The organism is Paenibacillus sp. 1A_MP2 (genome assembly GCF_052244825.1).
GTDB lineage: Bacteria > Bacillota > Bacilli > Paenibacillales > Paenibacillaceae > Paenibacillus > Paenibacillus vandeheii.
On sequence record NZ_JBQQCS010000001.1, the window covers coordinates 3,400,260 to 3,861,632 of the forward strand.

Genomic DNA, 461,373 nt, shown 5'->3' on the forward strand with positions numbered 1-461,373 from the left:
CAACGTCCGGCTGATAAAGATCATACATATGGACATTGGAAAGCAGAGACCGTTGCCTCACTGGTTGCATCTTTTATCATGATGGTAGTAGGTTTACAAGTGTTATACGAAGCTATGACATCCGTATTCCAGGGGAAAAGCGAATCTCCGGACATCTTCGCAGCATGGACAGGCATTTTCTGTGCCGGAGTGATGTATCTGGTTTACCGATATAATAAAAGACTTGCTTTAAAGATCAAGAGCCAAGCGGTTATGGCAGCTGCAAAAGACAATATTTCGGATGCCTGGGTTAGTATAGGAACAGTTATCGGCATCATCGGTTCCCAATTTGGCCTGCCATGGCTCGACCCATTAACAGCTGTAGCGGTGGGCTTTCTAATATGTAAAACTGCTTGGGACATTTTTCGGGAAGCTACACACCATCTTACGGATGGGTTTGACGAAGAACTCATCAAGGTATACAGAAACACGATTGCCAATATTGATGGGGTAGAGGCAGTTAAAGATTTAAGAGCTCGTAGTTACGGTAATAATGCTGTTGTAGATGTTGTCATTCTTGTACGATCGGATCTGGATCTTCAGAAGGCTCATGATATTTCAACAAATGTAGAGGACGAATTGTTAAGAGAACATGATGTGTACACTGTTCATGTTCACGTTGAGCCAGACGAAGCTCCTAACGAAGCGCTTTTATTATAAAACATGAGCGACACTACAAGGACTTTCCAGTAAACAGGAATATCGTTTTCTCTTCTTGATGTAAGACAGAACAGGTAGCCCGATGGCTACCTGTTTTTTTAGTTGAAAGGGTCTCCGAACATGTCCTTTTGATTCTTCTTGCGGAAACTTCTCGGAGACTCACCAACCGTTTTGGTAAAAAGAATCGTAAAGTAGTTTGGGTTCTCGTACCCGACCAACTTGGAGATTTCCCATATTTTTTTCTTGGTAGAAACCAACAATCGGGTCGCTTCTCCCATTCTTCGTTGAATGAGGTAATGATAGGGGGAGGTACCGTAGCAGTTCTTATACATATGAATTAAATAGTAGAAATCAATATGGAATTGATCAGCCAAGTCCTTCAGCTTAATATGCTGCCTGTAGTTCGTATCCAAATAGTCTTTGATGCTTTCGGCGAGGGTATTGCTCGGAACGATCTCACTTGCTGTGCGCTGATGGTGCGACATCCGATCGATAATCAGCAGAATGGCATGCAGCAGATGATGGGAAATAGAGACGTATCCTTCTTCCCGGATTGAAAATTCATTGAACATGGTCTGCATTAACGAACGGATCTCTTCCGAATAACGGTTGGCACGAACAACTGGTTCACTGCCGGGAGGAACAACCCAATCGCTGTTGGCGCGAGTACCCTCTTTGAAACGAAAGCCACAATAGAAGGTGGATAAAGGGGATTCGGGATCTGATTTTTCCTCGTGAAGTGTTCCTTTGTTATATACAAGAAGATCTCCCTTTTGGGCGGAGTGCTTGATCCCATCAATCGTGAACGAGCCACGGCCGTCATTCACGTAAATAATCTCATGCACATCGTCATGCTTATGGGTTGGAAAACTCCAATGGGGGTTGTCTGCCAACTTCCCAACATAAATAATAATACAATCTTGATCTTCATCCATTGGTTCGGATTCATGGCGTGTATTCATTAATGTCTTCCCTTCAAGATTCTGTGGTGAAATGACAACATGCATAATGTTTTGGAAGAAGACCACAACAACCTTTATTGTCGCTTGGCATGTCTGACAGTACAATTTCACTATTAATAATATGTACTATATAACGATCGGAAGGGATGTGGAAGCAAAATTTGATAGGAATGGATTCTAGTTTAAGAAATTGAAACGCTTGCAACATTAGAGAGAATTGTGAGGGCTTATGCATGACTAGAAAAAGAGAGAATTTACTTATTTTAATACTTACATTCGTTAGCTTTGTATTGGGAACAACCGAATACGTGATTGTGGGCGTATTGAAGGAAATCGAAACCTATATGAAAGTATCGCTGGCTGCCGCAGGTGCGCTCGTATCCGGCTTCGCCATTGCCTATGCGATTGGAACACCGTTTGCTGTTGCATTCTTGGCCAAAATTCCCCGAAGAAACTCCATTTTAATTGGATTTGCAGTCGTGCTTGCCTTGAACGTATTAACGATCTTCTCAACGACATTCTTTTCCCTGATGATTATTCGGATCGTCTCGGCTGTCGCTTGCGGACTTACGATATCGCTTTCGATTTCAATTGCAAGCGACGCAGTCAACCGGGAACGAAGAGGGGAAGCAATTGCTTGGATACTGGGCGGGTTTTCCATCGCCAATGTGCTTGGCGTCCCGCTCGGCACCTTCATCGGACAGCATCTGAACTGGTCCATGACGTTTGTTGTTACGGCCTGCATCGGTGTGATGCCATTCATATTCATGTTCCGTATTCTTCCACGACAAACGATGACCATTGCCGGTTCATTCAGCGACCAGATGGCTCTATTTATGAAGCCTCGCATACTACTGGCCTGTTTGATTCCGGTCCTTGGAAACAGTTGTATTTTTGTGATCTTTACGTATATCACTCCGTTGCTGGGACAGTCCATGGGCATACCCGCAGGTTGGATTAGTGCTGTACTCCTCATCTATGGTGCCTGCAGTATACTGAGCAACTGGATTGGGGCCAAAATAGCAAAGGGAGATTTCTTACCCAAGCTCAAATGGCTTTTCGTTATTCAAGCCGCTATCTTTTTGGGGCTGAGTTTCACCGTATCTCATCTATGGCTGGGATTGGCGTTTCTGTTCCTGATCGGTTGTCTGTCATCCTCCATGAGTGCGGCTTCTCAACTCTATTTGTTTGATGTCTCCGGAGCAATAGCGCCAAATTCCAGACCGTTTGCTTCCACATTGCTTCCCGTAGCGGCAAACGTGGGTATAGCGCTTGGCTCTGGAGTCGGAGGTCTTGCTGTCGATTTGGGTGGTGTAGAGTGGGTGCCTCCTGTAGCTGTGGTGCTCGCTTTATTAGCCTTTGTTATTACAGTGGTGTGCCAACGTTCCATTCAATTGAAGCCGGAAGAAGCAGTTTCCCCTAAACTGGATTACAGCATTCCAAGTACCCATTAGTAGATCCCTGAAGACTGCTCTTTGATCCACGATTATATTTTTTCATAGAGTGAAACCAACATAATCATACATGTTCGAGTATGAAAGTCGCTAATCTAGCGGCTTTTTTTGTTTTTACGGATCAATTGTTTACCCGGAAATTACGGTAAGAATGAGCTGAGCAAATAACGTTTCTTTAAGAACACTCTCTGTTCAAAACAGGAAGTGGAAAGACGGAATTAAAGAAAACGGTTGACGCAGGAAGTGATCCTGTATAAAATGAAGCCGTGATTTAGTAAATTAGTAATTTAGTAAATTAGTAATTTAGTAAATTAGTAAATCTAAAGTTTGTGGATAGGAGGGGGAAATTGTTCAGTTCTTGCCTTGCAGAATGATGAAATAAATAGGGAGCGGCTGCACACGGTAGTAAAAATCTTAAAGGATAAGGGGAATTGAAAATGTTTGCGAATCGATATGTTCGAACCATTATCCTTTCCAGAGTGCTGCTACAACTGGGAATATGGATTCGGAATTATGCTGTGCTTCTTTATGTTTCCGAATTGACACATAACAATCCGGTTGATATATCACTGATTTCGGTTGCGGAATTTGCACCGATCTTTATATTTGGCCTGATTGGCGGGACCTTTGCCGACCGATGGAGGCCGAAGAGAACCATGGTCTGGAGCGATGTGTTATCCGGCTTGTCTGTCGGGGCCGTACTTCTTGCAGTTATGAATGGCGGATGGATTGCACTTCTGATCGGATCATTTGTTTCTGCCAGCTTATCGCAATTTTCTCAGCCTTCGGCGATGAAACTGTATAAACGGCATGTACCCGCCGAACAATTGCAGGGTGTTATGGCGATGTCCCAAACGCTGGTCGCTGTCTTCATGGTGCTTGGACCGGTGATCGGTACCTTTATTTTTATTAAGTTTGGCATTAACGTATCCCTGTTCTTGACAGCAGCTATGTTTCTGGGATCCTCGCTTGTATTATCCTCTCTTCCCCGGGATGTAGAGGAAGCTAGGTCAGGGAATACCGGCAGCTTCGTCAAGGAGATGACCGACGGACTGCTATATATTGGGGCCAATAAATCCTTGAGAACACTGGGATTAACCTTCTCTGCAGTCGGATTAGCATCAGGATTGACTCAGCCGCTTCAAATTTTCCTTGTCATTGAGAATTTGGGACGGGATAAACCTTTTTTGCAATGGCTGGTGATGGCTAATGGGGGGGCCATGTTGGTTGGTGGTGCTGCAATCATCGGAATCTCTAAAAAAGTAAAGCCACAATTATTGCTTTTGGTCGGTTTACTGGTTAATGCTGTCTGTACTGTCGGAATGGGTGCGTCTAAGCAAGTTTGGCTGACTATTGTTCTGCTCGTGATCAGTGGTCTGTTCTTTCCTTGTATCCAAGGTGGAATTCAGACGCTTCTTATGCGAAACACGGAGGGGGCATTTATTGGCCGGGTATCCGGAGCGATCATGCCGATTTTTATGGGAATGATGGTAATTGGCATGTTTATCTCCGGATATATCAAGGATACCTTCTCCTTGCTTAGTGTATTTATGACGAGTGGTGTTTTTGTGGTTATCGGAGCGCTGTTACTGCTCCCTATTGTCAAGGAAAAGGAGAGAGCGACATGGATATGAATAAGCGCAAGGAGCTGCTGGAGGAATACAAGCAGATCAAGACTTATATGGGCGTAGCCCAAATCAAAAACAAAATAAACGGTAAAATCTATATTGACAGCTATCCCAACTTGAAAAACAAATGGTTCACTCTGAAAATGCAGCTGGATCAAGGGAGATTTGCAAATCCTCAGCTGCAAAAAGAATGGAGAGAATTTGGAGAAGATGCATTCACTTATGAGGTTCTGGAGCAGAAAGATATCGATAAGGTGACGGATATACGCTGGGAACAAAAGCAGCTCCTGAAGTCTTGGCTCCAAAAGTTACAGCCCTATGGAGACAATGGCTATAATAGACCTCCTAAGGATTAAAGGATGATGCAGTTATTGAGGTTTGACTAACGATGAAAATCAAGATAAGATGAAACCGTCGTTTAGTAAATTAGTAAATAAGTAGACGGAATGAGGGAATAAAATTGAAAATACCTACAACGTTAAAACATAAACCGGTTATCGTGTCGGATAATTATGAGAAGGTTGACGGCCGAATGGCTGGGAATACCGACGCAAAGGGTCTTTCCCTGGGATTGGCTCAGTGGAACGACAGAGGAAAGGTTGATATTTCAGCCAAGGTATGGAGGTATACCGGAGAAAAATGGTCAAGACAATCCGAGGAACTGCCTCTCCATCGCGTGCTTGATTTGTCCATCCTCATTTGTCGGTCCCTGGAACATTTTCGCGAGGCCTATAGATATGAGCATTTGTATGACCCAGAGCAGCCTGTCATTGATCGGGTTGGCCTGCAAGGAGATGCGATGTCTGTGGAGATCTGTACGGACAATGAGAGAATTAATGAAGACATTAAGCTGTTTAGCCAAGCGCTTAGTGATGATGATGAAATGATTGGTGAGCGTTTACGCACATTATCCAAAATATTAAAGGATATGGGTTATTAAAAAGAAAACGTACACAGAAGTGGATTGATCAACAAAGACCTAAACGGCTAAAGCCGTTTAGGTCTCTTTATTATGTTGAGCATAATTCAATCAATTGGCGATGAAGTTTCCCATTCTATGATTTTTATGAATCTCTTCCGTTCCAGCATTAAGGGCAGTCCTGTAGTAGGCACGCTTATGTTCAATCACTTCCATCGTCTTTCTAAGTTCTTCCATTTGCGCTTCCACATTAGCCTTGCGTTCTGTGAACATGTCATATCGCTCCTGTAAGGTGGAATCTCCCTCGGAGCACCATGCAATAAAATCCTTGATATCCTTAATCGGCATTCCGGTAGATTTCAGACATTGAATGATCTTTAAAAAATCGATGTCGGATTCTTTAAAGTTTCGTGCTCCGCCAGGGGTTCGTTCAACAAAAGGCATGAGTCCTTCCTTGTCGTAGTAACGCAAGGTATATACGGTTAGATTCAAATCTTTGGCAACTTCGCTAATCGAATATGACATTCATTTTCCCCTTTTCTTACTAGTATAGACTTCGAGCTAACTCTAGGATCTTTCGGAGATTCTATCATGCTGTATGTGGGATGTCAAAGTTTCTAATGACATTTGACCTAGAGTTAACTAGAGGGGTTAAGATCGTATTGTAGGAGAAAAGCAGGGCTGAATTCAATGGAATTCAAGCCAAGTCATGACTTGTACCCTATGAGCGTGACTCTCTTGGAAGAATGATAATCTTAGGAGGTTTTTAAAGATGATAACTGCGAAAGCACGAGCTGTTGACGGTCCGGACCAATTGTTTCGGGCAGCCGAGATTAAACGACGTGATCTTGATTTGCACGATGTCCTGATCGAAATTAAATATGCAGGCATATGCCATTCTGATATTCATACTGCTCACGGCGAATGGGGACCCGTAAACTATCCGCTCGTTCCTGGACATGAGATCGCAGGATTTGTCACAGATGTAGGAGCTGAAGTTTCAAAGTATAAGGTTGGTGATCGAGTAGGGGTCGGATGCATGGTTGACTCTTGTGGCGAATGTGAAAACTGCCGCCAAGGTGAAGAGCAGTACTGTCTCAAAGGAAATATTCCTACCTACGCGGGCGTTGACAAGTATGGCGAACCCACACAAGGCGGGTACTCCACTCACATTGTCGTAACAGAGGACTTCATCGTCCGGATTCCTGACAATATCGAGCTTGATGCAGCTGCACCGCTGCTTTGCGCAGGTATTACAACATACTCGCCGCTAAATCGTTGGGGAGCTGGTCCTGGTAAAAAAGTAGCGATTGTGGGTATGGGTGGACTTGGTCACATGGCTGTCAAAATTGCACACGCTATGGGTGCAGAAGTAACTGTACTGTCACAATCTTTGAAGAAAAAGGATGATGGCTTGCAATTCGGGGCAGATCATTATTTCGCGACAAACGAACCGGAAACTTTCGACAAACTTGCCGGGTATTTTGACCTGATTATTAACACCGTAAGTGCGAGTATCGACATCAATGCTTACTTCTCACTGCTTACTCTGGATGGTACTCTGGTGAACGTGGGTGCTCCAGGGGAGCCGTTGTCTGTAAACGTGATGTCGCTCATCGGACAACGTCGTTCGTTCGCAGGCTCATTGATCGGAGGCATTCGTGAGACTCAGGAAATGCTGGATTTCTGTGCAGAACACAGTATCGTTCCTATGATCGAAGTCATCTCAGCCGACCAAATTGATGAAGCTTACAAGCGTGTGTTGGTATCGGATGTGAAATACAGATTCGTCATTGACACGAGCACAATTTAAGTCAATTAAACTATAAGTAAAAAGAAGAAATCCAATCGCTCATAACATGGCGATTGGATTTCTTCTTTTATGGTGAAACAAACTGAAAGAAAGAGCTAAAGGAACATGCAATTTTTTAATCTGAAACGACGAATCCATCAAAGTTCTCAGGACCAACACGGATCGTACCCAACAAGTTGGAGCTTACGAATGCAGAGTATGTCAATTGAGGGGTAATTGGAGGATTGAAATCATCCGCAGAGAACGTAATAACTTGAGGCGCCAAAACACTCAAACTAAATGTGGAAGTGGCTGAGTATATTACAGGGTCAGTCGGCAAAGTACCTCTTACAATAGTAATCGTTACGCCGACAAGAGCTAATGGCAATTGTACAGAAACCGTCCCCTTAAATTGAGCTCTAGGGTTAGTACCTGCGCCTGCTGTCTGAAGACCAATTTGACCAAACAATTGCGGCGTGTTAATTACGAGGATCGGAATAGCAATCGAGTTAGCCAAACTTGCGTTTTGCGATGTTCTCGCATCAAGAAATGTTGTCATTGAATCTACCTCCTAATCAATGGAATAGAATAGTATATTCGAGGGTTATTAGTATGCTTGGACTTCTGGATATAATCAAAAAAATTGCATTTTAATAAACGAATAGGCAAAATTTCAGATAAATACAGATCGATGAAAATTAGAGAACATGAACAAAAACGCTTTAGGGAATGAACCCAAAAGCGTCTCTAATGTTATTTCTTTATAAATAAATATTCACCCTTTGACTGCTCCTGCCGTAAGTCCGCTAACGATATATTTCTGACCAAACAGGTAGAGGATAAAAACAGGCAGTGAAGTCAGGACAAGGTTAGCAAAAATCAAATTCCAGTCTCGGCTGTATTTACCGTAGAAATTGTAGATCGAAAGCGGCATCGTCCACGTTGAACTGTTCGTAAGGAAGTATACCGGAATCGTGATATCATTCCATACCGACATAAACACCATGATTGCAACTGTTGCGTTTACGGGCAGGATAAGCGGTGTAACGATACGGAAAAACACCCAAATACACTGGCGCCTTCCAGAAACGCGACCTCATCCAGCGCTTTCGGGATGGTTTTGATAAATCCGCTATATAAAAATACGCTGAAAGCGGTATTTAGTGCTGCGTAAATCAGAATGACACTTGATATGCTGCCGTAAAAGCCCAATCCCTGCACGACCCGAATCGTCGTAATGATGGACATCGGTGCAATCAGTCCCATGAAAAAATACATATATATTGTGTTTGAGACTCTGGTGTCTCGGCGTGCCAGAATGAAAGAAGCTGCTGATGAAGCAACTATGTTGATGATGGACGAAATGCCCGTAATCCAGATGCTGTTCAGGAATGCCCTGGACAGACCACCCTCTTCAAATACCCGGACATAGTTTGAAAATTGCCATTTATCCGGCAAGCTCAAGGAGAAGCTGAGTACTTCAGCGCTCGTTTTGAACGAACCGAGAATCAGAATCACCAGAGGCAGCAGAATGAGTAAAGAGGCGAGGAGCAGAAATCCTTCAACAATATAGTTGCGAATAGCGAGTTTGCGTGTATATCCCATGTTATTCCGTAACCTCCTTACGCCGCATGAAAATCAGTAGCGGTATAGCAATAATCGTGACAACCACAAACAGGAGGGTATTGACTGCGGTACCAAGTCCCCAATTCCCTTCACCGAAGGAGCGGAGAATAATCGTACCCACAACCTGTGAAGCGTTGCCTGGACCTCCGCCGGTCATGACATAGACTTCCGAGAATACTTTGAGTCCGCCAATCAGTGTCAACATCAGATTAATATTGATGGCTGGCAGCAATAGGGGCAGCGTAATTTTGAAAAAACTTTTCCAGGAGCTTGCGCCGTCAATCGTCGCCGCTTCATAATTTTCTTGTGAAATGGATTGCAACCCAGCCAGATAGATAGCCATTTGGAATCCGGCGCTTTGCCAGATGGACACGATGGCAATCGTCCAGATGACAAGGGAAGGATTGGTCAACCAGGCCTGACTCAATGAATGTAATCCAACCGCCTCCAACACGCGATTGATCGTACCCTCCGTGCGCAGCATGGGTGTGAACAGGATGCTGATGACAAGAATGCTCAGTATGGAAGGGGAGTAGAAGATGGCGCGCAGCAGGTTCTTCGTTTTTAATCTCATATTTAGGGCCACGGCCAGCAGCAGGCCAATAATATTTTTGCCAGCAACTGTAACAACGGCGAAAATCGCCGTATTTTTAAGCGCCAGGATAAGCGTTTTGTCCGAGAAAATTTTCTCGAAATTGTCCCATCCGATAAACTTCAGATCAATTCGATCCAGACGCCAATCCGTGAAGGAGTAGTAGAAAGCAGCAATAGCCGGGATAACAAAAAAGATGGAGTAAATAAGTAGTGCCGGAAATACCATGTAATACGAATATAAATTTTTTGCCCTTTTCATGTCTCACGCTCCGTTATGGCTAGGCAGCACATCATTCAGGAATGACCTGCTGCCCTGTATTTCACTTCTTAGAAACCGGAAACGCCTTTATCCTGCATCAGTTGACTGAACTTCTCATCCCAGGATTTCAATACTTCCTCCGGTGTCAAACCGCCAGCGAATTGATCCTGCAGTAACCTGTACAACTCGCTGCGATCTACCAGCATGTAAGCATCCGTGGTCAACACGGTTTTCTTCGGCAGGATGTAATTGTCGACGATATCCTGTTTGTATGCAGGTAACTCTGGTGTCGTGACGTCGCTAAAATTGGATACATAACCTTTGGAATCGACGATTTGTTGTGCGATCTCTTTGGAGGCGATAAAGTCCAGAAACTGTTTGGCTTCCTGCAGATGCTTCGCTTTCTTTGGAATGAACAGTTGTCCTCCAAGCGGACTTGCACCCAGTTTGGCATCATCGGAGGACGGAATTGGGAATACGCCGAGTTCCATGCTTGGATCCTGCTGTGCTACGCCTTCGATTAACCAGTCTCCCATAAACATCATCGCAACTTCTTTGTTCAGGAATTTGCCAACCGCCATGTCGTAGCTATCGCTAAGCACATCCGTGTTCGTATACCCCTTGGTGTACACTTCGTATTGCTGCTCCAAAAATGTTTTAAACTCGGGAATATCGGACCATTTCTTCTTGTTGCTGTTGAGCTCATCAAAAAAAGTCGGATCATTTTTGGCTACAAAATCGGCAAATGCTGCTGCAGGCCAAATGTTCGCAGCCCAAGCATCTTTGTAGGGCATGAATACTGGAGTGATGCCGCTGGCTTTGATTTTTTCACAAATGGCCAGAAACTGTTCATAGCTTGTCGGAATGGACAGACCCAGGTCGGCAAAAATCTGTTTGTTGTACACGACTCCTTGCATGCCCGTGTCCTGACTGACATGGAAGCTGTAGACATGGCCGGCAGCGGAGAGCACATCCTTGTTTACAATTCTGCTGGCCCAGGACTCGTTATCCAGAATTTCGAAATTGCGTTCAAGATTCAGGTCCGTAATCGCGCTGGCCAAATTGTATTGAATGATATCGGGCGTTTCGTCTACAGCCAGCTTGGTTTGCAGCACGGTCGTTGTTTGCTCAGCCGGAATGAGCTGCAGATTGACAGATATGTTGGTCTGTTTTTCAAACTCATCGAGAACATCCTGCTGAATAAACGCGGAATCCTGAGAGCTCTTGGAAATAGCCAGTTCGAGTGTGACCTTGGCGTTCTTGCTGCCATTGCTCGTAGACGTACCAGAATCCGTACCTCCTGATCCGCAAGCGGTCAGCGAAATGGACAACAGGCTGGCCAGAACAATGGATGCTGCTTTTTTTCTTTTATGCAGTTTCAATGCAAATCCCCCTCTGAGACATTTAATGAATCCGTTTACAAGTCCAATTATAAAATCCAATTCTACTCCGGTACATGTCTGTGCTTGAATGTTTATGTGTAAAATCCTGAACTTGAAATCGCTATCATTTCATTCAAACGCATGCTACAGTTAGACATGATGCAGACGAGTTACACAGCATGACAGGACAGGAGGCTACACGAAGAATGATTAAACTTATACATAAAGCAACACAATTCAGTTTGCAGACCAAAGTGTTTTTGACATTTCTGGCTCTGCTTTTGTTCGTGTTAGGCTGCTTCATCGTATATGTGAACCTTGTCGTTATCCGCCCGCTTACACAAAAAACGGAGGAGGACACACGTATCACTGCTACAAAGGTACGTGAACAAGTTGACTTGTACGTAGAGCAGCAAAACCAGATGTCCCAGCGTATATTGTCCAATAAGGACATCTTTGCAACGATGGACAAGAGTTCCTTGGCTCCAAGTAATTATGAAAGACTGAAACAAATCAGGAAACTAAAAGATATCATGTTCCAGGCGATCGGCCCCAGCATGAACATCAAGGACATGTCCATTTATGATAAACAAGGTGTACTGCTCACATCGTATATTGGTTCAGGACATGCTCCAACGATCCTGAGTACCATGCTGGAAAAAAGCAGGAGTGGACGAGAATGGAACGGGAATGGTTATATCCTGCTTCGACAGGCAGACGTCATCTCATTTGTCCGAACAATAAACGATCAGAATGGGAAGCTGTACGGATACCTTAGTATTCAAATGGATCAGGCTTACATTCAAAAGCTTACGGAAGGAATTACAGCAGGGGATGTTTTTATTCTAAACAAGCAAGGGGAGCAGATGACCGGCTCCGAAGTGAGAAAGCATGCCTTAGAGTGGACGGAGCCATTATCCGACGAGGGACTGGCAGTTGATGAACAAAATAATTATGTGACACATGCCACATCTCACGAAACGGGTTGGATTACTTTTATCGTAACACCGAAAAATTCAGTGTTAGGCTCGATTCATTCTGTACAAAGCATGTCCATTCTGCTGATTACAGCGTTAATGCTCATTTCTTTTGTGTACATTTTCTTCTCCACGCGCAACCTGCTGCTTCCGATTCGCAAGCTTCGCAGCCAGATTTGGCGCATCAATTACAGCAATATGAAGTTGAAAGTAGAGGATCGGCCCAAAAATAACGACCTGCTCCTGCTGAATGAAGCTTTTCAGGATTTGATGGAGCGATTACAGGAGTCCATTGACCGCGAGAAAAAGGCATTACATGAAGAAGTCACCGCCAGGAATTCCGCCCTGCAAGCTCAGATTGCTCCTCATTTCCTTCATAACGTCCTTTATTTGATCAGCATAGCTGCTCAAGAGGGGAAAACCCGGGTCGTGTCTGACATGTGTAAACATCTATCAGACAGTTTGCGTTATATTGTTTCATCCCCTTATGCACATGTGACAATGGCTGATGAGCTTGAGCATACGAGACATTATTTGTCGTTGGTACAGCAGAAGTATGAAGAAGATTTGGAGTGGAACATCCATGCTGATGAACTGGCGAGTGAGGTCCGGCTACCTCGGCTGGTGATTCAGCCTTTTGTGGAAAACTGCATTGAGCATGCTTTTTTTAATATTACACCGCCTTGGCGTATTCAAATTACCGTGAAGCAGTATAACGGATTATGGGCTTTGGAGATCAAAGATAACGGAGAAGGCTTCCCGCCAAACAAAATAAAAGAGATTTTATCCAATATCCAGAAGTCCGGTACCGGAATGAATCAATCCCCCGATCGCCAAACCGCACTTGGCAGCATGGGGATCGTCAATAGCGTTAATCGGCTTAAACTGATGTACAGCAATCGGCTAATTTTTAACATGTACAACAATCATGCTGAGGAGGAAAAGGGGCAACCATTCAAATCATCGGCTCAATGACGAAGGATTTTTACTGATCACAGGAGGAGCAAATTATGTATAACATCATGATTGTTGAGGATAGCAAACCCATATTACGCAATATTAAAATGCTTTTGGATAAGCTGAATTTTCCAATTCACGTGGCGGTTACGGCTACGAATGGGAAAGAGGCGCTGGCAGTGCTCCAGAAGGAAACAATCGATCTTCTGTTGACAGACATTCGGATGCCCAAGATGGATGGTTTATCCCTCATTGAGCAAGCGAAGCTCGCCCAGCCGGAGTTGAAGGTCATACTCATCAGTGGATATAGTGATTTTGAATATACGCGAAAAGCATTAAATTTACAGGTGTTCGACTATTTGCTGAAACCTGTTGAGCCAGAGGCGCTGGAGGAAGTCATGGGCAGAGTTATTAAGGAGCTTGATCAATTGAGGTCAAGGAACGTTCATCAGTTACAGGAGATCGTTGATTCCCATAGCTATGCTGAACTCAAGCCAGGAGAGAATTTTACTTTTTTTGCCCAAATGATGATCATTGTACGCAGACAGCCCTTCACCCGGGAACGGGAACGATGGGGACAAAGGGCGTTACAGGCTTCTTTGGAGGATTTTTTTGCTCCACGTTCCTGTAAAGTATTTCAGAGCCAAACTCCGCATCAATTCATCGTTTTTGTGAATAAGGGGATTGTTGATTTGTATTCTTCTGTACATGAATGTCTCGAATCGTTAAGACGCCATTTGGCTGTACAAGGTATGGATACAATCATCGGGGGACAAGGGGTAGGGGCTGAAACCGTTAATTTGCCCGAGCTTTACCACCAAATTTCGTCCATTTTATCGACGCATCAGCGACTGAACCATGGAATGGTGCTGGACAGCGGAAATCCTGTGTCTATGGCAAGATCTGAGGCAGGCTCCCTGAATAACATATTGGAATCTGATTTTGTCCACATGATACAGGCTCACCAGAAGGAACGGTTTGCCCTTAAGCTGTCTGAGCTGATGAATCGATGGACAGAGGAAAACGTTCATGTAAAAGAAGTGGAACGATTTATCAATTTAGTCGTGGATACGTTCGCACATTTGAATGAAGAGCAGGGGGCGGGATTAGGCTTGGTCTGGATCTTAGAGCAAAAAAACTATTTGATGAAGAAACATATGCCGATTTCTGCCGTGAATTAACGGAATGGATCGGTCAATGTTTTGAAATGCTTCAATCCCATGATCGGAAGAGCAGAGAAGTTCTGTTTGAGCAAATGGATGAGTACATCAAACGGAACAAGTATACCCCAATATCCATCAATGACATTGCCATGAAGTTTCACGTCAGCCCCTCTTACGTTAGCAGAGTGATTAAAAACGTAACGCAAGTCACGTTTGTTCAGTACTATACGAACCTTAGAATTAAGGAAGCATGCAGACTTATGGAGAGTCAGCCGGAGATGAAGTTTAAGGAGTTATCAGATCTGTTATCGTTCAGTGATCAGCATTATTTCTCCAAAGTGTTTAAGGAATACACAGGACTTAGTCCGACAGAATATAAAGAAAGACTGCTTAAATAGTCCGTTCAAGGAAAAAGGTATTCAAATTCCGAAAACGTTTACCAACTATTTCAAGCTGTCTGATTTCATTATTTTATGTTGCAAACTATACAAAATTAGCGTAAATTAAGGATATAATAATTGTTGTATTTGCAACAAAATATTCTAAACAAGCTATTGATTCATAGAAGGAGCGATACATCATAATGACAGTGGAAATAAGAGCGTGCAGTCGCGAGGATTTACAAAAACTACAAGAGATTAGTATAGAAACATTTAACGATACATTTAAAGATCAGAATTCTCCTGACAATATGAGAGCCTATCTGGAAAGAGCATTTAACGCTAAACAGTTGGAGGCTGAATTATCCAATAGCTGTTCAGACATCTTTTTCGTCTACTATAATGATGAACTTGCGGGATATTTGAAGCTGAACAGGGATGAAGCTCAATCTGAAAAAATGAGTGATGCATCACTTGAAATTGAGAGAATCTATATCAAGAAAAAATTCCAAAAGCATGGACTTGGTAAATATCTGTTAAATCAAGCCATAGAAACCGCATTGGAACACAATAAGAAGAGAATCTGGCTCGGGGTATGGGAAAGAAATGACAATGCCATAGCTTTTTATCATAGAATGGGGTTTGTTCAAACGGGATCGCACTCTTTTTATATGGGGATGAGGAACAAACAGATTTCATTCTGGTCAAAACACTCTAGTCGTCGTACCGATTTTAAAAAATGTAGAGATCGTTTATAAATAGCTTTCTAATAGGTAGTGGTCAATGCACGCAAATGGTCGTATATTAAATATAAGTGGGTCATGTGGATGAACACAGATCCACTTGTGCATTGATATACGATTCTACATAGAAGGACGGGGAAATATGGACTTTAAACCGCTTGCTTCATTTATTGACCGTATCACAGCATGGAGAATTCCATGGGCAGAGGTGCTTGTGATGCATCAAAATGATACCGTTTTCCGTTACCGTAATGGTTACGCCAACCTGGAGGAGCAGACGCCTATCGGCGAAGATGCGATCATTAATCTCTACTCCATGTCAAAAATCATGACCTGTGTGGCAGCGCTTCAGCTCGTTGAGAGAGGGCAAATGCTGCTGAACGATCCAGTGTCCGATTTTCTGCCCGAATATGCCGAAATGACGGTAAAGAAAACATTACCGAACGGCGAGATCAGACTGGAAAAAGCGACAAGAGCGATTACGGTACGCGACTTGTTTACAATGACTGCCGGATTCTCCTATGACATTGGCTCACCAAGCATTCAGGAAGCTGTGCAGAGCACCAACGGCAAACTACCGACACGCGATTTCGCGAAAGCGCTCGCCAAGGAACCGCTTCTGTTTGAACCAGGTACGCAGTGGAACTACAGCATGTGTCATGATGTCCTCGGAGCTTTGGTGGAGGTTGTAAGTGGCAGACGCTTTGGAACGTATCTGCAAGAAGAAATTATCGGACCGCTCGGCATGAATGATACGGCATTCGACCTGAACGCTGAGCAGCAAGCACGCTTGATCCCGCAGTACGCATACAATGATGAGCTTGAGAAAGCCGTTCGGATGGATGGAAACGGATTCCGGGTAGGGACTGAATTGGAGAGCGGCGGTGCCGGACTATTATCCACTGTCAGCGATTATGCACTGTTCCTGAACGCACTGACTGGACGTGGGACCAGTCCGGAAGGCGTGCGCATTCTGTCAAAGGCTTCAGTGGACCTGATGCGCACGGACCATCTGAATGATCTTACCCGTGGCGATTACTCCTGGGATCAAATGGGCGGGTATGGTTATGGGCTGGGTGTACGTACACATGTCTCCAAGTCGCGCAGCGGCTCGTTAAGCCCACTTGGCGAATTTGGATGGAGTGGGGCTGCCGGCTGTATGGCCATCATTGATCCGGACTCCGAGCTCACCGTCATGTATGCGCAGCACCTGCTGAACAGTCAGGAGCCTTACGTTCAGCCCCGGTTGCGAAATGTCGTTTACTCTTGTTTATAATGCGGAAAATTGAAGTCGTAATACACAAAAAAGTCGCTATCTTAGCGACTTTTTTTGTGTTTAGGGAGTTAGTTCTTGTCCAAATCAAAGTGGGTAATCTCCATTCGTTTGCACAGAAGAACACATTATTTTAATGAGGTTACTCGATTGACCATATAAATACCGATCGACACGAACAGCAATGCGATCAGATTTTTGAGTTCCATAATCGTTTCTCCCAGAAATAACGCCGATAGCAGAGTGCCGAACACAGGGATAAGAAAGTTATACACCGATACTTTCCCCACTTTGTTGTATTTCAGAAGCAGATTCCACAAGCAAAATGCAGCTGATGAAAGTAACACTAAATAAATCAGGATTCCCGTTGATTCAAATGTAAAATGTGTAACCCTGCCGCCAAGCAGGAGGCCAAGTAGAGTGAGTGCCAGTCCGCCGACAAACAGGCTAACTCCGGTAATAACCAGGACGTCGATGGAGCCGGTTAAATGTTTTGCATATATGGCTGTAATGGAAAAAATAAGAGCTGCAATAATAACGAAACCTTCACCTGTGAGAGAGAAGGAGAATTCCAACAGATCGGAGTGAAAATTAACAATAATTACGCCAATAAATCCTAGCAAACAACCGACTATTTTATTTTTGCTCAGTTTATCATTTTTATATAGAAAATGAGCTAGAACAACACTGAAAAAGGTCGTTGTCGCATTCATAATCGATCCTTTGACACCTGTTATATTGGCTACACCTACATAAAAAAACATATACTGCAGCCCCGTTTGGAACACGCCAAGTAATATTAAGCTTGAAAATTGCCGTCCAGACAGCTCAAATTTTCGTTTAGTCATAACACGAAACAAGAACAGAAGCAGTAATCCAGCTAAAACAAATCGGTAACCCGCAAATACAAATTTTGATGGAATATCTTCTGACAGGATGTCAAAAGCAATATATCCAAGCTTAATAAACGGGTAGGCACTTCCCCATAACAAGCAACATAGACTTGCAACTAGCGTTACAAATAATGGGTCGCTAAATTTGATTGGTTTCTCCATTGCTTTTATCTCATTCACTTTCAATCTTCTCCTCGCATGATATGTAAATGTGTATGGGCTCATCGCACCTCACTGACCATATCATAAACTGCCAGTAGCTGTAACAAAAAAATGAAATTCCATTTCATAACAAGACTAAAAGGCTTATTCCTTCGGAGAAGATTTAAATAAATCAGCTGCGCAAACACAAAAGTGGGAACAATAACTGCCGTACCGCTGACAGCGACCATGAGCATACCTTGACGCACTACTTCGTAATTCAGATTGACGCCGATTACGGCATTGGCTCCCATCTGTGAGGCTTGCTGTGTCATTATAATCAAATCGTTTCCTCCTAAAACAAAATAGATTTGCCGCGGTTTCTCATTTCCTATGCTAACAGCGTTACTGAAACAGAGCCTAAACGCGTTGATGAACAAGCGCTTAAGATTGCTCAACCTGTTTAGGTTCTGTTAATGTGAGTATGCTACGATGAAATGGGTGAAAACGATGACCAATCAAAATGATATTAAAATCGCAATTGTCGACGACGAGCCCTCGATTGTTACCATGCTGCAGATGGTGCTTCGCAGGGCAGGGTTTCATCAGCTGTACGATGCTTCCACCTGTGCGGAAGCTCTTCATCTGGTACAGCGCGTTGCCCCGGATATCGTCCTGCTCGACATTACGCTCCCAGACGGGAGTGGACTGGAGCTCGTCTCCAAGCTCCGTGAATACGGAAATCCGCATATTTTGTTTCTGACAGCTAAGGCATCTGATCTAGATGTGCTTAGGGGATTCGCCATGGGCGGGGACGATTATATTACCAAGCCCTTCAATCCATTGGAGGTAGCTGCAAGAATACAGGCACGCATACGCCGTTTGGAGTCAGAAGCTCCAACTGCAAATCAGGTGAAACGTCCTGAACCGGGGATATACCGATTCGGTCGCTTCATCGTCAACGAGGCGGAAGGGGAGTTACTCGTGGAGGGACAGCCGGTTCCTTGCCCTGCCCAAGTCTTCCATCTGCTGCTGCACTTCTGCAAGTTTCCGGGGGTCGTATTTTCCAAAACACAGCTCTATGATCAGGTGTGGGGGATCAACGGACACGGAGATGACTCGACGGTAATGGTACACATTCGGCGCATACGAGAGAAGATCGAGATCGATCCAGGAAATCCAAAGCTGGTGCTGACTGTACGAGGGCTCGGCTATAAGCTGTCAAAGGAATTTCAGGAGCAATGAAGATACAACAGCGCATATCCTTCCACTTCACGTATCAATTGATCTTTTATGCCCTGATTATTCTGGCCATTACTCTCGTTGCTTGCATTATATTTTTTCAAAACACGACAAATAGTGAGTTACGCCGGAACTTTCCGGTTGGCGCCTTGCAACTGATTGCTCAAGAAGCTTCTTCAAAGGATGGGACGATTCAGATTTCCCCCAAGTGGAATAAGCTCATTGAGGAAAAAGGAATGTGGATGCAGGTTGTAAATGCCGAAGGAGAGGTCATCTACAAAGTAAATACAAATTCGCATGATGGACTGTCGGCTTCGTATTCTGTCGACCAACTTCTTGATATTCAGGAGACAAGGACACTTGGGACGTATGCCGTTCAAACTCATCTGAATTTTGCTTTTAATGTGCCGGTTCTGTACATCCTTGGCTACCAAAATCCTGACCTTGACCAGCTCATGACCTGGTTTGACGCTTACGGGCAGCAGGGGATGGTATCTGGCGAGAAGGCTTCCATTCTGGATCAGCAGCTGCGTGAAACCGGCAGCTATCTACAGGTAATCAACTCTGCGGGGCATACCGAGCAAGCCATCGGTGATGAAACGTACTTGCAGAAGGGGTACCGTCCACTGGACATTCTGGCGATCCAGCAATCGCCCAGCAACTATGATACGAATATTGTCGCCCATCGTGATGAGCTCAGCGGAATGACCTGGGTCCTTTATACGCCCAATCCAACCGGAGATCCTTTGAAACATCCGGCGATGGATACGGCAACCCGCGGACTCATGTGGTTTGCAGGCCTAGCGCTGCTCTTGGCAGTACCCTTATCGATCTGGCATGGCTATCGTTACGGTCAGCCGCTGATTTTATTCGCAGGCTGGTTCGAACGGATGGGACGTGGGCAGTACGATAAGGTTCTCACCGCCAAGGACAAGCGCAAGATTTTCCGCCCCAATGGCACGATGCGAAACCGCTATAGGCTCTTTAAGGAAGTCATTGAATCCTTCTATAGAATGGCTGATCAATTGGCCCAAACTGAGAAGGAGCGTGAGAGGCTGGAGAAAGAGCAAAGGGAGTGGATGTCAGGAATTTCCCATGATCTGCGCACGCCACTGTCCACCATTCAAGGTTATGGATATATGCTGGAGAGCTTACCGGAACAATGGAGCCAAGAGGAGATGCGAACCATGGGATCGACGATCCGGGAAAAGGGGGATTATATGCTTGAGCTGATCTCTGACTTTTCCATGATCCATCAACTCAAGCAAGGCGACTCAATGATGCAGCTTCGGAAGATCGATTTGGTTGAGCTGGTGCGCTGCTCTGTACTGAAGTACGTTAACGACGTTACCCTGTCTGAGTACCAGTTTCATTACATCGGGGAGGAGCGTCCTCTATGGGTACAGGCTGATGAAACCTGGCTGCTGCGGTTAATGGATAACTTGCTTTCCAACGCAGTGAAGCATAACCCGTCAGGCGCGAATGTTACCGTCTCCATCGGTAGAATGAACGATAAGGCATGCATACGTGTATTAGATAATGGCAAAGGCATGGACGAGGAAACGCTGCAGCATTTGTTCAATCGCTATTATCGGGGAACCAACACAGAAGAATCAACGGCTGGTTCTGGACTCGGGATGAGCATCGCCAAAACGATCGTGGAAGCGCACGGCGGAGAAATTCATGTACAGTCCAAAGTGTGGCAAGGTACCAAAATTGAGATTTTATTGCCCTGCTGAAATGTTTACCCGCCCTGGGAAAATGCCCTTACAGAAAAAGCAGCCTACCTCATTCGAGGACAGGCTGCTTTTTTCGTTGGCTTCTACATCTGTGATACATAACATGCTGCACGACAGTAATCTGGTTGAGGAGAGCCGTGTTGCTATAGGATTAATATTATTTGAAATCAAAAAAGAACCTGGATAATTATCCCAGGTTCTTCGATATTGTATATAAACAAACACAATGATATAATCAGATTACATTTATTTTGATGTATAATACATAAGTATCGTATCTTATATTTAAATCTTATCATGGCGGTAAACTCTTTGTCAAATGTTTTTTTCTCAATTTATTGGTTAGGGGAGATACGAATGAGTTCTTTGGTTATCGGATTTCAGGAAATGGAAAAATTGCAGCTTGCACTCGTTGGCGGAAAAGGGTTAAATCTAGCGAAGTTATCAAAGATTGAAGGCGTACTGGTCCCCGAAGGATTTTGTGTGACAACCGTTGGATATCAACAAGCCATTGAACAAAACGAAACGTATCATTCTTTGCTGGATCAATTAACCTTGATGAAAGGTGATGAACGAGAGCAAATAGGTGAAATCAGCAGAAAGATCAGGGAACTTATTATGGGAGTAGACATTCCTGCCGATGTTGAAAAAGAAGTTGCTCACTATCTCTCCAAGTTTGGAGAAGGACATGCGTATGCAGTGCGTTCCAGTGCGACCGCTGAAGATTTACCACATGCCTCTTTTGCTGGTCAACAAGACACGTACTTAAATATCATCGGCAAAGAAGCAATTATGCAGCATATTAGCAAATGCTGGGCTTCCCTGTTTACAGATCGTGCGGTAATTTATCGTATGCAGCATGGATTTGATCATGGTCAGGTGCAGTTATCCGTTATCATTCAAAAGATGGTTTTCCCAACGGCCTCAGGAATTTTATTTACAGCTGATCCGGTTACGTCCAACCGGAAAGTGCTATCCATTGACGCCAGTTTTGGACTGGGTGAGGCGCTGGTATCCGGCCTGGTATCTGCCGATTGTTATAAAGTACGGGATGGTGAAATTGTCGATAAGAGGATAGCTACCAAAACGTTGGCGATCTATGGACGGAAAGATGGTGGGACGTATACACATCAGGTTGATCCCGTTCTGCAGCAGACGCAAACACTTACTGAACAACAGATTTTAGAACTGGCAAGCATGGGAAGACAGATTGAAGCACATTTTGGTTTTCCGCAGGATATCGAATGGTGTTTGGCGGATGATACGTTTTACATTGTTCAGAGTCGTCCAATCACTACTTTGTACCCGATCCCTGAAGCGAGTGACCAGGAAAATCATGTGTACCTATCTGTTGGGCATCAACAAATGATGACTGATCCCATGAAACCCCTGGGCTTATCTTTCTTTCTATTAACGACTCCGGCACCCATGCGTATAGCTGGTGGAAGATTGTTTGTTGATATTACGCCTAGGCTGGCTTCGCCTGTCATGAGAGAAAACTTCGTAAATACCATGGGACAATCCGATCCGCTCCTTAAGGACGCACTTACAACCATACTCAAGCGAGAGAATTTCATAAAATTGTTACCTGCTGATGAGTCAGCATCAAGTCCTCGTACTGACAATAAACCGAGCACGTCAGAGGCTTTCCAAGCAGATATTGAAAATGATTCAACGATTGTCTCTGATTTGATTAAGAGCAATCAAGCCTCAATAGATGAGCTAAAACGTAGCATCCAAAACAAATCTGGATTGGAATTGTTTGATTTTATCCTTGAAGATCTCAAAGAATTGAAGAGATTTCTATCTGACCCACGAAGTTCAAATGTGTTCATGACTGCCATGAAGGCTTCAGCATGGATCAATGAAAACATAAAAGAGTGGTTAGGTGAGAAAATGCGGCAGATAAGCTCTCTCAATCTGTACCTAACAATATCACTTCGGAAATGGGTCTGGCGTTACTCGATGTTGCAGATGAGATTCGTCCGTATCCGGAAGTCATTGCTTATTTGCAGCATGTGAAAGAGGATAACTTTATCGATGAGCTGGTTAAGGTGGAGGGCGGACAGGAAACCCGAGACGCCATACAGGAATATCTGGACAAATACGGAATGCGATGTGCCGGAGAGATTGATCTTACCAGAACCCGTTGGAGTGAAAAACCCATTACGCTTGTGCCAATGATTCTGGGTAATATCAAGAACTTTGAACCTAATGCAAGCAAACGGAAATTTGAGCAAGGGCGACAGGAAGCGTTGCAGAAAGAACAAGAAGTATTGGATCGATTGAAGCTATTGCCTGACGGTGAACACAAAGCCCGGGAAACGAAACGAATGATCAACCTGGTTCGCAACTTCATCGGTTATCGGGAATATCCCAAATATGGCATGATTAATCGCTACTTCGTATACAAACAGGCTTTAGTAAAAGAAGCCGAACGACTTGTACAAGCGGGCGTTATTATTGAAAAAGAGGATATATTCTATCTCAATTTTGAAGAACTTCGTGAGGTCGTACGAACTAATAAATTGGATGAAAAGATCATCAGCCAGCGGAGAGACGATTACAAATACTATGAAAAACTAACTCCACCTCGTGTGCTCACGTCTGATGGCGAAATCATCTCAGGTCAGTACCAACATGAAAATCTGCCTGTCGATGCTATTGTAGGTCTGCCTGTTTCTGCCGGGTCGTAGAGGGACGAGCACGCGTCATCTTCAATATTGAAAATGCAGATCTGGAAGATGGAGATATACTCATCACCCCCTATACGGATCCCAGCTGGACACCCTTATTTGTATCTATTAAAGGTCTGGTCACTGAAGTGGGTGGAGTGATGACCCATGGAGCTGTGATTGCACGTGAATATGGGCTGCCAGCCATTGTCGGAGTGGAGAAAGCGACCCAGCGCATAAAAGATGGGCAGCAAATTCGGGTGCATGGAACAGAAGGATACATCGAAATTTTGTAATGGTACATGGACTAAAATGGTATAGTAAACGACCGTTCATCAGACCTGATGTGCGGTCGTTTTTATTTTCTAAATCCATAACGAAACCGCATGGTACAAATTCAATTACTAATCAGAGCACTTAATTCTGCCTGAAAAACCTTTTCATTATGTTGATTAAAAGTAGTGAGCAATATGGTAACGATACCACCATAATTCCTTTTTGGAGCCAAATCAATTACTTCTGCCAGAACGTGAATTTCATCATCTGGGAACACAGGTTTAATGAACTTTATATCATTCATGCCCGTTCCTGCAACAATATCTTCTCCATATACCCCTAGTTCCACCCAAAGCTTGAAGGACGTGCTCATCGTCTGCATACCTGAAGCAATGAGGCTGCCGAAACGGCCTTCTTTGGCTTTTGCTTCGTCTACATGCATATATTGTGGATCATAAATTTTCGCAAAATCAATAATATCCTTCTTTGACAATTGGATAGAATCTGTTCTATAAGACTCGCCTTTAACAAACTCGTTAAATTTCAATGATGTACACCTCCAATAACTACTCTAATGGATAGGTCGAATTTAAGGCAAGCCGATCATGAAGAATATTCAAATTTTCGAATTCCGAAATCATTGATCCCTATAAAAGGAGAATCCCCTACAATTCGTTTGCTTATTCCAGGTCAGCAACTTCTGTAAGGGAGTGAATTCACCCCCAAGATATCGCAGTATCTCCGTGAAGCAGATGATTTTAGTCCATGATTCTGAGAACCAACGAATGAAGACGATTTGATTTGCTTTTGTATACATAGACCCATTTAGAAAGATGATATATCTTGATGATGAAGCTTAATTCCCGGCTTTTTCTGGCTACTTGGATAAATTTCCAGTAATAAAAGCATTGTCAAACTTAAAAAAATATGATATTTTCATATCTGTAACCGGTTACACATAGGAGTGAACGTTCATGACAACCATTAAAGATGTAGCTAATTTGGCTGGCGTTTCGGTAGCCACTGTATCAAGGGTCATTAATGAAAGAGGTTATGTTCATGCGGACACTCGCAAGAAAGTGGAGGAAGCGGTTAAGCAGCTTAACTTCTCTCCCAATGAAGTGGCCCGCTCTTTATACAAACGCAAGTCCAAACTGATTGGCCTGCTGCTACCGGATATTGCAAACCCTTACTTTCCGCAGCTTGCCCGCGGTGTAGAGGACCGGATGCAGGAGCAGGAGTTCAGACTGATTTTTGGAAATAGTGATGAGGACGAACAGAAAGAAAAGGATTACATCCAGACTTTTATCCAGAATAATGTGGTGGGCGTAATCTCTTCAACGAATTACCCTCATTCTTCAATATATGAAAACTTGAAGATCCCCGTGGTGTTTCTGGACAGGACGCCGCTGGACAGTCCCTCCGTATATGCGGACGGCAGAGAGGGCGGACGCCTGGCTGCGCGAGAGATCATCAAGCGTGGAAGCCGCCGAATCACGGTTATGCAGGGACCGACACATATCAAACCTGCGCAGGATCGTTTTGAAGGCGCAATTGAGAGCATACGTGAGGCCGGTCTGGATTACCGCGTCATCCAAACGACATCCTTTTCCATTAACGATGTTGGGTTATGGGCGGATGAACTTTTTAGCAAGTATGGTGATACGGATGGAGTGATTGCCAGTAATGACATCGCTGCTATGGCGGTGCTACATGAGGCATTGCGAATCGGAAAAAAAGTTCCGGAGGATATGCAGATTATCGGCTTCGACGATATCCCGATGAGCAGCCTGCTATCTCCCGCGTTGTCGACCATTCACCAACCGGCATACGAGATGGGAAGGGAAGCCGCCGGTTTGCTTATCAAACTTGTGGAACAAGCTCCAATCGAAAATAAACACATACAGCTGCCGGTCAGTTTCATTAAACGGGGCACAACAAGAAAGGTGAATTCAGATGGCTAAAATATGCGTAATTGGCAGCAGCTCCATGGATCTGGTTGTCACTTCATCAAGACGGCCGGGGGCGGGTGAAACCGTCCTTGGCGATAGCTTCAAAACAGTGCCGGGGGGCAAAGGAGCAAATCAGGCAGTCGCTGCGGCAAGGCTGGGGGCCGAAGTTACGATGATCGGCCGGGTAGGCGATGATGCTTTCGGTACGGACATTTTAAATAACTTCAAAGCAAACGACGTAAATACGCAGAATGTGAAACCGGTTACACATATGGAAAGCGGTACGGCTCATATCGTGCTGGCAGAAGGTGATAATAGTATCGTGGTCGTAGAAGCGGCAAATCGCGAAGTTACACCAGCTTATATTGATGAAGCGGCAGAAGTGATCCAACGTGCCGATATCGTGCTAATTCAGCAAGAGATTCCGGAGGAAACGGTAGTTCGTGTCAGCGAGATTTGTGCTCAAAGCGGAACCCCTCTGTTGTTGAATCCGGCTCCGGCCAGAACAGTGCCAGATGAGGTCATCGACAAAGCTGCTTATATCACGCCGAACGAGCATGAGGCGGAGATATTGTTTCAGGGCATGACTCCGGCAGAGGCGCTGCGCAAATATCCAAACAAGTTGTTTATTACAGAGGGCAGCAACGGAGTTCGTTACTTTGACGGGGAACGGGAAATCGTTGTACCTACTTACAAGGTGGAACCCGTAGATACAACAGGAGCGGGGGATACATTTAACGCCGCATTCGCTGTCGCTTTGGCAGAAGGTAAACCGCTGCAAGACAGTATTCGATTCGCCAACCGGGCTGCTTCGCTATCGGTGACCAAGTTCGGGGCGCAAGGCGGCATGCCGATGCGGAGTGAAGTGGAGGAAAGTCTGAAATGAAGAAGCAGGGAATATTGAACAGTCATATCTCCAAGGTGCTGTCCGATCTGGGGCATACGGACACGATTGTCATCGCGGATGCTGGCCTTCCAGTTCCGGAAGGAGTACTCAAAATCGATTTGTCCCTGAAACTGGGGACACCGAGTTTTCAAGAGGTTGTGGAGCTTATTGCGGACGATATGGTTGTCGAGAGAGTAATTTTGGCAGCAGAGATCAAGGCAGGGAATCCAGAGGCTTTACAATTTATTACCGAGAAATTTGGCGATGAAGCCGTTGACGCTTCCATCAGTCATGAACAATTCAAGGCATTAACCCGGAATGCCAAAGTGGTCATTCGTACGGGCGAAGCTACGCCATATGCTAATTGCATTTTACAATCGGGCGTCATTTTCGGTTAAAAGGGGGACGGCATCATGCATATTCAGATGCAAGACATATATAAAGCCTTTGGCACCAACCAAGTACTGAGCGGGGTGGATTTCGAACTGAAGGAAGGCGAGGTTCATGCCCTGATGGGTGAGAACGGGGCCGGCAAATCCACACTTATGAACATTTTGATCGGTCTTCATGGACGGGATCAGGGAACCATCTCCATTGACGGCAAAGAAACCTATTTTGCCAATCCGAAGGAAGCTGAAAAGATGGGGCTTGCGTTTATCCACCAGGAATTGAACGTCTGGCCGGAAATGACAGTGCTTGATAATCTCTTTATAGGCAAGGAAATAACCTCGTCATTTGGGTTGCTGAACACAAAACAAATGAAAGCGTTTGCCGCTGAGCAGTTTGCCAAGCTATCCGTACAAATTCCACTGGATCGTCCTGCTGGGGAATGCTCTGTCGGTCAGCAGCAAATGATTGAAATCGCCAAAGCACTGATGACCGACGCCAAAGTCATCATTATGGATGAGCCGACAGCAGCGCTTACGGAGCGGGAGATACAGAAATTGTTCGGCGTAATCACTTCGCTTAAGAAAAATGGTGTTTCCATCGTATATATCTCGCACCGGATGGAGGAAATTTTCACGATTTGTGATCGCATTACGATCATGCGTGACGGCAAAACGGTAGATACGAAGTCGATCCCGCAGACGAGTTTTGATGAAGTGGTGCGGAAAATGGTTGGACGGGAGCTTACGGAGCGATATCCGGCAAGAAATCCTTCGTATGGTGAAGTAGTTCTGGAGGTACGGGACGCCAGCAGCAAAGGGTTGTTCCAGAATATTAGCTTTACGGTGAGAGCAGGCGAAATCCTCGGGTTCTCCGGGTTGATGGGTTCTGGACGTACAGAGATCATGCGGGCCATCTTCGGTTTGGAACCCTTGGACGGTGGCGAAATTATGATTCGAGGCAAAAAGGTTCACATTCGGAAACCTGCCGATGCGGTTAAACATGGAATTGGATTCATTACCGAAGACCGGAAGGATGAAGGCTTGGTATTGGATTTCTCCATTCGTGAGAACATGGCATTACCGAATCTGTTCAGCTTCTCAAGTAAAGGGTTCATTTCGACGCAGAAAGAACAGGAATTCGTCGATACGCTCATCAAACGTTTGCAAATCAAGACGCAATCATCCGAAACGGCGGTACGAAACCTGTCAGGGGCAACCAACAGAAAGTAGTAATCGCCAAATGGGTCGGCATTGGCCCGAGTGTGCTTATCCTGGATGAGCCGACACGCGGCGTGGATGTTGGAGCCAAACGGGAGATCTATCAGTTGATGAACGAGCTGACGGACCGCGGAGTTGCAATCATTATGGTATCTTCCGAGCTGCCTGAAGTGCTCGGCATGAGTGATCGAATCGCGGTTGTGCATGAGGGACGCATTAGCGGTGAACTGGCAAAAGAAGAGGCAACACAGGAAAACATTATGACAATGGCTACAGGGGGACAATGACATGACAACTTTGCAGGAAAACCAACCCGCCAAAAGCGGCTTCCGCTTGACGAATCTGACACAGAAATTAGGTCCGCTGCTCGGGCTGATCATTCTGATTATCATCGTATCGGTATTAAATCCAAGCTTTTTGGAACCGCTTAACATTCTGAATTTATTGCGTCAGGTTTCAATTAACGCGCTGATTGCTTTTGGTATGACATTTGTCATTCTGACTGGGGGCATCGACTTGTCGGTGGGCTCTATACTGGCTCTATCCAGCGCCTTTGTAGCCAATATGATGCTGTCCGGCCTGGATCCGATTCTGTCGATCATTATCGGGGTTGCGCTCGGCGGTGTTATGGGTATGGTGAACGGATTGATGATTACGAAGGGCAAGATGGCTCCGTTTATTGCTACATTGGCAACGATGACGGTGTTCCGGGGATTGACGCTGGTGTATACGAATGGTAACCCAATTACAGGGTTGGGCGACAGCCTGCTGTTCCAACTGTTCGGTCGTGGTTATATGCTTGGTATCCCGGTGCCAGCGATCACAATGCTGATTACCTTTGTAATTCTGTGGACGATACTGCACAAAACGTCCTTCGGTCGTAAAACGTACGCGCTTGGTGGCAATGAGAAAGCATCCATTATCTCAGGTATTAAAGTTCACCGTGTAAAAATCATGATTTACTCCCTGGTAGGTATGCTGTCAGCGCTGGCAGGCGCAATCCTGACCTCCCGTCTGAATTCCGCGCAGCCAACAGCAGGTACTTCATATGAGCTGGACGCCATTGCTGCTGTAGTTCTGGGCGGAACAAGCCTATCAGGTGGTAGAGGACGGATCGTTGGTACATTAATCGGGGTCCTGATCATTGGCGTGTTGAACAATGGTTTGAACCTGCTCGGAGTGAACTCATTTTATCAAATGGTTGTAAAAGGCGTCGTTATTGCCATCGCTGTCCTGTTGGACCGCAAGAAAACGGCTTAAGGAGAGAAGCGAACATGAAAAAACTAACCATATTGCTTGTAAGCGTAATGATGATCGTTCTGGCTGGATGCTCTCTGGAGCCTCCAGGCTGGGCCAAGCCCGACTCTGCCGGAAGCAATGGACAGAAGAAAATCGGCCTGTCGGTTTCCACGTTGAATAATCCCTTCTTTGTTTCTCTCAAAGACGGAGTAGTTGCTGAAGCCAAAAAACAAGGAATTCAGGTCATCGTGGTTGACGCGCAAAATGATTCGGCCAAACAAACGAATGATGTGGACGACCTGATTCAACAAGGTGTGGATGCCCTACTGATTAACCCGGCGGATTCCGCGGCAATCTCTACGGCTGTTCAGTCTGCCAATAGCGTGGGCATTCCCGTGATTACACTGGACCGTTCAGCAGACAAAGGCGACGTGGCTGCTTTGGTGGCGTCTGATAACGTTAAGGGTGGACAAATGGCAGCGGAATATTTCGTAGAACACCTTGGCGAGGGAGCGAAAGTAATCGAACTTGAGGGTGTACCTGGAGCTTCCGCAACAAGAGAGCGGGGAAAGGTTTCCATGAGGTTGCCGATCAAAAACTTAATGTAGTTGCCAAGCAGTCTGCCGATTTCGATCGTTCTAAAGGCTTGAATGTAATGGAGAACTTGCTGCAGGGCAACCCTGACGTGCAAGCGGTATTTGCCCATAACGATGAAATGGCACTGGGCGCGATCGAAGCAATCCAAAGCTCTGGTAAAGACATTCCCGTAATTGGATTTGATGGCAACGATGATGCGATCAAATCCATTCAGGACGGAAAGCTGACGGCCACCGTCGCTCAGCAGCCGGTACTGATTGGCCAGCTCGCGGTACAAGCTGCTCTGGATGTGCTGGACGGCAAGCAGGTAGAGAAATCAATCCCGGCTGAATTGAAGCTGATGACCAAGGAAAACGCAAACAAGTAAATGATGATATGCATCCCGTTTTGGACGAAAATGTCTAGGGCGGGATTTCTTTTTATTCGTCCGGTATGGTGGGAACGATAGTTATCCATTGAAACCTGTGGTAGTTTTGGCCCATTATAATATTGATCACATCTCGTTGGGCATGTAAATTAGTTGTATGCATGAGAAAAGGAGTGACAGCACCACATGGAAAATGTATCAGATGAAGAAAAATTGGAATCCATCCAAGCCTTCCAATCGACAATTCGTAAATCGGAAAACGCCTTGACTAATTTGACCCAGAAAGGTAATAACACGACTCTGTTAAAGAAACGTCTCAACGCTTTATACATCGGCTTAGCGATGCTGGAAACGACTTGGAACCAAACACCTCATCAGTATACAAAGGAAGAGATAGCAGAAGCTCGCGATGTTTTGACTGGTTTATTCCCATCCCTTGAGAAAATGTATGGTAAGTCAAAAGCGGGAAGCCCTCAAAAGACGCTTTTAAAAAGAAGAATTAAAGCATTCGAACGAGCTGTTCGAGCGATGGATGATGTTGCAATTCAATAAATCCCTCTTGATTCATGCCTTACCTGTAATCTATCCCTTTTTCATTTCCAGTTTGCCGATTGTTGGCTTCAATGTATAATGTGTATTCGAGGTGATGACAATGGCAAGATCCAAAGAATTTGAAGTAAATGAAGTATTAGATAAAGCCATACATTTGTTCTGGACACAAGGATATGAGAAAACTTCAATGCAGGATTTGGTTGAGTTTATGGGCATCCACCGAAGAAGCATCTATGATACGTTTGGGGATAAGCATGCTCTATTTATGAAAGCTCTTGAACGATATGAAGCAAAGCAGACCAACAAAATGAGCTTTTTGATTGATACACATAAACCAGTTAAAGAGATCATTCGGGCTTTGTTTGAGTCGACAATAAGAAATGAAGGACAACCTTTAGGATGTTTTCTTGTAAACTCAGGGGTGGAACTGGGCGTGTTGGACCCTGAAGTTGCATCTTTGGTTAATGAGAGTAATTTGCGAACAGAGGAATTCTTAAGAAACCTTGTACGGGAAGGCCAACAAACGGGTGAAATCAACGCTAACCTTGACCCTGTAGTTATTTCTCACTATTTAATGAATGCATGGGTGGGGATACGTACGTTGGTTAAGACCACTACGGATCAGCAAAAATTAAAAAATATTATGGATATGACATTATCCGTCTTAGACTAATAGAGGTTTACAGCATGACAAGCAAAGGAATTGCCTTCATGAAGGTGGCTTTGTTTTAGTGATACAGGTTCTTGTCCTCTTAACCTTATGGAGAACTTGTATCGCATGTCTGGAAAAACTCAAAGTTCCCGTTCCAACAACATGAAATATGAAGCAGAAAATAATTCTTTACTGTTCGTTCTAAAAATGCTATTCTAAATAGCAAGTTAGATCTAACTGTTTTTTTTGCACTATTAAGAACGATCGTTCTAAATTAATTTTGAAAGCTTATCTAACTAAAATACATGTTGAGAAGGAGAAAACAGGATGAACTATACAGTTATTACAGGTGCAAGTTCAGGGATTGGATATGAGACAGCATTGGCGTTTGCGGCACGAGGCAAAAACTTAATCTTGGTCGCTAGAAGATTGGACAAATTAGAAGAACTCAAATCAACAATTCAAAGTAATGATCCGTCTGTAAATGTTATTGTTCATACAAGTGATCTATCGGATACAAGTCAAGCATACACACTGTATAACACGCTTAAGGAATACCAAATTGAGACTTGGATTAACAATGCCGGGCTGGGGAAGGTTCTTTTGTAGCAGAACAGAATCTGGAAAAAGTTGAAACGATGCTGCGTGTGAACATTGAATCCTTGACCATCCTTTCTACACTATATGTGCGAGACTATGCAGACGTAGAAGGAACTCAGTTAATTAACGTTGCATCCGCACTCGGATATGCCATTGCTGTTGGAAGCGTTGCTTATTCGGCATCGAAATATTACGTGAGTGCCTTTACAGAAGGGCTGGCTAAAGAGCTTGAAATCAAAGGTGCAAAACTTAAAGCAAAGGTCCTGGCTCCAGCTATAACGGAAACGGAATTCGTGAAGAAATCTTTAGATACAGAAGAATTTGATTACAAAGCAAACATGTCTAAATACCACACCGCCAAGGAAATGGCTGGCTTCATGTTAGATTTATTTGATAGCAGTGAAACAGTAGGGATTGTAGACCTGAACTACAATTTCAATCTGAGAGGTCCAATCTATCCAATCATATCTGAATTGAATTAATATCTCATAAACATGGCGTACAATTCAACATTGTGCGCCATGTTTTTAATTTTTAAATAACCCACAGAAAACAACTATTATTGATTAATTTTTCCCCAGCGATGTGTACCATTCGTTCACCTCTTCAGTTATCTTATCACCGCCCAGCTCATGCCATCTAGAGACGACGAGATCGAAGCTTGACAGGGGCTCCTGTCCGTACACGATTTTGAGCATCGCATCATGCAGTAACTCGTCAAGGGCGTCGCCGATTTTTTCCATCGTCGGCGTCGGCGCTCCGGTGAAGGCGTCTGTCTTGTAGACAGAAGGATTGCTCTCGACGATTTGCCAACCCTTCAGCTCCTGTGGTGTACGCAGTAGCTTGTTTTTGATGTCATATGACGTCTGATTGGATGCACCGCTGTTGATGCGAGCAATGGATTGACTGAGCAAGTTAGGGACCAAGGGGAGCGACAGGCTAAGGAGATACTTTTGGGGTCCGCAAATCCGCCTGGAACCTGGCTTTCCAGGAATGTCACCTTGCCCTCTTCATAGCCGTAGTCGTAGCCTTCAGCGATACCCCAACGATAGGGCGAGCCAGAGGGAGGATCGACGAAGTTGTCATAAACAAAGTTCATATAATTGAAAAAAATTTCAGGATTCGCCATTTCTGCGTTGATGGCAATTGCACCATACTCCGGCGGCGTGCCGCGCGTACCGGATAAGCCGCTTGGCCCGACGGGGATCGGGTATGCCTCGAACCGGGCATCCGGCACGTTCGCAGTCACATCCCCTAGCGGCCATCCTGCGGCCCACAGCGGCGCCACAATCATACCTGCCTTGCCCAGCTTCCATGATTCCGTCGCTTGAACCTCATCGAGAATCTCAGCATCCTTTGGCACGTAGCCTCGCTCCATCCAGCGCTTCAACGTCGTTAGACCCTGCCGAATACTTGGCTGGACCGATCCGTAAGACAGAATTCCATTATCGTCTGTGCTCCAAATGTCTGGCATCTCCCCGTAAGCACCAAACACGAAGCCCGCATCCGACATCCAGGTGAAAAACGAATTTTTGAGGCTGATGCTAAGCCCATAAGTGTCGTCTTTACCATTGCCGTCCGGGTCAAGATGAACGAATGCATCCATGACATTCTCCATCTCATCAATGGTGGAGGGGGCCGACAAACCAAGTTTATCGAGCCAATCCTGACGGATGTACAATACCTCGTTCGAGTTCATGTTGCCGTCGAGGATCGGTATTGCCATTTTTTTGCCGTTGATCATATACCGGTCCCACGACTCGGGCGCCTGTGCCATGGCTGCTTTCCACTTGGGTGAGGCATACTGCTCGAACAGCTGTCCTACGTCGCGGAAAGCACCGGAGCGCAGCAGCGGATACATATTTTGTCCACCCTTGAATGTGACGATGTCGGGAAGTGACTGACCGGTCGCGATCAAGGTGTTCAGTTTATTGATGTAGACGTCCTCATCACCCGTCGTCGTCCAGAGGTAATTGACCTTGATGCCAAGCTTGTCCTCAAACAATCGGCTCAGTACGTTGTTCTGAAGATCTTCACCGTTTTTGAAATCGATGTCCGGGTAGAGATGCCCAACGGTCGTCAAGACCACCGGAGACTCATATTTCCCACCGATGAATGAAGGGGCAGGCCCTGTAGGCGTGTTCTTTTTTTCCTGAAGTTGGGAGGGTACTGTTGGATCTTCCCAAAAGATGAACGAAAAAATCATGACGACGAGGAACAAGATCATCGCGAGGCCAAACAGCCCTGTCTGCTTCAACCATTTCCAGATTAACATATCTCGGTAACCTCCTGTTCACGGACAACTTTCCAGCGCAATGTCACCTGAAGTCCGCCCAATTCTCCATTAGCCAGCTCCATATCGGCCTCTGAGCCGAGCACCGCTCTCATCCGCTCATATACATTGTGAAGCGCCCACGCAGTATTGGCGTCCGCGTCATAGTAGATTGCATTACGGAGCGTGTCGATGCGACCAGGCTCGACACCACAGCCGTTATCCGCCACAATCAGCTCACAGTATTCTCCGTCGGAATGACCTGTAATCTGGATGTCTCCGACCGTGCGAAGCGACTCAATGCCATGCAGAATGGCATTTTCCGCGAGCGGTTGCAGCAGAAGCCGCGGTACCTGTAAATCGAGAAGATGCTCCTCGACGTCAATAGTGAAAACGAAGCGGTCCATCTGAAGACTCTGGATCGTGAGGTATAACCGGACAAGCTCAAGCTCGTCCCGCACCGTTGTATACGTGTTCTCGAACTTGATCGTTTGCCGGAAATAACGACTTAAGCTTATGGACATGTCAATGACGGCCTGCTTCTCGTCAAGTTCGGTCATACTTTTAATAAACGCAAGCGAGTTGTACAGGAAGTGCGGCTGGATCTGGGAGTGGAGCTGTCGCAGTTTTGCCTCCTTCGAGCGAATCTGTTCCATGTAAACCCTTTCAATTAACTCTTTGATTTCTTTGGACATCTCGTTGAAGCGGTCAAACAAATACATGAATTCGTCATTACTCTCCTGGCGAAGTGTGATGGAATATTGACCGGATGTGATTTTCCTGACGCCCCAGAGCAGTTTTCGTATCGGGATCTGCACGTCCCGGTACAACAACAGGGCGAGCAGAATGCTGAACAGAAGAAGGAAAACACTGGAGAAATAGTAGAGACGCTGGTTGGCATAGATCGGATTGAGCACCTCACTGATCGGGGTATAATCCACGATGTACCAATCTTTGAAGTTACTCAGAACAGAGAAATTAACGAGGTATTGCTCACCGTCCAGTTTAATAAGTCGGTTACCACTCATCTCTTGGCCAATCTCAAGCCGCCGTGTCAATTCATGGATGAAAGGAAGCTTTTCTGTGTCGCTTGCCAGCACATCCCCAGCTGCAGACAACAAAATTGCGCTGTTGTCGTTTGTTCCCTTGGCACGGTCCAAGTAAGCAAGTACATTTTTGGTATCGATCTTGGCCCTGACGACATAAGACACTTCCTCCGGATCAAACCGGAAAGTGTACGGATGCGCCAAATAATACGTCAAATACCCACCGTCGCCCGTCTGCTCATACTGCCAGAACGGGCGGAAGTGTGTCTCCAGGTACAGTTCGCTTAGCTTCGACGAAGAGGATGTTGAAGAGAAAGCTGAGCTGTCCTCATCGTAAATCACCATAAATTCGGCGTTCCAGTTGTTCAGGGCATGCAACAGGTTCAACTTGTCCGACACCCGCAGCTTCAACTTGTTCAGTTCAAAATCTCCTTCCAAAAAGGAAGGAGTCGCAAGCAGTCGAACATCTTTGTCGAGTACGAGAAAATCGCTAAAGGACGATACTTTGGACAGATTATTGTCGATGTCTCCGGCCAAGAAAGTGAGCTCATTCAGCTTCACGCGTTGGATTTCCTGCTTGATTAGCCGTACGCTGGAGCGATTGGTCAGGTAGTACAGAAGCAGGGTAGAGACAAGCAGTAGAAAGATGACAAGCACAATTTTTGTGAAAATGGTTAGTTTCATTAAAGTGTCCCCGTTCGGTCAGGAGGATTGGTGACGGAAGTCTTGCGGTGTCAGCCCAAAATGCTCTTTGAACAACTTGATGAAGTACTGCGGCTTATGGTAGCCGATCGCCGTCGCAACGTCGCTAACCTTGAGCTCTGGCTGCTCCATAAGTATTTCCCGCGCCCGCTGCATGCGCACTTTGTACAAGTACTCGCTAATATTCTCGCTTGCCTTGCTTTTAAATAGAGCAGACAGGTAGGCGGGGTGCAGACCGACGTGGTCCGCTGCCGTCTGCAGCGTGGCATCCGCGAGATGCGCGGTGATGAATTGCTGGACCTTACGGATGAGCGCCACTTGCTCGTTGTTCCATTCACTTTTGGTCATCTCCCGCAATTGCTCCAGCGTGGACATTATCCAATGCTGAAGCTGGTGCATATGGCGGAACCGGTTGGTTTCAGCGGCCTTGTCCAGCTCCGGGGAGAATCTCAAGCAGGCTGAGTCCGTTTTTGTGGGCAAAAAAACTGAAGGCGCCCATCGCGTGATAATAGAGCTCAAGCAGCGTCTCCCGTGAATCCATTCGCTTGTTTGTCACCTCAAGGAAAATGGCGTCCCACTTGGCAGCGATCGCCTCCCACTGGTAAATTTCGAACAACTGGATCATCGTGGGCGATTCGTAAAGGCTATGGACGCGGTAGGGCTTTTCGGGCACTAAGGCGTCCTGCAGGCGGATTAAGAGGTCCGTCTCACCGCCAAGATGGCGGGTAAGTATAGCCAGTGAATCCTGGTAAGTCTCACGCAGGCCGTGAGCCATTACCTGCCAGTGGCTCACGACGATTGAGATGCTGCTTTTGAGAAAGTGTCTGACGTGTTGCTGCAGTCTGGCAGCCAAATGTTCGAGGGACCGCTGTCGATGAACCTCCGGTTCCGTCTCCCGCGCTAGCCATGACTCTTCCCGCACCTTGAGAACGAAGACTTCATGCTCGTACGCATCACGTCCATGCCACACATGGAATAACTCGGAGAATGTTTCCTCAGCGATATTTGCGACGGCTGAGGAGAGCAGGGACTGGTCCATCCAGTTCGACTCCTCAGCAGACGATTCAATGCGGAGGAGGCATATTGCAGTTTCGTCGCTCGGACAGAACGGCAACCGGTAATAGGCCATTTTTTCTTCGAGCAGCTTGGGAGGCAGCTTTCTTCCTTGAAGCAGATCAATGAGCAGCTTCTCTCGAAACAAAGGCATATGTTCGCTGAGCATGATCATGGCCTTCTCCTGCTTGCCACGTTCGTCCCATTCAAGGCGGAGCACTTCCGTGAGTTGGCGCAGCATGTCGGCCAGCTCCCTTTGGTCGACCGGTTTGAGCAGGTAACCATCCACCTGCTGTCTGATGGCCTCCTGCGCGTAGTCCCATTCACTGTAGCCGGATAGCAGAATGCTTTTGAAGTGTTTGTCGTATTTTTTTATATGCTCAATCAGCTCCAAGCCGGAGATTCCGGGCATTCGAATATCGGTGATGATAATATCGACGGGATAGCTCTTGCAATGTTCAAGTGCCTCTTCGCCAGAGAAAGCCTTGTGAACCTTGCCGATGCCGAGCGCTTCCCACGGCATGGTGCGTTCGAGACTGTCCACGAGATGAGCATGATCATCAACGATTAAAAGCTCATACATGCTTAGATCCCCCAGTCAGTTTTCGGTTGTTACGGTTGGCGTATCTTCAATCTTTTTATTATCTGAGCATAACTGTTCCTTTGTCAATTGGAGTTCGAAGAGTGTAGCAAGCAGTTCTCGGATGCCTGCAACTATCAGGGAAATCTTATATTTCTTGGAGATATGCCTCCTATTGAATTTTGCGATACCAGGGCAGACGTGAGAGGGGAGCATCAACTTGCAATTCAATTGGCCCATGGATGACGTTTCCATCATCGTCTTGCCATTGACCCTCAGGGAAAACTACGGTTCTGGACGTCAGCCCCTTAACGACGACTGGCGCAACGAGCAGATTCTGACCGAGGAGAAACTGATCATTTATGAGCTCATAGCCGCAGTCGGGATATTCGAACTCTAGGCTGCGCAGTATAGGCAGGCCGTCTGAAGCGGCTTGGCGAGCAAGGGCGAGCAGTTCGGGGCCAAGCTCAGATCTTAGCCTTACGGCGTCAAGGCTCCAGGTTAACTCCTCACCGTTCAACACACGCCAGGGTGCCATGGAAAACTGCATAACAGGAAACAATGCGGCACACTGGGTATACCTTACGAACAACTCGCTGTCAAAGTGAAACTCCGGGGAGTTGATGTCGCCGTCCATACCGCCGCCGATCATGTCGGGGCAGTTAAATGCATAGCCAAGCAGTCCCTGAGCAATTGCGTTCGGAATGAGTCCGCTGAGCCCCGTAGCGTCCCACGTATGTGTCTTGTCCCGCTGGCGCTGGATGAGTCCCTGGCCACCGAGCTTCCAACACATCCGCAGTTCAACCAGCGAGTAGCCAACTCCGAGGTTGGCGTAAGCTTCGCAGTCCTCAAGCAGGCGCAGGGGACGAGTCCATGCAACGGGCTGGGTCGTGTACGTTCCGCCCGGCAAGATCGGCTCGCCAGCATCAAGTTTAAAACCATCAACGCCGTAATCCGTGATCAGACGATCCATCTGCCGCTTGAACCAAGCTGCACCTTCCTCTTTCGTATAATCCACAACTGCGCTGTAACCATTCCACCAATGTCGGATTAATGGTGCGTTGTCCACACCTTTTAGAAGCAGATCTGCCGCCCGCAATTCCTTAAACATCGTGCAGTCCGGACTCACGTATGGGCACATCCAGAGCATCACCTTGAAGCCCATGCCGTGAAGCGTATCGATCATCTCCCGGGGATTCGGGAACCTGTGCTTGTCAAAGTCCCACATGCCATAATCCATCATCCAATTGTCGTCGATAATAAGGACGCCGGGCGGTAGTCCGTTCGCTAGAATGGATTCGGCATAACGGATGATTTTCTCCTGTGTGGGGTTATAGAACATCTCGACCCAGGTACAGTACTGCGGAGCTGTGAATACCAGGGCGTCGGGTACCTGCTGTGACGGCGGGAAATGTGTGCCGGCAGCATGACGGTATGCACCCTGTAGTGTGTTGAGCTCCTCCTCCACGACGACCTCACCAGCAATATCAAAAACGGAAAGCCCATTCTCGTCCACATGGAAAGCAAATGGCTCCTCGCTCCAAATATATCTGCCCTTATTGGAGAGCAGCAAAGGCGAGGCCTGATTGTCGTCTGTCATGCGCAAATCCCTCGTATACGCAGTCTGGCCAAACGGCATCGAGCTGCCATCGTTGATTACACCGCCCCACCAGTATTCACCGGGCAGACGGGTGATTGAGATATTATTCATGGGAGAATTCTCCTTTGGAATTGCGGACAAAATCTTGTGGAATATTTGCCCCAATCGTTTGAATTTTGATACGGCTTTTATTATGCAGAGATCCTCTGCCCTTTGGAAGGGGATCTTAAAAATGTGGTTTGAATCTTAAAATTTGGGCATTTAAACCGGATTTTCCCTGATTTATGATGAGAACGTCAAGAGCTCACGACGATCGACTGGCGGAAAAAAGCGCAATTTTTCCGTCCTCCAGCTTTTTGAACACGACTGCTGAAGTAAAGGGACAATCTTCATTTTTCAAGAAAAGTCGAGGGGAGTATTACGATGAACATAAGAAAAAAATGGGCCGCAGGGCTCGCCAGCTTGCTGCTCGTCTCGTTGATGGCCGGCTGCAATAATTCTAACGACGGAGGCGGGGCTGCCGACAGTGGTGCCCAGAAGAAGGTTACGATTTCTTATACGATCTGGGACAAAAACCAGCAGCCGGCAATGGAGGCGATCGCTGATGCATTCACAGAGCAGCACCCGAACATCGAGGTGAAGGTTGATGCTATTCCGTGGGGCGAATATTGGACGAAGATGTCCGCCGCAGCACCAGCAGGAATGCTGCCCGATGTATTCTGGATGCATGGTGGTCAGTTTATGAAGTACGCAGAAGGCCAGTTCCTCGAGCCGATTACGGACAAGGTGCAGGCGGGCGAAATCGATCTGGACAACTACGCGTCCAACCTCACCTCTATCTATACGGTGGATGGGCAAAACTACGGTATTCCAAAGGACTTCGATACCATTGGACTCGCCTACAACAAGGAGCTGTTCGATCAGGCGAACATTGCGTACCCGGACGACACGTGGGATTATGCCAAGCTTGCTGAAGTTGCCAAACAGCTCAGCCAGCCAGACAAGGGCATTTACGGTTTTGGTGCAAAGCTGGACACCCAAGCGGGTTACTGGAACGACATGTTAGCGAACGGTGGTTTCATTTTAAATGACGATATGACGAAATCCGGTTACGACGAACAGGCATCGATTGAGGCACTAAAGGCTCGTTATCAGATGATTCTTGATAAGGCTTCGCCGACGCACCAGCAGATGACCGACACGGATTCGGTCGAAATGTTCAAGTCCGGCAAGCTCGCGATGATTTTCGACGGATCTTGGGACAACGGCAATTTGGCAAGTAGTGAAATTATCAAAGGAAAGTACGATTGGGCACCTCTGCCGAAGGGCAAGGTCAAACGCGGCAATATCATTAATGGCATCGGCAACGTCATGTCTACTAAGGGGAAGCACAAGGATGAAGCATGGCAGTTCCTGAAATTCCTCGGCTCCAAGGAGGCCGCTGAGATCACGGCCGAGATGGGTGCGGCGATTCCGGCGTTCAATAACACGCAAGACGCATGGGTGAAGAACAATCCTGATTTGAACCTGCAGGTATTCATTGATCAGGCGGCGGACGCGACTCCGTACCCGAGTGGCTCAAAATCATACCCAGTCTGGTTCTCGAAAGAAGCAGAAATCATGTCACAGGCATGGGGCGGCGCGATATCAATCGAAGAAGGCGCCAAGAAAGTGGCGGAAATGATGAATCAGGCGATTGAGGACGCAAAGTAAGCTCCCTACGCCAGGCAAAATTGTCGATGGTATTCCGGTTAACGGAATACCTATGGCACAAATGAGGTGAAGGCAATGCATTCGAAAAGCAGATATATATGGGCTTATATGATGATCGCTCCGACGCTGATCGGAACGCTCGTTTTTTGGAGTTGGCCAGCCGTGTATTCCATTTATCTGAGCTTCCTGAAGTCCGAAAACTTCGGCCTTGTCAACCACTGGGTTGGTTGGGCCAACTACGAGAGATTATTTATGGACGAGGAGTTCTGGCAAAATCTACGTAATACGATACTTTATGTCGTGCTGTTTGTGCCTACGACGATTATACTTTCCACGTTTTTTGCCGTACTGCTAAACGCGAAGATCAAGGGCCAGTCTGTCTACCGGGTCATTTATTTTCTACCGCAGGTTACGATGGCGGCCGCGGCTGCTATGGTGTGGGTCATTATTTTTGCGCAGGATTACGGACTACTAAACTCCGTACTCGGCACCCACATTGCGTGGATATCTGACAAGCGCTTCGCCATGTATGCTCTTGTCATGGTCGGTGTTTGGGGCGCGATCGGCTTTAACATGCTGCTGATTTTAGCCGGGCTTCAAGGAATTCCACGCATTCTTTATGAGGCTGCTGAGATTGATGGCGCTGTCGGCTTTCGCAAGTTTCGATCCATTACGCTCCCGCTATTAACACCGACATTATTTTTTACATCGATCGTACTTGTGATCGGTGCTACACAAATTTTTGACAGTATCTATCTGATTATCGGTAAAACGAATGTTGCACTACCCGCGGTGCGTTCTCTCGTATACGCGTATTACCAAAATTCGTTTATCTACTACGATCAGAACTATGGAGCTGCCATCGTCAACATCTTACTAGTGATCAACCTGGTTTTGACGGGTATCCAGTTCATGCTGCAAAAAAAATGGGTGATTTACGATTGAGGAGGTTCGAAAGTGAGCAGAGTTGTCTCTTTGAAGCATAGAAACAACCTTATTATTCATTTGGTTCTGATCGCTGGGGCAGCCGTCATGGTGCTTCCATTTCTCTGGATGATCCTTACGTCGCTCAAGACGACGACGGAGGCGACCCAGATTCCAATCACCATACTCCCTGCGGAGCCAAGCTTCAGAGGTTATGTGGACGCCCTCAAGCAATCAGCCTTCCTGCATTACTATGCGAACACGCTGATGGCTGCGTTCATGAAGACGTTGTTCCCTGTCGTCTTCAGCGCGATGGCGGCCTTTGCGTTTGCACGGATTCGTTTTCCGGGTAGAGGACTGTGTTTTTTTCTGATCATTTCGGTCATGATGATCCCCAACCCGGTGTTCTATACACCGCAATATTTGATGATGAGCAAACTTGGATTGGTGAATACGACGACTGCACTTTGGATCACCTCGCTCGTCAGCCCATTTGCGACATTTTTGCTGCGTCAATTTTTCCTCGGCATCTCCAAAGAGTTGGAGGAAGCAGCAGTGCTCGACGGGTGCAATCCGTTCCAAATCTTTCGCTATATCATGCTGCCGCTTGTCAAGTCAGCGCTGGTTGCAGTCGTCATCATCCAACTGCTCTGGTCATGGAATGAACTACAGTGGCCACTAATCATCAACAGTTCACCGGAAAAATTGACGCTGTCAGCAGGCCTCGCGACACTTGTCTCCATGTTCGGTACGGATTATCCTGTATTGATGGCTGGTGCGTTCATGGCTGTCGTTCCGATGCTCATACTGTTTTTCATTTTCCAACGGAGATTCATCGAGGGTGTCGCTTTTAGTGCCAGTAAGGGATGACCCGATGACCTTTTGGATCATGTACATGCAATCTGAGAAAATTGGCTGGGCGCGTACCACCACGTTTACTAGCTATTTGCAACAAGTAGAAACGAGATTTGTGCTCACTAATGCGTAGAATTCCGAGCTGGAGAGGGGGTGAGTATGGCTGGGGAGTAAGTACATTGCCCTTTTTAATAGATAATCCCATACGGATAGGAGTGAACGATGCAATGTCGAATGCAAGACTTGCAAGGCTAGGATTGATGATGGCCGTCTTTTGTCTACTAGGCTCGATCGTGTTTATGAACTTCAAGCCTACACATGCTTATGCGTCCGGAGAGTGGCAGGCCCAAACCTATGATCCGAACAAAGCGGGGCTGGAGCTAAATCCACTGAAGGGCTTTTTACCCTTCTCCAAGCTCCCTTCGGAAAGTGTTGATCCGAACAACAGTTTCCCGCACAGTATGGAATGGTTCTACGTTTCGCTTCGCGACCTGATGACGGACTGGAACACGTACAACTGGGCACCGCTGGATGCCTATCTGAATGACATCGCTAGTCGGGGTAACCAAGCGGCTTTCCGCGTCTACGTCGACTATCCGGGTCGTACGAGTGGTATTCCGCAATTTCTAATCAACGGGGGCTTATGACCCGGGATTATGACCAGAATGGCAACCACGATACATCTACGCACAGTTTGGCCCCCGATTGGAACGACGCTAATCTGAATCAGGCGTTGCGCCAGTTCGTCGCCGCACTTGGGGCCCGCTACGATGGCGATCCGCGGATCGGCTTCTTGACGACAGGATTATACGGCTTCTGGGGAGAGTGGCATACATGGCCCTACAATACCGATCCAACAAATTGGGAGATGAACCAGAGTAACCGTGACGGGCTGCTTTCCGCATTCAAGGGTGCGTTTCAGAAGACCCAGGTCCTGGCCAGGTACCCTTATTCGGCGAGTACAGCAGATTTGAAAAACGCTTTTGGCTACCATGATGATTCATTTTCGTACGAAACGCTGTTCGAAAATGACTGGGGATTCTGGAATTTGATTACGCAAAACGGCCTGCAGAACATCTGGAAGACTCATCCGATTGGCGGCGAACTCTATCCACCGCTCCAGCAGGATGCGAGTTTTTGGCAGCATTGGCCCAACCAAAACGGTGAGGACTTCCAGACCTCAGTCGAAACGACTCACGCTTCTTGGCTAATGTACGATCGTGTGTACAAAAATTCTCTACCGGATGAGACGGCTAAGCTTAATGCGCTGCGAGCTCATAAAATGCTTGGCTACACGCTGTACAATTCCTCTGTACAGTTGAGCGATTCATCGGCGTCTTCACTGCAAGTCAACGTCAAACTTCAGAATAAAGGTGTCGCCCCCTTTTACTACAATTGGAAGGTTGAGTTTGGTGTACTGAATGCTGCTGATACATGGGTTAAGTCACTCGGCACGGAATCGTGGAATCTGAAAAGCATCTTGCCTGGAGCCACGGACTATTCCTTCTCGTATAGTGCGAATCACAACCTTCCAGCCGGGGATTACAGGCTGGTCATGCGAGTTGTCAACCCACTTTCCGGCGGCAAAACCCTTCGCTTTGCGAACACCCGTCAGGATGCAAATCGAGATGGCTGGCTGACACTGTCCGGTTTCCATGTTTCTGCGAGTGCTACGACTTCTACAATACTGACTGATCCACCCGTGACGCCGGTTACACCTCCGACTTCTGGTGCTAACAGCTATGAGGCAGAGGCAGTAGGGAACACATTAGGGGGCTCTGCAGTCATTGCGGACTGCACGACTTGCTCAGGCGGTGGAAAAGTGGGATATCTAGGCAACGGTAGAGGCACGCTGAAGTTCAATGGTGTAACTGCACCGTCCGCAGGCAACTACAAATTGACCATCCAGTATCTGAATGGCGAGGCTTCCCGAGCCGCCATATTAAGTGCGAATGGAGCGGCGGGTACGACGCTCAACTTCCCAAGCTCCGGCGGCTGGACAACAGTGGCCTCTCAGGAGACGACTGTGCATCTGCAAGCGGGGTCCAATACGCTGCTATTTTCCCAGCCGACGGGGTACGCGCCGGATATCGACCGCATCTTAGTGAGTGTTACGGGTACGGGAGGGTAAAAGAGGACCTGCGACCCCTTTCCAGTAAAACAGTGATGAGAATGACTCTTACCATTGGAGTGAATGGAGCTGACCTCCACATGCAGACTATCGAAAAGATAGTTCTCTAAATATGGAACATTAAGGAAATATTATTGATTATATTCTATAAGTAAAAGGGAAAAAGACAAAGAATGGAGGACAAGATTCTCCTTCTTTGTCTCTAAATTAAATTTAACTAATCTACTGTTTAATCCAACTTGATCCCCACATAATGAAAAGAATGAATATGTGTTTTTGACAGTTCGATCACGTTTTTGATAAACATATCACGTGATTCGCGAAAATCGCTTAATATCCAATTGTTTAATATCCCAAAAAAGCCGTAAGCCGTGTAGTACTTAAAATACTCCATGTTCACAGGGGAATCGTTGATCGTCTCGAAGATAAACTGCTCTTCATATATTTTCAGAATTGTTTGAGGAAAACCTGTATGCAAACCAGGTAATGTGTCATCATATCGAATCAGTTCGAAGAAGTCTCGGTTTTCATAGATATAATTAACGATTTGAAAGGATTCCAAATTAAGCTTGTTGGTGTAGACCTTTTGACCGTGCGAGTATGACTTGCCTACGGCGAGTCTCAGACCTTCGAGCTTCGTATCCAACAAGTCTTCGGCGAGCACAAATTAATCTTGGTAGTGTAAGTAAAAAGTACTGCGATTATAACCCGCCTGATCAACGATGTCTTTGACAGAGATGGCATGATAGCCTTTTTCTTAATGAGCTGAATCAGAGCGCTTTTAAGATGCTCCTCGGTTCGATTGCGCTGTTGAGATTTCATAATTTGTTCATCATTCATACATAAAAACTCCTATAAAAATAGACATTGTTTCACCAAGTGTCTATGTAGTAGACATATCAACGTATCTTAATGATTGGATTGTTACAATTTTAAGCATACAATTATATTTGTAAACGTCATATAGCACATATGTGAATAGGTGCTATTCAAAATAGTATACTGGAGGATTTAATCATGGGCAAACTTCAAGACAAAGTGGCAATTATTACGGGAGGGGCATCCGGAATCGGCGCAGCGACAGCACGTTTATTCGTTTCAGAAGGAGCCAAAGTGGTCTTGGTGGACCTAAATGAAGAAAAAGGTAAGGCGTTTGAGCAAGAACTGAAAGCGCTTAAAGCTGACGCCCTTTTTATTAAAGCGAACATCACAAGTGAACAAGAGGTTGCTGAGATTTTCAAAAAAACCGTAGAGGTTTTCGGTAAAGTGGATATCGTATTTAATAATGCAGGAATCGGGCGTGTTCATCCATCGCATGAGCTTGACTATGCTGAGTGGCGCAATACGGTGAATGTAGATCTGGACGGCGTATTCTTGGTCGCACGTGAAGCGATCCGAGAAATGCTCAAAATTGGCGGAGGGACTATCGTCAACACGGCTTCCATGTACGGATGGGTTGGTTCACCTGGTTCTGCTGCCTACAATGCAGCAAAAGGTGGCGTCGTGAATCTTACTCGTTCACTCGCACTCGAATATGCTGAGAAAAACATTCGGGTGAACGCACTTTGCCCAGGCTTCATTGATACACCGATTATTCCAGAAGAGAGTAAGCAGGCTCTTTCCGCGGCAACACCAATGAAGCGGCTCGGTCAAGCAGATGAAATGGCCAAAGCTGTACTGTTCCTAGCTAGCGACGATTCATCCTATATGACAGGAAATAGCCTGATCGTTGATGGAGGATATACTGCCCAATAAGAGGATTACATTTGCCGGAAATGAGAGGATTAACATTTTGAAAGCCGCGATTTTGCGGCTTTTTTATCGTTACAAGATCTTTTTCTGTTACGAGTACTTTTATAGAGTTGATATGAAACACCTGCAGTGGAATATAGCTGCTAAATGAACTTCATTTGCATGATAAAGCACTAAAATTCCCGTCCATATATTTGCAAAAATTGATACATATGCTATGTTTACAATGAAAGCGCCATCATGAGTGAACAGAGGAATCATTCTTTATCATATTTTAAAATGGGAAGGAAGATGATAATGAAGATTTTGCTCAAAAAGACAGGCGTATTAATGCTGGCATTGACTCTGCTTCTTGGATTGATGACCGTACCCGTTCATGCAGACTCACCACTTTTTACGATCGAAAGCGAAAACGCTTTACTTTCCTCCGATCTTCAAGTGACGACAGAAATTTACGGACAACCCAAGCCCGGATTTTCGGGGAGTGGATTTGTCTGGATGCAGAATTCCGGCACGATAACCTTCACAGTGACTGTCCCGGAAACGGGCATGTATGCGATCTCCACCCGATACATGCAGGAGTTAAGCGCTGACGGCAGACTACAATATTTATCCGTTAATGGCGTTACCAAGGGCTCATATATGCTGCCTTACACAACCACATGGTCTGATTTCAATTTTGGATACCACAAGCTGAACCAGGGAAGTAACACAATTCAGCTGAAGGCTGGTTGGGGATTCGCTTATTTCGACACCTTCACTATGGATTATGCCAATTTGGATCCGCTGGAGGTTCAGCCTGTCCTCACCGATTCTCAAGCCACACCCGAAACACAACTTCTAATGAATTATTTAACCGAGGTTTATGGCAATCACATTATCGCCGGTCAGCAGGAGATTTACGGAGGTGGGAATGATGGCAATACGGAGTTGGAGTTTGATTGGATTCATAATTTAACCGGGAAATATCCGGCTATCCGCGGATTTGATTTTATGAACTATAATCCACTCTACGGATGGGAAGACGGTACAACGGATCGAATGATCGATTGGGTGAATAACCGGAATGGAATTGCGACCGCATCATGGCATATCAATGTGCCCCGAAATATCACGACCTACCAGCTTGGGGATTATGTGGATTGGAAGGAGGCCACCTACAAGCCAACAGAAACCAATTTTAATACAGCCAACGCGGTGATTCCAGGTACGAAAGAATATCAATACGTAATGAGTACTATTGAGGATCTGGCGGAGCAGCTGTTGATTCTGCAAGATAATAATGTGCCGGTTCTTTTCCGGCCATATCATGAGGCAGAGGGCAACGGTGGGTTAAATGGGGAAGGCGCGTGGTTCTGGTGGGCTTCCGCAGGTGCGGATGTGTACAAACAACTATGGGATCTGCTCTATACTGAACTTACAGAGACATACGGACTACACAACTTGATTTGGACTTACAACAGCTACGTGTATAATACCTCTCCTGCATGGTACCCTGGTGACGATCAGGTAGATATTGTCGGTTATGATAAATACAATACGATCTACAACCGGAATGACGGTCTGTCGGGTGTACCGAATGAGGATGCTATTACCTCGATCTTCTATCAGCTGGTTGATTTAACTAACGGCAAAAAAATGGTGGCCATGACGGAGAACGACACCGTCCCAAGTGTACAGAATCTGACGGAGGAAAAATCGGGATGGCTTTACTTCTGCCCATGGTATGGAGAGCATCTCATGAGTTCCGCCTTTAATTATCCGGCCACTCTGAAAACGCTTTATCAAAGCGATTATGTGATTACGCTGGATGAACTGCCTAATTTGAAGGTTAACAATCCATCAACAAATGCGTCCCTCACACCTACAACCGTTGAATTTGACAAAAACACGCCCAATCCAAGCGACAAAGCCATAACCGTGAATTTTAACGGTAATACGTTAGCCGCTCTCCGGGTAGGTACAACTACATTGACTGCAAATCAGGATTATACGTTAAGCGGTAGTACGTTGCTGCTGAAAAAAGAATTCTTAGCCGGACTGCCAGTTGGCGACCATTCCATCGTTTTTGATTTTAATCAAGGGCAAGATCCTGTATTAAAAGTTAAAATTGTTGATTCAACACCAGGCGCAAACGCTGTAATTTCGCCCGTGAATGCAACATTTGATAAAGCAGCGAATCTAGCGCAGGATGTTTCCTTGTCCCTTACCTTAAATGGAAAACAGCTTACGAGCATAACGAATGGAAATTATACACTTGTATCGGGCCAGGATTATACGGCATCAAGTACGGCTATCGTTTTGCGCAAATCTTATCTTTCCACACTGCCGCTAAGTCAGCATGCGATAACCTTTCATTTTAGCGGAGGAAATAACGCTGTTCTTACAGTAAACGTAGCGGACAGCAGCGTTTCAGTACCCTCTGGGACTTGACGATCCAAGCCTTTAATGGTAATACAAGTGAGTCCACCAACGGAATCTCACCTAAATTCAAAGTAGTCAACAACGGTAATTCGGCGATTCAATTGAGTGATGTGAAAATAAGGTATTATTATACGATTGACGGGGAAGAAGCACAGAGCTTCTGGTCTGACTGGGCAAGTATTGGGAGTGCAAATGTAACCAGCAAATTCGTTAAATTGGCAACGCCAGTTACCGGAGCGGATTATGTTTTGGAAGTTGGTTTTTCGAGTTCTGCTGGAACACTTCATCCCGGACAAAGCGCAGAAATTCAAGCACGGTTCTCCAAAAACAACTGGTCCAATTACAACCAGGCTAACGATTACTCGTTTAAGGCATCCAGTACTCAGTTCGCAAACCATGAACAGGTTACCGGGTATATCAACGGTCAACTGGTTTGGGGGATCGAGCCGTAAGCAGGCAAGAATAATAAAGGTTGGAGCGGGGTATTCCCTGCTCCAGCCTTTTATTTTGGGGATGGCTAAAAGTCCGAGAAAAGAATATAAAGAGGAGTCTACGAAAGGAACATGTTATGATGGGGAGGATGCTAATTTTTCAGAAGGAGATCAAAATCAATGGTTGTAAAAAAATGGTTAGGTGCTTTGCTTATTATTCTGGCGACCATCCTGTTCACAGGCTGCTCACTCGAAACGGTTTCATTAAATGGCTCATCTCAAGAGAATGCCGCTCTTACGCAGTTTGATGAAGTAGCCAAGTATATTTCGGAGCATAATGAACTTCCGGAAAATTATATAACCAAGAAAGAGGCTAGAGTATTAGGATGGGAGCCTAGCAAAGGCAATTTGGAAAAAGTGGCCCCAGGCAAAAGCATAGGCGGTGACGTATTTCAAAATCGGGAAGGGCTGTTACCCAAGAAAAAGGAAGAACCTGGTACGAAGCAGACATTAACTATTCGGGAGGAACGCGGGGAGCGATCGGATTCTATACTCCAATGATGGTTTGATCTATAAAACAACTGATCATTACCGTACGTTCGAACAAATCGAATAGAGAAAGGGTGATATTATGAAAACCGTAGTCATCAATGGAAAGGATATTCATGGTAAAGAAGAATTACATGACGTGCTTCAGACCAGACTCGAATTAGGACAAACGTATGGTCGGAATTTGGATGCATTATGGGATTGCTTAACTGGCTTCATGCCCATGCCACTTACCATTCAGTGGATTGATTTTGATGCAAGCCGCAACTCCCTGGGAGAGTATGCAGATCATTTGTTGGACCTGATGCGTGAAGCTGAAGAAGAGTTGGAAGGATTTACATTTGAGACTTTTAAAAGTTAGTACCTGCAAAAGAACGAACGTAAAAAAGGTTAATGCCAGCATTATTCTCAAGCAATTGGTAAATAATATAATTTAAAACTAAGGGAGAATAACTGGCATGCACCGTAAGCAAAATTTAAAAATGAAAAAAGTGGATATATCCCATTTAGAGCAATACAGTCAGCTGTTACGTTATGTATTTCAGGTCACTCATAATGATCTTCACAAACATGGATGGAAAGAAAGCGAAATCCTCCATGAGAAGTCACCTGTTTTACAACAAGCAGATGTACTTGGATGGTTTGATGGAGAAAAACTGATTTCTCAGGTATCCATATATCCATTTGAGGTTCGGATATTTAACCAAACTTACGCTATGGGTGGCGTAACAGGTGTAGGTACTTTTCCTGAATATTCCGGTCAAGGCTTAATGAACAAACTGCTGCTGCAAGCTCTCACCAATATGCGTGAAAAGAAACAATCCATTTCTTACTTGTATCCTTATTCCATACCGTATTATCGCCGTAAAGGGTGGGAGATCATTTCTGATAAAATTGTGTTTGAGGTTCAAGATTTCCAATTACCCAAAAACAAACCTGTTCCTGGTGATGTGGCACGTGTAGAACCCGAAAGCGAAGATGTGAGGACGGCTTATGAACGTTTCTCCATACAAACCCATGGGGCCATGCTGCGAAAAGAACTTGCGTGGAGTGAGTACTGGCGATGGGATTCCGATGACTTAACTGCAGCTGTCTATTATGGGGAAGACGGTCAACCTGATGGCTACATATTATATTGGATTGAAGAAGAAGTATTTCACGTCAAAGATATGATTTTCATTCATGAAGAGGCGCGAAGTGGGCTGTGGAATTTCATTAGTGCGCATTTTTCAATGATTTCCAAGGTGGTTGGCAATATTCATACCGATGAACAGCTAGCCTTTCTGCTGGAAGATGCTGATATTAAGGAAACGATTTCCCCATACTTTATGGCACGGATCGTGGACATAGAGCAATTTATCTCAAAATATCCGTTCAAACCCGCAGCGATGGAGAGAGAATGGACCTTTACATTGCAGGACCCTTTGCTGTTCTGGAATCAAGGCACATTTACACTACACATTGAACCGAATGGAAGCGGAAGAGTGGTTCGAAGTCAAAGCCGACGCAGTGAAGACAGCATAAACATCCAAACCATGACAACCATGTTGTTAGGCTATAAGCGTCCGGAGTACTTGCATAAGATTGGCCGCATTAAATGTGATCCAGAAACGCTTGATTTGTTAGAAGATGCTATCGAGCAGCAGGCGCCTTACTTTTCTGATTACTTTTAAGATTCAAAGTAGTGAACAGCATTCCCTTATGAATGGTGGATTAGCATGATTTCGTTCTCCTTCTGGAGATCTCTAGTTAAAGTTAAAACAACCCGTATTGAGTTTTATCAATACGGGTTGTGTTTTATTTCCAAACCAATCTGACTCACTATATCAGACTGAATGTATTCATAGGTCTTAGTAAGATGTGCTTTTGTTTAAGTGGGTACGACCATATTTGCGAGTGTATCCGACAGCCTTTGTTTTGCTTTCTCGGATGCGCCAGTCAGCGGCAGACGCAATTTTGCAGAGGCGATCAGCTGTTGCTGAGCAAGCCACCATTTGATCGAGGCTGGAGCAGGTTCTGCAAATACATCACTAATCAGCGGTTGCAGTTGCTTAAAGCTGTCTCTAGACGCATTCACGTCACCAGATGCAAAACGCTGATATACCTCCACATACCGTTGGGTATGAATATTGGCAGAGGCCACCATCCCGCCTGCGGCGCCTTGACACAGCATCGCATGGAAATACGCATCCTCGCCGCATAGTACAGGTTTCGTCTCATATTGGGTTAGAGCAAGCAGCAGATCCAAACCGCCAGTGCTGTCCTTCAGGCCAATAACCCCGTCCAGATCCAAGACTTTTCTCATCGTATCTAAGGTCATTCGACTTCCGGTTCGAGCCGGAATCTCATAGACCAGAATCGGCAGTCCTGTCCGGGACGCGCTGGAGAAATGCTCCAGAATACCTTCTTGCGTGGGCCTGTTGTAATAGGGAGTGACCACCAGAGCAGCATCTGCTCCTAATTCTGCGGCCATTTCGGTCCGATGGACCGTCGAATAGGTATCATTTGTTCCTGTCCCCACAACGATGGGGATGGTTTTGTTCAGACTTATCAAAATCTCTTTGGTTACCTCAACCATCTGCTTTACTTCATCCCAGGAGACGGTCGGAGATTCTCCAGTCGTGCCGTTTACGACCAAACCCTGAATGTCATGTTCCGCAAGATGGGTAACATACTTCCGATACGATTCAATGTCCAACTTGTTGTCATCCGAAAAAGGGGTAATTACCGGTATATAAATTCCTTGAACATGTTGTTCGTTCATCATAATCAACGACCTCTTCCCGTTATATTGAAACTAATGTATCATAGGAACCAGCATCACAGTTACCTATAACAAATGATGGTTGTCATCAATATTTTCGATGAGGTGAGCAAGTTGGATTTAATCTATCTTCAGACGTTCAGAGAAGTTGCCATTCGCGAGAGCTTCACCAGAGCCGCAGAAGTGCTGGGTTATGCACAATCCAGTGTTACTACGCAGATTCAAAAGCTGGAAAAAGCATATCAAGTCAAACTGTTTGAACGCTACAGCAATAACAAGATTCGCTTAACTTCTGCCGGGGAAGAGCTGTTCAAGCTTGCCGGACAGATGTTGGAATTGTTTGAGCAGTCCAAGGAAAAAATGGCGAAGCAGGGCGGTGGCTCTTTGACGATCGGTACGATGGATTCCATCGCTTCTTACTTTCTACCTCCATATATGCAAGCTGCCCGTAAGGAATACCCGGATCTCAACATACGATTGCATACGAATCGTGAGGGATTGATTTTGCATCAGGTCAGAGAGGGTGAAGCCGATATCGGGCTTATTCTTGCAGATGATTCGAGTGATCCAGCTTTGCAGTGGATTACCATTCGTCAAGAACCGCTATTGCTGATCGTGCATCCGCAACATCCGCTGATCGCCAAAGCACAGCTTGAATTGAATGATCTAAAGGACATGGAATGGATCATGCCTGAAGATACCTGTAATTACAGGCAGCTGCTTGAACGGGTGCTTCGTGCAAATTCAATCCCCTATCGGATTGGTCTGGAACTTGGCAATCCGGAAGCAATCAAAAGAAGTATTAAGTCAGGAGAGGGTATCTCAATTCTGCCGCAAATGGCTGTAATGGAGGAAATCGAGCGGGGGAACTGAAAGTGTTGCCCCTTGAACATGCAGAACTTCAACTCGAAATTCAGCTCGTTCTTCATCCAAAGAAGTGGGTATCCAACGCACTGCACTATTTTATGGAAAGCTTGAAGGAATAAAGCACTATAAGCTTGGTTGAATCATTTTTTAAAAGCGGGAAGATAAACAAAACAAAAGCCCATTGACCGAACTGGTCAAGACCCCATTTAGTAGACATTATAAAAAGACCCTAGGCTGCAAACTGGCGTCGGTACTCTACCGGCGTCAGTTTTTTTAGTTTCCGTTGTGGCCGTTTTCGGTTGTAAAAACGGATATATTTTTCGATTTTGCTTTGTGCTTCGCTAAGCGTTCGGATATGATAAGGATAGAGTCCTTCCGTTTTGAGATGCGAGAAGAAACTCTCCATCGAGGCATTGTCATAACAATTTCCTCGGCGAGACATGCTGATTCGGGCGCCAACCTTTGGCAGCATGTCGTGGTAAGCATGAGACGTGTACTGGAATCCTTGGTCGCTATGAACGACCAGTCCGGTCACGTCTTTTTGCTTCGCAAACGCCTTGCTGAATGTGCGAAGCACCAGTTCATTGTCGTTGCGTTCGCCTATTTCGTAAGCCACAATTTCGTTATTAAACAGATCCTTTATGGCTGAAAGATATATCCAGCGCTCTCCTACACGATACTGGGTAATGTCCGTTACCCATTTCTGATTCGGTTTTTCTGCACTGAAATCTCGCTTCAAGAGGTCCTCTGCTACACGCTGCGCAGGTGTATACGAGCTGCTGGAGCGCCGTTTACGACGGATTCGAGATTGAATACCGAGCATTTGCATCAGGCGGAGCACCTTTTTGTGGTTCATCCAAATCCCCTGATCTTGCCAAAGGAACAACTGGAGCTGCCGATAACCATATTTGCCTTCATATCGTTGATACGTTTGAAGCACTTGTTTCTTCGCCTTTGCGTCGCGATCGAATCGTTTACGTTTTACATAGGCATAAAATCCACTCCGTGACACGCCAAACACATTACAAAGTTTCTGGATATCACCGTATGCCGCTACTTTTTCTATGATCTGAAATCTTTCTTGTTTGCTTCCTCCTTCCAGATGACCAAGCACTTTTTTAGCAACTCATTCTCCCGTTTCAGTTTTTGTACAAAGCGGTCTTGATCCAAGTATTCTTTACGTCGACCTCGCTGATCCATCAGTCCAAACTCACCTTGTTCCCGATATTTTCGCATCCAGCGCTTCATTCGTCCTGGATCATGAATCCCCAGATGTTCATTAATCTTTCGATAAGTCCACCCCTCAACCGTATGCAAACGAATAGCCTCATTTTTTATCTTCTCCGAATACGTTTTAAACTTTTGTCCCTTAATCGCCATAAAAAAATACACCCCCTAGAATTTCATCGGCTAAACCCAGGGGTTTTTCCAATGTCTATTCTAAGGGGTGCACTTCAAACTGGTCAACGGGCTTTTTTGTACTATCATCAAATACTTGACGATCAAGACTTAGAGTTGGAATGATCTTTAGCATTAAGTGTAGCAATCAGCTTCTCGCCCTCAACGTCCAGATTCGGTAGAATGCGATCCAGCCATTTTGGAAGCGACCAAGCCTTGTCACCGAAAATGGCCATGATGGCAGGGACCAACCCCATCCGAATAATGAAAGCATCAATCAGAATTCCTACAGCTAATGTGAAACCAATCTGTTTGATCATGACGTCATCTGTGAAGATGAACCCAGCAAATACCGAGACCATGATCACCGCTGCGGCAACAACTACACGACTTACCTGGTTATAACCATGAACAACAGACTCTGTTCCTCTGTGACCGTGTACGTATGATTCCCGCATCGAGCTGACAAGGAAGACTTGATAGTCCATTGCCAAACCATACAGGATACCTGTCACGATGATCGGCATAAAGCTCAGCAGCGGGCCGCCAGTGTCGAAACCAAAGAGTGAATGGAGCCAGCCCCACTGGAATACAGCAGTAGTGATCCCGAATGTAGCCAGAATACTAAGAAGGAAGCCGATCGTTGCTTTAATTGGAACGATAATCGAACGAAATACCAAGAGAAGAATGATAAGCGACAGCAGGATAATAATTCCTACATAGATCGGGAATACCTGCGCCAATTTGGCTGACATATCAATGTTAACGGCAGTGAAGCCGGTAACACCAATCTTAACGTCATTCGTCTGTGCAACGCTCGATTCAGTAGATCGCAGCTCATTCACCAGATCTTTGGTGATTTTATCGTTGGGACCCGTTTCGGGAATAAGACTAAAGATAGCCAAATCTTCTGTCATACCTAGCGGTGTAACCTGTGCAACGTTATTTTGGCTTTGGAGTTCCTGCATAAGACTGCCCAAGAGTTCCGGAGTCACCTGAGCGGAAGAATTGTTAGGCTCTGCGACCAGAATAAGGGGTCCGTTAAATCCTTCTCCGAAGCCTTCGGATATGGCGTCATAGCCTTGTCTTGCTGTTGTGTCCAGATTCGCTGAAGAAGCTCCCGGGATACCCATTTCCATTTTTGTTATAGGTGTGGCTGCAGCCCCGAGAAGCACGACGATGGCAATAATGGTGATCCAACGATACTTGATAACGAATTTCACCCATCTGTGAGCAATCCCGCGGCCAGCAGCTTTAGGATGTTTGGTGCTTTTCTCGCGTGCTTTAGGAGAACAGATGCGTTCACCAACTAGTCCAAGTAAAGCGGGCAATAGCGTAAGGGCAACAAATACGTTAATAAGAACGGTAGCCGCCGCAACTAAAGCCATCGTAGATAAGAAGGTGAGATCGATGACAAGCATACCGCACAGTGCAATGATGACGGTTAATCCGGCAAAAAATACAGCGCTGCCCGATGTGCCAATGGCTCTTGCAGTCGCCTCTTGTGCACTCAAGCGTTGATCAATAATCATTCGTCGCTGGCGATTGACAATGAAGAGAGCATAATCGATTCCGACGGCGAGACCAACCATGAGAGCCAGGACGGAAGTAACGCTTGGCATTTCTATAAATTTGGAAATCGAGAACGCTCCACCTACTCCAATGGCAACACCGAGGAGTGCAGTGACAAGAGGCAGACCTGCCGCAACGACGGAACCCAGGGTGATTAGCAAAACAATGATAGCAATGATCAGTCCGATAATCTCTGCCGATCCCACACCGATCGCTACCGTTTTGAGTGTTTCGCCCGGTAACACGGTGATGTTGGTTCCTTGCTGGGCAGTCATAACGGAGTCAATTACAGAATCAAAACCATCTTGAGTAATTGCAGACTGCTCAATGGTAAACTGAAATTGAAACAGGGCAACCTTTCCGTCAGAAGAGAGAAGGACACCAGGTACAGGAACACCATCCATCATTAGAGGACCATAGGGAGGAGGAGAGGCTGCAGCTGATTGCTGCTGCATATTCGAAGCCTGAGCCATGTCTGCGGTTGCTCCCGAACTGCTAGCTTCAGCTGCATAATCCGCAGGATTAATCACATCCTTCAATGCGTAAACTTCACTAACAGCTTTCGTTATTGCAGCCAAACGCTCAGGTGTATCCAAACGCTCGTTGTTAGGTGCTTTGAACACAACACTTCCTTGCCCGCCGGAGGCGGCAGGTAATTCTTTAGCTAATTGATCCAAGACCTTCTGTGATTCCGTGCCTTCAATTTTCATTTCAGAACTGATATGAATACCATTGATACTGATCATAGAAATGACAATACCCAGAATCAATACCCAACCAATGATGAAATACCCCGGTTTACGAAAAGCCGTTTTCCCAATCTATACAATAATGTAGACATATATCTATTTTACACTCCCTCTATGGTGAATATGGGTTGCTGGCGCATCAGAATCCTTTGCGCAAATAACTAAACATGGTTTCTAAAAACTCATCAAACGGTACAGCTTCAGTGGTTGGATAGTCATTCTTCTTTTGTCCAGGGAGCAGCACATTAAGCCTTCCGTCAATTAAAGGAAGAATAATCCCATAAACTGCGTTTATAAGAAGATAAGTATATACCTCGTCATCATTTCCGTTAGACAAGTCTAACAATGTTTCTTGCGCAGTCGTCTGCATCTGGTGCAATACTCCAAGGAAATGCGGCTCTAACACCGGATATTTTTTTGAAAGTACCAAAAGCTCACGCAATCTTCCTATGAGATCCGCTGTAAGCTGCATCTGGATGAGTTGATACAGAACGTCAAGCAAGGAGGTATTTGGGGGAATCTGGGTGAGTAAATTCTCGAACTCAGTAGTGTTATGAACAGCTGTAGCTCCCATCGCAACAGCTTCTTCCTTACATGTGAAATAGTTTGCGAAAGTTCTTCTGGAGTAACCGGCTTTTTGCACGATATCTTCAACAACGAAGCCGTCCAGACCATGTTCAACTGCAAGTTCAAATGCTGCGATCGCTAGCGATTGCTCTGTCGCTTCTTTTTTAAATGCCGCAAAGTTGGTTTGGCCATCATTTTCCGCTTATGCGTACACCTCCAACATGGCTGTTTCTGTGGGGAAGCAATCGTAAGTTGTTGACTTCATTTGGGGTTCACACGACTCCTTTCTCAGGATCATCTTAACTTAAGTTTGCCCTTTAGGCAAATTTGCTCAAAGGGAAAGTTTATACCTGTGCGATAAACGTAAAGCTTCGTCCTTTGTCGGTTTCCGACATCTGACCACGAACAGGTTGAAGGCCCTTGTTTCGAACTGTATTATGGAATGGCAGAGCATTAAATCAGCGAGCCACATCAAACAGGCTCGCTGATTTATATTAGAGCACCAAATAGAGGAGGTTCCATATGAGTTCCATTCTAAACGTTATAGAAAAGCTAAAGTTGAACGTCTTAAATATTGAAGATGTTCCGGAATCATTTAGTTCGGATGTATATAAACTTACTCTTGCTAATGGAGAAGACGTTTATGTAAAGATTCCATTTAACAAGGATAAGCTTTTTCGTGAATTTCAGATGCTCGAAACATTGAAGGGCGTATTACCTGTTCCTAAGGTATTGGACATTTGGTATGGGGATGAAATGACTACGGGGGCGTTGCTTCTCTCAGCAATTCAAGGTGTACCTTGTACAGAAAATATTGATGAAAAGCTATCTTTTCAAATGGGGGTGTATCATGCAATGCTCCATGAGGTGAAAACGTCAGGATATGGTTATCATTCAGCCGGCGGCTTTCATTTTTTTGACCAAAATAATTGGCGTCTACACATCAAAAGTAATTTTGAAAAGTGGAAAGAGCCCTGTAAAGAGCTCCTCGATTCAGCATTGTATGAACGTTGCATTCTTCATTTTGATGGTGATTTCTCTGCTTTACCAGATCCTGACGGACCATGTTTTGTACATATGGATTTTAGACCAGGCAATATACTGGTGAACGGTAACAAGGTTGCAGGTATTATTGATTTCGAGAGTGCTCGCGGTGGCTCCACTGAAATAGATTTCACTAAAATCAATAGATATATTTGGGAAGTGAACCCGAGAACAAAATCCCCGTACATTGAAGGTTATGAAACGATTCGTACGATGTTAAATCTCGAACTCGTATTGCCATTTTATAATTTTTACGATGCTTTTAGCGCCGTTTCTTGGTGTGAAAACAGAGGAGTTGAAAAAAATCAATCGTTCCTTCAGGAAAGTATAGAAGTTTTGAAGAAATCAGTAGGTTATTGAATTGAATAAACGTCCAACAGGTTTGGCTGTTTTTCCTAAATGGAAAGAATCCAGTTGGAAATGTCATTTATCACTTTCTTATCAACATGCTGCACAACTTTATACTCTTTTTTCATTTTTAATATTTCACCGTAAACAGCTGGCATAAATAAATGATTTAAGTTGGGGTAAAGTTTAAACGTTACATTTGGCTTTTCACATAATAAGTCTTTGTAAGCCTTAAAATCTTTGTCTACGGATACATGGAAATCTCGATCTCCCTGCAAAATGAGTACGGGTTTATCTAATACGTTGAGGTAATGAATGGATGGATGTTCTCCCATCTCTTTGAAGTAGTAGGCTCTCGAATATTTCCCCAAAACTACAGTTGATTTTGCTTCTTCATCACTTAACGTATAGATTTTATCAAACTTGGATGATAGTGCTGCGATTTGTTTCTTAGCAATCATTTTCAAAAACATATTCAACGACGCTAAAACATCGTTATTTTGGTCCATCAAAATTTTTTCTAATCTTCGTGGAGACCCACCCATAATAATGATACCAGCAAAATGTCCACCTTCTGCATCAATTCGTGGAGCTAACATCCCGCCTAAGCTATGACCGATAATAAATATTTGGTTTGAATCAATACGTGAGTCTTTACGTAATAAATCAGCAGCAAGGATAGCATCTTCCATGGTTTCTTCTTTAACGGATAATCCGGTTTCGTTTTTCATTTCTTTTCCGTAGACGAATGTTCTTTTATCGTATCGCAGCACAGCAATTCCTTTTTCCGACAACCCATCGGCAAGGTCTTTAAAAGGGTAGTTATTGCCGACTTTTTCATCCATATCCGCAGGGCCAGAGCCATGCACCAATACCACGGCTGGAACTTTGGATGAGCAATTCTCTGGCAATGACAAAATGCCATTCAAAGGATATTTCGTTTCTTGGCCAATGATTAGCTTCTCATTCATACCCATAACCTCCGATCAACTTTTTTCTTGCAAAAAATGATTCATTTTTTGAATTAGTCTTTGATACTCGGGTACTTCACGTAACGAATTGAACGCTGGATTCATTAGAACATCCCTCATCATGCTATCCTTGATAACCTGCTCGCTGCGGGGAGCGGTGACGTCGAAATCTTTCAGCCACGGATCAATCAGATCAAAGAAGGAATCTCCACGAAGCTCAAAAGGAAAGAAGCCTTCCACGCAGGTATCCACATATTTTTCAAGGAGTTCAATCGATTTCTCAGGAAATTTGTTCACACAATATAGATGAGCGCCTAGTGCGTAAAGCAGGACGACATTGTTTGGATTTAGCCGTTTCATATCAAAAATCCGTGCAAAATCCGACGCTTTCTTAAAAGCTTCTTCGGCTTTTTCGATATGATCCATATTGAATTGGAGGACGTTCAGCAGCCCTTGAAAGACTGCCATTACGTGCTGATACAGTTCAGCCTGCAAGGTTTCTTTGGCTTTGCTGATATTGCCCATATGCTGATATGCCTGTGAAATTAACGCGCCCTTTGGCATCATGGGCCGGACGGTCTCCCCAGTAATCTAAGACCCGCTGCGGACTCCTTAGCGATAGAAAACAAACGGATTGATACAAAACCGCATCGCTCGAAAGCTGCATATCGCCACTTTCGGTTTGAATCCGTTCACATAGCGTCACGGCTTCGTTAAGAAGCACCTCTTTTTGCTCTTGTGTTCTCGCCAGCGTGAAGTGATTTGTGTACAGCCTGACCATCTGCAATAAGAGTGGAAAGCAGGCGTAATATTTTTTGATGATCGCCGTACATTCTGCAATCACCTCATCAAAAGGGAGAGAAGCAAAATCATTAGCGAGTCGGGTGTAGAGATTCGCGATGTCCGACTGCTCCATTTGCGGGGAATAGCCCATCAATTCTTCAATGCTGATGTTAAAATAGGCCGCAAGGCGTGGAAGAAATGTGATATCAGGATAGCTTTGTCCCGTTTCCCACTTGGAAACAGACGCTTTGGAAACACCGATAAATGCAGCAACCGCATCCTGTGTTAATCCTTTTTCTCTGCGTTTTGCTACAAGAATCGATGATAAATTAATTTCGTTCATTCAACATCACCTCTGATTATGATTATACGGTTTATAAAATCAACTCCCAAGCGACTTGTCGTTGACTTATGTTAAAAAAATCAACCATTGAGAAACTTAATGGGGAAAGAAACTGGTCGATTAGGGATACTAAGGAAGAAGGAGTGGAGGACATGAGAAAAGTATTAATTATAGTTGTTAGTTGTATTCTAACGCTAAGCCTAAGCGCATCAGCATATGCAGAGCATGGTACAGTGAATGAGGAGGAGTATAAGTCTTTATCGTTAACTTTACTTAATCCATCCATACAGCTGGCGATTAATCAGTATTATCAAAAAATTCACAAGCCGCAGCCAAGTTATGGTTTATATGAAATGAAGGTTCTAGAACTAAAAAGGAGATTCCCTGGAGCTTATGCCTTTCGAGTGATTGTTGAAGTCAACACGTACTACGGTCCACACAATCCTCCAAATGCAAAAGAGTTTATTACATTCGATATCGATACCAGTAAAGTAAAGTTAATTAAATATATCCATAGGAACGACTAACTTTTAATCTTGAGATGGTCCGAAGTGATTATATACTTTGCATGGGGGTAAATCTTTTCTAACGCTAAATAAGCTTTTCTAATGTATTGGTTTTGCACCTTATTTTCTAAAATAAGGAATGAAGCAGAGTGAAATATACAAACGCTAAAAAAATATTGCCTGAAAAGTTAATTATAATGATTCAAGAGTATGTCTAGGGAGAGACGATTTACATTTGCCAAACAACTTGCCTTTGATGGTGTCTTAATCGAATTGCAAGTACTCCCTGGATATCATCATTTGGCTCCAATGTTTCCGAATGCACATTTTTCTCAAATAGGTGCCACCTCTAGTGAGTACGCTTTGTTGAAAGCTCTGGAGTTACTTTGATTATAAGACTGATTTAGAGATGGAATCGAACCGAGACAACTGGGGAGCAAACAGTATAGATGACACAAGTTAGAGCATTAAAAGATACAAGCCGCGTTAATGCGGCTTTTTTCGTGTCTTTAAAGATAAACAAGAACTTGACCTTTTGCCACTCAACCAAAGTTTAGATAATTGTGCATATCGGATTTGTAACTTGTGTATTCAAATTTGATTAAATCCTTGCTAAACTTTGTTTTGATAATGAGAATCATTATTATTATTATTAAATAGAGGCTGGATTTGACCGGAGGGCTTTCTAGGAGCAAATCAATGATAAGAAAGGTTGGTAGAAATGAGTTCAAACAGACAACTATGTATTGGATTGTCCTTAAATGCAACGTGGAATAAAGGCGACGGGTGGCGACACCGGGATAGCGGAGTGGAGCAAACGGGATCCATTGACTATTATATTCATTGGGCGAAAATGGCGGAGAACTCAAAGCTCGATTTTCTTTTCAGAGCGGATTATCTATATATTAGCCCGCAGATGTTAGGCGATTCTTCTAATTTCGGCAGCCCGGACCCTACTTTGTTTTTTGCAGCTATAGCTCGTGAAACCGATCGGATCGGACTGGTTACGACCATTTCTACGACGTTTAATCCACCGTATATTGTTGCTCGGCAGCTTCAATCCTTGAACTGGCTAAGCAATGGACGTGCCGGCTGGAATATTGTCACTTCTATTGAGGGCGCCGATAATTTCGGCAACTCTCCAATGCCATCCCCGGAAGAACGGTATGCGAAGGCAATAGAATTTACGGATGTGGTATGCAAACTTTGGGATAGTTTTCCGAGTGAGGCTATCGTTATTGACCGTGAGTCAGGCATGTTTTCTGATAAGGAAAAAGTGAATGCTATTCATCATTCCGGTGAATTTTTCAGCGTAAAAGGGCCGTTAACTCTACCTTCTCATCCATCGGGAAGCATTCCTTTGTTTCAAGCGGGAGCTTCGGATATTGGACGGAATTTTGCCTCTTCCGTAGCGGATGCTATTTTTGCGGCAATGCCAGATCTGGAATCAGGCGTGGAATTGCGAAGTGATTTGAGAAAAAGGGCTGTAGAACATGGGCGCGATCCGAACACGATTAAAGTTTTGCCGGGGTTATATTTTTTCCTTGCCGATACGCACGAAGAAGCGCTTGAATTACATAAGGCTGCTCATGCCCATTTAAGTCTTGAGCGCAGACATGCCTCTCTCCAATCGTTAATGGGCCTGGATTTAAGTGGTTGTTCCTTGGATCAACGCGTAACCGAAGATATGCTTCCAGATCCTGATCATGCTGTCCGCAGCCGTACACATGCTGAGCTGTTGCGTCGATATATTACAAAATATCAGCCTACAGTGAAGGAGATTCTGGACCGGCCGGAGGTTGTCGGATCTGCCCATTGGGTATCTGTGGGGACAGTCAAGACGGTAATGAATGATATTATTGAGCGGGTTGAGGCTGGTGCTATAGATGGGTTCATCGCCCTGCCAGGCGGTTCAGAAAAATCGATGAAGATATTCTTTGAAAAGCTGATTCCAAAGTTGGTTGAAAGAGGTTTGTTCAGAAGTGAATATACCGGGGAAACGTTGCGTGATCATTTGGAGGGTTCATAGGTCATTACTGTTTTTTTATTTTTAGAGCGAGAGCATGGGTACACACAATATGGATAACGTATCGTAGGGGAGAACATATGAAAAGACTAACAGGATTGATTTTATCTGTAATTGTATTTGCAGGGGGATACTGGCTGGATGTTCCGAAACGCCCGTTGCAGTTACTCCTGAACCCAGCAAGATCGAGGGTGAAGGATGGCCAAGAACCATTAAGGATGCCAGCGACAATGGAGTGGTGCTTGAGAAACGACCAGAGCGTATAGCGGTGCTTCATCCCTTATACTTGGATTACTTTTTTGCTTTGGATACTCCTCCAATCGCATCAATCAGCGCGGGGGAAGCATTGGAAAAGTTTGCTACGTTACAGCCTTACGCCAAATCTGCTGATATTATTGATTTGGGAAGCGACTCAGCGAATTTGGAAAAGATTATTACCGCTCAGCCTGATGTAATTGTAACCTTCAAGGGGTCTGTGGACACCATTTATGATGAGTTGAACAAGATTGCTCCAGTCATCTTAATCGACTACACGGATACCTGGGACAAAACGACGATGCTTCTTGCTGAAGTTGTTGAAAAAGAGAAGTTGGCGAAAGAACTGATTAAGGAAACCCAAGAAATGATAGCAAATACGAAAAAGCATTTAGGTACTCTTGAGGATAAGACCTTTGCCTTGTTGCGGGTTGATGGAAAAGCAAATTTTTATGCTCAAGGATCTAAAAATACAATGTACTATAATCAAACTGCGGGCTTTGGGTTGTTGGCACCGAAGGGGTATCCTGAGGGTGGTGAGTCGCTTACGCTGGAAGGGCTATACGACATGAATCCCGATTATATTATTATCCAGCATGATATTGACGTTGCAAAGGCAGCAGTGAAGGAAAAGGAATCTTCGAAGGTATGGAATTCACTGGAGGCTGTAAAAAACAACCGTGTTGTTATATTTGATAATTCCCTCAATAGTGCGAGTATCCTGGCTGTCCGTCTGGCCTCAGAGTATTTTCTGAAATTGGCTGAACAATAATTATTATACAAAAGATCCGATTGCTGATTCTGAGCGCAATCGGATCTTTTAATGTAGGATGACAAGAACATTATCGTATTGATGTATCCATAATATTGGGATTAAAGGAAATTATAAAGTGACAAAAAGTGGTGAACGGCCGCACCGCCCGGAGTAACCAGGCAAGCGAAGACGATGACACTTGCGTCAACGATCCACAGCAGCTCCGATGAACTCGGATGCAGCCCGCTGACCGAGAGCATTGGAACCGCCAGATTGATGGCGGCAACAAGGCCAACGACCAGGATGATACACACGCAAACGCAGGCCAGAATCAGCCCCCGTTGTCGTGACGTTTTCACGGCAACTGGAGAAACTATCTTTGGGGCACTTATGGTTTTCCGACATGCTTGTACGCACCAGCCATGATGTCATCAATCAGAGTTGGCGAAGCTGGCGTCCATCCGAGAAGTTCGCGAGTATGTGCACTGGAGCCGGTCATGGATAGTTTAAAGAAGCTGCCGACCAATCCGAAGTGCGCATCGGCGTCTTCTGCTGCAATCGAGGCTACCGGGATGTCGAGGGTGCGCCCGATTGCTTCGGCGATCGCTCGAGTGGTGATGGTTTCCTCTGCGATCGCATGTAGACGCGATCCGGCCGGCGCCTTTTCGAGTCCCAGCCGGAGGAGCCGGGCTGCGTCGGAACGGTGCACTGCAGACCAAGCGTTGGAACCGTCACCGATGTACCCGGACACGCCCTGCTTGCGGGCTGCGGACATTAGGAAATTAATGAATCCCCAATCTCCAGTCCCGTGGACGGTTGGAGCGAACCGGGTGATAATGGTCCGCACTCCGCGACCAACGTAGTCGAGAGCAAGATTCTCGGAGCCGCCCCTGTCAGAGCCCGGGCCCACAGCTGGGGACGGGTCAACCTCCAACACCGGACGCCCTTGAACCAGACCGGAGATGGCATTAGCGACTATGAAAGGCCGGTCAGTACCGATCAGTGTCTCGGCGAGAGTTTCGACTGCAGCCCGTTCAGCACGATCCGACTCCGTAGGATTCGCCCAGTCATGCTTGTTCGCCAGGTGGATGACAGCCTCAGCTTCGGACGCCCCCGGCGGAGGACGTCGAGGTCATCGAGATCCCCGCGCAGTGCAGTCGCGCCTTTTTCTTCAAGTGAAGCCGCAGAGACGTCCGACCGAGCCAGTCCGACGACCTTGTAGCCTGCTCTCAGCAACTCATCTACGGTGGCCGATCCAATCCATCCCGTTGCTCCAGTAATAAATACATTCATCTGTGTTACCTCCTTGTAGCCCTTCCACAGGCTACACTTCATATTTTTTTACGGTTACTCGCATTGTCAGGATTCACGACAATGTCCGCTTCTGACAATTACGAGACACTGTGTAACTTAATATAACAGTTACAATACAATGTGTCTAGTAATTATTTTGGAGTAGGGACAAGACGCGTGGGAAGACCTATGGATGCATGACGTGAGCGAATGTCGGCTTAGTGACGAGCGGGTTTGGAGCATCATCAATCAGTGTTGCGTGATCGCCAATGGGCAAGTTTGTTTTAGAAGGCATTCCCACCATAGTCCGTGTTCTTGTCGCGCCACACAGCGTGTGGATGTGGGTCTGAAAGGATTATACCGCTGTGCATAGAAAACTCGATCCACACCGAAGGACCGTCGATACGGATATAGTCCTTCGGTTTACTCACGGAGGTTGAGCCCGAATAAGCGACGTACGTGAAATCGAGCTCGTCCTCATAGCCAGCGAGGATTCTCGCAGCGTTCTCGTCGTCGATGCTGCTGACATAGGTTTCAATCGCTGCTAGCAGCAGGGCTCTCTGGTCTTCGCGTAATTCGGAACCCCGAATGCCCTCAGCCGTCGTAGGGAACGCCCAATCCTTGCCTGGGCCCAGCAAGAGATCCCGGTACTTGTCGCGGAGTCTGGATAAGGCTAACTGGTCATTGTCAAATGAGGCGAGTAGAGCTACGAATGTTCTCTGTGCCTGCTGCTGGGGTTGATTGCTTATGCCGTTGTACTCGAAGGTCGAGAACGGTTCAATACCACGGAACGAGGGGGTTGCTCCAACGAGGTTACCATCTGTGTAAGTGTTGGCGACTGCGAGGTGGTGTCCGCCGAATTGCAGCTCCCATGTCCCCGAATCGGATGGCGTACCAAGGAAGGCAACGTAGAAGTTCTCCCGCCCGTAGTCCCGGGTCACACCGTAATCACGAAGATAGTCGTCGGCATTAAGGATCTGTTGGATCTCGTCATAGCCCTTGTTCTTGCCTGAACCGGTAGCCGCCGCGAGTAAGACGTTCAGCGATGTCCATTGTTCTTCCGAGAGGGTGCCGATCCGCAGACCGTTTCGGCCGTGGTGACCCATCGTTGCCTGGGGATAGTTCGACCAGTTCATTACATTCCTCAGCGAATAGTCCTGGTTCAAATCGCGGAGCTGGTCATAGGAGAGTGTAGCCGCGAACGACTTCGCGAGCTCGACGACTTTGCCGTTCAATGTTGTTGGGCAGTTGTACGTATGTGCCACTCTAGCCGTAGATATGCGCATAATAATTGTTATCTCCTTCGTAGCCCTCTTAGGGCATCAATTGAAATGATCGACACAGTTTCGAGTCACCGTGCACCGAAAATATATCATATACGAGACACTGTGTCCACATATGTGGTTTGGAATTGGACAAGAGGACTGTCTCCGTGTATAGTTGAGACATGAAAAAAGAACATTATCATGGCGGTCGTCCCCGAAGTGAGCAAGCGAGGGCGGCTATTTTGGATGCGGTTGATGACCTCTTGGTCGAGGTCGGATATGCGGCAATGACGATGAAGGGCATCTCCGAAAGAGCAGGAGTGTCCCGGCAGACTTTGTATCGTTGGTGGTCACACAAAGCGGAAATCCTCTTCGAGGCCAGTGTAGCCGATGCCGAGGAAGAATTGGAGATTAGTCCCACAGGGACTCCGTTGGATGATCTAAGAGCGTACCTGGAAGCACTCGTTCGCTTCCTTACGCACTCGCCGGCAGGCGCCGCTTATCGGGCTCTCCTGGGTGAAGCACAGCACGACTCTGCCGTGGGGAACTGCTCTCTGCGAAGGACCTGCTCGGCGACAGCGCCCGGGTCGTGATTGAGCGCGCGCTAGGGGAGGACACACTTCCAATTCCAATCGATCAGGCCACAGCCTTGTTGATTGGACCGACATTTTTCTGGATTCTGAGCGGACGCAATCCCGAACAACTGGTCCCACTTAAACTTGCCGAAGACTTCATGAGCGACCTTCGTGCAAGACAATTGCGCTGAAGAGGCGCTTAATTGTAATGACCGTCTGCTTGAACGACTGGACAAGATGAAGAATGGAATCCACCTACTCAAGGCTCACGTGGTTATACTGCATAGAGAGCTTAGAGTAAACGAGGTACTATTAATAGCAAGATAGCGACTTGAAGGTCGGTATCTTGCTATTAATAACTTGATCGTTGGAGATTGAGACGCGCTTTTCTGCAGATGGACACTCAATTCCTTTATAACATTTTCTTATTGTGTAAATTGCTGGGGATCAAAAGGGCGGTACACAAGTACAAGTTCTTGTTCACCGTCAATAGATTCGTAGATTATAGAGATGGGTAATAGGGATATTTGCGGTACAAAACATATACCAGAAAAAGTCGCTAATTTAGCGGCTTTTTTTTATTTTAGCCTTTACTTCTTTCGGTTTCGGAAAGCATTGCGTTGAAATATAACAAGAGTTCATTCCTCTGTTTTGAATAATTGATGATTTCATGATTGCGGGTACCACTTTTCTTTCCAAAATCAAAACTCATTTGCCAGAGGTCTCCGATACGACGACTAAATCCGAAATGTAATCTGACGCGAGCTGAGGCAGCTGTTTTATTTAGCAGATTATTAACGTATTTCTCAACGGACAAATCTGATTTACCTAGTTTAAAAATATTCAAAAGGGCAGACCGACTTCCGGTTTGCCTTTTGGCTATGCAAACGTATAATGAGAGCTTGAAGGGAGAGGATCGTCATGACCATCGAAGCCAGCTTTCGCCGGGCCAATCACATATGCAATCGTTATATTACAAAAGTGGAGCAGACGGGGCTTTCCTTATCCATTTTGTACTGGGGATTCATGCCCGATCATTTCGACAATGCCTTCCACCGGCATTCCTTTTTCGAGGCCTGTTATGTGGTGGACGGTGAAGGAAGCTACATAGAACAGAATCAGCATTACGCTTTAACTAAAGGAACAGCTTTTCTATCTCTTCCAGGCACATGGCATCAAATCCGCAGCCAGACTGGGTTGACGCTTTGTTATGTTGCTTTTGAACTGGATGAAGCACACACCGATGCTTATTATACCGAATCCTTCCGTCGTCTTGCCGAGCTTGGGCAAAGCGTAGCCCAGCAAGCGGACCTTACGCCGACTGGGCATTTATGGCAAGCGCTCATCGCTTCTTTCGACTTACCCGGGGCAACTCTTCCTCTTGCTGTAAAGCAAATTTCCGCTTCTCTTCTGTTATCCATAGCGGATTTGCACGTTCCTGCCAGAACAGACTCGGCCGATACAGGAGAGCAACCCGTGGAACCCAATACGTTGTTCCGCCAGGCTAAACGGTATGTTGATGATAATTTGATCAATGAGCTTACACTTATGACGGTGTCGAGACACCTCCACATTTCGTCGCGTCATCTAACCCGATTGTTTCAGGAGAATCTGGGCAGTCCTTCGTCCACTACATTCAGGAACGACGTGTGCAGAATGCCGCTTGGCTCCTGTTAAATGAACAGACGCCAATTAAAGATATCGCCATCCAGTGCGGGTTCCAATCCGTACACTATTTTACCCGAATATTTACCCGTGAGCTTGGCGTTTCCCCGGCTAAATTCCGCCGCATTCAGTTTGCCGAAGGCCGTTCTGGCAAAATGTATTACCCACCCCAAATGTCCTGATTGTACAAAAACACAGCTTGATCGTTTAAAGACACCATCTCCAACTCCCTATAGAATGATGACATAAATCGATAGAGAGTTGGAGGTTTAAACATGCCCCGAATAGCCCCCTTGCCCTTTCATGCCAATCCAGTCAATTTCATTCGGCTTCGGCCCGACCAAGAGACAGAACCCGGGATCTGGAATGGGTATGAAGAATGGCTTGGTCAAATTTGGCCCGACTGTGCCCGGAGCAGTTCGCTACCCTTTTATATTAATATGGACGGTACGTATGGCGCCGCATTCAGCGAGTGTCTGGAAAAGCTCCGATCGCGCTGCCGTCAGGAGAACAGGATAATCATTGAAATAGATAGCGCTGATTATTTGAAACCTTCAGCAGATTTGCTACAGCAGTTTCACCCTTACCTGACGGATAACCGGGCTTTTGGCGTTGTGGCCTCGGACGTCAGCGTCGAGGATTATTTCCAGCCAGATGCTCAGTCGGTTTGGCTCAGTGATGTAGAACATCAATTGCAGCTGTATAATTCCGCTGAAAATGCAGAGGCCCAGTCACCCAAGGCAGATCAGTTGGCCCCCATCGTTGTGACCTTTGGGCCAGGCTCTGATTTCCTTTCTAGAGTATCAGCTCCGGCCAACGTTTCTCTTTTTGCGACTTATCCAGAGAGGCTCAGCAGTATCTGCACCAGCAGGGGATGGGTTCGCTAGGATTAGGCCCATGTCGGGATACGGTTGAAACCTACAAACAGGCGTTGTTTTTGGAGTGGCCCGTTTGGGAGGAATATCGGAGACGTCGCTTGTACGATTTTGACTACTATGTGGATACGAACAACCAGGAACGGCCCGTTCTGGTCACCGTTCCCATGCTGCGCCGACTGTTGGCTTCAGTAGCCCGGCAGCCTTTTCGAGTAAAACCATTCTTTGCACCGGGAATTTGGGGTGGACAGTATTTGAAAGAGCTGTGCGGCCTGCCCGGGAATGGAATAACTGCGCCTGGGGTTTTGAACCGATCGCACCGGAGAACACGCTTTTAATCGGCTATCGGGATTTTATATTGGATCTTCCTTTTCCACTGCTTCTGTCGGCTCATCCTGAGGCAATTATGGGGGAGCGAAATGTACGGCTGTTCGGTGACTATTTTCCGATCCGGTTTGATTATCTCGATACGATAGACGGGGATCATCTGTCTGTGCAGGTCCACCCTCAGCAGGTTTACATCGAGCAGACCTTCAATGAAACGATGACACAGCAGGAATCCTATTACATTATGGAGCAGAAGGAGGGCGCCAAACCTTTTGTGGGGCTGGGCTTCACGGAGGGAACAACCGGGGAGGAGCTGCTTCAGGCGGTTGAATCCGCCCATTCCTCGGGAAAACCGCTAAAGGTCGAAGAATATGTGAATATCCTAGATGCGAATAAGGGCGACCTGTTCCTGATCCCGCCTGGAGCCGTACATTTTTCGGGCAAAAACAATCTGGTGCTGGAGATCTCTTCGACAACCTGGTGGTTTACCTTCAAAATTTACGACCATTTGCGGGTCGATAGAGACGGTCGGCCGCGACCGATCAACAGCGATCATGCCAGACCCAACATGAAGGAACAATTTGACACCCAATACGTTCAGGAACATTTGATAGCGGTTCCAAGGGAGTGCCGGGTACAGGGAGCCAGCAGCGAAGAGCTGCTGGGTGAACGGGAGGATCTGCTTTTTCAGGTCAAAAGATTAAAGCTGGACGGAGAGTGGATTGACGATACGTTTGGAGAGTTTGTCATGTTCAACCTCGTAGAAGGCGACCGGGTGAGGCTCACTCCGCTTGATGATGAGGCAGCGGCTGTGGAATGGGGGTACGCAGAAGCGTATATCGTTCCCGCCTCCGTTGGAGGCTTCCGAATGGAGTCTTTGGGTGACCGATCGTGCACCCTGATCCGGGCACAGGTTTCGCCAGAGTGGAATATGCCTCTGCTTCCGCATCACTGGAAATCTGGTGGACACTTATGAATCCTGACGTCACGATCGCCATTGATGCAGGCGGGACTTTCTTGAAGGGTGGCGTACTGAGTGACGGGGATCTTTTGCCTCAATTTTATGTCAAAAGGTCGTCCCGCTCCAACAGCAGTGCGTATGAAATTGCCGCCAACCTGGCCGATGTGATTCAGGAGCTTGCCGCCGGATACGTTGCCTACATGGAGCAGCTTAGCTCCGATAAAGAGACCGCGGTCGGATTTCCCAACTTTCATATCGGCTTTGCTTTCCCTGGGCCTTTTGAATACGAAACAGGTGTTTCCCGTATTCAGGGATTGAATAAATACGAGCAGCTCTATGAACGCAATTTAAAAACGCTGCTGCGGCGCAAATTAACGGCACTTGCAGCGGAACACTCTGCTCCTACATGGATGACCCGGCTTGCCGCCGCAAATATTTGTTTTGGCAATGATGCTGCTATGTTCGCCCTAGGGGTCAGTCGGCTTTTTCCACAGGACAGGTTGCTGTGCCTTACCCTTGGAACGGGCCTAGGCTCCGGCTTTGTTGAGAACGGCTCTATGGTTAGCGGGAAATGGGGAATTCCTGACTCAGGCATGTTATATGCAGAGAAGTACAAGGGAGAAACCGTGGATGATCTGTTCGGAAGCCGAGGGATTTTAGCTTTGGCGGACAGCCATGATGCTCGAAAGGAGGGCGAAGACGTGTACGATCTGGCCATAGCGGCAAGACAGGGGGTTCCTCCGCCACCCTTGTATGGCAGCTTTACGGCCAGCGGCTAGGAGAAATGCTTCGTCCGTATGTGGAAGAGTTTCGCCCCGCCCGTCTGATCCTGGGCGGACAGATTGCGGGCACCTATGATTTGTTTGGCGAGGCGCTTTCAGAAGCGCTCTTGCCCGAGGTGATTCCTCTGTACCATGAGAAGCAAATGCAGGAGCACGTGTTTCACGGGATTTTCCAGCTCGTAAAAAATACCTATTCGACCAACAAAGGAGAAAATAAATATGACGCTCGAACAACAAATCAAGCAAGCCGCCATCCCGACGCTTGAACGAAAATGGAAAATATACGTCATTCACCATTCTCACACAGACCTTGGTTATACCGACAGGCAGGAAAAGATTGAACAATATCATGTCGACTTTATCTGTCAGGCGCTGCGTATTGTTAATAATTCTCAAAACGGCGTAAAGCCCGAGTGGAAAGGGTTCCGCTGGACCTGTGAGACCTTCTGGGCCGTGGAACAATTCCTGAAGCAGGCCGGGACGAGGAAAAAGCTGCATTTGCCGATGCCGTGCGGCGCGGCGATATCGAGCTGTCCGGCACGTATCTGAATATGACTGAGCTTCCCGACCAGCAGTTGCTGAACAAAATACACAGCAAGGCTCAGACATATGCCGGCTCGATCGGTCACCAAATAGACAGCGCGATGACAGCGGATATCAATGGCTACAGCTGGGGATATGCCGACAGCCTGCTGGATAACGGAATCCAGCATTTATTCAGCTGTATACATACCCATCACGGCATGTATGCGCTGGGCCGCAAGCATTCTCCGTTCTGGTGGGAGGCCCCAAGCGGGGAACGCCTGCTGGTCTGGAATGGAGATCACTACATGCTTGGCAACGAACTCGGCTTCTGCCCTGGTGCGCTGGGCAAATACATGATTCGTGATGAATTCAACCATAGACTTGTTGAACCGGCAAATATTCACGATCAAATCGCCAATACTCGCATCCATCGATATTTAGCCCAGCTTGAGGCCGAGCAGTATCCGTATGATTTTGTGCCGGTGATGCTGTCCGGACTGCCTACAGACAATGGATCGCCCAACAGCGCAATCATAGAATGGATCGAAGCGTGGAATCAGCAAAACGGTGAGAGAATTATCGTAGAGATGAGCACATTGAGTGGCTTTTTTGCCCGGCTGAAGGAGGAAGGAACAGATGGATTACCGGTGCATAAAGGGGATTGGCCGGACTGGTGGTCGGATGGCGTAAGCTCCACACCGATGCACACCCAGATTTACCGGGACGCACAGCGGACACTCCGCAAGGTGGAAAAGCTCGATCCCGAACAAAACAGTGTCAGTCTCCAGGAAATTGAGGCTGTGGAGCAGGCGCTGGCTCTCTATGCCGAACACACATGGGGTTATCATTCTTCTATTTTTGAACCGTGGCACAAAAATGTTCAGCTGCTGGAGGTCCGCAAGACGGCGCATGCTGCAGAGGCAAGCAGGCTTGCTTACCGGGCGCTGGATCAGGTGCTGCTGGCCGATAACGCTGCTACCTTGTACCCGGGGCGTCCTTACCGCTTCAAGGTCACGAACCTGTCCGAGCGAGAGGTTACCGAGTTAGTTGAGCTGAAGCTCGAAGGCTGGGAACCGGATGAACTGTTGAACGGAGTGGAGGTGATCCGGGAGGACACGGGAGAGGTGCTGATTAAGCAGTCCACCCACGCGCAGACGATTATTGCGGAGCTTAAACTTCAAGGGATGGAGAGCTGCATACTGATCCTGCGCCCGCTTCAGGCAGCACAGCAGGGGTCTTCTTCCTTAACATCAACTTCCAATTCGAAGCTGATCGGCGCTGATCAGGTGTACGACATGGAGGATATGTACACCTTAACACCGGGCGGGCTGCAAGGGCCGATCTCTGTTTTTCAAAACGGGCTGGAGTCGCCTTTTGTACGCTTGACTTGGTCCAAAGAACGCGGCATCGTGTCGTGGATTGATAAGGAGACAGGCCGCGATCTGATGCAAGCGGGTGATCTGTATGGGGCGTTCACACCCATCTATGAGGTGACAAATCCGTCGAACCCTTTGGATGCTTCTCAGGTATGGAGTGTCCGTTCAAAAATGGGACGCAACCGTAAGGGTATAAACGTGGAGCGTTCGGTCGGTCAGCTCATCTCTATCCGCGCGGTAGATAACGGACCGCTGTATGCTACTGTTGAGCTTGGTTATCAGCTAAAAGGCATCGCCTATTTTTCACTGTTCCTGCGGATATATACCCGTCAAAACAGAATGGACATTTCGGCACGGTTCCATAAAGAAAGTGTTTGGAATCCGGAGAACGTATATCTGGCTCTGCCGTTCACCCCGGGAGGAAGTGGGCCGGTTACCCTGTTTGCCGATAAGCCGGGAGGCCTCGTTCGCCCCTGGAAGGATCAGATTCCGGGAACCTGCCTGGATTATTCCTCCGTGCAGGCGGGCATCGCCTGGCAGGATAACGAGCGCAGCTTGCTGCTTGCCGTACCGGACACGCCGCTTGTTCAATGGGGAACACTGGATTACGGGCCTAGAAAGGTCCACACCCAGCAAGCATCTGATGCCCAACCGGAAGCGTATGCCTGGCTGATGACGAATTACTGGGAAACGAATTTCAAAGCGACCTTGGGTGGATTCTATGAGTTTCAATATCATATATCGGCTGGCGGCAGACTTTCGGCTGAAGAACTAACCACTGCTCTGCAGGCGCTGAACGAGCCGTTTGTAGTTACCCGGGTTAATGAACAATAAACCGAATAGTAAAGGCTCTTCTTATAGTCAATAAACCAACAACCAGCAGGCCTCCATATGGAGGCTTGCTGGTTGTTGGCGTCCGGTCATTCTGTAGCGTATGGAGATTTCCAGCTTTGCTTACTGATGTAGGAGACGGGAAATGTATCTCTATGTTTACTCTTGATTAGCTTCCAGTTCGACAATTTGTGCCTTATATTGCTTCAACAGCTCGGCAAGAGAAGTCTTGATTGCGGCTGAATCCTTGGCAGATACAGCATTATTCAAGTTAGTCTGAGCTTTGAAGAATGCACTGGCAGTAGGATCAACACCGCTGATTTGAAACGTTTCTGCATCAGCGATTACCGCGCTTGTTACTCCGGTTGTTTGTTCGTCAAGTTCCACGGTGCTGATGGCTACTGCCTCTCCAGGTTTGGCGTTTTCCACTAATTTCTTCAGATCAGCACTACTTGTGGTGATCGAAAAAGACAGGGTGTTCTTGCTTTCGGAATGAGGTATTTGTTCGGCTTTTACGGCCTTTACTCCCTCAATCTTCAAAGTCTGCATTTCTTTCATCTCATCTGGTTTGGCGTTCTCGGAAGTTCCCTTCCATTGGTCAGAGTCTATGTCAACAGCAACCAAACTGGCCAATCCAGCGGACATAGAAGTCTGTGAAAGAAGTTTATCATAATTGGCCAACGTTTTTTCCCATTCGCTTACGGTATCTGGTGCGTATTTTTTAGCCAGTTCCACTGGATTGGCCATTGTGAAGGCTGCAATGGAGAATTTGGCTTCTTTCAAAGTAGCTGTTCCGTTTGTGGCAGCATTGGCGTTTGCATCACTGTCGGCATTCGCGACAACCGGTGCAGAGATCGCAGTGAGCAGCAGGGCGGACAGGGCAACATTTCTGAATTTCAAACTGTAGTTCATTTCGTAACACTCCTTATGGTTTGGTTTGTCTTACAGTTATCAATTTACCGAAGGAGTGTGGCACAATATTGGTGTAATTGTGGAAAAACAATGGCAAAGCTCTTTCCTTCCATCTACCTTTGGTATACTCACTATAGAGAAAAGTACTGGAGGTCCGTTCATGAATAACGATTACCTCATCGCGGTTGTAGACGATGACGAGAATATACGCACACTGATTCAAGCTTATTTGCACAAAGAGAACTTTCGGACGATAGGCCTTGCGAATGCGGAAGATGCCTGGTCCTTACATAGAATAAGTCCACCGAGCATGTGGGTGATGGACATTATGCTTCCCGGCATGGATGGCTATGAATTATGCAAACGCATCCGTAATGAAGGAGAGGTTCCCATTATTATGATCTCGGCAAAGGATAATGAGGTGGACAAGATCCTTGGCCTTGAGTTGGGCAGTGATGATTATTTGGTGAAGCCTTTCAGCCCCCGTGAGCTGGTAGCCCGCATCAAGCGGCAGCTGGAACGCTGGATTAGAATTACCGGAGCGGGAGAAAAAGCGGTTGTAAGCGACGCTGCGACGCCACGAATTGATGCCGGAGAGCTTCAATTAATGTTGGAAGAGAGGCGCGCCATATGGCGCGGGAAGAAGTGGACCTGACCAGTAAAGAGTTCACTATGCTCAAGGTACTGGCTGAACATCCGAATCGTGCGTTTACCAGGGACGAGCTGCTCAGCTTTGTCTGGGGGAAGATTATTTTGGCAGTGACCGTGCCGTAGATCATTTAATTAAGCGGATTCGCAAAAAGATCGAGGAACTTCCCGTCGAGTCCGTGTGGGGACACGGATATCGTATGCGAACAGATCGGAGTGAAGTTTAATATGAAACTCGTTCATCAAATCAACCTAGCGTTTGGCCTGTCACTGGTTCTGATTCTCTCCGTCACGGCCGTTCTACTCCATTATGTGCTGTTGGATCATTTCATTGGGACAGAGAAAAATGATCTTAAGACATTAAGTGTCGCGATGTCTGCTTCTATAACTGAAGCGGGTGATTTTGCAATGAGTCCTGTTCTTTCCACTGGAAATGTCACTCTTCCTAATTCGAATATTACGGGTTTGCAGTCCGTCCAATTGGTAACAGGGGAGGTTGCGAGTGCTCCCACAACACTCATTCCTGCCGATGTTGAAGCTTTTGTCACCGATTTTAACGGCAATGTGCTGTCGGGTACGACTTTGTCTGTGAATGGAATAACCGGAAAGGCGAGTAGCGATACATTGATTGAAGCAGTGCCTACCAACTTGCAGCAGTATACAGCGGTTACGTCCTCCAGCATCAAGGACCTATGGTCCGGAACGGACGGGCGTTATGTTATGGATGTTAGTCCCATTCCTCAAGGGACTCTGACCCTGTTGACTCCCATGAGCAAGATCAAAGCCATTGAACAGGCTCTTCTGGGCCGGCTCATCCTGGTAATCGTTATCGTTGGAGCGATGATGTTCCTGCTGAGTCTATTTATTACGAAAAGGCTGATTCAGCCATTGATGAATCTGAAACAGGAACTAAAAAAGGTCAAAGAACGTCATTTCACGGATGTGCAGCTGGTCAGGGGTGGCGGTGAGATTGGCGCTGTCGCACAGACGGTATATGAGATGGCAGGCGAACTGAACAGGTTTAACGAGGTACAGAAGCAGTTTTTTCAGAATGCGTCTCATGAGCTGAAGACGCCTCTGATGTCCATTGCAGGCTATGCGGAGGGCATCCGGGATGGAATCTTTGAAGGTGATAATGTTCGTAAAGGGCTGGACGTGATCCTGGGGAAAGCGGCAGATTAGGGAAGATTGTCACCGAAATGACGCTGCTCGCAAAGCTGGATAGTGAAGAGGATATTTTCAAGTCTTCCGAGGTCAGCCTGAACGAATTGCTGACGGAAACGTCAGAGCGTGTTAATCCACTACTTGTTAAGAAAGGACTTACCCTTCATATCACCTGCCCGGAGAATCAAGAGCTGTTCATTATGGCTGATCAGGATAAACTGCTGCAGGCACTCCTTAACGTCGTGACGAATGCCGCAAGATACGCAAAAAAAGAAATTCGCATCAATGCAAGCTTGGAAAAAGGTAAGATTGCGCTATCCGTCTCGGATGACGGTCCCGGATTTCCACAGGAGCTGCTGCCCACCTTATTCCACCGCTTCGTCAAAGGAAAAGACGGGGAGTCCGGACTGGGACTGGCGATTGCCCGGGCTATTGTAGAACGCTGCGGCGGACTGATTCAGGCCACCAACCGTAAAGAGGGAGGAGCTGTAATCTCGTTCTGCTTCCCCGCTGCCCAACGTGTCTGAAAGGAAAGGACCGCGCCATATGCCCATAGATATGCTGCTCTCCCTGAGGGCTAATCAGATTATCAATGCGTATCCTGCCAATGACGTGTTTATCAACAAAAATACAAAAAATCTCGATTCCATTTTTGCTTTTGTTGCTTTTGCATATTTATGTGGTGGTAAGGACATTAAATAAATGTGAATCAAGAATTAGAGGGGAGAGAGTGATGCCATATTTCTCGGCATTATCTAATAAATAGGTGCAGCGTATTCATTTCAGTGCTAGACTACCAGTAAGATTAATTGTATTAGAGGAGAGGAAAAAATGATTAAAAGTTTAGATCGCATTAATCAATTGGCGAAAAACAGCGTGAAGAGGGTCTGACAAATGCGGAACGAGTTGAACAACAAGTTTTACGAGAAGACTATTTACGGGAAATTCGAGGGCAGGTCTTAAACACTTTTTCAGCGCTTACAGTACTCGATCCAGATGGAAATGATGTAACACCGGACAAAGTACGAAATGAAAAGGGAATCGATTTATAGGGAAGGATTAAGCTTGTTCGAAAAATGAAAGTTGATACATGTATTGAATAAGAACACACAAATAAGAAACCGTCCCTAGAAAAGAGGAATGGTTTCTTATTTTGCTTTGTTAGATGGGAAACTTATTGTTTATTTTCTAATGTACTAGATTTTCCAATTCAGGCTGCAATTTGTTTCGCAGAATATACAGCATAATAGCTCCAACAAGGAACGCGACGACATCTGCAATGACGAGGGACCAAACGACCCCGTGGAAGCCATTAAGTCGGTTGGCGATATAGAGCACAGGAATGAGAGTAATTCCTTGAATGACTGACATAATGAAGGCGGCGGTACCTTGCGCTGTTGCCTGGAAGATCCCCACAAACAACGAGGTCATTCCTGTAATAAATAAGGATAAGAACGTGACATGCAGAATGTAGCTGCCCATTTCAATTAATTGAGGGTCATTTGTAAATAAACCAATCAAGTGGTCGGATATCAGATAGACGACAACGCCGAACACAACAGCTAACGCTACAATGGCTTTGATCGTAAATCCAATGGTATGCTTCATGCGTAATTTATTCGCTGTAAAAGAGAAGGCGATCAACGGCACAACTCCCTCGCATAAGCCCATCAGAATAAACTCAGGAAATTGCAACAAACGTGATGAAATTCCGTACCCCGCTACGGCCTGATCCCCATACTCGACAAGAAAATGGTTCAAAATGAGTGACATTGCACCCAAGAAGATACTCATTATAAAAACGGGAACTCCGATTTTGAAAACATTGCTCATAATTTCCTTGGAAGCTCTGAACCATTTTACGGAGATAGTCAAAAACTGGCTCTTATATCCCATATGGAATGCGTAAAAAACACTTGCAATCAAGTTAGAGATGACCGTAGCAGAAGCAACGCCGATCACACCCCAATGGAAGATGAAGACGGCTATCGCATCAAGAATAATATTTACAACCACACTGAGAATCATACCGACCATCGACGTGATCGCTGAACCCTCGGAGCGCACAATATTCTCCAGTGTGAAAAATAAGATGACGAATGGTGAACCAATAAGCATAATCGTGACATAGTCCTTCGTAAATCCAAAGGATTCAGGCGTTGCTCCCAAGCCCTGAACGATTGGATCGATCAAAGGAAGGCCAACGGCAATCACAATAACACCAAGAACTAAGCTGCTGTAAAAGGCGAATGAAGACACATGCTTTAGATCATCATATCTTTTTTCACCGAGCAAACGGGAGATGAATGTACCGCTACCCATACCAATCAAGTTACCGAGCGCCATAATCACCGCGAATAACGGCAAGGTTAGAGCGAGTGCGGTTAACATGGCTGTATTGCCCAGTGTCCCAAGGAAATAGGCATTTAAGATGGAGTAGATGACACTCATCGACGTGCCTAACATCATGGGTACGGCGAAGTGAGCTACGGCTTTTGCAATCGGTGCTTTTTCAAAATAATGGAGGTTTTCTGCATCCATGGGTTTCACTTCTTTCTTCATTTATTTTTAAAATGGTCTGGAATTCGAACAATATATTCAACTTCCAATCTAACAGTGTTAGTTTGTACCTTACAGTGTTAGATGGTATCATGAACTTATGAACCTGTAAAGCATAATCTTACACTGTTAGATAAAAGGGCGGATATCCATGAAAAAACAACAGCCTCAAATTTCGGAGGATAAGATTTTGGAAGCTTCGTGGGAGCTTCTCGGTGAGGAGGGTATCGAGAAATTCAGTTTGAGGCGGTTGGCCGATCGGCTGGGGATTCAGGCACCCTCCTTGTATTGGTACTTCAAAAGCAAGCAGCATCTCTATCAGCGTCTGGCCAACCAGGTTTCGAAAATAATTCTGGAGGAGTTCCACTCCGAGGGAGACTGGAAGGAGCAGCTAACGGGTCTTGCGGAAACGATACGTAGTGTTCTCAGCCGGTATCCCTGCTCCACGCAGCTCATGATGATGACGCTGCCTCACGAACCGGACATTATTCGGTTCACCAACCGCATGCTGCTCTGCGTAGAATCGACGCCGCTTGAGCAAGATCAGAAAATGCAAGTGGTTACTACACTTGTGAACTATGTCTTCTACTTCGTTCTGGATGATTATCAGCATCAGCGCAATGTCGCCGCAATCTTTAAGGACCAAGCAGCACTTCCTGGTGAAGAGATGATTCGCCTTCTGGACTCCATGGGCGAAGCGGAAGCGGGATTGTTCCGGAGAATGTTCACGAACGGCTTGTTTGAACTGATGGGAACCGACGGAGCGTTTGAATTCGGCTTGAAGCTGATTCTTTTGGGAATTGAGCAGGTAATTAAGGAACAAGAGAATTAGAATGTAAAAAATCGCACATCCGGATATTCGGATGTGCGATTTTTGATAAGGCTTATTGTTAATCCTATATTGCACCGTTACCGTCAAAATCGACTTGATGATGCAGGACTACTCAGCAACAATCATGATGAGAAAAACGTTTATATACACATCCTTTTAAATTTTATGATTAGGATCAACAGAGAATGAACAGAAGGAATTTGCACATGAAGTTGCTCCGAAATCGGTTACATGATATGTATTGAATGAAACATATTTAAGGAGGATAGCTAACGTACATGAGTTTATATCTGGAAATCCCGGAACTTGACAAACGACTCCCATTTCGGAGCTTTATTCACAAAGGGGATGTGCTCTGTTATCCGCACTGGCATAAGGAAATTGAAATTATTTATGTTACCCAAGGAAGCTTGGATTTGGGCTTGAATGATAAGGTGATTCGTCTGAAGCAGGGGGAAGTCCAATTCATCAATGGCGGTGACGTCCACTTTTTTTTGTCATCCCCAGACAGTGAGCGAATTGTTATTCAATTTGACCTGAATCTGTTTCAAGACGTATCCACACTAATTTACGATGATCGGTCGCTTCGTGACATTTTTACTCAAATAGAGCAATCCAGCAGGAACTGGCCTCATGAAACGGCAACCAGGCTTCTTCCTCTTCTTCAAAGCATAAGCACAGAAGATGATGAGCGCAAAGAGGGCTATGCATATATGATCAAGGCTAGGCTTTACGAAATGTTGGCTTTTATTCTAAGAGAAGTACCAAGGGGGAATGAGACACATCGACCCCAAATTTCGGAACATATCTTGACTCCGACCAAAGAAATGCTTTTAAAGCTGGAACGAATTTTCGAATATGTAGAAAGGCATTACCAGGAATCAATTATATTAAAGGACGTTGCCGACTATATAGGGTTCAGCCCGTATTATTTCACTAAGTTTTTCAAGAAAAATACAGGAATGACCTTCATAACCTTTCTAAATGAATATCGACTTAATAAAGCGAAATGGATTTTGCTCAATGAAAATTATTCAATTACCGAAATAGCTGAGCAGTCGGGATTCAATAGCGTTAAGACGTTTCATCACTTCTTCAAGGAAGCAACGGGGACATCGCCTTTAAAGTATCGCATGACAATATCCGGGAATAAAACAGCAAGAAAATAGGAAGATAGTCTTTTATCAGACTTGTATGATAAGGGTATTAAACAAGTTGAGGTGCTATACATCTTGCATAGAATCAAGGTCGCAGCCACTCATCTTTTTTTACATAAAGTTTGCTGTGAGAAGTCTATGTAGGCATAGTCAAAATGGGAAAGGACGATGAAGATGAATAACCGAATTTATAATATAGCAATTGTTGGCTTTGGGGGATGGGCGGCTATCATTGCCAGTTAATTGAGCCTGTATCACAGATTTCCGTAATCGGAGTATACGATACGGTTGCATATCGGATGGAATTGGGCAAGGAAGCCGGCTATAAAACATATGCAAGTCTGGATGCTGTTCTAACAGATGAGCTGGTGGATATCGTTTTGATTGCTACACCTAATGATGTTCACAAAGATATAGCAATTCAAGCTCTGCAGGCTGGTAAACATGTAATTTGCGAAAAACCGGTTACAATAACCAGCAAGGACTTTAATGATATCGTCGAGGTAGCGAACCAGGAGAAACGCGTGTTTACGGTCCATCAAAATCGTCGCTGGGATGAAGATTTTCGGACTGCCAAGGACATCATCGAGAAAAAGACTTTGGGCGAGCTGTTCCATTTGGAATCCAGGGTTCAAGGAGCCAACGGCATACCTGGCGACTGGCGCCAGCTGAAGGATTACGGTGGAGGTATGCTGCTGGATTGGGGCGTGCATTTGCTGGACCAACTGCTGCAGATTACAGATAGCCAAATTGAAAGCGTTGCGGCTAATTTAAGTTATATTTTAGGAACTGAAGTGGATGATGGTTTTACGAGTTATATAACGTTTAAAGATGGCCTGACGGCACTGATTGAAGTGGGAACGACCAATTATGTGAAGCTACCGAGATGGTATCTCAAAGGAACGGAAGGTACTGCAGTGATTCGGGACTGGGATTTAAGTGGAGAGATTATCACTCGAAATCCGGATGTTGCTCATATAGAGCCGAAACCTATCCAAGCGGGGCAGGGATTGACCAAAACGATGGCGCCGCCGTCCGAACAGTCCACGCTAAAGTTTGCAATACAAAAGCCGGACTTGGAGGAGCAAAGCTTCTATGAAAATTTTGTCTCTGTACTCGAAGGGAAATCTGAAATTGCAATTAAGAATGATGAAGTTCACAGAGTACTTGTACTAATTGAGACTATTTTTGAGGCAGCCGAGACTAAATCTGTGATCCATAGAAGTATTTAACACGCTTTCTGTTATTGCTGTAACTACCAGATATGCATTAAATCGTGTAAGCCGTCAATAATGACGGCTTTTTGTCTGTCTAGATTTAAATTTACAACAAAATGTGACCAAATGCCGTCCTTGAGAGTGTTAGAGATATAAAGGAGGGCAGAACAACCATGCAGCGATCAGTGCCCCAACGGGGAGATCATGTGATGAAAGTCTATGAGACTTACGCGGATACGCTGTTCCGGATTGCCATGGTGCACCTCGGCAGGCGAGAGGACGCGGAGGAAGCCACTCAGGATACCTTCATCAAGTTAATGGAAAAAGCCCCTACGTTCAACGATGCAGAACATCAGAAAGCATGGTTGATCCGGGTCATCACCAATCATTGTAAATCCTTATTAGGCAGAGGCTGGCGCAAACGGGAGGTCAAGTTGGAGGGAGCAGATTCCCATACGACAGACGACCCCGAAGATCAGGCGCTGATCGAACTCGTACTGTCACTGCCCGTCAAGTATAGATCGGTGGTTCATTTGTACTATTACGAAGATTATCCGATCCGGGAAATCGGCGAGATCCTGCAGATCAGCGAGTCTGCGGTGAAGATGCGATTGAAGCGGGGAAGACAGCTGTTAAAACTGGAGCTGGAAGGAGAAGAACCCCAATGAAAGAGGAACAATTCAAACGAAACTATAAGAAAGCGGTGGATCAGATGAAAACAAACGATCAAATGAAAAAAAGGATAGAGCAGACTTTGAACACACAACGTCATGAGCAAAAACGCCAGCGAAAATCTCTTTATATTGCAGCAAGCGTCGTCATCGCTGCCAGTATTGGACTTGCGGCGCCAAGCATATGGCAGCAAGTGAGCGGACCGGCCGCGCCAGTGACACAGGTGGCACAGGTCACTCTGGGCGCGTCATTCGACCCGGTGGTGATTCCGAAGATGGAGCTTCCAGATTCGAAGAGTAATGGCGTAAAGGCCGATATGCTTCAACTGGTGGTCTATCAGGGCAATGTCTACACACAGTCCGCTACTTCGCTTGACGGTCCGGATGCGCTTGCTTTGCGCGGACAGAAGTTAGGCACTACAACAGGCGGCATCCATGAGCTGAGCGACCAAGATGAGTACACGGAGCTGGCCTCCAACATTGGAGAAGCGGACATCTATGCCGTCAACGGCTACGACACGAATTTCCGCATCATGTCCTACACCGAGATCGATGGTCAGGGGTATGCCCAACTGTTTGACCAAAGCAACGGCATCACTATCGGCAGCGGCGAAGACCTGATCGGCAAGCTTCATCTCGAAGGCAACTTCGCTTCGGCGCAGTGGGAGACCTTCGCCAGCTGGAACAACGGCTTGCAGCAGCTGCAGTCGCTCGCATCGGACAAATCGCTGAACAACTTTATCTCAGCGCTATACGCTGCAAAACCGATAGCAACGAGCCCGGAACTGGAGGAGCATCTTTACGGGCAGGAAGATCGCAAGATCATCTACCTGACGCTCGAAGATAAGACGCAGGTCCAATTAGTCCTGTTTGGGGAAGGTCTGGTGCGTTACGGCAATGTACCGGTATTCTTCGAAATCGAGAAAGGTGCTTTCCAAGCGTTCTGGAACAACCTGGGTGAGTAATCATGGAGTTTTACTCAACAATCCAATAAAGCAACTCCACCAATCAAATCTTTTTGAATGATAAAATTTCAAATGATCATTGATTGATAAGTTGGAAATTCATTTCCGATTTCGATCATGTCGCTTGCTATTATTAAACACCTCACCTGAACATTCAAGGTGAGGTGTTTTGGGTGTAAAGGCGTCCATTGTCATTCCAATTGCCATACATTTTATTTTGTTTGGTGTTTGTTATAAATTTATCTAATCTTTTGTTAAATAACTCAGGTTGAGTTTTATAGCTTTGGATGGTGTCGATTCGGATTCTTTTATAAAGATCTGGGAATGCCGCAAAATTCTGATACACATCCGTGTCCTCTTTTAACCTCTGCTCAATAATAGGGTCAATTCTAAATGATTCGTAACTGAGATCAGGGAGAACCTTTCGACCTTCATCTGTCATCAATCCCAACGCTTCAAGGCGACGGGCTCTTTCTTTATTCAATTCAGTCCATGAACTTTTTTTGCTTCGAGGAGATAGTCTTTGAGCTAATTGAGTCTCGGAAATTTTCTTTTTTGTCCATCAATCCATCCAAAACACAAGGCTTCTTCAACAGCATCCAGATACAGCATCGTACCTGGAGTTGATTTCATACTCACAACGATCCAGCAAGAATTTTCAGTCAGGCAATGTTGTTGAAACCAAGATCTCAATTCGCTTTTTGACTTTGCTGGAAGCAGTTCATTAAGTCGCATTAGAAATTACGCTATCCAGGAATGTATTAGCGTCGCTATTAAACTTCCAAACGATACCAAATTTATCAACCAACATTCCGAAGCAGGAAGACCAAGGCATTTCTGATAAAGGCATGATGACATAGCCACCTACAGACAAATTAGAAAAGTAATTGCCCATTGTCTGTTTATCATCAATAATGATGCTGATGATTACATTGTTACCTTTAACCAACTCCCCCGTTACGTTCTTCATCGAAGGAAGTATATCCGACATCATTATTTTTCCTCCAGCGAATTCTAACGATGACTCCATAATCATGTTTAACTCATTTTCTGGTATAGGGTAGTTTGGATCTTGTGAAAAATTCTTGAATTTCACTTTTTTTACCTCACTTGCGTTTAAAGCTTCTGAATAAAACGCGATGACTTGCTCAGTGTTCCCATCAAAATTTAAATATGCAATAACTGACATGATAAAACCTCCTTCTTGTAATACATGAAGTGTAAGCTATAATAGGTGACAGCTATATTGTCACCTATTATAGCTTTGTTCAAAATTTATTTACTTAAAGAGGACTATCATGAACAAAATTGAAAGATTAATATCTATCATAATGATCTTGCTGCAAAAGAATGTGGTATCAGCCACCGAATTTGCGAAATTATTCAATGTATCCAAAAGAACGATTCTACGTGATATGGAAACACTTGGATTATCTAACATTCCCATTTATTCTATAAATGGAGTGAACGGTGGATACGGGATTATGGATGAATACAAAATAGACAAACGACTTTTAAGTAGCAAAGACTTAGAAAATATACTAACTGCACTCGGTGGATTAGGAAAAATTCTATTTAGTGACGAAGTAGAATCAACGCTTAAAAAAATTGAATCGATGATAGGTTCAACAACTTTGGGAGGTACAATTCAACTGTCATTCTATAATTGGGATGGTCGTCCTGAAATTGTGCAAATCTTAAAGACTTGCCAGGAAGCAATAGTGCAGGGAAGGTTACTTACATTCGATTATATAGATCAAAGTGGAGTCAAGTCGCAGAGACGGGTCGAGCCATACCAGCTTCATTTTAGTGAAATGAGTTGGTATTTGAAGGGGTTTTGTTTAGATCGAATGGAATATCGAACTTTTAAATTGTCCAGAACGGATAATCTGAATATCGATATTAAAACATTTGTTGCTAGAGATTATATGACTGAACAGAAATCAGAGCAATATTATCAACCGAAACTAATTACAATTAAAGTATTGATCTCACATCGAATAAAAGATCAATTTATTGAAAGATACGGTCAAAAAAGGATTGAAGCTTACAATTCTGAACTCCTTATAGCCGAAATAGATATGCCACAAAACCACTTTGGATTTCGGTTTTTAGCTAGTTTCGGGACGGATTTGGAAATCATAGAACCTAAAGCATATGTTGTAGAATTTCGAGAGTTTCTAAATGCCATGATAAATAAATATGTCTAAGAACCCATGTTGAATGTTTCTTCTTTGTATAGGCTGGGCTCTGTTTATGATAAGAAGGAGGTACTAAGTTATGGAAAAAGCGATCTACTTAATTACAGGCGTAATGGCTTCTGGTAAGTCAACAGTGTCGGAGCTGCTGGCTTCCAAGCTGGGAAAAGCCGTGCATCTGCGTGGTGATATATTCCGTCGTATGATTGTATCCGGCCGCGAAGACATGTCCGCTGAACCGTCGGAAGAAGCAGTCCGTCAATTATATTTGCGTTATCAGCTAGCCGCAAATGCCGCAAAAATCTATTATGAGAATGGTTTTTCTGTAGTTTTGCAGGATAATTACTACGGTGCGGAATTAGTCTATATGATGGAGCAGTTAAAGGATTACCCAGTTCAGTTAGTTGTGCTGTGTCCTAAGGTAGAGGTGGTAAAAGAGCGTGAAAAATCAAGAGGAAAGGTCGGGTACACTGGCTTTACGGTAGAGAATTTGTACTCGGAATTTTTGAAAGAAACGCCTCAAATCGGATTTTGGCTGGATAGTTCGGAGCAGTCCCCTGAGCAATCCGTGAATGATATTTTATTGCACTTTAGATGAAATCAAATTACTGAACTCAAGCCGCCAAAAAGTCACAAGATGCTCGACATGGTGTAAGATTAGTCAAACAAGCTGAGGAATCTCAATCCGTGCCCGATTTCAATACTAATATTAAGTTTTTCGAAGAGCTTAACAATAACAGATGATGTAAGCGAGCTATAGATCACCAGAAAACGTGTTGAGGAGATAGTCCTCAATACGTTTTTATTTTATGAATCGCTAAATATTACCTTAGGCTTCTTCTTCCGATGGATAATTGGGATAATGTCCCATAGTAGATCTCAGTAAAAACAGCAGATAATAAAAGCACGGTCAAACTCCAAATGATCAGGGATTAAACGGTCCACTGGATTAGGAGCAATATAAGCTAAATCTCTCTTGTACATCTGCTAAGACTTCTTCGGGCATCTCCTTGACTGTGATATCTCCTCCCAAGAAAAGCAACCAATTGGTTATTTCGGTTAATTCTTCTGGATGATGAACGTTGATAGACGCCTTTATAACGGCTGTGGTTTGGTAAGGATTCGTATAAGAAAGGGAAAACTTTAAAGGGTGATACTTCTTGAACTGTGCAATTGCCTTTGGACCAAGCTCTAGGACAAGATTGATGACCTCTTCCTTCTTGTTTAGTTGTTCTAAAATCTTTTTCTTACTGACCCTTTTCTTCGGTGGGTATGGTTCTACATGGGTGAGATTGTCAACAGATAAAATTCGCCTCTTTTCTGCATCTAAGTCAAAGCCTTCAATGAGCCATAGACTTTTTTCACGATAAAGGTGCAAGAGATAAATGGGATAAGACTTTATTTCCCTGTCTTCTTTGACGGTAACCAATAAATAGCTCTCTAAAAGAAGAATCTGGATGATTTTTTCCAACATAGGGTGGGGCAGGTCTGATAAATCAAGCAAGTCGGGATTATGAGGGTTGGTTCCTTCAAATAACAATATTTGATTTAAAAGAACCAGGTCGTCCTGCTGATTTTTGGAGATGAGACCCAGTAATTTTTCGGTTAAAGACTGACGACTCTTCAGATAAGGAAGTTGTTGATTTCTAGTGGCCATAAAGGCAATAAACAGAGCTTTGATCTCATTATCAGTAAAGCGGACCGTGGGAAGGACAGAGTTGTTCATGACAAAATAACCCCCATCCCTCCCAACTTCAGCGACAAGTGGCATGCCCATGGCTTCAATTTCCCTGATATCTCGAATAGCGGTCGAACGTGAGATGTTAAATTCCCGCATGATTTCAGAAATGGTAAAGTGAGCGCGGTTGTTGATATACCTCATGATGATATTAATCCGTTCAACTTTTTTCATCGGGCCTCCCTAAACAGTATCATAATTTGACATGATTTAAGGTTATTATAAACCCATCAAGTGAAAAGACAAACCACTGATAAATTTAAAGAGGACGGTGTTCATGATGAGTAATTATCAATTTGAAGAAAAAGACAGCTTTGTCGTTTTGGGTATTGGAACTGAGCTTAAGAGCCACTACACAGATTTTGCTGGCATTAACAAAGAAAAAGCGGATTTTTGGTCGGCTGTGAAACAAGATGGAAGTCTGGATGCTTTAAAAGCTGTAGCGACAAATGACTACATTTTTGCTGTGAACGAAGCGGTGAATAACAAAATGATGCATTATGCTGGCGTCATGACCGAAGCAACATTGCCAGAAGCAACTAGAGTAATTCAATTCCCTAAGGGAGAATATCTGGTGATTAAGGGGAAGGGACAACGGCAGAAGAGTTGAGTAATAACCTTACTGGCGTTGCTTTTGGGCAAGTTCTGCCACAAGAAAAGAATTACGCTTATGTAGGTGGCCCAAATACAACGGTTGAGATGGGGCAGCAAAACGGCTTGCTGTTTGGTGAAATGTGGATTCCTGTAGTTAGGAAATAACAAGAAGGAGAGATCGTGATGTCGTATAGCGTTGATTTCAAAAATGTGTCTACGGTTGGTTTAGAGTCTTCACCGGTAGCTGAAGCACTGGCTGGTTTACGTGCAAACGAAGCCCGTTATTTTATGAACAAATATAAGCATGAATTCACGGTTGTACCCGCTAGCGAAAGTCAGGATACTCTTGAATATGTAAACCGAATATTGAAGGAAGAACGAGATATTGAGTTTGCGGCCAAGCCCTTGGAAACGTCGGCTTTTCAAGTGGAAAACATTCGATTTTCCTACGTCTTTTATGAAGATGGACTTGCTCTCAATGTCATGTATACGGTTGATGACCCGAAGAAGCGGGCTGTTGGTTTTAAGCTCTCTGAGGGGATGGAGATACCAAAAGAGTTAGAAGAAAAGTTCAAGTTTGCCAGGCAGAAATCGAAGTTAGCTGGAACCATTCGGGGTTCGTTTTTCGTAATAAAGAAAGAGTATTAAAGTAAGCAAAAAGCACATGTGGGGGATTTCATCCATTGAAAGTCGCTGTAATAGCGGCTTTTTTTTGTTCTATTTGCAGGAGTTCTTGACCCGATGACTGAAAAAGACAAATAGAGTTAGAATACGATCTATCTGAAATGGTGATATGTAGCATCTGATTTACGGATTATACATGATGGGTAAACTCGATGTAAACTGAAGAAGAACCCAATCCAATGAATGAGGAGAACATATCGATGTCTATTCAATTAAACAGCAAGCTCTGTGAAAGCTTCAATATTCGTTATCCCATCGTTCTTGCGGGCATGGCGGGTATCGCCAACATGGCACCCTTAGTCGCTGCGGTTTCCAATGCAGGTGGGTTAGGTACGCTAGGCGCTGCGTATATGAGCCCTGAAGAGCTAAGAGATGCCATACACGAGATTAAAAAACGAACTAAAGCACCGTTTGCCGTAAATATTTTTGCCCATGTTGGACCAGATCAATATACGAATTTTGATGCAGTAAACGAAGAGCTGACCTCGATTCGAGAGTCCTTGGGTGTGAAGCGGCGGACTAAAGATGAAATCAGTTCATCTAATCATTTTGAGGAACAGTTCGGTATCTTGTTGGACGAAAAAGTTCCGATTATTAGTACAACGTTTGGATTGCTTTCTGAGCATCATATGCAGAAGGCAAAATCGTTAGGGATCAAAATCATGAGTAAGGCCACCACGGTAGAGGAAGCTATTCAAGCGGAGAAGCGCGGATGTGACGTTATTGTTGCACAAGGTAGTGAAGCAGGAGGACATCGAGGAACTTTTAATGTATCATCTCAGCCCGGCGGAGCGAACATCGGAACCATGGCACTTGTTCCACAAATTGTAGATCATGTCCATATTCCAGTCGTTGCTGCAGGTGGAATTATGGATGGCCGAGGGCTGGTGGCTTCACTTGCTTTGGGAGCACAAGGTGTACAGATGGGGACTCGTTTCTTGACATCCGCTGAGTCTGGCGCACATGAGGTATATAAACGTGCGTTACTTGATAGCACAGAGGAAAGTACCGTAATAACAAATGCATTTTCTGGACGGCCAGCGCGTGGTATAAAGAATGATTTTATACAACATTGGGAAGCATCCCGTACTAAACCGCTACCCTTCCCTACCCAAAATACATTAACTCGAGAGATCAGAAATGTTTCTGCTCGCCAAAATAATTCAGAGTATATGGCCCTTTGGGCAGGGCAGGGAACGAGAATGTTAACAGATAACCAATCTGCAGGTGATATCATTAATCAAATTGTAGAAGAGGCCAGAACTATTATTTAGTTGTGATTATAAGTTCACATCCAGCGAATAGCGATCGCGAAGTACTGACAGATGGTGGAGCTCATGTCCAACCATAATACAGGCTATCGATCTAGCAGAAGCAGGATTATCACTAACAATCCCTCTGCAGAGCCAAGCTTCCGGCGTGAGGCGACGGAGCATAAGTATGGTTGAGCGGCGTGTAACTGCATATTCTTCGTTCAAATCGGATACTGTATACGCATCGAAGGGATGGCTTTGCATAAGCACGTCCTGATCATAGCCGGGATGATTCGCTTTGTCGCCTCTGGCGATGCGAAGCAATCGACTGCTCATGATGCGTTCATTATCCAAAAGGTGGCCGATGACCTCCTTCACGCTCCATTTGCCTTCGGCGTAACGATGATTTGCTTGCTCCTCTGTCAATGAAGAAAGCAACGTTTGTACGATGTTGGCCTGTTTCTCTAACAGTTCGATGATGTCCCCTTCTGGAACAAGCTGCATGTACCCTTCATAGAAAGCTGCATACTCCTCTGTAGTTGGTCTTTCAACCATGAAAATGCCTCCTTTGAGATTCATATAGTTGGATTATATACTAGCATATATCTTGCGTGCAGCATGAAATTGGCTCCTCCGCTTTATGGACGGAAGGGCCTTTTCATGTGAGTTCACAGTTTTATAATTTGATTGTTCCATTTTCAATCCGTACGTCGTATCCCCTTTTTTTGAACAAACTTCTCCAAAACCGAAAAATCCTCTGTTACTTTTTTGAACGGTAATGTTTCCAGCACCTGTTTCCGGTAACTCTTTTTTGCCCCTGCGCTAAGTCGGGAGTCCAGTATGCTGAGTATGCCAAGGTCCGTTTCACTGCGAATCAGACGACCGGTTCCTTGCCGTAACCGGAGCAGCATGTCCGGTACAAACACCTCCATAAACGGATTCTCCGTTACAGATGCCTTATATTCATAAATGGGATCCGAAGGAACAGGGAAGGGCAGACGGAAAATAACGACCTGCGACAGGTCGGGACCCTCGATATTCACGCCTTCCCAGAATACACCGGTACTTAGGAGTACACCTTTGCTTTCCCTGAATTCGGCGATGACACCGTCCTGGGAAGATCCCTCTTTTTGAACATGGACTGTCCATGTATACTCATTAGTTCTTGAAACCAACTGCTTATGAATGTACTTCATGTCCTCCTTTGCTGAAAAAAGGACGATTGTTCTTCCTTGTGTTAAATTACAGAGTTGAACCAGTTCTTTGTAGGCTGCTTCAAGATAGTTTTCGCGCTGTTCATGGTGGTAATAAGGAACTTTGTTCGAGATGTACATCATGGCATGGTTGGTGTAGTCAAAAGGGGAGGATTTGCGATCCAAAAAATCACCCTTATAACCGAGGGATTGCGTCATATAAGAGTACTGTTCCTCCAGCGTTTCCCCGCCTTGGCAAAGTGTTGCCGACGTTAGGATAACAGGCGCCTTGCCATTAAATAAAGCGTACTTCAGAAATTGGCTTATATCTTTGGGACAAATACTGATCATGGCTACTCCAAGAGGACTGCTTGCCCATATGAGATAGTTGTCCTCTATTTCAGCCAAGACATTTATGAGGGTAATAAGCCCGTTTATGGCTTCAAAAGCGTCATCAATCTCCCGCTCGTGGCGGGAGGTCAAAATGGAAAGGCGAAGACTGAGATCTTTCAAATCGTTCGAGACTTGGTTTAACGGTATACCCTTGATCTCGGATACTTTTATACGGTCGCTATCCTGTTTGGCATGGTGGAGCAGGTCCGCGTTTATCTGTTTAAAGATACGCTGGGCGCAGTTTTTTATGAACTTGGATTGTGAAAAGAGACTTTTATCCCCGGACTGCTTCGTGAGAAGCTGCACAGTGGTATCGAGAGTGCGGCAGACGCCCCGATAAGTGAACTCGAGCGTTCTGGCATCTCGAACTTTTGCTTCCAGATTATGTGCTTCATCAATGACGATGAGAGCAGGCTGTTCCGAGATGATGCTTCTGTTTCCTTCTTTTTCTTCATCAAATCCCGTATGAGCAGGTCCTGGTTCACGATAATAAAATCAATCTCGTGAGCCTTTGCATTCAATTTGGCTCTCATATCGTAAAACAAGCAGCCATTTTTATGATGACAACGTTCATATTGGCAATCATTCACGGAAACATTGGACCACTCGGCATCGCGAATTCCACCTTTAATATCCGCTCGTTCATCAATTTCATAAGCTAAAACGCGCTGGGCAAGGGTAGACAATGAGGAGTTCGGATCATCTGGCCTGAACAATTCCGCCGCTCTGCTTCGGCAGGCATACTGGGCCATGCCTTTTCCCACGACGGAGCGAACCGTTGTGAATCCCAACCGGCTGCCAATTACCCTTAAATCTTTATGTATCTGTTCCGACAGTTGAATGGAGGATGTAGCTATAATGACCGGTTGATGGGACATTTGATTCGTGAGCAGGCTTGGTATCAGGTACCCAAAAGACTTGCCGATTCCGACACCGGCTTCGATCATGGCGTTACGTCCATGGATATAAGCATCGGCTATATCGAGAGACATTTCTTGCTGTCCGATTCGCTCTCTAAGTCCAATCCGTGGAAAGCGGTCATACACCCGAAAGATGGCATCAACCAAAGAACGTTCGAGGTCCTTTTTCGACTCACGCTTCTGTGATGTATAGAGTTCATTCAACCAATTCATAATGATCACCTCACTCCCAAATGTAAAATGAACCTGTATGGATATTTTTAGTGAAACCTTAATTATCTTTGAAGCTGCCATGACAGTCAAGTATTCATAAGGAGGCTACAGGAAATAAAATGTATATACGCAACAAAATGTATATCGGAAGCGTCTAATTATCTTACATAAAACAGCAGCAGGAGTGAGATAGATGCAACTGAAAATGATGACAATATGTGGTGCTGTTCTCGGTTCTTTGCTCATATGGGCAGGAAGTGCAGCTGCGGAAGAACGTTTTAATGATCTGCAGCATTCAAAGTGGGCAGAAAACGGCATAGAGTATATGGCCAAACGGGGAACAGTCGCAGGATACGGCAATGGGAAATTTAAGCCCGAAGGGTTGGTAACAAGAGCACAAGCCGTCACTTTTCTGGTACGTGAGCTTTATCCAGAACAGTTAGAGAAACCGGTGGAGGGCACGACATATTCGGATGTTCCAACAACACACCCCTTCTATCGAGAAATAACTATAGCTGCAAAAAACGGGCTAGCTAGCGGGTTGCCAGGTGGCACCTTCCTTCCAGATAAATCGCTTAGTCGCGCTGAGACCGCGGTATTCCTTACTCGCGCGTACTCACTTTCGGAAGGCAAACAATCCGCCCATTGGTCAGATACAGAAAAACATTGGGCAGCAGCACCTATTCTCATCATGAGCTCGAACGGTTTGGTCGGCGGATATTCGGATGGCACCTATCGTCCGAATCAGACGGTCACGCGGGCCGAATATGCCGTATTTATGTCACGAGTGATTCGGTTCGAACGCCAAGCTGCGATACAGTCCCAAGATTGGGATAAGCTAATTTCATATATGACGGTTAGCGAGCAAGTCGGCCAAATGCTCATGCCTGATATTAGGCAATGGAATGGTAAAGCGACCACGACTGTTCATGATGGGCTGAAAGATATCATCCACGATCAAGATTTGGGCGGACTTATTCTTTTTGACAAAAATATTGTAGACACTAGGCAAGTCATGACATTCACGAACGCTCTGCAAACAGAAGCAGGGGACATACCTATGTTTCTTGGCATTGATCAAGAAGGAGGCGTTATTCAGCGAATCCCAGGTGGAACCAATTTGCCGGGTCAAATGGCTCTTGGTGCAGCCGGAGACACAACGCTGGCCGAAGCGGCTGGAAAACTGACGGGGGAGGAGCTGAAAGCACTTGGACTGAACATTAATTTTGCGCCAGTGCTCGACATTAACAGCAATCCGGACAATCCGATCATCGGTATGCGGTCGTTCGGCTCGAATGCGGATTTGGTAACGCGGATGGGTCTCGCAACCATAAAAGGACTACGACAATCAAACGTAATCGCGGCGGTCAAGCATTTCCCAGGGCATGGGGACACGATGGTAGACTCCCATCTCGGAATGCCGGTGCTGACACATAACCTTGAGCGGCTGAATTCGGTAGAGTTAAAACCATTTCGGGCTGCGATCGAGAACGGTGTGGAGATGATCATGACCGCGCACATTGCTTTCCCTGCCATAGATAACGAACAAGTCATTTCGCTCAAAGACGGTAGCAGCGTGCCGATACCTGCTACGTTATCCCATAAAGTATTGAATGGACTGCTTCGTGAAGAGATGGGATATGAAGGTCTCATCATTTCCGATGCGTTCACCATGAAGGCAATTGCGGAGCATTTCGGTGAAAATAAAGCGGTAGAACGTGCAGTCTCCGCAGGTGTGGATATTGTACTTATGCCGCAAGATTCGGCTGCCGCACATCAAACCCTAGTGAATGCTGTGGAGGGTGGGACGGTTCCGATCGAAACTGTGCATGCGTCCGTAAAGCGTATTTTGGAGTTGAAATCGAAATATGGTTTATTTGAACGCAGCGAAAGTCTTTCACATAAGTTAGCCAAGCTTAACACGGTCATTGGATCTGAGGAGCATCGCACGGTGGAGAGCAACATTGCAGAACGAGCGGTCACATTATTGTCCAGCCGTGACGGCGTGCAACCAGATCAACTTCATCAAGGAGACAGGGTGGTTATTGTCGCAGCTGAGGAAGAACAGGCGAAGCAGCTCGAGAAGCAACTGAAGCAAGCCTCAAATAGCCTGTCGTTAAAGACGGAGATTTCCATTATCGGACAAGGCAAAACGAATGAGGCGGTTGCGAAGGCGGATTACGTTATCCTGGCCTCCTATCAGTTCCGTAACGTGGCAAGTCAGTTCGGATGGAACGCTTATCAAACCTTGATCGATGCGATGAATAGTCGTAATCAGAGGTACACGCTTTTATCGCTCGGTAATCCGTACGAGATGATTTATTTGCAGAACGTGCGCTCTGCACTGGCCGTTTATGGCAAGCAGGAGCCCAATACAACAGCCGGGATTAACGTACTGGTTGGCAAAAAGGAAGCTGGAGGAATCTTGCCCGTGAAAATGGAGTAAGCAAAGTTAGTAATTAAAAGAATACGGATTCCAACTTAGGGAATCCGTCTTTTTAGTCTTTTGATTTTGATCTCTGGTTTAATCGGTTGTTGGAATAGAAGGTGTATTATCCAATGGGAAAACGGTTTTGTGACATCTCCTCTGGATTAATATGGAATTGTAGGATAAGATTTAACCATCTGAACAAAAAGGAGCGAATTTCAATGACTAACAAGGTGATTGTGCTTTAGGTTCACAGAAGGATATTTGCGTAACAGGGATTCCTTTTGTGGACATTGCAGTGCGGGAAACCGTCCCATCAATGTTTACTGGAGGAGATCATTATTAACTTTAACGAGGCTGTTAACATCGGTAATACGCATGTACTGGCTAGAGTATCCGAATTGTTCGAATTGGAAGGCTACGAGATTCAGCTTGTTCCTCCTCTTGAGGGAGGACGCAATATCATTTACACCTGTGAGCAGGAGGAGTGTAAATCGCTCATTCTCCGAATTTCATTCTTGCCTGACAGAAACCGCGAAGATTACATTGCCGAACTGGAATATGTCCAGTATCTGTTTGATCATGGAGCCAGCGTTTCGAATGTAGTGAGTTCCAAGAAGGGCAATCTGCTGGAAGAGATTACTAATGATCATTATACCTTTTTTGTCAGCCTGTTTAACATGGCCAAGGGCAAGATGCTAGTAGAGAACAATTATCAGTACCGGGAAGGCGTTCCAATTACCGAGCACTATTATAATTGCGGTAAAGTCCTGGGAAAATGCACAAAATATCAAAAGGGTATACTCCCGTCCATCGCCGGCATCATTTATTTGATAATTACAAGGGTGAATATATCGATAACATGATACCTGAGTCATTCTCTCCGCTTAAGGAGAAGATGGTCGAGCTCCTGAATACCTTAAAAGGGTTGGATACAAACCAGGAAACATTCGGGATGATCCATTTCGATTATAACGATGGGAATTACTCAATCGATTTTGATACCGGCCAAATCACGGTGTATGATTTTGATAATTCATGCTTCGGCTGGTATATGTATGATCTGGCAGATCTATGGACACACGGTGTGGGCTGGATACAATTTGAACCTGACGCCGATAAACGCAAAGCGTTCATGGATCATTATTTTGAAACCGCCCTCGCGGGTTATACTTCCGAAACCAAAATCGAAGATTCGATGATGGAGAAGCTGCCTTTATTTATTCAAGTGACCCTCTTGGAGAATATTTTAGGTCAATTTGAGGAAATGCAGCGTACCGACGAAGAACCGGAAGCTGACGAACAACTGTTGTATCTCATTAAATGTCTGGAAGAGGACATAGCGTACAAGGGATTTTTCCATGACATGTATTCGAGTGAAGCACCTTTTACGTATGAGGAACGCTGAAGAGACATACACCTGAAACATGAATAACCCATGACTAATCAAGTGTGGAGGCAGCCGGCATAGACCGGTTGCCTCCATGTTTGTCTACGACACGCTATTCAAATTTGGATGGAGGCACGTTGTAAAATTTTTTGAATGCTTTGGAGAAGGTGAAGGGATCGGGATAGCCCAGAAATCCGGCAATCTGCTGGATCGTATAATTTTTCTCATACAGATAATCACGTGCCCGGTTCATCTTGATTTGATTGATGTACTGTCCCGGCGTAATACCCAGAATTTTCTTGAACAAAGAAATGAAATATTTCTCAGAGACACCTGCAATGGCTGCTAGCTCGTTAACTCGGATGACACGGTGCAGATTCGCATCCACGTATGGGAATACGTTCTGCAGAACCTCCAGACTTCCTTCCGTCTTCCTCGGTTTTCGGTCTTTTAGAAATTCACCGTTATACAGACCTTGCCCGTGAAGCTCCAAAATTTTTGCAATAACGAGAAGCAGAGAAGCCTTCAAGTAGAGCGGACTTCCGGAAGCGCCGCTTTCCTGTTTGAGCCTTCGATAGGACGAGGTGAACTGCGTGGATTCCTCCCGAACCAGGTTGCCTGGTACGATGCCTGGCAGTTGAAATTCGCCCAGAATTCGCTTTTGCTCAGCGATGCTGAAATCAAAGTGCATGTATACGAATCGGCACAGCTCTCCGGTTGTGGAAGCAATATAGGGCATGTCCGGATAAAAAAACACGACGTCACCCGGGGCCGCCATATGTTCTATCCCATCGATGGTAATCTTGACGGAGCCTGCTGTAATGAACCACAGATCATAATCGGAATGTGACTTGTGCTCCATCCAATTGCTGTCGTGAGTTTGTTCCAAATAAGAGCTCATGCGAAGTGTGATATACTCCGAAAGTTCTTCGATTATACTCATATTCACGGTCCCTGCATGCATATGATTCAACTCATTCCTCTCCACTTTGTGACATCCTTCGGTTTTAATCTAATATAATCAAGAGTTTATCTCTTATTAATGATCGTACCATATGACATGTTTTGAAAACTATCACCCATTCCGATCTCAGGCCACTCACCTATAATGAACGTATATCGTTAAGAGGAGGGGTTTGTAATGAATGGTACCAACATACAACACCCAAAGGTAGTCGTTATTGGAGCGGGCAGCCTGTTTTTCGGTCGTCAATCCATCTGGCAGATGGTTCACTCACCATACTTGAACCAGGGAACTTTGGCTTTAGTGGATACGGATGAAGAGCGGCTTTCAAAAATGGTAAGCCTGGCAGAGATGGTCGCGCGGGAGAACAATGTATCCTTAAAGATTGAGGGCTCGGTGGACCGGAGACAAGTGCTGCCGGGAGCTGACTTCGTTGTGCTTAGCTTTGCAGAGCAATCCGTCAAATACCGGGGAATGGACTGCCAAATCTCTCTAAAGTACGGCATTCGCATGTGCTCCGGCGATACAATTGGCCCGGGTGGAATCTTTAGGGCCATGAGAGAGCTCCCGGTCATTATGGAATGTGCCAGAGACATTGAAGAGCTATGCCCTGATGCCTGGGTGATTAATTATATTAACCCGTCTACCGTTCATGGCATTGCGTTACATCGTTATGCACCGAAGCTAAAATCGTTTGCGCTGTGTGATAGTCATCATATGCCGCATAAGAAAGCCTATTACGCTGTACGAGCAGGCATCATCCAAGAGACAGGTGAGTTCACCCATGAGATCGACCGGAAATTTGATTTCCGTATCGCAGGCGTCAATCATTTCACTTGGCTGCTCAAAGCGGATTTCGAAGGGGAAAATGTGATGCCCCTAATCGCGGAAGCCATGCGCAAAATGGCTGGTGATGAGAACAACGGCGGTGATCGCGGTGCAAAAGCTATTTTTAATGATGCCATTACCTATGAGCTGTATGACATTTTCGGAATCATTCCCACTTGCACGGCGCATACGAAGGAATACATTCGGTATTGGCAAGGTCTCGGCAAAACTACAGACCCGATCCCGCCACTATCCATCTGGGAGACAGAAGACAGGTACCAGCGTCACAACGAAATGTGGCGTCAAGTGGATGACTTTCTTGCCGGAAATGTCCCGATTGCCGATTACATGAGCACCTTTGGCCCGGATCATGCGACTGATATCATAGAGAACATGGTAGGGAATTTGGGGAAGAAGTTTTTCATCAATACACTTAATCAAGGTGCGGTAACCAATATGAATTCCGATTCGTTCCTGGAGCTGCTGTGCGACGTGGACATGGATGGAGTGAAGCCAGTTCCTGTAGGCGAGATGCCGCGCGGAATAAGAGGTATGCAAGAGCTTGTATTGGATACGCATGAGCTTACGGTCGAAGCTGTTTTGGAACAGAGCTACGAGAAGCTGAGAAGGGCGATGCTCACCGATCCGCTTGTGAATTCCATCAGTGACGCGGACAAGATCATTCATGAATTGTTGGAACTGGAGCGGGATATGATCCCAGACGTCTGGTACAAGGACAGACTGCAGTATAGCTAAGGAATAGGTAACGATCCAAAGACCACGTTGTTTCCTTGCCAAAGGGTAACGTGGTCTTTGATTTTATTATGAGTCCTTAGTCCACACCATTGCTGGCCAAATATGCGTTCGGTGTGTACATTAGCTAATGTTCAGTTTGGAAAGACGAGAGAGGCGAGGTACCTCATAATGGAGCTGTGACAGCATTTTTTAATTTGGATACGCCATTCTGTAACTGAACTTCTGACAAATGTGCAAATGATAAATATATACCATACTTCGTACCTTCAGGTGTTGAACTGCTGACTTCTGAATATACAACCCCTTCTGATCTGGCTGATGCGCGAAAGGTTTCATAAGTGGACGCATCACCTCGCCACCAGCCAAACACGTGAAGACCCGCTTCATTTTCCACCCAATCAAACCATGTCGAGAGCTGCTGGTTCAATAGTGTGAGTAAAAGATGAAATTTGCGACTGTATAGACGATTCATTCTGCGCAGATGACGCTCATATTGACCGCTTGTCATGAATTCAGCTAATGCCCGTTGCTCGATCAGATTGACGGGTCTTGGCTCGTATAATGCTTGTGCCTTTCTAAAAGTGTCTGCCAAGGTGGGGGAAGGACCACATAACCAAGTCGTACTTCAAGAGGCAAGGTTTTCGTGAAGCTGCCAAGGTAGATTACACGCCCCCCTTTATCGAGTGTTTTCAGAGGTTCAACATGCATCCCGCGATATCGGAATTCACTATCATAATCATCCTCGACAATCATAGCGTCATGACGATGTGCCCAGTCCAGCAAGGTTTGTCTGCGTTCCAGACTAAGCATTTCGCTAGTAGGAAATTGTCTTGAGGGCGTCACAAACAACATACGCGCTTCCCAGTTTTGGGGTACAAGTCCCTGACCATCAAGATTGGCTTCAATCAACTTTGCGCCCGCAGCTGTAATCGCTTGAGAAATCCCGACATAACAAGGACTTTCCGTAACCACATGATCCCCGTGATCTGCAAGTAATTGAGTGAGTAGAGCTATAGCTTGCATAGAGCCTGCAGTCACTGCGATATGACCCGCATCGACTTGAATCCCCCGCATCCTCCGAAGGTAGGCAGCAATCGCTTCTCTCAATTTCGGCTCCCCTGTTGAACTAACATAAGCAGAGGTTGTATTCATGTGATGCTCACGATGTCGTATCTCTGCATACAGTCGATTGTTCCATTCATCATAAGGAAATTTGGATAAATCAGGCTGATATTTGCTGAAATCTATAACTGCGTCGCTCTCTATTCTGGCATCGGTTGTTTGAGCATTTCTTAGAGTCGTCTGCTGTTCAAACTGCTGAATACGATTTCCCCAGGCGGATAAGTGATGGGTACAAGCTTTTTCTGTGGAAGAATCTTTGCTCAAATCCAACTGATAAGCAACAAAGGTTCCTCTTCCATGCTCTGAATGAAGGTAACCTTGAGCAGTCAACGTATCATATACCTGATTCGCTGTTCCTCGGGAAATGTGATACGTCGCAGCTAACTCTCTTGTAGAGGGTAACTTCTCGCCATATGCGAGATTACCTTCATGAATAGCATCACGAATCGCATGATAAAGAGCCTTCATCTTGGTATATGGTCGGTTCAAATATGAACTGTAAGCTACATGAAATTGCATAGGTCCTCCTATGGTCGTTTGAAGTGGTACAATAAAAACCGAAAATATTGGATCTTTTTAGTTGTCCATTCTCATTTTATACTAAATTATAGATTGAAGTGAAACAAAAAAAGTAATTAGGAGGAATACAAATATGCAAACAGGTACAGATCGTGTAAAAAGAGGAATGGCTGAGATGCAAAAAGGCGGCGTCATCATGGACGTCATGAATGCAGAACAAGCTAAAATTGCTGAAGCATCAGGAGCAACAGCTGTTATGGCTCTTGAGCGGGTACCCTCTGATATTCGCGCAGCCGGCGGTGTAGCTCGCATGGCAGATCCAACCATCGTTGAAGAGGTTATGAAGGTTGTGTCTATTCCAGTTATGGCCAAGGCTCGTATCGGTCATTACGTAGAAGCCAAAGTGCTTGAATCTCTAGGGGTAGACTATCTTGACGAAAGTGAAGTTCTGACGCCTGCAGACGAAGTGTTCCATATTGATAAGCATGAGTTCACTGTACCATTTGTATGTGGAGCCAAAGATTTGGGAGAGGCTATTCGTCGTATTGGCGAAGGTGCATCGATGATTCGTACAAAAGGTGAGCCTGGAACAGGCAATATTGTTGAGGCCGTTCGTCATATGCGTCTGATTAACAGCCAGATTCGCAAAGTGCAAAACATGTCCAAGGACGAGTTATACGCTGAAGCCAAAAATCTGGGCGTAGCTTACGAACTACTGCGCGAAGTTCATGAAAATGGAAAGCTTCCTGTCGTTAACTTTGCAGCAGGCGGTGTAGCTACTCCAGCAGACGCAGCACTAATGATGCATTTGGGAGCAGACGGCGTGTTTGTAGGATCTGGTATTTTCAAATCAGATAACCCTGAGAAATTCGCTCGTGCAATCGTTGAAGCTACAACACATTACACAGATTACAAACTGATTGCCGAAGTATCCAAAAACTTGGGCGCTCCTATGAAAGGGATTGAAATTTCCAAATTAGCTCCAGAAGAGCGTATGTCCAACCGGGGTTGGTAAGAGTGAATAGAACAGCTTTTTAAAGTAGTGTTATGATTCTGCACAGTGCGGTAAATGAGCATTGAGCTTAAATAGAGTATAAATAGATATTAGACAAAGCCGATCAGTGGAGCAAATTGATCGGCTTTGTTGTTATTTTTGACAATAATGAATTGAAAAGGGAGAGGTTTAAGTTGATATAGCGCATGATGATATTAATCCGTTCCACTTTTTTCATTGTGCCCCTAAACAGTATCATATTTTGACATGATTTAAGGTTATTATAAACCCATCAAGTAGACAATTAAATTTTCCTATGTCTTTTATGAAGATGGTCTTGGTCTCAATGTCATGTATACTGTTGATGACCCTAAGAAGCGGGCCGTAGGTTTTAAGCTTTCTGAGGGTATGGAGGTACCAAAGGAGTTAGAAGGGAAGTTTAAGTTTGCCAGACAGAAATCTAAATTAGCTGGAACCATTCGGGGCTCGTTTTTGTAATTAAAGGAGCGTATTAAAGTAAACAAAAGTGTATGAGAAGGGGTATACCTATGAGAACATTAGGGTCAATGAATGTTGATGTTATAACGTTGTTTGTGGAGGACTTGCCTAAGGTGAGGGCATTCTATCAAGACGTATTCGGAATGTCCGCTGTATATGAAGACAATGTTTCTGCCGTATACAACTTCGGAAATATGAGTATTAATCTCCTGAATATCTCCGAAGCACATGGTCTGATCCATCCTGGAACAGTCGCAAGTCGAGAATCCGGATCTCGTTTCCAGTTTACCATCCGAGTGGAAGATGTGGATGCAGTGTGTAACGAATTGAAATCACATGGCGTTGCTCTGCTTAACGGTCCAGTGGATCGGCCTTGGGGAGTACGTACGGCCGCCTTCACAGATCCGGCAGGACATGTCTGGGAGATTGCGCAGCAATTAACGTAGAGATAATGTATGGACATTAACTTATATTCATAGCTGATCAGATGATGTGTCTAATGTTGATTAACACGAGATAAGTCGACAAGAGTATACACGATCAAAAGCCGCATTGTTGCGGCTTTTTTGAGTTTTAACGCTATATGTCCTTGTCCAAACCGTACAGACAAACACAGAAGTGCATTCAACATAGTAGTATAATTAAAACACTACCTTTACAGACACAGTAGTGTATCGTATGATGCAGATGTGGAGGTGCTTACATGAGCGATAACAAAATCACATCCGACCTGCTGCGCGGCCATACCGACACAATGATTTTACGACTTTTATCCGAAGCTGACCGGTACGGCTATGAAATTGTCAAGCTGATTGGCCAGCGCTCGGGTGGAGAGTATGAATTAAAAGAAGCCACGATGTACTCCAGCGTACGTCGGCTTGAAGCCGACGGTGATATCGAGTGGTATTGGGGCGATGAATCTCAGGGCGGACGGCGTAAATATTTTAGGATTACTGAAAAGGGCAAATTGGCTTATGCTCGCAACAAAAGCAACTGGGAGTATGCAAAGCGTGTGCTTGAAAATTTATTATAAGGAGAGTTGATGTGATGAATGACAAATTGAACAACTATTTGAACGGCGTGTTCGCACCGTACGATGGGGTAAAAGTGTATTGGGATTTTGCTCGTAGCGTACTTTTTTGCAATGAGGGCGTACAAAAAGGGAATATGAACTAACTAAGGAAGCATTTAAAAGAAAACGCCAAGCTGGGGACATAATCGCAGGCTTGTGTTGAGGGGCAAAGAAACATTATCCCATTAAAAGTCGCTATTTTAGCGGCCTTTTTGTTTTATTGGGATACGTTCTTATGGGTCCAGCATTTTAGGGTCTGAATAATGCATTTCATCCCATATTCGCTCCGAAACCTATGATAAAATAGTATATTCGAGAGTGAAATTCAGAGTCGATGTCAATGAAAGGCGGATGTTCAGACATGTTCAATGTTGCAATCTGTGATGACGAGGAGAAACAAAGAGAACTTGTGAAAACGATGCTGATCTCCTTATCTCTAAAAACGAATATTGATTTCCAAGTTACCTTATTTACATCCGGTGAACAGTTGGTCTCACACTATAAAAACGTGGGGGACACGTTTCATATTCTCATCATGGATGTGGAGATGAGCGGAATGAACGGAATTCAGACAGCCAAAGAAATCAGGAATATGAAGTATCTGGATGTGCAAATCATGTTTCTGACCAGCTACCCTGAGTATATGGTAGAGAGCTTTGATGTGGTGACGTTTCAATACCTGATCAAACCGATCAAGCCACAGATCTTCGAGGAGAAAATGATTAAGCTGTGTCAATATTTTAAAGCGTTGGACAAAAAGTATGTACTCATCAAGTCAGACTATGAAGAACTTCTGTTGAAATACGATGATATTCTCTGGATTGAGGTCATGAAGAGTTTAACAGTCAAGAACAAATTGAAATTTGTGACCCAGGAAAACTCGCATGAGAGCAAAGGCATTCTATCCAGTTATGCCGCCGCCCTGAAAGACCATGGTTTCTTGCAAATTCATCGCTCGATTATGATTAACCTGCTGCATGTTCAGAAGTTTGTCGGGACCCGGGTCGTCATGTTGAATGGAACCGAATTGCCCATAGGCCGCTCCAAAGTGAAGGAAGTCAAGGATGCCTATACGAAATATATGATTATGAGGATTCAATGATATGGATATTTATGTGATCTTGTCTTTCATCGTCGTTCCCTTACTTATGGCATTCCAGGTGAATTTTTATTTTGATTCAGTTCTGGGTAAGTCCAAACGAAAACCACACAGGGCAATCTATTTCATTGTATTTGTCGTAGTGGGGTATTTCTATTTGGCATCTTCATTTTCACCTGTCGTTTCGTCCGCCGTTGCTTTGTTATTTATCTTCAGTCTGGCGCAATCCTATGAGGTGGAATTCATACTTAAACTTGCTTTTACCATCCTGTATGCCGTACTACTCACAACGGTTAATTACATTGCTATATATATTATAGGGGTACTGGACTCCAAAGATTACAGCATATGGGATCATTTCAATGTGGAGCATCATTGGGAACTCTTCAAAGTGATGCTGCTTGGTTGCAGCATTATGTTCATTGTCACCCTGATTGTGCGTTTGATTGCCAAACGCAGAAGTTTTGCTGTGCACTATCGTTATTATTTCTTGTTTCTGATCGTACCTACCATTACGATATATCAGATCAATGTGGCCTCAGCTTATAGTGAAAAAAATATCTATTATGTCGTTTCCGTGCTAGGCTCCCTTTTTCTTAATGTGTTCATTGTATATGTAATCGATAATATGGTAGAAAAGGTACAGCTTGCCCATGAAAATGCCCAGTTTCAGCGTCAGATGGATTATCAGGATGCCAACTATGAGAAGACGGTACACAGTTTCAAAAACATTAAAAGCATCATCCATGATATCAACCAGCAGTTTCTGTACATTGATGAATGTATCAAACGCAACGAACTGTCCGCAGCAGGTGATCATATCAAACTCACGTTGAATAAGATTGAAGGAGCGTACCAGCGGGTGAACTCCGGCAATCTCGTTATCGATGCTCTTGTTACGAATATCATTGCAATTGGGCAGGCAAACGGAATCAAGATCGATACCCGGATTGGGCTTCACTCGCAACATATCCACATTGATCGTTATGATCTGTGCGTTGTGCTTGGTAACATGCTGGATAATGCCATTGAGGCTTCCAAGAAAGTCAGACTTGCCGAAGACAGGTATATGCTGATCGCGATTCACTCCACAGCGTCTGCGCTCGTCATCCAGATTATGAATCATGTGGAACAAAAACTGACTCACTTCAAGAGTGAGAAGCCCAATTCGGAGTATCACGGGATCGGCCTAACCAACATATCCAGAATGTGCGAAAAGTATGGTGGACATATGAGTATCGAGAATCATCAACGGTCATTCAATAACATGGTCGTGCTTCCTTTTAACATAAACAGTCGCTGAACATACCGTTCGGGGATTGTTTTTTTCCATTCAGGGTCTTTTATCGTTCCATTTATTTCTTCTCCGATATGATGAATGCAATCAGATGAGCAGCATCATAAAGGAGGAAGTTATTAGATGAAAAAACTGATCAGTATGTTATGTACGGCTGTGCTTGTGGTCACACCGATGACTCATGCCATGGCAGAGTCGAACAAGGGCTCAACAATTGAAGTTCAGACCAACAAGATCGCCACAGAGATGGTGCAGAATTATGGTGTCACAGGTTTGCAATATGCCATTATGGATGAAGGAAAGATTATTTTGTCCGACAGTGTTGGATTCCACGACAAGGCATCCCAGACACCCATAGACAAGGATACGATGTTCGGAATTGGTTCAGTTAGCAAAATGGTAGTCACGGCTGCCACCATGATGCTGGTTGATTCCGGTAAGGTGGATCTGGATCAGCCCCTCACTTCGTATATTAAAGATTTTGAAATGGCGGATGCCCGATATACCCAAATAACGCCACGCATGCTTATGAACCATTCTTCCGGACTCTATGGTACCCATTATGGAAACAGTATGTTATTTGACGATACCGATACCCGTAATCATGACGAATTACTGCTCAAATTAAAGTCAGAGCAACTGAAATCGAACCCGGGAGCCTTTTCTGTATATTGCAATGATGGTTTCCAGCTCCTTGAAATATTGGTTGAACGGGTAAGTGGACTAAGCTACAGCGAATTTATTGCCAAGTTCATCAGCGATCCGTTACAGCTGGAAGCAACCAAGACACCACTCGATTCGTTTGATAGAGAACGATTATCTGAAACCTATTGGCCTACAATTGAAACGAAACTGCCTGTCGAAAATGCCAACATCTTTGGTGCAGGTGGAATCTACTCGACCGCAGAAGACTTAAGCCGATTCGCTGAGGTATTGATAGGAAACAGACCGGAAATACTGTCCACATCCTCGGCAGAGTCCATGCAAAATGATGAGTATCGTCGGGGAATATGGGTGTCTGAAGAGAGAAATACCTTCAACTATGGCCTTGGATGGGATGCCGTTTCGCTTGCACCGTTTAGCGATTACGGCATTACTGCACTTTCCAAAGGTGGAGACACCATGTTATATCATGCATCGTTAATAACTATACCTGAGCATGATATTTCGATGGCTGTTCTTTCTTCGGGTGGGTCTTCCATCTACAATCAGATGTTTGCCAGTAAAGTTCTGCTGGAGGTTCTTGAGGATCAAGGCATCATCGACGAGATAGAGCCCGATCAGACATTCACACCACCTGTCAAAGTGAAGATGCCCACGGATCTGGCGGCATACTCCGGCCTCTATGGGACGGTAGGCACAACCCTGGATATAGAGGTTAAGGATGGTGAGATCACACTTCCAGCCATGCAGGGAGGACTTATCCCGGGGCAGAATTACGTGTACACTGGTGAAGGACAATTTACGAGTAGTGACGGAAGTGTGAAAGTCAGCTTTGAGAAGGAAAGTAACGACAAGATAAATATTAAAGTTCTGGCGAACATAACGTTGCCTGGATTAGGCCAAACGGTGATGAACACATATGATTATCAAAAATTGGATCATCATTCGCTAGATCCGGCAACGAAAGAGAAATGGAAGGCTCGAAACGGCTCGAAATATTACGCGCTGGATGAAAAAATAACGTCGATCTTCTATCTGGTTCCAACCATGCTGATCAAAAATCTGTCGGTAGATGCAGAGAACGGGTATGCGAATGGCACCCGAGTTGTTGACCCGGACAATGCAGTGAATGTTGCCCAGATTCCTGTGATGAACGGAAGAGATGCGTTCGATCTGCACTTCCGTACGAAGAATGAAACGGAGTACTTAATTCAGGATGGACAAGAGTACATTGCGGAGAATGCGATTACACCCATCTTCGGTGGGAAAAAGGAATCACCACCATCCCGTCAAACGGTCAAGCACGCTGGTATGCCATCGACGCCCGCTCAGCGAATAAATCGTTAAAAGTGGATTCCCCGGAGAGCGGAGGTTATGCGGTATATAACGACAAAGGTGAAGTGGTTCAATTTTCGAAAGCAACCAATCAACAATCAACGCTGCTTCCCAAAGGTGGTTTTATCGTATTTGGCGGTGAAGCCGGAGATATCTTCAAGATCCAACTAAAGTAAATGGTTTGGCAAAAGTGATTTCATTTGAAAATATCGGATCACGAGCTTACGTTGCTCGTGATCCGATATTTTCTTTTTTTATACGCCCAAACTCATTATGATTCTCCTACATAGGTTATATGGAATCAGCCTAATTTGTTAATGAAAAGTATGTGTTTTCATTACTAAGGAGTTGGATAGAAGCGTGATTTCAAAAGTTAAGCTTACAGGGCGAGTGGTGTTTAGAGGTGATCCTGGTTATGAAGTAGCTCGGAAGAACTGGGATCCGCATACGGACAGATTTCCTAAGGTTTTTGTGTTCGCTCAAAAAACACAGGATGTTGCAAATGCCATAAGATGGGCACGCCAAAATAAGGTCCCTATTCGGCCGAGAAGTGGCAGGCATGCCCTAGAGCCCAACCTTTCACAAGTCAATGGAGGCATTGTCATCGACGTTAGCGAAATGAAGAGAATCAAGTTGAACAAAAAAAGCGGAACGGCCGTCGTTGAGACAGGTAATCGGGTAGGAAGACTCATGGATACGCTAGCTCGACAAGGATTTATGGCCCCATTTGGTGACAGCCCAACGGTTGGGATTGGTGGAATAACACCTGGTGGAGGGATTGGTCCACTGCAAAGGACAACGGGTCTCATCTGCGATAATCTAATCGAACTCGAAATGGTTGACGCTAAAGGGCGGATCATTCGGGCAAACAAAAAACAAAATTCTGATCTTCTGTGGGCTACACGTGGCGGTGGCGGTGGTAACTTCGGCGTATATACCAAATATAAATTCAAAGTGCGGCGCTCACCAGTCAAAGCTACTGTATTTAGTATCACTTGGCCATGGGAACAGTTCGAAAAAGTCGTTAAGAAATGGCAAGTGTGGGCGCCTAAGGCCAGCACCAAGCTGGGCAGTGAATTAAGTGTTGGTCCCAAAAAAGGCGGTAATGTTAGCATGCTAGGGGTATACCTCGGATCGAAGAGCGAAGCTCTCCGTCAGTTGGAGCCTATTCTTAGCGTAGGAACGCCTACTAAAAAAAGCATTCTGTATCTGCCATACAGGGCAGCGACGAAATTTCTGCTAGCCCCAGATCCTGTGCTCACCCAAAGATACAGCAACCAGTTTTCCAGTGGCTTTGGCAGACAGCCATTCCCGGATAAAGCCTTCAAAGTCATGCGCGAGTTTCTGGAAAAAGCAGAGGAAGGCACACCAGCCGGTTTCTATTTCCTTAACTGGGGCGGTGCTGTAAGTCGAGTCGCTCCTCAAGCCACTGCGTTCTATTGGCGAAAAGCTGAATTTTATGTTGAATGGAACAGCTCATGGGTGAAGCCATCCCATGCCGCTAAAAATATTGCCTTAGCTCGGAACACCAGAAAGAAACTACAGCCTTATATTGTAGGGTCCTACATTAACGTACCAGACCAAGGTATTAAAAATCCAGGGCCAACCTATTATGGTAAGAACTACCCGAGACTGCGGAAAGTAAAAGCGAAATATGATCCGAAAAATGTATTTAATAACCCGCAAAGCATTCCACCGGCTAAATAAAAAAAGGCAACGAATTCAAAATCAAAAGGGATAGCGGGCTAAAGGATTGTAATAAACTAAAATTTTCAAACCGTTAATTCTAAAAAAAAGGGTTAACGGTTTTTTTGTTGTAAGAGGAAACGAGGACTCATGTGTTTCGTTCGGAAAAGCTAGTGACTAACATGCGCCAAAACAGGCTTAAAGCTGGAGTAACCAGTTTATTGCGATGTCTTACCGCATAGATCGTTCTGACTGGAGTCCAGTCGGGAATGGGAATGGCTTTTAACTCTCCCTTTTGCAGTTCCTGAATAATCGAGGCTTCAGAAACCATACCGATGCCGAGATTAAGGCGTACAATGGATTTCAGTGCCTCGGAACCGGATATTTCAATAGCATGGGTAAACTGGACATCATGTTCATCTGCCCATTGATCTATTAGCTTACGACTACTTGAGCCCTCTTCATGGGCAACGAGCGGATATGACTGCAAATCCTTGGGCTGGACTAGAGTTTGATGAGCCAGCGGATGATCGGGATGGAAAATAATGACGAGATCATCTTTCATCAGCGGCTCAAAGATCAGATCAGCGTCATCCGGGGAAGTATGGGAGACGACACCCACATCCAATTCGAAATACTTTATTTTCTCCATGATGTAGCGTGCCGGTTTTACATCAAGACTCAGCAGCAGATTATGCTGCTGTTTGAATTCGGATAATAATACTGGAAGCATATATGTGGCCGGTGTGTGAGTGCTTCCGATCAGCAATCGACCAGCCGCGGAGCCCCTGTGGTCATCCAGAGTACGGAGCATTTCCTCATTCAGGGCTACAATCTGGGTGGCATAGTGATACAGAGCTTTGCCCGCTTCCGTCAATTTGATGACGTGATAGGTTTTGGTATGGAATAGAGCAACCCCTGCATCCTCCTGCAGCTTGTTCAGATGGAATGTCACTGTCGGTTGTGTGATATTCAACTTATGAGCGACTAAGTACAGCTTTTGCAATTCAACCACGTAGACAAACACCTTCAATTGCTGCAAATTCATCCTCTAACGACTCCTTTACGTCTTAAACATTGATATCATCTATTATATCATACAATACATTAATATCATTTAAATTAGCGTTTACTTTCCCCTAATATGAATCTCCAATAATAGCTTTAGGATAAAGAGAGGTTGAACAAGCAACATATTGAGGGGGAGAATTATGAAGAACATTTTGGGAAAAAGTTTAGGTTCAATGAGTTTGCTGCTTGTATTAATCACGGCAGGGTGCGGAGGAGGAACGGTAACAACGGGAAGTGGATCGTCTAATGGCGAAACTGCTGCACCTGTCTCGTCTACAGCTGTAAACAGCAGCACAGTTGAACGAGAAGAGGACACAGGAGAGAGCATCTATCTGTATGGAAATGACTTTGTTGATATTGTTGCACCCGAATTTGCCAAACAGACCGGATACAAAATCGAGGCTGTACATTACGGCGGCGGAGAGGCCTTGGCCAAAATTGAAGCCGAGCAAGGCAATCCGCAGTGGGATGTCGTCATGATGGATGGTCACGGATCGATTCGCAATCTGGCTGACAGGGGATTTCTGATGACGGATTGGACGCCTGAGAATATTGGCAATCTGACCGAATACGGCTCCTCCCTGGTTCCAGAGGATCACGCTTATACTCCAATCAGTATCCATGCATCAGCAGTTATCGCCTACAACACCAATCGTCTTACCAAGGAACAGGCGCCTAAGACCTGGGATGAGTTTTTTGAATACAAGGGCACAGCGGGTCAGGCTGATCCGGCTGTTGCGGCACCTGCATATCCGCTCGTTTCCGCACTGTTTTACAAGTGGGGCATCGATCAGGGCGAGCAAAAGTATGCACAAATGATGGGGAATGGTCTTAGAGTTTATCCCAAAAATGGTCCTCTGGGCAGTGCCCTTGTTTCAGGAGAAATCGATATTGCAGCATTGCAGGAGAGCAATGCATATGACCTGAAGTTGTCGGGGAGCCCGTCGATCTAATCTGGCCGGAAGATGGTGCGCCGGGAAGTCTGCGTGTTGCTGCCATCAGTAAATACACCAAAAATCCTGCTGCTTCAAAGGCTTTTGTAGAGTTCATGCTCAAACCGGAAACACAGCAGATGTTAGCGTCCTTCGATTCATCTGACAGCTTCTTTACACCATTGGTTGAGGGAGTAGAAGCGAGGAAGGAACGGGAAACCAATGCAGAATTCATTCTTCCGCCAGCTGAATGGGCCGCCGAGCATGAGGTACAGATCAAAACCTGGTTTGCCGACCAGAATGTAAAATAAGAGGAATAACCTATGAAAAATTCCGGAACTCGTTGGGGAGTCGGCTCAGCTCTTCTGTTATTTATCATGATTTTTCTGCCGCTGCTTGCGGTTCTGTTGAACGCGGTTTTGCCAGGATTGTTTTTTGGCAACATACAATTTCAGGGCTTCGGATTGCTCGGGGAGATTTTACACCGTCCCTTGTGGCGCCAGTCGTTGTTTAACTCCTTGTGGCTTGGCATAGGAACAGCACTGCTGGGCACGTTGATTGGAGCTTCGTTAGCTATGGTAAGAGCACGCTGGAACTTTGCATCTGGACGTTTATTGGATGCCGGAGTCTGGCTGCTGCTCATCGCGCCCTCGTTCATGCTGGCCCAAGGGTGGGTGCTATTTGCTGGTGCCGACGGACTTGCCAGCCGATTACTGGGTATGAACTGGGTGACAGCTGCTCTGTTTCAACCATACGGGCTTATGGTCATCATGGCTCTGAGCAAATTTCCTCTGGCTTATCTGACGGTTCTTGCCGCTACCGAATGGAATGTCAGCCAGTATGGACATGCTGCCCGTTTAAATGGCGCACGCCCATGGACCGTATGGCGTACTGTGGAGCTGCCACTTGCAGCTCCTTCCATTGTAGCGGGAGCCACGCTGGTATTTATAGATACTGTCGGTGATTTTGGATTGCCGGCAGCATTGTCCACCGTCTACCGTTTTCCTACACTGACGTATTCAATCTATTCTGCTATCTATCAATCTCCTGTTCGATTTGACATGGCTGGGGTACTTGCTTTTTATTTGGTCGTCCTACTGGCAATCGCCATGACGGTACTCCTGTTGTCCCTGCGCAGGTCCAGGTTTGATTTTTTGAATGCCAGAGCGGTCAGAATGCTTAAAGTCAGACCGAAGAGAACAATCCTTGTAAATGCAGTGACCATTATATTTTTAATGATGAGTATCGGTATTCCGGTGGGCAGCAGTCTGTGCGTTTCCCTGATGAAAAAAGCGGGTAACGGATTGGTTCTGCAAAATTTGACCTTCGAGCATTATTTTTCTCTGTTTGCAGCGTCGTCCATGGATCACAAACAGCTCAGTTTTTTGGAAGGGATGCTTCATTCATTAACGATTGCTGCAATCGCGGCAGGCATTAGTATCATCATTGGATTTATCGTAGCTTATGTTCTTACATTTACGGAATTTAAAATGAAGATCTGGCTGCAGTTATTTTCAATCATATCGCTGGCTGTACCCGGGATTGTAATGGGTATTGGTTACATTTTCATTTGGAATCAAAAGTGGCTGGAAGCAGTCAATCTGCATCTCTATGGGACTCCCTCGCTGCTAGTGATCGCAGTTATTGCAGGCGCCATTCCGTATGCCGTACGTGTTCAGTTGGGATCTTTCGGCACAATCTCGTCTTCGATCCTGAATGCTGCAGCAGTACAGGGAGCAGGAACAATGGCCCGAATGTTGCACATTGTTCTTCCCTTGGTACGCAGATCATTGCTGCTTGCCGTCCTGACAGCTTTTGGCACAAGTGTATTTGATCTTGCTCTGACTTCAATGCTGCAGCCAGCCAATTATGTGCTGATGCCGCTTGTGATTGATCAAGCCTTTGAGTTTGGCCGTTACGGTTATGCAACCGCAGCAACTCTTCTCAGCGGAGGTATGGTTCTCCTAATCATTGTACTCACTCAATTGGCAGGAGAGGCCTTATTTAGATGGAGTGATCGCCGAGAGGGTAAAAGAAGCAACTTACAGGAAAGGCATACCCATACGGGATAACAAGGAGGCTTAACCATATGAATTCAATTCTTAAACTGGACGGGGTGCACAAATCCTTCGATAAACAGGTCGTGCTCAGGCCGCTGTCTTTTACCATGAATCACGGGGAGAGGATCTGCATTCTCGGCCCTTCGGGATGTGGAAAATCCACCTTGCTGCAACTGATTGCTGGACTGCTGAGGGTGGATGGAGGAAGCATTGAAATGGACGGAAAACGAGTGGACAGCCGCCAGCAGTATATCCCTCCTGAAAAGCGTCCCGTAAACATGGTGTTCCAGGATTATGCCCTGTGGCCTCATATGACGATTCGTCAGAATATCGAGTATGGCATGAAGCGGGGAAAAATCGACTCCATTACTCGTAATCAGCGACTGGATCGCCTGCAAGCGATGCTGCAGCTGGACGGGCTGCTGGACCGTCTGCCCTCCCAATGCTCGGGTGGGCAGCAGCAGCGCGCCGGAATGGCGCGAGCACTGGCAACGGAACCATCCATACTACTGATGGACGAGCCGTTATCCAATCTTGATGTGAAGCTGAGGACCGAAATGAGAAGTGAACTGGGCCATCTTTTGTCGGACCTGGAGACCACCGTGCTGTATGTTACCCATGACATGCTGGAGGCTTTTACTTTGGCTGACCGGATTTTGGTGCTGCGTGAAGGGAAAATCGATCAATATGCCGAACCTCAGCAATTATTTACCCGTCCGGCAACACCCTGGGTTGCCCGATTAATGGGTTACCATAACCGGCTTAACGGGATCTATACAATAGGAGCATCATCCGTAATGATTGCAGGCCAGTGTATAGGCGGGAAAATGATGGATCAAGGTGTGGGCGGACAGCAAGCGGTAATTATGCTTCATCCGGATCAATTAGCGCTTCGTGCAACAGAAGAGGAAGGAAATCATAATGAGATCAGAGGAACGGTTACACAAACTATTTTTGAAGGCATACATTGGAGAGTAATTATCGTTACAGAGGATAATCAACGTATCCATGCTTTTCATGTTGAACCTTTGGAACCGGGCTCGGCATGCTGGGTTCAATTTTCCCCGAGCAAACCATGATCTACCGGGGAGGAGCACACACGGAAGATGAGTAGACTACTGGCCGTGTCTGATATACACGGACATGGACATCTTCTGGAGCAGCTGTTGGTTGCTTCAGGTTATAATTCTGAAAGGGACCGCCTCGTTCTTTTGGGAGATTACGTAAATAAGGGGCCGGATTCCTGGGGAACGCTCCAGTTGGTGCATGAGCTGACTAGAAAAGGGGCTGTTGCCTTACAGGGGAATAATGAACGCAAGTGGCTGCGTTCCATGCCGGATTCAATCCCAGCAAGCAACGATGAGATCACATCTGTTCGCCAATTTCTGGATCAAATGCCGTTATGGCATACATGTGATTCTTATTTGTTTGTACACGCTGGCATTCGTCCTGGAATCCCACTGGACCTTCAAACTGCTGAAGATCTGACGGAGATTAGACAACCATTTTTTGAAAGCCCGGTTAACCCTGAGTATACGATTGTATTCGGTCATACCTCGACGTACCGTTTTCTTGTTCCTCCATGGCAAATATGGGTCGGAGCAGGAAAGATAGGAATTGATACAGGTGCGGGTCACGGATATTATGTCAGTCTGATTGATCTTACACATCGGTTACAATGGTACGTTTCTGTCCATTCCCCCTCCATAATCAGGTGTACTGTCATCCCCGGCTCTTCCGACCTGGAAGACAAGAGTTTATATTCATAGCTTTTTCATAGCTTTCAACTTAAAGCCGTCAGAAACGTATTCCATGGATCTTGCAACTTGATCCATGGAATGTTTAATTTAAATTCAAATCTGAGAAGTTATGTGGCCGTGTTTACTTCGCTTCTAGGCTCCATCAACATGATATGACATTCCTTTTCGGAGGAAGGCTTGATTTCGAGTCCTTTCGGGACAATAAACATCTCATCCTTGGAAATTCTCACTTGACCATCACGAAGATCAATGATCATTTCACCTTCGATCACAAAAAATAACTTATCGGTTTCGTGATGAACGTGCCATTCATATTCCCCAGTAATCTTAACGATTTTAAATTGGTAGTCATTCATTTCACCAATTAATTTCGGTGACCAATGATCGTTTAATTTAGATAGTTCTTCACTTAGTTTAATCGCTTGGTAATGGATAGTAATCCCTCCTTGTTTGGCTGACTACAACATCTAGCATGATGTTTTATTTGGCCTGCCGTAAGTATACTCATTTAATGATTTGTTTAAAATGGATGCCTGTTGAAGTTAGCATGGATTATTGATGAACTTCTGTCGATATTCTGTAGGAGAAAAACCAAATTGTTTCTTGAACACTTTACTAAAATAAAAGGGATCAGTAATGCCAACAGTTTGTGCAATTTGCTGTACTGGCACATCACTTGTAAATAGCATTTTTTGCGCCATGTTGATGCGGTATTTTAATATATATTCTGCTGGCCCCATACCTGAATACTTTCTAAATACGTAAGAAAGCCGATTTCGATTAACGTTATATTGTTCTGCGAGCGATGCTATTGTAAGGCTTTGATAATAGTATTCATGAATATAATTAGATACCCGTTCGAATAGACCATGTGATTCACTGCTAATTTGCCTATTCACAACACATATTAAGGCTTCGTTCAGTACATCGCGAAACAGCATCTCGGTCTGAAACATCGAAATGCCTCCACGCTGATTATACACATGCCAAAGTCGCATAATTAATTCGAGAAGACGAGGAGATTGTCCGGTTAATAATTCAAAATGCTGATGAGAAAAGCTCGAATCTTCAAGTTCTGAGTTACAGATCCGATATTGAACAAGGATATACTCCCAGTTGGTGTTATCAAACATTTTTTTATCCAGTTTCATTTTCGCTCCCCGTGCATAACTTTTCCTGGCGAAAGAACATAAGGCATTCCATTAAAGTGAAATTGGATCTTCCCTGTAAGTGGAAAAACAAACCCGGGAAAAGAGCTTGTATAGTCTGCGTGAGGCACCCCTGGATTTGTAGCATATCGATATATTCCTTCTACTTGAAAAGGAATGTGTGCAAAATGCGCTGCTAATTGATTCACATCTATTTTCACATTGCGTACCTCATTTCGATAGTAGTAAGCCGATAAATCTGAAATTAATCGTTGAACATCCTACGTCCACATTATTGATAACGATTATCACTGTCAACATATAAAAACAAAAGGCAGTTGATCATCGTGATCGACTACCTTTTGTTTGTTCAACGTCTGTCTTATGCTAATGCTTAAATTAATAATTTTCACCACGATAATAGCGCTCCAGTTTGTTATCCAAATGAACAAGCTGTGCCTTTTTCTCCTCAATATCGTCCAGCAGCTTCTGCCTTTGATCCTGAATGAGTTTGGTTCTTTCCGGCAGGGTAGAGGTTCCTTCATTTACTTTATCATGATAGGTTTTGATGTCCTCCACACTCATTCCGGTTTCGCGGAGACATTTGATAAAAACGAGCCAGTTCACATCATCTTCCGAGTACAGACGGTTATTCTGCTCGCTTCGCGCAGCTGGTTTCAACAGTCCCTTTCTCTCGTAAAAGCGGATCGCTCCGATCGCGATCTCGACTTTTTTAGCCACTTCTCCAATCGTTAACATGCTAACCCTCTTTTATCAAAATTTATTGTTGACCTACACTAAGTGTAGCATAGTAACTTAAACATTGTTAAAGATGAAATCAAATCAGAGAAAGAAGGATTCGCATGAAAAAGACCGCTTTTGTAACCGGAGCAAATAAAGGAATAGGATTCGAAGTTGTTAAGCAGTTAGGACAAGCAGGCTGGAAAGTCGTTCTTGGTGCACGCAGTGCCGAACGGGGAGAAGCCGCCGTTTCCGAGTTAATCTCCGAGGGATTAGATATCGAATTTGTACAAATCGACATGGCTGACTTGAAAAGCATTGAACGGGCAGTCGATATGATCACCAAGAATTATCAGGACTTAACGCTTTTGATTAATAATGCAGGTATGCCAGGTGCTTTCTCCCGTTCTTTTACGGATACCAAAGAGGAGAATCTGCGGAACGCCTTCGAAGTCAACTTTTTCGGAACCTTCCGTCTGAATCAGCGATTGTTCCCGTTAATTAAAGATAATGAAGGCACAATTATCAATGTATCGACCGACATGGCTTCTCTGGATTATATGCAAAACGCTGGATTTGCTTTAAACGCATTCGATTATAATTCATCCAAAACGGCCAACAATGCCATGACCGTTTCGATGGCTTATGAACTCAAAAGCAGCAGGGCTCAAGTATTTGCGGTAACGCCTGGATTCACATCAACTGATCTTAATGGCAATGCTGAAGGCGGCAAAACAAAAGAAGCAGCCGCTGCGATTATCGTGGGGTATGCGACAGATGGCAAACATCATAACGGTGAATTTTTGGATGAGAAGGGTGTATACGCCTGGTAATTCATAGCTGCTTAAGCGCGCTATAATCATTGAGAAACAGACGTACTAAGCCGGAGAATCCGCTTAGTACGTCTGTATTTTTTAGAAAGATGAATAGTAAATAATATGATTTTATCCAGTGTCATTTGTGCTTTTCAACAACCTGTACTGATGATTACCACGTTAAAGAGATCAAGTGTCCATTTAATGGAACGAAATGCTCTAATTTAGATTATGCTGGAGCTCCTTCGTGCTCTCCTTTTTGAGATGGGGCATGAAAGCAGTGGCTAAAATGACGACGATACCCGCAAGTCCGATCCAAATCAGAACGGATAACGGTGTATTCCAGGTCAATCCATGACCGAAGAAGAATAACTCCCGTAAACCGTCTACCATATAACGCATTGGAAGCCAAGAGTATACCCAATCCCGGTAAAAGGGGGACAACATCTCTGGAGCTAGAGCAAGCAGCGGCCCGCCAAAGAATAGCAGTAGCGCAAAAATGGAAATTCCGCCAAATCCAACTAGGGAAACCACAGCCGAAATCAAGAGGAAAAAGCTGAAGAAAGAGATGGACAGGAACCAGGCGATATCTGTAAATTGTGGAATTTGCAGCCCGACCATTCCATCAGCAATCCAGGCAAAGCCGAATCCCACCACAACGGCGATGACCGCTCCTGTTACAATCTGTCCTATTTTTAAAGAAAGACGATCTCTTCTTGAACGGGACGGCATTTTTTTTATCGCCATAAAAATAATGGCTGCACTCGCCAGGCTGGACATCCACAGAGGCTGGAACAAAGAAATCGGCGCGTTACCATTAGCGCTGTGTGTACCAATTTCGTTCACATTGGTGACTTTCTTGGTGATAGGATTTACCAGAAGAGATGCCTGTTCTACGGTTAGTGTCGCTCCTTGAGCTTTGAATCCCTCCATCAATTGGGAACGAACCGTGTTATTCATATTATCGACGATTCCGTTTAGCATCTGTCCTGCCAAAGTGGAGGCCGCCGTGTTCATGCCTTGGTTGATCATAATTTGCACCTCAGGCGAAGAAGGGGCTGTTGTCATGAGGGATGCCTGCTTAGAGCTAAAATCCGCCGGAATAACGAATGCTGCATAATACTCCTTTTGGTCCAGCCCCTTTGAACTTCCGCCAGGCTGTTTACGTTAACCCATTTTACTGCCGGTTCTTCATCCTTCCCTGAGTCTGCTGTTTTTTGTATCATTTCCACGATGTTCTGTCCCATATTCATTTTTGGTTGATTACGGATCTCAGCTCCCTCATCTTCGTTTACGATTGCAATGGGCAAGTTCTTGGGCTGGGGCTGAACCGACGGAAACAACGTCAACGAAAAGACAAAGATGATGACCAAAGCAAGAATGGGCGATATCAGCACCATCTTATTTTTGAAAAGATTCAACAAACTTCACTCCTTATAATGATCATTATGTTGATTAACATTCACATTGTTGATTATAATAACTGCACCAAGAAATACAATAATCACATTTTTATAAAATGGGCATTAATCAACACCATTCAAAAAGGTGTTCAATAAGGAGTGGAGCGAAGTGAATCATCAGGAAGATAAGATGGATCGACGCAAGATCCGAACGAAGAAATTGATTCGTCAGGCCTTGTTGGAATTGACGATGGAAAAGGGGCTTAACAAGATCAGTGTGATGGATCTGGCTGAACGAGCAGAGATTAACAGAGGCACATTTTATCTGCATTATCGTGACGTAGCTGATCTGGTAGACCAATTGAAGCAGGAGATTTTTGAAGGAATCCAGTTGCTGGCGATTGATCTTAATCCGATGGAAGTACGGCCATATGCGGAGCGTGGAGAACCCTATCCTTCTATTCTTAAAATATTGGAATATCTATTGTCGCACGCAGATTACCTGCGCGTTATGCTAGATCCCAAGGGTGATTTGCAGCTCCCCATTCAGCTTAAAGAACTGATGGCGCAGCGCATGATTCAAAAATTCGAATCCCACCTCCCAAGAGAATCGGTTATTCCATGGGATTACTTCTTAGCTTTTACTGCCTCGGCCAATATCGGACTATTAACGCATTGGATGGCCCAAGGCAATGATCTATCAACCCGGGAGGTTGCCTTGATTATGACTCAAATTACAAGCCAAGGACCTTTGGAAACACTGATAAGAGGAATAGGAAGTACAAAGTAGACGGTTTTTCGCTGGATTTTTGAACTCAATTGTTCAGTCCAGCCGCTGTAAAAGGGCCTTTCACGGTAATCGTAGCAAGGATACGGGCCATCTCAGCCGGAGATTCTGTTCCGTCACTATTCAACCATTGCTCAATGACGCCGATATGGGCAGAGGCCAAATAAGCAATTAAATACTCACTCGGGACAAGCAAATTTTCTTGCTTAATCAGAGGAAATTCTTTTCTTACAAACAGTGTATTCCACAAAAAGTCTTTCATCTTGGTTTGGAAAGACTGACCGCCATTGGGACCGGATACCGCTCTCATGAACCTTCTGTTTTGGTCCAGATACTCAAACATGGAAACCATGACATTCAAGGGAACCGTAGCGGGAACGTTTGACTTAAAATCCCCATTCGTATCCGTAACGTTTTGTTTAACGATTTCCCTCATATTGCTCATAAACTCTTCTTGACTTCGTGCCATCAGATCAAATTTGTCCTGATAATGCGAATAAAAGGTTCCGCGATTAATTCTGGCCTTTGTCGTAATGTCCTTTACCGTGATGGCTTCGAATCCTTTTTCTTCAATTAAATCGATTAATGCTTCCCGAATGAGCTCCCTGGTTCGAATAATTCGTAAGTCGTTGCTTGGCTCACGCATCAATAATTCAGCTCCTATATGAATAAAATATACACAATCGCAAAAAGTGTTGGATATCCGGCACATCGCATGATTCTGATTATTGTTGATCAGTTACATAGCCATTATAATTAAAAACATCAAGATAAACAACACGTTGTCCTTTTAAAACGTGAATTAGAGAAAGGGTGGATCTGAACATGCCCGTCATTGAGATTGAGCATTTAACGAAGGATTACGGCCATCAGCGCGGGATTTTCGACGTTTCCTTTAGCATTGAAAAAGGGGAAGTGTATGGATTTTTAGGACCAAACGGAGCCGGTAAAACGACGACGATTCGACATATTATGGGCTTTTCCCGTCCGCAGCAGGGAAAAACTCTCGTGAACGGCCTGAACAGTTGGGAACGTGCGGCTGACATTCAAAAGCAACTGGGATATTTACCGGGTGAAATCGCTTTGCCCGAATCTCTTACGGGGACACAGTTCATTCACATGATGGCAGGTTTGCGAGGAATTACGGATATGTCACATACGCAGGCTTTAATGGAGAAGTTCGAGCTGAATCCTGCGGGGAGCTTAAAGCGGATGTCTCTTGGCATGAAAAGAAAGCTGGCCATCGTCACCGCATTCATGCATGACCCAGACGTACTGGTACTGGATGAACCTACGAGCGGATTAGATCCGATTATGCAAAATTTGTTTATTGAGTTCATTAAGGATCAGAAGGAAAAAGGTAAAACCATTTTGATCTCAAGCCATATTTTTTCCGAAATTGATGCGACTTGTGACAAAATTTCCATCATTAAGGAGGGACGTTTAATCTCGTCCTTTGTAGCGGATGATTTACGTCGTAGCGAAATCAAGGCATTCAAGATGGAATTGCTAACCGCAGAAGCATTCAATCGCTTTGAGGATGAGGTAAAAGCACAACAAAACATAGAAGTTGTTTCCTTAACGCCTCAAAAACTACAAGTGATATTGCGTATCCATGATCAGAATATCAACACTTTTATTTCCTTCATTTCCGATTATGAAGTGAAGTTTTTCTCCGAAATCAAATTCACTTTAGAGGATTATTTCATGAAGTTTTATGACCGCAACTCGACGGTTACAGGGGAGGCCACACCTAATGTCTTACATCGAAATTAAACATTTGACTAAAAATTATGGAAACGGACAGGGCGTATTTGACCTCAACCTGACGATCGATAAAGGCGAGGTATTTGGCTTTGTTGGTACAAATGGAGCTGGTAAAACAACGACCATTCGGCACATCATGGGCTTTTTGAAGCCTCATAACGGGACTGTAACTATCAATGGAATGAATAGCTGGACGGAATCTGCCGAGATTAAGAAATTAATCGGTTATATTCCTGGAGAGATTGCTTTCCCGGATGCACCGACGGGCACAGAGTTTCTAAGAAGGCAAGCCGAAGTCTTAGGATTAACGGACATGTCTTACGCTGAACGTATCATCAAAAAATTGCAGCTTGATCCCACAGCCAATCTGAAAAGAATGTCTAAGGGGATGAAACAGAAAACGGCGATTGTTGCTGCTTTGATGGCCGATCCTGAAATTTTGATACTAGATGAGCCAACGACAGGGTTAGATCCTCTGATGAGGGCTGAATTCGTAGATATTTTGAAAGAGGAAAAGAAAAAGGGCAAAACGATATTTATGTCCAGCCACATGTTTGAGGAGGTCGAGGATACATGTGACAAAGTAGCTCTAATCAAAGGAGGAAAGCTGATTGCGGTCAAGCGCACCTCCGAGGTAAAGCATAATGAAAACAAAGAGTATAAAATCGAATTTTTAGCTCGTGAAGATTACCGGCAATTTTTATCGGAGCCGTTTCATTTCGTTAAGAAGCGTGATGAACATAATCAAGTGGTAATTCAAATCAACGATGCGGAGATCAACGTGTTATTTGGAACCTTGAAGAGGTACCAGATCAAATTTATGAAAGAGATAAAGTATACGCTTGAAGATTACTTCAAAGGGATTTACGAGGAGGAAAACATCAATGCTTAGCAAACCGATTTTCAAGCAAACGCTAAAGGCCAATATCAAATTATGGCTCATTTTTACAATCATTATGACGGCATTACATGTCATTCTCATAGCTGTGTTTGATGCAAGCACCATCTCTGATATGTCGGGTATGGTCAAAGACACCCCGCTAGCCAGCCTGTTAGGAGAGGCTACATTTCTGGGAATGATGTCCAAAACCTTCTATGGGATTCAGGGTGTACTTTTGCCCATCGTATTTATTATCATGACCGCTAACAGTCTCATCGCATCACAGGTTGATAGAGGGTCTATGGCCTATCTGCTCTCGACTCCGACCAAGCGGAGTACGGTTGTTCTAACTCAGGCCGTGTACTTGATCACATCACTCATCGTGATGATCCTGATTATCACTTTGGCGGGATATACGTCAATCCATGTATTCCAGGGTGATGTGGATATTAATATGACGAATTATTTCATGCTGAACCTCGGTTTGTTCCTTTTAATGTTTGCAACCAGCAGTATTTCATTCTTTTTCTCCTGCGTATTCAATCTCACGAAAAATTCCTTGGCGTGGGGAGCGGGCATTCCAATGGCATTTTTCCTTCTTAAATTGATGGGAGATGTGGATAGCAGTTTGGAAAAATTAAAGTATCTATCGATGAACTCGCTATTCGACACACATGCCATTTTAAACGGAGGCAGTTATACGATTCAGTTTGTCTCACTGGTCGTGGTTGGCATAGTACTTTATTTCCTAGGCATTCGCATCTTCAAAAACAAGGATTTGCCATTATAATTATTACTCACTGACAAACACAGATGTCCTATTCGCACAGGCAAGAAGTCCACTTATCGCGTAAACTGAAGTAAATCAGTGGAGTGAGGTGAAATTCCATGGCTAAAACCAACGAGATACGTCTAAAGGCAAAACGGTATAAGACCCGTCCCGTCTACGTGACTCTTCATAGTGGTGAAACGTACATCGGTTACATCTCTGACGTGAATAACGGAGGCCTGGTGCTTACCGGGGAGGAACAATATCGCCCACGGTGACCAAAGAGGGCAGTTCCCGTGCTTCCAACCGAAAGGTCGTTTCACGCAACAAGAGTGGTCGTTCCCAGGACCGGAAACGGGTGAATGGCACACGCAAGCCGTCTACTCGTTCACGCACAGTGTCGCGCGCAAAGGTTTCATCCTTTCTGCCTATGATGGGTTCGCTGTTTGGCGGGCTTGGCGGGGCTTCGGCTGGAGGCATGCTTGGCGGCGGTTTGCGGATGTTCGGCATGATCCAGCAATTCATGCCGGTTGTGAAAATGGGCTACGGCATGATTAAATCCATCCATCCGTTTATGGGTGCCGTCAAAGGTCTGATGGCTCCGCCTAGTCAGGCCGAAGAGCAAGAGAATTAATCCGATATTGCAAAGACAACGGTACAATATGAAAAGCAGTCCATCACCAAAGATGAACTGCTTTTTTATATCCAAAAAAACATATACCGAAAAATCGCCTATATTCAGGCCTGTAACCGTTTCGCCATCTTTCTCAATGACACCGGATACGTCTGGTGTAATCAGATTGTGAACAAAAGATAAATCCAAGCTTCATTCCCATTCAGAGCTGGAACAACAGGTAAGTCAGCGTAATTGACAACGCTTAAAGTATTCTCTTATACTGATAGCAACGAAACAGAATATCCACAAGCCTCTATGGGTTATGGCTTTTCTCAAAAAATTACTATTAACGCTACACGATAGCCTTGCTGGCTGTCGTGTGTTTTTTTTGCAAAAAGTAGCAATAACACAGACCAGAAAGGATTTGCTGTATGTATCAAGGGAAGTCACGGAGAATCGTCGTTATACTGTTGGGGTTATACACGATATTAACTTTATTCTTTTTATTTGTAGGTTTTAATAGGTCCTCTTTTATCCCTGACCAAGGTCTAAGATACCATTTAACATTTGAAGGTATTCCTTTGCATTTTCCTATGGGAAGAGACTTTCAAATTTGGTTCTTTGACTTAGGCAATTTTCTTGCCTTTATCCCATTTGGAATGGTCATCCCGCTTCTGTATCGTTGCAGTTTTACCCGATTTATCTGCTTTTTTATGATGGGCATCACGGTTATAGAGTTGATTCAAATGTTCTCCCGCTTGGGGGCGTTCGATATCAACGATATCATCATAAATACATTAGGAGCAGCAGTAGGGTATTGGTCACAGCGAATCATAATACAGCATAGAGATACATTTAAGGGAATGCTTAAAATTGCCCTGACAGCGGTAGTCATTTCTACCGGAATGATTCTTGTTGTAGGAGGCATCAATCATTATTTAGATAACGTGGACGGAGAAGTTGTGGTTCTGAATGAACTCGCGGTCAACGAAGGGACTGTGAAATGGGATGCAAATCTGACCACCTTTGCTGCGGGAACGACCAAGGTTGAACCTCAACTCAATCTGTACAGTCTGGAAAACAGAAAAAACAATGTGTTTTCATATCTATTAAACGGCAATTATGCAAAGATGGAGGGCTATGTCGCCATATCAGGAAATGCTGACGACACTGCAAGCAGTGATAGAAACGAAATCATCTTTATCGCAGACGGATCAGAAATCTATTCCATCAGTTTGGGAGGAGAGCGTGAGCCGGACTCTTTTCAGTTTACTGTGAAGGGTACCAAAGAACTTATCATCAAAGTTCTCGACAACGGTACAAATCCGAACACCAATATCGTGATGTGGGATGTTACTCTAACCGAGGTGAACACAGGCCAAAGAATGATAAACATAATTACTGATCCGATTAAAGAAGTATTCAAGCAAAACTGAATGCCCTTTGTATGCAGTGCGAAAACAATTTAGCGATCAAAAGATAAGATGACCATTCTTCTTTTAATAGAAGATCGGTCTTTTTTGTATTTACAGAACATTAACATGATGCAGATACGGGTCTGATTTTTTTCCCGTAACATAAGTGATAGATGTGGGAACGGTCCCACACTCATCCAACTTTGCATCACGAAAGCCGTGCGAAGACAACGAAAAGATGAAAGGCGGTGCGGCGTAATGGAGCTGCTGGATCTACAAGGATATGCGTCTCCTGAGGATTCAAAGACACATATCCGCATTCCTTTTGAGTTAAACGAGGGCTGTGGGAAGCTGAACCTGCGATTACAATATGCACCGAAGACGCTCGAGAATCGGGAGAAGGCGCTGCAGCTACTTAAGAATAGTTATGACTTATACATTTTGCCGGAAAATCGGGAATTCGCAATGGAGAATGCCGACAGGCACCTCCCCCTGAAAAATTTGATCACACTTTCGCTGGACGACGCGCAGGGATATCGCGGAGCGTGCCACCGCCAGGATGAGGTGCAGGAGTTGTTCGTATCGGAGCGAGATGCTTCACCCGGTCTCATGCCGGGTGAGCTGGTTCCCGGCTCCTGGAGCGTCACACTCAGCCTGCACTGTATCGTGACAGATATCTGCGATTACCGGCTGCAAATCTGGACGACGGAGGTCGACACCATATGAAATGGCTCGCCTGCGAACTGCATACACATACGCTGCACAGCGACGGCAGCCAGACGCTGGAGGAGCTGGCGGCAGGAGCGGCCAATCTGGGCTTCGACGCCATCGCGCTGACCGACCACAACACGATGTCCGGCCTGATCGGCAAAGAAGAACTGGAGCGGAAATACGGACTGCGAATTATTCCCGGCATGGAGTGGACGACCTTTTACGGTCATATGGTGACGATAGGATTGAACGCTTTTGCCGACTGGCGTCAAGTAGATCGGGATAGGATCGATGAGGGGATTGAAGCCGTACATCGGCTCGGGGGAATCGCCGGGCTTGCCCATCCGTTCCGCATCGGCAGTCCGGCTTGTACCGGGTGCTTCTGGGAATACGAGATCGGAAATTGGTCCGCCGTCGATTATATCGAAATCTGGTCCGGAACGTTCCCTTCCATACAGACAAACAATCGGCGGGCATTTGATCTGTGGACACAAAAGCTGAATGAAGGGTATCGGATCGCCGCAACTTCTGGCCGGGACTGGCATGCGCAGGTCGAAACGGAAGAGCCGATATCGGTCACATACCTCGGCATCGAGGACAACGCAGTTGAGGCGAGTGGTGATTCGGTATCTCTACCCATACATGAACAAACCCTGATTCAGGCGCTGCGGGAAGGGCGCGCTTCCGTAACCATTGGTCCTCTGCTGACCTTGAAGCTAAACGCTGGTGGTTCTGACTATCCGATCGGCTCTACGGTTCCATCGGTAGTCGAGAGACCGGAAGCCGCAGTGCAGCCGATCCAGGTGAACTTGACGCTGGACTTCTCGGTCCGCGCCGGACTGTGGTCGCTGCCGACGCAGGTCTGCAGATTGAAGCTGTGCTCCAATCTGGGCGAGGAACTAAGCCTGGAAGTACCCTATTCATTGGACGGACAGATGATGCAGTTCGAAGCCCAACTGACGGAGTCCACACCTGATATTCCCCGCAAGTGGATTCGCTCCGAGTTGTGGGGAACGGTGCAAGGCGCTTATGTTCGAATCGCCTTTACCAACGCGATTTATTTCGAAGAAGGAGGATACCCGCGATGAACAAATTTCCGCTGGTCACGGCCCACACCGGCTGCATGGGGCATCCCGATCATTCTTATGAGTCGCTTCAGGCGGCTCTGACACTTGGCGTGGATATTTACGAAGATGATATCCGGTCGACTCGGGACAGCGTACCGGTACTCGCACATGACGACGATATTACTTTGGCAGATGGAAGCCGCGTCAGCCTAGCAGAATTAACACTGAAAGAGTTGAATGCCAGCTTGTCGGTGCCAATTCCGACCCTTCAGGATGTGCTTGGGCAGATCCGGGAAGCCGGTAAAATCATGAATCTCGATATCAAAACGGACAGCGCCCTCGAGCCCGTGTCCATCATGGTCGAACGGATGGGTATGACGGAAATGGTGTTTCTCAGCGGCTGCAATTATGGAACGGCGGTCAAAGCTGGTCGCTACGCTCCGCACATCCGCAGGCTGCTTAATGTGAACATGCAAAGCTTCGCAAGTCTGCCCTACGACGAGGCAATGATCCAGGCCTGTGCAGAAGGCCGCGAAGCCGGCTGCTTCGGGCTTAACGTACCATATCAGGCAGTACGGCCAGAACTAATGGAAGCGGTACGGGGGAATGGTCTGGATCTCTACGTCTGGACAGTTACGGAGGCGGACGACATGCGGCGACTTGCGCAGTTGGGCGTCAATTCGATAACAACCCGCGATCCGGCTAAGCTGATCGCCGTCCGGGGAGAAATGGAATGTGCAGAGGAGAATAGGGATTGGACAATAAACTGAATCATAGTCTGCGGGAACTGGCGCAGTTGGCCGGCGTATCGAAATCTACCGCATCTCGGGTCATCTCCGGAAATGGATACGCGAGTCCCGAAGTCAGGGAACGAGTGCTTAAGGCGGTCGAGCAGCTTCGTTACAAGCCGAGCGCCGTCGCACGAGCGATGGTCGCGAAGCGGACGCACAACATCGGAGTCATCGTTTTTCGCGACAGGCTGCCGATCGTATCCCACACACTGTACGGCAGAATCATCGACGAGATTCTGATGGCTGCTGAAGCACTGGGCTACTCGATCTTCCTGAAGACTGACCGGGAGATGTCGCTGCGCTCCACCGATTATATGCTGGAGCAGCGGGTCGATGGACTCATTCTGGTCAGCAGGCTGCAGAAAAACGTCATCGATTACGTCAAGAACTTCAATATCCCTTACCTGATGGTGAACGGATCGACCGAGGATCCGGATGTGGTGCATCTTGTGAGCAACGACGAAGCCGGCGGAGAACGGGCGGCAGAACATCTGTATGCGTGTGGACACCGCAAATTCTTCATCATCGCCGGACCGGGTGAGCATCGGAGCCACTCATTGCGATTGGCGGGCTTCCGCAAGCGGCTCGAATCCCTCGGCGTTTGTTCCGGCCAGGACGGGTTTACCGTCGTCGAGTCTTCGGAATCCAGTTTCGATTCAGGCAGGAAGCTGATGGAGGAGCACTATGCGGCATTCCTGGAGGAGAATATAGCGCTCTGTTTAGCACGAATGACATGCTGGCACTGGGCGCCATGAAAGTGCTGATGGAGCGCGGCGTCCGCATCCCGGAGGAAGTATCCGTAATGGGTTACGACAATACCGAAGTGGCGGGGATGTATCACCCGTCGCTGACGACTGTCAGTGTGGATGCGTCCGGTATAGGCCGAGACGCGGTATCCATTCTGAACCGCCTGATCAGCGGCGAGGGGAGCGTGCCGCGCCTGATTGAATACGAAAGCGAAGTGATCGTTCGTCAATCGACAAATGGAAAGGAGGATGGGACATGTTGTGGTACTGGAAACACGTAGGCCCGAGAAGAATTATCGAATTTGTGTTACTTACCGTGTTCGCCGTTTTTTTCGCGGGTCCGCTGGTCAACCTGCTGGTGCTTGCTTTTAGCGAAAAGTGGAATTATCCGGACATTCTGCCCAGGTATGGGGTTTCAAATGGTGGGAGTTCGTGCTGGCGAAGGACGATATCGTCTCGTCTATCTCACTATCGTTCCTCATTGCCACCCTGGTGACTCTGCTGTCTATCGTCGTTTGCATCCCAGCAGCGTACGCCTTCGCAAGACTTCAGTTTCCGCTGAAGCGGATGTTTCTGTTTTCGTTCCTGCTGACGCACGCCTTTCCGAAAATGGGGTTGTACGTCTCCATCGCAGTCCTGTTCTACCGGATCGGACTGATGAATACGCTGCTCGGCGTTGTGCTGATCCATATGATCAATGTGTTGATGTTCATGACCTGGATTCCAACTTCCGCTTTTCGCAACGTGCACCGTGCACAGGAGGAATCGGCACGAGACGTTGGGGCCAGCCCGTTCAAAGTTTTTCGCAGCATCACACTGCCAATGGCAATGCCGGGCATCGTGGTCGCTTCGATCTTCACGTTCCTGAATTCGCTCGACGAAGCGCAGGGTACCTTCCTGGTCGGCATTCCCGATTACAAAACGATGCCAATCGTCATGTACTCCATCATTTCCGACTTTCCGAGCAGTGCCGGGGCCGTATTCTCGATCATCTTGACGCTACCAACCATTATCTTGCTGGTAGCAGCCCAGCGGCTGGTGAGCGCGGACGTGCTGGCGAGCGGTTTTCAAATGAAATAGAAATGCTTCGGTCACTATACCGGGGCAAAGGGAGGCAGAAGCATGCAGTTGTCTGTACAAGAGTTAGCCAAACGCTACAAAACCGGTGACGGGGTCAGCGGCATCAACATTGATATCGAAAAAGGCGAGCTGGTCACCCTTCTGGGTCCTTCGGGGTGCGGCAAAACCACCGTGCTACGGAGCATCGGGGGGTTTCTGGAACCGGACTCCGGAGACATCTTGATCGAGGGCAAGAGTGTCATTCAGCTTCCACCGGAGAAACGGCCAACCTCGATGGTGTTCCAGAGCTATAATCTGTGGTCGCATATGTCGGTATACGACAATCTGGCGTTCGGCCTGAAGATCCGCAAAATGCCGAAGGCAGAGATCCGCACCGCGGTCGAGGATGCGCTCAAGCTGGTCCGGCTGTCGGGCTTCGGGAAGAAGTATCCGGCCGAGCTTTCGGGCGGACAGCAGCAGCGGGTTGCGCTGGCTCGATCCCTGCTGCTCAACCCGGCGGTACTCCTGTTGGACGAGCCTTTCTCGGCACTGGACGCCAAGCTGCGGCACGAAATGCGCGAAGAACTGCGCGAGATCCAAATGAAGACGGGTCTCACGATGGTCTTTGTCACGCATGATCAGGAAGAAGCATTGTCGTTATCTGACCGCATTATCGTCATGAATCATGGGCACATCGAGCAGATTGCTCAGCCGCAGAAGATTTACGATGAGCCGGCTTCCTTGTATGTCGCCGGTTTTATCGGCAAAATGAATTTCTTGAAGGGGGTGGCGGAAGGGGAGAGCATACACATTGGAAGTCTTAGCCTACCGAACGAGAAGGGGCTAAGTGGACAGGTGACGGCGGCGGTCCGGCCAGAAGACGTTCAGGTGAGCAGTACCACGATGGGTGAAGGTATTTTGGCAGGCAAGGTCAAGCAGGTGATGATTCTGGGACATTACGCGGAAGTTACCGTGGAACTGATGGAATTCGGCATCATACGTGCTTTTCTGAACAAGGAATTCGTTGAGCAGCTGCAGGTAGGAAAAGACGTTGGGATCTCGATATCGAAAATGACCGGATTCCCGGTCGCTGAATCGAACTGAGGAGGATGAATGATATGCGTTTGAAGAAGCCATTTGTATCATTGTTGACTGTTGTGGGATTGTCCATGTCACTGCTGGCCGGGTGTGGAAGCGGAAGCGAGAATACAAGCAGCTCCACCGATGGAAATGCTGCGGCATCGGGTAATCCGGTATCTTTTAACTTCTATTTTACTGGCTCACAAAACGTCAAGGACCTGTGGGATTCACTGGAGCCGATGTTCGAGAAAGAGCATCCGGATATCGACGTGAATCTGGTCTACATCCCGTCTGGTACCGGCGCTGAGCCGACCTACGACCGGATCGTGGCCGCTAAGAAGGCGGGCAAGGGCTCAGGAGATATCGACCTGTACGAGGACGGCATCAACTACGTCGCGCAGGGCACAAAGGACGGGATTTGGACACAGCTGAACGAGAAAGACATTCCGAACCTGAACAAAGTCAACGCGGACACGATGAAGGATGTGGACAACTTCGCAGTGCCGTATCGCTCTTCAGCCGTAGTTCTGGCCTATGACAGCAGTAAAATCTCCAATCCGCCAACTACACTGGACGAGCTGCTGGAGTGGATCAAAGCCAATCCCGAGCAGTTCGCGTATAACGACCCGTCAACGGGCGGTTCAGGCAGCTCTTTCGTCCAGACGATCGTCTATAAAGACCTGCCAGAAGAAGACATTCACAACTCTGATCCGGCAATCATGGAGAAGTGGAACGGCGGCTTTGATACCCTCAAAGAGATCGGACCGTATGTTTACGGAAAGGGTATCTATCCGAAGAAAAACCAGGGCACACTGGATCTGTTGATGAATGGTGAAGTATCCTTAATTCCAGCTTGGTCAGACATGGTGCTGCAGCAGCTGAACGAAGGCTTGTTGCCAGATACGATCAAGATGCAGCAGATAACACCGGGATTCAACGGTGGGCCGACTTACCTGATGGTCAACCAGGAGTCAGACAAGAAGGAAGCAATCAACGAGTTCCTGAATTTCGTCCTGTCACCGGAAGCACAGGAGGTTATCGTGGACAAAATGAACGGTTTCCCGGGTATTGAGCTCTCCAACATGTCGCAGGAAATGCAAGATAAGTTCGACGGTGTGGCCGAAGGGTTCCGCACGTTCAACATCGGGGATCTGGGCACGGAGATTAACAAACGCTGGCAGAGCGACGTTGCCGCAAAATGAGTAAGGAAGCCAGACAGTCGATTACAGGCCTGGCGATGGTGCTCCCCTCCTTCGCCATCCTGCTGATCGTCGTTATTATCCCGATCGTACAATCCTTTATCATGAGCCTGAGTAACGGTTCGGGCGGATACGATCTGAGCCGCTATACGTATCTGTTCACGGATAAGGGGATGCGGAGCAATATCGTATTTACGCTTCGGGTGACCGCCATTACGTGTGTTGCCGTGATATTGGTAAGCTACACGCTGGCGATTTACATGCGCTTCAACCAGGGGCCAATTGTCAATCTGATTCGTAAAACGTACATGATCCCGCTGTTTATCCCTGGTGTCATCGCCACCTACGGCCTGATCAACCTGCTTGGTAACCACGGCTGGCTTGCCCGTATGCTTGAGGTGGTCGGGATTACGCTGCCGCGCATCATTTTTGACGAAAAAGGAATCATCATCGCAAACTTATGGTTCAACATTCCATTTACGACGATGCTGCTCAGTTCCGCGCTCTCGGGCATTCCTTCGTCGGTTATTGAGAGTGCTAAGGATGTGGGCGTAGGTAAACTGACGCTGTTTACACGGTTCATTTTCCCGCTGTCGTACAAGACATTTCTTGTCGCCCTGACCTTTGTCTTCATGGGAGTGATTGGCTCGTTCACCGCGCCCTACCTCATCGGAGCCAATTCTCCGCAGATGCTGGGTGTCTCCATGCAGCAGGTGTTTAGCGTCTTTCAGGAGCGTGAACAAGCCGCAGCGATCGCGTTCTTCTCATTCCTGCTCTGCTCGGTGCTGGGTGCTTTCTACATCCGGTCGATGGCAGAGGAGGAGAAGGCGAAGATATAGACGGGGCAGAAGAGCATGATTACCCTATCACTTTGCAGAATCATTAATAAATATAAATCTGTAGATGAGCAAGTGTTCTGTTAGTAGAAAGCCGCTAAGTGCAAAGCATTTAGCGGCTTATTTTTTGAAACGATGATCGTTCCAATAGATAACCTGAAATTAACAACCCGTTTACATAAAGATGATACATCACGAATATTTACGCTTTAACATTTAAGATGACAAACGAGGGAATGAGGACAGACTCATGAAGAATTATCCGATCATAGCCTCCATTACGGTAGATGAACAGATTTCACAAGCTATAGCAAGCGATGTTAAACGAGTGATTTTGATGACAGGGAACATAACCAATCTTGGTTCGATCATAGACAGTCTGCATCAAAGCGGTAAACAGGTATATGTGCATACGGAGATGGTATCCGGGATTGGACGAGATGCCTCTGCCATTCAATATCTTGCTGATGTGTTCAAAGTAGACGGAATTGTAACGACGAAGAGCAACGCGGTTTCTGCCGCAAAGCAAGCAGGCATCTTAAGCATCCAGCGAATATTCGCCATTGATACGGCAGCAATAACGACTGCGGTTCGTATGATTATGAGCTACAAGCCGGATGAGGTTGAATTGATGCCAGGGCTTATGCCTCGAGTCATTCAAGAACTGAAAGAACGCATTACACAGCCTTTGATTGTGGGAGGCCTTATCCGGCACGAGGAAGAAATACAACAAGCATTAAAGAGCGGAGCAGATTTTGTTTCCGTAGGACACGAGAAATTCTGGAATTAATTTCATACATTTATCCTTGGGTGGAGACGACGAGAAAACCCGGTGGTAAGTAAATCAATACAACCTTGATGTTGAAGGAGGGTGATTTGCTGCTGGGTTTTTTGTGTTGTCCAAAAAATACAAACAGGAGGTAACAAAACATGATGATTCAAGGAGTTGCTCATCGCGGTTATCCAAAAAAGTATCCTGAAAATACGATTTCCTCCTTTTTAAAGGCGGTAGAGCTTGGGTTCACACATCTGGAACTCGATGTGCATCTCAGCAAGGATGGAATTCCGGTTGTCATTCATGACCATACACTTGACCGTATGACCAATGGAACGGGCAGGGTGGTCGATTACACAGCTTCGGAGCTGCAATCTTTAGAAATGGAGCAAGCGGAGCATATTCCAACCCTGGAAGAGGTACTGCGAGCTTTAAAGGGTAAGATTCAACTTAACATTGAGCTGAAGCAGATGGGAAACTATTACCCTCAGCTGGAAGAAAGGGTTCTTGAAGTAATTGAGGAATTCGACATGCTGAATCAGGTGGTCATTACGTCATTTGATTTTGATGCTCTGGAGAAAATCAGGCAACGTTCAGGCGATGTACGCATCGGTCTCATCACCTTTGGCTGTTCGAAGGCTATTCTTGACTGGTCTCAAGAAATGGGGGCGACATTCTTGTCCATACACCATGCCTTTGTGACCGAGCATTACATTCAACAATGTAAAGAATTAGGAATTCAACTGATGGCTTGGACAATTAATGAGACTTCCGTCATGAAGAAATTTCAGGAGTATCCGTCCGTATGGGTCTGTACAGACGAACTGGAATGCTTCATAGATGTATTGGAGTTGTCCAGCTCATTGTGAGCGGGCATGGGTACGGTTATGGAGGATTTATATGCTTACGATGCTTATTGCTTTGATTTGGACGGAACAATCTATATTGGCCAGATGAGACTGCCTGGTGTAAATCGCTTTATAAGCAGCCTGCGGTCACGAGGCAAACGTCTGTTGTTCCTTACCAATACTCCTGTTCTTACCAAGGAGGATTGCTACAAGCGGCTGCTGAGTTTGGGCATTTCGTGCCAGCCTGATGAAATTCTGACCGCAGGCTTTGTGTCAGGAATGTATTTTGCAGAGCATGCGCCGGACGCCAAGGTGCTGGTTGTAGGGGAAGAGGCTTTGCAAAGAGAACTTCGGGCAATCGGGATAGCAATTACGGAGGATCCCAATCAATCCACGCATGTGCTAGTCGGAATGGATCGGGAATTTCATTACGATAAGCTTCATCGGGCGGCAAAAGCAGTGCGCCATGGAGCAGCTTTGCTCGCAACTAATCCGGACAATTGCTGCCCCGTTCCAGGGGATATCATCCCGGACACCGGAGCCATTCTAAGCTCGATCGAGGCGGCTAGCCAGCAGAAAGCATCGGTCGTGATTGGCAAGCCCTCTCGCTATTATGCAGAGAAGGCGCTCCAGCTTTTGGATGTGGATAGCAGCAGATGCCTCATGATAGGCGATCGGCTGGAAACAGACATTTTATTTGGACAACAGAATGGGATGAAGACTGCGCTCGTGCTTACGGGTATCTCATCAAGAGAGGATATCGCAAAGACAGATATCGTTCCGGATTATATATGGCCTTCCCTCAACGAATGCATCATGGAGCAGCAGGTCCATTCAAAGTCTTCAAATGTGTTGCAGGTAGAGAAGGCCTAAGCGGCAAGGTGACCAAAAAAAGATGGAGGTGGCGTTTATGCGTCTGGCGTTACTTGGCGATCTTCACTATTCAAGCATGAGTCACGGGACAGAAGAAGTGAAGGCTGCAAGAGTCCGGGCATACGAGCATATGCTCAAGGCTTTTCTGAAGGAGGAGGCGGACTTTCATATCTCTATTGGGGATTTAACGCATGAAGGAACGGCTCAGGAACTCCGATCGATTTACTCTATTCTTGCGAAAAGTGAACGGAGCTTCATTCATGTTCTCGGCAATCATGATACGTATTCATTGCCAAAGCATGAAATTTCCACGCTTACAGGTCAGCCATGCTATCGAGCCATAGATACGCCTCACGCCAAACTGATTTTTTTGGATACAACCAAGGAAATGAACCGTTCGGATTGGGGAGGAGAGTTGAACGAAGAGCAGCTGATATGGCTTAAAGCTCAGCTTACCGATTCTCATCAGAAGCAAGTTCTGCTTTTTGGGCATCATCCGGTATTTGATACAACTGCGCGCTCGACGCTCGATAAGCTGTACATTCGTCCTCAGGATGAACTAAAAGACATGATCAATAGTCGGCCACAAGGAGGCATCTATTTTTGCGGGCATAATCACATGAACTCAATCGTGAAGCAAGGAAATTGGCATTATGTACAGACCGCAGCTTGTCTCGATGTGCCAGCATACCGCGTTATTGAAGTTCATGAGAACGAGGTAACCATAACTCACCGGCTTATACAGGATGCTGATCTTAATCATGATATTCAGAGCTTTTGTCTTGATACGCCTGGTTTTGGCCCTGTTGCGGATGCGCTGGGAGAAGAGAGCGACCTACTGTTGACCGTTCAGATAACGTCGGCTGCACACTAATATGAAGAAAAAGGAGGGATTGGCATGGCACAAATTGTACTGAAGCAGATTGAGAAAAGCTTCAAGCAGGATAAAGTCATCGAAGGTCTCAATCTGACCATTGAGGATGGGTCATTTACGGTATTGGTTGGCCCGTCCGGCTGTGGAAAATCGACGACACTCCGCATGATCGCAGGACTTGATAAGGAGTCGGGCGGTGAAATTTGGATCGGAGACCATTGTGTCAATGGAGTGGAGCCGGGCAAGCGAAATATTGCCATGGTATTTCAAAACTATGCACTATATCCAATGATGACGGTCAAGGAAAACATCGAATTCGGCTTAGTGAACCGCAAGGTGCCCGAACGGAGCGGGAGCGTCTTGTTAAGGAGATCACCGAGGTTGTCGGTCTAGCCGAATATTTGCATAAGAAGCCGCAGGCTCTGTCCGGAGGTCAGCGGCAGCGGGTTGCCTTGGCTCGGGCCATGGTTAAAAATCCAGGGGTCTTCCTGATGGACGAGCCATTGTCCAATTTGGATGCCAAGCTTCGCCATCAGATGCGAACGGAGTTAATTCAGCTTCACAAACGGCTAGGTGCAACCTTTGTCTTTGTTACTCATGACCAGGTTGAGGCCATGTCGATGGGAGATCGTATCGTCATCATGAATAAAGGACGTATTCAACAAGCGGATAGTCCAATGAAAATCTACGATGATCCGGATAATGTTTTCACAGCCCAGTTTATCGGCACACCACCGATGAATGTGATTGATCGTGAATGTATCCTGCCTTTGCTACATGGGCAGCTGCATGACGAAATTGGGCAGCTTGGCTTCCGTCCCGAGAAGGCAACGATGACGACTGAAAGCAGGCCGCAGCCCGGCCAATTGCAGTTCCCGGCTCGCATCCTGACACGCGAGACGCTGGGAGCAGAAATCATCTATCAACTGGAATCCGCGCTTGGTCTTGTCTCTGTAAAGAGCTTTTTGAAGCCGTTGGAGTCAGCCTCCGAGGTATACATCTCCGTGTCTATGCAGGATCTGTACTATTTTGACCGGGGCGGTATGCGCGCCCGCCAGCATGAGCGAGCCGAAGTTGAAGAGCTTATTGTTCTGGGAGGGAACTATTCATGACCGTTTGGTCCAGGCTTCGTCCCTATGCCATGGTGGCTCCCTCCATCGTAGTGTTCTCCATTTTTTTCATCTATCCGATCTTTTATATGATCTTCTTGAGCTTTTACAACTGGGATTTCATTAATCCAGTCAAGGAGTTTGTCGGCTTTAACAACTTTGTCGAGCTGTTTAAGGATAATGAGTTTCTTCAGGTGCTGAGCAACTCCTTGAACTATACGCTTCTTTCCGTATCCTTATCCATTGTAATTTCGCTTCTGCTTGCGATATGGCTGAATCGGGAAGGGGCATGGTACGGATTTGTTCAGGGAGCACTCTTTAGTCCACATATTGTTTCACTTGTATCTGTATCCCTGGTGTGGATGTGGCTAATGGATCCCAAATTCGGATTGCTTAACGCTTTGCTGGACATAGTTGGCTTGCCCAAGCAGACATGGCTGAGCAGCCCGGATAGTTCATTACTGTCGCTTGTGCTTGTTTCGGTCTGGAAGGGCGTGGGCTACAACGCTCTCATCTTCATCGCTGGTCTGCAAAGCATTCCTAAGGATGTGTATGAGGCTTCAGCTCTGGACGAGGCCAATTGGTGGCGGAAGTTCTACAAGATTACGCTGCCCATGCTTTCGCCAACCCTGTTTTTCTTAATTATCATTAATTTGATCAGTTCATTCCAGGTGTTTGAGACCATTGCCATTATGACTAATGGGGGTCCGATCAATTCAACGAACACACTTGTCTTTTACATCTACGAGTACGGATTCCGCTACTTCAAGATTGGTTACGCTTCGGCAGCGGGAGCGATCCTGCTCGTTGTCGTTGGTTTACTTACGCTAGTCTACTTCAAGTTGCTGAGCCGCAAGGTTCACTACCAATAGAGAGGGGAAGGGAAATGTCATGGCAAGGAAGTCTTTGCTGCGTATCCTGAATATTACTGCCACGATCGTTTTGGTTGCGATTTTTGCAATCCCTTTTCTATGGATGATTTCAACATCATTGAAGTCTTACCCGGAGACGGTGATCTTTCCGCCCAAGTGGATTCCCTCCAAGGTGATGTGGAGCAATTTCCAAGCGGCGTGGGAATCAGGGCCTTTTTTGAAATATCTACTGAATAGCGTTGTTGTATCGGTCAGTATACTCATTCTTCAATTCACGACCATTATATTGGCAGCCTATGCTTTTGCAAGATACTCCTTCAAAGGAGACAAGCTGTTATTCGGGATAACGATGGTGACCTTGATGATCCCGGGTCAACTCATTTTCCTGCCTGTGTATTTGTTGATGAGCAAATGGGGACTCATTAATAATTTGCTGGCACTCATCCTGCCCTTCTCTTCCAGCGCCTTCGGCATATTCATGCTCAGGCAGTCATTCAAGCAAGTACAGGAAGAACTTATTGAAGCGGCACGGCTTGACCAAACGCCGGAATGGAAAATCATTCTCAAAATTATGGTGCCGATGGCCCGTCCAACACTGGTCACCTTTGCATTGTTCAGCTTCATTGCACACTGGAATGATTACTTCTGGCCGCTCGTGATGACAACCTCCGATGCAGCAAGAACACTTCCGATTGGGATCTCTAAGCTACGCGAGGTGGACGGAGGAGCTGCCTGGCACATTCTAATGGCTGGAAACATGATTTTGGTCGTTCCGATTCTGATTGTTTTCTTATTTGGACAACGTCAAATTATTAAAGCATTTGTCTATTCGGGTGTAAAATAATTAATTTAATAGGAGGATTTATCCATGAAAAAATTTGCATCTATTTTGTTAGCGGCAACGTTTGCGCTTGCTGTAACTGCTTGCGGTGATTCCAACTCCGCTGGTTCAACCGATAATGCTGCTTCCGGTAGTTCGAATGGCACAGCCAACAAACCCATAGAGATTACATATTGGTACTCATGGGGAGACAAAATTGCCGAGAACAATGAGAACTTGGTCAAAATGTTTAACGAATCCCAAGATGAAGTGGTTGTGAAGGCTGAATATCAGGGGACGTACGCAGATCAGCATTCTAAAGCGCAGGCTGCATTCGCAGCGGGCAATGCTCCCGAAGTATGGCAAAATGAAATTTCTTCAGTTGGTGTGTTTGCCGAATCGGGCATGACGCAGGAGTTGACTTCTTTTGTTGAGAAGGATCAGCTGGATATGGATGATTTTATTCAAGGGCTCATGGGAAATTCCTATGTGAATGATAAACTGTATGCTCTCCCTTATTTACGCAGCACACCGATCCTGTACTTTAATCGTACGATGCTGAAGGAGGCAGGACTTGATCCAGCTGGACCCAAGAACTGGGCGGAATTTGAAGATTATGCGCGCAAGCTAACGATCAAGGATCAACGCTACGGCATTTCAATGCCTGTTGATATTTGGTTCTATGAGGCTTTTGTGAGACAGAGTGGAGGAACGATGATCAGTGAAGATGGGAAAGCGCGGCGTTCAACAATGAAACCGGAATTGAGCCTGTGAAGCTGTGGCTGAAAATGAAGGATGAAGGCATTATGAACATTGGTACGACGGATGATGCCGGTACGCAAGCGAAGACGGATTTCCACAATCAGCGTTCAGCGATGCTGTTCTCCTCTACTGCGGACCTGACAAACAATATGAAGGTTGCAGAAGATCAAGGCTTTGAGTTGGGAACGACATATATGCCAGCGAATGATACGTATGGGGTGCCAACAGGCGGTGCCAATCTGGTTATGACTTCTGGCCTGTCTCCAGAAAAGCAGGAGGCAGCATGGAAGTTCATCAAGTGGATGACTGCCAAAGAGCAAACGATTTATGCAAGTTCCTTTACTGGATATTTGCCTAGCCGCATCAGTGCAGTGGAGAGCGATGAAATGAAGAAGCTTTATGAGGAAAAGCCGCTGTTCAAGGTGGCGGTTGATCAACTGGAATATGCCGGTCCACGTCCAATGCAGAAGGTGTATCCAGAGATTGGTGAGATGATCAAAAATGAGATTCTTCGTGCGGTTGTTGATTCTTCCGTTTCGGCAGAGGCAGCTGTAGCTGAAGCAGCGAAGAAGGCCGATGCCTTGCTGAGTAAGTAAAGTTATGATTTGAAATGACCAAAGAGCTAGGCGGCATATGTGCCGCTTGGCTCTTTAATTTTGGTCATAAAACGAGAAAACGTATTATTGAGAAATTGAACCTTTAAAGAAATCCGTAAAATTCACTGGGGATCTGCCAATCAGCTTTTCCAAAGCGGGATGGGTATGCGAGAAATCTCCCTGTCGACTTGCCTGAAACATTCCCGTAAGCATGCCGACCATTGCTTCCGGAAGTCCACGGGATATCAAATGGTTCCGATATTCATCATCCGACACGACAATTCGCCGAATCGGTCGATCCAAAACCTTGGAAGCAATCGAAGCGATTCTATCCATATCAATCGCTTCGGAAGCCGTAAGGTTAGGAGTTATACCTTCATATTTCTGTTCTGTCAGGATTACTGCTGTGGCTTCAGCCAAGTCGGAATGGGTTGTCCAGGCAACAGGACCATCTTCCGGAGCAATCAATTCTCCTGTTTTCAAGGCGTCACCCATCCACATTATCGCTGATGCGGCATAGAAGCCGTTTCGCAGCGACGTGAAAGCCATTCCTGAAGATTTTAGTAACTCTTCTGTAGCAGCATGAACGTTCATGGGAGAAAAATGCGACGTTGCAGATGAAAACATTTGACTAGTATACAGCAGTCGACGAACCCCGGCTTTCTTTGCCGAGTCAATTGCGGCTTGATGCTGACGAACAGCCACTTCTCCCAAGGAGTGGGAGGAGATGAGGAGAACTTGAGATGCTTCCTCAAAGGTGTGAATGAGACTTTCAGAATTATCGAAATGTCCTTGCCGAACACGTACTCCGCGTTCTTTTAGATCCTGAGCCGCGTTCACATCACGGACACTTACACCAATATCCCTGGCAGGAATACGCTTGAGAAGTTGCTCTACGATTTTCCGACCTAATTTTCCGTTCGCTCCTGTAACAACAATCATTTCTACACTCATCCTTTCGTTTGCAAATCAAAAAAAGTTAGTTGTTATACGATTTTGTTTGTGCAATCATAATCGTATAAGTGCGTGTTGAATAAGTCGCATAATCAAAAGATAAAAGGATTGAGTTGTGCGAACAACCTGCAAAAAGCTGTTTTTGTTGTGTTCCCAACATTTTTGTCCTTTTGTCTGTTAGTGTAGTTCCAAGAGAAAGGGGTCGTGAAATGTCGGTTAATCCTCAGGATCCGCGTGTTAAAAGAACCCGTCAATTGTTCGTCCAGGCTTTTAACGATCTGATTGGGAAAAAGAGAAACGTATATTCCATTTCTGTGCACGATATCACGAATCAAGCAATCGTAAATCGGACAACATTTTATGCGCACTTTCAGGATAAATATGACTTTCTAGAATATTGGATGACGGAAAAATTCCAAATGACGATAAGGGATAGACTGCCGGAAGAAGCAAGATGTAATGAGGGCAATTTGCGAATCCTTATGCAAACCATATTCGATTTTCTTTTGCAGTTTAAACAATGTAGTTCGCCAGGAGACAAGCAGTTTGAAGCCATGTTTGAAAATGCCATGCATCAGGATCTTCATCGACTCCTGCTTAAACGAATAAATGAAGTGCAGACAAAGGACTTTTCACAAGAAAAATGGGAAGCCATGGCACTCGTTATCAGTTGGGGCATATTCGGATCGGCATTGCAGTGGAGCCGGACCCCCCAGGATCGCTCATTCGAAACGATGTTTGAAGAAGTCATTGAGGTTTTATCATTCAATTTGGCCCCATATTGGGAGAACACAACCCGTTAGAGACAAGCATTTCATTAACGCACCGACGATTTAAAAAAAGTTGCGAAGCTTTGCCCCTTTAGATATGATTATCTAATGTGTGTTTCTGCTTATACAGTTAATTGACGATTAAAGATAGTGAGGTAGGAAAAAATGATTGCAAAAACAGAAGAAGACTTTAATGGTTTGAAGGAAATTGGCAGAATTGTTGCCTTAATTCGAGATGAGTTGGTGCAAAGAACCATTCCTGGCATAACAACGAAGGAGCTTGATGATATAGCTGGGGAGCTTTTTGAGAAAGAAGGCGCAGTTTCAGCTCCCAAAAGTGAATATAATTTTCCTGGCTTTACTTGTATTAGTGTTAATGAAGAAGTGGCACATGGTATTCCAGGGCAACGGGTTATTCATGAAGGAGATCTGGTAAATATAGATGTTTCTGGCTCCAAGAACAGCTATTTCGCAGATACAGGAATTTCGTTTGTAGTAGGCGAAGGAGAAGAAGTGTTAACGAAAATATGTGATGTCGTTAAAGAAGCATTTGAAGCCGGCCTTAAAAAAGCAAAACCCGGTTCCAAAAAAAGTGGAATTGGGAAAGCCGTATTCCAAACAGCTAGACAGCATGAATTAACGGTTATTAAAAACCTTACAGGACATGGTGTTGGACGTAACATACACGAAGCACCTAACCATATTTATAATTATAACGATACTTCGGATGATGAATTATTAAAAGAAGGCATGGTTATTGCCTTCGAACCATTTATCTCTACCCTAGAAGAAGAAGTATTCCAAAAAGAAGACAATTGGACCTTTGCTACAGAAAAAAGCTATGTAGCTCAAGTGGAGCATACGATTATCCTGACTAAAAATGGTCCGATTATTGTTACACTTTAATGAAATGAATTGAAAGAGAGCTTCTTTTTAGGTCGATTTCCCAACTGGGAGATCGGCTTTTTTGATTCCGCTTAATCAATTGCTTACATAACTTTAAGGTACAATAATAATATTGAGGGACAAAAGCTACAGTTGTTAAATTGGGATGAGGAGCGGATGGGGCTTGAACAGAAGAGTTATACTGGAACGTCTTCAATCAGAGCTGCGCGAAGGTAATCACATCATCGGAGTCTCGACAGGCACAGGCATTACAGCCAAGTATGCAGCTCAGAGCGGAGCGGACTTTATATTAATGCTGAACTCCGGCAGGTTTCGCCAGATGGGGAGAAGCTCTCTGGCGGGCTTTTTACCGTTTTGCAACAGTAATGAGATGGTGATGGATTTTGCGTCAAGAGAAATTGTGCCGCTGGTGAGGCATTCTCCCGTACTCTTTGGACTGAATGCGAATGATCCAACTATAGAAGTGGCTGAATACATGAAGGAAATCAAGGAAAGAGGCTTTTCGGGGGTCAACAACTACCCTACAGTCGGGTTGATAGACGGGTTGTTCCGAGAGGCTCTGGAGGAAGACGGGATCAGCTATGACATAGAGGTTGAGGCCATACGCCTGGCTCATCGACAGGAGTTGTTTACGGTGGCGTTTGTATTTGATGAACTTCAGGCGGCCCATATGATTGAGGCGGGGGCAGATGTAATCTGTGCTCACCTCGGTCTCACTGAAGGCGGATTATTGGGCGCACGGAAGGTTGTATCCTTAGAGGCGGCCAAATCAAAGGCACTGCGTATTTTTGATACCTGCAACCAGCTTAAGCCGGATGTGATCAAGATGATTTACGGGGGGCCGGTCAAGACGCCAGTCGATGTCCAGTACATGTATAGCAACAATACAGACATTATGGGCTATATTGGCGGGTCTGCTTTTGAACGAATTCCTTCGGAGAAGTCCATCACGTCAATTACTCGCGATTTTAAACGACTGGGTAATCTGGATGAGGACGATTTTATGGTTAAAATGCTGAAAGGCATCACCAAGCATTATGATTACGTTGAGTTTGTCAAAGAATATGTAGCACAAAACTACAACAGTGAAATTGTTTTTTCGGATCTGGCCAAGGTGGCTCATGTTTCCCGCAGCTATTTGAGCAGCTTGTTTAAAAAGGAAGTTGGCTGCAGCTTTCAGACTTATCTGGTGAGCTTCCGCATAAATAAAGCCGTTACGCTTCTTCATGCCCCGCAGCTTCAATTATCCGAGGTGGCCGGCATGGTAGGGTATCCTAATTATGCTCAATTCAGCAAAATGTTTAAAAAGCTTAAGGGCTGTTCTCCCAAGCAGTACAGATCTAACCTAAACACAAAAACATAGAACATAAAAGCGTTTTCATAACTAAACAGGACCAGTATGATGAAGCTATAGCGATCGTACTGGTTTTTCTGTTAGAGAAAAATCAGCCTGCTGCCTGCGATCGAGCTTTTGTTCTATATGAGTCATACGAGGAGGCCATGGAATGAAGACCGTCGCAATCATTGGTACGTTTGATACGAAGGGTGATGAATACCTTTACATTAAGAGCATTGCAGAGGAACTTGGGTTGGGAACCTTGATGATCCATACAGGTGTATTCCAGCCGTCCTTTGTTCCGGATGTGTCTAATCGGGAAGTCGCCCACGCCGCAGGCATGGTCATAGAGGAACTTGCGGCAAAGAAGGATCGGGCTTTGGCTACAGAGGTTTTGTCCATAGGATTAAAAAAGCTGGTACCTCAGTTATACAAGCAGGGTAAATTTGACGGAATCATTTCCTTTGGTGGCACTGGCGGAACCTCACTGGTCACACCAGCCATGAGAGCTCTGCCAATTGGTGTTCCGAAGGTGATGGTATCGACCGTTGCATCTGGCAACACAGCTCCATACGTAGGCACGAGTGATATTGTCATGATTCCATCCGTGGTGGATGTAGCAGGATTGAATTCGATTTCTACGAAAATATTTACAAATGCGTTATTTGCGATGGCGGGTATGCTCAAGTTTGAGCATACGCACAAACCGGATAAGAAACCGCTGGTTGCAGCCACGATGTTCGGAGTGACAACACCATGTGTTACAGCGGCAAGAAAATATTTGGAGGAGCGGGGCTACGAGGTGCTCGTGTTCCACGCCACGGGCATCGGAGGGCAGTCGATGGAGGCGTTGATTGAAGCGGGATTCATTGAAGGGGTATTGGACTTGACGACGACGGAGTGGGCGGATGAAATCATCGGCGGTGTTTTGAATGCGGGGCCGAATCGCTTGGAGGCTGCAGGACGCAATCGCATTCCGCAGGTGATCTCGGTGGGCGCCTTGGACATGTGCAATTTTGGGCCGACAGATACTGTGCCGGAGAAATTCAAGGATCATAAGTTTTATCAGCATAATCCGACGGTAACCCTGATGAGAACCACGGTGGAAGAGAATGAACAGATTGGCAGGAAGCTTGCGGAGAAGCTGAATCTGGCAAAAGAAAGCACCGTGCTCATGCTGCCGCTTAAAGGTATTTCCGCAATCGATGTGGAGGGGCAGCCTTTCTACGGACCGGAGGAAGACCGAATGTTGTTTGATACCCTGCGCCAGCATGTCGACCGCTCGATTGTTGAAGTAATTGAAATGGATTGCACCATCAACGATCCGGCCTTTGCAGAGGCCGCAGCACAAAAGCTGATCACTCTCATGCATGCAATTCCTAATGAATCCAATAAGGAGGATATACGAAATGAATAAGTTGAACAGATCAGAAATTATGGACAAATTCAGGAAAGAGGTAAAGCAGGGTAAAATTCTACTGGGTGTCGGGGCAGGTACAGGCATAACAGCCAAGAGCAGTGAAGCGGGCGGAGCAGATATGCTAATCGTATACAATTCCGGTCGGTACAGAATGGCGGGCCGCGGCTCACTGGCTGGCTTGCTCTCCTATGGAGATGCCAATCAAATAGTTGTTGAGATGGGAGCCGAGGTACTGCCCGTCGTCAAGCATACGCCTGTTCTGGCAGGGGTATGTGGCACCGACCCTTTTCGTATAATGGAGGTATATTTGAAGCAGCTGAAGGAGCAAGGCTTCAGCGGTGTTCAGAACTTTCCAACCGTTGGTTTAATTGACGGGGTGTTCAGACAAAACCTGGAGGAAACCGGTATGGGGTACGATCTGGAGGTAGAAATGATCCGCATCGCCCATGAATTGGATCTGTTGACCACTCCGTATGTTTTTGATCCTGCTCAGGCAAAGGCCATGGCGGAGGCAGGGGCTGACATTTTGGTTGCGCATATGGGCTTGACGACCAAGGGCTCCATTGGTGCAAAAACAGCGCTGACACTGGACGACTGTGTAGAACGAATCGAGGCAATTATTGAAGCCGGTCGGGCTGTGAACCCAGATATCATGATTATTTGCCACGGTGGACCCATTGCAGAGCCGGAGGATGCGGCTTATGTCATTGAGAGAACGAAGGGTATCGATGGATTCTTTGGCGCGTCCAGCATCGAACGCTTTGCGGCGGAGAAGGGCATTACACAGCAGACAGAGTCCTTCAAGTCGATTCGGAAATAGCTTCTCTCTGGCAGCAACCTGAATAATTAAAGTTTGTTTTAAATATTTAAAAGGCAGCCGAACAGAAATGTTGCGGCTGCCTTTTTTGCGTACCCAAGTATTTGAGCTAAATAAACAAATAAAGTGAGCTTAACAGCAAAGAACCATATTTGTTTTATTGATATTCTTAATCCATAAGGTGCGTTTCCCCGAGGGGAAAATATAATTTTATAAAGGAAGAAGCTGATTATTTTGAAGCGTTGGATTAAAGAAATATTGATCTTAAGACTAATTACATTACTAGAGTTTGAAGAGTGTGAATCTATCCAACAAATATATCGTAATTCTATAGATAGAATCGCAGGTAAACGTTAAGGTACTGAACATGACCCATTGAAGTCGCTATTAGGAGACTCCTGATCGTCTATTCGCTTGCATGACGTTCCAACAATTGTCTCAGGTTGTCGTCAATGAATTGATTATCGACGCTGTTGATTCCGCGACCAGCAAAGTGTCCCCAGATCGAATGAATTGGACTAAATATCGCATTAGGCATTCGCTCTGCTTCGTATTGGTTATCATCGGGTGTGCAGAAGAGGTCAGTGCTCCCTGGCATGATGCAAGCTAAAGCTTTAATACTCCTTAGAGCTCCTTCAAAATCTCCGTTATACGTGGGGTTAGCGCTAATATCTGCAGACTGGCCTGTACTAAACATCGCTAAGACGTTGTGCGGATCCATCTGCATGAAGGCATCTTCCCAGAAACTAGTCACAAAATCGGCTACGGAGTCAAATCCAAACTCCCGATAGAGCTCTTCTCTATAAAAGGCCTGCGAAAATCCCCATCCCGCATAGGCACGCCCAACGGCGCGCAAATCAGCAGAAGTCAAATCATTCAGTTTGCTTGCATCGAAGTGGGCGGTAGCCAGAAGCGGAGCGCTTACCCCATTGAGGACGACAAACGTCTGCGGCCAAGTCTTGGCAACGCCGGCAATGGGTGCAATTCGTTCTACCATGTCTGGATAACTTGCCCCCCATTGGAATGCCTGAATACCTCCCATGGACCATCCAACGACAAGGGCAATCTTCTGAATGCCAAATTTTTCGATGACCAGCCGATGTTGAAATTGAACGTTGTCATAGATGCTGACCCGAGGAAATTGAGCTCGGTCGAATGGAGGTGGCGTGTTGCTGGGAGACGAAGATAATCCGTTGCCCAGTAGATTCGGAATGATAATAAAGTATTTTTGCGGATCTAGTGCCATGCCATTGCCAATTAGCCATTCATTCTGAACATGCTGGTCCCCAAAAGCTGTTGGATAGAGGATGACATTATCTTTCTTCTCATTCAATTCTCCATACGTTTTATAAGCGAGGAATGCATTGGGTAATGTTACCCCAGATTGTAAGACTACATCACCCAAATTAAAAATTTCATAATCCATCCTGTCTCTCTCCCTTCAAAATGAAACCACATATACGAGATGTAATTTCTTGTTGTCAGTATAAACTCGTGGTATCCTCAGTAAAAGTGAATAGAATTCAATGTAGCCTTCAATAAAATTGAAAGTAAAGGGAGATCGCAAAATGGAATTGCGCCAACTCAACACATTTTGCACAGTTGCTACCACGTTGAATTTTACACGGGCCGCGGAAGTGCTGAATTATGTTCCTTCAAACGTTACGATGCAAATCAAAGCATTGGAAGAAGAACTGGGTGTTCGTCTCTTTGATCGTCTTGGTAAACAACTCGTGCTTACAACCGCGGGTAAACGATTTTTAACTCATGCCCAAGCTGTACTTAACCGGTTGGACGAAGCCCGCAGCATGGTTCATGACGAAGAAAATCTAAGCGGGACCCTGACAATCAGTGCCAACGAGGTTCTCTGCGCCTATCGGCTTCCGGTTGTCTTTCATTTGTTTCGTTCTCGATTTCCGGGAGTACGACTCATTTTTCGCTCCGTTCCCAATCAGCAACTTAAGCAAACACTCTTTGAGGGCACTGCGGATGTCGTTTTTATGTTGGATGAATCCATTCGTTCAAGTGGATTGACCGTCGAACCATTGTTAGAAGAAACGTTTCGCTTTTATGTTGCTCCAGACCATCCGCTTACGAAACGCAGTTCACTACAGTTGAAAGATTTTCATGACGAAGTGTTCCTGACGAATGAAAAGGGCTGTACCTACCGAACGATGTTTGACCGGGGATTTGAGAAAGAGGGCATTGATAGCATTACGTATTTGGAGTTTCAAAATGCCGAGGCTATAAAACAATGTGCCATTACGGGAATCGGCATAGCCTTTCTTCCAGAAATGACAGTCAAAGCCGAAGTCGAACGGGGCGAACTTGTGGTACTTCCTTGGGAGATCCCGGACTTGCATGTGTATACTCAGATGCTGTGGCACAAAGACAAATGGATGTCACCCATCATCTCGTCGTTTATAGAGGCTGCTAGAGAGGTTATTGTCCATAACTGAAGTGGCACATATCTCCTAAGTATCACACATATCTCCGAAGTTCATGGTTCAAGCCATAGACTGTAAGGGACTGTAGACTCGTCCGGTATAGTATTGAGGGAGAACAGTGTCCGACTATAAGTCGCTAATATAGCGACTTTTTGCTTTAAGTGGGCAAGTTTTGTCCAAATTTCGAGGAGCCCAACGGATGTACTCCACCATAAATTTAATGCTTACTTAATAAAGTCCTTATAGATGCTTAATTTCAATTCCGTTAAGGGCAATCTATACTTTATACATAGGCAAAGCAATAACACATATATGGATGGAGCGATTATATGAAAAAGTTTTTATCCACAGGAATTTCATTGATGGTGGCTACAGTAGTCATGGCAGGGTGCGTGATGCAAGATAAACCAGCAGAGTCAAATAAACAAGCTTCGACTGCAACAGAAATGCCGCAATCCAAAACAACAGAGATGCCCGTAATGAAAACGGGAATGTTAAGCGGAGACGGAAAAGAAATCTCCGAAGGCAAGGTGGAGATCAAAGATGGAAAGATAATGCTCAGTGACTTTAAAACGTCAAAAGGGCCGGATCTGCACATCTACCTGACAAAAGGGAAAGATGTAACAATGGGCAAAAGCTTGGGCAAAATCGACCTGAAGCAAACAGAGCAAAGTTTTGATCTTACAGGAGTAGACCCGGCAGAGTATGATACAGTTTTGATTTATTGTGACAAGGCTCATGTAATCTTTGGAAGTGCTTCGCTAAGTTGACCTGTACAGGGCAGTCTCTCTTTATCCGAATTCGGGTCGAAAGAGACTGCCTCCTTATCGTCAGAGAGAAGGTGCTTCATGCTATGGTTTCACAGAATCATGGGTTGGATTTTTAGTGGGACTCGCGTCTTTATGGGCTGGTTATGGATCAGTTCCGGGTATTACAAATTAAGCGGGGGATTCGGAGTTGAAAGTCTGGTACCGGTTGTTGCAGCAAATACGGACTCGCCAGAGTGGTATAAAGTTTTTTTTCAGAATATCGTTCATCCATTGTCCCCTGTCTTTGACATACTCATTCCAGTTGGAGAGATTATGATAGGGGCAGGGCTTATCATTGGATTGTTAACCTTGCCAGCTCTGCTGTTTTCCGTATTTGTCCATGTTAATTATATCTTAGCGGATATGGTCTTTACTTATCCCGTAGAGATTATGATATCGGTTATCCTGCTCTCCAGACTGGGGTGGACTACAAATTGTAGTCTTGAACGTTTGTTATACCCGCAATTGAGGCGCAAGTTCGGATGGAAACAAGCATCTGCTAAACCTGAGCAAAGGGATGTGACTATTCATTGACATCAGTGCTGATTGTAGATGATGAACTGCCGATCGTTGAGATCTGTCAGTTATACCTGCTGAATGAAGGCTACACCGTTTTCACGGCTACGAATGGAGAAGAAGCTGAAAAAATTGTGAAGAGTAATGCGATTGATTTCATGGTTGTAGATATTATGATGCCTAAAAAAAATGGATATGAGTACGTGGAGCAGTTGCAGGCAGAGGGGTATGATATTCCGTTTCTCTACTTGACGGCTCTCAATCAGGAGAAGGACACCTTGTATGGACTTGCTCTGGGCGCGGACGATTATATGACCAAGCCGTTTAGTCCAAGAGAGCTATTGTTTCGCATTCGCAATATTTTGAAACGCGCAAATAAATTCAAGCTTCATGAACCAGCTGTACTTCAAGAACAAGGCTTGCGCCTGAATAAGGACGAACGTGCTGCGTATATGAATGAACAGATGCTTGACCTCACCAACAAAGAATTTGATCTGCTCTGGACCCTTGTGGAAGAAAAGCATCGGGTACTCTCCAAGTCTGAGCTGTTAAAAAAAGTATGGGGTTATGACTATTATGAGGACTCCAGTACTGTGAATGTGCATGTGCATCATTTGCGTGAAAAGCTGGCTACGCTTGATCAGGACAAAACGGTAGTCATCAAAACGGTATGGGGAATTGGTTATCAGTTCAAAAGTAGCGAAGGATGAAGGTGAGAACGGAATGAAATTGCGCACAAGTCTGATTCTTTCATATCTGGTTAGCTTGCTGCTGGTGACTGTTGTGCTGTTTGTTGCTTACAAGCATATGTTTTTGGATTACGAACGTTTACAGATGGCTATGCTGATCACCGTCGCATCCAGTATCCTTTCTTTGGTTATTAATGCTTTTTTTATTTTTCCGATGGCCAAGGGAATTTCACGTCTGAGTGAACAAAGTCATGCGATTGCTCAAGGCAACTATGACTTTCCGGTTTCATCCAGCAAAACAAAAGAATTGCAGGAATTGAGCGAATCACTTCACCACATGTCCCAGGATATAAAGAGTAAAATTGAAGCTTTGCAGCTTGAGGAAAATCGCCGGAGTGAACTGATTGCCAATCTATCTCATGACATCAAAACACCGCTTGCTTCCATTCGGTCTTATTCAGAAGCTTTAATCGATGGAATTGTTCAGGATCCTGACAAAATGAAAACATATTTATTGGGGATTGGGGAGCAGACAGAACGTGTTGTCTCATTTGCCAATGAATTATTTGCGGTAACCGCCATTGACCAAAGAGCTATTGCTTTTAAAGTAGAGCAGCTGTGGATAGATCATCTTCTGGTAGATGTGTTGCAGTCTTTTGAGCCTCAGATTACTTTGGAGAACCGGATGATTGATATTAACTTGAATGCGGAGAATCTTTGGCTATATTCGGATAAAACGTGCATGGAACGTATTTTGTGCAATTTACTGAGCAATGCGTTGAAATTCTCGCAGCCTGGAACAAGGATACAAATTAATGTAATCTCTCAAGGGGATCGTATTCGTTTTGAAATTCAAGACGAGGGAATCGGGATCGCAGAAGATAAGTTACAGCGAATATTTGAAAGATTCTACCGTGTGGAAGAGTCACGCAATCCCAACTATGGAGGCTCTGGGATCGGACTTTCCATAGCGATGGAGCTCACGGAAATGCTGGGCGGGCAGATTCAAGTCACATCTCAATATGGAGTGGGGAGTCAGTTTACACTCATTTTCCCTAAGAAAATATAGACTGGGGGTAGGCGTAATTTGTTTACAGAAAATGTATACCTGTGGAGTGTGTTGACTGCGGGGATTCTCTCCTTCTTCTCTCCCTGTATTCTCCCGATGCTTCCCGTTTATTTTTCCTTTCTTGGGAGCTCGGAGGCTGGACGTTTGTCAGAGCCATCGGATTCTGCAAGTTTCCGTCCAAATCTCAGGTTGATTCGACACACCCTGCTATTTATTTTAGGTTTATCAGTCGTTTTCTTGCTTCTTGGTTTTGGAGCAGGAGCACTTGGCAGTGTGATTAACAGTTCCTGGTTTATGATCACCTGCGGTGCAATTGTAATCGGGTTTGGCATTCAACAGACCGGATTCATTCAATTGGCTTTTATGGAAAAGGAGAAACGCTTGCAGCTAGGATCGGGAAAGCAAAGGGGTGCCTGGGGAGCATTTCTGCTGGGCTTAACATTCAGTTTTGGCTGGACTCCATGCATTGGTCCCGTACTAGCTGCTATCCTGGGTCTGTCTGCCAGCGGTGGATCAGCAGCCTATGGTGTCTGGATGATGTTCATTTACACAGTAGGAATGGCCATTCCATTTCTGGTTCTGGCAGTGTTCTCAGATATATTACTGCGTCATTTGCGGAAATTGTATCGGTATACGCCAGTAATCAAAGTCGTATCTGGTGTTATCCTCATCGTGATGGGGGTTTTGCTGATGACCAATAATCTTGCCATCATTACAGCTGCTTTTAATTTTTAGTTGTAGATTCTCAAGCGAATATAAGGAGAGGATTTTTGTGCATCCCAAACCAACTACAGCCAAAGTCAAAATAACAGGATTGCTGTTGTCCTTCCTGGGGGCAGTTCTGTTGCTATCTGCTTGCACTCCTTCTTCAACAGCTGCACGTAATGCTGGTGACGATCGTTCTTTATCGGTGAAGGAGAGCGATGCTGCATCTGTCGCTCCAGATTTTAACTTAAAGAACCTGGAAGGCGAGGCGGTTCAACTTCATGATTTCAAGGGGAAAAGGTCTACATTAAATATTGGGCATCCTGGTGCTCCATCTGCTTGGCCGGACTGGATGAATTGAATCAACTGGCAGGTGAAGACCCGGATTTTAAAGTAATTAGTATTGTATCTCCTGACTTCAAGGGTGAGAAATCTGCTGAAGATTTTTCCAAATGGTATAAGAGCATGGATGAGAAGAATCTCACTGTCTTGCTTGATCCTGATGGTACTTATGCGCAGCAGTTTGGTGTGAGAGCATATCCGACGTCTCTCTATATTGATACGAAGGGTAAGCTTGCCAAAACGGTTTTGGGTCATAACAGTAATGATTTGATTCGGGAAACGGTTGCCCAGATTCAATAATGCCTGTTCAGCTTCGTTCTGCATAACAAAGACGATCTTCAAAGGAGGAAAATCATGATGTCCGTTCGCTTCCGCACTGCTATCAAATCATCACTCTCCCGCAGATCAGGATTCTGGCTCATCACCAGCCTGCTGCTTTTGCTTCCTGCTTTGGCAGGTTGTTCTCCAATAGGCTCGGGATTGGTCACTGCAAGCTCCGGTCATACCCGAGCAGTGGATGTACCCAACCCGAATGAAAGCCTCGATTTTACAGGGGCAGACCTGCATAAGATTTATCTGGCAGGGGGGTGTTTCTGGGGTGTTGAAGCATATATGAGCCGTATCTATGGCGTGAAAGATGTGGTATCCGGCTACGCAAATGGTAGTGGAGAGCAGCCTTCCTACGAGGATGTTTTGAAGGGGGATCGCGGTTTCGCTGAAACAGTCGAAGTCACTTATGACAAGAATCGCGTCTCTTTGGAGGAACTGCTGCAATCTTTTTTAAAGGTAATTGATCCGACATCACTGAACCGTCAAGGGAATGATCAGGGTGTCCAATACCGCACAGGAATGTACTACGTAGAGGAGGCAGAAAAGGGGATCATCCAGCGTGTACTGGGTAAGGAACAGGATCGCTACAATTCGCCAATCGTCACCGAAGTACTGCCACTGCAAAATTTCTATGAAGCTGAGGAGTATCATCAGGATTATCTGGAGAAAATCCTCAAGGATACTGTCATATTGACATGGGGGTGCTTCAGGAGCAGTCTGGTTCGACAAGTGACTCTGCCGACAACACAAATGCTATTGGGGAATTCAGTATTGACCCTGCGGATTATCCAAAACACAGTCAAGCTGAGCTGAAGCAGATTTTGACGGATGCCCAGTACAAAGTTGCCGTAGAGGAGGACACAGAGCGGGCGTATTCGAATGAGTACTGGGATACGTATGATCCGGGAATCTATGTGGATGTGAGCACCGGAGAGCCTCTTTTTGCCAGTGAGGATAAATATGATTCCGGTTGTGGCTGGCCAAGCTTTACCCGTCCAATCTTAGCAGAGGTTGTGACCTATCGAGAAGATACTTCCTATCATATGATTCGGACAGAAGTCCGGAGTCGCTCAGGGGATATTCACCTTGGTCATGTTTTTGATGATGGGCCCGCAGATCAAGGAGGCAAGCGTTACTGCATTAACAGCGCTTCGATTCACTTCATTCCTTTGGCGGAGATGCAAGCAAAAGGCTACGGGAATCTAATTTCGGTGGCCAAGTAACATTGACTAGGAGAATAGAAAACATATTAATTTAAAATTCTCGAAAAAGGGAGCGTTTCTAATGAGTAAAGAGATTTTAGGACTGAATCAGCAGCTTGATCGTATGAAGCAGGAATTTGTCGCGAACAGTCCCGCGGAAGTGCATATGGAAATGTTTCGAATGATTCGTGAAATTCAGCAGGAAGGAATCGCAACGGGCTTGCCAGCAGGTGCCAAAGCCAAAGACTTCTTATTGCCGGATTCCTTGGGGAACAGATTTCATTATATGAAGAGCTGGCTAAAGGACCTGTCGTTCTTACTTTTTATAGGGGGGATGGTGCCCATACTGTAATCTGCAGCTGAGAAGCTATGAAATGATTCTACCCGAAATTAAAGCGTTGGGTGGTCAGTTGATTGCTGTTAGCCCGCAAACTCCTGATAACTCACTGAGCCAAGTAGAGAAAGAGCAGCTTACCTTTCGAGTGCTCAGTGATAACGCCGGTTTAGCAGCAGCTAGCTACGATCTTCTTTTTGACGTTCCAGACTATATCCAGAAGCTGTATCAAAACTTTGGCATAAACCTTGCAGAGTACAACGCTGATACCAATTGGAAGTTACCTGTGCCGGCCACCTTCATGATTGACGAGCATGCCATCATTCGATCGGCCTATGTGAATTCGGACTTCATGAAGCGGATGGAGCCCAACGAAATTCTCGCCGAATTGGCCAAACTCTGATTTCTTGAACAGGAAATCCTGGGTAGATGGCATACTGCAATTATATACTCATGGTTAAACAAAGCTATCGCATAAGCGATAGCTTGTTTTTTTGAATACAGAGAGAATCCAGCAATAGGAGCTTTATTACGATGTAGGATTATAAAGTTGACATATCCTTACCCATGCTGGTCAGATCTTTCCCAGAAATGCTATTTTTCAGCAACGATCGCAAACATCGGTCTGTGTCGATTCAGAGTTTGTTCACCTGTATGATACAATTCCGCATCGAATCCTTGATGAATTTGGATTTGGGCAAAGCCGATTGAACGGAGCATTTCACTGTCCCATTCAGGTCTTCTTACATAGCTTAATGGCAACGTAAGTGCCAGTTGGTCTCCTTCTTCGACATCCTTCTCTGGGCGGTACGGCACGTACCCTTTTGCGGCAGCCTCCTCCTTGTCTTTTTGAAAAAGCTCTGCCTCCTTTGGATCCGTTAAAAATAAATTCCAATTCGCATCAAAAATAATAACCTGGCCTCCGTCATTAAGCATTCCATGCCAATTTTGATATGCAGCCACAGGATTGTACAGGAACCAGGTCACATTTCGTGAAATGATGATATCATATTTTTCTTCTGTCTTATATTCCATAATATCTGTCTCAATAACCTCGATACTGCAATTATATTTATGGGCGTTTTGATTAGCTCTAGCCACCATCTCCGGGGAAGAATCAATAGCAGTAACCTGATGCCCCAGCTGGCTGAGCAGAACCGCGAAGAAACCAGGGCCCGTACCTACATCAAGCACTTTTAAATTACTTTTCCCGGAAAAAAAATGACTCAGAATTTCCTTCCATTGATCATATCGGTTGGACGTAAATTCGGTATCGACAATTTCATCATAGACAGCTGCTCCTTTGTCCCAATAATCCCGATATTGTTGTACAAGTTTATGCTCACTCACTAACATCGTCTCCTTGTTATATAAAAAATCCCTTGCTAAACGTAATGATTACGATTAATAATATACAAAGATTGTTCATCTAGCAAGTATTCATGAGAATAACAGCTATGCAATCATAAACAGCTTAGAAGAGGAATAGGAGGAGTAGGGATGTTTGGAAGATCTGGATTTGGAGTAATTGCTGTTGTCTTATTGTTGTTCATTATGGGGTGTTCACAACATGTGAGCTCACCCTCTGCAGCAGAGGAGGACAAGAACATTGTGGTCGCAGTCACGCAGGATACTGAAGCAGACAAGCTTGATGCGTCGACTTACAATGGTTCCAGACATACGCATGCGGCTATATATGATGCCCTTGTAGACTATAAAGGAAAAGGTGAATTTACGCCCAGCCTGGCGGAATCCTGGGAGATATCCGATGATGGCAGGACTTACATTTTACATCTGCAAAATCAGGTCCTTTTCTCGGATGGCAGTCCACTGAATTCAGCAGCCGTGAAGTTTTCTTTGGAAAGAGCGGTAAGCAGGGAAGAGAATGCTTCGCTTGAAATATCCCGTTTACTGCAAAAAGTGGAAGCACCTGATGATCAAACGGTCGTACTTTCCTTTAAGGAGACAGCAACGCAAGTGTTGTACGAGCTTAGTCAGGCAAGACCATTTCGAATTATGAGTCCAAACTCGGTAACCCCTGAGGGAGATGTGAATGGTACTTTTCAAAAAGCGATTGGAACGGGTGCCTGGAAAATAGGAGAGTATCAACAGGGGATTCAGACTGTTCTAATCCCGAATGATCATTATTGGTTAGAACAACCATCCGACTATTCACTTGTTTTCAAAGTCATTACAGATCCTCAGGCAAGGGTATTGGCATTGCAATCTGGAGAGGTGGATCTTGCGGGCGGGGAACTTGGGAATATTCCCATGGAAAGTCTCCCGGTATTTCAGAACAACGACAACTACGTAATCGAAACCGGAAGCAGTACAATGTCCTACTTTATGGTCATCAACCAACACAATACTTCTCTAGCTGATAAGAATATCCGCCAAGCTATCAATTATGGCAATGATACGAGCAAGTATGCGGGTGGTAGCGGGGACCCTGTCAGAGGATTGTTCCAGGAAAAGGTTGCATTTATATCCGACAGTAATCAGCCTTCCTATCCGTATAATCCCGAAAAAGCCAAACAGCTGATTGAAGCCTCGGGCTACCAATGGAATAACAACAAGCAGCTCTATGAAAAAGATGGACAAGTTCTGCAGCTTCGTCTGGTCATCCAAACGGAAGAATATCCGGAATGGAAAGAAATGGCTGAGATTTTTCAAGACAACATGAAGCAGATCGGCATTCAAATCCATATTGTGAATCAGGAGCGGGCAGCTTACTACGATACCCTGTGGAGCACAAAGGAATATGATCTGCTTATGTATCGGACATACACTGATGCTCAATTACCTTATCGATTCCTGTCGTCCTTATTCTATGATTCGCCATCCTCACCGGGAGTTGCGTATCAGGACAAGCCTTTATCCGATTTGCTGGATCAAATCGCGGCTACGGTTTCCACTGAGCAGCAGCAAAAGCTGTTCAATCAGGTGTTCCTCCGCATGCATGAGGAAGCCATGTCTGTTCCGATATACTACGCGAAGCAAACCTTTGTTCATTCAAGCCAAGTGGTTGATTTTAGGTTCAATGCTATTGAGGACGATCCGTTGAAGTGGCATTACCTGAAGAAAGAAGCGAAGTAATGCTCCGCTCCATGATTCGTCGTCTGTTCATGTTGATAGTCACGTTTGTTTTATTTTCCTTGTTTGTTTTTACATTAATGCGTTTGGCGCCGGGTGATCCGGCGTCGATGCTGCTGCTGGAAATCGGAGCCGTACCGGAACAATCCATCGTAACTGATTTACAGAAGCAATGGGGATTGGATCAATCGTTCATTCAGCAATATTTAACATGGGCCCATCATGTATTTCAAGGAGAGCTCGGACATTCCTTTTCATCTGGAGAACCCGTATTAAGTGAAATGATGGAGCGTTTAGGCTCAACGGCGAAACTCATTGCAAGCTCTTTTTTATTAACCCTCTTCATATCCATACCGATTGGAATCTGGATGGGATTGAATGAAGGCACAATGGCAGATCGAGTGGTTTATTCAATGACCATTTTGGGGTTGTCGATCCCTTTATATTGGCTTGCTATTCTTCTAATGTATGCCTTTGGCGTGATATGGCCCGTCCTGCCTGTTGTAGGCAGCTCGACCACACGGCATTATATTTTGCCGGTAACTGCCATGACGCTGGTGCAAAGTGTTTACTTTATTCGGATGGTTCGATCCTATACGATTCAGTACAGCAAGTTCTCGTATATTGAGGCTGCAAAAGCCAGGGGATTGCGGCCGAGCATCTTTTATCCGTCTTACTTACTGCGTTCCATGTTCATCCCGATTCTGACATTGATCACAACGAGTCTACCCGGCTTTTTTGGGGCTTCGATTATCACCGAGACGATTTTCAGTTTTCCGGGATTCAGCAAATACATGCTTGAAGCTATTTTTCGCCGTGATTTTCCAGTCATTCAAGGGAGCGCACTATTCGTGGCAGCATTTATTTTTGTTTTTAATTTTATGACCGACCTGTTGTACTTCCTTGCGGACCCGCGTGTTCATCTTGACAAACAGAGGTGGGAAGGTTGATCAGTATCATCCGAGCGAATAAACTGCCAACGGCAGCGTTGTTATATATCATCCTACTTATTATTACAGGGCTTGCGGCCCCGTGGATTTCACCTTATGATCCATTCCATACCAACCATCAACAGAAGCTCCTTCCTCCCAGCATTGCTCATCCATTCGGAACGGATTATTTAGGAAGAGACCTGTTAAGCCGGGTCATACACGGGATTAGTGAATCGGTATTTCCTGTATTTATTGTACTTAGTGTTGTGATGTTGATTGGTCTTCTGGTGGGGACATGGAGTGCCTTTTGGGGAACAAGCTGGACATGCTCATGATGAGCTTAACCGACATTTTCACAGCATTACCGAGTATGCTGCTTACCATTGTGGTCGTTGGCTTCCTTGGCTTTGGCATGGAAAATGTATATTTTGCGGTGATTCTCTCCTGGTGGGCCAAGTATGTACGAATTATTAGAGGACTAATTCATGATGTGAAAAAGGAACCTTATATTACCGCCAGCAGGGTAAGCGGAGCATTTGGAATTAGAATAATAACCAAACATATGATTCCGAATATTACACCTCAGATTGGAACGATGCTCATTCTGGACGTGAGTAAGGTGATTCTGACTTTATCCGGTTTATCCTTTTTGGGTATTGGTGCACAGCCTCCTTCTCCCGAATGGGGTGTCATGCTATTGGACGGAAAAAATTATTTGCAGGTCGCCCCATGGATGGGCTTCTTTCCAGGCTTTATGATATTTCTGACTGCAGCCTCGTTCCAAATTATAGGCGAGCGACTGAGGAGGGAACGCTAAATGACGACCTTGCTCGAAGTTAAAAATCTAAATATCAGAAACGCGGAAGGTCAATCGCTTGTGCATGATAGCAGCTTTTCTCTGGAGTCAGGGAAAACATATAGCTTGATTGGTGAAAGCGGCAGCGGTAAAACGCTGACAAGTAAGGCTATCTTGGATATGCTGCCTGCTCATCTGCACATGTCAGGTGACATCGTATTACAGGGTGAACATCTGCAGCAATTATCCAGGAAGCGCTGGCGCAGCATCAGAGGGAGCCAGATCGGCGCCATCTTCCAGCATCCGGAACAGGCCTTGCATCCGTCGATTCCGATTGGCCGGCAATTCGTTGATCTGATGCGCAGTCACTTGCCTGTTTCAAGATATGAGGCTGAGAAGCAGGCCAAAAAAATGTTATCCCAAGTTCTCTTAAAGGACACGTCCCGTGTGATGAGCAGTTATGCCCATGAGTTAAGCGGTGGAATGAATCAACGTGTCATGATTGCGATGGCGCTTCTGTTAAAGCCGAAAATTCTGATAGCCGACGAGCCAACGAGTGCACTGGATGTCAGTACACAGGCTGAGATCATATTCCTTCTGAAAGAGCTCATTCTGGACACGGACATGAGCATGTTGTTTATTACCCACGACTTACTTATATCCAGCTATCTTGCGGACACGATTGGTGTGATGCGTGAGGGAGAATAATAGAGCAGGGCAGTAAGGACAACATTTTAAGCGCACCGGAACATGAATATACCCAACAATTGTGCAGGCATTGCTCTCAAAGATTTCTTGGCAAAGGAGAGAGAGCTTATGCTTGAAATTCAGCGGCTGTATAAGGAAATAAACGGAAGACCCATTCTGGAAGATATTCATTTTGGAATAGAAGATGGAGAAGCACTGGCTATTGTAGGGGAGAGTGGCAGTGGTAAATCCACGCTTGCCCAGCTTATCATGGCCTTAAAACAACCAACCTCAGGCCATATTCTTTTTGACGGACGGCCCTTGCCTAGCAAAGGAATATCATCGTTTAAGGATTGGTATCGCGATATCCAGATTGTTTTTCAGAACACGGGCTCTACATTAAATCCCGCCATGAGCTTGTTTCAGTGCCTGGAAGAGCCTTTAATAAATTTCACCCGTTACAACAGAGCCGAGCGCAAGCACAGAGTCCTTGAATATTGGGGAAAGGTGGGCCTGAATGAGAAGCTTCTTCGAAATCGCCCCGGAAAACTGAGCGGAGGTCAGTATCAAAGAGCTTGTCTCGCCAAAGCTTTGTTAACGCGTCCCAAACTGTTAATCTGTGACGAAATGGTCTCCAATCTCGACGTCGTATTACAACAGCAGATGATTGAACTGCTCATGTCCATTCAGAAGGAACAGGGCTTGTCTCTTCTGTTTATTACGCATGACCTCACGCTGTTACCGGGTCTATGTTCAAAAATTATGGTTTTGAAAGAGGGAAAACAGGTTGAGCTTTTCAGTACTTCTGCCCTCTATGACGAAGCTGAGAGGGATCCCTATACCATTACATTACTGCACTCAAGTAAGATGTTTGAAACAGCATGGAAACCATTTTTGTAGGTTGTAACGAAATGCATAAGGAATAACAACATGTAAAGACCTTGCATCCGCATAAACAACGGTGAGCTAAGGTCTTTTACAGATTATATGCTCTTCATTCGGATAAACCATTCAGGAATAACTAGCAGTAATGCAATAGATCCATATATGCCTATCGTGTAGCTGGTAGCATAAATCATTCCGAATCCCTGATGAAGGAGGGAAGTGATGAGATGAATCAACATGTTCGTGAAGCAGAAGGCATAACTTCGGACCATCCAGTTCCGGTGCTGAATCATACGTTTTTGTTTAATCTGAATGAGAGCCGTAATAGTAATGAACAGCCAGATGATATTAAGGACATTGAAGCCCATACTGCTTATTTTCCCGCCAGTGGCGTAAGGAGCCATAAAACCAGAAGTCAGTACAACAAGCACTACGGACACAATATATACATAACCGTTTATACGGTGGAACCTGCGGCTCTTTTCAAAGATCCGATTAGAGAAATTCACCAGTCCGGACGCCATGGCCAAACATGCAAATGCAACATGAACGTACATGACATTTAACCAAATTGGAAGATGAAGCTCACGCTTCAAACCCGTCTTGTGGCTTAAAAAGCTTGAGGCTTCTGGGTCTATCCAATAGTTCTTCACCAACGCATATACAATAACTAAACTACTGACACAGACCAGCCAGCCGTATAATGTTCCTCGTTTCTTCATATCTGCTGCAATCCCCCCGAAACTCCTTTTTGTTCATATAGATAACCAGGCTAGTTTATTCGTCTTCCTGATAATTTGGAAGCAGGGAGAAGACCTGCTTTAGCGATCCCGTTCATCTGATCTCCGTCCACAGTAACTTCGAATTTCAGATTCAGACGCATGGGTTTGGTAATCGGCAGGGACCAGGTTAACTTGTTGTCGTGGCATACGGGATTTAAAAATCGGATTGTTTCACCACCTTGTACTGCTGTCCCCTGGATCCCATCGAAACTTGTCGTTATGTAGAGCTTAACTTCCAGCTTACCGACAGGTGTAACGATTGTGGTATCCCAATTCCCGTCGAAGACGGATGTCTTTGTTTTCTCGTTCTGTAACATGACAGAGGTTACGGCCGTTTGATTCATTACATTAGGACTCTGTTCGTTATTCGTTAACGACTTGTGAGTGCTGGGTGCAATGCCTGTCTCTTTCCAAACGGTTCCTCTTCGTTCATATTCGAACAACTGCTCTATCTTGTGTGCGATACGCGGTCCCAGTTCACGTTCGACCAGATACAGCGCTACATCAAGTCCCGAGGTCACACCGCCCCCGGTAACCAGGTTACCATCATCCACTACGCGAGCCGGAACTGGAATCGCTCCGGTTGCACCAAGTAAATCCATCCCCAAGCGATGTGTTACCGCATGTCTGCCTTCCATGAGACCTCCCATGGCTAATAACAAGGAACCGCCGCAGACCGTGGCAACAACGATGTCCTTATGGTCGAGAGCTTCCCTGATCATAGGGGTCAATTCCGTATTCATGGCCCTGCCGAGAATAGCCGGGATTGAATCTGGACCATCTCCTTCAACATCACCGGACGCGCCAGGCACTACGATAATGCCCTCTTGTTTCGGATCAAGTCTGCCGCTCGCTTCCATTTTTAATCCATTGGTACCACTGGCCACTGATCTCGGCCCTTCAGCCGTAACGAGCTCTACTTCTAACACATGATCAGCATACATGGCAGCGGCGTGAAAAACTTCATAAGGTGCAATGGCATCCATTAGGTCGAAGCCATCGAATAACACGATTTGAACAGTTAACATGAATAAATCCCCCTCACTTTAAGTTCCTCGGGAAGAATCATAACAAACGAATATCTCAAAGGAGGTTTTATAAAGGTCACAAAACGATAAACAAATCATCACAAAGTATAACCTCGTCTTGGTAATAGAGGAATAAATGATAAACTAGATGACAGAGGTGGGATAAGCATGAGTAAATATCATACGATACTTGTTGTAGATGATGATTTGAGTATCGTCGAGCTGTTAAGAGATTTTCTGGAGAATGACCAATTTCACGTTAAAACGGCTTGTGATGCGGAACAAGCATGGACCATACTTCAACAAAACTCCATTGATTGCATTGTTCTCGACATCATGATGCCTGGACAAGGCGGATTTGAATTATGTCGCCGGATTCGAGGGGAAAGTGATGTTCCAATCCTTTTTTGAGTGCACGCAGTGATGATGTGGATAAGATTCGGGGGCTGACGCTCGGCGGCGATGATTATATCGTCAAAACGGCTTCGCCTGGTGAAATTGTGGCCCGAGTGAAAGCTGTTTTGCGGCGCACCGCTTCCAGACAGCCCGTGCAGGGGAAAGTCTTGGATTACGGACGCATCCGCTTGAATCTGTCTGCAAGAGAAGTCCTGATCGAAGGGATAAAAGTCGAGCTTACGCCTAAGGAATATGAGTTATTCCGATTATTTGCGGAACATCCGCGACATGTTTTTACCTATGAGCAATTGCTTGCAAAGTTTTGGGATGGTGTGGGTGACAGGCATACTATACGAGTCCATCTGAGCCGGCTTCGCGAAAAAATTGAAACCGATCCAAACGATCCACAATTCCTGGTCAACGTATGGGGAGTCGGATACCGATTTGAGGGAGCATAACATGAGAAAACTTCGCATTCGTACATTCACATTGCTTTGCTTATTCGTCTTGCTGACGTTGCCGTGGCTCTTTTTTGTCACGGCTCACTTTATGTACACACAAACATTTCATATCTCTAAAAGCCAACAGCAAAATGAAACATTGCAAAGACATCTCAGTAAGGTGATTCACACGATAGAAGTGGGTACAGATCATTGGACCGATCCAAGCTGGCAACATCTGTTGTACACCGAGTTGAGTAGAGCAAAGATGGACGTGGTCATTGAATCTGCGACCCATTCGGAAATTTATCGTTCCAGTTCAAAGCGCCACAGTTCATTAGCGTCGACTGAACAATTCTCTGTCATTGAAGACGGACAACTCCTGGGGAGGGTTGTGCTATATCTGCCTAAATCCAATGGAGTTCCGCTGATTGCGGCCTTTTTCGGACTGCTGCTTGCTTTCTTTGTGGTTGGAGTTGAAATGAGGAGGTTCCTTCTTAAGCCCCTGGAGAAAATGAGCAGTGCAGCTAGGCAAATGGCGTCAGGGCAGTGGGAAGTGCATTTGCCTGATTCCAGAATCACGGAAATCGCCGAAGTTCGCGATGGATTCGAGGTTATGGTGAAAGGGCTTGAGGAATCCTACAGGAAACAAGTCGAGCTGGAGGAAGAACGAAGATTTGTCATCGCTGCCGTCGCGCATGATTTACGTACACCATTATTTGCCTTGCGGGGGTATTTGGACGGATTGGAGCAAGGAGTAGCGCAGTCACCAGAGAAAATAACCCGATATATAGCCGTATGCAAAGAGAAATCCGCCCAATTGGATCGATTGGTGGAGGACCTGTTCACTTTTACAAAAATGGAGTACTTGGAAAGTGAACTTAACACCAAAACTTTGGATTTATCGCAAATCCTCCGAAAGTCAATTGAGAGTTTGAGTCCTCAGGCTGAGCAAAAACATATTTCTATCTTAGCCCATTTAGCAGAAGGTTGTTTCATTAACGGAGATTCGCATGTACTAGAGCGCGCAATGAACAATGTGTTGGAAAATGCCGTTAGATACACGCCCTCAGGTGGCAAAATAACCGTTCAATGCTGCAACGACGGAAAGAAAATTAAGTTTACGATACACGATTCCGGGTCTGGTTTCTCTTCAGAAGAACTGGAACGTGTTTTTGAACCCCTCTATCGTGGCGAAGCCTCACGGAGTCGTGCAACTGGGGGAAGTGGATTAGGATTAACAATCTCACAACGTATGATGAAGCAGCACGGGGGAGAACTTGCTGTAAGCAATCACCCTGAGGGTGGGGCGGTGCTAACAGGATGGATACCTCTAGCAGACTCGAATTAAAAAGAAAGATTCAATCGGTCCTCTGACCCCGAATGTAAATGTTAAATTTTTCCTTGTGATCTCCATTTTCTTTCTCATCGTTGTCAAGCACGATAACTCATGACATACTCACAATAAAATGCTTCACCTATTTGAATGTATAACAAAACAAATGAGGTGTATTTTGAACTTGAATAACTGCCTCATCATAATGATCTCAGCTTCTCTTAAAATTCTAAGATGATGGGACACTGCGGGGCGTGATAAATGAGTTTTTTCTGCAATCTCGCCTACACGCATTCCTTTTATACACGTTGTCTCCATAAGTACAGTGATAATCGATTGTCGGTGAAGGGTCCAAAAATTATTATTTTATAGATCTTAGAACAAAATTAGGGGATATGAAAAATATGATTTTTCAGGAGTGATTGTACAAGTTGGAAAGAAGGTTAACCAATTTAAGCAGGGAGATGAGATTTACGGCCGACCAAGAAAGAGCCGAATCGGAACCTTTGCTGAATTTATATCCGTACATGAGGACGATATAGCCCTAAAGCCTAAAAATCTCTCCTTTGAAGAAGCAGCGTCCATACCATTAGTTGGACTTACCTCATTTCAGGCATTACATGATGTATTACAACTTTCGGCTGGGCAGAAGGTATTGATCCAAGCTGGTTCTGGCGGCGTGGGAACCTTTGCGATCCAACTCGCCAAAGCAATGGGGATATACGTTGCAACAACGACAAGTGAAGCGGGAATTGCCTTGGTCCAGTCGCTTGGAGCCGATCAGATCATCAATTACAGAAAAGAGGAATTTGATCAGGTGCTGCATCATTATGATGGCGTATACGATACTATTGGGGGAGACTTTAGAAAAAGCCTTTAAGATCGTCAAGCCGGGGGACAAATTGTCTCGGTGACAGGCTGGCCCAATGCACGCTTTGGAAAAGCGTACGGAGCTGGCTTTATCAAAACCACTATTTTTCGATTGATCTCTCGTAAGCTTACAAAATTAGAGGAAAAGCATAATGTGAAATATAATTTCTTGTTCATGAAGCCTAGCGGCAAACAATTAGAGATTATTTCTGAACTGATTGAATCAGGGAAAATCAAACCTGTTATTGATAAAATATTTTCGTTTGAAGACACTCAAAAGGCGATAGAATACGCTGAAAAGGGAAGAGCCAAAGGGAAAGTAATCGTAAAAATGAAGTGAAACAATACATTGTATTAAGACGGATATGAAATACAAAGAAATCGCACAGGAATTCAAAGATTACATGAAACAAATCCAATAGTATAAAAAGGAAACCACGGTACCGAACTCGGTATCGTGGTTTCTTTGTTTTGTGATTCAATCGTAACAGATTCCTTAACCCAGGCATCGAAAAATGAGGCAGGTTCCAATGCGGAGTTAACTCGAAAATCTCGATTAACTATAATTTTGTATTTTGCGATAAACGGTACTGGATCGGTTTTTCACTGGGGAATCTTATGGTAACTGTAGTCTGTATTGTTTCGCTCCTGTTTCACAAACTTGCCGGGAGACATGCCAACAATTCGGGTAAAACTGCGAATGAAGTTCGCATAATCCCTGAAACCGGACTGAAAGCAAGCTTCCGTTATGCTCAAACCGTCAGACAAGCAGTATTTTGCCAATTCAATACGACGACCCAAAATGTATGAGCGTAGGGTCAGTCCCGTATGTTTTTTGAATTGGCGACTAATATGTGTGCTGTTGATATAAAACATCTCTGCAAGTTTGCTAAGCGTGATCTCCTGGGCTAGATGTTCTTCGATATAGTCCATTGTTTTACATACCAGTTCGGGCATGATATCAGTTGGAATGGATGTTGTTTCATGATACGAATCGTTTATTGCAACCATGAGCTGTGCAACGACTGCATTGATTTTAACATCCGTTCCATACGCATCTGAAGCCAGCAAATTCTCCAGTTCGGCAGCCAATCGAAGAATCTGTTTCAACTGCTCCTGTTCCAGATGAACGATATTACCTTTGCCCTTAGGACGATAATCAAAACAAGCGGATAGACTGGTTGACGGAGTAGACATTCTCCGGAGATACGTTTTTTGGAGATTGATCGTAATTCGTTCGTATTCGGAATCATCCATAATATAAGAGCGGTGCATTTCCTCTGGAGAAATGACAAGCAAATCACCGGGTTCCAAATGGTAGCAGTGATTTTCGATATAAAAATTGACGTTACCACGAAGGAAAAGGTACACCTCATAGGCATCATGTCGATGATAAGAGCTTTCCAATGGATAGGTTGTCACCCGGTGCAGATATAAGAGTTCAGGTAGGATGGGATCATACAAATAGGAACCATTCACAAGGCACCTCATCCTTTCACGCAATAAATAGACCGTTACACGCAATGAAAAATTGGTTGGTTTACCTTAAAATGTAATCATCCTATCATGGCGTGCTTATTATTGCAAACGTTTTCTTTTTTTAGTATACCATATTCAGAATTGGGGACAGCTTAGCGTGATCATGGAATATCCAAAATATTTGAAATGGAGGGAACCTGCCCATGAAATTCAATTCTTCTTCAAATGCCAGTGAACAAACGGAATTGCGACCACAAGTTGCCTTAACGTCAAGTATCCAATCAGCGATTGGAAAAACACCTCAGAACGGAAATCCGCTGATTGCCCACAAATTTGGAGCCGATCCCTACGGTCTGGTATTCCGTAATCGTGTCTATATGTATATGACAAGTGATACGCTGGAGTATGATATGGAGGGTCTTCTCCAGAAAAACAGCTACAAATCAATCAACCGCATAACCATCATCTCTTCAGACGATTTGCTCAACTGGACGGATCATGGTGAGGTTCTGGTTGCCGGACCACAAGGTGCAGCACCATGGGCCACCCAATCCTGGGCGCCTGCAGCTGCGCATCAGATAATCGAGGGAAAGGATCGGTTTTTCCTATATTTCGCTAACAATGCAAGCGGCATTGGGGTATTAACTGCCCCCACTCCGGTCGGACCCTGGACAGATCCGATCGGAGAAGCTCTTATCACGAGGGAGACTCCAGGAGTTGAAGAGGTGACATGGCTGTTCGATCCGGCAGTGCTGGTAGATGAAGATCACAGGGCTTATATCTATTTCGGGGGTGGAATTCCGGAAGGAAAAGCACAGAGGCCCGACACGGCAAGAGTGATGCGATTGGGAGAGGATATGACCAGTGTAATAGGCCGTGCCAAGGTTATTCCTGCACCATACATGTTTGAGGATGCAGGCATACATAAATTTAACAATACCTACTACTTTACGTACTGCTCAAACTTCTATGAGGGTGACCGACCAGAGAGCAGTCCTCCGCCAGGAGAGATTGCTTATATGACAAGCAGCCAGCCGATGGGACCCTGGACGTACAGAGGATGCATTCTCAAAAATCCGGGGCACTTCTTTGGTGTTGGCGGTAACAATCATCATGCCATATTTCAATTTGCGGATTACTGGTACATTGCCTATCACGCACAGACGTTATCCCAAGCCATGGATGCTCCCGAAGGCTATCGTTCCACACATCTGAATCGAATTAACTTCGACACGGTTGATGGGCACATTCATGAGGTATGCGCAGATGTTCAGGGGGTTGATCAGGTGAAATTCTTCTATCCTTATGAGGGAGTAACTGCGGCGACCATGGGATGGAGTGCAGGAGTGAAGACCGAGAAATTAAACTTGCATGACTCTGTATCTTCCACTGAATCGGAAGTTGTAATTACAGCAAATATGGGAAGTGGCAGCTGGATCGCTTTATCGAAGGTTGATTTTGGTCATGAAGGGGCAGCAAGCTTTTCAGCAACGATATCCAATGGCGGGGGTGATGGGGTGATCGAACTTCGTCTGGATCAACCTGACGGACAATTCATCGGACAGCTTCTCGTCGAGGGATCCGATGTAAACCATCCGTGGCTGGATTATACGACCTCCGTTTCAGATGCCCAGGGTGTTCATGATTTATATTTTGTAGTTCATGGAAGTGAGAGCGGAAAGCCGGACATCAGCATCAGACAATGGAAATTTGAAACAGGTAAACCTTAGCATGTCCCTACTGCGCCGGAGAAGAGCCCCTGCGCAGTAATTTTGTTGCCAAATGGTGAATTTTGCAAGTGTATTATGATGGAGAAGTGATGGACTTACGATAAGCACGTGGTGTACAACCGACCATTTGCCTGAATTGCCTGGAGAAATGCTCCACATTCCGATAACCACAAAGCTCACTGATGTCTGAGATTCTGGATTGACCATGGATAAGTCTTTCTTTGGCAAGGCGAATTCTGGATTGGATTACATCTTCCATACATGAGATGCCAAATGTAGTTTTGTATAACGATTGCAGATAGCCTGGACTAAGATGAACACAATCAGCCATGACAGTAACGCTCCATTCTTGGCCCGGATTATGGTTAATGCTCTTGCGAAGATCTAGAAGATCCTGATAATGCGGCGTGTTAACGGCGGTCTGAGAGGCTTCGAGAAGCTTGTTAAACATAATTCGAAACAAATAATCAATAGAGAGCTCACGGTAATCACACGAAAGAAAATTTTCGGTAGCCAGCAATTGAAATAATTGATGACAATAGCCGGGGTCCGGAAGAGGGATGGGTGTGCCCAGCGGAAGAGCAGTCTCCAGTACATACGATTCATCCGAGAGAAATCGTACCCAATCATTTATGTATTGATCCGAGCACGCACGATACATGATTTTCTGATGAGGAGGATAAAGGACGGCACAATTGGCAGGATACGCTTTTATCTCGCCATTCACCCAGAATTCCGCCGGAGTCTGTGTGAGAATGAGGAGCCAGAAATCATGCCCATCCGGTATGTCATAAATGAAGTCTCCCGGGTGAGCGGCATCGTAACCGACATAGAAAATCGTATTCATATCATTCTCCAATCTTAGAATAGATCAATTTTGCGGTAGCATATATCATTCTTTGTGATGCACTTCTATTTTATAATTTTAAGGGAAAACCGTTGGAAAATCATTAATTAACAAACGAATTGCTAAGGATCGAAATCGTTGGTTAAGTCTTTGAAATGATCAATAAAAGGGGAGAAAGAACATGATGTATGCTAACCCGATTATTTGGGCTGATTATCCGGATCTGGATGTGATTCGTGTTGATGACACCTATTATATGGTCAGTACAACAATGCACATGATGCCAGGCTGTGTCATTCTGCGCTCCTATGACTTGGTCCATTGGGAAACCGCTGCTTATGTGTACGATAGACTGGATGATACACCTGCCCAGTGTTTGGAGGAAGGCAAACAGATATACGGCAAAGGCATGTGGGCTGCCTCGCTTCGACATCACCAGGACACGTTCTACGTCATTTTTGTTGCCAATGATACCTATAAGACTTACCTGTACACTGCCAAATCCATATCCGGTCCCTGGAAGAAGCATAATGTTGAAGGCTTTTATCATGATTGCTCTTTGTTTTTCGATGACGATAGTCGAATCTACCTGGTTCATGGTAATGCCGAGATTTATTTGACAGAGCTAAGCTCTGATCTGTCCGGGCCCGAACCCGGCGGAGTACAGCGCATGATTGTTAAAGACAGACAGCCTTATTTCCTCGGCTATGAAGGTGCCCATTTCTACAAAATCAACGGGAAATATTATGTGTTTTTAATCCATATTTCCAAAGCTTTGGGGAGAAGAACGCAGGCGTACTATATGGCCGATTCGCTGGAGAGTGAGTTTATTGGCGGTGAAGTATTTAATGATGATATGGGTTATTTTAATGCTGGGGTAGCCCAGGGAGGAATCGTGGATACACCGGATGGTGACTGGTATGCCATGCTTTTCCAGGATCATGGTGCCATCGGACGCATTCCTGTTCTGGTTCCGCTGCATTTCGAAAATGATATTCCGGTGTTTGCCAAGCAAGCCCCGAATCCAATCCTGATCCCGAGCACGAGACCGGATTATACATATAAACCCCTGGTTGGGAGCGACTCTTTTTATTATGAACCGGACGAAGACGGAAGGGTACGCCTGAACGATTTTTGGCAATGGAACCATACCCCCAACGATGACCTCTGGTCTGTTACCGACAAACCGGGAGTTTATCGCATGCAATCCGGGGATATTCGTCCAAACCTGACGTTTGCCGTTAATACACTGACGCAGCGTGCAATGGGTCCCGCCTGTGAAATGATCGTTACACTGGATGGAAGCAGACTGAAGGACGGCGATTACGCAGGCTTGTGTTTTCTGATTGGCACCTATGGTATGATCGCGCTCACGAAAAATGAAGGACAGTTTTACCTGGTCATGCTGGCAAGAACCAGTGAAGATGCATCCATTTTTGGTAATCTGGTTGATGCAGAGCCAGCTACCGAATATGCGAGAATACCGATAGAAGAATCAGTGGTTACGCTTAAGGCCATCGGGAATTTCGTGGACAATCAGGACGAGTGTTCATTCTTTTATCTGGAGGGAGCGAGGTGGAAGCCGCTTGGGATCACCCACAAAATGTTTTATAAATTGGATCACTTTATGGGCTGCCGGATCGGATTGTTCTTATATTCAACGAAAATGATCGGGGGACAGCTAATTTTTCGAATTTTAAATATCAGGTGATGCTCACGGATGAACAGGATTGAATAGATTGAACAGGATTGTTTGAATGGATTCGTAGCGTAGAGTATGGAAAGGAGTCGCCCAATCGGCGGCTTCTTTCATAATATTTTCAACCGAATCGGGGTGAATCATATGCGCATCACTGTGTTAACCAAAACAAAATTAATCGTGATTCTACTGCTCAGCGCATGTATACCAACAGGGCATACTCGCGGATATTCGGAACAAGATATGGTGGAGATGAAGGTGCAGGCAGCAGACAACCATCCGAACTTTGGGGAATACAGCTCTCCGGTGCAAGTCTCTTTTGTCAGAGAAGCAGGTGACGATCTGGATCAAATGATCAGCGAGCTTCCCGGGGAGACGTTGTTGGACAATCGCTGGACCCGACTGTACGAACAGAAGCTGGGGATTCAGCTGCACTATGATTGGATCGCCAAAGGAGATGTATTCGGGCAGAAGCTGGGTGTCTCCCTTGCTGCCGGTCGTATTCCTGACATCGTAAGAGTAAATCCGTATCAGCTAAGACAGTTGAGCAATGCAGGATTGATTCAGGATCTGTCCGATGTATACCAAACCTATGCCTCTCCGTTAACGAAGAGCATATTGGAGGCAGAAGGAAATGGTCCGTTTGAAGCGGCAACCATTGATGGCAAACTGATGGCGATACCTGAAACGGCATCCTCCATCGAAACAGCCCAGTACTTGTGGATCAGAACGGATTGGCTTGAACGCCTGCAACTTCATCCGCCTGTAACAATGGAAGACGTGCTTGAAATTTCGAGAGCGTTTACAGAGAGAGATCCCGACGGTAACGGTCAACGGGATACGTATGGACTTGCCCTAACGAATCATTTGTGGGACCCGGTCATGGGAACTGCCGGCCTGATGGCCGGGTATGACGCATATCCGAATATTTGGATTAAGGGTGCGGATGGCAAGCTGGTATACGGAGGCATACAGCCCGAAGTTCGCAAAGCGCTGCAAGTTTTGCAAAACATGTACCTGGAGGGCCAGATTGACCCCGATTTCAGCTATAAAAAGGAACAAATGAAGCACGCCTGATCCAGAACGGAAAAATCGGCCTGCTTTATGGCGAACAATGGACTCCTTTTATGATCCAGTCAAGTCGGGAGAACGATCCAAAAGCCGAATGGCAGGCTTTTCCCATCACAGCAGCATCCGGCAGATTGGCCAAGGTACCCCTTCGCACCAATACCTGGCAGTACTTCGCCGTTAGAAAAGACTATCCTCATCCTGAGGTCATTATGAAGCTCATGAATCTGCATTTGGAGACGAACTGGGGCGAGCAGGCTCAGTACGAAACATACTACAATGACGATTCCAAGGCAGTGTGGATGCTCTCGCCGGTCACTCCTTTTCCGGGAACCAAAAATCTGGATGCCTATCGCCAAATTCAGGAAGCAAGCCGTTCCGGAGATCTGTCCGTACTTCAGGAGGAAGCATCGGCAATTCAGAAGAGAATTGAAGCTTATATCAAGGAGGGCGTGGAAAGCGGTTGGGGCTGGAATCAGACCTATGGACCGTCTGGAGCGTTCAGCATAGCGGATGGTTATGAAAGGAATAGACAGCTTCTGTACGATCAATTCACGGGTGGCATTACCGAAACGATGGTCGACCGGCAGATGATACTGAATGATCTCCAGCTTGAAGCCTACCTGAATATTATTCTTGGCAGACCCATTGAAGAGTTCGATCAGTTTGTGAAGGATTGGCGAAAATTAGGCGGAGATCAGATCACAACGGAGGTTAATGCGTGGTTTATTTCAAAAACGGCACTGGAGCAATGAATCGTTTCTCTAGGGCGCATGTAACCCCGAAAGCATCTCAAATGCTGGAGGGGATCAATTGATTAAATTCCCGGCCCAATCCTGGCGCAGCAGCATCTTCGCCCGGCTGATCGTGACTTATCTGATTTTTGTTCTTCCATTAATTCTGCTGGGAATATATTTGTACAACTGGAGTTATGACAATGCCAGACAGGAGATATCGTCGTCAACAGAAAGGCGGCTTGTCGGTTATCTCGATGAGTTGAATCGGGAAATGGAATGGATGGAGCTGCAGCAGTTTGACATTGTGGAAGACAGGAAGCTCAACAGGCTTGCCATTCTATGGGAGATGATGGATCAGGTGGATCGCCGAGATACACTCCATTATCTGTCCGAACGGCTTGCCACGTTCAAGAATAGCAGTGTTTACATCAAAAATGTTCATGTGCATATTCGCACGATTGGTAAAAGCATTTCCGCCACTCATGGGATTGATGATTACAACAGTGATTCCTATAACTATTTCAGTTCAGGTGTGCAGGGAAAAGGAAATCGTTTTGTGGTGAAAAAGGATGAAATGAACCTGAGTGCCGTAAGGTTGAGCGGTAAAAAGGAGAGGCTCCGCTATTTGTAGTGCAGGTCGAGCTAGATACGGAACAATTTCAAAATGCACTGACCCAGCTTAACCTGTATCCTGACAGCGGTTCGTTTCTGATGGAAGAGCAAACGGGCCATATCATTACAGACCTTTCGCAGCGTGATTTTATTCTTCAGGCTTATCGGGATCACATCATTAAAGGTGACCATGGTGCATTTCAGGTAAAGGTGGATGGCACACGCTATTATGTCAGTCAGAGCCGGTTGGAATCACTGGGTTTGTCTGTAGCGATGTATTTGCCGGAAAAGAGTGTGAAAAGACCACTAAGCAAGTTCTACCACTGGGCATGGCTGTTTGCAATGACATCGTTTGTGGCAATAACGGCCTTTCTCTATTCAGGCTATAGGCTCATCCACATTCCTCTGCTTCTGCTCGTGAAGAGATTTAAGAAAATGGAGACCGGGGTACTGGACATCCCCATTGTGCATAAGCAAAAGGATGAGTTTGGCTTCCTGTATAGTCGATTTAATCAGATGCTTGAAAGGCTTCAGCTGCTAATTGATCGGGATTTCAAAAAAACAATGATGATGCAGCGTGCCGAATTGAAGCAGCTCCAGTCCCAGATTAATCCCCATTTTTTATATAACAGCTTTTTTATTCTCAATTCACTTGCAAGAACAGGGGATACGGAGCGCATTGAACAATTCACCCACATGCTTGGCGAATATTTCAGATTTATTACCCGTAACGAAACTGATCAGGTCAGGCTGGAAGAGGAGGCAGCTCATTCACGTATTTATACCGAAATTCAGAAGCTGCGGTTTTCCAGACGCATACAGGCAGACTTCGGTGATATGCCCGCGGCGATGGAGCGCATTTGTGTTCCCCGATTGATCATACAGCCCATTATCGAGAATGCGTATGAGCACAGTCTGGAAAAAATGACCGATCAGGGTATGCTGCGAGTGCGGTTTGGCATCAAGGATAATGTCGCAGAGATTAGTGTGGAAGACAATGGCCATGAATTGGAGGATCATCATATTGAAGCACTTCAACACAGTTTGCTTGAAAAAAGTGACTCGCATGAAATGACGGGTATGATGAATATTCATCGACGTCTGGTACTGACATATGGGGAAAAAAGCGGCCTGTTTTTGACGAGAAGTGAACTGTCGGGGTTAAAGGTCACAATCCGAATTCATTTGGAAGGAAGGGAAGACGGATGTATCGACTTTTGATTGTGGATGATGAGGAAATTATTACGGACGCTCTTTATGAAACCTTTGCAAGATATATGCCTGATTGCCTTGACGTATGCAGAGCTTACTCAGCGAGTGAGGCATTAGCCTGGATGGAACGCTCAAGAATTGATATCGTGTTAACTGACATTCGCATGCCTGGCATGAACGGTCTTGAGCTAACAGAGCAGGTTCAGGCTTATTGGGCGCATTGTCGTGTTATTTTCCTAACGGGTTACAGCGACTTTAACTATGCTTACCAGGCTTTTCAGATGCAAAATGTCCGTTATTTGCTCAAAACGGAAGGGTACGACAAGATTTTGGCTGTGGTGGGAGAAGTAGTGGAAGAGATTCGACAGAGTCAGCACATGCACAAGCTGCTGGAGAAAACATACGAGGTTACCTGTCAGCTGGCAGTGTTACAGCAGGAGGAGTATCTGCGAAATCTATTGCAGAACGGGACTGCATATGCAGGTTCTGAGATCGACATCCAGAATCAGTTGGATCAATGGGGCATTGGACTGCGTGCTTCTTCTCCCGTTTATGTTGTGCTTGGCCGAATGACTTACAGGGAGAAGCTCTCCATTCGGAACGCGCTCAGCTTCAGAAATCTGCCCGAATGATCGGTTCTGCTGTAATGGAGGAGCAGACTATTCCTAGTAGCGTGCTGGACCATTATGGGGATATGGTGTGGCTTATTCAGCCTAAGCAGTTGGAATTGGAACCAGACAGTTCCCTTGTTCGGTATCTGGAGGGTACATTGGAATGGGTGCAGGAGGCATGCATGACTTCACTTGACATATCCGTGGTCTTTGCATTGGCTGGGAAAAGCTGTCACTGGTCCGAAATTCCCCGGCAATACGAGAGGTTGAGGCAACTGCACTGGATGAAAATTGGCGATGGCATATCCATGGTACTTCGGGATTACGATGAGGTGCTTCCGAATCAGGGACAGAGGGAGTTTACACGTATCAGCAACCGAATCGAAGTGATGTCAGGGTATTTGGAGACAGGGAAAATCCAGCAATTTTACGAAGTGTTTGAGGCTTTGGCCAATGAACTGATTCATGAGGATGTGACTATGGAGAGGGCCATGGAAACCTACTATAATCTGGCGCTTCATCTGTATTCGACCATCAATCGATGGGGTCTGCATCAGGATATACCCGATCAGCGCAGGCTTTTACATCTCCACGAGTATACTTGCATGAAGGATGCGGTGCAGTTTCTGTATCAGGCAGCCGACCAATTGGTGCGCTTCAAGAGCTCGAATGAACAGGAACGGGCAAATGCCGTGATTCATTCCCTGTGCACTTACGTCACGGAGCATCTGGAAGAAGATCTTTCGCTTGTAAGATTGGCCGAGCTTTATCATTTCAATCCATCGTATCTGTCCCGTTTCTTCAAGCAGGAAATGGGAATCAACCTCTCCGAATTCATTGACGAGCTGAGAATCAGGCGGGCAAAAGAGCTGCTTCGAAATGCCGATCTGATGGTTCGGGAGGTTGCACTGCAGGTCGGGTATGAGTCAGCCCATTCATTCACTCGTTTTTTCAAAAAGGCGACAGGTATGACACCTCAGGAATTCAGAGAATCTCTATTGGTTCGTTAAAGCGAAAATGAAGAGAAGCAAGGCTGCAGGAGCGAGTGCCCTATGGCCTTGCTTCTCTTTTGCCTTAACGGATACTGAAGTGCTTCTAAACTAAGCAGTGAATGCTTTTTGTTTTCGATAAGCATTGGGACTTACGCCTGCGTATGCCCTGAATTTTTTATAAAACCAGTCCGTATCCATATATCCTATCTCCACTGAAATTTCATAGATCCGCAAATCGGTGGTCGTCAGCAGTAGTTTGGCTTTTTCCATTCGCTGCTGAAGCAGGTAATCATTGAAGGAGATTTTCTCTTCCATTTTAAATTTCTGTCCAAGGTATGCGTAGTTAAAATGAACCATATCGGAAATTTTCTTCAACGTGATGTCACTGCTGAGATGATCGAGGACATAAGCTTTGATCATCTGGATGACCTGGGCGGAATGCACCTGTTTACCCTCAAGCTGAATGATCGACCTTAAGGAGTACAGATTCCGCTTGGGTTGTTCAGGTTCCAGCTTGGTCTGGAGCCTGTCAAGACTATGGAGGAGCGCAGATGCGTTGAGTCTTCCAGGCAGATAATCACTTACTTGATAAGCTAAAGCTTTGCGGACAAGCTGGAACTGATCATTGCCTCCCATAATAAGAATCGGAATCTGGCTTATTTTTCGAATATAGTGACAAACCCATAAACCTGCAGCCGCATATCCTCCGGTACTTACGAGCACCACAGCAAATTGCTGCTCGGACAATGCCGATAACGCGGTACGGGTGCAAACAACTCGTTCTCCTATGGCATAATCGGAGTTGCTGCGACGCAGCAGCTGGTGCAATTCCCCGAACACGTAACGACTGAAATCCACAAGCAGAATGTTATGCATGAGCAATCCCTCGCTTTCAATTGTTATAAACCGAATCCACAGCACATCGAGAGCTGAATGACAGATGTCTACATTCCATTAATTCCATTATGAGAAACAAAGAAAGCGCATACAATGTGCATTTGTTTGCTGAGGGAGCATTTATTTACCAATTACATAGGAAAATGCTTCAATTTGGATTCGAATGGCCCAAACCTATAGTTTGACCGGGTAAATACCTTTATTTTCACAGGTTGTTTGCGCTTTCATTCGAAGGCTACACTTTGATGGCAAACCGAAAAACCACATTCAGGGGGACAACAATGAGAAAAAACATGTTCATGCTGATGAGTCTGGTCCTTGCAGTCATGCTGTTGCTGAGTGCTTGCAGCTCTGGCTCCAGCGCTCAGACAGAGCCGGAAACGAAGGCACCGCAGGAGGAGCAGGCTGCAAATGAAACAGAACCAAAGAATGAGAACTCTACACCAGAAATGGATTTTGACATGGGGGAAGAACGATCAAGGTCGTTGCCTGGTGGGATATGGAAATGACCGATAGCAATCCGGACAACATTCAGCGAATCGAGAACCTGGAGGCGCTGAAGAAAAAGCATAACTTTGACATCGAATATATTTCAATTGATTTTGGTGAGTACCAGGAAAAGGTCGTAGCCTCCCTGATGGCAGGAGAACCGCTTGGTGATATTGTACGGCTGGGCAAAAGCTACGCTATCCCCGCACTCACCAAGCAAGATTTGTTATGGCCAGTGGATGAGTATACCAAAAACGATAAAGTGTTTAACCAGAAAACAACGAACCAATACATGCAGTATGAAGGTCGGGGATATGGCTTCACAGAGGACCAATCTTCATTCATAAGCGGTATTTTCTATAATCGCACACTCATGCAGGAACTGGGTATGAAGCCGTTACAGGAATACGTGGACGAAGATCAATGGAGCTGGGATACGTTCATTGAAGTTGCCAAAAAGGCGAACAAGGATCGCAATAACGATGGCAAACTCGATACCTGGGGTTTGGCACAAAGAGGGCTGCTTGAACCTGTGCTGTACTCCAACGAGGCCTCGCTGACCAAGGGTGACAAGCAAAACCTGGATGATCCAAAAACAAAAGAAGCGCTGAAATTCGTGTCCAGAATGGCTACGGAGAAAGTGGGAAGAGCTTCGGAAGGCGGCGACTGGACCGAACCGGCTACCTTCTTTCGGCAAGGCAATACGTTGATGTATTCCGGCGCCATGTACGAGATTGAAGGAATTAAGACAGATATGCAGGATTATGATATCGGCTTCCTTCCGTTCCCGAAAGGACCAAGTGCGACCGCCTACCACTCCGGTGAATCGCAATATCAGGCACTTACCATTCCGAAAGCTGTCGAAAATCCGGAACAACTGATGTACATCTGGGAAAAAATCAACGAGATTGACTCCATCTACGATTACCCTAGTCAGTCTACCCTGGAGACTCACCTGACGGACGAAGCCGATATTGAAAATGCAAAAACGGTTGCCGAGGGCATGCTGGTGCTGGACCATAATACGTTCCCATCTCTGCCGTTCTGGGATTTTAACGGTGAGCTGGTCGATGGTGTTTCCGTTTCCACCGTTATCGAAAAATATAAAGCACCCTTCCAGGCAGCCATCAGTGAGGTATACAAATGAGTCATTTGCTACATCCAATGGATGCAAAATGCTGAAATAAAAGGGGGACATATGGGAACATGCGGTCACGAAAGAAAAGGGACTAATTGTGCTGCTCGCCTTTGCCATGATCTTCTCCTTATTGAGTCTGTACCCTACGCGAGATCGCGGTCCGGGCATTGCACAGGCGTACGAGGACTTTGAAGCGGTGTCGGGTACAGCTGATTCCCGCAGCTATGAGCACTACATCTCCACTCTCTCAAACACAGATACACCTGATCAGATTATACGAATTGAAGGGGAAGCTTTCCTGCAGGCTGCGGACGGGGAGTTTGAGGTTATTGATGGCTACGCAGGGCTGGACGGAAAGGCGGTAGTCACACCTGAGTCTGGCACCATTAGTTGGAATGTTCCTGTGCAGGCCAGTGGTTTATACCAACTACGCATTCATTATTATCCAGTGGCAGGCAAAAGCTCCGCGATTGAACGGAAGCTGGAGCTGAATGGAGAGGTTCCTTTCAGAGGAGCGGATGTGCTGCTTTTTGACCGGGTATGGGGGAATCGCGAGGACACGATACGAAGGGACGATCGCGGTAATGATCTCAGACCCGGCAGGTCGAAACACCAGCTTGGCAGCTTGCCTCCTTCAAGGACAGCGCAGGTTATTTCGAAGAGCCCTATCAGTTTTATTTTGAAAAGGGCAACCAGCAGCTGTCGCTAACCTCGCTGCGCGAAAGTATGGCGATCGATTATATCGAGCTATATCAGGAAGAGAGTATCCCTGCTTACGAAGAGCTTCAGGCTGCTTATGAATCGGCGGGCTTGAAGCCGGCTGAGCCCGTCATGCTCAAGCTGCAGGGAGAACAGGCAGTGAGCAAATCCTCACCAACCCTAGCTCCCATCTCGGATCGCTCAAGCCCGTCTCTTGAACCATATGACGTCTCAAAGATCCGTATCAACGCCATTGGAGGCCTCAACTGGAAGCTTCCTGGGGAATGGATCGAATGGGATGTGGATGTACCGGCTGATGGCCTGTACCAAATTGCACTCAAAGTGAAGCAGGATCAGCTTCGCGGCGTGTATGCCACACGGAGTCTGATGATCGACGGTAAAGTTCCATTCAAGGAAATGGAGCGTATTCGCTTCAACTACAGCCCTGATTGGCAGACGCGGGTGCTGGGCACAAGTGAAAGTGAACCTTATCTGTTTCACTTGAAAAAAGGAACGCACCGTTTGCGAATGACCGTTACGCTGGGGATATTGCCCCACTACTGCGAACGGTGGAATCCAGCGTGCTGGAGCTAAATGAAATGTATCGCAAAATTTTGATGATTACATCCAACAAGCCTGATCCGCTCAGGGATTATCAGTTGGAGCAGCGCATTCCTGAGATGACGGAAGTATTCAAGCGGCAGGCTGACATTCTCCGTTCTGTTGCGGATTATTTGGAGAAGGCAACTGGTGAACAGAGTGACAAGGTAGCCGTATTACACGCCATGGTTGTTCAACTGGAGGATATGGCGGCAAGGCCGGAGACGGTTCCGAAACGTCTGGATACCTTCAAGATCAATGTGGGCGGGCTGGGAACATGGATTTTGTCTGTCCGTGAACAGCCTATAGCACTGGATTATCTGCTGGTGTCCTCGCCTAATCATGAGCTGCCCAATGCTGAGGCTAACCTTTTACAGCAGATGAAGCACGAAGTGGGAGCCTACGTCGCTTCCTATACAGAGGATTACGACAGTATTGGCAATATGAAGCAGACTACGAATTCCATTACCGTGTGGATTACTACCGGACGCGACCAGGCTCAGGTTTTGAAAAGCCTGATTGATGATTCCTTTACTCCTGAAACTGATATTTCAGTCCAGCTGCGTCTCGTTCCGCCCAATATTTTGCTGCCTGCTACACTCGCTGGAGAAGGGCCGGATGTAGCCATGCAGATGGGCGAAGATATTCCCGTCAATTACGCCATGCGGAATGCGGCGGCTGATCTGAGCGGCTTCCTGGACTTTGATAAGGTTGCGGAGAGGTTCCGCGAGAGTGGACTGACGCCGTACCGATTCAACAACGGCGTGTATGCCCTGCCGGAGCAGCAGCATTTTCCAATGCTGTTTTATCGGAAAGATATTTTGAATGAACTTGGTCTGGAGCCACCTCAAACATGGCAGGACGTTTATAATGCCATCTCGGTATTGCAAAAACATAATATGGAGTTTTACCTGCCTATCGAGGATGCGACGAACAATGCCAACATGATACCGAACGCAACGTTTGCTATGTTGCTTTATCAGAACAATGGCGAATTTTACGCGGAAGATCAGAAGGCAAGTGAGCTGAATTCAGAGATTTCCATGGATGCGTTCAAGCGGTGGACCCAATTCTATACCAATTACAAATTCCCGCTTAAAGCCGATTTTCCCAACCGCTTCCGCACCGGAGAGATGCCAATTGGAATTGCGGACTACACAACCTACAACATGCTAACCGTCATGGCGCCGGAAATTCGCAATCTGTGGGATTTTACAATCGTACCTGGCACGGAGCTGGAAGACGGTCCGTAAGGCATGAGGTGGCAAGTGCCACAAGTGCGGTCATGATGCTGGAAAATGCCAAAAACAAGGATGCTGCCTGGATGTTCATGAAATGGTGGACTGACAAGCAGACCCAGATTGAATACGGCAGGGAAATGGAAGGCCTGATGGGCGCTGCGGCTCGTTATCCGACCGCCAATATCGAAGCACTGGAGCAGCTGCCTTGGCCTGTTAAGGATTACCAAAACCTGGAGAAGCAATGGGAGTGGGTGCAAGGCATTCCACAAGTTCCCGGTGGATATTTTACAGGCCGACACCTGGACAACGCGTTCCGCAAAGTGGTCAACGCGAATGAGAACCCGCGCGAGGCCTTGTCAGACTATGTTCTGTATATCAACGATGAGATCGAACTCAAGCGAAAGGAATTCAATCTGAAGTAGAGGAAGGGAGGGTAACGGTTGCACGCAGAAACCACCAAGGCATCGACTGCTCCTGCCATTCACGCAAGACAGGACAGTCGGTGGTCCCTTATGAAACGGGATTTGTATCAAAGCAGACACTATTACGTTCTAATGGCACCGTTTATGCTGATCTTTTTCATGTTTACTGTCATTCCGGTAGGTATCTCGCTGGGACTCAGTTTTTTCCACTTCAATATGCTGGAGCTCCCTCGATTTATTGGCTGGCAAAATTACTCGCGCCTGTTTCTGAATGACGATGTTTTTTTGATTGCGCTTAAAAATACGCTGCTGTTTGCCGTTATTACGGGGCCTGTCAGCTATATTGCCTGCTTTTTATTTGCATGGATTATCAATGAGCTGTCCCCGAAGATCCGTGCAGTCATGACACTGGTATTCTATGCGCCTTCCATTTCAGGAAACGTTTTTTTCATCTGGTTAATCGTGTTCTCCGGAGACAGCTATGGGTATATGAACGGCTTTCTCATGCGCCTTGGCGTTATTCTGGAACCGATCCAGTGGCTTTCGAATGAGAAGTACGTGCTGGCAATTGTCATCCTCGTACAGTTGTGGCTCAGTCTCGGCACGAGCTTCCTGGCTTTCATTGCGGGTCTGCAAACGATTGACCGTTCTCTGGTCGAAGCGGGTACGGTGGACGGTATCAAAAACCGTTGGCAGGAGCTTTGGTATATTACGCTGCCTTCGATGAGACCACAGCTCATGTTTGGGGCGGTCATGCAAATTACAGCCTCGTTCGCTGTGGCCGAAATCTCCATCGCACTGGCCGGTTTTCCGAGCGTTAACTATGCAGCGCATACCGTTGTAACCCACTTGATGGACTTCGGCACCATTCGGTTTGAGATGGGCTATGCGTCCGCGATCGCAACTGTTTTGTTCGCCCTGATGCTGGGAACGAACATACTGACGCAAAAAATGCTGAGAAAGATAGGTGAATGACAATGACCAGCAAGGTACGTGCCGTTTTTGGCATGCCGAGAAGACTCAACCGGTCATTTTCCGTCAGCCTGATGCTGTTTGCGCTGCTGGCGCTGTTCGGGTCATTCATGGTATTGCCGCTGATCTACACGGTTAACAATGCCTTCAAACCGCTTGATGAGCTGTTTATATTTCCGCCACGCTTTTGGGTAAACAATCCGACGATGGAAAATTTCTCGGATCTGATCAATCTGATGGGTAATTCCTGGGTTCCTTTATCCCGGTATATTGCCAATACACTGTTGATTACGCTGCTCGGAACGGCGGGCCATATCCTGTTGGCCTCCGCGGCGGCATACCCGCTGGCTAAATATCGGTTTCCCGGCTCGAATGTGCTGTTTACCATCGTCATCCTGTCGCTGATGTTCTCACCACACGTCACGGCGATTCCAAACTACATGGTGATGTCCTGGCTTGGATGGATCAACACACATGCATCCATCATTGTGCCTTCTCTCGCATTTTCCCTTGGGCTCTTCCTGATGAAGCAGTTTATGGAACAGATCCCCGATGCGCTGCTGGAGGCCGCCAAAATCGACGGGGCAAATGAATATCGTATATTTTGGAGCATCGTGATGCCTAACGTGAAGCCAGCCTGGCTGACGCTTATGATTTTACAATTTCCGGCCCTATGGGGAACAGACGGCGGAAGCTTCATTTACAGTGAAAATCTGAAAACGCTGCATTATGCGCTTAGTCAGATTATCCAGGGGGGGATTGCCCGAGCAGGTGTCGGTGCTGCAGTGGCACTGCTGCTTATGATCGTGCCAATCACGCTGTTTATCATCTCCCAGAGCAGTGTCATGCAGACGATGGCAACTTCCGGTATGAAAGAGTAGAAGGGGGGCAGCAACATATTGAAAAGCATGTGGAAAAGATGCGGATGGCTCACCATGGCTCTTGCCTGCCTCCTGTACTTGGGGAATGCGGCGTCAATAGCTTACGCCGACGGACAGACGAATGCGTACAATTATTCGTACTGGGGAGAGGCGGTTCGTTCTCCTGCCGCATATGAGGCGACAACAATCATTACAGGCACGGGGCTGAAGATTGACGCATTCAAAGAACCGACTGACATGCACGTTACGGCTGATGAGCGAATTTACGTGCTGGATTCGGGCAACAGCCGAATCGTTGAGCTGGATCGGGATTTTAATCTGACACGAATTATCGATTCATTTGATCATGATGGACAGAAGGATCACTTCAAACATCCGCAAGGATTATACGTTTCGGACAACGGCCAACTGCTCATCGCCGATTCGGATAATCAACGGATTGTTCATCTGAATGAGCAGGGGCAATTGATTAAAATGGTAGACCTGCCTCAATCCGACCTCCTGAAGGAAGATTTCCAATTCAGACCCATACGGGTTGTTATGGATAAAGGAGAGCGGATCTATGTCATGGCGGAAGGTGTCTTCGACGGTTTCATGGAGTTTAATTCCGACGGTTCATTTGCCTCGTTTATCGGCGCTAACAGAGTTTCGGTTGATCCGGTGGAATATCTATGGAAAAGATTCGCCACTCGTCAGCAGCGCAGTCAGATGGTCATGTTCACACCAACCGAGTTTACGAATATGGACATTGACGAGGAGGGCTTCATTTATGCAACCAGTGGTGACCAGACCGGACTCCCGATCAAGAAACTGAATGCACAGGGCGTGGATATTCTAAGAAGGGAAGGATACTATCCGCCCCAGGGTGACTTGTTGTACAGCAATGAGAAAGGGCCTTCACGGATGATTGATGTCGATGTCGGGGACAGCGATATGTATTCCGTGCTTGATGCCAATATGGGTCGGATTTTCACCTATAACGGGGACGGATATTTGCTTCACATGTTTGGAGGTATCGGCAATCGGCTGGGGCAATTTAATACGCCTGTTTCTCTGGAGCATGCCGGGGATCGGATGCTGGTGTTGGACAAAGCACTTGGAGAAATCACCGTATTTCAAACCACTGAATACGGGCGTACGCTTCATGAGGCAGTACGCAGTTATTTCAATGGGGACGAGGAAGGATCTGCGAAGCAATTTGCCAAAGCTGCAGACATGAATGCGAATCTGGAATATGCCTACGCAGGTATCGGAAAAGCGCTGTTGCGGCAGAAGGATTATGCCGAATCTACGCAATACTTTAAGCGAAGCATGGAACGAGAAGGGTATTCCAAAGCGTTTCTTCTGTATCGAAAAGACCTGCTCCGCGAGCATTTCTCATGGATAATGACCGGGCTGATTCTGGTTGCTGCCGGGCTGGTAGCCATAACCATCGTTCGCAGACAGAGAAAGGGGACAACGAATGCAGGTATCAAGTAGACAATGGGTTCGATATCCGCTGCATCTTATTTTTCACCCGTTTGACGGCTATTGGGAGCTGAAATACGAGCGGAATCAGAGAACAACGCTGATGATTGCGTTGGTCATACTGGGATTGCTGGCGATCACGACGATCCTTCAGGCACAATATAGCGGGTTCCTGGTCAATTATAACAATCCGAAACGGTTGAACAGTCTGCTGGAAATGGTCTATGTCATTGTTCCGGTATTGTTCTGGTGTACAGCGAATTGGTCTTTAACCACACTCATGGACGGTGAAGGCAAATTCTCGGAAATCTTCATGTCCACCTGTTTCGCATTGGTTCCACTAATTCTGATTCAGTTTCCGTGGATTTGGCTCAGCCTAATGATTTCGGGGCAGGAAACGGCCTTTTATTATTTTTTCAACCTGGCTGCAACAGCTTGGACGGTATATCTGTTATTTGTGGGCAATATGACTGTGCATCAGTATTCGCCGGGCAAAACGGTGCTTACCATGCTTTTGACGCTGGTTGCCATGGCCTTCATGGCATTTCTCTGCCTACTGTTCTTCAGTCTGGTGCAGCAGATTGTGTCCTTTGCAGCCACCATCTATCAGGAACTTGTACTCCGGGGCTAAGGAAGGAGAATGGAGATGATTTTGTACGTGGCCAAAAAAATGATCGTGATCCTGCTCGTATTCATCCTGTTTCTTGGCGGCTGTCAGTCAGACTCTACGCCTGTAACTACGTTGTCGGCAAATGCGGATGAACAAGCAGAAGTGCCTGTGCTGCCGCCTGGTCAGAAGCTGGCCTCATCCTTCAGTGATGCCCGTCTGCCAGACATGCTCGGGCTTGCCCAGAATAATGAGCTGCAGCTACTCATCCAGGAGGATACAGCCGAGATTGCGGTGATTCACAAGCAAAGCGGGCAGATCTGGCGCAGCAATCCGGAAGATCGGAAGATCGATTCGCTTGCGTCGGGAATCAATAAGGATCTGCTGTCTGCGCAGTCCAAGCTGAGCTTCTATAACAGTCTGGGTCAGAGCAGCTCGGTCAATTCCTATACGGATAGCGTAGCTCACCAGCAGATAAGCTACGAAGCATTGCCGAATGGGGTTTCGGGTGAACTACCAGTTTGGAACCAATGAGAGTTCTGTGGAAGATCTGCCTGTAAAAATCAGCAAAGAGCGCTTCGAACAGAAGCTGCTTGCTTTGCTCGACAAGGCAGGACAACGTGCCTTGAAGATTGGGTATGCGGAGGAGAAGGACGGGGGGTATACGTTCGGAACGACAAAGCGCTGCAGGGTCTTCAGTTGACGCGTGCTCTGAAGGCTTTTGAGACAGCCGGCTATACATCCGAGGACCTTGAACTGGACAATGCCGAGCATGGCATCGAGCAGGAAAAGCGGCCCCCGATTGTTTATGCTATCCATTGAATATGAGCTGGATCAGGAATCATTGGTTGTACGTGTACCTGCCTCCGGCATCCATTTTCCGGAGCAATACCCGATCAACAGCATATCCGTGCTGGATTATTTCGGGGCTGGCGCTGCGGATCAGGAGGGTTCCATGTTTGTACCTGACGGGTCGGGAGCACTCATTCATTTTAATAATGGAAAGATACAATACCCTGCCTATCAGCAGGATGTATACGGACCGGATCTGACGATGAAGCTTCGTGAAGCGGACTCCTCCGAGGAAAGAGCAAGGCTGCCGGTATTCGGTCTCATTCGTGAGGGCGGCGCATTTCTTGGCATCATAGAGGAAGGAGCAGCGGTGGCGGTTGTAAATGCAGATATCAGCGGAAAGCTGAATAGCTACAACAATGTGTATCCGAGCTTCTACGTTGTAAACAAAAGTGATGTAACACTCCAGGCCAGCGACATGGTACGGACACTTCCCAAGTTTCAGAAGAAGCCGACCGCATCGGATTTTGTCGTCCGTTATGCCTTTGCCGGGGCAGAGAATGCCTCTTACTCCGGTCTGGCTTCCTTATATCGTGACTACTTAATCCAGACGAATGGTCTTCCTGCGAACCAAACAGCTGGGGGAGAAATGGATATTCCGTTTTACCTCAAGCTTATCGGCGGAATGACGACCAGAAAACATATCTTGGGCATACCTTACGATTCTACTGAAGCGTTGACCACCTTTGATGAAGCCCGCCAGATTCTGTCGATCCTTAAGAAAAAACAAGTATCCAACATTCAGGTTCGGTATGCGGGATGGTTTAATGGAGGGCTTCAACATCAGATACCGGATTCCATCAAAGTGGATGGAGCGATTGGAGGACGAAAAGGCATGCAAGAATTCAGCGACTATGCTCGTAAGGAGGGAATTGGATTTTACCCCGATGTCGCTGTACTAAATGTACATTCCAAGACAGGATTCAGTCCTTCCAAGGAAGCTTCACGCACACTGACGCAGGAGCCTGCACTTCTATATCCGATGGACCCGGCAAGACAGCGGCGTGACCGGGATCGACTTCCGTCCTATATCCTGTCTCCGCATTTGCTGGAGGATGTGACTCAAGCCCTGCTGAAAGCACTCCAGCCCTATGAGCAAGGGGGATTGTCGGTGCGTGATCTGGCTGATCAAGTGAACAGTGACATGAATCCGAAGAAACTGCTGGATCGCACAGGAGCACAAGCAACCGTCACCGAGAGCTTGAAGCAGATTACGCAGCAAGGGATATCTGTTGTTGCCGAAGGCGGGAATGCGTATGCTCTGCCCTATGTGACAGGTCTCACGGATGCTCCAATGTCCAGCAGCCGCTTCAAGCTGGAGGATGAGGAGATTCCGTTCTTCCAATTGGTTGTACATGGTGGCATCAGCTATACGGGAGCTGCTTACAACCTGTCAACCTATACGGATGCGAGACAGTATGTACTAAAGCTCGTGGAGTATGGGGCAAGCCCCTATTTTACTTGGTTTAACGCACCGAATCATGTTGTTAAGGAAACGGATTACGACAATCTGTATGCTGCGCACTATGGACAATGGATTGATCTCGCAGCGGAGATGTATGAAGAGGTCAATCAGGCCAATCGTCCTTTCGCAGGGCTTCACATGGTGGCACACGAGAAGCTGGCTGAAGGGGTGTATCAAACGACATATGAAAACGGAAGCTTCGCTCTGGTGAATTATAACGACTTCCCGGTGCAGGCAGGCGGTCATAACGTGGAAGCCAAAAGTTACGTGACAGGTGGTGAGCAGCTCTGAAAGCGCTACTAAAAGGGAAGTGGGGACGCCGAACCTACGCTCAGCAGAAAGCGGTCTGGGGAGTCATCTATGTGCTTCCCTGGCTCGTCGGTTTTGTCCTGTTCTTCCTGGTTCCGCTGCTGGCTTCCTTGCGCTACAGCCTGAGTTCAATTCAGGCGAATGCACAGGGGATATCCATCCAGTTCACAGGTCTCGCCAACTATATCCAGGCAATGACGGTAAATACCAGCTTCAACCGGGCACTGATCGAATCCATCACAGATGTGCTCGTTAATGTGCCTCTGATCGTAATATTCAGCCTGTTCCTTGCAGTCATTCTGAATCAGAGGTTTCCGGGGCGAGCAGTAGCGAGATCCATATTTTTTCTGCCGGTGATTCTGGCATCCGGCGTCATCATGACGCTGGAAAGCACCAGTCTGATCGAGGCTGTGAACCAGAGCAATACAGGTGGCAGCGCCTTGGGAACCTTTGAGATTGAAAAGCTGATGCTGGATGCGGGGTTGAGCGAATGGCTCGTGACATATCTGAGCGGTGCGGTAGACCGGATATATCAGATTGTCAGTCAATCCGGTGTACAGATTCTCATATTTTTGGCAGGTATCCAAACGATATCGCCCCAGCTATATGAAGCATCCAAAATGGAAGGGGCCACTGGATATGAAGCGTTCTGGAAAATCACGTTTCCGATGGTCAGCCCGCTCATTTTTGTGAACGTCATCTATACCATCGTTGATTCTTTTGCAAACAACGCCATGACCAAGCTTATTCGCGATACAGGCTTCGTTAAATTTGATTTTGGGTTAAGCTCAGCCATGGCATGGGTGTATTTCCTGGCTATTGCCGTCATTTTGGTGATCGTTTCACTTATTTTCTCCAAACGTGTCTTCTATCAAGATTAGAAAAGGGGGTGTGTGCGTTGATGATATCAAGACTGTTGTCGCTGGAGCAGTGGAAAAGCTGGCTGTGGTCTGTTGTGAGATTCACACTCATTGCAGGACTATCCTTCGTTATTTTGTTTCCTATCTTTCAGAAGATATCAACGTCCATCAAGGATAAAAGTGATTTGTATTCAGCGGTTGTCGTCTGGATTCCACAGAATTTCTCTATTGACAATTTTCGAGAGGCTATTCGTGTCATGGATTACTGGGCAACGCTGTTCAATACATTTGCGTTGTCTGCAACAACGACTATTTTGACCACGCTTTCCTGTGCACTTGCCGGATACGGGTTTGCACGCTTGAAGTTTAAGGGAAGTAATCTGTTATTTGCCGGAGTCATTCTAACTATACTGGTGCCGCCTACCACGATCCTGATCCCGGTGTATCTAAATCTGAAGAGCTTCGATCTGATGGGACTGATGACGCTGATTGCAGGCAAACCTGTCAATCTGCTGAATACGTACTGGCCGTTTATTCTGACTGCCATAACAGCCAATTCGCTCAAAGCAGGCTTGTATATTTTTATCTTTCGCCAATTTTTTAGAGGCATTCCCAAAGAGGTGGAGGAAGCCGCTTACGTTGATGGTGCAGGCATCAGCCGAACCTTTGCACGTATCATGCTCCCAAATGCAATTCCATCAATCGTTACTGTACTGCTGTTTTCTTTCGTTTGGCAATGGAATGACAGCTTCTACACGACAACCTATCTGACGTCCAGCAAGGTGATGTCAACGCAGCTGTCCTCTCTTCCATATAATCTGGCACAGCAGGTTAGTGATGGCGCATCCAAAGCCGATCCATTCTATCTGAGCATGATTCAGGATACAGGCATTCTGCTGGCGATCCTGCCTTTAATCATCATTTATCTGTTTGTGCAGCGTTATTTCGTTGAAAGTGTTGAACGTACAGGCATCGTTGGATAATGATTCTCTCTTGGATGGGGGCTGGAAGGTCTAGCCCCTTCATAATAAAGGAGGTGTTGCCGTCCGTTTTAACGTTTTACACTTTAAGCTCAGGAGGGATTATATTGAAGAGATGGTTGGTATCTTGTAAATTTATGATCATTCTCGGTTTGCTGTTGTCTATTATGCCGTTCGGAACCGAACGTGCGGAAGCGTGGGTCGGCATGCCGATGGGCAAGCTTCACGTTAGTGGCAAAAACTTGGTGAACAGTAGTAACCAGCCCGTCGTGCTAAGTGGCTGGCATCAGCCTTCAGGCGCCTACTGGACATATCAGAACAGCAATTATTATCTGAATCTTCATGGCAACAACCGTCATGCTGCCACATTGGCTTATTTGAAGGATATTACGGATACATTCACAAGTACGAGCCCGAAATACGGAAGCAGCCACGGCTGGAATATGAATCAGATTCGGCTGTTCATCGACCGTGAGGACATGGGGGATGTGGCGGCAGGCACCTACAATTTTGCAGGTGTACAAGCCGTGACACTGAACGTCATTATTCCTTATATTCAATATGCCAAAACCAAAGGCGTCTATGTTACGCTTGGACTCGACTTCACACTGAAGGACGACCAGGCCACCACCTCGGCCAATCTGCAAAAGTTCAATCAGATCTGGGGTTATCTCGCTGCTCGTCCAGAGATAAAAAGTGCCGATAATGTACATTTCGAGCTGATCAACGAGCCGGTAAAATCCTATGCGAACGGACATTGGGGTGGTTATAACGGCGAGAACGACTTTGTGGACCACTGGAACGACTTGCGCAATTTCCAGAATTCCATCATCTCGACCATTCGGAGCCAAGGCGCGGATAATGTCATCTGGGCCGCTGGTTTGGGATATAACCAATTCTACAGTCTGACAGCAAGCCATCCGTTGACAGACCCGCTGAACAATTACGGTTATGCCGTTCACTGGTATCCGGGTTACGGAGCATATGACAACATGTCCATTCTGCAAGATCAATGGAATACCAATGTAAAGGCAGCGGCCGATAAATATCCGATCAACATTACCGAAGTCACATGGTTCAAAAAGAAAGCCGGCGATTCCGAATACTGGAATCTGTTCAATGGCAGCAATGAAGGCTTTGGTAACAATACGAAGACCATTTTCAACGCGGCAGGCAATGTCAGTATTGCAGCTCACATGAACGGTTTTATTCTGGATGCTGGACAGCGAAGCTCCTTTGCCGACCCTACGGCAGGATTGAAATGGGACGGGGATGCTTCAAGAAGCGCAATGGGACGATTCCTCTTCGAATGGTTCTATGAACGTGCTCAGACCTATCCGAACGGTGGCACTCCATCAAGCGGATTGATCTCGGGTGCGACCTACAAGATTGTAGCCAGACATTCGAACAAGGTTATTGATGTACCGGGTGGGGTAAACGAGAACAACTTGCAGCTTCAGCAATGGTCTGATCTGGGGGCAATCCTCAAAAGTGGGTCCTGAATCAAATAGCTAGCGGAATTTACAGTTTGACGAGTGTGAATTCGCCTGATAAGGTGATCGACATCCGAAATGGCACCAGTACCAACGGAGAGGCAGTACAGCTTATGAGCAATTTAAACACCACTGCGCAGCATTTCAAAATCAATGATCTGGGCAATGGGTACTGGAGTATTATTAACGTGAATAGCAATAAAGCCATTGAGGTAACCGGTTCTGCGACGACAGACGGTGCAAAATTGCAGCAAAACGATTACACAGGCGCAACCAACCAGCAATGGAAGTTTGTAGCCGTCAATTAAACAAAATGTACAAAAGGAGCCTTCCAGCTATTGCGGCTGGGAAGGTTTCTTTTTGGTGTTCAGAAGTAGTCCTCTATTAACTGCTAGTGGTTTAGTACAAAAATTTTAAGTATTTGTACCAAAAAGATTAAGGTGTACCTTCACCACACACAAATGAAAGGTGTATTATGAAACAAATCAATTTTGTAAACGCTTACCAAAAAGGAGGTACAAATGCAGCGTCTATGGTTCAAATTCACGCCGTTATTCCGCAGATTCATGGTTTCTTATCTCATTATTCTGATGATTCCTCAAATTGCCGGATATGCCTCCTATAGGGCATCCATTGAAGCAGCGAGGACAAGCTCCATTGAAAACAGTCTGAAATCGCTCAACCTGGGCAAGGAAATTATTGAACGAAATCTCATGCAGGTCGAGGATTTCACAAGGCAGTTAGCGATTAACCAGGAGTTGTACCGTTTAATTGCTGATCCCAAGCCGCTCGATGCTAATAATGTTTATGGTTTGGGCCGTATGCAGCGCAGCCTGTCTATGTACAGCAGCACCAATGATTATTTGTCTCATTTCTTCATATATATTCCGAATTATAATGTCATCATCACGCCTACCACTGTTTACTACCGACCTGAGCATTATTACGCCACCAATGCGCTTGAAGGCATGACGTTCGAAGAATGGAAAGAGAACATTTTGAAAAAGCCACATTTAAACGAGATTATTCCCCTACAAAACTATAAGAAGGAGATTCGCAGTAATGTGCTTGTGGACGCTCCTGCCATTACGTTTCTTCAATCGCTTCCATTAAATAGCTTCAACAAACCTCAGGCTACCATCGGTGTCATGATTGATGAGAATCAGATGGCGAGCCTGACTCAACATATTGTGGAGCAATATGGAGGGTGGACACTGGTAACAGACGCCAATGGGAACATCATTTTTTCGCGTGGCATGAGTACAAGTGAAGCAAAGCAATTAAAGGATATACATGCTGCCAAGGATCGTGAAGTGCAGCCTATGGGAGACGGTCGTCTGCTGATTTCCATTCGCTCGGATCAAAATGGCTGGAATTATATGGCTGGCATTCCCGAACGTGCGTTAATGATAAAAGCAGACCAGATCAAGCAGGTTACCTTTACCTTCACGTTAGCCACACTTGGTTTCGGACTAATCATTGGACTTTTACTGGCTTACCGCAACAGTGCGCCGATTCATAAGCTTTTGTTCGTGTTTCGGGATCAGAATATCGGACTACCGGGAAAAATAAGTAATGAGTACGATTTCTTGGCCAGCAATATTACGAGTCTTATTACGAACAACCATCTTCTCAAAAATGCATTGAATAGGCAGCTCCCGATGCTGCGAGACGGGTTCATCAAGCGTTTGTTGACCGGTGAGTTTTATACAACCCGAGAGTTGGAGGCGATCTTCTCCCAGACAGACATTTCGCTTCATACCAGTCGGGGGTTGTGGGGATTATGAGAGTAGATGGCTATGGCAGCCCGGATAGCGAAGAAATTATTCAAGAATTAAGTGTTGCGAGGCTAATCGTGCGTGAAGCGCTGACGACATGGAATGCGGATGTTTTGATAACGGAGTGGGGAACGGATCAGATTGCTTTTGTGCTACCGCTGAGGGATGAAGCTTTGGATCAAACCTTGCTCACATGTGAAGCCCAATTGATGAAACTGATGGATTCTGTGTATCAGGATTACCGGGTATCGACGACCATCGGTATGGGTTCTTCGTATGATGTATGGAATGACGTAGGCCGTTCGTTCAACGAGGCCAGACAAGCGCTCGAATATGCCATTCACATCGGGGCGGACCAATTAGTAAAATTCGAAAACGCTGTAAAGGAAACCGAATTGTACTACTATCCGATGGAGTCCGAACAGCGGTTGATAAATACGCTTAAGGCGGGAGAGACGGAAGAATCCAAGCGTAACTTGGATCAACTGTTTAGCCGAAACTTCGCAGAGCAAGAGCTGTCGTACGATATGACACATCAATTTATTATGGAATTAAGGGGAACATTTCTAAAGCTGGAACCTAAGATTATGCTGGATGAAGCGCTTGTCGAGGAGTTTAAGAATCGCATCGCAGGGATTCAGGTCACGGACAGTGTTGCCGAACTAAGGGACAAGTTCCATCAGCTCGCGGAAGAGGTCTGCCAGAACGTGAAACGTAAAAAATCCAACATGCATGCGGAAATTGTCAATGAAACAATGGCTTACATCCAGAAGCATTATGCCGATGCGAACCTGACGGTATACCGGATTGCGGAGCAAATGGGCAAACCGGAAAAATATATCTCCCAATTATTCAAGGAGCATACCGGAGAGAACCTTTCCGACTATGTAGAGGTGGTGCGAATCAGCAAAGCGGCTGAGTTGCTGCTTGAGAGCCAGCAGACAATTGATGAGATTGCACAGACAACTGGATATAATAGCGCACATTCGTTCCGAAGAGCCTTCAAACGTGTTAGGGGCATCTTGCCAAGTGCATTTCGGCAGATGGAAGATCAAATGAAATGAAGTCGTACGTGATTCGTACCTCATTCGATAAAGTGTACCTTTACGCAATCGGGGAAGCGCTCTTATGATTACCAACAAGAAAGCGCTATCAAAAATGCGCTAACCAAAAAAAGCGGTCTGCCAAAAAGTCTTACTGGCCACCGCATGGGGGATGAATCTGAGAACGACAATATCTAATGCGGCTTCGGCAACAAGGCAGAGCAGACGCTCGGCTGTCAAGCGAGCCGTATCCAGAAGTCTGCGGAGGCATTGGCAGCTCTATCTGCTAATCCTTCCACCCGTCGCTTACTTCATCATTTTCAAGTATGTTCCGATGGCTAATGCGGTCCTGGCATTCAAGGATTACAACGTTATCAAGGGGGTATGGGGCAGCCCGTGGGTTGGCACCAAGTATTTTGAATTGCTTTTCCAAAATCCAGCCTTCGCCACCCTGATCAAAAACACGCTGTATATTTCCTTCTATCAGTTAATTGTCGGCTTTCCGGTGCCCATTTTGCTGGCGCTGGCACTGAACGAGGTCAAGAGCGCAACGTTCAAGAAAACCGTTCAGATGGTTACCTATGCTCCCTACTTTATTTCGACCGTGGTTATGGTATCCATTATCATGTTATTTCTTTCTCCCCGGCTTGGCATCGTTAATACGATTCTGGGCGCTCTGGGGTTGGAAGCGGTGAATTTCCTGGGAGAGCCGGGATTGTTCCGGTCTTTATATGTGTTTTCCGACGTGTGGCAAAGCATGGGTTACTCCGCAGTGATTTATTTGGCAGCGTTGGCTGGCATCGACCCTTCGCTGTACGAAGCGGCCAAAGTCGACGGCGCAAGCCGGTTCCAAAAAATATTGAACGTTGATCTGCCTGGCATACTGCCTGCGGCAGTGATCATTCTGATCCTGAGTGTCGGCAACATCATGGCGGTTGGATTTGAGAAAATTTATTTGCTCCAAAATCCGTTGAATTTGTCGGCTTCTGAAATAATTTCTACCTACGTGTACAAAATGGGGCTGCTGAACGCCAATTACAGCTTTGCAACCGCGGTTGGCCTGTTTAATTCCCTGATTAACCTGATCCTGCTGCTGACGGTGAACGCAGCCGCGAAGCGATTGTCCAATACAAGCCTGTGGTAGTGCACTAGGCCCAGAAGGGAGGAAGTTCATCTGATGAGCGAGTTACAGACATACTCACGCCGTTCGATGAATAAAGGGAAACCCACGATCAGGGAGTCCTTTGGGGACCGAATATTCATGACGGTCATCTACATCGCTTTGATTGTCATTTTAATTGCCGTGCTCTACCCGCTAATCTATATCGTAAGCTCTTCCCTAAGCAGTCCAGCCGCTGTCTCTTCCGGGAAAGTCTGGCTGTGGCCGGTTGACTTGACGCTGGATGGATACAAAGCGGTATTGCAGAACGATCAGGTCATTACCGGATATGCCAATTCCTTGTTTTACACCGTAAGCGGCACGCTGATCAGCGTAGCGCTGACGATCATGATCGCTTACCCGCTCTCCAAAAAAACCTTTGTCGGACGCAGTCCGCTGATGATGTTCATCACGTTCACCATGCTCTTCTCCGGTGGATTGATTCCAACTTATCTCGTAGTCAAAACACTGGGATTGATCGATACCCGCTGGGCGCTGCTGATCCCCAATGCCATCTGGGTGTGGCAGGTCATCATAGCGCGCACGTTCTTTCAAAATTCCATTCCAGAGGAACTGTCCGAAGCAGCCGACATTGACGGATGCAGTGATATCCGTTTTATTTTCAGCGTCATTTTGCCTCTGGCGAAGCCAATCGTTGCGGTGTTATCGCTGATGTATGCAGTCGGGCAGTGGAATGCGTACTTCGATGCATTGATCTACTTAAAATCGCAATCGCTTTATCCGTTGCAGCTAATTTTGCGGAGCATCCTCATTCTGAACAATGGTACCGGAAACATGGACGCGGGGGAAATGTTGAAGCAGCAGCAAATGGCGGAATTAATGAAATTCTCGTTAATCGTCATGGCCAGCTTGCCGGTGCTGGTTATCTATCCCTTCGTTCAGCGCTATTTTGTGCAGGGCATGCTGATTGGCTCGGTCAAAGGCTGACTTTATACAATCATCAGTAAGGGAGAGGATTTTTTTGAGAAAATCAGGGTCCATCATATTTGCCTGCCTGCTTCTTCTTGGCGTGGCGCTCACGGGATGTTCATCCACCGAACAAGGCAGCGGATTGAATGGGGAGGGCACCTCTGGCAATAAAGTCTCTATTAATGTATTTGCACATCAAGGTTCGGATACGAATCTTCAAACCAATAAATTCACCAAAAAGATGGAAGAGAAGTTCAACATTCATTTTAATTGGACGACAGTTCCGTTTGACGGAGCATCGGAGAAGAGACAAATTTCGTTGGCTTCGGGAGACTATCCCGATCTGTACCTGCTCATTCCGTGGGTAGATCGATTTTCGCAAACGGACTTGTTGAAATTCGGCCAGCAAGGTGTCATCGTGCCACTCAACGATCTGATCGACAAATATGCTCCAAATATTAAAAAGGTGCTGGACAGCAACGAATATTATAAAGCGATTAACACGGCTCCTGATGGCAATATCTATGGCCTGACGGGCTTGAATGAATGCTTCCACTGCTCCTATCCAAACAAGATGTGGCTCAATACAAAATGGCTGAAGCAGCTCGGATTAGCTGAGCCCAAAACCTTGGAGGACTTCAAAGGAGTGCTTGAGGCGTTCAAAACAAAGGACCCCAACGGGAATGGCAAGGCGGACGAAGTACCGCTTAGCGGCTCCATTGAAAATTTTGGCGTGCACATTATTCCGTATCTGATGAATGCCTTCATTTATGACGACGACAGAACGTATCTTCTCGTTAAGGATGGCAAGATAGACACTGCTGCCAATAAATCGGAATGGAAAGAGGGACTTGCCTATATCCGATCCCTCTACGAAGCAGGTCTGATTGATCCAGGGGCCTTTACACAGAATTCGGGCGCATTCAAGAAAATCGGTGATAATGCTGATGCGCAACTGTTAGGAGCAGGCGCAGCCATGCACCCGGCCCTTTTTGTGAATACCGATGAGGGCTCGCCTTATGGCAAGGACTATAACGCGATTCCTCCGCTGCAAGGACCGCATGCCAGCTATGCTACCTACAACTATCCGATTGATCCCGGGGCGTCGTTTGTGCTGACGAACAAGGCAAGCGAAGAAACGCAGATTGCAGCCATTCAAATGCTGGATTATCTCTACACAGAAGAAGGAGCCATGAGTGCATATCTTGGTGAGGAGGGCACAAGCTGGCGCAAGCCGCAAGAAGGGGAAGTGGCCCTGAATGATCAAGTGCAGCCACTCTACAAAGCAATTCCGCTCCCAACAGGAGCAGAGCCGCGCAATGACAGCTGGGCTGCGCTGAGTCAGTACAATCACCACAGGGCATACCGTGATGCCGAAGTACAGGGCAAGGACTTCTACGCAGGAGACGGACAGGAACGCAGGTTATACGAGGCGACGCTGCTGATGGAAGGCAAGGAGCCTGAGAACGTATTCCCGCATTGGGCGCTATGGGTGGATCCTGCAAGCGCCGATGAAACAAGCATGATGCAGACAAATCTCAAGGATTATATTGACCAGAATGCGCTGCAATTCATTACAGGAGCGAAGAGTCTGGATAAGGATTGGGATGATTACGTGAAAGGGCTGGAGGGCCTGAACATCAAGCGTTATCTGGAAATCATGCAGTCTTCGTATGATTCTTCATCCATTTCGAAATAAAGAACACTGGTCTGAATGTGGTTATAATTCCTCATATGTATCATCGGGAATGGAGGTGCCGATATTGTTTGCCAATTTTGGCTTGAATGAAGTGAGGTTAAATACAAATGAATTTGCTACCCGCCGGCAATACATCAAAGCGTACCTTGCTTCATTTAATGTTAACCGGCTTATGCATACGTTTAAGTATAATGCGGGAATAGCTTCTCATACCGAGCCGCTTGGAGGTTGGGAAGCCGAGGATTGCGGCCTTAGGGGACATTTCGCTGGACATTTCCTTTCGGCTTGTGCCAAATACGCCTTTGCCGATCAGGATCAGGTGCTTCACAGCAAAGCCAGCGAGATTGTGGACATCATGGAATCCTGTGCTCAGCCCAACGGATATGTGAGTGCATTTGGGGAGGATCAGCTCGATCTGCTGGAAAGCGAGGAGAACCGGAAAGTATGGGCCCCATATTATACTCTGCACAAAATTATGCAGGGACTTATCGATTGCCATGTATACCTGGGCAACTCAAAGGCACTGAAGGTTGCTGTGAATCTGGCCCTCTATATTCATGGGCGGTTCACAAAGCTCTCCTTTTGGAAAATCGATGGTATTCTCCGCTGCACACGGCTGAACCCGGCTAACGAGTTCGGAGGTATGGGAGATGCGCTGTACTCCCTCTATGATCTCACAGGAAATGCCGAAATACTGAAGCTTGCCCTTCTGTTCGACAGAGACTATTTTGTAGGTCGCCTTGCCAAGGGTCAGGATGTGCTTGCAGATTTGCACGCCAACACTCATCTCCCCATGATCATAGCGGCCATGCACCGTCATGATATTACCGGCGAGGAGCAATACAGAGCGGCAGCCTTACATTTTTACGAATGCTTGAAGGGGAGAACATTTGCAAACGGCAATAGCAGTTCAAAGGCTGCAGCTCCTGTTGAGGGTGGAGTTTCCGAAAAGTCGGAACACTGGGGAAGGTTCGGAAGACTGGAGGATGCCTTGACAGGTGGAGAGAGCGAGAGCTGCTGCGCGCACAACACAGAGCGAATACTGGAGAGAATGTTGTCATGGTCAGGAGCAGTTGAATATCTGGATCATATGGAATCATTGAAATATAACGCGGTTCTGAATAGCGCCAGCAGCCAAACGGGGCTATCCCAATATCATCAGCCAATGGGGAGCGGTGCAACCAAAGCCTTCAGTAGCGCGCATGATTCCTTCTGGTGCTGTACGGCTTCCGGAATCGAGGCGATGAGCGAACTGCAGAAAAATATCTGGTTCAAAAGCGAAAACATGCTGCTGTTGAATGCATTCATATCGTCAACGGTCGAATGGAGCGAGCACACCAGCATTGTGCAGCATACCCGTTTTCCTGATGGGCTTGCGTCCACCCTGGTGATTGAGACGCTCATACCCGTGACATTAGTATTGCTCCTGAAAGCGAAGTCTGTCAAAGCGGTGAAGATCAACTCGGTGCCGGTGGAACTGGAATATTACAACGGGTACATCGTCATTCAGCGCGAATTTCATGATCGGGATATAATCGAGATCGAAATCGCTGCCGAGCTGCATCTGGTCCCACTGCAAGGCTCGGACCGCATGGCAGCGGTAATGTATGGCAGTATTCTGCTTGCACAACTGGGGAATACACAATATTGAAGGGAATTACCGAGGACAATCTGCATGAAAAAATCGTCAGACTTCCCCAGGAACAACTGGCATTCGCCGTAGAGAGTGAGCAGGGGGATCAAGTGAAATTCATCCCGCTGTTTCGAGTGGAGGAAGAACAGTACTCGGTCTATCTGGATTTGCAAAATGATTCTTCTGGTGTTCAACGATTCTCAATGGCCGAGGTGGGTAGCGCGGCTTATGAGCAAGAGGGGCACCCAGTCCTTGAAGAGCATAGGGTGAGGGCAGAGAAGTGACATTTGTTGCCTGGATTTGCATACCCCAAAACGTCCCGGTTCGCAGGAATACGATGCGAGCCGGGAACGTTTTGGGTTAGATATATTGAAATTTTATGTTGCAATGAAGCGTCTATTTCAGTTTTCCGGCACGAATATCGTCGGTCATACCGGGATAAGGCGCGATGGAAATAAGCTTCTGATTGTCGATCCCGGCATTTTCCATAAATGTGATATCGGCAAATTCGGGAACGACGTATTTAGGATATGTTTCATACTTTTCGCGTGACTCGATCATGAGATCGATATAGTCGTTCTGGTAGCAGACGGTAATTTCCGGATGCTCATGAACCCATTTCGGGAAAAAAATAATCCCGTGCATCCGCTTCTCGCGCGGCATAAAATTAAGGGAAACATCTGTCCCAGTCGGCTCGGTCCATGATACTTTGTAGACACCCTCGATTAATTTCACAATGTTGACTTCCTGATCCCGCACCCAACGTCCTGCAACCATCCCGCTGTGAATGCGATAATCAATGGTATGATCGTTTTTGATGTAGATTTCGTATTCCCAGCCGTTTTCGTAAGTATAAATCATATGGCTCCCTGTAAAGCCTTGCAATGCATCCTTGGTTTCCATCATAAAATGCTCCCTTCCTGATCAAGTAAGGCTAAATTTCTATTTCATATCCCGCCAGCTACGAATATTGTTTTCCCATATATATTTATACTTTCCGATGATATCTCTTGCCGTTTTGGGCTGTTGTCCCGTCAGAATTTCAATGGCGTTGGATTGCACGTCGAGCAGCCCCTCCTTAATGCTGGCATCAGTCGTCATGAGATCCTCTCCGCAGAAGGGAACGGGGAGCGTGAGAAGTCTCCTGTAATTTCCCTCGGAATATTCAAGCGCTCCAGGTATTCGTAATACTGCTCTGCATCGACTGGTACATACTCCAGTGAGATGCCGGAAACCTCCTGAATCAAGCTGCACAGGTCCCTTACGGAAACGGACTCCGATCCGACAATGTTATAGGCTTGATTGTTCTCGCCTTTGCCAAGCAGGACAGTCGCAGCGGCTCTTGCGCAATCGTCTTTGTGAACCAGAGTGGCCCGTCCTTCTCCAGCGGTGCTCAACCACTTATCGTCTGACATGAGTGCGAGCATCGTGTACATCGTTAAGTAGTTTTCCAGATACAAATTGTTTCTCATCGCATTATACGCAATTCCCGTCGACTTCAAATATTGTTCGGTCGCGGTATGGTCCGGGGTGACATAGACATGAGCGTAATCCGGGTCTGTTGCACCGATGAAGGAACTGTAGGTGATGTGAGAGGCTCCGGCCTGGATCGCCGTATCAATCGCGTTTCGGTGCTGCTGCACCCTTTTGCCGACTTCAAGGCCAGAAACGATATAGATCCGGTCTCCGCCCCGGAAAGCTCGCTCCATGGATGGAATATCGTCGTAATTAATTTCGAAGATTTGCACGCCAGCTTGCTCCCACCGCCGCAGCGTTTCTTGAGGGATTCTCTCTTTGTTCATACATGTAAAAGTAAGATTGCTGCCCTCGATTTCTGCAAGTACCGTTTCTGCTACACGACTGGCCAGCTGCCCGTCCACACCCGTGACGATATAACGCATAGGTATTCCTTCTTTCTTGTGATAAGATTCACTTGAAGGTTACCACAGGTTGACGTCCACGTGAAATTACCTTATTTTATCAATAATAAACAAATTTTATATGGGAAAAGGATGTTGTGGATGAACATTCAACAGCTAAAATGCTTTGTTTCCCTTGCCGAGACGCTTAATTTTTCGACAACCGCGGACAAGCTGAACTTGACTCAGCCCGCTGTAAGCCACAATATCAAAAGTCTGGAGCAGGAGCTGGACATCCCATTGTTTGTGCGAAACAAAAGAACGGTTAAACTAACGTTGGCTGGCAACAGCTTTTACGAGGATATCGGAGGACTTCTGTTTCGACTGGACCAATCTGTTATAAAGGCCAAGCGGCTCTCGGCAAAAGTTGAAAGCACGTTGATCATCGGTTACACCGAGACGGTCTTTGAGAAACAAGTGCTGCCGGATGTGATTAAACGATTCAGGGAAAACGATCCGGAAATTCAAATTCAATTGAAGAAATCCAATCTGACTCGGGAGAAGGAAGATTTATTGAACCAAAAGTTCGATATCATTTTTACGACAGAGGATAACCTGGGAGAGGATAGCGTGTTCAGCTTTCATCCAATATTTAAAGGCTCGTATATTTGCATATCGCCTAAAGATCATCCGCTTGTATGTGAAAAAGAGCTGACGATCGAACATTTGAATAACCAATCGCTTATTTTTTTTGACGAGCATCAGGCACCTCCAACACTCAAGCGAATACAAAGGAAAATCGCCGAAGGCTGCCCGGATTCCATGTACACTTATGCCGATACCGTAAGTACGATCCATACGATGATCAAAAGCGGTCTTGGGGTTTCCGTGCTGCCGAACTTCGTAATTGTCGAGGATGGGGAGATCGCTTTTGTTCCCTTGTGTTTTACGGAAGAAGTTGTATACGGCATTGCTTGTCTTAGAAGTGAACAACGTGTGGAAGTAAAACGATGGATTTCAATATTGAAGCAATTATTCGTGTAATCAGACCTGAACCCGGCAAAAATTTTATTTTGCTTAGGGCTTCAGGTTTTTTTGTATTGATATCTCTGCTTATAGTTTGAGGGGAGTGATCCACCTATCTCAATTCTGTAGACAGTTTACGTATACGGCTTGAGATAGGCGGAAAAATGCCCTGAAATCTATGTTAATAGATTTAATAGATACGATAGTTGCCGCTCAAAGCCAGCAGACTAAAGAAATAAAGACAGTTGTCATAGTATCGGCGCACACCTTTGCGCAGCGGCGTGTTCCAAAACTGGTGCACGAACTGGCTCGCATGTGGACCGTCCGCTGCCAGAGAAGCCATAGCATTGGTAGCGAGGAGCCCAACCGGATGCAGCGATGGCTCGTCGAAAGGCTCACCTTCAATGGTATAGCGACGATAATCAGACATTTCAATTTCACTGAAAAAAGCCTGTATGCGATTGGACTGCTCCACTTGCCAGCGATCCTTACGGAACCATTCCCAGTCGAGGGCTATATTGGCCGCAACCCGGTAAGCATCGCTGTAAAAGTGTCTGAAATCTCCATGACGTTGTGGCGGTGCAGGTGTGCCGTCAAAATTGGCGTACTCGGGTGAGAGTCCGGTCACCGGATGACATGCTTTGTGCAGATACACCCGGCTGGTTGCCGCAGCCTCTTTCCAAAAAGCTTGATCCCCTTCATTCGCATGTTTCGCGAACAGTTCATAAAAATGGGGCAGATGATAGGACGGGTCGCTAAACGGTGATTCCGGTATGAATTTGATTAATTTCGTTTCCGGGTCCCACATCGGATCGCCTTCGCCATGTTCTCCTTGATGCAGGCATGCATGTAATATTGTTCTCGCTTGCTCTGCATAATCATATGGCGCAGGTCCATCTCCCCAGCGGTTGGAGGCAAAGAAAAGGGCCATCGCAAAAAATTCTTCACCGTCCGGTGCTGGGCCTTGCGATATTCGCGTGCCATCAGGTTTGCAATGCCATGCAAAATAATCCTTGTATCGACCTTCCGCATGCTGCATGAATGTTTTCGAGAAATTCCAGAGTCGATCGAACTCTTCTTTTTTGTTCATTTGCACAGCCATCATCATGCCGTAAGACATGCCCTCGGAACGCACATCCAGATTGCCAGTGTCAAGGATGTATCCTTTGTCCTCACCCATGGGGTGATAGATGCGCGTATCCGGGTCACCGTAGAACAGCTCGGTCCAAGTGTCCTCGATTCTTGCATTGATTTCCTCATCCGTATAACCGAGTTCCAAAAACATATTTCTGTATTCGGAAGAAGTGTAAGCGCCTTCAATAGTGTGAGTCAAATTCGTTGCCTCCTTTTAGTCAATCATACTTGCTAAAGTATATCATGCGGGCTACTTATCAAATTAAAGCATTCACTTATAAAATTACAGTATTTTGGCCCGAGCTATTGGCATGAAGAAAAATATACATATCATGAAAGAGTACTGATTGGTCGGATTACGTCATTTTCTTTCCATATTTGAATGTTAAAATGAATTATAGCCCTAAAAGTTGTATCGAATATGAATATGGGAGGAACACAATGACAGAAGCAAATCAGAATCATCAACGCATGTGGTACAGCAAACCTGCCAAGGTGTGGAACGAGGCTCTGCCAATTGGAAATGGTCGCCTTGGTGCAATGATATTTGGAGGCGTTGCCGAGGAACGCTTGCAGTTGAATGAGGATTCCATGTGGTACGGTGGAGCTCGTGATCGTAACAATGAAGATGCACTCCCTAATCTGCCTCGTATCCGCAAGTTCATTATGGAAGGAAAACTTCGGGAGGCTGAAGAGATTGCTTCCATGACGATGGCGGGACTTCCAGAGGCGCAGCGACATTATGTGCCACTTGGGGAACTGCAGTTATCGTTAAGCCATCATGATGGTCCTGTCGAGGATTATGTACGGGAGCTTGATTTGGACCGGGGCGTTTCAAGGGTAAGCTATCAGGTCAACAACATCCGTTATTCACGTGAGCTGTTTGCCAGCCACCCGGATCAGGCCATCATACTTCGAATCTCCTCAGATACAAAGAATGCAGTATCGATAAAAGCCCGATTCAACCGACAGAATTGGAGGTACATGGAAAAAACAAAGAAGTGGGACCAGGGCGGTCTGATCATGCTTGGTGAATGCGGTGGTAAAGAGGGTAGTTCTTTTGCCGCAGTTATGAAAGCGGTACCAAACGAGGGTTCCTGCCGCCTTCTGGGCGAGTACCTGCTGGTGGAGGGCGCGACCTCGGTCACACTGATGCTTGCTGCGGGAACGACTTTCCGTCAGGAAGATCCGGAGTCACACTGTAAACTTCTCCTGGAAGAGCTTGGTCGGATTCCTTATGAAACGCTGCTTGCAAGGCACACAACGGATTATGGTGAACTCTATAACAGAGTAGCATTGGATCTGACAAAGAGCTCTGATCGTAATGAACTTCCAACTGACAAAAGATTAGAAGAATTCCAAAAGGGATCAGAGGACCCGGGATTGATCGAGACCTATTTTCAGTATGGCCGTTATCTGCTCATTTCCTCCAGCCGGCCAGGCTCTTTGCCTGCAAATCTTCAAGGGATATGGAATGACAGTTTTACACCGCCGTGGGATAGTAAATTTACGATCAACATTAACGCACAAATGAATTACTGGCTGGCCGAAAACTGCAATCTCGCAGAGTGTCACGAGCCATTGTTCGATCTGATTGAGAGATGCGGGAGCCGGGCCGAATAACGGCACGGGTTATGTATGATTGCCGGGGGTTTACGGCACATCACAATACGGATATTTGGGCAGACACAGCGCCTCAGGATACCTATCTTCCAGCTTCGTTCTGGCCGATGGGTGCTGCTTGGTTATGCTTGCATTTGTGGGAGCATTATCGCTATAGTCAGAATCGCATTTTTTTGGAACAGGCCTATGAAACCATGAAGGAATCGGCTGAATTTCTCCTGGACTATCTGATCGAGGATGCAGAAGGCCGTCTGATTACTTGTCCATCCGTCTCTCCTGAGAACAGCTATAAGCTGCCTAGTGGCGAGATTGGGGTGCTTTGCGCTGGGGCTTCAATGGACTTTCAGATCATCGAAGCACTATTCAACGCTTGTATTCGCAGTGCCGAGTTGATTGGAAGAGACCTTTCATTCAGGAAAGAACTCGCTGATGCCCTGAAGCGAATCCCGAAGCCGCAGATCGGCAAGAACGGCCAAATTCAGGAGTGGATGGAGGATTATGAAGAAGTGGAACCAGGCCATCGGCACATCTCGCATCTATTCGGGCTGTATCCTGGAGAATGTTTCACTCCAGCACATACGCCGGAATTGGCGAAGGCTGCACGAATCTCGCTGGAGCGCAGGTTGGAAAATGGCGGTGGACACACGGGCTGGAGCCGGGCCTGGATCATTCATTTCTGGGCACGCCTTGAGGATGGGGAGATGGCTTACGAAAATGTCAGGGCTCTGTTGGAGCACTCAACGTTGCCTAATCTTTTTGACAATCACCCGCCATTTCAGATTGACGGCAACTTTGGTGGAGCATCGGGAATTGCCGAGATGTTACTGCAGAGTCACACTGACGTGATTCGGCTTCTGCCTGCTGTACCTGTCCAGTGGCATGAAGGGAGTATTAGAGGCCTCAGAGCCCGAGGTGGATATACACTCGATTTCTCATGGAAGATGGGGGCGGTGACTACAGTTACCGTAAAAAGTACAAACACCGGTGTTTGTCAGTTGCAAGGCCCTGGTCTCAAGCCCATTTCCTTCAATACAGAGGCTGGACAATCCTATACTTTCACCTGACGGATTGACATTCAAAATGGCTGGCAGAAGGCTGAGTATTGGAAAAAAACTATACTTTGTCAGGTAAAGACATAGCATTTAACAGGTTGTCTGCTTTATGTGCGAGCGTTAGACTTTAAGTTAATAAAGTATAAAAGACATCTGTTAGCATACGATGTTACTCTCATTTATCCGGGAAGGGATGATTTTTCATGCAGGACATGAGTGGGACATCCTTGAACTTCGAGTCGCAAGCTTATCGTGATCTGATTGCAAAATCACTGCTGCATAAAGGTCATAATGCCAGACTGAAGAAGGCTATCGAGAAAACAAAACGAGGTGAGCCTGTAACGATTGCATACATCGGTGGCTCGATTACTCAAGGTGCCGGGGCGGAACCAATTCATATGAATTGTTATGCATATCAATCTTTTCACCTTTTCAAGAAAATGTTCGCTCCAACAAGTAACAACTCACTACGTTTTATAAAGGCCGGGTTAGGCGGAACGCCTTCCCAGCTTGGTGTAATCCGCTATCATCGTGATGTACTTAGAGAAGGGGAAGTCAAGCCAGATATAGTCATTGTGGAGTTCGCCGTGAACGATGCCGATGATGAAACCGAAGGAACCTGTTATGAAAGCCTTGTGCTGCAAGCGTTAAGAGCTGACAATGACCCTGCTGTCATTCTGCTATTCAGCGTATTTAAGAACGACTGGAATCTGCAGGATCGGCTGGCTCCTGTAGGTTGGCACTACAACCTCCCGATGGTAAGTGTGAAAGATGCTGTTGTAGAACAGTTTCAACTTCCCCCTGAGGAAGGAAGACTCATCTCCAAAGAGCAATACTTCCATGACATCTATCATCCGACCAATGCCGGGCATCTCATCATGGCCGACTGTCTGGGCTGGCTGTTTGAGGTAACGGATCGTTCTGATCTGGATCAAGGAAAGGATATGATTAATAAACCACCACTAATCGGAAATGCATTTGTGGATGTGAAGCTGCTGGACCGACTGAATGGCGAGAGCGTCGCCCGCATCGATGTGGGAGGTTTTGGAGAAACGGATACGGATCTGCAAATGGCTGAGATGGATGATGATCCATACGGCACGCCTCATTTTCCTAATAACTGGATGTATACCAGAGAGAGCGGGAGTCAAGCTGGCAGCTTCAAGATGATTCTGCGGAGCAAGCGGCTCATTCTGATTTTCAAGGATTCTGCAAGTGATGAGTTTGGTACCGCAAATATATGTGTGGACGGGGAGCTGGTCCATAAAGCTGACCCGCATCAAATCAATTGGACGCATTGTCATGTGCTGCTCCTGTTCGATGAGAAGCAGTCCAGCGAGCACATCATTGAGATTGGAATGGCCGAAGGTCATGAAGACAAATCGTTTACGATATTGGGGTTTGGTTATGTCGATTAACAATGGCATCTGGCTCAATAGAAGCTTGAGATGCAAGTGTAGGAGAGGAGAATGAGGATGATCGCAGCACCAAAAGGATACGACCAGTATAGGGAGGGCATACCGCGCGGGATCATTGAGACGGTGGAATATCCCTCGACCACGGTGGGAATTCGCGCAAAGCAATGGTGTATACGCCGCCAGGTTATTCATCAGAACATCAATATAACACGTTATATCTTTTACATGGCATAGGCGGGGATGAAACCGAGTGGTACAATCATGGCACTCCTCAGGTCATTCTCGATAATCTGTACGACGAGGGCAAGCTTGAGCCGATGATTGTCGTTTTCCCCAATGGCCGCGCGATGCCGAATGATCGAGCAGAGGGGGATCTGTTTGCTCCGGATAAAATTCAAGCGTTCGAGAGATTTGAATCTGACCTGCTTGACGATTTAATTCCTTATATTGAAGAGAATTATCCGGTGTGGATCGATCGGGAAAACCGCGCGATTGCCGGTTTATCGATGGGCGGTGGTCAATCCTTAAATATCGGATGGGGTAATCTCGATCGATTTGCATGGATTGGAGCCTTTTCCGCTGCCCCAAACACACGTGCTCCGGAAGTGCTCATTCCTAATCCGAGTGAGATTACCGGGCTTGTGAGAAAGCTTTGGCTGTCCTGTGGTGATCAGGATAACCTCAAACATATCAGTGATCAAATGCATACTTATTTGGCACAACACGGCATTTCTCATATTTGGAATGAGGAACAAGGTGGGCATGATTGGCCAGTATGGAAGAATGGACTGTATCAATTTTCCCAATTGCTTTTTAAAATTTGATTTGGATCCCTTGGATCACTTAACTTAGTGAAACCTGATTTAAACGGTTAGACTCTGTCCTGTCAAACCGTTTTTTTTGTTGTCTGATCATTCGGGAATCAGGTGATCCGAATTTTAATTAGGTTTGCCATTTGACATCTACATCACTATATCGTAATATTACAATATAACGTTTTAGGAGGAATGAGTTTGAATACACCTGCCTTTGATAGTAGTGATCTTAAGCAGTTCGACGAACCTGCTAATCTGCTGAAAGCTTTATCTCATCCCATTCGTTTGTGCATTGTACGTGGGCTGATGCGCAAAAAGAAATGTAACGTTTCATATATGCAGGAGTGTCTTGATCTGCCGCAATCAACCGTATCTCAGCATTTGCAGAAGCTGCGCAGTGCAGGTATTGTCGCCACTGAGCGCAATGGCCTTGAAGTGAATTACGTGCTTGCGGATCAACGGATTGAACAGATTATACCTATTCTTTTTGGAGAGGACGATTGTGAATCATGAGCAAAAAAGTATTGATTGTTGGTGGCGTAGCAGGGGGAGCATCTGCTGCTGCTCGCCTGCGCCGCCTGGATGAACACGCCGAAATCATTATATTTGAGAAAGGACCCTATATTTCATTTGCCAATTGTGGGTTACCTTATTATATTGGAGGCACGATCGCTGACCGCGATCGTCTGCTGGTACAAACACCTAAAGGAATGGCGGATCGTTTTCGAATCGATGTACGTACGAAGAGTGAAGTCATCGCGATTAATCCGCACAATCGAACGGTTCAGGTACAGAGCCATGAGCGCGGACAATATGAAGAAAGCTACGACGAGCTAATTTTGTCACCAGGTGCACGGCCTATTATTCCTGATCTGCCGGGAAGGACAACCCGCTTATTTTCACCGTTCGCAGCATACCGGATATTGACCGCATCAAAGAGCAGGTTAATTCAGATAACAACGCTTCTGCAATAGTTATTGGTGGTGGATTCATCGGTGTGGAAATGGCGGAAAATTTAAAAGAAGCAGGACTGGACGTCACACTGGTCGAGGGTAACGGACAGCTGCTCACCCCATTTGATACCGAGCTGGCAGCGGCACTGGCACAGGAAATGGAGCAGCATGGCGTTAAGCTGCTATTTTCACAGCGTGTCCAGGGTTTCCAATCACGTGAACAAGGGATTGGTGTGGAGCTTGCCGATGGTCAGATTCTGTCCGCAGATCTGGTCATTCTGGCGATAGGCGTAGCTCCGGATACTTCTTTTCTGCAACATAGCGGTGTTTCCCTGGGTGCACGTGGACATATTATGGTCAACGAAGCGCTGGAGAGCAGTGTGCCGCATATCTATGCAGTCGGTGATGCCATTGAAGTAAATGATTATATTCATGGAACGAAGACTGCGATTCCGCTGGCTGGACCTGCCAATAAGCAGGGGCGCATTGTTGCCGATCGGATTGCGGGATTACATTCAACGTACAAAGGAACACAAGGGACGTCCATTATTAAAGTATTTGGAATGACCGGTGCCTCAACCGGCAGTAATGAAAAAACACTAAAACGTCTCGGAATTGATTATCGCACGGTTATCGTACACCCTGGCTCTCACGCCTCGTATTATCCAGGTTCCAGCGCGATCACTCTCAAGCTGCTGTTTGCACCGGATGGTAAAATTCTTGGCGCTCAGGCCGTCGGCTATGACGGAGTGGATAAACGAATAGATGACATTGCGGTAGCCATACATTTTGGCGGTCACATCAGCGATCTGGCTGAGCTTGAGCTGAGTTATGCACCGCCATATTCCTCTGCGAAAGATCCGGTAAACATGGCTGGATATGCAGCAGAAAATATCATGACTGGGCGGGTAGACACGTTCACCTATGATCAGTTGTCTGCACGCGAACCCGAACAGTCTATATTGCTCGATGTGCGCAGCGAACTGGAGTATCGTAATGGGAACATTCCGGGTTCATTAAATATTTCAGTGGATGAGCTTCGTCAGCGTATCCATGAATTGGATTCCTCCAAAGAAATCTGGGTCTACTGCCAGGTCGGCTTGCGCGGATATACAGCTTCGCAAATTTTACGACAGCATGGCTTTAAAGTGAAAAACCTGAGTGGAGGCTATAAAACATACCGTCAAGCGCAATTTATGCCCACTCCATTTTTTACAGAAAGTCATGATAATACAAACGGTCAGCGTTCTGTCGAACAACTGCCAGCTACCAAAGAAACTGCATTGGAGCCGACCCAGCCGTCGTTAATGCAACCTTTGCATATTGATAACGAACTGAACGTATGCGGCTTAAGTTGTCCCGGTCCGCTAATCCAGGTCAAGCAAAAAATGGATCAACTGACAGACGGACAGACCCTGCGCGTAAAAGCTTCCGATCCGGGATTTTATGAAGACGTCAAGGCATGGGCAACCATGTCAGGCTCCACACTTCTACAGTTGGAACGTGGGAAGGGGAGCATTATTGAGGCGGTACTTGCCAAGAACACAGCCCAACCCGTATCCTCAGCTAAGCAAACTCCTGAAGCTGAGCCTGCCAGTACGTTGGTTGTTTTCAGCGGCGATCTGGATAAAGCCATTGCGTCATTTATTATTGCGAATGGGGCAGCGGCAAGCGGACGAAAAGTAACGATGTTTTTTACCTTCTGGGGATTGAATATCATCCGCAAGCATGAGCCACAACCTGTATCCAAAACAGGGATAGGCCGAATGTTTAACATGATGCTGCCAAGCAGTAGCCGCAAGCTGGGGATGTCCAAAATGAACATGCTGGGAATCGGGCCAAAAATGATCCGCGGTCTGATGAAAAATAACAATGTTGCTTCTCTGGAGGAACTGATACAGACCGCAGCTGAGCAAGGCGTTGAGATGGTGGCTTGCCAGATGTCCATGGATCTAATGGGCATTCAACGTGAAGAAATAATGGATCAGGTTACCATTGGTGGTGTGGGTTATTATTTGGGACAAGCAGCTCAGGCAAATCATAACCTGTTTATATAAAATTCGATATTAATCGGATCTCTGTTACAACCTGAACATCTTAATCTTATAAAAAATCATCTATTTGAGTCTGTACGTTTTCCGATGAAAGCCACTAATGTAGTGGCTTTTTCTTTATATACTTTTTCTTTACGAACCAAACTTCGCTCTTGTTGTTCATGAATGAACCTTCTTGTCCTTTCACGCAATAAATGGAACGGAATATGCAATGAAAATGTTCCTTAATTACCTTATTATGTAATAAACCTGCCATGATTCAGTGCATATAGTAAGCGCTTTCCTATGGATTGGTACATTTTAAAGGATTCTTTATTTGAAGAGGAGGGTGAGGTTAATGAGTGTACGTTTCAAAAAAACGATTAGCGTAATACTTGCCTGCTTGACTGCTCTGCCCGTTATGATCACGGCACAAATGCCAGCGAAGGTGTCTGCAGCGAGTGATGTAACAATTAACCTGTCGGCAGAAAAACAGATTATACGGGGCTTTGGAGGGATTAATCATCCTGCCTGGATCGGAGACCTTACAGCGGCGCAACGGGAAACCGCTTTTGGTAACGGTCAGAATCAACTCGGCTTCTCTATACTGCGAATTTATGTCGACCCGGATCGGAATAACTGGTATCGCGAAGTCCCCACAGCCAAACGTGCCATTGAGCAGGGCGCTCTCGTATTTGCTTCACCATGGAATCCGCCCAGTGACATGATTGAAACCTTTAATCGCAACGGGGATACAAATGCCAAACGACTCAAATACGACAAATATGCCGCATATGCGCAGCACCTGAATGATTTTGTAACCTATATGAAAAATAATGGTGTAAATCTGTATGCGATTTCCGTACAAAACGAGCCGGATTATGCACATGATTGGACTTGGTGGACGCCTGAGGAGATGCTTCGGTTTATGAAAGAAAATGCCGGATCAATCAACAACACCAAGGTGATGGCACCCGAATCGTTCCAATATTTAAAAAACATGTCTGATCCGATATTGAATGACCCGCAGGCTCTTGCCAATATGGATATTCTCGGTGCCCATACGTATGGAACACAGTTCAGCAACTTCCCTTATCCATTGTTCAAACAGAAAGGCGCAGGGAAAGAACTTTGGATGACTGAAGTTTATTATCCAAACAGCAACAATAATTCGGCTGACCTCTGGCCAGAAGCGCTCGACGTCTCTTATCATATGCACCATGCTATGGTAGAAGCAGATTTTCAGGCTTATGTCTGGTGGTATATCCGCAGGCAGTACGGTCCGATGAAAGAGGACGGCACGATTAGCAAGCGCGGTTACAATATGGCTCATTTCTCCAAATTCATTCGTCCAGGTTATGTCAGGGTTGACGCAACCAAAAATCCGGATACGAACACATATACCTCAGCTTACAAAGGAGATAACAAGGTCGTTATCGTTGCAATCAACAGAGGTACCTCGTCAGCAAGTCAAAGGTTTGTTTTGCAAAACGGCAATGCTTCGACAGTTTCCTCCTGGGTCACGGACGTCAGCAGAAACCTGCAGGCAGGATCACCCATTAGTGTATCCAGTGGTGCTTTTACAGCTACGCTGCCACCACAGAGTGTTACAACCTTCGTTGCCAGTCTGACAGGTGTTTCGAGTGTTTCCAACGATAGTACCTATGAAGTCGAGTCGGTTCCTAATCAGTCAGCAGGCAATTGAAATCATTCAACGTTAAAGGAACAGCCTGTTGCATTTAAAGCCGACTTATTCAAGAAAAAAAGACGTTCCTGGATTTGGTCAAGACCCCATTTAGTAGACATTATAAAAAGACCCTAGGCTGCAAACTGGCGTCGGTACTCTACCGGCGTCAGTTTTTTTAGTTTCCGTTGTGGCCGTTTTCGGTTGTAAAAACGGATATATTTTTCGATTTTGCTTTGTGCTTCGCTAAGCGTTCGGATATGATAAGGATAGAGTCCTTCCGTTTTGAGATGCGAGAAGAAACTCTCCATCGAGGCATTGTCATAACAATTTCCTCGGCGAGACATGCTGATTCGGGCGCCAACCTTTGGCAGCATGTCGTGGTAAGCATGAGACGTGTACTGGAATCCTTGGTCGCTATGAACGACCAGTCCGGTCACGTCTTTTTGCTTCGCAAACGCCTTGCTGAATGTGCGAAGCACCAGTTCATTGTCGTTGCGTTCGCCTATTTCGTAAGCCACAATTTCGTTATTAAACAGATCCTTTATGGCTGAAAGATATATCCAGCGCTCTCCTACACGATACTGGGTAATGTCCGTTACCCATTTCTGATTCGGTTTTTCTGCACTGAAATCTCGCTTCAAGAGGTCCTCTGCTACACGCTGCGCAGGTGTATACGAGCTGCTGGAGCGCCGTTTACGACGGATTCGAGATTGAATACCGAGCATTTGCATCAGGCGGAGCACCTTTTTGTGGTTCATCCAAATCCCCTGATCTTGCCAAAGGAACAACTGGAGCTGCCGATAACCATATTTGCCTTCATATCGTTGATACGTTTGAAGCACTTGTTTCTTCGCCTTTGCGTCGCGATCGAATCGTTTACGTTTTACATAGGCATAAAATCCACTCCGTGACACGCCAAACACATTACAAAGTTTCTGGATATCACCGTATGCCGCTACTTTTTCTATGATCTGAAATCTTTCTTGTTTGCTTCCTCCTTCCAGATGACCAAGCACTTTTTTAGCAACTCATTCTCCCGTTTCAGTTTTTGTACAAAGCGGTCTTGATCCAAGTATTCTTTACGTCGACCTCGCTGATCCATCAGTCCAAACTCACCTTGTTCCCGATATTTTCGCATCCAGCGCTTCATTCGTCCTGGATCATGAATCCCCAGATGTTCATTAATCTTTCGATAAGTCCACCCCTCAACCGTATGCAAACGAATAGCCTCATTTTTTATCTTCTCCGAATACGTTTTAAACTTTTGTCCCTTAATCGCCATAAAAAAATACACCCCTAGAATTTCATCGGCTAAACCCAGGGGTTTTTCCAATGTCTATTCTAAGGGGTGCACTTCAATTACCGGGAGCGTCTTTTTTTCGTATGACTGGTGTAACTTATAACGGGGAGGGGACTGTTCCTTCTATAATAATCCAGCCCATTTCAGACCATGCCAAATCCCGTCTTGCTCTGCATGGGTCGTCACATGGGAAGCTAATTGTTGCAGAGGATACGGGGCGTTGCCCATGGCAATGCTACAGCCTGCATAGCGAAACATCTCCATATCATTGAAGTTGTCACCGAAGGCATACACATTTTCAGGGGAAAATCCGATTCGGGCAGCAAGTTTGGAAACACCTTCCGCTTTGGAGCCCCCCGCAGGCAGAACATCCATGGAGAACGGATGCCAGCGGACAAAGTGGAGATCACGAAACCTTTCGCGATAGGATGATTCCTCTTCTGGTGAACAGAACAGCATCGTCTGATAGATAAGTCTGTTTTTGCAGAATTGCTGATTAACCCCAGGGTGGGTCACTCCAAGCGAAGTTAGGCAAAGGTCTACATGGGGGTGATAATCCTGACTGCAGCTCATTTGCGAATGATCAAGATAGACGAGTGGATGTCCGTATAAGCCAGCGAATGCAGACAGTTGATTCAAAGCATCCGAGCGGATGGGATTGCTGTGAATGAGTTCCCCTTGATGAATCACATATTGTCCATTGAAGCTAACATAAGACGACAGTCCAAGTTCAAGGCGAACCTGTTCCAACATGAACGGAGATCGTCCTGAGGCCAAAGCTACCGTATGACCGGCTTCTTTTAACGTCTGAACGGCTTGCTTCGCGGAAGCGGGAATCCGATTATGACGATCCAGAAGAGTACCATCGATGTCAAAGAAAATCAGTTTCTTGGTTTGAATCAAAACGTCACACTCCTTCGCCGCTGACGGAAGAAAGACTCAGACTCACTTGGTCGTTCAGGGAGAATGGAAGGGGAGAGATGACTTCCCAACGTGTGTCATCACTGCGGATGTCATAATGAAATTCTTTCCCTTGAAACTGGACATTGACAATCTCACCCGATATCCCCGCTTTACCTGAAGGCTGCAGCTGGAACTGATCCGGCCTGACGGGATATAAGCCGTGTGATTTGAAATAGTTCGCAACCTGCTTGCCAGGCCAGGAAATATTCGTACCGCCCTTAGGCATGAAGACATCTGCATCCCAGTGACCTGTGACCAAGTTGGATTTTGAAACGAATCTCGCTACGAATTCGGTCTCCGGCCGCAAATAAATTTCCTGCGGCGTTCCAGCCTGCTCAATCCGTCCATCTTTCATAACGATGATGCGGTCAGCCATAGCAAGGGCTTCGCCTTGATCATGCGTAACGTAGACTACAGCCGATTCGGTATTTCGGTGTACCTGTTGAATCTCACGTCGCATATCCATGCGAAGCATGGCATCCAGACTGCTGAGAGGTTCATCCATCAGCAGCAGTGAAGGCTGGGGAGCGATGGCCCGTGCGATAGCGACGCGTTGTTTTTGTCCCCCGGACAGCTCATGCGGCATGCGGTCTGCCAGATGTGAAAGTCCCGACATATTCAGAACTTCATGGATCCGGTTCTGTTCGTTATTTTTAATATGAGAAGGTGTTGATTTGTGTGTACGTATGGGGAAGCGGATGTGCTCAGCCACATTCATATGCGGCCACAGCGCAAAGGACTGGAAGACCATGCCGATTCTTCGTTTTTCCGGGGAAGCAATGTCCCTGAGCCTGCAACCACCAGGTCATCCATGAGAACCTCGCCGCTGCTCGGCTGCTCGAATCCGGCAAGAATGCGCAGCAATGTTGTTTTCCCACAACCTGACGGTCCAAGAATCGCTACGAATTCTCCATCCTTAATCGTTAAGTCAATGGAATGAAGTGCCTGGAAACTGCCGAAGGACTTGCTAACCTGTTTGATCTGGATACTCATGACTTCACTCCCTTACGTGCAGCCCATCGCTGAGCGATGAGCAATATTACTCCTCCTGCCGCAATAAGTGCGACAATCAGACTGGACAATGCGGTTGAATAGAGGGTATCCCCTGCCTGCTCAAAACTAAATATGGTGACACCAATAGTCTGTGAACCCGAAGAATATAACAGTGCCGATACGGTAAGCTCGGTCAGGGCAGTCAGGAAGACCAACATGCCTCCTGTCAGAATACCCGGCAGCAATAATGGCAGCAAAACTGAGGTCCACTTGCGCCAGAAACCTGCCCCGGAGATCCGTGCAGCCTCCTCCATCGATGAATCCAGTTGCATGAATGAAGTGACACTTGAACGAATCTGAAGAATAAGAAATCGACAGATATATGCGATAAACAAAATGGTCATCGTCCCATAGATGCCAGGGTTCCAGCCAGGGATCGGCTCCATCCATACCAGAATCATGGACAGGGCGAACACGATACCAGGTAAGGTGTAAGGAACAGCAGTGGCCAGCTCGGCCATTTTATTGAATCGATTAGGCTTACGTACCCGTATATATGCAAATCCTGAGCCTATAATCAGACAAGCGAGCATCGTGACGAGGGCGAGGACAAGACTGTTCTGGATCGCCTGCCACACACGCTCATTTTCAAAGAGAATATATCTGTAATTGTCTAATGTCATATTGGCACGTGTAAGACCGAGCCCATAGGCTCTTTTGAAAGACATCGAGAACATGGAAGACAATGGAACAATAGTAATCAGCAAGAGACCCGACCATATAGCCAATGTTAATGGCTTCCGCATGCGACCCAAAGCATATCTGGGGGCCAGATCGGGCTGCATCGTGTCGGAAGTATGATTTTTGCGCAAAAGCATCCATTGCAATAGACTTCCGACTACCGCAGCTGCACCGAGCAGCACAGATAAGGATGCACCACGGGCGAATGCCGAAGGTCCAAACCCGATAATTTCTTCATATATAAGCGTGCTGAGAACTGAAATGTTTACAGGTGTGCCGAGAAAGGCCGGTATGCCGAAATTGTCCAGCGAAGCCAGAAATACAAGCAATCCTCCAGCCGTCAGGCCAGGCAGGGCAAGTGGCAATGTAATGCGACGGAAAACTTCCATCCTTCCGGCACCTCCAGCTCTTGCCGCCCATTCCAGATCACGCGGGATTTTGCGCAGTACATCCAGTGTGAACATGTACACCAGCGGGAAATGATGAATACCCATAACAAATACAATTCCACCTAAACTGTACATACTCCATGGGGCGAGCCCGGGATGAATCCATTGCAGTACCCCCGCAAGCCATCCCTGTGATCCGGTAAAAGAAGACCAGGACAACGTAAGAACATAGGAGGGTAGAATAAAACAAAGTAAAATCCCCATATGCAGGGCGGACTTATTCCGGATATCCGTGTAGGCAACGATCCAGGCCAGTGCTGTTCCGAGCACCAGAGAGAGCACCGTAGAACCGGTAACGATAAATACGGTATTGCGTAATGTGGACCAAAAACGGTCCTGTTGCAGTAATTCGCTATAGTGAGATAGCGTTAAACCTTGCTCGCCTTGAAAACTGAGAAGAACCAGCTTCAGGATGGGGTATACAAAAAATATCAGTACGGCTGCTGCACCCAACAGGGCTGCAAGTCGATTCCAACGTAACAGGTCGGAGAGGGAGGAAAAGGGCTTGCGCCCTTTTCCTTGTCCCCGCAGAACCATTCTATTTGTTTTCACTTTCTCCATAAGAACAGCTCCAATCCTTACTCGCCAAACACATTAATGAATTGCTGTTTGTCTGTTTCGCGATCAACTGCAAGTTTGGCTGCATCGCCAGGCAAAATCTTCATTTCCGATACACCTTTAAGTCCTTCAGGTGGAGCAACGCCTTCACGAATAGGGGAGTATCCGATCTCGGCTGACAGCTTCTGGCCATCTTCAGAGAGAACAAAATCCACAAAAGCCTGGGCAGCAGGAACATTGGCAGCTTCTTTCATGATCCCAATCGGTTCAGTGATGATCGGAACACCTTCTTCTGGATAGATCAGTTCAACCGGAGAACCTTTTGCTTTTTCTCGGGCCACGAGGTAATCAACAACGACCCCATACGATTTTTCACCACTGGCTACAGCTTTTATTACGGCACCGTTACCTTTAATGACGGACATGCCATTCATCTTGGACTCCTGCAAAAAATCCCATCCGAATCCATCTGTACGGCTGAAGACACCAATGTTGTAAGCTGCCGCACCAGAGTATAGAGGACTCGGCATGATACTTGCATTATTGCTCTCAGGCATGGTCAGCACTTGCCAGGAAGTTGGTTGTGCTGTGACTTTTTGGGTATTGGTAGCCAGTACCGTTGCCATCACCTTCGTACCAGCGTACATGCCATCCGGATCAACAAGATCTGTCGGAATCTGACTTAATTCTGGTGACTTGTAAGCGAGCAGAAGATCATCGCTTTTCAGATTTTCAAAGGTAACTGCATCCGCCAGCAGGAGTACATCCGCTTGAGTTTTGCCGGCCTGGCGCTCTGCCTGAATTTTGGCTGTGACTTCCTCCGTTCCAGAACGGAAGATGCTAACCTGAACATCGGGATATTTTTGGTTAAAAGCATTGACCAGTTTGCCTGCATCCTCTTCAGGCTGGGAGGTATAGAAGGATAGCTTGCCCGATACCGAATTTGAAGCTGCGCCTGAATTGCCTTGATCTGGTGTGGCTTGTCCTTGAGCGGAACAACCACTGAACACAATCATGCCTGCCAGCAGGGGCAGTAGTAACGTCTTTTTAAATGGAATCACAGATAATCTCTCCTTTGGGTGCCTATCTTATCGTTCAGTAAGTCATACTATTTCAGAAATGAGAATCGATTAGAGCAAGTAATTGTGGATGGCCTGTGCCACCCCGTCTTCAATGTTGCTGCCCGTAACTATATCCGCTACTTCCTTCACATGAGACTCGGCATTGCCCATGGCAATACCGATTCCTGCCCATTGCAACATATCCAGATCATTATCATAATCCCCGGCAGCCGCAACCTGCTGAGGTTCGATATCGTGTGCACGGCATAATCTCTCTAGAGCTTCACGTTTACTAATTCCAGCGGAGTTGACATCGAATCGCAAACTTCCAGTTCGCGTGCATTCAAACAATCCTAACCCGCCAAGGGTATGAAACAGTTTCTCGCGTGAGGCATGGTCCTTACAGATGACAGCTGCTTTGTAGAGCATGTTCGGCATATTGCGTACAAAGGCTCTGAAATCCTGTCCGACCTCGACCAATTGAATAAGATCAGCCTGATCCTTGTACCGTTCTTCCGATCCTTCTAATTCGGGTCGGATGACGACATTGTTCAAGGCCCAATTCCTGTTGATATCATTGATTTCCTGAACATAGAGCACATTGTATCCATAGAAATGAATGTAGGCTCCTTCTTGCTGGATAACATCCAACATAAGCAGAATATCTTCCGTTTTCAGTGGAACACCCTCAAGCATTTCACCTGTCACCGGATCTACGGTCACCGCTCCGTTAAGTGCAACCAGTGGGAAAGTCATGGAGACTTCCCGGGCATGAAGCCATACGGAAGCGGGAAATCGGCCGGATGCAATGGTGACATTCACATTCCCTGACATGAGTTGCTTGATGGAGCTTCGTGTCATGGGGGTTATTATTTTGTCCGGATTCAGCATCGTGCCGTCCAGATCAAGGGCCAACAATTTGTACATGAGAAGATCCCCCGATTAAATAGCTTACACGGTATACATTCGCAGTGGCTCGGGTATATCCACAAGTCCCCCATAGGAACGACTTGCTTCATGGCGCATCAACTCGAGATTGCCATCCCCGGGAAGATGAACCAGGACGAGCTGTTTTACATTGGCTTGTCCAGCAATCATGCCTGCCTGAAGTGCATCCATATGTCCCTGGCCGGTGGTATGCACACTGCCTTCACAGATGGTAGCCTCGCATAAAAAAATGTCAGCATCCCGTGCAAGTTCGATAAGAGAATCACAATAGGAGGTATCGCCGGAATACACCAGCACCTTGCCTTTATATGTGATCTTGACGGCATAACACGTAATGGTATGCTGCACCTGTACAAATTCAATCTCTGCACCTGCTAGTCGAATCGTGGTTGAAGGATCAATGGTAATGACCTCGGTATGCTCACCACGAAGACCACTCAGAAGCTCAACGGGATTATCCGGAGCATACAGCTTCAGTTTATGCGACATACGTCCATTGCGAATGGCGCCGGCAGCAGCATATTGGAGCACACCAAGATCTGCGATATGATCATGATGTAAGTGAGACAGAATAACACCAGATAGTGCCTCTACAACTGTCTCGGAGGGAGCTTGCTCATGACGCCACTGCCACAATCCAGCAAAATTTGTCCTTCATCTGTGGTTACAAGGTAACCCGCAGTAGCTCCTCCTGCGGCGGGATATCCCCCCAGTAACCTAAAATTTTCACATTCATCTTTTGCACCTCAGTCTGTCTTGTTCTGCATCCTTTACAAATGTTCCGTACAGTTACAATTGTAAGAAGGCTTTATTACTTACGTGTCAAACGAATGTCAATCTTGTGTAAAATGCCATTGGGCATATCTTCCTTGCTTGACTCGACTGTGAGTGCCATTCTATAGTGGGACATATGTACGGATGGAACTATAAAATCAAAAGGCGGACTTGTATGTGAACATAGACGAACGCAAAAATATGGTAAGAGTCTGTAAAATGTATTACTACGAATCCTGGACACAGGAGAAGATTGCCGAGAAGTTGGGTGTATCCAGGCCAGTCATATCCAAGATGCTCCAGCGTGCCCGGGAAGAAGGAATTATTGAAATTGTCATTCACGATGATGATCATGAAGTCTCCAAATTGGAGAACGAGCTGGAAGGTCTGTTCAATCTGAAGCAAGCGTTAGTTGTTCCAACCAAGGATCTCAACAAAGAATTGTTATCGAGTGCCGTGGGTAAGGCAGCAGCACAATTTGTTCTGAAATTAATCAAAAACGGAGATCGTGTAGGTGTTTCCTGGGCAATACGCTGTATCATATGGTTTGGGAATTTCCTCTGGAGAAAAAAGAGAATGTCAAAATCATTCCACTCGTTGGCGGAACAGGAAATTATCGAAATGAAATGCATTCAAACCAAATAGCCTATGAGTTGTCCAAAAAGTTGGGCGTGACCTGTGATACATTGTATGCTCCTGCAGTCGTTGAAACAGAAGAGCTGCGAGAGCAAATTATCGGCATGCCCAATATCTCGGCCGTGCTTCAAGAGGGAGAGAATATCGACCTCGCACTTGTAGGGATCGGGAATCCGTATTCGATGTCAACAATGGAACGCTCAGGTTATCTCAACGAGCAAGTATTAGCTGAGTTAGAAGAATTGAATACGGTTGCGGATATTAATTCTGTTTTATCACCCGTGAAGGCACGGTTACGGAACACCCCATCAATCACAAAGTGATTGGTCTTGGACTTGAGCAGTTAAAGAAGACAAAAACAGTGGTGGGTATGGCATTTGGTCTTCACAAAATTGATTGCATCCTGGCAGCTGTACGCGGAGAGTACATCAATATGCTGATTACGGATGAATCTACAGCAAGTCATATTATTAAGCTCACCAATGCAAAAAAATGAGTGCAGAAAGAACCTAACGACAGTCAATGATTTGGCTGTCGTTTTTTTACTCAAAAGAAAGAGGAGAACACCGCCAACTCCTCATCTAGCGCTTATAATTTACTATTGCGATCAGGCGTAACCTTCAGTAAATTGGGAGGTATACACCGATGGAAGGGCTGAGCAATAATCATGTGGACCCGATGGCTGCAACGAATAACCCCTGGCACCTTTAAACACCGGATTTTATTTTCCTTCCTGTTATTTCTCCTCGCGCCCATAGCCATATTATTCCTCTACAACTTCCGAGAAACAGAAATGATGCTTCAGCGGGACGCTTCGGACAGTAACGTCAAGCAGCTCGAAGGAATCAAAGCCGATCTTATCGATTTGATGAGTCTTGTGATGAAGACTGGGATGCTGCTGGATCAGGATTCTGTCCTTCGCGAAGTGATGCAGAAGCCGGAATTATACGATGCCATCCATCGAAAGCGGATTGTGGAAAATAAATTCGCTAGTATTGAAAACAGTTTTTTCCTTACAGGTGCTACGGTATTCTACACATTGATCGATTTAAAAGGAAACGCTTACACATCGTATACGCCGGAGAATTCTCTGAACTATGCCCACATCAGCACCGAGCCTTGGGTACAGGAGCTAAAGAGGGCTGAGGGACAGCGGTACGTATGGAAATCCAATGATCTGACGACCGGCGTTCGTGAGAGAAATGGTAATCGGATGCTGAGCCTTTATGAAGTGCTGCGGGACGACGGATTACAACCATTCGCCTACGGACGTTTTAGTATCGATTATGAAGAATGGTTTCAGGAGAAAACGAAAAAAAATCCATTCGGCAGCGATAGGGAAGGAGCCTATTTTCTGCTGGATGGACATGGAAATACGATGCTTCAATCAAAGTTAGGGGAGGACGTGCCCTCTACCGTGTCATCTGCCATAGCGACAGCAAGTCAGAGCCAAGGCCAGGAACAGGGACAGGATTCCTCTTCCCAATCCATTGTGAACAATCACATGCTGTATACCTATAGCAAAATTCAAGAGCTTGATGGTTATCTTGTGAAAAAGATACCTCTTTCCTTGTTATTTGAAGAGGTGAACAAACAGAAGCTGAGGTTTTATACCGTATACGGTGCCATCCTGCTGCTGTTTGTGCTGTTAACTTACCTCATTTCTTCAACCGTTACCGGTTCATTAAAGCAACTTCAACGCAAGATGGAGACCACAGTGAAATTGAACTTGAAGACAAAGCTGCCGGAACAGGGAAGAGGTGAATTGCTGGCGCTAACCCGAAGCTTCAATTTCATGATCGCAGACATCAATAATTTGTTGGAGCAGTTAAAGCTTGAGGAGCGGCAAAAGCAGTTTGTCCGATTTCAGGTGTTGCTGGGTCAGATGAATCCACATTTTTTGCTCAATACGCTGAATACAATTAAGAGCATTGCACTGGATAAGGACGAAGATGAGATTTACGAGATTTGTGTATCACTAGGAAAAATATTAGAAACAACGCTGAATTTGGAGGTTGACCTTATTCTGCTGAAGGAGGAAATTGTACTCATTGAATCCTATATGGATATCCAACGGAAACGATTTGGACATGGTATTGAGCTCCACTATGAAGTGTCCAGGGATCTGGAGTATGCGCTGATTCCGAAATTTTGCCTGCAGCCGCTGGTAGAAAATTCGTTGATTCACGGGTTTGGTCAAACACAGCTTGAGGGGCGGATCGACATTCGTGCATCATGCGACCATTCGCTGCTTATCTTGGAAGTTGTGGATAATGGCATGGGGATTAAGAAATCGCAGGCGAATCAGTTCTACCGGAAACGAAAAAGCATTGGCGTACAAAACCTTCGAGAAAGCTTGGAGCTTATGTTTAAGAACCAGCCAACAGGACTTCAATTGGAGTCGACGGACGAAGGAACGAAAGTTATCATGCATTTCCCATTATTGTTATCCAAACCATATTTGAAGGAGGCGAACACCATTGTGGCGCACATTGATCGTTGAAGATGAACAGTACGCGAGAGCAAGCTTACGCAAATTGTTTGCGAAGGCGAATGTCCCGTTTGAAATTATAGGCGAGGCGGTAAACGGCGAGGAGGGGTTGCAGTTGATCCGTGAACTGCAACCTGATGTGGTCATTTCGGATATTTTCATGCCGTTAATGGATGGCGTCCGGTTACTCCAGCTGACGAGAAAGGAAGGCTGCGAATGTCGGTTCGTTATGTTGACGGCAGTAAGTGAATTCGAATATGCCAGACAAGCGTTGGAATACGGTGCCTCGGGTTATTTGATGAAACTTTCTCTGGATTTGAAGGAACTCACGCAAACCATGGACAAAGTAGCCGGAGAACTGACAAGAATGGATAAGCTTCGCCTGGCAGATAAGTGGTTCCCAGATAAGACTGCCCAAGAACCAACGGATCATCCGGAGCTGAATCGAATGATCACCTACATTGAGGAGCATTTCGCCGAGGATGTGACATTAAAGAGATTGGCTGAATATGTTCGCATGGATGCCAGTTATGTTAGTGACTTATTCAAGAAAAAGACGGGGATTACGATGACGCATTTTATTCAAAACCGCCGTGTTCAAGCAGCAAAAATGCTGCTGACAGAGACGGAGAAAACAGTTAGTGAAATTGGCCGGTTGGTAGGCTTCGAGAACGACAATTATTTTATTAAAATATTCAAACGGTGGTGCGGATTAACTCCGAACGAATACCGGAAAGAACAAAAAATCGTTCTATGAATATCCAAACACCGTTCATACCCCCAATGGCAGACTGGTGATAAAGTTAAAGACGTAGCAAGCAGCTTATCAACTCGATAAGGGGGACTGTACATGAAACGTAGAAATTGGTTAAAGGCAGCTTTGATCACGACCTTGGCAGCTTCGATGCTCAGCGCGTGCGGAAACGCTAACAGCAACGAGGGAGCAAATGCAGGATCGGCAAAAGAAAATTCCGGTGAGACTATCAACCTCACGCTTTGGGGAGCTGTTCCTGCCGAGGCTGGACCTCAAGAAGTGATTGACAGCTGGAATAAGGAAAATCCAGATATTCAGGTTGAGTACTTCCGTTATGTAAATGATGACCCCGGCAACCTGAAGCTGGATACAGCGCTCATGACGGGTCAGGATGCGGATTTATTTATCAACTACACGATTAACCGCTTACAGAAGCGTGTTGATGCAGGAGTCGCTTTGGATCTGAGCAGCAGAACAGATTACCACATCGACGAGCAAATGGGAGTGGATGCCGCTCAATGGAAAATAGGAGATAAATATTATGGCATCCCGACAAAGAAAAATATGTTGTTCATCTGGCTAAACAAAAGCATGCTGGATGAAGCCGGTTTACCGATTCCTCCCGTCGATTGGACCTGGGACGACTTGAGAGAATATGCGAAAGCGCTAACAAAATCGAATGTTTACGGTCTTATGCAGCATGATGCTGCCTTTACCGCTGCAATTGATGGTACCATCGCGGGTCTTGGCGTAACCACACCGGAAGGAACATCTAACTTCAATAATGACCTTTGGAAAAAGCAACTTCAAATCGTGCATGACATGATGTTTGTGGACAAATCGACACCGGAATATGGAGAACAAGTAACAAGCAAGATGCCGGTAGATACCATGTTCTTGAAAGGCGAAGCAGCCATGTTAGCCGCAGGAGAATTTATTTTCCGCAACGCAAATAACCTGAAGGAATTTCCGCATGACTTCAAGATCGCATTCGCAACGATTCCCAAAGTATCCGCCGATCAAAAGGATTATAAATATGCAGGCGGTTTAGGTGACATGCTCTCGGTTAATGCAAAATCCAAACATCAGGATGCGGCATGGAAATTCGCAAAGTGGTATGCCGACGGCGGAATGCTGCCGATGGCAAGCGGGGACGTCTTCCATCCTCAAAGAGTGTTGATAACAAGCAGGCAATGGACTTACTGCTCAAGGGTGTTGAAGACAAATACGATACAGAGTCCATGAATAGCGTAGTGTTCGGTCAGTTCCCATCGTTCCAGCTGAATGTACCGCAGCAAGCGCTGGATGCCCGCAAGGAAGAATACGAGAAATACTTCCTGAATGAGCAGGATATCGATACAACGCTTAAGAATATGGCCAAACGCCATCAGGATTATATCAAATAATCGAATATCGATAATATCCTTAAGAGAGAAGAAGGATCTTCCGCTTCCTTCTTCTCTCTTTGTTGTATCTACAAAGTTCCATACGAGAAGAAAGGCAGTGTTTTCTGTGAAAAGGAACAGCTGGATTCGGAAACAAGGCTGGGTTGGCTACGCATTTATTTTGCCTAATATGCTGGGTATCCTGGCATTTTTTATTCTGCCTGCCTTGTACTCTTTCTTTATGATGTTCACGGACTATCAATTCGCTAATCCGAATTGGACGTTCACCGGATTAGATAATATCAAACGCCTTTTTGGTGATGATCAGTTCTATGCTTCAATCAAATATACGCTCATATTCCTGTTGTCCGTTCCAGTTTCATTAGCCATTGCGTTTCTTGTTGCCCTTGTGCTCAACCGGAACGTGTATTTGAAGGGATTGCTTAGAGGAATGTTCTTCCTGCCATACATCTCAAGCGGGGTTGCCGTTGCTTTTGTATGGATGCTGCTGTTCCAGCCGTCCCAGGGGCCAATAAATCAAACCCTTCGTTTTATCGGAATTGAATCACCTCCAGGATGGTTCGCCGATTCAAGCTCGGCGATGTATGCAATCGACGTTGTGCAAATCTGGTTTATGTTAGGCTACAACATGATTATCTATTTGGCGGCCCTGCAGGAGATTTCGACCGAGCAGCTTGAAGCGGCACGTATCGATGGGGCAGGGAAAGCAACTATTACATGGAGAATTGTATGGCCGCTTGTGAGTCCAACCACATTTATGCTTTTGATTACGGGGCTGATTATGACCATTAAATCCTTCTCTCTCATCCAGGCGATTACAGGTGGCGGGCCAAGCGGAAGCACCACGATTCTGTCGCTGTTCGTCTACAAAACGGCATTTAGTTATTATGAGATGGGTTATGCGTCAACCATTTCCTGGTTCCTGTTTGCGGTTATTCTCATCATTACCATTATGCAATGGGTCGGCCAAAAACGCTGGGTCCATTACTAGAGAGGAGATGGCTCTATGTTTAGAACAACTAAGATACGCTCGGTTAAGCTTTCCGTCACAATCCTTATGCTGATTGCAGGGTTGTTTATGATCGTCCCTTTTTTATGGATGCTCAGTACTTCCTTTCAGACCCCAAGTGAAGTATTCCGCCAATGGCTCCCTTCGAAGCTGGACTGGACCAGTCATAAGCGGATCTGGACAGGAAACTATAGTTTTTTCCCTTACTATTTGAACTCCCTTAAGATTGCCGTGATTGGTACAGCGGGTGCCGTTTTTATGTCTGCTTTTGCGGCTTATGGCTTTGCACGTACGGAATTTAAGGGACGCAATACACTCTTCTTGGTGTATCTATCCATGATGATGATTCCTCCTCAAGTCGTTTTTGTTCCGAAGTTTATCCTGTTTAACTGGCTTCATATTTATAACACGCATTGGGCATTAATTCTGCCTGCCATGTTCTCGATCTTTGGCGTATTTATGCTGCGCCAATTCTTTCTCAGTATTCCGAAGGAGATTACAGAATCTGCGTTTCTCGATGGTGCCGGTCATTTTCGAATTTTCTTCAAACTGGTGTTGCCGTTAGCCAAACCCGCGCTTGCAACGTTTGCCATTATCGATTTTTCCTGGCAATGGAATGATTATGAGAATGCGCTGGTATTCTTACAGAGTCCTAAGCTTTATACAATTCCTCTAGGTCTACAAAATTTCGTGCTGGAAAACAACGTAGACTATAACGGCATGATGGCAGCTTCTTCGGCAGCAATCATCCCTATGATTTTGATCTTTCTGCTTGGTCAGAAATATATCATTCAAGGCGTATCCAGTTCGGCTGTAAAAGGCTAATCCAAAGGAGGCTTATATGATGAAACGCGAAACGATATCATTCGATGTTACGGTCATTGGCGGAGGACTTTCCGGGATTTGTGCTGCTATTGCAGCGGCAAGATTAGGACAAAAGGTTGCGCTCGTGCATAATCGTCCTGTACTTGGCGGCAACTCCAGCTCGGAGGTGCGTGTATGGGTATGCGGTGCAACTGGGCATGGCGTGAACCGTTATGCCCGGGAGACCGGCATTATGGGTGAATTGTTCATTCAGAATCAATACCGGAATCCGGAAGGAAATCCGTATTTGTGGGACATTACGCTGCTGGAGGCGGTAAGAGCCGAACCTAATCTGACGCTGTTTATGAATACGGATGTTAGAGAAGTAGAAGCAGACGGTGAGAAGAATGCAAGGATCATTCGCAGCGTGAAGGGCTGGATGATGGGCTCCGAGCGTGAGATTACGTTTGAAAGCGAGAGGTTCCTAGATTGTACCGGTGACGGACTCATCGGATTTCTCGCTGGAGCAGCATACCGGATTGGTCGTGAAGCTCGACATGAGTTCGGTGAAGAATGGGCACCGGATGTTGCTGATGATATTACGCTAGGCAGTACAATGTTGTTCTATACGAAAGATACCGGAAAACCGGTACGATTTGTTGCTCCATCGTTTGCTAAAGACATTACGACAACCTCTATTCCGATAAAGCGTGTGATCCGCAGCGGAGATTCCGGCTGCCATTACTGGTGGATTGAATGGGGCGGTGAGCTGGATACGGTACATGAGAACGAGCAGATCCGGGATGAGTTATGGTCTGTTATTTATGGCATTTGGGATTATATTAAGAACTCCGGCAAGTTTCAAGCCGAGAATATGACGCTGGAATGGGTAGGCTCGATTCCAGGTAAACGCGAGTATCGCCGCTTCCTTGGTGATACGATCCTGACGCAAAATGATGTCATCTCTCAGCGCCCATTTGAAGACCGGGTCGCCTTTGGCGGTTGGTCCATCGACCTGCATCCTCCACAAGGGATGTACGCAACCGAGAGTGGATCCAAGCATCTGCATGCCGATGGCATTTATCATATTCCGTTTGGATGTCTGTACTCCCGGAATGTCAGCAATCTGCTGTTTGCGGGACGTAATATCAGTGCATCGCATGTTGCATTCGGAACAACCCGTGTCATGGCAACTTGTGCGGTAATGGGGAAGCGGCAGGTGTAGGCGCTGCCTTGTCGGTAATCAAGGGCATCACGCCTCGTGAACTGCGTGAGCAGCATTTGACCGAATTGCAGCAAACGATGCTGCGGACCGACGCCTCGATTATAGGTTTGCGCAATGTTGATTCTGCTGATCTTGCGAGAAAGGGAACCATCACGGCTTCAAGCACGATGACCCGAATTTGGCTCAATGAACCTTCCGAGGAGTACCGTCTGGTCGCTGACGTTGGATGGCTGTTTCCGGCCGATGCTGGGTTTGAAGGATTGACTCTCTTGGTCTCCGCCCGGGAGGCGACAAGTCTGACTATAGAACTGTGGGATACGGGGCGCCCTGAGAATTATGTACCGGCAAACTTCAAACAAGCTTTGCAGATCCAGGTCGATATAGGTGAACAGCAATGGCTGGATGTGCCTGCAGATTGTTCAATGTTTGGAGGCGATCCTTGCAATGTATTTATCATTGTTCGTGCGAATGAGGCAGTCAGTCTCTTTACATCAGCTGTTCCGGTTAGCGGCGTCCTCGCATTCGAGCGGGGAGTCAAACCCATAGTCAGCTCGGATCTGGAGGAGCATCAGCCGGATCAGCCCGTTATCGAATGGTCAATGAAGGGCCTTGTCCGAAAACCATTCTGTTTTGCAGTTGAGACCGGCGCTTATTCACCTGATAAAGTCATCAACGGCTACGTTCGTCCGTTTGGAGGTCCGCAGCTGTGGGTATCGGAGCCAATCGCAAACGACCGTGAAGAATGGATTGAAGTCAAGCTTCCAGAACCAGTGGATATCCGGGAAATCCACCTTACCTTTAATGACGATGTTAATGAGGATTTGATTAATTTGCATCATCACGAAACTCCGTTTTTGATTATTCCGGAGATGGTTAAGACATATGAGGTGCAGGCATATATAAATGGGGAGTGGGTAAGGCTTGCTGGTGATAACCATAACCGTGCTCGCAAAAAGATCCATCGACTTGAGAATCCGATACAGTCAGACCGGATTAGAGTTGTCATCAATGAAACGCACGGCGGAGATCGGGCAGAAGTGATTGAAATTCGATTATATGATGTTCATAGAAAATAAAAAAAATACTTTTAGACGGATAACATGGAGGACTGATGCCGATCAGCATCAAACCAACATTTACAGCGTTTCATAGTAAAGTAGACGATGCTGGTTAATGAGGGTTTTTAATTATTTTGGATAATAATGACATTGACAACGATAGGTTTTTCGAAAATAATGGGATGTAATTGAATACTGGTACCTTTAATTCAGTCCAGAGAGGCTGGCAAGGGCAGCGGATTTTTGTAATCACGCGTGAATCAGGGCATATCCCGTCAGGGATGCTCTGTGTCTTCGCGCGGGTTATGATGTGAAAAGAGGCTACTTGTCAGTTTGAGACTTGACGAGTAGCCTCTTTTTCTGCTTTTTTTGGTATCAGGACACTTTAAGTTGGAGGTATTCTGATGAGCAAACAAGATCAAGAGTTTTCGTGGCAAGAGGTGCCGAAAGCACAGAGAAACCATTTTTGGAAGACGTTAGCCGTGATGATGGGATTCACTTTCTTCTCGGCAAGCATGCTGGCTGGGGGGACGCTTGGAGTCAGCTTAACGTTCATGGAGTTCATCGGCATCGTGCTTGCGGGCAATCTGGTGCTCGGTATCTATACGGGAGCGCTGGCACATATCGCCGCCAAAATGGGGCTGTCCACACACTTGCTGGCTAAATACGCGTTCGGTGAGAAAGGATCTTACCTGCCTTCGTTCCTGCTCGGCTTCACACAGGTCGGATGGTTCGGGGTAGGTGTGGCCATGTTCGCGATTCCGGTCGCCAAAGCGATGGACTGGAACGTGTACCTGTTGATCTTACTGTTTGGTCTAGCCATGACGGCATCAGCCATCTTCGGCATGAAGTCACTCGTCATCCTGGGTTATATCGCAGTTCCGGCGATTGCCATTCTCGGCGGTTACTCCATGTTTGAAGGTGCAGGTACATTGGGCGGTCTGGAAGGCATGCTCGATTACACCCCGTCACAGTCGCTCACTGCGGCAGCAGCATTAACCATTTGTATCGGCTCATTCATTAGTGGCGGAACGCTGACGCCCGATTTTGCCCGATTCTCCCGGACGTCCCGGCAGGCGGTTACAGCAACTGTCATTGCATTCTTTCTGGGGAACTCCCTTATGTTCCTGTTCGGTGCAGTCGGTGCAATGGCTTATAACCTGGCAGATATCTCGGAGGTCATGTTCCTGCAAGGCTTGCTCATTCCCGCGATCATCGTACTTGGACTCAATATCTGGACGACCAACGATAATGCCTTATACGCTTCCGGTTTGGGCTTTGCCAATATCACTAAAATTTCGAAAAAATTCTTCGTTATCGTCAATGGCATCGTGGGTACCGTATTTGCCATGTGGATGTACAACAATTTCGTGAGTTTCCTGAATGTGCTGGGCGCGGCAATACCGTCGATCGGCGCCATTATCATCGCGGACTATTTCTTCGTGAAGCGCAGAAACTATAAACCGTTTGCTGACATGACTTTTAAAACGGTAAACTGGGTAGCGATGGCAGCTTGGGCCATCGGTGTTGCATTTGCCCAGCTGGCACCAGGAGTAACACCTTTAAATGCACTGATCGGTACGGCGGTGGCCTACATCGTGCTGATGCTGATCGTTCCTTCGAAAGAATCCAACAAAGAAAAGGGGAAAATGAATGATTATACAGAACGCAAAATTGCGGGGTAAAGAAGGTCTATGGAATATCGTCGTGAAGGACGGAAAGTTCGTACAAATTACGCAGGAGCTGATAGCAACGGCAAATGAGGAAGTGCTTGACGTCAACGGTTCACTTGTACTGCCGCCGTTCATTGAACCTCATATTCATCTGGATACTACGTTAACGGCAGGCGAACCGGAATGGAATTTGAGTGGAACGCTGTTCGAAGGCATCCAGCGCTGGTCGGAACGCAAGGCTTCCCTGACGCATGAAGACGTCAAAATACGTTCCAAAACGGCACTTAAATGGCAAATGGCCCAGGGCATCCAGCACGTACGGACGCATGTGGATGTCACCGATCCAAGCCTTACCGCTGTTAAAGCGATGCTTGAAGTAAAAGAAGAAATGGCGCCCTACATGGATATCCAGCTTGTTGCTTTCCCTCAAGAAGGCATTCACTCTTATCCGAACGGTGTGGAGTTGCTGGAAGAGTCGCTGAAAATGGGCGTTGACGTGGTCGGCGGTATTCCACACTTCGAATTTACAAGGGAATATGGCGTCGATTCGATGAAGGTCGCGTTTGATCTCGCCGAAAAATACGACCGTCTTATCGACATCCATTGCGACGAAATTGATGACGAGCAATCCCGTTTCGTGGAAGTCGTTGCCAAAGAAGCCTATGAACGCGGACTGGGCTCCCGCACGACGGCAAGCCATACAACGGCGATGGGGTCATACAATGATGCCTATACGTACAAATTGTTCAGATTGCTGAAGATGGCTGACCTGAATTTCGTCTCCAATCCGCTCGTCAACATCCACCTGCAGGGAAGGTTCGACACGTATCCGAAAAGAAGAGGGCTGACTCGTGTCAAAGAATTGCAGGAAGCCGGCCTTAACGTGTGCTTCGGTCACGATGACATCTTCGATCCATGGTATCCGCTAGGTACGGGCAACATGCTTCAGGTGCTGCACATGGGGATCCATGCTTCACAGCTGCTCGGTTACGACCAAATCGTGAACTCGATTGATCTTATTACAAAAAATAGCGCAAGAACGCTCCATATCGAAGATGTGTACGGCATTGAAGAAGGTAAGCCTGCCAATTTCATCGTTCTTGAAGCGGAGAACGAATATGAGGCTATTCGCAAACAGGCCGGCGTACTTTATTCGTACAGAGGTGGCCGTAAAATCGCGGAAACGAAGCCGCGGGACACGTCTATTATTCTTGAGGGCGGTTCGGAGAATGTCACGTTCAATAAATAATTCAATGTTTTGATTGAGACAAATCCAAATCAAAGCACCTTCAAGAAAATGAAACCTTGTCGACAGATAGGGAGATCTTCTTGGAGGTGTTTTTGCTTAATCTGCTTTAAAATTATGATTTGACTTACAGTTAACTCTATGTCTTATACTCCGAATATGAAAGAAAAAATAAGTGGCTTTTCTGGGGTAGGGCAGTTACAATTTGTTAGGATCAAACTAAATCTATGAAAAACCGTAGATAGATCAAACTCATTTGAATTCTTCGCCTTTAAACTAATGGGGGTGTGAACAGGAAAAGGAATGAACGCAAATGTATTGCAACGGGGATTCAAATAAAATAAATGAAGTAATGAATTGGAGATTTATAGAATAATGACAAAGAGTAATAATTGGAATGTATATGGCCTGGCCTTGTTGTTGGGTTTATTTTCAACCTTAGGTCCATTTACGATTGATATGTATTTACCGGCATTTCCTGAGATTGCAAAAAACTTCAATACAAACGCATCACTCGTACAGTTTAGTCTTACAGCTTGTTTATTAGGGCTAGGTATGGGACAACTCGTTATGGGTCCTTTGAGTGATGCTCACGGGAGACGTAAACCGCTGTTAATCTCCATGGCAGCCTATATTATTTGTTCCTTGGCGTGCGCTTTTGCTCCTAATATCGGACTATTGATTTTGTTCCGTTTCACTCAAGGATTTGCGGCTTCAGCAGGGATTGTCATCTCTCGTGCGATAGCTAGAGACCTTTACAGTGGACATGAACTCACTAAATTCTTCTCTCTACTTTTGCTTGTAGGGAATTTGGGGCCTTTGGCAGCACCGATCGCTGGAAGTGGCATTCTTTCATTCACGACATGGATTGGTGTGTTTATCTCACTCTCAGTTTTGGGCATTTTCTTATTAATCATGACAAAATGGGGTTTGAAGGAATCAAACCCACCTGAACGACGTATGGCCCCTGACTTCAAACAACAGTTGGGGAACTACAAAACGCTTCTACGTGACCGCAAGTTTGTTGGTTACATGCTGGCACAGGGAATCATGACGGCTGGGGTCTTTGCATATGTAGCAGGAACACCGTTTATTTACCAAAATATTTATGGAGTCACACCTACTGTATTCGCTATATTGTTTGCTTCAAACGGAATCAGCTTGATCATCGGTTCCCAAATCGTAGGTCGATTGGCACAGCGTATACCTGAGCAGACTCTTCTATTATCTGGACTGTGGCTTGCTTTAGTGGCAAGCGTTGCTGCTCTGGTGGTAACTATAGCTCATGGCCCGCTTTTCGCTTTGGTCATTCCATTGTTCTTCTTTGTTTGTTCCATAGGTATTACGTCTACTGCGGCATTCCCACTTGCCATGGAGAGCCAAGCCAAGATGGCCGGAAGTGCAGCAGCATTGCTCGGCGTTGTTCCCTTTCTTCTAGGCGCGTTGGTGGCTCCTCTGGTAGGTATTGCAGGAGAAGACACTGCGGTCCCATTAGGACTCACTTTATTAATGACCAGTCTCGTTGCGATTCTCACGTACTTCCTATTAGTTAAAAAAGTCTCGCATCACACGTCTCAACATACGCAGTCTGATCCTGATTTTAATTGAGAATATGTTGATCCTAGTTGAATTTAAAACCGTTGAACTTTAATTCAAAGATTCAACGGTTTTTTTATTGTGTGTAATCAAGGAAAGAAGGGGGATTTCTGCGGACTAACCTTTTGGAATCTTCCGATAGCTGGAAGGGGAGAATCCCGATATCTTCTTGAAAAGCCGAGAGAAATAATAGGGATCACTAATGCCTACTGCCGAACTGACTTCCTTGATGCTCAGCTCGGTAAGATCGAGAAGATGACCAGCCCGCTGAATTTTGAGCCGCAGGAAATATTCAATGGGAGCGATGCCAGTTTCAGAATTAAATAGAAAGATCAGATGCTGTTTCGATACCCCGACATGATTAGCCAATTCCGTAAGAGAAATAGAATCACTCATATGTACATTCATGTATTGAATCGCCTGTTCCAAATAAGTTTCACGTTTCTTCTCTTGTGCCGATTTGATGGCATTCAAACCAATCCCGGAGAGCAGCTGTCTTGTAGTTTGGGCCACATGTACATGGGTAGTCAGGGCGTATGTCCGCTCGGCCAGCATTTCATAGGTAGGTACGAACCATTCCATTAAACGGGCTTTGCCGCTTGGTGATAAAGAGAGTGAAGCGTTAGACAAACCAAACATCTTTACCAATCTATTCGCATGACTTCCTTTGAAATGAAACCAGTATATACTCCATGGATCTTCCTGCATTGCCCCGTAACGGTGTGCAGTTTCGGGTGGGATTATCACCATATCGCCTTGCTGCATGATTAATCGTTCTCCATGATTCAGCTCGACCCATCCTTCTCCCGCTTCGCAAAAGATGAAAATATGTGACGAGCTGCCTTCCAGACGCTCCCTGAAATGATATTGAGCATTAGCAAAATAACCGATATCCGTAATAAATAAGGTGGAAGTCAGTTCCTCCTGTTCCAGTTCTCTCATCCAATATTCCGGAAGTACATATAACTTCTCCTCTACAAATCCTTCAGGCTTGCGTATATGATCAGGACTCATTCCAGTTACCCCCGTAATTAATAATCAGAATAAGAATATAATCCATCACTTCCCGCATTTCGTCAATTGGAACCTTTCTTGCCAGAAGATACAGTATAACTATCAAGATAAGGGAGGCCGTTCTAACATGAAGCATGAGGCTGTGGATCGTACACTGGAGGAGAAATCAACCGGATCCAGTCAGGTTCAAGTGTGGGAAACAAACGTGTTGATACCTACATATGAGGCGGGTGAAGCTGACCCCAACCCTATGTTTCTGGAGAAAAGAGTCTATCAGGGAAGTTCCGGCCGTGTGTATCCGCATCCAGTGATTGAGAGTATCTCGGACGTGAAGCATCATAAAAATTACAAATTGGTTATTCTGGAAAATCAATATATCCGTATTGAGATCATGCCGGATATCGGGGCAGAATCTACCGCGCGCTTGATAAGACGAACAATTATGACTTCGTCTATTATAACCGCGTCATTAAGCCTGCGTTGGTGGGCCTTGCCGGTCCTTGGATCTCCGGGGGAATTGAATTTAACTGGCCCCAGCATCACCGCCCCAATACGTTCGGTCCGGTTGAATACAAATACGAAGCAACGGAAGATGGCAGTGCTACAGTATGGGTAAGTGAGATTGACCGGATGTACGGCACGAAAGTTACAGTGGCCTTCAAGCTCTATCCGGACAAGGCTTACTTGGAGATCAATGCTCAATTATACAACCGGACATCTGAGCCGCAGACCTTCCTGTGGTGGGCAAATCCGGCTGTAGCGGTTAATGAATATACGCAATCCGTGTTTCCTCCAGACGTAACGGCTGTATTTGATCATGGCAAAAGGGATGTCTCGCGTTTCCCTATCGCTACCGGAACCTATTACAAACAGGATTATTCGGAAGGCGTAGATATTTCCCGGTATAAGAACATCCCGGTTCCGACTTCGTATATGGCTTACAAATCCGATTATAATTTCGTCGGTGCATATGATCACAGTGCAGAGGCAGGATTGCTGCATGTGGCGAATCATCATATTTCTCCCGGCAAGAAACAGTGGACCTGGGGAACGGAGAGTTCGGTCAGGCGTCGGACCGTCAATTGACGGATGAGGATGGCCCGTACATTGAACTCATGACTGGAGTGTACACAGACAATCAGCCAGACTTCACTTGGCTTCAACCTTACGAGGAGAAGACCTTCAGCCAGTATTTCATGCCTTACAAAAACATAGGTGTCGTAAAAAATGCCTCCATTGAAGCAGCCGTCTATCTGGAGGTTGACGTTAAAGCCGGAGAGGCAGTGATTAGGGTATATGCAACCTCTGCACTTGAACATGCCATTGTGGAGTTGCGTGGAGCAGCAACCCGGTATGTACAAGAGACCGTTAAATTATCCCCGGTAGATGCATATCTGAAGGTCGTACCGCTGGAAAGCGGGAGAAGGAGCATGATTTGAAGCTTTCCGTCCGAAATAGGGAAGGCAGATTACTGATTTCTTATCAACCGAAACGTCCGGATATTGAGCAGGTCCCCGAAGCTGCGAGACCACTGACAGCACCAGAACAACTGCGTTCGACCGAAGAGCTGTATTTGGCGGGCCAGCATTTGGAGCAATACCGGCATGCTACGTTTGAGCCCGAAGCCTACTATCTGGAAGGCTTGAATCGGGATAGCGGTGATATCCGATTAAATGTAGCTTATGGAACCCTACTGCTTCGCCGTGGATTATATGTAGACAGCGAGCAATATTTCCGCAAAGCAATCGAGCGTTTGACCTGGCGCAATCCGAACCCATATGACAGCGAGGCCTACTATCAGCTGGGAGTAGCCCTTCGTGGCCAAGGCCGTTTGGATGAAGCTTTTACTGCTTTTCACAAATCGGTATGGTCGGCAGCGTGGCAGGATGCAGGGTACTTCTCTCTAGCTCAGATTTCCAGCATGAAAGGCCAGTACGCCGAGGCACTGGAGCAGATTGAGCGTGCACTCATCCGTAATTCACGAAACTACAAAGCACGTAATCTGAAAGCCGCTTTGCTGCGCAAGCTTGAGCTGATTGATAAAGCAAAAGGATATGCGCTTGAGACCATTGAACTGGATGTCGCGGATTTTGGAGCATATAATGAGTTGGCCTTGGCTCTTACGACTTTAGGGGATAACGCTGCTGCACAAAGTATTCTCTCTGAATTGCAGCGATTGATGAGAAATGATGCTCACAACTATTTGCATGTCATCGCAGACTATATGAACAGCGGTTTCTATGAAGAAGCCATTTCCGTAGGGGAAAGAATTGTGAACCTGGAAAAATCCGTCTATCCCATGCTGTATTATGCACTAGGTGAATTATATGAACGTACCGGACAACATGAACATGCTCATGAAGCTCGCCGTAAGGGACATTCGGCCAATCCAACCTATTGTTTCCCGAACACGTTGTTTGAACTTGAGCTACTGGAAAGTGCTGTTCATGCTAATCCGAAGGACGACAGGGCTCATTACTATCTCGGAAACTTCTATTATGATAAGAAACGGCCTATCGAGGCGATTGCGAGCTGGGAGCGTTCACGTGAACTGCGAGATGATTATCCAACTGTACACCGCAATTTGGGGTTGGCCTATTACAACAAACAGAACAATCCGCAAGCAGCTCTGACTTCGCTTGAACAGGCCTTTGCCTGTGCACCGGATGATGGTCGTATTTTCTTTGAACTGGATCAGCTTCGTAAGAAGCTCGCGTGGTCAGCAGACGAACGTCTCCATATCCTTGAAGAGAGGCAAGATCTGGTCGAGAAACGGGATGATCTGTATGTGGAATACGTAACCCTGCTAAACAATGCTGAATGTTATCAAGAAGCACTTGCTGCCTTGTCTCAGCGCAATTTCCATCCTTGGGAAGGTGGAGAGGGGAAAGTGACAGGGCAATATAAGTTGGCTCATACCGAGCTTGGTAAACAAGCGCTGCAAAACGGTCATTATGAAGCAGCAGCTCAGCATTTAAAACAAGCATTAGTTTATCCGTTGAATTTGGGTGAAGGAAAGCTGGAAGGAACTCAGGAGAATCATATTTATTATTATCTCGGCATGGTCTACGAAGGTCTGCAGCGGGAAACAGAAGCCATCTCCAGTTACACCACAGCTTCACAGGGCCTTGCTGAGCCGACAAGTGCGTTGTTCTACAACGATCAGCCGCCAGAGATGATCTTCTATCAGGGGTTGGCTTGGTTGAAGCTTCATAACGCGAAGGAAGCCAAGCGCTGTTTCAATAAACTGATTGATTATGCTGAAAAGCATATGTTTGATGACATCAAAATGGATTACTTTGCCGTATCCTTGCCAGACTTTCTGGTATTTGAAGATGACCTGAACCGTCGCAATGTAATCCATTGCCGGTACATGAGAGGCTTGGGACTTCTGGGGCTTGGCCGTGATGAAGAAGCCGAAACCGAACTTGAGTTGGTTCTCGAAATGGAGCCTAATCATCAAGGGGCGATGGTCCATAGAAGGTATCCTCGGCAATTGCGCGAAGGAGTTTAACCTTGATAGTCCATTATCAATGAGATATTGTCCATTGGTTGGCTTATAGAGAAAGAAAACGGTATTGCTAAAAACAAAAAGAAGGTGTGATGATAATGGATGTCGTGCCTGGCAGGTTGCCGCGCAAACTGACCATCACCATGTGGGATTTCTCCTGGTACACCATGACCCTACCGGGAGAGCCGTACAGCGATCTTGAGGCAAGATTTAAGGAAGCGGTGGAGAGAGGCTACAATACGATCCGAATCTGTGCGATGCCTTTCTTACTGTTCACGGCGGAAGGCAAGCGGCCAGGCCCGCTACACTTTGGCAGCCTTGGAGAGATCGGGCAGCGAACACGCTGGTACAACTGCCGGGGCGGCGCCGTGCTGGACGGGCATGCTCATTTGCTAGAATTGTTCAGACAGGCCAAGGCCCATGGTTGTTATATCATGTTATCTTCGTGGGAATATCAACAGAGCCCCAGCTTCCTGACCTTTCCCGCACTGCGTGACGAGCTGGCTGCCATCGCTCCGGAGAACCGGTTTATGGCTATTGCCAAATCCCTGGATCAGCTTATCCGCTATTTAAAAGCGGAAGGATACGAGGAACAGATCATCTATGCGGAGCTGCATAATGAGGTGGAGTTCGGGCAATTGACCGCCATAGGAATCACTCAAGGTATTGTCCCATCCAATATACCAGCACTTGTGGAAGCCATGCAGCCGTATATTGAAGAGGCTGTCAGATATCTCAGAAGGGTCCATCCGGATATCCTGATGACAGCAAGCTATACATTAAACGAAGCATATCCCAAATGCTATGTAGCGGGAAATTTACAGGTTGCACATTTCCATCTGTATATCAAAGGGGTATTGAATGAATTAACCGAAGCAGCCGGACTGGATGATGAGCAGGCGCCTTTTCCGGGCATGCTCGTCCAATCGATCCTGCGGGAGGATGCGCCTCCATTCGAAGAGTATACGCTGCCGCGCGGCCAGGAATGGAGGATGGAAGGCAATCCGGTAGGGCTAAGACTGCTCTATCTGCATGACTGGGTGGAGCCGGATAAATGGGATCTTTTTTTATACGACCATTATGGTAAACATAAGCTGGCTATGCTGCAAAAGGCAGATATGCGCTTGGAGGAAGCTCACGAATGGGCCGTTCATTCCGGGTTACCAGTCGTTATTGGAGAAGGTTATGTCGGTTATACGCCGCTGTTAGCCGGATTTGAGGAAGGGCCTGTCGGGAAATTTATTGCAGAGTACGCAATACGAAAAGGTATGACTCTTGGCTTCTGGGGAATGACTCTGTGCTCAAACTGTGCGCCGCATCATCCCTTCTGGGACGATATAGCCTGGCAGCAGAAATGGAATCGATACATTCTTGAATCGAAATAGCTGAGAATTAGATGTATCATTTTTAACTAAATATGTAATTAATAACAAATTTAAAAGACCTTGGCGCCCGTAAAAATTACAGCGAGCTAAGGTCTTTTGCGTTTCTATTCGACACATCAGATTCTAACCAGGTATCATACAATCATTTAGGGATCACAAAACCTATTCAAAACCGATTTCTTGGTTTCCAATTGAATAACGTGGTACTAGATGATAATGTAAAATAAGGATTTGGCTTTGGGCTTGCGAAGAATATACGATTTGAATCGAGGTTCTGAAAATGAGGGTAAAACGAATTGTCGCTAATATTAATACGCAGAACATTTCAGCAGCAAAAAGCTTTTACCAAGACGTGCTTGAACTTGATTTATTGATGAATCATGGTTGGATTGAAACATACGGATTACTCGGAAAGGAGAACGTTCAAATAAGTATCGCCACTCAAGGGGGCTCCAATACACCTACACCTGATCTTTCGATTGAAGTCGATGATGTTGATGTAGTGTATGAACGCATGAAAAGTGCTGGTTACACAATAGAATATGATCTTACGGATGAGCCCTGGGGCGTTCGTCGATTCTATGTCCGAGATCCATTTGGTAAGCTGATCAACATCCTTGCTCATAGACATTAGATCAGTTGTCAGGGCGTGCATACAAGCTGGGTTACTCTTCAAATTAAAGCATTTTCTTTAAAAATTATGGTGAATTGGTTTGAAGTATTGGTTTTCTTTTCGCGGATGTTATGCTTATATAAAAGTCGCTAATTGAGGTGTACAATGACTGAACTGAACCTGAATAATCTTCGAATGGGTACATAAAGCTACAGATAAACATTTTCCAGTGTGCAATGATCCATGTTTGTGTCCAAGGTAAAAGCAGATTATTCATCACTATTAACGGGGAAACAAGAATGATGAATGTTGTGTTGGTGGATGATGAGCCATGGGTACTGGAAGGTCTGCGAACAATGGTAGATTGGAACAAATACGGTTTTCAAATTTGTGGAGAAGCCGAGAACGGAAACGCTGCTTGGGCCATTATTGAGGATCTTCAGCCAGACCTGGTGTTTACAGATATTCATATGCCTTCGGTGAGCGGACTTGAACTGATTGATCGTTCTATACAAAAATTAGCCAAACCGCCGCGATTTGTCATATTAAGCGGATACGAACGCTTCGATTATGCGAAAACAGCGCTGGAACAGCGTGTAGAGGATTATTTGCTCAAACCCATTGATGAGGTTGAGATTGAAAACGTATTAGAACAGATGAGTCGTAAAATTCAGAACGAGCTTGCCTCAGAGAAATTGCATCAACACGAGCGCACTTTATATGTAAACTGTTTGTTCAACCGCCTGTTTCGGGGTGAGGAGAGCAGTGAACTGCAAGCTGAAGTGAAAAGTATTATGCAAATGGAAGGTCATGAGAACATGGCCTGCCTTTTAATTGAAACAGATGCTTGCCATGAGGACATCAAGTCACAGATACAGCGTATTGCTAGCGTTCAGCACTACGAACTTTATATGGATGTTGAAGGAAGAATTGGGGTCTTTGCTGCTGAAATGGATGATTCTCTGAGTTGGCTTGAGAGGTTAGGGAGCACCCTGTTTGAGATGTACTCCAGTCAAGCAACAATTATTGTGGCATTTGCATATCATTCAGGTGGAGTAGTTGCTATGCGGACGGCCTATGAAAAAGCATTTTCTGCGCTAAAATGGAAGCGTTATCAGATAGGGAGCGGCATTATTTGCGATCAAGATCTGCCAAGGGATGGCAGCATGGCGACTGTGAACCAAAAAGCATTGACTAACCTGTTTAGAATCATTTTAACGGGTCAGGAGGATGGACTGGAGAAAGAGGTACATGAACTGCTGGTGAATCCAGACTCAGGGCTTCCTGCGTCGGATATAGAATATGTTCGGGTGCAATTGCTTGCCCTTGAAATGGGAGTTCTCAAGCAACTGAAGGAGCTGGATGGAGATGTGGAGAGGTTTGTGTTGCAGTTACAACATACGTTGGGCGTCTTAACCGACATTGAATCCTTTCCTGCATTTCGGGAATATGCACTTTTATTAAGTCTCAACGCTTTGAGAGCTTTGCAGGAGCAGCGGAAAGAAAAGGAATGCAGCACCATTTTTCGTGTGGTGCAGTATGTTAACCATGAGTTTCGGGAGAAGCTTCAGCTTCAAGAACTTGCACAGAAATTTCATATGAATGCCAATTATTTGGGGCAAGCCTTCAAACAGCAGACTGGCAAGTCTTTTCGGGAATATCTGAATGATAAACGGATCGAGGAGGCCAAGAGACTGCTGCGTCAGAGCTGTTCCAGCATAGCCGAAGTTGCGGTCAACTCAGGGTACCCCAATGCTGACTATTTTGTAAGTCAGTTCAAGCGCATGACGGGCATGGCTCCTTCTGCATATCGGAAACAACCATAGATCCACTCGACAAGTAACGAATGAAGGATGGCGATTGAAGACATGTTTAAGAAATTCCGATTGCGCGGCATCGTGAACGATATTCCTTTGAACTACAAGTTTACGCTGATATATGTTATCGGTATTTTGCTTCCGATTATTGCAAGCAATTATTTGTTCATGGATCGTATGTCAGGGCTGATCAAGGAACGGGAAGAACAGAATTTGCAAATATCGCTGGAGCGGGCTAGAAAGGACATTCACACCATGATTGACGGGGGTATCGCTGTCAGTCACGCCTTAATCACGGACAAGCTGTTGTCCGAATCCATGGATCGTGTGTACAATGGTCAACTGGATTTCTACAATACGTTCGATGAACAGCTTCGCCATAGGGTGACATCTTATATACCCGTGAACAATCAGATCCAGCGAATCGGCATCTACACGAATAACCCAACCATCGTGTCTGGAGGAGATTATTATTATTTGGACAGCTCAATGTATGCCAGTGCCTGGTTCAGACAATGGGAAAAGGCAGGGGAATCACTGAGTGTGCTCGCTTATCGCGATCAGGCGGCGAATGATCGCGCGGCGACCTCATCATATTTTAGTGTGATTGAAAAAATGGACTATTACAACGTAGACAATTCTTACGAGAAGCTGGTGCGGATTGATTTTTACCTTAATCGATTCTATGACGTTATTGCGAGAGAGAAAAGTTCGCTGGACCTGTATCTGGTCAACGCCAAGAATCAGATTATTGTGTCTGCAGATGACAAGTATCAGGGCGAGGTAGACAGTGATTATGCGTTGTTCGATATGAGCAAGGTAGCGGAAAAGGATCTACATATCGTTCCGATTGGTAATGCCAGCTATGTGAAAGGTTGGAAGCTCATCGGCGTGCCTCAGGAAACACGTGTCAAACAAGCGATGTTCTCCATGAAGCTTTATTTCGGCATGTTGGCCGGTATCATTACTTTGGTTACCTCCATCTTCATCTATGTCATGCTGCGTTCATACAATTATCGAGTAAAGCGTCTGTCCAGACATATGCAAAAGGTGGGGAACGAGAAATTTGATCTGATCAACATTGATGGTGGACAGGATGAGATAGGTCATTTAATTCGTAATTTTAATATGATGACCGCGCAGATCCATTCCCTGATCAATAATGTGTACAAGCTTGAAATTCAGCAGCGGAGTCAGGAGGCCGAGCGCATTCGCGCTGAGCTAAATTTGTTGCAAAGCCAGATGAATCCTCATTTTTTATTCAATACACTTAATGCGCTGCTGGTGGTCAGCACCAAAAACAATTATGCGGATGTCAAAGATATTATTAAGGACCTCTCCAAGTTGCTTCGCCGCCTGTTGAATTGGAAGGATGATGTGGTCACTCTGGAAGAGGAAATGAGTTTTACGGTCATGTATATGGGAATTGAAAAATTCCGTTTTCGAGATAAGTTTGAATATTACATTGATATTAGCGATGAGGCGAGGCAGTATAGAATTCCAAAAATGAGTATCCAGCAGTTGGCCGAGAATGCTTGTAAACATGGAATTCAAGCCATTGAAGGACTTGGCTATGTGAAGATTAAAGCAGAAGTTGTAAGCGAGCGCTTGCGTGTTGTTGTATCCGATAATGGCAAAGGCATGGATAAGGAACGGCTACAAGAGGTTCTGTATCATATGCGGAGCAAAGAGGAGAGTGGAGGAAGTAATATTGGCATACGCAACGTATATCGTCGTCTTGAATTGTATTATGACGATAAAGTGAGCTTTAACCTGGTGAGCAGAATAGGTGAGGGAACAGAGGTATCCTTCGAAATTCCATTACAACTGCTGGAGTATCAGGGAGCAAAAGGAGGTAGGGACAATGGCATTTAAAGTGCTGCTGATTGATGACGAGCCATGGGCGCTAGAGGGCTTGGAGCTGTGGATTCCATGGGAAAGTCTTGGCTTTGAGGTATGCGCTTTATGCGGCAACGGGGTGGAAGGGTTGCAACGAATGGAAGAGCTTAAGCCGGATCTTGTTATGGTTGATATTCATATGCCAGTGATGAATGGACTAGAAATGATTGAAGAATGGCGACATCGAGGGAATTGGTCGACCAAGTTTATTATTCTTACGGGGTACAGCGATTTTGAGTTTGCGCGAAAAGCGCTTAAATTCAAAGTTTCCGGTTATCTGTTAAAACCATTGGATGAGGAACAGGCGAAGTCCGAGGTTCGCATGATGGGCATCGAACTAATGAAGGAGCAAGAGCAGCTTTATATTGGACAGATTGCATTGAGAGAGCAGGAAATGTTGACGATGAAGGAAGCTTTGATGGGCAAAGTGCTGTCTACAGAAGGTACTCAACTCATGGAGTCCCTGTCCCGGTCAGCTGAATCCTGGAATGTGTGCCTGGTTCAGGTGTCCGAGAAAGAGGTTGGCCGCTTGATTAGTATTGCTTCAGAGGTTCTGAGCGGACAACATGTCATTTATATCATTCGTCTGCGAAATGATCTCGTGTCCATTGTGTTCGGCGATGTTTCCTCCGAACCTCAGAGAACGAGCGGGAATTTAAGAAAACAATTAGAAGCACTGGCTCGCCGTCTGGCGGGCTTTCGTACATATATGGCGATTGGCACAACCGAATCCTCTCTTCATCTTATCAGCAACTCCCGAATAACAGCAGAGAAGGCGCTGCTGCACGCCTTTTATGAAATGCAAGGGAACAGCATAATGGATTATGCCGATCTCCAGCACCACGATTTTCAAAGGCATAACAAACAGGTCGAACTGGTCGAGCGAGTACTGGGAGCACTTCAGCTCATTGATTACGCCAACTTCCAGTCCGCTGTGGAGTTTATTGAGCAATCCTTTCGACAGATGCGGGTTCACCCGGATGAAGCCCGAAAATTTGTGATTTACCTTCTTCATGAAATTCGGGCTTATATGAGGGCGCAAATGGCAGAAGATTCAGAGAATTACCGTTTGTTCGAAATACCGGATCTGGATGAAGCACTGTTAACCTTTGATGATTTAGTTGGCATGTTGCATGCGTGTGGAAGAGTCTGCTTTGAGTTTTTGCTTAAAGAGAGCGTCTTCGAAGCACAGGGTATTGTACAGGATATCAACGATTATATTCATGTACATTTCCGGGAGGGATTGACCATTAAGATGCTGGCGGAACGTTTCTTCCTGCATCCGGCCTATTTAGGGCAACTGTTGATTCGCAAAAATGGAATCGGATTCAATGAACTGCTTCATAACCTGAGGGTAGAGGAGGCGTGTCGGTTGCTGCAGAAGAATCAGTACAAAAATAGCGAGGTCTCGGAACAGGTTGGATACGCCAATTACCATCATTTTTTAAAACAATTTGAGAAACGCATGGGCATGTCTCCTAATGAATACAAGAAAACCTGAGCTTTTCTCGGAAAGAGCTATAATTCGAATATAGTTTCCATAGTGATGTAAATTTATAATTAAATTATTCAAATGAAAGGGCTTTCATGCAGTGAGATCAAACTTTGGAGGTGCTTTATGGGGGACAGTAAAAAATCAATTTTCCGTATGGGGGCAACACTGTTATTGTCGTTGAGCGTTGTGCTAGCAGGTTGCTCAAGTGGCAATTCAGGCAGCGGAGAGGAAAGCAGTAAAGGTAGTGAGGTTGGTGCTGATAATCCGTTAGAAATCTCGGTATTCCTGAACGAGGCCGGACAACAGCCAACTGCTGACAACAAAATCTACAAAAAAATCAAGGAAGAGCTTGGCGTTACATTCAAATTTGAATTTTTGGCCGGCGACAAAAACCAAAAGCTCGGCGTCATGATTGCCGGAGGAGATTATCCCGATTTGATCTCTGCGGATACCAAGCTGACAGCAGCAGGGTCGGTCATTCCTCTAGAGGACCTGATCGAGGAACATGCGCCTAATCTGAAGAAGCATTACGAGAAATACTGGAACCAGATGAAGGACCCTAACGATGGACATATCTATTACTTGCCTAACTACGGTGCTTACAACGGTGAGGTGTCAGATACCTACTACAGCGGACCTGCCTTCTGGATTCAAAAAGCTGTGTTGAAAGAGTTTGGCTATCCAACACCAAAAACACTGGACGAATACTTTGATCTGATCGCGAAATACAAGGAGAAGTATCCTACTATCGACGGCAAGCCGACCATTGGCTTTGAAGTGCTGAACTATGACTGGAAAAACTGGGGGCTGCTGAACCCGCCACAGCATTTGATCGGTCATCCGAATGATGGGGGCGTCGTTGTAAACGACGGCAAGGCAGAGATCTTTGCAGACAAGGATTATGCCAAAACATACTATGAAAAGCTTAATGAAATTAACGGACAAGGCTTGCTCGACAAGGAGGCTTTTGCCCAGAACTACGATCAGTACATGGCCAAATTGTCCAGCGGCGCAGTGCTCGGCATGTTCGACCAGCATTGGAACTTTGGCAGTGCGGAAGATTCTTTGATAACGCAGGACAAAATCGAACGCACATACGTTGGCTTCCCACTGGTATACGACAGCAGCACAAAGGACTACTATCGCGATCGCGCAGCGCTTAACCTGAACAATGGTTACGGCATTACGGTAAGTGCCAAGGACCCTGTGAAAATCATTAAAGCGCTCGACAAGCTTATGGAAGAAGATTGGCAAAAGACGCTCACTTGGGGCATTCAGGATCAAGACTATTACGTCAATGACGAAGGTCGTTTCATGAAAACACAAGAACAGCGCGACAATGCTGCGGATGCGGCCTGGAAGCTGGCCAACAAAGCAGACGCTTTCTATGGAACCGCACCGAAGATGGAAGGTTATTTCAGCGATGGCAACGCCACTTCAGCAAGCAATCAGCCGGAAGAATATCAGGCCAGCTTGAAACCGTTTGATAAGGAAGTTCTGGATGCATATGGATTAAACAGCTTTATAGAGTTCTTCAGTGATCCGCCGGAAAACCCAATCTATTACCCGGCTTGGTCCGTCGATCTGGTTGAGGGCTCTCCAGCTAAAATCGCCAATACGAAGCTGAACGAATTATCAACCAAATATTTGCCGAAAGCGATTTTGGCCAACACATCCGAATTCAGCAGTGTGTGGAGCGAATACGTTTCCGAAATTCAAAAGCTGGATATCAAGGTATTCGAAGGCCGCATCAATGAAGTATTGCAGTGGAGAATCGATAACTGGTCTGTGAAATAAGAAGTTGCTGTCAGGAAGGAAGGTTACCTTCCTTCCTGATTTTTCAAAGAAACATGTCACTGGGCGCGGATTGTCATAGTGGGAAATGTGTCGCTAGACGTTTTTCCTTACAATATAAAGATGGATAGGGAGCTTGATATTATGGAGGAAATTGTAGTGGGCAGCAAGCCGCTCAGCCCAAAGAAAAAACCGAAAATTAGACGGCTGACCTGGCAGAACATCAAAGCGCAGAGACAACTGATCTGGATGTCTGTTCCTTTGCTCGCGTATATTATCACCTTTTCTTATGTGCCTGTCTGGGGCTGGACAATGGCTTTTCAGGATTATAAGCCTGCGAGAAGCTTCTCCCAGCAAACCTGGGTAGGATTCAAGCATTTTCAATTTTTATTCACCGATGACAATTTCCTGCGTGTGCTGCGTAATACGCTGGCCATGAGTGTTATCAATCTAATTTTGGGATTTGTAACCGCTATTATTCTGGCCCTTCTGCTTAATGAGATCAAAAAGGTCATGTGGAAGCGGACAGTGCAAACGATCTCTTATCTGCCCCATTTTTTATCATGGATTATCGTTACTGGCATCGTAGCGACCTCACTTGCATCCGATGGTATTATTAATGATATTTTAATGAGGCTGCATCTCATCAATGAGCCTATTCTCTGGCTGACCGAAGGGAAATATTTCTGGGGAGTTGTTGCGGGGTCCCATGTCTGGAAGGAAGTCGGCTGGAACACGATTATTTATTTGGCAGCCATAGCCTCTATTGATCCGGCGTTGTACGAAGCTTCTGACATTGATGGAGCCAATCGCTATCAAAAAATGTGGAACATCACCTTGCCGGGAATCAAGCCTACCATTGTCATCCTGCTGATTATGTCTATCGGACATATTCTGGAAGCAGGTTTTGAGGTTCAATATTTGCTGGGCAACGGACTGGTTGTTGACTGGTCGGAGACCATTGATATCTTTGTACTCAAATACGGGATCGCCCAGGGCAACTATTCGCTCGCTACTGCCGGCGGTATATTCAAAACGGTAGTCAGCATTACCATGTTGCTCATCGCGAATTGGACCGCCAAGCGGCTTGGGGAAGAGAGGCTTTTATAATGATGAAAAAAACACCATTGTCTGGTTCTGGAAATACAGCGGCACTTTCCGTTCGCCGCCCGGGTGGCAGAGGTATCGAACCACTTCTGTTCAACACCTTCAATACGATTTTCATGATTTTGCTGGTCATTGTAACGTTGTACCCGTTTCTTAACACGATTGTCGTTTCGTTCAATGCAGGGAACGACACCATCCGAGGGGGGCTTTATTTATGGCCCCGCGATTTCACGATGCAAAATTACAAAGCCGTATTTGCGTCAGGCACGATCTATAACGCGTTTTTGGTGTCCGTGGCGCGTACAGTTCTGTCCACTGTATTGAATATATTCCTGACCACGATGCTTGCCTACACGCTGAGCCGGCGGGATTATATTTTCCGTAAACTGATTACGACCATTTTTGTACTTACGATGTATTTCAATGCAGGGCTTATTCCGGGGTACTTCCTGATGAAGGACCTTCACTTAATCAATACGTTCTGGGTGTATGTTTTACCATCGCTGATCAGTGCGTTCAACCTGATCGTCATCCGTACTTATATTTACACGATTCCCGAAAGCCTGATCGAATCAGCAAAAATCGACGGTGCGGGAGATTTCAGAATCTTCTGGAAAATCATTTTTCCGCTGTGCAAGCCTGTGCTGGCAACCATCGCGCTTTTCGTTGCGGTAGGTGCGTGGAACTCCTGGTTCGATGCTTTCCTGTACACATCTTCGCGTCAAGAGCTGAGCACGCTGCAATATGAATTGATGAAGCTGTTGTCTTCCAGTATGAATGCCAATAGCAATCCATCGGTAGCCAATGGTGTGGGTATGGAACATTCCACCCAGGTTACACCGATTTCAATCCGAGCCGCGATTACAATTGTTGCTTCGGTACCGATCTTGCTGGTGTATCCGTTTATGCAAAAATACTTTGTTGTGGGACTAAATGTAGGGAGCGTGAAGGAATAGATGAAACAACTCGAAACGAATACCATCTGTTATGCCAACCCAATCCTTCCCGGATTCTATCCGGATCCCAGCATCGTAAAGGCGGAACAATATTTTTACCTCATTTGCAGCTCGTTTGAATATTTTCCCGGAGTGCCGATCTTTCGGAGCCGGGATCTCATTCATTGGGAGCAGATTGGCAATGTGTTGAATCGGGTCAGTCAGCTTGATTTGACCGGGCGGAAAAGCTCAGACGGCATTTATGCTCCTGTACTGCGTTACCATGAAGGAACATTTTATATGATTACGACAGATGTGAGAGGCATTGGCAATTTCTACGTTACGGCAACCAACCCTGCTGGCCCTTGGTCTGATCCGATTCGCATCCCATATGGGGGAATCGACCCATCGCTGTTTTTTGATGATGATGGCAAAGTATACGTGACCGCTCAACAAGGCGCCGATTACGATTCTCATGCCATCCAGTACGAGATCGACATCGCCACGGGTGAGGCGCTCTCTGAGCCACAAGTTGTGTGGCATGGGGATGGCGGGCCGTGGACCGAAGGACCGCATCTGTATAAAATTAATGGCTTGTATTATATGATGTCCGCTTCTGGCGGGACGGCTAAGGAGCATCGTGAGATCATCGGCCGAAGCGATCGACCTTATGGTCCTTTTGAACGCTATCCTGATCCCATTCTGACCCATCGCCATCTGGATCATCCGATTCAGTATTTGGGTCATGCCGATCTGGTGGAGGATCACAATGGGGACTGGTGGGCCGTTTTCCTTGGCGTGCGTTTGACAGCGGATGGATATAGCGTGCTTGGACGTGAAACCTTCCTCGCACCGGTTGTTTGGAACGAGGGGTGGCCGCACATTGACAACAATGAAGGACTAGTGAGTTTGGATATGAAGGTCCAACGTTTGCCAGTGGCATCGCCTTCCTTGCCTGAGAGCGATACAGCCATCATTGTCGGCCGGGAAGAATTCGACGGTGAGCTTGGGTTGCAATGGATGTTTGTGCGCAACCCGACAGAAGGAGTATGCATGCTTACGGAAAAACCAGGTTACCTGACGTTGTATGGCCAGGCGGGAAGTCTTGATGACATCGGTCAGATCACGTTTGTAGGTCGCAGGCAGCAGCATAGTCATGCCAGTTTTACGACCTGCCTTTCATTCATGCCAACTGCCGATGGAGAAGAAGCGGGATTGTGCGTTCGACGGGATGAGGACGCACATTATGAGATTGGAATTAAGCGGTTGAAAGGACGAAACGTTCTCTTTGCTCGCTTGACGGTGCGGGGAGAGTCGAACACGGTTCATGAGAGCGAGATTGTAACGGAGCGGCTATCGCTCCGAATTGAATCAACAGAGAAGGAATATAAGCTGGCTTGTTCCGAGGACGGACAGAACTGGACCGTATTGGGTTCAGGCTCGGCACAAGCCATTTCCCCGGAGGATTTTGTTCACAAAATGTGCTTTACCGGGGCGGTGGTCGGACTATATGCTACCGGAAATGGTCAGGCAAGCAGTGCACCTGCCCGATTCGACTGGTTCGAATACTCGATCTAATCCGCCAATAACAAGAGCTAAACTGCTAGTCAATTAGAAATAATAGAGGAGGGAAATCATGGGTTCATTTCGAGAAGAGGTTCCACTGAAGGACCTGTACAAGGATAGCTTTCACATTGGAGCAGCAGTGAATCCAAAGACGATCGAAAGTCAGCGTTCATTGCTTGCATATCACTTCAACAGCCTAACGGCAGAAAATGAAATGAAATTCTCCAGTGTGCATCCACAGCAGGGACTGTATACGTTTGAGGATGCGGATGTGATCGCTTCCTTTGCCAAAGAGCAAGGCATGGCGCTGCGCGGTCACACACTGGTCTGGCATAACCAGACTCCGGATTGGCTGTTCGAGAATGAAACTGGCGGACTGGTGGAGCGCGATGTATTGCTGGAGCGATTGAAGGAGCACATTCAGACCGTTGTTGGCAGATACAAGGACGTTATTTATGCATGGGACGTCGTGAACGAGGTTATTTCCGATGATGCAGATGACGAAAGCGCGCTCCTGCGGCCATCCAAATGGTTGGATATCGCCGGGAGGATTTTATTGCCAAAGCGTTCGAATTCGCCCATGAGGCAGATCCACAGGCGCTTTTGTTCTATAACGATTATAACGAATCCAATCCGCAGAAGCGGGAACGCATCTTTCGGCTTGTTCGTTCGTTACTCGATCAAGGCGTGCCAATTCATGGTGTTGGCCTGCAGGCACACTGGAATCTGTATGATCCTTCCCTGGATGATATGCGCACCGCGATTGAGCGTTATGCGCAGCTTGGCCTGCAGCTTCAGCTCACCGAACTGGATGTATCGGTATTTCGCTTTGAAGACAGGCGGACAGATCTAGTTCAGCCTTCACAAGAGATGCTAGAATTACAAGCTGAGCGATATGAATCCATCTTCCGCCTGCTTCACGAATATAAGGAACATATTAGCGCTGTAACATTCTGGGGGGCTGCCGACGATTACACATGGCTGGACAATTTCCCAGTCCGAGGACGGAAAAACTGGCCATTCCTGTTCGATGAATTGCATCGCCCCAAGGAAGCCTATCAGCGTGTCGCGCGAATCACTGTACCCAAGTAAGCTGGAGCGGATCAATACCGTTTCGTTTGATCCATAGCAGTCTCGAAGAGAAACTCGGGAGTGCATATCTTTTGGAAGGAGACATTTGTATGTCCGAATTACCTAAACCGCATCAACCTATAGTTACGCATATATTCACTGCTGATCCTTCAGCGCATGTGTTCGAGGGTCGCATTTATATTTACCCATCCCATGATCTGGATCACGACGGTCCGGTAAATGACAATGGAGATCAGTACAAGATGGAGGATTATCATGTGCTATCTATGGCGGACACGGCTTCACCCGTGACGGATCATGGCGAGGTGCTGCATGTGAGGGATGTCCCTTGGGCGTCCAGTCAGATGTGGGCACCGGATGCCGCATACAGAAAAGGCACCTACTATTTGTTTTTCCCGGCACGGGACCATGATGGCATTTTCCGCATCGGCGTGGCTACGTCGTCGTCTCCAGCAGGACCGTTCAAGCCAGAGGAGCAATATATTCAGGGCAGCTTCAGTATTGATCCCGCTGTATTCGTGGACGAGGATCAGCAGGCCTATATGCTCTTTGGTGGCCTGTGGGGGGACAGTTGGAAAAATGGCAGACTGGAAGCTATGTGGAACATGCGGAGGGCCCTGCTCCGGGTTCTCCGGCGATCGGCCCAAGAGTTGCAAAGCTGAGTGAAGATATGCTCTCAATGGCTTCGGAGGCGCTGGAGATATCCATCGTGGATCAGGAAGGAAATCCGTTGACCGCTGGGGACGAGAATCGCAGATATTTTGAAGGACCATGGATGCACAAATATAATGGAAAATACTATTTGTCCTATTCCACAGGAACGACGCACAAGTTGGTGTACGCCATCGGTGACAATCCCATGGGTCCGTTTACGTTCCAAGGTACCATTTTGCCGCCAGTCATGGGCTGGACAACACATCATTCAATTGTACAATTCAAGGAAAAGTGGTATTTGTTCTATCACGATTGTTCCCTTTCCGGCGGAGTTGATTACAAGCGCTGCGTAAAATTTGCCGAGTTGACGTACAACCCGGACGGCACGATTCGCATGATTGATCCATATCCAGAGAAATAAGATGCTTAAACTTTAAAACTCCGTGCTTTGGCACGGAGTTTTAGTTTTTATTGTACAGGCAGATTGAGTCTGATTAACCTACTTGGTGCGATCCATTGAACCATACGGATTTGATCGACAAGGTATCCGAAATCGTAGTTGTTGGATCACCGTCAACGAGAATGAGATCTGCTCGTGCACCTTCGGTAATGCGGCCGCGATCATGAAGACCAAAGCAACGGGCCGGTTTCGAAGTAGCCGACTGCAGAGCTTCGATCGGAGTGAACCCGGCCTTCACCAGCAGCTGCATTTCGTGGTGGACACTTGCTCCATGAGCAAGGCCGCCCAGATTTGGTACGGGAACCGGCGCGACATCCGTCCCTACCAAAATATCAACTCCGGCACGGTGAAGATCCATCACATTTTTAAAGCTGTTCTCCATATTGCCTTGGGGGAACGTATTGAAGCTTGAGTTCAAAATATCGATCCAATCTGAACTTAATTTGGAATGAACACGTGGATCATTCGCCAATTCGGATGCCGGATTTCCGATAATCGATGAATTCAACACCAAGCACGGAGTAACAAATGCGCCTGAACTCGCTATAGATTTCACTAACTCGGAGGTGTACTCGGGTCTGTCAATAAACAAGTGGCCCAAACCGTCGACTCCAAAATCGATGGCTTGTTGAGATGAAAGAGCTGTCAAGACATGGGCGATGACCAGCTTATCGAACTTGTGGGCTTCTGTCACGGCTGTTTTTAGAATCTCGTCGCTTAATACTGGCAGGCCAGGTGCACCCATGACCGTTCCTTCTTCAATCATGATCTTAATATAGTCGGCCCCATTCTCGACTTGGGTATGCACATGTTTAATCGCTTCTTCCACCGTTGTCACTTGCGGTATTTCTTCATGATCGTGAGCGTAAGCGGCTAACATGGCTTCCCGGTCTGCCTCCGATAACTTCGCTAATTCCTTTAATACGAATTCCGGTATTTCATCTCCATCCGGTAGTAATTCATCCGGGTGACCACCCGGAGCCGTGATCGCTGTGCCAGCAGAACGCACATCTGCGAGGTCATTCACGTTTTTTAACTGGATTTCGCGCCCTCTTTGAGTAAAATCGCCGTTCATTTCGAGTTCCGTGGTAACGCCGAATTTTAGGGCATCTCGTAATCCGCCGATCGAGGTGTGAACGTGTGCATCAATCAGACCAGGCATTAAAGTCGCATTTTCTCCATCGATAATCCTTGCATTGGCTGGAAGGTCGCCACCGACTGAAATAATAGACTCCCCTTTAATAACAACATGTCTAGGCGCAATGATTTGCTCTCCATCAAAGATTCGTACATTTGTAATCGCCGTAACTTGTTCTAACGCAGCAGTTTGAGTTAACTTCTCCATCTGAATTCCTCCTGAATGTTGTATTTGAACAATTTGAATGTTAACTGTTAGTTTTCTAACTGTCAATAGACTGATGTTTTTTGACAAGCGAATAGGATCGCTGTATAGTTTATTTACTTACAATTAGATAACTAACAATCAAAGGGGGGACGATGATGAAATCCCGAAAGGAAACACCTTATCTAGATTTATTTCAGATTATCGGTCTTAAGTTAAAGAAAAGAGCAGACGAGAGTATAAAAGAGCTGGGGTTAAACGCTCAACAAGGAAAAGTAATTGACTATATTAACGAGAACCAAAATAAAAATATTATCCAAATGGATCTTGCTGATCGGTTTCATTTAAGTCGGGCCAGCATTACAAGTATGCTTCAAGGTCTAGAGCAAAAAGGGTTCATCGAACGTAAAATCCCGGCCAATAATGAACGGCAAAAAAATATATACGTATTGCCAAAAGCGGTTGAACTGATTGAAGACTTTCAAGACTCTTTTCAAAAGGTGGAGGAAGAAATCGTTCAAGTCCTTACCGACGAGGAGAAGCAAGTATTAAAGAAATTGTTGATCAAAATCAATGAGACTATATAAATCCTCTGGGGTGAAAAACAAATCATTTGCCCCCGGCATAACGAGTGCAGGAGAGGAGATTTTACGTAATGCCTGCTCGAAGTTGTACCGATCGACGGGATTATCGCTAATGTCTCCACTTCTTCCTGTACGTAACATGGTAATCAAGTCATTCGCATCAAAGGAAAGAAACACTTGAACGTTTCCGCAAAGACTTTCCAGACGTTCGTCTTTTGTTTCGTCCCTTGTCAGGACAAGAGCTTAGAAATAGCCTAAGAGAAAGGCTTGCAGATGTGATATTTGTATTGGATGAATTCGTTGCAGCCAAAGACCTTCATTCAGAATTTTTGAAAGAGGAGTATTTTAAAATGGTGGTTTCTCCAGATCATCTTTTAGCAACTCGCTCCTCATTGAGCATTGATGACTTTCATAAACAGCACTTTTTGTTGAGTGAAAAAAATTGCCCTTATCTTACTCATTTTCACCAGTCCTTAATAAAAAAGGCGCCAATGCTTTGACAGAACTGGAGTTTCATAGTGTAGAAGCAATTAAACAATGTGCTGTGGCTGGTCTTGGTATTGCACTGTTACCTGAGAGGGCTTTGAAGGAAGAATTAAGAGAGGGAAGACTAGTTGCTTTATCATGGGATTTATCGGATGTATCCTTTTCCGCACAGATGCTCTGGCATCGTGAGAAATGGATTTCTCCATCAATGGCTGCCTTCATTGATATCGCAAAGAGTGAGTTAAAAACGGAAGAAGTATCTGACTCATAAGAGGGAGAACACCAAAGGCAACGCCCATGAAAGGGATTTAAGGAGAGAGTCATATGCTACTAAAAGAGTTTGATTTAGATTTACCATATATTGTAGATCAAGATAATGTTAATTCAATAATAAAAATCAGAAATGTGAGTATAAAGAAGCAATAAAAATTTTGTCCACGACGGCATTTCGGTACTCGTAGGGGAGTTCCTTCTCCGAAGAAAAGCAGAGGACAATATCGGTTTTATTGTTATAGGTGTTCAGCATGATCGCCTTACCCGGCTCGTTGTACATCTGTGTCGTATTCTCCCTGATCAACAACTTATCCACAATCGTGATAGAGAAATACGTTTTAAGAAAATGCGAAAATTCCGCCTCCTCGTCGAAGTACAATTTTCTGACGGCCGAATGAATACCATCACAGCCGAATACCAGGTCATACGAGCGCTTTTGTCCTCCTTTGAAAGCTACCTCAACGCCATTATTTTCTTCCTTCAATGATGTAATGCTATCTCCGAAAATAAACTCAACGTCATCTTTGACAGCCTTGAACATGATCTCCCCGTGATGGGTTATTTCCTCAATTGGCTGCTTCCGGTCATCCCGCTGGCGGCAGCCTTTGCATTGGCGGCTGCACTAGCACCTACCGATGCTGTGGCCGCGGGTGCATTGGAGCAGAAAGTGAAGATTCCCCATCAGACGATGCAAATTCTTGAGGGAGAATCTTTAATAAATGACGCATCGGGGCTGGTCTCATTTCAATTTGCCGTAGCCGCAATGGTCACTGGTGTGTTCTCACTCCAATCTGCCAGTATCAGCTTTATCTCCATTTCACTTGGGGGTGTTGTACTCGGCCTTCTGCTTACCTTTGTAAAATATGGTGTGGTGAAGTGGTTACGAAAACTGGGGATGGAGAATGTCACGCTCCATATGCTGATTGAGATTTTGACTCCCTTTTTGATTTTCATGGCAGCGGAGGAATTAGGAGTCAACGGTATCCTCGCCGTCGTCGCCGCAGGGATTGCACATTCTCTGGGTTACAAGAAAATGAACCCCGAGGTAGCCAAGCTGAGTGTTGTATCCAAAAGCACCTGGTCGGTCATTATCTTTGTGTTGAACGGACTGGTTTTCCTGCTGCTTGGAACACAGCTTCCTGATATTATCCAGAGGATTTGGAGTAACCCGGAAATAGGGAATTTTAAAGTCATTATGTATACACTGGTATTGACTTTGGCTGTACTTGGGCTGCGTCTCATCTGGGCTATTCTGATGGATATTTCTAAAGGACCCAAACAGAGCGAACCTTGGAAGCATAGATTGAAGAATGCGCTTATCCTGAGCCTATCGGGAGTCCGGGGAACGATCACACTGGCGAGTACGTTGTCATTGCCGTTTTTTCTTAATGATGGCACTGCATTTCCGGCCAGGGATCTGATCATTTTCCTTGCGGCTGGCGTTATCCTGTGGACGCTTCTGGCATCCAACTATCTGTTGCCGCTTATATTAGGTAAAGAAACACAAACGGAGCAGGAAGAGGATGAGATTCAGGCCAAAATTGAGATTCTGAGGAATGTGGTTACCGGATTAAATGAACTGACCACGGACCAGAACCGGCTTGCGACCGCTCAGATCATCAATACGTATACTTCCAGAATCCGAACGCTTAAGAAAGATGAAAATAAAAATAAGGCACAGCGATCCTTGGGCTTGTCCGTTCTGAAATGGGAAAGAGAGAATACGCTGCTTGCACTTGAAAAGAAAGAGGTGAATCCGTACACAGCGTACCGTTACCTTAACCGAATTAACCAACTCTTGTTTATGCATACAAGAGATGCGAGTTATAAAAAGAGCTGTTCCCGGTAAAACATTGGGACGAGGTGCTCGGAGTGCTGCAGCAATTCCGGTTAAGTTTCCGAGAAAGAAGGGCGGAATTGAACAGACTTAGAATTCAAAATGTTACTTATGTCATTAAGCAGCTAAATGTCCTGCTCGCAGAAGGCGAGCGGGATATGGAGATGGTCAGCTCGCTGATTCTGCAATATGAACGTATGCTGCTGGGTCTGACCAAAAATGAACGGGATGCCGACACCCGAAAAGACTTCGGCATATCGATGCAGGAGCTGGCACGGGTCGGAATTCAGCTGGAGAGAGACAACATCCAGTCCATGTTCGAGACTGGCCGGATTTCAAGACAGGGCATGAAGGAAATGAAACGAGACATTCTCTTCATGGAGCATGATTTGCGAGAAGAGACAAGTTGAGATTGATCCGGATTAATGTTCTTGTCAAAAACCTAGAAGAGGTGCACACATCGTTCCTGGTAACCCATTGAGAGTCGCTATTTTAGCGGCTTTTTTGCTTTGCGGAACAAGTTTCTTCCCAAGTTCAGGACAGTTCTCGTCCCGATTAACTATAGGCAGTTTTTTAGAGAAGGAGTTGTCTGGAGGAAATAAGTGTGTTAAAGTACCTATTAACCAAACATCCTACGTTTAAATAAAATAGATGAAATGAGGACTGAATTATGCTTCAGAAAACAAATCGGCTGACGCTGGTCGAGCAAGTCGCCTTGCAAATGGAAAGACAGATCGAATCTGGCAAGTGGGCTGTCGGGACACGTATTCCGGCTGAACCGGAATTGATGGTCGAATTGAATGTTAGTCGTAATACATTAAGGGAAGCCATTCGGGCGTTGGTCCACGCAGGACTCTTGAAGACGAAGCAAGGGGACGGGACGTACGTTTGCTCTTCAAGCGTGCTGGGAGTTGTGCTACATAAACGAATCATGCGCTCCGACACGATGCAGACATTGGAAGTCCGGCATGCGCTTGAGCGCGAGGGAGCCCATCTTGCCGCACAGCGCAGAACGGGCGATGAGGCGCGCGAACTTCTTCTCCAATTGGAACGCTGGGAGGGGGCGGCAGCACGCGGTGACATGGATGGAATGGTAACGGAGGATATCCGTTTACACCAAGGCATCATCGCGGCGTCTCATAATGAGATCTTGATCGAATTATACAACCATATCGCGGACGCATCACAAGATACGATTATCAGCTTGACTCGTTATGAAATCGACGCGAGTTTCAAGGAGATGCACCGGCAGCTGGTTGAAGCGATTGTTGATCAAGATGCCGATCGTGCCGTGGCAGCGGTTCACCGTCATATTGCAGAATCGAAAGCTGTTCTTGAGGTCAAAGGAGACGAGCAGCCATGAGTGTATTAAGCGATACAAAGTCAACGATCAGGAAGAAGCCATTGTCATTGGGTTGGCCGATCATCCTTGGCATCGTCCTAATTGCAATGATTATGCGGTCGCCGTTAACATCGGTAGGCCCATTGATTGGCTCGATTCGTGAATCCCTCGGACTGTCGAATGCTACAGCAGGTCTTCTCACCACACTGCCGTTACTTGCTTTTGCACTGCTCTCACCGTTCGCGCCCCTTCTGGCACGCCGTTTTGGGGTAGAACGGACCCTGCTTTATGCACTTGTTTTACTCATGGTGGGTATTGCGATCCGTTCGTTGGCTGCAACCGCGTCTTTGTTTGCAGGAACTGCTTTGATTGGGCTGGCGATTGCGGTATGCAACGTGCTCATTCCAAGTCTGGTCAAACGTAATTTTGCTCATCAAGTCGGCCTCATGACCGGTGTGTACTCCGTGTCGATGAATTTATCCGGGGCGATTGCATCCGGTGTCAGTATTCCGGTCGCCCGCGATCTCGGTTTTGGCTGGAATGGCGCGCTCGCCATTTGGGGCGTACTCGTTCTGTTGGCCGCGCTATTCTGGTTGCCTCAAGCTCGGGCGAGTAGAGGGTCTGCCATAGCGGCAACAAGCGGTGTGCTCAAGCGGCGAAGTCTGTGGCGTTCGCCTCTGGCATGGATGGTTACGATTTTTATGGGGATGCAGTCTCTCTTATTCTATGTTTTGGTTGCTTGGTTGCCTGAAATGATGACAAGCCGAGGCTTGAGTGAAGATAGCGCCGGTTGGATGTTATCACTGTTTCAAACAGCTGCGCTGCCCGTAGCGTTCATCGTGCCGATCGTTGCGGGACGCATGAAGAACCAACGTTTACTGGTCATCATAATGACTATCCTGTTGTTTGTCTCATTGGGAGGCCTTTACTTCGGGGGAAATGCTCTCATTTCATTATGGACAGTTTTACTTGGAATTGCTGGGGGATGTGCGTTCAGCTTGGCCATGATCTTTTTAAGCTTACGGACGAAAGATGCCCAAGATACAGTTTCTTTGTCAGGCATGTCGCAATCCGTTGGATATTTGCTGGCGGCAACCGGACCGATCTTGTTCGGTTTGCTTCATGACATCACAGCAAGCTGGAACCCTCCGCTATTGCTGCTGCTTGTCGTTAGCGCTCTGCTGCTCCTGTCCGGCTTGGGCGCTTCCAGAAATCGCACGGTATAAAGCACGTGAAAGTAGTAAATAAAAGATCATCAACATGATACAAAAGTTGGTGATCTTTTATTTTAACGAATTGAATTCAAACACAATGTACTAACTCAATAAACCCCAACGGAAAGCAGAGGCAACGACCTGTGTCCGGTTTTTGGCACGCAGCTTGATCATCAAGCTGCTTACGTAATCTCTCACTGTATACTCACTTAGGAACAACAAGGAAGCGATTTTCTTGTTATCGTATCCTTCTGCCAGAAGTTTGAGAACGGTAGACTCCCTTTCTGTTAACAGAATGGCCATCGTTTTCGCGGTGTTTTCCTTTTCTTTCCTGGATAAAAACAACCCAATTCGCTTTCCCACTTCTTCAAGCAACTCCAGTTCACCCTTCGTGCAGTCAAATGAATCTCCCATTTGGTCAAAAGTAACCCAGCCATACAATTGATGCTCATGAGCAATCGGTACAAATATGATGGAAGACAAGTGAAATAACTCGATATGCTCGTCCCTTAGATAAGGCTTTGGATTTTTCAAATAGATCGGTCTTTTGGAGTTGAAGATTACATTTTGCTCGGTCAATTGTCCCTTCATACTCTGAACCTTTGGAAGCTCTTCCCCGATGACACCATAGAACTGGTTGGACCAAGGTACATAGGCATAGAAAACGCAGCGTTTATAATTAAAATACTTCTCACATTTTTTTAGGATAAAGGCTAGATCCGAAACTCCGGAAGAACTGACTAGGATTTTGTTTAATTGGTCCAGAAGACGGAGCTTCTTCAATTCGTCATTTTCATCCGCATCATGATGAATAGACCCGGTATCTGCCCACTTGTGAAAGCTATGTAATAGATAAGAAAAAACAGATAAAAGGGACATGAGAGGGTCCATCATCCGCTGATGTTTCAATTGAATCAATAGTGTCAGCAAAGCTTTTTCAAAAATAATTTGAAGCCAATTTAAGCTTGCCATATTTAACATGGATAGCTGAGATTGAACCCAGGTGTCCAAATAAGAAGAGTAGTGATGATCCATATTATCAATATCTGAATAAGTAAATATGCGAAAGAAGGATTTCATCAGCGCTTCCGTTTCGATCCGATGTGTTTCAGAGATGTTAATTTCCGAGATCAAGTAAATGTTTGTATTTTCTTCGAGCTGTTTGCTATGCGTTCTGAAAAACAATACAAATTCCTGAAAAGTCATTTCAGCATATGGGTGAAAAGATTGTGTCATAATAAGCCGTTCCCTTCAAAATAAAATACCCTACAAACGGGGGGTATACAATCCATTATTACACAGAACTTTATAGGATAGTATTTCAAAATTAAAAGAGTAAGATTGAAGAGTACAAGGTCTTGAATCTTTTGAGTCCGATTAGGATTTATAAGATGGTAATGAATGGACAAAATATGTATATAAACTTAACTAATGATGAATGGAGCGGTTGAATCGTATGAAATTAAAAGATAAAGTTGCTATTGTCACAGGTGGGGCCAGTGGAATTGGTGAAGCCACCGTTCGTCTTTTCGCACAAGAAGGAGCAAGAGTCGTCATTGCTGACTTTTCTGATCATGGTAAGGAACTAGCTGCCGAACTCAATGGGGAAGGTCATGATACGGTATTCATCAAAACAGACGTTACTAAAGAAGAAGATATTAAGCACATGATTAATGAAACTGTTGAGAAATACGGTAAACTGGATATTATGTATGCAAATGCGGGGGTTGCCGATGACGATACCGCTGATGCATTATCCTATGATAAATGGAAACGTACGATTGATATTAACTTGTCAGGCGTATTTCTTTCCGATAAATATGCAATCGAACAGTTCCTTAAGCAAGGAAATGGCGGAGTTATTGTGAACGCTGGTTCAATTCACAGCTTTGTTGCGTTGCCTAAAACCACAGCGTATGCCTCGGCAAAAGGTGGCGTTAAGCTGTTAACTCAGAATTTATGTACTGCTTATGCAAAAGAGGGAATACGTGTCAACGCGGTATGTCCTGGATACATTGAAACTCCTTTATTGAAAAACGTAGATGAAAAAAGTAAACAATATTTAACTTCACTTCATCCGCAGGGCAGACTTGGACGTCCAGAAGAAGTAGCAAAAGCTGTGTTGTTCCTGGCCAGCGATGATGCTAGTTTCGTGAATGGTACGACCTTGCTTGTTGATGGAGGTTATACTGCACATTAATTTGGGTCGAAAAAACATAATTTGATCTGAAAACAGATTTCCGAATCGAAATAAACCTCTGAATGTTGAAGACTTCTTCAATGATTTAGAGGTTTTTTTACATACAAAGCTCAGGCATTTATTTAAGATCAACTAGAAAAATCGACTTTTTAGATACGCTGAACATCTATATAAATTGAACTAAACATTTACACGATAACGGAGAGGACAGAAATAACGTGAAGAAGCGGAGCTAAAAGCTTTCTGAAAGAAAGCTACATCGGAAGCTTAACAGCGGATCGGAAGGTTGTTCTGTCATCGGAGTGGCATATGTAAATATTCTTTAGTTCAATTTATATAGAAGAACAATTTGAGAAAAATCGAAATGAAGACAAAAACGAATGAATACTCCATTTCATTTCAATATAGTTCGTAAATAACTGTGAACAATACGTTAATTCGTTGACAAGGAGTGTTGTTTTTATTAAAATTCGAAAGGGGCATCAGGTTAAAACAGAATGAGTATCTTTTTCATTGGTTTAGAATCTCAGTTTTTAATCCTAATGACGAATATAGGAGCGGTAATATTACAATCCTATTACGATGATTAGGATTTTTTTGTTTTTGGCTTGGGTGAATAAATTGAAAGTTGGAGGCTGGCTTTATCATGGACAACTGGTTCAAACTAAAAGAAAGAGGCACGACCGTTTCAACTGAGATCATCGCAGGAATCACAACATTCTTCACGATGGTATACATAGTTATCGTAAACCCAGGAATACTCAGCAGTACGGGGATGGACTTTAATGGAGTATTCATTGCTACGGTGTTGGCGAGTATTGTGGCGACGCTAATTATGGGAATAGGGTCCAATTATCCGATTGTTATCGCGCCTGGTATGGGTCTGAATGCATTTTTCGCCTATAGTGTAGTTGCCGGATATGGCGTGTCTTGGCAGGTTGCACTGGGAGCGGTATTTATAGCAGGGCTCTTGTTTATTATTTTATCGCTTACCTCATTCCGTTACATGCTGCTTGATGCCATTCCTGCGAGCCTTAAACACGCGATAACAGCAGGAATCGGATTGTTTATTACAACGGTAGGCCTGCAAAATTCAGGAATTATTGCTGATTCAGAATCAAATTTGATTACGATTGGGAACTTGGCAGAGCCAATGACTTACCTGACCATTATCGGATTGATTATCACTGTAGTGCTTATGGCGTACAATGTTAAAGGTTATCTGTTTATCGGAATGGTGGTCACAGCGATACTTGCCTGGATTATGGGACTGTTTCAAATGCCGGAATCGATTGTATCCATGCCGCAAGGCCTCACGACAACGGCTTTCCAACTAGATTTGTCAGGTGTATTCTCTAATGGCTTGTATACCATCATATTTACCTTCCTGTTAATCACGCTGTTTGATACAACGGGGACGATGCTCGGAGTTGCTGAACAAGCAGGTCTGCTGAAGGAAGGCAAATTTCCGCGCTCACGCGGCGCCCTATTAGCTGATGCCGTAGGGACTACCACAGGCGCTTTGCTTGGAACGAGCCCAACATCGGCTTATATCGAGTCCAGCACAGGAGTGGCTGCAGGAGGAAGAACAGGACTGACGGCAGTAACGGTAAGTGTTCTGCTTGCTCTTACTTTGTTCTTTACACCTATCGTAAGTGTGATATCAGGTATCCCGGCGATTACTTCACCAGCTCTGATTATTGTTGGCTACTTTATGATTAGTGTGATCAGCAAAATCAATTGGAAGGATCTCGAAGAAACATTTCCTGCTTTCCTGATTATCATTCTTACTCCATTGACGCACAGCATTGCTACAGGCATTGGCGTAGGCTTCATTTTCTATCCGGTACTCAAGCTGCTTCGCGGAAAGGGTAAGGATGTTCATCCGATATTCTACATTTTTGCCGTATTGTTCTTCATTCAGCTTGTATTCCTGGACCACTAAGAAACAGTTAAGAAACTGTCTAATCAAAGGGGCTTTTGAGAAGCCCCTTTTCATATTAGCGTTTCGGCATTTTGCTTCATCCATGTACAGCGAGCTAACGCTAGAGTTCAATTAAAAGGGACCGTTTCTGTACAATTACCGCTGGCTCTTGTTGGGATCACAATTACGATTGTACGCGGTACGCTGGCAACAGATCCGGTGATTTGATGTCAAGAAATCAAATCGTACGGTGGGCAGGCTATTGGTGTAAAGGGAGATGTCTCCAAAGAAGAGGACGTAAAGGAGCTGGTACAGGCGGCGCATGAACATTTTGGCTCCCTGGATATTATGATCAACAATGCCGGCATTGAGAACGAGGTTCCGTCAGAGGAGCTGAGTTTGAAAGACTGGAAACGGGTCATTGATGTGAATCTAACCGGAGCGTTCCTCGGTTCAAAGGAGGCCGTGAATTACATGCTGGAGCATGATATCAATGGCCGAATCATCAATATTTCCAGTGTACATGAAGTTATCCCATGGCCGCATTTCCTTCATTATGCCGCGAGCAAGGGCGGGGTCAAGATGATGACTGAGACGCTAGCTCTGGAGTTTGCGCCAAAGGGCATTCGTGTGAACAGCATCGCTCCGGGTGCAATTAACACGCCCATTAACGCAGTTAAATTCGCCAATCCCAAACTGCGAACATCGGTTGAGGATCTGGTGCCGCTCGGTTATATCGGAAAGCCGGAAGAAATTGCAGCGGCTGCCGTATGGCTCTCTTCTTCGGAATCCAGCTATGTGACAGGTATTACCCTGTTCGTTGATGGAGGCATGACAAAATATCCTTCCTTTCACGGCGGACGTGGGTAATCGACAGACTCAAATGAAGCATAGCAGACCGAGCAACGTTTGGAATGTTACAAACCAGCCTACTATGTATTTTTAATAGGGGCTTTTTTTTGTTAGTTGCATTAAATGGGTAAGCATTTGAGGAGAAGCAAGTTGTCCCTTAAAAATGTATCCCAGGTGCTACCCGAGGAGTTCTTTGGCTCCGTTCATCATTAAGGGCATTGTCTGTTTAACGAATGCTTCCGCACTTAATTGACACCCTTCATTGTTCCAAACGTAAGCGGCCCCATACATCCCCAACTTAACATGATAGAAGATGTATTTATTAATAAGTACGCGTTTGGACTTGATAGCATCTTGTCTTTATCTATAAAGGATAGGAGAATCGATTGGATTTTTTCCTTTATTTGAATTTCGAATACAGATCCAAGCGATGTATACCTTCTTTTGCACATCGTGCTTAAACCCTCGTGAAAATCGCACACACCCAGAAAAACACTCTGAATGGTTTCTTCATTTAATACTTCGTGACCGGTTAATCTTCGATTTATGATTGTCATGAATGATTCCATTAATTTTGCTTCCAGAATCTCAAATTTATCGACAAAGTGCGCATAAAAAGTCGCTCTGTTAACCGTTGCACGCTCTGCAATATCCCTAACGGTTATCGATTCAAAATCTTTTTCTTGAGTTAATGAAGCAAAAGCGTCCTGAAGGAGTCGCCGTGTACGTTTCACACGAGGATCAGCATCATTTTTTTTAATTGTCATCGTTAAGATCTCCCCTAATAATACGACATTATAGAAGTAGTGTTGTCTATCCAACGGTTTATGTTTATTGATGATTGCGTACCATTCGGTTGGTATTATACCATATAAATACAACAAGTGTTGTTCAAACTACTTATGTTGTATTGAAAGAAAATAAAGAATGCTGCTTTTCAAAAGGGAGGAAAGAAACATGCCGGTTTCACAACCATTTGTAACAATGGGGCACCAACTTTTTTTTGATGTTATTGGAGAACGCCGTTCGGTTCGTAGTTATAATGCCGAAGCCAAGATTTCGCGGGAGGAATTGACCGACATATTGCGACAAGCCACGTTGGCTCCTTCAGCCGCTAATCTGCAGCCATGGCGTTTTCTCGTTATCGATTCGCCGGAGCTGAAGCAGAAGCTGCTTCCAATCGCATTCAATCAACAGCAAGTCGTCGAGGCTTCGGCAGTTATTGCGGTACTCGGAGATTTGGAGTGTTATACATTGGCCGAGAAAATCTATGGAATGGCTGTCGAAGCGGGTTACATGCCTGCAGAAACAGCTAAATCGTTCGTGGAACGCTATACTGGGATGTATTCGAGCATGCCACCCGAGGCTATCCACGAAAAAGTGTATACCGACGGGGGCTAGTATCGATGCAGCTCATGCTTGTCGCCCGTGCTAAAGGCTACGACACGGTATCGATGGGCGGCTACGACAAACCAAAGCTCAAGGAAGCTTTCCACATATCAGAACGCTACATTCCGATTATGTTAATCGCCATTGGCAAGGCGGCGAAGCCCGGTCATCCGACGGTGAGGTTGGCAGTTGATGATGTAGCTTTCTTTAACGAAATGCCTAACGAATAACAAACTGTAAAAGACCCTGGCGCCGCATAAACAACGGCAAACTATGGTCTTTTACAGTTCTAAGTCTACTTATGGAATCATGAGCTTAGAAGTTGCAATACAAAGATATGTCTGGCACGGGCAACATCATATTGCACAAATAAATCAACCGGAACGAGTTTACGACTTTATCGAAAACAAAAGAGTGATGCCACTCAAAATGGCCATATCGATTGCCGATTCCATCGGTTTTTATATGGGAAATACCAAAAGATCTCTTCACTAGTGAAGAGATCTTTTGGTGTACAACAACTTTTTAAGAAAATCACATTACATCATAATAACGGATGAGAGCTTGAATCCACTTGCAAGGCCTGTTTATGGTGTCTAATGTCCACCTGTATTGGAAGCCCAGACAGGATACCAGCCCAAGGCCGGATTTTCATTGTTGTACAGTACCAGATTGCCGTCAGTTTGCATGATCAACACATTACCTCTAAGATTGGCTGGCACATTGTCTGCTCCATACCATGCCTTAGCCCACGCCAAGTTATCCGATGTCCAATAAGGTGTGTTTTGCGGATCTGATATGACCAACTTACCGCTGAAATAATTAATCTGGAGTTTATGTATTCTCGTGTCTTTAGTCTTGGAGTTCCATATCATCGTGCGTGTCTTGACGTCCCAGATTTGCGCATCGCCCCAGTTATCAAATTGAAACGAAAATCTGTTATTGTTTGACACTAACCCTCCACCAGCGACATTATACATTGTGTCATAAATCAGCCGATCTCCACTCGCAGCGGAAGTCACAGGGGAAAATGGAATCAAAAACATGAGTATGGCAAGACAAGATAAAAAGACTTTTTTCATATAACATCCTCTTTTCCCGAATATGTTTTAGTTGCTTGTCAAATATATCATATATTTTTCTTTTATGGATAAAAATTCAATAAGTACAAGGACTCATACTGGATCGGGAAGAAGAAGGGAATTGGTTCAATCCTTTAGAGAAGAATTCGTATTGAATACCTCAAATGCTTCTTTTAAAAAATCCATGGTATGCTTAGGCACTAACGACTCATAGGCTTTTACGTTTTTATACAGTTCTTCGTTATGTACCCCGTTATAGAAAATCAGATTATTTAATGGAGTATTTGCAACTATGTCTTGCAGCTGCTGCTGGAAGCAGGGATAATCTGGTTTAAGATCGTTCACGATAGCTCGATGGACAAGCAATAACAAATTATATAGTTGTCCATCCAAGTACGTTTGCTTAGAGATATCCTCTGGAAACACCTGATCAATAATATCCATAGAGACATACTTTTGAAGCAGCTTTTTTGAGCCTTCTCAACACGCATGGAATTCATAAGGAGCATGAGTATTTCTGAGTTTGATTCTAAGAGTTGATCTTGCTCGGTTAACAATTGTATTCGTTTAATTAAAGCTAAAGAATAATCAATTGCTTCTCTTCTTTGTTGAAGTGATTGTTCTTGAACTCTGATTATTTCTTTGAAAGAATATTTCGGATTTTCAAAACAGACTTTAATTTCGTTCAAAGAAAGACCTAAACTTTGTAATAATTGGATTTCATGAAGCCTTTTAAAATCCTCGTTTACATAGATATAATGGTCATTTTCATTTTTTTGTGTGGGTACTAATATTCCAAGTTGTCGATAATGTCGTAATGTACGAACCGTAGTGTCAGCCAGCTTTGCAAATTTACTCACTGTTAATTTCATATCATTCCTCTTTTCAAAAAATCATTTCTTGTATTTTTTCGCCAAAATAATTCCAATAGAAGTATTATAAATCCCATGGGCAAGCATGGATGGAATTAACGACCCGGTAAAATAAAAAAGTAGTGCAAAAATCAAACCATTTACAAACACACCTGTGAGGATGCCGACGGCTCCTTTATATTGGGGAACATGTATTACCCAAAATAGAAAAGTGCTTATTAAAATAACGAGCCAATCCACTATTAAAGAGTATCCAATAAATAAACCAATGAGCACGCCTCTAAAAAAGAATTCTTCAAAAAAACCACCGCCTATTGCAGATACAGCTATACCACTTGGTCTAATCATTATTTTTTTAACCATATCTGATCCCTCGGTTTGGGGTAGTTCTGTTCTTGTTTTAATGAATGTAACTAGAACAATAGTCGTTATAAACAAACTGGAAATAAGACCAATGAGTATTGCGGATAAAATACTAATCTCATTTGGTATAAATAAGGAAGCTATAAATGGTAACATTTCTCCCCGTTTAACTATCCAAATAAGAACCAATCCAATAAAAAGAAATGTTGTTAGCGTTAGTGATACTCTCAACAGTATTTTGTACGGTTCCTTTGCCTTGGTTTCAGTCATAATATAAAGCTCCTTTTATCACATTTTTTTCATTATAGATTGTGACGTAGCGTCCCAAGCAACATTTGCTTTTTGTTCAGAAAAAAGCTCTTGTCCCAAACGGAGGGCAAGAACTTTCTCTAATATCTGTAAAGTTGGAAAAAATGATGAATATAATTATGGTTACAGGAAATTCTAACCTCTAGAAATTAATGAAGAAGAAGAGGAGAGGAGGGATAATTATGATCCATAAGCCAGCTTTATTGATTATAGATGTGCAAACCGGATCTTTTAAGAACCCTCTCTTTATTCATAACAGTGAAAAATTATTAACCAATATCAAGCAGCTTATTACTTGGGCCCACATAAGTAAGATTCCAGTTATACTTACGCAGCATAATGGGAAATTAGGGACAATTACCTCAAAAACGTCTTCAGGCTGGACTCTTCACCCCGACTTACCCTTGTTAGTTGAAGATGTAAAAATTGAAAAGGACTTTCCGGATTCATTTCAAGGTACCAACCTTGAATCACATTTAAATCATTTAGGCGTTAATCGACTGATTGTCGCGGGAATTCAGACGGAGATATGTGTTGATGCGACATGTAGAAGAGCATTTAGCTTGGGATATGACGTTATTCTAGTAGAAGATGCCCACAGTACCGCGGAGTCTTCCTTATTAAGTGCAGAACAGATCATTTTACACCATAATATTATTCTACAAAACTGGTTTGTTTCTTTAAGCGACACTCAGAAGATCATAATGTCGGTTTCAAGATAAACAAATATCCATCTACGTTTTGGTTGGAGATTTAGCATCATGGTTAGGGAAAGGGCCTCCAATTTTGGGGGCCCTTTATGTTTCAAGGTCTGGGGACAAGAGCATGATTGATTTTAATGGGGCAAGATGAAAGTGACGCTAAATTTACCAATAAGTTTGAAGTGTTAGCGGATCAAAATGGGCAATAATTTAAAATACATTGCAAACGGAACTACGTTCCGTATATAATAGGAACACCGTTCCGCTTAACTCATCTTATCTTTGGTACATGATAGGCGGCGGCAAACACAAATCTTATATCTCTTAAAGAAGGGCAGGAACATTTATTATGGAAATTATGAATAATACATCCTCTCCAATCGTTTCAGTGAAACAGATCGTGCTATCAGCCCCTTGGCGTGGGGAAGATCTGAGAGTGAGAGTATCCGCGCCGACGACTGGTGGAAACTTACCAATCATTGTTTTTTCACATGGCTCTGGCTCGTCATTGGAGGGTTACGGCCCGCTGGTTGATTTCTGGGCTGCACACGGTTTTGTGGTCATACAACCCACCCATCTCGACTCAAGGACCGTGAATCTCCCCAAGGACGACCCCCGCACACCTCGGATCTGGCGTTCCAGAGTTGAAGACATGAAGCTCATCCTCGATCAGCTTGATTTTCTAGAAGCTGCTGTTCCTGGCCTGAGCGGGCGCCTTGACCGAAGCCGCATCGCCGCAGCCGGACACTCCTTCGGCGGCCAAACGGCGGGCAATCTTCTGGGTTTGCGAGTTTTCAACCCGGAGACCAAGCAGGAAGAGGACCTATCCGACTCGCGCATCAAAGCAGGCGTGCTGTTTGCCACCGCTGGGCAAGGTGGAGACAGCCTGACACCGTTTGCAGCCGAGAATATGCCGCATCTGAACGTGAGCTTCGCACACATGACTACACCCAGCCTTGTAATTGTTGGGGACCAGGACTACGTCCCGCAAAAGTATCAGTTGACTGTCCGCGGCCCAGAATGGATGGCCGATCCTTACTTCTTAAGCCCGGGAGCCGAGAGCCTGCTCACCCTCTTCGGTGCAGAACACTCACTTGGTGGAATCCCAGGTTATGAGGTCAGGGAAACAACAGATGAAAATCCAGAACAAGTCGCCTTGATCCAGCGAGTCACGTGGGCTTACCTTCGCCATGCACTCGATATTGATCATGCCAGCTGGTCAGCAATACACAAGACTTTGTCGGAAAGTGCCAGTCCTGTTGGTCGACTTGAATCCAAGTGAAGCTCTAGGAAATGCAAAATGCGCTCCCTTCTCGGCATCAGCCGGTGAGGGAGCGCACTGTCGATATTCTGATGGTCTTGCTGCGTAGATGAACTTGAGCACTTGGAGATGTTAGCGGTTCGCACGATAGCGCAACCCATCTACGAGCAGAGAAATGATATGTTGCACATGTACCGTATCTCCGTTGTCTACCGCCGTGCAGAGGCTCGCAACGGCCCACAGCAATTCGTCTGGTTCGACATCGGCACGTATTTTACCAGCAGTGGTCGCCGTTTCAAGCAAGATTTTAAGAGCTGGACTTAGTTCCTCTACAAAACAGACAGGCAAAGTCTCGTATGCCGGATCCTTTGAATGTAGGGCCGCCGCGAGTCCGCGTTTGGTCGCTATGAAGTCCAAATAGCGCAGCATCCACTGCTCTAATGCTTCAACTGGTTCATATTTAGCAGCTAAATCTTCAGCAGCATCTGCGCAAGCATCAATCTCCTGTCGGAAGACAGCCTCTATGAGATCCGAACGTTGTGGAAAATGGCGATATACCGTGCCGACGCCAACGCCAGCCTTCTCCGCAATCTCCCGAATTGGAGCGTCTACTCCTGAAGTTGCGAATACAGTCATCGCGGCCTGGAGCAAAGCATGAATGTTGCGCTTTGCGTCGGCTCGTACGGATCGAACCGTGCAGTCGTAAGACTCTGATTGATCACTACGGTCTTCCGTTTTGTCGTTCATTAAGTAGCATCCTCCATAAGTTAATCCCCAATTTATAATAATAGAAATCCTCTATTACTGTATATCCGGATAATTGTACTATTAACACTAAAATAAATATACATCTATTAGATCATCACAATGGAAAATCGAAATAAAAATACGGAAACCTATTGTTTTTTGACTATTGTCTTACGTTTTTGGTCTAGGAATCATCTGGAGATTTACATAGAATTACAACTCATGCTGCCCTTGAAATCACTCAAAATCGAATCCATGACCCCGGTAAGATTGGATTCTTTCATTTATATACATCTTGGGATTATAAATCACTGTTCTCTTCTAGATTACACCGTGCTAATATAAACATTATAACATTATAATCTTTAAAGTGGAGCAGCTCACCAAGTTTATTATTCAATTTAGGGGTGTTCTGCTTCCAAGACACTTATCATTTTTTTTGAATTTTTTCTGTATACAGGGGTTAAAGAAGGAGATGGGATGAGTGGGCACAGAGAATGTGCTGCGCAATTTGCAGCTTGTGGATGGGCGAATAATGGATATAGCCATTCAGGATGGGATTATCACCGCCATTACACCGGCAGCCCAGGCGGAAGGAGAGAGTGGGCTAGACTGTACGGGGCTATATGTGTCCAGCGGATGGATTGATCTGCATGTGCACGCCGTACCGGAGCTCGATCCCTATGGCGATGATATCGACGAAATTGGAGTAAAGCAGGGAGTAACGACGCTGGTGGATGCCGGAAGCTGTGGTGCAGACCGAATAGGAGTTTTGTATACCGCGAGTCTGAAGGCTGATACCCGAGTGTTTGCTTTACTAAATATTTCAAGAATCGGGCTTGAACGGACAGATGAATTGTCTCAGCTGGAATGGATTGACCGGGAGAAGGTTCTGGAAGCGGCAGCAACCTATCCTGAATTCATCGTCGGTCTGAAAGCCCGCATCAGCCAGAGTGTTGTCAAAGACAGCGGTATACAGCCGCTCAAGCTGGCACGCACAATGTCGGAAGAAACGAAGCTTCCGCTCATGGTGCATATTGGCTCCGCTCCGCCCGCGATATCCGAGGTGCTGGAGCTGCTGCAACCGGGTGATGTAATCACCCATTACCTTAACGGCAAGTCCAACAATCTGTTCCACGCGGACGGCACACCCCTGCAAGGGTTGCTGGATGCAGCTGCCCGAGGAGTTCATTTGGATGTGGGGCATGGCACGGCGAGCTTCTCCTTCCAGATTGCAGAACAGGCCAAGGCGGCAGGCATTGCGCTGAATACCATCAGCACGGATATCTATCGGGGCAACCGTCTGAACGGACCGGTGTACAATATGTCAAATGTGCTGACGAAATTTTTGATTCTCGGCTATAGCCTGGAAGAGGTCATCCAAGCTGTCACAAGCAGCGCAGCGGGGTGGCTCGGCAAGCCGGAGCTTGGACAGATAAGGGTGGGACAGCAAGCCAACCTGACTTTGTTTGCACTGGAAGCAGGCGAGAAGCAGCTTAAGGACTCGGAAGGCGATGTTCGGGTAGCGCAGTACTATATTGAGGCTAAAGGAGTCTTTACGAATGGGTCATTCATTACAGGCTAGATATGGATTGAAACGGGTTATTAATGCCAGTGGAAGAATGAGCATCCTTGGCGTTTCCGCACCAACAGATTCGGTTATGGAGGCGATGAAGCAGGGCGGACAGCAGTACGTGGAAATTGCGGATCTTGTGGACAAATCCGGAGAATATATTGCACGACTGCTTGGCTCGGAAGGGGCGGTTGTCGTGAACTCAGCATCCAGCGGCATTGCGCTGTCGGTGGCAGCCTTTGTGACTTCCGGAGATCCGCGACTCAGCCTTCGCCTGCATCAGGAGCCGATATTGAAAAATGAGATTATTATGCTGAAGGGCCATAACGTGCAGTATGGAGCTCCGGTCGAAACCATGGTATTCCTTGGCGGAGGCAGAGTGGTGGAAGTTGGATATGCCAATGAAGGCCGCAAGGAGCATATTGAACAGGCGATTGGTGAACGCACCGCAGCCATTCTTTATGTCAAATCCCACCACGCCGTCCAGAAGAACATGATTTCTGTAGAGGAGGCGTGGGAAGTTGCAGTGCGCAGAGGGGTGCCACTGATCGTCGATGCGGCTGCGGAAGAGGATCTGCGCAAATATGTTAAGTATTCGGATCTGGCGATTTACAGTGGATCAAAAGCTATTGAAGGCCCTACCTCAGGCATTGTCGCTGGCAAAATGAAATATGTCGAGTGGTTAAAGGTACATCTGCACGGGATCGGTCGCAGCATGAAGGTGGGTAAAGAGACTACCTTCGGGCTGCTTCAGGCTTTGGATGAATACCAGGACAAAGCCGACAACAGCGAACGGGAGAGGCAGGCGCTGGAGGCACTTCAGCCGCTTGAGGGGCTTCCTGGAGTTTCCATCCGCATCGTGCAGGATGAAGCGGGCAGAGCGATTTTTCGTGGGCGCATCCAGATTGATTCCTCTGTTGCAGGAGTGGATGCGAGGCATGTCAATGATCGGCTGCGTGAAGGCGTAATTGCCGTATACACCAGGGATTATGGGGTTAAGCAGGGGTATTTCGATATTGATCCAAGGTCGCTTCAAGGTGATGATCTTCAGGTCATCGTCAGCAGAATACATGAAATCGTGGGGGAAACAAGAATGAGTAATATTCTGCAGCGTCTATATAAGAACAGAGCCGCACTTAATGTACTGGCGGGCAGTATCGAGAACGCGAAGGAAGTGTACGAGGCTGCGGAAGGATATGTTTTGGTAGGTGTGCTTTCCAAAAATTATGCTACGGCGGAGGAAGCGGCAGCCGCGATGACTCTATACGGTCAGACGATCGAGGACGCTGTATCCATCGGACTGGGTGCCGGAGATAACCGACAGGCGGCAGTTGTGGCGGAGATTGCCGGAAGTTACCCGGGAAGCCATATTAATCAGGTATTTCCAGCAGTGGGGGCGACCCGCGCCAATCTGGGAGCTAAGGACAGCTGGATTAACAGCTTGGTTTCTCCATGCGGGCAACCCGGCTATGTGAATATATCGACCGGCCCTGTCAGTGCAGGCACCACTCCGTATGCTATTGTTCCGGTTCAAGCCGCCATTGCGTTGGTTCGTGACATGGGCGGCAATGCGCTGAAATATTATCCCATGGAGGGGTTGAAATTGGAGGAGGAGTACCGTGCGGTTGCCAAGGCCTGCGGGGAAGCCGGGTTTGCTCTGGAGCCTACGGGCGGAATCGACCTAGATAACTTCGGACCGATTTTGGAGATTGCACTTCAGGCTGGGGTGCCCCAGGTTATCCCGCATGTGTATTCATCTATTATTGATCGGCAGACGGGAAGCACGAACGTCCAGGATGTCGTCAGACTGCTTGAAACGATGAAATCGCTGGTGGACCGGTATGCATAGGATTGCGGCTTTCGGTGAAGTAATGATGCGGCTGCAGGTCCCGGGCCATGAAACCCTGGTCCAGAGCAACAGGCTGGAATATTCTTTTTCCGGCAGCGGGGTTAATGTAACGGCAGCACTGGCTGGGTACGGCCATAACGGTGCGCTTATTACCACCTTGCCGGAAACACCGGTAGGCGAAGCGGCAATTGCTTACTTGCGTAAACTTGGGGTGGATACCTCACTAATTAGCCGGGGAGGCAAGCAGCTGGGCATGTACTTTCTGGAGAATGGCTTTGGAGCACGACCCGGCAGAGTCACTTACACAGATCGACTGGGCAGCAGCTTCAATACCGCGGAGGAAGGCAATTACGATATGGTTGCTCTTGCCTCCCGGATCGACGTTCTTCATTTATGCGGGATTACGCTGGCTATGAATGATGGTGTGCGTAAACAAATGAAAAGGCTTGCTGCGGAAGTGAAGAGTACCGGGGGCAAAGTTGTTTTTGACTGCAATTACCGTCCTGCGTTATGGGGAGCAGATGGCTATGCCAAGGCCCGCCCGCATTATGAGGAACTGCTGGAGCTGACGGACCTGGTGCTGATGAATGAGAAGGACGGACAGTTTATCCTTGGCTTTGGAACTGGAGAATATGATAGAATGACACAGTTGAAGCAGGCGATTCCCGAAGTGGTTGAGCGCTTCGGAATCGGAACGGCAGCGGGAACCCACCGTGAGATTAACGCTGACCATACGCATTCCCTGACAGGATATATCTATCATCAAGGTACGTTTCTGTTTTCTCGCAAGCTGACTTTCCCGGTGTATGACCGAATCGGTGCCGGTGATGCCTTTGCCAGCGCCATCATTCATGGGGAATTGCAGCAATATCCGCAGCAGCAGACAGTTAATATGGCAGCGGCAGCAGCGATGCTGGCTCATACCACTCAAGGTGATACAGCGCTTTTTACCGAGATCGAGGTGCTCCGAGCGCTGTCGGACCATACCTTAGATGTTGAAAGGTAGTGAACAACGAGTGTCTTTGAAACGCAAGCAAGGCCCTTTATATCAGCAAATCCAGAAAATTCTCAAAGACCGGATTTTGCATGGCGTATATCCTTTAGGGAGCATCATCCCCTCCGAACCGCAGCTGGAGAAGGAATTTGGTGTCAGTAAAATGACAGTCCGCGGCGCGGTTCAGGAGCTTTCCCAGGAAGGTTATGTGCAGAAGAAAAGCGGTATCGGAACGATTGTCATGCGCAATACCTCCCATCAGAAGCTCTCTAAGGGCAAACGGTTTACAGAGCTGCTCGTAGAAGAGGGACACAAGCTGGAAAAGAAACAGCTGAAATCCCGGTTAATTTCGAATGATGCCGGTACGGAGGAATATGACCGCTACGGCCCGTATTGTCAGCGAATTGAACGGCTCTATATTTTGAATGGACAGCCTTATATTCATCTGATACACTTCTTGGCTGCAGCTGCATTGCCCGGTGGAGGTACGGCAGAAATGGTCACAAACATCCAGTCGCTGTATGACTCACTGGAGGAGAACGACATTGCGCTGGAAAACTTCAAAGACCGTTTCTTTGTAGAGAAGGCAACTCCTGAGGTGTGTCATTTGCTGGAGATCCCACCAGGGACACATGTGCTCAAACGCCTGCGTAACTCTTTCGACGGGGAAGGCAGACTCATTGAGCATAGTATCGGCTGCTATAACACAGAGCTTCATCACTATCTGGTCAATTACGACACTTGAAGTCGGTTAAGCAGTAGCTGGATGGTTCGATAAGCAGCCTTGTGTCTTAGGGACATCTTGTGAGCAGGGCTTTGCAAACGGCTTATTCAACGGATCGAGTACCAGACGAAAGGTGTTAATACAAAACCCACCGTGGGCATTTAGCTTTAAACGGTGGGTTTTGTTTTTTTATCATTGATTATGAAGTGATAAGCATCTCCATTGAAAAATAGATGCTCTAAATCCACTATTTACAAATTTGCTAGAAACTTTTTCCTGAAACTAGCGTCTAATACTATGACTTTTTATGTGGGTAAACATTACTTGGGAGCAGAAGGAGCCAAAGACAAAGCATGAATCTGAAGAAGAAATTGTCCATTCTTACCGCTTTAGCTGTTTTTCAAGCATTTGCAGTCGGTTCTGTGAGTGCGCAATCAACACCGCAAGATGACACAGCGTCAGTAAATACAGCCACAACAGAATCGGTTGAGGTGCTAAAGCAAGAGCAACCAATTGCAGAGCAAGAAGTGAAAACGGGTAGCAGTAACGCATCCAGCAGTACTCTGTCCACTAAAGTAAAAGAAACAACAACTTCAACAGGCACGGAGGCAACACCTAAAACAGATGTGGACAAATCCGCCATTGGCGGGGAGGAAACAACTACAAACGAAACCAAAACGGGATCTACGATCCAGGAAGGAACCACTGAGGGTGTTGATACGCAAATTCCTCCTGCTCAAATAGAGCAGCCATCCATCGGGGGGATTCTACCGTAGCATCAGGCGGGAATCTGACGTTGTACATGAATAGCAATAAAATGGAGCAGGATGGCAAAACGTATCTTGCTGGCCAGCCGATGACTGTCAAAAACGGTGTATCCTATGTTGCGATCCGCGCACTCGTGGACCGTGTGGGATACGGGGTCAAATACGATAACAAAACCAAGGAAACCATCATCATCAGTGGTGCTAATGAGCTCCGATTCAAAACTAACAGCACGGTCTATACCGTAAATGGAGAGTCCAGAACGATGAAAGGCCCTGCTTATCAGCAAAAAAATACGTTCATGGTGCCGTTAACTTCCATTACTCAAGCTCTGAACATCACCTATAAAGTGAATCAGTCCGCTAAAACGGTTGTGCTGAATCTAAATACTAAACCCGCTGCAAGCTTTTTGGTTTCACAAAAGGAAATTTTTGCGGGCGATAAGGTGGACTATATAACTTCTTACGTTTCTCCAAATGGACTGAAGATCGTTGACGAACGCTGGACAAGTCGTCAGGAATCGTTTGATCAAGCGGGTACATATACGATTTCATATCAAGTTCAGGATTCAAGCGGCCAATGGAGCGATCCCTATTCGATTACGATTCAAGTTCTGAGTCCTAATCTTCCTCCTGTAGCCATGTTCACAACCGACAAGGAACAATATAAAATGGGCGAAAAAATAACGTATATTGACCAGAGTACAGATGATGAAAACAGCATTAAAAAAACGGTTTGGGAGAACAATTCGCTGGCCTTCTTTGAACCTGGTCCCAAAACAGTGACACTCACCGTTACTGACAATCACGGTGCGACGAACACGTACTCCAAAGTTATAACTATAACCAATGAGACATTATATTCTTTTTCCGATTTCAATTTACTGTTCACGCCGGTAGGACAGAAATTTACCTTTAACGGTGGCGAAGTGACTTCTATGGAAAAAGTACCTTATACGTACACGGATGAGCCAAGTCTGCTGATCCGCAGCAACAGTCCGGAAACGGTGAATACGGAAGGCATCGTATACAAAGAATCGTCTTTAGGTCAGACCCGTTTCATGATTCACCATGTGAACAATACAGGTAAAAGGGTAAAAATGTATGTTATAGCAACAAACAACAACCCATATGCGGCAGTATTTGAACAACAAAATATGGGGTTTGCAGGACCTACTCCTTATGCTACTGTAGCTGGGAAATTGTCTATTGATAAATGGTTTAAGTCGATCCAGACCGGAGCCGATAAAAAGAAAGAGGTTATTCAACCTGGAGAAAGTAAACTGATTTTGACCGAACTCAATAAAACTCCAATAAAAGAAGGACAAGTGATTTCACTCTATTCGGATGCTTATAGTGATTATTCCCTCGACTATAACGTTATCCTGGTCGAAGAAAATAAAGATCCGTTCGAGGCTTTACCTATGCTACCTGTTCTTGATCGTGACGGTGTACACAACCGTGGAACATACCCTAATGCCACTCGTATCATAACGTATGATCAACAAGTGGGAGCCAAACCAGCTCGCCTGCCGCTTGGTGATAACGCAAGTGATCCCAATCTGGTTGGAACAGATCCAATGGCTTATACAGATGCGTCCAATGCGGGTAATTTCGGCGTATTATACAAAATCACGTTGAACAATGTCGCTCCGCGTACACTAATCTCATTTAACCCTCGTGGAGGGAAGTACTCAGGGGTAGCTCTAGTGAACAATCAGGTTGTATCCATTGCTGATGGTAACGTTGCTGTTAGCAATTCAAGTGAGCAAAGCGTTCTTTACCGCACAGGGGCATATGGAGAGAGCGTAACGATTCTTTTCTCTGCCGCGCCAGGAAGCAACCTGCCGGTCAATCTGCTCTTTACACCGCTCCCATCGGAGAAGTAATGCAGTTGTCTCTCATAAGCTAGAGCGGGAATGAATGATTTGGCTGACGTGTTAACATCCAAAGAAGAGACTCCGTAAGGAGTCTTTTCTTGTCACTGGGCAATATGAAGACATACGGAATAGATGTCGCTTAAAAAGCCATATGAGATGCTTCCCACAGTGTTTTAGGTCAACTTGGCGAATACGAGCTTATGATTTAAGTCATTTCTTACTCTTATTTCTACTGAGGAGGAATCAAATTCCGATGAATGTAGTCGTCAAGTTGATACGTGAATTCAAAGACCGCGATACCCGGCGTTTGTTGAAAGACTATCGAGACAAAGTGGAACTTATCAGGAAACGGAATTTGGAAGATTGGGACGATCAGCGGCTGCAAGCGGAATCCCTTCGGCTGCAAGAAGAAGCAAGATCAGGCACGCCTCTGGATGAGCTGCTTGTTGATGCTTATGCGTTAGTGTGCGAGGCTGCGAAGAGAAAACTCGGATTACAGCCTTACGATGTTCAAATCATGGCTGCTATCGCTTTGCACGAGAGATATTTGATCGAACAGCATACCGGTGAAGGAAAAACACTCTCTGCTGTTATGCCTGCTTATCTAAACGCGTTGACTGGTGAAGGCGTTCATGTGCTCACTTTTAACGATTATTTGGCAAATCGAGATGCGGCGTGGATGGGCCCGATCTACCGCTTCCTCGGGTTAACCGTAAGTTCAGTTCAAGCGGGCATGAGCCTGTTCGAGAAACGGGAAGCATACGCCAAGGATATAACCTATGTTACGGCAAAAGAAGCAGGGTTCGATTATTTGCGCGACACAATCGCATTAAATGAAGCTGATACTGTACACCGCCCTTTTCACTATGTCGTCGTCGACGAAGCGGATTCACTTCTTCTTGATGAAGCGCGGGTGCCGCTGGTCATTAGTGGCGATTCGAGTTCTTCCGAGAGTGACGGCGTTCTTTTCGCAGAAGTGGCCCGGCAGCTCCAGCCAGGAGAGCATTACGATTTTGACGAGTTCCAGCGGAACGTATACTTGAATGATGCGGGAGCTGCGAAAGCGGAGTTGCTGCTGGGATGCGGCAATTTGTACGATAGCCATAATAGTCATTTGTTAACGTCATTGAATTGTGCGCTGTATGTGGAATCGTTATTAAAAAAAGACGTCGATTACATCGTCCGGGACGGTGAAATTGAGCTAATCGAAGAACATACCGGCCGTGTGGCCGAGAACAGGTATTTGCCGGACGGGCTGCAAGCTGCGCTTGTGGCGAAAGAAGGGTTGCAGTGGAAGGCAGGTGGTAGAATTCTCGGTACGATCACCATTCAACACTTCATTAGCCTGTATTCAGGGATTTGCGGAATGACGGCCACGGCGCAAGCTTCAGCAATGGAATTCGAAGATATCTATGCGCTGCAGGTCGTGCAAATTCCGCCGAATCAGCCAAACATACGGATCGACCACAAGCACCGAATTTACACCCATAAAGAAGCCAAATATAAGGCGCTTGTACAAGAAATCTCTTCCGTCCATAGGGTGGGACGCCCCATTCTTATTGGTACGTCAAGCGTCGAGGAGTCTGACATGCTGGCGGAGGCACTTGCGGTTGCCGGCGTACCTTGCCAGGTTCTGAATGCAAAAAATGATGCGAAAGAAGCCGAAATCATCGCTAAAGCGGGAGAAATAGGCGCCGTAACGGTATCTACAAATATGGCAGGGCGCGGCGTCGACATTCGTCTCGGCGGCGGTAATCCCGCTCAGGCAGAAGTGGTTGCCAAACTGGGCGGATTATACGTGATAGGTACACATGTGAACGAAAGCATGCGGATAGATAACCAGCTGCGCGGGCGTTCTGGCCGCCAAGGTGACCCGGGAGCTTCCGTATTTTATTTAAGCCTGGAAGACGAGTTGATGCTTCGATTCGGCATTCATAGACTGTTTCGCGCTCCCAGGCAGGACGAGGTTCTTGATGATCCGGCGCTCCGCAGCAAAATCGAGCATATTCAGCGCGTTATCATGGGTCAAAACTTCGATATTCAGCGGGAATTGAACGGTTATTCGGATATGGTGGAGGACCAGAGGCGAATCCTATACGAGGAGCGGCTCGGAATATTGAAAGGCGAGAGATCGATGAGCCCATCGGAGCAGCGGGTACGGCTTTTTTATATCGATGAGTTCTGGGCTGACCATCTGGCATACGTTTCTTACATTCGCGAAAGCATCCATCTCGAGAGCATTACCAATCGCAACCCGATCGACGAGTTTCATACGCAAATCACCCAAGCATTCGAACAAATTCCGGCTAAAATAGATCATGAGTCGGCGAATATGCTTAGAAAACTTGGAGGTTCGAATGATCCGGCCAAATGGGAAGAGTTCGGTCTGAAGAGTCCTATTTCGACTCGGACTTATATGATCAACGATCAATACAGCCAAGAAAAGCGCAGCTCATGGACCGGAACGACGGTATTTGCTTTTTGGGGACGCGAGATTTTGAGGTTGGTACTGTGGCCGGTACATAGGCTGTCAAAATATTGATTGGAGCGTGACGATCGATGAACAGTAGAGAACGGTTTACGAGCCGGGTCGATTCGTATTTAAAATACCGCCCGAGCTATCCAAAAGAGGCTATTGACCATTTGTACGACGTCGTCGGTTTACGTGCGAACAGTAACATAGCAGACATTGGTTCAGGTACTGGGAGCATCTCAAAACTACTTTTGGAACGCGGAAGCGATGTAATCGCGGTCGAGCCAAATCAGGCAATGCGGGAAGCCGCCGAGCAAACGTTAAAAAGCAGTCCGAAATTTCAGAGTATGGCAGGTTCTGCAGAATCTACTGGATTACCTGATCAATCGGTTGAGTTTATTGTCTGCGCTCAGGCATTCCACTGGTTTGATCGCTCAGCAGCACAAACCGAGTTCCGCAAATTCTACAGCCAGGTGGGAGAGTAATACTCATCTGGAATTCACGTCTTACACACGGTACTCCATTTCGTGAAGAGTACAATCAACTGCTTCATACATACGGAACCGACTACGAAAAAGTTAATCATAAAAATATTTCTCAGACGATGCTGCTCTCTTTTTCAAGGAAGGTTCAATGCATGAAGCTCGATTCAGAATGAGTCAAAAGTTCGATTTCGAGGGTTTGAAGGGCCGGTTGCTATCATCTTCCTACAGCCCTGTACCCGGGCATGCAAATTATGATCCAATGATGACAGAACTGCGGAATTTATTTGATAGGAATAATCAAAATGGTACTGTTGAATTTGATTATGAAACTGAGATTTTTTGGGGAGAAGTATAATTCCTCAAATTATGTTCCTCAAATTATACCCAGCTATATCCTCAAGCTATAGCTGGGTACGTTTGTGGAATTTATGTCCATAGAGCTTGTTCACAATTATACAGCTAGATGTTGATTTTAAGACGTAATTCGGCCATCATAGCCTCAGCTTGTGGTGGATCTTCATTCAACAGCTTCCTGTATGTCAGCATCCAATTCAGCGTTACAAGCATATGATCGTATTCGTCCTTCTTGCGTTCAATCTCATTGATCTTCTGAAGAATCCATTCGATTACTTCTTGGTTGGTGCGTGCGTTCGTATCATGATCCTGCAAAATTGTCTTCAGCTCAGCTAACGAACAGCCGATGCCTTGAAATTTCTTAATCAGCTTTAACCGATCAATGGCTTCGTCTGAGTAGTTGCGGTAATTATTCTTCTCGCGCTGAATATGTCTGCTATCAAGCAAGCCTTCCTTCTCATAAAATCGAATGGTGTGAGGGGTTAAACCCATCAAATCTGCTAATTCTTGAATTTTCATATAAAATCATACCTCCAAACGCTTGCCTTAGAGTTCACTTCATAGTTTAGACTGAAGTCATATCTTCGTCAAATGCTTAAGGAGGCGTTCAAATATTATGCGTATATTCGTTACTGGTGCAGCAGGTTATATTGGTACAGCCGTTGTCAGCGAACTCATCGGTGCGGGCCATCAGGTAGTTGGCCTGACCCGTTCGGAGAGTGGTGCTCACGTATTAGAAAGCTTGGGAGCCGAGGTGGCTCGCGGTGTTTTAGAGGATCTGGATTTACTGCGCAGCTGTGCAGCCACTTCAGACGGCGTTATTCATCTCGCATTTAACCACGATTTTTCTAATTTCGCCGGATCACTGGCAACTGATCTTCGCGCCATCGAAGCAATGGGAGAGGGGCTCGCGGGCTCCGGTAAACCACTTGTTATCACAGCACATGCGAATGGCAAAGCATCGGAGGATGCAGCGCTTGCGTTTATAGAACAAGACGTGAGAGCATCGATCGTCTCGCTTGCACCTTCCGTTCATGGAGAAGGAGATAAAGGCTTCGTGCCGGAATTAATCCGGATCGCTCAGGAAAGAGGTTCTTCGGCTTACATTGGAGACGGCTCTAACCGTTGGCCAGCGATTCATCGCTTGGATGCGGCAGTTTTGTTCCGCCTCGCTGTAGAATCTGCGCCTGCAGGCGCACGACTGGATGGCGTGCACGATGAAGGCATTGCGTTCAGCGACATTGCCACGGTCATTGGTCGTCATGTGGATGTGCCGGTAGTCAGCATCCCGCCTGAAGAAGCGCAAGCCATCTTCGGTTTTCTAGGTATGATCGCGTCGCTTGACTTAGCAAGATCAAGTGAAGGGACGAAGGAGCTGCTCGGCTGGAAGCCAGTCCAGCAAGGACTTCTCGCAGATCTGGAACAAGGACATTATTTCACAAAATAGCTTAACCGGAATGAAACAAACGTCTTGCTGTCGATGTTATATTTAACAAAAAAATCATCGTTGCCTAAGTACTAAACCAGGCAACGATGATTTTTTTGTTTTTTTTAAAATTTTTATCAACCTGAATCTTAACTATCCAAGAAGGTTAGTTTTTGCGGTACAAGTCCAAGATAGGCTATTTATCAACTGTTCGGCACTGACCACAATAGGGGACGGTAAACTTACTTAATATCTTGTAAGAAATTCTTGAAATTTCAGAAATTTATCCGATAGGGGGGTGCTAATATACAAATACAAACAAAGACGAGGTGATGATATGCAAGCGAAATTGGCAGCGGACGCCATTCCCCTCTCCAAAAAGCGGAAGTCATGGATAAGGACGATCCAAAAATATAAAGTGATGTATGCTCTCTTATTACCGGCCTTAATTTACTTTGCCGTATTCAAATACATTCCTATGGCGGGAATATTGATTGCTTTTAAAAACTACAACCTGGCTTTGGGAGTATGGGATAGCCCGTGGGTGGGATTCAAAAATTTTACGGATTTTATGAACGGCGTTTATTTCTGGGACATCATGAAAAATACGATTGTTATATCGCTCTATAAGTTATTGTTCGGTTTCTCCGCTCCCATCTTACTTGCTTTACTGCTCAATGAAGTTCATACCCAATGGTTTAAGAAAATCGTACAAACCATTACTTATTTACCCCACTTTCTATCTTGGGTCATTGTATATGGATTGATGGTAGCATTATTAGCTCCAGGCGATGGCCTTTTTAATATGATTTTGAAAGAAAGTGGTTTTCAGCCCATCTCATTTCTAACGGAGCCTGCTTGGGGAAGACTGCTGGTCATCGCATCTGAAATATGGAAGGACATAGGATGGGGAGCGATACTGTACCTCGCCGCATTAGCAGGCATTGATCCAAGCTTATATGAAGCAGCTCGAATGGATGGCGCTTCCAAATGGAGACAACTCTGGCATATCACTTTACCAGGGATTCGAGGAGTCATTATTCTGATGCTGATCCTTAAATTAAGCCATATTCTAGATGCTGGCTTTGACCAAATATTCATGTTTGCCAACACCTTTAATCAGGAGAAGATCGACATTATCGACACATGGGTATACCGTGAAGGGTTGGAGCGTCTTAAGATTGGCTTGGCTACTGCCGTAGGATTGTTCAAAGCTGTCATTGGATTTGGTTTAGTTTTGGCAGCAAATAAGCTCGCCAAAAAATTCGATGGGCAAATTTGGTGAGGTGGTTTTTAAAATGATCAATTTGACAATCGGGGAAAAAGTCTGGCAATCCGTCGTTTATGTTATTCTAATTTTTTTATCACTACTTTGCTTACTACCCTTTCTGTATGTGATTGCTGTCTCAGTGACGCCAGAATCGGAAGTGTTAAGAAGAGGGATCGTTATTATACCAGAATCTTTTACCTTTCTGGCCTATAAAGAAGTATTCATCTCTCATGGGATCTGGCAGGCGTATAAAATTACGTTGTTTCGAACGATTGTAGGCACAATGCTTAATGTGCTTTTTACGGTCTTAGCAGCTTATCCGTTATCCAAAAAATATTTGCCGGGACGCAGTCCGTTTTTACTATTCATTGTGTTTACCATGATGTTTAGTGGGGGGTTAATTCCGACTTATCTGCTAATTCGCTCTCTGGGGCTGCTAAACAGTCCGTGGGTATTGATTATTCCAAATCTGATTAGTGCATTCAATCTGGTGATCATTAAAGGCTTTTTCGAGCAATTGCCTGGCGAAATCGAGGAATCAGCGAGGGTTGACGGTGCCAGTGAACTTCAATCGTTATGGCGGATCATTTTACCACTGTCTTTGCCGGTCATTTCCACCATTTCTTTATTTTACGCAGTGGGACATTGGAACAGTTATTTTGATGCCATTGTTTATATCAATGATTCCAACTTCATGCCGCTTCAAGTCGTCTTGCGCAACATCCTGCTTAACGTCGCAACACAAAGCGCTGAGTCGCTCGCCAATTCCGGAGCTGTAAGTACGTTTGCTGTGCAGATGGCTACAGTTGTTGTGACTACGATTCCGATTTTGATCGTTTACCCATTTTTACAAAAGCATTTTACCAAAGGTGTGCTCTTGGGATCCGTTAAGGGTTAAAAGGTGTTCCAACCTAACTTATTACGGTGAAACCGTGATAATATACAAGCAAAGGAGAGGTCAATATGCAGCGTAAAAAGATTTCATTTGCTATTCTGTCGGCAATCTTAGGACTGGGAACGCTATTGTCAGGATGTGGGGAAATGAAGAAGTTACATCGACAACTTCGAGTAATTCGCAAGGGCAGTCTGGCCAGTTTGCAACCAAAATGAAAATCTCAATGTTTAACCAAGGCACTTTCAACGCTGCCGCTCCGGTACCTCCACGTGATGAAGATGTTCAACGCCAAATGTTGGAAAAAGAGATGAACATCGACTTGGATATGATGATTCCTCAAGCTGGGCAAGCAACAACCAAACTGAATACGCTCATTGCAGGCGGAGATATTCCAGATTTGATCTTCTTGAAGAGTCGGGCTGATCTTGCGCAATATTACGACCAAGGCGTTCTTGTGGATTTGACACCGTATCTGGATCAATTCCCTGAATTGCAGAAACGGTTTGGCAACGACTCTTGGGAGGCAATGTCCTATCAAGGAAAAACGATCGGAGTTCCAGGCTATGATAATGTTAACGGTATCAGCCGAAGCTTTTTCATTCGCAATGATTGGCTGAAAAAGCTGAATATGGAAGTGCCGACGACACCGGATGAGCTGTTCGAAGTTATGAAAGCCTTTACAGAGAAAGACCCGGACGGTAATGGCAAAAACGATACGTACGGATTCATCGGCGGTATGAACAAAGAAGGCAATCTGCAAACCTACGGCTTCGATAGCTTGATGTGGATGTTTGGCGTCAATCCTCCTTCGGCCATTGAAATAAAAGATAATGAACCGATATTCCTGTTTATCGATCCCAAAATGAAAGAGGCGCTTGCTTACATTAACAAAATGATGGCAGCCAAAGTGGTAGACCCAGACTGGGTGACGATGAATTCGCCTGATCTTTTGGACCAAAAGATGTTTAAAGGTAAAGTTGGCTTCATGATCAGAGATGCCCGCAGGCTGGAGCCGGATTATCAGCAGAAAATGAAAGAAATTAGTGGCGAGGTGCCGGAATGGATCGTCATTCCTCCGATGAAAGGTCCTTATGGTGATCAAATTGTAGAGAGAAAATCATTCCAAGGCAATTCATGGGCCATTTCCGCGAAAGCGGATAAGGACAAAATCATTCGAATCTTGTCCATGCTGAATTATCTCTTTACAGACGAAGAAGCTTATCCGAATTTTGCATACGGAATTAAAGGTATTCATTGGGATGTAGTGGACGGCAAGATCAAAAATAAAACCTCCGAGTTATCGAAGGAAATGAAAGAGAAGTACCTGTGGGTCGATCATTACAGAATGCCACGCCGTGGTGATGATGCGGAGTACTTCAGCTTCCAGAATCCGAAGACAGCGGAAGCGTTCAAGGACAATCAGCAATATGTAGGGCCAACGTTGCCCGGAAATTTATTGACCCCAGACCCCAGCGATACCTTGGATGCTGACCGCACACGTTTCATTAATGAAAGTTTAGTTAAATTTATGACGGGCAAAGAGCCTCTTTCCAACTGGGACAATTTCCTCCAAACGTTGGATACCAAGTTTGACATGCAGAAATATAAGGAAACAGCAATCAAACAATTTAAAGAAGCCGGCCTTATCAAGTAAAATAAATAAACGAAGAGAGTGGCTATTCGTAGCCCCTCTCTTTATTAGCATATGCTATTCTTAGTTTAAAACGGAACTAAAAGGAAGATGATCGATGCGAAGAAGAATCAGCTTGCCTTTAAAATTATTTTTGATCGTGTTTGCATTTGTATTAGGGTGCATCATCTTGATAAGCCAATTGTCTTATCGCTATGTCCAAAAGGAAATAAGAACCAATGACATTTTTTACACTAACCAAATCCTTAACAAGGTAGACCAGTACTTCACTGTTAATTTTTCCTCCTTCCAGACGATTCTCTTCTCAGTCGAAACATCCGTGAAAGCCAATATTGACAATACGGAAGTGATTAAAAAACAATTAAGAGAACTGTATGAACTCAATAGTAATTACGTCAGTAATATTTATTTGATCAAAAGCGATTTATCCATTCTAGGTGGAAGTACAGCTACTCGAATATTCGATGAACCTTTATCTGAAAGAGAACCTTTGTTTGATGCGGCCGACAAGAACAGAAGGACTACCTTTGTTAGTGAACCTTACAAATCGAAGTATTCCGGCTGGACCGTTACGATGGTTCGATATCTGAACGGTGCTCCGTTTCCTATGGCCATTGCGGTTGACTTGGATCTAAATGCTATTGAAGAAACCTTGTTCAAGATTAATAAACAAGAACAAATGAATCTGGCTCTGATCACAGCGTCAGGTAAAATCATTGCCGGATTTTCTGGAAATAAAGGACTACTGAATATTCAAGATCATACGTTTTCGATCGGGGAAACGTCAGCGGAACAAATCCTGGATACGACAGAAACAAGTCTTCAACTGCATACCATGGATGGCATTCCGGTCTCCCTTCTGAAAAAACCGACGGAGAAATTCAACTGGACCATCATCTCAATCAATGATGATTCACGCTTGAAAGCCGCTTTATCCAGATTGGAAATCTATTATATTGAGCTTCTAGCTGCAGGTCTTCTCTTAAGTTTGTTCATTTCTTTTTTGGTTGCCAAATATATAAGGAAACCACTCTATACACTCAAAACAAAAATGAAGCAAGTGGAGCAAGGCTTACTCACAACGACAATTACGATTAATCGAAACGATGAGTTTGGAGATCTTTCACGAGCATTCGATCGTATGCTGCAGCAAATTGTGGAACTGATTCGGCGAGCGGAACTTCATAATGAGCTTGAGCGGAAGTTGGAAATCCAGGTGCTGCAGTCTCAAATTAATCCTCATTTTCTGTATAACACACTGGGTTCGATCAGCAACGTTATACGTCTCGGACAAATAGAGAAAGTAGATGTGGTAATCGGATCGCTCATTTCATTATTGGAATACGGGATAGACGATGCTTCAGAGAAGGTTTCCTTACGTCAGGAACTACGCAATGTAGCGGATTATATCGAGATCCAGAACATTCGGTATAACCGAAACTTCCACTTGATTGAACATATCGAAGCAGGGTTAATGGATTTCCCTGTTTTTCGAATGCTGCTGCAGCCGCTTGTAGAGAATAGCATCTTCCATGGTTATAACGGAGGGGCAATTGAGGGGCCTATTACGATTCATGCGTACAGGGAGGACGGTATTGTCATCATAGAAGTTGTTGATCAAGGCGAGGGAATTCCAGCTGATAAAATAAAGCATATTTTAATCTCAGAACCGAGTGAAATGGAAGTAAAAAGGAAAAGAATCGGGCTAAATAATATTCATGGCCGAATAAGACTTCACTACGGAGATCAATTCGGACTGCAAATCATTAGCATACCTAAGGAAATAACCCGTGTGCGCGCTTTATTCCCGGCAGAATTGCAAAAAGGAGATTCATAATGGTGAGAGACTATACCTGCTTCATTGTTGACGATGAAGACCTGATCATTCAAAGATTGGAATTGTTTTTTAATGAACTCTCTCATAGGGATAAGCGATTTGTTCTAGTGGGCAAAGCGAATAATGGGCTGAATGGGATCGAGGAGATTTTAAGACTTAAGCCGGACATCGTCATATCCGATATCGTTATGCCGCGAATGGACGGAATCTCCATGATTGAGCAGCTCAAGGCGGAGCTCCCCATACCCAATACATACTTTTGACCGCCTATTCATCCTTTGAATACGCCCAGCGAGCTATTCAAGCCAACGTATTGGAGTACATTGTAAAGGTTCCGCTGAGGGAAACGGATTTGAATCGAGCTTTGGATAAGGCAGCCGGAATATTAAATGAGTTTAAGAAAAAGAAGCGGAATTTCAATCGTTAAACGTATCCGTGCTTGAAAATAAATATAGAGTGCGCAAGCAATTTTTTAACGAACTGATCAGAGGCGAAATTCCTTCTCATCGGGCATCGGATTTTGCTAATCGCATGCAGTTTCATTTCTTTCAAGCCAACTATTGCTGCTTCATCGTCGAAATGAATACGTATGAAAGTTTCCGAAACGAATACACTGCCGCAGATCAAAGCATCTTGAAATATGCGATTACGAATATCATCGAAGAAACGGTGATGAATGGTGGTAGTGGGGTAGCTGCGGATCTTTCCGATAATCGTTTTATTGGCTTTTTATCCTGGGAAAATAACCGCAGTGATATGGAAACGGAATATGCTTGCCTATCCTTGGGAGGGCAGATCGTCTCTCATTTGCATCAATATTTGAATCAAAGGGTATCTGTCGCTTTCGGTGGTCCACACCGAGGCTGGGAATCGATCAAACAGGCGTACACGGAAGCTAAAAATGTGAGTGAGGATTTCTATTATCATACCGAGAAAGTAGTAAAAACACCGATGCATCGGTTCCAATACCATAATGACAAAAAAGCAGACTTTCAGCAAAAGCTGGCTGATTTTCTTATGCGGCTGAAAAGGAAGATTTCCAAGGAAGAGCTGGAGAATGCACTTGCCGATCTGAACCAATTTGTTACGGACCATAAAATCCACAAGTCTATCATGGCTCCAATGATTAGAGACTTGTACAGAGACATTACCGTAAAGTTTAAATCAGGGAATAAGATGGCCACGGAAGTTTCGGACTTCCCCATGGAATTTATGGTTTTTCAGGAGCAGCTCTCCTATATTGGCGACTTCACCTTCGAATACGTACACGCGGGCCAACTATTACATCGTGCAGAGATCATGAGTGCTATGCATTTTATAGAGAAAAACCTGAAACAACGCTTAACGTTGGAGGCAATTGCGGAGGAAGTGAATCTAGCGCCATCGTATTTTAGCAGCTTATTCAAAAAAACAATGAACGAAGGCGTGATCAGCTATATCAACCGTAAAAAAATCCATCTCGCTCTCGAGTTGTTAAACGTCCGGGATTATTCTTTATTGGAATTGTGCGAGGAAGTAGGCATCGTCAATGAAGGTTACTTTTGCAAACTGTTTAAAGAATATACGGGTGATACGCCTAAGCAATATCGGATAAAAATGACACGGTACGAATCCAAATAAGGATGCAAAAAATGTATGATTTTTTCGCGAAATCCTGTAAAAAAAAAGGGCCAAAACCATTACCATGATAGAAGCATCTAATCATGGAGGTTATCAAAATGGAGCTTATGAAAGCAGATGTAACCGTCGTAGGTGGAGGTATTGCAGGGATATGCGCTGCCATTGCAGCTGCACGCCAAGGTCTGCAGGTTTCACTTATTAATGATCGGCCGGTGCTTGGGGGAAATGCGAGCAGCGAGGTGAGAGTTCATATCAACGGGTCGGCATATCTCGGAAACAGTCCATCCTATTATGCCCGCGAGGGCGGGTTGGTAGAAGAACTCAAGCTGAAGATCTTTCATTATAATCCGTTATACAACAAGAAGCTTATGCTTTCGCTTTCGGATACGGTCTTGCTCGACATGGTTTATGATGAGCCTAACATTTCTCTATTTCTGAATACATGTGTACATGAAACGGGCATGGAGAACGGCAGAATTAAATGGGTGGAAGGCCTTCAATTAGCTTCCGAAAGAAAATTTCGTTTTGAAAGCCCAACCTATATCGATTGCTCCGGCGATGGAATTGTTGGATACCAAGCAGGTGCTCACTTCCGATGGGGAAGAGAGGCGAAGCATGAATACAACGAGGAGCTCGCTCCAGAAGTGGCGGATCATTACACTATGGGCGATACGATTCTGTTTCAAGCCCGTGACGTAAACTATTCCGTTCCTTACAAAAGACCAGGCTTTGCGTATGACATTACGAAGCTGGAATTTTTCGATAGTATCAGAAAAGGCTTAAACCATCGGTCTTTTCCAAGGAAAATCAACGGGCTGGGCGGATTGTGGTGGCTGGAATACGGCGGACATATGGATATTATCAAGAATAATGAAGACATCGCATTGGAACTGCGAAAATTGGTGTATGGGATATGGGATTATATCAAAAATAGCGGCGAGTTTGATGATGTGGATAATCTCATCTTGGATTATGTATGCCCAATTCCCGGTAAGCGGGAGTCGAGGCGGTTTATCGGGGAGCACATGCTGTCTCAGAACGATCTTACAGGAAAGCCGCATTTCGAAGATGCGGTATCCGTTGGGGGCTGGTATATGGATCTGCATGCGAACAAAGGCATCTACGATGAAGGGCCTGCTACAGCGTGGAATTTCGTGCCCGGATTGTATAATATCCCTTTCCGCAGCTTATTTTCACGCAACATTCCTAATCTGATGTTCGCTGGCCGCAATATAAGCGCTACCCATGTGGCTTTCGGTTCTACAAGGGTCATGGCAACCTGCGGTTGTATGGGGCAGGCGGTAGGAACGGCTGCGGCGTTATGCTTGAAATATGAGACAGACCCCGCGTCCATAGTCAAAGAGCATATGGGTGAGCTTCAAAAGCAGCTGCTTCGTGACGGGCAAACGATTGTAGGGCTTCAGGAGCAGTTGGAACCTTATTTCGCTGACGGATTAACGATTCGTGCCTCGTCTCAGCGCAGCTATGATAATCCTGAGCCAACTGAAGAGATCTCCTTGGAGAAAGCGTTATGTTTGGTCTTGCCAATTCAGACATCGGTGGCTGAAAGCGTGCGAATCAAAATTAAAAACAGGTCCGAGCATGCGGAAACGTTGCATGTAAAGCTGTTTGGCGGGAGCGGAAGGAAAACTATATTCCCACCAGCGAGCTGAAAGACTATCACTTGCTTATTTCAGCGGGCCATGATGACTGGATTACGCTGGACCTGGGCTGCGAGAAGCCGGCTGACGACAAAATCTACATCGTTTTGGAAGGCCCGGCGAGCCTTGCCGTACATGGCAATGAAGAGAAGTTGACAGGAGCGGTCAGCTTCCATTATAGACCAGAAGTGCCTTCCAGGTTGAAGAAGCTTAATAAAAGCATTTGTTTCAAAGACCTATTGCCATCTCAAAATATGTATTATCCTGAGAGTGTCGTCAACGGCTTCTCCAGACCTTATGGTCTGCCGAACGGCTGGATTTCTGAACGCACGGAAGGGCAGGAATGGTTGGAATTTGGTTTTGCAAGCCCCAAAAATGTAGACGAAATCCATCTTGTCCTTAATTCGCAGCTGAATTTGGAGCATTTTGACGATCCGATCGAGCCACTTATCCAAGATTATGATGTGACCTTAACCTTAGAAGATGGAAGCGAGAGTGAAATTAATATCCGTGGTAATTATCTTTCGTTGAATAAACATCAGGTGCATGCAAAAGGGGTAACCCGAATCCGGTTTGATTTCTCTGCAACGTATGGTTCGCCTTATTATGAAGTGTTTGCTGTAAAATTTTTTGCTCCTAAAAACGCTAAGTGAGGGCGGGTGAAGTCGCGATGAAGGATTATTTCCCTCGAAGAGGGCTGCCTAATGTCATTCAGAAGTTGGAAAATGGGGAAACCGTAACAATCGTCTATTTTGGCGGCAGTAATACGCGTTCTGAAGGATACAGGGTCATGACAGCGGATTGGCTGCGAGGGCAATATCCCGATGCAGATATCCGCTCTGTGAATGCAGGCATTGATGGGACAGGATCGGACCTCGGCTGCGCCCGTTTGGAGACAGATGTACTGAGTCATCAGCCTGATCTCGTATTTGTTGAATTTGTTGGAAACGATGGGGGAGTTCCCGAATCCAAAGCGCGAATCGAAGGAATTGTCCGACAGATCCGCAAGCGGAGCCGTTTTACGGATATCCTGTTTGTATATACGGTTAAGGAGCGGGATTTGACCTCATTTCAATCCGGCGAATACCAGAAGGGAGCTCTTATGCAAGATGAAGTCGCCGACTATTATGGTATTCCTTCGATTCATCTGGGTGTAGCGGTCAGTCAATTGGTTTCAGATGGAAAGCTTATTTTTACTTCAAGGGAAGACGTGTCCATCCCCGGAGCCGTTATTTTTACACATGATTCCATCCATCCAACGATTCCCGAAGGACATCAGATTTACACAGATACAATCACACGGTCGTTTGAGAAAATGAAAGAACTTCGAGATCACGTGGGAAAGGTCGAACATCACTTGCAGCAGGACCCTTTGGTCCCGGCCAATCCTTGGGAGTATGCAACCATACTGCCACTGGATATTTTTACTCATTTTTCCGCAGGTTGGTCTTACATGACCCCTGATGATTTTCCTTTAGTGCGTGAGTACGATTGGTTGTTCCCGGTCTATGGCGAGCAGTCGATCCCGGAGAGACGATCACAGTGGAATTTGAGGGAACCCACATCGGATTATTCGATATCGGGGGGCCGGATTCCGGCAGATTGAAGGTGTCGGTGGATGGAGGGGAACCCTTCCTTATTGATCGATTCACACCATATAACGATCATAATCGCAATCAGTATGTTTTCTTACCGGAGCTACCAAATGGGAAACATACCATTCGTTTCGAAGTTGACCACGAGAAGACAGATAAAGCGGCCGTTTTTGAGGCAGCCGGCAATGAAAGAAGTATGGAGCATGTTCGGCAGCATCCAACTTGGTATGATCAAACGGTCATTCAGCTTGGGAAATTGCTATTGGTGCAGCCGCCATTATAATGAATTAGTCCACTTGGAAAACCTATATTCTATCTGAATGCAACTGAGCAATCAATTAGGATGTAGGTTTCTTTTTTACTTAAAATCTTATAAAAAATTGTTAAAATGAAAGAAATTTCACTGTGATGTGACATGCTAAGATAGAAACGATAGAGCGGGATTAGCCAGAAGGCTAGGTTTATTGCTTTTTTACGATCATTTGAGCAAAGGGACATCTTTTTTGGAAGCGTTATCATTAATAGGAGAGGCTGTGAGTTGTATGGTTAAAAGGAGGCTGTTTTTCTCAATCGTTTACATGTTGACGATCGTAGTTCCTTTAAGCCTGGCTGGAATAAGGGCTGCTTATGCGGAGACCTTACCTTATCAAACGATTATCATCGATGACGGAAGTATCAAAATCAATGATGTTGTGACACTGGATCCAGATAACGAGAACAATGGATATTCGGCTCCAAATTGGACCACAAGCACAGGGGTAAAGGGGTATGACAATTCCAGCTCCAAATATACGAGTACAGCAGGCAGAACGATAACATGGAATCCACGCTTGGAAGCAGGAACCGCGAAAATATCGTTCTATAAGCTGGATTGGGCGGATAAAGCAGATAGTAATGTAAAAATTGAGATTGTTCATAATGGAACGACGGATGTAGTCTTTATGGATCTAAGACCATCATCTGGCGCTCCAGCAGGTTGGGTTGATTTGGGAGAGTACTATCTTTCCGGGGTTGGTGAAGAATTCGTTAAATTGACCCGCTCTACCAGCACCTCGAACACGATCCTTACGCGCGCTGATGCGGTCAAGTTCGAAGGGAATATAAGGCAGAAAGAGCCACATAAGACGATCATCATTGATGATGGAAGCCTTACGATTGATAATGTCGTTACTGTTGATTCGGGCAATGCCAGTAACGGATTCTCCGCTCCTTATTGGAACACAAGTACGGGAGTGAAGGGATACAATAATTCCAGTTCCAAATATACGGACGCCGTAGGCAGAAGCATCACATGGAATCCGCGTTTGGAAGCAGGGAAGGCGAGAATATCGTTCTATAAGCTGGATTGGGCGGATAAAGCAGATAGTAATGTAAAAATTGAGATTGTTCACAACGGGGTTACGGATGTCATGTTTATGGATCTGAGACCTTCGTCGGGCCCATCTGTCGGATGGGTGGATTTGGGGGAGTATGAGTTTAGTGGTGATGATACCGAATTTGTCAGGCTGACTCGAACTCAACCTACGACGGGCAAGATTATTACCCGGGCTGATGCGGTCAAGTTCGAAGGAAATATCCGGCAGCAAGCACCACCATTGCCTCCGCTGCGCAGCCGCACATTAGAGAATCTCAGTTACACAGAAAAAGGCAGCATCGAAAATGAAAACTATAAAGCGACCTTCTATGAGGCAGAATGGGATGGGGGCAAATCCATCGTTCGTGACATGTTCTACAAGAACACGGACACAGGAAACTGGATGCCCATAAATAGTGTGTCGGAAAGACTTGAGGAGCAATGGGTTTTATTGGATGGGAATGCGGGAGCCTAACCAATTACTACGATACGATGAACAAACGCTGGATTACATTCGACGGAATTCATTTTCCCGACAGCCACACAGCGGTATTGACCGATTCTTCGCATGGCAGTGATTACGATTTTGAAGTGAACTGGTCTATGGCAGAGGGCAAACCTGATGTTTCCTTCGCCTTTACACCTCGCCGCGATGGCAATTATGTGATTGGATATCAGTCCTTCACAACAGAGGTCGTCTCGGGCATCAATGAAGTGTTAAGTGGGTTCAGGTCGCACGCAAAAATGGTAGGGACAGTGGAATCAACAAGTTTGAGGGAACTGAGCGCTCCAATGAGTTTGGTTGAGAAGAATGACGGTGCGGGGAATCCTTTGACGTATGGGGTATTTGTACCATCAGATAAGCTCCCGGTTGAATTTGAACCGACGGGAGGTGTGACGAAACAACGACTGGGCATGAGCTTGGTCAATAACGAAGGCAGCGTGCAGCCGATCCTGTATGCCCCTCAACTGGGGACATATTCGCAAATGACCGCAGAGAGCACCTACCAATTTCATATAGGGTTAATCGCTCAACACAGCAAACTTTATGAGTCCTACGCGAATATTCTTCGCAGTGAGTATGGATATTCGGCATACCGGGAAAATGTCTCCGAGCAATCGCTTACTGACGCGATGTTCAATATGATTGATGTGCTTAAGATAGAGCCGCAAGGGGACGACTCTGTTGATTATGTCCCGTCACCCAGCGGGTGGTGGAGCCGAGCCAAGGGTTTTATTGATATCGAAAACGAGGATAGCGTTCGAACAAGCTCGAATGCGGTTCTTCTGGGAGCTTACTATTTGACCGGTGATGACCAGCTTTATGATACGAGAGCATTGCCATCCGTCCAGTATGGCGTTTCGCGAAATGGCATCGGATGGTCGCCGACGAAGAAGAATGTATACGGCGTGCCTTCATTATGGAAAATGGCTGCTCTGCCGTTCGATGTTTCAAGCGTAGCCTCAGTGAATCAGATGATGGGCACTTCGGCAGGAATTGAGGCGATGGCACAGGAAGAGTACCTCGTGCGTGATCCTGACCAGAAAGACCGAGGCCCTGTCATTCAGCCGCTGATGATGTATCGTATGACGGGAGATGCACAGTATTTGCAGGCTGCCAAGGATGCAGCCGATAGCTATATCATGCAGCATATTGATACGCCTGCATCCGTGAATGTGAGTAAAAATGAGTTCATTTATTATTATAGCAAGCTGTGGATGGAGATCTTGGAGCTTTATGAGGAAACTCAGGATCCCAAATACTTGGATGCCGCTTATAAGGAAGCCAAACGGTATGCAACCATGTTCGTTGCTCGTCCAGTTCCTGAAGGGAACGTTACGATTCCGCAGCCTGAGACATATAACTATGCTGAATCTTTCCATTGGCCGGAAAGCGGAAAATTTCAATATCCTAGGCTCAAGCTTCCAGAAGATGTAGCCGGAGGCGTACAAGCGGAACGATGGCTCGTTTCACCAAGCGGATTGACGTTTGAAGCGGGAAGTACAACCGGCTATTATCGGATGAATGCCCAGGAAGCTCCATTCATGCTGAGGTTGTCGCTCTATACAGGTGATAAACTGCTGCAGGATATTGCTCATAATGCGGTTATTGGTCGATATTCCAGTTACCCAGGTTATTACTATAAGGGCTTTGCCGTTAGCCAACTGGAACCCGATTTTCCTTTGGAAGGCCCAAGCGGGGCTACATCCATCTATTATCACCATATCCCGGGCAGCTCGGGCAAACGATGGATTATCTGATCAGCGAACAAACGTTGAAATCGAACGGGAGTATTTCATTTCCTTCCGTATTCGAAACGAATTTTTTATGGTTCAAGTATCACCTCTATGGGAATAAACCAGGCCAATTTTATGGGAATTCGGATGTTTGGCTTTGGATGCCCAATGGGATTATTCAGACCAACCATCCTCAATTGAACTGGATAACGGGTGAGAGCGGGGATAAATTCTACATCGGGCTAAGCAACGCATCGTCAGAAGAAGTTCAGACTCCGATCGAATTGAATGAACAGATCATTGGGTTCAACCCGGCACAAGATTATAACGTAACGATCATCCGCGATAATGGCACACCAGAACAAGCGGTTATGAGGGGCGGAATCATTCAAGCAACGGTTTCAAGCAAGGGAATCACCGCTATCATTGTAGAGGGACTCGATATTGATGTGCCGCTGCATCAGGTTAGAACGGCTGATCCATCGGATGCAAGCTATTTCTTCGATACCCATAGTCCAATCGATGCGGTTAAAGGCATGCTGATCGTCAAGCCTGACGAAACGGTTTATGATGCTTATGTGCAGGCCAAAACGACGAAACCAGCGACAATCCATTATTCCTTGGATGGCGGAGCTACATATACGACCATCCCAGATACGATATATCCGATGGAATGGTCGATACGGGTGGACGATTTATCCCAAACCTTCACGTATTATGTGGAATCGGAAGGGAAAGAGACCCGCAAGCGGACACTCTATCTGCCCGATCAGGTAACGGAAACTCCAGTCCAACCCGATGGTCCGGATGGTTCATCGATCATTGTGGATAATACGGAGGCGGAGACAGAAGGCGTCTGGATAAGGGATACGACGGCTAACGACTATTACTATGATAACTATGTGTATGCCAAATCGACAGCCGGCACAGCGACAAGCAAAATGAAATGGCGGCCGGAGCTGCCCGAAAGTGTTACTTACAGTGTGTATTACAAGCTTCCGCAAATAACGGCTGCGACTGAAAATTGGGCGACGAATGCCTCATTTACCGTTTATTATAGCGGGGGCTCCGAGACGGTTACCGTTGATGAGACAACGGCCAATGGTACTTGGGTACATCTAGGTGACTATCCTTTTGCGGCAGGTGATAGCGGCTACGTTGAATTAACCAATAAGGCCAACAAGTCAAGGGTCGTTGCCGATGCGATCATGTGGGTGGACCCAAACAGGATACCGCAATTGGAATCTGCGGTAATCCTGTCCGATCGGAACGAGCTTCAGATGACTCAAAACGCACAGCTGAGCGTAACTGGCTATTTGGATAACGGTTTGATTGGTGATCTGACACAGGCCAATGTGCAGTATTTCGTTGACCGTACGGATCTGGCTGAAGTGGATAGCAGCGGTACGTTAACCCTTCTAAAACTTGATGGGGCAACGGATTACATTGAGGTATGGGCCACCGTAACGATTGACGGAGTGACCTTAACAACTCCTACGTTGACCATACCGATCAAGGACCTAACGGTTATCGTCGACAGTACAAATACAACAGGGTTGTACACGACAGAAGGGTCCTGGAACCAAAGCAATCTAGCTGGATACAAAATTGGGGTTAAGTCTCGTTATACTACAGTTCAAGGATCATCAGCAACGTGGAAAGGCCAGTTTCCGGAAGGGAAATATACGGTTTCCATCTTCAAGCTCGTCCATACGACGGCAAACGATAATCATGTCAAAGTGGAGGTGAAGCATAAGACGGGTACCGAGGTGACGTATATCGATGCAACGGTCGGCTCATCGGGTTGGGTTAATCTAGGAACGTTCGACTTTACAGGAGACGGCAGCGAGTATGTTCGTTTAACCAGAGAGACTCCAACAACGGTAGACCCGCCAACGCTTCCTGCCGATATGATCTATACGAGGGTTGATGCAGTTAAGTTCGAACGACATTCCGTGAGTCCAGAGCTTCTTGCAAATGAGGAGCCAGGTGAACCGACAATGTCTGAATAATAGCTGAGCAGGCGAGTCATTGAATTTTTGAATTGCAGAAGACAGCTATATGTAAAATACCAAAAGATCTCTTCACTACTGAAGAGATCTTTTGGTGTACAACAACTTATTTAAAGTCGCTATTTTGCGGCTTTTCGTCCTACTTCAGTTACGCATTAATGATTATGAAGGATGTACTTAGTGTCAGACGAGTCTGATCTTTCCGGTTCTTTCATATCGGCAACCTTCATCACGGGGTATGTTTTAACTGCTTGATCCAAGGTCTTCTTTTCTATAAGTTTTCCGTCCAAGACAACCGCAGAGATGCTTGTTGTGTTTCGAATGTCCTCCAGAGGGTTCTTTTCAAGCAGCACAAGATCGGCGAGCTTTCCTTTTTCTACGGTACCCAGTTCCTGCTCTCTTTCCAAGTATCGTGCAGGATTCAGCGTTGCCGTCTGCAATGCCTGTAGCGGGGACAGGCCGCTTTTCACCAGCAATTCGAGTTCATCATGTAAGGAAACGCCGTATATAAAGTTGGTCATTTCGAAACTGGAATCGGTACCTGCAAGCATAGGCACGCCAGCATCATTCAGCTTTTTGACCATATCTGGCGTTGTAGAATTGATGGCCGTCATTAATTCCGTTTGTTCGGGAGGCGTGGAGCGAATCACTTCGGCCCATTGCTCCTGCACGGCAGTCGGTACATATGTGGACCGCGGATCGATTTCGGTTTTGGCCATATTCAAATAAGTAACCATGGTGGGTACAGGCCAGACTTCCTTTTCTTTGAAAGTGTTAAACAGCTTGTTAGCCTTTACGGAATCATAGGATTGGGAGGCCTCGATCTCTGCCAGCGAATAACCAAGCAAATCGCTCATGTCTGCATGCTGGAAAATATCATCTTCAATGCTCGAAGTGGCAATAAACAAACCGTGCAGATGTTCTATGCTCTTAAACCCCAATTGAACGGCTTCGCTGGCCCGTACCTCTACCGGCAAATGACCAACCACTGGCAAGCCGTACTTCCGGGCTTCATCCATGACCGCCAAAAACAGAGGACGTGGCAACCAAGAGTATACCTTGATATGATCCGCTCCTTTGACCGCATTGAGACGTACGGCTTTGCGTGCTTGTTCCTCTGTTTCCAAGTAGAACATGTGAGGGGCATCGTCAGCTGGACCTCCATTCAGGGTCGAACCCGCATAAACAAGACGTGGGGCCGTCATACCGGATCGAATGCTATTTTTCCATATATCGACGTTTTTCAGAGCTGCCCCATCTCCCTGACTCCGGTTACTCCGTTAGCCAGAAAAAGCGGGAAGGCGTCTTTATAGTTATCTTCCAAATGGACGTGCATATCCCACAAACCAGGAATGACGTATTGGCCCGTTGCATCACGTACTTGCGCGTAAATGGGAATCGCCGTTTGAGCGCTGTTTCCAATGTGACTAATCTTATTATCCGTAATGATAATCGTCTGATCGTTAGTTAACTTTCCCGACCTTACGTCCACGATTGTTGCATGCTGCAGTACCAATGTCTGCCTAGTCACAGGCTCGATGCTTGCATAACCAGTACCTGCTCCCGTTAATGCAATTAATAATGCGAAGATCCCTAACACCAACAGGGACTTCCTGAAGCTAAGTACGTTTCTCTTCCTTGTTAAACTCATTGTTGTCCTCCTCGTAAAATTAAATAATATCAATCGATATAATTTAATTGTAGAGATCAAATCCTGAATTTTTATTAATTCATTCTTACAAAAAGCTTACATTTGTACGAGTGAAGGAAGACGGACTGCGAGAAATGGCAAAAAACTCAACCGGGTAGGGGATAAGACGTAGCCCTTTCCGTTGAGTTTTTTTCTGATAGATGCGATTTTTTCCGTGAGTTGTGGCTCGTGGTCAAGGTAGCGGAGATTCAAAAAAGACGCTAAGACCTTGTGTTTGTCCTTTCCGCCAGATTCTTAATCAACTCAATATCTTGGTCGGTTAATTGTACAAAAAAATGTTTGCGTATTGCTTTGGAGAGGTAGGGACGGGCATCATCCAACTTCGATTTTCCAGCGGGAGTAATCATGACTTGAATTCCGCGATCGGTGTCTAGTGGTTTCCTCATCACTAGTCCTCGTTTTTCCATCCGCGTCAGATGATGAGATAATCGACTCTTATCCCAGTCCATAGAGTCGGCTAATTCCTGTTGGCGAAGGTTACCGTTGCCAAAAAGGATTAATCGATCCAATACTCCAAAATCACCTTCTGATAGTCCTGTCTGATCAGACATGTCTTTGACTACACGACCGAAGATGGTCTGAAAAGAACCTTTCCACATATGCGAATTTGGTCGTCTCGATGTACTTGTAAACAATGCGGGTATCTCACACGCAGGTAAACCGGATAATCCGTTTCCAAGTGGTGGTGCGACGAGCGGTCTATTGACCGTTGCTTCGCTCGAAGACATTCGTGCAGTTTATGAAACTAATGTTTTTGGTGTCATTGCTGTCACCCAGGCCATGTTGCCACTTTTGCGTGAGGCTCCGACAGCTCGCATCGTCAATCTGGGCAGCACCGGTGGCTCCCTTAGTTGGAATTCCATTCCCGAAAATACACATCGTGCGATGTTTGGGGCCTATTCGGCATCAAAATCAGCTGTTCATGCGGTGACACTTGCCTTTGCCTTTGCGCTTGAATCGACAAATATCAAGGTCAATGCGGCATGTCCGGGCTTTACATCGACTGCGCTCAATAATTTTGCTGGTACTCGTAGTGTTGAACAAGGGGCTCGTGAAGCAGTCCGGCTTGCGATGATTGGAGCGGATGGTCCAACTGGAACGTTCTCAGATGAGGATGGACCCGTTGCGTGGTAATTATAGTTCATTAATAGTCAACAGCTAAAGGAGGATTTCATCATGCGTGTTTTCGTAACAGGAGCAACAGGTTATATCGTAAGCCGTTTGTGATTACCACGCACGCCAATGGATTGGCAGCAGAAAACGTAGTATTATCGTTGGCGGAGCGAGAGGTGCGAACATCCATTGTAGAGCTATGTCCTTCGGTACACGGTGAGGGTGACACCGGATTTGTGCCGAGACTAATCGATATTGCTAGAACAAAAGGCTTTGCAGCCTATGTGGGAGAGGGAACCAACCGCTGGCCAGCTGTGCACAGCCTGGATGCCGCACATCTATACCGCCTTGCGTTAGAAAAAGCACCCGCTGGTTCACGACTAGATGGGGTGGCAGATGAAGGAGTGCCATTTCGCGACATCGCAAGTGTTATTGGTAAACACCTGAACGTGCCTATAGTCAGTATTTCCCGTGAAGAAGCTGATGCCCACTTCGGTTTCCTCAGTACACTTGCAGCGCTCGATATTCCAAGATCAAGCCTGGCTACTCAACAACTTCTGGGGTGGAGGCCTGTGCAACCTGCACTGATCCCCGACCTCGGACAGTCTCACTATTATGCTCCCGTACAACCTAGCTAAAATACGGGAACACTTCAACGAGGCAGCCGATCCAAACGGATCGGTTGCCTCGTTTTTTTTGTATTAGAAAGGGGCAGTGCGATGAAATTAACTCCTATTGAGTGTTTTCTTTTTTTTTGATGTCTATAATTGGAATATTTTGATATGCGGTATAGGGGGAGAAGCCGAATCAAGCTTTATGCAGAGGGATAACCTAATTTTACATCCGTGTTCAATGAAGGAGGTGCAAGTCAAACGTGAAAGATATTTCACTCGCCCCGCATGAATCCCTAGATCTCCATGAAGTGCTGAATTTCAAGACGCTCTGTGCGGCAAAGTCCAAGCTGATGCAGGGGGTCGTTTTCGACCAGGAATTGAAGATGCTCATGCAAAAAGACGTAGAACAATCCACGGTGGATATCAGTGAGCTGACAGCGCTCTATCAAAGAGCGCCATTCCAGTCTCCGGTTCCCGAAAGCAAACCTACTCCCATTCTAAATTAAAGGTGATGACCTGATGAACAGCGATTATTTAGATCCGATCAATTCGCTTAACATGCCTGAAATGGCCGACATGACATTCGCCATGGATTTTCTGCTTCGAGCCAAGGAAGGGGTACGGAACACCGCCGTTGCCCTGACCGAAACCGTATCGTCCGATGCAAGAGAACTGCTCAAAAAGCAGTTAAAACAGGGCATTGCCCTTCACCAGGAAATTACTGAGCTCATGATTCGAAAAAAATGGTTTCATCCATATGAGCTGAACGAACAATATCAGCTGGACCAGCTTTCCGCCAAAAATACGGCCATGATTGCCGGAATGAACCTGTTTCCGGGAGATACGTCGCGCAAAGGGATGTTTGACAGGACGCCGGATGAGCATAAGGGGAAAGCCAGGCATGATGAAAGCAGTGACGTACCAAGGAGTCAAAAACGTTGTCGTCAAAGACGTCCCTGATCCGAAAATCCAAAAGCCGGACGACATGATCGTCAAGCTGACCAGCACCGCCATTTGCGGCTCCGATTTACACCTGATTCACGGCATGATTCCCAATCTGCAGGAGGATTACGTCATCGGGCATGAGCCGATGGGGATCGTAGAGGAAGTCGGACCCGGAGTCACTAAGCTGAAAAAAGGGGACCGTGTCATTATCCCGTTCAATATTGCTTGTGGTGAATGCTTTTACTGTAAAAATCAACTGGAGAGCCAGTGCGACAATTCTAATGATAACGGAGATATGGGAGCATATTTCGGTTACTCGGGAACGACCGGTGGGTTTCCTGGCGGGCAGGCCGAATACTTGCGGGTTCCGTTTGCCAATTTTACGCATTTTAAAATTCCTGAAAGCAATGAGCAGCCGGATGAAAGCCTTGCTTTGATCGCCGATGCGATGACAACCGCTTTTTGGAGCGTTGATAATGCGGGCGTGAAACAGGGCGATACGGTGATCGTGCTTGGCTGCGGTCCGGTTGGACTGCTTGCTCAGAAGTTTTGCTGGTTTAAAGGGGCGAAGCGGGTTATCGCTGTCGATTATGTAGATTACCGGCTGCAGCATGCCAAAAAGAATAATAACGTCGAAACCGTCAATTTTGAGCATCATGAAAATGTCGGTAGCTACCTGAAGGAAATTACAAAGGGTGGAGCGGATGTGGTCATCGATGCGGTGGGCATGGACGGAAAGATGAGCGATCTCGAATTCCTGGTGAGCGGTCTGAAGCTGCAAGGCGGAACCATGAGCGCGATAATTATTGCTTCCCAAGCGGTTCGCAAGGGCGGAACCATTCAAATTACCGGCGTATACGGCGGCCGTTACAACGGATTTCCGCTGGGCGATATCATGGAGCGCAATGTAGCCATTCGCTCCGGACAAGCACCGGTTATTCATTATATGCCCTACATGTATGAACTGGTGACAACAGGGAAGGTCAACGTGGCCGATATCATCACGCATGTGATTCCGCTGAGTGAGGCCAAACGCGGCTATGAAATGTTTGATACGAAGACAGATAACTGCATTAAAGTTATTTTAAAGCCGTAAAGAGCTTGATTAAACAAGGGAGTGAAGTTCTAGATGAACCCAACGTATGCGATGCATGAAGCCTTGGAGGTGCATGAGATTGCTGCCTTCAAGACGGTCTGCATGACGAAGTCCAAAACGATGCAGGCGCTGGTCACGGACCCGAGCTGAAGCTTATTCTCCAGCAGGATGCCGCCATGTCGTCTGATCAGCTGGCCGAGCTGTCCGCAATAATGACCAAAGGAATGGAGACACTGCAATGAATCCTGTACTGGAATACATGACTGGCATGAACAAAATGACAGATGATGTGATCGCCATGGACTTTCTGGCCACGGCCAAGAGCGGCGTCCGGAATTTGGCGATGGCCGTAACGGAATGCGTCACACCGGAAATCAAGGGTGTTCTGGAACGCCAATTGGAACAGGCAATCGATACGCATGAAAAGATCAGCAAATATGCGATTGCCAAGGGACTGTATCATCCCTTCAACGTGCAGGAACAGTTCCGCGTCGATCTACAGCAGATCGAAACGGCGCAGAGCATACCCTCACCATCACCAACACAATAGTATCGAGCACACACTTACAAATAACCGCACCTAATTTAGCAGAGAGCCGGCTGTAGCCATACAGCCGGTTTTTTTATGGTGAAGTAGCTACCTTTATAAAAATGTGATTCAATAAACTGCTTAAGTTCTTTAACCCGCGAATTTTTCCTTTCAAGCAACGATCTTGATTGGAATGACAGATATGAGATTACAGGGGATGTAAAAAAACGCCGGTCATCGGCGTTTTCATATCAGTGTTTCGGCATTTTGCTCTCATCCATGTACAGCAGGTTCCAGCGATGCCCGTCCAGGTCGGTAAATCCTGCGCCGTACATCCATCCGTCCATTTCGCTTGGCTTGCCAAAGATGTTTCCTCCGGCAGACTCTACTTTTTGAATAAAAGTATCTACTTCTTCTCTGCTTTCAGCACCAATGGAAAATATTACTTCTGCGCTTTGGGAAGTATCTGCGATTTTTGAACCTGTAAACTTCTCAAACGCCGCATCCGGGAACAGCAGAATCGTTGTTTGGCCTACGACAAGCTTGGCTCTCTCGTTACCCACGCTCACCGCATGGAATCCAATCTCATTGAAAAAGACAGTGGATCTCTCAACATCTTTGACTGGCAGGTTAATCCAGATCTCCTGGGACATGGCTGTAGCCTCCTGAAATATATTTTCAACTTACTCTTACTATACTTTACTTCTGGCAGTAGAAGCGATCCTTATAAATGAAACCGCAAGGTATCACATTCCTGTTAGGTAATTACCTTTTGCATGAAAAGCCTTAATGATTAAGTCTTTTTTTGTACACTTTTATCTATCATTGCTTGACGGTTCATTTAAAAATGAAGTACTGTATAATTAATTGATAGTAAAATCTATCAAATAATAAACGATAATTATATTTTTTGATATAACAGGATTAAATATTTAGTGACAGGAGTAGTGATTATATGACTAATATTTCTATTGTAAATGGAACCCCTCATTCTCTTGTGGGATCTAAACTAAATCTAATGGCGCTTGGGGATATAGCAAATACGATCGCTGGTTCGACAAATCAAAGCATCGTAGGTGCTACCTTCCATAAACTCTGGCAGTCTAAGAACAATCGATTCAGTCATGAATATGCGTATGAAGCAAAAGTGGGAGATAAAACGCTTGGAATGATTACGTGTTTGCCTGTTACCGTTATGGAGAGATTGGTCTCAGCTACGGTGAAACAACTCTTGTCATACAGAAAACTAGGCTTAATTACTTACAACCTATTGCACCCAAGAGCATTATTTTCCAATATAACACTGAAAGAAGGATTTGAAGGGGAGTTTCATATTGCAACACTTGCAGCAATGCCCGAAAGCAGAGGAATGGGCGTCGGCTCCAAACTCATTCGTTATGCGGAAGAGCAGGCTATTAAACAAGGCTATAACGTAAGTTCACTGACAGTTAAAAAAGAAAATCATCAGGCGGGAAAATTGTATGCCAGACTCGGGTATGAAATTACATCGGAAGTGAATAAACCGACGATGTCGTTGTACAGAATGGTAAAAAAACTAAAGTATTAATTAGGTTCGTGGTTAAACTTTTCAAACATATTTTTATTGGACCTAATAATGTGAAGTGTCGAGAGACACGAAGATAGTTCCGTTAAAAGTCGCTAACTTAGCGGCTTTTTCGTATTATCAGGTTAGCCAGTAATTACTGGTTAACCTGATAATACGAAATCAGCTAATGCTTGTTTTCAAGCATCTTAGGTTGGATGGATGAGTTTCTTTACATAAGTAATGTCCTCCACGAAATACTTATCTGGATAGCATGTAATATTGTAAAGTTTCTGTAAATGTGGTTTTAGGCATCGTTTTATGTGTTACCATCTGTTTTAGATAATCAAAATTGAATGACGAAAAATCAAAGATTAAATAACAATCCTTTAGAATGGAAGGAGAAAAGTAATTGGATGAAGCAATAATGAAAGAAAAAAATTTAATGAAGTCATTACTCGAAATATTAAGGGTATCGACTAGATTAGGCTTTACCTCATTTGGTGGGCCAATTGCCCATCTGGGATATTTTCATGACGAGTATATTCGAAGAAGGAAGTGGATGGACGAAAAAAGTTATGCTGACTTGGTCGCTTTATGTCAATTCTTACCGGGTCCTGCGAGTAGTCAAGTAGGGATTGGTATAGGTGTCATGCGTGCTGGAGTATTAGGTGGTATTGTTTCGTTTCTTGGTTTTACATTACCTTCAGTACTTGCCCTCATTATTTTTGCATTGATTCTCCAAGGAGTAGATGTAAGTGATGCAGGTTGGATACATGGCTTGAAACTTGTTGCTGTCGCCGTTGTTGCACATGCTGTTATAGGGATGGCTCAAAAACTAACACCGGATTTAAAACGAAAAGCAATTGCCTTGTTAGCATTAGTGATTACATTATTGTGGCAAACAGCCTACAGTCAGGTAGGAGTTATTCTTTTATCAGCAATTATTGGTTTCCTAATATATAGACACCAGAAAGACGAATCTGATGGGAAAGTTAGTTTTCCAGTAACCCGTGGATTTGCAATAGGTTGTTTAGTGTTATTTTTTGGTTTATTAATTCTTCTTCCAATACTAAGAGAAGTGACTTCTGTTCACTGGATTGCAATGTTTGACAGTTTCTATCGTTCGGGATCCCTTGTGTTTGGAGGAGGGCACGTCGTTTTACCTTTGCTTGAAAAAGAATTTGTACCCACCGGCTGGTTGAGTGAAGAAGAGTTTCTTGCCGGATATGGGGCAGCCCAAGCGGTTCCGGGACCCTTATTTACCTTTGCAGCCTACCTAGGTACGGTGATGAATGGGTGGGTTGGAGGTTTATTAGCAACAGTTGCTATATTTTTACCTGCATTTTTATTGATTATAGGAACACTTCCTTTTTGGGATAGCCTGCGTCGCAATCCAAAGGTCAAAGGTGCGTTAATGGGAGTAAATGCAGCAGTAGTTGGTATTCTAATTTCTGCTTTTTATCAGCCGATTTGGACTAGTTCTATCTTGGCACCCATTGACTTTGCTTTTGCAGCTATACTGTTTAGTATGTTGGTTTATTGGAAGTTGCCACCTTGGGTTACTGTTGTAACAGGTGCCCTTGGAGGAACCCTAATGTCACTCATTTAAAATGATTTATAAACGATTGCACTGACAACGGCTTTCGGCCGTAATCCTAGCCCGTCTCTAACCGAAGCTAGCTGATCCTTTATTTTCTGATTGGGTATCCCATCGATAAAGTTGGTCTGCACAACACCTGGCGAAATGGTCGTAACGCGTATATGATCGCCGGCTTCCTGCCGGAGACCCTCAGAAATTGCGCGTACAGCAAACTTGGAAACGGAATAAACAGCCTAGAAATGAAGAAAGAACAGAACTAGAACGATTCGGTAAGAAAGCTTCAAGAATGGTGGAGTGTTATTGTTCATTTACTGGATGGAGGTTTTTTATGTATATCGGTCCTATGACTATAGCAGCCATCGATGCACTTCAGGAAACAGCATGCCCCACATGGATTCGTGATGTGTACCATCTGGAATAACGTCAACTCGAATCTGCTTCTCAGAAACCCCTGATGCGATTAAGGTCTGGTGGGTCAATGCGACGTGCTCACAGGCAACCCGATTAAAGTCGGGATTGTCCGTTTCCAGTTCTCCAATGCTTAGATAGACGCGAAGCGCAGGAGAGAGATTCGACTCTTGAATCAATTGGATGATCCCGCCATTGTCGTGCCACATGACAAAGGAAAACCCGCCCACACGGCCAAACTGATCCGGATAGCGAATAGCCGTATACAACGACACGTAAGCACCGAATGAACTTCCCGCAATGATGGTGTGCTCTGCTTCAGCAAGCGTACGGTAGTGGCTGTCGATATAGGGTTTGAGTGTCTGCGCCAGGAAATCCGCATATGCCTCACCTTTGCCCCCGAAATTGTACTCCGTATTCATCGTAAAGTTATATTCATGATTTCGGGCGTTACCCCCATGATCGATAGCGACCACAATCACCTCTAGTGCTGGATTCTCCAGTGCCATCTGTTCCAGTGTCTCGTCGACATCCCACTCGCGTCCCCAGACGTCGCTTCATCAAACATGTTCTGTCCATCTTGCATGTAGTATACCGGGTAGCTGCGATTGCTTTCGTTATAACTCTTAGGTAAATAAATCCAAACTCTACGCTCCGTCTGCAATTGTGGAATCGGGAATGACTCGTAAATCTTCACATTGCCCGTGATGGTGTGAGTGGCTTCGTCTGTAAAAACTTCTCGCCAAGGTACAGGACTGTTATTCATCATGAAGCCTCCTAAGTCTATGTATTAACTAAAATCTTAACGCGCTGCTCCTATGAATGCAATGAACATTCTATTCTCCATAACTGCAGAAGTTCTAGCAGAAAACAGACACCGCTGACGGCTGTCAGCGGTTATTTTTTACATCTGGAAAGAAAAACTCCGGTCCAAAAAAACGATAGAGTATTTCTTTTCGCTTGCAAGACTAGCTCCGGTTACGTTTTGGGCCATGCTCGGAATTAATAAAATTGATAGAGTCGTACACCATGGGGTGGCACAGTGGCACGGAGCGAATTTTCTATAAATTCAGCAGGCACTCTGCTCCAAAGTTCAGTACCTTCAGTAATGTCGGACAGGCCGATTTCCGCAAAGTTCATTTCCAGTTGAAGCGGGTTTTCACTAATATTAAACACAGCGACATAAGAGGAACCTTCAGCGTTTTGAGCTGTCCATACAATAAGATCCTCTTTCCGCAACGCTTCTCTGGCTCCATAACTCTCTCGGTGCATACGAAGAACCTCACGGTTGGTCAGCAGTGACAGTGTCCAGTCGTCATTGTCCCGCAGTTCACCACCGAAGATGAGCGGGGAACGGAAAATACTCCACAGTGACATCATAGTCAACTGTTCATCAGGCGTGAATCGGGTCCAACGATCTGCTCCACCGCCATCTACAGAACGAATCCCAATATGCCCCAGAGGAAGCATATCACAGTCCGGCCAGCATCCTGCCTGGGGGACGCCCTGCCATGTCCGGCAGCGGTCGAACATATCCAGCAACAGCGGCCAAAGATCCCAGAAGTCATCTGTAACTCGCCACATATTGGCATGTTCAGCAAAAAAATCCGAGTGTTCTACCGGGGCTGGTCCTGGAGAAAGACTCAGTACCATAGGGCGGCCGGAACGCTCAATCGCTTTGGAGATCATTTCAATCTCCGGTTGATGAGTTGCGTATAGTCTGGAAGCGGCAATGTCGTCCACCTTCACCAGATCAACGCCCCATTGAGCGTAAAGTTCAAAGAGAGAATTGTAATAAGCCTGTGCTCCTTCTTTTGAAGAATCCACACCGTACATATCCGTATTCCATGGACAGATAGAGTTCGTATGAGCAATTTCGCGTGCAGTTGCTGTAGAGCCCAGGATTGGGGTAGCAGCGTGGACAGCTTGACGCGGAATGCCGCGCATGATATGAATGCCAAATTGAAGTCCTAGGCTATGTACGTAATCAGCTAATGGCTTAAACCCTTTTCCACCTGCAGCAGAAGGAAACCGGTTCTCCGCAGGCAAAAGACGGGAATATTCATCCATTATCAGCGGAACGAATGGACGGTATTGCGAAGAATTTGCATGGGGTTCGCACCATTGAATATCGACAGTGATGTAGCTCCAGCCAAAGTCTTTGAGATGTTCTGCCATATATTCCGCGTTGCCACGGATTTCCTCTTCGGTTACAGCCGCGCCATAGCAATCCCAACTGTTCCAGCCAAGAGGCGGTGTTGATGCCGCAAGTATATGCTTCATGGTAATACTCCTTTACTGATTAATTATTGCTCTTACTAATTTCATCATAGTATAGGAGTTTATTAATAATCCACAGTAATCTTGAAGGACCAATAGCACAATATTGCGGTTAGTCGAAGAACAGTTTACGATAAGCAAGACTTTCTCCGCCACTTCGGAATTCACCCGGTGTAAGACCGGTTAAGTTACGGAATGCTTTGATAAAATAGCTTCCGCTGGAGTAACCAACGCGTTCGGCGATAGATTCAACACTAAGGGGCGTCCCGCGAAGCAGTTCCATAGCCTTTTCGATCCGTATGCGAGTTAGATAAGCTCCTGGTGTCAAGCCCATGCTGGATGAGAAGCGACGTATAAAGTGATATTTGGATAGGGAAACGTGCTCAGAAAGTTGATCCATGCTGATCATCCTGGAATAATTTTGCTCTATAAATTCGGCTGCACGTTGTATATTCTCCGACCAGTTCTCCCTGTTCCGTAGGTTGGTTTTCTGTAATCTGACCAGTTCTGTCATGAACTGATAGACGCAAGATGAAGCGATCAGAGGATCTGTGATCCTGCCTGCTGCCGCATCAGCCACAATCATCCGCAGCAATCGGACTGGTGCACCATCAATGGGAAGATAGGGGACTTCTCCTGCTTCACGAAGGTACTTTTGCCAATGGGGCAGAATCAGATTGGGGCGAAATAGCAGGAACAGGAATTCCCACGGCTCTTTCGATTTTGAGTGATAATAATAGCGGTGCGGGCCTGGAATTTCGGCCAAAAAAGCTTGTCCTGTGGTGACACGGTGAATTTCACCTTTCGACTCAAATACACCTTCGCCAGAGGTCGTGTACTGGAATAACAGAAGTGGGCCATCCGTACGCTCCAATCCATCCCAGCGATAAGAAGGATCGGTTATAGAATCACATCCGGCTGCAAACAAAACACACAGCTGGAGCTCTTTATCTTCGGCAAACCGAAACCCGTATGTACCTTTGGGAATGTTCATAGACGTCCTCCTGGCCGTAGTAAATATGAATAGTGGTCAAGTTATGTATAATCTAAACTTAAAATTAAAGGGTGTTCTTTGAAGCCGTTCTCTATTAATATTGTATAAAACTTAGGAATTAGTTTTTATTATATGAAATATTAGCAGCTTGCTCAATGAATTGAGAGACGGAAACAAGCCAGATTTGTTTAGGGTAACGTGGGAAGGATAAGAACAAGTATACGACTAACTAAATCGGGGATTTCATGTACAAACTGATGATCGTAGATGATGAATTACTCATGCGTGTTGGAATTCGTTCCATGCTGAATTGGGAAGAGCACAATTTCTATGTTGTTGGTGAAGCGGGGAATGGAAAAGAGGCATTGGAGCTTGCGCTTGAAGTGACTCCCGATCTAATCATTACGGATATTAAGATGCCGATTATGGATGGGCTGCAGCTTATACAAGAGTCCTCCGGGGTACTGAAAACCTGTAAGTATGTCATCCTAAGTAATTTTGACGAATTTGATTATGTGAAAACAGCACTAAAACTAGGCGCCACTGACTACTTGATTAAAAGCGAGATTACAGAAACCTCCCTTATCGAACTCTTGACTACCATTGAACAGAAACTGCAAAGCGAACATGTTAACCCGACAAACATCCCCACTATGGCACAAGATTACTCGAAGAGCCTGAGGCATCTAAAGGATAGCTTCTTTCAAGATGTTGTAAGCGGATTCATAAATGAAAAGGACATCGTCACCAAAGCTGAGGAGCTGCATTTTCGTATAAGATCGGATCAGCTGGTTGTTATCAAGTTCATTGTGAACTATTACGAAGATGCGAAGAGGAAGTATGTGGAGAAGGGGGAGAAACTACTCCGATTTTCTATTCTTAATATTATGGAAGAAATCATTCCATCGAAATGGGAGAAAGAAATTTTCGTTGAGAATTCGTCTGAGTATTGGGTTATAGTCAATGTACTTCCTGAGAGTAAATCTGTGCATGCGGACTTAAATAAACTATGTAATAAGCTTCTGTCTTCAATCAGGGATTTTATGAACCTGTCGCTTACAGCGGGTGTAAGTACAATCGTTTCCGGTTTTCAATGTATTAGAAAGGCTTGCCAAGAAGCCGAGTCCGCCTTAAGACAGGGTTTCTTCACAGGCTGCAACCAGATCCTGTACTACGAGGATGTAATTCGGGCTCCAGCTCGGAAAGAAGTGAATGGGATGCTGAACTCGGAGCAGGAACGAGATTTTCTGAAATTATGGATAAGTAAAGACAACAAAAAGGCGGAGGATTTCCTTGAAGGAATTCGTTCTGAACTGGAGACGCTACGAGCGGATGAGAACAGTATTCGCAGGCAGTATATCATGGTGTTGGAAACAATACACTCCCATGTGTCACGGGCTACAGAAAGAGCCAAGCCTTCCTTTACCGAGAAATCTCCTTATGAAATCGTTCTGAAGGGTGAGTATTGGGAGGATATTCATCAAGATATCCTGGCTCATATTGCGTACTACTTTAAAACGGATTCTCAGTTTATGCAGGAGCTTACCTACACAGATCTGGCCACTGAGTTAATCGATAAATATTATGCCGAGGATATTTCGTTGCAAAGCATTGCTAGCCAAATTAATGTCAATCCCTCGTATCTCAGCCGATTGTTCAAGCAGGATAAGGGAGAGAATTTTATCTCTTACTTGACACGAGTTCGGATTGAACATGCGAAGGCCTACCTAATGAGCAGGGAATTGAGAGTATATGAAATTGCAGATAAAGTGGGTTATCATAACTACACCTATTTTAGCAAGATTTTCAAGAAAACGGTGGGCCACACTCCAGAGGAATATCGAGAACGACTGCAGCAGGGATCCATGTAATTCATGAATAGAGGTGCATCCTATGAGGCATACCCAACTCTTTCGAATCCAGTACAAAATCATGGTGATATGTATAACGGTCATTATACTTCCGGTATTTGTAATGACGATCAATTCGTATTACTCCTCTGAACGGTTATTGGCACAGAATTATACGAAGCTGCTCAGCGATCTGGCCAAGCAGACGAACATTCGCATTGACGAGTTTCTAAAAGAGATTGAAAAAATCTCGCTGCTGGCCAGCAATGGACTGAGCAACAACCTGTCTGCAACACATGAGGGAAGCTTTCCGATCCAGGATTTCCTCCGCGATGGTGATGAACAGCATGAGATTGCTGCATACAATATTCTGATGAATTATATCATGATGAAAGATCGCGTATTCTCCATCTACCTCTACAATTTGAACGGGGGACAAGATCTGTTTGTCAGTCCTAACCAACCTATTGACCCAAACTTTAAAGTAGCGAACGAATTATGGTTTAAAAAGTTCTTGCATGATGAAGATCGAACCATCACGTTGACAACCCGAATAGATGAGCAACTGGAGAATAAAATTCTGGCAGTCTCGCATGCTCGGAAAATTCATGATGTGTCTAGCGGGAAACTGCTTGGCGTGATCGTCGTCAGTATTGATATAAAATTTATTGAAATCGTCAATCGCAACTTACAGGAGGGGCTACGTTCCAGATTCATGATCATCGATGAGAATGACAAGATTGTATATAACGTGAATGACCGATTAATCGGCACGCTGTTCCGGGACAACGTTCGTCCACCTGAATCATTGAATGTCGTGGTGACCAATCCTCTTAGTCAGCAAAAATGGACAACTTATTTATACATGCCTTTGGATGAGCTGACTGCCGACGGCAAAATATTGGGTCGTAATCTGGTGACGCTGGCTATTGTTATAATTCTTTTTGCTGCCGTAATATCCATATTTCTATCTCATGTCATCACAACCCCCATTAAGAAGTTCCTGCGTAACATCGCTTTGGTCGAAAAGGGGCAGTTTGAACAAGTGCAGCATATTCGCTCACGAGACGAAATAGGCCACTTATCGATTCGATTTAACAAGATGTCGCATGAATTGAAGCGGATGGTCGAACGTATGCAGCAGGAAGAAATAGAAAAAGCCAAAGCTGAGATGCGAGCACTCCATGATCAGATCAAACCTCATTTTTTGTATAACACACTTGGATCGGTGAAATGGATTGCGTCCATGCAACAGGCTGACAAAATCGTGGAAATGACAGATGCACTCATCTCGATGCTTCGCTATGCGACAAGATCCGATGGAACCCTCGTTACGATTCGTGAGGAGATCGATAATATAGCGAATTACATAACGATACAGAATGTCAGGTACTATGATTGTATTCAGATGAGATATGAGATTGAGGATAGCCTGATGGATTATCGTATGCCCAAAATGATCCTTCAGCCCCTTGTAGAGAACGCGATTTTTCATGGTCTGGCCGAACTCGAGGAAGGCGGAGTCATTACCATTCGGATTCAACCGAAGGGCAGTGATATTACGATCGAAGTCCGCGATAATGGGGTTGGTATGGATCATCATATGATTCTGAACTTGAGGGAAGATAAGCTTGAAGCAGGCACCGGAACCACAGGAATCGGTCTGCATAATGTGCAGCGGCGCATTCAGCTTCATTTTGGCAAGCCCTATGGAATAGATGTAGATAGTCAGATTGGAGAAGGTACGGTCTTCACCATTCTGCTACCTGTTATATCTGATACAAAGTAGTATTGTGCTTGGGGTAACATGAGGTGAACACACCCAAAAAAGGCTTGCAGTTTGGACTGCAAGCCTTTTGCGTTATCCTTTAACGCTACCGAGTACCAAGCCCTTGGTGAAATATTTTTGCAGGAACGGATACACGAGCAAAATCGGAATGGCACCCAAGAACATTTGAGCGGCGCGACCAGTTCTGGCATTCATCATGGATAGTAGTTGAGTATAGTCGGATCCAGATTTCAGCATGATTTGCTCAAAGCTCTGCAGGAGGGTCTGTAGGTAACTTTGTAATGGATAATTGGCTGGATTGTTCATATAGATAATACCATCGAACCATGAATTCCAATGGCCGACGATACTGAACAAACCGACAGTTGCAAGAGCGGGCTTGAGGAGCGGGAGTAAAATACGAAGCAATACCTGTACAGGCCCGGCACCATCGATAATCGCTGATTCTTCAATTTCCTCTGGCAAGCCCCTAATGAAATTCATTAGAATAATCATACTAAATACGGGGAGAGCTCCAGGCAGGATCAGAGACCAGATCGAATCAATCAGCCCCATTTTGACTACTACGAGATAGGTTGGAATCAATCCTCCACTAAATAACATCGTGACTATGAAAAATCCCATATAGATATTACGGCCCATCAATTTTTGTTTTGATTTGGAAAGTGGATAAGCCGTGAGCACGATTAAAACAAGATTGACCAATGTTCCGAGAACGGTTCTTTGAATGGCAACCCAGAGAGAAGAAAAAAATGACCCTCCAGTTAAGGCAAATTCATAGGCCTTGGTCGTGAACTCAATGGGCCAGAAGGTTACACTACCAGCAGATACAGCAGCACTGCTGCTGAACGAAACAGCCAACAGGTTGATAAACGGCAGGATACACAGGAGAGAGATTAGAAGCAATATCGTGTAGTTTAGGATATGGAACAAACGCCTGCTCATACTTTTATCATAGATCATAAAGATAGTTCCTCCTTAGAAGATGCGATAGCCGGCTACCCTGTAGGCCAGAACGTACGATACGGCAACCAGAACACTGGAAATGATGGATTTGAATAATCCGACAGCCGTACCAATCGAATACTGTGCCTGCTGAATTCCCAGACGGTATACATAGGTATCAATGATATCACCGGTTTGATAGACGACAGGGGAGTAGAGATTATAGATTTGGTCAAAGCCTGCATTGAGCACGTTACCAAGAGACAACACAGTCATTAAGACAATCGTTGGCATGAGCAGAGGTAGGGTAATGTAAATGGTCTGCTTCCAGCGTTTGGCTCCGTCAATCACCGCGGCCTCATAAAGTCCAGGGTCAATGCTGGTCAGGGCTGCCAGGTAAACAACCGTGCCAAATCCGAAGCCCTTCCAGATATCACTGACGATCATGGTCCATGGGAATATGGATGGTGTGCCAAGAAAGGAAATAGGTGCAATCCCGAATACGCCCAGAAATGTGTTGATGATGCCATCGGAGCTAAGGATGTCCAGCATGATCCCAGCCATAATGACCCAAGACAGGAAATTCGGAATATATACCAGAGTTTGGAATGTACGTTTAACTCCGCTATTCAGTACTTCGTTAAGGAGTAATGCGAATATAACGGGCACGATAATGCCTCCGATAATCTTGAAGACGGACATGTATAAGGTGTTCCAGATCGTCCTTACGAAGTTCGGCTGACTAAATACGTGTGAAAAATTGTCCCATCCTACCCATGGTGAGTTGAAGCCGAGACCCGGATTGTATTTCTGAAACGCAATAATAAGTCCATAAAAAGGGATGTAGCTGAAGATGAAGACCAATACGAGGCTTGGGACCAACATTAAATGGTAGGGACTCTGCTGCTTCCACTTTTTCAGCATTCCTGTTCCTCCTCCGTTCTTGGTTTAATAGGTGTGTAACCGTTGCCAAAAAGGGGGAGAATAACTCATCCCCTCTTGACAACAGCATTCTTATTTTCCGTAGGCGTCATTGACTGCCTGGGTTGCTTCATCACCCCCTGCTGCTCGCCAGTTCTGGACGACAACATCGAAATAATCGATACTTTCGCTACCCATAATGATCTTGGTGAAGCCTTCCGTCAGGATGTCATCCAAGGTTGTGCCATAGCTCGACAGTACCTCCGGTGTAACACCCCATAGGGCTGTCTTCGTGTAGTTCTCACTGTCGAGCACTTTTTTAGCAAGACTATAGGCATTCTTTGGAGCTCCTTGCTGCAAATAATCACCGACTGCTCCTGGTGTTGCATTCTCCATGAATTCAACACTGTTGTTGTATTTTTGCCACATTCCCGAAGTCGTAAGTCCACTGGTATCCTTGGATTGAAGAGCGGCTGACACAGCCTCAAATTGCTCGTAGTCGGAATTCGGATTAAGTACACGGAACGCTCCGACCACATGGGCAATATCATTGTCCAGCAGAGCGGATAGCGTTTCTGGGGATTCCTTGCCATTGCCTTCATCAACGATATAAGCATAGTCGTTCAAAATTTTTATCACTTCTTGCGGGCTTTTGAATCCTTTTTTCATGACGATATAATTGTTGTTGGCAAAAAAGATGGACTGTTTAGCTTCCTTTCCATCGATGGTAGGGATGATATAAGGGTAGAAGATGGCATCCTTACCCAGATTGGATACCGTATCGACTCCCGGATTATAACCCCACCACTGGTAATAAGGCTGTATCCCAACCTTGCCGGCTACGATATCGGCATTCATTGCATTAAAGTCTTTGATTGCGAATTCCGGATCAATGATGCCTCGCTTGTACCATTCTGACCATTCAGCCAGCGCATTCTTCATCTCAGGCTGCACTGAGCCGTACACCAGTTTTCCACTGGTATCCTCCATCCACAGATCTGGATGCGCATTCCACGCAATAGCGAGCAGATTGAGATAATCCAACGACTGGTCAACCGCAATACCATAACCGCCATGCTTTTCCATGAATTTCAGTGCGATATTCTTGATGTCTTCCACAGATTTCGGATCCTGGAGCGCCAGTTCTTCTTTCCAATCGTTCCGAATCCAGATGAAGTCTGGTTGTTCAATCAATCCCCAGTGCATCTGTGGTATTCCGTACAGCTTACCGTCTTTTTTTCCTGACTCATAACTGTCCGCATCCGCTTCCATGTAACCCTTGAGACGATCTGAAGCGTTTTGCTCAAAGACATCGGTCAGATCCATCACCATATCCGCTTCGACCAACTGCCTTAATTGGGATGGATTCACCCTGAATACATCCGGAAGATCGTTCGATGCTATAGCCAAATTCAATTTGGTATCGTACTCATCGCTGACCCAGTCTGTTTTGACATCGATATTAAACTTCTCTTTATATCGCTTAATCCACACATTATTTGTGATATCGTCGCCCTTTGGATATTTCGCAGAAGTGTATTCAGATGTCACCGTGTGAATGGTAGTTGTTCCGCCCTCGTTGCCATTCGGGTCTGTATTGGTTGAACTTTGCTCGGTGCTGCTTCCATTTGTACAGGCTGCGAGTAATAAGGTCGACATGAATAATGACAACACTAAAGTTTTGGTTTTCTTGTTCATATTACTTCCCCCTTTTTCGCGATAGTTTAATATCAATAGCTTGAAAATAGTGTAAACGAGAAAGGGGACACGTGATATAAAAGTTATTGACCAGAACCAGTACGTTTTTTGACTTTTTGATTGAATGAGGTGAGTTGGAAAAAGAAGAACGTGCACTTTTTTTACTTTCAATAAATCTTTTTTGACTACGTTTGTGCCAAGCGGAAGCTAATTCCGAAGAATACGAAAAAAAGAAGTCGACCATTTGGGTGGTCGGCTTCTAATTCATTTTTATTGTTATAAGAAACTATTCTTATTGCGCGGTCAGAATTTGTGGACCGTCAGCCGTGATGGCGATCGTATGCTCGTATTGGGCTGCGAGCTTGTTGTCCATCGTCCGTGCGGTCCAGCCGTCCGCATCGATTGTCATGAAGTAGGTGCCTTCGGTGATCATCGGCTCAATTGTGAACACCATACCTTCCTTGAGACGTACGCCCTTTCCGGGCTTGCCGACATGCATATACGTCGGCTCCTCGTGCAGGTCACGGCCGATGCCATGGGCGAGAAGGTCACGCACAACGCCAAAGCCGTGTGATTCTGCATGCCGCTGAATCGTGCTTGTCACGTCGCCGAGACGATTTCCAGACCGCGCCTGCTCGATACCCAGATCAAGACATTCCTTCGTGACGCGCATCAACTTCTCGGCCGTGGGCGAGATCTGTCCGACCGCATAGCTCCAGGCCGAATCGCCGAGCCAGCCGTCGAGCTCCGCGACCGTGTCGATCGTCACGATATCACCTTCCACAAGTGGCTTATTGTTAGGAAAGCCATGCGCGATCACGTCGTTAACGGATGCGCAGGTCGCATAAGGATAGCCTCTGTAGCCCTTCTCGTATGGCTTGGCGCCGTGCTTCAAAATAATCTCCTCAAATATGCGCTCAATTTCGTTCGTTGTGATGCCCGGTTTGATGAGTGGGGCAATGGTACGATGGCATTCAGCCACCACTTGGCATGCCTTGCGGATGGATTCAATTTCATGCTTGCTTTTTAAGATAATCATGTTCGTATCAGGTCTCCTTCGTAATAGCTTGCATAGCGAGTCGGGCGATTCGATCGACGTCCAGGTCAGAATTGCCCGCATAGTAGTACATCCCATAACAGCCGATTAGCACAGCAAGCATATGGTCGATGCTGTCGTCTTCGCACTGGGCAATCGATTGGAGTGGAACGTACAGCCGTTCCGTAAATCGTTTCTTGACGTGGTGTCGATCCTTCTCAGGCAAGCCTGTAAAATGTTCCGATGCCATTTTGTAGACGAGATATGCGCGGGCGTCTAACTGCCACAGCTGCAGCAGCGATTTACAATACGTTAATAACTGCCTGTCACCGATCTTTGCCCATTTCACAATAACTTGTTCGCATCGCTCGAAGCCGCTTCCCAACACATCTTCTATTAATAAATGCCGGTTGGGATAATAATGGTACACTGTGCCGTAACCAAGCCCTGCCTCGCGCGCAACATCCCGAATATCAAAGCTGCCGCCCGTACGAAAGTAGGAGCGAGCGGCGACATCCAGGATCTGTTCTCTGCGTTGTATACGTATGAGTTCATTTTGTTCTTTGGTACGCGGGCACATGGTGTGAGAACCTCCTTGTTTTTTTAGACCTGCAAATATGTCGATAAAAAGATAATAACGCATGGGGAGGAGAAATGCAAAAGATCTGTTGGTGTTTGATGAAAGGCTTTACTGTATTCCGGAAGGACTCTAGTACTAAGTTTGGTGCAGAGCCAGATATTGATATGTTTCTTCTCTATAAAATTTTTCAACTTTTTTACATAGATTTGATATATTCTATGATTTTAATGTATTTACTTATGTTAAAATATCTCAGGAACGAAAATTCGAGAGGGGTTTTATAACTCATGTCATGGAAGAAACAAGTAGGTAAAAGTACGATCCGTGTAGCCACTGCTGCACTATTACTTTCCCAACTGTTAGGCGCAGTAGGTCCTGTCTCTGCTGCAAGTACAGATGTAGAAGTACACTTAATCGGAATCAACGACCTGCATGGTCAGTTAGATACGACTTCGGTGATTAGTGATAAAAAGGCGGGATCTGCTCCAATTCTTGCAACTTATCTAAAAGAAGCTCAAGCAAAATATGAACATTCCCTACTCTTCCATAATGGAGACTCTGTCGGTGCATCTGCTCCAGTTTCATCTCTGGATCGTGACGAGCCTACGATGGAATGGATGAATATGATGGGCTTTGATGTAGCTTCACTGGGCAATCATGAATTCGACCAAGGTATCGCTGCATTAAAAGCACAAATCTTTGGTGGTCTTGATCCAAAAGAAGGCAAGGTTACTCATGCTGGTGCAAAATTTGATTATGTCAATGCAAACGTCATTGAAACCTCCACCGGCAAAACATTGATTAAGCCATACGTAATTAAAGAATTGGGCGGAGTCAAAATTGGATTTATCGGATTAGTGACGAAGGCTACACCTGCTAAAGTATCCCCATCTGGTACAGCAGGCGTACGTTTCCTAAGCGCAGAAGAAGAAGTTGAAGCAGTTAATAAATATGCAAAAGAATTGCAAGATCAAGGTGTAGAAACGATCGTTGTCTTGGCGCATGATCCAGCAACAACCAAAGAAGGCGTAACAACTGGCGAAGCGGCTGACCTGGCAAAAGCTTTACCAGCAAATTCCCCTGTTGACGTTATCGTTGCAGGTGACAATCACGCTTTAGCTAACGGTGAAGTGAACGGAAAATTGATCGTTCAGGCTTATTCATATGGTACAGCATTTGAAGATATCAAGCTGATGATTGACCCTGCTACCGGGGATGTAACTGAGAAATCAGCTACCATTACAACAACTTTCCAAGAGGGTGTAAAAGAAGACCCTGAATCTTTAGCTATTATTAAAAAATCATTAGACAAGCACCCTGAGCTGACTAAACCAGTAGGTACAACGGATGGTTCTGTAACACGTACAGATGCTTATAATAACGAAGCCGCTCTTGGCAACCTCATTGCAGATTCAATGCGTGAAGCAGACTTTGGTGATAAGGCAAGTGCTGCTGACTTTGCATTTATGAATCCAGGTGGTATTCGTGCGGATCTGCCAAAAGGCGATGTGACCTTTGCTGATCTTGCTAAAATCCAACCTTTTGGCAATACTCTGGTGAAACTGGAGTTGACTGGTGAACAAATTAAAACTTTGTTGCAGCAACAATGGGGAACCAATGCTGACGGTACACCAAACACCAAAACTCTACAGATCTCTGGTCTGAAATATACTGCAGACTTCAATAAGCCTGTTGCAGAACGTGTTACTGGCCTCACTCTCGAAGATGGCACATCTATTGATCCTGCAAAAACATATACGGCTGTCGTTAACAACTTTATGGCCGCAGGTGGAGATAACTATAAGGTGCTAGTGGATGCTAAATCATCTTTAGCAGGTCCTATCGATCTGGATGTATTCTACCAGTACATTGTAGATACGTATAAAGGCGGCGCTATTCAAGCTAAAACAGAAGGACGTATCACGAATCTGGCTGCACCTACAGAGCAAACAGAAACACCTGCAACAACAGAATTCATTTCCCGTGCTGAATTTGTAAGTGCTCTAGTAGACCTGTTGAAACTTAACGAAGTAGCTACAGCACCTGCATTCAAGGATGTTGCTGCTAACGCTGCATATGCAGATGCAATCGCTGAAGCTACTCATGCTGGTTTCATTCAAGGCTACGGTGGTAACTTCAATCCTGATCGTGAGATCACTCGTGAAGAAGCTGCTACCATTCTTGCTAAATTGTTAAAAGATCAAGCTTCTGATAAAAATGCGGCTGCGATCATTGCAGGTTATGAAGATGGGAAAACCGTTTCTACCTATGCGGTTAAATCTATGGCAAAACTGATTGACAAAGGTATTTTCAGTGCAGCAGAGAAAAACCTGCTTCAGCCAAAACAAGGACTTTCTAATAACGATGCAAAAGCTTTGATTCAAAAAGCTGTTGCAGCAAAGGCTTCATAATTTAGAAATTATTCAAACCTTATATTAAAACAGGAAAAACACATTCTTTTTGGTGAATAAGCTTTCTCCTATAGATAAACCTCAACTCATGAAAAGGTTTATCCAGGAGCATGCAATATACCAAATTAGAATGTGTTTTTTCATTGCTTACATGAATATAGCTAATCTATGGTTAGTGCTACTTTTATTTTGCACTGAGATTCAAAGGTATTAAACGATACATATCCGTAGTTATAAGACTTTTTTGGATACGAGGACCCGGAAGCCATTATCAACGACCAGTACAGCGAGATTAAGCGTAGATCATGGACGGGAACGACCGTATTGGCTTTATGGGGCCGCAAGATGTTGAGATTGGCACAAGTAATTCTCACTTGCTCCGCTACGGTCCTAGTATTTAATCAATAGTAAAAATAGTGGGAAACAGAGCAGAGAGCTTGGACGAGAAACCGTAAGCACGAACTACTGTTAACAGATTATATATTTGGTTATGCAAGATGTCATTACATGATCAGAAAGGGTCTATTACTCATGAATAATACGAAGGCAACGGACTCACATCAACCTGCTGCTGTTCGTTTGATCCAAATACTTATATATCTTGCCGCCGTTTTCAATGTAATCAATGGATTATATTCATTTGGCAGCCCCGATTCTCTAAAGAAATGGATAAGTATTACGATGATTGCTACGGGGGTAGCTGCGGCATATGTTGGTTTTCGAATGCAAAACCCTTCAGCGACAGGACGAACAACTGCTATTGTAATATCAGTCATCATGATTGTATTACGCTTGATTGAATTTGCAGTCTGGCTTAATGTCGGATTTATCATAGGGGTCATTCTTCCTGTGTTCGTAATCTGGAGGCTGAGCACTCAAGAGGCCAAAACGTGGTTTGAAAAAGAATAACAGGTGTCATGTAGAGAATCGACTGAGGATGGTTCTCTTTTTGTTTTATCGTTAAAAGTTCGTGTTGCGTACCGAGGAAAGCACTTGTAGGGATCGCAAAAAAGGCAAAAACGCCCGCTAATTCATTTTTACCCTAGCAGCCTATGGGACAAGAATAGCGTGGAGTATAGCCACATTTAGTATCGATAATGAATATTACGAAGGATAGGTTTCCTTTATAAATTGGATAAAGTGTGCAGTAGCCGAACTAAAAATCTTATTTCTTTTCCAAGCGATGACATGAGTCGTTATTCGTTCAGGTTCAAAAGGAACAAAACAAGTACTATTACTTTCCCGGATTGTATATGCTCCACTCACACAGATGGCATATCCAAGTTTCCTTTCCACCAACAGCATCGCATTCGTCAATAAATTATGGGATGCATAGATACAAAGGCTATCATTCTCAACACCAAGCCAGCTTGTAATTTCGTTTTGTACAATTGTACGTCGGGGTATAATCAAGGGCAAGGAAAGGATGTCTTGGATACGAACATATTTTTTCTGGGCAAGAGCATCATCACGTCTCATCAGAACTCCCCACTTTTCCTGATGAGGCAATCGAATATAGTCATATTTTGCTGTTTCAATCGGTTCCAGTAATATGCCGATATCTATATTTCCCCGGTCAAGTTTCTCCCGAATGTCATCTCCGTCTGCACTATATAATTCATATTGTACCCTAGGGTGTTGATTAAAAAATTCCTCTAACAGCTCTGGCAAAGCTCGGGATACAGTGGACTCTACACAACCAATAGAAACAATTCCACCAATCATATCTTTTTGTTCCACCAGATCTCTTTCTGTCTTGTCCAAGAGGGAAACAATTTCTTTTACTCTTTGCTGAAACAAAAGTCCGCTATTTGTTAGTGTGATCTGTCTCTTGCCACGTACAAATAAACGAGTACCCAATTCTTCTTCAAGATCCATAAGCTGCCTGCTTAGAGTTGGCTGTGTAATATGAAGGATTTCTGCTGCTTTTGTTATGTTACCAACGTTAGCCACCGTTAAAAAATACTTAAACACACGAATATCCAATTCATATCATCCTTCCGCATTTCATCTGATGAATTGTTTACTTAGTATTATACGATACATATTAGGCATGATAAAACATTCACCATAAGCATTAGAAATTATTGACTCTGGAAATTACCATGAGAGTATATAAAATACACAAATTTACGGTTTAAAAAAACGCTTAGGAAAGGAAACGATTATGAAGAAAAGAATACTGGGAAACAACGGTTTGGAGACTTCTGAAGTTGGATTTGGATGTATGGGACTAAACTACCATCGGGGACCGGCAAAAGACCGTCGCGAAATGATTTCTGTTGTACACTCAGCTATTGATGCGGGCATCACAATGTTCGATACAGCGGAAGTTTATGGGCCTTACACAAATGAGGAGCTTGTTGGTGAGGCGCTTATTGGGCAGCGGAGTAAGGTGCAGATTGCAACGAAAGGCGGCTTTAAGATCACTGGCTTAACGAATGAGCTTGACAGCCGACCAGAATCAATTCACCTTTCGGTTGAAGGGTCATTAAAAAGATTACAAACGGATTATATCGATTTATACTACATCCATCGCGTAGATCCCAAGGTTCCCATTGAGGAAGTGGCTTTGACCATGCAGCAGTTGAAAAAGAAGGAAAGATCCTTCATTGGGGGTTGTCAGAGGCAAGCGCTGAAACGATTCGTCGCGCACATTGCGTTGAACCATTGACTGCAGTGGAGAGTGAGTACTCGATTTGGTGGCGAGAAATTGAAAGCGATATTTTCCCCGTACTCGAAGAATTAGGGATCGGCTTGGTAGCCTATAGTCCCCTTGGGCGTGGATTTCTTACCGGGAAATTAGACAAGAATGCTTCTTTCACCGAGAACGACAACAGGGGCGAGCTTCCGCGGTTTACTAAGGAAGCGATGGAAGCGAATCAGGTGATTGTTTATTATTTGAATAAACTGGCTGAGGTGAAAAACGTAACCATAGCGCAAGTTGCACTAGCATGGATTCTTGCTCAGAAACCGTATATTGTTCCTATTCCAGGGACAACAAATGTTAATAGAATCTCAGAAAATGTTGCAGCAAGAAATATCGTCTTCACCGAACAGGAGATGATGGTAATCAATAAAGAGATAGACAAGATTCAAATTGTAGGCCATCGCTATCCAGAAGCTGAGAACAAGAGAACAGGCAAATAACGGAGGTCGTTGTATAGCTAAAACAAATGGAGGCAGTTTATTATGAAGATGAGAGAAATTGGAGATCTTAAGGTTTCAGAAATGGGTATGGGATGTATGGGATTTAGCCACGGTTACGGTGCTGTGCCGGAAGAATCATACAGTATTTCGGCCATTCATCAAGCATATAATGTTGGCTGCACTTTCTTTGATACTGCGGAGGGTTATGGACGTCAGATGTTTGATCTGGGACACAATGAGAGATTGGTGGGAAAGGCTTTGGAGCCATTTCGTAAGGATGTTGTTCTAGCAACTAAGCTGCATATTGACACTAAAGAACCTGAAAAAGATGGGTCACTATATCATACCGTAAAACGTCATTTAGTAGCATCAATGGACAAACTCAGAACGGATTATATGGACCTGTATTATCTTCACAGAGTGAATCCGGATATTCCTGTTGAAGATGTAGCTGAATGCATGGGCAGGCTGATTAAAGAAGGATTGATTCGTGGATGGGGTGTTTCTCAGCTGTCTGCTACAACAATGATGCGAGCACATGCGGTTACACCGCTTACTGCTGTACAGAGTATTTATTCAATGATGGAGCGAAACTTTGAAAAAGATATCATTCCACTTTGTGAAGAGAATAAGATCGGATTTGTACCATTTTCCCCGATTGCTAGCGGATACCTATCTGGCAAGGTTAACGTAGATACAAAATTCGAGGGAGATGATGTCCGCAAGTGGGTACCACAGATGAAGAAGGAAAATATCATTGCAAATAAACCGCTGCTTGAAATAATCAGTGATGTAGCTTCTAGAAAGGGAGCAACGAATGCCCAAATTTCGCTGGCATGGATGCTCCACAAATATCCTCACGTCGTACCGATTCCCGGTTCGAAAAACAAGGAGCGCATTTTGGAAAATCTCGGAGCCTGCAATGTTTCTTTAACTGAGGTAGAGTTTAGGGACTTAGAGATGGCATTAAATCAGGTTACAGTTCATGGTCAAAGATCAGAAATAGAAGAACTGCTATGATTGATTCAAGGAAACACCCCGCTCATAATGAATATATGTCAAAGGAAAGAACTTGTTTTGATTACCGATTAGATTATCCCGGGCGTTGAGGTTGGGCTAAAATAAACATTGTTATTTACAAAGCTTATTACTTATATTATAGTTATTGTAGATATATATTATCTGTAAAAGAGGAGCATAAAAAATGAATTCAAAACTAGAAAGTAAAATTAAGAACTTGGAGAATATTGATAGGTTCCCAGCAGAGGAGTTATTAGAGTTTATACAGCTTAATAAAGAGGACGAACTATTAGATATTGGAGCTGGTACGGGTTATATAAGCTTTTCTTTTGCTAAATATGTGAAAAAGGTAGTTGCATTTGATTACGATCATGATATTTTACAGTATCTAGAGGCAAAAGCTAAGGAAAAAGGGTTAACCAATATTGAAACCACTGCCGCAAACATTAAAGAGATGCCATTAGAGAACGAGATATTCGATAAAGCTGTTGCTTCAATATCGTTACACGAGGTACAACCACTTTCGATGGCCTTGAGTGAAATCTACAGAGTTTTAAAAGACAAAGGGCTCTTTTTATGTATTGAATTAGAGAAGTCAGAGCTGTCTAAGGGTCCAAGGGTTTCATCGAAGGAAATGGAGGAGAAAATCGTTCAGGCCGGTTTTTCTGTTATGGATACGTTTCATTCACCAACGCAAGTTGCTAACCAACCTGTCTATATCATTATTGCACAGAAGAATAAATAAAAAAATTCAAAACACTTTCAAAGGGTTGATCCTTTTGGAGGTGTTTTTGCATTGAAGCAACAAGAGGATGTCTGTGACTTTTTAGATGAATAGTTCGCAATGGAAGACTTAACATGTGTAAATATATTTATTAGATGGTGTACAATAATATATACAATAATATATACAATAATACAATAACTTACGAGGCATATGGATATGGCTTATCATAGCTTTTGAATTAAACGAGGTGCGTAATGAATCGAATTTTACTGGTTGAAGATGATGAGAATCTGGTGTTTGGGATGGAGTATACATTAACGAATGAAGGATACACCGTGATAGTTGCAGGTAGTTTGGAAGAGGCTAGAAAGGCATTCAAGGAGGAAGTTGTAGATCTTATTTTATTGGATGTAAATTTGCCAGATGGATCGGGTTACTCCTTATGCAAGGAAATTCGGCAATTATCTCAAATTCCCATCATTTTCTTGACAGCTTTAGATGAAGAAGCAAATGTTGTTGCCGGTCTTGATTTGGGAGCAGATGATTATATGACCAAACCAATCCGCACCAAAGAACTCATCTCGAGAATGAGAGCCGTATTAAGGCGCAATTATAAGTCCAAAGATGAAGCTGAAGTGGATAAATGGATATCCCAAGATATTGAAGTTCGAATTCTTGAAGGAATCGTACTGAAGTGTAATCAAGAACTTATGTTAACTGGAATGGAGTATCGTTTGTTGTTGATGTTAATGACGCATCCCAAGCAAATTTGCAGTAGAAGCACTATTCTTAACGGTTTATGGGATATGTCCGGAGAATTCATTGATGACAACACCCTTTCAGTCCATATTAGAAGGCTGAGAGAGAAAATTGAAGATATTCCTGCTGCACCGAAACATATTATTACTGTTCGAGGAGTCGGATACAAATGGAATACAGATGTCGTAGGGCGATAAATCATGTTTGAGGTCGTCCGTAATCCGGAGTGGAAGTCAATCGTCGTTAAAGTCATTGCATTACAATTGATGTTAGCGATACTCATGTTCTTGTTTATGAGTCATCAAATGAACCAGATTAATAAGTCAATGGTTAATCAGAATGCTGCGCTGATTGGTCACGTTTTAAAGCAGGACCCTCAGTTAGAAAACGAAATGATTCATTTTATCACTCAGGGGGCGCAAGCTAATGAAATTACAGCTGGGAAACGAATTCTGGCGCAATATGCCTACAAGGAAGATATGTCCGTAGGAGATCAGCCTGTACTCTCGAATACTGCCTTGCCCCTGAAAACGGCAGCTCAAGTTTTGCTGTTTATTATTCCATTTTTACTTTTGTTGTTATGGGAATACCGCAAAATATTTAACAACATTCGCACCATTTCCTTCGTTGCCGAGCAGGTTGTGGAACATAATCTTGATCAACCGCTTCCGGAAAATAAAGAAGGAGACTTCGGAGCATTAGGACGAAACTTCAACGCGATGGCCGATAGATTACACAACAGTCTTCGACAACTCAAGCAAGAAAAAACATTTCTACGCAACCTGCTCTCTGATATTTCGCATCAGCTCAAAACGCCGCTGGCATCCCTCATCGTTTTTAATGAGAACTTACTAAACAAGTCGGATATGAAACAAGAAATGCGGACAAAATTTCTGGATCGGAGCCGACAACAACTTGAACGAATGGAATGGCTGATTATTAGCTTACTGAAGCTGGCAAGGGTTGAAGCCGGAGCGATTAACTTCCGAAAAGAGAGCATCCGGGTAAGGGATTTGATTGCATATGCTGTACAATCGCTGCGAATGTTATCTGAGCAAAGGGAGCAGAACATATACATTCATGGGGAGAACAAATGTCCATTCGGGCGGATGAAGAGTGGCTTACAGAAGCTTTTATTAATTTAATTAAAAATGCTCTGGAACACTCACCATCCGATGGCGACATTGATATTACTTTAGAAGAGAATTCATTATTTAATACGGTAATCATTCGAGATTATGGAAAAGGCATTTCCCCTGAGGATTTACCCCACATATTTGAACGGTTTTACCGGGGCGGAGGAACGACAAAGTCAGAAAGTATTGGCATTGGCTTATCCTTAACCAAGTCCATTATTGAAGAGCAGGGCGGTATAATTACTGTTGCTAGTGAGCCGGGGCAAGGAACGGAATTCAGAATCTCGTTTAATAAAGGGGATTTGTAAGGGGAAGCTTACGATAACGTAAGCTTCCCCTTCACGTTATTGTAAGCTTCGATGTTTATAATAACAATCATGCAACGTGAACTTAACTCCAGGAGGTAAACAAGTGGAAATACTGAAAACCGTGAATTTGTGCAAAACGTATGGAAGTGCAGAGGCAAAGGTGGACGCCTTGAAAAATGTTAACTTTTCCGTTCAACAAGGAGAATTTGTCGCCATTGTTGGATCCAGCGGCTCGGGAAAAAGCTCTTTACTGCATCTTTTAGGGGGAGTAGACCACCCATCTAGTGGGGAGGTCATCATCGATGGAACAGATCTTTATACCAAAAGTGAAACGGAACTCGCCTTATTTCGAAGACGGAAAATAGGATTTATTTTTCAGTCTTACAATCTGATCCCGGTCCTATCCACTGAGGAAAACATCAAGTTACCGATGTTATTAGAGAACAAAAGAGTAGATGAAAGTTATGTGCAGGAACTGATGGGAATCTTAGGCCTAACCGAACGGAAACACCATCTTCCATCCGAGTTATCTGGTGGACAACAGCAACGAACAGCTATTGGGCGCGCATTAATTAATAAACCTTCGATTATTTTAGCGGATGAACCTACCGGCAATCTGGATAGCAAAAGCAGTAAAGAAATTATGGATCTTCTTACGTTCTCCGTTAAAAAATATCATCAGACGTTGATCATGATCACGCATGATTTAAATATTGCAAAAAGCGCAGATCGTGTAGTAAGAATTGAAGACGGGGCCTTTTTACAGTCAAATGAGGTGAGTGACCGTTGAACAGCTACACAGGCCTTACCGGTAAATATTTAAAGGGTCAGAAAAAAGATCACTGCTTACGATCTTCGGTATTATTTTGTCAGTTACGCTGTTTACGTCGATTGCAACGGTCGGGATGAGCTATTGGGATAAATCGATGAGACAAACCGTACAGGACTTCGGAGATTACCATGTCTCCATCAATGGCATTTCAAAAGAAGCTGTCCCGAAAATAAGTAACAATACAAGCGTCAAAAGCGCTGGCGTCATTAGCAGGGAAGGGTATGCTGTCATTAAGGAAACAGAAGAGAAGGAAAAGCAGGAAGATCCATTCGCCGCACCTTACCGATTCTTGAATGTCAAAGAATATGATGCAAATGCGATCGATATGCTTCAGGTTCAACTCGACTCAGGCAGGATGCCTAAAAATCCGAATGAGATTGTCCTATCATCATCGAGTTTGAGTTACTTTTCGGAGAAACCTAAGCTGGGCGAAACGATAAAGCTCAACCTCGGCATTCGGAAAGTGGCATCCACCGGCGAAGAAAAGCAAATTAATGGTACTGGTGATTTTGGCTGGGATCTGGATGAAAACTTCCAGGCTCAATCCGAAAAAGAATATACCATCGTTGGCTTCATGAAGCCGCCAACGGGGAACTGGTCTTCCAGCTACATTTTTCCTGCCATTACGTTCAACGATAATATCACCATCAACAGCAAGAAAAAATACTTCGTTTATGTCCAAATGAAATCTTTGAATGACATCCAAAAGAAGACAGAAGCCATTATATCCTCTTTACAGCTGGGTAATGCCGAACAAGGCTCTGCTATGAAACTGGGTAGAGAAAATTTTATGAAGAATGTGAAAGTTGAGTATAATAATGAGCTGCTTAAATTGTACGGCAAAAGCACTTATAAAGGGGTGAACAACAGTCTGATTCTAGCGTTTGCCGCAGTTATTGTGATTATTATGATTTGTACAATTGCTGTAATCTATAATACTTTTCATATTTCTGTACTAGAGCGGATTTCTCAATTTGGCATGCTGAGATGCATTGGGGCTACACCAGGCCAAATTCGCAAAATTGTGATGCAAGAAGCAGGATTGCTGAGCTTGATCGGCATACCTGTCGGGCTTATTACGGGAACCCTTTTTATGAAATTATTGTTTTACAATATTAGCTTGTTGACGTTAGGTTTCTTAAACGATATGAGAATGGTTATTTCAGTACCGATTCTGATCTCGGCAGGACTAATGGGCTTGCTGAGCGTATTTCTTTCAGCCATTGGACCCGCAAAACAAGCAGCACGCGTAACTCCCTTAGAAGCGCTAAAGAATACGGGAGGCACAAAGGTTGAAAATTTAGGAAAAGTCCAAAACTCCGTAATCGTTAAAAAGTTGTTCGGAGTTATAGGGCAATTCGCCAGCAGAAACTTGCAACGGAACAAGAAACGATTCCGGATTACAGCCTTTTCCATGATCATTAGCATCATTTTATTTATTGTATTTAGTGGGTTAATTGATTTCATGCGGCAAACCACACAGGTCTCGGGTACCGAGTATTCTTATTCATTATCCTATGATGGACCTTCCAAACGAATAGATGATAAGGTGTATGAGCATATTGCCCAGTTTGATGCTGTTCAGAAAGCTTACAAGTTTTACATTGATCAAGTGATGGCCAATATCCCTAAAGATAAGATCAATCCCAAATATTACGAATTAAGAAAGGAAGGGTATACCGTTGCTGACGGGGAGGGGTTTCGAACAAGTAATAACTACCTTTTATCCTATGGTGACAATGGATTGGCTGATCTGAAGTCCAAGCTTACGGCCGGGGAGATCAACAAGGAGAAAATGGATCAGGAAGATGGCGTTATCCTTCTACAAAAAATAGGTATGGTAACAGAGAATGGCAAACACCTGATTATCGATCAGACCCATTTTAAAGTTGGGGATCGAATCCAAATCCGAACATTTGACAGAAGCCAAAAAGGATATCATACCGTGACCGTTGTCGGAATTGTCGATCATGATTTGTTGTCGGACGACTATAATGGTAGTGAAGTTCTTACATTCATTACAACTCCGAAAGTATACTCCAAAATTATGGGTACCGACGCTTACTCCAGAATATTTGTTCTAGCTAATCCTAAACTATCGAACCAAGGGATCACTGACTACTTTAAGTCACTAAAAGAAAGAGATGCTGGTTTTAACTATCTTGATCGAGTGGAGGAGGTTGCTAAAGCTAAAAATGATGCAAAGACCTTTAGTATCTTGCTTTATGGTTTTATCAGCGTCATCGTTTTGATTGCTTTTTTGAACATCGTAAATACAGTAAGTACGAATCTGATCCTTCGAACGAAAGAGTTTGCCGTTCTTAAAGCCATTGGCATGATTCAGCGTGAAGTGAGGAAAATGATTATTTTAGAAGGAATTTTTTATGGTTTGTATGCCGGCACTATTGGGATCATCATTGGAACGGGTCTGGATTACGGAATTCATGTCCTTTTCTCTGGTGCTATGGATACAGTTTGGGCGATTCCATGGTCCAGTATCGGTATTGCATTTGTAGGTGCAATTTTAACGACGGTCCTTGCAACCATTGCTCCGATGCATAGGTTAAATAAAGTAAGTATCACAGATGCACTACGAAAAGAGGATTAGAATCAGTTCCCGGGTTAGTGCAACTTTTCATCTGTTAAAAATGTTAATAAAGATGTATGAAATAACATGATGAGAAGTAGGTGGAAAAATTGAAAATTCGTTTATTCACGTTAATACTTTTTTTCACTACCGTATTTTTTATATCAAATGGACAAGATGCTAAAGCTTTGTCCTGTGCCGAGCCGGGAAGCCCCCAAGAATCGTTAGAGAGATACAGTGGAGCTGTTTACGGTGAAGTAAAGCAAATAAAGGTCGACTTGAAGCAAGAGGGATTTACAGGGACAAAAGAGAAAATTAGATATATTTTAGTGGAAGTAGAAAGAAGTTGGAATACTGAAGTTGACTCTCAAATCATTGTCGCAACTAACTACACTTGGGGTTTTAATTTCAAGAAAGGCAACAAATACTTGATATACATTAGCAAAGGGGATGGCGAATTAAGCAGTAGTCCGTGCAGTTCGACAATCGAAATGAATAACCTTAACCAAGCAACTGAACTATTCGGCGAAGGATTTCAACCCAAACAACAAGTAAACTTAGAACACAAGATGTGGTTTATGTTTGAGCATGATATTGATTTGTATATCGTAGTTGCAATAATAGTTGTGGCAATTTCCATCTTTGTCATGAGAGCAAGAAAGAAAAAGGGCTAAGTTTGGTTAAATAAAGGGCATCGAATTTGGAGAGAAGTTAATTATACAGTTGTCGAGAGACAAGAACATTATCCCATTAAAAGTCGCTATTATAGCGACTTTTTTTGTTTTAAGAAACCAAGTTTTTGTTCAAAGCTGGGGACAAGAACTGTGTCATCACCGTTTAGAGTGTGATCTAAATATGCATAGGCTGGTATGCATCAATTCCACATTTTTACGTGTCCTCCATACCGCAAGGTAGAATTACAAAATTGCAAGGTTGATGTAAGTTGAATCGATAGCTTAGGGTAGTCTGGCAGGATAATATTGGAACAAACGAAAATAGAAATTCTTTAAAAGGAGAATTGACATGAGGCTGTTTGAACTGTTGCTTTTTTTGTCAAGCATCGGCTTGTTTGCTTTGATAATCCTATTAAGAAAAGGACGGCGTAGAATTCCAGTATTCGCTGCAAGCGGGATTGCCACAGTTGTACTTGTCATTCATTGGACGATGGAAGGATACAGAGTTCAGCTATTTTTCCCATATTGCTTAACGATCATTTTTGCAGCCATTTCAAGCTATAGCTATTTTAAAAAAAACGCCAACACAAGAATCCCGCGATTCATGTTGGGTTCAGCTTATACGGCTATAGCGATAATGCTGGTCGTAACAGCGGGTCTCATGTATGCTCTTCCTGTATTTAAACTACCTGAACCGACAGGCGAATTTAAGGTAGGAACGCAAACTTTTCATCTGGTGGATACAAATAGGGAAGAGATTTTCGGCGAAACCAGAGGTGGTAAGAGAGAATTGATGGTTCAGGTATGGTATCCGGGTCAAGCTGGCACCGGCAAGTATGCACCCTTTATTCTCGATACCCAGATTCTACGTTATATGGCCGCGAACTATGGCCTTCCCGGGTTTACTTTACAACACCTGAAGTACGTATCCAGTCATGCTTATTCGGGGGCCGAAGTCTCTCCGGCACAAACTTCATACCCGCTGATTCTTGCGAATCCCGGCTTCGGCTCTTCCAGGTTCCTCCACACGTCGCAAGCCGAAAATCTTGCAAGTCACGGATATATCGTGGCAGTAATCGACCACACCTACAATACATTTGCAACCGAGTTTCCGGACGGTCGAATCACGACCAGCAGTACCAACGACTTATTCTCGCCTGACCACGATTACCGGACGGAAAGCAGAAATCGTGACAAATTGGGAAAAGTTTTAACCGACGATGTAACGTTTACGCTCGACCAATTCGAGCTCATCCAATCGGGGCAGATTCCAAGTCATCTAAAGGGGAGGATAGATCTCGGCCGTGTCGGGGTGTTCGGTCATTCCATTGGCGGAGCAACGGCCTATGACGCTGCTTACGATCCGCGAGTCGCGGTTGGAATAGACTTGGATGGATCAAGTAACGGAAGACAAAAAGGTAGAGCTTGAACGGATGCGTGAATCGGTCGACTCAGGGGGACAATTCCTCTATATCGCAAATTCGGAGCATTTAAATTTTACCGATATACAGTTCATTTCTCCGATATTTAAAATGCTTGGCATTACAGGAAAGATTGCGCCAGAAAGAGCGAACGCCGTTATCAATGCTTATATGCTGGACTTCTTTGATATGTATTTGAAGAATCAAGGCGGAGTCTTGATGAAAGGGCCGGATAGCCGCTTTCCGGAGGTGAAGTTCGCAAGCCCCCTATTATAATTACGGAACAGGCTACCGATTTTGATGTGCTATCACGTAAAATAGCTTCATCTCCATATACGACCAGAAGTTTTTCGATACCTATCTCATAACGCTACGCGGCTGGCTTTTACAGAAACAAGAAATCGGCTTACAAGTCTGCAAGCAGAACAACATGCCTAAAGAAGCGGGTATAGAGGGACTTGAACCCCCACGTCTAATAGTTGGTTATTTTTTCTTTAAGCTAACGGGAAACGTTGGTCGAGCAAAGCGAGATTAAAGAAAAGACCATCCGGCAAAAGGATGGTCCAAAAAATTTCCGTTACTGATAACACGCCTTGTATATATCGATACCGGTCTGTACGAGTGTCTTCATTATTATGAATCTGATTTAGGGACTTCGATCTGAAATTGATCGGAATATGATTTGAGGTTCCCTGCAAGGCTGGCGAGCTGCCCGGAGATGTTCGACAGTTCGTTGGCCGACCGTTGCTGCTCCACAGCACTGGCCGTGACTTCTTCGGCCATGGCTGAAGTTTCCTCGGTTGCGGAAGCAATATAGCTCAAATGCTGCTCCACTTCCTGACGAATAGAGTGCATATCCACCGTCCGGCTTTCCAAACGTTGAGCCAGCTCCTGCACCTCGGTCGATAAGCGGCTAACCTGTCTGAACGTCTGGAGGCAATCAGCGATCTGTTCTTCTTGTTCCTTGACCGCAACCATATTCGCATCAAAATGACTTCCCATACGATGTATCTCTTGAACAAATGAACTCAGGATCTCATCAATCTCCTGGATCGAACGTTCGGATTGCTGAGCGAGCTGTCCCATTTCACCAGCAACGACCGCAAAGCCTCTACCCGCTTCGCCAGCGCGAGCTGCCTCGATTGAAGCATTCAGCGATAGAATTTGAGTTTGTTTTAAAATGTTGTGAATTTGTCCGCTGATGGAGGAAGCGAGTTCCGATTGAGTCGTCAGTGAACTGGAAATTTCCTGCTGATGCTCAACACGCTTCGCATTCTCTCGGCTCTTTTCAAGCAGAATCTCATGTTCACGTGTAACTTGTACTTGCACGGCAGATAACTGCTCTGAAGTATGGGTAAACTGTTGCACATATGAACCTACTTCATCCATTATTTTTCCGAGATTCTCTGAGTGCTGGACGGAGTGTTCTGTCTCTTCGGACTGTTTCACGGAGCCTATAGCAATTTCTTCGATTGCTTTGGAAAGTTCTTCGGTCTGACGCTGGTTCGTTTGAGCCGTTTCCGCAATATTTTTCGAGGACTGCTGCAACGTATTGGATCCTTGCTGTATTCCCATCAAAATGTTCGTCAATTGGGAAACCATGACATTAATCAAATCACTGATATCACCGAGCTGATCATTTGTCATATGTGTAGATACGACTTTGAGATTCCCATCAGCAACCTGTTCGAGGCTTGACTTAATATCGCGTACTTGTCTGAGAATGCCTCTTACTACGAATAGCATCATGACCAAAGATAGAATCAGTACAATCACAAAAAACGGGATAATGGTCCGATAAGCATTATTCAGGGATGTCGCGGAGACTTGATTCACTGCACTAGCAGAAATATCAATGCCCAGATAGCCAATAACAGTACCTTGCGAATCCTTGATTGGTGTAAAGGAGGACAATAGTTGTCCCCAGGTTGGATCGTCCACAATGCCTGTTGTGACGACTTCACCGTTTAACAAGCGTTCCTGAGTCTGGGGGTTGAATTCCATTGCTGTCCCATAAGGGCTATATTCCGTATCGTCCCAGTCCGCCCCATCCACGGTGTAAATCCACCCGTCCGAAGTTTTGTTATACATATAAACATATAAGGCTCCCGATTGAAGCCTAACTTTAACGAGTTCGTCTCTAAGACTTTTGTATTCGTTGCTCTCCTCCGAAGCAGTAGAGGATAATGTCTTGATTAATTCCGATTCTTGTCCTAGTTGAGAGGCGGTATTCACTGTCAGCTGCTGATTGTTATACTGTATGGTCATTAATGATGCATTTTCACTGGAGTTGATGGTGGTCCAAATGATTAGACCACCCATGGCCAGTAGCGGAACCAGAATGATCAAATACAGTTTGAACCTTAAATCTATCTTATTTTTGCGAGTCTGTGTCACGTTCTGTTCCCCCTAGGAAGTAGTTAAAAAATATGGTTATTCGTATAGCCCCATACTATTTATCGTAAAATTGAAGAGGGAAATGAAGACTAATCCTAGATTTATATATACATATATGCTGATGGACAGCATTTTTTTATCGTGAAACATCCAATTCAATTGAAATTGAAAGAATCGTTGAACTTTTGCATAAGGAAATATTTCATAGTCAATCTTCTAAAAGATAAGGCTTAAAAATCTCATTTAAGAAGGGTTATCTTAATATCTTAATCATGGATGAAGCACATCACCTAACAGAGTCACATTACCATTGGTTAATGGACATCAACTGGATCGCAAAGACAAGCATGTCTGTAAAGCCAAAATAGAGTCTTCTAGAGATGATGCTCTAGTGTGGAGTGAAGAATTTACAAGATAAAATAATTTTACCCGGGTGATATTGATATTTTATTTTTACCCGGGTATAATAATTAAAAAAGTGCTGTAAATAAGGAGGAGTAGTATGCGGACTGAACCAAATCAAATAAGTTGTACTGCCTTTGTAGGGAGAAAGAACATTGCCAAAGGGACATTGCCGCACGTTGTTGCTATCGTAAAGGAGACTCTGAACGATAAGGAATTCGCCCAATTGCTTATCTTTGACGATTTTAGTGGAAAACCAATTGATATTGATTTTCGTGGACAAACAGCTGAGGTACTTCAACGGTTGAGCAATCAGACTGGCCATGCACCGGATGCGGAAGAAAGTGAACCACCAACAAGACGGGTCGGTCGTCCCAAGTTGGGGGTGGTATCCGGTGAGGTTACTCTGCTTCCACGACATTGGGACTGGCTTAAATCTCAACCCGGAGGAGCCTCTGTAACTTTGCGAAAACTGGTCGATGAAGCTCGTCGTTCTGGAGAAAATGAGAGTAAGATTCGCGCGGCACAAGAAGCAAGTTATCGCTTTATGACGGCAATGGCTGGCGATTTCCCTCAGCACGAAGAGGCCTTGAGAGCACTGTATGCTGGGAATCAGGATCGTTTTTACCAATTGATTGACGATTGGACACCAGATATCAGAGACCATATCAAAACATTAGCCGAGAATGCATTCTAAAGTCATTTAAATGAAGGAGAAAACAAAAATGAATATTTTGAAAGTAAACGGTATTGATCTCGCCTATGACAGCTATGGTAACGAAACGGACGAAGCCATTCTTCTAATTGCCGGGCTTGGAACCCAGATGATTCGTTGGACAGTTCCATTTTGTGAGATGTTGGCGACGCGAGGATTTAGAGTCATTCGCTTTGACAATCGTGATACCGGTCTATCCACACACTTTAGCCATTACGCTACGTTGGATTTCGAAGCACTTGCCAAAACACTTATGTCGGGACAACGCCCGGATATTCCATATACACTCGATGATATGTCTAACGATGCGGTCGGACTGCTCGACGCCCTTGGGATCAAAAAGGCACATTTCGTTGGCCGCTCAATGGGCGGCATGATTGCCCAGCTTGCAGCCAGCAAATACCCTGAACGGGTTCTATCCCTTACTTCCATCATGTCGACAACAGGAAATCCCGAGCTTCCCCGACATCTCCGGAAGTCATGGCGTTGATGACTCGACCTGCACCGAATCCGATGGAGGATGAGGCAGGATATTTGGCACACAGCCTGGCTTTTGCCAAACGTATTGCCGGCACCGGCTATCCGTTTGAAGAGAACGAGTATCGTTCACTTATTCGTGAGGAAGTCCAGCGAGCTTATGACCCGGGCAGCGTTGGGCGACAAATCGCAGCAATTGCCGTTTCTGGCGACCGTCGTCCGCATCTCGCAAAAGTAGACGTTCCAGCCTTAATCATTCATGGAGCGGACGACCCGATGTTTGTCCCCGAATGTGGCAAAGATACGGTGCAAGCCATCTCGGGTGCAGAGTTCATGTTGCTTGAAGGCATGGGACATGATCTGCCACCGCTACTGTTCCAAACGATTGTTGATGGCATCGAACGGACAGCCCGGCGGAATAGATAATTAAAAGTGACATCTCTTTAAGGAGGAGCTGTAGGACAGATATAAAAAATAGCCCAGCCCATAAAGCATGTTGAACTTAATAAAAAGTAGTGATGGTCGGTGGACGTGCACAAAAAGATACGCCGACTCGTGTCGAGGGACAAGAGCATATTCCCATTGGAGGTCGTTAATATAGCGGCTTCTTTGTTTTATCGGAACATATTCTTGTCCCAAGCCCAGGACAAGAATATGTTCCGGTTATCGATTAGTCATCTATCTAATCGATCTTTGTCCGTAAATTCATTAAGCTAACGGGCAAAATAACGCAACGATCAGAAGTTGCCTGCGTCTAATAGCTGGTTGGAAAAATATGAAAGGAGTTGAATGAGTAAGATGACTGCATCGTTTTCACATAAGCCAGAAGGATACGAATGTCCATTTTGTCGTATTTGGGGTATCGAGCGACCTAACCAGGGAACAAAACAAAAGGATATCATCTATCAGAATGAAAAGGTAACGGCATTTATAGCAAGCAAATGGTGGCGAAACAATAAAGGACATGTTCTTGTTGTTTCCAATCAACATTTCGAGAACATCTTTGAACTTCCTGCGGATTACGCTGTTGAAATTCACCGCGCGGCTCAGCTTACAGCATTTGCAATGAAAAATACATATGGATGTGATGGGATTTCTACGCGGCAACATAATGAACCTGCTGGCAATCAAGACGTGTGGCATTATCATCTCCATGTTTACCCCAGATATGTGGATGATCAACTTTATATGTCAAAGGGTTATCAGTCCGATCCAGATGAACGCTCTTTCTATGCTGATAAGTTGCGTTCTTGGATAAAGGAAAACATTTAAGGTCTGTAGCATCAAATTGGAACGATGAAGGGACGCCGGACAGCATGCAGCGGTTGCTTGTTCAGTCTTACCAAGAAGGAAGCCGAGGTGAAAGTATAGCATATAGGAGCGAATAACATATTAACCTATCCAGCTGCAATAAAAAGACGTCTTTATCATCCTTCAAGATGATCAAAGACGTCTTTTTGCGTTTATAGAAGTGCAGAAAGCCGGATGAGAAGCGTGGCGGCTTCAGCACGAGTGAGCTGTGCTTTTGGAGCAAAGCGGTTGTTGTCCGTTCCTGTCATGACACGGTTCTCCTGAGCTATGGCTGCATACGGTTTAGCCCAATTCGGGATGCTGGCATTGTCAGTGTATGACAAGTCGAAATCCAAATCAGTCTGCCATTTCATGGCCCGCCCGAGCATTACGACACTCTCAGCGCGGCTAATGGGATTCGTTAGCCGAAGTGTTCCATCTTTGTATCCCGAAATGATGCCACTAGCCACAGCCTGAGCAACTGACTCCTTGGCCCAATACGCGTTGCTATCACTGTCAACGAAGGTAGAACTATCATATTCAGGGGGAGAAACTTGAATGTCATTACCAATAGAAAGAGTCCGAATCAGCATCACGGTCCATTCAGCACGCGTAATCGTACGATCAGGATGAAAGTTTCCGTGCTGGTCCCCCTTTACGATGCCGAGAGCCATAGCTTGCTCAATATTTTTGTTCGCCCAATGTCCCTTTATGTCCTTAAAGCTGAGGTCAGAAGTCTTAGCTTCGTAAGTAATGAATAGACTGTACGTAGAAACTGATCCATTTTCAGCTTGCACGACAAGCTCGATTTTGTTTTTGCCTTCATTTAATCTCAGAGAAAAACTACCGTCTGCCTCTGCATCCTTACCTTTGATAAAGATGCTAGCATTTGGTGAAGAGCTTGCAGCATTTATCTTCAGTTGTGGCTCAGTTGTCTTGACTTGGTACTCAAAAACATTCGGATCGAAGACTGGCGACAGACTGAGCGCTTTCGTTCCTGTGACTAACTCTAGCTTGTTCAGTCGGGTTTCCATTAACGAGACGATAGGCATTGTCGGTTTCGACGTGGCGACTGGTGAAGATGGCGTTGGTGGTGTCGATGGTATCGATTCGCCTAAGGTTTTCACGGTTACTGACAAGGCTGGACTTCTGTTTCCGGTAGTGTCTACAGCGAAAATAGCGTAGGTATAGGTCATGTCAGCGGTTAACCCATTGTCCTCATAGTTCACTTCTGTAACACCAACTTTTGCTATTGGAGCACCATTTCGCGTCAATTCATAATGGTCAATACCACGATCATCTGAAACAGGCGGCCAGTGGAGTCTTACACTGTTTTTAGTAACACTGGAAGCAGTGAGCTTGGCATACACCGGCCATTCAGGTATTGTTACATCCGGTGCCAATCCATTAGTTAGCGTCACCGTCACGGCAGCTGAAGCAGAACGAGGCGACTCATTGTTAGTATCATCTGTTGCTGTTACGATGAACTTGTAATCACCGGGAGAGAGATCGCCAATATCAGTAGCAGTCACAGAACCGTCAGCTTTGCTCATCCCAAGTATGATTGGGGGACAGCTCCTTCTCATCGACAACATCGTCGTTGTCCAAATTTTTCCAAGGATATGCCCGAACGGTTGCACCAACTTCGTCGATTGCGCCTGCATAGCCAACGAGTTGATCCGGTGTGCCACTGTAGTTATCTATAGCGGAAAATTTCGTTGGATCAACGTGGGAGCCGTCACATCAGGTGGGGATTCATCTTCATTAATCGTTACCGTTGCGATCGTTTGATTGCCAAGCGTTGCTTCATTTGTCGGATTGGAGAGAGTTACTGAAAAAGAACGATCTCCGGAATATGAGTTATTATCTAAAATCTGGATCGTATAAGACTTGGAGATCTCCCCAGCATTAAACTCGATCATATCATCCACTGAAGTAAAATCAATGCCAGCAATCGCTGTGCCTTCAACGGTCCTGAGCCGTACTTTCGTCTGACCGTAACTACTCCCGCTACGACTCACCGTGACTGTAACTTCACCTTTATGCTCGTTCACGGAGTATGACGGATTATCAAAGCCAAGTTCGCCTTCTGCGCGACTGTTTAAGAAATGGATGGTATTTGTGCTGGCATATGCGATGTCATCTAAGCCGTCCCGTTCCAATCCCCTGAATTTAAAAAACCATAAAACGGGAAGTCTTCCTTTGTGAAAAACGTACCATCACCGGCACCGTTCAAAATAGAGGTTGACATGGAGGGCATCTGGTTATAAACGGCCAGGTCAAGCGATCCATCTCCATCATAATCACCAACAGTGATGTCCAACGGTACGTTACCGGACGGATATATAGAGGGAGGGGAGAAGTCGCCTCCTGCAACGCCGATTAAAACGAATACCCCATCCAGACCGTTGTCTGCAGCAGCGAGATCGATGACACCATCTCCATTAAAGTCTCCGGATATCAGCTTGGTCGGCATACTTCCTGGCAGACCATAGTCCTTCCTTATAAACGTACCATCTCCGCTATTAAGAAAAATACTAACATTCTCTGAGCCATTGTTAGCTACTGCCAGATCAGGTCGGCCATCAAGATTAAAGTCAGCAGAAAGGATATGTTGAGGATGGGTTCCGGATGAAATGAGTGTCGAAGCTGCTTGGAAGGTTCCCTCTCCGTTGCCGAAAAAGAGTCTGATCTGATTTGAGTCGTTGTCAGCGATCGCTAGATCCATTTGACCATCACCGTTCAAATCCGCCACAGTTAGACCCACTGGTCCGTTGCCCGTTGGGTACGATATGGGAGATTCGAAACTTCCGTCTCCACGACCTTTAAAGATAGTGACGGTATCGGAAGCATAATTGACTACCGCCAGATCAGGATGACCATCTAAATTAAAGTCCTCCACTACGATCCCTCTCGGGTTGTTGAGTCCATTTGTTAATTCATGAGTATCTCCGAACGTTCCGTCTCCATTGCCTAATAAGATGATAAGGCGATTTTGAGAAATATCCCCATAGACGGCATCTGTTTTACCGTCGCCATTCAAATCAGCAAAGGAGGAGTTAAACAGAACACTTCCCGGAAAAGTATACGAGGGGGAAACAGATTGAAACTTCGAACCTGCAGCCAGGGCTTGAAATGGAGCAATGGATATGGCCAAAGCAAAACTGGCGGCCGTTAATGCGAGTATCTTCTTTCTCATAAAAGGTTCCTCTCTAGAATATAAATTCTATATCTATCATTCACTAAGTCAGTATGGTATAGAAGCAACAACAAGAGAGTAATCTGCTAGGTTTTCAAACATCAACACCTCGCTACAATTGAATGGGGAAGCCCATACGCAAGTTAACATTATATCAAGGTTTCGTTAAGCCTAGAATCTGTATTACAAAGAATGAGACAAACTTGATACACTTACGGGGTAATGGACAGAGTGATAATGGATACTTCATGATTTAGATGCTGAAAGGAATGAAAGATGAGAATGAGCAAGTGGTATGTTGCGTTTTATTCCGTTGTATTTGTATTTGTGCTTGTGATGTTGTGGAATGAACAATCTGTTTTTCTTATAGTGGGCACTGTGCTTGTCGCCACACTTATTGCGTTTACGATTCTCGTTATCTACCCCATGGCTTGGGAAACCCGGATGGACCGTGTGGAAGCTTTTTTGCGTAAAAATCATCATACACCCTATATTTATATTTATTATGTGACTGCCAACAGACTGGATGATGAAGTCGAGATAACGATGGAGAAACTTAGAAATCAGACAACAAAAAAATCGAGGCAAGCGATATATCAGGCAGCTTACGGCGTTTATTGCAAGGACATAACTGCCGTTCGGCAAGCGGTGCTCAAGATGCGCAGATCCGATTACCGTACATATTACGAGACGTTTTTACTGTTGGAGGAAGAGAAGAGTGAACAAGCAAGGGAGCACCTGAAATCAATTAGAAGACAATGGATGCGATCCGCACTTCTTGCTGAAATAGAACGCCAATTGAATTGTCGCGATCAGGCTATCCAGCACGCTAAGGAAGCGTTGAATGCCTCCAAAGGTGTCGAGCGTTACATGCTGACTAAAGAATATGAAAGGTATTATACAAACGAGCAACAAGCACAATAAATGGATACAGTCGCGGATTGTATTCTCGTTATAATGGAGTAACAGTATCTTCAATCATGATCAATCAATATTTTATTAATGAATGATGGAGAAATTTGTGGATAGATTAGCTATGGAAAAGTGGTTTGGCTTGTCTATAGATCTGAGGGAATTCCGAAAAGAGGTAGATATGATGAACACATTAAAATGGCTTCAGAACTGGTATCTTGAAAACTGTAATGGTGATTGGGAGCATTCATACGGTGTGAAAATTGATACTGTGGATAATCCCGGTTGGTCTGTCGAAATCGACTTGACAGATACTTATTTAGAAGATGTACTGTTTGAGTCAATTGAAGAAGAGAGAAATGAAGAAGATTGGTTCTATTGTATTGTGAGAGATGGAGTGTTTCACGGTGCAGGGGGAGCAACAAATTTAGAAGAGATACTAGATTCCTTTAAAACTTGGGCTTCAAGTTTGGAGAATTATGCAGGAACCGAGGAAGATGAGACCTTGAATGGCTAAATGCCTTTCAAGGTCTTTTTATTGGTCGGGAACAAGCTAACGGGCAGTTTTGTAGAGTATAAAGTAAGGATTTTTTCTGGGTTCGTAGAATACTCCATTTGTGATTAGCTATTCATAAGAAACCACAAGCTGAAATGTTCTATAATGTAGTTAATGTATATATCCCTATGAGCAAAGGAGAACTGAAAATGAGAAAACTCGTTCTATTTTTGCACGCATCGCTTGACGGTTTTGTAGAAGGGCCAAACGGTGAAATGGACATTGGTTGGGTATCCTACGATGCTGATTTGGAGAAACACGCGAAAGAAATTCTGAGTACTGCCGACACAGTCATTTGGGGACGTGGAACTTATCAGATGATGTACAGCTACTGGCCATCTGTGCCTTCGAACCCATCAGCTTCGCAGCATGAACTGAATCACGCCGAGTGGATTGAAAAGACAACCAAAATTGTTTTTTCCACGACGCTGGAGAATGTCGAATGGAACAATTCCAGATTGGTGAAAGAAGATGTCGAGTTAGAGATCAAGAAGCTCAAAAAGCAACCAGGCAAGGATATGGTCATCCTCGGCAGTCCTAGGTTCGCACACTACCTTATGCAGCTTGATTTAATAGATGAGTATAAAATTACGATTTCTCCCGTCCTGATCGGCAGCGGGTTGCCGTTATTCCAAGGTCTCAAAGAGAAGATCAATCTTAAACTTATCGAAAACAAGACATTTGATTCTGGAGCCATAGGCCTCGTTTACCAGACGGTTGGATGACCTATTACGCTAACGGGACACGATAGCTCATTGAAGACCTTTGAAGGCAGCCGCCCCCAAAGCCGGCTTGTTATTTAGATGTAGATGTCTCCGGACAAAAACATTCTATGGTCCCATGTCACATTAAAAGCCGCTATTTCGTTCTATATGCAAACTATAGAAGGAGTAGATGCTATGAAAACATGGACTTGCGTCGTCATTGGTGCCGGATATGCGGGAATTCATGCTGTTAAGGAAATCCGGAAATTGTTCAAGGATCAGGTAAATAAGTATCCGCTACGACTAGTCATAATTGACAAAAACTCTTTCCATCTGCGTAAAGTACTAATGTTTAGACCAGCCGTTACAAATGAAGAAATACGAATCCCATTGACTAAACTGTTTCCGGACGGAGTTGAATTGGTGCAGGCAATCGTCTCAAACATCAATGCGGAAGAGAAGAAGCTGCTGTATGTGAATCCTTTCGGAATGGAACATGAGATAAACTACGATATGCTCGTGGTGACCGCGGGCAGCGTAATCCGGCATCCGGAACGTGAACATGGTGGAATTGCACTTACCTCAATAGAAAATGCGCTAAAGATTCGAAGTGTGTGGCTTGCTAATCTAAAGCAAGCAGTTTCTGAAAATAACCCAAGAGAACGAGAGCGATTGATGCAAATTGCGATTGCAGGAGCTGGTATCAGCGGTATAGAGACTGCAGCTGAGCTTGCTTACAACGCTCGCAAGGATGCTAAACAGCTGGGACTTGACCCCCAAGCCGTAAAAATTACTCTGTACAATGCACACCAACGTCTATTTCTAGACGGTCCCGCTAAAGTAGGAATGAAGCTGGAACATCTCCTCCAAGACATCGGAATAAACACCATGCATAATAAACGTGTAATCAAGGAAAAAGAAGGGGTTCTATGGTTATCGAGTGGCGAAAGGCAGCCAGTAGGCCTGTGTATATGGACACTTGGGCTGCAGCCCAATCCCATGTTGCCCACGATCGGCTTGCCTGTTACGCCCGAAGGATACGTGCATGTTGACGTCAGTTACAGGGTAGCGAATATGCCCGGTATATACAGTATCGGTGACTGCGCCAGAATCGTGGACCCGATTAACGGGCATGTCGATGGCAAGACGTGCAAGGAAGCAATTCCCCAAGCGGCTCGGCTTGCCAGAATTATGCTAGCAGACCTCAAAGGACACCCAGCACCGGTTCATGAAAGCTATATTAAATCGTTTAGCATCGGGCTAGGTCCTGACAAAGGTTTAACCTGGGTGAACAAATGGGGGCTCGATTTCGTCATCACAGGTAGATTGAGTTGGAAAATTAAAAATTATACTTGGGATACAGCTAGTATGTTAAAGAATTGAATAGGAATGGAGACGGAATAGGAGGTGGTGAAGATGGAGGAGCTATACAGACAATATAAAAAGTTATTGCTCACACTGGCTTATCAGATGACAGGAACATGGTCCGATGCGGAAGACGCCGTACAGGACGTTTTTATGAAAGTTTGCGATGTAAACCCGGCTGGTCTGACCGAAGAGCCAAAGGCGTATTTGTGTAAAATGGTCGTCAATCGCTGCCGGGACCTGTATAAATCGGCTCGTCGGCGGAGGGAACACTATGTCGGAGAGTGGCTCCTGAACCCATCCTGACTTCGGAGGACGATCCGCTCAATTTCATAGTCCGCGATGAGCTGCTATCCTATGCAGTCTTGGTACTGCTAGAGAAGCTTTCTCCAGCAGAAAGGGCAGTGTTCGTATTGCGGGAAGCTCTCGGTATCGAGTATGCGGGTATAGCCGAGATCATCGGTAAAAGCGAGGTGAACTGCAGGAAGATTTTTAGTCGGGCTAGGGAAAAGATGGGTATCAGTGGGATGGAGCGTGATGTTGCCGATACTCATAGAGAGACGTGGATTCGCAGGTTTGTTTCCGCGCTAGAGCAAAACAACACAGAGCAGGTTATTTCTATGCTAGCAGACGATGTCGTGCTCATCTCCGATGGGGGTGGAAAAGTTCTTGCCGCTGTTCGCCCGATCACATACCGTGTTGCTGTTACCAAATTCCTTTTTGGTATTTTCCATAAATCATTCCAACATGAGGGCGGTATTCATTTAGAGATGAGCGAGATCAACGGTCAAATCGGAGTCGTTATCCGTTTAGGTGAGCAAGTCGATACTGTAGCGCTGATCCATAATGAAGGACATTCAATTCGCAACATTTATCTTATCCGAAATCCGGATAAACTTGGATTTTTCAACATTCCTGGGGGTTATGAAGAGGAAACAGGTACAACTCAAACGAGAGACAATGATTAAAATTAATGACCAGCATGAAGCTGTCGACGCTGATCGGCAGCTTCATATGAAGTTATATAGGAGACTAGTGTCGAGGAACAGGAACATTGTGTTATCCCTAAAATTAGAAATGAGAGGAGTGATGTCTTATGAGAAGATATTTAATCGATAATAGGGCAAATAAAAATCAGGGGATTACGTATAAATAGCCCTGGAAACTACGTGAATCCCCAAAGTTGAGGGGGACGATTATATGAATCAACAGCCGATTAAGTTCAAGATTGACAATGTATGGTACCGTTTTCCGGAAGCCCTAGAGATGCAATTTCTAGGTTAATGGTTGCCGTGCCGTTGTACAAGACCTTAGAACATCCATATCTCATTAGTCTTATCGATCATTTTGAAACGAAAGATGGGTATGCTGCTATATATGAATGATTTAATGGCGCATGCCTGCATTCACATTAGTTTTTTGCCGTTTAACCAAACATAGTCATCCTGAATCGCCTTTCTACAGATTCAAACAGTTATCCATAGAGAAAAGGTTGCAGTCACTTGATGCCATATATGAGTTCCACAAATAAGTGGAGGCCAAAGGCTACGTTGCGGTTGATTTTTATGATAGTAGTATTCTCTATGATTTTTCAAAGGATTTAACCATGATCTGTGACATCGACTTCTACAGGTTGGCACCTTCCGTAAATGACACGAGGGAGAACTTTTGGGGAGCAAGACGTTCGAAATCTCCGAAAGAGTTTATATTAGGTGCACCTATTGATGCAAGAACGAATGTTTTCACGATGGGAGCTATCGCTTTTGGATTAATTGGTGGTGAAATCGATCATTCGTTTTCAAAATGGGAAGCAAACAGATCACTTTACGAGGTCGCTTTACGAGCAGTTAGTAAGGATCGAGAACAACGATATAAAACTACTAATGATTTTATAACTTGCTTGGAATTCAGTTAAAAATTAAACCGCGTATGAGTATACAAAACCGAACACTACAGTCATACAATACGTGGAACAAATGTTGGAAAATAAATACAGCAGTTAACATGTTACACAAATAAAAAGTGTAGCCTCCGTATTGCGGCAGGATACACTTTTTTTGTTCATTTCCCTGCATTTCCAGGAATGATTTGAACAGCATCATGATTTTGTTTGATGTATTTTCATGGGAGTGGATAAACGTCCAGGCGGCTTTTTCTTCCATCGTTTTTGATGGATCTTCATTGTCGTAAGCAATGGTTGATTCTGAAAATCGTCCAACAAGCCACCATTCGAAAAAAGTATTAGAATCTCGAAGGGAGGGTAAGAGCTAGAAATGGATTGTACTTGGGGGTAAACAGTGTTACTCTAAAAGTCTGTGTTCGACAAGAAATTCAATAATAGTCACCATTTTAGTTATAAAGAAAGGTAACACTATGATAAAAGTTGATAACTTATCCTTCTCATTTCCGCAAAAGGAACTATATAAAGACATCTCATTTACGCTTGAAGAGGGACAACATTGCGCTTTTATAGGAACAAGCGGCAGTGGAAAAAGTACATTGATCGATATACTGATGGATCCGGAAAGATATTTGTTCGATGGCAAGTTAGAGATAGACCCAGATTGCAGAATAGGGTATGTGAGTCAGTTCTTGCAAGTTGACAAAACGAAAGAAATGACCGTCTTTGAATATATCGGAGAAGAATTTATTAAGATACAAGATGAAATTACATCGATTTATGCTGAAATGGAAACCACATCAGATATGGATTCGTTGCTGGAAAAGGTTCAATTCGCTTTAGACGCATTCGATTCGATGGATGGGGATAATTACGAAAACACCATTAATAAGCAACTAAACTTGGCCAACCTCATGAAGCTCAAAGATCTTAGTATATCCGACGTGAGTGGTGGGGAATTCAAACTTATTCAAGTGATGAAGGAAATGCTTAATCGTCCAGACTTAATGATTATGGACGAACCCGATGTATTTTTGGACTTTGAAAACCTAAATGCGCTTAAAAAACTTATTAATTCCCACAAGGGAATGCTGCTAGTTGTTACGCACAACCGATATCTATTGAATCATTGTTTCAACAAAATTATACACCTTGAAAACACGGAGATCCAAGAGTTTGATGGGCGATATATTGATTATAACTTCTCGCTGCTTCAGACTAAGATCGAGCTGCAAGAAATCGCGGTTGCTGAAGCTGAAGAAATTGAGAGATACGATCACATCATCGACAATCTTAGAGAGATCGCCACGTATAATTCGGAAGCCTCCAGAGGCAGAGCGTTAAAAGCCAGAGTTAGGTTTCAAGAAAGATTGGAAGCACGTAGAATCAAAGCGCCATTTGTTGATATTAAGCAGCCGGATATTACGTTTGGTATCGATCATGAAATGGAAGACACCGTTATAGTAAATGTCCATGATTATAGTGTTTCCTTTGATGAGCTGCTTTTAGAAAATGTTAACTTTGAGATCAAATCTACAGATAAAGTAGCTATTATCGGCCCAAACGGTACCGGTAAAACGACTTTGCTTCGGGAAATCTTTAAAAATAATCATGATTCCATTGAAATCAATGCTGATGTTAAAGTGGCTTATTTGTCTCAGCTTCAAGGCGAAACGCTAGAGGATTCCAATACGATACTAAATGAGTTCATCGATGCCGGGTTTAAAACGTATGATGAGATTAGATCGTATCTTTCAAACTATGGCTTTGAAGGAGAAATCCTTGATCAAAAGATAGAATCTTTATCTGGTGGAGAAAAAACCTGCTTCAATTGGCTAAAATTTCTGCCAGCAAAGCAAACGTATTGCTTCTTGATGAACCGACAAGCCATTTAGACACCTATACACAAATAGCACTGGAGAAAGCCATTGAGGACTATAAAGGTGCGATTCTCATGATTTCTCATGATTTCTATTCTGTTGTAAATGGTATGGATTATGTTTTAATCATTGAGGATAAAACGATTAGAAAAATGAGTATGGAAGAATTTAGAGAGAGGATTTATGCGAGTCACTTTAATAGAGACTATTTAGAAACGGAACAAAAGAAAAAATCAGTTGAAATGAAAATAGAATTGGCTTTGAAAGATACTAATTTTGAATTTGCAAAAGTATTAGTGGATGAACTAGAAGAGATCATTAAGTTGCTTTAAATTAGTTAGAGTGAAAAGGGCTAAAGTGAATTAGTTTGAGTCAACGATGAAACATGATGTTTGTGGAAAAGTATCAATAAAAAGACACTGATGAATAAAATATCAGTGTCTTTTTACTGCATTGATTTCTTGATAGCTCTTGCCAAGAGGGAAATATCAGTACCAACTTCGTGAAGAAAATACAGGTACCAAGATCATCCATCCGTAAACGATTTTGATCGTCGTGTCTTATGTATTGGCCCTCGGAGCAACGATATGTATGTAAAGTATACGAAATACGCTTAACAATGAAATAACATTTTAAAGGTACAATATAATTTGAGTACATAAAGTGGAGTTATTATGCGTATAGAGGAGAGGTTTAATTGGAACTCACAGCAAGTCGCTCTGAATTATTGGAGAGTATTTTCAAAGCTGCGCCGTTTTTTGCCCAGCTTTGCCAGAAAGAAGATATTGCGCTAGCTATCTCTGACAAAGAGAAATTAATATTTTATTCGCCAGACCGCAGCAATCCATTGGATGTAAAACCTGGTTCACTAATCTCCAAAGGTCAAGGTATTGAAATTGCGATGACAACCAGACAAATGGCCATCAAGTCTATTCCGAAAGAAGTGTTTGGCATCCCATCGCGCACAATTGCCATTCCTGTAATCAATGAGAACGATGAGGTGGTCGGCGCGATTGCGTTCGGAGTTAGCTTGGCCAGGCAGTCCAAGCTGTCTGACTTGGCAGAACTGCTCGTTTCGGCCAATACACAAATTACGGCAAGTATAAGCAATTTGCTGCAAACGTCCAAAGAGCTTCGGGAAGCACAGGAATCGATGAGCAAGTCAGCGGATCAAACGAAGAAAGAAGTTCTGGAGACAACGAAGATTACCGATGTAGTAAAAAGGATCGCCACGCAGACGAACATCATTGGACTTAATGCTGGTATTGAAGCGACACGTGCAGGCAGCGCAGGTAGAACGTTCCAGGTTGTAGCCAACGAAGTGCGTAAGCTGGCCGGCGATAGTGTGAATGCGGTACAGCAAGCCGAAGAGCGTATCGGCCGTATGAGGGAGAAGGTAGAGACGATTCTCTCCAAGACCTCCGCGGTCGACGCGACGGTGCTGCGTCAGTCCGTGGAATTCAAGGAAATTGAAGAGACATTAGCCAGTCTAAATGATTTGTCGAATCGCTTACTGGAAGCTTCGAGAAATTTTTAAGTATAATAGGACAGTCCTGGTCAAATGTGTATATAGATGGAATTGTCCGTATCAGGATGAACGTATCAAAGAAGATGTTCAATCCATGGTTTCTTTTACATCTCAGAAGATCGCAATTTTTATTATGAGCGCCCCAGATAAAGAGAATATACAGCTTCAAAGATCAGTTGATAAATATGTAAACAAATTGAGTTTTTAAAACCCGTTGAGCTAAATCAACGGGTTATTTTTTATTGTGTGTAGTTGGTAACAAACGTAGGTGATATCAGCCGCGCTAATTTTGTGGCTTTTTTTAATATATAGATACACGTTTTTGTTGGAAGTTAGACAAGCATATACTTCGAGAGAAGCGATTCAAATTCTTTTTTTATTTTTCATGACTTGACCTTAGGTCTGACCTAAGGTGTATGCTTAACTCATATTCAAGGAGATGGGGAGAAAACAGTTGAAACCGGAAATTACCATTAGCGAGTTCGCTAAACTCATGGGTGTATCCGTGCATCAAATTCGCTATTTCGAGGAAAAAGGCATATTGTATCCGTCCTACATGGACGAAAATCAATATCGGATGTATGGCATTCATGAGATTTATCGGCTTTCACATATTTTGTTGCTTCGAAAGGCGGGCTTGTCTGTACAAGCTATTCGGGATTGGAGTGACCAAGGGACGCCGGATGACATGAAAGAATTGCTCGAACAGTCGGTTTCCAAGATCGAGGAGGAGATGCACAAGCTTCGAAAATTAAGCGATTTGATCGGGAAGGTGCTGGACGAGAACGAGCGATATGGACAGAAGACACCTTCCTTTCAGGTGATTCAACGTGATTCGTTCGCTCTGTCTTCATGGTTCGAAACGGACATTGAGACCGAGCTAAATGCTCGCATGTTGACCGAGCAGCAGGATAAGTTGCCAACACTGTTCGAAACCGACATTCATTACATATACGAAGGCGGATCTCGTGTGATGTTGTGCACCCAAATGCAAGACACTCCAGGAGACATTGTGTTGCGAGCTGGCGAGTATTTATCATACCGTTTCTCGATCCAGGGGAAGAAGGGCTTGAGCAACATACCGCTCAATTCCAAGCCTTTGCGGATTGCCATAAACTGAATTTGACGGTACCCAAATTCTTGTGGAGAAGTCATACTTGTCGCTGTTTACACAAGAAAGCATACATTACGAACTGCTTGCTCGTATTGATTCAGTTGAAAGTGACGCTACGGAAAAGGGGAGAATCAGTGAGCATCCAGCCAACGATTCATATGGAACGAATTTATATGATTCGCGAAATATAGAATGAAAACGGGAAAGGAATGTCGATAAAAATGAAGAAAAAATGGGGGATTCCACTCTTAATCATCCTGCTGTTCTTTGGAGGAACGGGTGCATATATTTTAAAACAGAACAGTTTTGACATGATCGAACAAGCCGTAGAAATTAGCACGCCACAAGGCAAGCTGACGGGAGTGCTAATATTACCTGAGCACTATAGCAGCAAGCTTGGTTTGGTGTTGTTTATTCATGGAGATGGTGCAATTGATGCAACGCACGATGATGGATATAAACCGCTTTGGGAACGACTTGCTTCGCTGGGCTATGCTTCATTGTCGATGGACAAACGCGGAATTAGCGGATCAGAAGGTAACTGGCTGGACCAGACTATGGAAGATCGAGTGGAGGAAGCACAACAGGTGTTGGCCTGGGCGAGGCAGCAGCCAGAAATCGACGCGAATCGCATCGGCGTATGGGGCGCGAGCCAGGCAGGATGGGTTATTCCCAAACTGGCGGGCAAAGAACAGTTAGCCTTTAGTATTCTCGTCTCTCCAGCAATCAATTGGCTGACACAGGGGAATACAACACGCGTAGTCAAATGACAAAAGAAGGTCGATCCTCGCTTGAGATTGAGGAGCAGGTGAATGCAGATAACCGTATTAAGGATTTGCTAAAGGCAGGCGCTTCCTATGCTGAATATGTGAGTGCTGCGGGCCCTGACAATGTCATGTCCAAAGATCGGTGGAACTTCGTGAGCAAGAATTATCTTGCCGATGCTACCAACGATATTTACAATTTTAATTCGCCAGTCCTGCTCATGCTTGGAGATCATGATATTCATGTGGATATAAAGGAAACAGAAGAAGTATACAAGGAACACATATCTCCATCTGATCTGTTACATGTCAGAATGTTAAAGGCTACAGAGCATTCCATGCTCTCTACTGCGACAGCCGATTCGCCCACGCGTGCTTTGTTGATTAGCCTGTTTGCGCCGAGGGATATTACAGTCAAGGGATACATGGAGGAAATTACTCATTTCCTGCAATCCAATCATCTAACGAATGCGTTGCAGCCATAAAATCGGATAACATCCAGGTTGCCGGGGGGAAAGACATGCAAGTCAAGGTACCGTATGGAAGAATCATCGGCCTGGACCTGGCTAGAGCGATGGCCATTATAGGTATGATGATAGTCAATTATAAATTAGCTATGGAGGCTCAAAATGGAGAACCTCAATGGTTGAGGTTTGCAACAGAACTTTTCGAGGGTAGAGCTTCCGCGCTGTTCGTCATTCTTGCAGGCGTGGGTGTGTCCCTCATGGCGGCCCGTGCGAGAGCTTCTGGAGAAGTGAAACAGTTGAAGGCAATCCGAAGTACGCTATTTCGCAGGGCTGCATTTCTGTTCTTGGCCGGGATCGGGTTGCTAGTCATGGGCTGGAGCGCTGACATTCTTCACTATTATGCACTGTTCATTGCGCTATCGGCCTTGTTACTCCGATTATCAGACAAAACGATTTTCACATGGATGATACTAATTCTGATAACAACGGAAATTCAATTGATATATCTTGACTACAGTTACGGTTGGTCAGAAAATTATCATGAGTATGTTGGGCTCTGGACATGGTCCGGATTTGTACGAAATCTGCTGTTTAACGGGTTTCACCCCTTTTTCCGTGGTTTGGCTTCTTTCTGCTTGGATTGTGGATCGGGCGCAAGGATTGGCTGAAACAACAGGATAACAGAAACCGATTGCTTGGAATTACCATCGCTATTACGATAGTGGCGGAGCTCTTTTCACACCTTATCATTCGTGAACTTACGCCGGGTCTGGGGTCTGAAGCCACGCAATCGCTCTTTGGAACTAAACCGATGCCGCCCAATCTGATCTATTTCTGTTCGGCAGCCGCATCGGCGCTGTCCATAATGGTCCTGTGCATTAAAGTGGGTGAGCGATGGAAAGAGAGTAGATGGATGCAAGCATTAATCAGCACGGGCCAGCTGTCCCTTACCCATTACGTTGCTCACATTGTGCTTGGTCTTGTCCCGCTTCAATGGCTAGGACTGTTAGAGAATGGAAGTGTTGTATTTTCTACGATCTACGCTTTCCTTTTCTATGTTGCTATGATAATCGCATCGGTGTATTGGAAGAAACGTCATAATCGTGGGCCGCTGGAACTATTAATGCGAAGTTGGGAATGAAAACTATAGGGGCAACGGAATGTTCAAACCGAATGATTCTGCTTCCCTCGCTGAGTCAGTTGCGTTGTTTATAGACCCGCTGGTGTGTAATTCTCGTCTAGAAAAGATTGAACAGCTTGGAACGCTTGAACTCTATTTTTCTCGAGCAGAACCATGTGAGTTCCTTCTCCGATTTCCACCCAACGGCGATATGAGGCTCCGGTTAAGGAAGTAAAGAAATTTTGAGCCAAATCTAACGGTACATCAATATCCCACTCCGCATGAATGAGGAGTACAGGTACGGTGATATCTTTAGGTTCATAGAAGGCTTTGCCAACCGTCCAATATTCACGTATGTCTAGAATTGGCCCGTTGGTAGCGCGGATATGCTCAGGATGTACGGTCTTGCTATTAGGATCGGAAGCCAGTGTTGCTTCAACCCATTTCTCAAACCAACCGTCAGGGAGCAAGCTGTCACGTTTCCCTTCAGGAGCAGCACTTAACCAGCGTTCTTTAGTAGTACCTGGTGGAACAAGGCGATAAGAGCCAAGCGAGCCGCCAGTATCAATAGGGATTGGTTTATTGCTCAGCCACTGAGGAGCAATAAGGGTTAACTTGTTCACTTTGTTGTTATTAAGGCTTGTATATGCTCCAGCCATTGTGCCGCCCCAAGACATCCCAAGTACATTGACCTTCGATAGATTGCGGTGCTTCAGGACGAAGTCTACAGCCGAGCCAAAGTCACGAACTCCGGTTTCTGTACGGACAAGCGGAGGATTCTGATCGGCAGGTTGATCCATTTCTGGCGGTCTTGTGGATCCACCATAGCCACGAACATCCACCCCATAGACGTCATAGCCATGACTAGCGAGGTAATCAAGGAAGGTAAAACCGTCTAGCTCCACATCGTATAGGCTAGCAATTGGATACGTAGCACCATGGACCATGACGATCGTCTTCTCATTAGAGAAGGCAGTCATAGATGCAGGACGTTTATTAAGGACCGATAGCTCAATCCCCGGCGTATCGCTGGCAATGTTAAATTTCTCAGATACGATGGAGATAGATTTGTTGAATGTATCGTTAGACATCATATTTTCCCTCTCTTTCTTGTATTAGATAAAGTGCCAGTTGAAGCTTTTTTCGCTTCTAGTGACGTAACCGGCTGAGCTCTCTGGGAAATGCGTACTGAAATAAATAATTGGACGATCGGCGATGTATTCCAAAGCCCAGAGGCGCGAGATTCGAGCCTGCTCACCAAATTCACAGTACATAGAATTCCAATCTGGCCTCATGACTTGGAAGGGATGATGCATGATATCGGCCCCGAACAAAGCTTCTTCATCACCTGATGAAAGACGAATGGACATTTGTCCAATACTGTGACCTGGAGTCGGAATGAATGTAAATATATCTAGAAATTTTCCGCCTTCTGGACCAATTGTTTCCGTCATGCCAGCCTCAATGACAGGAAGTACACTCTCTTCTTAAACGTTGAAGTTCGCTTCATTTTCTTTGTTATGGCTCGCTTCGCTGGAGTAATACTCTTGTTCTTTAATAGGAAATACGTACGTTGCATTCGGGAATGTCGGTACCCATTTTCCGTCAACCAGCTTTGTATTCCAACCGACGTGATCCACATGCAAATGAGTTAGTAACACGTAATCGACTTCTTCTGGAGTAACATCTGCCTCTTGAAGTCGCTCGAGATAAGGTAGATGCAGATTAGCAAGGTCCGGATTCAGTGGCAGATTTTTATCATTACCTGTCGCTGTGTCAATAAGAATTGTATGCTGGGGTGTCTTCACGACCCAGGTGCCAATACTGACGATAAGTTGAGAGTTTTCATCAATCAAGCCCTCTGAGAAGGATTCTTTGTTCGCTTCCAAAAAAGAGGGATCCCATGTACCTGGAAAATAAATTTCAGGTGGAACGCCACTGATTACCATTTCCGTGACTCGGGTAACTGTAGTATCGCCTACGGTGTAAATCTTAGGAAGCTTAGTCATATGGTTCATCGCCTTCCTTTAAAATTTCGCTGTCAGCGAAAAAAATGAATGCGTAGGAGAAATAAAAGATGAATTCTATAGGCGCGGTCATTAGAAACACCCGCAAAAAACAGAAATTAACACTTAAAGAAGTAGCAAAGGCAGGATCCATTTCATTATCTTTTCTCAGCGAAATTGAACGGGACAAAGCGAATCCGTCGATCAGTGTTCTAAAAAGGATTGCCAATGCGTTGAATGTTAATTTTACTGATCTATTTGGAGAGAAAGAGCAAAGCATCGTTGTGAGAAAAAATGAACGTAAACCATTGGTACATTCTGAAGGCTCACGTATTACGTGGTATTCCCTTAGCGAGGGAAGTAGAAATAAGATGGGCCCCATATGGGGGTTCTTGAAGAGGGAGATAGTATTTATTACGATGCTAGGACGCCGCATAGCTATAAAAATGTATGGCGAGGAGAAACCCTGGTCATTGCCGTATCGACGCCTCCAACTTTTTAAGTTTTAATTAAAGCGCTTAATTTAATCGTCTCAATCATGCAATCCCGGACTATGCTCATTTGGAAGCTCCGGCATATACGGAAGCGGAAATCTTTGAGGAGGCATTGTAACTTTGAGTTCGCCACTATTGCAACTAGGTGATTGGCCATCTGTAATGCACCAGTTGATTCCAATTACAACTCTAGATTTATGTAGAAGTTAACTAACCAATGTTTGGTTGCTCACAAGAATATAATGATTTGATTTGGTGAAACATAATTCGGTAAAACGACATCGTATTAGGAGGAGAATTGAAGATGGGCATTTTGAGTGGCAATCCCAAAAATGAACCGCTGCATTATGGAGAAATTTTTAGTGTATGGCTATGCTCCATGGTTGCCAAAGGAGCCATTTCCTGTTATCAAGCATTCTTGAATCATGCAGGTGACAAGGATCTTAAGAAACTTCTGGATGATCTTCTGGATCAAGCCAAACTTGAAATTAAAGAATGTGATACCCTGTTGACCGAAAATGGCATTGCACCTGCCCCAATGTTGCCAGAACGACCTCCGGTGAAATTAGATGATATTCCGGCTGGCGCTAGATTCACGGATCCTGAAATTGCAGCCAAACTGGCAGCCGATACTTCATTAGGGTTAGTTGCAGCGAGTCAAGTCATTGGACAGTCTATCCGAGAAGATATCGGTGCATTATTTGCCAAATATCATGTAACCAAGACGGCTCTAGGCGTTAGAATACTGCAAATGAACAAAGAGAAAGGATGGCTAGTGCCTCCACCTCTTCAAATCAAAAGACCCGAATCTGACGAAACATAAGCAAAAATATGTTTTACTAAATGATTAGATTGTATTTAGAGACCAAGAATGGAGGTACTGCCTCTCCATTCTTGGTCTTTTTGTTATAATCCCTTGTTTAAAATCATTTGAGAAGGTTAAATACATTTTGAAATTGATCAACTACTTAATGGAGGGATTCATATGTTTCGACACCAGAAAGAGTTACAATTTGAGGTAAAAGTAGATCGCCCGGATCCCGTATTTGCACGCCAAGTCCAAGAGGTGTTAGGTGGACAGTTCGGGGAAATGACCGTTATGATGCAGTATCTTTTTCAAGGATTTAATTGTAGGGGCGAAGAAAAATACAAAGATATGCTCATGGATATCGGTACGGAAGAGATCGGCCATGTCGAAATGCTCTGCGCATTGATTAGCCAATTGCTGGATGGGGCAACACCTGCTGAGCAACAAAAAGCAGCTGAAGATCCGGTTACAGCAGCCATAATGGGCGGTATCAATCCCCAACACTTACTTGTAAGCGGTCTGGGTGGTTTACCTACTAACTCTAACGGTGTACCTTGGAACGGTTCATACATCGTGGCAAGTGGTAACCTTCTTGCAGATATGCGATCCAACCTGCATGCCGAAAGTCAGGGTCGACTTCAAGTGGCTAGACTCTATCATATGACTACCGATGAAGGTGTCCGTGCAACTTTCCGTAAAATGTTGGCACGTGACCGTTACCATCAATATCAATGGATGGCCGCGATCCAAGAACTGGAGGAGAAGAACGGAGTCGTTGTACCGGCTTCATTCCCACCTGAGGCAGAACAGGAATCCCAACCTGAAGCTTATGAGTTCTGGAATCTCTCTGAGGGAACTGAGTCAGGTGAAGGTTTATGGGCCAAAGGGAGTGCACCAGATGGAACCGGAGACTTCGTGTATATCTCCAATCCTGTACCAAAAGGACAAATTTACGAGCCTGTCATCCCGGCGACAGAACTTCACCATGATTTGAATGGAAAAACTTCTGATAAATAATAGTGTAACAGCTTTAAAATAGAGTAATTTCACGTTGTACCCAATAACTAAAATAGAGAAAAAACCTTAGAGATATTGCACATGCAGTATACTCTAAGGTTTTTGCTTTTTTTTAAGTATACTTATGATTTCAGAAATATTCTGAACGGTCAGGGACTCTTTGGGAGTTGCGATAATTGTTAATTATAATCCTACGAGGAAGTTTAATTAACGTACTTTCCATAATCCGGGATGGCTAGTTGATCAAATTCATTAACCAATTTTTCCAGACTTACTGTCAGCAATTCACCAGATATCGGCAACCCATGACCGGTTATAGCGCTGATTGGCTTTAATTCCTTGAGTTTAATAACAGATTCCTTTGCAGCTTTCCAATCTGTTGTTAAATAGCGAGGAGGGCCACTGATCTCCAACTCCTGGGTGATTACTCTATACATATACTCTTGCTTCACAGTAGTGAACGCATCACCTGCAATTAATGCTCCGTCCCGCTTCCGGAAATACGAAACATGACCCGGAGAATGTCCTGGGGTATGAATCCATGTAAACCCTGGCATGTGAGGGACAGTTCCGTCAGAAGGTAACGCATTTATGCTGCTCCCAAGGTTTATCGGATCATTTGGGAATGAACCGGACATCTTTGCTACTAAACCCCCTTCAACTGTAGGGTCTGGTTCAGGGTAGGCCTTTCCCGTAGGGGATGGCATCTCGAGTGGATGTGCATAAACGGGAACTCCCCACTTCTTGACAAGTTCTATTAACCCGCCGACATGATCAAAGTGTCCATGGGTCAAAATGACGGCTTGGGGTTTGCTATTTACACCAAAACGCTCCTCAATAACAGAGATAATTTCATCTGATGACTTTGGCATTCCGGCATCAACTAAAACGAACTCGTCAGATTCAGGGTAACCCACTAAACAGATGTTGACGATTTGAATAGTGCAGCAAAATAAATCGGGCAATACTTCAATGTCAACCCCATTTCCCATTGAAGTTAGAGGAACAGATTTGTAATCAGTTCCGTAATTCATTTCTTGTTTCATTGGGCGCATCCTCCTCAAGGTGATTGAGTAACCTTGCGGTAGTTTTCCCCAAAAGGCTGATTTCCAACAAATAAGGGCATCAAAATAATGACTACAGATCCATTATCATTCATGGAATAATGTCTTGGTTTTGGGGAGAACTTATTCTCATCACAATCAAAGGAGGTTGCTCTTATGAAAAAACAATTAACAACTGCTGTAGTTTCAGTATTATTGATGGCTACTCTAGCTGTTCCTGCATCTGCTCACGATGTGCAAGAAGCTGCTGTTGATGGAAGAGACAATAACACATACCATTACAACAGCAACAACTATAACCCAAATACCGTAAGAGCAAATTCTACAGATGACGGTAAACGTATGGACTGGGGATGGCTAGGTTTGCTTGGATTATTAGGTTTAGCTGGAATGCGTAAAAGAGTACCTGACCATTCAGATCGTTAATTGGTAATTCACTTCAAGTACAATAAGTTTAAAATCCGTATGTAATAAAATGGTTAAACAGATGAATGATCTGTTTAACAAAAAGAGCCCCATCAGAAATGGTCAAGACCCCATTTAGTAGACATTATAAAAAGACCCTAGGCTGCAAACTGGCGTCGGTACTCTACCGGCGTCAGTTTTTTTAGTTTCCGTTGTGGCCGTTTTCGGTTGTAAAAACGGATATATTTTTCGATTTTGCTTTGTGCTTCGCTAAGCGTTCGGATATGATAAGGATAGAGTCCTTCCGTTTTGAGATGCGAGAAGAAACTCTCCATCGAGGCATTGTCATAACAATTTCCTCGGCGAGACATGCTGATTCGGGCGCCAACCTTTGGCAGCATGTCGTGGTAAGCATGAGACGTGTACTGGAATCCTTGGTCGCTATGAACGACCAGTCCGGTCACGTCTTTTTGCTTCGCAAACGCCTTGCTGAATGTGCGAAGCACCAGTTCATTGTCGTTGCGTTCGCCTATTTCGTAAGCCACAATTTCGTTATTAAACAGATCCTTTATGGCTGAAAGATATATCCAGCGCTCTCCCACACGATACTGGGTAATGTCCGTTACCCATTTCTGATTCGGTTTTTCTGCACTGAAATCTCGCTTCAAGAGGTTCTCTGCTACACGCTGCGCAGGTGTATACGAGCTGCTGGAGCGCCGTTTACGACGGATTCGAGATTGAATACCGAGCATTTGCATCAGGCGGAGCACCTTTTTGTGGTTCATCCAAATCCCCTGATCTTGCCAAAGGAACAACTGGAGCTGCCGATAACCATATTTGCCTTCATATCGTTGATACGTTTGAAGCACTTGTTTCTTCGCCTTTGCGTCGCGATCGAATCGTTTACGTTTTACATAGGCATAAAATCCACTCCGTGACACGCCAAACACATCACAAAGTTTCTGGATATCACCGTATGCCGCTACTTTTTCTATGATCTGAAATCTTTCTTGTTTGCTTCCTCCTTCCAGATGACCAAGCACTTTTTTAGCAACTCATTCTCCCGTTTCAGTTTTTGTACAAAGCGGTCTTGATCCAAGTATTCTTTACGTCGACCTCGCTGATCCATCAGTCCAAACTCACCTTGTTCCCGATATTTTCGCATCCAGCGCTTCATTCGTCCTGGATCATGAATCCCCAGATGTTCATTAATCTTTCGATAAGTCCACCCCTCAACCGTATGCAAACGAATAGCCTCATTTTTTATCTTCTCCGAATACGTTTTAAACTTTTGTCCCTTAATCGCCATAAAAAAATACACCCCCTAGAATTTCATCGGCTAAACCCAGGGGTTTTTCCAATGTCTATTCTAAGGGGTGCACTTCAAAAACGAATGGGGCCTTTTTGGAGAATAGAGAAGGAGTCGAGCCTTTCAAAACCTCAGATGTTGTTTTCTGATCATTAAATTAAATGAATCATATTAAGTTTTCCCTTTTTAATCTAATGCTTAAATAGCACCCGTCGGCCAGTGTTCTATGGTTCACTTTTAGCCTAACTTGCATAAAAATGGCGAGGATCTAAAGTAACAAGTTTCATTAGGAATACACGAAAGCCCGGTTGAGTCTCGACCGGCGTTAGACCTCGTTACATAGGAGACTACGATGGTGCAAGTGTGTACAGTGGAGCAATACAAGACTAACTAACTTATCGTCGCTGAACAGCCAGCTTAACGGCAAGTCCAGCGAGTACACCGGACATAATCCAGCGCTGTGCCTTAAGCCATGTCGGGCGCTTACCGAACCAACTGGCGATCTTGCTTGCTGTAAGAACAATAAGGAGGTTCACTGTTAAACTGATTAGAATTTGCGTTATGCCCAGAATTGCACCTTGTGCAAGTAACGAGCCTTTTTCAGGATTCTGAAACTGAGGTAAAAGTGAAATATACAATACCGCTATTTTGGGATTTAGCAAATTGGTTATGAAGCCCATCAGAAATAATTTTTTGGGCTTCTCCATTGGGAGAGCAGCCGGTTCCAGTATAGTCGTAGAGCCAGGCTTAATCATCTTCCATGCGAGCCAAAACAAATATGCCGCTCCCGCCCACTTCATTGCCGTATAGATAATCGGAACGGTATTGAATATGGCGATTAGCCCCAGCATAGATGCAATGAGGTAGACGCCAAATCCCAGCATAACCCCCAACAAAGAAATAATGCCGGCCTTACGCCCTTGCGCAATGGAACGTGAGATCAGGTAAATCATATTAGGGCCGGGAGAACAGACCATCCCCAGTGATACAACTCCAAAAGCAATTAATGTTCCTAGACTAATCAATCCCTTGTGCCTCCCTATAGAAGCTATAATGTCTAAGGTAGGTTATCATAATTACAAGATGAATGTATACCATTAAGTATTACACAACTGAGGAAATTTAGCGGAGATATAGACTAAACAAAAGGGAAAAACGTTCCAACTTCACTCACTTTGTGAATATAACGTTACCTGAAAGATCCACAATGATTATTTTTGAAGGGATGTATAAATTGTCGAGGGACAAAATCATAACCCATTGAAGTCGCTATTTTAGTGGCTTTTTTGTTTTATCGGTACAAGCTCGTGTCCCGAGCCATGGACAAGAACTTGTACCGATTACCAGAATGGGCAAGAACATGTTCCTACTACCGCTTGGACGTATATCTAATCTGTATTCTACCCATTAATTGATTAAGCTAACGGGCAGGTTAGTTGTATGGGTGATAGAATAAAGTGAATAAAATACTTTTTTATATGATGTAACAAAGGATACCTGTACTTTAATTTATTTTGGAAGTGAGGCTGGATGTGATATGCATGAACCAATCAGAGTTTATAACACGGCAGTTGAAGCTCTTCTTGAAGTGATTGGAGGCAAGTGGAAGCCGGTTATTTTATTCCATCTTACCTTTGGTAAAAAACGGAACGGGGAATTGATGAAGCTGATACCTGCCATTACACAGAAGATGTTGACACAGCAACTGAATGAATTGACGGAGGCAGGGATTATCTTACGTATTTCCCATAACCAAGTTCCGCCAAAAGTGGAGTATGAGTTAACGGAATATGGGTGGAGTCTTAAAGAGATTCTTCATCTGATGTGCAAATGGGGGACGCGCATGTAGAAAAGGTTTATGGTGATCGAGGGATAATCCTGTTCAAGCCACCGACTTCTATCCTTTGAAGAACATAATTAAGCCAATTCCTGATAACTAGGAATTGGCTTATTAGTCATTATAATTTTTAAGGGATGATCTTGCGCTCACGAAGGTCTTTAAATATATTCATAAACATACTTTCAGTTTCAACGAATTCGTAAAATCCGAAACGACGAGCTTTGGAACCATCTGCGAAGAAGTCATAGTCCCAAGAGAAGACGAAGTCACCGAATGCCCAAGAAGAGACAGCTTCATAGGGAGTATTCATTAAATCATATTTTTCAATCATCGAATTCCAAAGTGGTTCTTTATCTGCCATCGTTGTTGCAAGTGAGAGGGGGAGTGGAGGTGCCGTTTCCAATTCAAAAAAAGCAGCGATTTTGGGCCAAAGTTCATTCCAGCGAAACAGATCGCCGTTGGTAATATTGAACGCCTGGTTGGCACAGCGCGGATCGGTTGCCGCCCAGACTGTCGCACGAGCGAGTAGTGATGCATCTGTCATTTCAAGAAGGGAATCAAAAGCTCCCGGTCTGCCCGGAAAGCGAAGCGCTAAGCCAAGCTCCTTAGAGATAGAAGCATATATTCCAATTACCATAGCTAAGTTCATTGGATTACCCAGAGCAAATCCACATACAACAGACGGGCGCAGGGCTGACCAGGTCCAGTTGCTTTTGGGCTGCCGATTTTCGAGAAACTGCTGCTGATCGACATTGAATTCAGGAGGCATATGATGAGCATCGGTTTCTCTTGCGGGTGTTTTAAATGGTCCCAGATGTGCACCGTAAACCTTATAGCCCTGCATTAGACTGATATGTTGAAGGTTTGGTGCGATCGGTTCGATGGTATTTACCACATTGACAAGCATCGCAAGGTTGGGCTGTACCAATTCCGCCCAGGTTGGACGATCCTGATAAGCGGCATAAAAAATATGAGTAACCGACGTTAGATCAGACAGTTTCGCCTTGGTATCTGCTTCGCTTAGTAAATCGGCCGATATATAACGTAGTCTAGGAGTATCTTTCCCTCCACGACGCGATACACCAATAATATTCCATTCCGGGAGGGTCATGAGATAATCAATAAGATTTCCTCCAATAACACCTGCAGCACCTATGACAAGTGCAGTGTAATGGGGAATAGATTGTTCGGTTTTCAATGGACATTTCTCCTTTCTCTTCTGCTCATTATTGTGGCTGAGAACAAGAGAGATGAGAAGTACGCACCTCAAAGTGATATAGGAACTTAAAAGTAATATATGTGCAGGTAGTAGGTGCTGGAGCGTGTGATGAACATCCTTAATATCAACCGTTCGCCATACTTTTTGAAGTATATGGGAAGTCATCGCCGGGCGGATATCATTTTATGAAACCTCTCGTCTAATAACATTATTTCCGCTTTTTGGCTGATGGCGTGGTTCCCAAGTTTTACATCAATTATGAAATCATTGCTCAGCATCTGGCGGTAACGGGAAATAATATCGTTGTCAGGCAATTCTCCCATTTCCTTCGTTTCGGGAGGGATTACGGGAATGCCGGCTTGCTCTACCAGATGAATGTTTTGTTTAATACCTGCGGCAATCTTGCTTAGAGTGCTTACACTTCTTGCTGTATCTATATCCACCATTCCGTCATTCGTATAGAAATGCTTGTTGACGATTGCTAACGCAGTATGCGAAATATGGAATGCTTGAATGTCTTTTTGGATTTCATAATGCAAATCCACGGATTCAAATATTTTGGCAAGCTCTTTTACTCTTTCTGTCGTCAGTCCATTTATTTCACCAAAAATGGTTCCTTGATGTTTTTCGGAACCAAATTGGGCGTATAGAACATCTTCTTTGATGTCACCACCGGCGCCCGGGAATCCCGGAAGTAAGCGATCTCCCACGATTTCAAGCCAAGAGTCATATCCAATGGTGTTGGTCAAGGTGACGATGGTCTTGCTCCGATTATGCTTGATCGCAGACAGGGCAGATTCGGCCTGATCATACCGGACTGGGACCAAAATGAAATCATAAATGTCGTCGTTATCAAGCTTTTCTATCGTCTTGATCGATATTTGCTTTATCGTTCCATTATCGTTGTATTTCAGTCCGTCCCTTTTCAGAGCCTCCAGTCTTTTTCCTCGTGCCAGTATAGTGACGTCCAGTCCCGACTGTGCGAATCGGAGTGCATATACACTGCCAATCACGCCGGCTCCAAATATCAAAAGTCTATGTGGTCTGGTGTTCAATAGGATCCTTCCTTTCAAAGAATTATTCACAGATTGTTTAAGCAACACGTGTTTGATAAGATAATAATATCGTATGCTTATGATTTCAACCGGCAGAGTTAGAGGAAAGTTGCATAGGCAACACATTGTGATAATTGATGTTTAATGAGGAGATATAGAAATGGTAAATCAGGAAGATCCGAGGGTGCTGCGTACACGATAGTTAATTAGAACGGCGTTCAGAGATTTGTTGCGGAGAAGGGGATTTGATGCAATCACCATCAAAGATATCGCACAGGAAGCAACCATTAACCGCGCCACCTTTTATGCCCACTTTGAAGATAAATATGCTTTGCTTGATGAAGTCACAGAACAGGCTTTTCATGAGATGATTCCTGAGCATGTGGCGAATGCACAGGAGTTTACGGATGAAATATGTGACCAGTTGATCTTGCTGACGTACCAATACATCGTAGATTTTTATCGGATTTGCAGAATAGATTCCAATTCGATGGCTAAGCTTGTCGATGAAAAAATAAAGAATATGCTGCAGCAAACCATAGAAAGCATTTTTCTGAAAGGGGATACCCACCATGGAGCGGACAGGCATCATATAAAAATCGCGGCGGCCATGACAGGTTCAGCGATCTATGGTGCTGCGCATTATTGGTTAAATGTCGAGGAAAAGGATCGAACCGATGTGCTTGTAGACATTGTTCGTCCCTATGTAATGAATGGTCTGGACTGTATCGCAATGGCGATGACTACAGATGAAAAACGAGACTGTTCAGATAGGAACGATGGAGTATCATAAGTTACACACTTCGTTGCTGCGAAAGTTGAGTTACAAGAACCAAACGAGATAAGATTACGAATGAAAACAGAGAGCGAGTATAGACCCCTTACTGATTCGATGGTTTTCTCGTTCTTCTTCAGGCTTGTACAAATTATGTACGCATATGGTTGTAATGGGCGCGCTGATCCTATGACTATGATTTGAATGAATTAAGGAGGTAGCTTGTGATAATAAATAAACATTGGGGAAAGTATTTAATTCTACTTGCTGTTATATTGCCAATCTCAATCGTTGTTATTTTTACGCTCCCGTATGATAAACGCTATATTTCAGTAGCTATATTTCCATTACTATTCTGGATAATTTACTATTTATGGATAGCAATAGAGAGAAGAAAAGATAGATAGAACAACTATCTTAGATAGCGAGGAGAACCAGTTTAAATATTGGGAGGTGTCGAGGGACAAGAACTTGTACCGATTCCCGGAATGGACAAGAACATAGTCCGAATGCCGACTTAGATAACCAAGGAATTCTAATGTTTAGAGGGATACCCGGTGCTTTACATCAGTTTTCTGTTAACTTAGCAGTATAGATAAGGCTAACGGGATAAGATAGATAAATAAAATCAAGAAGGCAGCTGACGAACGGAATCGGCTGCTTTTATTCAACTTACGGGCGGGCAGTTTAGCGCGTTCCTATAGAAATTAAATCAAGAACAATGGACATGCACTCTGAAAATTCAGTCTTTAGTATGAGGTGAACGATGAGGAAGTCCGTATAATTAGGAATTGAAAGGAGAGTCATATCTTACTCGAAATGGGAATATTTTCGGACAAATTGGAGGTTGAAAAGATTGGAGAGGCACGAAAAAAACATGAATGTACCAAGCATGTTTCGCAATCGGTTCCTGCAGACGATTTTATTATCAAGCGTGCTCCTGCAGGTTGGCATTTGGGTACGTAATTTCGCTATTCTCCTGTACGTTGCGGATAGAACAAACAATGATCCATACGCCATTTCGCTAATCAGCGTAGCCGAATTCGCACCAATTTTTGTTTTTTCGTTCATCGGAGGTACATTTGCCGACCGCTGGCGGCCGAAGCGAACGATGATCTGGTGCGATTTATTATCTGCAGTATCGGTATTTGTAGTACTTCTGACCATACATTACGGTTCTTGGCACTCCGTTTACCTTGTCGCATTCATCTCGGCTATTCTTTCGCAGTTCTCTCAACCTTCAAGTATGCGTTTGTTTAAATATCATGTGCCCGAAGAACAGCTTCAGCAAGGGATGGCTCTATTCCAATCGCTGATGGCCATCTTCATGGTGCTTGGTCCGATGCTCGGAACCTTCGTTTACAGCACGTTTGGGCTTGAAATATCGATCGCTGTCATGGGCTTGGTTTTTCTGCTCTCTGCACTCGTTCTTATTCGTCTGCCAGAAGATCATATGCAAGCTCAAACCGTTGCTGTAAAAGGGCAGTTTCGTAAAGAATTCATTGAAGGCTTCCGCTATGTTTGGCAAAGCCTAGTACTGCGGATGCTCGGACTGGCGTTTATTCTCGCGGGACTGGCTGTTGGCGTAGCCCAAGCGCTCAACCTGTTTATCGTAACGGAACGGCTGGGCAGAAGCGAGGAGTTCTTGCAATATCTGCTAATGGTGAATGGTGCAGCTATGCTGATTGGTGGCGGAATCGTAGCCGTCTTCGCCAAGCGGGTTCCGCCGCAGGTTCTTCTTGCGATAGGTATGATCGCAGGCGGAGTCTGCACAGCCATTGTAGGGTATTCGACAAGCGTTCCGCTCACCCTGACCGTTCAATTTCTGAATGGACTTGTTTTCCCTTGCATTCATATTGGGATCAGCACAATGATTCTGAAATGGTCAGAGGCTTCGATTGTCGGCCGGGTGAATGGGGTTCTGAATCCGATGTTCGTTGGCATGATGGTCGTTTCCATGTCTTTCGCTGGCGCGTTAAAGGGCGCCTTTTCGCTCAGTACGATCTATGGTGGCGCAGGATTATTATTTCTTCTTGGCGCACTGGTCATGGTTCCGATCATGAACCAAAAAGCGCCGAATAACTCACATATTGCACAAGAGACATAAGTTGGCGATATCTATAAGGTTTTAACGAAGAAGAATCGGCCATGAAAAAGTGGTCGGTTTTTCCTCAATGTATACCAGATCGGATACTTCAACAGCAGTCCAGGTACCGAATACCATGAAGACGAGGCATACCTGCCGTTTGCCAAAACGCCGACCGCCATTACGATTAAACCATATACAATGACAGTGAATAAGGATTGGACCGTGATTTTAGACAGCAAGGGCCAACCAGTCAAAAACTATCATAAAGATCTTGAAATAACGATCCCGGTCGTTCAATAACAAGCTGTGCCCGTTAACGCAATGGGGTTGAATAGAAAAGAAGCGATTCTCCCCAAGTAAACGGTACCCTATAGAGTAGACATATGCAAAATGTCTCTCTATGGGGTATTTTTATATATACTGTGAAAGAGACAGGGATGTGGAGACAAATTATAACCAAGAACAAGGTTGATACTGGATCTATGATGTTACATTTGCCAAAGATATTGTAGAATTAGGTGCAGCTTTACGTGATAAGAGGTTGGAAGAACCCTATTACCCCGAAAATAATTTTTCACCAAGTGATGCGTCTGTAAGCCTGAACAGATTGTGGTCAGGCTAGCGTCTTTAGGCGGAATTTGGCAACAGGGGGTTATACCATGATGGGGGAAGGCGATGCTGATATCACCACATAAATAATTTCACTTTTATTGTTAACCATACAGGTGAAGAGGATCGCATGCCGAAAGACCAATTTTCCATACTTTCTTGAAGGGGGATATCTGTTTTGGATGAGCAGTTTCTTGATTTATTGGCCGAGAAATATGATACGGAAGAAAAAGTCATAACAGAGATCATCAACCTTGAAGCGATCTCCAATCTTCCCAAGGGAACTGAGCATTATGTCAGCGATTTGCATGGGGAGTTTCATGCTTTTCAGCATGTACTCAGAAACGGTTCGGGTAATGTAAAGGAGAAAATCAAGGATTTATTCCGTGAGGTTTGGACAGATGATGAAATCAATGATTTTGCGGCTTTAGTTTATTATCCGGAAGAAAAAATACAGTTGGTTAAAGCAGACCTGTGTAATAAACAAGCCTTGAACCAGTGGCATAGACAAACGATTGAACAAATGCTTAAGCTCGTTTCTTATGCCTCTTCCAAATATACGCGCTCGAAATTGCGTAAAGCTCTGCCGGAGCAGTTTATCTATGTTGTAGAAGAGCTTCTATACAAAACGGATTTGACCAACAATAAGGATCCTTATTATGAGGAAATATACCGGCAAATTATCTCCTTGGGCCAGGCGGACAAGCTCATTATCGGTCTAGCTTATACGACCCAGCGCCTAGTGGTTGACCATCTTCATGTGGTTGGAGATATCTATGACCGGGGGCCGGACCCGATAAAATTATGGACACGCTAATCAACTATCATTCTGTAGACATTCAGTGGGGGAACCATGATGTCCTGTGGATCGGCGCCTATGCGGGTTCCCTGGTCTGCCTTGCGAATATTATCCGGATCGGCGCCAGATATGACAATCTGGACATCATCGAAGACGTATACGGAATCAATCTTCGCCCACTGCTAAACTTGGCGGAGAAATACTATGATGACAATCCGGCCTTCAGACCCAAGCTGCAGTCAGACCATAACGGTTCGGAGCAGGAAATCCTGCAGATTACTAAAATTCATCAAGCTATTGCCATGATCCAGTTTAAGCTTGAAATCCCGATTATCAAGAGACGCCCATACTTTAATATGTCTGAAAGACTTCTGCTGGAGCAGATTGATTACGACAAAAATGAAATCAAAATCGGCGGAAAAACGTACCCGCTGGAAAACACCTGTTTCAGAGCCGTGAATCCGCAGCAGCCTGAACAATTGCTGGAGGAAGAACAGGAGGTGATGGAAAAGCTGCTGTTTTCCGTGCAGCATTCCGAAAAGCTGGCCAAACATATGAATTTTCTTATGAAAAAGGGCAGCCTTTATTTAAAATACAACGGGAATTTGTTAATCCACGGCTGTATTCCTTTGGATGAAGAAGGAAACATGGAAGAAATGCAGATTGAAGACAAGACGTATTCGGGCCGTCAGCTGCTCGATGTTTTTGAATATTACTTACGTTACTCCTTTGCGCATCCGGAAGAGACAGATGATCTAGCGACGGATATGGTATGGTATATCTGGACAGGGGAATGTTCCTCGCTCTTTGGAAAGAGAGAAATGACCACTTTTGAACGGTACTTTATCCAGGATAAAGAAACCCATAAGGAGAGAAAGAACCCTTACTACTATTTACGTGAAAATGAGGAGATCTGCCGGAAAATCCTGCAAGAGTTTGATTTGAATCCGGATCATGGACATGTCATTAACGGTCACACGCCAGTTAAAGAAACTCGTGGAGAGAACCCCATTAAAGCCAACGGGAAAATGATTGTCATTGACGGCGGTTTTTCCAAGGCCTATCAATCTACAACGGGTATCGCCGGATATACTTTGTTGTTTAATTCCTTTGGCATGCAGCTCGTCGCCCATCAGAAATTTAATTCAAAAGAAGATGTGTTATGCAACGGAACGGACGTAATGTCTGTAAAAAGACTGGTGGATAAAGAACTGGAACGGAAGCTGGTGAGGGAAACCAATGTAGGGGAGAAGCTGCTGCAGAAAATTTCAAATTTGAAGGACCTCCTGGAATATCGCTACATGAAATAAAAAAATACTGAAAGTACTAAAAGCCCCCACCCCAGGGAGGCTTTTAAGTTCTACTTAAAAAAATGTCTGCAAATACGATTATTGTTCTGGAAGGCCTCTTCCATTTCGGTCGAGAACCGGCAGCCTTCAGATCAATTTTTCCGCTATGGGAAGGTTGAGTTATTCATAATATCCTTCAGTAGATTTTCTCAGGCTTCCAAATTGATCCGCATCATGCCCGAACCACACTTGGGAATTCGTTCGGGCAGCCAAAGTGCGAATTCTCTCCACTGTGTTTCGGTACCCGATCAAATCATAGATTATACCAGGTGGCTTGACCGGAGGACCAAAACTTTCCGCAGTATAGATGGCATCGGAAGCTAGAATGATTCCGCCGGTTTCTGGCATTTCGATCTGGAGACCTAACATTCCCCAGGCATGACCGCTTCCGAAATTTAAGATTTTGATACCATCCACCAGATCCAGATTGTCTTCTCCCGGTTTGATCGTTTTCCACTGCAGCTGGTTTTTGATCCATGCATCAATATCAGCCCACACATAGGCTCCTTCTTTTCATTGCAGGCGTAGGTCTGCAGTGCTCCGTTAAATTCATCTTCATGAACGATAATCGTCGCATTCGTGAACAATTCGAGGCATCCTGCATGGTCCAGATGCAAGTGGGAGGCAACGACATACTTGATTTCCTCGGGTCTAACCTTAAGCTGCTCCAGCCGGTTATGCAGGTAACATTCCTCACTTGCTACCCATGGAGACGACAGTTGGGTCGACTGTGCCCAGCGCCCTTGAGCGCCCATCGAGTTTGGGTTGCACGCGGTATCAAACAAAATTTTCCCCTCAGGATGATCAATCAATACCGTATAAATTGGAAATTCAACAAATTGTGTCTGGGCATTCGGATTATTAATGGTTGCTGGATTATGCATGGAGATGATCCAATTTTTATCCATGCTCATTCGACCGTTATCCAATACATATAGCTTGGGACGCGTTTTAATAATATTTGTCATGTTATTTACCTACCTTCGAAGTAATCCAGTACAAGGCAACCCCTTCCAAGAGCAAAACTTCTTAGACACCCGAGTTCACCCTTAAGGACTGTGTTTGCTATAGCAAATCTAGCTCAAGCTGCTCCGTGCTGGTATAGACATACAGTAATGCAAAAAATAAAATGATATAAGTAGGCACTTTAAAGTGTCCTGGGAACTTCATAGTGCATAGGAGGGGAACATTTTGGCACATTCATCAAAAACAACTAAACAATCTGATATTTCGTTATCCAATTGCGGCTATAGCAAAGTTCTTGACATTATCTCTGACAAGTGGACTGCACTTGTTATGTATGCCATGGAGAACGGTAAAATCAGATATGGAGAAATGCTGCGGAGGGTTGAGGGAATATCTAAAAAAATGCTTACCCAAACGGTGCGCAAGCTGGAGCGTGATGGTTTGGTTCAACGACATATTACTCCTACAGTACCTTTAATTGTCGAGTATTCACTAACCATATTAGGGGAAACCTTGCTTCAGCCGATGAAAGAGCTAAGGCAGTGGGGAAGAGAACATTACACTCAAGTTGTAGAGGCGCGAGTTCAGTATGACTCTGCTAATACTAAGGGTTCACATGAAGCCGACAGCATAAATGGATGAACTAATACTTTATTTTATTTGAACACAAGGAAAAAATCCTTTTACAATCATTGTCAGTACGTTATAATACAATCACCAGATGGATTACCCGACAAAAGAAGTTAAATATTGTAATTAATTAGTGATGTCCACCATGTAAATTTAGGTTGGATTATCTCCTTTTCACAGTCATGTAGTCACCCTCGGCTCGTCATAGTCTTGAGCCGCTTATTACATAATTGATATCGGAGGTATGGTTATGGTCAAGAAGAAAATTTCCACAGCCCTCAGCGCAGCTTTAATCGTTTCTATGCTGGCTACTGGCGTGATAGTCGCTATCCAAGGTAAAACAACGTTAGAGGTAGCGAAGACAGCAGGGGATAAAAAGGTTGAAGTTATTAAATGAAGAAGCTAGGTGCGACTCTAGTAGTCCCAATTAGGGGGATTCGAAGCACCTGATGCGAAAGGCACAGAAGATGATAAAGGCAACTGTCACGGGACAAGAGCATATTCCAATTGAAGTCGCTAATTTAGCGGCTTTTTTTTGTTTTATCGGTACAAGTTCGTGTTTCAAGCCAAGGACAAGAACAAGAACAAGAACATATTCCCATTACCGATTAGGCGTATATCTAATCGGTATTTTGTCGTATTTTCATTATGCTAACGGGTAGGATAATTCCAATTGTGGTGCTATAATTTCATTCAGTTAACGGCGATTTTGTAGGGGAACAGAAATGTTTGCGGTAGTCGCGCACTTTGATCAGAAAACTACACAACTACTTAAATTATGAATGAAAGAAGGTATAGAAGATGCTACGAGAAATTAAAGAGCAATTCACTGAAGAGATTCTTACTGAAGCAATAAAGCGATATGACATTAATAATGACACCGTTCGTTTATTGGGCGGTTATGAAAGCTTTGTTTATGAATACCAGAAAAACAATGCGTTTTTCATATTAAAAATCTCACATACAATTAGAAGATCAAGAAATAATATACGGGGTGAAATTGAATTTTTAAATTTTTTGTCGAATAAGGGACTGGCAGTTTCAAATGCTGTTCCATCGACCAGGGGTAATATGGTTGAAGAAATTGCTGCAGAAAATGGGTCGTTCCTAGCCATTTCATACGAAATGTCTCTTGGAAAAGAAGTGTCAGATGCAGATTGGAATGAATCGCTTTACGAAAAATGGGGCGAATTTCTGGGAAAATCCATCATGCGACTAAAGGTTATGAATGGAGTAATCCGGCGTTTAAACGACAAGCCTGGGACCAGGAAGTTCAATTAAAGGCGGAGAAATACCTGCAACCTGATGATGTAATGATTTCAATTCTAAAAGAAAGATTAACAAAACTTACTTCTCTGCCCAAGTCCAAAGATACATACGGTTTGACTCATACTGATTTTCATCAAAGTAATTTTTATCTGCATAACGGAGACATTTATTTGTTCGATTTTGATGATTGCGGTTATACGTATTTCGTAAACGATATTGGGATTACATTGTATTATGCACTTTCTTATCCGTTTAAGGAATTTGAAAATAAAACGGAATATTATAAATTGTTTTTCCGCCATTTTATGAAAGGATATCTGAAGGGAAATACAATCCAAGAAGAAGAAATAGTATATTTACAAGATTCTATTAAACTTCGTCATGCATTGCTGTATGTTTATTTTCATCAAGTAAACGATGTGTCAAATTTGAATGAAGAATCAATGAACTGGTTAAAAGAGCTTCAACGAGTAGCCGCTTCTGATGAACCTATGCTGCCGATTGATTTTGTTCAAGAATTTAAAAGCATTTATAATAGTATTCATTAACCTGGGAGCATCGCATTTTACAAACGTGCTCCCGGCTGTAATACTGGAAAAGGGTACAGTTGGGCTTAACTCTGCAGAAATAAATGAAGGATTTCTTCATTTAAAATTGCCTGATATGAGATTCGGTAAATGCAGCAATTAAGACTTTTCAAGAACTGACGGGTTATAATGATAAGCATTTAGTCATTGGTGATATGCTTGAACTTGGTGATCATAAAGAAGAGTTCCACAGAGTAATTGGTAAAAACCTTGACCCGGATAAAATAAACTTTATTTATACATTGATTGATTCAATATCCGATACTTAATGAAGTGATCACTAAACTTACGGAACAATTTAGTTCAACAAATAAAGGAAGGAGCAGCTCGCCGGCGGCGACTGCTCCGTTTTTTATTACGCTAATAAGCTTTTGCTGATCTGTAGTGCTCTTCTTCGTCGAACGCTGCCTACCACATTGGCCTAAAGAGCCATTCCAGAGAACAACTTACCATCGATTGTCGTGGTTTGCCCTCCAAAGCCCTATCGTTGAGCAGATGGTTCCTCGTAGCTTTGCAAGCCAGCGTCACGCAAAGTTCTTCCGACATAGCCCAACTCTCGACGTGCAGCGGCATCGTTGACGGTGAACTCACGCCCAATCATGCGTATCATCGAACGTGAGATCGGCGGATCGCCGTTTTTCCGCGTTACGGCCCAGGTAGTGTCGAACAGACGGCCAATGGCAGAGGCGAGCCAGTAGGGCATCGAACGCAGCTTATCGATGGACAGGCCCTGCAAGTTCGCAAGCGAGACGACGAACTCACGGAAAGTCTGCCCTTCCTGGTCTTTGATGAAGAAGGCATGGCCGCCTTCTCCGCGTTCAAGAGCGCATTGTATGGCTTCAACAACATTGTCCACATGGCAAGTTGAAAAAGCGTAATCACCGCGGTCGATGAACGCGAACTGTCCAGATCTGACTGCTTCGGGAAGCGCTCGGCTAAACGGATCACCAGGCCCCCAGATTGCGGGTGGGCGAAGCGCGATCGTGCGAAAGCCGGGTTTGTTGGCTGTCAGAACCAATGAATCGGCCTGTGCCTTGCTCGCCAGGTAGGAGGAGAAGTGGTTCCGGAAAGTCGGCGCGCTTTCATCAGCGTCGTGGATGAGCGTTCCGCCGTTATCCATGTGGATCCCCGCCGCACTGATGTAGATGAATGTCTTCGCACAGGCGGACTCGGATGCCTTCAGCAAGGCTGCAGTGCCATCGACGTTGGTACGGAAGAAGGGTTCGCGAGGCCCTGAAAAGCGGAAAAGGGCGGCCGCATGCACAACCGCATCGATCATCGGTAACACGATTGGCGTGCTGCTTTCGAGATCGGCATCGACCGGTATCGCACCCATGGCCTTGAGTTTGGCGTGAGACGATATAGAGCGTGTGAGGGCGAAAATCTGGTGACCATCCTCCACGAGCTTCGGGATCAGGCGGCCGCCGAGCAGGCCGGTGCCTCCCGTCACGAGAATTTTCATTGTGATCATCCTTTCGGTTCGGAATTCAGGATAGACCGCATGGCGCAACCGCGGATTTGCTCAAGAACCGCAGAAGTGGGTGGCTCTCCACCTTGCGTAGCCGAGCTGTGACGTGAAGCAGGGATGCAGCATTCGCAGACGCCTACATGAGCACAACCACCTCGACCGTAGGTGCGAGCCATCCCTCGGCTGCGATGCGTTGTATCAGGAGCGTAAAGGCCAGCTCGGCAGCGGGAAATTCAGCGCCGTAGAGAACGCGGCTCATCATCGCTACGTAGGGCCGTGGACGAGCTGCCGCGAAGCGCACGTAATCGTCCCAGCCTTCGCACAGCGCTATCACCGGATCGGCGCATTGGGCCGCAGTCCTTTTGCTTTCGAGCAACTGCGCGAAGGCTTCCACAATGGCGGCGCTCAGAAGCCCGTTGGCCCTTCCGAAGTGATGGTACACCTTCAACCGACGCGACTCCCGTCAAAACCAGAATAATGCCGAACAATCGATCATCATATTGTGGAGTGCATCCTTCATAGAATTTTCCTTCTATCCATCATTTATTGTTTATCTAGCAATCTTAGCGAAGTGCTCCAGAGTTCGAACCAATTGGGCTGTATAAGACATTTCGTTATCGTACCAAGCTGCGGTTTTCACCAATTGCTGGTCACCGACTGTCAGAACTTTCGTCTGCGTGGCGTCGAAGAGCGAACCGAATGTGATGCCTTTGATATCGGAAGAAACGATTTCGTCTTCCGTGTAGCCGAAAGTTTCTGGATCGGAAGCTTCTTTCATAGCAGCGTTAACTTGTTCAACCGTTACCTTGGTATTCAAAACGGCAACGAGTTCAGTCACGGAACCTGTTGGTACAGGTACACGTTGAGATGCCCCATCCAGTTTGCCCTTAAGTTCCGGAAGAACTAGGCCAATGGCTTTTGCGGCACCGGTGGAGTAGGGAACGATGTTCTCCGCTGAGGCGCGCGCAGCTCGGAAATTGCCTTTTGGATCCGGAGCGTCAAGTGTGTTTTGGTTACCCGTGTAAGCGTGAACGGTCGTCATCAGCCCGGATTGGATACCAAACTTGTCGTGCAGAGCTTTAGCCATAGGGGCCAGGCAGTTGGTTGTGCAGGAAGCACCGGAAATGACAGTTTCCGTACCGTCCAGTGTGTCATGGTTCACGTTGTATACGATCGTTTTCATGTCGCCTGTAGCAGGGGCGGAAATGACAACTTTCCTCGCTCCGCCTTTCAGGTGAAGCTCGGCCTGTTCTTTCGTGGTGAAGAAGCCTGTACATTCGAGAACAATATCAACGCCAAGCTCTCCCCAAGGAAGCTCTTCAGGATTCCGCTTAGCCAAAACCTTAACCTCTTTGCCGTTTACTTTGAAGGTTCCGTCATGGACTTCAATGTCACCGTGAAAAGTGCCTTGGGTCGTATCATATTTGAGCAGATGAGCTAACATTTTAGCGTTCGTAAGGTCGTTAATCGCTACAACCTCGACGCCTTCCACATCTTGAATTCGGCGAAAAGCTAGTCGTCCGATTCGTCCAAAACCGTTTATACCTACTTTTACAGTCATTGAAAAATCCCCCTATAAGTTTTATTTATTCCAACAAGCGAATGCCTGTAATAAAATAAAAATGGCCCAGCGCTATTTCATTCTAGAATGGCTTATTGTATAATCTAAAAAGAGACCGATCGGTTTCTTTTATATTAGCATGATATTAATGAATTACAAGGCCGAATTGAATAATTCGTTTAAAATAAATGAAATGAAAATAAGGTTCATACGGAGGAGCTCATGAAAAAAGGGGACAGAACACGGGAACATATCATTATGAAATCGGCTGAAATTTTTAACCAGAGAGGATATGCCGGTACATCGCTGAACGAAATTATTGCCGACACAGGAATTAAGAAGGGGGCATCTATCGACATTTTGCCAGTAAAGACGAGATAGCGCTTGAAGCCTACAATTATGCTGCCGGTATGGTCATCAGAAAATTTTCTGAGGCGGTGGATCAAGAGCAGTCTGCGTCAGGAAAGTTGGTTGCTTTTTTTCGTGTCTATGAGAATGTCGTTAACGATCCACCATTTATTGGCGGATGTCCCATGCAGAATACAGCTGTAGAAAGTGACGATACTCATTTAGAGCTTTGTGGTCAAGCAAGGCAAGGGATGCATACCTTCTTGGATATGATGAAAAGTATTATTCGCGACGGCATTCAAGCTGAGGAGTTTAGGGAGGATCTGGATGTAGATGCGCTAGCATCATTTGCATTTTCCTTGTTGGAGGGAGGAATTTTACTCAGCAAGTTGGATGGGGATAACAAGCACATGCTAATGAATATAAAAATCTTCTCGTCCTATTTGCAGCAATGCTGCTTAAAGACCAGTTAATCTGGTGTACTGGCACATCGGAATGGAGCTGTGCATCATCGATGACAACTACATCCTTAATCATAAATTGAATGAGCTGATTGAATGTTGGAAGGAAGGGCGGTACAGATAGCCAGTTGTGCATCCGGAAACAAAAAGAGAACTTGAGCTTCTAACAAATCCTAAGGGAGAGAAAAACCATTGAGCTAACGGGAAACGTTAGCTCAATAAAACAGCGGCAGTCTAGGACTTTATTTATCGTCCACGGCTACCGCTGTTTTTATAGTTGTGGCTAGTCTAATACATATCACAATATCTGACGATTTAATAATTCGAAAACCGCCTTATACCAATTCCGAAATGCTGTCTGAAAAAAATTCCTAATATTTACATTAATCACCATTGAAAACCTGAACCGTTACGTTGAGAGCAGAGAACAACTGATGGTCCATCTGGGGATTCGAGCCATAATGATTTATTGGACAGGGGCAAGTAACAGCATATTTTCAAACAAGTTGATAATAATCTGTTACTTATTTTCACGTTTGATCCCTTGAGGAATTTTGTGAAACAATTTAAATGGGGTTGTGGAAATGAATGAGGATAATTTAAATCAAATGATTCAAATCTCTTTTTTGTTTAGTTTAATAGAAGGACCGTTTAAAAACGTACATATGAAGCACCTGTCTTCACACTTTGGGGAGGATCGGTGCTTTGTTCATTTATATAAAAATTTATGTTTATCCATTGTAACCATCCTCTTTCAAATAGGATGTAATATCAGTTATTGACTGCATGGTCAATAACTGATATATTACTCCCATGAGTAGACCAAGAGAATTTGATGTCGATCGTGTATTATACCAGTCTATGGAAGTGTTCTGGAATCAAGGCTTCAAAGCAACTTCTTATGAGGACCTTACGCGTACTACAGGAGTCAAAAAGCAAAGTTTGTACTGTGTTTTTAAAGACAAGCGATCGTTGTTCCTGAAGGCGCTGGCTCTTTACCGTGAACAGGTTATAGCGAAACTGAAGGAGATTGAAGCCCTGGATTCGTCTCCAGTTGATAAACTGGATGCCTTACGATATTCCCTTTTAGACGATGAAACTGGCTGCCAAGGGTGTCTAATTGTGAATGCATCACTCGAATTCGGAACAGATGACGAGCAGGTCACACGCGAAGCTGAGCTCATGGTAGAAGAGGTTCAACTGGTATTAGAGAAGATTATAAGTAGTGGCCAGAAACAACAGTTAATTTCCAACCGATATACGAGTATAGAGCTTGCATCTTATCTAAATAACACCATTCTTGGTGTGAGAGTTATGGAGAAATCAGGTTCATCCCGTGAACAGATCGAGACGGTTCTGCGTACTTCATTTGGCATGATCATGTCTTGATCTTTTTTTTGTGAAATTCTTGACTACGAAGTCAAAAACAATTGAAGGTGGATTAATACACCACGAAACCTTTAAGGAGGTGGGGCTTTTCGATAAAAATCGTGTATTGATTCATTTGGAAGTAACGTCTAGCTGTTAACCAGGCTAGTTGCTGTTTAACATCTTAGGTCAACTTATATAAAACAAAATATGTGGAGGTTATTATGAATTACTCTCAATCCGTAGAAGCATTGTTCCAACCTATAGAGTTAGGTCACTTGAAGTTATCCAATCGGATCGTAATGGCGCCGATGACGCGTCAATTTTCTCCGGACGGTATCCCGGGTTCGAATGTTGCTGGCTATTACCGCCGCAGAGCAGAGAACGCAGTGGGGCTTATTGTGACGGAAGGGACGATAATTAATCACCCGGATGCATCCAATCAAGCCAATGTGCCGCACTTTTATGGGGAAGCTGCAATGAATGGCTGGGCACATGTTGTATCTGAAGTACATGAAGCTGGCGGACGAATTATTCCACAGATCTGGCATATGGGAGCCAAAGGTCATGTTAATGATTATTCAGAAGCTGAGATTGCTACAATCGTTCAGGAATTCGCACAAGCAGCCTCAGAAGCGAAACGCGTTGGGTTCGATGGTGTTGAAATCCATGGAGCACACGGCTATCTGATCGACCAATTCCTGTATGAGAAAACCAACTCTCGTACGGATCGTTACGGTGGAGATATGATGGCTCGCACACGCTTTGCAGTTGAAGTGATTGAGGCTTGCCGTGAAGTAGTGGGACCGGAATTCCCGATTGTACTGCGTTTATCTCAGTGGAAGTCAGATGATTATCAGGCTAAATTGGCTGAAACACCGGAATTACTGGAGCAGCTTCTCGCACCGTTGGTTCAAGCTGGAGTCGATATCTTCCACTGCTCCACACGCCGTTTCTGGGAGCCGGAATTCGAAGGGTCTGATCTGAATTTTGCTGGATGGACCAAAAAACTGACTGGCAAACCGACAATCACCGTTGGATCGATTGGTCTTGATGGTGACTTTACAAGTCTGTTCACAGAAGGTAAAGGCGCAAGTAACGTCGGTATCGATGGATTGGTACAACGACTTCAGAATGATGAGTTTGATCTGGTTGCTGTAGGACGTGCTCTTCTGGTCGACCCTGAATGGGCTAAGAAAATTCAAGAAGGACGTACCAATGATCTGGTTCCATTTACAAGAGAGGCGGTGACCGTACTTACTTAATTGCAGTAATACTCATTAAGAATACTCATCTTATAAAGAAAAGCAGTGACAGACCAACGGAGCGGCTGGACTGACCCCATAACGTGAGACAAATAAAACACCTTCAAGAGAATGAAACCTTGTTGTAAGACAGGGAGTTCATCTTGGAGGTGTTTTTGTAATGGCAACCAGAGTGAGTTATACCGTGGAATTAAAGATGAAAGCCATAGAAATGAGATTGTAATGTCGGGGACAAGAGCATAGTTCGATTACCGATTAGGCATATCTCTAATTATCTCCTAAAAAAGAAAATAATCTCTCCAAAAAGGGGTCGTAGTTCTAGTTCACGAATATAATATATGTCCCAAAGTTCCCCTGAACCGGTTTTGAGCTATCGGGGTATTTGTACGGGCAGGAAATAGTCGAGAACTAGTAATTACGAATATTTGGAAATGCGTTACATTTATAATTTTGGGAGGGAGGGTTTCAACTGATGGGAAAATCCACAATCTGCTCCATGCAAAGTCTGTTCTATAAACAACGGCGGTTGTTTGAATGGAGCAAGAACGAAATATAACCGCTGAATCATCTCTGGCATGATGTTTACTGTTTATAGAATGACTTTGCTCCCTTAAATTTTCAAAAAAATTTTAAGGAGCAGAGCTATCATGAAATATGTAAATGCAGACAGCATCTTTCCGGAAGAGTTGCTAAAAGAAATCCAAAAGTACATTCACGGTCGCATGGTTTATGTCCCGACTCCTGAAAAATTGCACAAAAAATGGGGAGAAAAATCGGGGAGTAGAGAACAACTAAGTCTAAGAAACGAAACGATCCGTCAAACATATTTCAATGGAAAGTCGATCGATGAACTCTCGAATGAATTCGGTCTTTCCTACGAAAGCATTAAGAAAATCATTTACTCTAGAAAATAGATTCACTTGTAAGTCACATCGAGCTTTCTGATGTGGCTTTTCGTGTGTGGAATTTGATTCTGAATCAAATTCAGTATATTTTCAATCAGCATCTTTTGTTACCATAAAGGTAAAGGGAAGAGGTTATAACATGGATAAAAAGATTAAACTACTATACACACAAGATATATTGAGACAGTCCGCGCAATGTTTTGGAATACGTGAAGACTCAATTTTCGAATTAAATGGGTTTCAAAATTTCGTTTATTCCGGGGTAGTCGGAGATCGAGAAGTTATTTTAAGAATTACCCATGTCACACATCGGGATGAATTATTAACAAGAGCAGAACTAGATTTTATCATGTTCCTGGCTGATCGCGGAATGAAAGTAGCGAGGCCCATTCAGTCTATATCAGGGGATCATATTCATATCATTGACGAGTCCTTTGTTGTGACAGCTTTTGAGAAAGCACCCGGCAGAAATGCAGTAATAGCCGAGGAGAGCAATACGTTTTATGAGAATATCGGTCAAATGGTCGGGAAAATACATAAGTTTTCACTTAATTATTCGCCCCAACATTCACGCTATGAATGGAATGATAATGCCCTATTAGCCTCATTTAAGAAGTATTGTCCGTTAGAATTACACGATAACTTTGATCGTTTAATTACTGAAGTTAGCGCTCTACCCAAGGAAAAAGATACGTACGGTCTTATTCATGGGGATATCAGCCCTGGTAATTATCTTAATGATGGGGACAAAGCCTTTATTATTGACTATGACGATGCGGAATATAGCTGGTTTGTTTCTGATATTGCTACACCATTACTTTATGAAATCCCTATTCCGTGGGTTGTATCTGGAGATGTAAGGATGGAGATTGCAAAGCGTTACTATTGCAACTTCTTAAACGGCTATTGTAAGGAAAATACTGTGAGTCAAGGTTGGTTAAACAAAATTCCATTATTTATTAATTTAAGGCAAGCTAGAGTTTTAGCCGCGTTCTATAGAAGCAGAGATTTTAACGCTCCTGATTGGAGCGAATGGGATGAGCAAGCCCGACGCTTCTACTATGAAAATTTGTTAAATAACACTCCTTATATTGATATGGACTTTTTGTGCTAAAGGGTACGATACTTTAACAAAGCCAGAAAAGGGAAGGGATTTGTTATGATAAAAATCTGGAGGCGAATGAGATGCTGGAATTAGAGTTTACTACTATAGAGGAGTGGGATGAAGCATTGTGGGCGTGGATGGAGCGAATCTATCATGAGGCTTTTCCAAGCGGCGCGAAGACAAAAGCAATTCTGCGCAGTATGCTTTGACCGAGGGATTGGTTATTTACACACGGGCGTGCATCAAGGAGAAGTGGTTGCGATGGCTGTTACTGGACTGGAGGGGAGGGCAGCGAACCGCATCGTGATCATCGATTACCTCGCGGTTGAACAGAAGCTGCGCGGGTCAGGCATCGGGACTTGGATGCTGGAGCAGCTCAGAGCCTGGGGGTTAAGTGAACACGGCATCAAAGGTATGATTATCGAGGCGGAGTCCGGGACAACGGAGGCTCATCAGGAACGCATTCAGTTCTGGCAGCGCAACGGGTTCATTCTAACCTCCTATGTTCATCAGTATAGAATGGTGCCAGAGCCGTATCAGGCCATGATGCTGCCACTGGATGGAAGCACACATGTGCCTGATGATGGTGAAGCACTGTTTCGTTATATCAATGCTTTTCATAAGGTTGCTTACCGGAAGAGTTAGACCGACATTTATTCTGTCAACGATGCCTGAAATATGAGAGAGCCGCTAACTGTGTAATAGGGTTAGCGGCTTTGTGGTCTGTACGGCTAGCTCTTTAATATGCGTTTATCAGCAAATTTCTCGGTTATGTCACTTGTTGCTGGTCTTCTTGATCAAGTCCACGCCATCGTATACCAGACTTTCCATACTTGCTGCCTTCTGCAGGATGTAATGATCAAAAAAGTTCTTCGTATAGTCAGTAACAAGATTTCGCATCTCCATAGCATCCCGTTCGCCTCTGATTTCCTCATTAACACTGGTAAACACGATGTCGCAGTAATCTAAATGCGCAACACGATCAACAGAGAAATAATAGGTTTCCATGCTATTGTTAGCGCCAATTATCGCATTCATATTATAGTTAGGTTCACAAAACAGTAGCAAGAACGGTTTCTTAAGGTCGCTGCCCTGAAGGCCGAACGCACCGCTATCGAGGCCTATCCCGCAGGCGAACCGGTCGTCGTCCCGGCAAACAATCGCCGTCGTAAGCCCTCCATAAGAATGTCCGACGATGCCCATGCCGATGTCAAGCAACAATCTGCCCTTAAAGATGGAATTCAGCTCTCCAGAGTCCAGTTTGTAAAGATAATCGGCTACATACCTTACATCTTCTGCCTGTAATTCACTATACTCTGTTAAGTTGGCAATTATCGGCAGTGTAAGCACGTTACGGCACATCTCAATGGCAGTTTCGTCGTCAGGCCGCATCTCCATCTTACCAGCCAACGCCAGCATCCCCGGATCTTCAGAAAGCGCTGTAATGACATCCGAAAAATCCTTTGATACATTAAACAGGCGCCCATCTTTACGCTTATACATCGTGCTATTCTGATGGCCGATGCTTACCACAACATACCCTATGCTTGCCAAGTCTGTACAGATCACGGTACCCCATTCTGGAGAACTTCCTCCGCCGCAAACATAGAATAACACCGGATAGCGCTTTTCCTTACGGGAGACAGCAAGTTCGTCGTAACACTGGGTCATGATATCTATAGAGAAAACATCCTTCAACGCAGTGGCAAGTGGCTGCTCATTCAACATTTCGTAGACTTCAGGAAACATGTACGATGATGTAGTCTTACCTTCGCTGCTGTCGGACGGATAGTACACAAACAACGTCAGTTCTCTTTTTGAGTGATCTGATGCTGTGTACTCAAAATCCATCTGGGTTCGACCGACAGTATAGCTGCCAATTGGTTCTGGAAATGCATCATACGTTTTCATTTTCTTGTTCCCCCTTAATTAATAAAAGTGGCGAATGTGAAATACATACATTGCGCGCGCTATGAGCGCTTTTTCAAAACAGTAAAACCATTACATTCTATCTTCAGTGAATCATATCTACTCATTGGCTTTCTTAAAATCTCTAACAATTTCAGAATATTTATGATCTTCAAGCAGCCCATGGCTCATAAAGTCAGTAAAGTACTTGCTAATCTTATTTTGCAGCGTAGAGTCCTTAATATTGAACTCCCTATAAAACATGACTAAATTAAACTGCATTGACTCAAACATAAATGAGATCAGGTCGTCGTCAATATCAGGTCGGAGGTATCCATCCACTCTCATTCGGCGCAAAATGTCCTTGATCAAGGGGAAAGACTCGCCCTTTAGCACATTCAGATATACTTTAAGTAAAACGTTCTCAGGAATGTATAAAAATGTTTCAGTGAGTTTGATTTCCAGCTCATTCAATGGCTCAATCACAGTGCCATTAACGTTACCAAATAAGCCAGTAAGGAAAAACCGGTAAAGGGAATCTTCATTACTGTTATTAAAATACGCAGCTCTTTTCTGGGTCACATTACGAACTAAGAGACAATAAAGGTCATCTTTGTCTTCAAAATACCGATAAAATGTTCCGGGTGCATGGACAAACTATCCAAAACCATCTTCATAGTTATATCCTCGTAAAGATGATCAACAAAAAGATGCATAGCGTTATTAGATATTTCCTCGCGCCTTGCTTCGTCTAAACGAATGAAAGAATTTTTTGGCATAGATTACTCCTTAATGTGAAGTGTGAACCCATTCACACCATATCGATAATTCATTCACATGTCAAGTAGTATTGAATTATCATTATAAAAAATTAAAACCATTGCATAGAACATTATCCTTCCTAAGAAATAAGTTAAAAGAGTTAGTGAGGAGAGTTAAAAGAACCCTGCAGAAGTAATGAAGTGCACCCCTTAGAATGGACATTGGAAAAAGCCCTGGTTTATCAGATGAAATTCTAGGGGGTGCATTTTGTATGCCAGCAGTTAAAGGTCAGAAGTTTAGACAGTTTTCCTACGAGACCAAGATGGAGGTGATGCGTCTTCACTTGATGGAAGGTTGGACTTATCGCAGAATCATGGAGAAGTTCGGCATGACAGACAGGCATCGTCTCAAAGACTGGGTGAAGAAATACAAGGAATCCGGTGAGTTTGGACTCATCGATCATCGTGGAAGACGAGAGGAATATTCGAGGAAGCCGCAAAAGAGTATCTAATGCGAATTACATAATGATTTTAGAATAAATAATTTCAAGTTTTAAAGTTGATGAAACATATAAATGTTGTATCTATGATTATAATATTAACAATACTACACAATTCGTTTTCGTTACCTTGAGAACGGCTCAAACGCGAATCAGAAGTGCTTGCTTCCAATTGAACGGTTTTACTATGTAGGAAGCTGAATTCTGGCGAGGAGATATTCAACGAAAGTATGTGAAAATTTAATTTTATTAGGACTTTTGTTAATGGAAAAATCATTGACTTAAGCCCTGATGGGAGAGGGGAAAGATGTTTGGTGAACAGCAAGGAAACCAACGGTGCTTCGAACGAAAGTGTGACAGATCAGCAGCTTCAGGATCAGTTGACATATTATAAAGAACGAGCTCCAGAGTATGATGACTGGTGGTACCGTCGAGGCACATTTAATCAAGGAGACGAAGCCAACCAAATCTGGTTCGATGAGATCAGTACGATTAAGGATGCTTTTAAAGCTGAACATTTTCATGGTGACTTTCTTGAACTTGCGGCGGGACTGGCACTTGGAGTAGTCTGTTCTTAAAAGAAGCCCTTATATTGACCATTGTAGACGGTTCCGAAGAAATGCTTTCGCATAATCCGGTAGTATCTGAACCCAATGTAAGAACGATCGTTGCAGATCTTTTCAGTTGGTCTCCGGATCAGTTATACGATTCAGTTGCTTTTACTTTTTGGATATCTCATTTACCCAGAGAGAGACTGGCGAGCTTCTTGACCATGGTATCACGCTGTTTGAAGCCCGGAGGGAAAATGTTCTTTATCGATGATCGAGAAGTAGCAGGAACCCGTGAGTCTCATGTTGTGGGGACATCTGGGCAAACGATGGTTCGGAAGCTTAATAATGGTGATCATGCTACGATAGTGAAGAATTTCTTTGGCGGTAAAGAGATTGAGAAAATTGCTGCTAGTGTGGGAATTGTATTGCATGTCCATTGCACCCCTAAGTACTTTCAGTATGGGATAGGGTCCAAAACAGTCTAAAGCAGCACAATATAGATAACACTAAATGTTCGCTGAAAATAAAGAATTAGACTGGAGTCGTTGATTTAACGCGGTTTTTGAATTAAAGAATCGTCAGCTTTTTTAATGATACAAATTTTTGAAGTTCAATTGGAACACGTTGGACAGCTTGCAAAGCAAGGAACGGATGTTTATTCAACTGAGCAAGAAAGTGAAGCTTTCGGCCTCCGAGACCAAATACAGCGATAAGGTTTACGCGTCCATCGATCGCACAAATGGTTCTACGAGTTGGGTGTACGATTATTCTGACATTCCCAACGACAAACCTTTTACCGCCTCGAAGTTTTATTCTGCTAATAATAGCTATAGTTATTTTTACAAAATGAAAGACGCAATCGCCTATGATCTCTCCGTTGTCGATCCGAAGGGGAAATTGAAATGGACAAAATATATAACCGATTCGTACACGCCATTGGTGCTCGACAGCGGTAACATTGTCATTCGTTCCTTCGTCCCCAACAAGACGTCTTCCCTTAGTTTCACCGAATACAACCAGGGCGGGAAACAGATACGAAAGCTAAACTTAACCAACAAATGGACTTCAGGGATAGTAGAGGTACTTCCAAACGGCTATGTGGTGCATGAATCGCCTGAGCAAGGCAGCATTAGTGTTTACCGGAGTCTGAGTACGCTGAAAACACCGCTGGTCACCTATACGGCTCCAAAATCGATGAAAGATCCCTATCTCGAGGTGAAGCCATCTGAAGGTGGATCCTTTATCGTTATTTCAAGGAGTAAGAAAGATAATCTGGTAATTGGTTACGATATGAAAGGCAAGAAGAAGTGGGTGCGTACTCTAAATGTGAATGATCAGATCGATATTACGGGCAACAACTACTTGGTTCGGAACGACAACGTGTATAGACTGTATAGCAAGGATAACCAGCTTCTCGGCAATCAGCAAATTGGCGAAATTGGCGATAAGAACTGGATTTACCATATGACGCCTTCAGGCGAGATTACCGTGGAGAAGCAGTATCAGTGGCAGGAGCATCCACCTATAATTGATGAGAACGTGTTTGAGGGAGATTGGGCCAGGGAAGACTTCTATGTGCTGGATCCTAGGAATTTGCAGATCAAATACCATCTTTCTAGTCTGTGGCTCGATCAAAAGGCCGGGCACATGTATATTTATGCCGGAAACGGTGAGCTTTATCTCACGAACGAGTTCTTCGATAATACCTTGACCAAATACATACTGAAATAGCGCTGAGCGAGGATTTCCATTTATCGCTCTTCCAAACACGCGTAATTCCTCTAATACATCGCCAAGTGACGTACAGCACTGGCGATGGCTTTTTATATAATCCGTTCACTTATAGTGGTTATTACTTGGATGAAGAAACGGATATGTTTTACCTATTCAACCGATATTACGACCCACAAGATGGTCGTTTTATTAGCCAAGATAATATTGAGCCAATCGATTCAAATTTGTACATTTATGCTGTCAATGATCCAATTAACAGTGTTGATCCTAATGGAGATTTTGCATGGGCACTTGGTGTGTATGCGATACCAGGTGTGGGTGGGCTAAGAACGATAGAATGAGAGGGAGCGAGGCGAAAAAAGAGAAAAGAAACAAATAAATGATACATTTGGTTCAAGGTCTCAAAGGGAAAAAAGTACAAAAGAATTACACCGAGATAAAAGAGATCAAAGAAATGATAACAACAGAAGTTGGAATGATTTGGACATGTATCGATAATTAATTATTCATTTGATCTTTGTATTATTGACCTCAACAACTTATTTGTTGGGGTCAATATTATAAAAAGGAGATGCGATAAATGACTTTTTTTGAACAAGGGGAAGAGCTCTATGAAGAAGGTAATTATAATGAAGCATTAGTTTACTTTAAAAAGGCTCTCAATGAGAATATAGATATCCAAGATACAATGAATTACATGGGAAGATGTCTTACAGAGTTAAAAGAATATAATGCCGCAATTGAAGTTTACGACAGGGCAATTAGACTATTCCCTACATGGGAAAGATTATACTTTAATAAAGGTTATGTCTATTTACAATTAGGCAATACTGAAGATGCACTAATTTTTTGTAAACGTGCAGTAATGATAAACTCAAAATCTGAAGATGCTTTGTATTATCTTGCCCTTTGTTATCAAAAAAGGAGGAATATAAGAAAGCAATAGAATATTATCAAAAATCATTAGCACTTAATACTAATCAAGAAGAGGCCCATATTAACCTAGGATTAATTTTCCATGAATTAGGAAATAATCAAGAAGCGCTCGACGAATTTCAGTGGGCTTTACAGATAGATCCGTCATCAACTAATGCAATGTATAACAAAGCATTAGTGTTAAAGCATATGGAAAAAAAAGAGGAAGCTATTATCGATTTTAAAAAGATCCTAATATCAGAACCTGAAGATTACGATGTAAGGTTACAAATCGCAAAAATTTATCTTGAAGAAAATCAATTTGAATTAACAGCATATTATTTAGATTCAATATTAAGTTTTGATTCAAATAATACTGTTGCGCTTTATTTCAAAGGTAAGTTGCTTGAGAGGCAAGGCAATTATGAGACCTCAATCAAACTATTAGAACATGCCTCTTCATTAGACCCGATTGATATAGATATTTTGTTACTATTAGCTCAACTTTATAGTTTGATCCATTTAAAAGAAAAAGAAAGAGCTTGTTACATCCGCATCTTAAAAACTGACCCTGAAAATATAATTGCAAAAAATAAATTGCGATAAAGTATTGAAACGATGGAAGAAACTGAACGAGTACAATGGCTAACAATCTCATCGAGGGAATAGTCATATTAACGAATCATAAAATTGTTGAACGAGTTTAAGAGACATTTATTTAGGCTGGAAAGCTTCAACTGCGAGATCGTGCAGCAGATAAGAAGAAGTTTAAAACGATTTATAATAAATAGCCAGCGCTTAAATGTTGGCTTTTTCTTCATATGTAAATATAGATAAACTGAATTCGAAATCATTTATTTCTAAGAATAGAGGCAATGTATGAGCAACCCGAATATAATAACTTTATGTTAATGTACAAAAATGTCGAGGGACAAGAACATATTCCCTAGCACACTGATATTTGGTTTTACCCCATGTTTCGTTCGATACGCAAAGCAAATAGCCCCCACGAATGGACGGGGCTAAGATTTGAACGTTCAATTTACACTCCATAGTTATACGATCCTGCACGTTCTACGATTATATTCCAGTCTTCTTCTTCAAAAAGGATGTTGTTCTCATCCTCGGGTTCGCCGATCTGTACTTCAAGGAAGACCAACCTGGTTTCAGCGAAAATAGAATAGACGCTCTCCGAGATCATCGCGAACTGAGTGCCCAGAGTCATCTGTGTGACCTGTCCGTTGATAAGCAATTGACCGCTGCCTGCAAGTACCGTCCACGCTCTACATCCTGCCCGGTGCCATTTCAACCCGATATGTTTGCCCGGAAGAACTGTTATGTTTAATGTGGTTACAGTTGTATTTTCATCATCTACCGAACTCTCAATGACACGATAACTGCCCCAGGTTGCTTCACCATACATCGGTTTTAATGGCAAGCTGCCCAATTGCGCTTTAATTTCATTTGAATTATTTTTGTTGGCAATGAGAATGCCGTCCGGACTTGCGGCAGCGATAATACCTGGCACGCCAATGACTTGGATGGGGTAGGGAAGCTCGTTAATAATATAGGAATCGGAGGAAGAGCCCGAGATTCCACCGTGTCCGAATACATGGGAATCTAACTGGGCACACAGCGTATCCCAGCTTCCGATATCCTGCCACACTCCCTTATAAGGCAGGACTACGGCCCGCTGCGCCTTTTCTGCAACATGCTTGTCAAAACTGCGTTCTGGCAACGCTTCATACAGGGACGACAATTGATCATAATGAACCGGAAGCCCCATTTTTTTAATATGGGATATCATAAACGCGACGGTGAATGCGTACACACCGCAGTTCCATAGTGCCCCACGTTGTAGCAGAGTTTCAGCAATGGTGGCTTCGGGTTTTTCTATAAATTGTGTTATGGGCGCATAAGCATTACGTTCTTCCCCACCCGGCAGGATGTATCCATACTGTTCTGAAGCATGTGTAGGCCTTGTCCCAATTAAAGCGATATCGGCTTGAGAATGTTTCAATATGTCCGGCAGTAATTGGAAGTTGCCGAAAAAATCTTCACCTGCGAACACATCAGCTGGCGCGATACAGATCACATCGTCATCTTTGGCCATTCGGAAGGATTGCAGATATAACGTCGCTAAGGCCGCCGCAGTAAAAGTGCCTCGTTTATAAGGTTCCCCGATGACTGGTATTTTGCCTTGAGTATGTCGAGCCGTAATATTAGCCTGATCCTGATGTGAAATAATGAGCGTTGAATCCGTTAGGCATGAACTGTCAAGCTGGCGGCATACTCTGCTGATCATGGATTCCCTACCTCCAGCGGGTGATGGAAGTATATCTATGAACAGCTTGGAGCGAAGCTCATTGGATAACGGCCAGAGCCTTTTGCCAGAGCCGCCGCACAGCAGTACGATATGCATGGGCTTCCTCCTTAAGCTCAGGGAGCTTTACTATAGATTTTCCGTTTATGAAAGGAAAGAGAACGGTATTTAAGAGCCAGATTACGGATTTGTTGCTCTTTTAACGAAGAAGCGTTAACATTCAGACTTTTATTCATGGAACTTCTAAGGACCATGCTGCCTGGGTTCTTCGTATACATAAAATTGGCATACGTTTCATACTCGGAGAAACCAAACTGCTTCTTCTTATTGATATTGGAGATGATCGCTTTGTACCATGGCAGCTTATGAACCGCTTCGATTTTCTGTTTTAAGGCAGCGAGTTTCGATTTGTCGAACAGCATATAATGGGTGACAAAAGAGCGGGGACGCGGAGCTTTCATGCCTAACAACTTGCGGTAGGTATTGAAATATTCCGGCTGGCTCCAGTCACGGCAGTAAAATACTGTTTTGCCTTCTACAAGAAATGAATGAGGTTTAATCAGTACGGTATCCGCATCCATGACTAGAAAGTATTTTGCCTTCACAATGGAATCTCCGTTCATTTTGAGCAGCTGCTGATATAACCAGCCTGACCGATTCCATCGGGAGGACTGGTAGTGTATCTCGTTTTTGGTTATAGGCAGGACGGATCGCTCATTAACAAAAATGCAGTTTTTACGGGAACAAAGTTTTCTGATTTTGGTGCTGACCGGAGAAACAATATATATGCTTCCAATGGGATGTTTTACATAACGGCGAATGTTATCGATGACGAGGGGAAGGGTAGCCAAATCTTTCTCGATCGCTGGTATAAGAACATCAATCTTAGGCGCATTATTCAACCGGATTCCACGCTGGACGGACATCTTCTCAACTCCTTGCACAAATCGTGATGACTTATTATATGGTATGTGTGCAAAAGTGTTTTGGTCAGGGCATGTGAAAATATACATTTTTTACGAATAGGGGCTTTTGTTGAGGGTTCCTTTATCGGTATTACATATAATGCATGCAGGATCTTGATCAAACAGCGAGCTTTGATGCGGTTGCTGAAGGGAGAGTTTACGACATGGGAGTTGATAAATTGCAGCCGTTAAGAAGCAAGTGGTTAAAAACAAAATTGATCATTAATAATGAATCAATTAAACCGTTTATCCCCGACACACAGAAATATAACAAAACGAATCTGAAATCCATGATCAGCAAATATGGAATGGTCTATGTCAAACCTGAGAGAGGTACTTTCGGGATGGGTGTTATTAAGGCCGAGATGGACAGTCATCAACATTTTGTCTATCAGATAGAGCAAAAACGCCTGACGTTTGACAGCTTTGAATCGTTTTATAGCAGTCTGACTCGTTTGGTGCATAAAAGAAGTTATCTGATTCAGAGAGGAATCCATCTGCTTAAGCACAATAACAGACGTTTTGACATCCGAGTCATGATACAGCTAAGCCCGACCAAACATTGGGAAGCTACCGGAATCATCGGCCGACTGGGTCATCCAAAGAAAATCGTAACCAATTATCATAGTGGTGGTACACCGATGGATATTCACAAGCTGCTACAATCGCATGCATCCACAAAACGCAGGAATAAACTGGTTCAGGAGATGAATGAGCTTAGCCTGCGCATAGCTCGTCATATGAAAAAAAAGTACCCGTATCTAATGCAAATCGGTGTAGATATCGGCCTTGACCACAGTCTGAAACCCTGGATTATTGAGGTGAATGTCAAACCTGACCCATTTATATTCAATCAATTAAAGGATAAGACGATGTATCGCAAGGTAATACGATATTACCGCCATGTTATGCCCAAAAAAACAGAATAACAGACCGGATTTTTCATAGGAATGGATGGAGAAAGTTTCAAGCTCAAAAGTCGCCAATGTGGCGACTTTTGAGCTTGAACTGCGTTTTAGGGTCTGAATAATGCATTTCATCCCAATTCGACTCCGAAACCTATGCTAAAATAGTATATTCGAGAGTGAAATTCAGAGTCGATGTCGATGAAAGGCGGATGTTCCCCCATGTTCGATATTGCAATCTGTGATGATGAGGAGCAGCAGCGAGAACGTGTGAAAACATTTCATTTCATATTCTCATCTTGGATGTGGAGATGGGCGGAATGAACGGGATTCAGACCGCTAAAGAGATCAGGAACATGAAGTTTCTGGATGTACAGATTATGTTCTTGACCAGTTACCCGGAATACATGGTGGAGAGCTTCGATGTCATCACCTTTCAATATCTGATTAAGCCAATTCAGCCGCAAGTTTTCGAGGAAAAGATGTTGCTTTGGGAGTTAATCTTGATGGTCCTTTGAAAGATGCTGTAGTTAGTAGAGAAAGTGACTTAGTGTTGAGTACAGTAGGAGTTGTCGAGGGACAAGAACATATTCCCATTGAAGTCGCTATTTAAGCGGCTTTTTTTATTTATCGGTACAAGTTCGTGTCCCGAGCCAAGGACAAGAACTTGTACCGATTACCGTATTGGACAAGAACATGTTCCTATTGCCTATTAGGGGTATATCAATCGTTATTTTTGCCCGTTAATTCATTAAACTAACGGGCAGGATTGTTACAATTCATGGTAAACTACCTTAAGTGGAGTCTATGATTGTAGTGACAGGAATCCGGAAAATGTTGTTTATCTACAGGACGATATGTTCCGTTACATGAAGGATGCTGGGATGGTCTCCCTTTCTTTGAACTTTATTAAGTAGGTAAATGAAAGAGGTAATTTTTGCATGAGTGATTTGAAATATTCGAAAATCAAACCGTATCAAGGACTCCGATCTGATACCCGAAATGTTCTGCGAGCATCTCGTCTACCCGTTTTTATATGGGTTATTTTTATTTATTTAACTGTATTGTTCACCCAGATCCCCGTGATTCCTAGATTGTTAGATTATATTTTTTTTACAGTTCTCATGTATATCCACATCTTGCTGCATTGGTATGCCGGATCTATCGTTTATAGAAGTCACTGGATATATTTTGTAGTACAAGGTCTTGTTGTTTGGGGTTGTGCATTACTCATGCCTGAGGTTTATTCTGTTATCTTTGTCAGTTTATTGACGGTCGTGATTGGGCAGAGTATTGGGGTATATTCCCGGAGACTCAAGGTACTCTGGGTCTGTACGCTTTATAGTGCTATTTTTGCTTTTTCATTGGTTTGGTTGGAGACAACTGAGGATTTGTCATCAACATTAATATCGCTCTTCTTCATGATGTTTTTTGTAATCAGCTATGCTACTTTGTTCTATAAACAAGTTCATATTAAATTGCGGACACAGTCATTTTTACGTGAATTGGAACGAGCGCACAGAAAAGTGGAGGATCTGACAATCGCCAACGAACGACAAAGGATGGCCCGTGATTTACATGATACCTTGGCACAAGGGTTGGCAGGTCTCATCATGCAGCTTGACGCCATGGATGCCCATTTAGAGAACGATAATAACCAACGTGCCCACGAGATTGTTCAGCTGTCGAAAGCCCAAGCAAAACGCACGCTTTCGGAGGCGAGAAGCGCAATTGACGACTTGCGATTGTATTCGGTAGAAACCATAGATATCTCTAAAGCGGTGCAGGATGAGGCTGAACATTTTTCACATATGACAGGCATTCGAATTTCCACAAGTTTATCGATACACCATCCTGTGGTACCTAAGTTGATCTTAGAACATAGCTTGCATATCATTCGAGAATGCTTGGCAAATATAGCTAAACATGCTAATTCTACAAATGTAGAAGTCATAGTTGCATCAAATGAAAACGTAATCGAGCTAAGAATTACGGATGATGGAATAGGGTTCGAAACCAAGCTGATCGAGAAACAATCCGGTGGCTATGGATTGATTGGTTTATATGAACGAGCTAGAATTATTGGCGGGAAGATAAAAATTGATAGCGGAAAAAAAGGAACCAACGTTTTTGTCCGCATTCCATTACAACAGGAGGACGCCAACTTATGAAAATTAAGATTCTAATAGTGGATGACCACCTAGTCGTACGTGAGGGACTTAAGCTGATCATTGAAACCAATCAAAAGTACGAGGTAATCGCAGAAGCTTCCGACGGTGTGGAAGCGGTTCGACTGGTAGAGACCCACAAGCCCGATATTATCTTATTGGATTTGAATATGCCAGAGATGGGCGGATTAGATACCATGACAGTGCTCAAAGCTAAAGGACTTGAAATACCAGTCATTATTTTGACTACCTATAACGAGGATGAAATGATGATACGAGGACTGACGTTAGGTGCCAAAGGATATTTGCTCAAGGATACGGGAAGGGAGATGATTTTTCGCTCCATTGATGCAGCGATAAGGAGGGAGACGTTGCTTCTTCCTGAAATCACCGAGAAAGTTTTCGGTAACAATACGCCAATAAAGTCAAAGAAGTCATTCTCGGGGAAGACATCTCTTACAGACAAAGAAATGACCGTGCTTCAAGCGATTGCCCGTGGCTCTCGAAGTAAAGAGATCGGCTTCGATATGCGAATATCCGAACGGACAGTTAAAGCACATTTAACTAATATATATATTAAATTAGGAGTTGATTCGAGAGCGCAAGCGGTCGCAGTAGCGATGGAGCTTGGCATTTTAGATTTATAACTAAAAATTCATAGATTGCCCGATTGTACAATAGGGAACTGCCCTTTTGTACGATTTTTTTATTTTTCTCTTCCATTTATGATGAGTGTAGGAATAAAGAGGAGTGTTAACACTATTCCATGACCTATATTGGAGGAATAATTATGAGGAAACTACTGACAGCGATTTTGGCAACTGTTCTCACACTAACCATGCTCTCCGCCAACGGCTCCAAAATCTTCATTTCCGCACAAGGGCAATTTTCGGAACAGGGGAATAACGTCATTACTGCAAATGATCAATTTCCGAAACCGGTCGGAAATTACACGGTCGGGCGGACACAGATGGACTTTACGTACAGAGCATCAGACAATTTAGCAAGGGATCTGACCGCAATAATTTTCTATCCGTCCGACAGCAGTAAAGGCAAGCCAACGGCAGAATATGCATTTTCGGAGTTTCAGTCGCTAAGGGATGAGCTTGTGGTCAAATTGGGGGGACAGCGGGTGGAGAACAACTTTTTGCCCCTAATTTTAAAACATGGTCCTACGACGATCTGGCCTTGTCTAAAAAGGAAAAACAATATCCGGTTTTATTCTTTTCACATGGAGCAGGAGCTTACCCGCAGCAAGGCACCTTGTTCTCTCAAGACCTGGCAAGCGCCGGCTATATTGTGGTATTAATCGGGCATCCGGGGAGCGGTGTGTCCAAACTGAAGGATGGACGAATAAAGGGTATGACAACTGAATTTTTGGACGACATCGTAAAGTATACCATGGAATTTGCCGGCTTAATCACGCCCCAAATATCGATCCTGACAGAGAAGCTGGGGAAGAACAAGCAATCGAGGTTTCTCGGCAGTTGACTTCCGCGCCTGAAGCCGTCAATTTTGCGAAATATGCCGTTTTACAGAGCGAGGATATTAGCTATGTCGCAGATCGTTTATACGAAATGAACTCAGGTGACATTGATTCCATATTTAAAGGTAGATTGCAGCTTGAAATCGGTATGGGTGTGTTTGGGCATTCTTTCGGAGGAACGACAGCGGCACTCGTTAGCCGTGACGATGACCGATTTGTCGGAGCTGTAAATCTTGACGGCAATATGTTAGGCGCGCTGGATAGCGACTTTAAGAAACCTTTCATGCAGCTAGGTACCGTACTTGCCTATAATACGAATGCTTTCCTTCTTGAATCGAACAGTAAGGAAACGTACTTTGCCATTATTGATAATGTGGTTCATAGTGACTTCTCCGACTCGTTGTATACTGGGGGAGAGGCTCCCAGAGGAACCCGGGACGCTATGGAACAACGCACCATTATTTCCTCTTATACAAAGGCGTTTTTTGATAGATATTTGTTAAAAAAGGAAGCGGAAATTGAAAACCTGACCTTTGACGGCGTAGAAATGATTAAGAGGTCTCAAACATTTGTGGACATCCAAAATTATGGTTGGGCGCGGGAGGCTATAGAGACTTTGTCTGCGCGCGGAGTCATCACTGGTGTAATGGAGAACCGCTTTAGCCCATCGGCTTCGGTTACTCGGGCGGACTTTATCCTGATGTTGGTCAGGGCACTTGGCCTTAATGAGTCAGGAAACGGTTGGGCTACGGATACCGGTATCAGCTTCTCAGATGTGGATTCCGATTCTTACTATGCCGATGCACTGCACATTGCAAAGAGCATGGGGATAGCATATGGCCAGGATAATAATCACTTCCGCCCCGAGTCCGAAATATCTAGACAAGATATGATGGTGCTTATTGAGCGAGCGCTTAAGCTTGTCGGCAAGGATATGGATAAGGGAAGCGAGAATCTGTTGGAACGTTTCTCGGACTGGTCTAGCGTATCCGAATATGCGCAGAAAAGTATCGCCACACTGGTTGCTGATGATATTATTACCGGAGATGGGACAAAATTGAAGCCTTTAGCATCATCGTCCCGGGCGGAAGCAGCGGTGATGATTTACAGAGTCATTCACTAACTCGCTGCAGTCCTAATCAATATAAACAATCCGCAACTAGGTTCCTTTATTTCTCTGGATCCAGAACAAGATATGGATTTGGATAATCCGCTGAATCGGAATGGATATAGTTATGGATTAAATAATCCAGTTGCGTTTGTGGATGATGATGGAAATAATCCATTTATAATATTTGTTATCGTCTTCGTTGTAAAGGTAGTCGCTAAAAAAGTAGTCAAAGCTGCTGTTAAGAAGACTGCGAAAAAGGCTGCGGGAAAAGCGATTAAAAAACAACTCATGGTAATAGTAAAGCAAGTAAAAAAACACAACATGGATATGAAATATCAGAGAAATCTACTGGAGATGTTGTAAAAACAGGAATTAGTGGGCAAAAGTTAAATAAAAATGGGACTTCTCCACGAGCAAACAGCCAAGTGAACAAATGGAATAAAAATGCTGGTACTAATAAGTATGAAGCAAGAGTAGTTAAATCTAAAATGCGTAACAGACAACAAGCCCTCGAATGGAAAAAAGAATGCTCAAAAACTATGGGATAAGGGAAATTCAATGAGTAGACATCAAAGACCACGCCCATGGGAATAAAGTAAGGAGAGAATCAGATGTATCTAAAAGAATTTGACTTAGACTTACCATATATTGTGAATGATGAAAGAATTGAATCTATAATGAAAATACAAAAATGTGAGTACAACGAAGCAACAAAATTAGATTATGAATTGAATTGGAAATGGAAAAGGCGTTCATTTAGATTGGAAACTCGTTGTATTACAGCGATGTTTGAACGTTTATTTGGAAAATACAAAACGAAAGATTGTTGGAAAGTCCTAATAGAATGTGTAGAAAACATTTCTGACGAAAGGATTGTTAACGATTCAGGTGTGTGTTCGGCGCCAATCCAATTTAGTTTGAATGACTTTCGTGCAAAAAATGAGTTGGAGAAAAAAAAAGGTTACGCTTCGACTACTAATGGATGGGATCGAGAAGCTTGCTCTACGTAATAGTTGGGAGATTGAGCCATTTAGGGAAATAGCATTACAAATAGAAGAATTAGGTTATGTAAATGAATGGACTTGGAAAAAAACAGTAACGAGTCCTAATAAGAAGTATAATGCTAAAGTCATATGCCATCATAATGTAGAAAGTATGGATATATTCATATCTATTCTACAACGAGATGGCACGCAAGTACTTTTAGAAAAGGTCATATCAGAACAACCAGATGAATTTGCCTATGCTAAACATTTAGGCGAACTGAAATGGGAATCTGATTTTGAAGTTGCTTTGATTAATAAAAAAGGCAATAAAAAGTATTTGGTAGCCATAGAACACTGATCATATTGTCTGTAGATAAAATTGTAAAAGGACAAGAACATTAGTTCAGTGAAAGTCGCTATTTATGGTCATAACCCCGTCAAGTAGACAAAAAGACGAAATTTAAGCTGCGACCGTTTCTCGGTACTCCACCGGGGAATGGTCGTTTAGCTTTTTATGGATTTGGTTTCGGTACAAATTAACAAATAAGGAGCATTCATACGGTGTAAAAATTAATACTGTAGATAATCCCGGTTGGTCTGTCGAAATCAACCTAACAGATACTTGTTTAGAAGATGTACCGTTTGAAACGATTGAAGAAGAGAGAAATGAAGAGGATTGGTTCTACTGTATTGTGAGGGATGGAGTGTTTCACGGTGCAGGTGGAGCAACAAATTTAGAAGAGATACTATATAAATTGAACTAAACATTTACACAAAACGGAGAGGGCAGAAAGAACCTGAAGAAGCGGAGCTAAAAGCTTTCTGAAAGAAAGCTGCATCGTGGGCTTCGAGTTTAGAGAGAAGTTAATTATGTAGTACCTGAGGAAGAGACCTTGATTGGCTAGATGCCTCTTAAGGTCTTTTTATATTCTTTATAGAGATATGTCTAGGACTAATCTTTTCTAGGTGTTTTGTTACTACACAATATTTGGAAGAGAGCAACGAGTAATTATAACACCATAAATAGATGAGCAGGTGTTGGAAAGGAAACATATTTTAAAGCTACGACGAGGGAGTTTGGAAGACTATGAGACATACATGTCGAGGGACAAGAACATATTCCCATTGAAGTCGCTATTTAGCGGTTTTTTTTATTTTATCGGTACAAGTTCGTGTCCCGAGCCAAGGACAAGAACATGATCCTATTGCCGATTAGATGAATGTCTAAATGAAAGCATTGTAGTTAAAATTCAACAAACACCATGACACATAGAGTTTTCACATCGTTATGGAACAACTGCCTCGAAGAGAGTTCTCCTAATTCATAAAACAAACAAACGGTATAATTTGTTTACAGTAAGAGTAATAGTTTCTATATTGTTTATTTTATGGTTCCTTATTTAAAATTACCGATTTAATAAATGTCTTCCGTATGTCCAAGAGTGTGCACGTAAGATCTGCTCACTTTTTTCTGGACTGATCAGTTCAGATATGTTATATTTCTGAAACGGGAGGTGTTACTTATCGCCAGGACTAAAGAATTTGACAAAAATCAAGCGTTACACCAAGCAATGCTGTTGTTTTGGAAAAAAGGATATGAGGCTGCTAGCATACCGGATTTACTAGAAGTGATGGGCATTAGCCGATCCAGCCTTTATGATACGTTTTCCGACAAGCAAACCTTGTACAGAGATGCCCTGGAGCATTATAAAAAAGGGAGTTCCAATAAGCAGACCATTCTTGAACAAGCTTCAAACGTTAGAGATGGAATTCTTCAATTTTTTGAGTATCATATTGCTTCAGCATACGATACCAGCCTACCGGGCGGATGTTTTGTAACGAATACAGCTACAACAGTGGAGTCACCAGATGAACAGATAAATGTCTTGATACAGACTAGTTTTTCGGATTTGGAACAAGCATTTTGTGAGCTTTTGGAGAAGGGCCAACAATCGGGAGAGATAGATAAAACAACAGATATCAAAACATTGTCTTATTTATTGCTGAATTTACATCAAAGCATAAATATTATGGCCAAAACAGGTCAAAATCCAGAACGTGCAAAAGAGATGATTAGTTTTGTAATTGCAGGTATATAATTTTTTTTGACAATATCGGAATGATTGTTCCGTTATTATATTCCTCATATTTTGAAGGTTCCATTTGAAGAGTATCTGTAAGACCATATTTTTTTGATCATTCCGGAACATTCATTCCGTTATTAAAACAATCCATCAACAATAAGGAGATGCAACCAATGAAGATATCGTTTATTGGACTTGGAAATATGGGGCTTCCAATGGCACAAAACCTGTTGAAAGCGGGGTATGAATTAGTCATCTTTAATCGGACCCCTGAAAAAGTTGAACCATTAATAAAACAGGGAGCACGCTATGTCCAAACACCACTAGAGGCAGCGAAAGAAAGTAATCTTGTAATTACCATGTTATCTGATGATGCTGCATTGAGAGAGATTGTTGAGGGAGCAAATGGTGTTCTGAACGGATTATCTGAAAATGGAATTCACGTATCCGCCAGTACGATCAGCGTAGATCTGGCTCGGAAATTATCCGCATTGCATGCGGAGAGACACCAACACTTTGTGTCTGCAACCGTAATGGGGCGCCCGGATGCCGCTAAAGCAGCTACATTGCGCATTATTTTAGCTGGTCCGGAACATGCAAGACAAAGAGTACTTCCCATGTTAACAGCACTAAGTCAAGAGATATTTGAGATTGGGGATCATGGCGAAGAAGGTAACATTGTCAAAATAGGCGTTAACTTACTAATTGCTTCAATGCTGGAAGCTTTGTCGGAAGCGCAGCTCATGGTTGAAAAGCACGGCATTAAGCCGTCCCGATATATGGATGTTGTGAATGCTCTTTTTCAATCTCCGGTATATCAGAACTATGGAGAGATCATGACTGAACAGCGCTTTGAACCAGCCGGTTTTAAAATGAAGCTCGGGTTAAAGGATGTTGCATTAGCTATCGAGGCAGCCAAGTCAGTTCAAGCTCCACTACCTTTAGGTCAGCTTATTCATCAACACCTCTCTGAAGGAATTACCCATGGTTATGGTGAGTTGGATTGGACGGCTTTAATCCGTTGTCTTGAGCATTCCTCTTAAGGAAAGAAAATATAAGGAGAGATTAATTATGGAAATAGGTGTTACTTCATTCGTAGAAACAAAGCCTGATACTGAGACCGGAGTTGTCATGAGTCACGCTCAGCGATTGCGAGAAGTCGTCGAAGAAATCGTCCTTGCAGATCAGGTAGGACTTGATGTGTTTGGCATAGGTGAGCATCATCGTGATGATTATGCAGCATCTTCACCAGCAATGGTGTTGTCCGCTGCGGCGCCTCTCACAAAACGAATTCGATTGACAAGTGCTGTGACGGTCCTATCTTCAGCAGATCCTGTCCGTGTGTTTCAGGATTTTTCCACGCTTGACGGTCTCTCCAATGGACGTGCCGAGATTATAGCGGGTCGGGGTTCCTTCATTGAGTCCTTTCCACTGTTTGGTTATAACCTGCATGACTACGAGGATTTATTTAATGAAAACATTGAACTGCTTCTTAAATTACGGGAATCCGAGAAAGTAACTTGGAGTGGAGGCCATCGACCAGCGATACATAATCTGGGGATATACCCGCGTCCTGTTCAGAATTCTATACCTGTATGGATTGGTAGCGGAGGTACTCAGGAGTCTGCCATACGTGCTGGAATTCTAGGTCTGCCACTAGTTCTGGCAATTATCGGTGGAAATCCAACGAAATTTGCGCCACTTGTAGAACTGTATAAAAAGGCGGCAACTCATGCTGGTCATGATGTATCGCAGCTTCGGGTAGGTTCTCATTCTATCGGATTTGTTGCAGAAGATACAGAAAAGGCCGCAGAACTCTTTTTCCCGTCCACTCAGTACGGCATGAATAAACTCGGCAAAGAGCGGGGGTGGGCATATTACGATCGTTCCAGCTATGACGCTGCTCGCAGCTCTGATGGTGCGTTGTATGTTGGGGATCCGGAAACAGTTGCTCAAAAAATTATTCATCTGCGCAAGCATGTAGGAATTACACGTTTCATGATGTATGTTCCCTTAAGCACGATGCCACATGAGTTGGTAATGCGGGCTATAGAACTGCTCGGTAAAGAGGTTGCACCGCGAGTACGAGAGGAAATTTCCAAGTGGGAAGCTGAAATGAGATAAGAATTAACTGAAAAAACGTACACAATCGAATTCATTATTATATTTGGAGGAATTATCATGAGTATTGAGACACGTATATTACCAGAATTAAGAGAGGTATATTCACAATTTCCAGGGTTTGAGTTGGAGAAAAATTTAGAGTGGAGCAGAAACTTAGTATCGGCTACATCGGTGAGGAAATCAGAGCATGTAAACACAACCAGCCGGAAAATTCCGAGGGATGGAGGTGAGATGCTGGTCAAAATATATGAGCCTGCCGGCCGAACGAATGATTTACTACCAGCCATGTTATGGATTCACGGGGGCGGATACGTGTTAGGACATCCAGATATGGACGACAAATTGTGCGAACTTTTTGTTCAGACAGCAGAATGTATTGTCGTATCAGTCGATTATAGGCTCGCTCCTGAGCATCCTTATCCTGCGGCGATTGAAGATTGTTATGCTGGATTGGTATGGATGACGGAGGAGTCAGCAATGCTTGGCATTGATGTGAATCGGGTTGCAATTGCCGGTGCTAGCGGTGGTGGAGGGCTGACAGCAGCACTCGCGCTGATGGCTCGCGATAAAGGAGGTCCGTCTATTATTTTCCAAATGCCATTGTACCCGATGTTAGATAATCGTAACATCACGCCATCTAGTCATGAGATTACAGAAGAGGGTTCAATCTGGAACCGAACGGACAACGTGGCTGCATGGAATATGTACCTTGGTGAGGAGAACGATGTCAGTGGAAGTTTTTCTTATGCAGTACCTTCGAGAGCAGAGAGCTTGGCCGGATTGCCGCCTGCCTATACTTGTGTAGGTCAGCTCGATCTATTCCGAGACGAAACGATGGAGTATGTGGCACGTCTTGCTCAAGCTGGTGTGGACGTAGAATTTCACCTATATCCGGGCTGCTTCCACCTTTTCGAAAGTCTTGCTCCAGAAACAGAAGTCAGTCAGCGCGCTGTTCAGGGTTATATGGATGCGATGGCACGAGCACTTCATCCCAACAGGGTTCTTTAAAGCTGCAGAGGGAAGCCGATCCGCAGTAAAATAGCTAGAGGTCACGTTATAAATCAAACCAAATCGCCGCAAACCTGCGGCGATTTGGTTTTTACCTAGATTTTAGCGTGCATTCTTGCTTCTTCAAGCCATTGTCGGAGAAAATATACGGTAAGCGTTATAAGCAAAATTGTGGTATTAGAAATAAGAGGAGAAACCATGTTTAGGAATATACCTGAGAAAATGTAGAATGACATAAAGTCGCCAACCAAGTCATTTTGGTAGGGAACTTTGTGTCAATGTACATGTCTGTCGAGGGACAAGAACATAGTGCCATTGCCGAAAAGGACATGTCGAAGGACAAGAACATAGTCCCATTGAAGTCGCTAATTTAGCGGCTTTTTTATTTATCGGTACAAGTTCGTGTCCCGAGCCAAGGACAAGAACTTGTACCGATTACCGGAATGGACAAGAACATAGTCCGATTACCGATTAGATGAGCATCAAAATAGAAAACGATGTGATTTAAATCTCAACAGGTCTTCGTTTATTATATTAACGATGAGAAAATTAAAATAAAACTCTTTTTGACAGAGGCCGAAATTTGGTGGCAAAAGAATTTCCCTCATTAAATTCTAATCTTACTCACCTTATCTTCTAAAGTACGCGGCTTACAATAGAGGCTGTAGTTAAATTTGAAGGAGGAATTCACAATGAACAAGAAACTGATGGTCGGTGCGCTTGCTGTTGCTCTTACTGGAGGAGGAATCATGGGAGCGGCCTTATTGCCTTCCACGAATGCAGCGGCTTCGGATGCTGCAGCTTCCGCTTCGGCAATGTCGGCATCGGCAACGCCAGTCCAAAAAGCTCAAACCCAGCAGGATAACGATAAAGAAGTGAACGACGACGGTGCGCAGGACAAGCTGGATAACGATAAAGAAGTGAACGATGACGGTGCGCAGGACAAGCAGGATAACGATAAAGAAGTGAATGACGACGGTGCGCAGGACAAGCTGGATAACGACAAAGAAGTAAACGACGACGGCGCGCAAGCGGCTTCTATCACGAAGCAACAGGGTATTGATGCAGCCTTGAAGCAAACGGCAGGAACGGTGTCCGCCGTGCAGTTGGAGACGGAAAACGGCGTAGCCGCCTATACCGTTACGATCAAAGACGCTGCGGGAACACAGCATGAGGTTACGGTAGACGCCACGACGGGCAAGGTCATTCCCGAGAACGACTGAACCGACTTCCGAAGAGCCTAAGCTTTCGCTTAGGCTTTTTGCCCGTTTTGCCGGGATAGATTTGTTTGGTGGAAGCGGTTTTTACTTATAATAAAAAGACGGAAGGGGGATTCACAATGAACAAAGACGTGTTAATCGTCGAGGATGAGCCTAAAATCGCTCGGCTTCTCGAATTGGAACTGACCTATGAAGGCTATGCGGTTACGATAGCCGATAACGGGAAAGAAGGCTTGGAGCAGGCGCTGTCGAAGGCATGGGGGCTTATTCTTCTTGATATTATGCTGCCCGAATTGAATGGAATCGAGGTATTGCGAAGATTAAGGAAGATCGATATACATACGCCGATCATCGTCGTGACCGCGAGGAATACGACGCCGGATAAGATATCGGGGCTCGACCAGGGAGCCAACGATTATGTGACTAAACCATTCGAGATCGAAGAACTGTTCGCCAGGATGAGGGCAATGATGCGCAATCGCTTCGTAGAGCCGGAGGTGAAGGAACCGGCAAAATTACTGCAGATCAATAATCTTACGTTGAACAAAATGACTCGGGAAATTAACCGCGAAGGAAAAAGGATCGATCTTACGCCCAAAGAGTACGATCTGTTCTTATTCTTGTTGGAAAATAAATACCATGTCCTGAGCAGGGAACAGATCATGAACCATGTCTGGGGATATGACTTTGAAGGAGAAACGAACGTCATCGACGTTTATATCCGTTACATTCGCAAGAAGATCGACCATGATTTTGATGTTAACCTTATCCATACGATACGCGGAGTGGGCTTCTGCGTCAAGGAGGAGGACAGTTGAAGCTTCGAACCAAATTCACGCTTCTCACTTCCATATTGGTCATTCTCATCTTGCTCTGCGTAGATATCGGAATCTATTTCTTATTTATTCAAATGGCCACGCGCAACGAGATCGAACTGCTGCGCAACAAGTCGGAGCAGATTATCGAGAAAATCGGACCTTCTGTTATGCTGGACAAGAATCAGAACGGCCAAATCCTGAGCTATCTGCCCGAAGATTCGGCGATCCGGGTATTCACGCCGGATTTGAAGGTCGTTCAAGTTTATCAACAAGAACCCGACATCGATTTTAATCAAATCGTTATTTCTTCCATGAACGATTCCAGGCTGCTCGTTATCAACGATCAGAAAATATTAGTCGTTCGAATCCCGATACAGTCTGACAACAAGATCATTGGTGTCCTGGAGATTGCAGAGAAAATGGAGACCCTCGAATCCAATATAAACCTGCTGGTGATAATTCTGATCTTCGCGACGCTCGGCGCAGTCATGCTCAGCGTTGGCGGGGCGCTAATTCTGTCGAGAACGCTGTTTAAGCCGATCACGGATAGCATTATTACGATGAAAGAAATCGAAAGCAGCTTGGTATTTAAAAAAATTCCGACGCAAGGCCGATCAAACGACGAACTCTTTCATATGACGGAAACGTTCAACCGGATGATGGAGCGTTTGGAGGAAAACTTTCATAAACAGCAGCAATTTGTCTCCGACGCGTCGCATGAGTTAAATACGACGATCACGATTATTGAAGGATATGCCAATATGCTTCGGCGCTGGGGGACGCGCGATCAGAAAATCCGGGGTGAGTCCGTCGAGGCGATTTACGAGGAATCCAAGCAATTGAGGAAGATGACACGGCAATTACTGGACCTGGCCTCCTCCCAAAAGAACGAAAATATCGTCTTTGAGAAATTTGATCTGGTGGCCTGCTGCAGGCAAGTATCTTCGCTGGCCAAGCAGCTTCATAAGAATGATATCCGTCTTCATTCGGACTGCCGGGAAATAGAGATCGAAGCGGATCTGTCCAAGGTGAAACAGCTCTTGCTCATTCTCATCGACAATGCGTTGAAATACAGCGAAAGATCCATCGACATCCACGTAACGAAGGAGGCGGCGAATGCCATCATAAGGGTCAAAGATTATGGGATCGGCATTGCGCAGGAGGATATCGAAAATGTCTTCGAACGCTTTTTCCGCGTTGATTCCTCCAGAAATCGTAAGACCGGGGGGACCGGACTGGGTCTGCCGATCGCTCAATCGATCGTCAGCGAGCACCATGGGAAGATCCGCATAGAAAGCACAGTTGGCGCGGGCACGGAGGTTATCTTGCATCTGCCTGTGGAGCAGGAAGATGCGGGCTGAGCGATCGTCACCTTCACAAAACTTTTGTTTGGGTTGGAATAAAGAAACGATAGGAAGTGGATACAAGTACAGGGACCCGCGATTTTTTGCAGGATAGTAGGATGAGGATTACTAAAGGTATCTCGTTGATCGATGAGTTTTGAACCACTAAAATGGATACTAAACTATAGCTTAACAATCCCTTAAACGAGGCTACCGGTATGAAATGGCAGCCTCATTAATCAATGGACAGATATGTTAAAGGACTTATGGTGGTGAAAGGGACAAGAACTTGTACCGATTGCCGTATTGGACACGAACATGTTCTTATTACCGTTTAGGCGTGTATCTAATCTATGTTCTCACCGTTGGTGTAGTAAACACAAGTACGACAGTGAAACCGCCAACTGTCAGTTCAAGTCCCTACCAATGTATTACGGAGGTGAATAATAATGGACAGCCAATTAATTGATCCTTACGAGTTACGGTTACGTAAAGCGCTTAACAAAGTGCTACCGGGATGCCTATGAAAGTCTAAAAACCCTCGACCAACTTAACTCAACTGATCCGGTACCTAACTCTAAATATATGTTTAACAATGAGGCATTCGGAATAGTGGCCATTGCATCGGTGCTCAAGCATTCAAAAAAGCTATCTTATTCGAAGGCACTACTTATTTTGCCGCTCATGGCCCACAAAGAAACACTAATCTTATTGAAGCGTGAAAACTCAATTGTCCGCAGTATTGAACAATTAATAGCAAAAAAGAGAATCTCCTTACCAACTTTACCGAACGCTACCTTTCTCTCCTGCCAATTTCCATAAACTCTATTGTATTGCTCAATGAAATCAGGGTGCTAGAGAATGACGCAGGAATTATCGAATATGTTAACGATTCGTTTAATTTTAACAATAGAGGTCTAGGAAAGCGGGCACATGATGTCGTAAAAGCATCAAAAAAAATCTCACGTATGCTGGATATGAGCGCAGAAAACTTATATTTACAATTGAGGGTGCATATATGAAATTTCACTTTAACGAAATATCACTATGGATGAAAAATGGAAATACTCGCAGACTCAGATTCAAACCTAACAAAGTAAATGTGATAACTGGCGGTAGCATCACGGGTAAAACGGTAATTTGGGGAATTATTGAGTATTGTCTATTTGGTAGCGATCCCCGCATCCCTGAGAAAATTATTAATGAGAACGTAGAGTGGTATGGAATCAATTTCTGTATAAATGATAAAACATTTACAATATGCAGAAAAAGCATCTCTGATGATGGTACGATTTCAGACGATTACTATTTCTCATGAAGCGGAGAGATACCTGAGATACCTGAAAAGAGTATTAATGAGGATGAACTGAAGAGTCTCATAGATGTTGAGTTTGATGTTCATGACAAAGTAGTCATCCCGTGTCGAGGAACAAGAACATATTCCCATTGAAGTCGCTATTAGTACGTCTTTAAAACTGAATTTAATGCTGTATCGTGAGCCCAATGATGCGCTATTCCACAGAGAAGGAAACAAAGAGACGTATCCTTTAATTATCTATCTTCAAGGGTGTGGATGGGGATGGTCTGAGCAAAATATTTTTGCATTTGTACCGCAACTTACTGATGTGGTCAAATCAGGCTTTGTCGTCGCAACCGTGCAATACAGAGGAAGCGGCAGCGCTATTTTCCCAGCTCAAATACAGGATGTAAAGGCAGCGGTACGTTTTCTAAAGGCTAATGCATCTCTTTATAATATAGACTCTGAAAGAGTTGGTGTATGGGGGATTCTTCCGGTGCTCATCTGGGATTGCTGTTAGGACTAACGGAAAACAATACAAATTTTAAAGGAGAGAGAGAATATTCTGATGTGTCTGACCGGGTTCAAGCTGTAGTGGACTGGTTCGGACCAACGGAATTTCTAACGATGAGCCAATATCCATCTGTATTTGATCATGATTCACCACATTCCCCCGAATCCAAACTTATTGGCGGACCAATTCAAGAGCTTAAGGACAAATCCAGAAATGTAAGTCCTATTGAACATATCCATCCGGATGCTCCCCCAATTCTGATTATGCATGGAGATGAAGATGATGTCGTTCCTTATGAGCAAAGCGTCGAATTCTTTAAAGCTTTACGGCAAGCGAATGTGGATGCGACAATGTACAGAATTAGAGGAGTAGGGCATCTTGGTTTTGTTCAGCCGCAAACGATGCAGATCGTAAAACAATTTTTTATAAAGTACTTAAAAAAGGAATATTAATAAAGTGTAAACACAACCCACCTCAGTATAATTGTCGAGGGACAAGAACATGGTCCCATTGAAGTCGCTATTTTAGCGGCTTTTTTATTTATCGGTACAAGTTCGTGTCCCGAGCCAAGGACAAGAACTTGTACCGATTGCCGGAATGGACAAGAACATAGTCCGATTACCGATTAGATGTGTATCTAAATGAGAAGAAATGTAATTAAAACCTCAATAAGCAGCATTATACAGGACAGTTTTCGCATTTCAGATCTGAGTAGAAGTGTTGTGTCTCTTATGGGTGACAGAAACACTGAATGCTGTTTTATAGTCAAAGAAACCAGCTTCAATGATCGGAAGTACTTCGATTAAAACTGTGATCTCATTTGAATTAGATAAAACAAACTCATAAAAGCACTTTAGCAAAGAAGTGGAGAGGATGCTGGATGTGTCTTTTGGCTCGAGGAATGAAAACATATACCGATATCGTACTTAGTGCTGATCCTGTCATTGTTGAGGGACAAGAACATGTTCCTATTACCGATTAGGCGTATATCTAATCGGTATTTCACCTTGTTTCATAAAGCCAACGGGCATGGATTTATCCATTCCTAGTTAAGGTTCACGTTCAGCTCTTTTTGTTCGCATTTGAATTTTGAAAAAGGATAAATAACTCAGGCATTTTGAGCAATCATTTCCCGTTAGTTCAATCGTCTTAAAGAATATCTGATTTAAACAGATCATGTAATAGCATTGATTAAAACTGACAGAATATAGGGCAAGGGAGGTGGATTTAATCAACACATGTACTATAATAATGGAAATTAAATAAGGGATGGTGTTTCTCAATTGAAAACTTTTTATTGTGATCTGGAAATAACCTTAGATGTCATTGGCGGAAAGTGGAGACCTCTTATTCTGTATTACTTAATAAAAGGTCCTAAACGGACCGGTGAATTGAAAAGGCTCATACCATCAATTTCTCAGAAAATGTTAGTACAGTCGTTGCGGGAGTTGGAGAGTAATAATTTGATTATAAGAAAAATGTTCAATCAGGTACCACCAAAAGTGGAATATGCAATATCAGAAATGGGTATGTCACTTGAACCCACTTTGCGAGCTCTTTGTGATTGGGGGCAGGATTACGCAGAGAAAACATGGAACAAGGATGAATATCGGAGATTAAATGTAGAATAGAGTAATTTAAAAAATCAAATTATTCTTTACTTCATCACAATTATCACTTTTTGGTTACTATATAACCAAAAAGTACGTACTATTTTAAAAGTGATACATAGTACATAATGAGACTTGTGACCATGAAGAAAATAAAAAAATTAATAAGAGGAGTGTTCTAATGATGTCAACAAACAACAGTCAAATAATTCTCAATATACGTTTTAAAATTAAGCCTGGTAAGAAAGAAGCTTTCCGTGAAAGTCTATTTGCAATGATTAGCAACTTCAAGAGTGAACCTACCTTTGTCAATGCGATCGTCTCCGATGATCTTGATCATTCTGATGATCTTGTCATCTATGAGATCTGGCAGGGAACAAGAGAAAGTTGGATTGAACACGAACTTAATAAACCTTATCGTGCTGAGTATGAAGGTGCACTTACCAACCTTATTGATGATAGAATCGTAAGCTGGCTTGAACCAGTCGGTGAATGGGGAAGTACACTGACGAATGTAAGACGGTAAGTTTTTTAAAGGTAAGGATTATCACTTGCAATCCATTCTGTAGCCTCCAAATTCGAATTTTACAAATAATCTCTGAATATTTCACCGTGAAACAACAGTCACTCGATCTACTGCCAAACTTAATCAATGGAAGATAGATGTTCTCGCTAGCTTCACGATAAAAGATGATGTGGACGATATGATAACCTTTTTTTTGACCATAATGCAACTTATATTGTTACATTATGGTCAACTTACCTTCATTGAAGAATAAGATGAGAATGTTAAACAAATATAATTTCATGGAGGTGCCTAATGAAATTTGGCTTTATTGGTGCTGGAATAGTTGCTCAAACGCTGGCGAGGCATCTCTTGCTTCACGGTCATGAAGTTATGCTCAGTAATAGCCGTGGTCCCGAAACGCTCTCAGACCTAGTAAGCTCGCTCGGTACTGGCGCAAAAGCTGGAACACCTATAGAAGCAGCTGAGCAGGACTTTGTAATTTTGAGCGTAATGTGGCCGCAAATGCCTACTGCTTTGTCCATGGTTCCTGACTGGACAGGCCGTGTTCTTATTGATGCGACTAACCGCTTTGAAAATATGGAACCTTTAGTCGGTGAATTATCAGGAAAGAATTCGAGTGAAATCGTAGCGCAATATGCTCCGGGTGCTCGGGTAATCAAAGCTTTTAACAGTGTACCGATGGAATGGATTAAGAATTACACGGAAGAGAAGCCGAAGACTGTCCTATTCATGTCCGGTGACGACATCCAAACCAAACAAGTCTTGCAAGAAATTTGGGAGAACATTGGTTTTGCCTGTATTGATCTTGGCTCCTTAAGCCAGGGCGGTCTGCTGCAGCAAATAGGAGGTCCTCTTGCTGGATTGAATTTAAATCTGTTGGAGCGATACAGTGTACGATAACGCTATTCTAGGTTGCAAGTGCCAGCAGATGTGTGAACCAAATCTTATTGGTTGGAATGTTTCGTTATTTGTGGACATTTACCAACTTCATATTCATGCACCGCCTAACGTTAAGGACTTTCAGTCAATCATATGGTCATAAAACAGGTGAACGATCCGGAAGTCGTGATTGGTTTCTAGTTATAAGATTACAGCATTAATAAAAGTACAAAAGGGGTTATTCATATGGGTAAAATACTTATTACTGGAGCAACAGGTAATCTCGGCAGCAGGACACTAGAGCTTCTTCTTAAAAAGGTTCCGTCAAATCAGGTCGCTGTATTGGTACGTGATCCGGAATCCGAAAAATTGAAAAAGTTTGTTAAAGAAGGTATAGAAGCTCACAAGGGCGACTATTTTGATTATGACTCACTTCTGCGGGCTTTTAATGGTGTTGACGGATTGTAATATGAAGTGCGACACCCGCTGGAAATAAATAAAAAATGGCCCATGGCCGGATTCGTGTAGAATGAAGGTTCCTACACCACATTCACACAAGGAGAATCCACCATGAGCTACACACATCTTAGCATAGTTGAGCGCAGCAAGCTAGAAATCCTCCATCGGCAAGGTCAAAGTTCAAGAGCCATCGCAAAAGAATTAGGAAGACATCCTTCGACGATTTGTCGTGAATTGGATCGTGCTACTTCATCGCAACCGTATCACGCAGAACAGGCTCAGAGCGCTTATGAGGAGCGTCGTCAAGCTTCGATCTCACCGGGTAAATGGTCCGAAGCCATAGCGATTTCCTTAGAGGAAAAACTGCAGGCAACGTGGTCTCCAGAGCAAATCACGGAACGTTTCCGTATCCAAGGCCTGCCGTCGGTTTCCTTTAAAACCATCTATCGATGGCTCTACGCTGGGCGTCTGGTTCGAGGCACGTTACAGGTCCTTCGGCACAAAGGGAAGCGTCAGAAACCTGCAGAAACTCGCGGTAAATTCGCGATTGGCAGATCGATTTCAGATCGTCCTAAAGAGGTTCGTTCCCGGGAAACGTTTGGACACTGGGAACTGGATACCGTCGTTTCGGGTCGTGGGAAAAGTAAAGGATGCGTAGCCACGCTCATTGAACGCAAAACCCGTCTATATACCGCCATTCTTATGCCTGATCGCACCGCTTTGTCCATGGAAATTGCGCTTGGTGTAGCCATTTCACAGTACCCCACAGGCACTTTCCTCACAGCCACGGCGGACCGAGGAAAGGAGTTTGCATGCTATACCAATCTGGAAAAAAGCTATGATCTGCACGTTTATTTTGCTGATCCATACTCGTCTTGGCAACGCGGTTCCAATGAAAATGCGAATGGCTTACTTCGAGAGTTTTTCCCGAAAGGCACTGATCTCGCTAAAGTCGAGGATGAGGATCTCGCCGGTTCACTAGATCTAATTAACCACAGACCACGAAAATGCTTGGGTTGGAGAACCGCTCACGAATCTTTCACAGAGGAACTGTCGCACTTGGTTTGACAATCTGTCTGTTGAAAAAGTAATGCTTATTTCCGCGCAAGCATTTACCGACCGCAATACGCAACATTTCAATGTGATCGCAGCTGCAAAACAGGCTGGTGTGAAACAAGTGATTTTCACGTCGATCATACGAAGAGAAAATTCAAATCTTATTGTGCCCGAAGTATCGATGTCAGACTTATTTGCTGAACAAACGCTTAAAGCATCCGGATTAGACTATACCATTCTGCGGAATCCTCCGTATCTTGAAGTCATGCATTCGTATTTCGGAGATGCGCTTAAAGTCGGCGTACGAGTACCAGCTGGTTCCGGTAAAGTAGCCGCTGCATCTCTGGACGATTTGGCGGCAGCCAACGTAGCCGTTCTTACTCAAAACGGGCACGAAAATAAGTCATATACTTTAAGTGGCAGCGAGGGAAGCTCTTTTGCAGACATCGCTGAAGCCCTCTCGGAGATTAATGAGATGAATATCCCTTATGAGGCAATTAGCGAAAAAGAATATATAGACACTATGGTAGCGAATGGCTTGCCTGTTCTTATGACTGATTTCTTATTAGGTTGGGTGCGTGGAATCAACACTGGAGAATTCTCGGAGACGTCTGGGGATCTTGAACGTCTGATTGGCCGAAAACCAATGACGTATAAAGAATTCTTTAAAATCAAATCGCCGTTTTCTAAAATTGAAGATTGAAAGCTGGCATGATATTAACTTACTCTATGAAAAGTTTAGAGTTATTTACAAGGAAGACATACTATGAGCCGCAAAGGCAAAGTACCATCAGAATCGCTTCTGTGATCCTCAAGAGGTTCTTGATGTGAAGTTCACGACTTTTGACTACAAGCTCGCCAAAGGCGATGTATTGATCAGAGTTACAAGTCTTTGGTTCGAGAAGGCATTTGACTATTCAAAACAATTCAGGAATGGATCTGCATTTTGAATGGTTTAGAGATGTTCATACAGATCACGCATGGAACTTTATACAAAACAATAAACATGAAACACGTAAATCAAGAAAAGTAGATGTAAGCGCCTATTTTCCAGTAAAAGTATATAAAAATGATGCAGGCTCAGTTGGATCATACATCGGATCTTTTACGAGAGAAGTTTATGGCCATGACCGGGTTGCTATCGTAAATTTAACAGTCGATGGAAAACCTGCACTTCAGGCAATATCTTTAGTCGAGACTCCATTAAAAATTCTCGTTACTTGGATTTTATGATGTGAATATTTTGAAGAAGAAGAATATTGAATGAATGTCTCGGGACAAGAATATTGTTCCATTCAAAGTCGCTATTATAGCAGCTTTCGTATTATTAGGGTCAGCCAGAGATTTTCTGGTTGGCCTATTTTTATGGGTGTTTTACGATGGTGGTAACCGGGAGAACGAGGGCGGCTTAGGGACAAAGAACCCGTACAAAAAATTGTTCTCCCACTACCGTCCAACGACCATGTTTGAGCTGGTTGAGGCTATGACCTCGTAATCACAAGCGAAGCTATGGGTTTGGAAACCAGGTGGGAATGCCGGTAAATCGAATGAGGGAGGTTTGGTTTCGAGCGGCTAGGGGAAGTGCTTAGCATACTGAAAGAGGAAAGTGGTGTGGAACCTGTCGTTATCTTCGAGGCAACCGGACATTACCATTGAGGTTTGGCGGGGTATCTCATGGCAGAAATTATGCGGCGAGAAAAAAAGGACAACTCGCTTTCTGAAGGCACACAGACAGTTCCATTCCTGAAAAGATTGAGAGCAAGGTATCAATGCCGATTTAAAAATTATATCTGAGTTGTCGCGGGACAAAACATTGTTCCATTCAAAGTCGCTATTATAGCGGCTTTTTTGTTTTAAGGACGATGTTCTTGTCCCAAGCTGAGGACAAGAACATTGTACCATTGCCGAAAAGGACAAGAACAATATGTCATTTCGGATTAGGGGTTGTAAACGAACAAACACTGAAAGATTTGGTCAAAGAAACTGGGTACAGGACATCTCTAATGATTCCCTCCGGATGCTTGATGGCCGTCGCCATGTTAAATAAAATGCCATACTTGTTGCCGACTCGTCGTAGATCGTTCATTTGGAAAGGCCCTTTGCCGGCATGGACTTGGGGAGGACCGCGTTCGTCGGGAAAGTCGGTAGAAATAGGCTGCAGCGCGTTTCGGTCCACAGAACGATTGAGGGGACTATAGGGGCTCTTGCTGGCAGAAAGCAAATGCCCCTCCGCTATGTTGGCGGAAGGGGACAGATCCTTGTCAATTGCAGTACTTTTATACCTTGTGCTTAACATCAAAACAGCGATTAAGGGGACGGGTCCTTACAAGATAATGAGGCATTTTTTTTTGTTCTTTCCGCTAGTTTAGTAATCGAATCAATGTCTTGATCGGTTAATAGATCTAGAAAATGCTTGCGTATTGCCTTTGAGACTATGGGAAGGGCATCATCCAAGGCTGACTTTCCGGCGGAAGTAATGATGACTTGAACACCGCGATCTGTGTCTAGTGGTTTCCTCAGAACAAGTCCGCGTTTTTCCATCCGAGTTAGATGATGTGATAGTCGGCTCTTATCCCAGCCCATCGATTCAGCTAATTCCTGTTGGCGAAGCTTACCATTCCCGAATTGGACTAACCGGTCTAATACTCCAAAATCACCCTCGGATAGTCCTGTGTATTCAGACATTTCTTTTACAACGCGACCGAAGATTTGTTTAAAAGAGCCTTTCCACATATTCCATATTCGCATTTCGACTTCGTTTAGTTCGTTCATATTCATATCCATAAATACATAATAACACGGTTGACGCATCAACCTCAAGGTGCTACAATGCGTTTAGGTTGATACGTCAACCAAACGGTGAGGTCGAACTAAGATTGACATATCAACTTTGGGTTGTATTACAAAGATCTCACAGTCAATTCAAGAAAGGGAGTTTATTACTATGCAGGAAAACCCCGTCGCCTTGGTCACCGGGGCCAATAAAGGAATCGGTTTGCAAATCGCGAAGGATCTTGCAACGCACGGCTTTACCGTGCTCATCGGATCGCGCAATCTCGAGAAAGGGGAGACGGCTGCGAAGAGCGTCGAAGCCGATGTCCGCGCCATCCAGCTCGATGTCACGAATCAGGATTCCATCTCCGCCGCTGCAGCGCGTATTCGCAGCGAACTCGGCCGTCTCGACGTGCTCGTCAACAATGCGGGAATATCACACGCCGGTCAGCCGGGCAGGCCGCTCGAGGAGGTTGGAAAATCGGGTCGACCAAGCGTCGCTTCTCTCGACGAAGTACGCGCGGTGTTCGAGACGAATGTGTTCGGCGTGATTGCCGTCACGCAAGCGATGCTGCCGCTCCTGCGTGAAGCGCCGGCGGCACGTATCGTTAACGTATCAAGCGGCTCTGGCTCGTTGACGTTGAACGCGGACCCTACCAATTCGCATCGCGAAATGTTTGGCGCTGTTTACGCCCCGTCAAAGACGGCTCTCAATGCGATTACGCTCGCCTTTGCCATTGAACTCATGTCGACAGGCATTAAGGTCAATGCGGTATGCCCGGGTTTTACCGCGACGGATCTCAACAACTTCGAGGGAACGGGCACTGTCCAGCAAGCTGCTTGTCATCCCGTACGCCTTGCGCTGATTGGAGAGAACGGTCCGACGGGTACGTTCTCAAATGAGAGACGCGAGCTCCCATGGTGAAGTAGTCTCTAGCACTGGATCAACATTGAGAGATGTATAGACAACCTGAAGGTGTGGATACCTTCCAAATATACATAAGGAGTGTGTTAACAAATGGAATATGTAAAACTTGGCCGCAGCGGCTTGGATGTTTCGCGGTTAAGCCTTGGAACCATGGGCTTTGGGGTACCTGAACGCGGCAATGCCCCATGGTCGTTGAATGAAGAGCAAAGCAGACCGATCATTAAAAAAGCACTAGAATTGGGCATCAACTTCTTCAGTACCGCAAATATGTATTCCGACGGAACAAGTGAAGAAATTCTCGGACGTGCATTAAAGGACTTCGCTCGTCGTGACGAAGTCGTCATTGCGACTAAGGTCTTTGTTCCGATGCGCAAAGGTCCGAATGCTATGGGGCTTTCCCGGAAGACCATCATGACCGAAATGGATAACAGTCTAAGACGACTCGGAACGGATTACGTTGATCTGTACCAGATCCATCGTTGGGATCCTAATACGCCGATTGAAGAGACAATGGAGACTCTCCACAATTTAGTTAAGGCGGGCAAGGTAAGATACATCGGAGCATCCTCCATGTTGGCATGGCAGTTTGCGAAAGCTCAGCATGTCGCGGAGAGAAATGGTTGGACACGGTTCGTTTCCATGGAAAATAGACTTAACTTACTTTATAGGGAAGAAGAAGAGAAATGCTCCCCCTTTGCAAAGATGAGGGAGTTGGTGTCACCCCTTACCTACCTTTGGCTGCAGGCCGGTTAACCCGGGATTGGAATGAGCAGACCTCGCGATCCGAGAATGACCAGGTAGCAAAGGGATTGTTTGTTAAAACGGAAGAGGCTGATCGTAAAGTTGCGGAAAGAGTTGCGGAAGTTGCCGCTGACCGTGGAATTCCACGTGCACAAATTGCACTTGCATGGTTGCTGCAAAAGGAAGAGGTTACAGCTCCAATTATCGGCTCAACTAAGATCAGTCATCTCGAAGACGCGGTTTCGGCGTTGTCGGTTAAATTGACACCCGAAGAAATTACGAGTCTAGAAGAACTTTATATACCGCATACATTAGTATAAATTGGACACAAATACACAACATCTTTGGGCGAACGCTTCTACGGTGTTCGCCCTCTTATATAGTTGTTCATGAGAGGGGCGGGTCTAACGAGAAACGTTAGTTTAACAAACAGACTGCAATTGGTACATTTATCACTCATAAAAAGAACTCTCCAGATGCGGAGGGTTCTAACATTTTTATCCATGTGTTTGCGGGTGGTGTCAGCTACGCTGTTATTACCCCGAATTGAAGACTTCATAACTGACCACACAGGTTTGGGTTATATTATTTCCGAGAGAAGGGTAAATTTGACCAACTCAATACACTTTTTTGAGATACTCCGCTAACTCTTTATTTAATTGGAACCGAGGAAAGGTACCTGCTGATATACAACAAATAGAGAAATGACCTATGTTACTTATATGCCTTTATTGTTGGATAGGGGGTTAATAGCTCTCACTGTTTTATACTGAAGATCCACAACTAACTGAGGTTATGGATTTTCGCCTTTAAGTGATATGGAACTTTTTTGATTCTGGAGGATCCCGGAAAGGATAACAACTAAAAATACTAAATGCATAGTAAGTAAGAGTATATGATCGATTAGAGGAGGAATTATAGTGAGTTAATAAAAGGAGAAAACGGGTTTTGTTTGTATTGGTTACATATGTACAAAATACGAGTTTTGTGAAACAGTAATCAAATTTTAAGATCATGAATGATTTTCACGCCTATTCAAACTCTGTTCACATGGATAAATGTGGCTTAATGTTTTTATAACCCCCAGATATTTTTAATTTCGTATGGATAAATATGTGATCCTGTATGTTTCTGTTACCAAACAATTCAGTTATCTCAAATATAATATGCACCCAATCCAACTTTAAAATGAGCACATATTATATTTGATACCGAATCTTTTAATTTATGCTACATCAACTTAATTCCCGTGCACCCAAAACTCTATAATACTGTTCCAGGTATTGGATTCGTTTCCTTGCCCGACATAACGAATGAATTTTGCCTGAATCGGTTCAAATTCAAATGTTTCATAGGCAGCCTGTTTTTGACTGGCCACGTTATTTAATACCTTTTGGTAATTAATACCATCCAATGAAACTTCCAAATCGAAATAATTGGATCGCGTATGACCATTATAGAATTGGATGCTTACCTGCCCTACTTGAGTCTGTTGCTCAAGCTCCAACTGCAAGTATTGTCCCTTTCCATCTGCAGACCATCTGGAGTCAGGATCACGGTCGATCGTATGGATCGGCAGATTGCCATCATCTGCACTTGCCGTAACCTTGGTTACAGCAGCAAATGGTCCTTCCGGTTCGGCCATGGGCTCTTTGACTTCAAATTTCTCTCGTGCCTCGACCGTTACTCCATTAAAGACGCAGCTCACAATGACGTCGACAATTCCCGCTTTTACCGCATGGAAGGTAGTTCCGTCCGTATATCCGATCGTCTCATCACTCGACGTATACGTGACAGGAACGTTCAATTCCGTAATGTTCACGATCTCACCATTATCTAATGTTAGAAATGAGGATAATTCCCCGCTCGCGCCTGCACTGATCGCATTGCCTGCAACTCTCCATCCTGGAAGCGCTTTATTCGGACTTATGGAGATATTCTCTGGAAGTACCGGTGTATCCGCTACCTTAAAATTCACTCGCACGTTCTGGGTATGCCCCCGATACGATACAGTGATCTCTCCAGTTCCATTGGTCCCTTGCGGTTGTTTAATTTTAACCTTGGCATCCTTCGCAAATGGTTTCGCAGAGATGAACGGTGTTTCCGTTGTGCCATAAGGTAAAGTGTGAACGTAATCCGTTCTTAAGAACTGCATACCCGCTATAGCTTCGCCATTCACCAACAGGGATTGGAGCCCCAGCTGAATATCTTTGATTCGCTTCTTGCTCTGATCCTGATATAAACTCTGCGGAGATAAACGATCTCCTTCTCCAATGCCTTCCGCCATATCAAATGGCTGCGTATTCGCATCCGGAATGGAACCAACAATGTTGACGTTCACGCCGGTGTCCTTTCCTTTTGTTCCAATGACATAACCATTCCCGAATTGTTCTGATTCTACAATAACGCCGGATTTACTGCGATGTGCCGCCTGTCCGGTCGTATTCCAGAACACACTTTCCGTGGTAACGACTCCATGACGATTCGTTTCGGAGGATCCATAATCCCGCGTAATGGCAGAGATCCCGTCTCCGTTGACTACTAGGTTGTCGATCAGGTTCGCCATGCTCATGTACATATGGAAGTCGGTCATTAATGAAGGATTCTCGGAATACGACCCTTGCAGCACATTCCCGTTCGCAGAGAAGTTGGCATATGTGAAGCTATGTCTAGCTCCGATCGCCTTACTGTTCTTGATGAGATTATCATTGCCTATAAATTGATATAAATAACCGTTTCCATTCGCTCCACGATACTGCGGGTACTGCATGGTTACATGATCCACTGTGACGTTCTTCGTACGGTCCAGAATAATTCCCTTGGACAATAGATGATAATCTGCATTGCCAGCTGGCTTATACGTGTTAATATTACGAATCCAGCTGTTCGCCACTGCGATCACATTGATCGCTTTAGCATTATCAGCCTCGTATCCAGCAGTTCCAACGACTTTGAAGTCATCCTCACCAAGTCCAGGTTTCGAATTCTGAATGTTTGCGATTGAGAAATCCTCCAAACCAACCTCGACAATCGGATCAGCCGTTTGACTAATCGTAATGTCATCGCGCAGCTTCATTGGATAACGCGTCGGAATGTCTAGCGTAATCGTATTATTCTCCGGATCTACCTCCACGATTTGGCGATAGAATAACGGTTCTACTTTACCGAGACGTGAAGACCATTTGTTTTGCATGCCCAGCTCACGTAAGAACCCAGGCGTTGTTTCGAATGAAATGACCACGTAATCATTCACCGCAAACCCGCTCGTATCCTCAACGGGCAGCAGGACGGTTGGATCGGTAACGGACTTGCGAAGTTTCGTAGAGATTCCCGTTCTTTTCCAATCCCCGTTACCGATCCGGATAATATCCTTGTTTTTCATATTTTGCTGTGCATTATAGATATGAGTCTTGTTCATCCCGTCACCTTTCAGGACTACCCGACTTGCAGGAATGGTTAGTGAATAATCCTTGCCGGCCTGAGGATTAACCTGATATGTACCTTTGGGAAGATACACGACACCCCCACCCAACGCAACCGCAGCATCAATTGCTTTTTGAATCGCCTGGGTTGCATCACGGCCCCCGAAGGATCGGCAAAATAAGGTGAATTGGTAACGTCGATACGTTTGTTCTTGGCCGTTTTAGGCAGGTCTTCTTCCCCACGTCGATAACCGGCATACGAAAAGTCATGCAGAAATCTTCCTTGTTCATCTTTAAATCCTGGATACCAATCAATTGGGTAGAGTCTGCTTCTGCCATCCGTCCCTAGAGACAGGTTCTCACTCGCACGTTCAATAGACAGCTGTGAGTCACCCTCTGATGCTCGAACTTCATGGGTTCCAGGTACAGGCAATCCAACAGCCAACGTAAATGCCAACCCTAACAAAGGCCATTTTTTCCGCATGCTTTCGTTCTCCTCCTTCTGGATTTCAGAGTATGTGAGCGGTTTCAAGAAATCCTGTAGTCACCTCCGATCCTGCTCAAGCAAGAGTCATGTGCATGCCTTCTCAGCATGTCATAACCGATTGTAGAGTACGAGGAAACGAAATTACATGAACAAAAACGACATTCCTATGCCTATTTTATACAATATAAGGATTTATTTTGAGGACACTGCACGATTATATCGTTCTAAAGCCTGCTGTTGAATCTCAATCGCACGTTCAATCTGCAACGATTTGATTTGCTCGACATACATATCAAAGGAATCCACCGGCTCCATGCCAAAAATAATTTTAAGTGACATCTCATCCACCACCTTGTTCACTTCCTGCATGATTACTGACAACTCCGTGCTTTCTTTCTCGGTCTTGGGCAGGGTTGGCACCTGATGGAGCACAGCATCCGTGTTGGACCATAGCTGCACCGCCTCTTTCTGTTCCGGCAAAATATAATATTGTTCCATATATCGCGTATCCTGCACAAATGGACCAAAATAACTTGCTCTGGTATACATCGCAAGGGCTTGCGCCGGCGACCACTTATCAGGGTTTTTCAGAATAGTATCCGTATACGTCGGATACCCGTCTTTCATCTCAAAGCTAACACCTTCTATTCCAAAATTGAACAGCAAATGCCCTTCAGGCCCATACCCATAATCCAGCATGCGTGCTGCTTCCTCCACATGACGACTGTTGCTGGATATGGCGACTCCACTGGAGCCGATAGCCGGAGCGAGCTGACCGAATTTAGGGCGATCTCCTTTGTTCATGACAGGATATGGCGCTGGTACAAGCTGTGCATGGGGATCCGTCTCCTGCAAAATGGGCAGCCATGTACCGATCCCCGCACCTGCATTCCAGATGCTCGCGCCACTGCGTCCTGTTGTCATGTTGGTATCCTGAGTCTCCGAATCGACGGCAGCCAGATTCTTGTCAATGAGTCCTTCCGCATACCATTCACGAAACAAGGCTAGAAACGCCTTATATTCAGGTTCCTGTGCCCCAAACTTAATGTGGCCATCTTCCAAGAAGAATCCTTTTTTATGCCAAAAGCGCCAATAAAACCGCCGCCTTCGATACCAAACAACGGATTCGGAACACCGAGGAAAGTGAGCGGAGCGTCAGCTCCCTTTTATCCTTAAATGCCTGCAGCATCGTATGCCATTCGTCGATCGTGGTTGGTACATCAAGACCGAGCTCATCCAGCCAGTCCTTTCGGATAATCGGCCCTTGATAGGTTCGCAGCTTGTCTTGTCCCTGAATAAAGGGAAATGCGTAATAACTTCCACTGGCTGTGCGAATCTGCATATCAATGTCCGGATGCTCACTCAGGTACTGCTTCAGATGAGGTGCATGTTGATCAATAATATCGTTTAATCGCAGAATGTATCCGTCTTTGATCGCTTTCTCCGGTCCACCGGGATAATTACTCCACTCATATTCGATCATATCCGGCAGCTCTCCGGACGTAAGCAGCACATTAATCGCTTCTTTGGCCTGATTGGCGGGAGGCCGGATGAATTGAAGGTTGACCCCGGTTCTTCGCTGCCATTCCTGAAAAAAAGGAACATCATTGAAACTGGATTTGATGCTTGCTGCATTGCCATTCAGTTCTGCCCAGTAGGTTAATCTCCCATCGGTGTCGAAAGCTGTAGTAGAAATGGTCCGAGATGCTGAAGCATCGGATCGGTCATTCATCTTGGCATCCGAATCTGTCCCGTTCTGATCGCAAGCAGTCAGCATGCCGAGCAGCAGGAGTAGTCCTGCCACCTTTGCTATGAATGCCAATTTCCACTTTACATTCATATTCCGGTCTCCTTTCAAATCAACTGATTTCTTTATATTTACCAGGCGTAATGCCTTCGTATTTCTTGAATACCCGGATGAAAGTGGCTGCATCATTATACCCGACCAATCGGGATATTTCTGTAATGGATTCATGTTTATGCTCCATCATTTCTTTGGCCTGTCGGATACGGCATTTATGAATACAGTCCAGCAGACCCTCACCGGTCTGATTCTTGAAGAGTTTGGACAAATAACTGCCCTTCAGTTCAAAATGCTCACCAATGGCGTTGACGTTCAAATTCACGTCCGTATAGTTACTCTCAATATACTGTGTAACCTGGGTACTGAGATGACGCAGGGAATCCTCACGTTCTTGTGATACATTCGTTGCGCGCTTATCAGCGGCATAGGCACATACCTCCTCTAACAAGGTTTGCAAAGCCTCCTGCATCTCCTGGATGGTATCCCCGGCAATAATGTCATCAATCCGGTGCGGATAATGGGTTAACGTGTTGCTATTCCTGTCCCCAGATCATTGATGGCTTTTATCATCGTACCTACCAAGTTGAAAATCAGGCAACGAGCGAGTGTGAGCGACATAATCGGTTTATCAAAATTCCGCGCTGTAATCTCATTCATATAAGCGCTGGCTTGGTCGGTATCTCCAGCTTTGATAAAATTAAGAAGCTGCTGTTCTACTTGAAGCGGATAGTAATAGCCAAATGGGTCATCCGCCATTGCATCGCTGCGTACATCCCCATAGGTAATGATGCCTTTCTTGCCAAGCACCATTTTATATTCCATCGCGTCCACTGCTTCCTGATATGCTTCGGCGATACCAATCCACGACGTATGGCGTCCGCTGATGGAGATCGTCAGTTCCATATCATAGCGTTCCAGAAAGCGTTGTGCTTCTGCCGCAATGTGATGAAGATCCTGATTCCAGTCCGAAGAATCCGCTTTCATATTTACAAGGCAGACCATCATATCATCGACTTCCGCTACATATCCGGCGTGCTGACGCTCTGAAGTCAGTTCCTCAACAACGTTGGAAATAATGAGATGGATTAACTTGTTTCGTTCATTGATATCAATGCCCGGCAGCTTTCCATAGAGATTCTCTTCATTTTCGATGACAAACAGGATTACGGCAAACTCACTTGAATACAGCGGCATATGGAAAGAACGGAATGCATCTTCGTAGGGAACGAGTGTGTCCTGTTTGCCTTTCAGAAGCCGGTTAATCATATTCGAGCGCAGCACCTGCTGATGTTTCTGCAGCTGCTGGGCAATCTCATTCTTTTCTGATCGTGTGTTCATAATGACCTTCTGAATAAACCTTAGTTCGTTCCGATCAGCAGGTTCGTTCTGCGTAGTTTTGTCTTGTAGTGATTCCACGAGCTGCTGGATTGGAGAGTAATTCCGGCGCATGAAGAACCAGGTCAGTACACCCGCACTAATGAGACTCACCACGATACTAATATACGTAAAATTGCGGACATACACTGCCTTTTCCCAATACAGGCTGCTAGGAATAATTAATGCGTACTTCAGATCGGATACCGCGGAGTCCATGTAAAACATCTCTGATTTGCCTACCTTGGCGTTATCCAACTGAACCTGATTGCCATTCATGAATGGCTTCAATTCCTCCGATCCGGGACGATTGCTCATCAGAATCTCATTATTCTGGTTCAGGATCAGCAGTGTTGCATCACTAAAACCCGAAATGCTCTCAATCGCTTCCTGGAATCTTCGCGTATCGGCCATGACCACAACTGTACCCGTCTCCTGACCATTCAAATCATCAGGCAGACGTGTAATGTACGCAATGGCAGACTCCGCCGGACCTGCATTCTGATGCGGCAGAATGACGAATTGATTCGTTTCTGCACCCAGGATCTGATCCCGCCACGCTTCAAAAGACATTGCACCTGTGTTATGTAGGGTATGAAATGCCGTCCGCATATCCCGAATATTACCTGAACGGAGAATGGACTGGTCTTTTTTCCACACGACGTAAAATTCATCGATGGATGCGTAGGATGTTTTGTAGAGACGAAGTTCCTTCACCAGCTGATAAGCCGTATATGGCGCCTCCTTGGCTGGCTGATTGGAATACATCAGCGTTTGCAGGTTCGGACTCCACGTCATCTCCATGTTTAACCGCTTCATGAGATCAACTTGTGTATCGATCGTATAACGCATTTGCTTCAATAAAGAATCGTTCGCCCGATGTATTTCACCCTTGAGTGTCTCATTGGCTTGCATGTAAATAACCAGGCTGATCAGAATGGGTACTATTAAAACAGCACTGTAGGAGACAAGCCAGGTCACGATTATACTTTCTCGTTTTTGCCACAAATATCGAATGTTTAGCAACAACTCATCACCTAACTCTTCGTAGATTATCGATGTTTGGATCAGGAATTTATTATAACGGCAAGAGCACGATTCGGATATAGATAAAAAGTTCAATTCAATTGACAATAAGGTGAGCAAGCAGCGATTTCCCGCGTCAAATCAAGCACAAATAGCCCGTATAGACAGCTTTCGTCTATCGGGCATTCGGTATCAAAACGTCAATGTATTTCATTTAATTTTTAAATAGATGAGAATGTTTTTTTTGAATATTCTTAGAGCATTTTTAGAAAATGCGATGCTTCCATCCGTTTAATTTGGCGCTGGCCTCCACGAAGAAATAGTCACCGTAAATGAGAGAGACATTCACGTTCTGACCTGCCGGTTTATGACCGGTTCCCTCCAGAAGCATGCCTTCGTGCTCAGGAAGATCCCATGTTCCATAATGATCCCGCAGGGAATTCAGGATACGTTTGGCAACGGAAGCATAAAGCCTGCCTTCAGGATCAGTGAGTACACCTGCAAGCTCAAGCAATCCGGAAGCAGCAATGGCACCCGCGGAGCTGTCCCGTGGAATCTCTTCTCCTTCTTCGGGCTCTGCCCGGAAATCCCAATGTGGAACGCTATCCTCAGGCAAGTTGGCAATGAAGAAGTTCGCCACACGCTGTGCAGCATCCAGATATGCCGGGTCTTCTGTATAACGATACGTATTCGTTAATCCATATAAAGCCCACGCAGCTCCACGACTCCAAGCCGAATCTGGCCCTGCTCCCTGTCCCCTATCGCTTCTGCCCGTTCACCTGTCTCGGGACCAAATGAAACGATATGATGTACAGAACCATCTTCCCGGACAAAATGCTTCATGACCATATCCGCATGAGCTTTGGCGATATGGCTGAAACGGGGATCTCCACTCTCCTCCGATGCCCAGAAGAGTAAGGACAGATTCATCATCGTGTCGATAATTGACCAGCCCAACATGTCTCCATTCCAGGCCCGGATAAAGCTGCCTTTGGTATTGAAGCGTCCAGCCAGGAAGTTGGCAGCAAATAAGGCACGTCTAGCTGCATCGGCATCTCCGGTGAGCTTGTATTTGATGACGGCCGTGGGTAGGAAATGAAAGCCCACATCGTGGTCGAAGTAGTTATTTTCGAGAAACCGTTCCGATAGCCGTTCATCCCAATTCCATGCAGCCTCTTTATATTTCTCATCACCCGTCATATCGTACACAATCCATAATATACCCGGCCAGAATCCCGAGGTCCACCAATCGATCCTCATGTCGTCATAAATGCCATTCGTACCTGCGACATGTGGAGACTTGTCACCTATAGCTGCAAGCATCTGGTCGGCTTTGCTCTTGATCTGATCCCACATGTCCTTGTCCAGTTCATTTAATACGTTCATGTAACGTCATACCTCCTTACCGTTTTTTCAATTCTTCGGTTTAACCTTTCAATGAACCAACCATGACACCTTTCACGAAAAAGCGCTGCAAAAACGGATAGATGCACAGGATCGGTATCGTTGCTACCATAATCGTTGCATACTTGATGGTTTCCCCAATCTGAAAGCGATCCCCGGCCGAGGCACCTGCGGACATGCTCTCCGTGGAATTGGCAATCAGAATCTCACGCAGCACCAATTGCAGCGGGAACAGCTCACGGCTTTTGATAAACACCGATGCATAGAACCACCCGTTCCACTTATCTACCGCGTAATACAGAATCATTACGGCAATGACGGGCATGGACAACGGGATAATAATACGGAACAAAATGGTAAAGTGATTGGCTCCATCAATCTTGGCCGATTCTTCCAGGCTGTCCGGAATACCCATAAATGATGTTCGCATGATGATCAGGTTAAATGTACTGATGGCAAAAGGCAGAATGGTCGACCACAGCGTATCTAACAGGCCAACGCCTTTGACAACCAGATACAGCGGAATCAACCCGCCGCCAAAGAACATCGTGAACACGATAAAGAACATGAACACCTTGTTCCACATCACGTTTTTACGTGATAGCACGTACGCACCAAGCGCTGTCATGAACAGGTTGACGATGACGCCAAACACGAGAATAAACAAGGTATTACGGAAACCTGTGGCTATCCCTGGATTGGCAAGTACACTCTTGTAAGCTTCCAGACTGAACCCTACGGGCTTCCAAAGAAGGCCCTTGTTCGCTAACAGCTGCGCCGAGTCGCTTAAGGATGCGAATAACACGTAAAGTAGTGGATACAAGGTGACGATAACAAGCAGGATTAGAAATGTATAATTCAAGATCGTAAAGATTCGGTCAAACCAACCGCTTTCCTTAATCAAAGTTACCACCTCACCATAAGCTGTTTTGACTCACTCTGCGGCTGATATAGTTCGCCGAAATCAGAAGAACGAGATTGATGACTGAGTTGAATAGACCGACTGCCGAGCTGTAACTCCATCCGAATTCCAGCAATCCCTTTCGATACACGAAGGAAGAGATCACATCTGCCGTTTCATAGGTTACCGGATTGTAGAGGAGAATGATCTTCTCAAACCCGACATTCAGCATATTCCCCATCCGGAGAATGAACATGATTGTAATAATAGGCAGTAATCCCGGCAGTGTAATGTGGAACATTTGCTTGAGACGGCTCGCACCGTCTATCTTCGCCGCTTCATACTGTTCCAGATCGATGCTCATTAATGCAGCGATATAGATAATCGATTCCCAACCGATCCGCTGCCATATTTCAGAAAGGACATAGATCGGACGGAACAACTCCGGCTTTTGCAGCATCGCCTGACCGTCATATCCGAGCATCATGATGAGACGGTTGATTAAACCATCCGCGTTCGTGAAATCTGTAATAATACCGCATATGACAACAAGAGAGATGAAATAAGGCATATACGTTATTGTTTGAACAACCCGCTTGAACGTGCGCTTACGTACTTCATTGATGAGCAGCGCCAGAATGATCGGTGCAGGGAATTCAAAGAGCAGCGTGTACAAACTGATGAGCAGGGTATTCTTAAGAACCCGCAAGAAATAGTAACTGTTAAAAAACTCTTCAAAGTGCTTCAGCCCAACCCAATCACTCCCCAAAATACCCTTCATCGGAGAATAGTCTTTAAAGGCAATAATTGCACCGTACATCGGACCGTAATGAAATATTAAATAATATCCAATAACGGGAATCATCATGATATACAAATACTTGTTCATCATGAAGTCCCGAACGAACCGGCTTCTGAAGGATTGACGATTGCTCATGATGTACCTTTTCACCTCTTTTCAATCGGGAGGGCCAGAGCCCTCCCCTTTACAATTACCGATTGTTGTAGCGTTCGAGTGCTGCTGTCTGGATTTCGATAGCTCGATCCAGATGTAACGACTTCATCTTCGCAACATAGCTCTCAAATTGATCCACCGATTCGTTACCCAGAATGATCTTGATCGTCATCTCATCGACGAGCGTGTTGATATCATTCATGATGGTCGCGTATTCGGAGCTCTCTTCAGGTGTAGGTGTGATTGAAGGCAGATTATATTTTGCAGCCTGCGTATTCTTCCATACATCAATGGCATCACGCTGGGTCTGCAATGCAAAGAACTGCTCAGCATAACGTTTGTCTTGAACGAACGGACCGTTATAACTGCTGCGGGCATATAGTGAAATTGCTTGTGCCGGAGCAAGTTTATCCGGATTCTTCAATAACAAATCCGTAAACTTCGGATAACCATCTTCCATGTTGTAACTGACGCCTTCTTCCCCAAAGTTAAAGAACATGTGCCCTTCCTCACTATAGCCATAATCCAGCATGCGAACGGCAAGTTCCGGGTCCTTGGCTGCCGTAGTGATGGCAACAGTACCTTCCGAGGCATAACCCTGGTTGAGCTGCCCGAATTTTGGAATGTCGCCTTTGTTAAGCACCGGATATGGCGCAGCGACCAGAACGGCATCCGGATCATTTGCTTCTACGAGCGGCTGCCATTTGCCGATACCCCCACCTGCGTTGCCAACACTGGCGCCAGTCGCACCCGAAGCGAGGTTGCCGTCAACCGATTTGGTATCCGCTGTTGAGATGTTTTTATCGATCAGCCCTTCTTTGTACCATTCCTGGAATAACGTCAAGTATTCTTTGAATCCCTCTTCTGACGGGCCAAATTTGACCTGTCCATCTTCCTGATAGAATCCGCGGTTTACACCGAAGGCGCCAAGGAAAGCACCATTACCGGAATCATTAAAGAAACGTGGCTTACTTACAACAGAGAATGGAGCGGCGGCGCCTTTTTTCTCTTTAAAAGCTCTCAGAGTCGTTGTCCACTCATCAATCGTTTCCGGAACGGGCAGTCCCAGCTCATCCAGCCAATCCTTACGAATGATTGGACCCTGGAAGACACGAAGATACTCGTCTCCCCGAACGAACGGGAATACATAGTAGCTGCCACTGTCCGTTTTGACCATCTTGTCGATGTCCGGATTCTCCTGCAGATATTTCTTCAGATTTGGCGCATACTGGTCAATCAGATCGTTCAGCTTGAGAATGTAACCATCGTTGATGGCTTTCTCCGGTCCACCGGGGAAATCTCCGATGAAGTTGTACTCCAGCATGTCTGGCAAATCCCCGGACGCCAGCATCACGTTAAAGGATTCTCTGACCTGACCTGTCGGAGGTGCCGTGAATTTGAGTGGCACGCCGGTTTTTTCCTGCCATTTTTGAAAGAATGGAATTTCGCTGTGCGAATTTTTGACCCCAATCAGGTTTCCGTTAATTTCACCCCAATACGTAAGCGTCTTATCCGTTTGAATTGGATAGGTAGTTGCTTCCGTTGATCCGCTCGGTGTCCCTTTATCGGTATCGCCCGCTGTACTGTCTCCGGACGAACACCCCAGGATCGTTGCACCTAATAACAGGATCATCAAACTCGTAGATAACACTTTTCTTCTCATGGACCTTATCCTCCACCTTTTGGGAATGTCTGTGCTCTACCTCAGATTAAGGGAGGGGCCATTGAAGCGATATTCGCAAAAGATCAAATGTCATGTTGATTTCGTCAGAAGGAACTGATCATTTAGCCAAAACGATAGACGAATTCTCTATGTACTCATCTGTAATGTCTTGAAATTACTGTGTTGGCGCAGGGTTGTGACTGTACTTCTGACATCACAAAAAAACAGACCATGAACAAGGTTCATAGTCTGTAACGTGGGTGAATATGAGTGGATTGGAACATAACGAATATATTGCGCCAGGGCTCGCCTTCTCATTTTCAATCCCAAACGACTTCTGTGCCTGCGATAAAATCGTGTAGTGCACGTTTGTCCTCGCGAATGGCCACCATGAAGACACTTATAATGAAACCAATGCCAAATGTGATTGCGTATACCAGCCCAGCAACAACTACACGCATCAGCATCGTTCCGATTCCCGGAGGCTCCTGTGTATCATATTTTCGAATTCGAATTCCGCAAATCCGCTTTCCTATCGTTCTACCGTACCAGAAAACGGGCAATAAAATGGAATACAATGCACTTAATATTTTGGCTATAGGTTCATCACTATCAAAGTTTCCTGTAATGAGCCCTGCGAAAACCATTAACGGCAATGCAATAATAATAGCATCCAGAATACTGGCACCCAGCCTTATCCAAAAACCTGCTTTATACAAAATGTTTCCTCCAAACTTTCTTTACTAAAAAGACTAAAAAATACGTTATTCCTAACTCCTTTCATTCATTTGTTCTAACTCAACATATGTATGTACATATACGGAGAGTATAACAGAAAAATTTACTATATAGCCCAACAAAACACAATCAAATTCCTTTCCATATCTAAACACTTTTCATATGTATTAGGTTACAGAAAGAGACCATATTGAACATATGGCCTCGGCAATACGTGGAATGGGAAGGTTACGGTTGCTCGTGAAAAGCTTTCCAGAATGAGCCCTCTGTATTAATGATATCCTTGATTTGGGCAAAAGGAATCGTAAATGTCGGAAATCCCGCCACGTAAGGAGCGATTTCATAAGGTCTGAAATACACATGCAATGCATCACGTGAGACAAAAAACGGCTGATCCGGGCTAATTCCCTCATACGTGTCCGGAAAAACATAAGAGTATTGCGGGTCATTTTTGATCTGATCGCCTATAATTTTGCTGAGTACCTTCACATAGTCACTGTTTGGCTTAAATAAATCCTTGAGCTCATACATCTGACCGCTACTCAGATTAATAATCGCATAGATCATCGTAGGCATACCATGTGCTGCACCAGCCGGGTAGTTATAACCCGTGAGTTTGAGTTGAAGCAATTGCTGCTGATAAAATGTAATATCAAAATCCCCTGTATACGTGTAATCCAGCTTCTGATTCGCAGGGATGGGCTTCACTTGGGATAGTGCCTTTAACTTGGCGTTGACTGCAAGCTGAACTGCTTGATCCGTTAACCCTTCCAATTGCGGATAATACACAAGGTAATCGGGGTTGGGCTTATATTTCTCTTCGCGTACACGATATGGCGGGTGAAGCGGAACGATTGTATTTTGCCGCCAGATGATCTGCCCGGCCCGGTTTACATAGGAAACACGCTGGTCGACATACGCCTTGATCAAATCCGGAGCTACCACTTCAAGTGTGCCCGAGCCTTCAACACGGGGATATCCCGTTGCAGGTCGCCCGCTTAGATCCAAAAAGAACGTTTGCGTTCCATTCGTGGCTGAAGCCAGCCCTCCTTTGTAATTCGATACATCCGTATATACAAAATCCGAAAGCCTTCTACCGCTGACATCCGCAATTGCATAGACCGAACCCATAAAAGACTGTTTGGGATCAATAGCTTGCCCCAATGCCAGACGATGTTCTCCCAGATCGCGAATATCATTGTAGCCGGATTGGATGGTAAATGTGCCCTGTGTATTAATAACGCCATAGCTGGAGTTGTAGTCCTCCGCTGTATTCACAATAGCGTATCCACCATTAAACGGTAAAGCCGAGGTGAAGCTAGGCTGAATTCGGACATGACCACTTTCGTCAATATAACCGTATTTACCCGATGTTTCTTTCTGAAAAGGAAGTAATCCGTCACCCAGAGGTCCCACATAGGCATACGGGTACGTCGCCAGTCGCTGACCATTCCGATTGATTAACGCATATTCATTATCCTTGATCTGCACAACGGCCTTGCCATCCTGAAAATCGTTCGCTGAAGCGAACTGCGCCCGAATGACCTCATTTCCAGCTGTGTCCAAAAAACCGTAACGACTGACTTCCCCACCTGGCTGACTGCTGTCTGAAAGGTAAAACAGCGCTCGGCCATCCTTCACATCGGCAATAAACGGATATGCCCGTTTGGTCAGCACATTACCCTGTTCATCAATCATCTTGAACCCTTGAGAGTCAATAACAATGGCCCGACCTTCTGCAAAAGAATTAATGGAATCGTATACAGGTTGAACAACGAATTGGCCGCTAAGATTGATGATGCCTGTCTTCCCGTTTTTTACTACGACAGCCAGGCCATTTTGTTGAAAGTCTTGGGCATCGTCAAGGATCGGTTCAAGTCGAATACGACCTTGGGCATCCATATAACCCCACCGGGTTCCTGTTGTTGTTCTGACCGATATCGGAAATAGCCATGTCGTTTCACGTGCATGACCCTCTGTGCCCACCGCTTGTCTAATCTTCTTTTCCAGCTCAAGCAGAGCTTCCCGTGAAGGGTATGGGTCATTGAAACGTAGCGCTTTTTGGACAGAAACGAGTGCAGCAGTAAATAATCCGGCTTTATACTGAGCGTCCGCAAGATAGTACCAATAGAAAGTATAATCTGGATGCTGCTCTGCCAATTGTTCGTAATACTTCACGACCTTAGGAAAGTAATACGGGTATACATCTGTTGCTTGAACCCATCTCCCATTCTGCCAGCGGATGATCTCGACCCGATAAGCTTCACCTGTATCATGAATCCAGAGTGCAATCTCCACTTTTCCATCTCTGCCGTGGGGACCGGGCATATCAATGATTTCCACATGGCTGTAATACAAATCTTCTGGCGCTAAATCTTTCAGTCCCATTTCCGTCCAATCGTATACAGCAAGCTTCGACCAGATCGCACCGATCTGCCAGCCGACAATGAGATTATTTCTCGCCGTAGATGTCACAGATGCCGCTGTCAGCAAGGTAACGCCATACCCCAAGCCTTTAGTCAAAGACATCTTGATCCAGCGACCTTGGTAAAATTTCAGAACAAGCAGCATTAATTCTCCGCCCTGCTCATATACAGCAGCAATCTCCGGCATTCCGTCTCCGGTTAAATCTGAAGCATAAATGGCCGGATGTTGGACCGGTTTATCAATGGTGACGACAGTCGCGTCAGCCGGGATATGTTGATTAACAATTTGTGTTAACAGAGGTTCGCTCATGGACATGCCTGTTTCCTCCTCAAGACAGCATTCGCCTACTGGTATGGGTATGCATCATAAGCGGGGATATGACATCTGAACGAATATGGCCCTGTGGATTATTAAACGATCCGTATATTGAATCTAATCCTTGCCCTAAACGCTACTCCAATTAATTATGAAGCTTTTCGTACCATATTTGTTAGTCAAAAACAAGGTTTCAATCGCCATAATATTGAATATATAGATGGTGCAGGCTTTTCGTATGAAGCCACTGGAATGAACATATACTCCCTTAGATAAGATTCGTAACATTACGAGTCTTTGATGAGAGGGGATCAACCAATGGTTAATGATACTTCACAGCCTGAATTCTTCACCCGAGAATTTACACAAAATCCTTATCCGGTATATAAAAAACTGCGACAGAATGATCCCATTCACAGAGTCCTGTTCCCTCATGGTGATTTCGGTTGGATTATTACCCGATATGAGGATGCGGTCGAGGTGTTGAAAGACAATCGCTTCAGCAAGGATGTCATTAAACGTTATGGGCCGGATCAAGATAACATTTTTGTGCATAACATGCTTTTTTCTGATCCGCCCGATCATCGTCGGTTGCGTGGACTTGTACAGAAGGCATTCACTCCCAGGCTGATTGAAGGCATGAGAAGCCATATTCAGGATATTGCCGACGATCTTCTGGATAATCTTAATTCCCAGGACAAGATGAATCTGATTGATGAGTTCGCTTTTCCGTTACCGATTATTGTCATCAGCGAAATTCTCGGTGTTCCTCTTGAAGATCAGGACAAATTCCGTCTGTGGTCCAATTCCATCATCGACGCGACAAGCGACGAGAATTCCGAAGTGTTTGAGAAGCATGCCAAAGAGTTCATTGATTACCTGAATGCCTGGTTTGCCAAAGTACGTGAGCAGCCGGGCGACGATCTGATCAGTCAGCTTGTTGTGGCAGAAGAATCAGGAGAGCAGCTCACTGAAAAGGAACTACTTGGTGTAGTCGCGCTGCTCATCATTGCCGGACATGAAACAACCGTTAATCTGATCGGCAATGGTATACTTGCCCTTCTGGAGCACCCGGAACAACGCGAGCTGCTGATTAATCGGCCTGAGTTGATCCATAACGCTGTTGAAGAAATGCTGCGTTATAACGGTCCGGTTGAATTCAGCACGTCCCGCTGGGCATCCGAGGACATTGAATTTCATGGACATCACATAGCTAAAGGTGAACTTGTTATTGTAGCGCTGGATTCGGCCAATCGAGATGAAGCGAAATTTAAGGATGCGGATGTGTTTGACATCACTCGTGAGAAGAGCGCCCATTTGGCATTTGGCAAAGGCATTCATCTCTGTCTGGGAGCCCCTCTCGCGCGACTCGAAGGTGAGATTGCTATCAACACTCTAATTCGCCGTTTTCCCGATATGCAGCTTCAGGCGGATGTGAATGAACTTGAATGGAGACCTGGCATGATTGTTCGCGGTGTTAAGGAAATCCCGGTACAGCTTAAATAGAAATGTATTTGGAGTAAGGAAAGCGAGGCACCTGGCTGCATGGAAATAAACACCATTGTTTTAGTCGTTTTTTTAATTCTTATTCTCATCTTATTGGTTCGTGTCATCAGCTTGCAGACCCAGCTGAATGAACTGAAGAGGGATGTAGAGCGCCTGGAGAATGGAGCAGGTAGTACTGCACACTTCCCTCTTAGTCATAACGCTTCTTCAGTGAATGTATCTCCACCTCCACCGTCACAGGCTGATCTGACTGAACTTGATAGGGAGCTGCAGGCACTTGCACAACAGGGCAAGAAAATCATTGCAATCAAAAAGGCTCGTGAAGCCAGAAACCTATCACTGAAAGATGCCAAAGAATACGTCGAGTCACTCGAACGACAATAAGAGTGAGTTTGAATCGACTTTCCAACTCCCTGCAAAGGTTTTTGCTTCAGTTGATTCATTTTCGACTGAAAGTAACGATCTTCTTCGTAGGGAGTTTACTTTTTTCAAAAGACATGATAAAGTTATTTCAATATTTATAAAAATAAGAAATAAAGACGAAAGGAACGATTTTGATGCAATCCAATACGATTGATGAACAGGCCGTCAAAATTCATAAAGCTTTGGGCGAACAAACGCGATATAAAATTATTCAGATCCTTTCGGGTGAAAGCAACCTGTGTCCAGCTGATTTGGAAAATAGGCTTGTAACGGTAGCGCTCTCCACTCTATCTCATCACCTGAAGCAGCTATCCGATTGTGGTTTGTTGACGTCACAAAAGAAAGGCACGTATATTTATTACAGCCTGAATACAGAAACTGTCCAGAGATTCGCTCCTTATCTGTTGGATAGGTAAATTTTTGTCCGTTATTTCTATAATACTAGAAATATGAAATCAACAATTAAACACTCGTCCTGGCACATTGGAATGCAAAGACTCATCGTAGTTGCATAACTATCCTTTTGCCAAAACACCCAGTACATTAGATGGTTTAACTGCTCAACCATGTCTCATCGGTTCATTCATAATATTGTTATCCCGTTCTCTCGTCTTTATTTCTATATTTCTAAAAATATAATAATAACAAACAGAAAGAGGTTATATGCTCATGTCTAACACATGGAAAATCTATGTTCTCGCCTTGGTCAGCTTTCTTGTAGGGACCTCCGAATATGTCATTGCTGGTATTCTGGACAGGATCTCTGACACCATGAATATATCATTAATTGCTGCGGGACAGCTGATTACGATCTTTTCACTCGTTTACGCGCTCGGTACGCCCATCATAATTGCCTTAACATCCCGTATGGACCGACGCAAACTGCTGCTCTACTTCCTTGGACTATTTGTCATAGGTAACGTCTTGGCCTTCTTGCTCCCTGGATACGGACTGTTCATCGCCGCACGAGTCTTAATGGCTCTGGGAGCCGGGGTGGTTGTTGTTACATCCTTGACGATCGCGGCCAAAATAGCGGCTGTGGGTAAACAGGCCAGCTCTATCGCAACGGTTATTACCGGATTTACCGCTTCCTTGATCGTGGGAGTTCCTCTGGGAAGAATGGTTGCTACAGCTTGGGACTGGAAACTTGTTTTTGCAGGTATCGCGATTCTGGGTGTCATTGCCATGATTGTTATTGCCATTACGATCCCGCCATCTGAAGGCGAAGCACCGGTTCCTTTGAAAAAACAATTATCCCTTCTTAAGCAACCTCGTATCGGCTTGGCGCTGCTTGTCAGCTTTTTCTGGTTAGGAGGCTATTCCATTGCGTATACTTACATTTCACCTTACCTGGTATCTATTGCGGGCATGAGTGAAGCATTATTAAGTTCCGCTTTGCTGGCTTTTGGTATCGCAAGTCTGATTGGTTCCAAATCCGGAGGATATAGCGCCGATCGTATGGGAGTAAAAAGAACACTCCTCATGGGTATGGCCCTGCATGTCATAAGTCTGCTTATGCTGAATGTCACAGCTCATTCGGGTGCGGCCGTCTTCATTGTATTGATTCTGTGGTCCTTTTCCGCCTGGTCTTCCGGTCCAACACAGCAATATAATCTGGTGACGATGGCTCCGGAATCGTCCGGGATTATGCTGAGTCTGAACAGTTCGGTTATGCAACTCGCGATGGCTGCCGGTGCCGGTATTGGAGGAATTGCCGTCAGTGCTGTTTCATTGTCATCCATCACCTGGATTGGAGCTTTAGGGGTGGTCATTGCCATGATTATTATCATTCTTGCCTACCGTCCGGGAGTTGCCACTACGCCTCAGACCGAATCATCCCATGTGGCATGATGGAGCGTAAGCTCAACAATACAAATCATCAAATGCAAAAAGAGAGGCACTGTGACTTTACAGTAAGCCTCTCTTTCTTATTCAGTCTGATGGATGCTTTAGGTGTACGGTTCGAAACGGTGCTGTGTCAAGACTAAGGCGAACGTAAGTCTTATCTGAGCAAATTGGTCTTTGCCAACTCAATCAGCTCATCGCCACGTCCATTCAATACTGCCTTCATCATCCATAAGGTGAAGCCCTCGGCCTGTTTGATATTAATCTTCGGAGGCAGGGACAGCTCCTGTCGATTCACCACAACATCAATCAGAACAGGACCATCATGCAGCAATGCACGCTCTAAAGCCCCTTCCAGATCTGCCGGATCTTCAACCCGTATTCCTTCCAGACCCATCGCTTGGGCTACAATAGCAAAGTTCGGATTCACAAGCTCGGTACCGGACTCAAGCAATCCGGCAGCTTTCATCTCCAGTTCAACAAAACCCAGTGCTCCGTTGTTAAACACGACAACTTTAATAGGGAGATTATGCTGTTTAAGAGTCAAAAGATCACCCATCAGCATAGCAATGCCGCCATCACCGGACAAGGATATGACTTGTCTCCCGGATCAGACACCTGTGCTCCAATCGCTTGTGGTAGAGCATTCGCCATGGTGCCATGACTGAATGAACCCAGCAATCGGCGCTTGCGGCTCATTTCAATATAACGAGCTGCCCATACGGTAGGTGTACCTACATCGCAGGTGAAGATCGCGTTCTCGGCGGCAGCATCGCTAATGACCTTGGTTAAGTATTGGGGATGAATTGGCATTTTTCCGGGTTTCCCAACAGCAAGCTCATCCAGTTCTTTACGAACTTTTTCGTAACGTTCCACGCTTTTATGCAAATGTTTGTCGCTGTGCTCTTCCGTCAGATAGGGCAATAACATTTCAATGGTAGCCTTCACATCGCCGCACACGCCGTAATCCAGCTTCGTACGGCGACCAAGGTGTGAAGACTGAATATCTACTTGAAGTACGACTGCATCCTCCGGGAAGAATTGACGGTATGGAAAATCTGTTCCCAGCATCAAGAGCACATCACAGTCCATCATGGCATGATAACCGGATGAGTAACCGATTAGTCCCGTAAGGCCTACCGAATACGGATTATCGTACTCCAGATACTCCTTGCCTCGCAGCGCAATAACCATTGGGGATTTCAAGCGATCACAGAGCTGCATGAGAGGTTCACGCGCACCAGCGCAGCCTGCCCCGCACAGCAACGTAATTTTTTTACCTTGATTCAAAAACTCCGCCAGTTTCCGCAATTCAGGTTCGGAAGGATGTACAACCGGATGGGTGGGATGGTATACATGCTCTGGCACTGGCAGATCAGCCGCTTCCAGGGCCGCTACGTCCCCTGGCAATATAATGACGGAAACGCCAGAACGCGCAACTGCGGTCTGCATCGCCATCGTAAAGGAACGCGGCATCTGTTTGGCCGTTGTAATGACCTCACAATAATGACTGCATTCCTGAAATAAATACTCTGGATGAGTCGCTTGAAAATACTCACTCCCAATCTCATCACTAGGAATATGAGCAGCGATGGCAAGTACTGGTACACGGTTCCGATGACAATCGTACAGACCGTTTATCAAGTGCATGTTTCCCGGTCCGCTACTGCCCGCACATACTGCGATACTTCCACTCACTTGGGCATCTGCCCCGGCCGCAAAAGCAGCCACTTCTTCATGGCGGACATGAATCCATTCAATTTTACCCGAGCGACGGATGGAATCCAGTACCGCATTCAAGGAGTCTCCAACGATACCATAGATGCGTTTGATGCCTGCGTTCAATAATGCTTCGACCAGAACGTCTGCAATTGTTTTTTTCATGAAAGGTCGGTCTCCTTTATTCGCTTATTTTGAATTATGTTTCCACCGCGTTAAACTACCTATTCTTTTACCCCAATTTTTTGAAATTAGAAACAAAATCATATGTATTTATGGATATATACAAAAATCCGCTTGTCATGGAACTGACAAACGGATCATGGTTACACGATAGTTTATAATGCTGTTCATTCATACTTTTGAATTGATTTACATCAATAAATTCACAATTAAATAGCAGGCATCACATTGCCGCCACTGACCGGGATATAGGCCCCAGTGATAAAAGAGGACAGGTCGGATGCCAGAAATGCTACCGCATTGGCAATTTCCTGATCTTCTCCCCTACGTTTCAACGGCACCGTTTGAATATACCCCTCATCATGTCCTGGCTCACTGTTGCGGTCACGTTCACTGATTGTCCATCCAGGCGCAACTTGGTTGACCGTAATCTGATGCTCGCCTACCTCTTTTGCCAGCACACGGTACAAACCGTCCATTCCGCGTTTACCCGCCGTATATGCAGACTGGGTAGCAAAATTCTGCATCGCACATTCCGTATTAATACCAATGAATCGACCAGCTCTGGCTTCCTTCATAGCCGGAATGAAAGCTTTGGCAAGATATACACTTTGCATCACGCATGATTCGAACTGGCTTATATAATCGTCCGGTGATTGTTCCAGCACTGTTGTCCAGGCATATTGAATGACCGCATTGGCAACCACGATATCTACATCTCCGAGGCTGGATTGAATTTCATCACGCATCCGAAATACCGTATCTTGCTTCGTGATATCACCCTGAATAATGACCGTTTTCCGACCGATGGCTTCAATCTCACCTTGAAGCTCCCTGGCCTTCGTTTCATTATTTATGTAATGCAGCGCCAGATTTGCACCACAGTCTGCCAACGTACGAGCGATGACCCTTCCTAATTGACCAGTTGCTCCAGTCACCAGCGCCGTTTTACCTGTAAGATCCAATTTCATAGGGACAGTTTCCCTCCTCTGAGCTACATGTGTAGTAACGAAATTTAGTGATAAAGCAAGAAGGATTATAAAATAGATTAACGCTCGATAGCATCAAAACGGAAAACGCTTTCGAGGTTCATGTTATTTGCCGTGCTGAACGAGATCGATTTCCTGGAAGCGACTAACTTCCTTTTCCCACCGTTCTTCTACATATTTGCGATGAACCGGGTGAACATTATATGCATCATACGCAGCCTGATCTGCAAATACCATTGAAAAACTGTAGTCAAACTCATTTTTTTCGCTCACCTGACGCAGGACCTGAAATTGCTCCACACCTGGAATTTTCGCTAGGGCATCCGTACTTTCGTTCAGAAATGCCTCTGCTTCAGGTGTATCTTTGCCTGCGTAAAGTGTAAACGTTACCATATGATTGATGCTGCTCATCTCTATTTCCTCCTAATGTATGATCTCACTCTGTTTCCTAGTGTACCTCCGTTTGATATGTAAGCGCAATAATTGTATGCAATTTTTTATTTATCCTTGTCAAGACACAAAGAAACCCCGAGGACAAGTCCCGAGGTTTCTTCGCAATCTATGGACAGACTAGTTTTTGATGTTGTATTTACGGTTAAAGCGATCAACACGACCACCGATGTCCACGTTTCTTTGTTTACCTGTGAAGAATGGGTGGGATGCGGAACTAGTGTCCACACGGATTACTGGGTAAGAGTTACCATCTTCCCATTCCATAGTTTCGTTCGAGAACTTAGTCGAAGAACTCAGGAATTTGTAATCAGCACTTGCATCGAAGAAAATTACTGTTTGTGTCTTTGGATGGATGTCAGCTTTTGGCATAATCTATTTACACTCCTTTAATATGGGTACTTCTTAGAATAGAACTAAATTTTATTATACTCTTTTTTTGGACGAAGTACCAGTCGGAATTGAACAAACGATAAATATTTTACAATTCACTGCAATTTGCACAGGTTTTAGACTTCAAGTTAAGCCCTTTTCCAGCACGTTCAGCATATATTCCAACGCTTCAAGTTCATCTCTTCCCCGTGTCTGCAATCTCACCACACTGCCGTGTCGAATGGGAAGAAGCGCCATTCCGAGCAGGCTTTTGACATCTACACGATGCTCATGATTTGCATCCATAAATGACAATGAAATATCCGAGGAAAAACGCGACGCTTGAGAAGATACAGACATCAGATCATCCCGGTGGAAATCAGAGTGAATCCTAAATTCATGTGTTCTCACAACCTTCAGTTCCTTTCGCTAAGTTGCTATTCAACAAAATGAGTGTGTATGATTTTATATGTTAAAATCTTCAAGCATTATACCACGTTATGGAAGCTTATTTAATCCTTTTATAGCGAAAAATACAAAAAAAGGAACCCTGAACATCAGGGTTCCGTCGAATGAATTCATTTTCCGTTCGGATACACCATTACTTTCAGACTGCCACTCTTGTTGTGCAATGCCCGTTCCATGGCTTGTTGTGTCTCCTCAAGGGAATAACGATCAGTAATCAGGGACAGTACATCATGCTGGCCTGAGCTCAGAAACTCAATTCCTGCAGGATAGGTGTTGGCATAACGGAAGATTCCGTATATATCCACCTCATTGTCCGCAATAAAAGGAACATTCAGAGCAATCTCATCCTGTGCAGGCAGTCCTACAATAGCAAGCCTGCCTCCTCGGCGGAGAGAATACAATGCAGACTGAAGCGCTTTCGGATTACCCGCAGTTTCCCACGCCGTATCTACACCGACACCGTTCGTTAACTCACGGATCACTGCCAGTGCATCCTCGTTCCGCACATTAATGGTATGAGTGACGCCCATACGACGAGCGGCTTCCAGCCTCACTTCCTCCAAATCTGTGACGATGATGCGTTCCACACCAAACGATTTGGCAGCTGCAACAGCCATCAATCCCACTGGTCCCATGCCCATAATGGCAAGCGTGGTTCCCGGAGCGAGTTTACTACGTCTTGCCGCATGAATGCCCACCGAGAAAGGTTCGTTCATTGCAGCCTCTTCAAAAGACAGATGATCCGGGATGGGGAAAACCATATCTTCACGTATGGTCATGTATTGCACAAAAGCCCCATCCACCGGAGGTGTCGCCAGAAATTGCACATCGGGACACAGGTTATAACGGCCTTCTTTACATGCCGTACATCGTCCGCAGGTTACCCCAGGCTCAATCGCTACCCGATCTCCCGTTTTGAGCCGTGACACGTTCGAGCCAACCGCCGCAACAATCCCTGCACATTCATGTCCAAGTATAATCGGTTTCTCAACCACAAATCGACCAATTCTGCCATGTTCAAAATAATGCACATCCGATCCGCAGATGCCAACGGCCATCACCTGAATGAGCACCTCGTCTTCAGCTGGCTGGGTACAGCCTGTTCTTCGATAATGATGTGCCCAGGCTCTGTCATGACAGCAGCCTTCATGGTTTCTGGTAATTGATGATGTCCCATATGTTCCCTCCTTCTCGTGTATGCCAACGTTGTTCTTCCTCCGAAGGTGATAAAGGTGAACGCTCCACTTCCTCAGATTTGTTCTGTCTTGTCGTTATCGTGTAAATGTTTAGTTCAGCTTATATCACTCTCGTATCCAGATTAATATATCGTTCTTCCTTGTTCATCTGCAATACCGCTTTTGCGATAGAAGTACGTATTGATCATATCTCTCCATTCCTTGGCATGCTCCGCCTGCCCAGCCTGTAACGTAGCTACCTTATCAAAAACAGTCGGATCAATTTTTCCTTCCAGCTGTCCCCATGTTTGTGCTAACGCCGCTGCCTGCTCTGCTCCAGCAAAATGTGTATCATAAATGTGCTGAATGACCGTTTTGCCAGAATGCAGAACATGGGTATACGGGACATGATGGAAAAATAACAGCAGCTCGTCCGGACAGGAGGCTACGGATTCATATCTTTCGGCATTTTCCCGGTGGTATTGCGATGTATATCCCGTTCCGCTGCTCACTGTCCGGTCCACGCCAATGCCATCACAATCGGCAAAATGATACGTTCCCCACTTGGAATATTCATAGCCATCCACATTCGGTCCATAATGGTGCTCCGGATTAACCATCCAGCCTACACCGAGCGGAGCCGTATAATTTTCATAGATTTCCAACGAATTCAGAAGCATGCCAGAGATTAGACGAACGACCTCTTCGTCATGTCCAAACGTAAGTCTGACCCATTCCTCTGCGATCTCTTCCGATGACAGCTCCGGATTCCAGGCCAGTCTTCCATATCCATACAGATTCGCCTGAGCAAGCGGGTGCCCTGTCCAGCAAGCGTCTGCACCGATATTGGAGACTGCGGCAAAGCCGCTATAAGGTCTGTTGTATAGAGAGCCGTCAGCAATACGTTTAATTTCAGAACCCGGCCCCTTGGCAAACGTATCAAAATTCAATACTTGTTTCCACTGTGGAATCAGATAACACAGATGTCGCTGCTGGCCCGTATATTCCTGCGTAATCTGGAATTCCAGTACCTGATTTGTGTTTTCCATGGCCCCGAACAGCGGGGATACGGCCTCTCGAACCTGAAAGTCCATCGGTCCATTCTTGATCTGCAAAATGACGTTGTCTGCAAATCGGCCATCCAGTGGCTTAAAGTGGTCATATGCCGCCCGCGCGCGGTCCGTGGAACGGTCACGCCAGTCTTGCTTGCAGTTATAGACGAAGCAGCGCCAGATCACCAGTCCACCGAAAGGACGAAGGGCCTCGGCCAGCATATTGGCTCCATCGGCATGATCTCGATTATACGTAAATGGGCCAGGACGATTCTCCGAATCTGCTTTGATCAAATAGCCGCCAAAATCCGGGATTGCCGCATATACCTTGGCTGTCTGAATGTTCCACCATTGACGGACCTGCTCATCCAGCGGATCTGCCGTAAGCAATCCACCAATCTCTATCGGACTTGCGTAGTTGGCGCTCAGGAACAATCGGATGCCGTACGCTCTGAATTCGGCAGCCACCTTTGCAACATCACCCAGGAAACGTTCCGTCAGGAACAGGCTCTCACGCTGGTGCACGTTAACGTTATTAATCGAAATGGCGTTAATACCTGTGGAAGCAAGCAATCTAGCATAATCCCGGATACGCCCGAGATCATGAGTGAATTCTCCATTTTCATAGAAAATGGACTTTCCCGCATAGCCACGTTCAATGCTGCCATCCACGTTATCCCATTGATTGATCATGCGTAATGCATTAACGGGCTGCTCCGCAATGTAGCTTAACCTTCCCGCAGCCGGTTGCGCATCGTTAGCGCTTTCTTGATCCAGGACAAGCTCTCTTAACAGATGAAAAGTACCATACAGCACACCTTGAGGGGTTTCCGAACCAATAAACAGTCTGCCCCGCTCCTTATCTTCGCGGATCATATAGCCTTCCCCGTGTACAGCTGAGCGCTCCGTTTCGCTGAAGGCCTGAGCTACAGCTTCCGAGCCTGTCCATGTGCCAAGCCATATCCCTTGGGCCTCCTGATTGGCTAAATCCGGATCACTCACTTGGCTGGTAACTTCCTGACTAACTTTCGGCTTGATGCCAAAAAGCTTATCCAATCCCTGAGTCAGTTCAGTTATGGCTGTTGATATCATTTCCTGATCTTCCGCCGCCGACACGGTATGGGCCCAGACTGGAGCTGCCTTTCGGGCAGCTCCCTTCACTCCGAATTGACCTTGAAGATATCCAAGCCACGCATCATACTGCGGGCCAGAGATATTGGATTGAACGGTTGTGTTGCTCATTGTACAGCCTCCTTGCTGGCATAGATCTGCTCCAGACGATTACCTTTGCCTTCGAGCAGCCATAGAATTGATGTTACACCGCGCGGGTAATACTTGCTTCCGACCGCCTCACCTGCCAAGATCTGGTCACTCCAGCACCAGTAGGATTCCTCTGGATGCAACAGCCAGTTTACATGGGCAGCGTCAGCAGCCTTCCCTGTTTCATCCCATTCCACGTCGAGTAGTTCTCTTGTAATGAACTGGGACAGATATATTTTGCTAAGCCATGAGTTATTGCTCGTAGAGGACAGCTTCCAGCCTCCATCCTCAAACAGACAAGTACCAGGTACAAGAACAGTCTTAAGGTGGGTTCGAAGTGCTTGCAGATAAGGTCCAAAACGGCCATTTACATCCAGCGCACCTTCACAGCCTGTAAAGTATGGGAATACCAATCCTTCTATGGCCGGAATGATGCGGGAATTATTGTTTTCAGCGATAACTGCCGGAATGTAGCCACTGTCGGTTAACTGAGCTGCAATACTGGCTGCACAGCGATCTGCCTGACGTCCTGCGTGATGAGACAATTCAGCCAGTTTCTCCGCAGCAAACAACTTCTCCAGTGCAACATAGACGGCCCAGCATTTGCCTGCCAGGTAGATGTTATTCCGCGATTGTCCAAGCGATACATCCAGACTGTCATAGGTGGTAATTTCAGCTCCACCCTTGGTGCGACTGCTATCCAGTCCCATCAGGCCATTGCGTTGTTGTTCATCCGGATGATCCCGGTTCAACATGCTTTCGAAGCAATCACGAATGACGGGAAGCATTTCTTTAACAAACTGCTGATCCTGTGTCTGTTCAATATATACAGTCGCACAGGAAAGCCAGTTCACGAGTTCCTCGTGGCTCATTTGGGAGAAGCAGTCATCGATGCCCACCAGTTCATACGCCGAGTGTCCCGGACGCGAGAATACATTGGCTACACCAATATCATGCGTGAACGTAATGCCGCCCGGGTATTCCTTCTCATCGCCCGGGAAACGTACTTGATCCGTATAACTGTAACGCTTCACAAACCACTCCAGCTCATTACGCACCGTCCAAGGATTCAAAGCAAGCTCGAAATACAGCTGATCTGCGGTCAGATCCAGAGTATTCATCATCCGGTATTCCCCTTCATTTACGATCCAGAACGGCTCGCCGTCTGCATCCAGCAGCTGTGTACTTGCATAGTAGCTATGAATGGAATGGGCAAGCATAAATGACTGGTTCTCACTCAAAGCAGATACGCCAAGACGTTGTTCCACCTCAGCACAGGAAGCAGTCAACTCGCTGAAACGATTAAGCGCATATTGCCCGGCTTCCAGAATATCCGCAAAATAACGGGTATACCAGTAGGTCGTGTCCATACCCGAAGTAACGATCCCACCACGATAGAAACATACAGCGAATTGATACGTACGCTTTTCTCCGGCTGGAACGTCCATCAACAACGCAGCTGTTTCGCCCAGTCCGAAAGCCAGATTCTCACGATGCTTCTCCTGCAATATTTTCTCCAGCGTGAACCCGCGAGCAGGCCATAGTCCCTCATCCGCAGACAAAATTGCGGTTAGGCGCCCTTGTCCAACACCCGTTAACGCTCCCCCTCTGGTCCTCCGATGATACGCATCGCAGAGTAAGGATCATTCCCCTGATAGCCAAAATATGCTTTGCGCGATTGCTGCCCTTGCGAATTATCAATCGTCATCTCGACCAAGACTGCGGGTACAAGGGCATCCATTAAGGCATCACGATCGCCGCTGAGCGGTTCGGGTACAGGCCGCACAGGGGAGTAAATACGAAAAGTCAGATCACCGGCTGTCCACGTATCTGTTCCGGAAGTGAATACACGGGTAATATCCTCATCCCGAAACGCAGAAATCAGCGGACGAGACGTTTGTGCTCCAACTCCCGCTGGCGTGCTCGATTCACTTTGTAACGAGGCCGACGACGCCAGATCTGAATCCGAATTCTCCACTTTTTCAACATCGTACCGAACGCTCGCATCCTCAACGGCTTCGAAAAATGGTAAAGCTTCATAGTTTTCACTGTCACGAGATTGTAATCCGATATATACATTCTGATCTGCTGGCTTGCCAAGCTCCAGGCCTAGTCCGCCTTTGGCTCCTTTGTATCCAAGCGTAAAGCTGGCAAAAGCCCCGATCGGTGAGTGATGGGCATTATAAAAGATGGATTTGGAAGTGCTCATGAACGATGACCCCTCTCAAAATGGTTTGCATACGTTTTCATTAGCCCCATCCTACCACGGGCATTCCACCATAGACCATGGTCAAATCAATCGGATATTTACCCAAATCAAGCTAATAGATTATAATACAAATAAAGCGGTTACATCTGTTTCGATTCATATATCTCCATCATTCCGTTCAGAAGCAACTATAGATTCCACTATAATTATAATGATTGAGGGGGCCTTCCATGTCTTCCACCTATTTGCCTCCCGCTTTGGGAGAAAGTGTGCATGAGGTATTTTACCCGGATGTACAAACCACGGTAAACCTGTTCGCCATTCATTTGCGAAGTGTCGGGCGAATTGGGATTATCCGGCGCATGAACATCCGCAATATGAGCTGAACTATGTAACGGAAGGCGAACAACACATGACTGTGAATGGCAAGCTGTATATTCAAAAGGCTGGCGAATTACTCCTGATTCCTCCAGGAAGCATTCATTCCAGCCTGAGCCATAATGGCAAGGGTTTTACGTATTTTTGCATGCATTTTGATATCGATGACCAGTTATTTCTCTCCTTGCTTGCACGAATCAAGCAGGTTTTGTTCGATGCAGATAGTCCGGTTACCCGCCAGATCGAGCCTGTACTTCGCAAATTAATGTCTTCTGCTGACAATCGGGCAACGAGTACGATGGTACAACGCATGCAGCTGCAATCGGCGGTATTTGAACTGTTTGGACATTTATGGGAAGCGGTCTCTCAGGAAGCCGCTCAATTGTTCACGGACGGATATGAGAAAATCGAGCTGGCTCACCAGATTCGTAATCGGCTGCAAGGGCTGGTAAGCCAACAATTCAAGCAAGGACGTGAGTCCGACAGCCATTATGGTATTGATGATATTGCAGCAGAGCTGGGCATCAGTTCCTCCCATTGTAACCGTGTATTTCGACAGGTGTATGGTCAGTCTCCGCGCGTATATTTATCTGAAATGGTTCTGCATGAAGCCAAAGTTCTGCTGGGTAACCCCAAGCTGTCAATTCAGAACATTGCTACCATGCTTGGTTATAAAGATATTGCCCATTTCAGCCGTCAATTCAAGCGCTGGTCGGGTGTTTCCCCAACATGCTACAGACAGGAGCAGCCTGCTCCCGAATGAGTATCATTCATCCAACATCAGTCCAGTCCAGTCCAGAACTTAATTGCTGTAGGGTTAAACGTCGGTTCTTTTATTTTAACAGACGTTTAATCGTCTTCAGTTTGTTATCATACGGCGGATATAAAATCGACAAGTTTAATCTGGTGCTCTTTTTAAGCACACTTTTCATATGAGAGAAGGTCTCCAGACTATACCGCCCATGATAAGCGCCCAAACCTGAATGTCCCACGCCTCCAAACGGCAGCCTTGGATTGGCTACATGCGTAATCGTATCGTTAATGCAGCCGCCCCCAAAAGAAACCTCTCGCATCACTTGATCCTGTAACTGTGCATCCGATGTAAAGAGGTAGAGCGCCAGCGGTTTGGGTCGCTTTACAATACCGGCAATCGCCTCATCAATATGGGTATAACTGATAATCGGCAGAATCGGACCAAAAATCTCGTCCTCCATCGAGGCGGCTTCCCACGATTCGGCATCAATAAATGTCGGTTCAATAAAACGATCTTCCTCATCGGATTGACCCCCATAAATGACATGAGCCTGATCGCGTTCAATAAGGGTCGTGAGACGTTTGAAATGGGCCTTGTTGACGATTCGCCCATAGTCTCTGTTGTGCTGGATATCTGTACCAAAGAACGACTCTACCGCTGCTTTCATTTCGGCAATCAATGGATCTTTCACCTGTTCATGTACAAGCAGATAATCTGGTGCGATGCAGGTCTGACCGGTATTGAGCAGCTTTCCCATATAATGCGCTGTGAAGCAACGCTTAGATCGGCATGCTTATCCACGATAACCGGACTTTTACCGCCAAGCTCCAGCGTAACTGGAACGAGGTTTTTGGCAGCAGCCTCCATGACGATTTTGCCCACCGGGACACTTCCTGTAAAAAAGATATAGTCAAATGGGGCGTTAATAAGCGCCGTGGTGGTGTCTTTCGCTCCTTCAACCACGTGGACATAATTTGGTTCGAAGATGGAGGTTATCATCTCACGAATAACGGCGGAGACGGCTGGTGTGTTTTCAGATGCTTTGAGAACTGCCGTATTGCCTGCTGCCAACGCGCCAACCAGAGGTTCAATTAACAACTGGAATGGATAGTTAAAGGGCCCAATAATCAAGACCGCACCATAAGGCTCAGGAATGATATAGCTTTTGGAACCGATCAGCGCGAGTTGAGTTTTAACCTTGACCGGTTTGACCCATTTCTTCACTTGCCGAATGGTATGCGAAATGCTATCCAGCATAAATCCGATCTCCGTTGTATACGATTCGAACTCACTCTTGCCCAAATCCTGATAGAGCGCCTCGGTAAGACGGGACTCATACTTTTGAATCGCCTGTTTCAACCGGGTTAAATGTGCAATGCGAGCCTCAGCGGAGCGAGTAGCCCCTGTTCTAAAAAATTGCCGCTGCTGCTGTAAAATTTCTTCCACTTCAGGTTCGCTTAATTCCTGTATTGTCCTCACGTAATCCAACTCCTCTATGAGTTAATGATGATCCGTTTAAACAAACGAACGAATCGCCTACATGCATGGGCATGTTAGCTGCTCTTGTCTATAAGCACTCCTCTTCCATCGCGGCCACCAGTTCCTTCAAAAGTTCCACCGAGGACTTTAACGAAGCAGAATAATATCGCTGTGTTCCCTTCTGCTCCACGGAGATAAGTCCTTTTTCAAGCAACAACTTGAGATGATGGGATATTGTAGGCCGGGACAGGCTGAATTGTTCTGTAATTTCATTCACCGTCATGCTGCCCTTCTCGCTGAGCGCAAGTAAAATGGCCTGACGATGGTTGTCACTTAGTATCTGGAATAAAGGGATGCAGGTTTGAAAGATGGATAATGCTTTTTGTCCCATGGTTTCACCTCTAATAAGTTTCTAAAGATATTGTCTGTAGCGTCTATTCGTTTAAACATTTAAACCTAATAACTGTATTTTACTCCTCAAACCTGTGAAGAACAAGCTAGGCTTGATAAATTATATATAAGTTAGATAAAAGCGCTTCCATACTACCATACAAGTATGGTAGTATGGCTTTGAAGGAGTTGAAGTTATGGAATATCCCCTAGGTCTTCATCCAAAGCCGATTTATTATCATCCTTAATAAGCCCATCTTCGCTGAACAAACAGGCATTCTCTTCACGTGAGGCTGTCTACACGACGTTGAAGCAGTTGATATTGAGTTTGAAGCTGCCTCCCGGTACCGCTATCTCGGAAAAGAGATCTCGCTCGAGTTCAATGTGAGTCGGACCCCTGTTCGAGAAAGCTTTGTCCGATTAGCACAGGAAGGTCTGCTGGAAATATATCCGCAGCGGGGTACCTATGTATCTCTGATTCAAGTGGATCTCGTGGAGGAAGCCCGATTCATGCGTGAACAGCTTGAGCGTGCCGTCATACGGCTAGCCTGTGTGCAATTTCCAGATGAATATATGAATAAAATGGAGCAGAACCTTGCACATCAGCAGGAATGTATACTTGAACCGGATGATGAACGAATGTTCGGATTGGATGAAGAATTCCATAGTACTCTCTTTGCAGGCTGCAACAAAAAAACACCTGGTCCGTGATCCAGCATATGAATGTGCATCTGAACCGGAGCCGAATGCTCCGTCTGTCTTCAGATCATCATTGGGATCACTTGCTTGAGCAGCATCGATCCATGGTTCAGGCGATACAACAGCATGATGCTCAAACGGCGGAGCACATTATGCAGGAACATCTGCACTTAACCGTCACAGATCTGGCTGTC

Annotated in this window: 411 protein-coding genes and 61 pseudogenes (2 of these 472 running past the window's edge); 332 read left to right on the forward strand and 140 right to left on the reverse strand. The window is 45.1% G+C overall.

Annotation, left to right across the window (positions count from 1 at the left end; all coding sequences use genetic code 11):
* Nucleotides 1–699, forward strand: partial view of a cation diffusion facilitator family transporter gene (locus tag ACTWJ7_RS16645; RefSeq protein WP_301877267.1) — the 3' portion only. 198 nt of this gene lie to the left of the window's left edge; 699 of the gene's 897 nt are visible here — the last part of the coding sequence; its start codon lies beyond the left edge, outside the window; the stop codon is at nucleotides 697–699.
* Nucleotides 700–797: 98 nt separating this feature from the next.
* Here the strand turns inward: ACTWJ7_RS16645 and ACTWJ7_RS16650 are convergent, their stop codons facing one another.
* Nucleotides 798–1,661, reverse strand: a complete 864-nt coding sequence (locus ACTWJ7_RS16650) for a helix-turn-helix domain-containing protein (RefSeq protein ID WP_179132790.1) — start codon at nucleotides 1,659–1,661, stop codon at nucleotides 798–800.
* A 233-nt stretch (nucleotides 1,662–1,894) separates the two neighbouring features.
* On the opposite strand from ACTWJ7_RS16650, the gene ACTWJ7_RS16655 reads away from it, so the two are divergent.
* The 4 genes from ACTWJ7_RS16655 to ACTWJ7_RS16670 all read left to right on the forward strand — a co-directional run bounded on the left by ACTWJ7_RS16655 (nucleotide 1,895) and on the right by ACTWJ7_RS16670 (nucleotide 5,683).
* Nucleotides 1,895–3,115 (forward strand): MFS transporter, encoded by a 1,221-nt coding sequence (locus ACTWJ7_RS16655; RefSeq protein ID WP_301877266.1) that lies wholly within the window; start codon nucleotides 1,895–1,897, stop codon nucleotides 3,113–3,115.
* 437 nt (nucleotides 3,116–3,552) lie between these two features.
* A complete protein-coding gene (locus ACTWJ7_RS16660; protein ID WP_301877265.1) occupies nucleotides 3,553–4,749 on the forward strand; it encodes an MFS transporter in 1,197 nt (398 codons plus the stop codon).
* Nucleotides 4,740–5,099: a GIY-YIG nuclease family protein gene (locus tag ACTWJ7_RS16665; RefSeq protein ID WP_301877264.1), complete on the forward strand. Its 360-nt coding sequence runs from the start codon at nucleotides 4,740–4,742 to the stop codon at nucleotides 5,097–5,099. Before ACTWJ7_RS16660 ends, ACTWJ7_RS16665 begins: the two co-directional genes overlap by 10 nt.
* Before the next feature lie 104 nt (nucleotides 5,100–5,203).
* Nucleotides 5,204–5,683 (forward strand): DUF6530 family protein, encoded by a 480-nt coding sequence (locus ACTWJ7_RS16670; protein ID WP_024634065.1) that lies wholly within the window; start codon nucleotides 5,204–5,206, stop codon nucleotides 5,681–5,683.
* A gap of 90 nt (nucleotides 5,684–5,773) precedes the next feature.
* Here the strand turns inward: ACTWJ7_RS16670 and ACTWJ7_RS16675 are convergent, their stop codons facing one another.
* A complete protein-coding gene (locus tag ACTWJ7_RS16675; protein WP_301877263.1) occupies nucleotides 5,774–6,187 on the reverse strand; it encodes a MerR family transcriptional regulator in 414 nt (137 codons plus the stop codon).
* Between the two features lie 247 nt (nucleotides 6,188–6,434).
* Between ACTWJ7_RS16675 and ACTWJ7_RS16680 the strand changes: the two genes are divergently transcribed.
* The gene (locus ACTWJ7_RS16680; RefSeq protein ID WP_079349161.1) at nucleotides 6,435–7,475 is read left to right on the forward strand and encodes an NAD(P)-dependent alcohol dehydrogenase; all 1,041 of its coding nucleotides are present in this window, start codon (nucleotides 6,435–6,437) and stop codon (nucleotides 7,473–7,475) included.
* Nucleotides 7,476–7,590: 115 nt separating this feature from the next.
* Here ACTWJ7_RS16680 and ACTWJ7_RS16685 read toward each other — a convergent pair whose 3' ends face one another.
* From ACTWJ7_RS16685 to ACTWJ7_RS16700, 4 genes and pseudogenes are all read right to left on the reverse strand, one after another.
* Nucleotides 7,591–8,013 carry a hypothetical protein gene (locus ACTWJ7_RS16685; RefSeq protein WP_024633183.1) on the reverse strand — a complete coding sequence of 141 codons (423 nt, stop codon included), beginning with the start codon at nucleotides 8,011–8,013 and terminating at the stop codon, nucleotides 7,591–7,593.
* Between the two features lie 216 nt (nucleotides 8,014–8,229).
* Nucleotides 8,230–9,059: pseudogene (locus tag ACTWJ7_RS16690) on the reverse strand (carbohydrate ABC transporter permease).
* Between the two features lies 1 nt (nucleotide 9,060).
* Nucleotides 9,061–9,933, reverse strand: a complete 873-nt coding sequence (locus ACTWJ7_RS16695; protein WP_301877262.1) for a carbohydrate ABC transporter permease — start codon at nucleotides 9,931–9,933, stop codon at nucleotides 9,061–9,063.
* Between the two features lie 68 nt (nucleotides 9,934–10,001).
* The gene (locus ACTWJ7_RS16700) at nucleotides 10,002–11,315 is read right to left on the reverse strand and encodes an ABC transporter substrate-binding protein (protein WP_301877260.1); all 1,314 of its coding nucleotides are present in this window, start codon (nucleotides 11,313–11,315) and stop codon (nucleotides 10,002–10,004) included.
* A gap of 206 nt (nucleotides 11,316–11,521) precedes the next feature.
* On the opposite strand from ACTWJ7_RS16700, the gene ACTWJ7_RS16705 reads away from it, so the two are divergent.
* A complete protein-coding gene (locus tag ACTWJ7_RS16705) occupies nucleotides 11,522–13,267 on the forward strand; it encodes a cache domain-containing sensor histidine kinase (RefSeq protein ID WP_443145635.1) in 1,746 nt (581 codons plus the stop codon).
* A gap of 35 nt (nucleotides 13,268–13,302) precedes the next feature.
* A complete protein-coding gene (locus ACTWJ7_RS16710; protein WP_443145636.1) occupies nucleotides 13,303–14,430 on the forward strand; it encodes a response regulator in 1,128 nt (375 codons plus the stop codon).
* Here the strand turns inward: ACTWJ7_RS16710 and ACTWJ7_RS16715 are convergent.
* Entirely contained in the window at nucleotides 14,427–14,573 is a 147-nt protein-coding gene (locus ACTWJ7_RS16715; RefSeq protein WP_443145637.1) for a hypothetical protein, read from the reverse strand. The genes ACTWJ7_RS16710 and ACTWJ7_RS16715 overlap by 4 nt on opposite strands.
* Between ACTWJ7_RS16715 and ACTWJ7_RS16720 the strand changes: the two genes are divergently transcribed.
* The 3 genes and pseudogenes from ACTWJ7_RS16720 to ACTWJ7_RS16730 all read left to right on the forward strand — a co-directional run bounded on the left by ACTWJ7_RS16720 (nucleotide 14,562) and on the right by ACTWJ7_RS16730 (nucleotide 16,811).
* Complete coding sequence (locus ACTWJ7_RS16720) at nucleotides 14,562–14,810, forward strand: helix-turn-helix domain-containing protein (protein WP_443145638.1); 249 nt, start codon at nucleotides 14,562–14,564, stop codon at nucleotides 14,808–14,810. The genes ACTWJ7_RS16715 and ACTWJ7_RS16720 overlap by 12 nt on opposite strands.
* Before the next feature lie 185 nt (nucleotides 14,811–14,995).
* Nucleotides 14,996–15,510, forward strand: a pseudogene (locus ACTWJ7_RS16725) (GNAT family N-acetyltransferase).
* A 167-nt stretch (nucleotides 15,511–15,677) separates the two neighbouring features.
* The gene (locus tag ACTWJ7_RS16730) at nucleotides 15,678–16,811 is read left to right on the forward strand and encodes a serine hydrolase domain-containing protein (RefSeq protein WP_301877251.1); all 1,134 of its coding nucleotides are present in this window, start codon (nucleotides 15,678–15,680) and stop codon (nucleotides 16,809–16,811) included.
* A 125-nt stretch (nucleotides 16,812–16,936) separates the two neighbouring features.
* Here the strand turns inward: ACTWJ7_RS16730 and ACTWJ7_RS16735 are convergent, their stop codons facing one another.
* Nucleotides 16,937–17,881, reverse strand: coding sequence for a DMT family transporter (locus ACTWJ7_RS16735; RefSeq protein WP_301877249.1), 945 nt, complete (start codon nucleotides 17,879–17,881; stop codon nucleotides 16,937–16,939).
* A gap of 179 nt (nucleotides 17,882–18,060) precedes the next feature.
* A pseudogene (locus ACTWJ7_RS16740) lies at nucleotides 18,061–18,177 on the reverse strand (heavy metal-binding domain-containing protein); the annotation flags it as partial.
* Nucleotides 18,178–18,334: 157 nt separating this feature from the next.
* Between ACTWJ7_RS16740 and ACTWJ7_RS16745 the strand changes: the two are divergent.
* The 3 genes and pseudogenes from ACTWJ7_RS16745 to ppsA all read left to right on the forward strand — a co-directional run bounded on the left by ACTWJ7_RS16745 (nucleotide 18,335) and on the right by ppsA (nucleotide 23,794).
* The gene (locus ACTWJ7_RS16745) at nucleotides 18,335–19,087 is read left to right on the forward strand and encodes a response regulator transcription factor (RefSeq protein ID WP_301877248.1); all 753 of its coding nucleotides are present in this window, start codon (nucleotides 18,335–18,337) and stop codon (nucleotides 19,085–19,087) included.
* Nucleotides 19,084–20,823, forward strand: coding sequence for a HAMP domain-containing sensor histidine kinase (locus tag ACTWJ7_RS16750; RefSeq protein WP_301877246.1), 1,740 nt, complete (start codon nucleotides 19,084–19,086; stop codon nucleotides 20,821–20,823). The genes ACTWJ7_RS16745 and ACTWJ7_RS16750 overlap by 4 nt, the downstream gene beginning before the upstream one ends.
* A 357-nt stretch (nucleotides 20,824–21,180) precedes the next feature.
* Nucleotides 21,181–23,794, forward strand: a pseudogene (ppsA, locus tag ACTWJ7_RS16755) (phosphoenolpyruvate synthase).
* A gap of 101 nt (nucleotides 23,795–23,895) precedes the next feature.
* On the opposite strand, the gene ACTWJ7_RS16760 reads toward ppsA, so the two are convergent.
* Nucleotides 23,896–24,321: a MaoC family dehydratase gene (locus ACTWJ7_RS16760; RefSeq protein WP_301877243.1), complete on the reverse strand. Its 426-nt coding sequence runs from the start codon at nucleotides 24,319–24,321 to the stop codon at nucleotides 23,896–23,898.
* Between the two features lie 427 nt (nucleotides 24,322–24,748).
* Between ACTWJ7_RS16760 and ACTWJ7_RS16765 the strand changes: the two genes are divergently transcribed.
* From ACTWJ7_RS16765 to ACTWJ7_RS16805, 9 genes and pseudogenes are all read left to right on the forward strand, one after another.
* Nucleotides 24,749–25,738 (forward strand): LacI family DNA-binding transcriptional regulator, encoded by a 990-nt coding sequence (locus ACTWJ7_RS16765; protein WP_079349149.1) that lies wholly within the window; start codon nucleotides 24,749–24,751, stop codon nucleotides 25,736–25,738.
* Nucleotides 25,731–26,612, forward strand: a complete 882-nt coding sequence (gene rbsK, locus ACTWJ7_RS16770) for a ribokinase (protein WP_079349148.1) — start codon at nucleotides 25,731–25,733, stop codon at nucleotides 26,610–26,612. The genes ACTWJ7_RS16765 and rbsK overlap by 8 nt, the downstream gene beginning before the upstream one ends.
* Nucleotides 26,609–27,010: a D-ribose pyranase gene (gene rbsD, locus ACTWJ7_RS16775; protein ID WP_301877240.1), complete on the forward strand. Its 402-nt coding sequence runs from the start codon at nucleotides 26,609–26,611 to the stop codon at nucleotides 27,008–27,010. The genes rbsK and rbsD overlap by 4 nt, the downstream gene beginning before the upstream one ends.
* A gap of 15 nt (nucleotides 27,011–27,025) precedes the next feature.
* A pseudogene (locus ACTWJ7_RS16780) lies at nucleotides 27,026–28,506 on the forward strand (sugar ABC transporter ATP-binding protein).
* Between the two features lies 1 nt (nucleotide 28,507).
* On the forward strand, nucleotides 28,508–29,479 hold the full coding sequence (locus ACTWJ7_RS16785; RefSeq protein WP_063562749.1) for an ABC transporter permease subunit: 972 nt from the start codon (nucleotides 28,508–28,510) through the stop codon (nucleotides 29,477–29,479).
* Nucleotides 29,480–29,493: 14 nt separating this feature from the next.
* A pseudogene (gene rbsB, locus ACTWJ7_RS16790) lies at nucleotides 29,494–30,422 on the forward strand (ribose ABC transporter substrate-binding protein RbsB).
* A 186-nt stretch (nucleotides 30,423–30,608) separates the two neighbouring features.
* Nucleotides 30,609–30,974 (forward strand): hypothetical protein, encoded by a 366-nt coding sequence (locus ACTWJ7_RS16795; protein WP_301877227.1) that lies wholly within the window; start codon nucleotides 30,609–30,611, stop codon nucleotides 30,972–30,974.
* A gap of 100 nt (nucleotides 30,975–31,074) precedes the next feature.
* Nucleotides 31,075–31,647: a TetR/AcrR family transcriptional regulator gene (locus ACTWJ7_RS16800; RefSeq protein WP_301877226.1), complete on the forward strand. Its 573-nt coding sequence runs from the start codon at nucleotides 31,075–31,077 to the stop codon at nucleotides 31,645–31,647.
* A 306-nt stretch (nucleotides 31,648–31,953) separates the two neighbouring features.
* Nucleotides 31,954–32,708 (forward strand): annotated as a pseudogene (locus tag ACTWJ7_RS16805) (SDR family NAD(P)-dependent oxidoreductase).
* Nucleotides 32,709–32,792: 84 nt separating this feature from the next.
* Here the strand turns inward: ACTWJ7_RS16805 and ACTWJ7_RS16810 are convergent.
* From ACTWJ7_RS16810 to ACTWJ7_RS16835, 6 genes are all read right to left on the reverse strand, one after another.
* Complete coding sequence (locus tag ACTWJ7_RS16810; RefSeq protein WP_443145639.1) at nucleotides 32,793–32,969, reverse strand: hypothetical protein; 177 nt, start codon at nucleotides 32,967–32,969, stop codon at nucleotides 32,793–32,795.
* Between the two features lie 74 nt (nucleotides 32,970–33,043).
* Nucleotides 33,044–34,501, reverse strand: coding sequence for an extracellular solute-binding protein (locus ACTWJ7_RS16815; protein ID WP_443145640.1), 1,458 nt, complete (start codon nucleotides 34,499–34,501; stop codon nucleotides 33,044–33,046).
* Nucleotides 34,495–36,228 (reverse strand): sensor histidine kinase, encoded by a 1,734-nt coding sequence (locus ACTWJ7_RS16820; RefSeq protein ID WP_079349142.1) that lies wholly within the window; start codon nucleotides 36,226–36,228, stop codon nucleotides 34,495–34,497. Before ACTWJ7_RS16820 ends, ACTWJ7_RS16815 begins: the two co-directional genes overlap by 7 nt.
* Nucleotides 36,229–36,246: 18 nt before the next feature.
* Nucleotides 36,247–36,594 carry a helix-turn-helix transcriptional regulator gene (locus ACTWJ7_RS16825; protein WP_443145641.1) on the reverse strand — a complete coding sequence of 116 codons (348 nt, stop codon included), beginning with the start codon at nucleotides 36,592–36,594 and terminating at the stop codon, nucleotides 36,247–36,249.
* 70 nt (nucleotides 36,595–36,664) lie between these two features.
* Nucleotides 36,665–37,882, reverse strand: a complete 1,218-nt coding sequence (locus tag ACTWJ7_RS16830; RefSeq protein ID WP_443145642.1) for a response regulator — start codon at nucleotides 37,880–37,882, stop codon at nucleotides 36,665–36,667.
* A gap of 169 nt (nucleotides 37,883–38,051) precedes the next feature.
* On the reverse strand, nucleotides 38,052–39,590 hold the full coding sequence (locus ACTWJ7_RS16835) for a glycoside hydrolase family 31 protein (protein WP_443145643.1): 1,539 nt from the start codon (nucleotides 39,588–39,590) through the stop codon (nucleotides 38,052–38,054).
* Nucleotides 39,591–39,902: 312 nt separating this feature from the next.
* Here ACTWJ7_RS16835 and ACTWJ7_RS16840 point away from each other — a divergent pair, with 312 nt between their 5' ends.
* The 5 genes from ACTWJ7_RS16840 to ACTWJ7_RS16860 all read left to right on the forward strand — a co-directional run bounded on the left by ACTWJ7_RS16840 (nucleotide 39,903) and on the right by ACTWJ7_RS16860 (nucleotide 45,102).
* Nucleotides 39,903–41,192 (forward strand): ABC transporter substrate-binding protein, encoded by a 1,290-nt coding sequence (locus tag ACTWJ7_RS16840; RefSeq protein WP_079349139.1) that lies wholly within the window; start codon nucleotides 39,903–39,905, stop codon nucleotides 41,190–41,192.
* Nucleotides 41,193–41,267: 75 nt separating this feature from the next.
* Nucleotides 41,268–42,137 (forward strand): carbohydrate ABC transporter permease, encoded by an 870-nt coding sequence (locus ACTWJ7_RS16845; RefSeq protein ID WP_053781005.1) that lies wholly within the window; start codon nucleotides 41,268–41,270, stop codon nucleotides 42,135–42,137.
* 12 nt (nucleotides 42,138–42,149) lie between these two features.
* Entirely contained in the window at nucleotides 42,150–42,986 is an 837-nt protein-coding gene (locus ACTWJ7_RS16850; protein WP_301247712.1) for a carbohydrate ABC transporter permease, read from the forward strand.
* Between the two features lie 212 nt (nucleotides 42,987–43,198).
* Entirely contained in the window at nucleotides 43,199–43,618 is a 420-nt protein-coding gene (locus ACTWJ7_RS16855) for a hypothetical protein (RefSeq protein ID WP_443145644.1), read from the forward strand.
* On the forward strand, nucleotides 43,615–45,102 hold the full coding sequence (locus tag ACTWJ7_RS16860; protein ID WP_443145645.1) for a DUF4832 domain-containing protein: 1,488 nt from the start codon (nucleotides 43,615–43,617) through the stop codon (nucleotides 45,100–45,102). Before ACTWJ7_RS16855 ends, ACTWJ7_RS16860 begins: the two co-directional genes overlap by 4 nt.
* A gap of 229 nt (nucleotides 45,103–45,331) precedes the next feature.
* Here the strand turns inward: ACTWJ7_RS16860 and ACTWJ7_RS16865 are convergent.
* Nucleotides 45,332–45,942: pseudogene (locus tag ACTWJ7_RS16865) on the reverse strand (TetR/AcrR family transcriptional regulator).
* Nucleotides 45,943–46,119: 177 nt separating this feature from the next.
* Between ACTWJ7_RS16865 and ACTWJ7_RS16870 the strand changes: the two are divergent.
* The 5 genes and pseudogenes from ACTWJ7_RS16870 (at nucleotide 46,120) to ACTWJ7_RS16890 (ending at nucleotide 51,931) form a co-directional block, all read left to right on the forward strand.
* On the forward strand, nucleotides 46,120–46,857 hold the full coding sequence (locus tag ACTWJ7_RS16870; RefSeq protein WP_285075304.1) for an SDR family NAD(P)-dependent oxidoreductase: 738 nt from the start codon (nucleotides 46,120–46,122) through the stop codon (nucleotides 46,855–46,857).
* 294 nt (nucleotides 46,858–47,151) lie between these two features.
* Nucleotides 47,152–49,730: pseudogene (locus tag ACTWJ7_RS16875) on the forward strand (glycosyl hydrolase).
* Nucleotides 49,731–49,889: 159 nt separating this feature from the next.
* Nucleotides 49,890–50,325: pseudogene (locus tag ACTWJ7_RS16880) on the forward strand (ribonuclease domain-containing protein).
* A 15-nt stretch (nucleotides 50,326–50,340) separates the two neighbouring features.
* On the forward strand, nucleotides 50,341–50,619 hold the full coding sequence (locus ACTWJ7_RS16885) for a barstar family protein (RefSeq protein ID WP_285075307.1): 279 nt from the start codon (nucleotides 50,341–50,343) through the stop codon (nucleotides 50,617–50,619).
* Nucleotides 50,620–50,716: 97 nt separating this feature from the next.
* A complete protein-coding gene (locus ACTWJ7_RS16890; RefSeq protein ID WP_301877216.1) occupies nucleotides 50,717–51,931 on the forward strand; it encodes a GNAT family N-acetyltransferase in 1,215 nt (404 codons plus the stop codon).
* Between the two features lie 197 nt (nucleotides 51,932–52,128).
* Here ACTWJ7_RS16890 and dapA read toward each other — a convergent pair whose 3' ends face one another.
* Nucleotides 52,129–53,025, reverse strand: a complete 897-nt coding sequence (gene dapA, locus ACTWJ7_RS16895; RefSeq protein WP_301877215.1) for a 4-hydroxy-tetrahydrodipicolinate synthase — start codon at nucleotides 53,023–53,025, stop codon at nucleotides 52,129–52,131.
* A gap of 111 nt (nucleotides 53,026–53,136) precedes the next feature.
* On the opposite strand from dapA, the gene ACTWJ7_RS16900 reads away from it, so the two are divergent.
* A complete protein-coding gene (locus ACTWJ7_RS16900; protein WP_443145646.1) occupies nucleotides 53,137–53,895 on the forward strand; it encodes a LysR family transcriptional regulator in 759 nt (252 codons plus the stop codon).
* A gap of 223 nt (nucleotides 53,896–54,118) precedes the next feature.
* Here ACTWJ7_RS16900 and ACTWJ7_RS16905 read toward each other — a convergent pair whose 3' ends face one another.
* The 5 genes and pseudogenes from ACTWJ7_RS16905 to ACTWJ7_RS16925 all read right to left on the reverse strand — a co-directional run.
* Nucleotides 54,119–55,003, reverse strand: a complete 885-nt coding sequence (locus tag ACTWJ7_RS16905) for an IS3 family transposase (RefSeq protein WP_301877092.1) — start codon at nucleotides 55,001–55,003, stop codon at nucleotides 54,119–54,121.
* The gene (locus ACTWJ7_RS16910) at nucleotides 54,952–55,269 is read right to left on the reverse strand and encodes a helix-turn-helix domain-containing protein (RefSeq protein WP_079350485.1); all 318 of its coding nucleotides are present in this window, start codon (nucleotides 55,267–55,269) and stop codon (nucleotides 54,952–54,954) included. Before ACTWJ7_RS16910 ends, ACTWJ7_RS16905 begins: the two co-directional genes overlap by 52 nt.
* Nucleotides 55,270–55,391: 122 nt before the next feature.
* Nucleotides 55,392–57,605 (reverse strand): MMPL family transporter, encoded by a 2,214-nt coding sequence (locus ACTWJ7_RS16915; protein ID WP_443145647.1) that lies wholly within the window; start codon nucleotides 57,603–57,605, stop codon nucleotides 55,392–55,394.
* A 142-nt stretch (nucleotides 57,606–57,747) separates the two neighbouring features.
* The gene (locus tag ACTWJ7_RS16920; RefSeq protein ID WP_443145648.1) at nucleotides 57,748–58,182 is read right to left on the reverse strand and encodes a hypothetical protein; all 435 of its coding nucleotides are present in this window, start codon (nucleotides 58,180–58,182) and stop codon (nucleotides 57,748–57,750) included.
* A 63-nt stretch (nucleotides 58,183–58,245) separates the two neighbouring features.
* Nucleotides 58,246–58,311, reverse strand: a pseudogene (locus tag ACTWJ7_RS16925) (TetR/AcrR family transcriptional regulator); the annotation flags it as partial.
* 386 nt (nucleotides 58,312–58,697) lie between these two features.
* Here ACTWJ7_RS16925 and ACTWJ7_RS16930 point away from each other — a divergent pair.
* Nucleotides 58,698–59,579: a phosphotransferase family protein gene (locus ACTWJ7_RS16930; RefSeq protein WP_301877208.1), complete on the forward strand. Its 882-nt coding sequence runs from the start codon at nucleotides 58,698–58,700 to the stop codon at nucleotides 59,577–59,579.
* Between the two features lie 35 nt (nucleotides 59,580–59,614).
* Here the strand turns inward: ACTWJ7_RS16930 and ACTWJ7_RS16935 are convergent, their stop codons facing one another.
* From ACTWJ7_RS16935 to ACTWJ7_RS16945, 3 genes are read right to left on the reverse strand one after another with little or no spacing between them, the layout of a single operon-like run.
* The gene (locus tag ACTWJ7_RS16935) at nucleotides 59,615–60,538 is read right to left on the reverse strand and encodes an alpha/beta hydrolase family protein (RefSeq protein WP_301877206.1); all 924 of its coding nucleotides are present in this window, start codon (nucleotides 60,536–60,538) and stop codon (nucleotides 59,615–59,617) included.
* Between the two features lie 15 nt (nucleotides 60,539–60,553).
* Nucleotides 60,554–61,063, reverse strand: a complete 510-nt coding sequence (locus ACTWJ7_RS16940) for a hypothetical protein (protein ID WP_443145649.1) — start codon at nucleotides 61,061–61,063, stop codon at nucleotides 60,554–60,556.
* The gene (locus ACTWJ7_RS16945) at nucleotides 61,023–61,664 is read right to left on the reverse strand and encodes a helix-turn-helix domain-containing protein (protein WP_443145650.1); all 642 of its coding nucleotides are present in this window, start codon (nucleotides 61,662–61,664) and stop codon (nucleotides 61,023–61,025) included. The genes ACTWJ7_RS16940 and ACTWJ7_RS16945 overlap by 41 nt, the downstream gene beginning before the upstream one ends.
* A gap of 152 nt (nucleotides 61,665–61,816) precedes the next feature.
* On the opposite strand from ACTWJ7_RS16945, the gene ACTWJ7_RS16950 reads away from it, so the two are divergent.
* The 3 genes from ACTWJ7_RS16950 (at nucleotide 61,817) to ACTWJ7_RS16960 (ending at nucleotide 65,223) form a co-directional block, all read left to right on the forward strand.
* The gene (locus tag ACTWJ7_RS16950; protein ID WP_301247699.1) at nucleotides 61,817–62,191 is read left to right on the forward strand and encodes a DUF3888 domain-containing protein; all 375 of its coding nucleotides are present in this window, start codon (nucleotides 61,817–61,819) and stop codon (nucleotides 62,189–62,191) included.
* A gap of 700 nt (nucleotides 62,192–62,891) precedes the next feature.
* Entirely contained in the window at nucleotides 62,892–64,199 is a 1,308-nt protein-coding gene (locus tag ACTWJ7_RS16955; protein WP_301877203.1) for an NtaA/DmoA family FMN-dependent monooxygenase, read from the forward strand.
* A gap of 232 nt (nucleotides 64,200–64,431) precedes the next feature.
* Nucleotides 64,432–65,223, forward strand: a complete 792-nt coding sequence (locus tag ACTWJ7_RS16960) for an ABC transporter substrate-binding protein (protein WP_443145651.1) — start codon at nucleotides 64,432–64,434, stop codon at nucleotides 65,221–65,223.
* 186 nt (nucleotides 65,224–65,409) lie between these two features.
* Here ACTWJ7_RS16960 and ACTWJ7_RS16965 read toward each other — a convergent pair whose 3' ends face one another.
* From ACTWJ7_RS16965 to ACTWJ7_RS16980, 4 genes are all read right to left on the reverse strand, one after another.
* On the reverse strand, nucleotides 65,410–65,610 hold the full coding sequence (locus tag ACTWJ7_RS16965) for a hypothetical protein (protein ID WP_301247696.1): 201 nt from the start codon (nucleotides 65,608–65,610) through the stop codon (nucleotides 65,410–65,412).
* Nucleotides 65,594–65,980: a hypothetical protein gene (locus ACTWJ7_RS16970; RefSeq protein ID WP_443145652.1), complete on the reverse strand. Its 387-nt coding sequence runs from the start codon at nucleotides 65,978–65,980 to the stop codon at nucleotides 65,594–65,596. Before ACTWJ7_RS16970 ends, ACTWJ7_RS16965 begins: the two co-directional genes overlap by 17 nt.
* Before the next feature lie 224 nt (nucleotides 65,981–66,204).
* The gene (locus ACTWJ7_RS16975) at nucleotides 66,205–66,540 is read right to left on the reverse strand and encodes an NAD-dependent epimerase/dehydratase family protein (RefSeq protein WP_443145653.1); all 336 of its coding nucleotides are present in this window, start codon (nucleotides 66,538–66,540) and stop codon (nucleotides 66,205–66,207) included.
* 242 nt (nucleotides 66,541–66,782) lie between these two features.
* A complete protein-coding gene (locus ACTWJ7_RS16980; protein WP_301877200.1) occupies nucleotides 66,783–67,784 on the reverse strand; it encodes a DUF3500 domain-containing protein in 1,002 nt (333 codons plus the stop codon).
* 242 nt (nucleotides 67,785–68,026) lie between these two features.
* Here ACTWJ7_RS16980 and ACTWJ7_RS16985 point away from each other — a divergent pair, with 242 nt between their 5' ends.
* Nucleotides 68,027–68,356, forward strand: a complete 330-nt coding sequence (locus tag ACTWJ7_RS16985; RefSeq protein WP_443145654.1) for a TetR/AcrR family transcriptional regulator — start codon at nucleotides 68,027–68,029, stop codon at nucleotides 68,354–68,356.
* Nucleotides 68,353–68,529, forward strand: a complete 177-nt coding sequence (locus ACTWJ7_RS16990; protein WP_443145655.1) for a hypothetical protein — start codon at nucleotides 68,353–68,355, stop codon at nucleotides 68,527–68,529. The genes ACTWJ7_RS16985 and ACTWJ7_RS16990 overlap by 4 nt, the downstream gene beginning before the upstream one ends.
* A 392-nt stretch (nucleotides 68,530–68,921) precedes the next feature.
* On the opposite strand, the gene ACTWJ7_RS16995 is transcribed toward ACTWJ7_RS16990, so the two are convergent.
* The gene (locus ACTWJ7_RS16995; protein ID WP_443145656.1) at nucleotides 68,922–69,185 is read right to left on the reverse strand and encodes a hypothetical protein; all 264 of its coding nucleotides are present in this window, start codon (nucleotides 69,183–69,185) and stop codon (nucleotides 68,922–68,924) included.
* 74 nt (nucleotides 69,186–69,259) lie between these two features.
* On the opposite strand from ACTWJ7_RS16995, the gene ACTWJ7_RS17000 reads away from it, so the two are divergent.
* The 9 genes from ACTWJ7_RS17000 to ACTWJ7_RS17040 all read left to right on the forward strand — a co-directional run bounded on the left by ACTWJ7_RS17000 (nucleotide 69,260) and on the right by ACTWJ7_RS17040 (nucleotide 75,683).
* Complete coding sequence (locus ACTWJ7_RS17000) at nucleotides 69,260–70,015, forward strand: AraC family ligand binding domain-containing protein (RefSeq protein WP_443145657.1); 756 nt, start codon at nucleotides 69,260–69,262, stop codon at nucleotides 70,013–70,015.
* The gene (locus ACTWJ7_RS17005; protein WP_443145658.1) at nucleotides 69,988–70,185 is read left to right on the forward strand and encodes a helix-turn-helix domain-containing protein; all 198 of its coding nucleotides are present in this window, start codon (nucleotides 69,988–69,990) and stop codon (nucleotides 70,183–70,185) included. Before ACTWJ7_RS17000 ends, ACTWJ7_RS17005 begins: the two co-directional genes overlap by 28 nt.
* A gap of 93 nt (nucleotides 70,186–70,278) precedes the next feature.
* Entirely contained in the window at nucleotides 70,279–70,890 is a 612-nt protein-coding gene (locus ACTWJ7_RS17010; protein WP_443145659.1) for a hypothetical protein, read from the forward strand.
* On the forward strand, nucleotides 70,878–71,216 hold the full coding sequence (locus ACTWJ7_RS17015) for a hypothetical protein (protein WP_443145660.1): 339 nt from the start codon (nucleotides 70,878–70,880) through the stop codon (nucleotides 71,214–71,216). Before ACTWJ7_RS17010 ends, ACTWJ7_RS17015 begins: the two co-directional genes overlap by 13 nt.
* Nucleotides 71,217–71,284: 68 nt before the next feature.
* Nucleotides 71,285–72,181 (forward strand): class I mannose-6-phosphate isomerase, encoded by an 897-nt coding sequence (locus ACTWJ7_RS17020; RefSeq protein ID WP_443145661.1) that lies wholly within the window; start codon nucleotides 71,285–71,287, stop codon nucleotides 72,179–72,181.
* Nucleotides 72,178–72,945 carry an ROK family protein gene (locus ACTWJ7_RS17025; protein WP_443145662.1) on the forward strand — a complete coding sequence of 256 codons (768 nt, stop codon included), beginning with the start codon at nucleotides 72,178–72,180 and terminating at the stop codon, nucleotides 72,943–72,945. The genes ACTWJ7_RS17020 and ACTWJ7_RS17025 overlap by 4 nt, the downstream gene beginning before the upstream one ends.
* A 5-nt stretch (nucleotides 72,946–72,950) precedes the next feature.
* Complete coding sequence (locus tag ACTWJ7_RS17030; protein WP_443145663.1) at nucleotides 72,951–73,214, forward strand: hypothetical protein; 264 nt, start codon at nucleotides 72,951–72,953, stop codon at nucleotides 73,212–73,214.
* Nucleotides 73,168–73,497, forward strand: coding sequence for a hypothetical protein (locus tag ACTWJ7_RS17035; RefSeq protein ID WP_443145664.1), 330 nt, complete (start codon nucleotides 73,168–73,170; stop codon nucleotides 73,495–73,497). The genes ACTWJ7_RS17030 and ACTWJ7_RS17035 overlap by 47 nt, the downstream gene beginning before the upstream one ends.
* Nucleotides 73,458–75,683: a glycoside hydrolase family 38 N-terminal domain-containing protein gene (locus ACTWJ7_RS17040; protein WP_443145665.1), complete on the forward strand. Its 2,226-nt coding sequence runs from the start codon at nucleotides 73,458–73,460 to the stop codon at nucleotides 75,681–75,683. The genes ACTWJ7_RS17035 and ACTWJ7_RS17040 overlap by 40 nt, the downstream gene beginning before the upstream one ends.
* A gap of 156 nt (nucleotides 75,684–75,839) precedes the next feature.
* Here ACTWJ7_RS17040 and ACTWJ7_RS17045 read toward each other — a convergent pair whose 3' ends face one another.
* On the reverse strand, nucleotides 75,840–76,592 hold the full coding sequence (locus ACTWJ7_RS17045) for a hypothetical protein (RefSeq protein ID WP_301877185.1): 753 nt from the start codon (nucleotides 76,590–76,592) through the stop codon (nucleotides 75,840–75,842).
* Nucleotides 76,593–76,752: 160 nt separating this feature from the next.
* Between ACTWJ7_RS17045 and ACTWJ7_RS17050 the strand changes: the two genes are divergently transcribed.
* The 5 genes and pseudogenes from ACTWJ7_RS17050 (at nucleotide 76,753) to ACTWJ7_RS17070 (ending at nucleotide 79,456) form a co-directional block, all read left to right on the forward strand.
* A complete protein-coding gene (locus ACTWJ7_RS17050; RefSeq protein WP_443145666.1) occupies nucleotides 76,753–77,247 on the forward strand; it encodes a response regulator transcription factor in 495 nt (164 codons plus the stop codon).
* A 17-nt stretch (nucleotides 77,248–77,264) separates the two neighbouring features.
* A pseudogene (locus ACTWJ7_RS17055) lies at nucleotides 77,265–77,467 on the forward strand (winged helix-turn-helix domain-containing protein).
* A 1-nt stretch (nucleotide 77,468) separates the two neighbouring features.
* Nucleotides 77,469–78,422, forward strand: coding sequence for a histidine kinase dimerization/phospho-acceptor domain-containing protein (locus ACTWJ7_RS17060; RefSeq protein ID WP_443145667.1), 954 nt, complete (start codon nucleotides 77,469–77,471; stop codon nucleotides 78,420–78,422).
* A gap of 17 nt (nucleotides 78,423–78,439) precedes the next feature.
* Nucleotides 78,440–78,931, forward strand: coding sequence for a sensor histidine kinase (locus tag ACTWJ7_RS17065; protein ID WP_443145668.1), 492 nt, complete (start codon nucleotides 78,440–78,442; stop codon nucleotides 78,929–78,931).
* A 304-nt stretch (nucleotides 78,932–79,235) separates the two neighbouring features.
* Nucleotides 79,236–79,456, forward strand: a pseudogene (locus tag ACTWJ7_RS17070) (DUF896 domain-containing protein).
* A gap of 136 nt (nucleotides 79,457–79,592) precedes the next feature.
* On the opposite strand, the gene ACTWJ7_RS17075 reads toward ACTWJ7_RS17070, so the two are convergent.
* Nucleotides 79,593–80,945, reverse strand: coding sequence for an MATE family efflux transporter (locus tag ACTWJ7_RS17075; protein ID WP_079349110.1), 1,353 nt, complete (start codon nucleotides 80,943–80,945; stop codon nucleotides 79,593–79,595).
* Between the two features lie 169 nt (nucleotides 80,946–81,114).
* Here ACTWJ7_RS17075 and ACTWJ7_RS17080 point away from each other — a divergent pair, with 169 nt between their 5' ends.
* The 5 genes and pseudogenes from ACTWJ7_RS17080 to ACTWJ7_RS17100 all read left to right on the forward strand — a co-directional run bounded on the left by ACTWJ7_RS17080 (nucleotide 81,115) and on the right by ACTWJ7_RS17100 (nucleotide 85,805).
* On the forward strand, nucleotides 81,115–81,795 hold the full coding sequence (locus ACTWJ7_RS17080; protein ID WP_301877183.1) for a TetR/AcrR family transcriptional regulator: 681 nt from the start codon (nucleotides 81,115–81,117) through the stop codon (nucleotides 81,793–81,795).
* Between the two features lie 278 nt (nucleotides 81,796–82,073).
* Nucleotides 82,074–82,964, forward strand: a complete 891-nt coding sequence (locus ACTWJ7_RS17085; protein WP_301877182.1) for an AraC family transcriptional regulator — start codon at nucleotides 82,074–82,076, stop codon at nucleotides 82,962–82,964.
* Nucleotides 82,965–83,120: 156 nt separating this feature from the next.
* Nucleotides 83,121–84,184, forward strand: a pseudogene (locus tag ACTWJ7_RS17090) (Gfo/Idh/MocA family protein).
* Nucleotides 84,185–84,342: 158 nt separating this feature from the next.
* Nucleotides 84,343–84,837, forward strand: coding sequence for an RNA polymerase sigma factor (locus ACTWJ7_RS17095; RefSeq protein ID WP_301877180.1), 495 nt, complete (start codon nucleotides 84,343–84,345; stop codon nucleotides 84,835–84,837).
* The gene (locus ACTWJ7_RS17100; protein ID WP_301877179.1) at nucleotides 84,834–85,805 is read left to right on the forward strand and encodes a hypothetical protein; all 972 of its coding nucleotides are present in this window, start codon (nucleotides 84,834–84,836) and stop codon (nucleotides 85,803–85,805) included. Before ACTWJ7_RS17095 ends, ACTWJ7_RS17100 begins: the two co-directional genes overlap by 4 nt.
* Before the next feature lie 154 nt (nucleotides 85,806–85,959).
* Here ACTWJ7_RS17100 and ACTWJ7_RS17105 read toward each other — a convergent pair.
* Nucleotides 85,960–86,540, reverse strand: a pseudogene (locus tag ACTWJ7_RS17105) (YdeI/OmpD-associated family protein).
* Complete coding sequence (locus ACTWJ7_RS17110; RefSeq protein ID WP_301877178.1) at nucleotides 86,530–86,994, reverse strand: VOC family protein; 465 nt, start codon at nucleotides 86,992–86,994, stop codon at nucleotides 86,530–86,532. The pseudogene ACTWJ7_RS17105 and the gene ACTWJ7_RS17110 overlap by 11 nt, the downstream one beginning before the upstream one ends.
* 109 nt (nucleotides 86,995–87,103) lie before the next feature.
* Between ACTWJ7_RS17110 and ACTWJ7_RS17115 the strand changes: the two genes are divergently transcribed.
* Nucleotides 87,104–88,015, forward strand: a complete 912-nt coding sequence (locus ACTWJ7_RS17115) for a helix-turn-helix transcriptional regulator (RefSeq protein ID WP_301877177.1) — start codon at nucleotides 87,104–87,106, stop codon at nucleotides 88,013–88,015.
* 70 nt (nucleotides 88,016–88,085) lie between these two features.
* The gene (locus ACTWJ7_RS17120) at nucleotides 88,086–88,601 is read left to right on the forward strand and encodes an AAA family ATPase (protein WP_301877176.1); all 516 of its coding nucleotides are present in this window, start codon (nucleotides 88,086–88,088) and stop codon (nucleotides 88,599–88,601) included.
* A gap of 351 nt (nucleotides 88,602–88,952) precedes the next feature.
* On the opposite strand, the gene ACTWJ7_RS17125 is transcribed toward ACTWJ7_RS17120, so the two are convergent.
* Entirely contained in the window at nucleotides 88,953–89,915 is a 963-nt protein-coding gene (locus ACTWJ7_RS17125; protein ID WP_301877175.1) for a helix-turn-helix transcriptional regulator, read from the reverse strand.
* A 106-nt stretch (nucleotides 89,916–90,021) separates the two neighbouring features.
* Here ACTWJ7_RS17125 and ACTWJ7_RS17130 point away from each other — a divergent pair.
* The 3 genes and pseudogenes from ACTWJ7_RS17130 (at nucleotide 90,022) to ACTWJ7_RS17140 (ending at nucleotide 92,293) form a co-directional block, all read left to right on the forward strand.
* Nucleotides 90,022–90,500, forward strand: a pseudogene (locus ACTWJ7_RS17130) (GyrI-like domain-containing protein).
* A gap of 18 nt (nucleotides 90,501–90,518) precedes the next feature.
* Complete coding sequence (locus tag ACTWJ7_RS17135; protein WP_293017282.1) at nucleotides 90,519–90,983, forward strand: phage tail protein; 465 nt, start codon at nucleotides 90,519–90,521, stop codon at nucleotides 90,981–90,983.
* Between the two features lie 215 nt (nucleotides 90,984–91,198).
* The gene (locus ACTWJ7_RS17140; protein WP_301877174.1) at nucleotides 91,199–92,293 is read left to right on the forward strand and encodes an NAD(P)H-dependent flavin oxidoreductase; all 1,095 of its coding nucleotides are present in this window, start codon (nucleotides 91,199–91,201) and stop codon (nucleotides 92,291–92,293) included.
* 6 nt (nucleotides 92,294–92,299) lie between these two features.
* On the opposite strand, the gene ACTWJ7_RS17145 is transcribed toward ACTWJ7_RS17140, so the two are convergent.
* The 3 genes from ACTWJ7_RS17145 to ACTWJ7_RS17155 form a co-directional block, all read right to left on the reverse strand.
* On the reverse strand, nucleotides 92,300–92,827 hold the full coding sequence (locus ACTWJ7_RS17145; protein WP_301877173.1) for a DinB family protein: 528 nt from the start codon (nucleotides 92,825–92,827) through the stop codon (nucleotides 92,300–92,302).
* A 143-nt stretch (nucleotides 92,828–92,970) separates the two neighbouring features.
* Nucleotides 92,971–93,978 (reverse strand): ATP-dependent DNA helicase, encoded by a 1,008-nt coding sequence (locus ACTWJ7_RS17150; protein ID WP_443145669.1) that lies wholly within the window; start codon nucleotides 93,976–93,978, stop codon nucleotides 92,971–92,973.
* A gap of 125 nt (nucleotides 93,979–94,103) precedes the next feature.
* Nucleotides 94,104–94,991 carry a DEAD/DEAH box helicase gene (locus tag ACTWJ7_RS17155; RefSeq protein ID WP_443145670.1) on the reverse strand — a complete coding sequence of 296 codons (888 nt, stop codon included), beginning with the start codon at nucleotides 94,989–94,991 and terminating at the stop codon, nucleotides 94,104–94,106.
* A gap of 193 nt (nucleotides 94,992–95,184) precedes the next feature.
* Here ACTWJ7_RS17155 and ACTWJ7_RS17160 point away from each other — a divergent pair, with 193 nt between their 5' ends.
* The 3 genes from ACTWJ7_RS17160 (at nucleotide 95,185) to ACTWJ7_RS17170 (ending at nucleotide 98,827) form a co-directional block, all read left to right on the forward strand.
* On the forward strand, nucleotides 95,185–97,437 hold the full coding sequence (locus tag ACTWJ7_RS17160) for a glycoside hydrolase family 3 N-terminal domain-containing protein (protein WP_301877171.1): 2,253 nt from the start codon (nucleotides 95,185–95,187) through the stop codon (nucleotides 97,435–97,437).
* A gap of 266 nt (nucleotides 97,438–97,703) precedes the next feature.
* Entirely contained in the window at nucleotides 97,704–98,285 is a 582-nt protein-coding gene (locus ACTWJ7_RS17165; protein WP_443145671.1) for a hypothetical protein, read from the forward strand.
* 32 nt (nucleotides 98,286–98,317) lie between these two features.
* Nucleotides 98,318–98,827: a phosphotransferase gene (locus tag ACTWJ7_RS17170; RefSeq protein WP_443145672.1), complete on the forward strand. Its 510-nt coding sequence runs from the start codon at nucleotides 98,318–98,320 to the stop codon at nucleotides 98,825–98,827.
* Between the two features lie 94 nt (nucleotides 98,828–98,921).
* Here the strand turns inward: ACTWJ7_RS17170 and ACTWJ7_RS17175 are convergent, their stop codons facing one another.
* A complete protein-coding gene (locus ACTWJ7_RS17175) occupies nucleotides 98,922–99,773 on the reverse strand; it encodes a helix-turn-helix transcriptional regulator (protein WP_079349737.1) in 852 nt (283 codons plus the stop codon).
* 177 nt (nucleotides 99,774–99,950) lie between these two features.
* Between ACTWJ7_RS17175 and ACTWJ7_RS17180 the strand changes: the two genes are divergently transcribed.
* Nucleotides 99,951–101,357, forward strand: a complete 1,407-nt coding sequence (locus tag ACTWJ7_RS17180; RefSeq protein ID WP_079349096.1) for a family 4 glycosyl hydrolase — start codon at nucleotides 99,951–99,953, stop codon at nucleotides 101,355–101,357.
* A 163-nt stretch (nucleotides 101,358–101,520) separates the two neighbouring features.
* Here the strand turns inward: ACTWJ7_RS17180 and ACTWJ7_RS17185 are convergent, their stop codons facing one another.
* Entirely contained in the window at nucleotides 101,521–101,949 is a 429-nt protein-coding gene (locus tag ACTWJ7_RS17185) for a hypothetical protein (protein WP_443146456.1), read from the reverse strand.
* Nucleotides 101,892–102,998 (reverse strand): MocR-like pyridoxine biosynthesis transcription factor PdxR, encoded by a 1,107-nt coding sequence (gene pdxR / locus ACTWJ7_RS17190; RefSeq protein WP_443145673.1) that lies wholly within the window; start codon nucleotides 102,996–102,998, stop codon nucleotides 101,892–101,894. The genes ACTWJ7_RS17185 and pdxR overlap by 58 nt, the downstream gene beginning before the upstream one ends.
* A gap of 133 nt (nucleotides 102,999–103,131) precedes the next feature.
* Here pdxR and pdxS point away from each other — a divergent pair, with 133 nt between their 5' ends.
* The 9 genes and pseudogenes from pdxS to ACTWJ7_RS17235 all read left to right on the forward strand — a co-directional run bounded on the left by pdxS (nucleotide 103,132) and on the right by ACTWJ7_RS17235 (nucleotide 111,663).
* Nucleotides 103,132–104,013: a pyridoxal 5'-phosphate synthase lyase subunit PdxS gene (pdxS, locus tag ACTWJ7_RS17195; RefSeq protein WP_024633266.1), complete on the forward strand. Its 882-nt coding sequence runs from the start codon at nucleotides 103,132–103,134 to the stop codon at nucleotides 104,011–104,013.
* A gap of 282 nt (nucleotides 104,014–104,295) precedes the next feature.
* A pseudogene (locus ACTWJ7_RS17200) lies at nucleotides 104,296–104,507 on the forward strand (phage tail protein); the annotation flags it as partial.
* Nucleotides 104,508–104,540: 33 nt separating this feature from the next.
* Complete coding sequence (locus tag ACTWJ7_RS17205; protein WP_024633267.1) at nucleotides 104,541–104,936, forward strand: VOC family protein; 396 nt, start codon at nucleotides 104,541–104,543, stop codon at nucleotides 104,934–104,936.
* A 257-nt stretch (nucleotides 104,937–105,193) separates the two neighbouring features.
* Nucleotides 105,194–105,523, forward strand: a complete 330-nt coding sequence (locus ACTWJ7_RS17210) for a PadR family transcriptional regulator (protein WP_079349093.1) — start codon at nucleotides 105,194–105,196, stop codon at nucleotides 105,521–105,523.
* 14 nt (nucleotides 105,524–105,537) lie between these two features.
* The gene (locus tag ACTWJ7_RS17215; protein WP_301877168.1) at nucleotides 105,538–105,666 is read left to right on the forward strand and encodes a hypothetical protein; all 129 of its coding nucleotides are present in this window, start codon (nucleotides 105,538–105,540) and stop codon (nucleotides 105,664–105,666) included.
* Between the two features lie 257 nt (nucleotides 105,667–105,923).
* Nucleotides 105,924–106,664, forward strand: a complete 741-nt coding sequence (locus ACTWJ7_RS17220) for a LytR/AlgR family response regulator transcription factor (protein WP_301877167.1) — start codon at nucleotides 105,924–105,926, stop codon at nucleotides 106,662–106,664.
* A gap of 1 nt (nucleotide 106,665) precedes the next feature.
* On the forward strand, nucleotides 106,666–107,964 hold the full coding sequence (locus ACTWJ7_RS17225) for a GHKL domain-containing protein (RefSeq protein ID WP_443145674.1): 1,299 nt from the start codon (nucleotides 106,666–106,668) through the stop codon (nucleotides 107,962–107,964).
* Nucleotides 107,965–108,081: 117 nt separating this feature from the next.
* A pseudogene (locus ACTWJ7_RS17230) lies at nucleotides 108,082–110,132 on the forward strand (serine hydrolase domain-containing protein).
* 184 nt (nucleotides 110,133–110,316) lie between these two features.
* On the forward strand, nucleotides 110,317–111,663 hold the full coding sequence (locus ACTWJ7_RS17235) for an FAD-binding oxidoreductase (protein WP_301877164.1): 1,347 nt from the start codon (nucleotides 110,317–110,319) through the stop codon (nucleotides 111,661–111,663).
* Nucleotides 111,664–111,790: 127 nt separating this feature from the next.
* Here ACTWJ7_RS17235 and ACTWJ7_RS17240 read toward each other — a convergent pair whose 3' ends face one another.
* Entirely contained in the window at nucleotides 111,791–112,690 is a 900-nt protein-coding gene (locus ACTWJ7_RS17240) for a LysR family transcriptional regulator (protein ID WP_301877163.1), read from the reverse strand.
* Nucleotides 112,691–112,853: 163 nt separating this feature from the next.
* Here ACTWJ7_RS17240 and ACTWJ7_RS17245 point away from each other — a divergent pair, with 163 nt between their 5' ends.
* The 5 genes from ACTWJ7_RS17245 (at nucleotide 112,854) to ACTWJ7_RS17265 (ending at nucleotide 117,474) form a co-directional block, all read left to right on the forward strand.
* Nucleotides 112,854–113,666, forward strand: a complete 813-nt coding sequence (locus ACTWJ7_RS17245; protein ID WP_443145675.1) for an extracellular solute-binding protein — start codon at nucleotides 112,854–112,856, stop codon at nucleotides 113,664–113,666.
* 95 nt (nucleotides 113,667–113,761) lie between these two features.
* On the forward strand, nucleotides 113,762–113,956 hold the full coding sequence (locus ACTWJ7_RS17250; RefSeq protein WP_443145676.1) for a hypothetical protein: 195 nt from the start codon (nucleotides 113,762–113,764) through the stop codon (nucleotides 113,954–113,956).
* A gap of 12 nt (nucleotides 113,957–113,968) precedes the next feature.
* The gene (locus ACTWJ7_RS17255; protein WP_301877161.1) at nucleotides 113,969–115,717 is read left to right on the forward strand and encodes an ABC transporter permease; all 1,749 of its coding nucleotides are present in this window, start codon (nucleotides 113,969–113,971) and stop codon (nucleotides 115,715–115,717) included.
* 17 nt (nucleotides 115,718–115,734) lie between these two features.
* Nucleotides 115,735–116,784, forward strand: coding sequence for an ABC transporter ATP-binding protein (locus tag ACTWJ7_RS17260; protein ID WP_443145677.1), 1,050 nt, complete (start codon nucleotides 115,735–115,737; stop codon nucleotides 116,782–116,784).
* Between the two features lie 27 nt (nucleotides 116,785–116,811).
* Nucleotides 116,812–117,474 carry a metallophosphoesterase gene (locus tag ACTWJ7_RS17265; protein WP_301877158.1) on the forward strand — a complete coding sequence of 221 codons (663 nt, stop codon included), beginning with the start codon at nucleotides 116,812–116,814 and terminating at the stop codon, nucleotides 117,472–117,474.
* A 98-nt stretch (nucleotides 117,475–117,572) separates the two neighbouring features.
* Here the strand turns inward: ACTWJ7_RS17265 and ACTWJ7_RS17270 are convergent, their stop codons facing one another.
* From ACTWJ7_RS17270 to ACTWJ7_RS17280, 3 genes and pseudogenes are all read right to left on the reverse strand, one after another.
* Entirely contained in the window at nucleotides 117,573–117,899 is a 327-nt protein-coding gene (locus ACTWJ7_RS17270; protein ID WP_079349083.1) for a cupin domain-containing protein, read from the reverse strand.
* Nucleotides 117,900–118,007: 108 nt separating this feature from the next.
* Nucleotides 118,008–118,834: pseudogene (locus ACTWJ7_RS17275) on the reverse strand (helix-turn-helix transcriptional regulator).
* 178 nt (nucleotides 118,835–119,012) lie between these two features.
* Nucleotides 119,013–119,372: a MerR family transcriptional regulator gene (locus tag ACTWJ7_RS17280; RefSeq protein ID WP_301247658.1), complete on the reverse strand. Its 360-nt coding sequence runs from the start codon at nucleotides 119,370–119,372 to the stop codon at nucleotides 119,013–119,015.
* A 104-nt stretch (nucleotides 119,373–119,476) separates the two neighbouring features.
* Between ACTWJ7_RS17280 and ACTWJ7_RS17285 the strand changes: the two genes are divergently transcribed.
* The gene (locus tag ACTWJ7_RS17285; protein ID WP_301877156.1) at nucleotides 119,477–120,187 is read left to right on the forward strand and encodes an SDR family NAD(P)-dependent oxidoreductase; all 711 of its coding nucleotides are present in this window, start codon (nucleotides 119,477–119,479) and stop codon (nucleotides 120,185–120,187) included.
* A gap of 201 nt (nucleotides 120,188–120,388) precedes the next feature.
* Here ACTWJ7_RS17285 and ACTWJ7_RS17290 read toward each other — a convergent pair.
* Nucleotides 120,389–121,569 (reverse strand): annotated as a pseudogene (locus tag ACTWJ7_RS17290) (YhgE/Pip domain-containing protein).
* Nucleotides 121,570–121,741: 172 nt separating this feature from the next.
* On the opposite strand from ACTWJ7_RS17290, the gene ACTWJ7_RS17295 reads away from it, so the two are divergent.
* A complete protein-coding gene (locus tag ACTWJ7_RS17295) occupies nucleotides 121,742–122,362 on the forward strand; it encodes a TetR/AcrR family transcriptional regulator (protein ID WP_301877155.1) in 621 nt (206 codons plus the stop codon).
* A gap of 25 nt (nucleotides 122,363–122,387) precedes the next feature.
* Here the strand turns inward: ACTWJ7_RS17295 and ACTWJ7_RS17300 are convergent, their stop codons facing one another.
* The gene (locus tag ACTWJ7_RS17300) at nucleotides 122,388–123,005 is read right to left on the reverse strand and encodes a TetR/AcrR family transcriptional regulator (protein ID WP_079349078.1); all 618 of its coding nucleotides are present in this window, start codon (nucleotides 123,003–123,005) and stop codon (nucleotides 122,388–122,390) included.
* 179 nt (nucleotides 123,006–123,184) lie between these two features.
* Here ACTWJ7_RS17300 and ACTWJ7_RS17305 point away from each other — a divergent pair, with 179 nt between their 5' ends.
* The 24 genes and pseudogenes from ACTWJ7_RS17305 to ACTWJ7_RS17420 all read left to right on the forward strand — a co-directional run bounded on the left by ACTWJ7_RS17305 (nucleotide 123,185) and on the right by ACTWJ7_RS17420 (nucleotide 142,824).
* Nucleotides 123,185–124,135 carry an ABC transporter ATP-binding protein gene (locus ACTWJ7_RS17305; protein WP_079349077.1) on the forward strand — a complete coding sequence of 317 codons (951 nt, stop codon included), beginning with the start codon at nucleotides 123,185–123,187 and terminating at the stop codon, nucleotides 124,133–124,135.
* Nucleotides 124,116–125,018, forward strand: coding sequence for an ABC transporter ATP-binding protein (locus ACTWJ7_RS17310; RefSeq protein WP_079349076.1), 903 nt, complete (start codon nucleotides 124,116–124,118; stop codon nucleotides 125,016–125,018). The genes ACTWJ7_RS17305 and ACTWJ7_RS17310 overlap by 20 nt, the downstream gene beginning before the upstream one ends.
* Nucleotides 125,011–125,796, forward strand: coding sequence for an ABC transporter permease (locus tag ACTWJ7_RS17315; protein WP_079349075.1), 786 nt, complete (start codon nucleotides 125,011–125,013; stop codon nucleotides 125,794–125,796). Before ACTWJ7_RS17310 ends, ACTWJ7_RS17315 begins: the two co-directional genes overlap by 8 nt.
* Nucleotides 125,797–125,894: 98 nt before the next feature.
* Entirely contained in the window at nucleotides 125,895–126,053 is a 159-nt protein-coding gene (locus ACTWJ7_RS17320; protein WP_443145678.1) for a hypothetical protein, read from the forward strand.
* Entirely contained in the window at nucleotides 126,050–126,409 is a 360-nt protein-coding gene (locus tag ACTWJ7_RS17325) for a hypothetical protein (protein ID WP_443145679.1), read from the forward strand. The genes ACTWJ7_RS17320 and ACTWJ7_RS17325 overlap by 4 nt, the downstream gene beginning before the upstream one ends.
* Before the next feature lie 413 nt (nucleotides 126,410–126,822).
* Nucleotides 126,823–127,827 (forward strand): VanZ family protein, encoded by a 1,005-nt coding sequence (locus tag ACTWJ7_RS17330; protein WP_079349073.1) that lies wholly within the window; start codon nucleotides 126,823–126,825, stop codon nucleotides 127,825–127,827.
* Between the two features lie 237 nt (nucleotides 127,828–128,064).
* Nucleotides 128,065–128,532: a hypothetical protein gene (locus ACTWJ7_RS17335; protein WP_079349072.1), complete on the forward strand. Its 468-nt coding sequence runs from the start codon at nucleotides 128,065–128,067 to the stop codon at nucleotides 128,530–128,532.
* The gene (locus ACTWJ7_RS17340) at nucleotides 128,529–129,605 is read left to right on the forward strand and encodes a CehA/McbA family metallohydrolase (protein ID WP_301877151.1); all 1,077 of its coding nucleotides are present in this window, start codon (nucleotides 128,529–128,531) and stop codon (nucleotides 129,603–129,605) included. The genes ACTWJ7_RS17335 and ACTWJ7_RS17340 overlap by 4 nt, the downstream gene beginning before the upstream one ends.
* Nucleotides 129,602–130,354 (forward strand): glycerophosphodiester phosphodiesterase, encoded by a 753-nt coding sequence (locus ACTWJ7_RS17345; RefSeq protein ID WP_301877150.1) that lies wholly within the window; start codon nucleotides 129,602–129,604, stop codon nucleotides 130,352–130,354. The genes ACTWJ7_RS17340 and ACTWJ7_RS17345 overlap by 4 nt, the downstream gene beginning before the upstream one ends.
* Nucleotides 130,339–131,130: a LacI family DNA-binding transcriptional regulator gene (locus tag ACTWJ7_RS17350; RefSeq protein ID WP_443145680.1), complete on the forward strand. Its 792-nt coding sequence runs from the start codon at nucleotides 130,339–130,341 to the stop codon at nucleotides 131,128–131,130. The genes ACTWJ7_RS17345 and ACTWJ7_RS17350 overlap by 16 nt, the downstream gene beginning before the upstream one ends.
* Nucleotides 131,109–131,402, forward strand: a complete 294-nt coding sequence (locus tag ACTWJ7_RS17355; protein ID WP_443145681.1) for a substrate-binding domain-containing protein — start codon at nucleotides 131,109–131,111, stop codon at nucleotides 131,400–131,402. Before ACTWJ7_RS17350 ends, ACTWJ7_RS17355 begins: the two co-directional genes overlap by 22 nt.
* Nucleotides 131,378–132,201: pseudogene (locus ACTWJ7_RS17360) on the forward strand (ABC transporter permease). The gene ACTWJ7_RS17355 and the pseudogene ACTWJ7_RS17360 overlap by 25 nt, the downstream one beginning before the upstream one ends.
* A gap of 42 nt (nucleotides 132,202–132,243) precedes the next feature.
* Nucleotides 132,244–133,284 (forward strand): ABC transporter ATP-binding protein, encoded by a 1,041-nt coding sequence (locus tag ACTWJ7_RS17365; RefSeq protein WP_301877148.1) that lies wholly within the window; start codon nucleotides 132,244–132,246, stop codon nucleotides 133,282–133,284.
* Nucleotides 133,285–133,298: 14 nt separating this feature from the next.
* Nucleotides 133,299–134,462, forward strand: a complete 1,164-nt coding sequence (locus ACTWJ7_RS17370; RefSeq protein WP_079349068.1) for an extracellular solute-binding protein — start codon at nucleotides 133,299–133,301, stop codon at nucleotides 134,460–134,462.
* Nucleotides 134,459–135,298 (forward strand): ABC transporter permease, encoded by an 840-nt coding sequence (locus ACTWJ7_RS17375; protein WP_024633301.1) that lies wholly within the window; start codon nucleotides 134,459–134,461, stop codon nucleotides 135,296–135,298. The genes ACTWJ7_RS17370 and ACTWJ7_RS17375 overlap by 4 nt, the downstream gene beginning before the upstream one ends.
* Nucleotides 135,299–135,545: 247 nt before the next feature.
* Nucleotides 135,546–136,085 carry a glycerol-3-phosphate responsive antiterminator gene (locus ACTWJ7_RS17380; RefSeq protein WP_024633302.1) on the forward strand — a complete coding sequence of 180 codons (540 nt, stop codon included), beginning with the start codon at nucleotides 135,546–135,548 and terminating at the stop codon, nucleotides 136,083–136,085.
* Nucleotides 136,086–136,225: 140 nt separating this feature from the next.
* The gene (locus ACTWJ7_RS17385) at nucleotides 136,226–136,939 is read left to right on the forward strand and encodes a glycerophosphodiester phosphodiesterase (protein ID WP_079349067.1); all 714 of its coding nucleotides are present in this window, start codon (nucleotides 136,226–136,228) and stop codon (nucleotides 136,937–136,939) included.
* 18 nt (nucleotides 136,940–136,957) lie between these two features.
* Nucleotides 136,958–137,791 (forward strand): HAD-IIA family hydrolase, encoded by an 834-nt coding sequence (locus ACTWJ7_RS17390; protein WP_079349735.1) that lies wholly within the window; start codon nucleotides 136,958–136,960, stop codon nucleotides 137,789–137,791.
* Between the two features lie 37 nt (nucleotides 137,792–137,828).
* The gene (locus tag ACTWJ7_RS17395; RefSeq protein ID WP_179132786.1) at nucleotides 137,829–138,665 is read left to right on the forward strand and encodes a metallophosphoesterase family protein; all 837 of its coding nucleotides are present in this window, start codon (nucleotides 137,829–137,831) and stop codon (nucleotides 138,663–138,665) included.
* Between the two features lie 24 nt (nucleotides 138,666–138,689).
* Nucleotides 138,690–139,777 (forward strand): annotated as a pseudogene (locus ACTWJ7_RS17400) (ABC transporter ATP-binding protein).
* Complete coding sequence (locus tag ACTWJ7_RS17405; RefSeq protein ID WP_024633307.1) at nucleotides 139,774–140,646, forward strand: carbohydrate ABC transporter permease; 873 nt, start codon at nucleotides 139,774–139,776, stop codon at nucleotides 140,644–140,646. The pseudogene ACTWJ7_RS17400 and the gene ACTWJ7_RS17405 overlap by 4 nt, the downstream one beginning before the upstream one ends.
* A 19-nt stretch (nucleotides 140,647–140,665) precedes the next feature.
* Nucleotides 140,666–141,490 carry a carbohydrate ABC transporter permease gene (locus tag ACTWJ7_RS17410; protein WP_053779416.1) on the forward strand — a complete coding sequence of 275 codons (825 nt, stop codon included), beginning with the start codon at nucleotides 140,666–140,668 and terminating at the stop codon, nucleotides 141,488–141,490.
* Nucleotides 141,491–141,514: 24 nt separating this feature from the next.
* Nucleotides 141,515–142,240: an extracellular solute-binding protein gene (locus ACTWJ7_RS17415; protein ID WP_443145682.1), complete on the forward strand. Its 726-nt coding sequence runs from the start codon at nucleotides 141,515–141,517 to the stop codon at nucleotides 142,238–142,240.
* A 32-nt stretch (nucleotides 142,241–142,272) separates the two neighbouring features.
* A complete protein-coding gene (locus ACTWJ7_RS17420) occupies nucleotides 142,273–142,824 on the forward strand; it encodes an extracellular solute-binding protein (RefSeq protein ID WP_443145683.1) in 552 nt (183 codons plus the stop codon).
* A gap of 84 nt (nucleotides 142,825–142,908) precedes the next feature.
* Here the strand turns inward: ACTWJ7_RS17420 and ACTWJ7_RS17425 are convergent, their stop codons facing one another.
* Nucleotides 142,909–143,766, reverse strand: a complete 858-nt coding sequence (locus tag ACTWJ7_RS17425; RefSeq protein WP_079349063.1) for an SDR family oxidoreductase — start codon at nucleotides 143,764–143,766, stop codon at nucleotides 142,909–142,911.
* A 221-nt stretch (nucleotides 143,767–143,987) separates the two neighbouring features.
* Between ACTWJ7_RS17425 and ACTWJ7_RS17430 the strand changes: the two genes are divergently transcribed.
* From ACTWJ7_RS17430 to ACTWJ7_RS17450, 5 genes are all read left to right on the forward strand, one after another.
* Nucleotides 143,988–144,581, forward strand: coding sequence for a TetR family transcriptional regulator (locus ACTWJ7_RS17430; RefSeq protein ID WP_079349062.1), 594 nt, complete (start codon nucleotides 143,988–143,990; stop codon nucleotides 144,579–144,581).
* A gap of 132 nt (nucleotides 144,582–144,713) precedes the next feature.
* Nucleotides 144,714–145,454: a type I methionyl aminopeptidase gene (map, locus tag ACTWJ7_RS17435; protein ID WP_024633312.1), complete on the forward strand. Its 741-nt coding sequence runs from the start codon at nucleotides 144,714–144,716 to the stop codon at nucleotides 145,452–145,454.
* Nucleotides 145,455–145,617: 163 nt separating this feature from the next.
* Nucleotides 145,618–146,817: a phosphoenolpyruvate hydrolase family protein gene (locus tag ACTWJ7_RS17440; RefSeq protein ID WP_285075407.1), complete on the forward strand. Its 1,200-nt coding sequence runs from the start codon at nucleotides 145,618–145,620 to the stop codon at nucleotides 146,815–146,817.
* A 142-nt stretch (nucleotides 146,818–146,959) separates the two neighbouring features.
* Nucleotides 146,960–148,207 carry a Tm-1-like ATP-binding domain-containing protein gene (locus ACTWJ7_RS17445; protein WP_079349060.1) on the forward strand — a complete coding sequence of 416 codons (1,248 nt, stop codon included), beginning with the start codon at nucleotides 146,960–146,962 and terminating at the stop codon, nucleotides 148,205–148,207.
* Complete coding sequence (locus tag ACTWJ7_RS17450) at nucleotides 148,200–149,030, forward strand: phosphoenolpyruvate hydrolase family protein (RefSeq protein ID WP_079349059.1); 831 nt, start codon at nucleotides 148,200–148,202, stop codon at nucleotides 149,028–149,030. The genes ACTWJ7_RS17445 and ACTWJ7_RS17450 overlap by 8 nt, the downstream gene beginning before the upstream one ends.
* Nucleotides 149,031–149,433: 403 nt before the next feature.
* Here the strand turns inward: ACTWJ7_RS17450 and ACTWJ7_RS17455 are convergent, their stop codons facing one another.
* Complete coding sequence (locus ACTWJ7_RS17455) at nucleotides 149,434–150,453, reverse strand: alpha/beta fold hydrolase (RefSeq protein ID WP_301877140.1); 1,020 nt, start codon at nucleotides 150,451–150,453, stop codon at nucleotides 149,434–149,436.
* Between the two features lie 142 nt (nucleotides 150,454–150,595).
* On the opposite strand from ACTWJ7_RS17455, the gene ACTWJ7_RS17460 reads away from it, so the two are divergent.
* The 12 genes from ACTWJ7_RS17460 to ACTWJ7_RS17515 all read left to right on the forward strand — a co-directional run bounded on the left by ACTWJ7_RS17460 (nucleotide 150,596) and on the right by ACTWJ7_RS17515 (nucleotide 157,873).
* A complete protein-coding gene (locus ACTWJ7_RS17460) occupies nucleotides 150,596–151,486 on the forward strand; it encodes a LysR family transcriptional regulator (RefSeq protein ID WP_301877139.1) in 891 nt (296 codons plus the stop codon).
* Nucleotides 151,487–151,803: 317 nt separating this feature from the next.
* Nucleotides 151,804–152,244: a DM13 domain-containing protein gene (locus ACTWJ7_RS17465; protein ID WP_301877138.1), complete on the forward strand. Its 441-nt coding sequence runs from the start codon at nucleotides 151,804–151,806 to the stop codon at nucleotides 152,242–152,244.
* A 78-nt stretch (nucleotides 152,245–152,322) separates the two neighbouring features.
* Nucleotides 152,323–152,817: a DoxX family membrane protein gene (locus tag ACTWJ7_RS17470; protein ID WP_301877137.1), complete on the forward strand. Its 495-nt coding sequence runs from the start codon at nucleotides 152,323–152,325 to the stop codon at nucleotides 152,815–152,817.
* Nucleotides 152,818–152,822: 5 nt separating this feature from the next.
* Nucleotides 152,823–153,509 (forward strand): response regulator transcription factor, encoded by a 687-nt coding sequence (locus ACTWJ7_RS17475; protein ID WP_367620512.1) that lies wholly within the window; start codon nucleotides 152,823–152,825, stop codon nucleotides 153,507–153,509.
* A gap of 13 nt (nucleotides 153,510–153,522) precedes the next feature.
* Nucleotides 153,523–154,557, forward strand: coding sequence for a sensor histidine kinase (locus ACTWJ7_RS17480; protein WP_301877135.1), 1,035 nt, complete (start codon nucleotides 153,523–153,525; stop codon nucleotides 154,555–154,557).
* Between the two features lie 48 nt (nucleotides 154,558–154,605).
* A complete protein-coding gene (locus ACTWJ7_RS17485; protein ID WP_301878386.1) occupies nucleotides 154,606–155,292 on the forward strand; it encodes a cytochrome c biogenesis CcdA family protein in 687 nt (228 codons plus the stop codon).
* 37 nt (nucleotides 155,293–155,329) lie between these two features.
* Nucleotides 155,330–155,623, forward strand: coding sequence for a hypothetical protein (locus tag ACTWJ7_RS17490; RefSeq protein WP_443145684.1), 294 nt, complete (start codon nucleotides 155,330–155,332; stop codon nucleotides 155,621–155,623).
* Complete coding sequence (locus tag ACTWJ7_RS17495; RefSeq protein ID WP_443145685.1) at nucleotides 155,602–155,904, forward strand: redoxin family protein; 303 nt, start codon at nucleotides 155,602–155,604, stop codon at nucleotides 155,902–155,904. Before ACTWJ7_RS17490 ends, ACTWJ7_RS17495 begins: the two co-directional genes overlap by 22 nt.
* A gap of 54 nt (nucleotides 155,905–155,958) precedes the next feature.
* A complete protein-coding gene (gene msrA / locus ACTWJ7_RS17500; protein ID WP_443145686.1) occupies nucleotides 155,959–156,747 on the forward strand; it encodes a peptide-methionine (S)-S-oxide reductase MsrA in 789 nt (262 codons plus the stop codon).
* A gap of 8 nt (nucleotides 156,748–156,755) precedes the next feature.
* Entirely contained in the window at nucleotides 156,756–157,157 is a 402-nt protein-coding gene (msrB, locus tag ACTWJ7_RS17505; protein WP_443145687.1) for a peptide-methionine (R)-S-oxide reductase MsrB, read from the forward strand.
* 61 nt (nucleotides 157,158–157,218) lie between these two features.
* A complete protein-coding gene (locus ACTWJ7_RS17510) occupies nucleotides 157,219–157,488 on the forward strand; it encodes a hypothetical protein (RefSeq protein ID WP_443145688.1) in 270 nt (89 codons plus the stop codon).
* Between the two features lie 22 nt (nucleotides 157,489–157,510).
* Complete coding sequence (locus ACTWJ7_RS17515; protein WP_443145689.1) at nucleotides 157,511–157,873, forward strand: redoxin domain-containing protein; 363 nt, start codon at nucleotides 157,511–157,513, stop codon at nucleotides 157,871–157,873.
* Between the two features lie 191 nt (nucleotides 157,874–158,064).
* Here ACTWJ7_RS17515 and ACTWJ7_RS17520 read toward each other — a convergent pair whose 3' ends face one another.
* A complete protein-coding gene (locus tag ACTWJ7_RS17520) occupies nucleotides 158,065–158,820 on the reverse strand; it encodes a class I SAM-dependent methyltransferase (RefSeq protein WP_179132784.1) in 756 nt (251 codons plus the stop codon).
* Between the two features lie 150 nt (nucleotides 158,821–158,970).
* Between ACTWJ7_RS17520 and ACTWJ7_RS17525 the strand changes: the two genes are divergently transcribed.
* The 6 genes from ACTWJ7_RS17525 to ACTWJ7_RS17550 all read left to right on the forward strand — a co-directional run bounded on the left by ACTWJ7_RS17525 (nucleotide 158,971) and on the right by ACTWJ7_RS17550 (nucleotide 163,878).
* Nucleotides 158,971–160,566: an ABC transporter substrate-binding protein gene (locus ACTWJ7_RS17525; protein ID WP_079349049.1), complete on the forward strand. Its 1,596-nt coding sequence runs from the start codon at nucleotides 158,971–158,973 to the stop codon at nucleotides 160,564–160,566.
* Nucleotides 160,536–161,513 (forward strand): ABC transporter permease, encoded by a 978-nt coding sequence (locus tag ACTWJ7_RS17530; RefSeq protein ID WP_143805492.1) that lies wholly within the window; start codon nucleotides 160,536–160,538, stop codon nucleotides 161,511–161,513. The genes ACTWJ7_RS17525 and ACTWJ7_RS17530 overlap by 31 nt, the downstream gene beginning before the upstream one ends.
* Entirely contained in the window at nucleotides 161,510–161,830 is a 321-nt protein-coding gene (locus ACTWJ7_RS17535) for a hypothetical protein (RefSeq protein WP_443145690.1), read from the forward strand. The genes ACTWJ7_RS17530 and ACTWJ7_RS17535 overlap by 4 nt, the downstream gene beginning before the upstream one ends.
* Nucleotides 161,803–162,312, forward strand: a complete 510-nt coding sequence (locus ACTWJ7_RS17540; RefSeq protein ID WP_443145691.1) for an ABC transporter permease — start codon at nucleotides 161,803–161,805, stop codon at nucleotides 162,310–162,312. Before ACTWJ7_RS17535 ends, ACTWJ7_RS17540 begins: the two co-directional genes overlap by 28 nt.
* Entirely contained in the window at nucleotides 162,313–162,999 is a 687-nt protein-coding gene (locus tag ACTWJ7_RS17545) for an ABC transporter ATP-binding protein (RefSeq protein WP_443145692.1), read from the forward strand.
* A gap of 108 nt (nucleotides 163,000–163,107) precedes the next feature.
* A complete protein-coding gene (locus ACTWJ7_RS17550) occupies nucleotides 163,108–163,878 on the forward strand; it encodes an ABC transporter ATP-binding protein (RefSeq protein ID WP_301877126.1) in 771 nt (256 codons plus the stop codon).
* Nucleotides 163,879–163,961: 83 nt separating this feature from the next.
* Here the strand turns inward: ACTWJ7_RS17550 and ACTWJ7_RS17555 are convergent, their stop codons facing one another.
* Complete coding sequence (locus ACTWJ7_RS17555; RefSeq protein ID WP_301877125.1) at nucleotides 163,962–164,585, reverse strand: DUF2306 domain-containing protein; 624 nt, start codon at nucleotides 164,583–164,585, stop codon at nucleotides 163,962–163,964.
* 50 nt (nucleotides 164,586–164,635) lie between these two features.
* Nucleotides 164,636–165,673 carry a DJ-1/PfpI family protein gene (locus ACTWJ7_RS17560; protein ID WP_301877124.1) on the reverse strand — a complete coding sequence of 346 codons (1,038 nt, stop codon included), beginning with the start codon at nucleotides 165,671–165,673 and terminating at the stop codon, nucleotides 164,636–164,638.
* Nucleotides 165,674–165,841: 168 nt separating this feature from the next.
* Between ACTWJ7_RS17560 and ACTWJ7_RS17565 the strand changes: the two are divergent.
* Nucleotides 165,842–166,527 (forward strand): annotated as a pseudogene (locus ACTWJ7_RS17565) (response regulator transcription factor).
* A 1-nt stretch (nucleotide 166,528) separates the two neighbouring features.
* Entirely contained in the window at nucleotides 166,529–167,860 is a 1,332-nt protein-coding gene (locus ACTWJ7_RS17570; protein ID WP_301877123.1) for a sensor histidine kinase, read from the forward strand.
* 177 nt (nucleotides 167,861–168,037) lie between these two features.
* Here the strand turns inward: ACTWJ7_RS17570 and ACTWJ7_RS17575 are convergent.
* Nucleotides 168,038–168,187: pseudogene (locus tag ACTWJ7_RS17575) on the reverse strand (ArsR/SmtB family transcription factor); the annotation flags it as partial.
* Nucleotides 168,188–168,251: 64 nt separating this feature from the next.
* Here ACTWJ7_RS17575 and ACTWJ7_RS17580 point away from each other — a divergent pair.
* Nucleotides 168,252–169,055, forward strand: a pseudogene (locus ACTWJ7_RS17580) (NADP-dependent oxidoreductase); the annotation flags it as partial.
* 263 nt (nucleotides 169,056–169,318) lie between these two features.
* Here the strand turns inward: ACTWJ7_RS17580 and ACTWJ7_RS17585 are convergent.
* Nucleotides 169,319–170,194, reverse strand: coding sequence for an AraC family transcriptional regulator (locus ACTWJ7_RS17585; RefSeq protein WP_024633337.1), 876 nt, complete (start codon nucleotides 170,192–170,194; stop codon nucleotides 169,319–169,321).
* Between the two features lie 203 nt (nucleotides 170,195–170,397).
* Between ACTWJ7_RS17585 and ACTWJ7_RS17590 the strand changes: the two genes are divergently transcribed.
* A complete protein-coding gene (locus ACTWJ7_RS17590; RefSeq protein ID WP_301877120.1) occupies nucleotides 170,398–171,924 on the forward strand; it encodes a glycoside hydrolase family 43 protein in 1,527 nt (508 codons plus the stop codon).
* Between the two features lie 73 nt (nucleotides 171,925–171,997).
* Here the strand turns inward: ACTWJ7_RS17590 and ACTWJ7_RS17595 are convergent, their stop codons facing one another.
* Nucleotides 171,998–172,771 carry a helix-turn-helix transcriptional regulator gene (locus ACTWJ7_RS17595; protein ID WP_079349039.1) on the reverse strand — a complete coding sequence of 258 codons (774 nt, stop codon included), beginning with the start codon at nucleotides 172,769–172,771 and terminating at the stop codon, nucleotides 171,998–172,000.
* A gap of 181 nt (nucleotides 172,772–172,952) precedes the next feature.
* On the opposite strand from ACTWJ7_RS17595, the gene ACTWJ7_RS17600 reads away from it, so the two are divergent.
* From ACTWJ7_RS17600 to ACTWJ7_RS17625, 6 genes and pseudogenes are all read left to right on the forward strand, one after another.
* Nucleotides 172,953–174,482 carry a family 43 glycosylhydrolase gene (locus ACTWJ7_RS17600; protein ID WP_443145693.1) on the forward strand — a complete coding sequence of 510 codons (1,530 nt, stop codon included), beginning with the start codon at nucleotides 172,953–172,955 and terminating at the stop codon, nucleotides 174,480–174,482.
* A gap of 132 nt (nucleotides 174,483–174,614) precedes the next feature.
* Nucleotides 174,615–176,293: pseudogene (locus ACTWJ7_RS17605) on the forward strand (extracellular solute-binding protein).
* 58 nt (nucleotides 176,294–176,351) lie between these two features.
* A complete protein-coding gene (locus ACTWJ7_RS17610; RefSeq protein WP_443145694.1) occupies nucleotides 176,352–176,906 on the forward strand; it encodes a hypothetical protein in 555 nt (184 codons plus the stop codon).
* Nucleotides 176,906–178,108: a sensor histidine kinase gene (locus ACTWJ7_RS17615; protein WP_443145695.1), complete on the forward strand. Its 1,203-nt coding sequence runs from the start codon at nucleotides 176,906–176,908 to the stop codon at nucleotides 178,106–178,108. Before ACTWJ7_RS17610 ends, ACTWJ7_RS17615 begins: the two co-directional genes overlap by 1 nt.
* Nucleotides 178,093–178,731, forward strand: coding sequence for a response regulator (locus ACTWJ7_RS17620; protein WP_443145696.1), 639 nt, complete (start codon nucleotides 178,093–178,095; stop codon nucleotides 178,729–178,731). Before ACTWJ7_RS17615 ends, ACTWJ7_RS17620 begins: the two co-directional genes overlap by 16 nt.
* On the forward strand, nucleotides 178,728–179,720 hold the full coding sequence (locus ACTWJ7_RS17625) for a helix-turn-helix transcriptional regulator (RefSeq protein ID WP_443145697.1): 993 nt from the start codon (nucleotides 178,728–178,730) through the stop codon (nucleotides 179,718–179,720). Before ACTWJ7_RS17620 ends, ACTWJ7_RS17625 begins: the two co-directional genes overlap by 4 nt.
* 90 nt (nucleotides 179,721–179,810) lie before the next feature.
* On the opposite strand, the gene ACTWJ7_RS17630 is transcribed toward ACTWJ7_RS17625, so the two are convergent.
* A complete protein-coding gene (locus ACTWJ7_RS17630) occupies nucleotides 179,811–180,578 on the reverse strand; it encodes a helix-turn-helix domain-containing protein (protein ID WP_301877115.1) in 768 nt (255 codons plus the stop codon).
* 302 nt (nucleotides 180,579–180,880) lie between these two features.
* On the opposite strand from ACTWJ7_RS17630, the pseudogene ACTWJ7_RS17635 reads away from it, so the two are divergent.
* The 20 genes and pseudogenes from ACTWJ7_RS17635 (at nucleotide 180,881) to ACTWJ7_RS17730 (ending at nucleotide 203,600) form a co-directional block, all read left to right on the forward strand.
* A pseudogene (locus tag ACTWJ7_RS17635) lies at nucleotides 180,881–182,235 on the forward strand (extracellular solute-binding protein).
* A gap of 106 nt (nucleotides 182,236–182,341) precedes the next feature.
* Nucleotides 182,342–185,188 (forward strand): annotated as a pseudogene (locus ACTWJ7_RS17640) (extracellular solute-binding protein).
* 57 nt (nucleotides 185,189–185,245) lie between these two features.
* Nucleotides 185,246–186,163 (forward strand): carbohydrate ABC transporter permease, encoded by a 918-nt coding sequence (locus ACTWJ7_RS17645; RefSeq protein ID WP_443146386.1) that lies wholly within the window; start codon nucleotides 185,246–185,248, stop codon nucleotides 186,161–186,163.
* Nucleotides 186,164–186,165: 2 nt separating this feature from the next.
* Nucleotides 186,166–187,041, forward strand: coding sequence for a carbohydrate ABC transporter permease (locus ACTWJ7_RS17650; protein ID WP_024633348.1), 876 nt, complete (start codon nucleotides 186,166–186,168; stop codon nucleotides 187,039–187,041).
* Between the two features lie 15 nt (nucleotides 187,042–187,056).
* Nucleotides 187,057–188,520, forward strand: a complete 1,464-nt coding sequence (locus ACTWJ7_RS17655) for a hypothetical protein (RefSeq protein ID WP_079349031.1) — start codon at nucleotides 187,057–187,059, stop codon at nucleotides 188,518–188,520.
* Complete coding sequence (locus tag ACTWJ7_RS17660; protein ID WP_079349030.1) at nucleotides 188,504–189,139, forward strand: Yip1 family protein; 636 nt, start codon at nucleotides 188,504–188,506, stop codon at nucleotides 189,137–189,139. The genes ACTWJ7_RS17655 and ACTWJ7_RS17660 overlap by 17 nt, the downstream gene beginning before the upstream one ends.
* 15 nt (nucleotides 189,140–189,154) lie before the next feature.
* Complete coding sequence (locus ACTWJ7_RS17665) at nucleotides 189,155–189,649, forward strand: hypothetical protein (protein ID WP_443145698.1); 495 nt, start codon at nucleotides 189,155–189,157, stop codon at nucleotides 189,647–189,649.
* The gene (locus tag ACTWJ7_RS17670; protein ID WP_443145699.1) at nucleotides 189,624–189,818 is read left to right on the forward strand and encodes a hypothetical protein; all 195 of its coding nucleotides are present in this window, start codon (nucleotides 189,624–189,626) and stop codon (nucleotides 189,816–189,818) included. Before ACTWJ7_RS17665 ends, ACTWJ7_RS17670 begins: the two co-directional genes overlap by 26 nt.
* Nucleotides 189,819–189,923: 105 nt before the next feature.
* Nucleotides 189,924–191,723, forward strand: coding sequence for a DUF5696 domain-containing protein (locus tag ACTWJ7_RS17675; RefSeq protein WP_443146387.1), 1,800 nt, complete (start codon nucleotides 189,924–189,926; stop codon nucleotides 191,721–191,723).
* Nucleotides 191,720–192,622: a carbohydrate ABC transporter permease gene (locus ACTWJ7_RS17680; protein ID WP_301878385.1), complete on the forward strand. Its 903-nt coding sequence runs from the start codon at nucleotides 191,720–191,722 to the stop codon at nucleotides 192,620–192,622. Before ACTWJ7_RS17675 ends, ACTWJ7_RS17680 begins: the two co-directional genes overlap by 4 nt.
* 17 nt (nucleotides 192,623–192,639) lie before the next feature.
* Entirely contained in the window at nucleotides 192,640–193,584 is a 945-nt protein-coding gene (locus ACTWJ7_RS17685) for a carbohydrate ABC transporter permease (RefSeq protein ID WP_143805491.1), read from the forward strand.
* A gap of 104 nt (nucleotides 193,585–193,688) precedes the next feature.
* A complete protein-coding gene (locus tag ACTWJ7_RS17690; RefSeq protein ID WP_443145700.1) occupies nucleotides 193,689–195,083 on the forward strand; it encodes a cellulase family glycosylhydrolase in 1,395 nt (464 codons plus the stop codon).
* Between the two features lie 26 nt (nucleotides 195,084–195,109).
* Complete coding sequence (locus tag ACTWJ7_RS17695) at nucleotides 195,110–195,382, forward strand: RICIN domain-containing protein (protein ID WP_443145701.1); 273 nt, start codon at nucleotides 195,110–195,112, stop codon at nucleotides 195,380–195,382.
* 213 nt (nucleotides 195,383–195,595) lie between these two features.
* Complete coding sequence (locus ACTWJ7_RS17700; protein ID WP_443145702.1) at nucleotides 195,596–196,861, forward strand: hypothetical protein; 1,266 nt, start codon at nucleotides 195,596–195,598, stop codon at nucleotides 196,859–196,861.
* Nucleotides 196,858–197,916, forward strand: a complete 1,059-nt coding sequence (locus ACTWJ7_RS17705) for a helix-turn-helix domain-containing protein (RefSeq protein WP_301877106.1) — start codon at nucleotides 196,858–196,860, stop codon at nucleotides 197,914–197,916. Before ACTWJ7_RS17700 ends, ACTWJ7_RS17705 begins: the two co-directional genes overlap by 4 nt.
* Before the next feature lie 151 nt (nucleotides 197,917–198,067).
* Nucleotides 198,068–199,039 carry an ABC transporter permease gene (locus tag ACTWJ7_RS17710; protein ID WP_179132781.1) on the forward strand — a complete coding sequence of 324 codons (972 nt, stop codon included), beginning with the start codon at nucleotides 198,068–198,070 and terminating at the stop codon, nucleotides 199,037–199,039.
* Between the two features lie 33 nt (nucleotides 199,040–199,072).
* Complete coding sequence (locus tag ACTWJ7_RS17715) at nucleotides 199,073–200,002, forward strand: carbohydrate ABC transporter permease (protein WP_301877104.1); 930 nt, start codon at nucleotides 199,073–199,075, stop codon at nucleotides 200,000–200,002.
* A gap of 34 nt (nucleotides 200,003–200,036) precedes the next feature.
* Entirely contained in the window at nucleotides 200,037–201,683 is a 1,647-nt protein-coding gene (locus ACTWJ7_RS17720) for an ABC transporter substrate-binding protein (RefSeq protein ID WP_301877103.1), read from the forward strand.
* Nucleotides 201,684–201,747: 64 nt separating this feature from the next.
* A complete protein-coding gene (locus ACTWJ7_RS17725; protein WP_443145703.1) occupies nucleotides 201,748–203,334 on the forward strand; it encodes a beta-L-arabinofuranosidase domain-containing protein in 1,587 nt (528 codons plus the stop codon).
* On the forward strand, nucleotides 203,331–203,600 hold the full coding sequence (locus tag ACTWJ7_RS17730) for a hypothetical protein (RefSeq protein WP_443145704.1): 270 nt from the start codon (nucleotides 203,331–203,333) through the stop codon (nucleotides 203,598–203,600). The genes ACTWJ7_RS17725 and ACTWJ7_RS17730 overlap by 4 nt, the downstream gene beginning before the upstream one ends.
* Nucleotides 203,601–203,712: 112 nt before the next feature.
* Here the strand turns inward: ACTWJ7_RS17730 and ACTWJ7_RS17735 are convergent, their stop codons facing one another.
* The 3 genes from ACTWJ7_RS17735 to ACTWJ7_RS17745 are packed head-to-tail and all read right to left on the reverse strand — an operon-like array spanning nucleotide 203,713 to nucleotide 205,217.
* Entirely contained in the window at nucleotides 203,713–204,201 is a 489-nt protein-coding gene (locus ACTWJ7_RS17735; protein ID WP_301878381.1) for a phenolic acid decarboxylase, read from the reverse strand.
* A 57-nt stretch (nucleotides 204,202–204,258) separates the two neighbouring features.
* Nucleotides 204,259–204,417, reverse strand: a complete 159-nt coding sequence (locus ACTWJ7_RS17740; protein WP_443145705.1) for a hypothetical protein — start codon at nucleotides 204,415–204,417, stop codon at nucleotides 204,259–204,261.
* Nucleotides 204,414–205,217 carry an NmrA family NAD(P)-binding protein gene (locus ACTWJ7_RS17745; RefSeq protein WP_443145706.1) on the reverse strand — a complete coding sequence of 268 codons (804 nt, stop codon included), beginning with the start codon at nucleotides 205,215–205,217 and terminating at the stop codon, nucleotides 204,414–204,416. The genes ACTWJ7_RS17740 and ACTWJ7_RS17745 overlap by 4 nt, the downstream gene beginning before the upstream one ends.
* A gap of 120 nt (nucleotides 205,218–205,337) precedes the next feature.
* On the opposite strand from ACTWJ7_RS17745, the gene ACTWJ7_RS17750 reads away from it, so the two are divergent.
* The gene (locus ACTWJ7_RS17750; RefSeq protein ID WP_301877101.1) at nucleotides 205,338–206,219 is read left to right on the forward strand and encodes a LysR family transcriptional regulator; all 882 of its coding nucleotides are present in this window, start codon (nucleotides 205,338–205,340) and stop codon (nucleotides 206,217–206,219) included.
* A gap of 172 nt (nucleotides 206,220–206,391) precedes the next feature.
* On the opposite strand, the gene ACTWJ7_RS17755 is transcribed toward ACTWJ7_RS17750, so the two are convergent.
* Nucleotides 206,392–207,486, reverse strand: coding sequence for a glycosyl hydrolase family 8 (locus tag ACTWJ7_RS17755; protein ID WP_443146388.1), 1,095 nt, complete (start codon nucleotides 207,484–207,486; stop codon nucleotides 206,392–206,394).
* 320 nt (nucleotides 207,487–207,806) lie between these two features.
* Here ACTWJ7_RS17755 and ACTWJ7_RS17760 point away from each other — a divergent pair.
* The 7 genes and pseudogenes from ACTWJ7_RS17760 to ACTWJ7_RS17790 form a co-directional block, all read left to right on the forward strand.
* Nucleotides 207,807–209,722, forward strand: a pseudogene (locus tag ACTWJ7_RS17760) (glycoside hydrolase family 95 protein); the annotation flags it as partial.
* Nucleotides 209,723–209,776: 54 nt separating this feature from the next.
* Entirely contained in the window at nucleotides 209,777–210,022 is a 246-nt protein-coding gene (locus tag ACTWJ7_RS17765; RefSeq protein WP_443146389.1) for a glycoside hydrolase family 95-like protein, read from the forward strand.
* A gap of 191 nt (nucleotides 210,023–210,213) precedes the next feature.
* Nucleotides 210,214–211,428, forward strand: a complete 1,215-nt coding sequence (locus ACTWJ7_RS17770) for an SGNH/GDSL hydrolase family protein (protein ID WP_301877096.1) — start codon at nucleotides 210,214–210,216, stop codon at nucleotides 211,426–211,428.
* A 164-nt stretch (nucleotides 211,429–211,592) separates the two neighbouring features.
* A complete protein-coding gene (locus ACTWJ7_RS17775) occupies nucleotides 211,593–212,252 on the forward strand; it encodes an alpha/beta hydrolase (protein ID WP_443145707.1) in 660 nt (219 codons plus the stop codon).
* Nucleotides 212,253–212,435: 183 nt separating this feature from the next.
* Nucleotides 212,436–212,756: an ArsR/SmtB family transcription factor gene (locus tag ACTWJ7_RS17780; protein ID WP_029881364.1), complete on the forward strand. Its 321-nt coding sequence runs from the start codon at nucleotides 212,436–212,438 to the stop codon at nucleotides 212,754–212,756.
* Nucleotides 212,753–215,253 (forward strand): annotated as a pseudogene (locus tag ACTWJ7_RS17785) (FAD-dependent oxidoreductase). The gene ACTWJ7_RS17780 and the pseudogene ACTWJ7_RS17785 overlap by 4 nt, the downstream one beginning before the upstream one ends.
* A gap of 334 nt (nucleotides 215,254–215,587) precedes the next feature.
* Nucleotides 215,588–216,934, forward strand: a complete 1,347-nt coding sequence (locus ACTWJ7_RS17790) for a glycoside hydrolase family 30 beta sandwich domain-containing protein (RefSeq protein WP_301877093.1) — start codon at nucleotides 215,588–215,590, stop codon at nucleotides 216,932–216,934.
* Nucleotides 216,935–217,047: 113 nt separating this feature from the next.
* Here ACTWJ7_RS17790 and ACTWJ7_RS17795 read toward each other — a convergent pair whose 3' ends face one another.
* The 9 genes from ACTWJ7_RS17795 to ACTWJ7_RS17835 form a co-directional block, all read right to left on the reverse strand.
* Complete coding sequence (locus ACTWJ7_RS17795) at nucleotides 217,048–217,932, reverse strand: IS3 family transposase (protein WP_301877092.1); 885 nt, start codon at nucleotides 217,930–217,932, stop codon at nucleotides 217,048–217,050.
* Nucleotides 217,881–218,198 (reverse strand): helix-turn-helix domain-containing protein, encoded by a 318-nt coding sequence (locus ACTWJ7_RS17800; protein ID WP_079350485.1) that lies wholly within the window; start codon nucleotides 218,196–218,198, stop codon nucleotides 217,881–217,883. Before ACTWJ7_RS17800 ends, ACTWJ7_RS17795 begins: the two co-directional genes overlap by 52 nt.
* A 141-nt stretch (nucleotides 218,199–218,339) precedes the next feature.
* Nucleotides 218,340–219,116: a Cof-type HAD-IIB family hydrolase gene (locus ACTWJ7_RS17805; RefSeq protein WP_301878380.1), complete on the reverse strand. Its 777-nt coding sequence runs from the start codon at nucleotides 219,114–219,116 to the stop codon at nucleotides 218,340–218,342.
* A 7-nt stretch (nucleotides 219,117–219,123) separates the two neighbouring features.
* Nucleotides 219,124–219,930, reverse strand: a complete 807-nt coding sequence (locus tag ACTWJ7_RS17810) for an ABC transporter ATP-binding protein (RefSeq protein WP_443145708.1) — start codon at nucleotides 219,928–219,930, stop codon at nucleotides 219,124–219,126.
* Nucleotides 219,894–220,172 carry an ATP-binding cassette domain-containing protein gene (locus ACTWJ7_RS17815; RefSeq protein ID WP_443145709.1) on the reverse strand — a complete coding sequence of 93 codons (279 nt, stop codon included), beginning with the start codon at nucleotides 220,170–220,172 and terminating at the stop codon, nucleotides 219,894–219,896. The genes ACTWJ7_RS17810 and ACTWJ7_RS17815 overlap by 37 nt, the downstream gene beginning before the upstream one ends.
* Nucleotides 220,169–221,923, reverse strand: coding sequence for an ABC transporter permease (locus ACTWJ7_RS17820; protein ID WP_301877091.1), 1,755 nt, complete (start codon nucleotides 221,921–221,923; stop codon nucleotides 220,169–220,171). The genes ACTWJ7_RS17815 and ACTWJ7_RS17820 overlap by 4 nt, the downstream gene beginning before the upstream one ends.
* Before the next feature lie 17 nt (nucleotides 221,924–221,940).
* Nucleotides 221,941–222,936: an ABC transporter substrate-binding protein gene (locus ACTWJ7_RS17825; RefSeq protein ID WP_443146390.1), complete on the reverse strand. Its 996-nt coding sequence runs from the start codon at nucleotides 222,934–222,936 to the stop codon at nucleotides 221,941–221,943.
* A gap of 114 nt (nucleotides 222,937–223,050) precedes the next feature.
* Nucleotides 223,051–223,908, reverse strand: coding sequence for an HAD family hydrolase (locus ACTWJ7_RS17830; RefSeq protein WP_301877089.1), 858 nt, complete (start codon nucleotides 223,906–223,908; stop codon nucleotides 223,051–223,053).
* A 24-nt stretch (nucleotides 223,909–223,932) separates the two neighbouring features.
* A complete protein-coding gene (locus tag ACTWJ7_RS17835) occupies nucleotides 223,933–224,565 on the reverse strand; it encodes an MBL fold metallo-hydrolase (protein ID WP_443145710.1) in 633 nt (210 codons plus the stop codon).
* A 357-nt stretch (nucleotides 224,566–224,922) separates the two neighbouring features.
* Between ACTWJ7_RS17835 and ACTWJ7_RS17840 the strand changes: the two are divergent.
* The 12 genes and pseudogenes from ACTWJ7_RS17840 to ACTWJ7_RS17895 all read left to right on the forward strand — a co-directional run bounded on the left by ACTWJ7_RS17840 (nucleotide 224,923) and on the right by ACTWJ7_RS17895 (nucleotide 238,613).
* A pseudogene (locus ACTWJ7_RS17840) lies at nucleotides 224,923–225,662 on the forward strand (sugar-binding transcriptional regulator).
* Nucleotides 225,659–225,835, forward strand: coding sequence for a sugar-binding domain-containing protein (locus ACTWJ7_RS17845; RefSeq protein ID WP_443145711.1), 177 nt, complete (start codon nucleotides 225,659–225,661; stop codon nucleotides 225,833–225,835). The pseudogene ACTWJ7_RS17840 and the gene ACTWJ7_RS17845 overlap by 4 nt, the downstream one beginning before the upstream one ends.
* A 297-nt stretch (nucleotides 225,836–226,132) precedes the next feature.
* Nucleotides 226,133–227,842: a cache domain-containing sensor histidine kinase gene (locus ACTWJ7_RS17850; RefSeq protein ID WP_301877085.1), complete on the forward strand. Its 1,710-nt coding sequence runs from the start codon at nucleotides 226,133–226,135 to the stop codon at nucleotides 227,840–227,842.
* Complete coding sequence (locus ACTWJ7_RS17855; RefSeq protein WP_079349009.1) at nucleotides 227,820–228,587, forward strand: response regulator transcription factor; 768 nt, start codon at nucleotides 227,820–227,822, stop codon at nucleotides 228,585–228,587. Before ACTWJ7_RS17850 ends, ACTWJ7_RS17855 begins: the two co-directional genes overlap by 23 nt.
* Before the next feature lie 93 nt (nucleotides 228,588–228,680).
* Nucleotides 228,681–229,829, forward strand: a complete 1,149-nt coding sequence (locus tag ACTWJ7_RS17860) for an ABC transporter substrate-binding protein (RefSeq protein WP_443145712.1) — start codon at nucleotides 228,681–228,683, stop codon at nucleotides 229,827–229,829.
* Nucleotides 229,826–229,990, forward strand: coding sequence for a hypothetical protein (locus tag ACTWJ7_RS17865; protein WP_443145713.1), 165 nt, complete (start codon nucleotides 229,826–229,828; stop codon nucleotides 229,988–229,990). The genes ACTWJ7_RS17860 and ACTWJ7_RS17865 overlap by 4 nt, the downstream gene beginning before the upstream one ends.
* Before the next feature lie 106 nt (nucleotides 229,991–230,096).
* The gene (locus ACTWJ7_RS17870) at nucleotides 230,097–230,981 is read left to right on the forward strand and encodes a carbohydrate ABC transporter permease (RefSeq protein ID WP_301877081.1); all 885 of its coding nucleotides are present in this window, start codon (nucleotides 230,097–230,099) and stop codon (nucleotides 230,979–230,981) included.
* Between the two features lie 15 nt (nucleotides 230,982–230,996).
* Nucleotides 230,997–231,824 (forward strand): carbohydrate ABC transporter permease, encoded by an 828-nt coding sequence (locus ACTWJ7_RS17875; RefSeq protein ID WP_285075471.1) that lies wholly within the window; start codon nucleotides 230,997–230,999, stop codon nucleotides 231,822–231,824.
* Nucleotides 231,825–231,843: 19 nt separating this feature from the next.
* Nucleotides 231,844–234,104: pseudogene (locus tag ACTWJ7_RS17880) on the forward strand (FAD-dependent oxidoreductase).
* Between the two features lie 386 nt (nucleotides 234,105–234,490).
* A complete protein-coding gene (gene codB, locus ACTWJ7_RS17885; protein WP_079349005.1) occupies nucleotides 234,491–235,771 on the forward strand; it encodes a cytosine permease in 1,281 nt (426 codons plus the stop codon).
* On the forward strand, nucleotides 235,740–237,008 hold the full coding sequence (locus tag ACTWJ7_RS17890; protein WP_301877079.1) for a cytosine deaminase: 1,269 nt from the start codon (nucleotides 235,740–235,742) through the stop codon (nucleotides 237,006–237,008). Before codB ends, ACTWJ7_RS17890 begins: the two co-directional genes overlap by 32 nt.
* Nucleotides 237,009–237,380: 372 nt before the next feature.
* Nucleotides 237,381–238,613, forward strand: a complete 1,233-nt coding sequence (locus ACTWJ7_RS17895; RefSeq protein WP_301877077.1) for a multidrug effflux MFS transporter — start codon at nucleotides 237,381–237,383, stop codon at nucleotides 238,611–238,613.
* Between the two features lie 105 nt (nucleotides 238,614–238,718).
* Here ACTWJ7_RS17895 and ACTWJ7_RS17900 read toward each other — a convergent pair whose 3' ends face one another.
* Nucleotides 238,719–239,615, reverse strand: a complete 897-nt coding sequence (locus tag ACTWJ7_RS17900) for an AraC family transcriptional regulator (RefSeq protein ID WP_301877076.1) — start codon at nucleotides 239,613–239,615, stop codon at nucleotides 238,719–238,721.
* 127 nt (nucleotides 239,616–239,742) lie between these two features.
* Here ACTWJ7_RS17900 and ACTWJ7_RS17905 point away from each other — a divergent pair.
* From ACTWJ7_RS17905 to ACTWJ7_RS17960, 12 genes and pseudogenes are all read left to right on the forward strand, one after another.
* Nucleotides 239,743–243,129 (forward strand): annotated as a pseudogene (locus ACTWJ7_RS17905) (DUF5107 domain-containing protein).
* A gap of 95 nt (nucleotides 243,130–243,224) precedes the next feature.
* Nucleotides 243,225–244,511 (forward strand): cellulase-like family protein, encoded by a 1,287-nt coding sequence (locus tag ACTWJ7_RS17910; RefSeq protein ID WP_301877074.1) that lies wholly within the window; start codon nucleotides 243,225–243,227, stop codon nucleotides 244,509–244,511.
* A gap of 280 nt (nucleotides 244,512–244,791) precedes the next feature.
* Entirely contained in the window at nucleotides 244,792–245,145 is a 354-nt protein-coding gene (locus tag ACTWJ7_RS17915; protein ID WP_079349000.1) for a VOC family protein, read from the forward strand.
* A gap of 278 nt (nucleotides 245,146–245,423) precedes the next feature.
* A complete protein-coding gene (locus ACTWJ7_RS17920) occupies nucleotides 245,424–246,950 on the forward strand; it encodes a response regulator transcription factor (RefSeq protein WP_301877072.1) in 1,527 nt (508 codons plus the stop codon).
* Between the two features lie 42 nt (nucleotides 246,951–246,992).
* A complete protein-coding gene (locus ACTWJ7_RS17925; protein ID WP_079348999.1) occupies nucleotides 246,993–248,816 on the forward strand; it encodes a sensor histidine kinase in 1,824 nt (607 codons plus the stop codon).
* On the forward strand, nucleotides 248,806–250,341 hold the full coding sequence (locus tag ACTWJ7_RS17930; protein WP_079348998.1) for a response regulator: 1,536 nt from the start codon (nucleotides 248,806–248,808) through the stop codon (nucleotides 250,339–250,341). The genes ACTWJ7_RS17925 and ACTWJ7_RS17930 overlap by 11 nt, the downstream gene beginning before the upstream one ends.
* Before the next feature lie 117 nt (nucleotides 250,342–250,458).
* The gene (locus ACTWJ7_RS17935; RefSeq protein ID WP_301877071.1) at nucleotides 250,459–252,132 is read left to right on the forward strand and encodes an ABC transporter substrate-binding protein; all 1,674 of its coding nucleotides are present in this window, start codon (nucleotides 250,459–250,461) and stop codon (nucleotides 252,130–252,132) included.
* 141 nt (nucleotides 252,133–252,273) lie between these two features.
* Nucleotides 252,274–253,239 (forward strand): ABC transporter permease, encoded by a 966-nt coding sequence (locus tag ACTWJ7_RS17940; protein ID WP_301877070.1) that lies wholly within the window; start codon nucleotides 252,274–252,276, stop codon nucleotides 253,237–253,239.
* Entirely contained in the window at nucleotides 253,239–254,192 is a 954-nt protein-coding gene (locus tag ACTWJ7_RS17945) for a carbohydrate ABC transporter permease (protein WP_301877069.1), read from the forward strand. The genes ACTWJ7_RS17940 and ACTWJ7_RS17945 overlap by 1 nt, the downstream gene beginning before the upstream one ends.
* The gene (locus tag ACTWJ7_RS17950) at nucleotides 254,193–255,749 is read left to right on the forward strand and encodes a glycoside hydrolase family 43 protein (RefSeq protein WP_301877068.1); all 1,557 of its coding nucleotides are present in this window, start codon (nucleotides 254,193–254,195) and stop codon (nucleotides 255,747–255,749) included.
* A gap of 58 nt (nucleotides 255,750–255,807) precedes the next feature.
* A pseudogene (locus tag ACTWJ7_RS17955) lies at nucleotides 255,808–256,829 on the forward strand (endo-1,4-beta-xylanase).
* Nucleotides 256,830–256,918: 89 nt separating this feature from the next.
* Nucleotides 256,919–257,904: pseudogene (locus ACTWJ7_RS17960) on the forward strand (glycoside hydrolase family 43 protein).
* Nucleotides 257,905–257,977: 73 nt separating this feature from the next.
* Here the strand turns inward: ACTWJ7_RS17960 and ACTWJ7_RS17965 are convergent.
* Nucleotides 257,978–259,288: an amidohydrolase family protein gene (locus ACTWJ7_RS17965; protein WP_301877065.1), complete on the reverse strand. Its 1,311-nt coding sequence runs from the start codon at nucleotides 259,286–259,288 to the stop codon at nucleotides 257,978–257,980.
* Nucleotides 259,289–259,443: 155 nt separating this feature from the next.
* On the opposite strand from ACTWJ7_RS17965, the gene ACTWJ7_RS17970 reads away from it, so the two are divergent.
* The gene (locus ACTWJ7_RS17970) at nucleotides 259,444–259,872 is read left to right on the forward strand and encodes a MarR family winged helix-turn-helix transcriptional regulator (protein WP_301878377.1); all 429 of its coding nucleotides are present in this window, start codon (nucleotides 259,444–259,446) and stop codon (nucleotides 259,870–259,872) included.
* Nucleotides 259,873–260,096: 224 nt separating this feature from the next.
* A pseudogene (locus tag ACTWJ7_RS17975) lies at nucleotides 260,097–260,626 on the forward strand (substrate-binding domain-containing protein).
* A gap of 126 nt (nucleotides 260,627–260,752) precedes the next feature.
* Here ACTWJ7_RS17975 and ACTWJ7_RS17980 read toward each other — a convergent pair.
* A complete protein-coding gene (locus ACTWJ7_RS17980) occupies nucleotides 260,753–261,169 on the reverse strand; it encodes a hypothetical protein (protein WP_079348990.1) in 417 nt (138 codons plus the stop codon).
* A 12-nt stretch (nucleotides 261,170–261,181) separates the two neighbouring features.
* On the opposite strand from ACTWJ7_RS17980, the gene ACTWJ7_RS17985 reads away from it, so the two are divergent.
* From ACTWJ7_RS17985 to ACTWJ7_RS18000, 4 genes are all read left to right on the forward strand, one after another.
* Nucleotides 261,182–262,477: a cation:proton antiporter gene (locus tag ACTWJ7_RS17985; protein ID WP_443146391.1), complete on the forward strand. Its 1,296-nt coding sequence runs from the start codon at nucleotides 261,182–261,184 to the stop codon at nucleotides 262,475–262,477.
* Nucleotides 262,478–262,545: 68 nt separating this feature from the next.
* The gene (locus ACTWJ7_RS17990; RefSeq protein WP_443145714.1) at nucleotides 262,546–262,875 is read left to right on the forward strand and encodes a hypothetical protein; all 330 of its coding nucleotides are present in this window, start codon (nucleotides 262,546–262,548) and stop codon (nucleotides 262,873–262,875) included.
* Between the two features lie 260 nt (nucleotides 262,876–263,135).
* Complete coding sequence (locus tag ACTWJ7_RS17995; protein WP_301877058.1) at nucleotides 263,136–263,828, forward strand: FadR/GntR family transcriptional regulator; 693 nt, start codon at nucleotides 263,136–263,138, stop codon at nucleotides 263,826–263,828.
* Entirely contained in the window at nucleotides 263,825–265,033 is a 1,209-nt protein-coding gene (locus tag ACTWJ7_RS18000) for a CynX/NimT family MFS transporter (RefSeq protein ID WP_079348987.1), read from the forward strand. The genes ACTWJ7_RS17995 and ACTWJ7_RS18000 overlap by 4 nt, the downstream gene beginning before the upstream one ends.
* Before the next feature lie 90 nt (nucleotides 265,034–265,123).
* Here the strand turns inward: ACTWJ7_RS18000 and ACTWJ7_RS18005 are convergent, their stop codons facing one another.
* A complete protein-coding gene (locus tag ACTWJ7_RS18005; protein ID WP_301877057.1) occupies nucleotides 265,124–266,257 on the reverse strand; it encodes a LuxR C-terminal-related transcriptional regulator in 1,134 nt (377 codons plus the stop codon).
* 220 nt (nucleotides 266,258–266,477) lie between these two features.
* Here ACTWJ7_RS18005 and ACTWJ7_RS18010 point away from each other — a divergent pair, with 220 nt between their 5' ends.
* From ACTWJ7_RS18010 to ACTWJ7_RS18020, 3 genes and pseudogenes are all read left to right on the forward strand, one after another.
* Nucleotides 266,478–267,221, forward strand: a complete 744-nt coding sequence (locus tag ACTWJ7_RS18010) for an SDR family NAD(P)-dependent oxidoreductase (RefSeq protein ID WP_024633414.1) — start codon at nucleotides 266,478–266,480, stop codon at nucleotides 267,219–267,221.
* Between the two features lie 646 nt (nucleotides 267,222–267,867).
* Nucleotides 267,868–269,166, forward strand: a complete 1,299-nt coding sequence (locus ACTWJ7_RS18015; protein WP_301877056.1) for an NCS2 family permease — start codon at nucleotides 267,868–267,870, stop codon at nucleotides 269,164–269,166.
* A gap of 210 nt (nucleotides 269,167–269,376) precedes the next feature.
* Nucleotides 269,377–270,015, forward strand: a pseudogene (locus ACTWJ7_RS18020) (SDR family oxidoreductase); the annotation flags it as partial.
* Between the two features lie 159 nt (nucleotides 270,016–270,174).
* On the opposite strand, the pseudogene ACTWJ7_RS18025 reads toward ACTWJ7_RS18020, so the two are convergent.
* Nucleotides 270,175–270,764: pseudogene (locus tag ACTWJ7_RS18025) on the reverse strand (TetR/AcrR family transcriptional regulator).
* 190 nt (nucleotides 270,765–270,954) lie between these two features.
* Between ACTWJ7_RS18025 and ACTWJ7_RS18030 the strand changes: the two are divergent.
* Nucleotides 270,955–271,616 (forward strand): annotated as a pseudogene (locus tag ACTWJ7_RS18030) (nitroreductase family protein).
* A 366-nt stretch (nucleotides 271,617–271,982) separates the two neighbouring features.
* On the opposite strand, the gene ACTWJ7_RS18035 reads toward ACTWJ7_RS18030, so the two are convergent.
* From ACTWJ7_RS18035 to ACTWJ7_RS18045, 3 genes are all read right to left on the reverse strand, one after another.
* Nucleotides 271,983–272,468 (reverse strand): hypothetical protein, encoded by a 486-nt coding sequence (locus ACTWJ7_RS18035; protein WP_079348979.1) that lies wholly within the window; start codon nucleotides 272,466–272,468, stop codon nucleotides 271,983–271,985.
* A gap of 341 nt (nucleotides 272,469–272,809) precedes the next feature.
* Nucleotides 272,810–273,340 (reverse strand): MerR family transcriptional regulator, encoded by a 531-nt coding sequence (locus tag ACTWJ7_RS18040; protein WP_443145715.1) that lies wholly within the window; start codon nucleotides 273,338–273,340, stop codon nucleotides 272,810–272,812.
* 21 nt (nucleotides 273,341–273,361) lie between these two features.
* Nucleotides 273,362–273,973: a CPBP family intramembrane glutamic endopeptidase gene (locus ACTWJ7_RS18045; protein WP_301877051.1), complete on the reverse strand. Its 612-nt coding sequence runs from the start codon at nucleotides 273,971–273,973 to the stop codon at nucleotides 273,362–273,364.
* 221 nt (nucleotides 273,974–274,194) lie between these two features.
* On the opposite strand from ACTWJ7_RS18045, the gene ACTWJ7_RS18050 reads away from it, so the two are divergent.
* Nucleotides 274,195–274,734, forward strand: a complete 540-nt coding sequence (locus ACTWJ7_RS18050) for a cysteine hydrolase family protein (protein WP_301877050.1) — start codon at nucleotides 274,195–274,197, stop codon at nucleotides 274,732–274,734.
* Nucleotides 274,735–275,062: 328 nt separating this feature from the next.
* Nucleotides 275,063–275,995, forward strand: a complete 933-nt coding sequence (locus ACTWJ7_RS18055) for an alpha/beta hydrolase family protein (RefSeq protein WP_301877049.1) — start codon at nucleotides 275,063–275,065, stop codon at nucleotides 275,993–275,995.
* A 111-nt stretch (nucleotides 275,996–276,106) separates the two neighbouring features.
* Here the strand turns inward: ACTWJ7_RS18055 and ACTWJ7_RS18060 are convergent, their stop codons facing one another.
* The gene (locus ACTWJ7_RS18060; RefSeq protein ID WP_285075511.1) at nucleotides 276,107–276,721 is read right to left on the reverse strand and encodes a TetR/AcrR family transcriptional regulator; all 615 of its coding nucleotides are present in this window, start codon (nucleotides 276,719–276,721) and stop codon (nucleotides 276,107–276,109) included.
* A gap of 535 nt (nucleotides 276,722–277,256) precedes the next feature.
* Here ACTWJ7_RS18060 and ACTWJ7_RS18065 point away from each other — a divergent pair.
* The 8 genes and pseudogenes from ACTWJ7_RS18065 (at nucleotide 277,257) to ACTWJ7_RS18100 (ending at nucleotide 287,818) form a co-directional block, all read left to right on the forward strand.
* Nucleotides 277,257–278,306 (forward strand): amidohydrolase/deacetylase family metallohydrolase, encoded by a 1,050-nt coding sequence (locus ACTWJ7_RS18065; RefSeq protein ID WP_301878374.1) that lies wholly within the window; start codon nucleotides 277,257–277,259, stop codon nucleotides 278,304–278,306.
* Nucleotides 278,284–279,378 (forward strand): annotated as a pseudogene (locus tag ACTWJ7_RS18070) (DgaE family pyridoxal phosphate-dependent ammonia lyase); the annotation flags it as partial. The gene ACTWJ7_RS18065 and the pseudogene ACTWJ7_RS18070, both read left to right, overlap by 23 nt.
* 9 nt (nucleotides 279,379–279,387) lie before the next feature.
* Nucleotides 279,388–280,143 carry a 2-dehydro-3-deoxy-phosphogluconate aldolase gene (gene dagF / locus ACTWJ7_RS18075; protein ID WP_301877045.1) on the forward strand — a complete coding sequence of 252 codons (756 nt, stop codon included), beginning with the start codon at nucleotides 279,388–279,390 and terminating at the stop codon, nucleotides 280,141–280,143.
* Complete coding sequence (locus tag ACTWJ7_RS18080) at nucleotides 280,136–281,149, forward strand: sugar kinase (protein WP_301877044.1); 1,014 nt, start codon at nucleotides 280,136–280,138, stop codon at nucleotides 281,147–281,149. The genes dagF and ACTWJ7_RS18080 overlap by 8 nt, the downstream gene beginning before the upstream one ends.
* Before the next feature lie 10 nt (nucleotides 281,150–281,159).
* Nucleotides 281,160–281,882 (forward strand): GntR family transcriptional regulator, encoded by a 723-nt coding sequence (locus ACTWJ7_RS18085; RefSeq protein WP_301877043.1) that lies wholly within the window; start codon nucleotides 281,160–281,162, stop codon nucleotides 281,880–281,882.
* Nucleotides 281,883–282,214: 332 nt separating this feature from the next.
* A pseudogene (locus ACTWJ7_RS18090) lies at nucleotides 282,215–284,514 on the forward strand (copper amine oxidase N-terminal domain-containing protein).
* 244 nt (nucleotides 284,515–284,758) lie between these two features.
* Nucleotides 284,759–287,047: a preprotein translocase subunit SecA gene (locus tag ACTWJ7_RS18095; RefSeq protein ID WP_301877041.1), complete on the forward strand. Its 2,289-nt coding sequence runs from the start codon at nucleotides 284,759–284,761 to the stop codon at nucleotides 287,045–287,047.
* A gap of 17 nt (nucleotides 287,048–287,064) precedes the next feature.
* Nucleotides 287,065–287,818 (forward strand): annotated as a pseudogene (locus ACTWJ7_RS18100) (class I SAM-dependent methyltransferase).
* A 104-nt stretch (nucleotides 287,819–287,922) separates the two neighbouring features.
* On the opposite strand, the gene ACTWJ7_RS18105 reads toward ACTWJ7_RS18100, so the two are convergent.
* Nucleotides 287,923–288,336, reverse strand: coding sequence for a MerR family transcriptional regulator (locus ACTWJ7_RS18105; RefSeq protein ID WP_301246794.1), 414 nt, complete (start codon nucleotides 288,334–288,336; stop codon nucleotides 287,923–287,925).
* Between the two features lie 97 nt (nucleotides 288,337–288,433).
* On the opposite strand from ACTWJ7_RS18105, the gene ACTWJ7_RS18110 reads away from it, so the two are divergent.
* From ACTWJ7_RS18110 to ACTWJ7_RS18175, 14 genes are all read left to right on the forward strand, one after another.
* Nucleotides 288,434–289,264 carry an SDR family oxidoreductase gene (locus tag ACTWJ7_RS18110; protein ID WP_079345217.1) on the forward strand — a complete coding sequence of 277 codons (831 nt, stop codon included), beginning with the start codon at nucleotides 288,434–288,436 and terminating at the stop codon, nucleotides 289,262–289,264.
* Between the two features lie 316 nt (nucleotides 289,265–289,580).
* Nucleotides 289,581–290,528: an ABC transporter permease gene (locus ACTWJ7_RS18115; protein WP_079345219.1), complete on the forward strand. Its 948-nt coding sequence runs from the start codon at nucleotides 289,581–289,583 to the stop codon at nucleotides 290,526–290,528.
* Nucleotides 290,529–290,541: 13 nt separating this feature from the next.
* A complete protein-coding gene (locus tag ACTWJ7_RS18120; RefSeq protein ID WP_285075529.1) occupies nucleotides 290,542–291,411 on the forward strand; it encodes a carbohydrate ABC transporter permease in 870 nt (289 codons plus the stop codon).
* A gap of 133 nt (nucleotides 291,412–291,544) precedes the next feature.
* Nucleotides 291,545–293,062 carry an extracellular solute-binding protein gene (locus ACTWJ7_RS18125; protein WP_443145716.1) on the forward strand — a complete coding sequence of 506 codons (1,518 nt, stop codon included), beginning with the start codon at nucleotides 291,545–291,547 and terminating at the stop codon, nucleotides 293,060–293,062.
* 166 nt (nucleotides 293,063–293,228) lie between these two features.
* Nucleotides 293,229–294,896: a sensor histidine kinase gene (locus ACTWJ7_RS18130; protein WP_301877037.1), complete on the forward strand. Its 1,668-nt coding sequence runs from the start codon at nucleotides 293,229–293,231 to the stop codon at nucleotides 294,894–294,896.
* Complete coding sequence (locus ACTWJ7_RS18135) at nucleotides 294,896–295,159, forward strand: response regulator (protein WP_443145717.1); 264 nt, start codon at nucleotides 294,896–294,898, stop codon at nucleotides 295,157–295,159. Before ACTWJ7_RS18130 ends, ACTWJ7_RS18135 begins: the two co-directional genes overlap by 1 nt.
* A gap of 193 nt (nucleotides 295,160–295,352) precedes the next feature.
* Entirely contained in the window at nucleotides 295,353–296,516 is a 1,164-nt protein-coding gene (locus ACTWJ7_RS18140) for an AraC family transcriptional regulator (RefSeq protein ID WP_443145718.1), read from the forward strand.
* A gap of 98 nt (nucleotides 296,517–296,614) precedes the next feature.
* The gene (locus ACTWJ7_RS18145; protein ID WP_443145719.1) at nucleotides 296,615–298,189 is read left to right on the forward strand and encodes an FAD-dependent oxidoreductase; all 1,575 of its coding nucleotides are present in this window, start codon (nucleotides 296,615–296,617) and stop codon (nucleotides 298,187–298,189) included.
* Between the two features lie 11 nt (nucleotides 298,190–298,200).
* Entirely contained in the window at nucleotides 298,201–298,830 is a 630-nt protein-coding gene (locus ACTWJ7_RS18150) for a hypothetical protein (RefSeq protein ID WP_443145720.1), read from the forward strand.
* Nucleotides 298,831–298,847: 17 nt separating this feature from the next.
* On the forward strand, nucleotides 298,848–299,783 hold the full coding sequence (locus ACTWJ7_RS18155; RefSeq protein ID WP_443145721.1) for an SGNH/GDSL hydrolase family protein: 936 nt from the start codon (nucleotides 298,848–298,850) through the stop codon (nucleotides 299,781–299,783).
* Nucleotides 299,720–300,055: a hypothetical protein gene (locus ACTWJ7_RS18160; protein WP_443145722.1), complete on the forward strand. Its 336-nt coding sequence runs from the start codon at nucleotides 299,720–299,722 to the stop codon at nucleotides 300,053–300,055. Before ACTWJ7_RS18155 ends, ACTWJ7_RS18160 begins: the two co-directional genes overlap by 64 nt.
* Nucleotides 300,056–300,314: 259 nt before the next feature.
* Complete coding sequence (locus tag ACTWJ7_RS18165) at nucleotides 300,315–301,601, forward strand: golvesin C-terminal-like domain-containing protein (protein WP_443145723.1); 1,287 nt, start codon at nucleotides 300,315–300,317, stop codon at nucleotides 301,599–301,601.
* Complete coding sequence (locus ACTWJ7_RS18170; protein ID WP_443145724.1) at nucleotides 301,568–303,388, forward strand: hypothetical protein; 1,821 nt, start codon at nucleotides 301,568–301,570, stop codon at nucleotides 303,386–303,388. The genes ACTWJ7_RS18165 and ACTWJ7_RS18170 overlap by 34 nt, the downstream gene beginning before the upstream one ends.
* A complete protein-coding gene (locus ACTWJ7_RS18175) occupies nucleotides 303,376–305,376 on the forward strand; it encodes a golvesin C-terminal-like domain-containing protein (RefSeq protein WP_443145725.1) in 2,001 nt (666 codons plus the stop codon). The genes ACTWJ7_RS18170 and ACTWJ7_RS18175 overlap by 13 nt, the downstream gene beginning before the upstream one ends.
* A 155-nt stretch (nucleotides 305,377–305,531) precedes the next feature.
* On the opposite strand, the gene ACTWJ7_RS18180 is transcribed toward ACTWJ7_RS18175, so the two are convergent.
* The 3 genes from ACTWJ7_RS18180 to ACTWJ7_RS18190 form a co-directional block, all read right to left on the reverse strand.
* The gene (locus ACTWJ7_RS18180) at nucleotides 305,532–306,512 is read right to left on the reverse strand and encodes an amidohydrolase family protein (protein WP_443145726.1); all 981 of its coding nucleotides are present in this window, start codon (nucleotides 306,510–306,512) and stop codon (nucleotides 305,532–305,534) included.
* 107 nt (nucleotides 306,513–306,619) lie between these two features.
* Nucleotides 306,620–307,027, reverse strand: coding sequence for an amidohydrolase family protein (locus ACTWJ7_RS18185; RefSeq protein ID WP_443145727.1), 408 nt, complete (start codon nucleotides 307,025–307,027; stop codon nucleotides 306,620–306,622).
* A gap of 260 nt (nucleotides 307,028–307,287) precedes the next feature.
* The gene (locus ACTWJ7_RS18190) at nucleotides 307,288–307,638 is read right to left on the reverse strand and encodes a MarR family winged helix-turn-helix transcriptional regulator (protein WP_301877028.1); all 351 of its coding nucleotides are present in this window, start codon (nucleotides 307,636–307,638) and stop codon (nucleotides 307,288–307,290) included.
* Nucleotides 307,639–307,684: 46 nt separating this feature from the next.
* Between ACTWJ7_RS18190 and ACTWJ7_RS18195 the strand changes: the two genes are divergently transcribed.
* From ACTWJ7_RS18195 to ACTWJ7_RS18225, 7 genes and pseudogenes are all read left to right on the forward strand, one after another.
* Nucleotides 307,685–308,221 carry an SDR family NAD(P)-dependent oxidoreductase gene (locus ACTWJ7_RS18195; RefSeq protein WP_079345239.1) on the forward strand — a complete coding sequence of 179 codons (537 nt, stop codon included), beginning with the start codon at nucleotides 307,685–307,687 and terminating at the stop codon, nucleotides 308,219–308,221.
* A gap of 155 nt (nucleotides 308,222–308,376) precedes the next feature.
* Nucleotides 308,377–308,838, forward strand: a complete 462-nt coding sequence (locus tag ACTWJ7_RS18200) for a hypothetical protein (protein WP_301877027.1) — start codon at nucleotides 308,377–308,379, stop codon at nucleotides 308,836–308,838.
* Nucleotides 308,839–309,074: 236 nt separating this feature from the next.
* Nucleotides 309,075–309,320, forward strand: coding sequence for a spore gernimation protein GerQ (locus tag ACTWJ7_RS18205; protein ID WP_301877026.1), 246 nt, complete (start codon nucleotides 309,075–309,077; stop codon nucleotides 309,318–309,320).
* 13 nt (nucleotides 309,321–309,333) lie between these two features.
* Nucleotides 309,334–309,774, forward strand: a complete 441-nt coding sequence (locus tag ACTWJ7_RS18210; RefSeq protein ID WP_443145728.1) for a spore coat protein — start codon at nucleotides 309,334–309,336, stop codon at nucleotides 309,772–309,774.
* Entirely contained in the window at nucleotides 309,719–310,855 is a 1,137-nt protein-coding gene (locus tag ACTWJ7_RS18215; protein ID WP_301878373.1) for a zinc-dependent alcohol dehydrogenase, read from the forward strand. The genes ACTWJ7_RS18210 and ACTWJ7_RS18215 overlap by 56 nt, the downstream gene beginning before the upstream one ends.
* Nucleotides 310,856–310,888: 33 nt before the next feature.
* A pseudogene (locus ACTWJ7_RS18220) lies at nucleotides 310,889–311,097 on the forward strand (hypothetical protein).
* Nucleotides 311,094–311,405, forward strand: a complete 312-nt coding sequence (locus ACTWJ7_RS18225; RefSeq protein ID WP_079345245.1) for a spore coat protein — start codon at nucleotides 311,094–311,096, stop codon at nucleotides 311,403–311,405. Before ACTWJ7_RS18220 ends, ACTWJ7_RS18225 begins: the two are co-directional and overlap by 4 nt.
* Before the next feature lie 230 nt (nucleotides 311,406–311,635).
* Here the strand turns inward: ACTWJ7_RS18225 and ACTWJ7_RS18230 are convergent, their stop codons facing one another.
* Nucleotides 311,636–312,037, reverse strand: coding sequence for a VOC family protein (locus ACTWJ7_RS18230; RefSeq protein WP_079345247.1), 402 nt, complete (start codon nucleotides 312,035–312,037; stop codon nucleotides 311,636–311,638).
* A 302-nt stretch (nucleotides 312,038–312,339) separates the two neighbouring features.
* Between ACTWJ7_RS18230 and ACTWJ7_RS18235 the strand changes: the two genes are divergently transcribed.
* Together ACTWJ7_RS18235 and ACTWJ7_RS18240 are read left to right on the forward strand one after the other, a co-directional pair.
* Nucleotides 312,340–312,951 (forward strand): GNAT family N-acetyltransferase, encoded by a 612-nt coding sequence (locus ACTWJ7_RS18235; RefSeq protein WP_079345249.1) that lies wholly within the window; start codon nucleotides 312,340–312,342, stop codon nucleotides 312,949–312,951.
* A 421-nt stretch (nucleotides 312,952–313,372) separates the two neighbouring features.
* Complete coding sequence (locus tag ACTWJ7_RS18240) at nucleotides 313,373–314,539, forward strand: chromate transporter (protein WP_443146392.1); 1,167 nt, start codon at nucleotides 313,373–313,375, stop codon at nucleotides 314,537–314,539.
* Here ACTWJ7_RS18240 and ACTWJ7_RS18245 read toward each other — a convergent pair.
* The 5 genes from ACTWJ7_RS18245 to ACTWJ7_RS18265 form a co-directional block, all read right to left on the reverse strand.
* On the reverse strand, nucleotides 314,536–314,727 hold the full coding sequence (locus ACTWJ7_RS18245) for a hypothetical protein (protein WP_443146393.1): 192 nt from the start codon (nucleotides 314,725–314,727) through the stop codon (nucleotides 314,536–314,538). The genes ACTWJ7_RS18240 and ACTWJ7_RS18245 overlap by 4 nt on opposite strands.
* Nucleotides 314,728–314,877: 150 nt before the next feature.
* Nucleotides 314,878–315,447 (reverse strand): alpha/beta hydrolase, encoded by a 570-nt coding sequence (locus ACTWJ7_RS18250; RefSeq protein WP_301877023.1) that lies wholly within the window; start codon nucleotides 315,445–315,447, stop codon nucleotides 314,878–314,880.
* Entirely contained in the window at nucleotides 315,423–315,707 is a 285-nt protein-coding gene (locus ACTWJ7_RS18255) for an alpha/beta hydrolase-fold protein (RefSeq protein ID WP_301877022.1), read from the reverse strand. Before ACTWJ7_RS18255 ends, ACTWJ7_RS18250 begins: the two co-directional genes overlap by 25 nt.
* Nucleotides 315,708–315,940: 233 nt before the next feature.
* Entirely contained in the window at nucleotides 315,941–317,221 is a 1,281-nt protein-coding gene (locus tag ACTWJ7_RS18260; RefSeq protein WP_301877021.1) for a glycoside hydrolase family 27 protein, read from the reverse strand.
* A 109-nt stretch (nucleotides 317,222–317,330) separates the two neighbouring features.
* The gene (locus tag ACTWJ7_RS18265) at nucleotides 317,331–318,212 is read right to left on the reverse strand and encodes an AraC family transcriptional regulator (RefSeq protein ID WP_079345256.1); all 882 of its coding nucleotides are present in this window, start codon (nucleotides 318,210–318,212) and stop codon (nucleotides 317,331–317,333) included.
* Between the two features lie 245 nt (nucleotides 318,213–318,457).
* Between ACTWJ7_RS18265 and ACTWJ7_RS18270 the strand changes: the two genes are divergently transcribed.
* Together ACTWJ7_RS18270 and ACTWJ7_RS18275 are read left to right on the forward strand one after the other, a co-directional pair.
* A complete protein-coding gene (locus ACTWJ7_RS18270; RefSeq protein WP_301877020.1) occupies nucleotides 318,458–320,083 on the forward strand; it encodes a helix-turn-helix domain-containing protein in 1,626 nt (541 codons plus the stop codon).
* A 22-nt stretch (nucleotides 320,084–320,105) separates the two neighbouring features.
* Nucleotides 320,106–321,851: a cache domain-containing sensor histidine kinase gene (locus ACTWJ7_RS18275; RefSeq protein ID WP_301877018.1), complete on the forward strand. Its 1,746-nt coding sequence runs from the start codon at nucleotides 320,106–320,108 to the stop codon at nucleotides 321,849–321,851.
* 72 nt (nucleotides 321,852–321,923) lie between these two features.
* Here the strand turns inward: ACTWJ7_RS18275 and ACTWJ7_RS18280 are convergent, their stop codons facing one another.
* The 5 genes from ACTWJ7_RS18280 to ACTWJ7_RS18300 all read right to left on the reverse strand — a co-directional run bounded on the left by ACTWJ7_RS18280 (nucleotide 321,924) and on the right by ACTWJ7_RS18300 (nucleotide 327,031).
* Complete coding sequence (locus ACTWJ7_RS18280) at nucleotides 321,924–322,814, reverse strand: carbohydrate ABC transporter permease (protein ID WP_301877016.1); 891 nt, start codon at nucleotides 322,812–322,814, stop codon at nucleotides 321,924–321,926.
* Between the two features lie 15 nt (nucleotides 322,815–322,829).
* Nucleotides 322,830–323,720: an ABC transporter permease gene (locus ACTWJ7_RS18285; RefSeq protein WP_079345264.1), complete on the reverse strand. Its 891-nt coding sequence runs from the start codon at nucleotides 323,718–323,720 to the stop codon at nucleotides 322,830–322,832.
* Between the two features lie 90 nt (nucleotides 323,721–323,810).
* Entirely contained in the window at nucleotides 323,811–325,415 is a 1,605-nt protein-coding gene (locus tag ACTWJ7_RS18290) for an extracellular solute-binding protein (protein ID WP_301877015.1), read from the reverse strand.
* Nucleotides 325,416–325,707: 292 nt separating this feature from the next.
* Nucleotides 325,708–326,454: a type I methionyl aminopeptidase gene (gene map / locus ACTWJ7_RS18295; protein WP_301877014.1), complete on the reverse strand. Its 747-nt coding sequence runs from the start codon at nucleotides 326,452–326,454 to the stop codon at nucleotides 325,708–325,710.
* Between the two features lie 7 nt (nucleotides 326,455–326,461).
* Entirely contained in the window at nucleotides 326,462–327,031 is a 570-nt protein-coding gene (locus ACTWJ7_RS18300; RefSeq protein ID WP_301877013.1) for a TetR/AcrR family transcriptional regulator, read from the reverse strand.
* Between the two features lie 287 nt (nucleotides 327,032–327,318).
* Between ACTWJ7_RS18300 and ACTWJ7_RS18305 the strand changes: the two genes are divergently transcribed.
* Both ACTWJ7_RS18305 and ACTWJ7_RS18310 read left to right on the forward strand, forming a co-directional pair.
* Nucleotides 327,319–329,442 carry a 5'-nucleotidase C-terminal domain-containing protein gene (locus ACTWJ7_RS18305; protein ID WP_301877011.1) on the forward strand — a complete coding sequence of 708 codons (2,124 nt, stop codon included), beginning with the start codon at nucleotides 327,319–327,321 and terminating at the stop codon, nucleotides 329,440–329,442.
* A 531-nt stretch (nucleotides 329,443–329,973) separates the two neighbouring features.
* Nucleotides 329,974–330,351, forward strand: coding sequence for a hypothetical protein (locus ACTWJ7_RS18310; protein ID WP_301877008.1), 378 nt, complete (start codon nucleotides 329,974–329,976; stop codon nucleotides 330,349–330,351).
* Between the two features lie 195 nt (nucleotides 330,352–330,546).
* Here the strand turns inward: ACTWJ7_RS18310 and ACTWJ7_RS18315 are convergent, their stop codons facing one another.
* Nucleotides 330,547–331,428, reverse strand: a complete 882-nt coding sequence (locus ACTWJ7_RS18315; RefSeq protein ID WP_301877007.1) for a LysR family transcriptional regulator — start codon at nucleotides 331,426–331,428, stop codon at nucleotides 330,547–330,549.
* A 181-nt stretch (nucleotides 331,429–331,609) separates the two neighbouring features.
* Here ACTWJ7_RS18315 and ACTWJ7_RS18320 point away from each other — a divergent pair.
* The 10 genes and pseudogenes from ACTWJ7_RS18320 (at nucleotide 331,610) to ACTWJ7_RS18365 (ending at nucleotide 342,332) form a co-directional block, all read left to right on the forward strand.
* Nucleotides 331,610–332,592 (forward strand): annotated as a pseudogene (locus ACTWJ7_RS18320) (aldo/keto reductase).
* A gap of 42 nt (nucleotides 332,593–332,634) precedes the next feature.
* A complete protein-coding gene (locus tag ACTWJ7_RS18325) occupies nucleotides 332,635–333,612 on the forward strand; it encodes an aldo/keto reductase (protein ID WP_079345278.1) in 978 nt (325 codons plus the stop codon).
* A gap of 184 nt (nucleotides 333,613–333,796) precedes the next feature.
* Nucleotides 333,797–334,357 carry a class I SAM-dependent methyltransferase gene (locus tag ACTWJ7_RS18330; protein WP_079345280.1) on the forward strand — a complete coding sequence of 187 codons (561 nt, stop codon included), beginning with the start codon at nucleotides 333,797–333,799 and terminating at the stop codon, nucleotides 334,355–334,357.
* A gap of 236 nt (nucleotides 334,358–334,593) precedes the next feature.
* The gene (locus tag ACTWJ7_RS18335) at nucleotides 334,594–335,295 is read left to right on the forward strand and encodes a response regulator transcription factor (RefSeq protein ID WP_079345282.1); all 702 of its coding nucleotides are present in this window, start codon (nucleotides 334,594–334,596) and stop codon (nucleotides 335,293–335,295) included.
* A gap of 3 nt (nucleotides 335,296–335,298) precedes the next feature.
* Complete coding sequence (locus ACTWJ7_RS18340; protein WP_443145729.1) at nucleotides 335,299–336,243, forward strand: histidine kinase dimerization/phospho-acceptor domain-containing protein; 945 nt, start codon at nucleotides 335,299–335,301, stop codon at nucleotides 336,241–336,243.
* Nucleotides 336,192–336,542 (forward strand): sensor histidine kinase, encoded by a 351-nt coding sequence (locus tag ACTWJ7_RS18345; protein WP_443145730.1) that lies wholly within the window; start codon nucleotides 336,192–336,194, stop codon nucleotides 336,540–336,542. The genes ACTWJ7_RS18340 and ACTWJ7_RS18345 overlap by 52 nt, the downstream gene beginning before the upstream one ends.
* A gap of 103 nt (nucleotides 336,543–336,645) precedes the next feature.
* Nucleotides 336,646–337,332, forward strand: a complete 687-nt coding sequence (locus ACTWJ7_RS18350; protein WP_301877001.1) for an ABC transporter ATP-binding protein — start codon at nucleotides 336,646–336,648, stop codon at nucleotides 337,330–337,332.
* A gap of 61 nt (nucleotides 337,333–337,393) precedes the next feature.
* Entirely contained in the window at nucleotides 337,394–339,982 is a 2,589-nt protein-coding gene (locus ACTWJ7_RS18355; protein WP_443146394.1) for an FtsX-like permease family protein, read from the forward strand.
* Between the two features lie 80 nt (nucleotides 339,983–340,062).
* Nucleotides 340,063–340,635 (forward strand): hypothetical protein, encoded by a 573-nt coding sequence (locus ACTWJ7_RS18360; protein WP_301876997.1) that lies wholly within the window; start codon nucleotides 340,063–340,065, stop codon nucleotides 340,633–340,635.
* A gap of 349 nt (nucleotides 340,636–340,984) precedes the next feature.
* Nucleotides 340,985–342,332, forward strand: a pseudogene (locus ACTWJ7_RS18365) (alpha/beta hydrolase family protein).
* Between the two features lie 357 nt (nucleotides 342,333–342,689).
* Here ACTWJ7_RS18365 and ACTWJ7_RS18370 read toward each other — a convergent pair.
* Entirely contained in the window at nucleotides 342,690–344,453 is a 1,764-nt protein-coding gene (locus ACTWJ7_RS18370; RefSeq protein WP_301876995.1) for a methyl-accepting chemotaxis protein, read from the reverse strand.
* A gap of 502 nt (nucleotides 344,454–344,955) precedes the next feature.
* Between ACTWJ7_RS18370 and ACTWJ7_RS18375 the strand changes: the two genes are divergently transcribed.
* From ACTWJ7_RS18375 to ACTWJ7_RS18390, 4 genes are all read left to right on the forward strand, one after another.
* Nucleotides 344,956–345,552, forward strand: coding sequence for a DUF2239 family protein (locus ACTWJ7_RS18375; protein ID WP_079345296.1), 597 nt, complete (start codon nucleotides 344,956–344,958; stop codon nucleotides 345,550–345,552).
* 28 nt (nucleotides 345,553–345,580) lie between these two features.
* Nucleotides 345,581–346,060 (forward strand): alpha/beta fold hydrolase, encoded by a 480-nt coding sequence (locus ACTWJ7_RS18380; protein ID WP_443145731.1) that lies wholly within the window; start codon nucleotides 345,581–345,583, stop codon nucleotides 346,058–346,060.
* On the forward strand, nucleotides 346,057–346,473 hold the full coding sequence (locus tag ACTWJ7_RS18385; RefSeq protein ID WP_443145732.1) for an alpha/beta fold hydrolase: 417 nt from the start codon (nucleotides 346,057–346,059) through the stop codon (nucleotides 346,471–346,473). The genes ACTWJ7_RS18380 and ACTWJ7_RS18385 overlap by 4 nt, the downstream gene beginning before the upstream one ends.
* 372 nt (nucleotides 346,474–346,845) lie before the next feature.
* Entirely contained in the window at nucleotides 346,846–347,319 is a 474-nt protein-coding gene (locus ACTWJ7_RS18390; protein ID WP_301876993.1) for an HIT family protein, read from the forward strand.
* Between the two features lie 191 nt (nucleotides 347,320–347,510).
* Here the strand turns inward: ACTWJ7_RS18390 and ACTWJ7_RS18395 are convergent, their stop codons facing one another.
* Genes ACTWJ7_RS18395 through ACTWJ7_RS18405 form a run of 3 tightly spaced genes read right to left on the reverse strand, consistent with a single transcriptional unit; the run spans nucleotide 347,511 to nucleotide 350,536 of the window.
* Nucleotides 347,511–349,001: an S-layer homology domain-containing protein gene (locus ACTWJ7_RS18395; RefSeq protein WP_443146395.1), complete on the reverse strand. Its 1,491-nt coding sequence runs from the start codon at nucleotides 348,999–349,001 to the stop codon at nucleotides 347,511–347,513.
* Nucleotides 349,002–349,037: 36 nt separating this feature from the next.
* Nucleotides 349,038–349,499, reverse strand: coding sequence for a Calx-beta domain-containing protein (locus ACTWJ7_RS18400; protein ID WP_443145733.1), 462 nt, complete (start codon nucleotides 349,497–349,499; stop codon nucleotides 349,038–349,040).
* Nucleotides 349,481–350,536: an FG-GAP repeat domain-containing protein gene (locus tag ACTWJ7_RS18405; RefSeq protein WP_443145734.1), complete on the reverse strand. Its 1,056-nt coding sequence runs from the start codon at nucleotides 350,534–350,536 to the stop codon at nucleotides 349,481–349,483. The genes ACTWJ7_RS18400 and ACTWJ7_RS18405 overlap by 19 nt, the downstream gene beginning before the upstream one ends.
* Nucleotides 350,537–350,818: 282 nt before the next feature.
* Here ACTWJ7_RS18405 and ACTWJ7_RS18410 point away from each other — a divergent pair, with 282 nt between their 5' ends.
* The 14 genes and pseudogenes from ACTWJ7_RS18410 (at nucleotide 350,819) to ACTWJ7_RS18475 (ending at nucleotide 362,867) form a co-directional block, all read left to right on the forward strand.
* A complete protein-coding gene (locus ACTWJ7_RS18410; RefSeq protein WP_301876990.1) occupies nucleotides 350,819–351,460 on the forward strand; it encodes a hypothetical protein in 642 nt (213 codons plus the stop codon).
* A gap of 97 nt (nucleotides 351,461–351,557) precedes the next feature.
* Entirely contained in the window at nucleotides 351,558–351,965 is a 408-nt protein-coding gene (locus tag ACTWJ7_RS18415; RefSeq protein ID WP_443145735.1) for an immunity 53 family protein, read from the forward strand.
* A gap of 188 nt (nucleotides 351,966–352,153) precedes the next feature.
* The gene (locus ACTWJ7_RS18420) at nucleotides 352,154–352,729 is read left to right on the forward strand and encodes a dihydrofolate reductase family protein (protein WP_079345306.1); all 576 of its coding nucleotides are present in this window, start codon (nucleotides 352,154–352,156) and stop codon (nucleotides 352,727–352,729) included.
* Nucleotides 352,730–352,903: 174 nt separating this feature from the next.
* Nucleotides 352,904–354,091 carry an NAD(P)/FAD-dependent oxidoreductase gene (locus ACTWJ7_RS18425; RefSeq protein ID WP_301876986.1) on the forward strand — a complete coding sequence of 396 codons (1,188 nt, stop codon included), beginning with the start codon at nucleotides 352,904–352,906 and terminating at the stop codon, nucleotides 354,089–354,091.
* Nucleotides 354,092–354,124: 33 nt separating this feature from the next.
* The gene (locus ACTWJ7_RS18430; protein ID WP_443145736.1) at nucleotides 354,125–354,379 is read left to right on the forward strand and encodes a sigma factor; all 255 of its coding nucleotides are present in this window, start codon (nucleotides 354,125–354,127) and stop codon (nucleotides 354,377–354,379) included.
* The gene (locus ACTWJ7_RS18435) at nucleotides 354,358–355,041 is read left to right on the forward strand and encodes a sigma factor-like helix-turn-helix DNA-binding protein (protein WP_443145737.1); all 684 of its coding nucleotides are present in this window, start codon (nucleotides 354,358–354,360) and stop codon (nucleotides 355,039–355,041) included. Before ACTWJ7_RS18430 ends, ACTWJ7_RS18435 begins: the two co-directional genes overlap by 22 nt.
* A gap of 563 nt (nucleotides 355,042–355,604) precedes the next feature.
* The gene (locus ACTWJ7_RS18440) at nucleotides 355,605–355,988 is read left to right on the forward strand and encodes a hypothetical protein (protein ID WP_079345312.1); all 384 of its coding nucleotides are present in this window, start codon (nucleotides 355,605–355,607) and stop codon (nucleotides 355,986–355,988) included.
* Between the two features lie 458 nt (nucleotides 355,989–356,446).
* Nucleotides 356,447–358,185 (forward strand): annotated as a pseudogene (locus tag ACTWJ7_RS18445) (ABC-F family ATP-binding cassette domain-containing protein).
* Between the two features lie 365 nt (nucleotides 358,186–358,550).
* A complete protein-coding gene (locus tag ACTWJ7_RS18450) occupies nucleotides 358,551–359,390 on the forward strand; it encodes a methyl-accepting chemotaxis protein (protein ID WP_079345316.1) in 840 nt (279 codons plus the stop codon).
* Between the two features lie 445 nt (nucleotides 359,391–359,835).
* Complete coding sequence (locus tag ACTWJ7_RS18455; RefSeq protein WP_443145738.1) at nucleotides 359,836–360,501, forward strand: helix-turn-helix domain-containing protein; 666 nt, start codon at nucleotides 359,836–359,838, stop codon at nucleotides 360,499–360,501.
* Nucleotides 360,502–360,716: 215 nt separating this feature from the next.
* Nucleotides 360,717–361,265, forward strand: coding sequence for an alpha/beta hydrolase family protein (locus tag ACTWJ7_RS18460; RefSeq protein WP_443145739.1), 549 nt, complete (start codon nucleotides 360,717–360,719; stop codon nucleotides 361,263–361,265).
* Complete coding sequence (locus ACTWJ7_RS18465) at nucleotides 361,262–361,744, forward strand: hypothetical protein (RefSeq protein ID WP_443145740.1); 483 nt, start codon at nucleotides 361,262–361,264, stop codon at nucleotides 361,742–361,744. The genes ACTWJ7_RS18460 and ACTWJ7_RS18465 overlap by 4 nt, the downstream gene beginning before the upstream one ends.
* Nucleotides 361,745–361,779: 35 nt before the next feature.
* Nucleotides 361,780–362,394: a heparan-alpha-glucosaminide N-acetyltransferase domain-containing protein gene (locus ACTWJ7_RS18470; protein ID WP_443145741.1), complete on the forward strand. Its 615-nt coding sequence runs from the start codon at nucleotides 361,780–361,782 to the stop codon at nucleotides 362,392–362,394.
* Nucleotides 362,367–362,867, forward strand: a complete 501-nt coding sequence (locus ACTWJ7_RS18475; protein WP_443145742.1) for a DUF418 domain-containing protein — start codon at nucleotides 362,367–362,369, stop codon at nucleotides 362,865–362,867. The genes ACTWJ7_RS18470 and ACTWJ7_RS18475 overlap by 28 nt, the downstream gene beginning before the upstream one ends.
* Before the next feature lie 68 nt (nucleotides 362,868–362,935).
* Here ACTWJ7_RS18475 and ACTWJ7_RS18480 read toward each other — a convergent pair whose 3' ends face one another.
* The 3 genes from ACTWJ7_RS18480 to ACTWJ7_RS18490 are packed head-to-tail and all read right to left on the reverse strand — an operon-like array spanning nucleotide 362,936 to nucleotide 364,855.
* Nucleotides 362,936–363,940 carry an alpha/beta hydrolase gene (locus ACTWJ7_RS18480; protein ID WP_443145743.1) on the reverse strand — a complete coding sequence of 335 codons (1,005 nt, stop codon included), beginning with the start codon at nucleotides 363,938–363,940 and terminating at the stop codon, nucleotides 362,936–362,938.
* Nucleotides 363,941–363,961: 21 nt separating this feature from the next.
* Nucleotides 363,962–364,300 carry a hypothetical protein gene (locus ACTWJ7_RS18485; protein WP_443145744.1) on the reverse strand — a complete coding sequence of 113 codons (339 nt, stop codon included), beginning with the start codon at nucleotides 364,298–364,300 and terminating at the stop codon, nucleotides 363,962–363,964.
* A 33-nt stretch (nucleotides 364,301–364,333) separates the two neighbouring features.
* On the reverse strand, nucleotides 364,334–364,855 hold the full coding sequence (locus tag ACTWJ7_RS18490) for an MBL fold metallo-hydrolase (RefSeq protein WP_443145745.1): 522 nt from the start codon (nucleotides 364,853–364,855) through the stop codon (nucleotides 364,334–364,336).
* Between the two features lie 68 nt (nucleotides 364,856–364,923).
* Here ACTWJ7_RS18490 and ACTWJ7_RS18495 point away from each other — a divergent pair, with 68 nt between their 5' ends.
* Nucleotides 364,924–365,361: a helix-turn-helix domain-containing protein gene (locus ACTWJ7_RS18495; protein ID WP_443145746.1), complete on the forward strand. Its 438-nt coding sequence runs from the start codon at nucleotides 364,924–364,926 to the stop codon at nucleotides 365,359–365,361.
* Nucleotides 365,362–365,384: 23 nt separating this feature from the next.
* Here ACTWJ7_RS18495 and ACTWJ7_RS18500 read toward each other — a convergent pair.
* A pseudogene (locus ACTWJ7_RS18500) lies at nucleotides 365,385–365,510 on the reverse strand (manganese catalase family protein); the annotation flags it as partial.
* Nucleotides 365,511–365,650: 140 nt separating this feature from the next.
* Between ACTWJ7_RS18500 and ACTWJ7_RS18505 the strand changes: the two are divergent.
* Together ACTWJ7_RS18505 and ACTWJ7_RS18510 are read left to right on the forward strand one after the other, a co-directional pair.
* Nucleotides 365,651–366,169, forward strand: a complete 519-nt coding sequence (locus ACTWJ7_RS18505) for a DUF3231 family protein (protein ID WP_079345328.1) — start codon at nucleotides 365,651–365,653, stop codon at nucleotides 366,167–366,169.
* A gap of 162 nt (nucleotides 366,170–366,331) precedes the next feature.
* Entirely contained in the window at nucleotides 366,332–367,171 is an 840-nt protein-coding gene (locus tag ACTWJ7_RS18510) for a manganese catalase family protein (RefSeq protein ID WP_079345330.1), read from the forward strand.
* 203 nt (nucleotides 367,172–367,374) lie between these two features.
* Here the strand turns inward: ACTWJ7_RS18510 and ACTWJ7_RS18515 are convergent, their stop codons facing one another.
* Nucleotides 367,375–368,217: an MBL fold metallo-hydrolase gene (locus ACTWJ7_RS18515; RefSeq protein ID WP_443145747.1), complete on the reverse strand. Its 843-nt coding sequence runs from the start codon at nucleotides 368,215–368,217 to the stop codon at nucleotides 367,375–367,377.
* A gap of 174 nt (nucleotides 368,218–368,391) precedes the next feature.
* Between ACTWJ7_RS18515 and ACTWJ7_RS18520 the strand changes: the two genes are divergently transcribed.
* Complete coding sequence (locus tag ACTWJ7_RS18520; protein ID WP_443145748.1) at nucleotides 368,392–368,661, forward strand: WGxxGxxG family protein; 270 nt, start codon at nucleotides 368,392–368,394, stop codon at nucleotides 368,659–368,661.
* Nucleotides 368,662–368,798: 137 nt separating this feature from the next.
* Here ACTWJ7_RS18520 and ACTWJ7_RS18525 read toward each other — a convergent pair whose 3' ends face one another.
* The 3 genes from ACTWJ7_RS18525 to ACTWJ7_RS18535 all read right to left on the reverse strand — a co-directional run bounded on the left by ACTWJ7_RS18525 (nucleotide 368,799) and on the right by ACTWJ7_RS18535 (nucleotide 370,974).
* Complete coding sequence (locus tag ACTWJ7_RS18525) at nucleotides 368,799–369,683, reverse strand: IS3 family transposase (RefSeq protein ID WP_301879581.1); 885 nt, start codon at nucleotides 369,681–369,683, stop codon at nucleotides 368,799–368,801.
* Entirely contained in the window at nucleotides 369,632–369,949 is a 318-nt protein-coding gene (locus tag ACTWJ7_RS18530) for a helix-turn-helix domain-containing protein (protein ID WP_079350485.1), read from the reverse strand. The genes ACTWJ7_RS18525 and ACTWJ7_RS18530 overlap by 52 nt, the downstream gene beginning before the upstream one ends.
* A 395-nt stretch (nucleotides 369,950–370,344) precedes the next feature.
* Complete coding sequence (locus ACTWJ7_RS18535; RefSeq protein WP_079345336.1) at nucleotides 370,345–370,974, reverse strand: LysE family translocator; 630 nt, start codon at nucleotides 370,972–370,974, stop codon at nucleotides 370,345–370,347.
* A gap of 512 nt (nucleotides 370,975–371,486) precedes the next feature.
* On the opposite strand from ACTWJ7_RS18535, the pseudogene ACTWJ7_RS18540 reads away from it, so the two are divergent.
* A pseudogene (locus tag ACTWJ7_RS18540) lies at nucleotides 371,487–371,857 on the forward strand (winged helix-turn-helix transcriptional regulator).
* A 59-nt stretch (nucleotides 371,858–371,916) separates the two neighbouring features.
* Here ACTWJ7_RS18540 and ACTWJ7_RS18545 read toward each other — a convergent pair.
* Nucleotides 371,917–372,987, reverse strand: a complete 1,071-nt coding sequence (locus ACTWJ7_RS18545) for an SDR family oxidoreductase (protein ID WP_079345340.1) — start codon at nucleotides 372,985–372,987, stop codon at nucleotides 371,917–371,919.
* 182 nt (nucleotides 372,988–373,169) lie between these two features.
* Nucleotides 373,170–374,063, reverse strand: coding sequence for a ketopantoate reductase family protein (locus ACTWJ7_RS18550; protein WP_301878464.1), 894 nt, complete (start codon nucleotides 374,061–374,063; stop codon nucleotides 373,170–373,172).
* Between the two features lie 226 nt (nucleotides 374,064–374,289).
* Between ACTWJ7_RS18550 and ACTWJ7_RS18555 the strand changes: the two genes are divergently transcribed.
* The 3 genes and pseudogenes from ACTWJ7_RS18555 to ACTWJ7_RS18565 all read left to right on the forward strand — a co-directional run bounded on the left by ACTWJ7_RS18555 (nucleotide 374,290) and on the right by ACTWJ7_RS18565 (nucleotide 379,645).
* Nucleotides 374,290–374,856, forward strand: coding sequence for a TetR/AcrR family transcriptional regulator (locus ACTWJ7_RS18555; RefSeq protein ID WP_301878466.1), 567 nt, complete (start codon nucleotides 374,290–374,292; stop codon nucleotides 374,854–374,856).
* 859 nt (nucleotides 374,857–375,715) lie between these two features.
* Complete coding sequence (locus ACTWJ7_RS18560) at nucleotides 375,716–376,945, forward strand: MFS transporter (protein ID WP_079345430.1); 1,230 nt, start codon at nucleotides 375,716–375,718, stop codon at nucleotides 376,943–376,945.
* Nucleotides 376,946–377,714: 769 nt separating this feature from the next.
* Nucleotides 377,715–379,645: pseudogene (locus ACTWJ7_RS18565) on the forward strand (fructose-1,6-bisphosphatase).
* A gap of 159 nt (nucleotides 379,646–379,804) precedes the next feature.
* On the opposite strand, the pseudogene ahlS reads toward ACTWJ7_RS18565, so the two are convergent.
* Nucleotides 379,805–380,652: pseudogene (gene ahlS / locus ACTWJ7_RS18570) on the reverse strand (AhlS family quorum-quenching N-acyl homoserine lactonase).
* 223 nt (nucleotides 380,653–380,875) lie between these two features.
* On the opposite strand from ahlS, the gene ACTWJ7_RS18575 reads away from it, so the two are divergent.
* From ACTWJ7_RS18575 to ACTWJ7_RS18595, 5 genes and pseudogenes are all read left to right on the forward strand, one after another.
* Nucleotides 380,876–381,292 (forward strand): winged helix-turn-helix transcriptional regulator, encoded by a 417-nt coding sequence (locus ACTWJ7_RS18575; protein ID WP_301878469.1) that lies wholly within the window; start codon nucleotides 380,876–380,878, stop codon nucleotides 381,290–381,292.
* Nucleotides 381,293–381,530: 238 nt separating this feature from the next.
* Nucleotides 381,531–381,677, forward strand: a complete 147-nt coding sequence (locus tag ACTWJ7_RS18580) for a hypothetical protein (protein WP_179132638.1) — start codon at nucleotides 381,531–381,533, stop codon at nucleotides 381,675–381,677.
* A 404-nt stretch (nucleotides 381,678–382,081) separates the two neighbouring features.
* On the forward strand, nucleotides 382,082–382,561 hold the full coding sequence (locus tag ACTWJ7_RS18585; protein ID WP_443145749.1) for a hypothetical protein: 480 nt from the start codon (nucleotides 382,082–382,084) through the stop codon (nucleotides 382,559–382,561).
* A complete protein-coding gene (locus ACTWJ7_RS18590) occupies nucleotides 382,462–383,097 on the forward strand; it encodes a phosphotransferase enzyme family protein (RefSeq protein WP_443145750.1) in 636 nt (211 codons plus the stop codon). Before ACTWJ7_RS18585 ends, ACTWJ7_RS18590 begins: the two co-directional genes overlap by 100 nt.
* Before the next feature lie 131 nt (nucleotides 383,098–383,228).
* Nucleotides 383,229–383,405: pseudogene (locus ACTWJ7_RS18595) on the forward strand (hypothetical protein); the annotation flags it as partial.
* A 212-nt stretch (nucleotides 383,406–383,617) separates the two neighbouring features.
* On the opposite strand, the gene ACTWJ7_RS18600 reads toward ACTWJ7_RS18595, so the two are convergent.
* The 3 genes from ACTWJ7_RS18600 to gap all read right to left on the reverse strand — a co-directional run bounded on the left by ACTWJ7_RS18600 (nucleotide 383,618) and on the right by gap (nucleotide 386,165).
* Nucleotides 383,618–384,598, reverse strand: coding sequence for an NAD-dependent epimerase/dehydratase family protein (locus ACTWJ7_RS18600; protein ID WP_301878471.1), 981 nt, complete (start codon nucleotides 384,596–384,598; stop codon nucleotides 383,618–383,620).
* Nucleotides 384,599–384,740: 142 nt separating this feature from the next.
* Nucleotides 384,741–385,052, reverse strand: coding sequence for a TetR/AcrR family transcriptional regulator (locus ACTWJ7_RS18605; protein ID WP_301878473.1), 312 nt, complete (start codon nucleotides 385,050–385,052; stop codon nucleotides 384,741–384,743).
* A 102-nt stretch (nucleotides 385,053–385,154) separates the two neighbouring features.
* On the reverse strand, nucleotides 385,155–386,165 hold the full coding sequence (gene gap / locus ACTWJ7_RS18610; protein WP_301246894.1) for a type I glyceraldehyde-3-phosphate dehydrogenase: 1,011 nt from the start codon (nucleotides 386,163–386,165) through the stop codon (nucleotides 385,155–385,157).
* A gap of 222 nt (nucleotides 386,166–386,387) precedes the next feature.
* Between gap and ACTWJ7_RS18615 the strand changes: the two genes are divergently transcribed.
* The 8 genes from ACTWJ7_RS18615 (at nucleotide 386,388) to ACTWJ7_RS18650 (ending at nucleotide 392,262) form a co-directional block, all read left to right on the forward strand.
* Nucleotides 386,388–386,546, forward strand: a complete 159-nt coding sequence (locus ACTWJ7_RS18615; RefSeq protein ID WP_443145751.1) for a TetR family transcriptional regulator — start codon at nucleotides 386,388–386,390, stop codon at nucleotides 386,544–386,546.
* 56 nt (nucleotides 386,547–386,602) lie between these two features.
* The gene (locus ACTWJ7_RS18620) at nucleotides 386,603–386,986 is read left to right on the forward strand and encodes a TetR family transcriptional regulator C-terminal domain-containing protein (RefSeq protein WP_443145752.1); all 384 of its coding nucleotides are present in this window, start codon (nucleotides 386,603–386,605) and stop codon (nucleotides 386,984–386,986) included.
* Between the two features lie 801 nt (nucleotides 386,987–387,787).
* Complete coding sequence (locus tag ACTWJ7_RS18625) at nucleotides 387,788–388,363, forward strand: TetR/AcrR family transcriptional regulator (protein WP_079345356.1); 576 nt, start codon at nucleotides 387,788–387,790, stop codon at nucleotides 388,361–388,363.
* 203 nt (nucleotides 388,364–388,566) lie between these two features.
* On the forward strand, nucleotides 388,567–389,607 hold the full coding sequence (locus ACTWJ7_RS18630) for an NADH:flavin oxidoreductase (protein ID WP_179132639.1): 1,041 nt from the start codon (nucleotides 388,567–388,569) through the stop codon (nucleotides 389,605–389,607).
* A 647-nt stretch (nucleotides 389,608–390,254) separates the two neighbouring features.
* The gene (locus tag ACTWJ7_RS18635) at nucleotides 390,255–390,521 is read left to right on the forward strand and encodes a CD3324 family protein (RefSeq protein ID WP_079345358.1); all 267 of its coding nucleotides are present in this window, start codon (nucleotides 390,255–390,257) and stop codon (nucleotides 390,519–390,521) included.
* 130 nt (nucleotides 390,522–390,651) lie between these two features.
* Complete coding sequence (locus tag ACTWJ7_RS18640) at nucleotides 390,652–391,626, forward strand: phosphotransferase enzyme family protein (RefSeq protein ID WP_301878475.1); 975 nt, start codon at nucleotides 390,652–390,654, stop codon at nucleotides 391,624–391,626.
* Between the two features lie 71 nt (nucleotides 391,627–391,697).
* Nucleotides 391,698–391,826: a hypothetical protein gene (locus tag ACTWJ7_RS18645; RefSeq protein ID WP_301878476.1), complete on the forward strand. Its 129-nt coding sequence runs from the start codon at nucleotides 391,698–391,700 to the stop codon at nucleotides 391,824–391,826.
* 52 nt (nucleotides 391,827–391,878) lie between these two features.
* Nucleotides 391,879–392,262, forward strand: coding sequence for a GNAT family N-acetyltransferase (locus tag ACTWJ7_RS18650; RefSeq protein WP_301878477.1), 384 nt, complete (start codon nucleotides 391,879–391,881; stop codon nucleotides 392,260–392,262).
* A 129-nt stretch (nucleotides 392,263–392,391) separates the two neighbouring features.
* Here the strand turns inward: ACTWJ7_RS18650 and ACTWJ7_RS18655 are convergent, their stop codons facing one another.
* Nucleotides 392,392–393,528 carry an alpha/beta hydrolase gene (locus ACTWJ7_RS18655; RefSeq protein ID WP_301878478.1) on the reverse strand — a complete coding sequence of 379 codons (1,137 nt, stop codon included), beginning with the start codon at nucleotides 393,526–393,528 and terminating at the stop codon, nucleotides 392,392–392,394.
* Between the two features lie 1,030 nt (nucleotides 393,529–394,558).
* Between ACTWJ7_RS18655 and ACTWJ7_RS18660 the strand changes: the two genes are divergently transcribed.
* From ACTWJ7_RS18660 to ACTWJ7_RS18690, 7 genes are all read left to right on the forward strand, one after another.
* Nucleotides 394,559–394,798: a helix-turn-helix domain-containing protein gene (locus tag ACTWJ7_RS18660; RefSeq protein WP_301878480.1), complete on the forward strand. Its 240-nt coding sequence runs from the start codon at nucleotides 394,559–394,561 to the stop codon at nucleotides 394,796–394,798.
* 302 nt (nucleotides 394,799–395,100) lie between these two features.
* Complete coding sequence (locus ACTWJ7_RS18665; protein ID WP_443145753.1) at nucleotides 395,101–395,364, forward strand: hypothetical protein; 264 nt, start codon at nucleotides 395,101–395,103, stop codon at nucleotides 395,362–395,364.
* Between the two features lie 14 nt (nucleotides 395,365–395,378).
* On the forward strand, nucleotides 395,379–395,822 hold the full coding sequence (locus ACTWJ7_RS18670; protein WP_443145754.1) for a class I SAM-dependent methyltransferase: 444 nt from the start codon (nucleotides 395,379–395,381) through the stop codon (nucleotides 395,820–395,822).
* 118 nt (nucleotides 395,823–395,940) lie between these two features.
* Entirely contained in the window at nucleotides 395,941–397,068 is a 1,128-nt protein-coding gene (locus ACTWJ7_RS18675; protein WP_301878482.1) for a hypothetical protein, read from the forward strand.
* Between the two features lie 65 nt (nucleotides 397,069–397,133).
* Nucleotides 397,134–397,412, forward strand: coding sequence for an RHS repeat-associated core domain-containing protein (locus tag ACTWJ7_RS18680; protein ID WP_301878483.1), 279 nt, complete (start codon nucleotides 397,134–397,136; stop codon nucleotides 397,410–397,412).
* 239 nt (nucleotides 397,413–397,651) lie between these two features.
* On the forward strand, nucleotides 397,652–398,017 hold the full coding sequence (locus tag ACTWJ7_RS18685) for a tetratricopeptide repeat protein (protein WP_443145755.1): 366 nt from the start codon (nucleotides 397,652–397,654) through the stop codon (nucleotides 398,015–398,017).
* Complete coding sequence (locus tag ACTWJ7_RS18690; RefSeq protein ID WP_443145756.1) at nucleotides 397,981–398,592, forward strand: tetratricopeptide repeat protein; 612 nt, start codon at nucleotides 397,981–397,983, stop codon at nucleotides 398,590–398,592. The genes ACTWJ7_RS18685 and ACTWJ7_RS18690 overlap by 37 nt, the downstream gene beginning before the upstream one ends.
* Before the next feature lie 436 nt (nucleotides 398,593–399,028).
* On the opposite strand, the gene ACTWJ7_RS18695 is transcribed toward ACTWJ7_RS18690, so the two are convergent.
* Together ACTWJ7_RS18695 and ACTWJ7_RS18700 are read right to left on the reverse strand one after the other, a co-directional pair.
* Entirely contained in the window at nucleotides 399,029–400,408 is a 1,380-nt protein-coding gene (locus ACTWJ7_RS18695) for a sugar phosphate nucleotidyltransferase (protein ID WP_079345382.1), read from the reverse strand.
* 17 nt (nucleotides 400,409–400,425) lie between these two features.
* Complete coding sequence (locus ACTWJ7_RS18700; RefSeq protein ID WP_301878485.1) at nucleotides 400,426–401,235, reverse strand: DUF6492 family protein; 810 nt, start codon at nucleotides 401,233–401,235, stop codon at nucleotides 400,426–400,428.
* Between the two features lie 203 nt (nucleotides 401,236–401,438).
* On the opposite strand from ACTWJ7_RS18700, the gene ACTWJ7_RS18705 reads away from it, so the two are divergent.
* From ACTWJ7_RS18705 to ACTWJ7_RS18840, 28 genes and pseudogenes are all read left to right on the forward strand, one after another.
* The gene (locus ACTWJ7_RS18705) at nucleotides 401,439–402,203 is read left to right on the forward strand and encodes a YheC/YheD family protein (RefSeq protein WP_301878486.1); all 765 of its coding nucleotides are present in this window, start codon (nucleotides 401,439–401,441) and stop codon (nucleotides 402,201–402,203) included.
* A 198-nt stretch (nucleotides 402,204–402,401) separates the two neighbouring features.
* Nucleotides 402,402–402,667 (forward strand): annotated as a pseudogene (locus tag ACTWJ7_RS18710) (LytR/AlgR family response regulator transcription factor); the annotation flags it as partial.
* A gap of 453 nt (nucleotides 402,668–403,120) precedes the next feature.
* Complete coding sequence (locus tag ACTWJ7_RS18715; protein ID WP_079345388.1) at nucleotides 403,121–404,350, forward strand: sensor histidine kinase; 1,230 nt, start codon at nucleotides 403,121–403,123, stop codon at nucleotides 404,348–404,350.
* Nucleotides 404,347–404,994: a response regulator gene (locus ACTWJ7_RS18720; protein ID WP_079345390.1), complete on the forward strand. Its 648-nt coding sequence runs from the start codon at nucleotides 404,347–404,349 to the stop codon at nucleotides 404,992–404,994. Before ACTWJ7_RS18715 ends, ACTWJ7_RS18720 begins: the two co-directional genes overlap by 4 nt.
* Nucleotides 404,995–405,535: 541 nt before the next feature.
* Nucleotides 405,536–405,604 (forward strand): annotated as a pseudogene (locus tag ACTWJ7_RS18725) (hypothetical protein); the annotation flags it as partial.
* A 72-nt stretch (nucleotides 405,605–405,676) separates the two neighbouring features.
* On the forward strand, nucleotides 405,677–405,838 hold the full coding sequence (locus tag ACTWJ7_RS18730) for a hypothetical protein (protein ID WP_443146457.1): 162 nt from the start codon (nucleotides 405,677–405,679) through the stop codon (nucleotides 405,836–405,838).
* Nucleotides 405,835–406,956 carry an S-layer homology domain-containing protein gene (locus tag ACTWJ7_RS18735; RefSeq protein WP_443145757.1) on the forward strand — a complete coding sequence of 374 codons (1,122 nt, stop codon included), beginning with the start codon at nucleotides 405,835–405,837 and terminating at the stop codon, nucleotides 406,954–406,956. The genes ACTWJ7_RS18730 and ACTWJ7_RS18735 overlap by 4 nt, the downstream gene beginning before the upstream one ends.
* Nucleotides 406,957–407,028: 72 nt before the next feature.
* Nucleotides 407,029–407,307, forward strand: a complete 279-nt coding sequence (locus ACTWJ7_RS18740) for a hypothetical protein (RefSeq protein ID WP_079345394.1) — start codon at nucleotides 407,029–407,031, stop codon at nucleotides 407,305–407,307.
* Nucleotides 407,277–407,492, forward strand: coding sequence for a hypothetical protein (locus ACTWJ7_RS18745; protein WP_079345396.1), 216 nt, complete (start codon nucleotides 407,277–407,279; stop codon nucleotides 407,490–407,492). Before ACTWJ7_RS18740 ends, ACTWJ7_RS18745 begins: the two co-directional genes overlap by 31 nt.
* Before the next feature lie 63 nt (nucleotides 407,493–407,555).
* On the forward strand, nucleotides 407,556–407,954 hold the full coding sequence (locus ACTWJ7_RS18750) for a hypothetical protein (RefSeq protein WP_301878487.1): 399 nt from the start codon (nucleotides 407,556–407,558) through the stop codon (nucleotides 407,952–407,954).
* Nucleotides 407,923–408,288 (forward strand): hypothetical protein, encoded by a 366-nt coding sequence (locus tag ACTWJ7_RS18755; RefSeq protein WP_301878488.1) that lies wholly within the window; start codon nucleotides 407,923–407,925, stop codon nucleotides 408,286–408,288. The genes ACTWJ7_RS18750 and ACTWJ7_RS18755 overlap by 32 nt, the downstream gene beginning before the upstream one ends.
* A gap of 160 nt (nucleotides 408,289–408,448) precedes the next feature.
* A complete protein-coding gene (locus tag ACTWJ7_RS18760) occupies nucleotides 408,449–408,694 on the forward strand; it encodes an Imm53 family immunity protein (protein WP_301879526.1) in 246 nt (81 codons plus the stop codon).
* Nucleotides 408,695–409,444: 750 nt separating this feature from the next.
* Entirely contained in the window at nucleotides 409,445–410,029 is a 585-nt protein-coding gene (locus tag ACTWJ7_RS18765; protein WP_301878489.1) for a TetR/AcrR family transcriptional regulator, read from the forward strand.
* Nucleotides 410,030–410,187: 158 nt separating this feature from the next.
* Nucleotides 410,188–411,057, forward strand: coding sequence for an NAD(P)-dependent oxidoreductase (locus tag ACTWJ7_RS18770; protein ID WP_301878490.1), 870 nt, complete (start codon nucleotides 410,188–410,190; stop codon nucleotides 411,055–411,057).
* A 28-nt stretch (nucleotides 411,058–411,085) separates the two neighbouring features.
* Nucleotides 411,086–412,138, forward strand: coding sequence for an LLM class flavin-dependent oxidoreductase (locus ACTWJ7_RS18775; RefSeq protein ID WP_079345404.1), 1,053 nt, complete (start codon nucleotides 411,086–411,088; stop codon nucleotides 412,136–412,138).
* 57 nt (nucleotides 412,139–412,195) lie between these two features.
* Nucleotides 412,196–413,146, forward strand: coding sequence for an alpha/beta hydrolase (locus ACTWJ7_RS18780; protein WP_079345406.1), 951 nt, complete (start codon nucleotides 412,196–412,198; stop codon nucleotides 413,144–413,146).
* 692 nt (nucleotides 413,147–413,838) lie between these two features.
* Entirely contained in the window at nucleotides 413,839–414,369 is a 531-nt protein-coding gene (locus ACTWJ7_RS18785) for a PepSY domain-containing protein (protein WP_079345408.1), read from the forward strand.
* A 116-nt stretch (nucleotides 414,370–414,485) separates the two neighbouring features.
* Nucleotides 414,486–415,184, forward strand: coding sequence for a response regulator transcription factor (locus tag ACTWJ7_RS18790; protein ID WP_079345410.1), 699 nt, complete (start codon nucleotides 414,486–414,488; stop codon nucleotides 415,182–415,184).
* Nucleotides 415,181–416,545 carry a sensor histidine kinase gene (locus ACTWJ7_RS18795; RefSeq protein WP_079345412.1) on the forward strand — a complete coding sequence of 455 codons (1,365 nt, stop codon included), beginning with the start codon at nucleotides 415,181–415,183 and terminating at the stop codon, nucleotides 416,543–416,545. The genes ACTWJ7_RS18790 and ACTWJ7_RS18795 overlap by 4 nt, the downstream gene beginning before the upstream one ends.
* A gap of 1,466 nt (nucleotides 416,546–418,011) precedes the next feature.
* Nucleotides 418,012–418,790, forward strand: a pseudogene (locus ACTWJ7_RS18800) (prolyl oligopeptidase family serine peptidase).
* Between the two features lie 831 nt (nucleotides 418,791–419,621).
* Nucleotides 419,622–419,969, forward strand: coding sequence for a winged helix-turn-helix transcriptional regulator (locus tag ACTWJ7_RS18805; RefSeq protein ID WP_192267534.1), 348 nt, complete (start codon nucleotides 419,622–419,624; stop codon nucleotides 419,967–419,969).
* A gap of 160 nt (nucleotides 419,970–420,129) precedes the next feature.
* Nucleotides 420,130–420,474, forward strand: coding sequence for a putative quinol monooxygenase (locus ACTWJ7_RS18810; protein WP_301878492.1), 345 nt, complete (start codon nucleotides 420,130–420,132; stop codon nucleotides 420,472–420,474).
* A gap of 294 nt (nucleotides 420,475–420,768) precedes the next feature.
* Nucleotides 420,769–421,377: an NADPH-dependent F420 reductase gene (locus tag ACTWJ7_RS18815; RefSeq protein WP_079344715.1), complete on the forward strand. Its 609-nt coding sequence runs from the start codon at nucleotides 420,769–420,771 to the stop codon at nucleotides 421,375–421,377.
* Nucleotides 421,378–421,602: 225 nt separating this feature from the next.
* Nucleotides 421,603–421,824 (forward strand): SDR family oxidoreductase, encoded by a 222-nt coding sequence (locus ACTWJ7_RS18820; protein WP_301878493.1) that lies wholly within the window; start codon nucleotides 421,603–421,605, stop codon nucleotides 421,822–421,824.
* A gap of 102 nt (nucleotides 421,825–421,926) precedes the next feature.
* On the forward strand, nucleotides 421,927–422,883 hold the full coding sequence (locus tag ACTWJ7_RS18825; RefSeq protein WP_079351073.1) for an IS30 family transposase: 957 nt from the start codon (nucleotides 421,927–421,929) through the stop codon (nucleotides 422,881–422,883).
* Nucleotides 422,884–422,905: 22 nt separating this feature from the next.
* Complete coding sequence (locus ACTWJ7_RS18830) at nucleotides 422,906–423,574, forward strand: NAD(P)H-binding protein (RefSeq protein WP_301878494.1); 669 nt, start codon at nucleotides 422,906–422,908, stop codon at nucleotides 423,572–423,574.
* Nucleotides 423,575–423,780: 206 nt separating this feature from the next.
* A complete protein-coding gene (locus tag ACTWJ7_RS18835; RefSeq protein WP_301878495.1) occupies nucleotides 423,781–424,104 on the forward strand; it encodes a hypothetical protein in 324 nt (107 codons plus the stop codon).
* 34 nt (nucleotides 424,105–424,138) lie between these two features.
* Nucleotides 424,139–424,366, forward strand: coding sequence for a hypothetical protein (locus ACTWJ7_RS18840; RefSeq protein WP_079344709.1), 228 nt, complete (start codon nucleotides 424,139–424,141; stop codon nucleotides 424,364–424,366).
* A gap of 812 nt (nucleotides 424,367–425,178) precedes the next feature.
* Here the strand turns inward: ACTWJ7_RS18840 and ACTWJ7_RS18845 are convergent.
* On the reverse strand, nucleotides 425,179–425,643 hold the full coding sequence (locus ACTWJ7_RS18845; protein WP_293017173.1) for a MarR family winged helix-turn-helix transcriptional regulator: 465 nt from the start codon (nucleotides 425,641–425,643) through the stop codon (nucleotides 425,179–425,181).
* A 172-nt stretch (nucleotides 425,644–425,815) separates the two neighbouring features.
* On the opposite strand from ACTWJ7_RS18845, the gene ACTWJ7_RS18850 reads away from it, so the two are divergent.
* Both ACTWJ7_RS18850 and ACTWJ7_RS18855 read left to right on the forward strand, forming a co-directional pair.
* Nucleotides 425,816–426,568, forward strand: coding sequence for an SDR family oxidoreductase (locus ACTWJ7_RS18850; protein ID WP_024631922.1), 753 nt, complete (start codon nucleotides 425,816–425,818; stop codon nucleotides 426,566–426,568).
* Nucleotides 426,569–426,661: 93 nt separating this feature from the next.
* Nucleotides 426,662–427,632, forward strand: a pseudogene (locus ACTWJ7_RS18855) (aldo/keto reductase).
* Between the two features lie 920 nt (nucleotides 427,633–428,552).
* On the opposite strand, the gene ACTWJ7_RS18860 reads toward ACTWJ7_RS18855, so the two are convergent.
* The 12 genes and pseudogenes from ACTWJ7_RS18860 to ACTWJ7_RS18915 all read right to left on the reverse strand — a co-directional run bounded on the left by ACTWJ7_RS18860 (nucleotide 428,553) and on the right by ACTWJ7_RS18915 (nucleotide 443,828).
* Nucleotides 428,553–430,844: a discoidin domain-containing protein gene (locus ACTWJ7_RS18860; protein WP_443145758.1), complete on the reverse strand. Its 2,292-nt coding sequence runs from the start codon at nucleotides 430,842–430,844 to the stop codon at nucleotides 428,553–428,555.
* A complete protein-coding gene (locus ACTWJ7_RS18865) occupies nucleotides 430,769–431,218 on the reverse strand; it encodes a hypothetical protein (RefSeq protein WP_443145759.1) in 450 nt (149 codons plus the stop codon). Before ACTWJ7_RS18865 ends, ACTWJ7_RS18860 begins: the two co-directional genes overlap by 76 nt.
* Nucleotides 431,219–431,413: 195 nt before the next feature.
* A complete protein-coding gene (locus ACTWJ7_RS18870; RefSeq protein WP_443145760.1) occupies nucleotides 431,414–432,283 on the reverse strand; it encodes a hypothetical protein in 870 nt (289 codons plus the stop codon).
* A gap of 13 nt (nucleotides 432,284–432,296) precedes the next feature.
* Complete coding sequence (locus ACTWJ7_RS18875; protein ID WP_443145761.1) at nucleotides 432,297–433,061, reverse strand: extracellular solute-binding protein; 765 nt, start codon at nucleotides 433,059–433,061, stop codon at nucleotides 432,297–432,299.
* Nucleotides 433,062–433,080: 19 nt separating this feature from the next.
* The gene (locus ACTWJ7_RS18880; protein WP_443145762.1) at nucleotides 433,081–433,473 is read right to left on the reverse strand and encodes a helix-turn-helix transcriptional regulator; all 393 of its coding nucleotides are present in this window, start codon (nucleotides 433,471–433,473) and stop codon (nucleotides 433,081–433,083) included.
* Nucleotides 433,474–433,547: 74 nt separating this feature from the next.
* Nucleotides 433,548–435,380, reverse strand: a complete 1,833-nt coding sequence (locus ACTWJ7_RS18885) for a PDC sensor domain-containing protein (protein WP_443145763.1) — start codon at nucleotides 435,378–435,380, stop codon at nucleotides 433,548–433,550.
* Between the two features lie 310 nt (nucleotides 435,381–435,690).
* Nucleotides 435,691–436,781 (reverse strand): annotated as a pseudogene (locus ACTWJ7_RS18890) (glycoside hydrolase family 88 protein).
* Nucleotides 436,782–436,851: 70 nt separating this feature from the next.
* The gene (locus tag ACTWJ7_RS18895; protein ID WP_024631936.1) at nucleotides 436,852–437,733 is read right to left on the reverse strand and encodes a carbohydrate ABC transporter permease; all 882 of its coding nucleotides are present in this window, start codon (nucleotides 437,731–437,733) and stop codon (nucleotides 436,852–436,854) included.
* 10 nt (nucleotides 437,734–437,743) lie between these two features.
* Nucleotides 437,744–438,667, reverse strand: a complete 924-nt coding sequence (locus tag ACTWJ7_RS18900; protein WP_024631937.1) for an ABC transporter permease — start codon at nucleotides 438,665–438,667, stop codon at nucleotides 437,744–437,746.
* Between the two features lie 55 nt (nucleotides 438,668–438,722).
* The gene (locus ACTWJ7_RS18905; RefSeq protein ID WP_301878500.1) at nucleotides 438,723–440,348 is read right to left on the reverse strand and encodes an extracellular solute-binding protein; all 1,626 of its coding nucleotides are present in this window, start codon (nucleotides 440,346–440,348) and stop codon (nucleotides 438,723–438,725) included.
* A gap of 320 nt (nucleotides 440,349–440,668) precedes the next feature.
* Nucleotides 440,669–441,067 carry an RDD family protein gene (locus ACTWJ7_RS18910; RefSeq protein ID WP_443145764.1) on the reverse strand — a complete coding sequence of 133 codons (399 nt, stop codon included), beginning with the start codon at nucleotides 441,065–441,067 and terminating at the stop codon, nucleotides 440,669–440,671.
* A gap of 247 nt (nucleotides 441,068–441,314) precedes the next feature.
* Nucleotides 441,315–443,828, reverse strand: a complete 2,514-nt coding sequence (locus ACTWJ7_RS18915) for a WG repeat-containing protein (RefSeq protein WP_301878501.1) — start codon at nucleotides 443,826–443,828, stop codon at nucleotides 441,315–441,317.
* A 318-nt stretch (nucleotides 443,829–444,146) separates the two neighbouring features.
* Between ACTWJ7_RS18915 and ACTWJ7_RS18920 the strand changes: the two genes are divergently transcribed.
* From ACTWJ7_RS18920 to ACTWJ7_RS18935, 4 genes are all read left to right on the forward strand, one after another.
* Entirely contained in the window at nucleotides 444,147–445,334 is a 1,188-nt protein-coding gene (locus ACTWJ7_RS18920) for a cytochrome P450 family protein (protein ID WP_301878502.1), read from the forward strand.
* A gap of 39 nt (nucleotides 445,335–445,373) precedes the next feature.
* Nucleotides 445,374–445,718, forward strand: a complete 345-nt coding sequence (locus ACTWJ7_RS18925; RefSeq protein ID WP_079344691.1) for a hypothetical protein — start codon at nucleotides 445,374–445,376, stop codon at nucleotides 445,716–445,718.
* A gap of 173 nt (nucleotides 445,719–445,891) precedes the next feature.
* Nucleotides 445,892–446,173 (forward strand): ArsR/SmtB family transcription factor, encoded by a 282-nt coding sequence (locus ACTWJ7_RS18930; protein WP_024631952.1) that lies wholly within the window; start codon nucleotides 445,892–445,894, stop codon nucleotides 446,171–446,173.
* Between the two features lie 253 nt (nucleotides 446,174–446,426).
* Nucleotides 446,427–447,608 carry an MFS transporter gene (locus ACTWJ7_RS18935; protein WP_301878503.1) on the forward strand — a complete coding sequence of 394 codons (1,182 nt, stop codon included), beginning with the start codon at nucleotides 446,427–446,429 and terminating at the stop codon, nucleotides 447,606–447,608.
* A gap of 151 nt (nucleotides 447,609–447,759) precedes the next feature.
* On the opposite strand, the pseudogene poxB reads toward ACTWJ7_RS18935, so the two are convergent.
* The 9 genes and pseudogenes from poxB to ACTWJ7_RS18980 form a co-directional block, all read right to left on the reverse strand.
* A pseudogene (gene poxB / locus ACTWJ7_RS18940) lies at nucleotides 447,760–449,486 on the reverse strand (ubiquinone-dependent pyruvate dehydrogenase).
* A gap of 227 nt (nucleotides 449,487–449,713) precedes the next feature.
* Nucleotides 449,714–450,475, reverse strand: coding sequence for an SDR family NAD(P)-dependent oxidoreductase (locus ACTWJ7_RS18945; protein WP_301878505.1), 762 nt, complete (start codon nucleotides 450,473–450,475; stop codon nucleotides 449,714–449,716).
* A gap of 123 nt (nucleotides 450,476–450,598) precedes the next feature.
* Nucleotides 450,599–450,904: a Dabb family protein gene (locus ACTWJ7_RS18950; protein WP_301878506.1), complete on the reverse strand. Its 306-nt coding sequence runs from the start codon at nucleotides 450,902–450,904 to the stop codon at nucleotides 450,599–450,601.
* 159 nt (nucleotides 450,905–451,063) lie between these two features.
* A complete protein-coding gene (locus tag ACTWJ7_RS18955; protein ID WP_024631957.1) occupies nucleotides 451,064–451,315 on the reverse strand; it encodes a type B 50S ribosomal protein L31 in 252 nt (83 codons plus the stop codon).
* A gap of 144 nt (nucleotides 451,316–451,459) precedes the next feature.
* Complete coding sequence (locus ACTWJ7_RS18960; RefSeq protein WP_301878507.1) at nucleotides 451,460–451,675, reverse strand: HPr family phosphocarrier protein; 216 nt, start codon at nucleotides 451,673–451,675, stop codon at nucleotides 451,460–451,462.
* 218 nt (nucleotides 451,676–451,893) lie between these two features.
* Nucleotides 451,894–452,960, reverse strand: a pseudogene (locus tag ACTWJ7_RS18965) (NAD(P)-dependent alcohol dehydrogenase).
* A gap of 141 nt (nucleotides 452,961–453,101) precedes the next feature.
* Complete coding sequence (locus ACTWJ7_RS18970) at nucleotides 453,102–455,252, reverse strand: alpha-glucuronidase family glycosyl hydrolase (protein ID WP_301878509.1); 2,151 nt, start codon at nucleotides 455,250–455,252, stop codon at nucleotides 453,102–453,104.
* Nucleotides 455,249–456,832 (reverse strand): glycoside hydrolase family 52 protein, encoded by a 1,584-nt coding sequence (locus ACTWJ7_RS18975; protein WP_443145765.1) that lies wholly within the window; start codon nucleotides 456,830–456,832, stop codon nucleotides 455,249–455,251. The genes ACTWJ7_RS18970 and ACTWJ7_RS18975 overlap by 4 nt, the downstream gene beginning before the upstream one ends.
* Before the next feature lie 32 nt (nucleotides 456,833–456,864).
* A complete protein-coding gene (locus tag ACTWJ7_RS18980; protein ID WP_443145766.1) occupies nucleotides 456,865–457,479 on the reverse strand; it encodes a glycoside hydrolase family 52 protein in 615 nt (204 codons plus the stop codon).
* A gap of 230 nt (nucleotides 457,480–457,709) precedes the next feature.
* On the opposite strand from ACTWJ7_RS18980, the pseudogene ACTWJ7_RS18985 reads away from it, so the two are divergent.
* Nucleotides 457,710–458,620 (forward strand): annotated as a pseudogene (locus ACTWJ7_RS18985) (helix-turn-helix domain-containing protein).
* Nucleotides 458,621–458,690: 70 nt separating this feature from the next.
* On the opposite strand, the pseudogene ACTWJ7_RS18990 reads toward ACTWJ7_RS18985, so the two are convergent.
* A pseudogene (locus ACTWJ7_RS18990) lies at nucleotides 458,691–460,081 on the reverse strand (aldehyde dehydrogenase).
* 97 nt (nucleotides 460,082–460,178) lie between these two features.
* Nucleotides 460,179–460,481, reverse strand: a complete 303-nt coding sequence (locus ACTWJ7_RS18995) for an ArsR/SmtB family transcription factor (RefSeq protein WP_301878512.1) — start codon at nucleotides 460,479–460,481, stop codon at nucleotides 460,179–460,181.
* Nucleotides 460,482–460,727: 246 nt separating this feature from the next.
* On the opposite strand from ACTWJ7_RS18995, the pseudogene ACTWJ7_RS19000 reads away from it, so the two are divergent.
* Nucleotides 460,728–461,373, forward strand: a pseudogene (locus ACTWJ7_RS19000) (GntR family transcriptional regulator) (it continues 33 nt past the right edge of the window).

Coding starts and splice junctions, on each gene's coding strand:
- ACTWJ7_RS16650 (WP_179132790.1), bottom strand. CDS start 1,661: ATGAATACACGCCATGAATCCGAACCAATGGATGAAGATCAAGATTGT.
- ACTWJ7_RS16655 (WP_301877266.1), top strand. CDS start 1,895: ATGACTAGAAAAAGAGAGAATTTACTTATTTTAATACTTACATTCGTT.
- ACTWJ7_RS16660 (WP_301877265.1), top strand. CDS start 3,553: ATGTTTGCGAATCGATATGTTCGAACCATTATCCTTTCCAGAGTGCTG.
- ACTWJ7_RS16665 (WP_301877264.1), top strand. CDS start 4,740: ATGGATATGAATAAGCGCAAGGAGCTGCTGGAGGAATACAAGCAGATC.
- ACTWJ7_RS16675 (WP_301877263.1), bottom strand. CDS start 6,187: ATGTCATATTCGATTAGCGAAGTTGCCAAAGATTTGAATCTAACCGTA.
- ACTWJ7_RS16680 (WP_079349161.1), top strand. CDS start 6,435: ATGATAACTGCGAAAGCACGAGCTGTTGACGGTCCGGACCAATTGTTT.
- ACTWJ7_RS16685 (WP_024633183.1), bottom strand. CDS start 8,013: ATGACAACATTTCTTGATGCGAGAACATCGCAAAACGCAAGTTTGGCT.
- ACTWJ7_RS16695 (WP_301877262.1), bottom strand. CDS start 9,933: ATGAAAAGGGCAAAAAATTTATATTCGTATTACATGGTATTTCCGGCA.
- ACTWJ7_RS16705 (WP_443145635.1), top strand. CDS start 11,522: ATGATTAAACTTATACATAAAGCAACACAATTCAGTTTGCAGACCAAA.
- ACTWJ7_RS16710 (WP_443145636.1), top strand. CDS start 13,303: ATGTATAACATCATGATTGTTGAGGATAGCAAACCCATATTACGCAAT.
- ACTWJ7_RS16720 (WP_443145638.1), top strand. CDS start 14,562: ATGAAGTTTCACGTCAGCCCCTCTTACGTTAGCAGAGTGATTAAAAAC.
- ACTWJ7_RS16730 (WP_301877251.1), top strand. CDS start 15,678: ATGGACTTTAAACCGCTTGCTTCATTTATTGACCGTATCACAGCATGG.
- ACTWJ7_RS16745 (WP_301877248.1), top strand. CDS start 18,335: ATGAAATGGGTGAAAACGATGACCAATCAAAATGATATTAAAATCGCA.
- ACTWJ7_RS16750 (WP_301877246.1), top strand. CDS start 19,084: ATGAAGATACAACAGCGCATATCCTTCCACTTCACGTATCAATTGATC.
- ACTWJ7_RS16765 (WP_079349149.1), top strand. CDS start 24,749: ATGACAACCATTAAAGATGTAGCTAATTTGGCTGGCGTTTCGGTAGCC.
- rbsK (WP_079349148.1), top strand. CDS start 25,731: ATGGCTAAAATATGCGTAATTGGCAGCAGCTCCATGGATCTGGTTGTC.
- rbsD (WP_301877240.1), top strand. CDS start 26,609: ATGAAGAAGCAGGGAATATTGAACAGTCATATCTCCAAGGTGCTGTCC.
- ACTWJ7_RS16785 (WP_063562749.1), top strand. CDS start 28,508: ATGACAACTTTGCAGGAAAACCAACCCGCCAAAAGCGGCTTCCGCTTG.
- ACTWJ7_RS16795 (WP_301877227.1), top strand. CDS start 30,609: ATGGAAAATGTATCAGATGAAGAAAAATTGGAATCCATCCAAGCCTTC.
- ACTWJ7_RS16800 (WP_301877226.1), top strand. CDS start 31,075: ATGGCAAGATCCAAAGAATTTGAAGTAAATGAAGTATTAGATAAAGCC.
- ACTWJ7_RS16810 (WP_443145639.1), bottom strand. CDS start 32,969: ATGGAAAAAATCGGCGACGCCCTTGACGAGTTACTGCATGATGCGATG.
- ACTWJ7_RS16815 (WP_443145640.1), bottom strand. CDS start 34,501: ATGTTAATCTGGAAATGGTTGAAGCAGACAGGGCTGTTTGGCCTCGCG.
- ACTWJ7_RS16820 (WP_079349142.1), bottom strand. CDS start 36,228: ATGAAACTAACCATTTTCACAAAAATTGTGCTTGTCATCTTTCTACTG.
- ACTWJ7_RS16825 (WP_443145641.1), bottom strand. CDS start 36,594: ATGACCAAAAGTGAATGGAACAACGAGCAAGTGGCGCTCATCCGTAAG.
- ACTWJ7_RS16830 (WP_443145642.1), bottom strand. CDS start 37,882: ATGTATGAGCTTTTAATCGTTGATGATCATGCTCATCTCGTGGACAGT.
- ACTWJ7_RS16835 (WP_443145643.1), bottom strand. CDS start 39,590: ATGAATAATATCTCAATCACCCGTCTGCCCGGTGAATACTGGTGGGGC.
- ACTWJ7_RS16840 (WP_079349139.1), top strand. CDS start 39,903: ATGAACATAAGAAAAAAATGGGCCGCAGGGCTCGCCAGCTTGCTGCTC.
- ACTWJ7_RS16845 (WP_053781005.1), top strand. CDS start 41,268: ATGCATTCGAAAAGCAGATATATATGGGCTTATATGATGATCGCTCCG.
- ACTWJ7_RS16855 (WP_443145644.1), top strand. CDS start 43,199: ATGTCGAATGCAAGACTTGCAAGGCTAGGATTGATGATGGCCGTCTTT.
- ACTWJ7_RS16860 (WP_443145645.1), top strand. CDS start 43,615: ATGACCCGGGATTATGACCAGAATGGCAACCACGATACATCTACGCAC.
- ACTWJ7_RS16870 (WP_285075304.1), top strand. CDS start 46,120: ATGGGCAAACTTCAAGACAAAGTGGCAATTATTACGGGAGGGGCATCC.
- ACTWJ7_RS16885 (WP_285075307.1), top strand. CDS start 50,341: ATGAAAACCGTAGTCATCAATGGAAAGGATATTCATGGTAAAGAAGAA.
- ACTWJ7_RS16890 (WP_301877216.1), top strand. CDS start 50,717: ATGCACCGTAAGCAAAATTTAAAAATGAAAAAAGTGGATATATCCCAT.
- dapA (WP_301877215.1), bottom strand. CDS start 53,025: ATGATGAACGAACAACATGTTCAAGGAATTTATATACCGGTAATTACC.
- ACTWJ7_RS16910 (WP_079350485.1), bottom strand. CDS start 55,269: ATGGCGATTAAGGGACAAAAGTTTAAAACGTATTCGGAGAAGATAAAA.
- ACTWJ7_RS16915 (WP_443145647.1), bottom strand. CDS start 57,605: ATGATCAGTATCAATGGTATTCATATCAGTTCTGAAATGAAAATTGAA.
- ACTWJ7_RS16920 (WP_443145648.1), bottom strand. CDS start 58,182: ATGGGAGCTACAGCTGTTCATAACACTACTGAGTTCGAGAATTTACTC.
- ACTWJ7_RS16930 (WP_301877208.1), top strand. CDS start 58,698: ATGAGTTCCATTCTAAACGTTATAGAAAAGCTAAAGTTGAACGTCTTA.
- ACTWJ7_RS16935 (WP_301877206.1), bottom strand. CDS start 60,538: ATGAATGAGAAGCTAATCATTGGCCAAGAAACGAAATATCCTTTGAAT.
- ACTWJ7_RS16940 (WP_443145649.1), bottom strand. CDS start 61,063: ATGGGCAATATCAGCAAAGCCAAAGAAACCTTGCAGGCTGAACTGTAT.
- ACTWJ7_RS16945 (WP_443145650.1), bottom strand. CDS start 61,664: ATGAACGAAATTAATTTATCATCGATTCTTGTAGCAAAACGCAGAGAA.
- ACTWJ7_RS16950 (WP_301247699.1), top strand. CDS start 61,817: ATGAGAAAAGTATTAATTATAGTTGTTAGTTGTATTCTAACGCTAAGC.
- ACTWJ7_RS16955 (WP_301877203.1), top strand. CDS start 62,892: ATGAGTTCAAACAGACAACTATGTATTGGATTGTCCTTAAATGCAACG.
- ACTWJ7_RS16965 (WP_301247696.1), bottom strand. CDS start 65,610: ATGTCGGAAAACCATAAGTGCCCCAAAGATAGTTTCTCCAGTTGCCGT.
- ACTWJ7_RS16970 (WP_443145652.1), bottom strand. CDS start 65,980: ATGTCCGCAGCCCGCAAGCAGGGCGTGTCCGGGTACATCGGTGACGGT.
- ACTWJ7_RS16975 (WP_443145653.1), bottom strand. CDS start 66,540: ATGAAGTGTAGCCTGTGGAAGGGCTACAAGGAGGTAACACAGATGAAT.
- ACTWJ7_RS16980 (WP_301877200.1), bottom strand. CDS start 67,784: ATGCGCATATCTACGGCTAGAGTGGCACATACGTACAACTGCCCAACA.
- ACTWJ7_RS17000 (WP_443145657.1), top strand. CDS start 69,260: ATGACCATCGAAGCCAGCTTTCGCCGGGCCAATCACATATGCAATCGT.
- ACTWJ7_RS17010 (WP_443145659.1), top strand. CDS start 70,279: ATGCCCCGAATAGCCCCCTTGCCCTTTCATGCCAATCCAGTCAATTTC.
- ACTWJ7_RS17015 (WP_443145660.1), top strand. CDS start 70,878: ATGGGTTCGCTAGGATTAGGCCCATGTCGGGATACGGTTGAAACCTAC.
- ACTWJ7_RS17020 (WP_443145661.1), top strand. CDS start 71,285: ATGGGGGAGCGAAATGTACGGCTGTTCGGTGACTATTTTCCGATCCGG.
- ACTWJ7_RS17025 (WP_443145662.1), top strand. CDS start 72,178: ATGAATCCTGACGTCACGATCGCCATTGATGCAGGCGGGACTTTCTTG.
- ACTWJ7_RS17030 (WP_443145663.1), top strand. CDS start 72,951: ATGCTTCGTCCGTATGTGGAAGAGTTTCGCCCCGCCCGTCTGATCCTG.
- ACTWJ7_RS17035 (WP_443145664.1), top strand. CDS start 73,168: ATGACGCTCGAACAACAAATCAAGCAAGCCGCCATCCCGACGCTTGAA.
- ACTWJ7_RS17045 (WP_301877185.1), bottom strand. CDS start 76,592: ATGAACTACAGTTTGAAATTCAGAAATGTTGCCCTGTCCGCCCTGCTG.
- ACTWJ7_RS17050 (WP_443145666.1), top strand. CDS start 76,753: ATGAATAACGATTACCTCATCGCGGTTGTAGACGATGACGAGAATATA.
- ACTWJ7_RS17060 (WP_443145667.1), top strand. CDS start 77,469: ATGAAACTCGTTCATCAAATCAACCTAGCGTTTGGCCTGTCACTGGTT.
- ACTWJ7_RS17065 (WP_443145668.1), top strand. CDS start 78,440: ATGACGCTGCTCGCAAAGCTGGATAGTGAAGAGGATATTTTCAAGTCT.
- ACTWJ7_RS17075 (WP_079349110.1), bottom strand. CDS start 80,945: ATGGATGCAGAAAACCTCCATTATTTTGAAAAAGCACCGATTGCAAAA.
- ACTWJ7_RS17080 (WP_301877183.1), top strand. CDS start 81,115: ATGAAAAAACAACAGCCTCAAATTTCGGAGGATAAGATTTTGGAAGCT.
- ACTWJ7_RS17085 (WP_301877182.1), top strand. CDS start 82,074: ATGAGTTTATATCTGGAAATCCCGGAACTTGACAAACGACTCCCATTT.
- ACTWJ7_RS17095 (WP_301877180.1), top strand. CDS start 84,343: ATGCAGCGATCAGTGCCCCAACGGGGAGATCATGTGATGAAAGTCTAT.
- ACTWJ7_RS17100 (WP_301877179.1), top strand. CDS start 84,834: ATGAAAGAGGAACAATTCAAACGAAACTATAAGAAAGCGGTGGATCAG.
- ACTWJ7_RS17110 (WP_301877178.1), bottom strand. CDS start 86,994: ATGTCAGTTATTGCATATTTAAATTTTGATGGGAACACTGAGCAAGTC.
- ACTWJ7_RS17115 (WP_301877177.1), top strand. CDS start 87,104: ATGAACAAAATTGAAAGATTAATATCTATCATAATGATCTTGCTGCAA.
- ACTWJ7_RS17120 (WP_301877176.1), top strand. CDS start 88,086: ATGGAAAAAGCGATCTACTTAATTACAGGCGTAATGGCTTCTGGTAAG.
- ACTWJ7_RS17125 (WP_301877175.1), bottom strand. CDS start 89,915: ATGAAAAAAGTTGAACGGATTAATATCATCATGAGGTATATCAACAAC.
- ACTWJ7_RS17135 (WP_293017282.1), top strand. CDS start 90,519: ATGTCGTATAGCGTTGATTTCAAAAATGTGTCTACGGTTGGTTTAGAG.
- ACTWJ7_RS17140 (WP_301877174.1), top strand. CDS start 91,199: ATGAATGAGGAGAACATATCGATGTCTATTCAATTAAACAGCAAGCTC.
- ACTWJ7_RS17145 (WP_301877173.1), bottom strand. CDS start 92,827: ATGGTTGAAAGACCAACTACAGAGGAGTATGCAGCTTTCTATGAAGGG.
- ACTWJ7_RS17155 (WP_443145670.1), bottom strand. CDS start 94,991: ATGAATTGGTTGAATGAACTCTATACATCACAGAAGCGTGAGTCGAAA.
- ACTWJ7_RS17160 (WP_301877171.1), top strand. CDS start 95,185: ATGCAACTGAAAATGATGACAATATGTGGTGCTGTTCTCGGTTCTTTG.
- ACTWJ7_RS17170 (WP_443145672.1), top strand. CDS start 98,318: ATGGTCGAGCTCCTGAATACCTTAAAAGGGTTGGATACAAACCAGGAA.
- ACTWJ7_RS17175 (WP_079349737.1), bottom strand. CDS start 99,773: ATGCATGCAGGGACCGTGAATATGAGTATAATCGAAGAACTTTCGGAG.
- ACTWJ7_RS17180 (WP_079349096.1), top strand. CDS start 99,951: ATGAATGGTACCAACATACAACACCCAAAGGTAGTCGTTATTGGAGCG.
- pdxR (WP_443145673.1), bottom strand. CDS start 102,998: ATGCAATTTCATGTAGCTTACAGTTCATATTTGAACCGACCATATACC.
- pdxS (WP_024633266.1), top strand. CDS start 103,132: ATGCAAACAGGTACAGATCGTGTAAAAAGAGGAATGGCTGAGATGCAA.
- ACTWJ7_RS17205 (WP_024633267.1), top strand. CDS start 104,541: ATGAGAACATTAGGGTCAATGAATGTTGATGTTATAACGTTGTTTGTG.
- ACTWJ7_RS17210 (WP_079349093.1), top strand. CDS start 105,194: ATGAGCGATAACAAAATCACATCCGACCTGCTGCGCGGCCATACCGAC.
- ACTWJ7_RS17215 (WP_301877168.1), top strand. CDS start 105,538: ATGAATGACAAATTGAACAACTATTTGAACGGCGTGTTCGCACCGTAC.
- ACTWJ7_RS17220 (WP_301877167.1), top strand. CDS start 105,924: ATGTTCAATGTTGCAATCTGTGATGACGAGGAGAAACAAAGAGAACTT.
- ACTWJ7_RS17225 (WP_443145674.1), top strand. CDS start 106,666: ATGGATATTTATGTGATCTTGTCTTTCATCGTCGTTCCCTTACTTATG.
- ACTWJ7_RS17240 (WP_301877163.1), bottom strand. CDS start 112,690: ATGAATTTGCAGCAATTGAAGGTGTTTGTCTACGTGGTTGAATTGCAA.
- ACTWJ7_RS17245 (WP_443145675.1), top strand. CDS start 112,854: ATGAAGAACATTTTGGGAAAAAGTTTAGGTTCAATGAGTTTGCTGCTT.
- ACTWJ7_RS17250 (WP_443145676.1), top strand. CDS start 113,762: ATGCTCAAACCGGAAACACAGCAGATGTTAGCGTCCTTCGATTCATCT.
- ACTWJ7_RS17255 (WP_301877161.1), top strand. CDS start 113,969: ATGAAAAATTCCGGAACTCGTTGGGGAGTCGGCTCAGCTCTTCTGTTA.
- ACTWJ7_RS17260 (WP_443145677.1), top strand. CDS start 115,735: ATGAATTCAATTCTTAAACTGGACGGGGTGCACAAATCCTTCGATAAA.
- ACTWJ7_RS17265 (WP_301877158.1), top strand. CDS start 116,812: ATGAGTAGACTACTGGCCGTGTCTGATATACACGGACATGGACATCTT.
- ACTWJ7_RS17280 (WP_301247658.1), bottom strand. CDS start 119,372: ATGTTAACGATTGGAGAAGTGGCTAAAAAAGTCGAGATCGCGATCGGA.
- ACTWJ7_RS17285 (WP_301877156.1), top strand. CDS start 119,477: ATGAAAAAGACCGCTTTTGTAACCGGAGCAAATAAAGGAATAGGATTC.
- ACTWJ7_RS17300 (WP_079349078.1), bottom strand. CDS start 123,005: ATGCGTGAGCCAAGCAACGACTTACGAATTATTCGAACCAGGGAGCTC.
- ACTWJ7_RS17305 (WP_079349077.1), top strand. CDS start 123,185: ATGCCCGTCATTGAGATTGAGCATTTAACGAAGGATTACGGCCATCAG.
- ACTWJ7_RS17310 (WP_079349076.1), top strand. CDS start 124,116: ATGTCTTACATCGAAATTAAACATTTGACTAAAAATTATGGAAACGGA.
- ACTWJ7_RS17315 (WP_079349075.1), top strand. CDS start 125,011: ATGCTTAGCAAACCGATTTTCAAGCAAACGCTAAAGGCCAATATCAAA.
- ACTWJ7_RS17320 (WP_443145678.1), top strand. CDS start 125,895: ATGGCTAAAACCAACGAGATACGTCTAAAGGCAAAACGGTATAAGACC.
- ACTWJ7_RS17330 (WP_079349073.1), top strand. CDS start 126,823: ATGTATCAAGGGAAGTCACGGAGAATCGTCGTTATACTGTTGGGGTTA.
- ACTWJ7_RS17335 (WP_079349072.1), top strand. CDS start 128,065: ATGGAGCTGCTGGATCTACAAGGATATGCGTCTCCTGAGGATTCAAAG.
- ACTWJ7_RS17340 (WP_301877151.1), top strand. CDS start 128,529: ATGAAATGGCTCGCCTGCGAACTGCATACACATACGCTGCACAGCGAC.
- ACTWJ7_RS17345 (WP_301877150.1), top strand. CDS start 129,602: ATGAACAAATTTCCGCTGGTCACGGCCCACACCGGCTGCATGGGGCAT.
- ACTWJ7_RS17355 (WP_443145681.1), top strand. CDS start 131,109: ATGCTGGCACTGGGCGCCATGAAAGTGCTGATGGAGCGCGGCGTCCGC.
- ACTWJ7_RS17365 (WP_301877148.1), top strand. CDS start 132,244: ATGCAGTTGTCTGTACAAGAGTTAGCCAAACGCTACAAAACCGGTGAC.
- ACTWJ7_RS17370 (WP_079349068.1), top strand. CDS start 133,299: ATGCGTTTGAAGAAGCCATTTGTATCATTGTTGACTGTTGTGGGATTG.
- ACTWJ7_RS17375 (WP_024633301.1), top strand. CDS start 134,459: ATGAGTAAGGAAGCCAGACAGTCGATTACAGGCCTGGCGATGGTGCTC.
- ACTWJ7_RS17380 (WP_024633302.1), top strand. CDS start 135,546: ATGAAGAATTATCCGATCATAGCCTCCATTACGGTAGATGAACAGATT.
- ACTWJ7_RS17385 (WP_079349067.1), top strand. CDS start 136,226: ATGATGATTCAAGGAGTTGCTCATCGCGGTTATCCAAAAAAGTATCCT.
- ACTWJ7_RS17390 (WP_079349735.1), top strand. CDS start 136,958: ATGGAGGATTTATATGCTTACGATGCTTATTGCTTTGATTTGGACGGA.
- ACTWJ7_RS17395 (WP_179132786.1), top strand. CDS start 137,829: ATGCGTCTGGCGTTACTTGGCGATCTTCACTATTCAAGCATGAGTCAC.
- ACTWJ7_RS17405 (WP_024633307.1), top strand. CDS start 139,774: ATGACCGTTTGGTCCAGGCTTCGTCCCTATGCCATGGTGGCTCCCTCC.
- ACTWJ7_RS17410 (WP_053779416.1), top strand. CDS start 140,666: ATGGCAAGGAAGTCTTTGCTGCGTATCCTGAATATTACTGCCACGATC.
- ACTWJ7_RS17415 (WP_443145682.1), top strand. CDS start 141,515: ATGAAAAAATTTGCATCTATTTTGTTAGCGGCAACGTTTGCGCTTGCT.
- ACTWJ7_RS17420 (WP_443145683.1), top strand. CDS start 142,273: ATGAACATTGGTACGACGGATGATGCCGGTACGCAAGCGAAGACGGAT.
- ACTWJ7_RS17425 (WP_079349063.1), bottom strand. CDS start 143,766: ATGATTGTTGTTACAGGAGCGAACGGAAAATTAGGTCGGAAAATCGTA.
- ACTWJ7_RS17430 (WP_079349062.1), top strand. CDS start 143,988: ATGTCGGTTAATCCTCAGGATCCGCGTGTTAAAAGAACCCGTCAATTG.
- map (WP_024633312.1), top strand. CDS start 144,714: ATGATTGCAAAAACAGAAGAAGACTTTAATGGTTTGAAGGAAATTGGC.
- ACTWJ7_RS17445 (WP_079349060.1), top strand. CDS start 146,960: ATGAAGACCGTCGCAATCATTGGTACGTTTGATACGAAGGGTGATGAA.
- ACTWJ7_RS17450 (WP_079349059.1), top strand. CDS start 148,200: ATGAATAAGTTGAACAGATCAGAAATTATGGACAAATTCAGGAAAGAG.
- ACTWJ7_RS17455 (WP_301877140.1), bottom strand. CDS start 150,453: ATGGATTATGAAATTTTTAATTTGGGTGATGTAGTCTTACAATCTGGG.
- ACTWJ7_RS17460 (WP_301877139.1), top strand. CDS start 150,596: ATGGAATTGCGCCAACTCAACACATTTTGCACAGTTGCTACCACGTTG.
- ACTWJ7_RS17465 (WP_301877138.1), top strand. CDS start 151,804: ATGAAAAAGTTTTTATCCACAGGAATTTCATTGATGGTGGCTACAGTA.
- ACTWJ7_RS17470 (WP_301877137.1), top strand. CDS start 152,323: ATGCTATGGTTTCACAGAATCATGGGTTGGATTTTTAGTGGGACTCGC.
- ACTWJ7_RS17480 (WP_301877135.1), top strand. CDS start 153,523: ATGAAATTGCGCACAAGTCTGATTCTTTCATATCTGGTTAGCTTGCTG.
- msrA (WP_443145686.1), top strand. CDS start 155,959: ATGATGTCCGTTCGCTTCCGCACTGCTATCAAATCATCACTCTCCCGC.
- ACTWJ7_RS17510 (WP_443145688.1), top strand. CDS start 157,219: ATGAGTAAAGAGATTTTAGGACTGAATCAGCAGCTTGATCGTATGAAG.
- ACTWJ7_RS17515 (WP_443145689.1), top strand. CDS start 157,511: ATGATTCTACCCGAAATTAAAGCGTTGGGTGGTCAGTTGATTGCTGTT.
- ACTWJ7_RS17525 (WP_079349049.1), top strand. CDS start 158,971: ATGTTTGGAAGATCTGGATTTGGAGTAATTGCTGTTGTCTTATTGTTG.
- ACTWJ7_RS17545 (WP_443145692.1), top strand. CDS start 162,313: ATGACGACCTTGCTCGAAGTTAAAAATCTAAATATCAGAAACGCGGAA.
- ACTWJ7_RS17550 (WP_301877126.1), top strand. CDS start 163,108: ATGCTTGAAATTCAGCGGCTGTATAAGGAAATAAACGGAAGACCCATT.
- ACTWJ7_RS17555 (WP_301877125.1), bottom strand. CDS start 164,585: ATGAAGAAACGAGGAACATTATACGGCTGGCTGGTCTGTGTCAGTAGT.
- ACTWJ7_RS17560 (WP_301877124.1), bottom strand. CDS start 165,673: ATGTTAACTGTTCAAATCGTGTTATTCGATGGCTTCGACCTAATGGAT.
- ACTWJ7_RS17570 (WP_301877123.1), top strand. CDS start 166,529: ATGAGAAAACTTCGCATTCGTACATTCACATTGCTTTGCTTATTCGTC.
- ACTWJ7_RS17590 (WP_301877120.1), top strand. CDS start 170,398: ATGAAATTCAATTCTTCTTCAAATGCCAGTGAACAAACGGAATTGCGA.
- ACTWJ7_RS17595 (WP_079349039.1), bottom strand. CDS start 172,771: ATGAATACGATTTTCTATGTCGGTTACGATGCCGCTCACCCGGGAGAC.
- ACTWJ7_RS17600 (WP_443145693.1), top strand. CDS start 172,953: ATGATGTATGCTAACCCGATTATTTGGGCTGATTATCCGGATCTGGAT.
- ACTWJ7_RS17620 (WP_443145696.1), top strand. CDS start 178,093: ATGTATCGACTTTTGATTGTGGATGATGAGGAAATTATTACGGACGCT.
- ACTWJ7_RS17625 (WP_443145697.1), top strand. CDS start 178,728: ATGATCGGTTCTGCTGTAATGGAGGAGCAGACTATTCCTAGTAGCGTG.
- ACTWJ7_RS17630 (WP_301877115.1), bottom strand. CDS start 180,578: ATGCATAACATTCTGCTTGTGGATTTCAGTCGTTACGTGTTCGGGGAA.
- ACTWJ7_RS17650 (WP_024633348.1), top strand. CDS start 186,166: ATGACCAGCAAGGTACGTGCCGTTTTTGGCATGCCGAGAAGACTCAAC.
- ACTWJ7_RS17660 (WP_079349030.1), top strand. CDS start 188,504: ATGCAGGTATCAAGTAGACAATGGGTTCGATATCCGCTGCATCTTATT.
- ACTWJ7_RS17665 (WP_443145698.1), top strand. CDS start 189,155: ATGATTTTGTACGTGGCCAAAAAAATGATCGTGATCCTGCTCGTATTC.
- ACTWJ7_RS17675 (WP_443146387.1), top strand. CDS start 189,924: ATGCTATCCATTGAATATGAGCTGGATCAGGAATCATTGGTTGTACGT.
- ACTWJ7_RS17700 (WP_443145702.1), top strand. CDS start 195,596: ATGCAGCGTCTATGGTTCAAATTCACGCCGTTATTCCGCAGATTCATG.
- ACTWJ7_RS17705 (WP_301877106.1), top strand. CDS start 196,858: ATGAGAGTAGATGGCTATGGCAGCCCGGATAGCGAAGAAATTATTCAA.
- ACTWJ7_RS17710 (WP_179132781.1), top strand. CDS start 198,068: ATGAATCTGAGAACGACAATATCTAATGCGGCTTCGGCAACAAGGCAG.
- ACTWJ7_RS17715 (WP_301877104.1), top strand. CDS start 199,073: ATGAGCGAGTTACAGACATACTCACGCCGTTCGATGAATAAAGGGAAA.
- ACTWJ7_RS17740 (WP_443145705.1), bottom strand. CDS start 204,417: ATGACGACTGATGCCAGCATTAAGGAGGGGCTGCTCGACGTGCAATCC.
- ACTWJ7_RS17745 (WP_443145706.1), bottom strand. CDS start 205,217: ATGCGTTATATCGTCACGGGTGTGGACGGGCAGCTGGCCAGTCGTGTA.
- ACTWJ7_RS17750 (WP_301877101.1), top strand. CDS start 205,338: ATGAACATTCAACAGCTAAAATGCTTTGTTTCCCTTGCCGAGACGCTT.
- ACTWJ7_RS17755 (WP_443146388.1), bottom strand. CDS start 207,486: ATGTTTTTGGAACTCGGTTATACGGATGAGGAAATCAATGCAAGAATC.
- ACTWJ7_RS17765 (WP_443146389.1), top strand. CDS start 209,777: ATGTTACTGCAGAGTCACACTGACGTGATTCGGCTTCTGCCTGCTGTA.
- ACTWJ7_RS17770 (WP_301877096.1), top strand. CDS start 210,214: ATGCAGGACATGAGTGGGACATCCTTGAACTTCGAGTCGCAAGCTTAT.
- ACTWJ7_RS17775 (WP_443145707.1), top strand. CDS start 211,593: ATGGTGTATACGCCGCCAGGTTATTCATCAGAACATCAATATAACACG.
- ACTWJ7_RS17780 (WP_029881364.1), top strand. CDS start 212,436: ATGAGTTTGAATACACCTGCCTTTGATAGTAGTGATCTTAAGCAGTTC.
- ACTWJ7_RS17790 (WP_301877093.1), top strand. CDS start 215,588: ATGAGTGTACGTTTCAAAAAAACGATTAGCGTAATACTTGCCTGCTTG.
- ACTWJ7_RS17800 (WP_079350485.1), bottom strand. CDS start 218,198: ATGGCGATTAAGGGACAAAAGTTTAAAACGTATTCGGAGAAGATAAAA.
- ACTWJ7_RS17810 (WP_443145708.1), bottom strand. CDS start 219,930: ATGGTCTTCCAGTCCTTTGCGCTGTGGCCGCATATGAATGTGGCTGAG.
- ACTWJ7_RS17815 (WP_443145709.1), bottom strand. CDS start 220,172: ATGAGTATCCAGATCAAACAGGTTAGCAAGTCCTTCGGCAGTTTCCAG.
- ACTWJ7_RS17820 (WP_301877091.1), bottom strand. CDS start 221,923: ATGGAGAAAGTGAAAACAAATAGAATGGTTCTGCGGGGACAAGGAAAA.
- ACTWJ7_RS17825 (WP_443146390.1), bottom strand. CDS start 222,936: ATGATTGTGTTCAGTGGTTGTTCCGCTCAAGGACAAGCCACACCAGAT.
- ACTWJ7_RS17830 (WP_301877089.1), bottom strand. CDS start 223,908: ATGTACAAATTGTTGGCCCTTGATCTGGACGGCACGATGCTGAATCCG.
- ACTWJ7_RS17850 (WP_301877085.1), top strand. CDS start 226,133: ATGATGCTTCAGCGGGACGCTTCGGACAGTAACGTCAAGCAGCTCGAA.
- ACTWJ7_RS17860 (WP_443145712.1), top strand. CDS start 228,681: ATGAAACGTAGAAATTGGTTAAAGGCAGCTTTGATCACGACCTTGGCA.
- ACTWJ7_RS17865 (WP_443145713.1), top strand. CDS start 229,826: ATGAATAGCGTAGTGTTCGGTCAGTTCCCATCGTTCCAGCTGAATGTA.
- ACTWJ7_RS17875 (WP_285075471.1), top strand. CDS start 230,997: ATGTTTAGAACAACTAAGATACGCTCGGTTAAGCTTTCCGTCACAATC.
- codB (WP_079349005.1), top strand. CDS start 234,491: ATGAGCAAACAAGATCAAGAGTTTTCGTGGCAAGAGGTGCCGAAAGCA.
- ACTWJ7_RS17890 (WP_301877079.1), top strand. CDS start 235,740: ATGATTATACAGAACGCAAAATTGCGGGGTAAAGAAGGTCTATGGAAT.
- ACTWJ7_RS17895 (WP_301877077.1), top strand. CDS start 237,381: ATGACAAAGAGTAATAATTGGAATGTATATGGCCTGGCCTTGTTGTTG.
- ACTWJ7_RS17900 (WP_301877076.1), bottom strand. CDS start 239,615: ATGAGTCCTGATCATATACGCAAGCCTGAAGGATTTGTAGAGGAGAAG.
- ACTWJ7_RS17910 (WP_301877074.1), top strand. CDS start 243,225: ATGGATGTCGTGCCTGGCAGGTTGCCGCGCAAACTGACCATCACCATG.
- ACTWJ7_RS17915 (WP_079349000.1), top strand. CDS start 244,792: ATGAGGGTAAAACGAATTGTCGCTAATATTAATACGCAGAACATTTCA.
- ACTWJ7_RS17920 (WP_301877072.1), top strand. CDS start 245,424: ATGATGAATGTTGTGTTGGTGGATGATGAGCCATGGGTACTGGAAGGT.
- ACTWJ7_RS17925 (WP_079348999.1), top strand. CDS start 246,993: ATGTTTAAGAAATTCCGATTGCGCGGCATCGTGAACGATATTCCTTTG.
- ACTWJ7_RS17930 (WP_079348998.1), top strand. CDS start 248,806: ATGGCATTTAAAGTGCTGCTGATTGATGACGAGCCATGGGCGCTAGAG.
- ACTWJ7_RS17935 (WP_301877071.1), top strand. CDS start 250,459: ATGGGGGACAGTAAAAAATCAATTTTCCGTATGGGGGCAACACTGTTA.
- ACTWJ7_RS17940 (WP_301877070.1), top strand. CDS start 252,274: ATGGAGGAAATTGTAGTGGGCAGCAAGCCGCTCAGCCCAAAGAAAAAA.
- ACTWJ7_RS17945 (WP_301877069.1), top strand. CDS start 253,239: ATGATGAAAAAAACACCATTGTCTGGTTCTGGAAATACAGCGGCACTT.
- ACTWJ7_RS17950 (WP_301877068.1), top strand. CDS start 254,193: ATGAAACAACTCGAAACGAATACCATCTGTTATGCCAACCCAATCCTT.
- ACTWJ7_RS17965 (WP_301877065.1), bottom strand. CDS start 259,288: ATGGAGAAGTTAACTCAAACTGCTGCGTTAGAACAAGTTACGGCGATT.
- ACTWJ7_RS17970 (WP_301878377.1), top strand. CDS start 259,444: ATGAAATCCCGAAAGGAAACACCTTATCTAGATTTATTTCAGATTATC.
- ACTWJ7_RS17980 (WP_079348990.1), bottom strand. CDS start 261,169: ATGTTCAAGGCTGTCAAAGATGACGTTGAGTTTATTTTCGGAGATAGC.
- ACTWJ7_RS17985 (WP_443146391.1), top strand. CDS start 261,182: ATGGGTTATTTCCTCAATTGGCTGCTTCCGGTCATCCCGCTGGCGGCA.
- ACTWJ7_RS17995 (WP_301877058.1), top strand. CDS start 263,136: ATGCTTCAGAAAACAAATCGGCTGACGCTGGTCGAGCAAGTCGCCTTG.
- ACTWJ7_RS18000 (WP_079348987.1), top strand. CDS start 263,825: ATGAGTGTATTAAGCGATACAAAGTCAACGATCAGGAAGAAGCCATTG.
- ACTWJ7_RS18005 (WP_301877057.1), bottom strand. CDS start 266,257: ATGACACAATCTTTTCACCCATATGCTGAAATGACTTTTCAGGAATTT.
- ACTWJ7_RS18010 (WP_024633414.1), top strand. CDS start 266,478: ATGAAATTAAAAGATAAAGTTGCTATTGTCACAGGTGGGGCCAGTGGA.
- ACTWJ7_RS18015 (WP_301877056.1), top strand. CDS start 267,868: ATGGACAACTGGTTCAAACTAAAAGAAAGAGGCACGACCGTTTCAACT.
- ACTWJ7_RS18035 (WP_079348979.1), bottom strand. CDS start 272,468: ATGAAAAAAGTCTTTTTATCTTGTCTTGCCATACTCATGTTTTTGATT.
- ACTWJ7_RS18040 (WP_443145715.1), bottom strand. CDS start 273,340: ATGAAATTAACAGTGAGTAAATTTGCAAAGCTGGCTGACACTACGGTT.
- ACTWJ7_RS18045 (WP_301877051.1), bottom strand. CDS start 273,973: ATGACTGAAACCAAGGCAAAGGAACCGTACAAAATACTGTTGAGAGTA.
- ACTWJ7_RS18050 (WP_301877050.1), top strand. CDS start 274,195: ATGATCCATAAGCCAGCTTTATTGATTATAGATGTGCAAACCGGATCT.
- ACTWJ7_RS18055 (WP_301877049.1), top strand. CDS start 275,063: ATGGAAATTATGAATAATACATCCTCTCCAATCGTTTCAGTGAAACAG.
- ACTWJ7_RS18060 (WP_285075511.1), bottom strand. CDS start 276,721: ATGAACGACAAAACGGAAGACCGTAGTGATCAATCAGAGTCTTACGAC.
- ACTWJ7_RS18065 (WP_301878374.1), top strand. CDS start 277,257: ATGGATATAGCCATTCAGGATGGGATTATCACCGCCATTACACCGGCA.
- dagF (WP_301877045.1), top strand. CDS start 279,388: ATGAGTAATATTCTGCAGCGTCTATATAAGAACAGAGCCGCACTTAAT.
- ACTWJ7_RS18080 (WP_301877044.1), top strand. CDS start 280,136: ATGCATAGGATTGCGGCTTTCGGTGAAGTAATGATGCGGCTGCAGGTC.
- ACTWJ7_RS18095 (WP_301877041.1), top strand. CDS start 284,759: ATGAATGTAGTCGTCAAGTTGATACGTGAATTCAAAGACCGCGATACC.
- ACTWJ7_RS18105 (WP_301246794.1), bottom strand. CDS start 288,336: ATGAAAATTCAAGAATTAGCAGATTTGATGGGTTTAACCCCTCACACC.
- ACTWJ7_RS18110 (WP_079345217.1), top strand. CDS start 288,434: ATGCGTATATTCGTTACTGGTGCAGCAGGTTATATTGGTACAGCCGTT.
- ACTWJ7_RS18115 (WP_079345219.1), top strand. CDS start 289,581: ATGCAAGCGAAATTGGCAGCGGACGCCATTCCCCTCTCCAAAAAGCGG.
- ACTWJ7_RS18120 (WP_285075529.1), top strand. CDS start 290,542: ATGATCAATTTGACAATCGGGGAAAAAGTCTGGCAATCCGTCGTTTAT.
- ACTWJ7_RS18125 (WP_443145716.1), top strand. CDS start 291,545: ATGTGGGGAAATGAAGAAGTTACATCGACAACTTCGAGTAATTCGCAA.
- ACTWJ7_RS18135 (WP_443145717.1), top strand. CDS start 294,896: ATGGTGAGAGACTATACCTGCTTCATTGTTGACGATGAAGACCTGATC.
- ACTWJ7_RS18145 (WP_443145719.1), top strand. CDS start 296,615: ATGGAGCTTATGAAAGCAGATGTAACCGTCGTAGGTGGAGGTATTGCA.
- ACTWJ7_RS18155 (WP_443145721.1), top strand. CDS start 298,848: ATGAAGGATTATTTCCCTCGAAGAGGGCTGCCTAATGTCATTCAGAAG.
- ACTWJ7_RS18165 (WP_443145723.1), top strand. CDS start 300,315: ATGGTTAAAAGGAGGCTGTTTTTCTCAATCGTTTACATGTTGACGATC.
- ACTWJ7_RS18170 (WP_443145724.1), top strand. CDS start 301,568: ATGGGTTTTATTGGATGGGAATGCGGGAGCCTAACCAATTACTACGAT.
- ACTWJ7_RS18175 (WP_443145725.1), top strand. CDS start 303,376: ATGGATTATCTGATCAGCGAACAAACGTTGAAATCGAACGGGAGTATT.
- ACTWJ7_RS18180 (WP_443145726.1), bottom strand. CDS start 306,512: ATGTTCTACTTGGAAACAGAGGAACAAGCACGCAAAGCCGTACGTCTC.
- ACTWJ7_RS18185 (WP_443145727.1), bottom strand. CDS start 307,027: ATGAGTTTAACAAGGAAGAGAAACGTACTTAGCTTCAGGAAGTCCCTG.
- ACTWJ7_RS18190 (WP_301877028.1), bottom strand. CDS start 307,638: ATGTCTGATCAGACAGGACTATCAGAAGGTGATTTTGGAGTATTGGAT.
- ACTWJ7_RS18210 (WP_443145728.1), top strand. CDS start 309,334: ATGAACAGCGATTATTTAGATCCGATCAATTCGCTTAACATGCCTGAA.
- ACTWJ7_RS18215 (WP_301878373.1), top strand. CDS start 309,719: ATGAAAGCAGTGACGTACCAAGGAGTCAAAAACGTTGTCGTCAAAGAC.
- ACTWJ7_RS18225 (WP_079345245.1), top strand. CDS start 311,094: ATGAATCCTGTACTGGAATACATGACTGGCATGAACAAAATGACAGAT.
- ACTWJ7_RS18230 (WP_079345247.1), bottom strand. CDS start 312,037: ATGTCCCAGGAGATCTGGATTAACCTGCCAGTCAAAGATGTTGAGAGA.
- ACTWJ7_RS18235 (WP_079345249.1), top strand. CDS start 312,340: ATGACTAATATTTCTATTGTAAATGGAACCCCTCATTCTCTTGTGGGA.
- ACTWJ7_RS18240 (WP_443146392.1), top strand. CDS start 313,373: ATGAAGTCATTACTCGAAATATTAAGGGTATCGACTAGATTAGGCTTT.
- ACTWJ7_RS18250 (WP_301877023.1), bottom strand. CDS start 315,447: ATGGCACTGGAGAATCCAGCACTAGAGGTGATTGTGGTCGCTATCGAT.
- ACTWJ7_RS18255 (WP_301877022.1), bottom strand. CDS start 315,707: ATGATGAATAACAGTCCTGTACCTTGGCGAGAAGTTTTTACAGACGAA.
- ACTWJ7_RS18260 (WP_301877021.1), bottom strand. CDS start 317,221: ATGAAGCATATACTTGCGGCATCAACACCGCCTCTTGGCTGGAACAGT.
- ACTWJ7_RS18265 (WP_079345256.1), bottom strand. CDS start 318,212: ATGAACATTCCCAAAGGTACATACGGGTTTCGGTTTGCCGAAGATAAA.
- ACTWJ7_RS18270 (WP_301877020.1), top strand. CDS start 318,458: ATGTACAAACTGATGATCGTAGATGATGAATTACTCATGCGTGTTGGA.
- ACTWJ7_RS18275 (WP_301877018.1), top strand. CDS start 320,106: ATGAGGCATACCCAACTCTTTCGAATCCAGTACAAAATCATGGTGATA.
- ACTWJ7_RS18280 (WP_301877016.1), bottom strand. CDS start 322,814: ATGATCTATGATAAAAGTATGAGCAGGCGTTTGTTCCATATCCTAAAC.
- ACTWJ7_RS18285 (WP_079345264.1), bottom strand. CDS start 323,720: ATGCTGAAAAAGTGGAAGCAGCAGAGTCCCTACCATTTAATGTTGGTC.
- ACTWJ7_RS18290 (WP_301877015.1), bottom strand. CDS start 325,415: ATGAACAAGAAAACCAAAACTTTAGTGTTGTCATTATTCATGTCGACC.
- map (WP_301877014.1), bottom strand. CDS start 326,454: ATGATTATCTTAAAAAGCAAGCATGAAATTGAATCCATCCGCAAGGCA.
- ACTWJ7_RS18300 (WP_301877013.1), bottom strand. CDS start 327,031: ATGTGCCCGCGTACCAAAGAACAAAATGAACTCATACGTATACAACGC.
- ACTWJ7_RS18305 (WP_301877011.1), top strand. CDS start 327,319: ATGTCATGGAAGAAACAAGTAGGTAAAAGTACGATCCGTGTAGCCACT.
- ACTWJ7_RS18310 (WP_301877008.1), top strand. CDS start 329,974: ATGAATAATACGAAGGCAACGGACTCACATCAACCTGCTGCTGTTCGT.
- ACTWJ7_RS18325 (WP_079345278.1), top strand. CDS start 332,635: ATGAAGATGAGAGAAATTGGAGATCTTAAGGTTTCAGAAATGGGTATG.
- ACTWJ7_RS18330 (WP_079345280.1), top strand. CDS start 333,797: ATGAATTCAAAACTAGAAAGTAAAATTAAGAACTTGGAGAATATTGAT.
- ACTWJ7_RS18335 (WP_079345282.1), top strand. CDS start 334,594: ATGAATCGAATTTTACTGGTTGAAGATGATGAGAATCTGGTGTTTGGG.
- ACTWJ7_RS18340 (WP_443145729.1), top strand. CDS start 335,299: ATGTTTGAGGTCGTCCGTAATCCGGAGTGGAAGTCAATCGTCGTTAAA.
- ACTWJ7_RS18345 (WP_443145730.1), top strand. CDS start 336,192: ATGTCCATTCGGGCGGATGAAGAGTGGCTTACAGAAGCTTTTATTAAT.
- ACTWJ7_RS18375 (WP_079345296.1), top strand. CDS start 344,956: ATGCGGACTGAACCAAATCAAATAAGTTGTACTGCCTTTGTAGGGAGA.
- ACTWJ7_RS18380 (WP_443145731.1), top strand. CDS start 345,581: ATGAATATTTTGAAAGTAAACGGTATTGATCTCGCCTATGACAGCTAT.
- ACTWJ7_RS18390 (WP_301876993.1), top strand. CDS start 346,846: ATGACTGCATCGTTTTCACATAAGCCAGAAGGATACGAATGTCCATTT.
- ACTWJ7_RS18395 (WP_443146395.1), bottom strand. CDS start 349,001: ATGCAGGCGCAATCGACGAAGTTGGTGCAACCGTTCGGGCATATCCTT.
- ACTWJ7_RS18405 (WP_443145734.1), bottom strand. CDS start 350,536: ATGAGAAAGAAGATACTCGCATTAACGGCCGCCAGTTTTGCTTTGGCC.
- ACTWJ7_RS18410 (WP_301876990.1), top strand. CDS start 350,819: ATGAGCAAGTGGTATGTTGCGTTTTATTCCGTTGTATTTGTATTTGTG.
- ACTWJ7_RS18420 (WP_079345306.1), top strand. CDS start 352,154: ATGAGAAAACTCGTTCTATTTTTGCACGCATCGCTTGACGGTTTTGTA.
- ACTWJ7_RS18425 (WP_301876986.1), top strand. CDS start 352,904: ATGAAAACATGGACTTGCGTCGTCATTGGTGCCGGATATGCGGGAATT.
- ACTWJ7_RS18430 (WP_443145736.1), top strand. CDS start 354,125: ATGGAGGAGCTATACAGACAATATAAAAAGTTATTGCTCACACTGGCT.
- ACTWJ7_RS18460 (WP_443145739.1), top strand. CDS start 360,717: ATGAAGAAAAAATGGGGGATTCCACTCTTAATCATCCTGCTGTTCTTT.
- ACTWJ7_RS18465 (WP_443145740.1), top strand. CDS start 361,262: ATGACAAAAGAAGGTCGATCCTCGCTTGAGATTGAGGAGCAGGTGAAT.
- ACTWJ7_RS18470 (WP_443145741.1), top strand. CDS start 361,780: ATGCAAGTCAAGGTACCGTATGGAAGAATCATCGGCCTGGACCTGGCT.
- ACTWJ7_RS18480 (WP_443145743.1), bottom strand. CDS start 363,940: ATGATGTCTAACGATACATTCAACAAATCTATCTCCATCGTATCTGAG.
- ACTWJ7_RS18485 (WP_443145744.1), bottom strand. CDS start 364,300: ATGACGGAAACAATTGGTCCAGAAGGCGGAAAATTTCTAGATATATTT.
- ACTWJ7_RS18490 (WP_443145745.1), bottom strand. CDS start 364,855: ATGACTAAGCTTCCTAAGATTTACACCGTAGGCGATACTACAGTTACC.
- ACTWJ7_RS18495 (WP_443145746.1), top strand. CDS start 364,924: ATGAATTCTATAGGCGCGGTCATTAGAAACACCCGCAAAAAACAGAAA.
- ACTWJ7_RS18505 (WP_079345328.1), top strand. CDS start 365,651: ATGGGCATTTTGAGTGGCAATCCCAAAAATGAACCGCTGCATTATGGA.
- ACTWJ7_RS18510 (WP_079345330.1), top strand. CDS start 366,332: ATGTTTCGACACCAGAAAGAGTTACAATTTGAGGTAAAAGTAGATCGC.
- ACTWJ7_RS18515 (WP_443145747.1), bottom strand. CDS start 368,217: ATGAAACAAGAAATGAATTACGGAACTGATTACAAATCTGTTCCTCTA.
- ACTWJ7_RS18520 (WP_443145748.1), top strand. CDS start 368,392: ATGAAAAAACAATTAACAACTGCTGTAGTTTCAGTATTATTGATGGCT.
- ACTWJ7_RS18530 (WP_079350485.1), bottom strand. CDS start 369,949: ATGGCGATTAAGGGACAAAAGTTTAAAACGTATTCGGAGAAGATAAAA.
- ACTWJ7_RS18560 (WP_079345430.1), top strand. CDS start 375,716: ATGAATGTACCAAGCATGTTTCGCAATCGGTTCCTGCAGACGATTTTA.
- ACTWJ7_RS18580 (WP_179132638.1), top strand. CDS start 381,531: ATGGTCAAGAAGAAAATTTCCACAGCCCTCAGCGCAGCTTTAATCGTT.
- ACTWJ7_RS18585 (WP_443145749.1), top strand. CDS start 382,082: ATGCTACGAGAAATTAAAGAGCAATTCACTGAAGAGATTCTTACTGAA.
- ACTWJ7_RS18590 (WP_443145750.1), top strand. CDS start 382,462: ATGGGGCGAATTTCTGGGAAAATCCATCATGCGACTAAAGGTTATGAA.
- ACTWJ7_RS18600 (WP_301878471.1), bottom strand. CDS start 384,598: ATGAAAATTCTCGTGACGGGAGGCACCGGCCTGCTCGGCGGCCGCCTG.
- gap (WP_301246894.1), bottom strand. CDS start 386,165: ATGACTGTAAAAGTAGGTATAAACGGTTTTGGACGAATCGGACGACTA.
- ACTWJ7_RS18615 (WP_443145751.1), top strand. CDS start 386,388: ATGAAAAAAGGGGACAGAACACGGGAACATATCATTATGAAATCGGCT.
- ACTWJ7_RS18625 (WP_079345356.1), top strand. CDS start 387,788: ATGAGTAGACCAAGAGAATTTGATGTCGATCGTGTATTATACCAGTCT.
- ACTWJ7_RS18630 (WP_179132639.1), top strand. CDS start 388,567: ATGAATTACTCTCAATCCGTAGAAGCATTGTTCCAACCTATAGAGTTA.
- ACTWJ7_RS18635 (WP_079345358.1), top strand. CDS start 390,255: ATGAAATATGTAAATGCAGACAGCATCTTTCCGGAAGAGTTGCTAAAA.
- ACTWJ7_RS18640 (WP_301878475.1), top strand. CDS start 390,652: ATGGATAAAAAGATTAAACTACTATACACACAAGATATATTGAGACAG.
- ACTWJ7_RS18645 (WP_301878476.1), top strand. CDS start 391,698: ATGCTGGAATTAGAGTTTACTACTATAGAGGAGTGGGATGAAGCATTG.
- ACTWJ7_RS18650 (WP_301878477.1), top strand. CDS start 391,879: ATGGCTGTTACTGGACTGGAGGGGAGGGCAGCGAACCGCATCGTGATC.
- ACTWJ7_RS18655 (WP_301878478.1), bottom strand. CDS start 393,528: ATGAAAACGTATGATGCATTTCCAGAACCAATTGGCAGCTATACTGTC.
- ACTWJ7_RS18660 (WP_301878480.1), top strand. CDS start 394,559: ATGCCAGCAGTTAAAGGTCAGAAGTTTAGACAGTTTTCCTACGAGACC.
- ACTWJ7_RS18685 (WP_443145755.1), top strand. CDS start 397,652: ATGACTTTTTTTGAACAAGGGGAAGAGCTCTATGAAGAAGGTAATTAT.
- ACTWJ7_RS18695 (WP_079345382.1), bottom strand. CDS start 400,408: ATGCATATCGTACTGCTGTGCGGCGGCTCTGGCAAAAGGCTCTGGCCG.
- ACTWJ7_RS18700 (WP_301878485.1), bottom strand. CDS start 401,235: ATGTCCGTCCAGCGTGGAATCCGGTTGAATAATGCGCCTAAGATTGAT.
- ACTWJ7_RS18705 (WP_301878486.1), top strand. CDS start 401,439: ATGGGAGTTGATAAATTGCAGCCGTTAAGAAGCAAGTGGTTAAAAACA.
- ACTWJ7_RS18715 (WP_079345388.1), top strand. CDS start 403,121: ATGAGTGATTTGAAATATTCGAAAATCAAACCGTATCAAGGACTCCGA.
- ACTWJ7_RS18720 (WP_079345390.1), top strand. CDS start 404,347: ATGAAAATTAAGATTCTAATAGTGGATGACCACCTAGTCGTACGTGAG.
- ACTWJ7_RS18740 (WP_079345394.1), top strand. CDS start 407,029: ATGGATTTGGATAATCCGCTGAATCGGAATGGATATAGTTATGGATTA.
- ACTWJ7_RS18750 (WP_301878487.1), top strand. CDS start 407,556: ATGTATCTAAAAGAATTTGACTTAGACTTACCATATATTGTGAATGAT.
- ACTWJ7_RS18755 (WP_301878488.1), top strand. CDS start 407,923: ATGGATGGGATCGAGAAGCTTGCTCTACGTAATAGTTGGGAGATTGAG.
- ACTWJ7_RS18770 (WP_301878490.1), top strand. CDS start 410,188: ATGAAGATATCGTTTATTGGACTTGGAAATATGGGGCTTCCAATGGCA.
- ACTWJ7_RS18775 (WP_079345404.1), top strand. CDS start 411,086: ATGGAAATAGGTGTTACTTCATTCGTAGAAACAAAGCCTGATACTGAG.
- ACTWJ7_RS18780 (WP_079345406.1), top strand. CDS start 412,196: ATGAGTATTGAGACACGTATATTACCAGAATTAAGAGAGGTATATTCA.
- ACTWJ7_RS18785 (WP_079345408.1), top strand. CDS start 413,839: ATGAACAAGAAACTGATGGTCGGTGCGCTTGCTGTTGCTCTTACTGGA.
- ACTWJ7_RS18790 (WP_079345410.1), top strand. CDS start 414,486: ATGAACAAAGACGTGTTAATCGTCGAGGATGAGCCTAAAATCGCTCGG.
- ACTWJ7_RS18810 (WP_301878492.1), top strand. CDS start 420,130: ATGATGTCAACAAACAACAGTCAAATAATTCTCAATATACGTTTTAAA.
- ACTWJ7_RS18815 (WP_079344715.1), top strand. CDS start 420,769: ATGAAATTTGGCTTTATTGGTGCTGGAATAGTTGCTCAAACGCTGGCG.
- ACTWJ7_RS18820 (WP_301878493.1), top strand. CDS start 421,603: ATGGGTAAAATACTTATTACTGGAGCAACAGGTAATCTCGGCAGCAGG.
- ACTWJ7_RS18825 (WP_079351073.1), top strand. CDS start 421,927: ATGAGCTACACACATCTTAGCATAGTTGAGCGCAGCAAGCTAGAAATC.
- ACTWJ7_RS18830 (WP_301878494.1), top strand. CDS start 422,906: ATGCTTATTTCCGCGCAAGCATTTACCGACCGCAATACGCAACATTTC.
- ACTWJ7_RS18840 (WP_079344709.1), top strand. CDS start 424,139: ATGTCTCGGGACAAGAATATTGTTCCATTCAAAGTCGCTATTATAGCA.
- ACTWJ7_RS18845 (WP_293017173.1), bottom strand. CDS start 425,643: ATGAACGAACTAAACGAAGTCGAAATGCGAATATGGAATATGTGGAAA.
- ACTWJ7_RS18850 (WP_024631922.1), top strand. CDS start 425,816: ATGCAGGAAAACCCCGTCGCCTTGGTCACCGGGGCCAATAAAGGAATC.
- ACTWJ7_RS18865 (WP_443145759.1), bottom strand. CDS start 431,218: ATGCGGAAAAAATGGCCTTTGTTAGGGTTGGCATTTACGTTGGCTGTT.
- ACTWJ7_RS18875 (WP_443145761.1), bottom strand. CDS start 433,061: ATGAATGTAAAGTGGAAATTGGCATTCATAGCAAAGGTGGCAGGACTA.
- ACTWJ7_RS18900 (WP_024631937.1), bottom strand. CDS start 438,667: ATGAGCAATCGTCAATCCTTCAGAAGCCGGTTCGTTCGGGACTTCATG.
- ACTWJ7_RS18905 (WP_301878500.1), bottom strand. CDS start 440,348: ATGAGAAGAAAAGTGTTATCTACGAGTTTGATGATCCTGTTATTAGGT.
- ACTWJ7_RS18915 (WP_301878501.1), bottom strand. CDS start 443,828: ATGTCCATGAGCGAACCTCTGTTAACACAAATTGTTAATCAACATATC.
- ACTWJ7_RS18920 (WP_301878502.1), top strand. CDS start 444,147: ATGGTTAATGATACTTCACAGCCTGAATTCTTCACCCGAGAATTTACA.
- ACTWJ7_RS18925 (WP_079344691.1), top strand. CDS start 445,374: ATGGAAATAAACACCATTGTTTTAGTCGTTTTTTTAATTCTTATTCTC.
- ACTWJ7_RS18930 (WP_024631952.1), top strand. CDS start 445,892: ATGCAATCCAATACGATTGATGAACAGGCCGTCAAAATTCATAAAGCT.
- ACTWJ7_RS18935 (WP_301878503.1), top strand. CDS start 446,427: ATGTCTAACACATGGAAAATCTATGTTCTCGCCTTGGTCAGCTTTCTT.
- ACTWJ7_RS18945 (WP_301878505.1), bottom strand. CDS start 450,475: ATGAAATTGGATCTTACAGGTAAAACGGCGCTGGTGACTGGAGCAACT.
- ACTWJ7_RS18950 (WP_301878506.1), bottom strand. CDS start 450,904: ATGAGCAGCATCAATCATATGGTAACGTTTACACTTTACGCAGGCAAA.
- ACTWJ7_RS18955 (WP_024631957.1), bottom strand. CDS start 451,315: ATGCCAAAAGCTGACATCCATCCAAAGACACAAACAGTAATTTTCTTC.
- ACTWJ7_RS18960 (WP_301878507.1), bottom strand. CDS start 451,675: ATGTCTGTATCTTCTCAAGCGTCGCGTTTTTCCTCGGATATTTCATTG.
- ACTWJ7_RS18970 (WP_301878509.1), bottom strand. CDS start 455,252: ATGAGCAACACAACCGTTCAATCCAATATCTCTGGCCCGCAGTATGAT.
- ACTWJ7_RS18980 (WP_443145766.1), bottom strand. CDS start 457,479: ATGAGCACTTCCAAATCCATCTTTTATAATGCCCATCACTCACCGATC.
- ACTWJ7_RS18995 (WP_301878512.1), bottom strand. CDS start 460,481: ATGGGACAAAAAGCATTATCCATCTTTCAAACCTGCATCCCTTTATTC.